The sequence below is a fragment of the Pseudovibrio denitrificans JCM 12308 genome, assembly GCF_001310815.1.
Classification (GTDB): Bacteria; Pseudomonadota; Alphaproteobacteria; order Rhizobiales; family Stappiaceae; genus Pseudovibrio; species Pseudovibrio denitrificans.
In genome coordinates this window covers 57672-397502 of sequence record NZ_BAZK01000001.1, presented here as the reverse complement: position 1 = coordinate 397502, position 339831 = coordinate 57672, and the positions used below count along the sequence as shown (strand labels likewise).

Sequence of the window (339831 nt, the reverse complement as noted above, 5' to 3'; positions counted from 1 at the left end):
TCCCAGCTCCCAGCTCCCAGCTCCCAGCTCCCCAGCTCCCAGCTCCCAGCTCCCAGCTCCCAGCTCCCAGCTCCCAGCTCCCAGCTTTGTCCTTAGAATGCAGGCAACAAAAAAGGCTGCCGAAGCAGCCTCTTTCTTACTCGTATCTGAGCCAGCTTTATTCAGCAGCCTCTGGAACGCGTTTGACCTCTTCAACCTCGTCTCCGAAGCTCGGTTCTTTCGTTCCCACATTGCCATTAGCAAAGGCATACTGATCCGCAGGCATTTTGCCCTGACGACGGTTGGAGATCCGCGACACACCATTTTTCATGTGCATCGGCATCACCAGAGCAATCGGGATCACCACCAGCGTCAGCAGGGTTGAGAACGCCAGACCGGAGATCACAGCGGTTGAGAGCTGTACCCACCAGCTGGCCGTCACGCTGCCAAAAGTGGTGACCTGATTAGCAAAGTCGAAGCTGATCTGCGTTGCCATCGGAATGAGACCCGCAATCGTTGTGATCGTGGTCAGCATCACCGGACGGATACGCTGTGCACTGGTGCGCAGCGCTGCATCTACCGGGCTCTGTCCGTCTTCACGGAAGCGATTGTAGGTATCGATCAGAACGATCGCGTTGTTCACCACGATACCAGCCAAAGCCACGATGCCAGTTCCGGTCATGATGATCGAGAACTTTTGTCCGGTCACCAGCATGCCCAGCAGCACCCCAAACACACTCATCACAACGGTCGAGAGTGTCAGGAAGCTTTGGTAGAAGCTGTTGTATTGGGTCAGCAGAATGATGAACATCAGGAAGAGGGCACCAATCATCGCCTTCATCAGGAAGGCCTGAGACTTGGCTTGCTCTTCGTTCGCACCGCGGAACTTGATGAACACACCCTCTGGCCACTGCTGAGTATCAAGCCAAGCCTGAATTTCAGCCTCTTTCTCAGTTATGAGGAAGCGGTCCTTATCAACGCCAGCCTTCACGTCCAGCGAGAACATGCCATTACGGCGTGTGATGCTGGAAACCTTCTGCTTCGGTGTGCGTTCCACGAAGTTGGACAGAGGGATCTGGCCCAAAGAGGTGCGCAGGCGCAGCTCATCAAACTTGTCGAGCGTGCGTTCCTCCACTGGCAGGCGAACGCGAATATCCACTTCATCTTCAGAGTCAGATGGGCGATAATCACCAATCAGAACACCGTTGGTCACCAGCTGAACCATCGCACCCACAGCAGCGATATCCGCTTTATAGCGTGCCGCTTTCTCGCGGTTGATGGTTAGCTCCCAATCGATACCTGGTAGCGGACGGCTGTCTTCCTGATCGCGCAAACCATCGATGGTGTCGATGTGGTTGCGAACACGATCCGCAGCAGCAACAGCAGCTTCGTAGTTGTTTGAGCTGATCTGCAGCTGAATGTCTTTACCGGTTGGAGGGCCACCTTCAACCTGACGGGATTCAACCTTGATGCCTGGAATCTGGGTGGTCTTCTCACGAACGCTGTTGAAAATCTCCTGCGCCGAACGACGGCAGCAGAAATCAGCAAACTCAATATCGATGGAACCGATCAGATCCGCAGGTGCATTGTTGCCGCTACCACCACGTACTCCAACAGGGAAAGCACGGGTCACAACGTTCTCGATGCCTGGCTCTGCCAGAATGACGTTATCAACCTGACGAACCAGCTCCAATGCTTCCAGCGCAGACATGTTACCACGCGCAGTCACATAGAACTTACCTTGCTCTGGTTCTTCATCTACGAAGAACTCAGTCCCGGCATTGTTGCCCATAAAGGTAATAAAGATACCCGCACAAAGAGCCAGCATGGCGACAATAGCCATCATACCAGCCCACCATCTGCGAACCAGAAACTCCAGAACAGCAATGTAAGCGCGGGTGATGCCACGCAGCTTGGAAGTGTCGAACGGACCGTGCCCGGAGAATACTTTTGCTGCTGCCAACTCTTCGGTCTTGCGACGCTCAACACGAGCACGCGAGTAGTTGAGGATTGGCTTGAACATCTTCATCAATGGCAGGTAAGCAATCGCGAGGACTGCTGCACCCAGTAACTTAGAAGCTGGCCCAAGCACCGCAACAACAGGTGTGAGGCTGGAAACCACAACAGCAAGCGCCATCGCTATAATAAGAGCCAGAAGATGCTCACCATACTTGCTCATGAACGCAAACACGGAAGCCAAGATGCCACCCGTCACCGGCAGGAACACCATCGCAGTCAGCAACGAGCCGGACAGAACGATGATCACCATGATCGGCAGGTAGCTCATGAACTCGCCCGGAACGCCCGGCCACAGCAGCATCGGCAGGAAGGCTGCCAGTGTTGTTGCAGTGGAAGAGACAATCGGCCAGAACATCAGCTTGGCTGCACGGATATATGCATCCCGTGGAGGCATACCTTCCGCAGCTTTACGGTCTGCGTATTCCACCATCACGATCGCGCCATCCACCAGCATACCAACGGTCAGCACGAGGCCAAACATCACCATGGTGTTCACGGTCATGCCGATGGTTGTCAGTGTCAGGAAGCCGAGCATGAAACTGGTCGGGATTGCTAGACCAACAAGTACTGCAGAGCGCAACCCAAGAGCTGCCACCACGACAATCATCACGAGGAAGATCGCGGTCATGATGGAGGATTCAAGGGAGTTGAGAACCTGGAAGATGTTGTCGGACTCATCCAGCATGTAGCTGACAGACACAGTTGGAGGCAGATCCTTTGTGATCTCCTCAACAACAGTGCGCACAGCTGCGTTGTTCTCGATGATGTTCTCACCAATACGCTTCACAACATCCAGAGAGACAGCTGGCTGGCCGTTCACCAGAGTGAACGTGCTTGGATCTTTGAAGGTCCGCTTGATGGTCGCGATGTCGCCAAGGGTAACAACACCTTCGCCGGACTGTTTCACCGGCAGCGAATACACATCATCAGCGTCAAGGATCAGACCCGGCACCTTGATGTTGAAGCGACCTGCGCCACCATCAATAAAGCCCGCTGCTATCAGCTGGTTGTTCAGGCTAAGGGCGTTGATCAGCTCACTCTGGCTGATGGAATAGCTTTCCATCTTCAGCGTATCGATGATCACTTCCAAAAGCTCATCACGCTGACCAGTCAGCTCAACCTCTTTCACGGACGCAATGGACTCGATCTCGTCTTTCAGACGATCAGCAAGCCGATAGAGAGTGCGGGAAGGGACATCACCGGAAAGGGCGATGGTCATGGTTGGCTGCAGCGCCATGTTGTGTGTGCTGACAGTAGGCTCTTTGGCGTCCTCGGGGATCTTGCTTTTCGCCGTATCCACCTTCTCGCGAACGTCCGTCAGAGCCTTGTCTTTATCGACGCTGATGTCGAACTCCAGTAAGATACCAACGTGCCCTTCAGAGGCAATGGTTGTGATCTCTTTCAGCCCTTCAAGGCCTCGGAGCTCTGTTTCCATCGGCTGACCGATCAGGCGTGTCCCATCTTCAGGAGAGATGCCGGACTGGCTGACAGAAACGTAAAAGAAAGGAACGTCAATATCAGGAGCTGCTTCTTTCGGGATCGCGATGTAGGACATAATGCCTGCGATCACCATGAAGAGCATCATCACAAAAACTGTTTTGGGGCGATGGAGCACCCCTTCCAGCATGGAAATCATTGTGAAACCTCCGCGGTTTCAAAAACAGGATGAACAGTACGGCCTTCTTTCACGAAGTCCTGGCCCACAGTAATAACAGTCACTTTTTCTGGCAGGCCTTTCAGCCATACGCCTTGTGTGTCGCCGCCGATCAGTTCAACAGGGTAGAAAATGACCTTGTTGTCCGCATCAACACCGCGCAGACCAATGTCGCCATTGTCAGCAAGGGTCAGAATGCCTGGAGAAACGAAGTGCGCTTTCTCTTCCGCAAGCTGCAGCTGCGTGCTGGTGGTGACACCGTCCTTCAGTTCAAAGTCAGAGTTCGGCAGTTCCACCTCAACGCGGAAAGTGCGGGTATCAGGATCAGCAGAGCTTGCAATGTAGCTCACCTTGCCTTCAACACTCTGGCCGGTCACCAGATTAACAACTGCAGTCTGACCAACCTTCACCGCTTGAATGTTAGATTCAGAAACCGCGCCAATGGCAAGCATTGGGTCCGGAGCCATGATTGTTGCGCAGACTTTGCCAACACCAAGCATTGCACCCACTTCAGTCAGCGGTGTTTCAATGATGCCATCAATCGGTGCGCGGATTTCGGTGCGGTCCAACTCCAGCTCCGCTTCCTGCAACTGGGCTTTGGCCGCATCACGTGTTGCCTTCAGCGCGACCACACGGTTTGCTGCAGAAAAGCCCCTGTTGTTCAGCTTGCTGGCAGCTTCATAATCAATGTTCGCTTGTGCCAGAGCGGCATTGGCCTGCAAAACCCGCGCTTCACGTGCACCGCGATCCAAAGAACATAACAGATCGCCTTTGCGAACAAACATACCTTCCGTTGCCGGACGTGTGCGAACCACGCCAGAGGTTTCCGAATGCACCTCTACGCGTGTATCAGCCTGCGTGCGCCCACGCATTTCCAGAAACGGCGTACGCGTTGTCGCTTCCAGGGTTTCCACTTTTACGGCAAACGGTAAAGAGGCTTGGGCTTTCACGCGTTCGGCAGGCGGTGGCGTAGAATTTTCGCCATTACCCTGACCCATCACAACAGTGGTGCCAGTTGCCATCCAAATACCAATTCCGGCCGTAAGCCCCAATGCCAGAACATGTGAAAATCGAATTGCCATTTTTCTCTCCGCCGGTTCTAGGCGATTATTCAGCTGCTTGAGCGTGGGAGACACGCTCGCTGGCGATGCGCTCAAGCTTGCTTCGGTTCATTTTCAAGTAATCAAGGGAAGCACTCAGTGTGGTAATTCCGTATCCCAGCGTCCAGGCGCTCGCCGGATCTTCACAAAGCTCAACCTCGTGTTTCATGCCCCCGATCTTCAGCTCCAGATGCTCGATGCGGCGGTCGATCTCACGTGAGATGAACTCGCCTCCAACCCATCGGCTATAAAGAGCAAGAAGAAGGAAAGGGGATCTGAACAGATCTTCGACAGGGGTCTCAGTCAGCTCTTGCACAAAAGCATCACGCCCTGCTTGCGTAATAGAATAGATTTTTCGGGACGGTTTGCCTGAGGAGGTCTCCTCGCGCCAGGTCACAAGCCCTTCCTGTTCCATCTTGGCAAGTGACGGATAAATCGACCCGTAACTGGCTTCAATGAAATGGCTAAAATGACCTTCTTGCGCAGTCTTGCGAATTTCATATCCCGTCGCGTCTCCGCTGGACAATATGGCAAGACAAAATTTTCGTGTGCTCATACCCACCACATGGCACTGAGTGTTGAAAACAGAGCCCATATTGCGATGAGCTCGAATAAACTACTGAACTTAAAAGACTTAATTTCGACTAGAGCAAAAGTCTGATCACGTTCGATATATATCGATTAGATATATGTGAAACTTTTCTACTTAATGCTCTGAACACTGTCAAATGTAGAAATGTAACAGGATGTCCCACTCTTGCTACATAGGGTTCAGATTGGTCACGTGCTCAAAAATTCAATGGGTCTCTCTCATTTTTAATAAATAATCTGCAAAAGAATGTGTTTGCCATCACAGGTTGTTCCAATTTTCTTCGTTTACGAAGCAGTTGTGCATTGGATTTCTGCACAAACCTACTTGTCTTGTCTTGCTGTTTTGAGGTGAAGTGTCTCCGGTCAACTTCAAAAAGGTATTTCATGATGGATTATGCACGCGATATGATTGGGTATGGCCGGAACACACCGGACCCCAAATGGCCAGGCAATGCGAAGATCGCGGTACAGTTCGTCATCAATTATGAAGAAGGCGGCGAAAACAACATCCTTCATGGTGATGCCGGCTCCGAAGCATTCCTTTCTGAAATTGTCGGCGCGGAATCATGGTTGAACCAGCGCCATATGAATATGGAGTCTATCTACGAGTATGGCTCCCGCGCTGGCTTCTGGCGTTTGTGGCGTTTATTCCAGAAACATAAGCTTCCGGTCACCTGTTACGGCGTTGCAACTGCGTTGGAACGCAATCCCGGTGCAGTTGAAGCAATGAAGGAAGCTGGTTGGGAAATCGCCTCCCACGGCCTCAAATGGATCGAGTACAAGGATTTCTCTGCCGAAGAAGAACGCTGGCACATTGAGCAGGCGATTAAGATTCATGAGGACACCACCGGTGAGCGCCCCTACGGCTGGTACACAGGCCGCACTTCGGTCAACACACTGCCGCTGATCATGGAAGAAGGCGGCTTCTTGTACAGCTCAGACAGCTACGCAGATGATCTTCCATACTGGGTGGAAGGCCCAAAAGGCCCGCATCTGATCATTCCGTACACGCTGGACGCCAACGACATGCGCTTTGCAACACCGCAGGGCTTTAACAGCGGTGACCAATTCTTTACCTACCTGAAAGATAGCTTCGACACGCTCTACGCTGAAGGGGAGGATGGGGCGCCCAAAATGATGAGTGTCGGCCTCCATTGCCGCCTGGCTGGACGCCCTGGCCGAACTGCTGCTCTGGCCCGTTTTCTGGATTACATCTCCACCAAACAGGACATCTGGGTACCACGCCGCATCGATATTGCACGCCACTGGCACGAGCATCACAAACCGTAAGCTCTTCAAAAACTGAGGCAATTGCCTTCCTTGCCGCAGGTGAGGGAGGTTGTCTCGTCATCTGTAGAAAAGCCATTTTGTTCTTGAACTGGCCGCAATGCAGCCATTTGCAGGCCAGACACACCCTATATTGCCTTGTTGGTCGCACCCTTTGAATCCACATAGTGAATAATGCATAGGTTCAAATTGTCGTGACCATCTGTCTTCCTCAATTAGTTATTGATAGAGACAAGTTAGAAACGCAAATCGGCTGTGCGGTATGCCTATTGCATCATCCTCGGCAATCTAACTTAAGGAACAATAATAGGGTGACCATGAGCTTTTTAAGTGCAACGGCCGAGAAGGCGAGGCATTCAAGCAAAAGAAGTTTGTCCCGGCGTGGTTTTGTCATCGGAACAGCAGCTCTGGCGTTGGCTGGCTGTCAGACCACAAGCGCACCAAAACGTAAGACGGTCGCTGATCTTCGTCAGGACCCATACTACAAGGCTGTTTATGGCCCGATGCCGGAAGAAAAATTCCCCGTCCCGGCAGTGAACCTCAATGAAATTCCTGATGGCAAATATCTCCGTCAGGTCGTCAACTACACCGGACCTGAAGCGGGCGGCACCATCGTCGTCGACCCATCCAACCGCTTCCTGTATCTGGTACGTGGTGACGGCACAGCGATGCGCTATGGCGTTGGCGTAGGCCGCGCAGGTTTTGGTTGGAACGGCGATGCTGTGATCCAGTACAAGCGCCAGTGGCCGAAATGGACACCGCCTGCAGAGATGATTGCACGTCAGCCAGAGCTGGAAGAATTCCGCTATGGCATGGCGCCGGGTATCGAAAATCCGCTGGGCGCCCGTGCGCTCTACCTGTTCCAGAATGGTAAGGACACTTTGTATCGCCTGCATGGCACCAACGAACATTGGTCCATCGGCAAAAACGTATCCAGTGGCTGTATCCGTCTGCTCAATCAGGATGTGATCGACCTTTACAATCGCGTGCCAAACGGATCTCGCGTTGTAGTTCGTCCGGCCAGCAATCCGGTAGAACCGCTGAGCGTCTGATTAAAAACATCATCGCGAAAAAGACTGAAAGGCCTGATATCCCCATCAGGCCTTTTGTGTATCCGCCTTTGGAAAACGCGAGGGCAGGTTGAGGAAAGTGTAACGAACTGTAGCAAAACGCCGGTTCAGACAATGTCATTACGTTTTTACAAACATCAAAATGCACATGTCTCACAAAAGCAATGTAAAACACTCTCAACTAATATGTTCTTTCAAGCATACTTGTTTCGCCAAGAGGCTCCCCATTTATCCAGTGAGCCTGCATAGCCGTAAGTACTGCGAATTCTTGTAGGAGTTGGGTGTATATGTCCCGTTCTAGGCAGGCTGTAAAAGTTGGTCTGATCGCCATCTCAATTGGCGTTGCAGGATTGTATATCGGCAAACCGGCGCTGTTCTCAAAGCCGGTTCCATTTCTCTCTTCCATTGGACTAACGCTCTGGCCTGCGGAAACCTCCGAAGTTGCCGTGCAGGGTTCTGGCAGTAAGCAGCAAGGCAAGAAAGGTGGCGGGAAACGTGGATTTGGTGGAGGCGGCAATCAGGAAATTCTCGCCCGTGCCCGCAATGTAACAACAGGCGTCACCGACACATTCGTTCGCGCCATCGGCACTGGCCGTGCAGCCAAGATGACAGATCTCTACCCGGAAGCCTCAGGCCGCATTCAGGAGCTTCCCTTCAAAGCAGGCACACGGGTTTCCAAGGGAGACATCGTCCTGCGCTTGGATGATGCCGAAGAGAAACTGGCCGTAAACCGAGCCAAGCTGGCGCTGAAGGATGCAGAGGAGCAAGTCGAGCGCTACGAAAAGCTCATGACCTCTCAAACCATCTCCGCCGTTCAGATGCAGAATGCTCTGCTGGCAACTAATCAGGCACGTCTTGATCTGGACAAAGCCAGCATCGATCTGGATCGCAGACTGGTGAAAGCTCCGTTTGATGGTGTGCTTGGCATCATGGATGTTGAGATTGGTGATTACGTCACACAGTCCTCACGGATCACCGGCCTTGATGACCGCTCCAGTATTCTGGTGGAGTTCGTTGTCCCAGAGCGTTTTGCAAACAAAGTGCAGCGCGGCGACAAAGTGGAACTGCGTACTGAAGCCATGCCAGGCCGCATCTTCAGTGGTGAGCTCACGGCCATGGAAAACCGCGTCAACTCAGAATCCCGCACGCTGAAAGTGCAAGCCACCGTCGACAATCCGGATGACCTGCTGCGCTCCGGTATCGCCTTTGACGCGCGGGTGCAGCTTGAGGGCGACGAATGGCCGTCTGTCCCATCAATCGCCTTGAAATGGGATCGCTCCGGTCCGCATATCTGGCTGGCAGAGGGCGGGGAGGCTCTTCGCACCGATGTAATCGTTATCGAACGCAGTGCTGATCGCGTACTGATCGAAGGCGAAGTTGAACCGGGTGATATTGTTATCACAGAAAGCGTTCGCGATCTGAGGCCAGGCACCAAAGTGCAGCTTAGCCCCGAACCAGGCTTTACACTCACTCAGCCGGAAGGCAGCAAAGCACCGCTTGTGAGTGAAACCCAAACCTCTGAGGGGAAGGCAGAAGGAGAGCGCAAAGGCAAAGGCCGCGGTAAAGGCAAAAACAAGCCCGCAGATGCTGAGCAAACCCAGCAGGGAGAGCCTGTTAAAAGTTCCGGCTCCCGCTCCGGTGCACCCCGCGATGATGCCAACCAATCCAGCTCCTGATTGACGGACCCCAAGGTGTTTCTATGACCACTGACAAAAACTCCAAACGGGAAAGTCATCTGAGCGGATTGTATGCCCTGTGCGTACGTCGTCCGGTACTGGCGATTACCCTGAACCTTCTCATCATCGTTGCTGGCATTGCAGCACTTCTGGGCGTTGAAGTACGCGAGATGCCGAACGTAGACCGGCCTGTTGTAACCGTAACAACCACATATTCCGGCGCTCCACCGGAAGTCACTGATGCTGAAATCACCAGCGTTCTTGAAAAAGCCATTGCCCGAACAGCTGGTATTGAATCTGTCTCATCCTCCTCAAAGTATGGCCGCAGTCGGATTACAGTCGAGTTCAATGACGGTGTAGATGTCAGCGAAGCCGCCAACGACATTCGCGATGCCGTCAGTGGTGCAGGGCGTAACCTGCCTGAAGACGCTGATACGCCTGTGGTGGTGAAAGCAGACGCTGACGCTGACCCGGTCATGCGCCTTGTGGTGACATCCGATGAGATGCGCATTGAGGAACTCAGCAAGTTTGTTGATGACGAGATTATCGACCGCATCACCTCCGTGCCGGGAGTCGCCAGTGTCGATGTTTATGGCTCGCAAACACCTGTTTTCAAGGTCGCGATTGATGTACAGGCCATGTCATCAAGAGGCCTGACACCAGATAACCTGCGCAGTGTTCTGCAAGAACTGGCCTTGGATACCTCTGGCGGTTCTTTGGAAACAGGCGATCAGGAACTCTTCGTTCGCGCCAACTCTGATGTGAAGACCGCCGAACAGATCGGCATGGTCAAACTGAATGACACGACACGTATCCGCGATATTGCTTTTGTAAGCTACGGTCCGGAAAGAGCATCCTCCGGTGCGTTCTACAACGGCAAACGTGCTGTCGGCATGGGCATCATCCGCTCGGCCAACTCCAACACCATCGACATTTCCAATGATGTCCGTGCTGAAGTTGCCCGGATGCAGGAACAGCTGCCAAAGGATGTGGAAGTCAACATCAGCAGTGATGATGCCACTTTCATTGGCGGCGCAATCAAGGAAGTGGTGTTCTCGCTCTTCCTCTCCACCAGCATCGTCGTTGGTGTGATGTTGCTGTTCCTCGGCTCAATCCGCGTCACGCTTATTCCAGCCGTCACAGTACCAGTAGCCCTGATCGGCGCCTTGGTTGGCATCTGGCTGGCAGGTTTCTCCGCAAACGTGCTCACATTGCTTGCCTTGTTGCTGGCAACCGGCATGGTGGTGGATGATGCCATTGTGGTGTTGGAGAACATCTCCAAGCGCGTTCACAAAGGGCAGGGACCACGAGCTGCTGCGATCCTCGGGACGCGTGAGGTCTTCTTCGCGGTGATTACCACAACGGCTACATTGGCCGCCGTCTTTATCCCGATTTCGTTCCTGCCGGGCAGCGTCGGGAAGCTTTTCTCCGAGTTTGGGTTCGTGTTGGCAATCAGTGTCATGCTGTCCTCCTTCGTTGCGCTGACACTCGCACCAATGATGGCATCACGCCTGCTGCGCACGAAAAACTATGAGGACACACACAAGCCGTCTGCTGCATGGAGAGCAATCTCCAGCGCGGGAACCGCTATAGAACGCGGTTACTCCAACGTATTGGACTGGTCTTTGCGCCGACCATTCGTGCTACTGGGCCTGGCAACCTTGTTCGTCATCCTTGGCGCCTCACAGTTCACATCCCTGCCGCGGCAGCTGACCCCCTCTGAGGATCGCTCTGTGATCTTCATGATCGCATCAGCGCCACAAGGGTCCAGTCTGGATTATACAGCTGCCAAAATGCGTGAGTTGGAAATCATTGCTCAACCTTACGCAGAAAATGGTGAAGCACGAAGCATCATGAGCCTTGTAGGGATGGGCGGGCAGATCAATCGTGGTTTCCTTATCATGTCCCTGAAAGACTGGGCAGAACGTGATCGCTCCCAGCAGGAGATCGTCAACGAACTCCAGCGCAAAACCTCCAAAATTCCGGGCCTTAAAGTCCGCGTGGCGCAGCCGAACACACTGGGCATCCGCGGAGCCGGGCAGGGCCTTCGTTTCGCAGTGACCGGCACCAACTACGATGAGCTGGCTGAAAGTGCCGACGATATCGTGGCAGAAATGCAGGCTCGTTTTGGCGATAAGGTCGGCTTTGCATCCGTCTCTTATGAAACGACCCAACCACAATTGCTGGTCAGCGTGGACAGAGAGCGCGCCAATGATCTGGGCCTCTCCTCAGACAGGATTGCCTCCAACCTTCGCATGTTGCTGGATGGGTCTTCTGTTGCGGATCTCTTCGTGGAGGATGACGGTATCCCGATGGTCATGGAAGCAGGTGGCCTGCCATTGCGCTCAACCCGTGACTTAGAAAACATCTTCATCAAGAGCAGAGACGGCACCATGCTGCCCATGTCTTCCATCGTTTCTATTGAAGAAGAGGCCGTTGCGCCAAGCCTGACGCGTGAAGAGCAGCAACGTGCAGTCCCGGTCACCATCGCCATCAATGAAGGCTACGATCTGGCGCAGGCGATTTCAGATATGAAACAGGTCGCTGAAGAAGTCCTGCCCGAAGGAAACAATGTCACGCTCCTCAGTGAAGCAGCTGTTCTGGAGAAGACCACCTCCAACGTCTACATGACGTTCCTCTTTGCGATCCTTGTGGTCTTCCTTGTGCTGGCTGCGCAGTTTGAAAGCTTCATGAGCGCCTTTGTGATCCTTTGCACAGTGCCATTCGGAGTGTCTGCTGCGATCATTTCTATTGGTCTCACGGGAGGGTCCATCAACGTCTACTCCCAGATCGGCATCATCCTGCTGGTCGGCCTCATGGCAAAGAACGGTATTCTGATCGTAGAGTTTGCCAACACCCTGCGCGAAGAAGGCCGCTCTGTGTTTCAGGCGATCCACGATGCCTGCCTCATCCGCTTCCGTCCGGTGGTCATGACTGTTGTCTCAACCGTTTTAGGTGGTGTGCCGCTTGTCATGGCGTTTGGGGCCGGTGCTGAAGCACGTATTGAGATGGGGTGGGTGATCGTCGGCGGTCTGGGCTTTGCAACGCTCTCAACGCTGTTCGTGACGCCTGCAGCCTATCTGCTGCTGATGCGCTTTACGAAACCACGTAAGGCCAGTGAAGAGAAACTGCACAGCGAACTGGACGAAGCGCTGGGCACCACAAACACGCCAGCGGAATAGCTCCTGTTACGGACAGGCCGAGATGATGACGATACTCGTATTGCCTTCGTCTCGGCATCTCTTCGCAAGATAGTAAATGTCGAGCCGCAGCGTAACCAGATGTGAGTTTGCACCCGGCTGCGTCGTCTCATTTACCCGGTGCCCGAGGTCTTGAGAGAGCTCCAGCTCAAAGAAAGCCTCACTCTGGGAGAAGTAAGAGAGCAGCAAATCCAGATCCAGTGCTTCATTGCCCGCAGCGTCGACCACGCGGGTTTGGCGCAGCTTATCGCGCCACATGAGCTCGCCGCAATTATCAAGAAACTGCTCGCAGGAGACCAGCTGGTCAAACAATTGATGCACAGTGGAACGAAGCATCTACACCCAATCCAAACCTTCAAATGCAGGTAACAGCGCAAGTATAGCGCACAGATCTGATTTCCCCTCAAAACCAAACAGTAAAATTGAAGGCAAGCGTCACTTTACTGCGTTCTACCTCTCCAACTAGTCCCGGATCACCCCTCAATTGTCACAGAAATGCAATAAAGCGCATTGAGTGCGCCTTGTTTGTGGTATGCTTAACTTTTCCCTAACGGAATTAAAGGTGCGACCACGGAGAGATACCATGCGCTTACTCAAGCTTTTTCCATTGATGCTTGCGTTTCTTGCCGGCCTGTTGCTGCCGGTCTCAGCCAATCAGGCACTGGGCATTCAACAGCTAACAGAAGTGAGCGGTAGGGCCGAAGTGGTCGATAAACGCCATCTTGATATCTACCATGCCTACGGCATTGTCAGGGTAGGGCTCATGTGGCCTGCCAAGAACCATTATTCCCTGCGCAGGCAGCTGGTGACTGCGGTAAAAGTGAAGTGCTTGATGTTTGGCTCTGAAACCCATGCCAGCTGTGTGGCGATCGATCAGTTCGGCTCCCGCTGGATGCTGGGCAGCGCAGGCCAGATGGCCTTCACTAAATAGGGGGAGGAAAAGCGCCGAACTGCATAACGCATCGGCGCTCATCAGACTTATTTATTCTTCGCGAATGTGTCCATCATGATGTCGACGAAGAGCTGTGCGTTCGCATCAAACGCCACCTTACAGTTCACCGGCTTACCGCCACGACGGTTCTTGTCCACGACAGTACGGCCAACGGTGAGTGCACCCTGAGTTTCAATGTCGACAGGGCACTCTTCCAGCGTAATCACCTCAGGCTGAATGAGATGCGCAATACAAAGCGCATCATGCACCGGTGCACTGTGCTCCACATCCATCTTCTGGATCTTGTCGTGAATGCCAATGCGGTGACCTGTACAAGCGGCCATTGCTTTACCGGCTGGCGTGCCCAGCTCATCAAACTGTCGGCACTGTGTTGCAGTCACCAGTGCCTTGTGGGTCGCATCCAGCGGCACCATGGTCAGCTTCTCAAAGCCAGCATTGAACACGGCATAGGCCGCTTCTGGGTCCGCCCAGATGTTGAACTCAGCAGCAGGGGTTACATTCCCCACATCGTGACCACCACCCATGATCACAACTTCAGGAATAAGATCCACCAGCTTCGGCTCTACAGCCAATGCAGCTGCAATGTTTGTTAGTGGAGCAACCGGAACCAGCGTGATTGGATCAGTCGCATTCCGGTAGGTCTCCACCAGATACTCAACCGCATGCTGCTTCTGCGCTTTCAATGCGGTTTCAGGCAGGGGCAGGTGCTTGCCGTGGATCTTTTCAGTCAGGTCGTTTTTAGTGCGCGGAATCGGAAAATCATTGCGGACCAGTGGCTTTGGGCAGCCCGCATAAACCGGGATTTCAGGCTTGCCGATGTAGTCGAGCACGCGCAGGGAATTATCTGTGCAATAATGCAGCTCAGCGTTGCCATTGACTGTGGTAACGCCAATCAGATCAAGATCTTCATGCAATGCAGCCAGCATAATAGCAACGGCATCATCTGTGCCGGTGTCCACATCTAGTATCAGTTTTCTTTTCATTATTCGCTCCCGGAAAGCTGATCGCTGCTAACGCTATGGGTGCGCAGCGGCAGCCTTATATGCAGATGCATCATCGCGGATGATTGGGTACATGCGTGTGATGCATGAAAAAAAGAGATAAGAAACAAGAGACTAGATTATTCTGGCAAGGTCAATTACCTGTGTAATGGAACTGACGATATATCACAGCTTCATCCCATTATTTGACGAGTAAAGCATGCCTGCAAATCCCATTTTCTCTGATGACTATTTCGAGGCTCAAGAGCGTTTCATCAACTTGTCCCAGCGCCTCGGGTTCGAAATGGAAGTGATCCCGCATCCCACCTTCAAAAGCGAAGAAGGGCCAGTGCAGATGACTGTCGCAGTGCAGGGCGGGCAGGAATGCGAGCATGTTGTCTTCATCACCTCCGGTGTGCATGGAACCGAGCTGACTGCAGGCTCCGGCATCCAGTTGGACTTGATGCAGCGCTATCTGGATCAGGTGCTACCAAACACAAAGGTGGTCTGGATCCATGCGGTCAATCCGGCAGGCTGCGCGATCTTCACCAGAACTGATGAAAACAACGTCGACAACAACCGCAACTCCATCAGCTTCGATGGGAAACTGCCGCAAAATCCGGATTACCAAGAGCTTCACACCGCCATTTGTGCGCCAGACATCACCGGTGAGCCTTGGGCGAAAGCCAATGCTGAGATCAAAGCCTATACTGACAAAAACGGTGCTGGCGCACTCACGCAGAAAGTCCTGAAAGGCCAGTACACGGTGCCTATGGGATTGTTCTACGGAGGCGTTGAAACCTCTTGGTCCACCACAACGTTGAAGCAGGTGATCTCGCGGTACGGACAAGGCGCGAAACGCGCAACGATTATCGACCTGCACACAGGGGTAGGGCCAAGCGGTTTCTGTGAGGTGATGGACCTGAGTTCCAAGCCGGGAGAAGAAGCAGAGTGGAGCCTGATCGGTGGCTTCATGTGCGATACCATCGATCTGCTAGATTTGGACGAACCACCAACAAAGCTCATTCTGGAGTTTGGTACCATCCCGTTTGAGCAGGTGCTTGATGCCCATCGCCGCGACAACTGGCTGAAACGCAACCGCGATACCGTTGCGCCGGGACTGGCAGCAGAGATCCGGCAGGAGCTCAAAGATGCACTCTTCGTGGATACGCCGGAATGGTGTGACGCCTTGCTAACTCAAAGTCGGGATGTGTTTGAACAGTACGTTCTGAAAGTTAGTGCGGAAGTTTAAGGCAAAATCTCAGTCCCATCATAGGCCAGACATTTGCCTGTTTGGGACTGATCCACTTTGCTGATCACATCCAATAGCATTGCAGCTGATTTGGCAGGGCGCATCATTTGCCCTTCCGGAATGTTGCGCTGAAACGGTTTGGATAGATCGCTGTCGACTGTCCCCGGATGCACACCGATAACAACTGAACTTTGATGCGTGCGCTGCATCTCAATTGCCGCGCACCTGATCAGCATGTTCAAGGCTGCTTTTGACGCGCGATAAGAGTACCAGCCTCCCAGATAGTTATCGGAGACACTGCCAACACGTGCCGAAATTACTGCAAAAACTGCCTTTTTATGCTTCGGCAACAGGGGCAGGAAATGCTTCATGATCATCGCTGGCAAGATCGTGTTGGTGTGAAGTGTTTCTTCCATACTGGCGATGGAAAGCGACCGCATGGTTTTCTCTGGTTTAGCAGTGGCGCTGTGAAGCTGCCCAGTCGCCACAAAAATCAAATCAAGCCCACCAACCGCTTTGATTGCTTCAGCATTGGCCTGCAGGCTTCCAGATCTTCCAAGGAAAATGCGTGGCTCTCAATCCTGTCGTGTTTGGGAATGCGTTCAGGTGAGCGCGCAAAGCAAAACACTTTGGCTGTGCCGTAGCGATCCAGACATTCCTGCGCAAAAGCAGAGCCAATAGCGCCGCTTGCACCAAACACAGCAACTCGTTTGGGAGAAAAGGGCATGACACATCCTTCGCAGTTTGAAACCGCGGGAAGTGTTCTTGAGCCATGCACAAACGTCAACTAGCGGAAAACAGGAAGAACCGCTGAGTGCGATGGTGAGCTTCAATGTAAGGAAGAGAATGGCTGGGGATCCTGGACTCGAACCAGGACCGACGGAGTCAGAGTCCGCTGTTCTACCATTAAACTAATCCCCAGCAGAACAGGAGGGTGGTGTTCCCTGCAATGCAGAAGCTTAAACTGAAATTGGCTGGGGATCCTGGACTCGAACCAGGACCGACGGAGTCAGAGTCCGCTGTTCTACCATTAAACTAATCCCCAGCAATAACAGCAAGTTAGCTACTGCTCGCCGACAAACAGAAGCAAGCTGCTCAATTCGTCGGTGAGAGGGCTTTTAGTGTCCGTACCGTACCTTGTCAACTTGGTTCTGGTGAGTTTTAACAAAATCAGTGGTCTAAGCGGATTTCTGGCCCCTCGCTTGTGAATAAGGATCTCGCCTCTGCGTGTTTTTGCGCAGCCGCATCTTGCTCGAGGCCACAATAAGGCAGCTGCTTTCCTGCACAAGTCGGGCAGTAAGCTCTTGGAGTTTCCTGCAATTTGAGAGAACCCGTTTAAATTTAGGACTGTACCATTCCAATGGGGCGATTGCTGTTTGCCATTAAACTGTTACAATGTTGCCAACTTGAAATGACTTCGGTCCTGATCGCATCCAGATGCCATCAGGACTGCACAAAGGCATAGCACTTGAAAAAAACGGGTGAGCGGTCCTCTTCGGATGGAACGAGAACGCCCGGCGTCCCGGGAAGCTCTAAAAAGGGCAGACGGAAGCAACGCCACAGAAAGCGCCAGTCAGGAGACGCCAAAAGTGTGTCTCCGCAACGCGCTGAAACCGGTCATTCTGCTGTAGCGGCGGAAGAGACTGGCAGTTCTCGTCCTGAAGGCGCCAAGCGGCAGAGGAAGGCACGTCGCGCAAAGCCTAATCGGGCTGAAAGACGTGCGCTCTTAAACCAGAAGCTACATCCGCCCGTTGTCAATATTGATCCGGGCGGCACATCAGTAGAAGTTTTGCCACCTGCTCCTAAAAAGGAGGAGGCCAAAAAGCATGTGCCGACGCCGGGAAGGCAGGATGGAACTTCCGACAGAAAGTCTCCGCGGTCTTCCCAAGGCTACAAAACCAGAGATAACGATACCAACCGGCGCCGACACCCTGCAGATATGCGGGGCGATGGCACGCATCGTTTCCCAAGCCGTCACAGGCATCATGCAACTGGACCGCAAGAGCTGTATGCAGCGCTTGATCTGGGCACTAACAACTGCCGCTTGCTGATAGCCAGACCTGAACAGCGTGGCTTTCGCGTGATTGATGCCTACTCCAAGATTGTGCGCTTGGGGGAGGGCGTCGGACGGAATCGCAGGCTCTCCGATGACGCCATCTCTCGCGCCATCGAAGCTCTGCAGGTCTGTCAGCAGAAAATCTCTGAGCGCGGTGTTCAGCGGGCAAGGCTGATTGCAACGGAAGCCTGTCGTGCAGCTGAAAACGGCGAGGACTTCGTTAGTCGCGCCAAAAAAGAAGCCGGACTGGAGTTGGAAATCGTCAGTCAGGAAACTGAGGCACGCCTTGCTGTGGCAGGCTGCGTATCGCTGGTTGATCCTGAAGCTGATGGAGTTCTGCTTTTCGATATTGGTGGCGGTTCTTCTGAGATCGTCTGGCTCGATTTGCGTAACCGCTACGGAGCTAGAGGGTATGCTTTGACCCGCTTCGTCAGAACATGGACTTCCTTGCCACTTGGTGTGGTCAATCTGGCTGAACGGCACGGCGGCGTGCATGTGACGCCAGAGGTTTTTGAGGCCATGGTTGGTGATGTCTCAGAAAGATTGCAGAATTTCCCTCTTGGCAATGAACTCTCCCGTGCTATAGAGCGCGGCAACGTCCATATGCTGGGAACATCCGGGACGGTGACCACATTGGCCGGGGTCCATTTGGGCCTCAAACGCTATGATCGCCGCCGCGTTGATGGAGCATGGATGGAACAGGAAGATGTTTCAGCCATGATTAACCAGCTTTTGAATATGTCCTACCAGGAACGGGTGGAAAATCCTTGTATTGGTGAGGACAGAGCCGATTTGGTGCTAGCAGGCTGTGCGATTTTGGAAGGAATACGCCGCAGGTGGCCGTGTCAGCGTTTACGTGTCGCTGACAGAGGACTGCGTGAAGGTATTCTGATGGAGATGATGGCGGCAGACAAAGTCTGGAGCAACTCCAACCATAAGCGCCGGCGCACACCTAGAAAGGAATATAACAGATGACCCGCAACTCAAGTGGTCGTGGATCAGGTGATCGTGGCATGTTTCAGCGCGTGAAAACCGCGCGTAAACGGTCCAATTCCTCTACACTCTGGCTGCAGCGCCAGCTGAACGATCCTTATGTCCGCCGCGCGAAGGTGGATGGCTATCGTTCCCGTGCAGCGTACAAGCTGATTGAGATCAACGAAAAGCACGAGATCTTGAAACCAGGCATGCGCGTGGTGGATCTGGGCTGTGCACCGGGTGGCTGGTCTCAGCTGACCGCACCAATCGTTGGTTCCACAGATGATGATCCGCTGGTTGTTGGTATCGACTATCTTGAAGTTGAACCAATCCCTGGCGTGGTGATCCTGCAGAAAGACTTTCTGGACGACGATGCGCCGGACGAGTTGATGAAAGCGCTTGGTGGACATCGTCCTGATCTGGTCATGTCCGACATGGCGGCTCCAACAACCGGTCACCGTCAGACAGACCACCTGCGCACCACCTACCTGTTCGAGATCGCAATTGATTTTGCGCGCCAGAACCTCAACGAGGGCGGCACGTTCCTCTCCAAAGTGTTTGCTGGCGGTGCAGAAGCAAGTTTGCTTCAGGATTTGAAAAAAGAGTTCAAGTCCGTGGTGCACATTAAGCCACCAGCAAGCCGCAAGGGCAGCCCGGAGATGTTCATTCTCGCTCGTGGCTACAGAGGCAAAAAGTAATCATCAAAAGGCTGGTCTCGACCGGCCTTTTTGTTATGTGCAATCTAATGGTGCAAGTGCGCCTGTTCATCCACTTTGTTTTTGCCAAGGTTCACCGGCAGGAACCAGAAAAACACAGCAGGCAACAGCGCAAATAGTCCGGTGCAAACGGAAAGCCAGATGAAATCTGGTCCAGTCAGCATATCTGCACCCGTCACATTTTGCCGAACATGCAGCACCGCAGCTGCAAATCCTACAGCCAGCGATATGGAAAGCTGCTGAACAAGGCCCGCAAAGCTCACACCTTGATTGACCAGACATCGCGTGAGATCCGCATAACTCGCCGTGTTCGCGGACGTGAACACAAGGCTGCGTGTGAAGCCTGTTAGGAGGATGAGTACTGCGACTGTTGCAAGAGACTGTGTGAGCCAGACAAAACCCACCGCCAGTGTCAAAACGGAAAGCGCAGCAGTGCAGGGCAATAGCACACCTCGAAAGCCGAGTGTCTTGATCAGGCGATGCGCAACGGTTCTGGAAAGCAGGGCGCCCACCGCTGCAGCTCCCATCAAGAGCCCCGTGGTCAAGCTATCAAGCCCCATTGGTATCTGCAAAATAAGCGGCATCACAAACGCAAAGGAAGCCACCCCAATGCGCAGTGGCACTGCAGCAAAGGTTGAGAGGCGATAACTCACATTTGTGAAGAGCTTCGGGTCAACCACGGGATGCGCCGCCCGTTTTGCGTGCCAGATGAAGACCAAGGCGCAAAGAAGACTGGCCGTGAACAAGCTTCCCGGAATAGAGGCCTCGCTCGTTACCTTGGTGAGATTTGCTATGCCCGCAAGCAGGAGAGAGGCGGCGCTGCCAAGCAGAATGAAGCCCGGAAAGTCAAAAGGAATCTTGTTTTTGCGCTTGTAGTCTCGAAAGTAAAAACTGCTCATTGCCCCCACGGCAATGCAAACGGGGACGTTGATGAGAAAGATCCAACGCCAGCTCAGATAATGAACGATCACCCCACCCAGAAACGGACCAAACGCAATCCCGAACGCTGCTGGCGTCACCACCCAGACCATGGCTTGCACAAGGTTCTTCGTGCCAGCCATGCGAATAACCGTCAGACGGCCAATCGGCATCAAAAACGCACCGGCAACACCTTGCACGCTGCGGGCAATCAGCAGGTGGGTGAGATTTGTTGAAAGCGCACACGCAGCGGACATACTCAGGAACAGGATCGTGGCTGTAACGAACAGCCGCTTTGAGCCAAGTCGATCTGCTGTCCAGCCCGAAATGGGAATAAACACCGCCAGCGTCAGTTGATAGAGCGAAATCGTCATATGCAGTGACAGCGGATTGATGTTCAGATCCCGCGCTATGGTCGGGATAGCCGTGCCCAGCACCGTCGCATCCAACTGTACAAGCAGCAGCGTCATGCCAACGATCACAGTCGTCATGCGGAGGCGGTGAGGCATGCGTGAGGCTTTCTGGTTTCCAAAGGGTGAGGGGCTTTGTCAAAGGCTCAGCACCCTGCACTGGTGATCTGCGGTCAAAAGCTCACCCTAGAGGAACTCAGTCTACCAACAATCATTGGTCCACTGCGTAATTTAATAAAATCAATGGGGTAGGGCGAAAACATGCAATCTGCTTTCTGAAATTGACAAATGACCCCTTTTCAAATCGGAAAAGCCGTGGTAGTGACCCGCGTCAACTTCTCTATCATTTCAGGCAACTCTGCAATCAAATCCACTTGAGCAGGGAGTGGATCAGGGTGGTCTATATCTATCCGAAGGGAACTTGGCGATGCCTACATTTTACGAACCATCTTCAGGTCACGAAGCGCTGACTTTTGATGATGTTCTGCTCCTCCCAGGGCATTCCGAGATCATGCCAGCGCAGGTAGATCTGCACTCGCGTATCTCTCGCAATCTTCATTTGCATTTGCCGATCCTCTCTTCCGCAATGGACACGGTGACCGAAGCACGCCTTGCTATCGCAATGGCACAGGCTGGCGGTCTGGGTATCATTCACAAGAATATGCCTCTTGAGCGTCAGGCTGAAGAAGTCCGTCAGGTGAAGAAGTTCGAAAGCGGCATGGTGGTCAACCCATTGGTGATTGGCCCGGATGCTACGCTGGAAGACGCGCTCAACCTGATGGAAGCGCATAAGATCTCCGGTGTTCCGGTTGTCGAAAACGGTGGCCGTGGTGGTACTTCAACTGGCCGCCTCGTTGGTATCCTCACAAACCGTGACGTCCGCTTTGCCTCCAACCCAGAGCAGCTGGTATGTGAGCTGATGACCCGCGACAACCTCGTCACTGTGCGCGATAATGTGCGTCAGGATGAAGCCAAGCGCCTTCTGCACCAACACCGCATCGAAAAGCTGCTGGTGGTAGACGAAAACCAGTGCTGTGTTGGCCTCATCACCGTAAAGGACATGGAAAAGGCACAGCTGAACCCGAACGCATCCAAGGATGAGCAGGGACGCCTTCTTGCAGGCGCTGCAACCAGCGTGGGTGAAGAAGGTATGCGCCGCGCAGAAGCGCTTATCGAAGCAAGCGTGGACCTTCTCGTAGTAGATACTGCACACGGCCACTCTCAGGCTGTGATTGATCAGGTCGCAGCGATCAAGAAGCGTTACCCGAACGTGGAGCTGGTAGCTGGCAACGTGGCTACACCAGCTGCAACAAAAGCGCTGATTGATGCTGGTGCAGATGCAGTGAAAGTGGGCATTGGTCCAGGTTCTATCTGTACAACCCGTATTGTCGCTGGCGTCGGTGTGCCTCAGCTCACCGCGATCCTCGACTGTGCGGCAGAAGCTGCCAAAGCAGACGTGCCAATCATCGCAGACGGCGGCATCAAATTCTCCGGCGATATGGCCAAAGCATTCGCAGCAGGTGCTGGCTCCTGTATGGTTGGTTCTCTTCTGGCTGGTACGGAAGAAAGCCCGGGCGAAGTTTACTTGCATCAGGGCCGTTCCTACAAAGCCTACCGCGGCATGGGCTCCGTTGGCGCAATGGCGCGCGGTTCCGCAGATCGCTACTTCCAGGCAGAAGTCTCTGACAAGCTCAAACTGGTTCCGGAAGGCATTGAAGGCAGGTGCCATACAAAGGCCCACTCTCATCTGTCCTGCACCAGCTCGCAGGCGGCGTCCGCGCCTCCATGGGCTACGTCGGCGCACCAAACCTCCCAGAGTACAAAGAACGCGCCACCTTTGTCCGCATCTCCGGCGCTTCTCTAAGAGAAAGCCACGCTCACGATGTGACGATTACACGTGAGAGCCCGAATTACCCCGGCGCGGTTTGATAATACCATTTAGAACTACGAGTTCTTTTAAAATCAACAAGTTGCGGTTATTTGGTATTATGCCAAATAGCCGCTTTTTTTATGGGGTGTGTGACTAGCCTGCGATTAGTTTTTCGTGTTGAAATAGAGCCGTGCGATTTATTCGATTTGGGGCTCTTGAATGGCAACTCGGCTCACTAACTCCTATCTTAAGAATTTTGAATACGCAGGCAAGCAGGTTCGGCTTTACGATTCCGCAGAGCAGGGGCTTGTCGTTGTCATCGGCGTCAAAAAGAAAAGCTTTTCTGTCTACGTCAAAGTGGATGGTAAGCGTCGCTATGAAGCGCTTGGCTACTTCCCGGAAATGACGGTTGAAGAGGCGCGGGAGAAGGCGCGCAAAACAAAGAAGGCACTGCGCGAAGGTCTCGTGCTTGTGGAGACGCTCGGAGAGCTGGCCGAGGCTTACTTCAAGCGCCGGGTCGGTGAGGTTGCCGAGATTACTTTGAAGAGATATCGGGCGGACTGGGACAGCAAGTTTGAGGAGTGGCACAAGCTGCGTCCTGAGGCTCTTACCGTCGATCGATGTCGAGTGAAGTTTGGGGCGCTGACTGAAGCGCATGGTCCGATCGCAGCGAATACTGCAGCGATAGCCTGTCAAGTGATCATCAACTGGTCTATCTCTCAGGGGCTCCTGCCTCTGTCCTATGCTAATCCCTGGCAATATGTGAGCCGTAACCCGCGCAAGCCAAGGGTGCGTTTCATGAGCTCTGAAGAGCTTAGCTCTTACTGGGAGGGCTTGGAGCAAGTTCAGTCTGGTGGGCGGCGCTGGATCATGGCTCTGCATGCGCTTCGCTACTTACTCATGACAGGGCGACGTAAAGACGAGGCTTTATCGCTGCGTTGGGAGCAGTTGGACCTTGAAATGGCAATGGTCACTCAGCCCACGAAGACGGGTGAGAAAACATTTCGGTTGGCAAGAGAGGTTGTCGAGCATCTGCAGAACATCCCAAAGGTGAAGGGCTGTGACTTTGTGTTTGCGTCATTTGGCAGGGCCAACTCGCCGATTGATGAGCACACGCTCTATGGTGCTCATAAGGATATTTGCGACCGTGCTGGTATCAAAGATTTGCAGATCCACGATCTGCGGCGAACAGTCGGATCGCATCTTCGTCTGAGTGGTGTTGGGCTGGCGGACATTGCTGACATTCTCGGGCACTCAGATTTGACGACAACGCGCCGGCACTACGCGCATCTGGATGGTGCATCTCATCAGGATAAGGTGGAAGTTGTCGCCGCCTTGATGAAGCAGAAATAGCCGTGGCAGGGCAAGGATGACCCGCCACACTATCAGGCAAAGAGCTATGTTTTAGCGTTTGGAGAGCTTGCAAACTTCAACCGCATCTTTCGCATCCTTAGGTAGGGTGCTGCATACAGTGTATTGCTTCTTAGCTGTCACGATTTTCAACTTTGCAGCTCTGGGGCCAAAGGCTTCGTTGAGGGCTTTTCTGAGGCTTTTGATCCACTTGCTGTGGGAGGGGCGTTCGCGATCGCCATACGGGATAACAGTCACTGTGCCTGGAGCAAAGTTGCTGTGATATGTGGCGTCTTCAATCTCAAGCGTCTGCGTTGATTGGGTGAAACTGCCCTCTGATTTGTAAAGAGCAAACCTCCCACGGCGAGGCTGCTCAGAATAGCCGATGAAATAGAGATGGCCATCATGCTGAAAAGACACTCTGTTCTGGCCAAAAAACAGCTTGTTCGGATTGCTGTTTTTGTCTTTGCTACAGTCCTTGAAACTGTTGTTTTTTGAGACCTTGCAGAAGGTGTCGACCATGAAGAAGGCTGAACTGTCAAATCTCCAGACAACGTAGTTTCGCTTGCTGTCGATGGGGAAGTTGTTCAGTAGGTAAGGCAGGCTCGTTAATGTTTTACAGCCACTCAAAATAAAGGCTGTTAGCCCCAGTATCAGCCATTTCCGCATCGCATAGTCTTTCGTTGTTATGTGTTTGAGATGCGGATATGGCAGATACAGGCCTGTATCAATGTTTATGTTCAAATTTATCGATTTACTAACTCTTGTTGTGAAGGAGTAGCGGTTTTTTCTACTCTCCCGTGTGGCGGCAGGCTGTTGCAGCTATGTACGCGTTGAGTTCCTCTGCCGTGTAGCGGACAGTTCGTCCGATTTTGCAGTATTTCGGGCCGATCCCCTGACAGCGCCATGCATCGAGCGTGGACTTGGAAAGGCGAAGGCGTTTTGCTGCTTCTCGTGTCGTCAGTAGTTCAATCGTGCTCATGCTGCGGCTCCGTTTTTAAAGGTGTTGCAGTTTACGGCTGTCTCCATCGCATCTGCAGTCGATGGCAGCAATCTCGGGGCTTTTGGGCTTGATGGTCGCAGCTAGTGGAATGGTTGGGCCTGTCAGGCTTCGGCGGGAGAGTTGGTTGAGGGCGGTGATTGTGGTGGCTTGCCGGATTTGCTCCAGCTTGGCGCTGTCAGTGCGCGAGATGGTGTTGGGGCGGGGTATGAGCTCCCCAAGTGCTTGGCAAGCTCGCAGAGGCCGCCTGAGGGGCGCTGCAGGGTTGTTTGGCCGCTATCACAGTCCGTTTCCACATAAGCAAGGTTGGTCAGGATCACCTGGAGGCCAGAGGTCATCATCAGCGGGCGCAAAGGGCGTGGTGTGAACCGGGCTGCCAGCAGATTGAACTGGGCCTGAGATAAGAAGATATCCGTCAGGTTTGGCAGGGCAGCGACGCGGCCGAGAACAATACCCAGAGACCGCCAGCTCACTTTGGATGAGGCAGGGTGGCTCAGATTGATGTAACAGCGCTCTGGCAATGGAATGAGGCTTACGGTCTCGTTCATGATCACCCCCGACCCAACTTGTTGAGGGCATGCTGGCACAGCTGCCAGCCGTCACGATAGAAATCCTGAAGGTTATGGATCTGCGCCACGATCGCAGTGCTGTCTGCGGGGCTGTCTTTCAGGACCTGTTTCAGGTCTTCTCGCTTCAACGCAATCTCGCCAAAGCTTGGGGCGATCTGGTCGAGCAATTTGTGGCCTTGTTGCTCGGCGGTGGAGTTTGTCGGCAACTGTCCTGGTTGCAGGAGTGGGCCGGTGTTGTGTGAGGCAAGTGTCAGATATGAACTCATGCAGAAATCTCCTGAGCGCATGAAGCAAATGGCACGGGCACAAGGGTTGGAAGGAGTGCCCGCGCCTGTCACCTGCCTAGCGTAGGGAGCTGCATGACAGGCACTTCGGAAAGTGTGTTTTCAGAGCAAAAAAGTTGTCTGATTGATCTTCATAAGAAATTACAAAATATTTGTATTGTCAACCGATGTAGTACAAAATATTTGTAGATGAATATTTTTCATTGTGCCGAGATGCTGCAAATTTACTAAAGTTACCCCTAAATTCTAAGGGGCACCTATGAAAGCTATCGCATTAACTTCATTGATTTTATTTTTGTCTGCCACATCCTCGGATGCGTTTGAGGTTGTACCCCCGCTTCCGCGCGCAACGGCGTCCGTCGTGATTGAGCCTGCCGGGCACACTGATCATCCGCTACAGCTGGCTATTTCCTGCACTAGCGGGATAGTTACTCTGTATAGCCTCTCCCTTCTGGGCCTTGAGGAGTATAGCCGCAGAACTTTGCTGGATCCGACATTTCTGAGCTTTCTATTTCAGGTGGATGACGAGGAGGTTAGTCGCCCCCATCTGCGAGCAGAGCGCTATCGTGGCGATATTGTTCTATCTAGCTATGAAACCGCTTTGAAGCACTCCTCCTATCCCGTAAGGGGCATGAAGCAGGTGCAGGGCGGAATGGAAATGCGTAGCCTAAATGGTGATGTCCTTCTCTATAGCGCGAAGAGTCTTTCTGCTGCGATGGAGCACCTGAGCCGAAAGTGCGAGGATTTGAGTTTCTCAAGTCAGCTTGCGAAGGTGGAGACTCCTTCAGATCTACAAAAGCACAGCCTTGTGCCGTTGCATTTAATAAGGGGTGGCTACTACAAGCTCGAAGATAGAGAAAATGAAGAGGGGGAGGTGAGTATGCTTTTTATGGAGGCCGGAATTGGTGACTGGACCTCTATTGAGCGAGCAAGGTCTCTGACTTCATTGGCAAAGTTAATAAACTCAATACGGCCTAAGGTCGACATTGATTTGACTTTAATAACTGGTGGCGCTGACCGCTATGCTGCAGGTATGGCTTCTTCTAGGCTGACTTACTCTGCGAAGTCAGAAACTCTCACGGTGAGGGGTAATGACTTCAATATAGGCGAAGACTTCTATTCTCTTCTGCAAGAATTTGTGAAGGCTGATGTAATTTATTCAACTTCGTATAGGAAGCCAGCGAAGCTTGATCTTGTATACAATCTATTTCGAGAAAAGTATAAAGGGGATCCAGGGCTACTAAATGATATTGCGTATCAGGGCCTTGAGATGAAGGAGTTTAATTTGAGTTTGGCTGACGCTCCTACGCCATTTACCTATAAGCTTGTTCTTCAGGATGCGCGGGCTGCGCTCTGTGATGACTATTATAGCCTCTGCTTCTAAATATTCAATCTGCATACATCCTATAACTCAGCCCTTATTCCGTATTTTAAGGGTTGAGTTATGCGTGATGAATGTAGATTGAGACGACTGATAATTATCGCTTATTCGACAGGGCTATCGCTCGATTTACTAGAGCTGCTCTCGCGTGGTCTGGATGCCCAGGCTTTCGCAATCTTCTGTGGCAATGCCTCAACTCTCCCAATGAACAAGAAGTCCAATGAGGTGCCGTAAGTGTCGTTAATGGCCAGCGCACCCTTGAGGGATAGGCGCTGTGTGCCATTCTCCCAGTTTGCCATCTGGGTGTAGCTCGCGCCCACACTGCTCGCGAGCTCTTTTGTGCTCAAGTCATAGTATTCCTTGAGCCATTTAAGGCGCTCGGCAACGTGTTTGGTCGAGGATTCTTCTGGTTCTTTCATGGCCTTAAAGATTCCAGATTACAAAAAAATTGGAAGCTTTTTTATTTTGTACTTGTGATGTAACAAAATATTTGTAATGTTACGGGTCATGACCGATGCAAAGCAAGTTCTCCAATCACTTGGCCGCGAAGCTGTTAAGTCGGCTTTGGGCGTCAAGCAATCCGCAATTTATGCCGCCGAAGGCAAGGGCGTCTTTCCCGCGGCCTGGTTTGATGCGCTGGACAATATGGGAGCGTCCCAAGGCGTTTCCGTTCCGCGTACGCTTTTCAATTGGAAGCATGCTTCAGAAGACGGAGAGGAGCGCCGCGATGACACTCCTCTCTGACCTTGCCCGAAAAGCACCGGGCGAACCGGCAGGCGGCGAGGGCGCTTTGCATCTGTCGCCGGCACTCATGGTTCTGCCGTTCAGCATCGCGCTCCAGTTTTTCCAAATTCCATTTCTCTGCCTGCATCAGCTCGGCTCCGCTGCTTTGGACGGTCAGTCTGCAAGACTGACCGGGCGCTGTCAGCGAAACACTGAAGGATAGTTTTGCATGTCCCGCTCACAGACCAGTCGCACCCTGCCGGAATCTGACTATTCCCGCCTGTTTGCCTACTCCAAAGCTCTGGTGAAGCTGAATGGCGGGGTGGAAGCGGCCAGCATGGTCACCCGCGTGGCACCGTGCCAGCTCTCCCGCTATGGCAACCAGCAGAGTCATGACGCCATGCCGGTGGACGTGATTGCCGATCTGGAGCATGAGGCCGCTGATCCCGTGCTCACCCGCATCCTGGCACGCATGAGCGGCCATGCCCTGGTCAAACTCCCACGAGAAGCCGCCGAGCCCGACTGGATCGGTAACATGGGCTCGCTCTCCAAAGAGTTCTCTGATGTGATCTCCCGCGTGGCCGAGTGCCTGAAGGATGACGGCAAAGTCTCTGCCGATGAAGTGAAGCGCCACCACTTGCGCAAGGAAATCGCAGAACTGATCAGCGTGGCCGTCAAGCTGGACAAAACCTGCGAAGCCATCGAGCGGGAGGGCGTAAAATGATCCAGTCCCCCAAAATCCGCCGCAGAATTTTACAGCACCACGCCAACAACATGAGCCCACGAGCCATTGCAGGCATCTATGGCTGCTCAGAGGATGACGTGGAGAACGTGATCCAGCCCAAAGAGGCCGAGCGCACCATTCTCTCCGGTGTTCCGGTGGTGAACGGTGTGGCATTGCATCCGGTGCAGAGCAGGGAACTGACACCCCAGATCCGCCTGTTCAAAGCGTTGCCGGAGGACGTGCAGAGCTTTGCAGCTGGCGTGGCCAAAACCTGCAAGGTGCCCGTTGGCCGTCTGTTCACCAGCGCCAGCAAACGCAAGCAGGATGTCTTCTGTCGGGGATGCTTCTATTACGGCCTCAGCTGCCAGTTCCACTGGAACTACGAGCGCATCGCCACCGCCTCCGGCGTCAGCGTCCACGTCGTCTGCCGAGCCGTCAACCGCTACTGCACTCAAGTTGGCGCACCTCGTCCGAGTGAGCTTGTGAACGCGAGGAGGGCAGTGGCTTGAGAGGTTTTGGCGATAGAGGCTTGTGTAGGGGATCTGGAATGAAGGGGATTGGGTTTCCATCCTTGTTAACCCAACGTATCTGCGATTTCTGGCTGCAGCAAAAAAGGTGCTGCCAATGAGGCGATATCTCAGCCCGGCTCACATTCGTGTCAGAGAAATTAGATTCTTTGAGGATTGCCTCATGCAACTTAGCACAAGTCATATCTGCTTTAGTCAAATTGCATTCCGACAGATCAGCATTGGCGAAGTTGCAATAAGACAAGTCAGCACTGGTGAAGTTAGCTCCCCTAAGTCTTGCGAAACGAAAATCAGCAAGCCCCAAAAGGGATTCAGAAAAATCGGTATTGATGAAAATACCAAAAAGAAAGTTAGCCTCCCAGATCGCGCTACCCGAGAGATCGTAGCCAGGGAGAGCCACAAAAGGCAATTTTATCTTAGCAAAATTGTGGCACCAATCTTTCTCGTATTTTCGGTTTTCTTCCGTCCTAATTTCAGAAAATACTCGAAATGCTTCGGTGATATCTTCATCAATTATAGTTGCATAGCTCCATTTACTATTTCCAGAACCTTCCTTTCCGCGTCGAAGATTCATCATCATATAGTTTGCTGCATCTCTATCCAGCGTTTCTTTAAGTTCTTCAGATCGTGTGCGAATGAAAGAGCAGAGTATTTTTTGGATAGTCATGTAACGGAGATTCTCTGGAGCGCTACCCAACTCTCCAAACTTGGTTATACCTGCCACGCGGATCGGCAATACATCACTATTCAACAAATGAGCTGCCTGCTGAAAGCGGTCTATGCTATGTCCACGCACCGTAAGCTCAAGATGCGCATTGGCGGTATTAGACTGCTTATGTGCGGTTATTGTTCGCCAAACAATAAATGGCAAACCAACTACTCCCACAAACATCAAACCAATATTTCTCCAAGTTTCTGCCCCAGAAGTGGTACTGGGAAACCAGAAATTCAAAGGATCATTAGGAACTGTGAGAGCCATAATAGCTGCAGCAAAAACAGCAAATGCATAGAATACTCCCATAACTGGGAGCATCACTTCAGACCAATGAGTTTTGTCTTCCATAGTTCTAACCCGAAAATAAAAACACTTTTAAGTAAATTGAATTTAGTTAGATTTATTTTCGGAGATTCTTCAATAGCATTTTTGCACTCTGCGTTAAGTGGCAGAGGTTAATGCTATGATGCTTACTGATTTTCCAAACAAAAACTTGGCACCATCAGTTGCTCTGCCTCACCCAGCTTATGAAAGCGGAGAGGAGGGTTATGGGCACCATGAGGATGTAGACCGCCAAAACCATTTGGGTGATGGTCAGCTGGTTGATGGCTTCGATCTCGAAATCCGCCACACTAACGCGGATGAGGGCGATGGAGGCGAACATCTGTACCTGAAAGAACAGGGTGACCAGCAGGGCTTTGAGCGGGCTGAAAACGGGATCAATCCGTGTTGCCAGCCAGTAAACGATAACCGCCCCAATAATCCAGAGAAACCCAGCCAGAAACCAGTCCCGCAACGCGCTACCCTGATAAATCAGATAGACGCCCAGGCTCCACAAATTACCCGCAAAAACAAACCCAAACCCACGCAGCTGTCCTGGCAGGTAGGAGAGGAAAGGTCTCGGTGGAGCAGGGGGCAAGATAGTCATCTAGCTGTCTTCCAGCTCTTTGTCTTTGGCTTCAATCATCGTGACTATGCGATTGCCAAGGGCATTCATGACTTTGCGACTGTTGTCACCGGCAGCATCCCCAATGACAGGTGCTGCTCTGATGATGATAACGGAGCACCCGTAGACAAGAGCTCCTGTAACAACGGCTTCAGTCCCCGTTTCTTGAGCAAAAGTCACAAACCCCATGAAACTGGAAAGCGACTGCTCTGTCAGGGATTTGAGGCTACCGAAGTAAGGGATTGCATAGCGTTCATCAATTGCGGCTTTGACGGCTGCATATCTAGCGTCTCGATTGACGTCAGCCAGTTCGTAATCCATCAGCCTCTCAAGCCAAGATTGTCCCTCAAGGTAAGCGCTTCGATCTTCCTGCTGATGCAGTTCAGCTTGGATTTGGTCAAACAAGAAACCAAGCCTGTTCTCCTTTCCCCACATAGCGATCGCAAGGCTTTCAAGAACTATTGCTTCATGGGAACCATCTGCTCGCTCAAAAGAAATCGGGGTTACTGTATGTATCGTTTGCCGATTTCTAAGTTGAGAACCCGTTGTGAGTTCTCCTACAGAAAATTCAATGGGTGGAAGCGTGAGGGTGGCGGAGCCAAGTGATGTTCTGTTTTGGCCGCTTTTACCTCGCGAGTGACCTCATTCTCATTTGGGTCGGTTGCAAATATTGTAGTTCTATCGGTAGTACAACCTTTCAGCTGATCAGCGCTATAGATACTCGTCCCTGTAAAATCGACACCTGTCAGGTCGCAATCAACGAAAATGACGTTTTGCAGCTCCGCGTCGCGAAAGTTGGCTTTCAGGAGATTTACATTTGCAAACTCTATGTCGGCAAGACGGGCATTCTTAAAGTTTGCCCTAATGAAGCTGCCTGCAACAAATTCGCAATTAGACAGAGTAGCATTGCCAAACCGAACGCCGTTAAATTTGCAACCGATAAACTTGCACTCGGTAAAATTTGCTTCGATCAAACCACCGTCGTGGAAGTTTGCATTGCGAAGGGTTGCTTTGCTCCAACTCGAACTGCGAAGATTGCTCCGGCGCAGCTGAGTGTCTTTTACCGAAACACCAAGAAATTTGACCTTCTCTCCCTTCGCGCCAACGAACCTCGAGTTGTGTATCTGATTTCGCTCGAATGTCGCATCGTCCAACTGCGTGAAGTCGAAGTTACAGCGATGAAGTTTGCTTCCGTGGAATGTTGCTCCAAACAAGACGCAACTTTCGAACCCCACATCAGAAAGTGCTGCAACTTGAAATGCAGCGTTATCCAATCTGCTATTGAAAAAATTGGTTTTCTGGATGCTGTTAACATCAAGCAAGCTTCCGACGAGTTTGGAGGATGCCAAAAAGACATCCTTTATTGCGTCTCCCGTGAAAGATGGATCCGAAAAGGTTACCTCAAACGTCAAGTCCGCATCAACTTGTTTGGACAGCCATGTGTTCCATTTTTGGGGATCGCTGAAGATGTATTCTTTCATGGCGTCAGCGTTGGTCATTCTTTGATCTCTCCTCTGACCGCTCTTCATGGTTGTCCTTACATGGCGTCAAATAACCTATCCGCGATTCCAGCTGCGTTGACAACAGGTACAAATCAGGCCATGATTCCGCTCAGCTGGTGGTTTGCTAGTGAGCGCGTCACACAAAGGCGTGCGGGGATTGGTACCCCTTCCAGATCCAAAGGCGCACGCTTCGCGCCGCGGCATGTCTATGCCAGCGGCGTTTTGCTTTTATGGCTAGGCGGGCGGGAGCGCTCACGCGCGCCGTTTTCCTTTGGGACGGTAGTACCAATCCTGCTCGTCTGGCCGCCAGAGATTGGTACCTCCGGCAGTCAGATACATTCTGACCAAAGGAGATTAGCCATGGCAGTGCTGGCAGATGACACGACACGTGCGTGCCGAGACCTACGGAATTCCCTTGAACATATTGATTTAGCTGTGGCCCAGTTCGGCGCGCTTTTGCACGCCATGAACGCGCTCGGCAACAACCTGCCTCCCCATCAGTGCGAGGCGGTGCAGTCCATTGTGACCCTGCAATCCCTTCTTCTCACCCACCACAAAGAGATTTTCACCCACACCCAATCCGCGTGGCACTCCACCCGCACGCTTTTACCAACCCAAGGAGTTTCGGAATGCAACATCTGATCAAAATTGAAAATGGTAAGCCTGTTACAGACACTCTGGTGATTGCGGAAGTGTTTGGTCGGCGGCATGACGAAGTGCTCAGAAGCGTGCGGGGATTGATTAATGAGGGGACATTAGGACTCCGGGAATTTGCGTCGTCCTCCTACCTCAACGCTCAGAACAAAGAACAGCCGATGTATCAGCTGTCAGAAAAAGCAGCGTTGATTGCAATGCCATTCATTGGTGGCCGGAAATCAAAAGAAGGGCAACGTAAGCTTGTTGAAGCGTTTCTGGAGTATCGGGATCGGCGTGCTTCCAGCAACTATGATCGGCCTCCGCAAGTCATCGCTATTGAAATGGAAATGGCTGTTGCAGAAGCAGCGGGACGGGCGCTTGCCATGTCTGACAGTTCAAAGCTCAAGATGATTGAAACCGTCGCCAACAACCATGGCTGCTCAACCAACATGTTGCCTGACTATGTTGATGAGAAGACCTGTCTGGCGCTCACAACTCTGCTGAAGGAAATCGGAGAAAACCGCTCCGCCCGCGCCGTCAACAAGGTGCTGCTGGACCTTGGTATCTTGGAGGAGCGCACCCGCACCTCCACCAGCGGCAAGGAAAAGCGCTTCAAACTGCTGACAGAAAAGGGCCTGTCCTTCGGCAAAAACCAAGTCAGCCCTAACAATCCGCGAGAAACCCAACCTCTCTACTACATCTCCACCTTCGCAGACCTGATGCAGCTGATTGATGTCGCAGACCGAGGAGAAGCGGCATGACAACGATTACTACCCGCTATGGTCGAAAATGGGATCTTCTTAACCCTCAAGCTCGCGCTGTAAGTTTCTGGGAGGTTGCTGAGGTTCTGGCCCGCATCCCTCGTTTCAATGGGCATACACGGATGCCGTATTCGGTTGCTCAGCATTGCTGTCTGGCACACGACCACGTGTGTGAAGGGGATCATCCAGAGCTGCGTTTGCTGGCTTTGCTCCATGATGCTCATGAGGCGTATATCGGCGATATTCTTACACCGGTAAAGAAAGCGCTGAACTCTCTGATTGATGAGGACCAGTTGGAGGTTTGGCTGGAAACGTTGAAGGTCTCTCATGATTACGCCATTCGCAAAGCTGCAGGAATTAGCCGCGTTGCTTCGCTTGACGATCTGAAGCGCGTGAAAGAGGTAGATAAAGAACTGCTTCTCAACGAACAGTGCCAGCTTTTGCATGGACACCGCCCTCGGGATGAAAGTGAGCTCGATATTCCTATTGAGCCTTGGGGGGAAGAACTTGCTGCTGCAGAGTTCCTGGAACGGCTCTATGCAAACCCTGTTTATCAGAAAAAGCTTTTAAATGACGGTAACTTATCTCACCGGCAATTTCTCGGTGAGATTGAGACAAGATTGCTGAGGAGCGAGACAAACGCGTCGGAAGCACGAAGACTAAGCGAACTCTACATGCTGCTGTTCCTTGCAGAGGAGGGATGTGAGTTCGGAGCGCCAGAAAGGCGTTGGGATGCAAACTCCGCTGCAGGCGTTTTTTATGCGGGTAAACGGAGGCATGCTGCATGACCCTCAACATTGCTCTTAACAAAACGCCCAAAAACAAGATTTTAGATCATCCTTGCAGGGCGCAGGATTGTCCTGATTGGAGAGTTCGAGAGCGCCGAGTTTCTATGAGCGATCCGCCACCATAGTTTGTGTCAACTCGGTTCAGCGTGAGCAGTCTTAGCGCCTGAGCCTTCTAAATCGCAGATCACTGATCAACTTCAACCATCCTTCTTTTAAAGACGAGGGAGCGGATAGATGAACTCAACCCCAAAATTAGAAATTCAGTCAGACAGCAGCCTGTCACCACGAGATCGAGAGGTTCTGGGCCTGCTGTGTTCCCTTGCCGATAAAGAGGGTGTTTGTGACAGCCCACTCGGGAGGTAGCAGCGTTGCTGGGAGTGTCGCGCACTACAATAAGTCGTTCAATCAAGCGGCTGATGAAGACGGGTTGGTTAAAACGATTTGGCGGCACAACACGTGATGGAGCGCAATGTGCTTTTTCCTACCGTGTAGTTGAGAGGAGTGGGAAATGACTACAGCTGATAAACGTAAATGGTCGTATGTGCCCATAGGTATCTACGGCGATCCCGAGCTGTCTCCTCGAGATAAAGAAGTGATGGGTGTGCTTTGCAGCTCTACCAATAGATTTGGGGTCTGTTGTCGATCAATGGTGCAGATTGCAGAGCTGCTGCGTGTTGGCCGAACAACTGTGCATCGCGCCATTCATAAGTTGATGAAAGCAGGCTGGCTGGAGCGGTCTGGCGGCAAACGCAAGAACGGTGGTGACTGCTCCTTCACTTACCGTGTTATCCATAAAGATTTACCGGAAGACAATCAGGGTGATTTGCTTGAACCAGACCTCGAAGAAGAGGCCGCGCGCCTTGAAATAAACTGCTTCAAAAACGGACAGACCCTGTCCGCTCAGGCGGACACCTATTATAACGAATTAAATATAACGATTGATGATGAAGAAGCGGCTGCGAGTAGGGTGAATGGGGAGAAATCTGATGTGCCCACTCCAGCGAAACCGCATGCGGATGGTTCATTTAAACGCTATGCAAACGAGGTCGTGAGCACACTGGCACGGCTGAAGCCGGGGTTGGATGTGGGCCGGATGGCTGGTGGCATAAACCCGATTATGGGTTGGTTCACGGTCGGTTGTGATCTTGACCAAGACGTGAAACCGGCGCTTGCAATTGTGTTGGAGCGGGCGCCTTCGCTGCCGAACAGCTTGAACTACTTCACAAAAGCTATTGTTTCCGCGATGAAATCCCGCAAGGAACTCTCGCAAATCAATCCAAACTACAAGAATTTTGGTGCACAAGCCGCTGCTAAACGCGTGAAAGAGCGAGATGCTTCTCGAGAGCGATGCAATGCTGCAATTGATGAGTTGAGCGCAGAGTTTGCGGCGGGAGGCGCGCTATGAACGCACCACAATCCCATCCAGTTTTGCAGCACTTTGCAAACGAGCTGAGGTGACCTCAGCTGTCACAATTGAAGGCAGACCAGAATTTCTGGCCGGACAACCGTTCTCCTATGCCGGTGTGCGACCGGGCGTCGATGGGCTGGAGTTCATCGCTGAAAGCGTGGCGCACACCTACTCCAAAGGTGGCGGTCTAATAACTGAGGTCGAAGGCAGGGCCAAGGCGGCATAGCATTGGCTTTACAAGTTCACTGTAGTTCTCAGATCAAGGATTTACGAGAACCAGCCGAAGTTGATGCCGATCAGAACTAGGATCACGATGGAAAGCCCGATTGAGGCGATTGCCAGTTTATCTTGCGTTGACATGATTGTGCTCCTATATTGTAAGCCAAGTAGACCCTCTGTGTCAGAGAGGGCCTACCGGCTTCAGGTTACCAATGGTGTATGATGTTCACTAGGAGCATCAAGCCCACGATAATCTGAAGGAGAATTGCTAGAAGCTGTAACTTCATTTCGCTTTTCTCCTTGTGGTGGGGATGGGGCATCCATCCCCTTCACCACACAAAATAATATACTGCATTTTGCAGGTTTATTCAGCTCCTGGTTGCGTCATCCGCAACTAATCCACCCGCCTCATAGGCGGGTTTTTTATTGGAGTAGTCCCCATGAACATCACTGAACTTGAGCGCGTGGAGGGCTTTGCCGCCTTCTGCGAAGGGCTCAACTTGCTTCATTTTTCACCGCTGGAACTGCGGAACAAGGGGAAGGCACATGAGACACCGGGGTATCGTGGATTCGGCCTCAATGCTGATCCGCCTCCGGAGCTCTGGCCCAATGTTATCCCCGCCATCACCATGGCTGATAGAATGAGAGAACATTTCGGGCGACCGGTTGTCATTCTCTCTGCCTACCGCAACGCAGTCTACAACGCGGCTATTGGCGGAGCTCCCTCAGCCAGCACCTGAAGTTTAGCGCGCTGGATCTGAGCTGTCCGGGCATCACCCCGCAAGCCTGTTTCGACTGGCTCAGCATCCAGCGCGATCGCGGCGTGTTTTGCGGAGGCCTCGGCCTTTACCGCAGTTTCGTCCACGTGGATGGGCGCGGCACCAACGCCACCTGGATCAATACCTGATCATCCAACTTCAATCCTGAAAGGACATTTCTGATGCAGCGGATCTATTCCCTTGCAATGGGCCTGTGCGCCCTTTGCTTTGCGCTTCTCAGTTTTACCAGCGCTGTGTGGGCCGCAACTGAAGACAGTTACACCATCGACCTTGCTCCTCTTGCAGATGCCATCATGCCAACGTTGATTGCTTTGTTGGGAGCACTCGTCTCTGCCGTTCTGGCATGGGCCGGACGCTTGCTGCACCGATACGTGGGCGTATCGCTGGATGAGCGTCACCGCAAAACTCTGGAAGACATTGTCGTTTCCAAACTGCGCCAGATGTTGACGGATGCCTATGAGGGCAACCGGGCCTCCATGCGCATCCACTCCAGATCCCAACTAGTGGCTGAAGTTGCCGACTACGCAGCCAGAAAAGCGCCGGACGCCATTCGCCACTTCAAACTGCAGCCTGCAGAACTGGCGGAGTTCGTCTCCGGACGTGTGGGCCCCAAAACCCTGCAGAAGATACAGCACGGCACGCGGACAACCGGGCAGGGCAGCACATGAGCCAGTTGCTGCGTCTCATCCTCAAAGCTCTGGCTGAGGCGGTGTTTAGCCGCCTTGACCAGAAACGCACGCAGGCCCGCACCGATGAGCTCATCAAAACGGAGGCGCATCATGACTTTGAACAGCAGGCCAGAGCAGCAGAGGCCGCCGCTCATCAGGCTCAGCTGGAGGATGGCCCTGATGACCTGCCTGAGCGCCTGCGCAAGCACGGGCTCTGATCCGCCAGAACCAGCCTCAAGCTATCACTGGCGCTTTCCAACTCCGACACTTCAGCCTACAGCCTCACATACTCCGCTGGGGTTGCGCAGGAGCTGGAGACCCTGCCGCGGCATTCAAAGCTGCGACAGATCTCGGCGCACTATCAGGCTCTGCGGCGGGCTGTGTGCGCGATCGACACATGGCAGCAACCGGCTTGCCAAATTCTGAAAGGTTCCCATGAAACATCTTCTGACAGTCATTCTGTGCCTGACGATCTGGGCGGGCGCACAGCAATCATTAGCCAAGAGCCGGACACTGCCCGGGCCTTACGCCGCCAAGATCATCAAGGTGATTGACGCCGACACCGTGCGCGTGGACGTGGAAGTCTGGCCGCTGGACTTCAAGCGGGTGGATGTGCGGCTGGAGGGCATTGATACGCCGGAAAAGCGCAGCACAGGTTGCTCAGCGCTCTATGGCGGCAAAGCAGCGGATGTGCCGGCACATATCAAACAGCGGGAGAAGCAACTGGGGCTTGAGGCCACGGAGTTTGTAAAGGCCCATTTGAAGCCGCAGGACACGCTGGTGCTGACGGATGTGAAGCTGGGTAAATACGCAGGCCGCGCCGTCGGCAGGCTGGCACTGAACGATGGGCGGGATCTGGCAGAGCTTCTCATCCAGAACGATCATGCAGTGCCCTATGACGGCGGCACCAAGGTCGCGCCCTGGTGTCTGGATCAGTAGGCAAGCATACCTGAAGGATGCTTAGACCCGGCCTCCCCAAAGGCCGGGTTTTCTTTTGAAGATTGGAAGCACAATGAGTGACCCACTACACGCTTTTCTGGGAATTAAACTTGTACATGTTTCGGCAGGCTTCTTCGGTGGTTTAGTTCGGGCAATAGTTTCTTCAAAGGAGGAACGAAAAGATGGCTGGCTCCTCTGGCTCTTAAGAACGATTGGGACAGCAATTGTCGGCGCTTTATTTGCTGGCCACCTGACGCCCATAGCTGCACCCTTTATCTCCAGTTGGTCTAACGTACGTGACGCCAGTGTGGAAGGAGCTACAGGGTTTGTTTTGGGCTTGTGCGGTTTGGCGCTGTCCGAGGGGCTCGTCAAGATTGCACGGCGTTGGCGTGAGAATCCCAAGATCCCAAAGATTGGAAGTTAAGTCGTTTGGCGACCTTCTAGTACGAAGGTTTGGCAATACGTAATAACCCTAAAACATCGTCGTGTTCAGCCCTTATTTACTGAAAACATTACAGTAATGACGCAAAGGAAGAATCAGATATGCATGCTGCGTCGAATAATGGTCTAAGTGATTTATTTGACTGAATTATTTTATTCTAAAATGGGTGTTAAAACATGGGTTATTACGTCGGCGATCACAACAACAATGATATTCATGGCAACGAAGAAAACGATGAAATTCGAGGCTTGGGTGGCAATGATATGCTTTACGGTGAGGGCGGCGACGACCTGATCTACGGCGGCGAAGGCAAAGACTACATTGAAGGCGGTTACGGCTACGACAGAATTTCAGGTGGCGATGATGATGACGCTCTGCACGGTGAGCAGGGCAATGACTATCTTTATGGTGATCAGGGCGATGATTACCTGGATGGTGGCAGCGGTAATGATCGGCTCTACGGTGGAACTGGTAGTGATGTAGTGTTTGGCCGTAGTGGTGACGACCTACTGGATGAAAAGGGGACACAGGGTACAGACAAACTCTATGGCGGTGATGGAGAGGACTACATTGTCAGCTCTACCGGTGCACATTCACTTCTATCAGGAGGCGCTGATAACGATCACATCGAATCTTATGGGAGCAACAACACCGTTGATGGTGGCACCGGAAATGACTTTATTTTCGTTGACGCGACGGCCAGTGGTAACAAAATCACCAGCGGTGAAGGTGATGACACGATCATTTCCAGAGGTGCTCACGCAACAATTAATGCTGGAGACGGTGCGGACACGATTGAGACTTACGGTGAGTTTGCTGAAGTGTTCGCAGGCATGGGTAATGATGTCATTGTCACCGATGGACTAAACGCGTTGATCGATGCTGGTGAGGGCGACGACCAAGTTCATACACGTGCTGGGACTGCGCAGGTGGAGCTTGGAGCAGGCGATGATCAGATACGGCACTATGAAGCTGGTATCGCAATCATCCGTGATTCAGGCGGATCAAATGACAGAGTGTTCCTTGATAAAACACTTGGTGCCGATTTGGCCTTCTACAAAGTTGGAAACGACCTCTTCGTTTCATCTCAGGACGACTTCGCAGATGGTCAGCTGAACACCGGCGTGATCCTGGCTGATTTCTATACAAGCGAAGAGCATGTCAATTTCGTCTTTGGAAGTGACGGTCAAGGTTATGACCTGAGCGGTTTCCTGCTCTGATAAAGCTTTGGACCCGCTCAAATCATGGTTTGGGTGGGTCTAAGCCGGCTGACCGATGTTTGCGTGCTTGCTGGGCTCTCCACTCCAAACAGTAGGTGGCAAAGGCATCAGAGCCTCAACAGGGGGCAGCGCTTTTCGGGCTTCAATGGTGGTGAGAGGATCGAAGTCTTTGCGTAGATCACCGCCAGCCACATAGGTCTGTTTGACCTGTTCGGATGACTGACCGGGCAGGAACTGGGCGACGTTATCGAAGTAGCCACGCTGTTCCATCCATTCAATCTTGTAGTCCGGATCGTTCATTTTCCGCTTCACATCGTAAAGATGATCCAGCTCCTTCTGCGCAGTGTCTACGTGGAGTTGATAGACAGCACGGTCTTCCGGAGTTTGCGCCTGCGCCAGATTGCTCTGAGCCTTGGCAAGACGTTCTTTATCCTGCTGGATCCATCGGGGCATCATATCTTGAATCGCCTGATAATGCGCGGTGGCTCCATCAAGATATTTCATGTTTCTGTCAAAGCCATCTTGGGTGGTTTTGATCCAGTTGTCCCGCATGCCCGGGCGTTCCATCCACTCCTCAAAGGTGACAAGCGGTGCATGCACCTGCTGCCCGTTCTCAATGGAAAAGCCACGGCTAAAATACTGGCTTAAATGATCAATTTGCATTCCGCCTCCGCAATAAAACTGGGGCATCCGAAAGGATGATGCCAGAAGGAATCTGGCGTCATTCTGAAGAGTAACGTGCATTACTCTTGCATGCGCCATGGCGCACCTAAAGCGCTGTTTCCGGCTTACCAACAGCTGAGAGCAGGGCGTTTCAGCTCCATCACAGAGCCTCAAAAGCCAGTCATTTAAACCTGCTCATGCATTCAAATTTTAGGCGCTAAAAAGTCCCTCAAAGACAAATGCAAGCAGCATAAAATGCGGGGGTGTAGGTAAAAGGGGTGTACACCTTAGATTGAGATAGGGCTTGGGTGTTGGCACTGACAAAACTTAGGTTGGCGCGTTGATATCTGAACAACTCCAGACAAGACCAATAAAGGAAACTGGAAATGTTATTGCCCATCAATTACGGCTCTGTTTTAGAGTGCGCGCAGAGCTTTGTTTTGGCGACCGAGCAGGTGCTCAATGTCTATGCCTATGGCGAGGCCGACTTTCTTGAAAATGAGAGGTTCTCGGACTTTCACAATCTGGAAAACGGCAGTTTCCCTAAGCAGCTCCAAGCAGCCAAAGATGCGCTCAATGAGCGGATAAAGTCCCCTTACACCGTCTCCACCTTTGGGGTCTACGGAATGGCAGGCAGTAGAAGCAACCCCTGTATTGGCATTGTAAACGACGCGCCGTTTGTGCTCACCGATTGCTCCGGCTTTATCAACCACGTGGTCTCTCATGTCTGCGGCGGTGTTGGGGCCGCGCTCAATCCGAAGGGAAAAAAGAAGCTCGCGAACTGCTATGCGACGCAAGGGTCAGACGAGTTTTTTGTGAAGCAGAACATCACGCAGTTTGACGACGGCACGGTCAACATCGGGCCCTATTACATTGCCCGTGGATCCATCCTGGCGTGGTCACTGCCCGCAGATGAGCATCCGACGGATACCGGGCATGTGATGGTGGTGGCGGAAGATACCGTTCTGCACTCCATCGCAGAGACCCAGTATCTGAGCATTATTGATTGCAGTGAGGTGAGGGCAGACGGCTCATCTGGCGTCAGCCAAAGAACCATTTCCATGAAGCCATACGACAGCAAATGGCATGTGTCGCTCGCCTGTGACGACGATCCTCAAAGCGAGCTCTATAACATCAATGTTCTGCGGCTGAAGTAGGCTTGCTCATAACCGCAGCCATCATGATTTGGCTGCGGTCTGAAAAGTAGTGTTGCCATAGCGGTTCCAGTAATATCCGAAGCCTAGAAGGGCAATAATCAGTGTAAATGGCGCAGTATAGTACCAAGAGCCAATCAAAAACACATTCGAACAGATAGCGAGAGAACCGATTGATACAGCTGTTGGTATGAGCAGCTCAAATACAAACATTTCTTTGGCTCGCACTGATTTAGCATGTAACAGCGAGCTACTATCGATATTTAGCGCGTCTCTAAGACCACTCTGGTCAAATGCCTCAGGTAGCTTCCTTAAATCTTTGAGATTGCTAAATATATCCTCATTTAATTTAAATGCTTGCTCCATTCCACTATGAATACTGCTGAGTGTTTTAGAATAACTTTGTTCTGGCGCTTGCTTGAACAAGATTGATAACTCACCGGCTATTTCTTGTACTTGCTGTTTGAGTGGAGCAAGATCTTTCAGTATAAACTGGGTGTCTTTGGTATCTGCAGATTGTGGTGGAGTATCGCTGAGTTGCTTTAGCGCTCCTGAAAAGCTCTTTTCAATCTGTTTAATTTTCTTAAGTATTGCGGTGGTTACTTCCGACTCATCAGATGGAGAATTGATATGTTCGTCGATATTTTGACGGATTTCTCGCACTAAATCAAAGTATTTATCAAAATACTCTTTATCGAAATGAGTGCCAGCTACATTTACCTCTTTGGTTTCAGCGTAGTGTATGAACTTCTCTATTTGCTCTCTAATCGTTTTAAAGTCTTCATCCTTCACCTCATCTATAATCCAAGTTTTCTCAAACTTCGCCTGATGAACCCGGAAGGAGACGAATAGACGTATTAGCAAATACAATTGCAAGATACCAAGTACTTTAAGGGCGTGGAGGTATGTGATCTGGACTGGAGGATTGGCTCCTGAGAGTACAAAGTCCTTGGGTAAGGTAAGGCTGAGTTGATACCACCAAACAAAACCGATCATCGATGCAAAAATGAAAATTGACTTTCGGATAGCTTCAATACTTGAATCGTCAAATCTGGATGTAAACACGGTCTCTCTCTAATTAAATTTTTTGAATATCAATTTGACTTTTACTTACTTTCGCATTGGGCGCGTAATTTTTGAGAAGTGCGTCAACTAAAATTTCATTTGGCGAGTTCTTGCACAATGGACCGAGCATTACTTCCGCATGTTCAAACACACCTTCGCATAGAGGCACATCTACAAATCTTTGCTCATAAGATATATTGTTCCTAAAGACCTCACCGTAACTTTTTGTAGTTGTTATGGCGAGGTTTCTCATAAGCCTAAACCTTACCTCCTCCTCAAACTCCCAATGTGCTCCTTTGAAAAGGCCGATTGCTGCGAACGAATGTTGGTCTTCTTGGATATCTGCGTCCCCGAAAGAAAAAACAGGCGAAATCTCAAATTCGTCCTTTTGGTACAAAACTGGATCTGGCCCGCAGAGTTGTCCCAAGCCAACCTCAGAAGTCTTACTATCTTTCGAGTTAACTTCGGTTACCTGAACTTCATTTGAGAGATAATTGTACCTGACTGGTTTCATTGATTCCGGAGCCTGTGTTTGACCTCGGACCTTAAATATCTCTTCAGGCAGTGATAACCGTATGCCATCTAAGTCAGAGTACATTCTCCACATTGGAATGAAGTCATCATGCCGTTTAGTCCATGAAGAGCAATAAATCTGCTTTGCTGAGTTTTTGAAGTTAAGAGCAATCCCTTCATTCGGATCATTAAGGCAGTCCAGTCTTGTGAAGCGCATGGTCTTATATTTCAATATACACGCCAGTGATTGAACGGAAGTGTAATGATAGATGCGATCGCTCATGAAGTTTCCTTCTCTGAACTACGTCTTTCAAATGAAAGCTCAAGACTTTCTGGAAGTGTGTAGATATTTTCGAGGAGGTGTTTGGTAAACGTCGCCAGATCCTCAGCATCAATCTTTTTCAAATTGCCAACATGAGCACCATCGTTTCCATCTAACTTAATTTTTTCAGCAAACCTTTTCAGTTTAGGGTTGAGGTGTTCTTCCTCACAAAGCCAGTTTATTCTGGCAGCGAGATTACCTCTGACATACTTGTTAGGGCCGCCATCATCCGCTGGAGTTTGCGGCAGTTTATCTTTGGTTGTCAGGTCCAAACATAAACGGAACATAGCTCCGGTAGCATTATAACAATCTTCGGTCAGGCATTTAGCACCTTCGTCAAAGGCACTCCGGATTGGTTCTGGCACGTGTTCAGGGCAAGGGATTTGATTGACTGCAGGAGGCCTGAGTTGAACTAAGTCAGTGAATACCGATCTTGAGTATCCTTGGTCTTCTGCCCATCTTTCTTGATGTTCATAGCGGTTCATTTGACGTTTTGGTTTGCAAGTCAAAACAGAACCAGCTTCGCAATTACGACAGGTGCCAAAAAACTGAACATTTTCAACATCATCAAACAGGTCTATCTTTGCATGTTCTCCAACATACTCGAACGTCATTTTTTTACAGCCGCACCAAAGACAATCTGCGACAAATTCAGACATCACAATCTCCTAAATCAACTTTTAATTGATTTATTATGAGTCTTACACTTTGCCAACCCGGGGAGTTGGAAGGATGGGCTGATCAAGTAAAATGCCTCGCAAAAATTACGAGGTTTTCTGGGTCTGACTTAAGTTAATCAAGTTGACGCTTTTTGCGGCCAACATCAAGTGAATGATTACAAATTACTGATCCTCGAAAAACTTCTCAGTCCTTTCATTGATAATAAAGTACTCCTTTATAAATATTTTGACCGACGAGTTACTTCCAATGTTTTTCTCGTATTTCCAAAATATTAATGCATCCCAAATTGTTAGCTGCGCCATAATTATTACATGATAATTATTTATCTCCTCAGATGAATGCACTCCTGACGTACTGGATGCATTAAGTTGATCTAGAGCAACTTTAAGAGTTCTATGCGTTCCCCAAATAAACTGACCTGTTGTGTGATAAATGTCGCTATTTTCACTTGCCCCAATCAACGCTTTTGCCAACTGATCCCAGCCTTTAGGTCCACGAAATTTGTCAGCAGAAGCTGAGTTGTAGTTTTCTCGATAAAGGCTCAACAGTTGAAAGAAGCGAGCATCATTTTCTCTCCGCAACTCCTGCTTCTTACTGTTCGCAAGCTGCTCCTCGTATTTCGCAATTTCAGCTTTATGCCTGATCTCGGCTTGCCGTTCTTGCTGCTCAAATTGCTTCACCACTGCCTTTCGTTCTTCTTTCACCTCATGCAGTTCATCGCGCTGGAGCTTCACCGCATAAAGCAGTCCTAAGAAGGCTAGGCCGGAGAACAGGGAGTTGGCGATTCCGAATGCATCACCGAGTGTGCCAAGCTCATAAATCTTGGCGTCTTCTCCTGAAAGCGAGTTCAAAGCGTGATCTAAGTTTAGGAACCAAACTATGATGACAAACAAGACCAATACCGCGATAGCGTAGTGCTGCCATGTTTTGTCTTTTTTGCTTTCGGCAGGTGAAGAGGACGTGCTTTCTGACATTTTTAAAAACAGCTTTTATAGAATGTAATGGAGATATTGTTTTGGACAGATTCCACCTCCCTTGACAACCTTCCCATCCTCCGTCAACCTGTCCAAGCTCATCTGAAAGCGGTGAGCCGGGTTTCGCAGCCTGAACGAACACACAAGGCGTCGACGCGCCAGAAAACCGCTTTTTGAGCGCGTTTTTTGCTGCGCATATGGTCAGGCGTTATGGGAGGCTTTGTGCCTGCCGGTTTCCTTGTGTACCGGTCTGCGAACCCGTGGCGTCTGGCCGCCATTTTCGCAGGTGTCGACCAGACTAATTTCGCACACAAGGGAATTAGTCATGACAGAACTTTCCCGGAATACCTCACTTAATGACATTCACAGCGGCCTTGCCACGCTCAACACCTTGAGCAGCCGCATGGAAGGGCTCTTCACCGCGCTCGGCCACATCTCCAACGAGATCGCTAGCTCCGATCCTCTGTGGAACGCAGCACTGGCTCTGCAGGGCGAGCTGGAAGACCGGCACACCAGCCTCATCAAAGCTCTGGAAACGGTGGAACTCAACGTCCGCAAGCTGAACCGGGGAGGGCAGGCATGAGTGCGCTCACCATCTTCGACTTTGAAGACCACAGCCTGCGTACATGGACGGAGGAAGGCCTGTTCTGGTTCATCGCCAAAGATGTCTGCGCGGCGTTGGAAATCAAGAACAGCCGCGATGCTGTCACCAAACTTGACAGCGATGACGTTCGTGTCGTTTCAACCGACACGAACGCGGGCAAGCGTCAAACAACAGCGGTGAATGAGAGCGGTCTCTACTCGCTCATTTTTGAATCCCGCAAGCCAGCGGCCAAAAAGTTCAAAAATGGGTGACGGCAGAAGTGCTGCCCGCGCTGCGCCAGTCCGGCATCTACTCCATGGGCCCCACACCCCAAAAGCCCGAGCCGCCAGACGCAAAGCAGGTTCTGCTGGTCAACGAGATGAACGCCCGCGCCAATCTCCTCAAAGAAGCGCGCTACATCTATGGCCGCGAGGCCGCCATGGCCCTGTGGGACAGGCTCGGCCTGCCGGATATCGCAGGAGAGGGCGTCAACGAAGTCGCCGGCACCGCTGCCGATGATCCCGATGGCTGCCTGAAACACCTGATCAACTTCACCTGCGGCAGAAACCTCTCCGTCCGCATTGCCCTGGCCTTCGCCTGGCAGATGACGTCGGCGCCCGCCGGATGGAGCAACTGGGCATCAAACTGCGCCCCCACGCGTACCCGGATGGCGTCGCCATCGCCTACGATCACGAGTACCTGTGGGAGGTCTTCCGCCTCACCCAATGGCACGGCAACTGGAAACTCGCCCTCCAAAAACTCCCCGCCGCCCACCAATCCCAAAACGCCATCACCATAGACGGTAAGCAGCGACGTGCAGTGGTGGTGCCGATCTCTCTGCTGGAGACGCGGTTAGGGAGTTAAGGAAAAGGCAAGGCTAGTTCAGTCCTGCTTTTTGCTTCTGTTCTTAATTTGCTTAATAGTGGGATCTTGTCGGGAAATTGATGATATGTTTCCGCTTCTCGGATGAATGATATCTACCCATTTCTCGCCATTAATGTAGAGTCATATATTGCTCAATCTAGAGTTGTAATTGCAGAAAGATAATGAAATGACAGCTTATCTTGAAAAGCTCAGAGTTTTTCTTAGATGGCCGATCACCACAATCGTACTATGCGTTTGTATTGGGTTTTATTGTGTGGCTTTTGCCCAGGGGGCAGCGGTCTGGTTTGGATGGTATAGCAATCTAGCGTGGATCGTTCCGATTTTTTTATTCTTAGCACTGCCTCGCTTTGGTTCCCTTGCTGTGTTGACCGTCGGCACATATGGGGCGTATTCGGTCTGGGATTGGAATGTACTCTTAATTTTGTTTGCCTTCTCCCCCGGAGCGATTTTTGTCATCGACTCAGGATATTTTAATCTACGTAATCTTGTCACAAGAGAGTTTGAAAACTGAGACACTGGACTATGTGTTTAGAGGGCTTCTCATAAAGTGCTCAAGATCATTTAGACTGTCTAGCCTGTTGTTTTTTGAGGTAATGCCGCTTGAGTATGCCTTTGCTCTTGGCGACTTATCTAGCTAATCTTATCGGCTAAGGCCGCCACCCACCTCCGATTTTGGGCAGAGGTCCCGATTGAAGGCGATCGAAATAAGCTTCCTCTGCGCTTGCTTTTGCTTCCTCAATTGTATCGCTTGAGCCGTGGGCAATGGCCAGTGTTGTAAAGTTTGCGGCCCAAAGCCAAACCATTCTCCCTTCAGGGCAACGGTCTTGATGAACACGCAACTGGCAAATGTCGTTGAGTGGGTCTCTGCCTGCTTCATCGTTAGGTTGATCGGGCCATGTAGGCCGCCAGATTATCCGTTTCTCGCTTGTCATCATGCTGCTCCGTTTTTGTCTTTGTACTCTGTTTGTTCTCTTGCAGCAAGCGGCGCAAAAGGGGAATGGGAACGTGAAGGAGGCAGGTGTACTGCTTCCTTAGTTGGGCTGTGGTTCGTGAAACTTATCCTTAAGCTCTGGGTTTTGTTCCAACACCCATTGCAAAAATTTGTCTGCTTCTGACATTAATATGCCATGCCTCTTGATGTCAGGATCGCCATGTTTGCCCCTATGCAACTCTGCATGAGTTTATGTTGGGTGCAATGGCGGTGCGCATCAGATCCGCCACGGGGTGGGAAATAGAACTCCGCTCCACGCGCAAAGCTGATCTACATGCCTATGTCAACCGCCTGCGCCAAGAGCTGGGGAAACCGGTTCTCAGCGGCAGGGGGAGCAGGTGGGTTAATTTCTAGGTGGATAAGCGGCGAGCCATCCGCGGGTCATCTTTTGGCCTTCGGTAACTTGTTCAGGAGTGAGCTGCTGCAATATTTCATCACGCAGATCTTTGGGAATTTGATCACCAGAGGCGGCAGCCATATTTACCCACATATAGGCGGTTATATAATCCTGCGGCACCCCGTCGCCATCATAATGCATCCGCGCTAAAAGATACTGGGCGGCAGAATCGCCTTGTAAGGCGACTTTACGGTACCATTCCGCTGCTTTCGCGTAATCCTGCGGCACCCCGTCGCCAAAATAATGCATCCGCGCTAAAATATACTGGGCGTCAGCAAGGCCTTGTGAGGCGGCTTTCCGGAGCCATACCGCTGCTTTCGCGCGATCCTCCGGCACCCCTGTGCCCGACAAATATGCTATTGCGAGCTGAAATTGGAGCTTTTTATCGCCAGTTTTATTTGCCAGATTGATGCAATTGGCATGGTGGGTAGCCTCCTGCCCAACAGGATCAACAAGACATTCTTCAAGCGTGTGAGAACTGGCTGGCTGCGTCATCCAGCCGTTACACATGATGAGCGTAGCCAACACCGAGGTTTTGAGTGTTATCTTCATAAGACCCCCTTAATTGGATTTGTCGTTGATCTGTTTTAGATGTGAGCAGATTTCCCAGATAGCTCCAAAGATAATCGCAAGACCGATCCAATGTATCACTCCAGCGTCTGGTAACGGGTTAGCATCACCTCTATAGAATAGCTTGGAAAAAGATTTGGTTTCTGCAATCGAAAACCCAAATATATTGCTTGCATACTGCAGAGCTCCAATTGCCAAAAAAACGTAAGCAATAAAGCGGCTCAATTTTGCAAAATACATGCGAGAATTCCTGTTTCAGATTTTACTTTTAGTAGTTCAAAGTAGTCATTCCAGTGCAGTTCGTTCCAAGTCGTTTGACCTCTACGGCCTGCCGATGGCTGCATGTTGGCGTATTACAGTTGCTCAGAGGTCGAAGCCAAGGAGCGCTCCTTAGTAGGACGCAGCATTTAGGGGTAAGCCAACGCCTGATTCTAGCACTCAGGCTTGTTTCGCCCCAAAGCCGCCCACACTCCATGCGGGGGCGGTTGCTCTTGGGTCGTTATCGCCGGGCTTTAATGTGCTTAATCGTACCTTGCGGAAGTTTTCGTGTTGCTTGGCGCATTTGTGTTGGATTAACTTGTATCGTGTCATTGCCGTCATAAATAATACAAGCTTCCATTAATAGGGTGACGTTAATCGTCATTGGGCCGCAATATACTGGCACACCTTCCATTGTTCTATCTTGGGTGAATACACTTCCAGTACTAAAAGTATACTCTGCGAGAGGTGCACCCTTAACTCGGACGGTATTTTGGAAAACTATTTTATCATAACCATTGGCAGGCCGAGTTATCAATCTCCCTTAGGCATCCCGCAGCCTGTAATCGCTGCCGATATTAAAACGGTCGATAAAATCTTCAGTTTCATAAACATTCTCCGTCTCTCAAAATGAGATAATTATTTTTGCCTATATATTTAAAGTTGCAAAATCAACCTAATACGCCTTGGGCGGGCTTTTGATTTGCAGTTTCAGATAGGTGAGAACAGGATAATCAATACCAGACGACAGTGCCCTCAGGACAAAGCGTCTTATAAACCCGCAGTCGATACTCCGAGTTATTAGGATCCCGTCCGATACCATCGTCAGGCGTATTTGGCCAAATCTGCCGCCAATTTATGCGCTTTTCATCAGTCATCTGCCACTCCATTTTTGTCTTTTGTGCTTATTTTGTTCTTTTTGGCAGGCGGTGGGATTTGTGGAATAAGAACATGAAGGAGGCAGGTGCTGCCTCCTTCGGCGGAGAGACTATGCGGGATAGGGAGAAGCCTCAGCACCTGGTTGGGTTATGGCGCCGTGATGCAGTTTTGGCCAGTGATGCCTTTTACCTCTTTACTGCAAACTGTTCGCTTTGATTGAAGCAGGAAAGACAGGACTTTAGTGATACTATATCCACCCGTTTCTGCTTCAGCAGAGCTGTAGTAATCAACGGTATTGTTGACGAATGCCAAAAAGTCATACTCAACAGGATCAGCAACAGCCATTACCAAGGTGTCCGTGCAAGTTTTTTGGTTGTAGGGAGCAGTGCTTGCTTTGTCCCATTTCTCTTTCACGCCAATATTGGCGGCTTCAGCAGCGTTGACCCAGTCTCCATTAAAATCAAGATGAGCTGCTCCAAACATGAGATCTCTTAGGTTGGCCGTTCCATTGCCAGTCATTGCTGCAGGAGCATTGTAACCCATCACTTTGGTGTCACCGTTGAACTTGTCAAAAAGCACTCTTGCCGGGCCATTTGGAGTGGTCGCGCCGCCGTTACAGGTAGCAAGCTCAATTTGTTTTGGGTGTCCAGGATGATACTCCGCTTCTAAAGCCGTGGCGAACTTTTGGGAGGTCATACCGCCAACTTCAGTGCAGCTGCCGTGTTCAACTACACGCAGATTACTGATGTTCTTCAGTTCAGGGGCATCAGGAGTTAAGGCTACAACATTACCTACTGAGTCCATATAGTAGATGTTCTTGGTACCCTTTGTTCGATTTAACCAACCCAGTTCAACAATACCGCCAGGTACCACATCTTCGCAAATAGAGGCCTGCACAAGTACGCCATCATTTGCCATGGCGGCACCCACGCTGGCGAGTAGGGATACGCCCACTCCAGCGCAAAAAACTTTATTGGTTTTTCTTGTTTTCTGAGACATGTTTCACTCCTTCTTATGTCCACCGAAGTGACGGAGAAGAGGAGTGATCGTGAACCAGCCCCTATGGAGCTGGCTAACAGGACGTAAATGGGTGCCTTATTGAGATGGCGCCTGAAATTGTTGTAGCCTTTGCTGTAACTGCTTCTTGTCTATGTCTATGTCTAGGGCTTCTAGCAACTTCAACTGCTCATTGCCCGAAAGGGTGTTTGACTTTTTATCGAGTTGCAGCTTCTGTAAGTTTAGTTGTGCTTGATAGTATTGCTTAAATGGAATCTCTTTGTCTTCGAAGACGACTACAATGTTGTCAAAGGTCGAGATGTGAGGCCCTTTCACAGCTTTAAGTTTGGGGCATTTGACAGGACGCCTAAACCGCCCAGAAACTTTAAAGCACCTAAGTTTGTTCTTTGAACTTTTTGTGAGTTTTGTAGTCAGTTTCGATGTATCCAAGCTTGAAGCTGCTACTGGAAGTGTTGCAGCGCTAGTTAATCCCACAGCTAGAAAAACGTTAATCAGTTTCATACATCACCTCGTCAACTGTACTCACAAGTTCAAGACAAAAATCTGTTTCTTCGTTGTTGTCTGGGCAGATCAAAGAAATTTTTTCCAGCAAATCATCTAACTGCTGGGCTTCAAGGCTGCGTTCTTCAGGTTCACTGTTCACAGCATCCGGAGAGTCGCAGCTCCCGTTATTCAATTGCTTTTGAGAGCAAACAATACTTGTAGATGGGAATACTTCAGCATTCGATATCGGGATAGAGAGCGCCTGCGTCGCAATCATGACGATGATACCGCCTATCATGAACACAAGACCAGGTGAGTTCGTCGCCATTGCAAACATGAAGCGCTGGCCCACTGGCTCATCGTTTGGTGGCTCTCCGTTTGCATTCACATTAAACTCAGCGGTTGCGCGCCGAAGAACGAAGAGGCCGCCAATTGAAGAAAGCGCTAAGCCGATCGTAAATCCGAGACTCGTCAGGAAAGTCCGATAAGTAAGGATGAGAGCTAACCGCCTTTCACGATATTCAAGGGACTGAGCATAGTACTCGTAGGTATCATTCGCCTTCATCGTGCTCAGCTTATCTTCAGGAAAAGCAAGCAGATTTTGAGACCATACAAAATAAAAAAAGATAGCGACTGAGCTCAATAAGGTGGCTGTCAAAAAGAAAATTGTAAGGCGATCTCTTCCTTCAAATCTTTCACTTCGTTCCACAACACAACCTCGTACTTTTAGTCAAATACACGTATTAGTATAGTTTTCTTTTTAACATGTTCAAAGTTTAGGTTTGAGTGCAGCTCAAAAAGGTCGAGTAAGATTACGAGTTTAAAGAGCGTTGCCTTTGTCCCAATTTGCCGCGTGTGTTGATTGAGTGGGCAAGCAGGCTTTTAATCGCACTGGACATAGAAACTGGTGATTGGTTGACTTCAAAATGTAAGACTAAAAAAATAGGCTATGTGATTTGTGTGCGATTAATTGATCAAATTATATTCATAAGTACTTGATAAGCATGATATTATTATGAATAAGCGGTGAAGCGCCAAATTGCCCTGGCGCGATTTAGAGTTAATCAATTAAAATCAAATTGTTACGCCTGTTTGATGTTGTATCAAGCCGGCGTTTTTTGAGAACGCAGCTTGCTCTTGTGTCGATCGAGTTATGTGTAGGCTGAGCGTGCCATTTGCTTGAGGTGCTTCCTTTTTCAAAAAATGCTTGCCAGCTGCGGACGTTGTAATGTAGGAAGCCGCTGCTTCATCGCCATAAATCTGAAGAGTTTTTGTTTAAACAAGAGGATCGGTAACCTTGCTGACTGCCTTTTTACAGGCCGACATGTTGTTCGCATTGTAAAAAGGGTTGGATCTATTGCTCGCATTCGAGTGATGCCTGACCTGGCAGGAAGCTGAAATTCATGCACCCACTCCAACTCGGTTGGAAGGGGAGAGACTACGCATGTATTTGGGTAACCAGTTCTTATGGACATCTCCAGACAAGAGCAGAAAATTCTGCATATGTTGGCGCAAGGCGGCTGCATCCGCGTCGAAAAAGACGACCACCGCCGTATTTCCAAAATTGAATTATTCACCCGTGAGGGTGGAGGTTTTCTGGCCTGAGCGACGAGTTATTTCGCAAACTCAAGCGTCGAAAATTGATCGCGTCTAAGAAAAGCGCGCCTTATCGTGTCACCAGAAAAGGTCTTACCCTTGTAAGATCGCAGGCTGACAACCGATAAGCCGTCGCAAGCGGACCTGGTCGAGTGTTCGGCGCCGATGAGCAACGTGATTTATCGGTCTCACACTTATCTTTCAGCGCCATAACTCAACAGAGGCTGAAGCGCAGTCTCTGCTGAAGCCTGTGAAGTACAGGTCCGCATAACGTGCGCAATCTGAAATTCTGATGGATCTGGTGAAGCAAAACACCAAACCAACAAGGATAAGTTCGCATGATTCATGCTGAAAATGAAAAACTAGAAATTCAAAATCTTCACTTGCACGCCTTTGGTGAGCAAGAAGGCCCAGTCATTCAAAAGATGACAGAAGAGTTTTTGCAGCTACCAGAAACTATCTCGATAAACGTCTATCGAGGATTGAGGATAGCTGGAAATGTACTCTTCTCACCATTCAGTCTGGATGATCATCCTGAGAAGAAATGCTTTCTTTTAGCGCCACTTGGTGTTCTGCCAGAATACCAAGGACTAGGCATTGGCAGGGAGTTGATTGAGAAGGGCGTCTATCACCTCAAGCTCATAGGCGCTGATGCAATCTTCGTACTCGGCTACCCAAAATACTACGCCTCCAGAGGCTTTGCTCCAGCCAAAGTCCTCCCGCCTCATCATAAGTTAGTAGGCGAAACGGAAGCCTGGAGAATGCTGGAGATTAAGCCGGGATCTATGGACGGTATCGGTGGCACTTCTGTCGCCGCCGCACCGATCATGAACCCGATGTTCTGGGATACTTCAGGAAGACCTGACTAGAAAAGCTACACGTGTAGAAGGGACATTGTTCCCTTCTACCAAACAAAGTAATTCGGAAGAATGTACTTTGAAACTGGAGGGGGATTGAGCTTGAGGAAGGGTTTGAGATCATGACGAGGGGACAATTGATATACCTATTCGATGTCGTTCTGCTTCAATTGGATCTATGTTGATATATTAGAATAACTTTAGCCAGCAAAGTAACTTGAAGCATTCAACTAGAGACCATAATTGAGTCGCAAAATATATGCCCTCTGCATATAGAATAGAAATATTCAGCTATATCGCAAATTATCTCACGCAGAGAAAATATTTTTGCATCTTTGTCGATTATTTGGAAGTTTCAATTAATATAGAAAAAGCAATGAGTTGTATTGATAAAAATTGAGTGCGGCAAAATGTATTACTAGGTTTTCTTTGGAAAACACTAGACTTAAGTTGCAATTAATTTTTGAGGGGTAGAGAGGTTGAGAATAAATTGAACTAATTCAATGGAAAATAACCATGTCACTGCGCCTCAGGATATTCGCTGCTGCGAATGCCGTGTTTTTGCTTGGCTTTATTGCCTCATCACAGTTGTTTCAGTCCTTATGTCCAACTCTTCAGAAGAGGCAGGACAGGAATTACTTATTGAGAACGCACAGGTTCAAGCAGATCTGGCCAATCAAACCATCAGCGAAGCCCAAATCATCACCGCAAGTTTTGCAGATCAGCTGGAACAAACGCTCCTTCATGTAGACTTGTCCCGTGAGCAGGTCGCCAACATTGCGCGCGACTTCTTCTCAAACAACCCCACTATTGATGGCCTGACCACCTCCTTTGAGCCCAACACCATCGGCGAGGATGCTGCTCATGTGGGGCAGGATTACAACAGTGAGGCAGGCCGCTTCTCTCCTTATTTCTCCCGCAAGGATGGCAAAACCGGTTGGCGGATTGCTGGTGCAGATGAGGCCGATGCGGACAGCTGGTACGGCCTTCCCCTCAGACTGGGTCGTGATGTGGTAACGCCGCCATACAGCTTTGAATCTCAGGGCGATACCGTCATGGCAGTTTCCATGTCTTCGCCTGTGTTTAATGCTAATGGCAAGGCAATCGGCGTTGTCACTGGTGATGTGTTCCTCAACGGCCTTATTGCGAGCCTCGAGGCGTCCAGAAAGTTCAAAAGCGGTTTTGTCGGCCTCGTAAGCGATGATGGCAAGTGGGTTGCACATTCCAACACCGAGCTAAAAGGTGAAGAGATCCCAGCAGACATCGCACAGCTTATTGTTGATGCAGGTACGCAGCCGATCGTGATCGAACTGGGCGACAAGGAGATCGCGACTTATCCGCTGACACTGCGTGGCACTGAGCAGGTCTGGTCTGCAATCGTAACCGTCGATAAAGCAGAGCTCCTGGCGGCTGCAAACACCACCCGCACCAACGCCATCATTACGGCGCTCATCTGCCTGGCACTGGGTGTGGTTGTTCTGTGGTTTGTCGGGTCTTCTATCGCAAAGCCGGTTGTTGGCATCACAGCGCGTATGAACTCCCTGACAAAAGGGAACGTAGACGAGCCAGTCGCTTTCACGGATCGCAAAGACGAAATCGGTCAGATGGCGAAAGCACTGGAAGTGTTTGTTGGCAATGCTGTTGAACGCCTGAAGCTGCAAAGTGAATCTGAGCAGGAGCAGGAAGCCCGTGCGCTGCGTCAAAAGCATATTGATGAGCTCATTACAGACTTTGACGATACCATTCAGGAAAGTCTGACCACTGTGGCAGATAACTCCACAGAAATGGAAATCTCGGCAAAAGCTCTGACGGGTATTGCTGAACATGCAACAGAGCAGTCAACAACCGCTGCAGCGTCTTCTGAAGAAGCTTCCACCAATGTGCAGACAGTTGCGTCTGCTGCTGAGGAGCTGGCCGCGTCTATTGATGAAATCAGTCGCCAGATCGGACAGACACAGAAGGTTGTTTCTGATGCCACATCAACAGCGCAGATAACCAACGACAAAGTCTCCAGTCTGGACAGCGCTGCTCAGCGGATTGGTGAAGTGGTGACCCTCATTCAGGCAATTGCAGAGCAGACCAACCTTTTGGCTCTCAACGCAACAATCGAAGCGGCGCGTGCTGGCGAGGCGGGTAAGGGCTTTGCTGTGGTTGCAGCTGAAGTGAAAGAGTTGGCCAATCAGACTTCCAAAGCGACAGAAGAGATCTCCAGCCAAATCATTGGCATCCAGAACTCTTCTCAGGAAGCTGTTGGGGCAATCAGTGCCATCACCAGAACCATGGCTGATGTGAATGATATCACGGCAACAATTGCAGCTGCAGTAGAACAGCAAGGCGCTGCAACAACTGAGATCAGTGAGAATGTACAGCAAGCAGCTGTTGGTACGCAGAATGTTGCAGAGAGTATGGCAGGTGTGTCTTCAGCTGCTTCTGAAACCAGCGCCACTGCAAGTCAGGTCCTGTCATCCTCTCAGATCCTCAACAAGCAGGCTGATATTCTGAAAGACAATATCGCAAGCTTCCTGCGCAATGTAAAAAGCGCGTAACTGCGATCAAATACAAAAAGAAAGATGGCTCACTCCGGAAGCGGGTGAGCCATTTTTGTATTCAGCTTATCGATGAATGCGAAGAGTGAAGAAGCTGAGAATACTCAAGTATGTCAGCAGGCAAACAACTGAGTAATACCATGTCGTGGAGACTGCAAAGACCAGCTCCAACAGCGCAAGGCTGCCCAAAGAAAGAACGGCTGAAAGCAGCGCATCAGTCGTAAAAGCGCCAGCTGCGAACATGTAATGGTTTTGCTTTGCACTAACCGGGGAGTTGGATGCAATCGAAGCGCCAATAAGATCTGCCTTCAAAAGAAACAGAATGGCATTGCCAAGCAGAAAGATGGAGACCTGATAAAACATAGAACGCAACACGGGTTGTTTACAGGATTGCGACGAGTTGCGAGACAGCATCTATGTTTTTAGTAAAATGCGCTATGCGTCACGAGGTAGCGGGTGAACCCCATAAATATCTGTATTTTTACTGTTATCTGCTAAATCCCGCATATGTGAGCGATGCAACACCCAAGAAATTGTTGAATGAGTTGATGTGAGCTTTGCCTCACAGATGCTATGCACTATTGAAATGCCTTGAGTATTGGCATACACGCTGCAAAGCCAAACGAATAAATCGTAAAATAGAATTCACGGAATTAGGGATCATTCATGCGCGACGGTGGACGAATTGCGGCTGCAATTGAAGTGCTGACAGAAATTAATGACCGCCGCCGTCCTGTGCAGGAAGCTCTGAAGGATTGGGGCAACAAGCACAGGTTCGCAGGATCCGGTGACCGGGTGGCCATCGGCAATCTGGTTTTTGATGCGCTGCGCCACAAGCTCTCCCACGCGCAAGCGATGGGATCTGAGAGTGCACGCGCTCTTGTGCTTGCCACTTATATTTGGGGCTGGGGCAATCAGGTCGAGAAGCTGGAGCAGGTGATGGAAGAAGACCGTCATGCACCAGAGCCTCTGTCCGATGCAGAACGCACCGCGCTGATTGAAAACAAGCAGGTCGGCGACAACGATCAGATCTCCGCAAACATCCCGGAATGGCTCTGGCCACACTTTCAGGAAAACTTTGGTGAAGACGCTCTGGCTGTTGGTCGCTCTCTTTCTGAGCGCGCGCCAATTGATATGCGCGTCAATACGGTGAAGAGTTCGCAGGATAAAGTTCTCAAACGCCTGTCACACCTGCATCCAGAATCAAGTGGTCTCTCACCAGTTGGTGTTCGTTTGGAACCAGTGGTGGGACCTCGTAAGTCACCGCACGTTCAGGCAGAAGAAAGTTTCCGAAAAGGCTGGTTTGAGCTGCAGGATGAAGCATCTCAGATTGCCTCCATCCTTTCTGGCGCTCAGCCAGGCGAGCAGGTTCTGGATCTTTGCGCTGGTGGCGGTGGTAAAAGCCTCGCCCTTGCAGCGCAGATGCAGAACAAAGGGCAGATCTACGCTTATGATGCTCACAAAACTCGTCTGGCACCGCTCTATGACCGCATGGCCCGTGCTGGTGTGCGCAATATCCAGACTATTGATCCGCAAACCGGCTCTCTGGACATTTGTGATGGCAAAATGGACCGCGTGTTTGTTGATGCGCCGTGTTCAGGCACCGGTGTTTGGCGCCGTCGTCCGGATACCAAGTGGCGTGTAACTGAGAATGCGCTGAATGGGCGTGTTGAAGATCAGGCGCAGGTGCTGGAAACAGCAACCCGTTTCGTGCGCTCTGGCGGTAAACTGATCTATGCAACATGCTCACTTGTACCAGCAGAAAACCAGCTTCAGGTTCAAGCGTTCCTCGAAAAGCATTCAGACTTCAAGCTTGTTGACCTGGCTCCAGTCTGGGAAGAGCACTTTGGCGATGTTACATCTCGCCGTCCGCTGTTCAAGGATGGTGGTATGATCACGCTGACACCGCATCACACAGGAACGGACGGCTTTTTCATCGCAATGATGGAACGATACTAAGAGCTAGCCGGCCAACAACTATCAAAAAATGAAAGCCTGTCGCAGCATACCTACGACAGGCTTTTTTACTGAAAACAAAATGATTAGCTTGTAGACTTCTCTTCGAGTTCTTCAGAAGGCTCAGGCTTGTCTTCAGTCTTGTCAGCTTGCTCCACGCTCGCTGCTTCGCCGCTTTCTTCCTGAAGTACTTCTGTCTCGTCCAGCTCAGCGTTCTCTGTTGCGTCAGGCTCATCTACCTCCACAGCCTCAGCCACACGTTTTTCTTCACGAACAGGTCGCTCATAGCCTTGCTCAGCAAGATATTCGATTTCTTTGATGGCTGCGATTGTGGCTTCCATAAACTCATGACCTCTTGCGTGAGAGGTCAGCACGTCACGGGCAGCATCGCTGGCACCTGCTGCCGCAAGTGCGGCGCCAAGCGCATTAGCAACCTGCTTGTTGCCGGGAGCGAGGCGCCAGGCTGCTGCAGCATGATAAACGCCAGCATACACCAGTCCCATCTTCCGCTTGCCGATGCTTAGATGCACAAGAGCCGCCGCATTGTCTGGCTCGCACGCATGCGCTAGCTCAAAGCTCTCAACAGCACTGGCCGTACTGTCCTCCAGCAAATAAGCATGGCCCATTGCAACAAGCACTTCCACGTTGCGCGGTTGCAGATCATGCGCCTCATTGAGGCGAGCAAGAGCCTCTTCGCTTTTCTTGCGGATAATCAGTACTTTCGACAGACCAAGAAGCGCTGGAACATAATGCGGATCAAATCTCAGGGCCGCACGATAGTTCAAGATCGCTGCTTCTGCATTCGTCTCAGCACTTAAAGCATCGCCGAGCAAAGAAAGAGCAGGGGCGCTATTGGGGATCTGCTGTACAAGGCGTCTGGCGTAGGGCTCAGCTTCTGCATGCACGTGCATTTTGATCAGAATAGTCGCCAGTCCATAGAGCGCATTGCGATTGTCTGGCTCGGCTTCTACGACAGCGTCAAATGCCTCTTTAGCTTGCTCTAGATAGCCAAGCAAAAGCAGCGCGTTGCCCATATTGGCGCGGGCTGGCAGATGCTCTGGCTTCATGAACAAAACTTTGCGCAAATGAGCAACGGACTCCCGAAGGTCACCATTGCGCAGCATGATTGTTGCCATCTTAAAGAGAAGTTCCACATCATCCGGGTAGCGACCCACGAGATCCTGATAAACAGGGATCACTTCATCAAAGCGTTCATCCTGTTCCAGATAAGAAATCGCATCCAGTGCAGCGTTGATTTTCTCTTGCCGGGTATCGGCTTCCGGCGTTCCACGCAGTGTCTCTGTCATCTTTTACGGACCCCCTTGTTGGGCAGTGCCGTCCGTAGATCCAACCGGATGGATCTGCTGACAGGCAATTCTGCGAATCAAATTCGTATCTATGCAGTAAGAAGCCTAAGCGCTTGGCAAATCAGCGTCAAAGGTGGAACGAGTGGATCGGGAAGGAAGGCGTGGATAGATGATCTTGAACGCATCAAAACCACAATCAGGGGCTAGTGCCTGGGAAAAATCACCAATATTCAAGTCAGCTTAACCATTTTCCGTTTTTCTTATCGGTCAATGGAGTGAAGCAAAGCATTCGACGCAGGGCAAAAGGGTTATGGCCGAGAAGTACCGTGCCAACATAATGACACAGGCAAGTCTGTTTGAAGACGAACATAACGTCGAGCTGCTGAACTATTTGCCGCTTCGCATCATTGCGACAGGCCGCTTCATTGAGCGACGCCTCTCTGAACACTTGCAGACAAATTACGGACTGTCTCTTCCTTCCTGGTTGGTCCTGAGCGCTTCTGAACGTTTGGGAGCTGTCTCTGTTCGGGAACTTGGTCCTGTCATTGGTCTGGATACGGTTGCAGTCTCCCGCGCTGTAAAACGTCTATCAGAAGCCAACCTCATCAAGAAGCAGGAACATCCGAGAGATCGACGCCTGGTTCGGCTAAGCCTGACAGAAGAAGGGCGTGTTGTTCTGCGCTCTTTGGAAGCGCAGCTGGAGAAGCTCGAAAAGAATCTTTTGCCACAGCTTGATGTTCAGGAGCGCATCAGACTGGGTCAGATGATGAGCAGTATAGAAGAGCACGAGCAGTCCATTTTGTAGCTTGGCGCAGCTTTGTTCAAAGCTCACAGAAAAACACCTAGCGCTCTTAGCGTAACTCCAAAATTTCCTCGGAATAGACCTTCCCAAATCAATGCGTACAGAGTAGAAGCTGCGCATGACTGACCGCATCCTCATTATTGATTTCGGATCTCAGGTCACTCAGCTCATTGCGCGCCGTGTGCGCGAGTCTGGTGTGTATTCTGAGATCGTTCCGTTCCAGTCTGCAGAAGCTGCTTTTAAGGAAATGAATCCAAAGGCGGTGATCCTGTCAGGTGGTCCGGCATCCACGACTGAAATGGGGAGCCCGCGTGCACCCCAGATCGTATTCGAGGCTGGAATTCCTGTCCTCGGAATTTGTTATGGTCAGCAGACCATGTGCGCCCAATTGGGCGGCGAAGTTGCCACATCCGACCATAAAGAGTTTGGCCGGGCGTTTGTTTCCGTCGAAAAGTCTTCTGCACTGTTTGAAGGCTGCTGGGAACAGGGCTCCAAGCATCAGGTTTGGATGAGCCATGGCGACCGTGTTGTTTCCCTTCCAGAAGGTTTTGAAGTGATCGGCACTTCAGAAGGCGCGCCGTTTGCAGCAATTGCAGACGAGAAACGCCACTTCTACGCCGTTCAGTTCCACCCGGAAGTGGTGCATACGCCAGATGGGGCGAAGCTCATTGAGAACTTCACCCACAAAATCGCAGGCTGTTCAGGCGACTGGACCATGGCGGAGTACCGCCAGCAGGCCATTCAGGCGATCCGTGATCAGGTTGGCGACGGCAAGGTCATCTGCGGCCTATCCGGCGGCGTTGACAGCTCCGTAGCAGCTGTTCTGATCCACGAAGCTATCGGTGATCAGCTCACCTGTATCTATGTAGACCACGGCTTGATGCGCCTTGGAGAGACCGAGCAGGTCGTTTCCATGTTCCGCGATCACTATAACATCCCGCTGGTTCACGTAGACGCTTCTGATCTGTTCATTGGCCAGTTGGAAGGTGAAAGCGATCCAGAAGTCAAACGCAAAACCATCGGCAAGCTCTTCATCGAAGTCTTCGAAGAAGAAGCGAAAAAGCTTGGTGGTGCTGACTTCCTCGCGCAGGGTACGCTGTATCCTGACGTGATCGAGAGTGTCTCCTTCACCGGCGGTCCATCCGTAACCATCAAGTCTCACCACAATGTTGGTGGCTTGCCAGAGCGGATGAACATGCAGCTGGTCGAACCACTTCGTGAGCTGTTCAAGGACGAAGTTCGTGATCTCGGTCGCGAACTTGGCCTTCCGGACAGCTTCATTGGGCGTCACCCATTCCCAGGCCCAGGTCTGGCAATCCGTTGCCCAGGTGGTATCACCCGCGAGAAGCTAGACATTCTCCGTCAGGCAGACGCCATCTATCTTGATGAAATCCGCAAGGCAGGTCTTTACGACGCCATCTGGCAGGCATTCGCAGTTCTTCTGCCGGTGCAGACAGTTGGCGTAATGGGCGATGGCCGCACCTACGAGTTCGTCTGTGCCCTGCGTGCAGTGACCTCCGTGGACGGAATGACAGCTGACTTCTATCACTACGATATGGAGTTCCTTGGCCGGGCAGCGACCCGCATCATCAACGAAGTCCGCGGCATCAACCGCGTCGTTTACGATGTGACCTCCAAGCCTCCGGGAACCATCGAGTGGGAATAAAATTATCAAAAACCGGGGAAGGGAACTTCTCCGGTTTTTTTGTTTGAGCAGCAGACAGAGCATCGGACCGACTTAAAACACTAAAATAGTATGGTTTGTGTCTCTCTCTGTTCAGTAGGATGATCGGCGCAGGAAATGCGACTAAGAGGCGCTGCTGCGATGACGACGTCGATTTTGAGTATGTTTAAGAAGAAAAAGCCGTCCAAATCAGAAACTCCAAAGGACGAGCTGGATTTTTATCTGCATCGCTACGATTCATACGAGACCTACAAAGAAACACAGATTTTCTACAACAAGAAGAAACTTCAAAAGATTTGGGCAGATAAGGCAACGCTTGATCGAGTGAAGAACATTGTCCGAGAAAGCTTCCAACACGATCGGTTCAGAGGCATTTGCCACGGCTCGAGAAACGGATTTGAGCAGAATTATCTTGTTGAGGATAAAGCATTCGATGTCTTCGGAACGGACATCTCTCCCACTGCCAATCAGTTTGACCGCTCAGTAGAATGGGATTTTCACGACGAAAGAGAGGAATGGCGAAATACCTTTGATTTCATCTACTCTAACTCGTTGGATCAAGGCTGGAACCCAAGGCAAGCACTAACGACTTGGCTCAACCAAATACATAGCGACGGCCTTGTGATTATAGAACACACAGACGCTCATGGCCCTTCAGAAGCAGGAGCTAAGGACCCATTTGGGGTGAAGCCGAATGTCATGCCCTATGTATTTGCAGATTGGTTTGGCCATCAGGTTAGTACGTCGTTTGAGATCGCGAAGAAAGACAACATGGACATGCAGGCTTGGTTGTTTGTCCTGAAACGCAATGTTACTGTAGTTGTCTAGAGACACATCTACCCAAACAGCTTCGCGCAGCTCACGCAATAAAGGGCAGCGGGATCAACACGCAGGCGGGCTTCGGGGATGTCTTCGCCGCATTCTAGACAGAAGCCGTATTCATCTTCTTTGATCCGTTGAAGTGCGCCATCTATGCGTTGGAGTTCGCGGGCGCGTTGGCGGTCATTGGCTTGTGCCATTGCTTGTCGCTGCATGGCGTCCATGCGGGAGAGGCGGCCAACGGACTGTTGATCGAGCGTAACGGTTGCGCGATCACTCTCAGAGATCTCTGACAACTCCGTGAGTTCAGCTTTGCGTGCCAGAAGTAAATCCCGGGCTTCATTGAGAGTAAGTGTCATCCGATCATCTCCCACCCAACACTCTGGCATCAGTATGAACGGGAAACGAGAAGCTGTGCAAGCAAAACAAAAACGCCCATCAATGTGGGCATTTAAGAAGGTGCTTTAGATTTTCATCAGGCTGGAAACAGTTTCCTTTTCACCAATGAACTCGACACCTAAAGTGTCAGCTGTTCTCCAGCGAACTTCAGCCTTCACGCGTTGGCGCAAATGCACCAGATAGAGCATGAACTCATCTGGAATATCGATTGTTGTTTCCATCTTCAATCGGGCGCCAAAATCGGACAAATCGCGAATGATGCAATCGAAAACCATCGACTGGCTTGCGAAGACGATACGCCCTTCCTTCAGCGTACGCCGACGGCGCACTCGGCGACGTTCTGTGATCTCTGTTGCACTGTCACTCTCGGACATAGAACTTTCCAGGCGCTGTTTCTGTTTGAGAATCCTTAGATCTTGCGCAAATATAGGAGTCAAACAGTCAAGTTATGATATATGCAGATAAACCACTCACCCTGATTTAGCGAGAAAACGAGGATGACCTCAAGGGTTCCTTGAAAAAGAATTGGGTAAATGTAGAAAACACCTTACGCAGGGACGATCAGGCTTATTGATATTTCACGGTGTTTGGTCACAGTGCACAAGCTCAACTAAGGGCTTTAACGTAAAATACAAAACTAAAGGGTCACTCGATGACGCTGTTACTTGTCGGGCTTTTCATCTTTTTGGGAATTCACTTTGTCCCATCGTTTCCGGGCTTTCGTGATTCCGTCGTCCAGCGCATTGGACTAAATCCATATCGCGCAGTCTATTCGCTGATCGTGCTGACTGGCCTGTTCTGTATGATCTACGGCTTCGTTCTGGCGCGGGAAGAAGACCTGTTCCCACTGTACGTGACACCGTTCTGGTTGCGCCACCTGGCTATGACACTGCTGCTGCCGGTCTTTATTCTGGTCTTCGCGAAGTTTATCCGGGGAAATATCGCCAAGTGGACCAAAGACCCTGTTATTCTGGCCGTGAAGATCTGGGCGATCTCACATCTGCTGGTGAACGGTGAGCCGTATTCCGTTGCTCTCTTTGGTGGATTTCTCGTCTGGGCAATCTGGGCACGCATATCTTTGAAGAAATTCGACCGCAAGAATACCGAGGCCGAACAGTTCCCGCATGCCATTCGCAATGACATCATCAGCGTTGTCCTTGGCTTCCTGCTCTATGGCCTTTTCGTTTGGAAGCTGCACGAGTTGTTGATCGGTATGGCGATCCTGACTTAAACGGGGCCTGAAACTAAATATTTGAAATCGCCCGCATGAACCAACCATGCGGGCGGTTTTGTTTTTGGGTTGGCGCGACCGCAATGCGGAAGATTACTTTGCAAATGAGATATTCGTGAAATACCTTGTTCTCAATTGATCTTGGGAGAGAGCAAGGCATGATATTATTGATTTCAGGACTTACCGCATTTTTCGCGGTGCATTTGATCCCGTCCTTCACTGGGCTGCGGGAAAGTTTGGTTCAGCGGCTTACATTCAACGGATACAGAGGCATTTACACGCTTGTAGCACTGGGCGGGTTAGTTGCCGTTGTTTATGGCTTTGGTGCAGCATGGCATGGCGATTATACGCCGTGGTATGTGCCGCCAGACTGGGGGCGTCATGTCACCATGCTTCTGATGCTTCCAGTCTTTCCGCTGTTCTTTGCCTCTCAGCTGAAAGGGAACATCACCCGCATCACCAAACATCCGCTCATCAATGCAACCAAACTCTGGGCCGTTGCGCATCTGTTTGCTAATGGAGAGCCTTACTCTGTGGTGTTGTTTGGTTCATTCCTGATCTGGGCGATCATCGTCAGGATTACCATTGCCAAACGCGAACGCATCACGCCACCGAACCGAGACTATCCGAACGCAATGAAAAACGATGTGATCTCTGTAGGGCTTGGCCTGATTTTCTACGGCCTGTTCGTGTGGAAACTACATGCAATTTTGATTGGCGTGCCGATCATAACTTGACCTTTTGCATGCGTTAAGGTTTCAAGACAGACACCAAAGTGGTTCCCTCCGGCATTTACTCTTGTAAATGTTGGCAGGGAAAACTCTTTTCTTGCCCTAATTAAGCCACTAATCGGTTGAAAGAGGTAGAGAAAGAGGTTTGCCTGCGGCTCTCTTAGTTTTAATGTGACGCCGCCCATTGGGATACCACAAACCTAAGAATCGTTGCTGCAGGAACATTTGAAGTTATGTCCGACATTTTTCGCGAAGTCGATGAAGAAGTAAGAAGCGACCAGTTTTCAAAGCTTTGGAAGCGCTTTGCTCCGGTTGTATACCTGACAGCAGGTCTTATCGTTGTAGGTACCGCAGGTTACCGCGGCTATGAGTACTGGCAGACCAAACAGTCTCAGGCAGCAGGTACAGAATTCCTGGAAGCGGTTAAGCTTTCTGATGCAGGCAACTACGCAGAAGCGCAGGCTGCTTTTGTCTCCATGGAAGGCGCAATCGGCGGCTATCCAATGATGGCTAAGATGCGTGTTGGCACCGAGCTGGCGCTGGAAGGCAAGTCCGACGAAGCCATCAAGCTTTTGAGGCCGTCGCGGCAGACAGCTCTACACCAACCATCTACAAGGGCCTGGCAAACATCCGCGCAGCTTATCTGTTGCTGGACAGCGGTGACCTTGCAGCTGTGAAGAAGCACACTGAGGTTCTGGCTGTTGCAGGCAACACCTGGCGCTTCTCCGCTTTGGAAATTCTCGGTGCTGCCGAGTATAAGGCAGGCAATCTGGAAGCGGCACGTACACGCTTCAGCGAAATTGTGAATGATGCAGCCGCCCCATCTGACATTTCCGGGCGCGCACAGATTTATCTTGAACTGATCACCTCTGCATTGGGCAAAGACGAAAAGGGGACTGAATAAGTGAGCGAGACCAAAAGAAAGTCTTGGAAGGCTTTGATTGGAACCGGCGCGCTTGCGCTGACGCTGGCTGGTTGTTCTTCTCTTTCCAGTCTTAATCCATTCGGCGGCGATGACGAATTCCTTGAAGGCGATCGTCAGCTCTATATCAGGGCGCTCTCAAACCGGCTGCGACCGGTGGCGATGCCACGATCGGAGCGGCAACCGGCGGCTCCACATGGCCAACAGCTGCTGGCCCGAAGAGCAATGACCCTGGCAACATTGCAGTCAATGTAGGCGGCGGCGTTGCATGGTCCTCCAGCATCGGTCAGGTTCGCTCCCCAGGCTTCTTCGGCATTGGCTCCAGCAACCCGCGCACTGCAGCGCGTCCGGTTTCTGATGGTCAGCGCATCTACGTTTACAAGTCCGATGGCAATCTTGTTGCTCTGACAACAGGCGGTGCCAAGGTCTTCACAAAGAACCTGGGTCTGGAAGGCGAAAACGAAGTCGCAGCAGGCGGCGGCGTGGTGCTTGATGGCGGCAAGATCTTTGTCGCAACCGCATATCGCAATGTTTACGCTCTCGATAAGGCGGCAACATCCTCTGGACCAAGACGCTGGAAACCCCGGTTCGTGGTGCTCCAGCAGCGTCTAACGGCAAAGTCGTTGTCGTAACCCAGGACAATGAAGTGATCGGCCTCAACCAGTCAGATGGTGAGCAGGCATGGTCCTTCGCCGGTATCGCAGAGCAGGCTGGCCTGCTTTCCTCTGCTAATCCGGCAGTTTCCGGCAACACTGTTGTTGTGCCATTTTCCTCAGGTGAGGTTATGGCGCTTGACATTAACAGCGGTGAGCCTAAATGGATCGATACCGTTGCACGGTCCTTCCGTACACGCGCACTTTCTGGCCTGACTGATGTTTCAGCAAGCCCGGTTATTGATGGCAACAAGGTTATCGCAACCTCCGTTGCAGGTCGTACACTCGGCATCTCGCTGAAAGACGGTGAGCGTTTGTGGGAGTCTGATTTCGGTGCCGTACACACGCCGGTTGTTTCCGGTGGTACGGTGTTCCTGATCGGCTTGGATGACAAATTGCATGCAATCTCAAGCAAGACCGGCAACCTTATCTGGAGTGCCAAGTTGCCAACTGGCGAAAGTGACGCCAAGAATGTCAACTGGGCAGGTCCAATTCTGGCCAATGGCCAGCTGATCGCCATGTCCAGCAATGGTTACCTTGCATCTGTGAATGCAAAGACCGGCCAGGCATCCGCATCGCGGAAAGTGACCAGTGGCGTATTTGTATCACCAATTGTTGCTGGTGGACGTATGGTCGTCCTTACCAGTGACGGAGCGGTTGCAGCGCTGAATTAAAACGTGCCTTCGCAACTGTGGCATTGAGCCCGGTTTTCGGATATGGGTACGATTAAGAACAAAAACTTGGAGCATGGTGTCAGATAACGCCATGCTCCAAGTGCTGTAGACCAGACGAGGAGTATTCGCGTGACTGCGACAGTCGCCATTATTGGCAGACCTAATGTTGGCAAGTCGACGCTCTTCAATCGCCTTGTAGGCAAGCGCCTCGCGCTTGTCGATGATACCCCAGGTGTGACCCGTGACCGTAGGTCCGGTGATGCGCGCTTGGGCGATCTGCGATTCAGGATCGTTGATACTGCCGGCTTGGAAGAAGCAGAGGCATCTAGCCTCGAAGGGCGTATGCGCGCTCAAACAGAAGAAGCAATCCGGGAAGCGGATGCATGCTTGTTCCTTATTGATGCACGCGCAGGCTTGATGCCGCTCGATGAACATTTTGCAAACCTGCTGCGCCGCAACAGCACTCCTGTGATCCTTTGTGCCAACAAGGCAGAAGGCAAGGCCGGTGATGTTGGGCTCTATGACGCGTTCACGCTTGGCTTTGGCGATCCGATCGCGCTGTCTGCTGAACACGGTGAAGGTCTCTCTGAGCTCTATGACATGCTGCGTCCAATCGTGGATGAAGCTGAAGAGCTGGAAGCCTCTCAGGAGTTCACCGAAGCGCGCACAGACGTTGACGTAGAAGACGAAGAGATCGATGAGCCAGTCGGTACGCGTGAGCGTCCGCTGCGCATGGCGATTGTTGGTCGTCCAAACGCAGGCAAATCCACTCTCATCAACCAGATGCTGGGTGAAGAGCGCCTGCTGACCGGCCCTGAGGCTGGCATCACCCGCGACAGTATCTCTGTTGAGTGGGAATGGCAGGACCATCACGTCAAAGTCTTCGACACCGCTGGTATCCGTAAGAAAGCACGTGTTCAAGAGAAGCTGGAAAAGCTCTCCGTTGCAGATGCTCTGCGCGCTGTGAAGTTTGCGGAAGTCGTTGTTGTCACACTTGATGCGACCATCTCCTTTGAGAAGCAGGATCTGCAGATCATCGATCTGTGTGCCCGCGAAGGTCGTGCGATCGTAATCGCGGTCAACAAGTGGGATCTGATCGAAGATCGTGAAGACGCCTGGGGCCACATCAAAGATTCTCAGGAACGTTATCTGAACCAGCTGCGCGGCGTTGAGATCGTCACCATGTCCGGTATCAACGGGCAGGGCCTTGATAAGCTCATGCAGGCCGTGTTCCGCGCCTATGAGATGTGGAACAAGCGCATTGGTACCTCCAGCCTCAACCGCTGGCTGGAAGGCGTTCTGATCCACCATCCGCCGCCAGCAGTGTCTGGTCGCCGTGTTCGTCTGCGTTTCATGACGCAGCCCAAAACACGTCCACCGCATTTCGTGGTGTTCAGCTCCAAACCGGATAATCTGCCGGAGAGCTACACCCGCTACCTTGTGAACGGTATTCGCGAGCGCTTTGACATCAAAGGCACGCCGGTTCGTCTGTCCTACAGAAAAGGCGAAAACCCGTACCACAAGAAGAGAAACTGATTTCAGTTTCCCATCAGTTTGAAAGGGCAGCACCACGCTGCCCTTTTTTATTTGCCTAAATCGTAGAGAGCCGGAAACTGTGACGGGGCAGGCCACTAGAGATTTTGCAGGTTCGGCTTTACTCAAAAACAGTCTCTTTCCCATGTGGGAGAATGAAACACCAAGAGCACCGTATGGCTTTCCATGCAGTGTTGAAGTCAGAAACCCCGAAGGCCGGGATGAGCAAGGCGAACAGGCAATGCCTGCGCATTTAGTAGGTAACAGTTTCTTCGGCATCAGCTACGCGCCTTGCCCGGGCGTTTTTGCAGGAGGCTAAGGCCAGGGGCCAGAAGACACTTGGAAGACTTAAGGCCGTTGGAAAGCCTCAGGTCTCAGTGCTGGCGCCCTCTGGTCTGGCCGGACATCCGCTATCCCTCAACACTATTGGTGAAAGGGGAACCTCCACGAACCTGCTGCGAAATACGTTACCTTCCGCAGTAGCCCCGCCCAGTTCACACCAGTCTGAGGGACGTTCCCCCAAACCACCCGATTGCATGAACATGAAACCTAGTATGAGACAGCTTTCGGGGAGGGGGATAAGTTTTACACCTCCATCACATGCCAATAAGATATCTCGCGCAAGCAAGGCGCTCTGTAGAAATCACAGCCCCACCTGTCACCCACTTGAAATTTTCTCTAGAAATATCAGCGAGCGCCGCTAAGAAGTTGCAATTCGTCCTGAATCTGCTTTTAATCGCGCTCGTTTCCAGCACTCCGTACTTTAAATAGGAATCTCATGTCACAAGACCGTTTTACGTTTGCCAACGCACTGGTTAAGCGCGCTGGCGCTTTTGCGCACGAATACTATACGCGTTTGGAAACTCTCAACATCGAGAGCAAAGGTCATCAGGACATGGTTTCTGAGGCTGATCGCGATACTGAAATACTGGTTAGAAATGCAATTGCTGAAGCATTTCCTGATGACACCATCGTGGGGGAAGAGGGCGATCCAAAGCAGGGCACCTCTGAATACACATGGATCATCGACCCGATCGATGGCACCGCAAACTTTGTCTCCAGCATCCCGCAGTGTGCGTGATCATTGCATGCGTGAAGAACGGCGAAAAGTACATTGGCGTAGTTTACGACCCATGTGCAGACGAACTGTTTGCTGCTGAAAAGGGTAAAGGCGCCACATTGAATGGCGTGCCAATCAGCGTGTCCAAAAGCGCATCCCTGTCCAACGGCTCTCTTGGCCTTGGCTTCAGCGCGCGCGGTCGCAATCAGGCTGTAAAAGACACTGTGAACATGCTGCTTGATGAAGGTGGCATCTTCTTCCGCAATGGATCTGGCGGTCTGATGCTGTCCTATGCCGCTTCTGGCCGTCTCATCGGTTACATCGAAGAGCACATGAACTCATGGGACTGTATGGCAGGCATGCTGCTCGTGGAAGAAGCTGGCGGCATCTGTCAGGAGATCAACGTTCAGGATGCTATCATGAACGGCTGTAAGGTCGTCACTGCGGGTCCGGACGTGTTCAATCAGGTCAAGGCCCTCACAGACAAAAGCTTCATCTGATAGGCGTTTAGAGCGCGTTCCGTTTGATTGGATTCAATCAAACGACAAGAATTCGCTCAAAGTAAAGATGTTAGAGCGTGATGCGTGAATGTGAGTGAGCGCAACATGCTCTAAAGCTCATATCAAGACGCAATAAAAAAGCCCCGGCAATGACCGGGGCTTTTCGTTTCCTGAAACAGGAATGGATTAGCTTGTCAGCTGCACAAAGTCGCGCAGTTCCTTGCTTGGGAAATCGTAGAGACGACCGTTCTCTTCATTTTCAGGCAGGCAGAAACGAACGATGTCCTCGGAGATCTCAGAAGGATGCGGCAGTGTGTTTGGATCTTCACCCGGCATAGCTTCGCACGCATACCAGTGCGCATCGGGCCTGGGTTGATCAGCATAGACTTCACGTTGGTCTTGCGTGTCTCGTTCACATACGTGCGTACAAGAGCCTCCAGAGCCGCTTTGGACATGGAGTATGGTCCCCAATAGGCACGGCACTTGTGTGGCGCTCCTGAGGTCAGGAAGACCGTACGGCCCGCATCGGACTGACGCAGAAGCGGATCGAGAGAGCGGATCAGACGCCAGTTGGCAGTCACATTGATCTGCATCACTTCATCGAACTTCTTCGGAGCCACGTGACCCAGCGGAGAAGTTGGACCAAGAATACCTGCGTTGCCGACCAGAATGTCGAGCTTTTTCCAGCGTTCAAAGATCGCAGCGCCCAGACGGTCAATCGCATCAAAGTCTGTCAGGTCAAGCGGAACAAGGGTAGCAGAGCTGCCCAACTGCTGGATTTCATCATCCAGTTCTTCAAGGCCACCAACGGTGCGGGCAACAGCAATAATGTGCGCACCTTCTTCAGCAAGCTTTTTTGCAGCAAAATAGCCAATGCCACGGGATGCACCCGTGACAACAGCAACACGACCTTCAAGTCTTTTCGAACTCATTGAACTTAACCAGTTTCTACAAGGCGAGGAGCCTGACGTGTGTCTACATCGTCAGACAGATCTGTAAGCGGGGTTGGATAGTCCCCGGTAAAGCAGTGATCAGTGAACTGCGGGTTCTCGTTATCGCGGCCATTCTCATGACCCATCGCACGGTAGACGCCATCAATGCTCAGGAAGGCAAGAGTATCAGCGCCAATGTAGTTGCGCATACCTTCCAGATCATACTTGGCAGCCAGCAGCTTTTCGCGCACTGGCGTATCGATACCGTAGTAATCGGAGAACTTGATTGGAGGTGAGGCCAGACGGAAGTGAACTTCCTTCGCGCCAGCATCTCTGATCATCTGCACGATTTTCAGGCTGGTTGTTCCGCGCACAAGGCTGTCATCCACCAGCACCACACGCTTGCCTTCTATCTGCGCTCTGTTGGCAGAGTGCTTCAGCTTCACACCAAGCGTACGAATTTGCTGTGTCGGCTCAATAAAGGTACGGCCAACATAGTGGTTGCGGATAATGCCCAGCTCAAATGGAACACCGCTTTCAGCTGCAAAGCCAAGTGCAGCCGGAACACCGGAATCAGGAACCGGAACAATCACGTCCGCTTCAACAGCGCTTTCCTGTGCCAGCACACGGCCAAAACGCTTGCGAACGTCATAAACGGAATGACCATTCAGAACACTGTCTGGACGGGAGAAGTAGATGTACTCGAAGATGTCCGGACGGGCAGGGCGCTTGCCAAACGGGAAGTAGCTTTCAATGCCACCCGGAGTGCAAACAACAACCTCACCGTTTTCAACTTCACGAATGAACTTCGCGCCAATGATGTCCAGCGCGCAGGTTTCACTTGCAAAGATCGGAGCACCGTTCAGATCACCCAGAACCAGAGGACGAATGCCATAAGGATCACGCGCACCAATCAGCTTTTTGCGGGTCAGCGCCACAAGAGAGTAAGCACCTTCCATCTGGCTGATCGCCTCGATGAAACGGTCTACGATCTTCTTCTCGCGCGAACGGGCAACCAGCTGCAGAACCACCTCACTGTCAGAAGTGGACTGACAGATCGCGCCATCTCTGATCAGCTGGCGGCGCAAGGTCAGCGCGTTAGTGAAGTTGCCGTTGTGACAGATCGCAATTCCACCACCGTCAAGCTCAGCAAACAGTGGCTGAACGTTCCGCAGCGCCGCTTCACCTGTGGTGGAGTAGCGTACGTGACCGATCGCGTAAGGACCCTTCAGATTGTCAATGGTCTCTTGCTGGGTGAAGTGATCTCCCACAAGGCCCATATGGCGTTCTGAGCGGAACTGATCGCCATCAAATGTCACAATGCCCGCTGCTTCCTGTCCGCGGTGCTGAAGCGCATGAAGCCCCAGAGCGGTCAGTGCTGCTGCATCGTCATGTCCAAGAATGCCAAAAACACCGCATTCTTCGTGCAGGGTATCGCCGTCAAAATCTGCTCTCAACTCTCTCAAGTCGGCAGAATTGTTTGATACACCACTGCTCATGGCATCACTCCTTGGTTCTTCCTTAGGCCAATTCTCAAAATATCAGCTTAGTTCCGGCCATCGCCAGAGGCCGTCAGCTGGTCCAGTCCGCGCCGCTCACTTGGGGAGTAGCGGGCTTCTTCATCACTGGACGCTCCGTTCGCAGAGCCGGTTGAACCGCCCTGTTTACGGATCTGATCCATAATAGCACGCTCAGGATCTTCCGGCAGCGCCGCCACAAGGCTTTGGCCGCTGGTCACCAGCAGGTGACGGGATTTTGCATCCATGATCCAGTTTGGCTGGCGTGGTTCTGGTACAAACCAGTTAAAGAACAGCAGCGCAACAACAACAAGCAGAAAGCCGCGGGCAGCGCCAAATACAAAACCGAGCGTACGGTCGAGCGCGCCAATCCGGCTGTCCAGCACGAAGTCTGAAATGCGCATGGTGATGTAGCTCACCACAATCAATGTCACGAGGAAAACAGCACCTGCTGCGATCGCAGTTGCAAGTGTGTCATTGGCGACGTGTTGCAGCACAAATGGTTTCAGACTTCCGTAGAATAAATAGGCGGCGACTGCTGCTGCGACCCAGGATGCTATGGAGAGCACCTCACGAACGAACCCGCGAATCATCGCAAGAACGCCAGAGATCAGCATGATAACCAGTAGAATTCCGTCTAAGAGTGTGATCGGCATCTGTCGACACATGTCCCTTGTTTGACTGGCAGGCAAACCAACAAAAATGCCTGCCGGTTAAAATCAGCCTAGGTTAAACCCTTAAGCGTTTTCCATTTTCTGCGCACTGGCGGCAATATTTGCTACCAGATCTCCAAGCTCCTCAAGTCCTTTGACATGACCGAGAGCGTTGGAGCCTTCCTTCATATTCCCGTCAGGGATTACCGCCTGACCAAATCCAAGCTTCTGCGCCTCCTTCAATCGGGAAGCAGCCTGGGCCACTGGTCGAACTGCACCAGACAGACTGATTTCGCCGAAATAGACGCATTCGAGGGGAAGAGCAACCCCACTAAGCGATGAGATTAAAGCTGCCGCAACGGCGAGGTCAGCTCCTGGCTCATTAATTCTTAGGCCACCAGCAACGTTCAGATAAACGTCATGCTGAGCGAACTTAACACCGCAGCGCGCTTCAAGCACGGCCAAAATCATGGAGAGGCGCGCGCTGTCCCACCCGATCACCGCCCGGCGCGGTGTGCCAAGCGGAGAAGGGGCCACAAGCGCTTGCATTTCCACCAGCAATGGCCGCGTACCTTCTATACCGGCAAACACGGCTGAACCTGGAGCAGTTGCGCTACGTTCACTCAGGAACATAGCACTGGGATTCTTTACTTCCCGTAGCCCCATATCAGACATCTCAAAGACGCCGATTTCATCCGTCGGACCAAAGCGGTTCTTCACCGCTCGCAAAATGCGGTACTGGTGAGCGTTGTCGCCCTCAAAGTAGAGCACCGCATCAACCATGTGCTCCACCACGCGCGGACCTGCAATCTGACCATCCTTGGTCACATGGCCAACAATCACAACGGTAGTACCGGTCTTCTTGGCAAAGCGCACCAGCGCCTGAGCAGAAGCGCGAACCTGTGTCACTGTTCCCGGAGGAGAATCGGCCATTTCGGTCCAGAGGGTCTGGATACTGTCGATGATCACAAGGTGAGGGCGCTCGTCCCCCTTCTTGTCTTCCAGCGTTGTCAGAATGTCTTCAACGCTTGTCTCTGCAGCCAGCTGAACTGGCGCATCGCGAAGTCCAAGGCGTTCAGCACGTAGCCGCACCTGATCCACCGCTTCCTCGCCAGAGATGTAAACGATGTTGTGTCCCTGAAACGCCAGATGCGCACTGGCCTGAGTGAGAAGTGGATTTACCGATTCCAGGATCGCCGCCAACAAGCAGAGCGGAACCTTTAACAAAACCGCCGCCAGTGACGCGGTCCAGCTCGGCCACACCGGTGATGATACGGGGAGCCTCTTTGGTCTCTCCAGACAATCCAACCAGCGGAACAACGCGTCCTTTGGAGCGGGAAGCCGTTTTAGGGCCAGCTCCAATGCCACCGGCCTGCTGTTCTTCCTGAATTGTGTTCCATTCGCCACAAGATTCGCAGCGGCCTGCCCATTTAAGTGTGGTTGCCCCACAGGACTGACAGACAAATGAAAGGGAGCGTTTCGCCATATCGAATTCAGGTTCCTGCCAGTGTTCTCTCGCTAGCGTTTATAGTGGCGTGTATAGCGTGCTCCAAGGCTACACAGCAATTCATATGGGATGGTTTGCGCAAATTCTGCCAGTTCATCCACGTTTACATGCGCCCCCATAATCTCAACAGGGCCCCGCGTGACAGATGCTCCTCAGGGATGTCCGTCACATCAACTGCAATCATGTCCATGGAGACGCGGCCAAAGATTGGCGCAAAGTGCCCACCAATGTAAACCCGCGCACCATTGGGCTGATCATCAGAGCTTCCAACCAGCCGGTGCAGACCATCCGCATATCCGGCATTTATGGTTGCAATCCGGCTTTTTCGCGGTGTTACGCGGGAAGCCCCATAACCCACAGGATCACCATGTGGAACCTCGCGCAAACTGATGATCTCTGCCTGCACATGGGCCACCGGAAGCATCGGGTTGGTCTCGTCCGGTACCGGATTACCTCCATAAAGCGCAATGCCTGGGCGAACCATGTCGAAATGATAGTCGTCACCCAGGAAGATGCCGGCTGAGTTGCTCAAAGACTTTCGCGCTTCTGGGAACAACTCGCACACGCGCTGGAAGCGATTGAGCTGCTTTTCATTGAGCCCATGATCCGGCGTATCTGCACAGGCCAGATGGCTCATGACCAGATCAATCCGGATGCCTTTCAGAAGATGAGCCGACTCACCAATCTGCAGGGCATCACCAATGGACATGCCCAGCCGGTGCATCCCAGTGTCGAAGTGAAGCGCAGCTGGCAACTCCTCTTGCAGGCTTTGTGCAAAGGAGGACCATTCAGCAACTTCTTCAAGGCTGTTGAGCACGGGTTTCAGATCAAAATCGTAATAGAACTTCTCGCGATCACGGAACAAACCGTTGAGCACGTAGATTTCGGCGTGCGGCAGTTCTTTGCGCAGCTCAATGCCTTCTTCAGGAAGAGCAACGAAAAAGACGCGGGCACCGGCGTGATAAAGTGTTTTACCAACTTCAGCCGCACCTGTTCCGTAGCCATTGGCTTTCAGAACCACTGCGCAGGTACAACCGTCTCCGACCTTGCCGTTCAAATAGCACCAGTTGGAGCGTAGAGCAGTAAGGTCAATGGTTAGTTTTGCAGCGCCGCCAGCAGAAACTGCAGGGCGGTCAGATGTAGGAGCGGCAGAATGTGTCACGCGAATGCCTTCAGATTCTTTGAATGCCCAGTAACCTACAAAAAATCAGAGCAATAAAAAAGCAAGACCCGGAGCACTGCACAACTGATGCGCGTAACTCCGGGTCAATCGCTAACTCAGTAGGATGATCCTGCCTTACTCCATAATTCTGTCAGGAATATGGGCGTCATCTGCCAGATCAGAGAAGCGGGTGAACTCACCCTGGAACTGCAGATCCACAATACCGGTCGGACCGTGACGCTGCTTGGCGATGATCACTTCCGCCTTGCCGCGCAACTGTTCCATCTTGGCGTTCCACTCTTCGTACTCAGGCGTACCTTCAGGCGGTTCCTTTTTGCCCATGTAGTACTCTTCGCGATACACGAACATGATCACATCCGCATCCTGCTCGATCGAACCGGATTCACGAAGGTCAGACATCTGAGGACGTTTATCATCACGGTTTTCAACCTGACGGGAGAGCTGGGAGAGGGCGATAATCGGAACATTGAGTTCCTTCGCCAACGCCTTAAGACCCGTGGTGATTTCTGTGATTTCCTGAACGCGGTTGCCCTGGTTCTTGGAAGAACCTGTCAGAAGCTGGATATAGTCCACCACGATCATGTCCAGACCCTTTTGTCTCTTCAGGCGGCGTGCCTTGGAGACGAGGGAAGCGATGGAGATACCACCGGTCTGGTCCACGTGCAGTGGAACGTGCTGCATATGCTGAGTCGCAGCCACGAGCTTCTCGAATTCAATCTCGTTGATGTCGCCGCGGCGAATCTTGGAAGAAGAAATTTCGGTCTGCTCGGAGATAATACGAGTCGCCAGCTGTTCGGCGCTCATCTCCAAAGAGAAGAAGCCAACAACGCCGCCATTTACAGTCCGTACAGTGCCATCGGGCATCTCTTCGGTCTGATAATTCTCGGCAATGTTATAAGCGATGTTCGTAACCAGCGATGTCTTACCCATCGCAGGACGACCAGCCAGTACGATCAAATCTGAAGACTGCAAGCCACCCATGAGCTTGTCCAGATCGCGCAAGCCCGTGGAAACACCGGAAAGCGCACCTTCACGCTGGAACGCAGCCGCCGCCATCTCGATGGTTTCAGTCAGCGCGCTGCCAAAGTCCTGAAAACCGCCGTCAGAACGACCGGTTTCCGCCAGTTCAAACAGACGACGCTCTGCATCATCAATCTGAGAGGAAGGTGGCATGTCGATCGGCGCGTCATAAGCGATGTTCACCATGTCTTCGCCAATGGTGATCAGGTTACGGCGAGTCGCCAGATCATAAATGGTCTTGCCGTAGTCTTCCGCGTTGATCACGGAAGTCGCATCACCAGCAAGACGCAGCAGATACTGAGTTGCAGACAGGTCTGCGATCTTCTCATCTGCCGGGAAAAACGTTTTGAGCGTAATAGCGAGGCAATCTTGCCAGCCTTAATAAGTGCCCCGCACTTGTCGTAGATATCCTTGTGGGGTGCCAGGAAAAAATGCCGAGCTTCCAGGAACTCCGAGACACGATAATAGGTCTCGTTGTTCACCATGATGGCGCCAAGAAGCTGACGCTCCGCTTCGGCGTTATGTGGGACCACACGCATGGTCTCACTAGCCTTTTCTAATTTTTGGACTGTGCCCTTCATTCCGCCCCTCGTGCCGCTTGGCACCCTGAGTACAGCCATTCGTTGAACAGGAAAAGAGGCTCTGAACACCTTAAGCCAGTTCTTTAACAAAATTAAATCAGCGGGGAAAATTGCAGGTTGCCAATTGACAGTCGACACTCTCCAAACGCGAGAAAAGCTTAGATTTTTTGTTTAAAATCAGCTGTATTCAGGGATTTTCGCCCCAACTACAATTATTAACAAACTCTTTTTTGAGGAACAGAATCAGAGGAGTTTTTGCCGATTCTGTCAGGTGTAAGGCATCAAAAAAGGCGGAGTCAGAGACCCCGCCTTTTTCATAGAGGAATGAAGAAAAATTATTCTTCAGTTTCTTCTTCTTCGCCTTCACCAGCTTCTTCAGAAGCTGCTTCTTCGCCTTCTTCGAGATCTTCATCTTCATCAAGATCTTCATCGAATTCAAAAGCGTCGTCGTCCTGTACGGTGAGGTCTTCACCTGCTGCCTGACGCTCAGCTTCGTCTTCAGAACGAGCAACGTTAACAGAGATTTCAACTTCAACTTCAGGGTGAAGAACGATGGATACTTCGTGCAGACCAATGGTCTTGATTGGCGCGCGCAGGGAAACCTGGGAGCGAACAACGGTGAAGCCTGCTTCGGTCAGCTGACCTGCGATGTCGCGGGTCGCAACAGAACCGTAGAGCTGACCGGTTTCGCCAGCAGCGCGGATAACAACGATGCTTTCGCCAGCCAGCTTTGCGCCAACTGCTTCTGCTTCGGTCTTGCGCTCAAGGTTACGAGCTTCCAGCTGAGCGCGTTCGTTTTCGAAACGCTCAAGGTTTGCTTTGTTAGCGCGCAGAGCTTTTGCCTGTGGCAGAAGGTAGTTACGAGCGTAACCGTCTTTAACAGTTACAGTGTCGCCCATCTGGCCAAGTTTAGCCACACGCTCAAGAAGGATAACTTTCATGGAATTTCTCCTTTGCTGTCCTGCGGAAAGAGTGTTCCGCAGTTAGAGAGAGGCGTCGCGATCGCGATCAGTCTCTCAACCGTGATTCCGGACTGGCCGAAATCATGAAAAAGGTCAGGATGCAAAGCACCCTGACCCAATAATCAAGACTTACTTGATTACGAAAGGCAGCAGGCCGAGGAAACGAGCGCGTTTGATGGCACGAGCCAGCTCACGCTGTTTCTTTGCAGACACTGCGGTAATACGGGAAGGAACGATCTTGCCGCGCTCAGAGATGTAGCGCTGCAGAAGACGGATGTCCTTGTAGTCAATCTTCGGAGCGTTTGCACCGGAGAATGGGCAGGTCTTACGACGACGGAAGAATGGACGACGTCCTGCGGATGAAGATTCAGCCATTTTCAATTACTCCGCTGCAGGTGCTTCAGGGCGACGATCTGGGCGAGGACACGATCTGGACGTGGGCCACGATCATTACGATCGCCACGACGACGATCATCGCGATCACGCTTCTGCATCATAGCGGACTGTTCTTCGTCCAGCTCTTCTACGCGAATGGTCATGAAGCGAAGGATGTCTTCGTTCAGGCCCTGCTGACGTTCCATCTCAGCAACAGCCGCGTGAGGTGCATCTACGTTCATCAGAATGTAGTGAGCCTTGCGGTTCTTGTTGATGCGGTAGGTCAGGGTGCGCAGACCCCAGGATTCGATCTTGCCGACTTTGCCGCCGTTTTCTTCGAGAACAGTTTTGAACTGCTCAACGAGGGCTTCAACCTGCTGGGTAGAAATGTCCTGGCGTGCCAGGAACACGTGCTCATAGAGCGCCATGTGATTGCCTTTCTGAGTTTAACAATCCCGGTATCGGCGCAAAGCCCCTTCGAATGGCCCTCAGAAAAAGGCCGCAAGAAGATGTTTCACAAGAGCGGAGACACGGGAAGCCGGAAATCCTTCGATTCCTACAGTCCTTATAAGGGCTGCCTTCCTTTAAGCCTCCGGCCAAATACCGGAAACGAGAGGGGCTTTATAGCCAATCCCCTGTAAAAGACAAGTCCTGTCGGGGAAAAATGCCTTTTTTCCAGATGCAGCCTTGACATTGCGCTTGCAAGACGCTCATGTCGCCCCGATGAATACGCAGGCAACCAAGGTTTCCCCTAGGTTTCTTGAAGGTGCAGGCAGCTGACCCATAGGGCATCTGGACTGCTACTTATTTTGGCGGCGGTCATAATTTGCACGTATTTGCTGAATTTATAGCCGCCCCATCTTGGAATACAAAGTGGGACACCCACATTTGACGCAATTGGAATGCGACGGAGCTATTTATAAATGACTATTGCATTTACATTTCCCGGACAGGGTAGCCAGACGGTTGGAATGGGTAAGGAACTTGCCGACACGTTCCCGGAAGCGCGCGCTGTATTTGAGGAAGTTGATGCAGCTCTCGGTCAGTCTCTGACCAAGATCATGTGGGAAGGTCCGGCAGACGAGCTGACCCTCACTGCAAACACCCAGCCAGCTCTGATGGCTGTCAGCCTCGCCACCATGCGTGTGCTTGAGGCAAAAGGTGTTGACCTGTCCAAAGCTGCAAGCTTCGTTGCTGGTCACTCTCTTGGTGAATACTCTGCACTGGCAGCAGCTGGCTCCCTGAGCATCGCTGACGCTGCCCGCCTGCTGCGCATCCGTGGTGATGCAATGCAGAAGGCCGTGCCAGTAGGCGAGGGCGCAATGGCAGCTCTCCTTGGTCTGGACTTCGATCAAGCCATGGAAGTGGCGCAGGAAGCTGCGCAAAGCGAAGTTTGTCAGGCAGCTAACGACAACGCAACCGGTCAGGTTGTTGTGTCCGGCCACAAGGCAGCTGTAGAGCGCGCCTGTGAAATCGCAAAAGGCAAAGGCGCACGCCGCGCTGTTCTTCTTCCTGTATCCGCACCATTCCATTGCTCCCTGATGCAGCCTGCAGCAGACGCAATGGCAAAGGCGCTGGCTGAAGTAGAAATCAAAGCACCAGCAGTTCCGCTCGTTGCAAACGTTCTGGCAGCTCCAATCACCGATCCGGAAGAAATCCGCACCCGTCTGGTTGAACAGGTCACAGGTACCGTGCGCTGGCGCGAATCTGTAAGCTGGATGGCAGACAACGGTGTGACCACTCTGGTTGAGATTGGCACCGGCAAAGTGCTGACCGGCATGGTGCGCCGCATCGTGAAGTCTCTGGAAGGTGTTGCAGTTAACACAGCAGAAGACATTGATGCACTCGTTGCGCGTCTTGAAGGCGCTGAGAGCTAATACACAGATTTTGAAGGCTCATAGGCGCCGCATTTTGCCGCGCGTATAGACGGAACCCATAGTTCCTCCCTATGAGCTTTCTTTAAACGGATTTAAAGCCGAGGAGACCAACGGCATGTTCAATTTAGAAGGTAAAAGCGCACTTGTAACCGGCGCAACCGGTGGCATTGGTGAAGCGATTGCACGCGCACTTCACGCGCAGGGCGCAACTGTGACCCTGTCCGGTACCCGCGAAGCAAAGCTGGAAGCGCTGGCATCTGATCTGGGCGATCGCGTTCACATCAAGGCAGCAAACCTGTCTGACCGCGAGAGCGTAGACGCGCTTGTTCCAGCTGCTGAAGAAATGATGGGCGGCCTCGACATCCTCGTGAACAACGCAGGCATCACCCGCGACAACATCTTCATGCGCATGAAGGATGAAGAGTGGGATCAGGTTCTTGAAGTGAACCTTTCCGCGACTTTCCGTATCTGCCGCGCAGCAATCAAAGGCATGATGAAGCGTCGTCAGGGCCGCATTATCGGTATCACATCTGTTGTTGGCGTCACCGGCAACGCAGGTCAGGTGAACTACTCCGCAGCAAAGGCTGGCATGATCGGCATGTCCAAGTCTTTGGCGCAGGAAGTGGCTTCCCGTAAGATCACCGTAAACACAATTGCTCCAGGTTTCATCTCTACTGCGATGACCGACGAGCTGAACGAAAAGCAGCGCGAATCGATCCTGGGCAACGTTCCAGCGGGTCGTTTGGGCACTGCTGATGAAATCGCAGGTGCAGCTGTTTATCTCGCAAGTGATGAAGCAGCGTACGTTACCGGTCAGACACTGCACGTGAATGGCGGTATGGCGATGATTTAACGAAGAAATACGCAGCCGGTCCGTCCCTTGTACAAATGGGGCAATCACTACTGGCGGCTGGTAAACCAGTGCTAATTGTGCTAGGAACCCGCCGATTAGAAGTGACCTCTTGGAAAGAGGAACGGAAAAGCTGCGGTTTTCTTTGGAAGCGGCTTAACATATAGGCCGTTGCGTCTTTTCAAAAGAACCAGAGTGTGCAACACGGGTGCCGAGTGAAATAAGGCCCCGCGAAGCGGACCGAAACACTACCTTGAAAACCAATTGAGGACTTAAAATGAGCAATGTTGCAGAACAGGTAAAGAAGATCGTTGTCGAGCACCTCGGCGTAGAGGCTGACAAGGTCGTCGAATCTGCAAGCTTCATCGACGATCTGGGCGCAGACAGCCTGGACACTGTTGAACTGGTAATGGCTTTCGAAGAAGCATTCGGCGTTGAAATTCCAGACGATGCTGCTGAAACCATTCAGTCTGTTGGCGATGCTGTAAAGTTCATCGAATCCAAGCAGGGCTAATCCTGTTTAAAAAGCTAGGCACGCGGTGGGTCATTAGCGCTCGCCGCGCCTGTTTTCTTTTAAGCTGCATGCCCGTCGCAGCGAGAGACACTTTGTTCTCCCAAAAGCGACAGATGAGGCTGGCAGCGCCATTCTAATTAAAGTGCAGGAAATATGCGTCGAGTCGTTATCACAGGCATTGGCATGGTCAGCCCGCTTGGCAACGGGGCTGAAGTTTCATGGCAGCGGATTCTTGAAGGCAAAAGCGGTGCAGGTCGCATCGAAAACTTCGAGACCGAAGATCTTCAAACCAAGATTGCTTGTCAGGTCCCGCGCGGTGATGGCACCGATGGCACATTCAATCCAGATGACTACATGGCTCCGAAAGAGCAGCGCAAGGTAGACCCATTCATCGTCTATGCGATTGCAGCTGCCGATCAGGCCATTGAAGATGCAGACTGGAAGCCTGAAACCGAAGAAGACAAGTGCCGCACTGGTACGCTCATCGGTTCTGGTATTGGCGGCCTTCAGGGGATCGCTGACACAGCTCTTATGATGGAACAAAAAGGCCCGCGCCGCGTAAGCCCGTTCTTTATCCCAGGTCGTCTGATCAACCTGGCAAGCGGCTACGTTTCCATCAAACACGGCCTTAAAGGTCCAAACCACTCTGTTGTAACAGCTTGCTCCACCGGTGCTCACGCAATCGGTGATGCTGCACGCCTTGTTGCATTTGGTGACGCGGATGTGATGGTTGCAGGTGGTGCAGAAGGCACTGTTTGCCGCATCGGCATCGCAGGCTTCAACGCCTGTAAAGCTCTGTCCACCGGCTACAACGATGAGCCTGAAAAAGGTTCCCGTCCATACGACAAAGACCGTGACGGCTTTGTGATGGGTGAGGGCGCAGGTATCGTTGTTCTGGAAGAATACGAGCACGCAAAAGCACGTGGTGCAAAAATCTACGCTGAAGTTGTTGGCTACGGTCTGTCCGGCGATGCATACCACATCACTGCTCCGGCATCCGATGGTGACGGCGGCTACCGCTGCATGGAAGCTGCATTGAAGCGTGCTGGCATCTCTCTCGGTGATGTTGATTACGTCAACGCACACGGCACCTCCACCCCACTGGGTGATGAGATTGAGCTGGGTGCTGTTGAGCGTCTTGCAGGTGAAGATGCTGGTTCTCTGACCATGTCTTCCACAAAATCTGCAATCGGCCACCTGCTCGGTGCAGCTGGTGCAGTGGAAGCGATCTTCACCGCTTTGGCGATCCGTGATCAGATTGCTCCACCAACCATCAACCTTGATAATCCATCAGTTGAAACTAAGATCGACTTGGTCCCTAATAAAGCCAAGAAGATGGAGATTAACTACGCTCTGTCTAACTCATTTGGCTTTGGCGGCACAAACGCGTCTCTGGTTCTCAAAAAAGTCGAAGCATAAATCGCTTTTTTGATAATGGAAAAAAGGGCCAGACTCCGTACGGCGGAATCTGCCTTTTATATTGCGGCTCCCGAATGGGTTAGGCTCTGTAATGAGTATTTAAAGTGTATCGCCGAAAACAGGGCATGTTCTCGGTTTTAGGTACGCTAATGATGGAGCGCTTGTTTTGCGCTCCCATATAGAGGGTTAATATGGCTCAATCGCCTGAAGACAACTCAAATGGGCCTCAGGATCAGTCTGATCTTCATATTCAGCCGGGTGGTCCGTCTGCACCGCGCAGTCCAAGTCGCGCCATTCAGCCGGAAGCTGCGCCACCACCTCCACCGCGCTCACGTCACGCGCGTAATCCTATCGTCATCACCATCAACTTTCTGCTCTCCATGGCAGTCCTCGGCATCATCGTTGCCGGTGCTGCGCTGTATTGGGGCAAGGGCGAGTTTGATGCCGCTGGTCCGCTGACAGAAGAAAAACTCTTCATTGTCGCGAGCGGAATGAGCCTGCCGCAGATTGCTGGCAAGCTGGAAGAAGAAGGCGTCATCACCAATTCTCTCGTATTTGAAGCGGGCACACGCCTGTTCAAGAACGAAAACAAGATCAAGGCAGGCGAATACGCATTCCCGGCAGGGATCTCCATGAAGACTGTCATGGAAGACCTTGTTGGTGGCCGTGCTGTGTACCATTCCGTGACTTTTCCGGAAGGCTGGAGCAGCGCTCAGATCATCAATCGCCTGAATGCCAACAAAATCCTGACCGGCGAAATCTCTGCAATCCCTGCAGAAGGCTCTCTGCTGCCGGAAACCTACACCTTCACACGTGGCACCACGAAGGCGCGTATCATCGAGCAGATGGAAAAGTCCATGGATGAGCACATCGCCCGCATCTGGGAGAAGCGCTCTCAGGGTCTGCCGATCGATACACCGGAAGAGCTCGTGATCCTTGCGTCCATCGTGGAGAAAGAAACCTCCAAGGTGGATGAGCACCCACGCGTTGCTTCTGTCTTCGTCAACCGTTTGCGCAAAGGCATGCCGCTGCAGTCCGATCCGACAATCCTCTACGGCTTGTTTGGTGGTGACGCATGGACAAAAGACCGCTCCGCGATCACCCGTTCCATGCTGAAGGAAAAGAACCCGTACAACACCTACCAGATCAAGGCACTGCCTCCGGGACCAATTGGCAACCCGAGTGTGGCTGCTCTGGAAGCGGTCGCAAACCCGGCCCGTACGAAGGATCTTTACTTCGTTGCGGATGGAACTGGCGGTCACGCATTCGCTGAAACCTACAAACAGCACCAGCGCAATGTCGCCAACTGGCGCAAGGTCGAAAAAGAGATCCGCGCAAAGCAGGCCGCAGAAAAGAAAAACAACTGATCTGCACGCCTTGCAGGACGAAAACAAGAAAAGCCTGCCCAGGAATGACACCGGGCAGGCTTTTTGCTAGAGCGTATCGCTAAGCAATTTTTGGATACGCGTTGGGGCAGGAACGACATAGCTCATGGGAACCTTCAGTCCGATGAGTATGCTTTGCTCCGACACAGATTGATTTTGAGCATCACCAAAACGGGTAATGCTCGCAAAAGGAGTTTCAGGGATGGCACTGGCTAGCATGACCGGCTTTGCCCGCGTGGAAAGCAGCTACGAAGAGACACGTTGGGTGTGGGAGCTTCGTTCCGTTAACGGCAAAGGGTTTGATGCACGCCTGCGTCTGCCTCAGGGGCTGGATGGCGTTGAAGCAGAAGTTCGCAAACGCCTTGCTGCCAAACTGAAACGCGGCAACGTCTCTGTAGGCCTGCAAATGCAGCGCTCCCAGTCCGACACCGCTCTGGTCGTCAATGAAGAGGCTCTGGAGCAAGTGCTCAAAGCCATCTCCATCCTGCGTGATCGCCTCCCGGATGCACCAGAACCAACTCTCGACGGTATCCTTGGTTACAAGGGTGTTCTGGAGTTTGAAGAGGCGGAAGAAAGCGAAGAAGAGAAAAACGCTCAGATCGCAGCGCTCCTGTCTTCCTTCGATGAGGCTCTGAATGAACTGGTGGATATGCGCCGCAGTGAAGGTAGCGCCATTGCAACGCTGCTGAAGGGCCAGATTGACACCATCGACGCGCTCACCAAGCAAGCTGAAACTCTGCCATCCCGCAGCCCAGAAGCCATCCGCGCCCGCCTTGAAGTGCAGGTTCAGGAACTTATTGAGGCAAGCAGCCAGCTGGACCCGCAGCGGCTCCATCAGGAAGCAGCGATCCTTGCCACCAAGCTGACATCCGCGAAGAGCTGGACCGCCTCTATGCCCACGTAGAAGCCGTTGGCGAGCTGCTCGTAAAGGGTGGTGCTATTGGGCGTCGCCTCGACTTCCTGGCACAGGAATTTAACCGCGAAGCAAACACCCTCTGCTCAAAATCCAACAGTGTGGAACTGACCGCAATTGGACTGGAGCTGAAGACCGTGATCGATCAGCTTCGTGAGCAGACACAGAACATCGAATAAGACGCAGACGCTGTAAACGCAGATAAGCAAAAGAAGACAATCTGGAAATGACCTCAGAAAACGCAAGCGGAACAACCGTATCAGCTCAAGACATCGAAGATGTGCGCCGCGGCTTCATGCTGGTGCTGGCAGCACCATCTGGAGCAGGCAAGGGCACCATCGCAAATCGTCTGCTGGCTGACGATGACAAGCTGGCTCTGTCCGTGTCTGCAACCACCCGTCAACGCCGCGCGGCTGAAGAACATGGCGTTCACTACTACTTCCTCGAAACCGACGAGTTTGAGCGCAAGATCAAAGCCAATGAGCTGCTTGAGTGGGCCAAGGTACACGACAACTACTACGGCACACCACGTGAGCCAGTGGATGCCAGCCTGAATGCGGGCAAGGACATCCTGTTCGATATCGATATCGCAGGCGTTCGCCAGCTGCAGGATCAGGCTGGAGAAGACGTGGTCGCAATCTTCGTGCTGCCGCCATCCATTGCTGAAATGCACGCACGCCTGTCTGGCCGTGGTGATGACGACGATGCTGCCATCAAGCGCCGTATGAAGACCGCTATTGATGAAGTCTCTGGCTGGCAGGAGTTTGATTACATCATCGTCAATGATGATCTGGATAAGGCCGTTGAAACTGTTCAGGCAATCATCACCACAGAACGCCTGAAACGCATTCGCTTGCCAAAACTTTCCGGTAAAATGGAAGGCATGATTGCCGATCTGAAGACTGCCACAGCGGAATAAATAGACAAGAAAACTGCAAAATCCTGTAAATTCAGAGCGTTGACGCAGTTTCGTGATTCAAACTATCAGCTACTTGAATCAATTTGTGAGCCAGATACAAGCAGGGCATCATTTGCAGGAAGCAGATGCCCTGTAAACAGCAGCCGTCGTGAATAGCCATTGACCAGCCAAGTACAGAGACGGGCTGAACTTGAGGACAAAGAGCGATGATCACACGACGTCAGGCGCTGAAAGGCGCCTTGTTTGGCGGTGCTGCCGTGGCCGGTGGCTTGGCAGGAGCGTCCAGTCTCTGGCTGTACCAAAACGCCATGACATGATTGCCCGTAACATCGACCATCAGTTGATGAAGGATGCACCTGCCACAAAGCGCATGTTCACCTTCGGCGATGCCATGCCACCAACCCTGCGCGTTAAACAGGGTCAACCGTTCCATAGCCGTCTCATCAATAAGCTGGAAGAACCAACCACCATCCATTGGCACGGCATGCGCCTGCCTAACGATATGGACGGCGTTGCGTTCCTGACCCAACACTACGTCTATACCGACGACCACTTCGATTATCGCTTCACGCCGCATGATGCAGGAACGTTCTGGTATCACCCGCACTGCAACTCTCTGGAGCAGCTCTCCTACGGCATGACCGGTCTGATGATCGTGGAAGAAGACGAAGATCCGGGCTTCGATCACGACATCCCGGTGAACCTGCGCGATTTCCGCCTTGGCAGTGACGGCCAGTTCGTCAAACTGTTCCAGCCGCGCAAATCAGCGCGGGCAGGGACCTTCGGCACTCTGCGCACCTCCAACTGGCAATCTGCCCCTGTGATGGATGTTAAAGCCGGTTCTCTGGTCCGCCTGCGCCTGTGCGTGACCGATGTGACCCGCATCTACAAGCTATCCTTCCCACAAGGCACCGACGCCAAAGTCATTGCTATGGATGGCAACCCCGTAGAACCATTCGCAGTCAACAAGCTTGCACTGGGACCGGGCCAGCGCGCGGATATCGCAATGCGCATTCCTGATGGGGAAGGTGAGCAAATTGAGCTCACCAACTACTCTTCATCCTCGCCGTGGTCAGTCCTGTCTCTGCGTGCCATTGGCCAGTCCCTGAACCGAGATCTACGCGAGATCAAGCCACTGCCAGCCAACCCGATCCCTCAGCCGGATCTGAAGAACGCCGAGTACATCCCGCTGGAATTCTCAGCCACAGCTGAGAAGCGCCCCGCAAACCCAATCTGCGGCAGTCTGGGCTTCTCATTCTGGGCCGTGAATAAAAGAGCATGGCAAGGAGCTGAACGTGGACCGCTGGACCCGGTGGACGTGCTGAAGCGCGATAAGTCCTACGTGTTCGAGTTCATCAATCGAACCCCGCACACGCACCCGATCCACATCCACGGCATGACGTTCCAGCTCCTAAAGAGCAATAAACGCCAACTCGCCCCCTGGTGGACCGACACCGCACTCGTACTCCCCGACGAACGCGTCCAGGTCGCTGTACGCCCCGACTACGAAGCGACTGGCTCATGCACTGCCACATCATAGAACACCAAGAAAGCGGCATGACCGCCTTCATGCGCGTGGAATAAACCATCGCTGCAGACCTAACAAAAAAGCCCTGAGACCGAACACAGTCTCTGGGCTTTTCATTTGTCTCTATGAGAGTTCGAACGCTCTAATCTTTATCAAACGCATGAGCCAAAGCAACGAAGCCGGATACGTCGATTTCCTCGGCACGGGCCGTTGGTTTCAGGCCGGCTGCTTCAATGCGAGCTTCTGCATCTGGTTTCAGGCCTTTTAAGCTGGCTCTGAGCATCTTGCGGCGCTGGCCAAAGGCGTGAGCAGTCACGCGCTCCAACGCTTTCAACGGGCAATCCAGAGGCTTTTCACGTGGGTGTAGCTGCACGACAGCAGAAGTCACTTTCGGCGGAGGTGTAAAGGCTTTTGGGTTCAGATCAAACAGAATGTCCGTATGACACCGCCAGTTGGCAAGAACGCCTAGGCGTCCGTAAGCTTTGTCACCTGTCTGAGCTACAATACGCTGTCCGACCTCCTTCTGGAACATCAGCGTCAAAGAGCTCCAAAATGGCGGCCATTCTTCCGTTGTCAGCCATCCCAGAAGCAGCTGGGTACCAACATTGTATGGAAGGTTCGCAATGATCTTGATAGGACCATCTGCAAGCTCCGCTGGATTGTACTTGAGCGCATCACCCTCAATCACTTCCAACTTGCCGTTATAGTACTCTGAAATCTGAGCAAGGGCAGGTAGACAGCGAGTATCCTTCTCAATCGCAATAACCTTCTTCGCACCTGCTGCTAGCAGCGCACGGGTGAGGCCACCTGGACCTGGGCCGACTTCAATGACGGTACAGTCACTCAGGTCTCCGGCACTGCGGGCAATGCGCGAAGTCAGATTAAGGTCGAGAAGGAAGTTCTGACCAAGAGATTTTCGGGCATCGAGCCCATGCTCTGCAATCACCTCGCGCAGAGGTGGCAGATCATCAATTTGTGCCATTAAACGAGCTCAGGTTGTGCGAGGGCTGCTGCAAGTCGCAGAGAAGCCATCAAACTGTTTGGAGAGGCCTTGTCGGTGCCTGCAATGGAAAATGCAGTGCCGTGATCTGGTGATGTGCGCACATAGGGGAGGCCAAGCGTCACATTCACAGCTTCATCAAAGGCGAGAGTTTTAACAGGGATAAGCGCCTGATCATGATACATGGCCACCGCCACGTCATAGGTATCCAGCGCTTCACTATGGAACATAGTATCAGCAGGCAACGGACCGCGTGCATCAATGCCCTCACTGCGCAATTGGGCTATGGCTGGAGAAATCGTCTCAATCTCTTCGGTGCCCATGGAGCCGCCTTCACCTGCATGAGGGTTCAGACCTGCAATCGCAATACGTGGTGAGGTAATGCCAAATCGTTCAACCATATCCTTGTTGATGGCGCGGCATCGATCCACGATCAGTTCCTTTGTCACCAGCTTAGGGACTTCAACAAAGGGAACATGAATGGTCAGCGGCACGGCCATTAACTCAGGACCGGCAAGCAACATGATCGGCTCAACATCCTTGTCCCAATATGTCTTCGCCAGATCACCCAGAAACTCTGTGTGTCCAGGATGGTGAAAGCCACCATCATAAAGGATCTTCTTGGAAATCGGGTTTGTGACGACTGCAGATGCGCGTCCTTCTTTCACATGACGGACCGCAGTTTCAATGGACTCGATCACAAGTGCGGCGTTTGTTCCGGAAGGGGCTCCAGGAGTAACCTGGACAGGGCCGGAGAGAGGAACCACTGGAAGGGCTTCATCAAAGCAGTCACAAGCAGCTTCGGGCTCAACAACTTTGATCGGAATTTTAAAGCCGAGATGCTTCGCGCGGGCTTTTAAAAGCTCAGGATCGCATAAAACGTAAAATGGCTGAACATCTCGTTCAAAGCGCATTTTCCAGGTTTTTAGCGTAATATCAGGGCCAATACCTGCAGGCTCGCCCATTGTCAGGGCGAGCGCCAATTTCACTCTGCGCATGATTTAAAAACATCTCCTGCTGCTGATCAGGCGATCAGCGCTGCTCGATTACAGCATTGGAGCGCAGGTCACGAAGGTAACGGCGAGAAAGCTGTTGCCCTTTTTTATTCCGCAACTCGCCCTCAATTGTGCTTCGCGCAGTCGCATCACTGTCGATTGTCTCTTTACCACAAAGAGCAATCATCTCAAATCCGGAGTCTACAGGGGTAGGCGCTGTGACGCGGCCAATAGAGATTTTATTCAGCTTTTGCACGAATGCAGCTGGCAGATCTGTCTCAAGGCGCTTGCCGATTGGGCGAACAACAACTTCATTCAAACCAGATGCGATACGGGTGCCTTCCTCACAAGAGGTGAAACGGGCTCTGAGTTTCTTCATCTCAGCAACGCGCTTGTTTTTAAAGGACTTGCTGGAGTTCTTAGGAACAACAAAAATGATGCGCTGAAGGTCATACTCGACACTGGTGTCACCGCTGTCATCTTTGCTTTCTTTGCCCTGAAGAGCAGCAATAACGTCAGATTCATTGATCCGGACGGTTGCGCGGAAACGCTGCATCACTACTTCAGACCATGAGATTTCTGCACGCAAGCGATTTTTCAACGTACGCGGGTTCACGCCACTCTGAGAAAGAGCCTGCTTGAACTGAGAAGGGGACAGCTTCACGCGCTGAGCAATGGTCGCAAACGCATCATCAACCTTGCTATCAGAAATAGAAACACCAACACGTTTTGCTTCTTCAAGCTTCAAAGCTTCATCAATCAGCTCATCTTTAGCTTTGCGTTTTGCAACACTGGAAGGAGCGCGTGTGGTCAGGGAGATCAGTTTAGAGCGCTGTTGGAGCTCGTAGCTTGTAATCGGGCGGCCATTAACAACAGCAACAATTTTACTTGCAGCTTCCGCAGAAGTCAGCATTGGACCAACCGGAGCCAGCATGCTGGCAACCACAACAAGCGAAGCACAGAAGCGAGTAAGTTTCATTTTGTTAAGCTCTCCGTCCCAAAGGCACATGCCCTCTCTAGACGCTCCCTAGATAGCACTGATGCATATTTGGCACAGCTTGACTCAAATTAGAAGGGTGCAGCCCGGAAAAATTTATTCAAACTAATAATAGCAAATGAAGGCGACAATCTGTCATTCCTCTGGCTATTTCTTGTGCACAGCCAGAGGTTTAAGCTCAAATACCTACTCAATCATTCGGGGATGAGTCAGAGGTAGAGGTTGAGAGGCTGGTATCGCCAATGGTTCTCAGGCCGAATCGGAAGAAGAAGATTCGCTCAACCGGCTCACCATTGTTCCGGCTTCTGTCTTCGCCATAGGAGATCGAAGCAGAGAAGCCTTCGTCGTCATAGCCAAGACCAACCGTATCCTGAACGATGTTCTCGTTGATCATGTCATAACGAAGCGATCCAAAGACACGCCAGTTTTCCTCAAGGGTCAGGTTCAACGCTCCAACAAGCTCTGATCGCTGCTGGTCGATACCAGCATCAGGGCGCTCTGCCAGATAGGCATAAGACAGAACCGTAGAGGCTGGCCCATAACGACCACTTGCACTCACTTCAGCACGTTCTACCCCAAAATCATGCTCGCTAAAGCGCGCATTACCGCCTAAGCGGAAGCCGGTATTGGTATCGAAGTAAAGGCTGGTGACATAGTCAGACCCAGTTGTCTGTAGTCCTGAATCGCCAGTGGCATCAAGGATGCCAGGCACAGCGTAAGAGTTACGTCCTGCCAGCTGGAAGGAGCGACCGAATAGGCCACTGATGAATGAGCCTTTATCGAACTGAAGCTTGTACTGCAGGCCAAGGTTGGCGCGGGTGCCACCTTCGTTTCGGTCAAAGCCGGAGAACTTGTCCCATTCGAACAGAGTAGATGCATCAAACACAATGGACTGTGCATCTTCGTTTGGAAGCTCACCAATCGCAGCTTCGTTCGGACGAACGATTAGCTGTGCAATCGGCTCAATAACCTGATTGCCGCCGTTAAACGTCGCAAGGAATGGGTATCGATATTCCAGACCAACTGCTGGCATGCCACGGAAGACAACGGACTCGTCTGAAAGGGCGGTTACATTGTTATCGGCATTTGCGAGGAAGTACAGATTGGTCTTTGCATAAGCAAAAGGAGTAAAGACCTGTCCAATTGGGTCAATCAGCGTACGCTGCCATGTGAGGTTCGCACTCACGCGCGTAAATGTGCCTTCAACACCACGGAAACGGTTTTGTCCATTAACTGAGAAGGCGTCTGTAGTCTCACGAGTTAGACTGGTCAGGTTACCATCATAGTTCAGCTGCCCACCAAGTATGGACTTCTCGAAATAGATCGAGTTATCGATAACTGGATGAACAAAGGGCTGCTTCTCTTGAAGGTCGGCATTTACTGGAGTAAATGGCGCACTTGGATTCGTCGGCTGAGTTGGACTCGGATTATCTTCCTGAGAGATCTGGAAAGCATATGCATTCGCATCAAAAAGATTGCGTTTTTGTTTCTCCCTTCAGGAAGATTTTTGAAACTTCCTGTGCATTCCCAAAACGTGCGAAACCATAGTCTTCGCGGAAAGCTCGGTCCGTTGCGTAAGTAATATCCCATCCCGCATCCCAGCGTTTGCTGAGATCAAAACTACCATTTGTATTGACAATAAAACGGCCACGGACATCACCACTTGAACCACTGAATGCATTTGGATCAGCCTGTGAAATTCCGCCAATCGAAACGTTATAGGAACCAGTTTCTAGTTGTTGCCGCCAGTCGAGCTGTCCTAAAACACCTTGTTCTGTAAGTGGAGTAACTGTAACAGTTAGATCGTATGTAGGCGAAAGCGACCAGTAATATGGAATAGCTGCACCAAAGCCTAGTCGACTTTTCGTCACAAAACGCGGCAACAAGAAACCAGATTTACGCCCAACAGACGGATCGGCAATCGAGAAGTAAGGGATCTTTGCGATCGTATTCCCAAACAACTCAATCGACGCGCCTTCGAAATAGATGCGCTGTTTCTGCTGGTTGTGAATGATCGTCGTGGATTTGATCCGCCATAAAGGAGGCTTTGGAGCCTTCTTATAAACGGAGTAGGTCCCGTTTCTTAAGGTGGTGACATTATCGCCTGAGCGTTCAGCGCTCTCGGCCTCAAAATGCGTAAATTGAGGTGTATCGATCTGAAGCGCGTTCACAAAGCCTTCAGAGAAGTCATCGCTCAATGTCAGATTGTCGGCGAGAATGAGATTCCCGCTCGGTTCAGTCATCTGCACATTGCCGTGCGCCGATAGCTTACCGTCCTTACGATTGTAAGTCACACGATCTGCGAGCAATGTGTAGTTATCGAAATAGATCTCAACACTGCCAGATGCGATGATGACGTCATTGTCAAAATCGTAGCGAAGCTCTTTGGCTTCAAGCAACATTGGTTGAGAAGTGTCGATCGACTGCTTGGCAGTCTGTGAAAGGTCAATCTGCGCAACAGCAGGCGCGCTGAGAACCATAAGGCCAGCGCCGCACAGCAGAGCAAGTGCAGAGACAGTGCGAAGATAGTCTGGCGATACGCAGCCAGCTCCAACTCGCTTGATTTTCTGTGTCAGGATCAAGGTCGAACCCATCAACCGTCCTCCTGATTCAACAGAATAGTAAAACCCATAAGAACCCCAAATACGCCAGGTGCCCATGCCGCAACCGCTGTGGGAACGATTCCGGCTCCGCCCAGATCCTTGGAGATTTCGGAAACGGCATAAAGCACGAAACCGGCAATGATGCCCCAAATGATCAAGCGGCCAATCCCCCCAAAACGCGATACACGCAGCGAAACAGCAGCAGCAATGACAATCATTGCCACAAGTAACAGGGGTTTGGCTAGAAGAGTCTGATATTGTAAAGAATATCTATACGCAGGTAGTCCAGCTCTTTGGGATAACTCAATAAAGCGGGGAAGACTCCAAAAGCTAATAGATTCCGGCGAACCTATGCTCTCTTTGACCTCTGTAGGGGTCAAAAAAGTGCTGACACTATAGTTATCATAATGTTGTGGATCAGTGTCCAGAGCATAGACGACAGCGTCAGTTAAGCGCCACATGCCTTCTGCAAGCACTGCGCGGCGTGCTTCGATTCTCTCTGAAAACTCGCCCTGACGGTCAAAGGAGAAGATCGTCACGCCGTTCAAAGTCGCACCTTGCCCACCAATATGCCGGGCATGCAGAACCGATTCACCGTCAGTTCCATTCTGTCTCAGCCATACCTCGCCAGAACCTTCCAGCAGATAGGTTTGCTCCACGCTGAACAGACCTTCAGCCACCTCATCAGATTTCTGTTGCAGATAAACGGCACCGGGGTTGTACCCAATGACCGCAGCAATACCGATGAACAGGCCGGTCAGAAGAGCAGGGGCTGTAAACTGCCAAACGGAAATGCCAGCAGCGCGCGCAACAACCAGCTCAAGGCTTCTGCTCAAGGTCACAAAAGCCCAGATTGAGCCAAACAGCACCGCAAATGGGATCACCTGTTCAAGCAGCAATGGCACGCGCAGAGCGGAAATCGCTGCAATGCGCAGCAGCGAAAACCCTTCACGATCACCGCCGCGACGCACCAGTTCCAGTACGTCAAAGAGCAGGATCAGCACAGCTGCAAACAGGAACAGGGCCAGAATCGACTTCAGGAACCGTTTGGATATGTAAAGACTAAGCGTTCTTCCGGTCATTACAGTCCTGCTGTCCCTTGGTTTTTGCGGCCTACCAGTTTGGAGAACATACTTCCAACTCCATTCAGGAGGCTTTGTGTTCCATCGACCAGACGCTGAACAAACCAAGGTCTTCTGTTCAGGCTAATGGACCACGCAGCAAGCGCAATTGCGATTATTGGGATTGCATAGAGCAACGGGAACATATCTGGAGCCGCACTCACGATTAGCGTTGCGCCGAAACCTGCTGTTCTCAGCAGTGTCGCAACAGCGATTGTTGTAGTTATTGCAAGGCCTTGGTCTTGCCTTGTGGTCTTGGGAGAACCAAGGAAAGCATAGATGATCAGACCAAAGGCAATGGGGTAAAGAGGAACACTTAAACGGTCGTGGAATTCCACAATTAGCTTGTCCCAATGCTTTGCAGCGTAAGAATCATCAGGGCTTGCGCTCAACAATTCGAAGGTTGGACGCTCGCTTGCCTTGAATGTTGGCTCGCGCGCCTCGGGAATCATGGAGGACAGATCGAAACCATAGCTCTCAAAGCTCACGATGGACATATCCTGTCCACCTTTGGGGCGGCGCTGGATTGTTCCATCAAGCATCACAAGCAGCGTCTTGTCTGCCGCTTCAATAATGCGCCCGGTTTCAGCAGTATAAGTAAAGGAGGTTTCCGGATCTCTTGCATCATCCAGCAAGAGCCCTTCAAGCACACCATCACCACTTCTGTTGCGAATATGGAAGGTCAGGTTCTCTTCAATAGGAATGAACCGCCCCGGTTTGATGATGTTGGCCACAAGGTCAACGCGCACACGCGTCAGCTCACTGCGCAGTTCTGCCAATCCTGTCGGGGACAGATAGATCGACAGGAAGTACATCAGTGCTGTGACGCAGAGGGAGAACGTCATAATAGGGCGCAGAACCAGCCACTTGGAAGCTCCGGATGCGTTGATGACAATAAGCTCACTGTCACGGGACATGCTGTTCAGCACGATTATAAACGCCAGCATCATTGCAAAGGGGGCAACGATCAGGATGAGGAAAGGCAGGGCCAGAGCGGTAATGTAGCCAAACTGGAGAAGGGTTTGACCTTTCGACGTTACCAGATCCAGCTGGCGCAGCGCTTGTGTGGACCAGACAACGCCGGTCATGGCCGCCAAGGTTACGATGAAGGCGGTAAAGCTGCGTCTGATGATGTAGCGTTCGATAGTTTTCATTGTGCCGTGCACCAGAACCTTTTCTTGTTCGTTATGGGAGAGGCCAAGCCACAAATTGATTCAAGACCACTCAATAGCACGGAATGCGGCAGAAAGTCGGTTCACTGGATCTTTTAATGAATAAACTCGCAAGTTTCTTCACATAGCCTTGAAACGGGACCATTATCGCGCCATGTTCTGCCATGAATTTTACGAGTAGCTGGACCACGCGTCCGCCTGTGGTCGCTAGCATATTCTGCTAGAAATTGCCTGCCATAGGTCATTCCGAGGAAAGAAACTACATAATGACGCAATTCACATCCATCAAGATCGCGCAGTATTCTGATGCAACCGCAGCCGTTCAGGTCGTCTTTGCAGGTGAAGAACTCAGCTTTGCAATAGAAGCTGAGGGTGTGATGGGCGCCGCTGGAAAAACTGTTGAGCGCGCTGCAAAAACCGCTGATTTCACCGGTAAGAAATCCGGTATCATGCATCTGCTCGCTCCGGAAGGCATGAATGCGGATCGTTTGATCGTTGCTGGCCTTGGCAAAGCAGATGAGCTGAAAGAACAGGACTGGATCAATCTGGGTGGTGAAGTTGCTGGTAAACTGCTCGCACTCAAAGCAGAAGCAGCTGAGATTACATTCCCTGCAGCAGCGACAGCGCAGCAGGCAGCAGATTTTGCGCAGGGCGCTTACCTGCGTGGTTACAAGTTCGACACCTACCGCACTGTTAAAAAAGAAGCTGATGGTGACAAAGCCTGTGAAATCACATTGAAAGTGCAGGACGCAGCAGCTGTTGAGCCTCTTTGGGCAGAAGCGGAAGCTGTCGCGGAAGGCACCTTGCTTGCACGTACCCTCGTTGATGAGCCTGCAAACACTCTCGGTCCTGTTGAGTTCGCTGCAAAAGCACAGCAGCTTTCCGATCTTGGCGTTGACGTTGAAATCCTCGACGAAGCGAAAATGCAGGAACTGGGCATGAATGCTCTGCTGGCCGTTGGTCAGGGTTCTGTGCGTCCATCCCGCCTAGCTGTCATGAAATGGAATGGCGGCAAAGAAGGCGATGCACCAGTTGCATTCGTCGGTAAAGGTGTTGTGTTCGATACCGGTGGCATCTCCCTGAAGCCAGGTGCTGGCATGGAAGACATGAAGGGCGACATGGGCGGCGCGGCTGCTGTGATCGGTCTCATGAAGGCGCTGGCAGGCCGTAAGGCACCAGTCAACGCGATCTGTGTGCTGGGTCTGGTTGAAAACATGCCAGACGGCAATGCAATCCGCCCAGGCGATATTGTGAAAACCATGTCTGGCCAGACCGTTGAAATCCTGAACACCGACGCAGAAGGCCGTCTGGTTCTTGGTGATGCGCTTTGGTACACGCAGGACCGCTTCGCTCCGAAGTTCATGATCGACCTCGCGACCCTGACCGGCGCGTGCATGGTTGCACTTGGTGGTCACCGCGCAGGTGTGTTCTCCGCGGATGATGAACTGGCAGCGCAGATCTGTGATGCAGGTGAAACCACCGCTGAGAAAATGTGGCGTCTGCCACTGGGTGACGAGTACGACAAAATGATCGACACCCCGAATGCAGACATGCGCAACACTGGCGGCGCACGCTGGGGCGGTGCGAGCACCGCAGCTGTATACCTGCAGCGCCACACCAACGAGACCAAATGGGCTCACATCGATATCGCTGGCACCGCAATGGGCTCCAAGAAAAACGCGATCTCTCAGGGCTGGGCGTCTGGTTTCGGCGTGCGCGCTCTGAACCGCATGATCAAAGACCATTACGAAGGCTAAGCCTCGTTGAAGGCATGAGAATGCCTGCAATGATCTAATCCAAAAAGGGCCGGTCACACTTGGTGTGGCTGGCCTTTTTTGTTGCCTTGACGCAGGCAGGATATGAAGCTCTGAAGCGGCACAAAAAAAGCCCCGCTTCAAACAGAAGCAGGGCTCCAAACTGATGAAAAGAGATTAACGCGTTAAACGCTATTTTCTAAGAAAATTGTTGTTTTTGAAAGAGGTAGCTGGCTACCCAGTCAATCAGCAGGTCTGGTAATGAGCACAGGAGCTGGTGGTTGCTGGAAGCATTGCACCCACTGCAGCAGTTACGCCAACAAGACCGGATACAAGAGCAAAGAACAATACAATACGCGCTGCCATTTGGACGTTTCCTAAATATACAATGCCTGCGGACCCACAACACCACAGAGATGAGAGCATTTCACCCTCCATAATTTGGTGTCGGTTTCACTAAGCTTAACACCACACCGAAATTCCCCAGGAATGCGGTGAAGTCCAGCCCTTTAAAGCGTCTGGGCGGGGTTTATCAACGATTCCTATGAATATCCCGATCTAATTGGGATCATTCACGACAATTTTTAGATTAAAATGTGGTCAAGTGAGAAACACTGCGATTTGGGGTTTACATATTCCATGCGCAGCCTGAGGAAGCATGCGTCGCAAGGTGCATCGGGCTGCAGGAAATTGAGCCTGCCGGATAAACGGGAAACCAGAATATGAGTGAAGTGCTGTTCTACCAGCTCTCTAAATTTCCGCTGGAACGGGCTTTGCCCACTCTTCTTGAAAAGTGCTTGGAAAGAGATTGGGTCGTCACAGTTCAGTTCGGAACGGAAGAACGGTGCGACGCCATTGATTCTTATCTCTGGACTTATTCTGACGATGGCTTTCTGCCACACGGCACCAAAAAAGAAGGTCACCCTGAGTTCCAGCCCATCTACCTGACAACAGAAAGTGACAACCCAAACGAGGCAATCGTGCGCTTTCTGGTAGACCGGGCGCCTCTGCCGGATCCTGCCCAGTACCAGCGTGTCGTGTACATGTTTGACGGCAACGATCAGGAAGCGCTGCAGGAAGCCCGCCAACGCTGGATGGAAGTCAAGAACAGCGACCACGAACTCACTTATTGGGCGCAGACCGACAACGGCGGGTGGGATCGAAAAGCATGAGCACCGACGTACTTGACCACCGCAAGCAGCTTCGCACCCGTCTGGACACTCTGGAAGGTGCAAATGGGGGCGGCTGGGAAAACCGTAAAAACTGGTTTGAGCAGGTCTACACCACGGCTAAGGGCGACACCAACGAGATCCCGTGGGCTGAGTTGAAGCCAAAAGCACCACTGGTGGAATGGCTGGAGACCAACAAGGGGGAAGGGCGCACTGCTCTGGATGTGGGCTGCGGACTGGGCGATAACGCCAACGCACTCCATGAAGCAGGCTGGAACACATCTGCATTTGATGTCGCTCCAACAGCCATCGAATGGGCAAAGAAGCGTTTTCCATCTGGTGAGATCGAGTTCCGCTGTGCTGACCTGTTCAACCCACCTGCGGATTGGGTTGGCAAGTTTGATCTGGTCTACGAGTGCTTCACCCTGCAAGCCATTGGCATTGAAATGCGCGGTAACGTGGTTGAACCGCTCAAAAGCCTCGTTGCGCCCGGCGGCACGCTCATCATTCTGGGCCGCTATTACGACGGCAACGGCGAACGCTCCGGCCCACCGTGGCCGCTGACAGATGATGAAATCGCTTCATATTACAGCGACGGCTTCAAAGAGACCGCCAGAAGAACCTTCGTCCAGCACAAAGACGACGGCCGCAAAATCCCCCACATCTGGCTGGAACTAACGCGCAGCTCATAAGTGTGCTGTAAGTTCGTTATCAGATGATACAGTCAATCAGAGCGTCTCAATCCGTCGCTGGAGAGAGACGCTTTTTTACTTCAATGATGCATAATGAGAGTTGCAATTGCTGGAACTTACGGCACTGGGAGAGCCGCTCTTCCAAAAAGCATTGCTGCGTCCTAATGTGTTGCAGGCAGCATACTTGAATCAATTTCTGAACCCTGTGAATCTATTTACGAGAGAATTCCAATAACGCATTGTAATATTATACATATTCAGAGAGGCTTCTATTGAAACAGCCATTGATAAAGCTGGGCTTGTTGGTCGTCACGCCAATCCTTCTGCATACCTTTGTGCCGATGCAGGTTTGGTGGCCAGCCATCTCGTATTCTGGTTTCTCTCAAAGTGCTATAGAAGAACGAGTAGTCGAGTTTGATGATCTGACAGTCAAGGTCGCTGGCGAAGCTATAGTTGTATTATCAGACCAGCAAGCAACTCACATCTTCAGCGAACGCAGGTTCTCAAAATTGCAGGCATTGCAAAAGGAGGGGCGTACACCAGCTTCAGTCACCATGCAGTGCAAGCAGAATACATGCGTGGCTCAACCGAGTGATGCCCACTTCGCAACGTTTCTGGTGACCTTCATCGCATTGCTTTTGGCTTTCACCACAACGTTCGGGATACGTTATTTCCCCACTATCGGCGGATTTCTGGACATGGACACTTCAGACACAGACGCATAAGGCTTTGCCGCCCACCCAAAACAAAACCCGGCACCATCATCAGCACCGGGTTCCAATAATCTCAAAGGTCGAGCCAGCTTAGTCTCCAGACAGCTCTTCCAGTTCAGCTGACATTTCCAGCCAGTTCTCTTCAGTCTCTTCCAGAACTTTCACATAGGCCGCGCGGCGGATGGCGTGTTCTTTGGCCTTATCCGGTGCCTCAGTGTAGATGCGAGGGTCAGCCAGAAGAGCATCAAGCTTTTTGATGTACTTCTGATACTTGGAGATTTCCTTCTCTGCAGCCTCAATGTTCTTCTTCAGCGGAGCCAGTTTGGCGCGGCGTTCGGCTGCTTCCTTCCGGCGGGCCTGCGCATTGCCGCGCTCGCTCTGCGGCTCAGCATCCGCTTCGCCCTGAGGCTTGGCGTTCAACTCCCCCTTCAAGATCAGGCGGCGATACTCGGCCATATCGCCATCAAACGGCTTGACGCCGCCATCGGCCACAAGCCACAGACGGTCCGCACACGCTTCCACCAGATGCCTGTCGTGGCTGATGAGAATAACCGCGCCATCATAATCGTTGATCGCGTGCACGAGAGCTTCGCGGCTGTCGATGTCAAGGTGGTTGGTCGGCTCATCGAGAATAACAAGGTTCGGCCCATGGAACGTCGCCAGACCCAGCAACAGACGCGCCTTCTCACCACCGGAAAGATCCTTGGCAGGTGTCAGCATGCGGTCCGTCGGCAGACCAAAACGGTCCACACGGGCACGCAGCTTGGATTCTTGCGCATCCGGCATCAAAGGCCGCACATGCTCAATGGGGTTGCTCTCCGGCATCAGGTCATCCAGCTGATGCTGTGCAAAGAACGCCGTGCTCAGCTTATTGGCGCAGGTCATATCACCGGACATGAGCCCCAGACGCCCTGCAATCAGCTTGGCAAAAGTGGACTTACCATTACCGTTGGCCCCCAGAAGGGCGATGCGGTCATCATGGTCAATGTTCAGGTTGATGTTGCGCAAGATGGCCTTACCGTCATAACCAACGGATGCGCCTTCCAGCTTGATGATCGGCGGAGAAAGCTTGGCTTCTGGCTGCGGAATATGCAGTTCCAGACCGGAGGCTTCATCCAGCACGGAAATTGGCTGCATCTTCTCCAGCATTTTGATGCGGGACTGCGCCTGTTTCGCTTTGGTTGCCTTGGCGCGGAACCGGTCCACGAAGCTCTGAATGTGCTTGCGTGCCTTCTCTTGCTTTTCGGCTGCTTTCTTCTGCAGCAAAATGGTCTCACGGCGCTGACGGTCAAAGCTGTCATAGCCACCGCGATAGAAGGTCAGCTTACCAGCGTCCATGTGCACGATGCTGTCCACTGCGTTGTTGAGCAGGTCGCGGTCGTGGCTGATCAGAACAACCTGATACGGATAGCGCGCAATGAAGTTCTCCAGCACATGGTGCCTTCAAGGTCCAGGTAGTTGGTCGGCTCGTCCAGCAGCATCAGGTCCGGCTTGGAAAAGAGCAGGGCGGCCAGAGCCACACGCATCCGCCAGCCGCCAGAAAAGTTGGCGCACGGCTCCTGCTGTTGCTCAGGCGTAAAACCAAGGCCGCTCAGGATGGCCGAGGCCCGCGCTTCAGCACTGTGGCTCTCAATATCCGCAAGGCGGGTATGGATCTCTGCAATACGGTGCGCATCTTCAGCGGTTTCTGCTTCTTCCAGCAAGGCGGTGCGTTCAGTGTCTGCCGCCAGAACCACTTCCAAAAGTGTGTCCTGCGTTCCTGGCGCTTCCTGAGCCACCTGACCCACGCGCGCCTTTTGCGGCATGTGCACACTGCCGCTCTCAACGGCCAGCTCACCACACAGCAGCTTGAACAGTGTCGACTTGCCAACCCCGTTGCGACCAACGAGACCTGTCTTCGCACCACTTGGAATAGTCACGGAGGCATTGTCGATCAAAAGACGCCCGGCAATGCGGTATGTAAGATTAGAAACCTGAAGCATGCCAAGCTGTTTGCCCGCAAACCTCTTGATGTGCAAGCGGAGAAACACCGCTGCGCGCAAAATTGTGCACGCAATCGGCACGTGCGCAACGCTCCCTAAGATTTGCGGGGTAAACTGAGCTCTAAAACGCCCTCACGTCCGCACCGCTTTCCCCTTTGGCCGGTCTTTCATCGCCACAAAGCTGACGGATGCGATGATGAAGGCGGCGGCCACGTAAAAGTTGCTGCCGGGGATGATGTTGAAGATGAGCAGATCGGCAAGTACCGCGAATACAAGGGAGAGGTACTCGAACGGAGCCAGCTTGGAGGCCTCGCTGTACTTGTAGCCAAGCGTCATCAGAATGTGGGCCACACCACCGGCAAACCCGGCTCCGATTAGCAAGGCGTATTCTTCCAGACTTGGCGTTGCCCAGCCCAGAGGCAGTGTCGCACCTCCAAGCACAGCGCAAGTCAGGGCGAAGTAAAACGCAATGGCTCCGGCATTCTCAGTCTTGGTCAGGCTACGCACCTGTATCATAGCCACCGAGGTTAGCATGGCGGTGAGGAAGCCAGAGAAACGCCAATCAGATAGTTTTCATTCCCCTGAATGCCCGTCAGCTGCGGCAGGATCAGCGTGAGGATGCCGGAAAACCCAAGCGCAACACCAATCCAGCGGGCACTGGTGACTTGTTCCCCCAAAATGATGCGCGCCAGTATCATCGTAAAAATCGGCGTCACATACCCAATGATTGTCGCTTCCGCGATGGGCAAATAGCGAATGGTCGCGAACGAACTGAACATGGCCGCCGCCCCAAGCAGACAGCGTCTGATATGCCCAAATGGTCGCTTGGTACTGAGCCCGCCGGGGAAATCATCTGTCAGGCGCAAAAACAGCACCAGCGGGATCAGAGCAATCGCACTGCGAAAGAAAACCATCTGCCCGAGAGGGATCGTTCCAGACGTCAGCTTCACGCACAAAACCATAAGCGTGAAGAAGAGTGTCGCGCCAATGCGCATGGAAATGCCAACTTGATCATTCGTCATATCACACCAATCAGCAGACAGCAGAAGTCACTGCCATGCCTGCATTAAAAGTGACTTTGGCGAGCCGGAAACACATCCGTCAGGGCTACTGGAACACTTGCTGAAATGAAAAGCTTCTCTGTGGGAGCAGGAAGCATCTGAGAAAATCTAAGGCAGCAACTATGCGTCCCAAAACAGTTCTTGGCAAGGGCGCTCAGTGAAGAGTGCGGATCTACCTCTTCCCATACCGGAACGCCTCCGCCACAAAATGCTCAACCGCATCACGTGGATAGGCATCTCTAGCTGGTATCCAGAGGCAGCGGTTGCCGTCGAAGGAGAGGACGTCGCCATAAAGGGCACGCATATCGGAGATCACTGTTGTCTGGCAGTGAACAAAGAGCCCGACCTGATCACCAAACTTGGGCTTCCAATGCAGCCGCACCGTGGTCCCGCCGTGCTTGGGCAACGGGCGATAGGACGGCTCACCCCATTTCAGGCTCTCAGTCACAGAGGCAGAGCCAAAGAGACGCTGAGCGCAATCGAGGATCAGGCCCCGCAACTCCAGCAGGCGAGTACGCTTGTCCGCTGGATAGCTTTCAAAGACGGCAGCAACATCTTGAGGAAGAGGAGTGTCATCCCCCTTCACAGAAACATCTTTTGAACGCTCCAAACTCACTTCCCCATGTCTCAATAAGGCGCAGATCAGTAAAGCGGTTTGTTCTCCCCTTGAATAGGGGAATGCCAAACAGGAGAAATCGCAGGTTTAATCAGAAGCATCGCAAAGGACGGTCACCACCATCACCCGGGCGCTTCTTATGTCGAAATCCAGATTCCCCACCGCGTTTACAATCCTGTTCACGCTAACCATTCTGGTTGCAATAGCAACCTGGTTCATCCCGGCGGGCAAATACGATCGCACATTGAACGCAGAGCTGGGCAAGGAAGTGCCGGTCCCGGGTAGTTACCATCAGGTGGAGCGAAACCCGCAAGGCCCCATAGATGTGCTGATGGCCCCCATCGCCGGTCTCTACAATCCCAAAACCGGACAGGCCAACGCCATCAACGTCTCTGTCTTTGTGCTGGTTATTGGCGGATACCTCATGGTGGTCAAACGCACAGGTGCCATTGATGCCGGTATTGCTCACGTGCTGATGGCTCTGAAGGGACGAGAGCGACTGATGATCCCCATATTAATGGGGCTGTTTGCGCTGGGAGGCACGGTGGATGGCATGGCGGAGGAGACACTGGCCTTCTATGCCCTTGTCATCTCTATGATGATCCGCGCGGGCTATGACTCTCTCACTGGCGTGGCGGTGATCATGTTGGGGGCAGGGATGGGCACGCTCGGCTCCACCATCAACCCGTTCGCCACCGCGATCGCATCGGATGCAGCGGGTATCCCGTTCACCAAGGGCATCGGTCTGCGACTGGCGATCCTCGGCATCGGCTGGATCTTCTGCGTGTTCTGGGTCATGCGCTACGCTGCCAAAGTGAAGGCAGATCACTCCAAGTCTCTGATTGCGGATATTCAGAAGGACAACGAAAAGCACTTCCTGCATGGCGTAACAATGGATGAACTGCCGGAGTTCACCCACTCCCATGCCAGAGTGCTGGTTATCTTCGCCACGTCCTTCGGCATGCTGATTTACGGCGTATCTGCGCTGGGCTGGTGGATGGCGGAAATGTCGACCCTGTTCCTCGGCTCTTCCATTCTGATCGCCTCATCACCCGCATGGGGGAGCACGCTTACATCGACAACTTTCTCGATGGCGCTAAGGACTTGCTGGGCGTTGCTCTGATCATCGGTGTCGCCCGAGGCATTGTGGTGGTCATGAATGCAGGCTCTATCACTGATACGGTGCTCCACTGGTCGGAGCAGCTCTTGAGCGGGCTGGGCAAAGTCGCCTTCATCAATGTGGTGTTCTGGCTGGAGCTGATGCTCTCGTTCTTCGTGCCATCCTCATCCGGACTGGCCGTTCTCTCCATGCCCATCATGGCCCCACTGGCGGGCTTTTCCGATGTGGGGGCGGAGTTCGTGGTTACGGCCTTCCAGTCAGCCAGCGGATTGCTCAACCTGTTCAATCCAACCTTTGCCGTTGTTATGGGCGGTCTGGCCATCGGGCGCGTGCCGTATCACACATGGCTGCACTTCTGCATGCCACTGGTGCTCATGCTCTTCGTGCTGATCACTCTGGCGCTCTCTTTGAGTGTCTATTGAAGGCCCAATAAAAAAGCAGCTTGCCCGACCTGAAGACGAGGCAAACTGCTTTGCTATCTGTGTTCAGGGAGAGACAAGAGGACCTCCGCTGAACCTTATGAGGGATCTATCAGGCCGTGATCATATCCTCTTCTTTTGCCATCCATTGACCGGTTTCACGCTGGAAGTAGATCATGTCCAGAGCCGCTGGAGTACGACCAAGCTGTGTCAGCATGGCATGCACCTGTCCGCGGTGGTGGGTCTGATGGTTGAAGAAGTGGAAGAGCGCCGCGCCAAGAGGCTGCTGCATCACAAGCGGCTTACGAACAGTCCGATAGATCATGGTGCGCAGGAAGTCCTTTTCCTGCATCTGGTCAACCACCGAGCAGATACGGTCATCCAGCAAACGGCGTTTTTCTTGCAAGGTCGCAAAGTCGCCGGTCAACTGCTCGTCAATGCTGTCGATCGGGTCGCCCTGACCGGTAAAGCGGTAGAGCCAGACCTTATCGGCCACAAACTGGTGATCCATGGTGCCGTGAATGGAGTTGAAATAGACGCCCAGATCGCGGTGGTATTCTTCCGACGTGATCTGATCGCATTCCTTAAGCAATAGATCGTTTGCCCACTTGTTATAGGAGGCATACATTACAAATGCTGCTTTCATAGGGGTGTCCTCTTGCTATGTCTGTTGCAAGAACAATGCACGCCTTTGAACGCCTATAAATTGACCCACCTCAAACAAAAGCGGCCCCAGGGGGAGACGTGTAGTCGCAACCTGAAATGCATATCTGCCATGCAAACACCCGAACCTGTTGGAACAGCAGTTCTTTTTCTGGAATGGCCAGATTTGCGTCACTCTGTCCTGTGTAAATCACCCCTAAAATCCAATAGGTGCTCCCCAAAAGCATGCGGAACTCTCTTTGGGGCACATTGCCATAAGCCCGTCCTGAGGCCGCGCAAGCGTCATCAATGAGTCATAATTGCCCGTTTTCTGCTGTTTCTGCGCAGGACAACGTGGGAATACGGATATACCCTCTTGCTTTTTACGGGAGAGTTTAAGTATATCTCGCGCGAACCTTTGTGGCGGCTTTGAGCTGTTACAGGAAAAAAGATTTTTTAAAGAGAGCTGCCTTTTGGAAGCTCGCAGAAACTGCAGGTAATAACGATGGCGATTGAACGCACGTTTTCCATGATCAAGCCGGACGCAACCAAGCGCAACCTGACCGGTGCTATCACCGCTAAGCTCGAAGAAGCTGGCCTCCGTGTTGTTGCATCCAAGCGCGTTTGGATGTCCCTGCGTGAAGCAGAAGGTTTCTACGCAGTTCACAAAGAGCGTCCTTTCTTTGGCGAACTGACTGAATTCATGTCTTCCGGCCCAACCATCGTTCAGGTTCTGGAAGGTGAAAACGCAATCGCGAAAAACCGTGAAGTCATGGGCGCAACCAACCCAGCAGACGCTGCAGAAGGCACCATCCGTAAGGAATTTGCTCTGTCCATCGGCGAAAACTCCGTACACGGTTCTGACGCTCCTGAAACAGCAGCTGAAGAAATCGCTTACTGGTTCTCCGGCACCGAAATCGTTGGCTAATTTAGCTGAATGATTTTGGTTGATCGCTGAAATCCAAAAGGCCCGCTTGATGCTTGATTGCGTTAGGCGGGCTTTTTGTTTGCCAAAATACCCATAAATCCGCCCGAGCCGACTAAAAGTTACTGCATAAACTCAGCTTTGCGCTGGGCGCCCCTTGCTTCTGACACATTTCTCAAATTAAGTCCGCGCGCACGTGGGAAATTGGAGCGCGAGATAAATTCATGAATATTAATGCAAAATCTCTTCTCTTGGGCGCATCTCTGGCACTGGTGGCGAGCGCGGCAACCGCTCAGGAAAACACCCGGCCATATTTGAGCCTTGATGCAGCTGGCAAAGGCGTCAGCGCTTGTGTGGCTATGGCCAAAGAGAACGGTTGGAACATGTCCATCGTCATCATCGATCGCGGTGAAGATGTGGTGGCGTCTGCGCGCATGGATCAGGCCCTGCCTGCCAGCTACAAAGGCGCAACGCTGAAAGCAAACACCTCTCTGTCCTGGGGCATGCCAACAGAGCAGGTCAATGAGGTTCTGGAGAACGCACCGGTCTACAAGCAGTTCCCGGGCATTCTGGGCATCGCAGGTGGTCTGCCGGTCATCAAAGGTGAAAATGCATCGTCGGCGCAGTCGGCGTGGCAGGCAGCTCCATGGAAAACGACGCAGCCTGCGCAAAAGCAGCTGTTGAGGCTATGCGCTGATTTTAGCCAGCCTATAAAGTTTCACAAAGCCAGTTCCGCTCTAACGGAGCTGGCTTTGTTGTATCCGCTGAAAAAGATCAGAGCCACATCTGCGTGTGGTCCTGGCTCGGCAGTTCAGTGGCCGCCCCGCCTTTAATCTCCGCATACCATTCTGAAACCTGTAGGAAAACAGGGAACAGCTGCTTCAGATGGCCAACCTCAATCTCGTCATCTGGAATGCGAACCTCGCCATAAGCCGTGGACTGGCCCACATCAATGCCAAACGCCAGATTGTAGCCCGCCACATCCAGCGTATTGCTGTTCTGCAGCAGCTCGCTCAGCACATGCACATCTGTTGGCAGGTCGTTGAACAGGATGCGCAGCACGCACGTTTCGCTCACCTGATCAAATCCAAAAACCAGAGAAAAGTTCTGGTTGATCTCAAGAACGAGCTCACCATCCAGATCGTCTTCCAGCATTGGGCTCAGATCAATGCTCTCCAGAAACTCATTGGCAGCTGATTGAAAGTTCGACACGGGCGCTCCTTTAGGCGTGATTATTGATCTGAACCCTGTCTAGCAGAGACAATCCATCCACTTGCGTGCCAAAGGACACAACACGCCCTCCTGCTTTCCATATGCTTGGTCTCAACAAAGCGCATCAAGCGCCACAAAACAACGAATTTAAGGGACGAGATATGGGAATCGCGACAGGAGCTTCACCGACAATTTCACCGGCAGCCACTCAAGCTATTGATATCAATGCTGTAAATCAAAGCACGACGCCGGCTGCCGAAAACACCTCCACAAGCACATCAGAAGTGCGCAGTGGCAATGGCACCCTCTACAAAATTGTGGCTTTTGTCAGAGAAAAAGTCTCCAGCTCCTCCCACAACAGTCTGGCCGCACGCGTGAACACACCGTCGGAAGGTCGCGAGACCCAGAGTGTCCTGACCCGTATCAAGGCGTTCTTCACCGGCAGCGCACGCACCACTCAGACTGAGGCCACACCAACTCAGACGGGCGCCACGAAATCGCTGGTCAACGAAAAGGTTGCGCAGTTCAAAGCAAGCAACAACGGACTGGACACCACTGTCGAGAACATCAAGGAACGCGCTGAAACCCACGTAAGAACAGCTGCAAATGATGCTATTGGGGAGTTGAGTGGAGCAGGGTTGAGCACCCATAAGGTCATGTTTAAAGCCGCAGCGCGCGGAGGTGTCGAGCAGGCGTTCGATCGACTGCAAGCCAAGATTGATGACAATCCAGAGGACATCAAAGGTATCGCTAAGGCGTCTAAGGCGCTGAACAAAGATATTCAGAAAGGAGTTGTCGAAGCTTACAAGCTGGCAGCATCTACCGAAGGAACAACAGTCTCCAAAAGCGATATCAAGGCGCTGAAGAAAGAGTTTCAGCAGCATATGTCAGCCCACATCACCCAGTCTTTGAACAAGGCTGAGGCCAACTGGCAGACCACGACTGAGACGGTGAAGCTTGATGCAGCAACGCAAAAGGAGCTGGGCGCATCTGACACAGGTGACCTGCCTGAACTGTCCTTCAAGGCCACCACAACGCCTGCCGCAAAGCTGGAAGTGCTGAAAGAGGGCTACCAGACCAGCGATGTAAACGGCATCAGCTCCACTGCGATTTCAGAGACTGATCACGCCGTCAACCTCTGGGTCAGCGAGCTGAAAGGCGATACCACCAATTATGCAGCCGTTCGTCACGGCGTGAACTTCCCGTTTGGTGTCAAAAACAAACCCGAGCTGGCAGCTAAAGGCGCAGATAACCGCACCCACGAAGTCATTACCGCAGCTGCCTCCACCAAGGCCTCTGATATCGCAGCATGGCGGGAGCAACATCCGGGAGAGCCGTTCCCGCTGAAGATCGTCTCCACCTCATTGCTTACTGCGGCGTCTAAGGCAAAGACATATGAGACGGGCCAACAGGAAGCATGGGGCCGCGCACAGGGCGAGCAGACCATCACTGTTGACCTGCCGGGTGAGGGGCCGACCGAAGTCTATGTAGATGTAGAAGTCCTGCCATTCAGCATGGGCGTGAACGGCTTCGCAAAGCTGGGCATGTTCTCCAGCACCATCGGCAAGCATCTGGGAGATCGTCTCACCGGCTGGAAATGGGCCGACAATCACAACCAGCCGCTCATCGGAAAACTGGATGAAATGGTCGATCAGGCGAAAGCTGATGCAAAAGCGGTAGGCGATACAGGTAAAGTGGCCCGCCTTGAGAACTACAGCACCCAGCTGCATGAAGCGATCAACGATGGCAAACAGCGCCGCTCCGCAGGCAATGCCTACGGTGTCGCGGTTCTGGTGAACCTGATTGCCAACGAAGCCGGTGCCGTACCAGCGATCAACTGTATGTCCGGTAAAGACCGCACCGGTTATCTGGATGCCGCAGTCAAGGCCCGCCTCATGGAAGTGGAGAGCCTGAACGCGGGGCGCACTGAAAAAACAGAGGTGCCGCAGATCTACGGTCAGCGCACCGAAGCCCAGAACGCCATGTTGAGCCTGTCTTCTGAAGTCATGGGCGGCAAGACCGTACAAAAAGCATGTACCGGTGTGGCTGGCTATAAAGTCGGTGAAGGCGGAATGTTCAAAGTTCAGGCCAACCTGGACAACGTGCTGGACTCCAAGAGCCTGTTGGGCCTCTCCGCAGCGGTCAAAGCCTGATCCGTCCAACAAGGCAAAACCGAAATACCACCAAGAGCGGCCAATGCGCCGCTCTTTTTATTTGGCACGGCAGAACCTCATTCAGGAAGAAGGAGAGCGTGTCATTTGCGCATGGAACACCAAAACCTCACCGCAAGGCCCTGCGACAATCTGTCATTATACCTTAGCGGTATGGACAGGGGGCGATTTCACTAAAACATCCCTACGGGTTTTTGCATAACACTTTGATATGCATCAGTAATACGTGAGTGGGGAGGGTGATATAATGCAGGAAACCCTAGGAAGACCCTTGGTAAAACTATGATTGATTAAAATTTCAATCAATATATATAGTGATCGCTATGGAAATGGAAAAAGCCCCCCGCGGCAGACCCCGTCGGTTGGATAAAGAAAAAATACTGGAGATCGCGAGCAACCTGTTTTGGCAACAGGGCTATGAGGCGACTTCGATAAATGAGCTAGTCACTGCAATGGGTATCACACCACCAAGTCTGTATGCAGCCTATTCCTCCAAAGAGGAACTGTATCTGGCTGCCATCGACAGATATTCCGCCAGCTATGGTCGGCAAATGCTGTCTGGCCTTGCGCTTCATTCCTGCGTTTACGAGGCACTTCGCACCGTTCTTTATGAATGCGTGGAGGTTTTTGTCGGCGGAGACCATCCTTCTGGTTGTATGATTTCTACCGGATTGGTCGAAAGTTCTAATGCACAAGGCGCATTGGCGCGCAAATTGGCAGATCTGCGCCAGCAGACCATCCAGATCATCGCAGACAAGTTCAAGTCCTGCGAAACCCAATTTGTCGAAGGAACTGACCTTCAGGCCCTTGCCAGCTTCTTTGGCGCCACAATTCAGGGCATGGCTGTTCAGGCAAGAGACGTTAACTGCCCGACAGAACTGCATAAAATCGCAGATCACAGTTTGAGTGTCCTGCAGGCCTGCCGTCGTTTCTGACCATAATTCAGGCTCTAAAATTACGTTTTGAGACGTGGTTTCGTAATAAAATTACGTGATCACGTCTTTTTTATTTTGCAATATTACGCAAACTAAAGAATGTGATTTACATAATATCTCCGAGTATCGCGAATGATTGTGTTAAGGGTGTTTCCCATGCACTCGTGAGTTTGTTGTTCTTAGCCCTTGGTCTCTTATTCTTTTGGTTAGGTTATCCACCGCCAAAGGGAGGCAGACGATGGAAGCAGAGACTATTACCTTCAACGAGACTTTCCCGCATTCTATGCAAGAAGCCCTCAGAGCGTCCCTTAAAGTTTTCTGGCGCTTGGGAGTGCACCGTACATCAATAGACGACGTCTGCCGGGAATCCGGTGTGTCCTATAACTTCCTGCGTGAGAACTTTGAGAGCAAAGAGCATCTCTATCGCACAGCAGTGATGTGGTACCTGGACCAGTACGGACGCCAGCTGCTCTCAGAGTTCGCGTTACATTCCAACCCGACAGAGGCTTTGCGTGGTGCGCTTTATGAATGTATCGGCCTGTTCTGCAACAAGCAGTGTGAGCACGCCAAGCTGCTGTCCTATGCACTGGCAGCAGTGAACAACAGTGACAGGATCCTCATCTCGGAGTTACTGGCGCTGAGGCGTAAGGTATATGCCACCATTCTGTGCAAACTGAATGGCAGCAAACGCCACCTGAAGGACACTGCAGACATCCCCGTGTTGGCACGCTTTTATATTACCACGCTCAGAGGCCTCGCCAGTCAGGCGGCTGACGGTATCCCAAGTGATGAGCTGTACCGTGTGGCAGATCTTAGTCTTGAAATACTGGAGGCCTATCGAAAATGAGTATCGATAGCCAATCCCGATCATAGGGCCTGATGGAAATGAACTTCTGTCAGGCCCTTTTCTTTGCCCATTTGAACGCCTTAAATTCGGAACGTGCCTTTCAACTTTTCACCTCCCACAGGTTGCAGTTTTCAAAACGCTGTTTTTAAGGGCAGGGCGGGCAAAGCCAATCTGGGCGGGATTGATAGCGACGCTTTATTCTGGTCACGCAAAAGCCCAGATTTCATTTGTAACAAACCAGAAAATCGCTGCGACAAAACTTCGAAATCTCGCCACAATTGATAGCAGCAGACGTTAGGTCATACTCCTTTAGCAGAATAAAGAATCGATAAAATCAATCGTAATATTATAACATCACAACACTTGATTACATCAATTTTCTCCAAATCAGAAAGGCCCTGCATCCCTTTGTTAAGCATGCGTTTCGTTCGCTTGAGGGTAAGTTGCCGCCTACGTAAAAGGGCCTATCATTGAATACTCGTTCAATAAAGAACGGGAGATTTACAATGCAAACCGAGACAGTTGATCCTGATCGACCGGTACCGATTAGCCTCACGAAAACCTTTGAAGCATCCATCCATGAGTTCTCGAATTTTGGGGTGGAAGCCACGTCGCTGGAGCAAATCAGCACCGCGACAGGCGTGCCAACAGAGCGTTTATCCAAGACCTTTCATGACACAGCCAATCTGTTCTCAAATGTGGTCAAATGGTATCTGACCAGATATGAGCACCAGATCCTCTCTGGCTTTGCCATGCATTCCAACCCTATCGAAGCCATTCGCATTGCCCTTTATGAATGCATTGAGCTTTTCTGCGAAGATGATTGCCCCCATGGCAGCCTTCTTTCCGTGGAGCTTATGGAAATCACCGACACGGACGGCGTCATCGCCAAAGAGATGAACCATCTCAAAGAACAAGTGCACGGTCGCATCTTCCAGAAGCTTGAGAACTGTAAAAGACGGTTCACCACTGGTTTCAAACCCGATGAGCTTGCAGACTTCTATACTGAGGTCATGGTCATCCTCATCAAGCAAGCCTGTGATGGCGTCGACCGCGTCGACCTTTACAATCTTGCAGATGCCAGCCTGGAAAGACTGGAGAACCAACCTGTCATTCACTGAAACTCTCACAATCCGAAAATGTAAAAGGTGGACTGAACGTGCCTCAGGAACAGCCCACCTTAAAAGCGGCCCGAGGCCACCCACATCCCCAGCAACCGTCAGATCGTAATTTTTTCAATTTATCCGGAATTCTTGCAGAGCGCCTTAAGCGTAAATTTCCTAGCATTAATAATCGGTTGTTCTTTGTCTTATGCAGGGTAATATGTAGTTATGCCTATGAAGGATGACTTGCACGTGGAAACAATATCTCCGGACATAGAGGCCATGCTTGAGGCCTCGGTCAGAATGTTTTGGAAGCGCGGCTACGAGTCCACTTCCTTTGATGATGTCGTAGACGCCATGGGCGTTCCCAAAGAATTTGTAGAAGGGGCCTTTTCCAACAAGGAAGAACTCTACACAGCAGCCACCAGATGGTACCTACACAATTACGGTCGCCGTCTGCTATCCGGCTTCGCCATGCACTCCAACTGTGTCGATGCAATCCGCGTTGCGCTCTACGAATGTGTGGACGTGCTCTGCGATAAAACCGACTCCGATGGATGTTTGCTGTCGACGGGTCTTCTGGAAATCTCCACTCAGGACAGCATCCTGGCGCGAGAAATTACAGAGCTGCGCAACACCATGGTGGATGCGATCACCCACAAGCTCACCAACTGCAAAGACAGCCTGAAGCCAGACACCGATATCGAAACGCTCGCCCGTTTCTACGCCGCCACCCTGCAAGGCCTCGCCAGCCAGTGTAAGGACGGCGCCACCAAAGAACAGCTCTACCGCGTCGTCGACATGAGCATGAAGGTGCTGGACTGCTACCGCATAAACTAAAACAGAGTGCTTATGTTCTCACTGTAAGTGATATTGAGAACAAAATAAGAACATGTCGCTGTTTGCTGGCTGGAGGACGCTTGGTAGAGCCTCTATGCCCCGCTACAAGTACGCGTGAACCTGCGTAGCCTGAAAACCTCATCGCCGAGGTCGAACGACTGTTTGTGAACGCCTGCTGCAAAGCCACGAAACAAGACTAAGCACAAAGTTTAATAGGCTAGCCAAGCCTTATCGCTGGGCTGAGAAGAAACACATCAAATCACATAATCTATTGTTTTGAATATTGAAAATAGAAGGTGGGTACTTCGGAAAACCTTGCCTTACATCCAACGTCAATCACTGGCATTTAGCGGAAGGTTTTATTCCTTTACAGAACATGAAAAGGATTGGTGCAGTAAGCGCGATGTCTTTGCAATGTTGTTTTCCATGTGATTAGAACAGCGTTGAGGAGCACCTCTGACACCATATACTCGGCGCCATGAAATCGTGCGATAAGATAGTGGACGGTAAGGTAACCCCCGAAATTGAAAACCTGTTCGATCAATGTGTGAAGGTCTTTCTGCTTAAGGGGTACGAAACAAGCACCTTGGAAGAAATTGCCGAGGCCGGCGGCTGCACGCCTGAATGCATCAAAGAACATTTCTCCACCAAAGAAGAGCTGACCGCAGCGGCTATGCGCTGGTACTACATCAAGTACAGCCGTCAAATGCGCGCCGAAATGGCCATGCATCAGGACATTTACTCCGCCATGGAGGCTGTCCTGTTCGCCTTTATCGAAATCAGCTGCGATCAGGTCCACGCCAACAAAGGCCTCTTTGTGCGCACCTTCATTGATATCGCCTATGTCGATGATGTGGTGAAGAAGTCCTTTGAAGATCTGCAGGATGATTGGGAAGTGCAGGTCCTTGATAAGTTCAATCAATGTAAGGACGAACTCAAAGATCCGTCTGAAGTTGAGGCGCTCGCCCATTACTTTCTGACGGTCATTGAAGGTCTGTATGAGTTGATCAAATACGGCACGCCATGCGAGCTCATGTACAAAGTCGCTATCATGAGCCTTGATACGCTGGAAGTGCGTATGAAACACGGTCAGCCCAAGAAAAAGAAGGGCTCCAAAAAGAAGGCTAAGTAAGTCCGCAAGCCAGTAGTGCTGGTCTGAAACGGATAATGAGAATGACCCTGTGTATGGTTGGGAGGCCTTGGGATTTAAAGAAAGTACAGTGTACTTAGTGTGAGAGCGCGCCGAAATATGGATGCCGAAAAACTATCGCCGGAAGTCGAGAACATCTTTGATACCTGTGTTCGGGTTTTTCTGCTGAAAGGCTATGAAACGTCGACCATGGAAGACATCGCCGAGGCGTGCTCTATTTCTCCAGAGGCCCTCAAGGGCTACTACGCGACCAAGCATGATTTAACATTCGCAGCTCTACGCTGGTACTACCTCAAATTCAGTCGCCATGTCCGTGATGAAATGGCCATGCATTCTGATTTGTATGCAGCCATGGAGGCCGTCCTTTTTGCGTTCATTGAAATCTGCAGCGATCAGATACATGCAAACAAGGGCCTTTTTCTCAGAACGTTCGTCGATATTTCCTATGTCGATGATGAGGTGAAAAAAGAATTCGAGGCCCTGGAAGCCGACTGGCAGGGCCAGATGCTCAACAAGTTCAGACAGTGCCAATCAGAGCTCAAAAATCCAGAGGATGTTGAAATCCTTGCCTACTATGTTCGTACAGTGATTGAGGGGTTCTACGAGATGGTGAAGTTTAACACCCCAGATGAAGTCATGTACAAACTCGCTCGTGTAAGCTTGGAAGTGCTTGAATCTCGGATGAAGACTGCACCGCCTCCAGAGCAAAAAAGGTTCTTCGACAGACCTTGAATGGCAATAGGGATTATCTGTCCTTCCTTAGGCCATACCAGCATGACTGACAGGGTAAGCACTGGTTTCCAGAAGATGAACTAAATCCACCAAGACGCGAACCCGGTCTTCTTCACTCGTTTCCCATAGTGGGAGATCGAGATTGCTGGCTTTCACCCACAACGTATACTGATCTCATGTCCTCTTTAGATCCCATACACGATGGTGAATTGTCACCTGAACTCGAAACTGCACTGGATTCCTGCGTAAAGGTCTTCATGTTGCAGGGCTTCCAGCACGCCACGCTGGAAGATCTCGCCATCGCAAGCGGGACGTCACGAGACTTCATCGAAGGCCACTTCGCCACCAAGGAGCAGTTCTGCGCCGCGGCCCTGCGCTGGTACTTCGCCAAGTTCTACCGCCAGCTCAGATCCGTTCTGGCGCTTCACTCGGAAATCTACCCGGCAGTGGAGGCGGTGCTCTACGAGTTCATCGAGCTCTCCCGGGAGCAATACGTCGCTGGCACGGCCATGCGCTTCCATACCCTGATGGATATCGCTGGGCTCGATCCCGATCTTTCCGAAGAGTTGCGCAAGATGAAGCTCGAAGGTCTGGAGCACTTCATCTACAAGTTCTCTGAATGTGAGAAAGAGCTGATCAACCCAGGCGAGGCGAAGGCACTCGCCCAGTACTTTGCCACCATCTTTGAAGGCATCTCCATCATGGTGCAGCATGGCATGTCTCATGATGACCTCTATAAGATGGCCAATTTCAGCATGGAAGTGCTCGCCAATCACCTCAAGAAGGGCAGCAACTACTAAACAGCGTATTCCCGAAAAGTGGTTCCGGTTTTCGGATAAGAATACGCCAAGCTCTAAAAAGCCTCAAAGCAATCATAGTTGCGCTGGCGATGGATCAGGCCATCCTTAAAGTCCATGCAAACGGTACTGTGAGAGCGCATTGTATCACCCGGTGACAGCGACCCGATGGAGACTGCAAGCTCTCCCTCCCAGATGAACTCCAGCATAACGCGGTCATCTGAGGCCAGTTCATTGGAAACCCGGTAGCTTTGCTTGCGTAAAATGCCCTTGGAGCGGGTAAAGTCAGCGACCAGCTGATCCACTGTCCGATGATCACCCTTAGGCTTCAGTTGATTGGGCAGCTCGGTCTGTTCCGCATCTTCTGTGTAGAAGCTTTTCAGAGCATCAAAATCAAATTCTTCCAGTGCCTTTAAAAATCTCTTCGCGCTAATCAGGTTCTCGTTTGCAGACATATCGCAGATCTCCTATATTAGAACATCGTTCTAGCAGGTAATAGAACGATGTTCTAGTCAAAATAGAATGGTGTTCTAGTGGCCAGCGAAAACAATCGATATCAATCCATTCTGGATGCAGCCTTGGAGCTGTTTCTCAAGCAGGGCTATGCAAACACGTCTATTGCGCAAATCCGCAGCAAAAGCGGCGCCACGACAGGCAGCATCTACCACTTCTTCAAAGGCAAGCCGGACATAGCCGTGGCCCTGTGGGATCAGGCGGTGGCTGGCTGGACCAGAGAGACACGCAACACCCCGCAAAGTCCAAGTGCTGAGGACACCATCAAAGCCTCCGTCAACGGCCTGCTGCGCTGGGGAAGCGCCAATCCCGATCTGTTCCGCCTGTTTGAGGAGCTTAAGGTCAAAGCCCAGTCAGAAGAAGACTTCGCTCCCATCAAGCAACAGATGGAAAAGGTCCACATGCAGGGAGAGGCCCTCTATGCCACATGGCAGGTGCTGGGCGCTGTAAAGCCAATCTCCTGGTCTGTCGCTTCCGCGCTGATCGTCGGCCCAGCCTACACACTGCTCAGCACAGAGCGCGTTGTTTCCGATAAGGATAGAGAGTTCCTCGTCAACATGGCATGGGAAGCGGTGAAGAAGTAAGGGCAGGGACTAGAACGAACCCAGCACTTTGATGATTTGCTCACGGGTGTTGGGCGTAAAGTGCAGCGCCCGCCACCCCATATCCAGCGCGGACATGATGTTCTCTTCCCGGTCATCAATCAGCAGCATCCGGTGCGCCGGAACATCCAGCTCACCCGTTATGTGCATGAAAAACTCTGCGCTGGGCTTGGCAACGCCCATACGCCCGGAGGAGAACACCGTCTCCACCCGGTCCCTGTACCCCATATCCTCTTCAATATAGCGGGTACGCCGCGCACCATTGTTGGTGGCAATCACCTGCCGTACATGGGTTTTGGAGAGCTTGCGCATCAATGCCAGCAGATCGAAGTCCGGGTGGGCGTCCTTCTCAAACCAATAAAGCAGAAACGCATCCAGATCGCCCGTGTACGCCGCTTTCTCCGCCCAACGGCCCAGCAAATCACGCAGGTCCAGACGCCCCACCAGAACCTCATCAAAGTCCTCGGTAAACATCTCCTTGGCAAAGGCGTTCCAAGAGATGCCCATGTCCTCTTCGAACTGCTGCATCCAGATAAAGCGGTCATTGACGATATTGCGGTTGAGCACCCCGTCGAAATCCCAGGCGATAACATCGATATCCTGCAACATGGATGGCCCTCAAGCTTAAAACCGTATGCTATGAAACCCCAGAACCGGCACCTCTTGCAAGCCGAAGCACTCAGGGGGATGCAGCAAAACCCACGGCGCGTTTCAAGAAATCGTCAACTCACGAATTTTTTGCGCCTGCTTTCTTGACAATTTGAGCGTTACCCGTGATCTGTCTGTGCAAAGAGAACAAGTCTAGAACGCCAGAGTTATTGAGTACGCCAAGCATGTCTAAGCCAGAAAAACCACAAAGGTTTGCCTCCGCATGTCCTCACGATTGCCCATCCACGTGTGCGGTCGAGGTCGAAGTACATGCAGACGGACGCATTGGCCGTATTCATGGCACGCGCGACAACGACTACACCGCTGGCGTCATCTGCGCCAAAGTCGCCAGATACTCCGAGCGCTTGCACCATCCGGACCGCCTGACCAAGCCTTTACGCCGCACAGGCCCCAAAGGCTCCGGACAGTTCGAAGAGATCAGCTGGGAAGAGGCGCTTCAGGACATCTCAGAAAAGTTCCTGGAAGCGGAAAAGAAGCACGGCCCGCAAACCGTCTGGCCTTATTTCTTCGCGGGCACCATGGGCCTTGTCCAGCGCGATAGTATCAATCGCCTGCGCAATGCCAAAAGCTACTCGGGCATGTACCAGACTTTCTGCACCAACATGGCGTGGACAGGCTACATCGCAGGCACGGGCAAGCTCGCTGGGCCGGACCCGCGCGAAATGGCACTTGCTGATACGGTTGTTGTTTGGGGCACCAATCCAGTGGCGACGCAGGTCAACGTCATGACCCACGCCATCAAAGCCCGTAAAACCCGCAAGGCCAAGATCGTTGTCATCGACGTCTATAAGACCGAGACCATGAAACAGGCCGACATCGGCCTTGTCCTGAAGCCGGGCTCCGACGCTGCACTCGCCTGTGCCGTCATGCATGTCCTGTTCCGTGATGGCTATGCCGACCGCGCCTACATGGAAAAATACGCCGACGTACCTGCAGAGCTGGAAGAGCACCTGAAGACCCGCAGTCCTGAATGGGCCAGCGAGATCACAGGCCTCACCGTGGAGCAGATCGAAGAATTTGCCAAACTGGTCGGCGAAACCAAAAAGACCTACTTCCGCCTCGGCTACGGCTTTACCCGTCAGCGCAACGGCGTTGTCTCCATGCATGCGGCCAGCTGTATCGCTGTCGTGGGCGGGCACTACCAATACGAAGGCGGCGGAGCGTTTCACAACAACGGGGCAATCTTCGGCCTCAACATGGCGATGGTCGAAGCTCACTCGCTGCACGACAGCTCAATCCGCAAGCTCGATATGTCTCAGGTTGGCCGTATCCTGACAGGTGATAAAGAAGCGCTCATGGATGGCCCTCCGATCACCGCCATGCTCATTCAAAACACCAATCCGGTGTCTGTAGCCCCGGAGCAGACCCTCGTGAAAGAAGCTTTGCCCGCGAAGACCTGTTCATCGTGGTTCATGAGCAATTCATGACTGAAACTGCCATGATGGCCGATATCGTCCTGCCAGCAACCCAGTTTCTGGAGCACGACGACATCTACAAAGGCGGTGGACACCAGAACATCCTGTTTGGTCCAAAACTGGTCGATGCCCCGGGCGACGCCAAGCCGAACCTTTATGTGCTGAATGAACTCATCAAACGCCTCGGCGGAGAAGAGCACGAAGCCCACAAGATGACCTCTCGCGAGCACATCGACTGGATGCTCAAAAACTCCAAGTATCCCGGTGGGCTAAAAGAGCTGGAAGAAAAGCGTTGGCTTGATTGCCAGCCAGACTTTGAGGAAGCGCACTACATCAATGGGTTCGGCTACGAAGACGGCAAGTTCCGCTTCAAGCCAGACTGGGCCAAGGTGCCTGCGCCAAACAATGGTCCGATGGGGCCATGGCAAAACATGCCAACCCTGCCGGACCACTGGGACGTCAACGAGCTACCGACACAGGACCATCCACTCCGGTTGGTCACTTCGCCGTCACGCTCGTTCCTGAACTCCACGTTCAACGAGACCCCAAGCTCTGTAAAGAAGGAAGGCCGTCCAACAGCCATGCTGCACGCGGAAGACGCTGCTGCGCTGGGCGTGGAAGAGGGCGACAAGATCATCCTCTCCAACCACCGCGGAGAAGTCATTCTGCACGCCGCTGTCGGTGATCGTCCGCAAAAGGGCACAGTGGTCGCAGAAGGCATCTGGCCAAATGCGGCACATGAAGGTGGAAACGGCATCAACACGCTCACCAGCGCCGACCAAACCGCCCCCTTCGGCGGCGCCGCCTTCCACGACATCCACATCGCGGTGCGCAAGGCGTAAGGCAGTTCTCCTCGATATATTGGGAGCGGTGATCCCGTTCCTTTAATATGTGAGAGTGATGTTTTCCTCAGTTCACAAATATTGAACGCATATGTGAACGAAAAAGAGCCCTCATAGTATTAAGCGACACTCCGAACTTTATCAGGTGACCTAAGGTATTTTTACTTAAAGGGTTCCGATTGAGTTTTATGACTCAGCGTTAGTCTGATGTAGTGAAGGGTGTTAGGATGAGTGGATTAAGTATTGGTGGTTCAAGTAACTTTCACGGTGCTGTCGAAAATCTTGTAAATCGGGCTCGTGTTGAGCATGCGACCCAGTTAAATGTAGATACAGATGATCTGATCGTTTCTTTTGGCCGTCGGGAAGGGGATCCGAAGACAGGGGAGCGGATCTATTCTGTTCAGGTTGATCTGCCACAGCATAAGCGTGGGCTTGGAGACAATCTCAAATCTGCTGCAAGTGCTTTGTCACACGGCCAGTTTGCCAACGTGAAACAATCCCTGTCAGATGCATCGAGAAGTATCGGTCATTTCTTAGGACGAACCCAAAGCTCTCCGGAACAGGCGAAAGACAACTGGGTGCCTTTCATGGAGCTGGCAGAACAGACGATCGCTCAGACAATAAAGCAGGCGTCTACCAAGGCAGAACCTGTCGTTGACCTGAAAGCAATGATGGTCGGTATTCAGGCCAGCGTTTTTGAAGGTGTTGAGTATAATGAGCAGGATGGCTCTCATCGCAAACTCGCTGACGTCGGCAAGGTTGATATCCGCAGCCTGAAAGCTTTGGATGCTGCTGTCTCAGGCGCTCAGGGGCGCATTTTGGGCTACGCAAGCAGCATCCGAGCCGCTGAGGTCTCAGGCTCTGGCGTGCAGCAAACGCCTCTTTACGATACTCCACGTCTGCCAGCACAGCCTCTATACGATACCCCGCGTATGCCGGCGCAACCTCTGTATGATACCCCGCGCCCGCAACCGCATCACTACGATGTTCCGAAGTCACAGCACCCATACGATCATCTGGAGCCAAAGGCGACTGCGGCCCCAACATATGATGAAGTGCACACCGGCACCGTCCTCCAGAACGTGGAAGCACAGAGCTTGGGTAAGGACACTGAAAGCTATTCCGCACGGCGTACAGTGGAAATCACGAACCGCAACTTCGGAACCAACTTCCAAAGCCTGGATGAGCTAAATAAATTCATGGAAGGGAAGGACGTCTACATCGACGGCTACATGGCTCAGCTGCAGACGACAGGAGAGTTCAAAACCTTCGAGTCATATTTTGCTCAGTTCAACAGGCCAGTACCTCAGGCATCCCAGCAGGTAACGCCACCAGCTGAGTCCAATGTCAACTATGCTGATTTGGAAACAGCACCTGACGAAGATGGTATCGAGCAGCCAGACGTTCAGACTGAGCGCAGTGCAAAGGACCAGTCCAAAATGGTAAAACTCGAAGATTTGGTTCTGCAGGAAGGTGAAGTTCTGATCTGACGTTTTTTGATGGGCGGTAGCTTGGTACCAACTTCGCTTTGAACGCAGAAAAAACGCAAATCGCGCAAACGAACGCACATAGCAACGCAAACGAAAAAAGGCCGCAGACACAAGCGTCTGCGGCCTTTTGTGTGTCTCTTTAAAAAGAGCCTTATCCTATTAGCAAATAAGGCTTTCTTCCGTTTGCTCAGCGCCGTCAATCTTCACGCGAAAGCCGTCCACGGACGCTTTGCCGCTTGCAACAGCCTCCAGAGCCTTCGGATAGATCTGATGCTCAACCGCCAGCACACGCGCCGCAAGAGTATCCGGGTTATCCCCGTCCAGAACGGGGACAGCACCTTGTGCGATGATCGGGCCCACGTCCATTTCAGCGGTGACAAAGTGAACCGTCGCCCCATGAATGCGAACGCCTTCGGTGAGCGCCCGCTCATGAGTATGCAGACCCGGAAAGCTTGGTAGCAGAGCAGGGTGGATGTTGATCATCCGACCTTGCCACTGGTTCACGAACCACGGTGTCAGCAAGCGCAAAAAGCCAGCCAGAACAAGCAGCTCTACATTGTGTTGCTCCAGCATTGCGTGCAGATCACGCTCAAACGCCTCACGGTCCTTGCCATAAAGCTTGTGATCCAGCGCGAACGTCGCAAAGCCCTCGTCAGCAGCCCGTTCCAGACCTTTTGCGTCAGGTCGGTTGGAGCCAACCACGACAATTTCCGCCGGATAATCAGGGGCTTTTGCTGCCTCAATAAGAGACAGCATGTTAGAGCCACGCCCTGAAATCAAAACACCAACGCGTTTCTTAGGCTGCGTGCTCATTTGGCAAAACCCAGCGCGCCGTCAAACACAACCTGCTCAGCCCCGTCCTGCGCTGCTTCCAGCGTGCCGAGAGTCACGACAGTTTCACCTTCACGCTCAAGCACTTCGCGCACGGCCTCAGCTTTGTCAGCCGCAACCGCAACCACCATGCCAACACCGCAGTTGAACGTGCGCAGCATCTCAAACTGCTCAATACCGCCAGCCTCAGCCAGCCAGCCGAAGACAGCAGGGGAGGAAATCGCAGAAAGATCGATCCGTGCAGCCAGCCCTTCTGGCAGAACGCGCGGCAGGTTCTCAGGAAGACCACCGCCGGTGATATGCGCCAGAGCTTTGACGCCATTGGTTTCTTTAATAGCTGCCAGAAGCGGCTTCACATAAATGCGGGTCGCTCCATCAGCGCTTCGCCAAGGGTTTTGTCCGCATCAAACGGAGCTTTGTCAGCCCACGTCAGGCCAGAAACCTCAACGATCTTGCGAACCAGAGAGAAGCCGTTGGAGTGAACACCGGAGGAGGCGAGACCAAGCAGAACGTCACCTTCGCCAATATCCTTGGATGGCAACAGTGTACCGCGTTCAGCCGCGCCAACCGCAAAACCAGCCAGATCATAATCACCAGCCGCATACATGCCCGGCATTTCAGCCGTCTCACCGCCGATCAGTGCCGCACCGGAGATCTTGCAGCCCTCTGCAATCCCCGCAACAACATCAGTCGCCATGTCCACGTCCAGCGCGCCAGTGGCAAAATAATCAAGGAAGAACAGCGGCTCAGCACCTTGCACCACAAGGTCGTTCACGCACATGGCAACCAGATCAATCCCCACGCCGCTATGAACATTGGTGTCGATCGCAATTTTCAACTTGGTGCCCACGCCATCATTGGCCGCCACAAGAACAGGGTCTTTAAATCCGGCGCCTTTCAGATCAAACAGACCGCCGAAGCCGCCAATATCACTGTCAGCACCCGGACGACGCGTTGCTTTTACCAATGGGCTGATACGCTTGACCAGTGCGTTCCCGGCGTCGATATCGACCCCCGCTTGTGAATAGGTAAGGCCGTTTTTACCGTTCTGGTCCTGGCTCATGGATACTGCTCCGCATCATCAAGAGTGTGGCGGCGGGGCCGCCTATGTAATTTGGCGGCATAAAAACAAAACTGCAGGGAATTGCAAGGCCGAAACAGGGAGGAATCGCAGCTGGTATCTCAGAAAAACGCAGATCTGTGCAGAACCAGCTAAGCTTTTGCAAATAAATGACGCTTTGAAAATCTCTTCATTTGAGGGAAAGATTTTCACCCCTATGAAGGTTCCCTCTAAATCATGCTGGCAAAATGGTGGAGTAGCTACTCTGGCAAACCTGATGCTGCGACTTGACGTAATAAGTCTATCGAAACTACAACCAACGTAAATTTTAAAGATGAGTTTGCGAGCAACCGCACCGCCGAAGATCCGGCTGGCCGCCGGGCTCTTGGAGATCGTTTATGAGTGTAAACAAGCAGTTGTTCTTCTGGTTGCTGTCCTTAGCAGCCTTCATTCTGTTTCTGACAGTATTTCAGGGCATCCTGCTGCCGTTTGTCGCCGGCATGGCACTGGCCTATCTGCTTGATCCGATCGCCGATTATCTGGAAACCCACGGTTTCGGTCGCATCTGGCCACGGTCACCATCCTGCTTATCTTCCTCATCGTCTTCGTCGCAGCCCTGCTGATCCTCCTGCCAATCCTCGGTAAGCAGCTGATCGCGTTTCTGGACTACCTGCCAGAACTGGCCGCAAACCTCGAAACCTTACTCCGCGAAGGCCTCGGCCCGCAGCTGGACCGCCTCGCCAACCTGTCAGGGCAGGGCCAGAAAATTGACTGGGGCGCCTTCGTCGGTCAGGCAGCCAACTTTGTCGGCGGATTGCTCTCCTCCATCTGGAGCGGAGGCCAAGCCCTCATCTCCATCATCGGTCTGGCAGTCGTCACACCTGTGGTTGCCTTCTATCTGCTGCTCGATTGGGACAACATGATCGAGCGCATCGACAGTTGGCTCCCACGCGACTACCAGCAGACCATCCGCACCCTTGCACGGGATATGGATTCCGTGGTCGCTGGCTTCGTGCGCGGACAGGTCCTCATGTGCCTGATCCTCGGCACGTTCTACGCCGTTGGCCTGCTCATTGTTGGCCTGAAATTCGGTCTGCTGATCGGTCTCACTGCCGGCCTCATCAGCTTCATTCCATATGTGGGCGCAATTGTCGGTTTCGGCCTCTCAATCGGCGTCGCTCTGGTCCAGTTCTGGCCTGATCCATTCATGATCGGTGCTGTACTTGCCGTTTTTGTTGTAGGTCAGTTCCTCGAAGGAAACGTCCTTCAGCCCAAACTTTTGGGTGGAAGTGTCGGTCTTCACCCTGTCTGGCTCATGTTTGCACTGTTCGCTTTTGGTTCTCTGATGGGATTTGTGGGGATGTTGATAGCAATTCCTGCCGCAGCAGTGGTTGGGGTACTAGCAAGATTTGCTCTCAGGCAATATCTTGCTAGTTCGCTTTATGCAGGTCACTACAAAAATACCAATAAGACGGAAGGACTGGAATGACAGGATCGACAGGGCCACAACAATTGCCTTTGGTCTTGCCCCATGAGGAGGCATTGGGGGTTGATGATTATCTGGTTTCAACTTCAAATCAGGCTGCATTCAATCTGGTTACCAACTGGCCGGAATGGCCATCTCCAATCGTAACCCTGCAAGGCCGATTGGTTCGGGTAAAACACATCTGGTCAACGCCTGGCAGGAGCTCAGCGGCGCACAGATTGTCGGCGGCGATGAACTGGAATACCTCGACCTGACTGCACTGGCAGAAGCCGGTCCGGTTGCGGTGGAAGATCTGCACGCAGGCTTTGATGAAGCCTCTCTGTTTCACCTGTTCAACGCGGTGCGACTGACAGGCGGCAACATGCTGATGACCACCCGCGAGTGGCCACACACGTTCGACCTGAAAACCAAGGACCTTGCGTCCCGTTTTCGCGCAGCAACCCCTGTGCAGGTTGAAGAACCGGATGACATGCTGCTCGCAATGGTCATGACCAAACATTTTTCAGATCGTCAGGTAACTGTTGACTCCAGTGTGATAGATTACCTCGTGATACGAATTGAACGGTCACTGGATGCTGCGCGCAATGTTGTAGACATGCTGGACAGGCACGCACTGGCGACGGGTCGGAAGATTTCTCGCGTCATGGCCTCCAAAATCTTGGAGAGTATGGGCGAGTAGCCACCTGGCTTTATTTTCCCGTCAAAAATGTGTGGTCTAAATGACCAGAATCATACAATTGCCAGCGCAATCGCCAGATAATCTTAGGCGAGGTGCGCCGATATTGGCGAACCCGGTCCACGGGCTGCGGAGGTACACGGAATGAATGAGTTTACGGAAATGAACGCTTTGGAAGACGAGACCACCGACACCGCAGATTATGAGGTGAACACAGGGCTGGCTCTGATGCAAAAGCCAGAGCGCTTTGTAAACCGTGAGCTCTCGTGGCTACAGTTCAACCGCCGCGTTCTGGAAGAGTCCATGAATCCGAGCCATCCGCTTCTGGAGCGGCTCCGGTTCCTGTCCATCTCGGCCAACAACCTTGATGAGTTCTTCATGGTGCGTGTGGCTGGTCTGCGCGGCCAGCAACGGGCAGATGTGACAACCATCTCTGATGACGGCCTGACGCCGCCAGAGCAACTGGAAAAGATCTCTGTAGAGGTCAGCAAGCTGCAAAGTGAGCAGCAGGCACGCTTCCGCCAGTTGCGTTCAGAGCTGGCGGATGAAGGTATCTTCATCGTAGAAGCCAGAACATGAGTCAGGCAGAGACCGATTGGCTGGAAGAGTACTTCCTCCAGCACATCTTCCCGGTTCTCACACCACTGGCCATTGATCCGGCGCATCCGTTCCCGTTTATCCCAAATCTGGGTTTCTCGCTGATTTTGGATCTGCGTCCGGTGGATGGTGGGGCAGGCATGACAGCGCTGCTGCGTATGCCAAGCCAGATTGGCCGCTTCGTTGTGTTGCCAACACCGCGTGATGCAGGGCCAAAAGCCACCCGTTTCATCCCGATTGAAACCATCATCTCGCTGTTCATCGGCAAACTCTTCCCGGGCTATGAAGTCTGCGGCAAAGGCGCGTTCCGCGTGCTGCGCGATTCAGACTTGGAAATCGAGGAAGAAGCGGAAGATCTCGTGCGTGTTTTTGAAACCGCACTGAAGCGCCGCCGCCGTGGGTCTGTGATCCGGCTGGAGATTGAAGAAAGCACACCGGAAAGCCTGCGTGCTTTTGTGGCCAATGAGCTGGAAGTGACGGAAGAGGAAACCTTCCTTGCCAACGGTCTTCTGGCGCTGAACGATCTGTCTCAGGCGGTAAACGTCAAGCGTGACGACCTCAAGTTCCCACCATACAGTCCACGCTATCCGGAACGCATCCGTGAGCACGGTGGTGATTGCTTTGCTGCGATCCAGCAAAAAGACATTCTGATCCATCACCCTTATGAGAGCTTCGACGTTGTCGTCCAGTTCCTCCGTCAGGCGGCGCAGGATCCGGATGTTGTGGCGATCAAGCAAACACTGTACCGCACATCCAACAACTCACCAATCGTGAAGGCACTGGCAGAAGCGGCGGAAGCCGGTAAGTCTGTGACCGCGCTGGTTGAGCTCAAAGCACGCTTTGATGAAGAAGCCAACATCCGTTGGGCGCGAGATCTGGAACGTGCTGGCGTTCAGGTGGTCTTCGGCTTCCTTGAGCTGAAAACCCACGCAAAAGTCTCCATGGTCGTGCGCCGCGAGCAGGGCGGCTTGAAAACCTATTGCCACTTCGGCACCGGCAACTACCACCCAATCACCGCGCGCATTTACACCGATCTATCTTACTTCACAGCTGAGCCAGCCATGGCTCGCGATGCTGCCAAGGTGTTCAACTACATCACTGGTTATGCTGAGCCGGGTGAGCTGGAGCGTCTCGCCGTCTCTCCAATGAGCCTGCGTGCGCGCATCATTCAGCACACAGAAGAAGAAATCGCCCACACCAAGGCGGGCCGTCCGGGCCAGATCTGGATGAAGATGAACTCGCTGGTGGATCCGGGCGTCATTGATGCTCTGTACCGGGCCAGTCAGGCCGGGGTGCAGATCGATCTAGTCGTGCGCGGCATTTGCTGCCTGCGCGCAGGCGTGCCGGGCCTTTCTGACAACATCCGCGCAAAATCAATTGTGGGAAGATTTCTGGAGCACAGCCGTATCTTCTGCTTTGGCAATGGTCACGGGTTGCCCTCAGATGAAGCCCATGTCTATATCTCCTCAGCGGATATGATGCCGCGCAATCTGGATCGCCGGGTTGAGACACTTGTGCCTGTTAAAACACCAACAGTTCACAAGCAGATTCTCGACCAGATCATGGTTGCGAACTTAGAAGATAATCAACAAAGCTGGCGTCTGCTTCCAGACGGTAGTCATGAGCGCATTGTTGCAGAACCAGACGAAGATCCGTTCAACGCACACAAGTTCTTCATGACGAACCCATCTCTGTCTGGTCGTGGTAGCTCGCTACAGGGTGATAGCCCGAAACTTTTTGTAGAACGGCCAAATAGTGACAGATATCTCGACGAGTGATGAGCCTCGAGGACGATTTACAGAACCCGGACCAATAGCAATCATTGATATTGGTTCCAACTCTGTCCGTCTTGTAATTTATGAAAGACTGGCGCGTAACCCGACAGCGTTGTTCAATGAAAAAATCCTTGCAGGACTGGGGCGCGGCGTAGGTGCCACAGGCCGCTTGGGAGAAGAAAATGTAGCCACTGCACTGCGTGCATTGGTGCGGTTCCGTCGTGTCTGCGATCATGTCGGTGTCATCAAACTGCACATACTGGCAACCGCAGCTGCTCGTGAAGCCGAGAACGGCGCTGACTTCATTGCAAAAGTAGAAAACATCTGCCGTGCCAAGGTGCAGATCCTGTCTGGCCGCGACGAAGCATTCTACTCTGCCATGGGCGTTTACTCCGGCTTTTGGCGTGCAGATGGTCTTGTTGGCGATCTGGGCGGCGGATCTCTGGAACTGGTTGACATCAGTGCTCATGGTATTGGTGATGGCCGCACATTCCCGCTTGGCGGCATTCGCCTGCAGGAGTCTTCTGAAAAAGACCTTGCACTCGCTAATGAAATCGCCCGCGAAGAGCTGGAGAAAGCCGATTGGTTGGCAAAGCCAAAGACCGCAACTTCTATGCAATTGGCGGTACCTGGCGTTCATTGGGTCGCTTGCATCTGTACCAACAGGGCTATCCGCTGCACGTGATGCATGATTATACCGTGCCTGCAGAAGTTATGATTGACTTCTGTGAGCAGCTCATGCGCGATGACCTGAGCAATGAGCCAAGCATTCAGGTGATCTCCAAGGCGCGTCGGGCACTTCTGCCTTACGGTGCAACTGTGATGCGTCAGACACTGCTGCACTGTCAGGCCGATCAGGTCGTCTTCTCTGCACTCGGCGTACGTGAAGGCTATCTCTATGATCAGCTTGATGAAGAAGGCAAGAAGCAGGATCCACTGATCACCGCAGCGCACGAGCTCGGCGTTCTGCGGGCTCGTGATCCTTCCTATTCAGCCGAAGTGGTTGAGTGGAGTGAGCAAGCCATGCGTGTTGCTGGTGTTGATGAGAGTGAGGGCGAACGCCGCCTGCGCATATCAGCGTGTCAGCTCACAGATATTGGCTGGCGGGCACACCCGGACTATCGTGGTCAGCAGTCACTGAACATTATTTCCAACGGCGGCTTTGTCGGCATCGATCACGCGGGCAGGGCCTATTTGGCACTCACTGTGTTCTATCGCTATGAAGGCCTGATGGATGATGCTCTGTCTCCTGCAATCCGTAGCTTGAGCAACCCACGCCTGATGAAGCTGGCGCGCATTCTTGGCGCGACTTTGCGTGTGGCCGCTTTGATCAGCGCTTCCATGAAAGGCGTGCTGCTTAAGAGCAAGCTGTCTCTGGTCAATGGCAAGCTCGTCCTGGCACTGCCAGCAGAACTTGCAGACATGCAGGGCGACCGCCTGACCAAACGCCTGAACCAGCTCGGAAGAGTGATGGATCTGGAAGCTGAAGTCAGAGTGCTTTAAGCCATCCAGCATAGATGCAAATAAGAAAGCCCCGACAAATCTTGCCGGGGCTTTTCTTATTTATCAGTAGCTTATATTGAAAGGCGGATTCAAAATCTCAGATCAGGATTTTGCTTTTCCGTTACGGCTACCACGACGGCGGGAGCTGTTTTCAACGCGCTCAACCGGCTCGCCTTGCTCGCAGATGACAACCTGACGACCATTAAAGGCAAGGCCGATTTCACCCTTCTTCAGGCGAAGGGCATCTTCACCAAAGAGTTCTCTGCGCCAGCCGGAAAGAGCCTGTACATCTGCTTCATCATGGGAAGCAATCTTGTCCAGATCATCCACGGTCGCAATCACCTTTGGCGCAACACCAAAGCTTTCGCTCTTCATCTTCAAAAGCACTTTGAGCAGATCAACGGCTGCAGATGCACCATCCGGAGAAGGGCGGCCCTTTGGAACTTCAGGCAGATCTTCTTCTGCAATGGCCATAGCGCGCTTCACAGCATTGAGGATCTCTTCCGCATGGCGAGAGCGCTCAAAACCGCGTGGAATGGTGCGCAGATGGCCAAGGGCTTCTGAAGTTTGAGGCTTTTGCGTAGAGACCTCAAAAATCGCATCGTCCTTGATGACGCGGTTGCGCGGAATATCGCGCTTTTGCGCTTCCTGCTCACGCCAGAAGGCCAGCTCTTTCAACACAGCAAGGTCACGCGGCTTGCGAACACGCAGTTTCATGCGCTGCCACGCCTTTGCCGGATCACTGCGATAGGTGTCGATGGAAGACAGGGTTGCCATCTCATCTTCTACCCAATGGCTGCGGCCTTTCTGCTCCAACTGCTTTTTCAGGAACAGATAGACTTCGCGCAGGTGGGTCACGTCAGCCAAAGCATAAGCAAGCTGCTTGTTGGTCAAAGGACGGCGGGACCAGTCGGTAAATCGAGAGGATTTATCAATCCGCTCACCCGTCACTTTGGACACCAGCTGGTCGTAGGAAACGGAATCTCCGAAACCACAAACCATGGCGGCAACCTGGCTGTCGAACAAAGGTGAGGGCACAAAACCGCCCAGATGGTAGATTATTTCAATATCTTGCCGTGCTGCATGGAACACCTTCACGATGTCCGTATTGCGCATCAATGCAAAAAAAGGTTCAAGATCCAGATCTTCAGCCAGCGCATCAACCAACACAGCGTGATCTGGATTGGCGATTTGGATCACGCAGAGTTTTGGCCAGAAGGTGGTTTCCCGCAAAAACTCGGTATCAACTGTTACGAAATCTGAATTAGCAAGCTTGGCACACGCTTGCGCAAGCTCTTCTGTAGTTGTGATCATCTTCATGGTGACAAAGTCTATAGCGCAAGCGAAGGTGCTTGTCCCTATCTAACTTTCTCGTTTTCTCATCAAGTGGTTGTAAATGTCGATTTTTGCTCTCTGGCGACCAAAGGGTCGCAGTCAAAGCCTCGCGAAAACCACGTAGGTAGAGGAAACTCGGGAAATGTCTGCAAGAAACAGCGCCAAAGTCACTCACTTACTTGACTTTAGGGTGCTGACATGTCTTTTCCAGCCGGATGACCTTTTGAATGGGTCAACCAGTTTCTGAATTTTATGATTCACTTGAATACCACTGAGGACGCTATGCATCGTTATCGAAGCCATACCTGCGGAGAGCTGCGGGCAAACAATGTAGGTGAAACCACTCGCCTTTCTGGCTGGGTACACCGTGTACGCGATCACGGCGGCCTGCTGTTCATCGACCTGCGTGACCACTACGGCATTACGCAGTGTGTTGTTGATCCGGACTCCGCAGCCTTCAAGCTGGCTGAAACCGTCCGCTCCGAATGGTGCATTCGCATCGATGGCGACGTGAAGAAACGTTCTGACGAAACCATCAACGAAAACCTCGGCACCGGGGAAATCGAAATCTTTATCCGCGATATGGAAGTTCTCGGCGACTCTCAGGAGCTGCCTCTGCCAGTCTTCGGCGAACTGGAATATCCGGAAGACATCCGCCTGAAATACCGCTTCCTAGACCTGCGCCGCGACACCCTGCACGCAAACCTGATGAAGCGCACCAAGATCATCAACTCCATGCGTAAGCGCATGAATGATGCGGAATTCAACGAGTTCCAGACACCAATCCTGACCGCGTCTTCCCCAGAAGGTGCACGCGACTTCCTGGTGCCATCTCGTATTCACCCAGCAAGTTCTACGCACTGCCACAGGCACCACAGCAGTTCAAACAGCTGCTTATGATGTCTGGCTTCGACAAGTACTTCCAGATCGCGCCATGTTTCCGCGACGAAGATCCACGCGCTGACCGCCTGCCGGGTGAGTTCTACCAGCTCGACGTGGAAATGAGCTTCGTAACTCAGGAAGACGTGCTGCAGACCATGGAACCAGTGATCCGCGGTGTGTTTGAAGAATTCTCCGAAGGTAAGCCAGTTACCAAAGAATTCCCGCGCATTCCTTACGCTGAAGCGATCCGCAAGTACGGCTCCGACAAGCCTGACCTGCGTAACCCGATCGAAATGCAGGAAGTAACCGAACACTTTGCTGGCTCCGGCTTCAAAGTCTTCGCACGCATGATCGAGAGCGATCCAAAGGTTCAGGTTTGGGCAATTCCAGCTCCTAAGGGCGGCTCCCGTGCATTCTGTGACCGCATGAACTCATGGGCACAGAGCGAAGGTCAGCCAGGCCTCGGCTACATTTTCTTCCGCAAAGAAGAAGACACAATCGCAGGCGCAGGCCCAATTGCGAAAAACATCGGCGCTGAGCGTACCGAAGCTGTCCGCACACAGCTTGGCCTTGACGAAGGCGATGCAGTGTTCTTCGCAGCTGGCGACCCTAAGAAGTTCGCTGACTTTGCTGGTAAGGCACGTACCCGCGCCGCTGAAGAGCTGAACCTGATCGACGAAGATCAGTTCGCACTTTGCTGGATCGTGGACTTCCCAATGTACGAATGGGACGAAGAAAACAAGAAAGTTGACTTCTGCCACAACCCATTCTCCATGCCAGAAGGCGGTATGGACGGCCTTACCAACGTTGAGCCGCTTGAACTGAACGCCTACCAGTACGACGTCGTTTGTAATGGTTACGAAATTGGCTCCGGCGCGATCCGTAACCACCAGGTCGAAGTCATGAAGAAAGCCTTCGAGATTGCTGGTTACGACGAAAGCTGCTGGAAGAAAAGTTCGGCGGCATGTACCGCGCGTTCCAGTACGGCGCTCCTCCACACGGCGGTATGGCGGCTGGTGTTGACCGTATCGTTATGTTGCTGGTTGGCGCAAAGAACCTGCGTGAAGTGACCCTGTTCCCAATGAACCAGCAGGCACAGGACTTGATGATGGGGGCTCCAGGTGATGTGTTCCCAGCTCAGCTGCGCGATCTTCACATCCGCCTGAACCTGCCAGAAGCATAAGAGCCGCTGGCAGAAAAGCAGGTATGGCGAAGCTCGTCATAATGTTATAAATCTCATGAAAGGGCGGTCGTAGATCTACGGTCGCCTTTTCATCTTCTACCGGTAGCAAATTAAGCAGCTATGCTTAATTTCGCTGGAAAAGCTGAGGGTTTTAGGTGTTCGACGCCATAAGCAAAAAGCTGTTTGCGGACGATGAGGCGCTCCCAGCCTCATCCGCCGCCTTCTCCGTGAAAACTTCGGGCAGTACAAGTTCCAATACATGATCGCATTCGCCTTCATGCTGGTAGCCGCCGCCGCAGGTGCAGGCAGCGCAGCTATCATGAAGAATGTGATCAATCAGGTCTTCATCGATCGCAACATCACTATGGTCTATATGATTTCTGGTGCGGTGATGACCATCTTCCTCACCAAGGGTCTGGCAACCTACGGTCAAACAGTCGTTCTGAGTAAGATCGGGAACTCTATCGTTGCTAAACTCCAGCGAGATATGTTCGAGAAGGTGACCCGTCTGGGTGTCAAATATTTTGACCACACCACTTTCGGTGATCTGGCAACCCGCTTCAGCCACAATACAGGCGCTGCACGTGGCGTGATGGACCTGATTGTCCTGTCTGCAGGCCGTGATGTCATGTCTGTGATTGGCCTTGTCGGGGTCATGATCTGGCAGAACCCACTTTTGTCGCTGATCTCTATGATGATCATGCCGCCTGCGGTTTATGCGGTGTCGAAGCTTGTCCGGCGCGTAAAGAAGATTGCAAAGAGCCAGTTTGTATCTCAGACACTTATCCTCTCGCTCGTCAAGGAAATGGCTCTGGGCATCCGTGTTGTGAAATCCTTCAATTACGAAGGCAACATGCATAATGCGATGGAAGGGGCGGTATCCAGCGTTGAGCAACAGTCCAACAAGATCGCAAAGCTGAAGGCTCGTACGTCTCCTCTGATGGAAACTCTGGGTGGTATCGCGATTGCGATTATCATACTCTATGGCGGTTATAGCGTCATCGCCCTTGGTCAGGATCCAGGTGCCTTCTTCGCTTTTATCACAGCGTTGTTGCTGGCTTATGAGCCAATCAAACGTCTTGCTCGCCTTCAGGTAAACCTCAACACGCAGCTTGTTGGTGTTCGCTTAATGTATGAACTTCTGGATATGCCGGAAGAAAATCAGGAGAGCTCTGATAAGCCAAATCTTGTCGTCTCTAAAGGCCGCATTGAGTTCAAAAACGTTGAGTTCGACTACGGTGAAACCAAAGCCCTCAATGGCTTGGAATTGGTCGCAAAAGCGGGCGATGTGACAGCGCTTGTCGGTGCGTCTGGAGCTGGTAAGTCGACAGTCTTCTCACTGATTGAGCGCTTCTATGAGATCGACAATGGTGCGATCCTTATCGACGGTCAGGATATCCGTGACTTCAATATGGAGAGCTTGCGCAGCAACATCGCGATCGTTACGCAGGATACCTTCCTGTTTGATCGGACAATTAAAGAGAACATCCTTATTGGTCGGCCTGATGCGACCGATGAAGAAGTCATCGAAGCTGCCAAGAATGCGAATGCCCATGAGTTCATCGAGAAGATGGAGAAGGGCTATGACAGCAAGGCAGGTGAGGGCGGAACACGCCTTTCAGGTGGTCAGCGCCAACGTTTGGCGATTGCGCGTGCTATGCTTTCTAATGCTCCAATCCTGCTACTAGATGAGGCTACGTCTGCTCTGGATGCTGAATCTGAGAGTAAAGTGCAGACAGCTCTCGCTCGCCTGATGAAAGGGCGCACCACATTGGTGATTGCGCACCGCCTCGCAACTGTGCGCGATGCGGATACAATCCATGTTCTGTCACATGGCAAACTTCTGGAAAGTGGCACGCATAATCAGCTCTATGAGATGGATGGCTATTATCGCCATTTGTGCGAGCTTCAGTTCACCAACACGAAAGAAGAAACTCAGGAAGATTCATCAGAGGCCTGATGTTCCTCCTACAGTTTTAGCTCGGAGCAGAGAGCTCTTGAACGGTAATAGAAAAGCCGCTGTGATCACACAATCACAGCGGCTTTTCTTGTTTTAGGTCAGATGAACTTACTCAGTGTAAGTTACTGTCGCACCCAGCAGTTCAGGCAGTTGTTGAGGTGCCAGAGCAGCAAGACCACCCAGCTGCATGAGTGGGACTGCAGACTGTGGAGCCAGAGTTACGCGGATGTTGGTTGGCTTGCCAGCAAATTTCTTTGCAGCATTTGCCAGTTCCAGTGCAAACTCAGTCTCAGCCAGTGGGCCAGCTTGCTGAAGAGAGCCATCAATCATCATGGATGCCAGCATCTCAGCTGGAACGCCTGCCTGTTCAGCCTGTGCCGTTAACAACTCACTGATCAGTGGTGAATCCATCACTTCAATCTGTGCGCCTTTGAAGGTCGCCAGCGCAATCACAGCTTCTGCTTCATGCGGCTTTTCAAAGAGGGAACGCGGAATGCCGCCCAGTTGAATGTCAGCACGCAGCTTCAAGCCATTTTCCAGCTCAAACTCAAACTTCTCAAGAGTGAGATCTTCAGTGCTCTCATTCCAAGCGATTTTGAAGTCTTGTGTGAGATTGACACGCTCAATACCAAGACGGTCAAGCACACCTAGTACCATTGGCTCTTGAAGGAGCGCAGCATCAAAGCTCAGGCCACCAATGATTTCAGACAGGCTTGTTGGGATAGGGCCGATATGATTACCCATCTCAATGGTGAGCTTATCAAGGGAAACCGGAGTCGGCAGATCGTCTGCTTGCATGTTCAGGCCTGCAAGAGAAATGCGACCAATCGTTGGGATCGCCTTCATAGCTTCTGCTGGATCGGTTTCTGCGGCAAGAGAGCTTTCAATGATTGTACGCAAGCTAGGCCATGCGATATCTGCAATCTCAAACTCATTCAGATCAAACACTGCGTCATCGCCTTCGACGGCGCCGTGAAGACCTTCCAGCTTTAGTTGCCCCAGACTATTTGTTGTCAGATCTGTGGTTGATAGATGTTTGATTGCTAACTCAAAGCTTGGTGCCTTGGTGTCTTTCTTACGGGCACGGATTGGATCCCAAACCTTGACAGCCATATCATTCATGTCTGAGTAGGCAACAGAGAAAGAGCCAAGAGCATCAAGAAGACCAAATAGCTGCTCTACAGCTTCTTCGCTTTCTGGTTGGCTCGTGAGATTGTTAAATGCCTGCCATAGCTTGCCGGCATCTCCTCCAGACATGCGCACATCTTTGGTGACAGAGGCGCCTCCGCTGGATTCCATGACGCCAAATGGGGCAGATGCTGGTCCGCCCTCTGTCTTCATTGAGCTTGTGAAACTGCCAACACTGTACTCACCAACCAACAGGTCAGACGGGGCGTCGCCAGCACCTAACAATGCGAGCAAAGGTCGTACGTCTTGATTTTTGATTTCAAAGTCATTGTAGACAGTTTCAGATATCGTCGAAACATCACGACCGTCTGTAACAACTGATGTAGTTGAAGAGTAGGCGACTTTCTCAAAGGTGTTTAACGCGATTACGCCGTCTTTCGCTTTGGAAAAAACACCGTTCTTGATTGAGTACGTTCCAGTAACCGCGTCAGCAACAACAAAATCTGCAGTTGCCGCTGCAATGCTACCGCGATCATAAGAAATACGGGTTGCCGCTACGAGCAGTTGCTGAAACTCATCTGTTGTGATGCCGTCGGCTAGAACGGGCAGGTTAATCCAATTTTCAGTGTACCCTGAAACCACATAGCCTGTTGCACTGCTAGTGACTTTAAAGACATCATTGGAGGCCTGAGCTTCGGCGACGCTGTTGATGTTCTCTGTTTTGTCAAAGAAGCCGAGTTCGATGTTCACTGTATCAGTGGTGACCGTGTCAAAACTGAATGTTTCACCGTCGCGCGATGAGCCTTCATAGACTGCTTTAGGCGTGTTTATGATGTAGTAGACGCCAGCCTTCGGTTTGTCTTCGTCGAACGAAAATGAGAACATTCCTTCGATTGTATGATCCAGGATCTCAGTTTTCGATCCGTCATCAACCGCCTTTGCATAAGATGCTTTCTCTGCACCGTTTGCAAGGAACCAAGCATTGTACTTGTCAAGAAGATCGGATGCTGGGCTGGAAAGGGCAGGTTGGGCTGATAAACCTAATACAGTGATTGAAACGGCAAAAAATCCCTGCCGCTTAAAATTTTGGAAAGGCATTAAATAAACCTTCAATGGTCAGTAGGAGGGTTCCACGTTAGTTTACATTTGCTTCAAGCGCGATGCCAAGCAAAGAAATGATCGAGACGGGAGAAATTGCAGATACCCCAAGAATTTGTGTTACACTGATTGGTGCCTTAGGGGTAGCGCTCAGCGTGATACTCTGCGGATTTTGCAAAAAGCTATAAACCGCTTCCGTAAACTCCAGCTGCTTGGCTTGATCCGGTATCCTCTTAAACTGCTTTTCAGCGCGATCAGTCAACTGGCGGACATACGCTGATTTGGACTGGCCCTGCCGCTGTGCCTGCTGTTCCAAAACTTTATCCAGGCCGCCTTCATTAATCAGGGAAAGATCGAAGTTTGCCACAGCAGCACTTTGTAGCAGATCCAATGCAATAACGTTGTCTTTAGTCGCCAATTGAGCGATTTGTTCAACGACGGTATCAGTGAGGCCTTCTAGCTGAATAGACAGCTGCACAGAAAAGAGATCGTGCAAAACAATGGCTGCGCTGGGAATGTTCACTTCGCCTGTATCGCCGTTCCATTCGCCTTCAAAATCTATGTCTGCATTCACTTGCGGCAATCCCAACTCATCAAGAAGCTGCTGTTGGGGAGGGGCGAACATTGTTCGGTTCAGCGCGATATTTGCAACCTGAATGCTTGCGATAATCGGAAAACCACCATTGTTGATGTCAAAGTCAATCGTTACCCGCTCAATGGGCATGGATTGACCGCTGGAGCGGTCCTCAAACAGCAAGCCCATGACTTCGGCAGTGGAATAAAGCGAAGTGGGGAGATCTGATGCCGGATTTTTCAAATCATCTTCGTTAGGCAGATACAGATCCGTAATCGCAATCCTATCTGCTGAGAACTTGAAATCTGTTTCATCAATCTCAAAGTTCGAGGCTGCAAACGCGCCAACAAAAATCCGGCCGTCACTTTCCAGTGATGCCTGAGCAAGACCAAGATCACCGATCTTAAAACGCGTTGTTTTATCCGCAGTCGGGTAGCCTTCAATACCGCCAATTGAGAGCACGTCGTTATCAACCGTGACCGACCCTACATGTGTGAGCGTCAGGCCGCGATCCTGCAGGTTTTGCAAAAATGCCTTGGCAACAGGATTGTCTGTATTGATCTGAGCTGAAGCTGCGACTGCGAAGAAGCAGCTTAAAAAGAGAGCAAGGAAGAACGCAAAAGCAGAACAATGACGTGGTAACTCAGAACTGTGCATGTCTCGGCTCCAGGTTTGCCGCTTGAAGGCAGTTGGAGCGTAAAATGGCATAGTGAGGGTTAGGGGCACGTGTATATCACTGCAAAAAGTCAAATCACTCTAAGAGAAAACGAGCCGTATTTGCGCGTTTGGATGCAAATTTTGAAAGCATCTGGGGATCGTTTGGGGTGTTTGGATGATTTTTACAGTTTTAAGTAAGCCTTAATCATAGAAATAGGTAGCCGTAGTCTGCAATTTAAGGTCGTTGTTGTGTCTCGCCATTATTTCGTATTTGTCCGCGCAATTTTGGTTGCTTTGGGATTGGCGCTTCTGCCACTACTCATCGGAAATATGATCCTTGAGAACTTCGCGATGCATCAGGCGCGTAACGAGATGAACGCCATTGCAGACCGTTACATCTCTCGCAGTGAAGCGGCAATCTCCGATGTGGTGGAGGTTCTGCGCCAGATGCAGGTGAAAGGGCTGACGTCCTGTACGCGCCAAAATCAGGGCGAGTTTGAAAAGACGCTTTCAGAAAACGTCATCATCAACGCGATAGGGATCGTGGACCATCGCGGTGTGCCCATGTGTTATGTGCCAGCTCAGGTGCGCCGTGGAAGCAGCATTCTGCCCGCACTGAAGCCTGATGCGCCTCGCGTTGGGATTGGTATGTCCTGGATGGAGTATCAGGGCATCCGTACAGCGCTGGTCTCCTGGAAACTACGCAACGGCTGGCGTTTGGTCGCCAACATCTCTCCAACCGTTCTGGCTATCGAACCAGGCCCTGACTATCTGCGCCACGCTTCTGAAATCGAAGTACGTCTTGGCCGCGATCACGTCTGGGTGAACCCGGCCAACAGCAATCTGCCGGTGATCATGGGCAGCAATTTCATCGAAGAGTTTGCAGCCTCTACCATATATCCGATCAATGTGCGGATCAGAAGCGACCGTAATGCCGTCATGAGCCTCGTCGGAGAACTCAAGATTGTCGCTGTGATTGCCTGTTCTGGTATTGCCATCTTCCTCATTGCACTGGGTGTCTGGCTCTCCTGGAAACCGGAAAAGGATGCAGAAGACGACTTCGTTGCTTCAATACGCAATAACGAGTTCATCCCATACTACCAGCCTGTCGTTGATATCGTGACCGGCGAGCTGCAGGGCTGTGAGATGTTGATGAGGTGGCAGCTTCCCAACGGGAAAATGGTGCCGCCGGGCCAGTTCATGACCTATGCAGAAACCTCCGGCCACATTTTCGAGATGACCCGCAGCATCATGCGTCAGTCCATTGATGATCTGGGAGAACTCTATTCCAAACATCCAGAACTCAAGCTTTCTGTGAACCTGTTCGCAGGCCACTTCAACGATCGTTCCATCGTGGATGATCTTCTCGATATCTACGAGGATTCTCCAATCGCCCTCAATCAGGTGGTGATGGAAGTGACCGAACGCCAGCCTCTTGAAGATATCGATCTGGCCAGAAAAATCATCGCAGAACTGCAGGCACACGGCATTCGCGTTGCGCTGGATGATGTGGGAACAGGGCATGGCGGTCTGGCGTATTTGCAAAAGCTTGGCATGGATATCGTCAAGATCGATAAGATGTTCATCGACCCACTGGGCAGCGAAGAAAACGCATTCCGTCTGGTTGATGCCATAGCTGAACTGGCTGATACCATGAATATGGGCATCATTGCTGAGGGCGTAGAGAAGTACGAGCAAATCGTGCTGCTACGCGAGCTCGGCGTATCTTCCGCACAGGGCTACATCTTCTCTAAACCTCCACCGGCTCGCAAGTACCTTGAGTTTGCGGAAGATATCTTCACAGATCGCCGCAATCCGGTGAAGGTGCTGGAAGAGAAGAAAGAAGCCTCAGACGCTGCATTAGAGCAAGTCGCGTCTCAGGACAGCACCAACTAATCCACCCAAACTCGTTCGTACAGAGCCTTAGTTTATTGTCTGTTGAAGGGCATTAATCACGCAACCGTGCGCACAACTTTACACGCATCATGGAATAATCAATAATTATTCCATAATAATTAAAGGCATATGTTGGATAGATTACTATACTGCGAGGGCTTCCTAAGGGGATAGACTGATTTCTTGCTCTTGAAGGGGCGGCGGAAGACAGCATTCTACGGAACAAAGCAACTGGAAAAGAAATATTCACTCGCACGGGTTTAATTAGCTGCATGTGCCTCAGCACAGCCTTCAGCTTGGGTTAGCCTTTGCCAACCTCATCAATCGGAGCAAGGCTAACGATGAACCAGATCATAAAGGGTGCGGAATTGGAGAGCGCAGTTCCTGCAAATGTCTTTGTAGAAACAGTAACGGAAGTGACCCATTTCACGGACCGTCTTTTCCGGTTCAAAATCACGCGCCCAACAAGCTTCAGATTCCGCTCTGGTGAGTTTGTGATGATCGGTTTGATGATCGACGGCAAACCGCTGTTCCGTGCTTACTCTATTGCCAGCCCATCCTGGGATGAGGAACTGGAGTTCTTCTCCATCAAGGTTCCGGATGGTCCGTTGACCCAGCATCTGCAGAAGATCAAAGAAGGGGATCACATTCTTCTGAAGAAGAAATCTACCGGTACTCTTGTCCTCGATGCTCTGTCTCCGGCAAAACGTCTTTACATGTTCTCTTCCGGCACCGGCATCGCACCTTTTGCCAGCCTGATCCGTGACCCGGAAACCTATGAGAAGTTTGAGGAAGTGATCCTGACCCACACCACTCGCGAAATTGCTGAGTTACGATATGGGGAAGAGTTGGTTGCTGACATCACCAATGATCCACTGATCGGCGAAGTCGCAGCGGGCAAGCTACACCTGTACAACTCCGTAACTCGAGAGCGTTTCAAACGGGAAGGGCGCATCACGCACCTGATCGAAAGTGGTAAGCTCTTTGATGATCTCTCAGTGCCACCACTGGACGTTGCTGAAGACCGAGCCATGATCTGCGGTTCCATGCACATGATCGCAGACACCAAAGCGCTGCTGGAACAGCGTGGCTTTACAGAAGGGGCCAACAACCATCCTGGTGATTTTGTTGTTGAACGTGCGTTCGTGGGCTAACCTGCCGCAAAATATGTGATAGCTCATTTCTGTTGCAGCGTATTCCCGCAAAACAGTTTCGATTGTCGGGTGAGAATACGCTCTAAACCAATGATTTAGAGCCTGATGCGCAAACAGTTATGAGCGCAGGCTGCTCTGGATTGGAGATGGGCTCACGTGGGCAAGAAAATATCCTCTGAATATCTGCGTCGGGCCGCGCTGCATTATCTCAACAGATACAGCGCGTCCGAAGACAGCTTGCGGCGTGTTTTGAAACGCAAGATTGAACGCCGCGCCAGAGAAGCAGAGGAAGATCCCCACGAGTATTATGAGCTGATCGAGCCGGTGGTCGCGTTCTGCCGTGAGCACAGCTTCATTGATGATCTGCGCTTTGCTCAAAGCAAAATCAGGTCCGGAACAGTCAAAGGCAAGTCCAGGTCACGTATCAAGCTGGAACTCAGTGCAAAAGGTGTGTCTGGTGAAAACATCCAGACTGCCTTTGACGATGAAGAGCACGACGACCAGCGCGCCGCCATCTCCTATGCCAAACGACGCAGACTGGGCCCTTGGCGCACAAAGCCAAAAGAGGAGCGTCGCGACAAGGAACTGGCCAGCCTTGTGCGGGCTGGTTTCCCATATCCACTCTCCCAAAAGATCGTTGATATGACTTTGGAAGAGGCCGAAGACATCATTTATGCGACGGTGCTCTGAGGATTTTCTTCAAATCCTTCGAAAAATCCCAAGGGCCTTTTGTAAAGGCAGCAAGAATTCTTCTCTAGATTGATCTGATCTGTACTTAATCCAGCACCGCACCTTTGGGAGAAAAGATGCCGGGTTCAGGTCGACGCATCACCTTCAGAAAACACAATCTGCTGATTTCTGCGCTTGCCGGAGTGAGCCTGCTCATATTGCCAGCAGCTGCCATGGCGAATGATCGAACACCAGCGGATAAGCCCTCCGAAAAGCAGGATGTCATCGTTACACCGGAGCAAGGTGGTGGTCTACATGTTGACCAGATGCGTCAAACCAAGTGCGCTGTCATCATCGATGATTTCGACGAGTATCCTAGCCCGGAAAACTGGGACATCCACCGAATGAACAAGCCGGAGAACTTCCAGATTGAAAGCGATGTGGTACGCGATGGCGGCCATGCGCTGGCAATCACGGTCTTCGGTGATGACGAACTGGATTCCGAAGGCAATCTCAAAAACGAACTTTGGGAGGCACGCCAGAAGCGTTGCGATTTTGGGGATGAAGTCTGGTACTCGTTCAGCTTCAAAATCGATGGAACTGTTTGGCCTGCAGGCTCCACCCGATGGGTGATAGGCCAATGGAAAGAAGATTCCGGTGGAAGTCCATTTCTCGCGCAGCGGTTTGATAACGGCGTCTTTCATATAACGGTGCAGCACAACGATACACGCAAGTTGGTCGCACAGGCCGAAGGCAGCTATCAGCAGGATTTCAAAGGCTTCTCGCGTGAACTCCAGCAAATGCTGAGTTTGGATCGTCAGGGCTTTCGTAACAGAAATGATGCGACCCGAACCTCTGATGAGTTCCTTGGAAGTGGGCTTACTCTGGAAGAGCTGAAAAAGGCGATTGAAACACAGGACACCTCCAAGTTCCCGTTTCTGGCTGATCCACAAACCTATTCAGATTACCCCGGCATCAAGATCGAACTCTCTGACGACCCCGTGCTGCCAGACCCAACTGACGGCTGGGTGGATATGCGCTATCGGGTGAAGGGAAGCCGTGTTGGGCAGGGGATCATCGAGATCTGGGCCAATGACAGGTTCATCGCCCGTGTCACCGGCTATATCGGCAATGATGAGTTCTCCGGTAATACCCAATATTTCAAGTTTGGGCATTACCGGGATTATGATCGGGATGATCTGCAATCAACCGTCTATCTGGACCGCTTTCGCAGAGGCCCACATCGGTCTGACGTTGATTAGAACAGCCCTTCAACCTGACCGTTTTCATCAAGTCCTATGGTTTCCGCAGCCGGATGGCGTGGCAGACCCGGCATCACCATGATGTCACCTGTCAGGGCCACGATGAACCCGGCACCTGCCGAAAGCCTCACCGCCCGCACATGAATGCTGTAGTCAGTAGGGGCCCCGAGCAAGGATGGATCGGTCGAGAAGGAATAGGGTGTCTTCGCCATGCAAACGGATAGATGCCCGTAGCCTTGCTCTTCATAGGCCTTCAGCTGATCTTTTACTGATTGATCGCAAGTGACTTTGGAGGCACCATAAATCTTCTTGCAGATGCGGCGGATCTTTTTCCAAAGGCCCAGGTCATCCTCGTAAAGATGTTTGAAGTCAGCTTCAGTTGTCTGCAGAATTTCAGAAACCGAAGTTGCGAGCTGCTCGGTGCCTTTGGAACCATTAGCAGTGTGTGCACGGAACAGCCTTTACACCAAGTTTCTCCATACGCTGTATAATACTGGCGATTTCCTGATCCGTATCAGGGCCATAGCGATTGATGGCAACAATCACAGGCACGCCGTAGCTCTGGCAATTTTTGACGTGGCGCTCGAGATTACTCATGCCTTTCTCAAGCGCGTCTATGTTCTCTTCCGTCAACGCGTTCTTGGCAACACCGCCATGCATTTTTAAAGCACGCACGGTTGCAACAACCACCACCGCATTTGGTGTCAAACCAGCTTGGCGGCATTTGATGTTAAAGAACTTCTCCGCCCCAAGATCCGCGCCGAACCCGGCCTCTGTCACCACATAATCAGAAAGGCGCAAGGCTGTCTTGGTCGCGATCACAGAGTTGCAGCCATGTGCGATGTTCGCGAATGGGCCGCCATGAATAAAGGCCGGATTGTTCTCCAGTGTCTGCACCAGATTAGGGCGGAAGGCATCTTTCAGCAGAGCTGTCATCGCACCATCTGCTTTCAGGTCACGGCAGTAAACCGGTGTCTTGTCTTTACGATACGCAATCAGCAACCGGCCAAGTCGGTCCTGAAGATCCTGCAGGTTCTCCGCCAAGCACAGCACTGCCATCACTTCAGAGGCAACGGTGATGTCGTATCCGGACTCGCTTGGGTATCCATTGCTCACACCGCCAAGGCCAGTGGTGATGGAACGCAGTGAACGATCATTGATGTCCACCACACGGCGCCACATGATACGGCGTTGATCGATATTCTCCGCATTGCCCCAGTAGATGTGGTTGTCGATCATGGCTGAAAGCAGGTTATGAGCTGCGGTGATTGCATGCAGATCGCCGGTGAAATGAAGATTGATATCTTCCATCGGCACCACCTGCGCATAACCACCACCAGCAGCCCCGCCCTTCATGCCAAAACACGGGCCAAGAGAAGGTTCACGTAGGCAGATGGTTGTTTTCAGGCCAATGCGGTTCAGTGCATCACCAAGGCCAACCGTCGTTGTTGTTTTACCCTCACCTGCAGGAGTAGGGGAAACAGCTGTCACAAGTATGAGTTTTCCATGTGGCCGGCTGTTCACCTCCGGCATCTCATCCAGGTTCACTTTTGCTTTAAAGCGACCATAGGGCTCAAGAGCATCCTCCGGGATCTCCAGATTTTGAGCGATACGCGCAATTGGTTTCATGTCTGCTGCGCGGGCAATTTCAATATCTTTCATGGAAAATCTCCAGATTAGAACAGGTCACCAAAGGAGCCGGAGAGAGCGTCAAAACGCAAATCAGGCAGGAACAGCAATGTAATCCCTACGTAGAAGCTCTAACGAATGCACGTAGAAAGTTCAAGATTATGTCCGATCACTTGAAAGCAACTTAGTTAACGGCTGTCATTTGTATTTCTGCTGAGACTGGAAACATTATTGCCTGAATAGCTGTTGGTCTGTTCTAAATATCACCAAACTGAGCTTGCACGACAAATCCAAGGGCTTTAGAGCTGTTTGGGTTTTCAAAATTATCTACGCCAAGGCCGTAGTTTCGTCGGTTAGGTCACCCCATGTTTTTATTCGAAGTTGCCGCGCTCGGTGCTGCTGCCACCTGGGCCATCGGTGGTCTCATTTCTGCAAAACCAGCTGCACATTTAGGAGCCATCGGCTTCAACTGTGTGCGCATGTGGTTCGTTGTGCTGTTTCTGGGCGCCTATGTGTTTGCAACCGGCACCTGGAACACCGTTGATTCTAGCCATGCATCACTCATCTTCTTGTCTGGCTTTATCGGCATCTTCATGGGGGACACACTGTTGTTCCTCACCCTCAACCGCATGGGGCCGCGCCGAACAGCCATTTTGTTTTCCATGAACGCACCTATGTCTGCGCTACTGGGCTGGTTGTTCTTGTCTGAGGAGCTATCTCTGCAGGCCGTTATCGGCATTGCCTGCGTTCTTGTCGGCGTTATCCTTGCCATCGCATTCGGAAAACGCAAAGACCAACTGCATAAATGGGAAGCAATCAGAGGTCCGGTCGTGATCGGCGTCCTCTTCGGCACTTTGGCGGCTTTGTCTCAGTCCGTGGGCTCAATCATCATCCGCCCTGTTATGGAAAGCGGCGCTGACCCTGTCGCGATCTCCCTCATGCGCTGCACCATCGCTGCCTTTGGCTTGCTGGCGCTGTTCTACCTGCCAGGCCGTCCATTCCGCCTTGCAAACCCGATCAACAAAGAGATCGTCGCACTCGCATCTTTGTCCGGCATGCTTGGCATGGGCATCGGCATGACCTTGATCCTCTATGCGCTCAGTGGCGGTGAAGTAGGTATTGTCTCTACGCTTTCCGCAACAACGCCAGCAATGATGCTTCCGGTTCTCTGGTGGCAGACCAAAGAGTTCCCAGCCATCGGCGCATGGATCGGCGCACTGCTCGTTATTGTTGGCTGTGCACTGATTTTCATGAGCTAATCAGCGAGAAAGATCATACTCTATCTAACCACCACAAGCAGGTGCGACCGACTAAGGCCGCACCGCAAGATCTGGTAGTGGAACAATCACTTGCAATTTCTGTGAGTTTACCCGGCAATTGGTCGAATTTTATCAAGTTCCTTGCAGAGGCAGTTGACGGAAGCCCCCGAAATCTGATCAATAGCCGGGTATTTGGTATTTTTATCGATCAGATGAAAATGAAAAGGGAACACGGTCCTATTGGATAAGCCGTGGCTGCCCCCGCAACTGTAAGCGTAGAGTTGTTGCTCACACATGCCACTGATGCAGCTGTTTAAAGCGGTGTTGGGAAGGCGGAGCAGCAGTAAGGACGCGCAAGCCAGGAGACCTGCCAGATGCAGTCACTCACCTAAAGCACGGGGCGTGCTAAGGGGCGGTATTCCGTTCAGGTGACATTCACAGTGCGTCTGACCGGCTATCAAACACACCTCTTTTCAAGAGGTTAGAGTAGATTTCTCCAAAGACGCACAATGCAATCAACAGCATGGCAGTTCTTCAAGCTGCTGTGAATGATGGACCAAACTCGTGCGTAACACATCTTGGATCGCAGCTACCCTCAAGTCCGGCGTAGCTCTCTCAGCACTCCTCAGCTCAACCCTCGCATCAACTGCGCAGGAAGCTGATCTCGACGAAATCATCGTCATCGCCAACAGAACGGAAACCGAAGCCGGCAAAGTCGGCTCCACAACCCACGTCGTCACCGAAGAAGACCTGAAAAACGACGGCGCTACGTTTGTTCAGGATTATCTGGCGCAGCTCCCGGGCATTTCTCTCACGCAAAATGGAGGAGCAGGTACACTATCTACTCTTCGCATGAGAGGTCAAAATGGTAGATACATTAAAGTTTTGGTTGATGGCCTGGATCTAACCGACCCAACGCGCGCGCGCCTTCGGCAGCATTTCAACATATATTACTCGCGGATGTAGAACGTATTGAGATACTCAAGGGTTCTCAAAGTGCTCTTTATGGTGGGCAGGCGATTGCTGGTGTAATCAATATTGTAACTAAGCGTGCGGTGGCGGGAACGGTTAAACAATCCGCCAGAGTTGAAGTAGGTTCTTACGATACCAAAAGTGTTTCATATGGTGTTCGAGGGGCAACTGATCGCGCTGATATCGCTTTGGGCGTAGAGCACTTTCGTACGAGTGGGTTTAGTGCGGTTTCCCCAAAAGGTAAATCAGCGGATGATGATGGTTACGAGAATACGACGCTGACAGCTAAAGGGTCCTACGATCTAACTGAAAATCTCAATCTTTACTTCGCGGCAAGAGGCACCAAAGGTATCACCGAACTTGATAGCCCCGGTCAACCGAACCTTAAAGATGACATGCATTATCGGCAAGTTTCAGGAAAGGTAGGTGCGAACTACCTTGCATTTGACGATCGGTTCTTTTCTGACTTTTCGGTACAGGTTACAGATATCAAGCGAGAACAGGATTTTGAGGATGCGTCCAAACAGAACTCTGTTTTTGAAGGACGAAAAGTTAAGCTTGACTACCTTGGTGAGTACGATGTTAGCGAAAAGACAAAGCTCAACTTCGGGGGAGATTGGTCTAAAGAGTTCTCAAAAACCAATGATCCGATCGATGACAGCAGTTCCATTGGTGGCGCTTTCCTTCAACTAATGATCGAACCACTTAATGGGCTGAGTTTGGCTGGCTCTGCGCGCTTTGATCAGCATAGTGAATTTGGCAGTTTTGTTTCGAGACGTTTGACTGCTTCTTATGAAGTTAATGAAGATCTGAGAGTTCGAACCAGTGTCGGAAATGGGTTCAGAGCTCCTTCGCTTTACGAACTTAATCACCCCAGCTATGGCAATCAGAATCTTGAACCAGAAGAAAGCCTTAGCTTCGATTTCGGCATCGATAAGAAATGGTTGGGTGGACAGCTTTCAACGTCTGCAACTTATTTCAACATTATGACTGATGACTTGATTGATTATGACTTCTCGACCAGCAAATATAATCAGATAAAAGGTACCTCGCGCAGTCAAGGTGTTGAGTTAGAAGTTAGATACAAGCCAATCGATCGCTTGGTTTTGACTGCTGGCTATACCTACACCTACTCTGTTGGTCCTGATAAGAAACGTTTAGCTCATGTTCCTCTTCACGATCTAAGCGTAGCTATGAATTATGATCTGACCGATGATATTGCGCTGAATGTGAATGGTACCTACCTCGGTGAAAATCTTGGCTCTGATTGGCCCAATATCGTAGATATGGAAGATGTCTTCTTGTTAGGTGCAAAAGCCTCATATGATGTAACCGAGGAGGTAGAGTTATATGTCCGCGGTGAGAACTTGCTGGTTCAGGATTATGAACTAATCAACGGCTATCAGACATCGGGCCTTTCCGTTTACGCTGGTGTTAGCGCCAGTTTCTGATTAAGTATGCCGCTCAGTAAAGGTTGGGCGGCATTCTCTGGTTTCTTCAGTACTGTCCGACGCTGCGTTCCAAACTCTCACGCTGCTCAAAAGGTCTAAATGCCAAATAAGATCAAAAAGATCATGCAGACCGCACTGCTGATGGCCCTTGCAATCAACCCGGCAACGGCCCGTGCAGATGAGAATGGAGTGAGTACACCCAATCGGGTCGTTTCCATGAACCTGTGCACCGATCAGTTCTCCATGTTGCTCGCAGGCGAGGGGCAGCTTGTCTCTGTTTCCAGATTAGCATCAGATCCAACGCTCTCTGTCATGAGTGAAGAGGCGAAAGCTACCCGATCAACTTCGGCGGGGCTGAAGAGATCTACCTGATGAACCCGGATCTGGTGATCGCAGGCACCTACACCAATCAAACCACCGTACAGATGCTGCGTGGTCTTGGCATTACTGTAGTGCAGGTTCCGCCGGTGCGCACCATCCCGGATATTGCCAGGGAACTCCGACGTCTCGGCAAGGTGCTGGGACAAGAGCAAAAAACTGAGGCACTGGCCAGCCGGTTTGAGACTACCGTTCAGCGATTTGTGGAAGCGCAGCCCGATGAGAAAGCACGGGCAGGGGTCTACTACGCCAACGGCTACACCGCTGGTGATGGCAGCCTTGTCAACGAGTTGATCACGACAGCAGGCCTGCAGAACATCGCCAACAACCTCGGCCTCAAAGGCACCAGCAAACTGCCACTTGAACTACTGATCCTGGAAGACCCTCAGCTGCTTGTTGAGGGTACTCAGTTTTCCGACAAACCTGCATTGGCATTCGAACTGCTGGCTCATCCAGCCCTGAAACGAACACTCGGCAACAGCGGACGCGTTTTGGTGGAAGACAAGTATACTATCTGCGGCCTGCCGTTCGTTGCCGAAGCCATAGAGAAACTGGCTAATCAATCCAAACGCTTGGGGGCACGAGCTGAATGACAAAGCATCCCGATGCCCCGCTGATCGTAATCCTCAGCCTGATTGCAATCGCGCTGTTCCTGACCTCTCTCATGATCGGCGCCGCTGATCTGTCAATCGCGCAGCTCATCGAAGCAGCTTTTGCTTCCGAGAAAACGCCGGTTTCCATCGTGTTCTGGGAGATCCGTGTGCCGCGTGCTCTGCTGGGGGTGATCACCGGCGCAACGCTTGGTCTGTCCGGAGCAGTCCTCCAGGGCCTTTTGCGCAATCCACTTGCAGAGCCGGGCTTGATCGGTGTCAGCTCCTCCGCCAGCCTTGGAGCTGTCATTGCGATCTACACCGGTCTGACCATCACCATGCCGTATGCACTCCCAGCCTTCGCGCTGCTCGGGGCTGCGATTGCTGCTGTTCTGCTGCCGATGCTGGCAGGGGGAAGAGGGCAGACACTGACGCTGATCCTTGCAGGCGTCGCCATTTCCAGCATTGCCACTGCGCTGACATCTCTGGCGCTCAACCTGTCTCCGAACCCGTTCGCTGCTATGGAAATCGTGTTCTGGATGCTCGGTTCACTGAATGACCGATCCATGCAGCACCTTTACATTATTGCTCCGTTTATCGTGGTTGGTTGGGCCCTGTTGCTCATTACCGGCAAGGGCCTCAATGCCTTGTCGCTGGGTGAAGAAACCGCCCACACCATGGGCGTCTCACTGCCCCGCCTGCGCTTCTGTGCTATTGTCGGCACAGCAGCCAGTGTCGGTGCTGTGACAGCGGTAACCGGCACCATCGGCTTCATCGGCCTGATCGTTCCGCATTTGCTGCGCAAGATGGTGGGGGGAGAGCCACAACGCCTCCTCATTCCAAGTGCGATCGCAGGTGCTTGCCTGCTGACCCTTGCCGACATCACAGTGAAGCTCTTCGGCCCTCAGTCCAACCTGAAGCTGGGCGTTCTGACGGCTATTGTCGGTGCGCCGTTCTTCCTATGGCTGATCATCAAACAGCGGAGGGCGTTGATCTGATGCTGCTGCAACTCAAAGACCTCTCCGTCAATTACGGCCCAAAGAACATCCTATCTTCAATCAATCTGGAGATTGGGAAAGGCGAGATTGTTGGCCTGATCGGTCCAAATGGATCAGGCAAGTCCACTTTGATGAAGGCCATGGTCGGGCTCATCCCGTCAAATGGAGAGATCAGCTATGACGATCGGCCTCTAAAAAACATCTCCGCGCGCCAGCTCTCAAAGCATGTTGCTTACATGGCGCAGGAGCGGGATGTTGCATGGGATTTGTCTGTAGAACGCATCTTGGCGCTGGGTTGTGAAGCCATTGGCGGCTCCGTTCGCACACCCAAGCACAAAGCGGAATTAGAAGACGTAGTCTCCAGCCTTGGTCTTGAACCTATCCGTAAAGAATCCATTCTTCAGGTCTCTGGAGGTGAAAAAGCCCGCGCACTTCTGGGTCGTGCTCTGATGCAGAAGACGCCACTCATCATTGCCGATGAACCAACTGCAGGACTGGACCCGGAACACCAGCTGGAACTTCAGGAAATCTTTCAGAAGCTACAACAACAAGGCACATCCATGCTGGTCAGCCTGCATGATTGGACCTACGCCGCTCGCCTGTGCACGCGTCTGGCAATGTTGAAAGAAGGCAGACTGGTTGCATACGGCTTGCCGGAAGAGGTGCTAACGCAGGAACGTGTTCAGGATGTCTACCGTGTCAAAGCGCATATTCTGGAAACCGAGCAGGGACCAGTCATCACCCCCACGACACGCTTGTAAATTAGTGACTTATTCAGCGGCAAGGCTTTTGCGGAACATCCGGTCCAGGTAAGACGCTGCTTCTTTGAACCGGTCCTTAGACTTGTCTGCAGGCAGCAATGTCTGCACCTGACTATCAAAGTCAGCGTAGTGCTGTGTGGTGGACCAGATGGAAAACAGCAGATGATAAGGATCCGTTTCCGCAATCTTGCCGGCGTCCATCCAGCCCTGAATGACAACGGTCTTCTCGTCGACCAGTGACTTCAATGGTCCAGCAATCAAGGATTTGATGCGCGGAGCACCCTGCAGGATCTCGTTGGCGAATAGTCGGCTCTCACGTGGATAATCGCGCGCCATCTCCAGCTTGCGCCGTACATACGCGCAAATCTCTTCAATCGGCTCGCCTTCAGGGTTGAGCTGATGCAGCGGATCCAGCCAGACATAAAGCAGGCGCTCGATCAGTTCTGCATGAATGGCGTCCTTGCTGTCGTAGTAATAGAAAAGGTTGGGCTTGGATAATCCCGCTTGCTGAGCCACCTGATCAATAGTGGAGCCACGAAATCCATAGGTTGAGAACACATCCAGCGCCGCAGCGAGGATCTTCTCGGTCTTTTCCATCTGAATTCGTGTTTTACCTTTTGCCTCAGAAGCTTTAGCCATACTCTTTTCCAAAATTACATAGGCGCTGAGCCTTAAATACACGCTCAGCTAATAAGTAAGTTAGCACCTACGAAAACAACGTGCTCTTATCAAGCTAAACTCTGGTAGAAAAGTTGTGATGCGGCAGCTCACTCTAATGATTGTTGTTTTTCTGCAATAGATAGAGAAAAGGCCGAGCTCACGTGGAGCCCGGCCTGTTTTTATCAGCTGACAGCTTCCGGTGTTTTCGCGTTGTCTGCGTTAAAAGCCGGAATGATCTTTTCGCCATAGTCCGCGATGATCTTCTCTTCATCGCCGCTGTCCAGATAGATATTGAACTGCGTGATGCCTGCATCCTTCAGTTTATTCAGCTTCTCGATGTGGTTCTCAGGTGGGCCAAGCACCGCAAAGCTCTCGACGATATCATCGGTAATGAAGTCCAGGAACGGGTTGTCACTCTGACCGTGCTTGGAATAGTCATAACCGCGACGGTTCTCGATGTAAGAGGTCAGAGAAGCTGGCACCTGATCGGTGTTGGAACCGTATTTCTCAACAATATCTGCCACGTGGTTGCCCACCATAGCTGGGAACCACTTGGTCTTCTCAATGCCTTCTTCCAGAGTGCCTGTGTGAGCCGGTGCAGCTGCCATGATGCCGAAGTTGCTCATGTCACGGCCAGCTTCCTCACCAGCTGCAACAGCCTGATCACCCAGCCATTTACAGATGCCTGGTTCTGCGATTTGCAGAATAAGACCATCACCAACGCGGCCAGCAGAGCTCAGTGCTTTCGGGCCATAAGCGGCAACCCAAACAGGCAGTTCATAGCCATCTGCCATGGGAACTTCACTGGTTCAGGGCACTCGCCGTACTGTGCTTCATCACCGCGCACCAGCGCTTTAACCACATGGGTGAACTCTTCCAGACGCTTCAGCGGTGCAGGCTTTTTGCCCATCACGCGCACAGCACTGTCACCACGGCCAAGACCGATGTCAAAACGACCGCCGGACTGCTTGGCAAGGGAGCCAAACAAGCTGGCGGCATGAGACCAGTCACGAGTGTTTGGGTTGGTTACACAAGGTCCAAAGCGCATGTTTTTGGTGTGTTCCATGCACATTGCCATGGCGACGAAGCTCTCACGCCACAAAATGTGACTGTCATAAAACCAGCAGTATTTAAAGCCGGCATTTTCGGCCTGACGAACCAGCGCTTTTGCGCGATCAGGTTCCACAAACCCTTTAAAGCAAATACCAAAATCCATGTGTCTCTCCTCCACGAAAGTTAAGTTCTGGAATTAATGATCTGGTGCCCAGATGCGGATGCCCGCATGCGTAAATGGCACGGCTTTTGAAATATTCTGACGAATGAGAATTGGGGTGATCGCCTCAATGCAGCGTGCCGCTTTTGCGTTGCCGCTGTTGTAGGTTGTTACATCCAGCTTGTTGACCAGTTCCATCACCACCTTGCGGGCAGCAAGGCTGTCACCACACACGAGGATGTCGCAATTGATCGCCCAATCCAGATTGTTCAGCGTTGTGGCAGAAACATTGTGCAAGGCGCCCACAACAGGAATATCTGGGCCAAGCAACGCCTGAGCAGCCTCAGTGGCTGAACCTTCTGGTGGCATTTCAACCGTCTTTGGATCACCCGGCGCCAGCGGCACAACAATGTCGATGAGGATCTTGCCAGAAAGATGCGGCTTCAAAGCTTCTAGAGTTGCATCATGAGCCACATAAGGCACTGCCAGCATCACACATTCAGTGGATGCTGCCACAGCATCTTCGTTGCCCATGCCTTCAATCTTTGCAGAGCCTTCCGGAAGCTTTGTCATAAGCTCATCGGCAATGTCCTTGCCGCGGGCAGCATCGCGCGAGCCGAGTGCAACGGGCACGCCAGCCCGGGCAAACCTGAGCGCAAGTCCCTGACCCTGTGGCCCGGTTCCTCCGATAATCGCTAATGTCATCGGAACATGTCCTCCTTCTTCGATCTTATTAAATCCTGTGCTGAACTTGCTTCAAACGACCAGTTGAGGCCGCGGAATAGAACCACGGGAGTCTGTCCGGCTTTGCTGATCACCAATCCGGAAGCTGCTGCCAGCTCATCTGCAAAAGCAGGCTCTGTCACACTGAGCAAGCGCCCATGCGCATCGGAGTTGCCTTGTTCTTTGATAGTTGCTGGAACACCGGCGAGGCCTACCGCCACATTCACCTGACCAAGCCGCCAGGGACGTCCAAATGTGTCGGTAATGGCAAAACCGATCTGCGCATTGAAACGCTTGGAAAGTGCTTCCTGCATGCGAGCAGCGCTGGCATCGGGATCTTCCGGCAGCAAAATCAACGTCTCATCCGCGCCGCTGTTGGATTCATCAACTGCAGCATTGGCGGAAATGAAGCCCAGACGATGCTCACAAATCATCGTTCCTTCATTCTGTGTCGGACGCTTGAAATGACGAACCACACGCGTGCTCTCCTGCAGGATCACCTCAACTTTGCGGGGATCCTTGTTTAGCTCATTCGCATAGCCTTGGGCTTCCTCAGAAGGAGTTACGTCTGCCAGATTGACAATGCGCCCCTCGGCCTTGGAGAAAATCTTATGCGCAGAGGTCAGAACGTCTCCGTCCTGTAAGGAAAGGCCAGCCGCTTCAATCGCATCACCAAGAATGACTGCCAGATCATCGCCCGGTTTGATCTCCGGAATATTCGGAATCGCGTGTAAAGATAGGGTATGCATCAAACAGCTCTCCGGTCGCCATGTTTTGCAAGAAGCCGGGGCTGAAGGTCTGCGAGGTCTTCCATATAATCGATATCTTTTGAAAAAGAGGAGGAGGGGGCAATCACACAGTCCAGCCCACGCTCTGCAGCCTGAGCCTGATGCTTCTGGAAAGAAGCACTGCCGTAAGTGAAGGTAATCGCATCCGGTGGCGTCGCAATCAGCACGTTGGTGCCGTAGTCATGGGCAGGGCACAGCACGAGAGAACGCGGTGAGCCAGCAAGGCTTAAAAGCCGCTCAAATTCATCGAAGTCTGGTGCTGCAATATCCGCTGGCAAAATGCACAGCGTCTCATAGCCATGAGCCTTGGCCCAAAGGGCTGCCGTTGTCAGTGCCGAGTTCAGCCCATCTTCCTGACCTTCAAGGATCAGATGAACAGAGCATTCGTTCACAGTGCCTGCGATTTCTAGCGAACTGGTCACCACAGCAATATCAAAGGCGGTGCTGCACTGTTTCTGGGAGTCCTGTAAAAAACGAAGGGTCTGCGCAAACAGGTTCGCCGCCACAGTTGCGCGTTCAGTGGCATCAAGATGTGGCCCAAGACGAGACTTCGCCTTGGCAAAATCCTTCACCGGCACAACAACAAGTGTCTTAGGAGCTGATCCGGTCATGCGCTCAGCTCCTCGCCAGAACGATCAACTACACCAGAAATAGCAAACAGCTCAGTTGCCAGCCGCATCTTGTCTTCCCGCGTCTTCATCAGGATCGCGTCTTGTGACGTGCTCAGACCCAATCCGTTGATAGCTGAGATGTGCTGCTCGTCCGCATGATCGATGACAAAGCAATCCAGAAAGTCAGCATAAATCTGCGCAACGCCAAACACCGTGGACTCGAAGCCAAGGGAGGCCAACATCCGGTCCGCCGGACCTTTCACAACGCCGCCATTGATGATCGGTGAAACTCCAATCTTCGGCGCTTTCGCAGCTTTCACCGCCCCCAGAATGCCGGGAACCTTGAGGATTGGCAGAATGCTCACCAGCGGGTTGCTTGGCGCAATCACAATTAGGTCAGCTTCTGCCAATGCCTTCAGTGCCTCCTCAGTCGCATGAGCCTCTTCAATATGGTCGTAGTGCAGCTCACGAACGTCAGGAGCGCAGCGCTCTTTGACAAAGTACTCCTGAAAACTCAGCCAACCCGCATCGGTTTTCACACGTGTCTGCACCACATCATCCGTCGGCAGAATGAGGTCACAGGTCAGCCCAAAACTCCTGGCGATATCCTGCGCAATCAACGTTGGCCGATCGCCCTGACGGCGGCGATGCGTGCGGTAGATGTGCAGACCGAAATCGCGATCCCCAAGAGACATCCATGTATCGTCACCAAGTTTGGAAAGTGTCTCCAGTGCTCGGTGGCTCTCATCTGCTACACCCCAGCCTTGCTGGCGGTCGATCACGTCGGCCAGAGTGTAGGTGAGGGTGTCGATGTCCGGCGATACCCAAAGGCCGTGGAAGGCATCATCATCGGCAATGTTGCCAATGATGGAGAGCTCCACATTTTCCAGATGATAAAGGCCTTCCGCCATCTTGGCGCCGCCAACACCACCGGCAATCAGGGTAACTTTAACAGGTGCGTTTTGCGTCATCCGGCACCTCCAACCACCTTTGCGGGAGCGCCATCCTCTTCTGTCAGGAAGCTCAGAAGACTGGAGTTAGCGCGTGCAATCAGCGGTGCTTGTTGCTCTGGCAGGCCCTCGGCAAAATCATTGATCACATCATAAACGGTATTGCGCTGGATCGGCTGACGGCCCGCATCCTGAATGATCTGCACATCTCATGTGCGGTGATCTCCTGACCATGCGCTGCACCGGCAGAACGGGAGATGCTCTCGTTCATCAACGTGCCACCCAAATCATTAACCCCGCATTGCAGCAGATCAGAGGCAAACTCTGGTCCCAGCTTGGTCCATGACACCTGAATATTGTCGATCCAGCCATGCAGCATGATCCGAGAAACCGCATGCATCTTGCGCACTTCCAGATCTGTCGGGCCGGGGCGCACGTTCTTTGGATCAAGCGTATAAAGCGGGCTCTCTGAATGGACGAAACTCAACGGCACCAACTCTGTGAAACCGCCAGTTTCCTTCTGAATGTCGCGCAACAAGGCAATGTGAGCGGCCCAATGCTCAGGCCCATCAATATGGCCATACATAATGGTGGCCGTGGTCGGAATGCCCACTTCATGCGCGGCCTTGATGATCTCCACCCACTTCTCGGTGCTCAGCTTGTTGCGTGTCAGCTGCTGGCGAATGTCGGTGTCCAGAATCTCCGCCGCGGTGCCGGGCAGCGAGCCGAGCCCACAGTCTTTCAGATCCTGCAAAAATGCATGATAGGATTGTTTGGTCTTGGCTGCGCCGTACCACACCTCAAACGGTGAAAACGCATGGATGTGCATGTCCGGAAGGGCTTTTTTGATCGCGAGAACAATCTCACGATAATAGGTGCCTTCCATCTTCGGGTGCAGACCACCCTGAATGCAAACCTCTGTCGCACCGCGGTTCCACGCTTCCTGAGCACGGGCAACGATCTGCTCCGGTACCAGCCATTCAGCGTCGGGATCTTCCGTTCGCTTGGCAAAGCCGCAGAACTTGCAGCCCATGTAGCAGATGTTGGTGAAGTTGATGTTCCGGTTGACCACAAAGCCAACCTTGTCGCCATTCACCCGCTGGCGCAGCGTGTCCGCCACATAGGCAATGGCTGGAAACTCTTGCGCCGGAGCTCGGAACAGGTGTTCACCATCCGCCTCTGAAATCTCGATACCAGCCAGTGCTTTGCTCAAAATATCGTGTGTTGGTGCGCTCAGCCCATGTGAGCGCAAGGCATCACTGGCAGAGTGAGGGAAACTGTGAAGCGTCATAAGGTGCCTCCTGACTGAACTGCGGCGGAGGAACCCATTTGCTCCCAAAGCCCCTTGGATTTTGAAAGCACGACAGGATCTACAAACTCGGTCTTCTCACGCAGATAGCTCGGGTAGACGGTCAACCGCTCCTCCAGCTTCTGCCCGGCTTGCCGTGTTGACTGGGCCAGCTCATCAATCACAGGCCAGCGATGCTGCGGGTTGATGAAATCAATGGTCACCGGAGAAATGCCGCCCCAGTCATTGATGCCAGCGCTCAGGTACTCCATATGCCGTTCGCTCAGGTTCGGCGGTGCTTGTAGACTGATCTCATGGGACAGGATCAGGCGCGCAACGGCCAGCGTGCGCAACATGTCATCCAGCGATGGTTCGGGATGATTCTCCATCCCGATCCCCGGCTTACGCTGGAAATTCTGGATGATCACTTCCTGAATGTGTCCATGACGTGCATGGCTTTCGTTGATCGCCTCCAGAGCCTCAATGCGCTCTTCCCACGTTTCGCCAATGCCAATCAGCAAGCCGGTGGTGAACGGGATCTTCTTCTGACCAGCCCGCTCCAACGTCCGCAAACGCTGAACCGGCGCTTTGTCCGGGCACCCATAGTGCGGCTGACCTTTTTTCATCAAACGGCGGCTGGTGGTCTCCAGCATCATGCCCATGGATGCTGCGTAAGGGCGAAGCTGATCGATCTCTTCATCGCTCAGCGTACCCGCATTCACGTGGGGCAGGAGGGTTGTCTCTCGTAAAACCATCTCACAGGCATCTGCTAGATAGCTGACCATGGACCCGTAACCCAGCGTTGCCAGAGCAGCTTTTGCTTGCTCGTAACGCAGCTCAGGCTTCTCACCCAGGCTGAAGAGAAGCTCTTTGCAGCCGGTCTCTTCTCCCTGCCGCGCCGTCCGCATCACCTGCTCAGGTGTCATGATGTTGGCTTCGGGCGAACTGGGGTGTTTGACAAATGTGCAATACGTACATGTATCTCGGCACATGTTTGTCAGTGGCACAAAAACTTTACGGGAGTAGGTGACAGTATCGCCCCAATACTGGCGCTTTACTGTAGCGGCCTGTTGCATCAGATCCCGAAGATCTGAGCCTCGCACTTCCCCCAGGTGTCGCGCTTGGTCAGCAGTCAGCATAATTTTTTACCTCTCGGTCAAAAAAATATCTGCAACTATCAGTTAGTCAAGCGTGAAATATCTCTTGGGTAGAATAATTATGCTGCAATGCAAATAAAACAAGCACAATAAAAGGCGTATTTGAGCAAAGAAAAGCTTTATTTTGCAACGCATTCTGTAAAGTTGCTCTGCAATATTTATGAAGTTTAAGCTCATTTGCGCAAAAGTTTAGCAGTACATGCAAAAATATGCGCCTTTCCAGATTGCTATTTTCTTTTGTAAGCAAATGAGGTGGTTTTGATTCCGATAGATCGGATATTTTCATCAAAAAACCTTAGGAACCTGTGGAGTTTTCTTGTCTGCAACACGCTTATTGTCTGGATTTGGCAGGGCTTCTAAGTGTTTTACCTATTGGAATATCAGGAGAATTTTTGAAGTTGGCTGGTGAAATTGATCCATTTTTGAAGGTGGGTTGACAGATAATTGACTGTTTGGTCCAATTTACCCCAAGTTTTGGGAGGGGAATATCCAAGATTTAAGCTGAGTTAAGCTGTTGCAAGAGCGATAGATCTCTGCAAACTACATCTATCTGTTCCAAATGGGAAAAATAACCTGCGGGAAATCTAGAAGATTGAATTTTTGACATAATTTGCCTGCAACCTGTCTTTACGCGGTTGCAGACCGTCTGGCATGTCAAAAAAGAGATAGAGCTTGAATCCTGCGAATATCCTCATCGGTTTTATCAGTTTTATGCTCCTCGGGAGATTAAATAACGACAGCTAACCCGTTGTATTTCAGAAGAATATTTCTCGGGTAAGTTAAATAAAACGGCGTTGAAAAGACGTTATCGGAGAGACCTATGAGTAAACTTGGCTCAAATCATCGTATTAATGGTGACAGACTGTGGCGTAGCCTGATGGATATGGCCCAGATCGGACCCGGCGTCCGTGGTGGCAACAACAGGCAAACGCTGACAGATGAAGATGCCGAGGGCCGTAAGCTTTTCACCAGCTGGTGTGAAGCCGAAGGCATGACAATGCACGTCGATACAATGGGCAACATGTTCGCCCGCCTTGAAGGGGAAGATCCAAGTCTCGATCCGATTATGATTGGCTCTCATCTGGATACGCAGCCAACTGGCGGCAAGTATGATGGTGTGCTTGGTGTACTTGCAGGTCTGGAAGTGATCCGCTCCATCCGTGAGCGCGGCATTAAAACCAAACGTCCAATCGAAGTGGTCAACTGGACCAATGAAGAGGGCACCCGCTTTGCCCCGGCTATGCTTGCTTCCGGCGTGTTTGCAGGCATGCATACCCAGGATTGGGCTTATGATCGTGAAGATGCGGAAGGCAAGAAGTTCGGTGACGAACTCAAGCGCATCGGTTACGTCGGTGAAGAGCCTGTCGGCCAGCGCAAACTGCATGCCATGTTTGAGCTTCACATCGAGCAGGGGCCAATCCTCGAAATTGAGGAAAAGGACATCGGTGTTGTCACCCATGGTCAGGGTCTCTGGTGGCTGCAGGTCACGCTCACCGGCAAAGACAGCCATACCGGTTCAACCCCAATGCCAATGCGTAAAAACGCAGGTCTGGGCATGGCACGCATTACTGAGCTGGTGCATCAGATCGCCATGGAGAACCAGCCGGAAGCTGTGGGTGCCATTGGTCACTGCGATGTCTATCCAAACAGTCGCAACGTGATTCCGGGCAAAACCGTCTTCACCATCGATTTCCGCTCCCCGCATCAGGACGTTCTGGATGGCATGAAAGCCAAGCTGGAAGCTGAAGCGCCAAAAATCGCAGAAGAACTCGGCCTTGGCATTGAGATTGAAGCAGTTGGTCACTTTGATCCAGTCACCTTCGATGAAGGCTGTGTCACCGCTGTTCGTAACGCAGCTGAGCGTCTGAACTATTCCCACCGCAACATCATCTCCGGCGCAGGCCACGATGCCTGCTGGATCAACCGTGTTGCGCCAACGGCCATGATCATGTGCCATGTGTGGATGGTCTGAGCCACAATGAAGACGAAGAAATTTCAAGAGAGTGGGCAACTGCAGGCGCCGACGTACTGTTCCATGCAGTGCTTGAGTATGCCGAGATCGAGCAGGATACCACAGAGCCAGCCGAATAACCCTTAGATTTGAAAGAGTTGAGAGACCAAAATGTCTACAGTGATTAAAGGCGGCACGATTGTAACTGCCGATAGAACTTACAAGTCTGATGTCCTCGTAGATGGTGGCAAGATCATCGAAATCGGCGAGAACCTCTCCGGTGACGAAACGCTGGATGCCTCTGGCTGTTACGTCATGCCGGGCGGTATCGACCCGCACGTGCATTTGGAAATGCCGTTCATGGGAACGCATTCCGCAGACAACTTCGAGATCGGCACAAGAGCGGGCCTTGCAGGCGGTACCACCATGGTGGTGGACTTCTGTCTGCCAGCGCCGGGCCAGTCCATGATGGAAGCACTTGCCATCTGGCAGCAAAAATCCGGCGCAGCATGCTCTGACTACTCCTACCACATGGCTGTGACCTGGTGGGGCGAGCAGGTCTTCAATGAAATGCAGGAAGTAGTCGATCGCGGCATCAACACCTTCAAGCACTTCATGGCCTATAAGGGGGCGTTGATGGTGGACGACGACGAAATGTTCGCGTCCTTCCAACGCTGTGCCGCTCTGGGCGCAATGCCACTTGTGCATGCGGAGAACGGTGATGTGGTCGCCACCATGCAGCAAAAACTGCTGGCGGAAGGCAACAATGGACCGGAAGCGCACTCATACTCCCGCCCGCCAGAGGTGGAAGGCGAGGCAGCCAACCGCGCTATCATGATCGCGGATATGGCAGGCGTGCCGCTCTACATCGTGCACACCAGCTGTGAGCAGGCCCATGAAGCCATTCGCCGTGCCCGCCAGAAAGGCATGCGTGTCTATGGTGAGCCGCTCATCCAGCACCTGACACTGGACGACAGTGAATATTCCAACCCAAGCTGGATCATGCCGCACAGCGCGTCATGTCTCCACCATTCCGCAACAAACAGCATCAGGACAGCCTCTGGGCTGGCTTGCAGTCTGGTTCCTTGCAGGTGGTGGCAACAGACCATTGTGCCTTCACAATGGAGCAGAAGCGGTTTGGTGTCGGCGACTTCACAAAAATCCCGAACGGCACCGGCGGCTTGGAAGACCGCATGCCAATGCTCTGGTCAACCGGTGTGCGCACAGGCCGCCTGACCATGAATGAGTTCGTAGCTGTCACTTCCACCAATATCGCCAAGATCCTGAATATGTATCCTAAAAAGGGTGCGATTTTGGAAGGGGCGGACGCAGACATCGTTGTCTGGGATCCGAACCGCTCAAAAACAATCACTGCAGCCAACCAGCAGTCCTGCGTTGAATACAACGTGTTCGAAGGCAGGGAAGTGGTCGGTCTGCCACGCTTCACACTCACCCGCGGCAAAGTCGCGATTGAGGAAAGCACGGTCAAGACTGAACCTGGTCACGGTGAGTTCGTTGGTCGCGAGCCAAATGCTCCGGTCGGCGCAGCTCTGTCAAAGTGGAAAGAAATCACAGCGCCGCGCAAAGTTGAGCGTCGGCCAGAATTGATGCCAGCAGGCGTATAAGCCTGACCACAGAGCGGACGGCGCATCTCCGAAAAGAGGGCACTGGCTTTCGGAACCAGATGCGCCGGGAAGCAAAAATTTAGAGCATGTCGCGGAGTTGCAAAACATTGCGATATGCCATCAGGCCCACGTGGGGTACGCGGGCTGGTCATTAATCGCAGCGGTATTTTTAGAGGGGATCTGCTGCTTTTAAGCTGAGGGGGTAAAACTCAATGTCGGATTCAACTCTAGGCTCAACCGGGAATGTAGTACCGGACGAGTTTGGTATTATCCATCAGGAACTTGTCGGAATTGATGCTGATCTTTACAACGAAGATCAGTTGCCAACCGCACCTGTTGCACGCACATGGAACTGGGTTTCCATTGCCGCGCTCTGGGTCGGTATGGTGGTCTGTATCCCAACCTACTTGCTCGCGTCCTATCTGATTGGCGCTGGCATGAGCTGGGATCAGGCGGTCATGACAATCCTGCTCGCCAACGCAATCGTTCTCATTCCAATGGTTCTGATCGGCCATGCAGGCACCAAGTACGGTATTCCGTTCCCGGTTCTGCTGCGCTCGTCCTTCGGTCCTGCTGGCGCGAAATTTCCAGCTGTTGCCCGTGGTATCGTAGCCTGTGGTTGGTTCGGTATTCAGACATGGGTCGGCGGTTCCGCGATCTACGTGATCCTGAACACGCTCATGGGTGGGGGCCTTGCAGGTGATCCGCTGCCAATCCTCGGCATCAACGCAGGCCAGTTTGCCTGCTTCATGGCGTTCTGGGCACTGCACCTGTACTTCATCAAAAATGGCACAGAATCCATCCGCTGGCTGGAAACCTACGCAGCACCATTCCTGCTCGCAATGGGTCTGGCTCTGCTGGCATGGGCTTACGTCAACGCCGGTGGTTTTGGCGCAATGCTCTCCACTCCAAGCCAGTTCGCTGAAGGACAGCCGAAGGAAGGCCAGTTCTGGTCCGTCTTCTGGCCAAGCCTGACAGGCATGGTCGGCTTCTGGGCAACGCTCGCTCTGAACATCCCTGACTTTACGCGTTATGCAAAGAGCCAGAAAGACCAGTTCATGGGGCAGGCGATTGGCCTTCCAATCCCAATGGCACTGTTTGCGTTCATCGCCTCTGCTGTGACGTCCGCAACGGTTGTGATCTTCGGGGAAGCCATTTGGGATCCAATCGCACTGGCTGAGAAGATGGGCGGCATGAGCATCATCATCGCGCTGTTCGCACTCATTGTTGCAACGCTGACAACCAACCTGGCAGCAAACGTTGTGGCTCCGGCACACGGGTTCTCCAACCTGGCACCAAAAGCCATCAACCTGCGCATGGGTGGTTACATCACCGCAGCGATCGGGCTCGTGATGTTCCCATGGATTCTCGTGAACCACATCATCGGCTGGCTGATTGCATACTCAGCGCTGCTGGGTCCAATCGCAGGCGTGATGCTGGCAGACTACTACCTGCTGCGCAAAACCAAGCTCAACGTGGAAGACCTGTTCAAGCACAACGGCATCTATGCTGGTTCCAACGGCTGGAACTGGGCAGGCGTGCTGGCGCTGGTCATCGGTATCCTGCCAAACCTTCCAGGCTTCCTGGCAGGCGTAGGCCTCACCGGTCCAGCATCTCCACTGTTCGCAACCATCTATACATATGCATGGTTCGTCGGCCTGTTCGTGGCTGGCATCGCTTACCTTGCTCTGGCAAAAATCCTGAACAAGTAACAGCGAACTAAGCTAAATAACGAGAAGAGGGGGCGGCGTATCAAGCGCCGCTTCCTCCTGTTTTAAAGGAAGAGAAAATGCCAAAAGCCTATTGGGTCGCTCACGTCACAGTCACAGATCCGGAGCCATACAAGCTCTACGCAGACGGAGCCTCTGCCGCTTTCAAAAAGTACAACGCCAACGTTCTGGCACGCGGCGGCAAGTTTGAGGATCTGGAAGGCACCAACCATCCCCGCAATGTGGTGATCGAGTTTGCCGATATGGAAACCGCGATGGCTTGCTACAACAGCGAAGAGTATCAGGCGGCCAAGAAACATCGCGAAAACGCTGGTATCGCCAACATCATCATCGTGGAAGGCGCATAACGCACACCATACGAGATGAAACGAAAAAAGCCGCAGCGATCAACTGCGGCTCTTTTTATGTCGTCTGACAGGAAACTTACTTGTCCCGCAGCTCCCGGCGCAGGATCTTGCCCACGGTTGATTTCGGCAGTTCTTCCAAAAACTCCACGTGTTTCGGCACTTTATAGGCCGCCATCGCTTTATGGCAGTACTCCTGAACCGCTTCTGGTGTCACATCCTCACTGCTACGCACCACAAAGGCCTTCACAGCCTCTCCAGTCCGATCATCAGATGTCCCTGCAACGGCCACTTCAACCACGCCCTTGATCTCAGCAATCACTGCTTCAACCTCAGCCGGATACACGTTGAAGCCGGACACTAGCACCATGTCCTTCTTCCGGTCCACGATCTTGAAGTTGTTACGTTTATCCATGATCGCTATGTCACCGGTGCGGAAGAACCCATCCGGGGTCATCACAGCAGCTGTTGCATCCGGTTTGCGCCAGTATCCCTGCATGATCTGCGGACCGCGCGCGCAAAGCTCGCCCGGCTGGCCAAGCGGAACTTCATTGTCCTCCGCATCCAGCAGCTTGATCTCCGTCATCGGCATCGATTGACCAACAGTCTCGGTAAACTCAGTGCTGTCAAACGGGTTCACGGAAAGGATCGGTGACGTCTCACTCAGGCCATAGCCTTCAATGATGTGGTGACCGGTCACCTGTTTCCACTTATCTGAGATCGCCCGCTGAATGGCAGAACCGCCACCCATGGCGAACTTGTAGTTGCTGAAGTCCAGCTCATCAAAGCCCGGTGTATGCAACAGGCCATTGAAGAGCGTATTCACACCGGTAATCACGCTGAACTTCCAGTTCTTCAGCTCACCTACAAATCCCGGCATGTCCCGCGGGTTGGTGATCAGAACGTTCTGCGAGCCAAGCCAGTAGAACGACAGGCAGTTCACCATCAACGCGAAGATGTGATAGAGCGGCAGCGCCGTGATCACGATCTCTTCACCCGCGCGCATAAAGCCATCTGTCGCCGCATCAAACTGCGCAATGTTGGCCACCAGATTGCCATGGCTCAGCGCTGCACCCTTGGAAAGGCCGGTCGTACCGCCTGTATACTGCAGGTAGATCAGATCGCTTGGATTGATTTGCGGTGGCGTAAATTCCAGCTGCTCGCCTTTCGCAAGAACGTTTTTGACCGTCAAACGATCCGCAAATATTTCATGCGCAGGCGGCGAGGGCATATCCACCCCAGTGGCGTCTCCCACATTCGCGATCAGCACATTCTTGATCGGCGTATCAGCAACCACTTCTGCCAGAGTTGGGCTGGAACCTGAGAAAATGAAGATGGTGTCCGTATCCGCATCGTTCAATTGATGCTTCAACTCACGCGGTGTGTAGAGAGGATTGACGTTCACCTGCACCAGTCCGGCGCGCAATATGCCGAACATGATAACTGGAAACGCCAGAATATTCGGCAGCATAATGGCGACGCGGTCGCCTTTTTTCAGGCCCAGCTCATTCTGCAAATAGGCAGCGACTGCGCGTGATTTCTCATCAACATCTTTAAATGTAAGTGACTGACCAAAGTTGGTGAAGGCTACATTATCTGCGAAGCGGCCATTTGCTCCTCAAATATTTCCACGACAGATCTGTAGCCATTCACGTTGATTGGCTTGGTAAATACAGTAGGTGTCCACGCCGGAGCACTAAGTGTATCAGTCATAATTCCTCCCAAAATTAAAACTTATACGAGTATACTACAAAATTCTTGGAGCTTACGCTTTAGGAATATCGGTCATCCTTCAATATCTGATGGATTTTCTCTTTTTGGCTCTCAAACTCTTTTGATGGAGTACGCCCCAGCACGCCCATAGCGGCCAGGAAGAGCATGTCGACCATCGCTTGAGACCCAAAATGGGCAGGGCCTGCATCACGGATCGCCTGATTGGCCGTAAAGCCAGTGATCAGCTGAATCGCCTGACGCACCTGAAGCTCCCAATCTTCAAAAGGGATCTCGTCTTTATAGGGCTCACAGAGGGTCAGAATACGCTCTGCTGTGGCAAGAGTCAGCTGTTGGAATCGCTTCCAGGTTTCAGGCTCTTTGGCGGAAACTTCATGGGCAGCACGGTAAAGCCCGACATTTTCCTGAAGCAGTTGCTGGTTCAGGGCTGTGACAAAGTAAATGGTGCTCTCCAAAGACCCCAACGGGTCCTGCAAGTCTTGAATAAGGCCTTGCGCATGCTCCTCGTATATTTCAAAAAGGCGCTCGAACAACATCTCTTTGTTCTTGAATCGAAAGTAAAAATTGCCCGTTGAAGAGCCCGCGAGTTGAACGATATCTGAAACCCGCGCCCGTGCCACACCTTCCTTGGCAAAAATCGTTTTTGCAGCTTGCAGGAAATTCTGCTCCGCCTCATAGCCTCGTTTTTGTTTTGGCTTATAAGATTTCATTTTACACTCAAACTAGACGATAAGTTCTGTTTTTGATAATGAGAATAGAGTTGCCAAACTATAGCATCTCTCAGGTTGGGGCCACCGATAATAGCAGAATGCATGTGTGATTTGGGAACATATAGGGGGGACGATGAAAATACATGGTTTATTGCTGGGTGCTGCCGCATCTATCGCTGCGTCAGTTGGGGGCGCTGAGGCCGCAAAAGAACTGAAGTTTGCAACAAGTGCACCTCTGGGTACCCCTTGGGTAAAACATGTTGATGCCATCGCCGAAAAGATCAGCGCAAACTCTGACGGTGAAATAAGCGCGAAATTATTTCATGCAGGCCAGCTCGGGACTGAACCTGTGATGGTTCAAAAGACTATTCGCGGACGCATTGATATTCTCGGCTCTTCCATGACAGCATTTTCAACTGTTGTGCCTGAAATGGCCCTCATGGGCGTCCCGTTCCTGTGGGACAGTTACGCCCAGATCGATTGCGCCATGGACAAGCACCTCACAACTGTTTTTGAGCCACTTTTTGAAAAGAAAGGCCTGAAGTTCCTCCAGTGGAATGAACTCGGCTGGATCCACGCATTCGGAACCAAACCGCTGGTCACGCTGGATGATGTCAAAGGCGTCAAAGTGCGGGCCGCTCCTGCAAAATACTCCGCCAACTTCTGGCAGGGCATGGGTGCAAACGGGGTTGTGTTGCCATTGGCGGAAACCCCATCTGCCATCCAGACCGGAATGGTGGAGGGCGGAACACTGCCAGCCATGACCTATGTGGCCATGGGCATGGGCAAATTGGCACCCCATCTCACTCTTTCCGCCCACCTGCATCAGTCTGGCGCGCTCGTTATGAGCATGCGCACCTGGAAGAAGCTGAGCGCAACGGAGCAGGAGAGCATCACCAACGCACTGGTGCCTGTTCAGGGCTTGCGGGATGAAGTGCGCAATATGGCGGACGGCATGGTCGCAGGTTTTCAGGAAAACGGTGGTCACGTCCATAAGCTGTCAGCGGAACAGCGCGAATCTTGGAAGACAGCCGTTGTGCCACTGCGAGAGCAGTTGGTCAGCTCAATTGGTGGTCAGGCAGAAGAAATCTGGCCGAAAATTCTGGAGGCAAGACAAGCTGCACACTTTGACTTGAACCAGAAAGGAAGAGCCCGCCCGTTTTAAGGGCTCTTTTCATTTTGCATGAAGCGATTTTTCCATCTGCTCTACCGCTTTGAAGCGACCTTTGCGGCACTGGCCTACATCATTGTTGTGGTAGCCATGCTGGCAGATGTGGTCGCGCGTGAGTTCTTTGAGACCTCGTTGATGCACAGCAGCAAAATCGCTTTGTTTTCCGCCATATTTGCAGGCATGCTTGGCTTGGGGCTGGCAACGTCCTCCGGCACCCACATCCGCCCCAAGTTCACCGACAATGTGCTGCCACAGGCATGGCAGGGACTGCTGCAAAGACTGGGAGATGTCTTGAGCGGATGTCTCTTTCTGCTTGCTGGCTACATCTCTTTTGAGCTTGTGCGCTCGTCCTATGAGATTGGCTTTCTCGTCCCCGTTGTGGATTGGCCGCTGTGGTGGTTCCAAACCATCATGCCCTATGCCTTCTGCTCCAATGCGCTCCGCCATTTCAGCTTTGCGGTGATGCCTTCGTTGAAACCAGCGGAGGCTGATCTGGAATGAGCACAGCCATCCTTCTCACCCTCTCTGTCATCCTCATGCTGGTCCTGCGCCAGAACCTGATCGTGATCCTGATGGTTCTAGGCGGTGCTGTGCAGTTGCTTTACAGCGACGGCGAGCTGATGTTCATGGCAGAGGACTTTTGGGCTGCACTGGATCGTGAGGCGCTGCTCTCAATCCCGGTCTTCTTGCTCTGCGGGTCCATCATGAGCCGCGGCGCCATCGCAGAACGTCTTGTAAACGTGCTGAAGCAGCTCACCGGCTCGCTGTCCGGCGGACTTGGTGTGGCAACCATCCTGTCTTGTGCCTTCTTCGCAGCGATCTCTGGTTCTTCCATGGTGACCTTGCTGGCGGTTGGCACAGTCCTTTATCCTGCGCTGAAAGAGCAGGGCTACTCAACCCCATACGCCCTTGGAGCGCTCTCCAGTGCAGGCACACTGGGTGTCGTCATTCCGCCAAGCATCCCGATGATCATCTACGGGCTGGTTACAGAAACGTCGATCACCGACATGTTCCTGGCCGGGATTGTTCCAGGTTTGCTGCTCACACTCATTCTGGCCTCCTACTCGGCATGGGTGAACAGAACCATCCCGCGCATTGGCTTTGATCTGGCAGATGCAGGCACCGCCATATCCAATGGCATCTGGTCATTGCTCATGCCAGTCATCCTGCTCGGCGGTATCTATTCCGGCTATTTCACTGCAACTGAAAGCGCGGCCATTGCACTGGCATATGCGCTTGCTGTTGAGCTGTTCATCTACAAGGAACTGACGATGACGCAACTTTGGGATGCAGTCATTCACACCACCCAGTTGCTTGGCGGTCTGCTGCCTATTGTTGCCATCGCCGCAACTCTGAACATGGTGCTGACCACAGAGCAGGTACCGGGCCAGCTGGCAGACTGGTTGTCTGCCCATGTTGAGGAAAAATGGCTCTTCCTGATCGGCCTCAACATCCTGCTTCTGCTGGTTGGTTTCTTTATGGAAATCATCTCGGCACTGCTGATCATGGCGCCAATTCTGCTGCCTGTTGCCGTCGCTTACGGCATTGATCCGGTGCATCTGGGCATCATCATGATCATCAATCTGGAGATTGGTCTGCTTACGCCACCCGTCGGCATCAACCTTGTGGTGGCCTCGCAAGCCTTCAAGGAAAGCTTCTGGACAGTCACCAGATCTATCGTGCCCTTTGTCCTGCTTATGCTCATCGTCCTGCTGCTCGTCACTTTCCTGCCAGAACTCTCCCTGATCTTCGTTAGTTGAGGAACCTGTAAAATGACCGACAACATCTTCAAACTGACAGCTATCGAAGTCGCAACCGCGATCCGCAACCGCCAGATTTCCTGCGCTGAGGTGATCGATCAGCATCTGGCTCGCATCGATGAAAAAGCTCATCTGAATGCAGTGACCACCCGGTATGACGAAAAGGCCCGCAAAGCTGCTGAACTGGCAGATCAGGCCATTGAACGCGGTGATGAACTTGGTCCTCTCCACGGGGTGCCCGTCACCATCAAGGAAAATGTTGATCAGGAAGGCGCCTCAACCAACAACGGTGTCAAAGCCTTTGCAAGCCTGATCGCCAAACAGGATGCACCTTTGGTAGAGCGCCTGAAACGGGTAGGGGCCATTCCCATTGGCCGCACCAACACACCGGAAATGTCGTGGCGCTTCCATACGGACAACGTCCTATTCGGTCAGACGCTGAACCCGTGGAACCCGGCCCTCACACCGGGTGGCTCAAGCGGTGGAGCAGGCAGCTCTCTGGCCGCAGGCATCGGCTACATCGCGCACGGCTCAGACCTTTCCGGCTCTATTCGCCTGCCTGCCTTTTGCTGCGGCGTCCTCGGCCTGCGCCCATCCCATGGCCGCATACCGTTTTACAACGCCACCAGCCCGGCAGAGCGGCCCATGACCATCCAACTGTCTTCCGCTCAGGGCCCACTCGCACGGTCCGTCGATGATCTCAAACTCGCCTACGATGTCATGCGTGGTTATTCCGATCTGGATACATGGTCGCTGCCAGACATGGACGAGGATAAGTCCTATCCCAACACCGTCGCACTCATCACACCGCCTGATGCCGACCCGAAAATCAACGAGGTGCTGAAACAGGCCGGAGAGGCGCTGGCGCAGCGGGGATACAAGGTGGAGAACACCTCCATCGACTTCATTCAGGAAGCCTTCGATCGCTACTCGTCTTTGCTGATCACCGAAGTGGCGCTGCAAAAAGAGACAATCATCGACAAGTTTGCTTCAGAGCAGCTGCGCACCGTATTTGAGTACTACACACAATTGGCACCGCCCATGGACTATCACGCTATGCGCGCGCTTTGGCTCCAGATCTCACTACCACCGCCTGATTGACCAATTTCAACGCAAATATCCCGTAATCATCGCACCCGTTTGCACAAAAAACGCATTTGAGGCAGGTGCCGACGTTAAATCGGTTGGGAGCCTTGAAGAGATCATAAAAACAACTACTTACCTCGGATCGATGAATTTCCTCGACCTGCCGTCAATGAGCATCCCAAGCAAAGAAAAACACCAGGGTGTTCCAATCGGCATCCAGCTTATTGGCCCGCGTTACGGCGAAGAGTATTTATTCAAAACTGCTAAAGTACTGGAGCAAAACGGCTTTATCTCTTCACAGCTGGCAGGTGAAGACGCTGCGTCAAGTATGGCCGATACTGCGTAACTTCCCTCATTTGCCGCGGTTTCCGGAAATTTAGAATAGAAAACGGGAAGAAATAGACGCCGCCGACCCATAGGTTTTGCTCAAAGGTGAGCTGCAGGACGTTCGTCTCAAGGCTTTCCGGTTATCCCCTCAAGAACTATGCAACCTGAAGCGCTGGCGAGCTCTTCGGGAAATGGGAGAAAAGCATGGCCCGAAACCCCAAAATTACCTTTGTTGGTGCCGGTTCGACCACCTTCATGAAGAACATTATCGGCGATATCCTGCAGCGTCCGGCGCTGTCTGGAGCACACGTTGCTCTCATGGATATCAACGAAGAGCGCCTTGGTGAATCTGAAATCGTTGCTCGCAAACTGATTGCGACACTGGGAGTGAGTGCAACCGTCTCTACCCACACCAACCAGATGGAAGCCCTTGATTCCGCTGACTTTGTTGTGGTTGCCTTCCAGATCGGCGGCTACGAGCCGTGCACTGTAACCGATTTCGAAATTCCAAAGAAACACGGCCTGCGCCAAACCATCGCCGACACCCTCGGCATCGGCGGCATCATGCGCGGCTTGCGCACCGTTCCGCACCTCTGGAGCATCTGCGAAGATATGCTCAAGGTTTGTCCGGAAGCGGTCATGCTGCAATACGTGAATCCGATGGCGATCAACACCTGGGCCATCGCGCAAAAGTACCCACAAATCAAACAGGTAGGCCTCTGCCACTCTGTTCAGGGTACGGTGAAAGAACTGGCCCACGACCTTGATCTGGATCCTGCAAATATCCGCTATAGATGCGCAGGTATCAATCACATGGCGTTCTATCTGTATCTGGAAGAGATCAAGGAAGACGGCACTTTCGAAGACCTCTACCCACGTCTGATGGAAGGCTACCGCGAAGGTCGCTATCCAAAGCCCTCCACTTGGAACCCCCGTTGTCAGAACGTCGTGCGCTACGAAATGCTCACCCGTCTCGGTCACTTCGTGACTGAAAGCTCAGAGCATTTTTCCGAGTATGTTCCGTGGTTTATCAAGCGTGACCGTCCTGATCTTCTGGAGAAATACTCCATTCCGCTCGATGAATATCCGGTTCGCTGCGTAGAGCAGATCGAACGCTGGAAGTCTCAGGTGGAAGACTACAAGAACGCCGAGAGCATCGAAGTGGAACGCAGTCAAGAGTACGCCTCCACCATCATGAACTCCATCTGGACCGGCGAACCATCCGTAATCTACGGGAACGTTCAGAACAAAGGCTACATCACTTCACTGCCTCAGGATTGCGCGGTGGAAGTGCCTTGCCTTGTTGATCGCAACGGCATTCAGCCAACGCATATCGGCAAACTGCCTCCACAGTTGGCTGCACTAATGCGCACGAACATCGGCCCGCAGGAGCTTACAGTTGAAGCTCTCATGACCGAGAACCGTGAGCATATTTATCACGCTGCCATGCTGGATCCGCACACCGCAGCGGAGCTGGATCTGGAGCAGATCTGGGCAATGGTGGACGAGCTTCTGGAAGCGCACAAGGACTGGTTGCCAGCATGGACGCAGAAGCAAGTGCTTGAAACTGCGTAAAAAGAACCTGTGCTTGTTAGAGTAACGCGATGACATAAGCGGTTGTCTGGAACGAGGCAGCCGCTTATGTATATTCTGATATATCAAAGAAGAGTGCCAAGCACTCCCTGGGGGAACAAATGTCTGGGAATGTCACCTTTCATGATCTGAAGGACGCAAGTGTATTCATCACGGGCGGTGGAGCAGGGATCGGCGCAAGCCTCACTGACGGCTTCATGCAACAAGGCGCCAAAGTCGCTTTTGTGCAGCGCTCTGATGCTTCTGAGTTTGCCGAGCAGATGAAAGAAAAGCACGGCGTCGCACCTTTGTTCATCAAGTGTGATGTTACCGATGTAGATGCACTGCAGGCTGCCATCAAACAGGCTGAAGAAGCGCATGGCCCAGTCACCGTGCTGGTCAACAATGCTGCAAACGACACCCGCCATAATCTGGAAGAGTTCACGCAAGATCAATGGGATGCGTCTATGAACGTGAACCTGCGCCCGCACTTCTTCACCGCTCAGGCAGCAGCAGCTGGTATGAAAGCAGCAGGTGGTGGATCAATCATCAACTTCTCCTCCATCTCCTACATGATGGGCAACGCAGGCTATCCGGCCTACGAGACCTCCAAAGCAGCGATCACCGGCCTGACCCGCGCACTGGCCCGAGAGCTGGGACCAGACAATATTCGCGTCAACGCTTTGATGCCGGGTTGGGTGCTCACACAGCGCCAGAAGGACCTCTGGGCAACGCCAGAAGACCTGAAGGCGCATCTGGGCCGTCAGTGCCTGAAAGAACATCTGGAGCCAGACGATATCATTGAAGCAACACTGTTTTTGGCGTCCAAGGCCAGCCGCATGATGACCAGTCAGGCACTTGTGATTGATGGTGGTGTCGTCGTTACTGGCTAAAAGCAAAGAGCGGGTGGGAAACTGCCCGCTATATTTTTCCGATGTTACGCGCCTGTTTGCGAAAAGCTGCAGGCGACGTGCTGAAGTGGTTCTGAAACGCCTCATAAAAGCTTGAAAGCGAACGGAAACCGGAGTCCATGGCGATGGACAAGATCTTCATTTCAGACTCTGCAAGCAACATGCGCGCATGTGAAAGTCGCACGCGGGTCAGATGCTCCTTGATAGGCAGCCCCACAATGCGCTTGAACAGCGTCATCGCATGACTTGGCGATAAGCCAACAAATTCAGCAACATCGGTGACGGAAATATCGGAGGTGTGGTTCTCGGATATGAACCGCAACATCTCCTCAACATGCAGCATGGATTTCCCGCGCCCCACCACTGTGCTCGACTGACGGTAGTCATGATGCAGCGTGTTCCAGCCATCTAGTGCCAGTCTGGTAAAGCGCGACGAGATCTCACTCAACACCAGCTTGCGCCAGTTGATGTCATCTCTTTTGAACTCGTTAGCCCAATGTCCAAAGCGAACAGCATCAATCGGGCAGGGCGCCTTGTTGCAAATCACATCTCCGGAAATGAGCGCATCTGTGATGCGTGTTGGCAGCCCCCACTGCAAGATTTGTGCAAAGGAGATGTAAAGGTTGACCATATCACCATCACCGCGGACATCCACAACACCGTGCGGCGCAGCCCCCAGAAACAAATCATGTAACCGGGATGTACCGTCACATGACTTCCCGAGAAGGAATAGTCCATTTCACAGTTGATCAGGAAGTTTACTTCAATAGAAGCATGGTGGTGGTACGGTCTTTTGGAGAATACATGAGGTTTATGACGCATAATTAGGAAATTATCTGTCGAGGGGATAACGCTCTGGTCCAGATATTGGCGATATAGATCGTCGCTAATACTCAATTATACATCCTCCTCTTACGTCAATATTCAAAGAGCCTGATGAATCGATATTTATACGAGAGTTCGGCTCTCTGTATTCTCCCATGTGTATAGTATAGAGAAATACGCAGTTTAAAAGCATCTACGAAGAAAATCGGAATTTTTGAGTAGAAAGCCGGAGGAAAATGAACTGCACCGGTGGCCATGATGGTGTTGGGAGTAACGTAAAAGGGGGAGGAATTGATGTCTTCAACAAACCTTGTGTCTAAAATTTGCTTAGCTGCAGGCGTAAGCCTCTGCGCTGTCATGGCAAGTTCGGCACTGGCCGATAAGATGCCGGTTGAGCAGTCCATGTCCACATTGGAATATGAGCTGCTGTCGCGCGGTGATCTGTGGACCTACAAAAAGCTGGATGGGTACAGCGAAGCACCATTCCTGAATGATCTGGTCAAAGCAGGTAAGCTGCCACCAGTCGAAGAGCGTTTACCAGCAGAACCTCTCGTCATGAAAACCATGGCAATGTCCGACGGCATCGGCGTTTACGGCGGCGTATTCCGCCATGTGATCGGCGGTCGTCCAGAAGGCTGGAATTGGCTCGCTGGTCAGCATCAGGGCTGGGGTGGCATTAACATGGCCGTTCAGGAATGTCTGGTTCGCAACGGCCCGCTTTGGCAGGTTAAGGCAGAAGAACAGTCTGGTCCGCTGCCAAATCTGGCCAAAAGCTGGGAGTGGAGCGAAGACAGGACCGAGCTGACCATGCATCTGGTTGAAGGCGTCAAATGGTCAGATGGTGATCCGTTTGATACAGAAGACATCCGCTTCTGGTGGGAAGACAACGTTCTGGATGAAAACGTTGCATCCCGTTTACCAAAAGGCGGTCTCGGCGATGGCACCACTCTTGAAGTGATTGATGCTTACACATTCAAGTTCACCTTCACCAAGCCGCAAGGCCCGGAAATTCTGAAGTCTCTGGCTTACATTCAGGCTGCCCTGGACCAGCACACGCTCTGAAAGCAAAGCATCCGAAGTACAACAAAGATGCATCCTACCAAGAATACCGCAACGCAATGCCAGCTGATGCGGTGCCACCTGCCGTGTTGGGCGCTTGGGTGCCAGTGCGCCACAAAGCCGATGAACTGGTCATTCTGCGCCGCAATCCGTTCTACTGGAAAACGGATGAAGCCGGCAATCAGCTGCCTTACTTGAATGAAATGCACTTCAAGCTGACCACATGGTCAGACCGCACGACACAGGCAGTAGCGGGCACCGGTGACTTCTCTAATATGGAAAATCCGGGCAATTACGTGGAAGCGCTCAAACAGACCCTTTCTGCAGATGCGCCGGTTAAAGCCAACTTCGGCCCTCGCGTCCTGTCCTGGCGACTGGAGTTCAACTTCTCTGAGACCAACGGCGTTCAGGATGAAGTCGACGCAGAACTGCGCAAGTTCTTTAGAAACAAAGACTTCCGTGTCGCTGTCAGTCATGCGCTAGATCGTCAGGCAATAGGCCAGTCTGTGGCTCGTGGTCCGTTCATGTATCCGTACTCCGGCGGCTTCTCCAGCGGGTCTCCGTATTACGACTACGACAGCACGGTCTACTATCCATATGATCTGGCAAAAGCCAACGCCATGCTGGATGCTCTGGGCCTGAAAGACACAGATGGCAACGGCATCCGTAACATGCCGGGTACTGGCGCTGATCTGGAAATCGATATGATGACCGATCGCCAGCAGGTAACGGACAAAAAACAGGCCGACGCTGTCATCCTGATGCTGGCAGAAGCAGGCATCCGCGTCCTCATCCGCAACGTGGATGTAATCGACACAGCTTCCAAGAGCGGCGACTTCAATATGTTGATCCGCCGTAAGGAATGGAACCTGCCGACCCGTGAGACCTGCTATCAGCTTCCAATTGCCAACAGCTGCCCATCACGGCACCTGCCGGGCTCAGATGGCTCACGCAATCTGATGGACTTCGAAGTTGAGATGGTCGACGCCTACAACACCATCCTGTCTAGCTGGGACGCCGTTGAAGCAGCTGAAGCTGCCAAGACAATCCAGCGTCTGTGGACCGAAAATGCCTACACCATTGGCACCGTTCAGGCTCCTGCTGCGCTTCTCGTCAACAAGCGCATCAAGAACGCTCACCCAGGCACACCAGTCAACATGTTCGAATGGGCAGAAGACGGTGTGGTGCGCGAGCGCCTCTGGACACCAAAGGATCAGCAGTTGAAAGAACTCCTCCCAGGAACAATCGCTGAATACTAAGGCAGAAAGGGCGGGCCGCTTCTGGCCCGCCCTCGTAATAATAAGCAAAAAATGCTCATAGCTGGGAGGGCTAGATAGATGGGCCTGTTACGCTTTTTGGCGCAACGTGCAGCTGCAACACTGGTCTTGTTGATTGGGATCTCCATTGTATCCTTCGCAATCATACAAGCCGTACCGGGCGACTATGTTGACATGTGGATGTCAACCACCGCCGCACAAACCGGGCAATCCCGTGCAGCTTTGGAACCTCAAGCAGAAATTCTACGTGCACAGCTGGGGCTGGATCAGCCGGTTGTTGTGCAGTACTGGCGCTGGATCGTTGGCATCGTCACCGCTGGCAATTTCGGAGACTCGTTCTTCTTCTCCAAACCGGTCACGGAAGTCATCGGCCTGCGTCTGCCACGCACATTGGCTCTGGCATTCACCGCAATGGTACTCGCCCAGTTCATCGGGGGTGCGCTTGGCGTTTACGCAGCCATGAACCAGTACAAACTTGGCGACACCATTTCGACCATCGTTGCCTTCCTCGGCATCGTCATCCCGAAGTTCGTGATCTCGCTGATTATTCTGTATTATCTGGCCTTCGTCTGGCACTCACCCTACATCGGCGCACTTCAGTCGCCTGAGTATCTTCTTCAGGACCATTGGTCCCTTGATAAGCTTTGGGACTTCCTCAAACACGTCTGGCCAATCTTGCTCATCTCCATCTGGGCAGGGCAGGCATACACACTGCGCATGATGCGCGGGAATCTGCTGGACGTGATGAAATCCCAATACATTGAAACCGCGCGCGCCAAGGGGCTGTCCCGCCGCCGCATCATCATGGTGCACGCCATTCCGAATGCGTTACACCCCGTCATCATGAACATCGGCAGCCGCTTTGAGTACATGATTAAGGGTGAAATCGAGATCGCCATCGTTCTTGGCGTTCCAACCATTGGTCCGCTGATCCTGTCTTCAGTTGCTGAGCGCGATATGTATGTGGTTGCTGCCATCTTCATGCTCGTCGCCACCATCATGGTGGTCGGAAATCTGGTCGCTGACCTGCTGTTGGCTGTCGTTGACCCACGTGTCCGTCAGGCCGCTATGGAAGGAAACACGTGATGACCCAGATTGATAGCGATGCAATTGAACACGGCAGTGTAGACGCACAGCAACTGGCAGAAGACCGGCCTTCCATCTCATACTGGGGCCTCGTCGTTCGCCGCTTCGTCCGCAACAAATACGGCATGGTCGGCTTCATCGCCTGCATGTTGATATTCTTGACGGCCATTTTTGCGGGCTTCATCGCGCCATATGGACCGCAGACTGCCAATCGTGCGGCCTTATACTCACCGCCACAAACACTGCATTTCTTCACACCAGACGGCAGCCTAACGACGCCATACGTCACCGGCTTCAAAGAAGAAATGAACATGCAGACCTTCGAGATCACATTCGTACCTGATCTCGATAAGATCTCCTATGTCGCTCTGTTTGTGGAAGGGGAGCCCTGGCAGTTTCTGGGCATGACCTTCAACACCCACCTGTTTGGTACAACAGACGGCAGCAAGTTCCACATTCTGGGCACAGATAATCTGGGCCGTGATGTGTACTCCCGTATGATCTACGGCACCCGTATCACACTGCTCATGGCGCTGCTGGTGATGGGCTCCGCTTGCGTAATCGGCATCATTATGGGCGTCAGCTCAGGCTATTTCGGCGGTCTTTATGATCTCGTCGTCCAACGACTGGTTGAGTTCGTCAAAGCGTTCCCAGATCTGCCGCTCTATCTGGCCTTGGTCGCCTTGCTGCCACGCCGTGCTGAACCGATCACCATCTTCATCATGTTCGCATGCATCCTTGTGCTGCTGAGATGGGCGGACCTCTGCCGTGAGTTGCGCGGTAAAGTCTTCTCCATGCGCAATCTGGAGTATGTACGGGCCGCGGAAGCGGTGGGCGCATCCAACAGCCGTATCATCGGCGCCCATATCGTGCCGAATACGTCTTCGCACATCATCGTCTGGGCGACCTACCAGTTGCCGGAAATCATCTTGCTGGAGAGCTTCCTGTCATTCCTCGGAGTGGGCATTCAACAGCCGATGGTCTCCTGGGGCAGCATGCTCAACCAGATCCTCGACTTCCAGTCCTTCAGCGCCGCGCCATGGATGATGGCACCAGTTGCGATGATCATCATTTCCGTACTCGCCTTCAACGCCGCTGGCGATGGCCTTCGTGATGCAATGGATCCCTACAGCAATGCCTAGTATCGACCAAACACAACACAAAGACCTCCTCACCATCCGCGACGTGGCCGTCAGCTTCAAAACTGTGACGGGAACAGTGGAGGCGGTGAAAGGCGCCAGCTACTCCGTAGCAAAGGGCGAGACGCTGGCCGTGGTGGGCGAGTCCGGCTCAGGCAAGTCCGTCACTGCCCGCGCGATCATGGGTATGCTGCTGAAAACGCCACGCTGGCGGAAGGCTCGCACATCGAGTTTGATGACCGTGACCTGGCAAGTATGAGTGAGCTGGAGCTGCAAAAGATCCGCGGTAATCGCATCTCCATGATTTTTCAGGAACCACTCACCAGCCTCAATCCTGTCTATCGCATTGGCGATCAGATCATCGAGATGATCCGCTCTCACCGGAAAATCTCCAAAGCAGACGCCAAAACTGAGGCCATCCGCATGCTGGATGAGGTGAAGATCCCGGATCCGGAAATCCGCTTCAGCCAATATCCGCACCAGCTCTCAGGTGGCCAGCGCCAGCGCGTTATGATCGCCATGGCACTGGCGAATGAACCGGACCTTCTGATTGCGGATGAGCCAACCACAGCACTGGACGTAACCGTGCAGGCCGAAATCCTGAAGCTCATGAAAGAGCTGCAGCAACGCCACAACATGGCAATCATCCTCATCACCCACGACCTTAACGTAGTGCGTCAGGTGAGTGACCGTGTATGCGTTATGCGTGCAGGGAAACTGGTGGAGACCGGAACGACCAAAGAGGTCTTTGAAACGCCATCCCACCCGTACACCCGGCACCTGATTGCCAGTGAGCCAACAGGCTCGCCGGATGAGCTGGAGGAGGGGCTGTATGATCTGCTGCAGGCAGATAAAGTGCGGGTCACGTTCAAATCCAAACACGGCAGCTTCTTCAGTCGCAAGACCAAGGAACTGGTGGCGGTCAACGACATCTCCCTTAAAATCAAATCAGGCGAAACGCTTGGGATCGTAGGGGAGTCTGGATCAGGCAAGTCCACTCTGGGCATGTCGATCCTGCAGCTTCTCAAAGCAGATGCAGGCGCCATCACCTTTGATGGCAACCGGATCGATAACTTGACCAAGAAGGAGCTGAAACCGCTTAGAACAGACCTGCAAGTGGTCTTTCAGGATCCGTTTTCTTCGCTCAACCCGCGTATGGTTGTCGGCGAGATTGTGGGAGAGGGCCTCAAGGTCAATGGCATCGGCAGCAGCCATAAAGAGCGGCAGTCCATGGTCGCAGAAGCTCTGGATGCCGTGCAGATGCCACGCAGCACCATGGATCGCTTTCCCCATGAGTTCTCCGGCGGACAGCGCCAGAGGATCGCTATTGCGCGTTCCATCGTTTTAAAGCCCAAATTTATCCTGCTGGATGAGCCAACCTCTGCTCTTGATCTGTCCATTCAGGCGCAAATCATCGAGCTGCTGAAAGACCTGCGCGATAAGCTGAAGCTAAGCTATCTCTTCATCAGTCATGATCTGAAGGTCGTTAAAGCTTTGTGCCATAACGTGATGGTCATGCAACACGGCAACGTGGTGGAAGCCGGAAAAACGCTGGATGTCCTGCACAGACCGCAAACAGAGTACACGCAGCGGCTAGTTTCTGCGGCTTATCTCTAAGAGTTCCGATGGCGGCGTTCATCGTCGCCATCAGTGTCCCTTCAGTGTGCTGCTTTGAGTTTTCTGAGGAAGTACCAAAGCACCCCAACCACCAACGGCACGGATGCAGCCATGCCGACAGTGGGATCAATCGGCGACCCAAGCGTTTTGGCACCTTTCAGCGCATACCCAATCAGACTGATTACATAATACGAGATCGCCGCGATGGAGAGGCCTTCTACGGTCTGCTGCAAGCGCAGTTGAAACTTGGCGCGTTGATCCATCGAGCTCAACAGATCTCGGTTCTGCCGTTCCAGTTCCACATCCACCCGGGCCCGTAGCAAACCCACTGCGCGCGTCAACTTGCGAGACAGATTGGCTTGTCGCTCTTCAATAGCCCGGCACGTCTGCATGGCAGGGGCGAGCCTGCGGTTCAAGAAACGCCCGATCATGTCGTAACCGGAAACGCTGGCCTCTCCCAGTGTCTCAAGACGACGCCTGACAATGTCAGAGTAAGCTCGCGTTGCACCAAACCGGAAAAGACTTTCCATGGCTGAGGCCTCTAGATCAGCAGCAAGCGAGGAAAGATCTGACAAAAGCTCCTCGTTTTGAGCCAGTGATTGCGGCTTCGCGCTGCCGGAACTGCGAAGTTGCGAGGTGATCTGAACCAACTCACTCTCAATCCGGCTGACGATAACCTGCTGCTTGCGCGCTTCATAAAGCCCTAGCAGAGAAAGTGTCTTGTAGGTCTCCAACTCCAACACCCGCCGCACGGTTGCTCCGAGCTCCAATGGAGAAAGCCCATGATCCAGCAGCAGAAAGGAAACAATGCCATCCTCATTGGCCCGAAAATCAGTCACCAACGTCGCGCGCCCTTCAATCACCTCAGAGACACTGAGACTTGCAGCGTCAAACTCCTCAAACAGGTCCTCTGAGAGCGGGGAGGCAGCAGTTTTTACGGTCAGCTGAACAGCAGCAATCAGCTCGCCGGGAAGCGAGAGCTTACCTTCTGCAAATAGTGAAGAACTGATTGTCCAATCATCACTGAGAGCTGCTTTCAGAGGCTTTTCAATAGCATAGGTCGAAAACTCGCTGTGTTGCTCCCAACGCAGTGAATAGCCCTCAAAGGCATGGTGCAAATAATGCTCTGAAGCCTCATCAGAATGCTCACCAGTAAACATGGAAAGCGCCTGTCGCTCTGCGTGCTTTTGGTCCTGATCCACCATGAAGGCATACTGTAAAATCTGCCATTCACCGTGGATCGGCACAAATGGGCGTGCATGTACTTCCGCAAGAATAGCTTGCCGAAGCGGATGTTCAGCAAATGGCAGAGCCGCAGGTGTCGCCTCCAACAGATCGTCTAGTTCACTCAACTCGCCCCTCGTGATCTTCATGCCCGAAAGCACAAGTGTGAAGCAGACAGCATTTGCGATCTACATAAAACTACGTATTGCGCGCGATTGTCGCAGGGCAGTCGTTGCAAACAATACGAAATCTAAGTCGAATTCTTAGGGTTCATCATAGTGAACTCTAAGACTTGTAAACTAAACACAGCGCCCAAAACATCACCTGTTGAGGGCTGAATATGAGAGTGCCACTTGCTGCGGTCCTGTTGACCTGTTCCACCGCTCTGGCTTGGGCAGAGCCGGATTTTCCTCAAAAAAACAATCGATGGTTTGAAGCAGCAGAAGCTGAAATCCAGAATAAGCTGGCTCAACAACCCATCACAAAGCCAGCTAAAAACATCATTCTGATGATTGCGGATGGCAACGGCATCGCAACCAACTACGCTACGCGCATCTTTCAGGGCCAGCAAAACGGTTTGCTGGGGGAAGAAAATGTTCTGCCTCAGGAAGCTTTTCCTCACAGCGCCTTGGTCAAGACCTACAACGTCAATGCGCAAACGCCAGATTCAGCAGGAACTGGCACGGCCTTTCACTCAGGGGTCAAAACCAAATCCGGTGTGCTGGGCGTAGATGAAACGGTGAACTTCGCCGATTGCTCCGCAGTTGAAGCGGGAAGTGTCGCGACCATTGCTGAAGTTCTTGCCGCCCAAGGCAAAGCTGTAGGCATCATCACAACAGCGAGCCTGACCGATGCGACACCAGCTTCCGCCTATGCTCATGTCGCCTCCAGGCGCTATGAGGATGATGCCAGCGTGCCAGAAGGCTGCGATGTTCCGGACATCGCTGTGCAGCTGCTGGATCAGATCAAAAACGGCACCATTGACATAGCTATGGGAGGAGGGCGCCGCCATATGCTCCCTGAAACGGCAACAGACAAAGACAGCAAAGATCGAAACCGCAGAGATGGCCGCAACCTCATCGATGAAGCCAAAGAGTTTGGCGCCACCTATGTGTGGGATGAAAAGTCCTTCAGCGAACTTGATCCATCAGCTGGCAAACCAGTGCTTGGCGTTTTCAGTTCAGGCCACATGGATTACGACTATGACCGAAAAGACCAGCCATCCCTCGCAGAAATGGTAAAACTGACCATTGAATCGCTGCAAGATAATGAAAACGGCTTCTACATGCTGGTGGAAGGAGGCCGTGTTGACCATGCCAATCATGCCGGAAACTTGTTCCGAGCTCTGACGGATGGCGTTGCTTTTGCTGAAGCCGTCGCCATGGCAGAGCAGATGACCAGCGATCAGGACACGCTGATCATCGTAACCGCTGATCATGCCCATACGCTCTCTTTCAATGGCTATTGTGGTCGTGGGTCACCCATCAACGGCCTGTGCATGGGCATCGACAACAACGGCGTCAAACACACTGACGAAATGCTTCTGGGACTGGATGGCAAGCCCTTCACTGTTGCAGGTTATCTGAATGGCACAGGCTCAATTCTGACAGAAGAAAACAACTGGTTTGGCACACGTCCTGTCGTCTCTCAGGAAGAAGCTCTGGACCCGGACTACAAACAGCAATCGCTGCTTCCGCTGGATAAGGAAACGCATGCCGGAACGGATGTTGCTGTCTATGCCAAAGGCCCATGGGCACACCTGTTTGATGGCACGATTGAGCAGAACTACATCTTCAACGTCATGAACTACGCTGCCAACGCCAAAGAAGAGGAGTAATGGCGCTTGGTACCTTGTTGTATCATACGCAAAAATGATTTTGGCGTCTCTCGGACCTCGCGAAAATTTGTCGGGGGATCAGGCCAGTTTAGCCTCGAAATGCACACTGACCTGACGTAGGTTTCGGACTCATTTTGCAAAAGTGAGTTCCGATGATTGAGTTCGAAAAGAAGTTGGAAGCCGCGCTGAAAGCGCATGATCAGAGCGATGATGCCAGTCATGACCTCTACCACGCCCGCCGCGTAAAATTGGCTGCGCTGGATATCGCTGCACGCCGCGGCGAAGGGGATGAGGAAGTGCTTGTCGCTGCTGCCTATTTGCATGATCTGGTCAACGTTCCCAAGAACTCCCCGAACCGTGCAAAAGCCTCCAAACTGTCCGCAGATGCAGCCGAGCCGATCCTTCAGGAACTCGGCGTAGCTGCCGACAAAATCGAGCGCATCAAACACGCCATTGAAGCGCACAGCTTCTCAGCTGAAATCGAGCCACAAACCATCGAAGCCAAGATTCTGCAGGACGCAGACCGTCTGGAATCTCTCGGTGCTATCGGCATCGCTCGCACGTTCTACATCGCCAAAACCATGAACTCCAATCTGTTCCATGGTGGTGACCTGTTCGCCAGCGATCGCGAGCTTGATGACAAGGCCTTCGGTGTCGATCACTTCGCCCTGAAGCTGCTGAAACTGCATAAAACCATGCAGACCAAGGAAGGCCGTGAAGTTGCGCGCGAACGCACCGACTACATGATCGGCTTCCTGAAGCAACTGGCCGTTGAAACAGGCTTCACCTATCCTGAAAATCACGATCTCTGGATCGAAGAAAAAGCGCCGAAAGTCGCCTCCTGAACCTCAGTCCTGAAAGGACTTGAGAGACGGGAAAGTGATATCCGGATCCTGGATGGTCTGCTCAAACGGGCCATCCGGATGTTCCATGGTTTTCAGCAGGTTGGTGCCCAGCAGAACGCCAGCTTCCTGAATGTCTTCACTGATGTTGTCGATGTGCGGATCAATCTGATGCAGTGTCTGCGAACTTGACTTCACCACCGCATCAAAATCCAGACCACGCGCTTTTCCGGCCTGACGATAACCGTTCGCAATCGCAAGGAAAGACGTTTCACCCGGACAAATGAACCCATCCGGTGCTTCTGGTGAGCTTGCGATGTTCTTCGCCCACTCAAACACCTCCGGCATATCTGAATCCAGACTGATCCCACCCGGAATATAGCTCTGCAGCCCTTCCTGACGGATGGCGCGCATATAGCCGTAATTCAGATGCTGGTGGAACGTGAATTGGTTAGGAGGCAGGATAATGCAAATCCGCCGCCGCCCTTTCTGCATCAATCGCAGCACTGACTCGTAGGCAAATTTCTCGTTGTCATAGTCAACGTAGGAGTGCTGATAGCCGAACTCGGTCCGCCCATGAGTCGTGAACGGAAAACTGCGCTCCCGAAGAAACCGTACTCGCTCATCAAAAGGCCGCGTCCGCGAGAAGATGATTCCGTCCGCCAGCTTATTGCGTACGATGTACTCAACCGGCTCAATCGGATCACCGCCAAGAAACTGCGGTGTCACGTTCAAATGATAATCCGTCCCCGCCAAAGCATGGGCCACACCGGTGATCAGGGAATTTCCGAAACCGAGGATTTCGTTGTGTGGATCGAGAATCAGCGAAACAACTTTGGTCTTGCCCGTACGCAACCTTTGAGCGGCGCGATCAGGAACATAGCCGATTTCTTCAGCAACTTTACTTACGCGCAGGCGGGTTGCCTGTGCAATCTTTTCATCCCCCTGAAGCGCCCGCGAGACAGTTGTCACCGCAAGACCGGTGATTTCCGCAATTGTCTTCTGCGTCGGTTTCGAAGCGGAGTGAGAGGAGGAAATTGTTGGTTTTTTCGTCGGCATATGAAACCAGTTTACCTCCCGTAAGTCAGCCAGATCTTCATTATAACGATGCAACAAATTCAGTGAGTAGCATTTGATACAAAAAAGATCATTCAAGTCAATGGCTTCACTTTTGGCATTGACAGATCCGATATTTGTAACGTTATAAGTACTATGTTAGTCGTATTTTTGTGTAGAAATTTTAAGTTGTGATCGGGAGGCAACACATGCACAAACTACTAGTGAAAACCACATCCGCTCTGGCACTGCTGGCTGCAACAGCAACCACATCCGTAGCGGCAGACGTGGAAGTTCTGCACTGGTGGACTTCAGGCGGTGAAGCGGCTGCGCTTAACGTACTGAAGAAAGACTTGGAATCTCAGGGCATTGGTTGGGCTGATATGCCTGTAGCAGGCGGCGGCGGTGAATCCGCAATGACCGTTCTGCGTGCACGCGTAACAGCTGGCAACGCGCCAACTGCAGTTCAGATGCTCGGTTTCGACATCCAGGACTGGGCGAAAGAAGGCGCTCTGGCTGACCTGAACGCAGTTGCTGCAAAAGAAGGCTGGGACAAAGTTGTTCCTGCTGCTCTTCAGCGTTTTGCGAAGTACGATGGCAAGTGGATCTCCGCGCCAGTAAACGTACACTCCACCAACTGGGTATGGGCAAACAAAGCAGTGCTGGACAAGCACGGCATTGCAGCTCCAACCACTTGGGAAGAGTTCACCGCAGCGCTTGATAAGCTGAAAGCAGCTGGCGTTACTCCACTGGCACACGGTGGTCAGGCTTGGCAGGACGCAACTCTGTTCGACGCAATCGTCATGAGCACCGGTGGCGCAGATTTCTATAAAGCTGCATTCATCGATCTGGACGAAGCTGCTCTTGGTTCCGACACCATGAAAGAAGCGTTTGACCGCATGGCTGTATTGCGCGCAAACGTTGACGAAAACTTCTCTGGTCGTGACTGGAACCTTGCAACTGCAATGGTCATCAACGGCGAAGCTGGTTTCCAGATGATGGGTGACTGGGCAAAAGGTGAGTTCCTCGGCGCTGGCAAAAAGCCAGGCGAAGACTTCCTCTGCTTCCGCTTCCCAGGCACGCAGAACCAGGTCACCTTCAACGCTGACCAGTTCGCAATGTTTGATCAGGGCGGTGAAGTGTCCAAAGAGCAGGCTGCTCTGGCAAGCGCGATCCTTTCTCCAACCTTCCAGTCTGCGTTCAACGTAGTGAAGGGTTCTGTTCCTGCACGTACCGACGTTTCCGACGAAGCGTTTGATGCATGTGCAAAACAGGGCATGAAAGATCTGGCAGCAGCTGCAGCAAGCGGTAACCTCTTCGGTTCCATGGCGCATGGCCACTCTGCACCAGCATCCGTGAAAAACGCCATTTATGACGTTGTAACTGCACACTTTAACGGTGAGTACGACTCCGCTACCGCTGTTGAAGAGCTGGTAGACGCTGTCTCCATCGCGAAGTAATTTTAAGTGGGGCCGATGCGTCGGCCCCATTTTTCCCAAAACAACATAAAATCTGGGGGCAGGGATCATGGTCGACCAGACCACTTCATCCGTTGCCATGGCCGCTGACTATCAAGCGCCAACGGCAGTAAAACCGGACCTGCGGACAAGACTCCAAAATCTCATTCCAAAACTGGTGCTATCACCCTCCTTGGCTCTGATCTTGGTCTTTGTCTATGGATTTATCATTTTCTCCGTATACCTCTCCTTCACAGGAAGCCGCATCCTGCCGGTTTATGACTGGGTAGGGCTGGAGAACTATGAAAAGCTATTCCGGCTGCGGCATTGGTCCATTGCCATCAAAAACCTCGGCATCTTCGCCGGACTGTACATTGCAATCTGTACAGCCATCGGCTTGAGCCTTGCGATTTTTCTGGACCAGAAGATCCGCGGTGAGGGCTTCTTGCGTCCAATCTTCCTGTATCCGATGGCGCTCAGCTTCATCGTGACAGGTACAGCGTGGAAATGGTTCCTCGATCCGGGCATCGGCCTTGAGCACACCATGCACCTGTGGGGCTGGGAAAGCTTTGAGTTCGACTGGATCAAAAACCGCGACTTTGCAATCTACACCGTTGTGATTGCTGCGGTCTGGCAAACATCTGGCTTCGTGATGGCCATGTTCCTTGCTGGTTTGCGCGGCATCGACAACGAGATCCTCAAAGCAGCTCAGATCGACGGTGCATCCAACTGGAACATGTACCGCCGCATCATCATTCCGCAGCTGCGTCCGGCATTTCTGTCAGCCTTCGTGATCCTGTCACACCTCGCCATCAAGTCCTACGACCTTGTCGTGGCGCTGACGGGTGGTGGACCGGGCCGCGCTACTGAGGTGCCAGCGACCTTCATGTACTCGTACACCTTCACGCGCAACCAGATGGGCATCGGTGCCAGCTCCGCTGTTATCATGCTCATGACCATTGCTGCGATCATGGTGCCGTACCTTTATGCCGAACTGCGGGAGAAGAAATAATGTCCGTAGCCTCGACAGATAATGCCATCAACACAGGGCGCATCACACGCGCGTTCATCTACCTGATGTTGATCCTGTTCGCCACGTTCTACCTGCTGCCATTCGGCATCATGGTCATCAACTCCGTGAAGCCGCTCTCTGAAATCACAGGCGGCAACATGATGGCGCTGCCTCAGGTCTTCACGCTGGAACCATGGCTGAAAGCCTGGAACAGCGCGCAGATCGGCGTTGAGCCAACAGGTCTGAAGCCGTACTTCTGGAACTCCCTGAAAATGGTGTTCCCAGCTGTTGCGATCTCAACCGTTCTGGGTGCTTTGAATGGCTACGTGCTGACCAAGTGGCGCTTTAAGGGTGATACCATCCTGTTCGGTCTGATGCTGTTTGCCTGCTTCATTCCGTTCCAGATCGTGTTGATCCCAATGGCGCGTGTGCTTGGTTTCCTCGGCATCGCGGGTTCTACACCGGGTCTTGTTCTGGTGCACGTGGTCTACGGCCTTGGCTTCACCACGCTGTACTTCAGAAACTACTATCAGGTGTTCCCAACAGAGCTGATCCGCGCAGCACAGATTGATGGGGCAGGGTTCTTCCGCATCTTCTGGCGCATCATGTTGCCAAGTTCAGGTCCAATCATTGTGGTTTCCGTCATCTGGCAGTTCACTAACATCTGGAATGACTTCCTGTTTGGTGCGTCCTTTGCGGACCTTGATAGTCAGCCAATGACCGTGGCTCTGAACAACCTCGTCAGCTCTTCAACGGGCGTCAAAGAATATAACGTTCATTTTGCCGGAGCGATCCTCGCCGCATTGCCGACACTGCTCGTGTACATCGTGGCTGGCCGCTACTTCGTAAGAGGCCTGATGGCCGGATCGGTGAAGGGATAAGTACTATGAGCTTTCTGAAAATCAACAATGCGACCAAGTCTTACGGCTCTACAAAGGTGCTTCACAACATCGATATCGACGTGGAAGAGGGTGAGTTTCTCGTTCTCGTCGGGCCGTCCGGTTGCGGTAAATCCACTCTGCTCAACATGATCGCTGGTCTGGAGGACATCACCTCCGGTACCATCGACATCAAAGGGCAGACCATGAACGGGGTTCACCCGTCCAAGCGTAACATCGCCATGGTGTTCCAGTCCTACGCGCTGTATCCAAACATGACCGTGGGCCAGAACATCACGTTCGGTCTGGAAATGCACGGCGTAGCCAAGGCTGAGCGTGACAAGTCCATGAACGAAGTAGCTGAGATGCTGCAGATCAAGCAGCTGCTGAACCGCAAGCCGGGCCAGCTCTCAGGTGGTCAGCGTCAGCGTGTGGCAATGGGCCGAGCGCTTGTGCGTGACCCGGATGTGTTCTTGTTCGATGAGCCGCTCTCCAACCTTGATGCAAAGCTGCGTGTGGACATGCGCACTGAGATCAAGAAGCTGCACCAGAAGCTTGGCACCACTATTGTTTACGTGACCCACGACCAGATCGAAGCAATGACGCTGTCCACGCGCATTGCTGTCATGAACGGCGGTTACGTACAGCAGTTGGGCACGCCAAAAGAGATCTATGACACGCCTGCAAACCTGTTTGTGGCAAGCTTCATGGGTTCTCCAAGCATGAACCTGGTACCTGCAAAGGTCGTTGCCAATGGCGACGGCATCTTCGCGCAACTGCCAACCGGTTTGAGTGATCAGGTGAACCTCAAGTTCTCCAACCCAACAGAAGCTCTGAAGGGCTTTGATCAGAAGGAAATCGTTCTGGGCATCCGTCCGGAAGCGATCACTGATCCTGAAGGGGCGGACCGCAAGGCCAAACACATTGAGCAGATCACCAACCGCGTCATCGTCACCGAACCAGCGGGCTCTGACACCTACGTGATGTCTTCTCTGGGCGGAAAAGACTGCAACGCACGTATGCGGGCTGATGCGCAGGTCACTGCTGGTCAGGATGTACCGTTTGCGATCAACATGGATAAAGCAATCCCGTTTGATCCATCCTCTGAAATGCGCATCGCGTAATTTCAAAGATAAGAGCACTTTCAAAAGCCGGAGTGGTTCACTCCGGCTTTTTTGTTAATCCAAAATCTCCCAAATCTTCTCATCTATCAGGTCGTGCCATTCAGATTGTGTGACCTCAACGATCTCATAGTGGCCCATGGCAACGCTGCAAAGGATCACATCCACGGGCAGCTCTCTTAATCTGCGCAATGTTGCCACCAGCTCCTGCCTGTTACCCCCATCACTGGTCATCACCAGCGTTCTGAAACGGCCATTGTCCAGATAGATCGTATCGCCGGTAAACAGGTAGTTCTTGCCAGTGGGGGAGGCATAATAGAAGCACAGATTGTTGTCCGTATGCCCCGGCGTATAAAGCGCCTGAAATCCGTCGTTTCCAGCAAACGGTCCGGTGCCTTCAAGAAGTCGATCTGGAGCAACATCACCAGAAAAGAACTTGGCAATGTTCTCATGCCCGATGAGCTTTGAGCCAAGCACGAGACGCAACTCTCCCAGGCTCTCTGAGATTTCGTGATTGTGAGTCAGATACTGCTCATCAACGCCGCCCATCTCACGTAACTGATGTGCGACATCCTGATTTTCAAAATGTGAAATCAGGATGTTCCGATCTGGTGTTTTCAGAAAATAGGCGTGGGAGAGCAATGTCGTAAATCGCTTCTCCAGAGGGACCTGCCACAGATCATCGTAAATCTTCTTCATCAGCTATTCCTTATTGGCTCTTGATTGTTGCATGATCTCTTCTAATTCCTCAAGTAATGTTGAGGTCAAGGCAAAAAAATGAAGGAATGACAATGGTCTCCTTGCAAGGGCTAACCGTCGGGCAGGTCGCAGAGCGCAGCGGTATCGCAGTCTCCGCCGTTCATTTCTACGAAGAAAAAGGGCTCATCACCTCCTGGCGCAACAACGCGAACCACAGAAGGTACTCCGCAGCCGTGCTGCGCAAGATCGCGGTAATCAAAGCTGCGCAGAAGCTGGGCGTGCCGCTTAAAGAGATCAAAGCGGCCATGGATCAGTTGCCCAATGAGAAGAAGATCTCAGCAAGTGACTGGGCCAAACTCTCCACGTGGTGGCAGGAGGATCTGGACAAGCGCATCGCGGAACTGCAAGACCTGCGCGAAGGTCTCAACGAGTGCATTGGCTGCGGCTGCTTGTCGATGACAGACTGCCATCTCCTCAATCCAGAAGATAAGATGAAAAGTCAGGGGCCAGGTGCGCACCTGCTGGGATGGCGCAGAAAACCATACACTGAGAACGCCTGACTCAGCGGCATCAATTAGCTATACGCATGACCTGAATCTGATTCAGAACTTTAAGTGAGACACTTAGAGCAGGGCAGTCCCCACGCTCATCCCACCACAGACAAACAGCGTCTGTCCTGTAATAAAGCCGGACTTGGGATCTGCAAAGAACATAAAGGCATTGGTGATGTCTTCCACCGTGCCAATGCGGCCAACGGGAATGCCATCAGCCAGCTTCTGTTCTTGCTCGCTTCCTTTAGGAATAATGCCCCAGAAGTTGTCGGTCTTCACCGGACCGGGCGCAACCACATTCACCGTAATCTGATGCTGCGCCAGCTCCAGCGCCCATGTGCGCGCCATGCCAATCATACCCGCTTTGGAAGCACTATAGGCTGTCCGCGTCTTGGCCCCCAAAGCCGCACGAGACCCATTAAACAAAACCCGCCCAAACTGCCGCTCTTTCATGCTTGGCAGGAATGCCTTAAGCAGCGTCAAAGCTGAGCCCAGATGAAGCTGGGCCAGACCTGCAATGTCATCTGCTTCAGCTTCTTCGATCAGGTTGGGGAAGATAAGCCCTGCATTGTGAATGAGATGTGTCACCTCATGCTCAGCCGCAATCGCCTCCGCCGCCGCGCTCACTTGCGCCTGATCCAGCAGATCCGTTTGATGGAAGTGGAGCTTTGGGTGCTCAAACTCAGGCTCCCGGCGCGACAGGCAAATCACCGTATAGCCAGCCTCCAGCATCTCCTTCGCCAAAGCCGCACCAATACCCTTGTTGCCACCTGTGATGACCGCAGTGAATTCTTCTGACATCAGCGGCCTCCCTTCGGCACAAGCGCCAGCACACGCAGCGGACTGCCAGTGCCGCCCTTAATCTTTAGCGGTGCGCAGAAGATCATGGCACCTGTTGCGGGCAGCTGATCCAGATTGCACATGCATTGCAGTCCATACTTACCAGCGCCATGCAGATAAAAATGAGCCGGATAGGGCGGCGTATAATGCGCACCTTGGCCCGCATCCGTCCCCACAGTCTCCGTACCAAACCCGCGGATACCGCGCTCATCAATCAGAAACTTGATCGCCTCAGGCGTTGGCCCCGGTGAATGCGGACCGTCATCACGCATATTTAAGTAAGCTGCACCACTGCGCTTGCTCCAGTCCGTGCGCATGAACACCCAGCTGGCCGGAGGAATGCGCCCATGCTCAGCCTCCCAAGCTGCAATGATCTCTGGTGTCAGCTCAAAGTCATCATCCTGCGCAGATCCTTCCGAACAATCGATCACCACAACAGAGCCAACAAAGTGCTCAGGAGGAATGGAATCCACCGTGTTGTTGGGCAGATCCTTGCCGGAAATCCAATGGATCGGCGCATCAAAGTGGGTGCCAGTGTGCTCTGAGCAGGTGAAGGTGTTCCACTTCCACGCCGGCCCGCGATGATCATAGGAAGAAATCTCTTCCATCCGAAAGCGAGCGCACTGTCCAAACTCGGGCGGCAGGACGATCACTGGAAAGTCCGGATCAAGCGTGTGGGTCAGATCAACGACTTCCACACCGCCAGAAAGCAAAGCAGAGCTGAGTAACTCAACCGGATTTGCCAGTTTCTCTTTCAAGGCTTCCATGGTCACAGCGTCTCCAGACTTGTCATTTCTTTTTCAAGCACTTTGGGGCTTTCCATGAATTTGCGTCGGATGTCCTTGGCGATATCGCCCACATACACATCCTCCAGCCCCGCTTGCAGCGCCTTCACCAGCTCTCGCGCCAGCGTGCCAGCTGGCACTTTGGGTGGCGGCAAAGGTTGATGCCACTCATCCTCAGTTGGACCGCAATACACATTCACCACCCGCACACCAGACGCCGCCATCTCTGCCCGAAGACACTGCGAGAGGGAATGTGCAGCAGCATTCGAAGCGGAAAAGCTGCCAAAGCCGGGATTGTTCACCAGCGAGTAGACCGAGAGCACATTTACCCACGCCACCGCACTGTTCACCCCATCCGCACTGCGACCCGTCATAGCAGGAGCAAAGGCCTGCGCCAGACGCATCATGCCGAAATAGTTGACCTGCATCTCATCCATAGCAAAGCCCACATCCCCTCGGCCCTGAATGCCGCCGGGACGCACAAAACGGGCATTGTTGATAAGAATGTCGACCTTGCCGCCAAACTCACCAGCAAGCTCCTGAACCGAGGAGGTGTCAGTAACATCTAAAGAAACCAGCTCAACACCCTGAAGCGACTCCAGTTTTGCGCGATCAGGGTAGGGCCGCCAGCTTTCAGCTTCTCCCACAAACACCGTAGTTGCCCCAGCCTCCAGCAGGCTCTTTGCCAATGCGTAGGCATTTGGATTGCGCGCATCCGTAATCAGTATGCGCCGGAACTTCGGATCACAGGTAAGCTCACGAAGCTGCATATCATCCTCCTGCAACTGGGCTCTCTCCAGCGGCAAAGCAAGCAAAACGCTTTGCCCGGATTTATCCAGCCGATTGATTAGCTGAACCTCATCACCAACAACCAGTTCACTATGCAAGTGACACATAACGGAAGGCCCAATATCCAGATGCACCGTTCCCAGCCGCCACGGTGTGCGTTCGCGGAAATAAGTGTTCGTGCTCGTGCGCACCGTGGATGTCGCAATCAGATTCCCGCGCGGCGAAACATCCTGCCAGACCAAGCGATCAGATAAACAACAGGCACAAGCATCTCGTGCAGGGTATTGGACGGACTCGCAATCTGGCTCTGCGCAGACCTGCAGCATAAACCGCCCTTCAGCAGCAGCCGCAGCCATAAACAGCGCTGATCGGCTGCGATAATGGGATGGCAACGTCGGCACACGGGTGCGCAACTGTGGGTTCTTTTTCGGAGGTTTTTGAAGCGGTGTCACCATCAACTCGCCCCCTCCAGAAGTGCCGCACTGGTGCAAACGCCGCGGTCGTAGTTGATCACCCCGAAGCCGGAAACCAGCGCACGCTTGGCATTCGCCACCTGCGTTGCCCCAGCCGTGCCCGTCACCTGCCGAATTGCTTCCACAAGCCCGATAAACCCACCAGCAGCCCCGGCCTGACCAGCTGAAAGCTGCCCGCCAGAGGTGTTGTGCGGAAAGTCGCCGGAAACCGTCAGGTCTTTGTCTGCAATGAACCGCGCCGCTTCGCCTTTTGCGCAAAAGCCGAGATCTTCCATCTGCATCATCACGATGACCGGATAATCATCATAGGTCTGCAACAGATCCACGCTTTCAGGCCCATGCCCCGCCATGCCATAAAACTCTTCAATATCCATCGCCCAGCCACCACGCATCTGGATTGGGTCTTCTGGAAATGCATTGTGCCGCTCAATGGTTGCGCTGATATGGGCGTAAGGAATGCCAGCAGCCACCGCATCTTCCTCCCGCATCACCAAAAACGCCTCAGCCCCGGCCACCGGCATCACACAATCAAACAGGGTGATCGGATCGCTGATCTCACGGCCCGCCAGATAGGCGTCCATCGTCAGCGGCTTCTTCATCACCGCATTCTCATTGCGCAAAGCATTGTCACGCTGAGTAACGCAGATCCGCCCAAAATCTTCGCGGCTCACCCCAAACTCGCGCATGTAATAGTCGGTCAGCAGCGCAAAACAGGCATTCGGCCCGCCAGAGCCATAAGGGTAGGAGGCATCCTGTGCGAACCGGGAAAAGCTCGAAAGCATGCGGCGAAAACTGTCTACGTGATTGGTATCGCCCGCAACGCAGGCCACGACAGAGGCATCCCCGCATTGCACCGCCCGAGCAGCCCGACGCAGGGCACTCGGCCCACTGGCACCGCCCTGCGGGATATGATCCAACCAACGCGGAACCAGCCCCAGATGCTGGGTTAGACCCACAGCGGTATCTGGAAACAACGAAAAGCTGGCGACAGAAAACCCATCAATATCGCGCGGCGTCAGCCCAGCTGCTTTAATGGACTGCCGCAGCGCCTTGGCAATCCACCAATGGGCTGTTTCAGTCGAATAGCGCTCATAAGGCGTGCTGGCTGGCGCTGCGACCACAACCCCATCATACCCCATGCGTTTGCGTGGCTTGATCATGAAACCAACTGCCTCCGCTTCAGGTGGATGGTGTCGAAAACTTCAGATTTCTCCAGCAACTCCAACGCCATCTGCTTCTGCGCGGCCCTCTGGATTTTCTGCGTGCCTGTCAGTTTCAATGAGCTGCAAAACGCGATGTAACCGGGCACTTTGTAGTACGCCATGCGTTCCAACCCCCAGCGCACAATCGCTTCTGCCGCATCCTTGGTCTGCTCGCCGCGCCAGACGATGGAGGCAAACACCTCATCGCCGCGAATGGCATCAGGCACTGGACAAACAGCCACCGCTTCAATATCCGGGTGCTGCATGAGCACGGACTCCACATCCACCGCAGCGATGTTCTCGCCACTACGCCGGATCACGTTCTTCTTGCGGTCGACAAAGAAGAAGTCGCCATCCTCATCACGGCGAACAATGTCACCCGTATGGAACCAACCGTCGTCCCATGCCTCACTCGTGGCAGCATCATCCTTGAAGTAATGGGAGAAAAACCCGACCCGCGGATCATCTCCTTTACGTCGCACCAGCAACTCTCCGGGCTCGGTGCCCGCAATCGGCACGCCGTCATCGCCCATGATGCACACATCCATCTCAGAGCCGGGCTTGCCAAGGCAATTCATGCCACGCTTGCGCGGCTCCTGATTGGCGGCAATCACAGAACCTGCACCCGTTTCTGTCATGGCCCAGGCTTCCACCAGAGGAATGCCAAAACGCTCCTCAAACGGAATGTGCAACTTGGCATCAATGCCAGCACCAAAGCCGAAACGAACCGAATGCCTCTTATCTTCCGGCGCTTCCGGCAAGCTCATCAGAATGGACGGCATCACACCCAGATAATGCAGGCAAGTTGCACGGCTATCGCGCACATTCTGCCACCAGGATCGCGGATGGAAACGGTCCAGAACCGTCAGACAGCCACCAACAGCCACCATAGCCATGGCTGAATACGCCATTGCATTCATATGAAAGATCGGCAGCGGCGTTATCATCCGCTCGCATCATCCGTCAGCGTGCACGTGCCACCTGCATTGGCGTACCAGTGACCTGCCTCCAGAAAATACCGATTGGCCAGCACGCAGCCTTTGGGGCTGCCCGTTGTGCCCGAGGTGTAAAGCATTGCCGCCGGATCATCCTGTGCAGCCGAATAACTCGCAGTGTCAGAAACACGCAGAACGGGCAGGGTATCTGCCAGCGTCACGCAGGCGAAGCCTTGCCCACTGTCGCGCGCAGCCTGTTCCATATCGGCCTTACGCTCAGGCGTTGAGATCGCCAGAACCGGCTCAGCGTGTCTGCCGATATACTCAAGCTCAGAGCTTTGCAGGTCTGGATTGATCGGCACGATCACCACGCCAAGGGCATTCAGCGCCAACCAGTGCAGGAAGAAGGCAGGGCGGTTCTCAAGCAACACCAGAACCCTGTCACCAGCCTGCAAACCTGCAGCGCAATAACGCTCCTGAGCATCTCGCGCCTGCGCCAACGCCTCAGCGTAAGACGTTTCACCCGATTTAATGCCATAAACCTTTGCGGTTTCCGGCAAAACATTCAAAAAAGGTCGCTCCGGCCACTTTTCAGCAGCGGCACAAAACGCACCGAAAACAGATTTATGCTCAATCATTCAAAAAACCTGTTTTCTTAAATGAACAGCTGAATGTTGCCAAAGGCTGCATCGCAGTTGAGCAGATCAACCCGCTTCAGCTTAATCTTCAGCTCATCCTCAACCATCTCAAAATGATGGTGAACGGTCGCCGCCAGCAAAAACTGGTCATCCAGCCGCGTCTCAACATAATGAACGGCAGTACGGGTCACGAACTGGCCCGTTTTCTCATCGAACACTTCAATACTTGGGCGGTTCAGAACGTGAGAACAGCGGCTCTTCGGTTTTTGAGAGAAGGTGCGCAGGCCCTTGAGGCGCTCAACACGAAGCTTCCGTAAAAACGCATCCTCATACATAAGGGAGGTCATGTTTTTCGGGTCTTCCTGCTGATAGTCCAGCGGCATCCAGTAGTAGCTGTCCGCAGCCCATAGCTCCAGCCACTCATCAAAGCGGCCTTCATCAATCACACGGGCTTCATGGTAGACAAGGTCGATCAAATCATCACGCGTCGGCAAGGTCACGAGCTTCGGCCTCCATGCTTTCAACGGTAAACTTCTTCCAGGCGTGGAACTGATTGCGCATCTGCCGTTCCGTGGTGCCGTTCTCTACAGCCTCAAGGTCGAGGTCTTCGCCTTCCTCATAAAGGCGCTGCACATTCACCCACTCAAGCTCCTGACAATGCAGGCCTTCCTGCGCGCGCTCATACATCTCCAGATCATCGTGCCCCACAATGGAGGTCGGTGCGTTGATCAAGCGGTTGTACATGGCCGTGCGCTCCAGCAGCATTTCCGGAGCCCCCACAAGGCGGAAGATGTAACTCTCCACCAGCGTTTTGTTGGCAGCTAGCGGAATGAACACACGCAGCTGCTGGATAGGGCCCTTGATCATGATGTTCGGGAAGTAGACCGTGTTATGCCGGTTCTCACCCAAAATGGCCTTGGCCCGCTCTTCGCCATAAGCCTCTTCCATCATCTCCAGATAACCGGGAATAGCGGAGTAATCTGAGTGAATGGAGTGATGCACGCCCGTATGGCCATGCCCATTCGGCCAGGTGCGAATGCCCATGTCCTCAAAAAACTCATAGGGCGACATGAACGGCGCAATCACCTCCATCGCCATAGGCGTTTTGGTGTTCTCGTCCTTCTCAAGGGATTCCCAGATCTCAACGGCAGTACCGGCTGAGCTTTCGTGGGCAACCATCGGGTGGCAGGTGTCCGTCTGGTTATCGACCAGCATCTTCCAGTTACAATTGTGCATGTAACGCAGTGGTGGGCCAGCCACCTCCAGCTTTCCAACCGGAGAGCGGTCAATCATATTGTCCAAAGAGGAAAGGGAGCCGCCGAAGAAGTCTTCGAAACTGATGCCTTCCTGCTTCATGCGCACAAATATAAAGCCGCGGTAGTTCTTCACCGCGCCCACAGGCGGCAGACCGCTTTGTCCAGCCTCGCTCTGCTCAAAGCCGGTGTCTTTGTAGCCCTTCTTCAAAGGGATCGCGAGCAGCTTGCCGTTGGTGCGGAACGACCATGCATGATACGGGCAGCGGAAAAACTTGCCCGTGTTGCCAGCGCGGTCAATGACGATTTTGGTGCCTTTGTGCGGGCAGCGATTGTGCAGCACATACACCTCGCCATCCGTGTGCCGCGCCAACAATATGGGCTGTGCTGCCACTTCAGTTGCGAAGTAATCACCCGCATTCGGCACCTGACTTTCATGCCCCACGTAAACCCAAGTGGAGGCAAACAGATGCTTCATTTCAAGGTCAAAAACTTCATCGTCTATATAAAGGTCTCGATGCACCTCGGCAGGGCGCACAAGATCAGCCACCGCCTGCGGGTTATCTTTGTATTTCATGGTCATAAGCTTCCCTCCCAAAAAGCTTAGAGCGTATTCCCGAAAAGTGGTTCCGGTTTTCGGACAAGAATACGCATGAAAAAAATGAGCCAGAGCCTGATGCGTGAATGCAAATGAACGCGGCAGGTTCTAGCGATCACAGGCCTCGGAGCTAAAATTGCGTCCCTCTAAAGCCTGCGAGAAAAAGGTCTTCTACAAATCCAGCACCAGTCGTTTGGACTTGGCCCGAGAAACGCAAATATGCATCACGTCACCAGCCGCTTTTTCATCATCTGTCAGCACCACGTCGCGATGGTCCGGCTCGCCCTCCAGCACATCCACCTGACAAATCCCGCAATCGCCGCGCTGGCAGTCATAGACAAGGTCAACGCCGCCTTCTTCCAGCACGTCCACGATGGATTTATCCTGCGGCACCCAGAACACTTCGCCTGAGGACTTCACCTCCACCTCAAACCCGTCTCCAGCATCATCACCGGAAGGGGCAGGGCTTGCAAACAGCTCAAAGTGGATCTGCTCTTTGCCAAACCCGGCGCTCAGGGCCTGCTCGCGCACCGCTTCAATCATGCCTTTAGGGCCGCATACATATATGTGGCTGGACGTGTCGAGCGTTGGAATGAGAGCGCCAAGGTCAAGGCAGCGCGCAGGAACATCATCGTGGTGGAGGGTCAAAGCCTCACCGCACAGCTCGGAGAGTTCCTCTTTAAACGCCATGGTCTCGAGCGTGCGGCCAGAATAGTGCAGGGTGTAAGGTTTGCCCGCGCGCTTTAGCGCAGCTGCCATGCTGATGATCGGCGTTACACCAATGCCGCCTGCAATCAGAACAGCGGGTCTGTCGTCCTCAATCAGCGGAAAATCGTTCTTTGGGGCCTCCACCTGAATCGCATCGCCCACCTGCAAAGAGTGCATGAAAGCTGAACCGCCACTTCCGTCTTGCTCCAAAAGTATACCAAGAGTGTATCGTTGATTCTCGTAAGGTAAGTTTTCACCAAAATCGATCAGCGAATATTGGCGTGAGGAGCCATCCTTAAGTTGAACTGCGATATGTGCACCAGCTTCAAATTGTATGAGCGGCCCATTATCTTCGGCTTTTAAATCAAATCTTTTGATTTTCGGGGCGACCGTCCGAACCCCCTCAATAATAAGTGTTTTCATGCTTTTTGGCGTCCTCCCTCAGAGCCAAAACAAGGAGAGTCTCCTCTCGCATAAATGATAAATATAATATGCGATATCATATAAAACGATGTCAATGCATGAATCGGAATTAGTTTCCATTTCATATTTGTGCTTGATTAACGTACGGTATGTGTGCACATTTTTCTCATTCATCCTGTATTCTCTGGGGAGGGAGAACATGAATAAGAAGTTCAAGATATTTGCAGCTGCAACTATTGCCGCGCTCTCCGTCAGCGCATCTGCCATGGCGCAGGAAACCGTATTGCGTATGTCCAGCTGGCTGCCACCGGCACACCCAATCGTAAAAGGCATGATGGTGCCTTGGGCCGCCAAAGTAAAGGAAGTAACAGAGGGACGCGTCTCTGTTCAGATCCTTGACGCACCGCTTGGCCCGCCACCAGCTCACTTCGATCTTGCCGCCAATGGCATTGCAGATCTCACTTACGGCGTGCACGGCTACACACCGGGCCGCTTCAAACTCACACAGATTGCCGAGCTGCCATTCCTCGCAAAAGATGCCACCAGCCTGTCGGTCGCATACTGGCGTCTCTATGAAAGCACGCTGGCTAAAGCCAATGAGCACCGAGGTGCGAAAGTGCTGGGCGTCTTCACCCACGGCCCGGGCTTGCTGTACACCACTGATCGCGCTGTCTCTCCTCTGAGTGAGCTGAAAGGCGCAAAAATCCGCGTGGCGGGCAGCATCACCAACCAGCTCGTGCAAGCCATGAACATGGTCGCCATTCAGGCACCAGCACCGCAATCCTATGAAATCCTGTCAGGCGGCATTGCGGACGGCATCGTGTTCCCGACAGAATCCATCCCGTTCTTCAAGCTGGATGGCCTGCTCAGCAATGGCCTGCGTGTAGACGGCGGCCTGTACAACGTCTCCTTCTTCTTCATCGCCAACAACGCCAAGTTCTCCAGCCTGTCTGAGGCAGACCAGAAGGCCATCGAGGCCATCTCTGGTGAAGCATTCTCCCGCCTTGCTGGCGCGGCCTGGGATGCAGCAGATGCTTGGGGTCTTGAGCAGATGCAGGGCAAAGTGACTATTCACGACGCACCGCAGAAGAGCGCGCTCAGCTGGAAGAGGCCACCCGTCCAATGTTTGACGGTGTTGCCAAATCCTACGGCGAAAAAGGCATCGACTTCGAAGTTGCCATGGACATGCTCCAGAAAGAAGTTGCAGCGGTTGCCTCTGAAAAATGAGTGGGAATCTGGTTGATATAGCAGCGCGCGCCCGGCGAAAACTTCGCTCGGGCGCCTCTGTTCTCTGCGGACTACTGCTTCTGGCGCTGGTCGCTGTAACGGTGATCGACGTAATCGGTCGGTACCTGTTTGCAAGCCCATTGCCCGGAGCGCCGGAGTACACCGAACTGCTGCTCATGGCGGTGATCTTCACCGGTCTGCCTGCGGTCTGTCTGGATGACGGCCATATCACGGTGGACCTGTTCACCTCCAAGTTCAGAGGCGGTCTGGCCTCACTGCAGCTGTTCTTCTCCCGCATCTTTGTCGCCATCGTGCTAGCGGTGGTGGCGTGGGAGTTGTGGAAGCATGGAAACCAGCTGGCGAGCTATCAGGAGGTCACGATCTATCTGCGTGTGCCGCTGGCGCCGTTTTCCAAAGCAGCCGGTGTCATCAGTGCCTTTTGCGCATTCATCACATTTGTGCTGGCAGTTTTGAGAATTCCAAGAGGTGTTGGGGGCGGTTCCTGATGGAATGGTATTTGGGTCTTGCCATCCTGATGGCATTGATTTTTGTGGGCGTGCCGATTGCCTTCGCAATGGCAGCCGTTGGTTTCTTCGGAGTGGCCTCCATTATTGGCCTTCCTCCGGCATTTCACCTTGTCGGGCAGGTCTATTTTGACAGTGGCCGTAGCTACACCTTGTCTGTGGTGCCGCTGTTCCTGCTCATGGGCAATCTCATCGTGCAGTCCGGCATCGCCAGCGACATGTACACGGCAGCGAACGCGTGGCTGCGTCACCGCAAAGGCGGTCTGGCCATGGCGACAATCGTAGCCTGTGGTGGCTTTTCTTCCGTTTGCGGATCATCTTTGGCAACCACCGCGACCATGGCCCGCGTCTCGCTGCCCGCCATGCGCCGCTTCGGCTATTCTGACCGTCTGGCCGCATCCTCGATCGCAGCAGGCGGAACGCTGGGTATTCTGATCCCGCCTTCCGTTATTCTCGTCATCTACGGCATCCTCACACAGCAGAACATCGGTGCGCTGTTCCTGGCGGGCATTCTGCCGGGCCTTGTCGGTGTCATCGGCTACATGCTCGCTGTACGCCTGTCCCTTGTTATGTACAAGGAAGAGCTGGAAGTTCAGAGCAAACTGCCCTTGATGGAGCGTATCATCGCACTGCGCGGTGTCTCTTGGGCGCTGCTGCTATTCATCTGTGTGCTCGGCGGCATCTATCTGGGTGTCTTCACCGCAACCGAAGCGGCTGGCATTGGTGCAGGCGGTGCATTGGTGCTCACGGCAATGCGAGGCAAACTGACGTATCGCGACACGCTCAACACATTGTTTGAGACAGCAAAAACCACCGCAGTGATGTTCTTCATCCTGTTTGGGGCGCTGTACTTCCTCAACTACGTCAACATTTCTGGCCTCACCACCGATCTGCGGGGCTGGGTCAATGCGTTGGGTGTAGGGCCATACGCCATCATCACCATGATCGTGCTGATCTATCTGGTGCTGGGGTGCCTGCTGGAAAGTCTGTCTATGGTGACACTCACCGTGCCGATTCTCTTCCCAATCGTGACAGGGCTTGGGTTTGACCCGATCTGGTTCGGCATCTTCGTCATCATCGTTACGGAAATGAGCTTCATTACGCCTCCAATCGGCATGAATGTCTTCGTTATGCGTTCGGTTGCCCCTGAAGTGCCGGTCGAGAAGATATTTGTCGGTGTAGTTCCGTTTGTAGCTATGGATGTTGTGCGCTTGATCCTGCTAATTGCAGTTCCGGGACTCGCACTTATTATTCCGTACTCAATGTAGCGCGGCGCAAAAACAAAAGAAGAGGTAGGCCGGTGGACGCAGACCTGAAAGAGATCGAAGCTCACGAAAAGGAGCCCGGCTTTGTTGATGGATACCTTCTGTATCTGTTGGCATCTGCAAGCCATCTGGCTTCCGGGCAATTTCATGAAGAACTCCGGGGCGCAGGCATACGCGTCCCGGAATGGCGTGTACTGGCCTGTCTGAGGGACGATGACGGGCAGATGGTCACCCAACTCGCACGCTTTGCCCTGATGGAGCAATCTCACCTGACCAAAACTATTGATCAGATGACGGAGCGCGGACTGGTCACAAGACGCTCTGATGAGGTGGACCGCCGCCGCGTGCGCATCTTCCTGAGTGACAAGGGTAGGGAGCTGGCCAACGGACTGGTGTCACAGGCCAAAGCCCATGAGGATCGACTGGTCCGTCAACTGGGCGCCAGCGACATTGCTCAGATCAAAAGTTTTCTCTCTCATATGGTTGAGACTCTCGAAAACAATGAATGATCACATATTTAAGCTATAATCTACAGGATTGCAGTTGCTATAAATATGTAAATGCATATAATCACTTTCAAGCTTCATGAAACAGATGGAGCTTGTTCAAAAAAGAAAGAGTGCACCTCATGAACGAGATTCTCGGTGATCAAGCTCCCGAAACTGAACAAGACGGACAGCACGCAAAACCGGTAACTGCACCAAGAACTCTGGGCGAGGTCGGGCTCAATCATTTTGCGCCTTATCTGATGAACCGGATTATGGGCAGGTACAATGAGAGTTTGCGTGAAAAACTGACACGATCAGGGTTGTCGGTCGCCAAAATGAGAGCCTTGGCTGTGTTGTCAGTAGTGGACGGACTGATGATCAACGAGCTCTCTGTCTATTCGGTGATCGAGCAATCAACCCTGAGCCGCACGCTGGACGCCATGGAAAAGGAAGGCCTGATCCATCGCAAGGCCAGTGAGCAGGACAACCGCGTGCGCCATATCTTCCTGACGGAAGCTGGACGCGCAGCGTTTGCGCAGATGTGGCCGCATATGCGCGACGAGTACACCGCAATGTTCGAGGGCGTCTCGCAAGCCGAGCATGATGCCTTTTTGATGACACTGCGCAAGGTACTGACAAACATTCGAAAGCACGACTTCTAGGGCGCGGATCTCCTAACAAAGTTCGCGTTCACGGGATCTGTCATGCTTTCACGGGAGGGAGTATGGCAGAAAGATCCTTTGTAAAAGAGGTCGAGAAACTTCGCGCATGCGAGGGTGAGGTTTTCCGCGGTGAAGGCATTCTGGCCATCACCAAAGCATTGCTGGAAAATGGCGTAGGCTATGTGGGCGGCTATCAGGGCTCTCCCATCAGCCACCTCATGGATGTATTGGCCGACGCGCAGGATATTCTGGGTGAGCTGGGCGTGCATTATGAGGCCAGCGCCAGTGAAGCGGCCGCCGCTGCCATGCTGGCCGCCTCAGTTCATTATCCCATCCGCGGCGCAGTCACGTTCAAATCAACCGTAGGCACCAATGTGGCTTCCGATGCTCTGGCGAACCTGTCATCAGGCGGCGTCACCGGTGGCTCGCTTGTGATTGTGGGTGAGGACTACGGCGAAGGCTCCTCCATCATGCAGGAGCGCAGCCACGCCTTTGCCATGAAAAGCCAGATCTGGCTGCTCGATCCACGCCCCAACCTGCCATCCATCGTCAAAGCCGTAGGCGATGGGTTTGAACTCTCAGAAGCTTCAAACACCCCCGTCATGCTTCAGGTCCGCATCCGCAGCTGCCATGTGCATGGAGAGTTCACCACCAAAGACAATGTGCGTCCATCTATGACAGTGGCTGACGCATTGGAAAATCCTCGGCGCGACCTCAATCGCATCGTCTTGCCACCAGCGTCCTTCTTGCATGAGCAGGAGAAGGTGACCAAACGCCTGCCAGCAGCGCTGAACTACATTCAAAAACATAAACTGAATGAACTCTTTGGACCTCAGGACCGTAAGGTCGGCATCGTGCTGCAAGGCGGCATGTACAATGGTGTGATCCGCGCCCTGCAACGCCTTGGTCTGGCAGACATCAACGGCGAAACCCAGATCCCTCTCTACGTCATGAACGTGACTTACCCACTCGTCCCCGCAGAACTCATGGATTTCTGCAGGGGCAAAGATGCGGTGCTTGTGGTGGAAGAGGGCTATCCAGATTATCTGGAACAAGCCATTGGCGCCATGCTGCAAAAAGAGGGCGTCAACACCAAACTGGAAGGCAAAGGCCCATTCCCGGAGGCTGGAGAGTATACAGGTCAGGTGATGCTGGACAGCATCCAGACCTTCCTTGCCACTCATTCAGATGCTCTGCCCGGCAAAGGCCGCGCCCCAAACACACCAGGGCCGCTGCCTGATGTGGAACAGCTGAAAGAAGTCGTTCCCATGCGGCCGCCGGGGTTCTGTGTCGGATGCCCGGAACGCCCAATCTTCGCTGCAACGAAACTGGTGGAAGAGGAACTTGGCCCGCATCACATTGCTTCAGATATCGGCTGCCACCTGTTCTCTATCATGCCGCCCTTTGGCATTGGCTCCACCACCATGGGGTACGGACTTGGTCCAGCCTCAGCCTCAGCCTTCAATACCAATGAAACGGATCGCCGCTCCATTTCCTTCATCGGCGACGGCGGCTTCTGGCACAACGGCCTGACCACCTCCATCGGCAATGCGGTCTTCAATCAGAATGACGGCGTGATCGTCGTCGTCGACAACTACTATTCCGCAGCCACCGGCGGTCAGGATATCTTGTCCTCGCGGGCTAACAACAAGAGCAAATCCACCAAGCACCCAATCACGGAAGCGGTGAAAGGGGTTGGCGTCAAATGGGTTCGTCAGATAGATCGCACCTACGATGTCACTCAGATGCAGTCTGTCCTAAAAGAGGCGCTGACCACGGACGTCAAAGGCCCGAAGGTCATCGTTGCTTCCTCTGAATGCATGCTCAACCGTCAGCGCCGCGAAAAGCCCATCATCAATCAGGCCGTTAAAGAGCAAAAGCGTGTGGTGAAAACCCGTTTCGGCGTCGATGAAGACGTCTGTACCGGTGATCACGCCTGTATGCGCCTGTCCGGTTGCCCGTCCCTGACCGTCAAAGAGTTGGATGACCCACTGCGGGATGATCCGGTCGCCCATATCGACCAGAACTGCGTCGGCTGCGGCAACTGCGGAGAGGTAGCAGATGCCGCCATCCTCTGCCCATCGTTCTATCAGGCCGACACCATCCATAATCCAAGCAAGTCTGAGCGGTTCTTCCGCAAGATACGCGACCGTATCATCAGCGCCCTGCAAAACTGGCGTGAACGCCGCACCCTGATCATTGAGGAGGTAAGCTGATGGAAATCGACACTCAATGGCAGGCCTTAGGCACAGGCGAAGACGCAACCCGCACCATCACCAAGATCGCCATTTTCGCCGTCGGCGGGCAGGGCGGCGGCGTGCTGACGGACTGGATCGTCAATCTGGCTGAAGCCAACGGCTACAAAGCCCAGTCCACCTCCGTCGCAGGGGTCGCCCAGCGCACAGGCGCCACCATCTACTACGTGGAAATGGCACCTGATAACGGCAAGGCACCTGTCTTCTCGCTCAGCCCGTCACAAGGCGATGTCGACATCGTCATCTGCGCAGAACTCATGGAAGCAGGCCGCGCTGTCATCCGTGGTTTCGTGACCGCTGACAAGACAACGCTCATCGCGTCTTCCCATCGCATCCTCGCGGTTTCGGAAAAGATCGTGCCGGGCAAAGGTGAGCAGGACAGCAACACCGTTCTCTCCCGCCTCGGCAGCGCCTCACAAAAGCTGGTCGCCTTTAACATGGAAGACGTCGCCGCAGAAAACGGCAGCGTCATTTCCTCCAGCCTCTTCGGTGCACTCGCGGGCTCCGGCGCACTGCCGTTCCCAAAAAACACTTATGAAGAAACAATCCGCAAAGGTGGTAAGGGCGTCAACGCTAGTTTGGCCTCTTTCAACGCCAGTTTCGATCATGCTCAATCTGCAGGAGCTGCCGGATCGCCTGTTGCCAAGAGACCAGAACAACCACAGCCGGCAACCAAGTTCTCAGCACGCGGACCAGCTCGAAAACTGGCAGCCTGGCAACTGCTCTTATCCCGCATCGAAGCGCTTCCGGAACAGACCTGCGACATGGCTCTGGCCGGTCTGCGCAAGACGGTTGAGTTTCAGGATCTGGAGTACGGCGAAGAGTATCTCAACCACCTCGAAATCGTGCTCGCCAGTGATACCGAAAACGAGAGTTGGGAGCTGACCCGAACAGCAGCCAAGTATATCGCAAATGCTATGTGTTATGACGACACGATCCGGGTCGCCGACATAAAAACGCAAAAAACACGCTTTCAACGCGTTCATCGGGAAGTGGGCCCAGCGGCGGGTAGTCAACTGGAGTTGACTGAATATCTTCACCCCCGGATGGAGGAAATCTGCGGTACGCTGCCAACACGGCTTGGCAGATGGATCGAAGCGCGGCCCGCAGTCTTCAACTGGCTGGACAGGCGCGTCAACAAAGGCCGGCGTATCAGGACCCGTTCCATTCGCGGGTTCTTAAGTCTTTGGCTCATCAGCAGCTTAAAGCCGTGGCGTCGTAGTTTCCTGCGCCATCATATCGAGACGGACCACCTGCAAAGCTGGCGCGATCTTGCGCTCAAAACAGTCCATTCAGACTATCAGCTTGCCGTAGAAATTCTTAAATGCCGTCGTCTCATCAAGGGGTATTCAGATACACATATCCGCGGTCACTCCAAATTTGACCGAGTTTTATCCTCTCTTGCCCTGCTGAAAGGGCGAACAGACGCTTCAGATTGGCTCAGACGGCTTCGGGAAGCCGCGTTGCTGGATGAAAAAGGGGATGCTTTGGAAGGTGCATTGAAGACAGTTCAAACCCTCTGATTGAAATCAGGGGGAAAGAATGACGCATTTGAAATTTTTCCTCCGATTATAATTAATGTATGCATTTGTGTGCCTTAGCGAATTTTGATGATTTTACCGGGTGCACAAAATGCGCATGCAAGAGGCATATTGTCGTCATTTGAAGGAAAGTAAGCGCGCTGGTTTAAAGCATACATCAGCATGCAATACTACGTAGTTTCAATACTACAGATGCCCTAAAGTACCTCTAGGTCAGTGATATACCGTTGTGAAACAGTATGTTGACTGCATATATTAGCGGGGCGTCATATTTAAGTAATATGAAGTCTTCAGTGACGCAAACGGCAATTAATCCGGTTTCCTTGAAAAATACTATTTAATCGAGTGATTTACGTGTCCGCGGCAGATTGTTGCACACTTCATGGTGCTGCGCGCTATTAAACGGAAGTCGTATCTTATATCGCTGCGTTATTATGGCGCGCGTGATGTGTATTTAAACGTATGGTCTTAAAATTTTAACATAAGTATATCAGGTCCCCGTCCTAGAGAGACTGGGAAATTCTCCTAGGGCACATGAGTGGCACATGGGGATATAAAAGAAATGTCAAGCATTAATGCGACCGAAGTCGAAGTCGCCCCTAAAGAAACGGTAAAGTTTACAAAAGAAGATCTTACCTGGTCTTTGTCCATGTTCGGTACTGCAGTAGGTGCCGGCGTTCTGTTTCTTCCAATCCGTGCAGGTCTTGAAGGCTTCTGGCCGCTGATCCTGATCGCAGCTCTCGTAGGTCCAATGACCTACTTCTCTCACCGCGCACTGGCTCGCTTTGTTCTCTCCTCCAAGAACAAAGACGCAGACATCACTGACGTGGTTGAAGAGCACTTCGGTAAAACAGCAGGTCTGCTGATTACCTTCTTCTATTTCTTCGCGATTTACCCAATCGTGTTGATCTACGGTAACGCGATTACCAACACCATCGACAGCTTCATCGTCAACCAGCTCGCAATGCCTGCAATCCCACGCTGGCTCCTGTCTGGTATTCTCGTTGCAATGATGATGGGCGTAATGATCCTAGGCCGTCGCCTGATGCTCGTAGCAACTGAGCTTCTGGTGTACCCACTGGTTCTCATCCTGTTCGGTATGTCCGTTTACCTGATCCCATCCTGGTCTTTTGAAGCAATGAGCTTCGACAACATTCCAGAAGTTGGAACTCTGCTGACAGTGGTGTACCTCACCATTCCAATGCTTATCTTCTCCTTCAACCACAGCCCAGCCGTTTCCTCCATGGCTCTGGCTCAGCGTGAAGCGCATGGTGATAATGCAGTTGCAAAGTCCGACATCATCCTGAAGCGCGCTTCTGTGATGCTCCTTGGCTTCGTTATGTTCTTCGTATTCAGCTGCGTTCTCGCACTGTCTCCTGAACAGCTGATGGAAGCAAAACAGCAGAACCTTCCAGTCCTGTCTTACCTTGCAAACGTGTTTGACAGCCCACTGATCTCCTTCATGGGTCCACTGGTTGCGTTCCTTGCAATCTTCTCTTCCTTCTTCGGCCACTACCTCGGTGCAAAAGAAGGTCTTGCAGGTATTGCGAAAAAAGCTGCTCCAAAGGCTGTTGAAGGCCTCGGCGAAAAGAAATTCAACACTCTCCTCGTTGCATTCTTCTTCTTCTCCGTCTGGGGTGTTGCAATCATCAACCCATCCGTTCTTGGCATGATTGAATCTCTGGGTGCTCCGTTCATCGCAGCAATCCTGTTCCTGATGCCAATGTACGCAATCAAAAAAGTCCCAAGCATGAAGAAGTACGACGGTGCGCTGTCCAACATCTTCATCACCGTAATGGGCGTCATCGCAATCTCCGCGATCGTAAAAGGCCTCTTCTAAGAAGGTCGACCAACAAAATTGAACCGGTGTCTTCGGACACCGGTTTTTCTCTCCCACTGAGGTTCACGTTATGTTCAGCGTTTTTGACATCTTCAAAATCGGTGTAGGTCCATCCAGCTCCCACACAGTCGGGCCTATGAAAGCGGCAAAGCAGTTCATTGATAGTCTGCGTGCTCAGGATAAACTACGTGATGTGACGCGTATTGCAGTCGACATTTATGGTTCACTGTCTTTGACAGGTAAAGGTCACCATACAGACACAGCGATCATTATGGGACTTGGTGGAAACTCTCCCGAAACCGTTGATATTGACAGTATTCCAGAGTTCATCCAGCGCGTAGAACAGACAGGACGCCTTCCGGTTGGCATGCACTGCCACGTGGTTGACTTCCCAAATGATGCAATCACATTCCACCGTCCAGCGCTGGAACTGCACGAAAACGGTATGCGCATTCATGCCTTTGCAGGTGGAGAAAAGATCTTCTCCAAAACCTACTACTCCATCGGCGGTGGCTTCATTGTTGATGAAGAGAATTTCGGCAAGGAAGCAACCAACGAAGTTGCTGTCCCTTACCCATACAAATACGCAGCAGAACTGCTCGATCACTGCCGCCAGAACGGCATGAGCATCTCTGCTCTGGTTCTGGAAAACGAAAAAGCATTCCGCAGTGAAACAGAACTGCGTGAAAGTTTCGGCCGTGTCTGGAACGTCATGCGCGATGGTATCGAGCGTGGCAGCAACACGGAAGGTCTATTGGCAGGCCCTCTGAAGGTACCACGCCGCGCAGCTGCATTACGCCGTCAGCTTACAGCAACAGAGCGCAGCAGCAACGACCCAATGGCAACTGTTGACTGGGTCAACATGTTCGCACTGGCTGTATCTGAAGAAAACGCTGCTGGTGGCCGTGTTGTAACAGCCCCAACCAACGGCGCAGCAGGCATTATTCCTGCGGTTCTCGCGTACTATGACAAGTTTATCGAACGCCTTGAGCCAGAGCACTATACCAAGTTCTTCCTCGCTGCAGGCGCCATTGGAGCGCTGTACAAGACCAACGCCTCCATCTCTGGTGCTGAAGTCGGCTGTCAGGGTGAAGTTGGCGTCGCTTGTTCCATGGCAGCAGCAGGCCTTGCAGAGCTTCTGGGTGCGAGCCCGGCTCAGGTCTGCATTGCAGCTGAAATCGGCATGGAGCACAATCTAGGCCTCACATGTGACCCGGTTCTGGGACAGGTGCAGGTGCCATGTATCGAGCGCAATGCAATTGCTTCTGTTAAAGCGATCAACGCGACCCGCATGGCAATGCGCAGAAACTCAGATCCTTGCGTCTCCCTCGATAAGGTCATCGCGACCATGTACGAAACCGGCAAAGACATGCTAGCCAAGTACCGCGAAACCTCGCAGGGTGGCTTGGCGCTGAAAGTGGTGCCGATTGCAGCCGAATAAACACGGCAATCAAACCTATGAAGAAAGCTGGCCCACGGGTCAGCTTTTTTGCGTCTGAGCCTTCAAATCCCTGAAACATTTAAAACTGCACGAGCACTCGGAACCGGCCACTAACTCCTGTTTGGTACTCCCTAAAGAAAAAAGGGAGAAACCCATGAAATCCTTGTTACTAGGCGCAACGATACTGGGGCTGGCGATGCCGGCAGCTTATGCCCAAGACAAACCTGTCACGGTCGTCAGCTACAATGTCCAAAATCTCTTTGACACGATCGATGACGAGAACAACCCACAAGATGACACCTATCTCTCCAAGGAAGAGAAAGAAGCTCGTGGCAAGGAACATGAGGAAGCTTGCGAAAGCTATAACGAAAAGGGCTCCCACTATTACAAACAGTGCATTGAGCTGAACTGGGGGGAAGAGAGCTATTCAAAAAAGCTGATGACCCTTGGTGAAGTCATCCGCTCGTTCCCGGAAACGCCTGATATTCTCGTTTTACCTGAAACAGAAAACAAACAAGTGTTGGATGATCTGGTCAATAAGGCTCTCTCGGGACTGGATTACAAGTCTGTCGTTCAGTTAGACACTTCCAACAACGAGCATAACCGCGGTATCGACGTCGGCATCATCTCCCGTCTTCCGCTGAAGGGCGAGCCGGAAACCATCACCGTGTTCGGGGAAGGGGATGAGAACACTCATGATTGTAAGCCAACCCGAGACATCGTGAAGGCAGAGTTTGAAATGCCTGACGGTGAAAGCATGTATGTCTTCGGCGTTCACTTCCCATCAGGTGCTGCTTACCAATGTCGCAAAGATGCGATGGAAGTGCTCAACAAAGAGCGCGCAAAGCTTCCTGAAGATGCCAATGTAGTGGCTGCTGGTGACTTCAACTTCAATTGTACGGACGTGCAAAATGGTGAGTTTCAGGCCCTGGCGCGGGAAGGGCACTGGAGTTATCCGCCTGAGATCGTAGGCTGTGCCGCACCTGGCAGTGCGTTCTACTACAGGGACCAGAGCTGGTCATTCCTGGACATGATCCTCGTCTCCAGCGCTTTGCGCCCTGACCAGGACAGCAACAGCACATGGTTTGCAGATTTGGGCAGCTTCCACACAGTCGTTACCCATCCAAGACAGTATGCGCAGGATGCCCGCAATAAGGTGCGTCCAAAGCGTTTTGACGCAGACAATAATCAGGGTGCCAGCGACCACTGGCCAGTCCTCATGCGGTTCCTGAGACGCTTCTGATAGCGTCTCTCAACTGGTACAGACAAAAAAGAACCGGCCTGAACATTCAGACCGGTTTTTACATGCCAGGTTTTTGGACTCTATGCGGTGTTATAGAGCTTCAGGTCCGCTGTAATCTCACGATGCACCAGCTCAATCTGCGCAGACATAGCATCCACAACAGCTTCCATCTCTGAGTGACGCTCACCAGCGGTCCATTTCTCAACCTTCGGATCAGTTGGCTTGGCAGCCACAGGCGAGTAGGCATCCAAAGCCTTCTTCAGGTTTTCCAGTTCAGTGTCCACCTGAGTGGCATACTCAACAACAGCTTTCATGCCATCAGGCTTACTGAGCTGCTCATCGCGTACTTCTGGGTACTTGAACGGATCTCCATGACACAGATTGTGCAACTCTTTGATGGACCGGTCGATATTCGGTGTCAGCCGACTATCCTGCGACATTCGTGGATAAGCACGGGTAATTGCTGCTTTCTTGAACAGGAACCAGGACTTCAGTGTAAGGTCCGGCGTGCAAGGATGCCAGTTCTCGACTTTTGGAACACGGCGCAGGACCACAGGGTCATCGCTGTAAAGTGTCTCAAAGTACCGCACAACAGCGGAGCAAACATCAGTGCTGGAAACCAGCACCTCTGGTGTCAGGCCGCAGTTACGGCCAACCTGCCGGGCGATAGGATCTTTCTCCTCCACGATGCCATAGGCAAGTACACACTTGGCGAGGGTAGAGTTACCGGCAATCGCAGCGCGGGCTGCTTTACGGTTGGCCGGATCTTTGCGGGCTTCCTGATACTTCTTCCAGCCATAAATGATCTTTGCGCGACCATAGGTTTTGTAGCCGAAGTCTGAAAGTGCACGCCCCATGTTCATACCAGCAGAAATACCGGCTGAGGCTTGTGTCGCGTCAGCCAGACGCGCGATCTCGGCAGCCACACCAACAACAGAGAAGAACGTATTGAGTGTCTTCTGGCTCACCTGAATGGCAGCCTGCGTATGGCGTTCTTTGATTGCATGGTAGTAAACCGAGTTACTGGCTTCCGCGAGATTGACGTTCTTCCGCCACTTCTCAACTTCAGCTGACTTTTTCGCCAGTGCAATAGCATCCATGGTCAGCTTGCGAATGGCCTCCGCAAGACCTGTCACGGGGAAAATAGTCGTGACCGCTTTCACACCACCATTGGCGATGGTCTCGATCATTTTCATCTTCATCTGAGAAGCTTTGATATCTGCAAGCAGTATATCGATTGCTTTCAGAGACTTCTCAACGGCCTTCGCATCATTTGGATCTTCAGGAGACGAAGCTTCTTCGATCAGCTGTTGAAGTGCTTTATGCTCTTCTTCCGCTTCCTTCTCGATCTTATCCATATACTCCTTGCGTTCTTTTGGATCAGCGAGTTTCGTCTTCAGATCAGCAAGAGCGTTGCCTGTCTTTTGTTCTTCGATTTTTTTCAGCGCAGCAGCCGTGTTCTTCTTAACGATCTCTGCGTCTTTCTCATCGCGGCCCGGCTTCTGCAGTTTGCCGATACCACCAGTCAGCAGAGCATTAACGTTTGCCATGATGTCATCGTCAGAAAGCAGCGCCATGCTCTTTTCAACGCTCTGAACACCGGCACTTGGACCTGCCAACTTCAGCTTTTTCTCAAGAATTTGCTGTGGGGTCAGACCTTCAGTCTCTGCTTCACCTTCTTCCGTCAGCTCGCCTTGGTCAGGCTGGATCTTCCCGGAAATCGCATCACCGATGGCATCAGATCCAGTTGCACTGGCAAGGTTCGCAAGACCACCCGTCAGCGCCTCGGCAAAGGCTGATAGTCACCATCAATCAATGCTTTTGTCGCTGCTCCGGCATCCGTTGTGGCAATCATCGCGGCTTTAAGCGCCTCTCCAACAATCTCAGGTGTTGAGGACTCTGTTCCGCTCAGTTGTGCGCCGGAGGAAATGGTGGTGCTCAAGGAATCTGCCAGAGTTCCAATAATGGACATAACAGCTTCCTGCGCACCTTCCTTATCCGGTGCCTGAGTGGCTTGCAGGATCTTTTCAGATACACGGCCACCAGCCATTGCAACGTCAATCAGGCCGGAAACGCCTTCAAAAATGTTGCCGTGATCGTCTTCGCCTTTTCTGTCTGAGGCAGATTTGTCAAAGGCAGCACCAGCAGAAAGAACATTCTTGATCTGCTCACCAATCAGCTCTCCCGCTTCATTGGCAAAACTTAGCTTATCCGCCGCGGTCTTACCTTTCTGTTCGGAAAAGACGATACCTTTCTCAGCTGCTGCCAGACCTGTATCTAGCAGAGTGGTTGTTGCCGTGAACAGGGCGCGCTGTTCGGCAACCCAGTTGGCGTCTTTGGAAAGGTTGTCACTCAGCGAGTTCAAGGCATTGTCAATGTTGGAGACCTTCTGAAGCTGATCTCCGTAAGATCCGGCTTCCTTCGCTGCCTTTAACACATCTTCGGAACTCGCATTCGCATCCATATTGAGAGACTTGCGCAGGTCTCCGGTCACCTGGCCTTTCTGATTGTTCAGAACTTCCTGCTTGGCAGAAATCTGATCTTTGTCTGGTGCTCCTTCTGCCACCGTATTCAGGTTGGCCAGGGTGATGGCATTGGATCCGATGGCTGTAGCAAGAGTAACCACATCACGCGCAAATCCGATAGCCTCAAGCGCATTCTCATGTTTGGAGGCCGTCTCGCTATGCTCTTCAAGCTTTTGCTCGTAGATCTTGGAGCCGCCTTTGAACATCTTCTCAAACTGGCTGTATCTGGAAGGCACCAGATTGGAAGGAATAATCCCTTCACGTACGAGGGGTGTCCAAAGCTCTCGTGTAATGTCCTCTTCAGAGAACATATCGTTGCCGTCTTTGTCTTTTGCGGCGATCATCTCAGCCTGACGAGCCAGAATGCGCTCGAAAGCGGCATTCAGCTTCTTCAGCGTTTCGGCATTGATCTCACCACTGTCAGCGCGAATGTCAGCACGGGTATCGATTTCCGTCTGCATATCCCCGGTCATCCAGGGCATTTTCGTGCCAGAGCCGGGAAGCTTGAACCACTTCTCATTTCGCGCCAGCGTGACTTCAAAATTCTGGGCCTCGCGAATGGTTTCCTTGTCCCCATCCAGCTTGGTCATAATGTCATTCAATCGGCCAGCTTTGGCAGCAACACGCTCGGAGTTTTGTTCAAACTCGCCGGCGCCTTGTTGCGCTGTTTTGAGCCAATCAAGCTGCTTTGAGGTAAAAGTCATGACAAACTCCAAATCACAGAGGAGAACGGGTTAAGCTGTGTAGGTTTTCAGATCTGAATTCACATCTCGAAGGATCAGTGTTGCCTGCGCTTTCAAAGCATCAGCAACTTCCGACATCTCGACATGCAACTTTCCACCTTGCCACGCCTGAGTTTTAGGATCTTTCGGCTCAGCGTTGACCGGCCGGAATCCTTTGAACTCTTTCTCAAGGGTTTCCAGATGCTTTTTCACGTCGGTGGCCAAAGTGACGATCTTTGCCTGCCACGCTTCATCGGACATCAGATCATCACGTACGGATGGGTAATTGAAAGGGTCACCACCACACAGCGTGTGAAGCCCCTTCAAGGCCTGATCAATAGCCGGTGTCTTACAGGATGCCTTCGCCATCAGCGGGTAAGCCTTTGTGGAGGCCGCACGCTTGAAGCTGAACCAGCTCTTGAGGGTAAGATCAGGCGTACCTGGATGCCAGTTGGTGACCTTTGGAACGCGGCGAAGAACAACAGGGTCTTCGCTATAAAGTGTCTCGAAGTAGCGGACCACCGCCGCACAAACATCCGAGTTGGAAACCAACACTTCAGGTGTCAGGCCGCAGTTACGGCCAACCTGTTGTGCAATCGGATCGCGCTCCTCAACAATGCCATAGGCCAACACACACTTGGCAAGCGTGGAGTTCCAAGCAATAGCTTCACGAGCTTCTTGCGGTTCTCTGGGTTTTTGCGCGCATCAAGATACTTCCGCCAACCAAAGACAATCTTCGCACGGCCATAGGTCTTGTAACCGAAGTCAGAAAGAGCCTGGCCCATGTTCTTGACCATCGACATGCCGGTGGCTGCCTGTGTTGAGTCAGCAAGGCGAGCCGCTTCAGTTGCAACGCCAATCATGGACAAGAACGTATTGATTGTCTTCTGGCTCACCTGAACAGCCGCTTGCGTATGGCGTTCTTTACAGGCGTGGTAGTAGGGCGAATTGGAGGTTTGCGCCATCTTCACATTACGGCGCCATTTCTCAACCTCAGCCGCCTTCTTACCAAGGGCGATTGCGTCAAAAGCAAGCTTCCTGCAGGCTTCCACCATGCCAGTGGCCGGCACGACGCGCACAAGCACCTGAACACCGCCCTTGGCGATCTTTTCAATCAACTTGTACTGCATCTCAGAAGCCTTGATGTCTGCAATCAACTTCTCAACGGCTTCCATAGACTTGGCAAGCGCCTCGCCATCCTTCGGATCAGGTGGAGGAGAGGCTTCCGCGATTAGGTTCTTGAGAGCCTTGGTTTCGGCTTCCACGTCCGCTTCGAGTTGCGCCATAAACTCTTCGCGGTCTTTCTTTTTTGATTGTTTCTTTTTGAAATCAGCAAGAGCATCCCAGGATTTTTTGGCTTCAAGTTTCTGGATTGCGGCATTGGTGCGCTTCAGCGTTTCCGCATCCATCTTCTTCTTTTCATTCGCCTCGCGAAAAGCGTCCTGCATCTCACGCATATTGTTGGTGATTGTGTGTAGGTAGCTTGGATCCTGAAATCCATCGAGAAACTTTTCTCGCTCCGTTCGCACAAAGGCACAGCCAGACCGATCCAGTTTCCGTGCCATCAGTTCACGGGGAGTGAGATTGCCGAGCTCTTCTTTTTCTTCTTCAGTGTTTAGAGCAAGGTCAGGTTTAGCCATAGCGGCGAGGGGGCCTGTAGTCGCAGATGAGGCAGCCTGCATGAGACCCAGAACGAGAGATTCTCCGAAGGCTTTGTAATCTTTATCTTTTATCGCCTTGACGGCTGTGCCGACATTAACGCCTGCTACAAAAAATGCCTTGATTGAAACACCGATAAGCTCGGTCTGGTCAGCTGCATTTCCAGGACCTGGACCGGAATCGGGATCACCATAGGCGAACGTCTTACGCTCATCTTTGAGAGTGTGTTTGGAATCTTCTTTGCCGGTGTCGACGTATCCCTGAACATCACCTGCTGCAAAAAGCGCTTCAGCGATTGTATCGGCAACTGAACCAGCAATCTGCAAAACAGCATTTTCTATTTCTTTAGTGGTTTTTGCTTGTGTTGCTAATACAATTTTCCGTGCAACCTGATTGGCCTCAATAGCTGCAGTGATAGCACCGGATGCGTAAGACAGGTTCTGGAGAGTTTCCTTATCAGCTGCGCCTGCAAACTCAATTTTGTCTGTTGTTTGATGTTCTTCGTGTTCATAGGTTTTGCTGGTTGCTTCCAACGCAAGTTTCACCTGACTGGCAACGACGTCTGCCGCATCTTGCGCAAATGCAAGAGTGTTCCTCGCATTCTTTTGCCGCTCTGAAAACTGGATGCCTTTCTCAGCCATCGCCAGACCACCATCCAACAAAGAGGTGGACATGGTCAGCAAAGCCTTCTCTTCTTCGAAGAGCTTGGTTTGCCCCATCAGCTGTTCAACCAGCTGTGTTTGAGCGAGTTCAACATTCTGGTAGCTTTGGATTTCACAGGCGTATTTGCCATCTGGGGCCGCTGCAGCAGCATCCAGGACTTCTCCGTCTGTCGTATTCGGTCCAAGTTTCAATTTAGTGCGAAGATCACCTGCGATCTGATCTTGCTTGCTTTTGAGAACCTGACGCTTGGCGGCAATCTCGCGCTTTTCTGCCAATGACTGAGATTGGTCTTCAAAGTTTGCAATTGTAATCGCTGTGCTACCAACAGTACCGGCCAGTGAGACCACGTCTCGTGCAAAGCCAATGGCCTCGAGAGTATTCTCATATCTGGAAGCTGTTTCACTGTGCTGTTCAAGCTTGTTCTCGTAGATCTCCGAAGCGCCCTGAAACATCTGCACAAACTGGCTGTACTTATCCGGAACCAGGTTGGAAGGGATGATCCCTTGACGAACCAAAGGAGTCCACAGCTCACGGGTGATGTCTTCATCCGTGAAAAGTCGTGTTTTTCCATCCTTCTTTTTGGCAGCAAGCATTTCTGCCTGCCTCTGAAGGATTTTGTCGAATGCTATATTTAATGCATCAACATTCTCGGCAGGGATAAGGGGTGTTTCGGAGGTCACATCGGCATAGGAATCGACCTCTGTCTGCATGTCACCCGTCATAAAATCCATTTTGGTTTTCTGTAGCTTCCGCTTGAAGAAACCGGGATCACGAGCCAGTTCAATCTGGAAATCCTGAGCCTTTTGGATGACTGCTTTGTCTGCATCCAATTTGGCTAAAATATTGGTCAGTTCGGCAGATTTCTTCTCGTCGTTTTCGCTATCTGCTTCGAAGCTTTCAACACCGCCCTGGGCTTGAGAAAGCCATTCGATCTGGGAGGGAGTCAAAGACATAACAAACTCCACGATGGGGTCGTTTTCGACCCTTCTTGGTTATATTTTAGCCGCCAAGCGACAGAAGTTTCACTTCAAGCTGAACCAGCTCAGGACGCAGAATATTCAGATCATTCGGCAAGTCACTGAACGGGTGCCGCATATAAAGCTGAATGGCCTTACTGTTATCGAGCTGCGCAATCAGTGGACGCACCTGCCTAAGGGCGTTTTCTCGCGCTTTTTTGCGCTCTTTCAGGTCTTTTGACTTATCTGCGATCACAGCTACATTCTTCGGCAGTTCTGCGAGGGCCAGAGGCTGAGAAATACTTGAGGCGAACTTACGTAGGGCCGCCACATCCACGGCTTCTTCACCTGCATCCTGCTTGTCCTTCACCGCGTTCACAAATGTGCCGTCGATGTACTTCTTGGCCTTATCAAGACGCGTGAGACAGTTGTCAGAGAACTTGGAAATGTCCTTGGCAATGTCTTCGCGGAAACCGGTGATTTCACCGCGCATTGCATCCAGAGCACTTTCCAGTTCTTTCAGCTTGGCAAGGTTCTCTTTATGCGAATGAGACGCATCAGAGTTCTCTTCAAGATCCGCAATTTCAAGCCGAAGTTCCTTCAGCCGTGAGGTATCGAACTTGCTTGGATCAACACGTTCAACACCCTTGTAGTAAGCAAGGATGCGCTTGATGGAGATGTCTTTCGACGTCATCATATCCAGCTCATCTTTGAGCGGGCCAGACTTGGCAAGGAAGGCTTCCTTCGCTTCCTTCTGCTCTTTCTTGCGGGCAACACCCTTCTTGTAGTCGTCTTCTAGCTTTTTGAAGTGTTTCAACTCTTCTGCGCTGAAACGATCTGCATCGGTGATCTTCTCACCTTTGGCTTCCATTTCGGCAAGCTTATGCAGGTGGCTCAACTGGCCTTCCAACTCAAGCACAAAACGATCAACACGGAAGATCAGACGGTTTGCAAGATCCAGTGAGTGAGCGAGTTCATCGTTCGTGGTCGCGTTATAAGCAAGGTCTTTGGCCTGATCGAAGAAAAGGTCCAGTTCACCGTGATACTGCTTGACCTCATCAGGAGCGAAGAGAGAACCAATCATCTTGGCCAGCTTAGGATCAGCCTTGCCCATCTGGGACAGGAGCTTTGGTATCTCCGTAAACTGGCTCTCGATAATCTTGACCTTGGTGTCAAACAGCTCGCGGTTCTTCACGGCTTTCCGAACACCTTCCTCAAGTGGATGAAGCTGCTTGGCTTCCATATCGGTACAAGCTGTCAAAGCCTTCTCAATGTTCATGGAAAGGGCTTCATCTTCCAGCTCGTCAATGTCATCTTTCAGGCGCAGGCGTTCCTCAATGTAGTAGGCACCTTCCTTGCCTTTCGATATTTTATCGACCTTTTCACGAAGCTTATCGAGGTTTTTCGTAAGCTTCTTGTAGCCGCCAGGGTCTTTCTGAATGCCAGAAAGAATGGCCTCAGCTTTCAAAAACTCCTCAACGGCGATATCTTCCACGCCGGTAACGCCAGAAGCTTTCAGCTCATCCAAGAAGTCAAAGGTCTCAAGCAGACTATCGATGGTCTTGCGAGGAATTTCTTTGGCATCTTTGGGGCGGCGTGGGATCTGGATCATCACATCCTTATCTAGACCGGGCACATCGCCCGCCCGCTTGACGGCACGGCGCTCATCCGGCTTCGTGACAAGATTGCCGTCCTTGTCATAAAGAACCAGCTTCTTAAGATCATCACGGAAACGCTCAGTTCGTTCGCTCAGTTGAGCCGCATCCCACTTTTCTTCCTTCCGCATGCTGTTCTTGTGCGCAGCGGAAGCTTTGAGGGATGTCAACAGACTGCGAATGGTTGGAACTGTATGTGCAGAGTCTGCCATGTACTTGTCGAGGTCAGCCTCAACATTTCCAGCCGCATCCGTCAAACCTGAGTTTCTTAAACTGGTCGAAAGCTTCTGAATATGTGTCTTAAGCTGATTGAACTCAACAACGGCTGCAACCGCCATCTCAGTCTCATAGAGCAGGATTTCCCAAGCAGGGTCATCTTTCCCAAGTTTGGCAGCTCTCACATCCTTCAAGGTTTTGCCAAGTCGTTCTGCTGGGCCAGAGAAGCCGATAGCTGTCATGGCCTTGATACCTTGACCAACTTCCATCACATTTGGCTTCAGTTCTGCTGGAACTGGCGGCTCGGCAGGCTGGCTCTTGGCGGCTGCAACAACGCCTTGCCAAAGCGCCTGCATGTCATCAATGGTAGATTCTGCATCCAGCAGGCTGTTGTGCGCGCCATCTGTATCTTTGGTTTTGATCTCCAAAGCAGCGGCTTGGATAAGCGCTTTAGCGTTCTCATAGCTCTTATCAAATGCAATCGCTTCACTTGGATACTTCTCAAAATCCTTCTTATGTCCATAAACAGAGTTCAGTCGTTCCAGAAGCTGCTTGCTTTGAGTTGCAAGTGCCGCCATTGCGTCTGAATCTGTGTCTTCGTTTTCATGTACAAAGTGATCTTTGACGTCTGCTTTCAGGTCGGTGAGCTGAGCAGTAACATCTTTGAGCTTTTCATCACTCTCTTGCTTAATGCGCTCTGCAGTTGCTTCAGTAACGGCAGCGCCGATTTTCTTGTCGTCTTCAGCTTTGGTTTTGGCAGTGGCCTGTGCAATCTCTTTTTCTTCTTTTTCTTTGATTGCGGCAGCTGTCTCACGTTCAGCCTCTTCCTTTTCCTTAAAGGTCCAGCCAAGAGCTTTATAAACCGCTTGCACCCATTGGAGTTGTTCGGGTGTTAGTTGATCGTCAGACATTCGAGGCTCCACTTAGTATTGTTATTTTAGAGAACCACTTAACCGGTGTTCTATGCGTCGAGCTCCTTGGGGCAGGTGAAATTCTGAAGTAGCCTTGCGGAGAATGGATTGTTCACGCTGTTCGCGATGAGATTGAAGGTGGCAAAACGATTTCCAAGCGAAAATCTCACCTTGTATTGATCAGGTATCTCAGTCTTCGTTACGCGTGCCTTTTCCAATAATCTAAAGAGGGACCAGGGTCCGCTGAGATTGATGGAGTTAGCTTCTCCAGCAACCTCAGGAAAAAATGCCAGGCTAGCAGAGGGGACGCCATCGCCGGGCCAACTCAGTTCAACGGGGCGAGACGGGCCATGTGCATAGCTTACTGTCGTCCCATCCACGGTGAGCGCGACACGGTAGATCCGATATCCAGATCCAGTGGGGTCATCGTGAATGCAACAGATGGTTTATCCCCCCCATTTGCGAAATATGCGTTGCGAATATCGTTAGCTTTTTCGAAGACTTGAAGGCTGTCTTTGGAGACCCCAATCCGAGCGTTCTCACCATCTCTCCATTTCCATGGTGTGCTGGATGTATCGACGAAGGATTTGATGTTGGTATTGAAAAACGCTTCAATCTTACCGCCGGGTTTAAACAGGGTCGAAAAGTCATCCAGCATGACAGAAGCTTTTTGCCCATCAGCCACCGGATACCGGTTTGTCAAAGCTGTGCTGCAAAGTGGCAAAACTTCAGAATCCCAGGCCGCATTGATTGCTTTTTGTGCATCATTAGAGGTCACCTGAGATGAAAACTGAAGCATTTCCTGTATCCAGCTCTGCAACGGCATCGGCAGGTTAGGGGCCTCGTCCTTAAGCGTCTTAACCGCATCACTACCGCCACCAAGAATGTAGCTAAGCGCATCCTGCTGACTGTTGTTGGCAAGCAGAATTCGGTTCAACTCACGATAAAGATCAGTGACCTGCATCAATAATGCATCAAGGGGCGTCGTACCGCTGCCGCTGCCCAATGTGTAGTTATCAAGTGCCTCAAACCGGGCCTGAACGGAGGACCCAGGAGGCGCGGTTCTAGGACCGCCTTCACTGGTCGGGACAGCTTCACCTAGAACTTCAACCAGCTGCTGCTGCCTCAGGTTGGTTGTTGCGCGGGCTTCTTCCTGTGCAATCCGTGCAGCACCACCAGCCACATTCTGGGCAATACCAGTCGCACTGGAAGGAGCCTCAGTACGGGTCAGCTGGGTTTGCTCTGCAACAGAAACAAGCATGTTTCGGATTGGGGAATTGGGACCGGAGGCGGTGTTAATGACGTCAGTGGCTTGTGCCAAACTACCGAACTTCACGATCCTCAGGTCTGCCAACATCGCATCCCACATACGTGCATAATCGTCCAGATAAAGTCCAAGGACACCGCGTTCGATGCGAGTAACCGTCTCTTCCTTGTTCTCAAGCTGGCCATTGGGACCCAACACCCAGCTTTCTCGAACGAAGCTCTGAATGCTGTCCACCAGTTGAGGTAGGAAGACACCGTGGAAGCCATCATAGGTGTAAAGTCCAGGTATTCCTTCGGTTAACGGTTTCCCGGAGGAGCGGGTAAAGACGCGTGTGGTGGCAGAACCACCAGCTTCATCAGGACGCCATTCCGGCAAATTCTGTGCAGCTTGTCCAGCCTTGATAAAGGAATACGCGAGTTCTGCAATTGGTTGCGCGTTCAGGATTTCCCGAACCTGGTTAACCAACTGTGTATTCACATCAATCCGAACCTTGAAAGGTTGTTGCAGCAAAGCGGCAAGGTGATTGGAGAGCTGTTCGCGTTCCGTGACCTGACGTGGATCACTGTAGAGCGTTTGCCAGTCTGTTTCTTCCCAACGCTGAATGATCTCAGGTTCAATTGGTCCTTTATCAGCAAGCTCAAGATAAATGCGCAAAGCCTCGAACAGGAACTCAGGATTATCAATGTTCGCAACCATCTGCTGCTCAAGACGCAACATCATACGGGGACGGAGGTAGCGTTCCAGCCCATTGTGATAGAGCGCATCAGCATCCTCAGCGACAATCGGAATCTGGTTAAGACCCCAACGCTCATTCTGAGGTGGTTTCTCTTGCTGATCAGAGTACCCTCCGGGCAGATCGCGCAAGTAGTTCAGCAGCGGCAACACAGCCAGATAGTTCGCATCATTTACACGTACTGCATCAATGCGATCAGCAAACTTCGGAAATTCTTTCAGGTCCGCATTCGCGCGATTGATGATATTTTCCTGATTGAGTTCATAGCTAATGACCCAGACGGTCGTCAGGAATGCCAAAGCTATAAAGCAAGCAGCCAGTGAAAGACGTTTCCTGATCTTTTGCTTGCGCATCACTTGCTTGCTTTCGCCTGCAAGGTTGCCCTCACCAAAGATCAGGTCAAAGAATAAACGCTCGAGAAAGTAAGCATGCCGCTCATATGGGGCGGAGGGAAGGGCTTGCCGGCCAACCCCATAAGCCTGCGCAATAGAACCCGCCAACAGATCGACAGGCTGCCCTTCTTGAGTTGCTGAGGTGAAGTAAACACCACGCAGGAAGCTGCGGTCTTCGTAACGATTAGGTCGGAACATCTCAGTGAGAAAATCGTTCAGCACTGTTTGTAAAGACGCCATTTGCTGCGGAAAGCTGAAGATCAGACTTCTGTGCTGAATATCGGTTTCTTTATTGAGATAGTCGTAAACACGTGAGTTGAGCTGCTCCATCAGCAGTTCATATTCCTCGTCAAAATGACTGATCGCGTTCTCTGAAGATTTCCCGTCATCAACAGGGAAGGTCATACCCCAAACCTGATGCCGTTCATCACGACCAAGGATCTGGAAGTAATCCGTAAAACCAGCGATCAGATCCAGTTTGGTGAACATCACGTAGATCGGAAATCTAAGCCCAAGCTGTTTCTCAGCCTCTTTGACGCGCTGTTTGACCGTCCGGGCCATATCAAGACGCTGGTCAGATCGCAACGTCACCAGCTTTGCCAGATTGATCGCAATGATCATGCCGTTGAGTGGCTGGCGACGACGATTTTTCTTAATCAAAGTGAGAAGAGTGTTCCAGCCGGACGCATCAATGATCTCGTCCTGATCCTGCATCGTGTAACGACCAGCACTGTCCACGATAATTGCGTTATTGCTGAACCAGTACTCACACTCCGCCGTCGGCTCCACGGTCGCAGCATCCACTTTCTGACCCAGCTTGTGAGCCAATGGAAATTTCATGCCTGACCGGAGTAGGGCAGTGGTCTTGCCGGATTCTTCCGGACCAATCATCAGATACCACGGAAGCTGGTAGATAACGCGGCGCCCGAGTTTCCCGTCAACACTGGCTGTTTTAAGAATGTTCAGGCTCTTTTCCACCTTGGTGGTTACAAGAGCAGCCTCGTTCTTTGCTAGCTCGTCTGGGTCGACCTCAGGCTCTTCTTCCTCTTCTTCCTCTTCGTTTTTCGCCTCAGCTTCCCGTGCACGGCGAGATAAGCGCGCAATGTTGATAGCCGCCCAGATCATGAGCAGGCCCATCACGACCAGCATACGCACCACAGCCATTGCAAATGCTTGGCGCCGAAAATGGAAAGGCTTGGACCATAAATCCAGACAACTGCACACAGGATCAGTGTGATGAGGAGCGTAACGAACCAGAAGGGGAAAAAGCGTTTGAGTCTACTCATTGCTGACCTCCCTGGCCAGTGCTAGGGATCAGCGTAATATCGATGCGCCTGTTCTGCGCGCGCCCTTCAGCCGTTGCATTGGAAGCAATAGGATCAGCAGAACCTCTGCCTATGGCTCTCACACGGTTCTTGTCAGTCAGACGAACCTTGATCAGATCAGCCACAGTCTGCGCGCGTGCTTTGGAAAGCGCCACGTTGTTTCTGAACTGGGCGTTCCGGATTGGGATGTTGTCAGAATATCCAACCACGTTGATCCTGCCCGGACGTGTGTTGAGCGCCTCTGCCACGCGGTTCACAACTGGAATAAACCGAGCCGTCAACGTATCGCGTGCCGTTGCAAACATGCCTGAACCTGTCAGACGAATAACAACATTCCCATTGGCATTCATCACAACCACGAGGCCCTGCTGGATCTCAGTGGCAAGGAAGGCACTGATCTGCTGATACGCCGTTGAACTGCGAACAACCTGTGGTGATGAAGGACTACCCGGTGTGCCCGGAGTGACCTGCTGCTGAGGCAGATTAGGCAATGCTGCGCGTGGTGGTGCCGGTTGATGCGTCAGATCGATTGGACTGGTGTTGATGAGGGATTCATACTGAAATGCAATACGCTCACTCTTCTCACCAAGCCAGAACAGCAATATGCCGTAAATCAGCAGTCCGAGCACAGCAGCACCGAAGAAGATCCCCCAGACCGGAATAGACCACTTCAGCGGCCTGTAGGCATCCTCAACACCACGCCAGTGGGGGGAAAGATCTGTTTCCTGATCACCGCGTAGCGAACGGATAAGGCGAGAGATACCATAGCGCAACCGCGACATGGTGTTGGTGCCTTGCGGCATGATCCGCAAGCGGCCTTCGAACCCGAGTGAAATACAAAGATACAACAATTCCAGAAGATCTTTGTCACGACTTGGATTGGCCTGCGTCTTCCTCAATAGATCATAAAATCTGTCACCACCGGACACGTCCTTATGGAAGTTGCTCACAAGGCTCTGAGTTGCCCAGATACTGCGGCTCCCCCAGGGGGTATTGAGAATGATGTCATCGAGCGTAGCACAGAGAACGTAGCGTGCGATGCGAATGGTCTTGGACGAAAGGCCACCCAGCATCGAGTTGTGTTCAAATGCACGAATTTCAGAGATGACGTGAGATCGAAGAGCGTTCACATCCCGGTGCTGCGAATGGTTCCGCAGACGTGCGGCAAGCGCAAGCAAACTGCTCGCAGCTTTTACGAGTGCATTGTTGCCAAGGGGCACGAACTGAATGTCATCTGCCCCGAGGAACCAATAGCCCGCAGGCGTTTGAGCCGGAAGATTGGTGGCACCCGGTTCCATATGATCCGGATTAGGGGCATCAGTAGAGATGACAGTGTCGATCGAATCCACCGAAAGGGCAGTGAAATCCTTCTTTGCCATAATCTCAGCTCCTCTGTCCGTTCATCGCCTACTGCTCTCTGATCGCCCAGAGTTCCATCACAAGTTTCGGGAAGTCGCCCGCAACATGCAGCGCAAGGCCGCCTGAAACGCGGATTTCGTCCCAATGTGATGAGGCCGGATCCAGTTCGAAATATGCTGTGCCCGTGTGATACGGGATCTGCCGTGGCGCGACTGGCAACTGCTTCACCGCAATGCCTGCCAGCGCCGAGTTCACAAAGTCGCGGATTTGCTCCACTGAGCCGATCGTGATCTGACCTGGGAAGTGACGATTGATCACCTCGGACGGTAGGTCAGCACTAACAGCAAGCACAAAGCGTGCTGACTTGATCAGGCTGCGATCGAGCAACATACCAACCCGCACACCGTACTTGCGCTCCTCCAGTGGGATAGGAACAGCTGTCTGTTCCAGAACCGCTGAAAGGTGTTGCCTCAAGTGGGCAATAACTGGCGCAAACGACTCTGTCAGAGCCTCATGGCGGTAGGGTTGAAGCGTCGAGGGCCGTCGAGCCGCCGCTGTAAATGTCGCCAGTTCACCCACCAACTGAATGGAAATGCGATAGAGCGCTTCCGGATGAAGGGAAGGCGTCTGTGCAAAGTGCGCGTAAAGTGGCTCGTACCGATTGACCGTCTGCAAAAGCAGGAAGTCTGAAATCTCTGCAACGCCCTTGCTGCCAGAGTTTGAAACACGGCCCGCCAAAGCATCTGCACGGTGGCTCAGCATGCCCCAGATTTCGCGGATGTAGCCATAAAGCACCGAAGAGGAATGCGAGGCGAGGCAAGTGGAGATGTACTCGTCATCCAAGATCACTTGCTTATCAGCCCGCACCTCAATCACACGTGCAATTGGCAGGCAGATCCAGCCATCCAGATCCTCAAAGTCAAACTTGAACGTGAAGCGCAGACGTCCGGTTTCCATCTGCACGCTGGCATCACTGCCAGTAATGGCATCCCGAGCTTCTGATTCATGCACCACATAACGCGCCGCAGTTTCCTGCACGCCTGGATACTCGTACTCATAGGCGCCGGGTTGCCGAATAGGCAGAGCCAGATAGATGACGGAGTTTTTAACGCTCTCAGGCACTGGGATGGACGCAGGAGCGTCACATTCCTGTGGCATCTTGAAAGGAGTACCATCCGGCATGACGCCGCTGGCAAAATTGAGCGCGAATTGTCCTAGTTTCAGAGCTTCCTGATTGATTTTCAGCTCTGTATGCCCCCATGGGTGAGGGCGAATGCTCGAGATACTGTCACTGACCAGCTGTTCCAGATAGCGATCATGCTGCTGGAAATGCTGCGGCTGTAGAAACAGGCCTTCTGACCAGACAACTTTGTTATGAGTGGTCATTAATAGAACCATCCTTCTTTTACTGTCTTGTCGGGCTGCAGAGTAATTTCAAGCTTGCTCAAGTAAGCGATGAGGCTCGATGGTTTGTTGTTTGGAACCGTAATCACCGAGCTCCAGGTCCCTGTATCCACTTTCCGAAAGGCACCAAGCACAGCAACGAAAGCCACGCTCGGATCAACCTTGACTGCTACCTTCATGATCTTTCCGGGAGCTATGAAAACTTCCTTCATATCCAGCAGGTTTTTACCGAGAACCTGGTCTCCTTTTTCAAACAGAGTGAAAAAGTCATGAGTTTTAAACTCGGCATCAGAAGTAAGATAAAAGATCTTGACCTGAACAGGTGTCGACATGCCTTCTGCGTTCTGGTTCAGTTCCTTGTCCGCAATGACAGTTGTCGTGATCATGACAGGCATAGGCATCTCGCGGAGCAGGAAGCCAGGCCGATACTCAAAAGCAAAATGTACGCAATGCGTTTGATGTGGCTAATCGTCATGTGGTTTACGAGCTTTGTTCTCAATGTCTTTTTTCGGTTCTACATCCCAGTCCTCCGGAATGGTCTGGTGATGCGTTCGAGGTAATTTAAAGGCGTCAGATTCAGTACGATTGTGGTCCCAGGCACTTGCACCTTCTTCACTGGAAATACCGCTATCGCTTTCAAAAGGTACAGAGCTTGAGTACTTGTAACCTTCAAAGCCATAACTCACTGGCGGAATTGGCTCTTTTCCTTCACTAGCAGGATAGGAATCGAGCGTTTCAGTAGCTTTGCGAAGGATGGACTCAGGAGACTCAAGTGGGTCATTCAGAACTTCAGAGAGTTCGTCCTCAGAAGATACGATCTGGTCATCAACCCAGTCATCATCTTCATTCTCAAGTTCTTTGGGAAGCAGGTCTGCAAGCGGATCAGGATTTTCTGGAGCATCCAGGAAATCATCGGTCTTCAGCCGTGCATCGGCACCTTCGGGCAGAAACTGGGTGCTGATGTAATAGCCGCCAATGCGGATGATATCGCCTTCCTCCAAACCACAAGCCTCGCCGTTCGGAATAGGCTCATCCCAGTCATTAACGAAGGTTCCGTTGGAGCTGGTGTCAACGACGCGATATCCGCCTTCATGCCATTCAACAATGCAATGACGGCGTGACAATTGGTTTGCAGGATCGGGAAGTATCCAATCCGCAGTACTGCCACGTCCTATAACGCAGCGTTCCTGTCGCAATATGCGCGTGCATTTCCCTGTATCGACCAACTCATGCCCCTTGGTCAAAATGAGTACTAAAACGATGCTCGTGTTATCAGCCATATCCTCAGCCCCCGATAAGTACTGTGGGCCAGCCAAGGATGATGGTGCCGCCATGGGCAGTGACATCCAGCATACGCGCCGCCGGCAATCCGACGATCAAAGTGGTGACACTGCCTTTCATTATCGTGTCCGGAGGCCCAACGCAGACGCACATATCAGACATGCGTGCCGCCGGAAGGTTCCCGATTAAGACGGTTGGCGCTCCTAGGGATATCGGGCCTCCAACGTGAGGAACGATACCGTTCACCATTGGACAGACATGCATGTCTGTCATACGTGCTGCCGGGAAACTCATAGGGCCTCTATTTCATTATCTGCGAGTGCTCGTCCTAACTTGAAAGCTTTGACTAAGAACTCTTTGGGGTCCTCCACGTTGCTGTCATATACAGACAAAACTATAGATGACCCTACGGCAATACTAGTTAGGTTTTCTGGGGGAGGCGCAGGATCAAACTCTGGGGAACCCATACTTCCACCGCTCCAACCCGCTGCTGCAGCAGCCAGACAAGCGGCAGTTTTGTATCCTCCGTCATCGGCAATTTTCATTGCTGCACGACGCAGGTCTTCTTCAGGTTTGCGGACCCAGTCTTCCGCAGCTTTCAGCGCTATTTCCTCATCATCCGTAGGCACAGTACCTTCCGGAAAGGATGCTCTGCTGACTTGACTGGCCCACCACACTGCACGTGGTTTACTCAGGGCGTGAGCAAGTACCTTTACGGCATCTGACAGGAGTTCTGCATCCGCCAGGGTATCCACAACTTCGATAGAAGACTTGTTATCTTCTACAAGTGGTGTTGCCTCATCTCCAAGTTCTAAAGGTCTCTTTTCGAGTAGTTCCTTGTAGGAATTGAGGAGCAATGTAGTATTTGTCACGCTATTTTCCATAATGCGCCTCAATTAATCTTGACGAGGGCACCTTGTACCGTCGTGATGCCAGCACCTTTCAAGGTGGTCAGAGTCCCGTCGACGGTCGCCTGAACATCACCCTTAACGGTCACCATCAAACCTTTCAGCTCTGCCTGAGCTGCTTCCAGTTTGAGAGAACTTGGGCCAGCTGTTAAAGTGATCGACATGGGATCCATTTTGATTGAGCTACCGCCGCACGTCAGTTCGATGGCCTGAGTGCCAGACACTTTGACCGAACCGGCTGAAGCATCGACCTTCACATCACCTGTTTGCGAGGTGACGCCGATGTCTTTCATTGCTTCAACTGTCTGTGCGCCTTGCTTCATGGAGATCGACTGATCGCCACTCTCAACCGTGATGGTGTGATTGCCGGATTTGACGGATAGGGCGTCGTCTTTTTCGACCGTGGTTGTTCGGCCACCGGTCTTGATGGTGTAGGTCTCGTCACCTTGATCAACGGTCAAGCTACGGTTGTTGTAAACCTCGATGGTCTGATCACCATCCTCCTGCTTGTCGAACCCGATCTTGACCGTCTCGTTGTTCTTGACGGTTCGCTCGTAGTCCTTCTCGGCAGTAAGCTGCACGAGTTCCTCGTCCTTCTTGTCTTCAAACAGGAACTCGTTATTGCCGCCACCTTCTTTAGAGGTTTCACTCTTGATCGTGGACTTGGTCGCTTCGCTGGGAAGGTCATAGGGAACAGTTTGCTCGCCATTGTAGACGCTACCGACAACAATAGGCCGATCGGGATTTCCATCCAGGAAGTCGATAAGCACTTCCTGCCCAACACGTGGAATGTGTAATCCACCCCAGCTCTTACCGGCCCACATTTGAGCGACGCGTACCCAGCAGGATGACTTGTCGTCTTTCTGTCCGTCGCGGTCCCAGTGGAATTGCACCTTGATCCGGCCATACTCATCGGTCCAGATCTCTTCACCATCGGCGCCTGTAACAACAGCAGACTGCAGGCCGCTCATGTTCGGCCAGGGCGTCGTTGAGGCTCTTCGGTATTGTACACTGGAGTCGATCGCTTCAATCTCGTAGGTGATCGCGTCGTAGAACTCTTGTTCCTCATCGCGTGCAACCTCAATGGAGATCTCGCAGACCGCTTTGGTGATCAGGTATTCTTTTTCCTGACTTGGATCATCAGGGAACTGGTCCAGCTTGAAGAGATAGCCGGGACGCATACCTCGCACGTTGCCGCGCGCATAAACCTTGGCGTAGGCGGCTGACGCTTCTTCCACGCGGATTTTCGCCCGCTTTTCACCAGCGCTGACTTCTTCATAAATGCCGGGATACATGTAGCGTGTGCGACCAGAAAGCTGATGTGATTTCTTATCACTCGCGTTGGCTTTCAAGTCACTAGTTGGCTTGGTGAAGTCATAATCGTTGATCTCGACTTCATCCGTCTGAATCTCTTCATTATGCCGCCAATCCCAAAGGTGGTCTGCTGCACGGCGGAAGTGATCTTCCTCTGAGTAGAATGGAAGACTGGACTCTCCCTTGATGTTCTCGTGAGCACTATAAGCATCCGCAAGAACCATGGTGTGCTGGCCGTCCTCATGTTCGAAGTAGTAGTAGATACCTTCCTGTTCCATGAGGCGGCAGACAAAATTGAAATCACTCTCCTGAAACTGCACGCAGTAGGGGCGAGGATCGTAACTGTCGCTCAGTTTGTTCTTGAAGTCCGTAAACCCAGCCTCCTGGAACACTTCCTTCAAGATATCAGGTGTCGATTTTTCCTGAAAAATTCGGCAGTTGCTGGTCAGTGTCAAAAACCACAGCCAGGGACGCACGATGAGACGATACGTCGAGTATCCGTGATCCTGACCCGTATAGATCGCTTTGGTCACAAATCCGTTCAGATACTGATCTGAAGACAAACTGGTGCCAGAGACCTTTTTCATCTCCAAAGTGAGGGACTGCCCGAGCATTTTGTCGAGGGGCAGGTCGTGCTCAAATGATCGGCAATCGACGACCATTTCATAAAGCTCACTCATTTCGCTGGTCATTTTCATCTTCCAAAGGTGGAAGCTGTCATCTCCGCCATCGAAATTGATAGTGAACAGCCGGTTCTCAGTTACTTTGCTTGCACACATTCCAGGACCTGCCTATCTCAAAAACGGGTTACAGTCGGGTCTCAGGCGTTGAAGCTGTCTGAGGTCAGTTTGCGATTGTCGCGTTCCATCCGTTCAACGATGCCCGGATTAAGAATCCAGGGCATGGAACCGCCGGAATTCTCCCAGTTCAGCAGAACTTCATCCCAGGTTTTGACGGACTTGATCAGCACGGGGAAACCCAAAGGCTCTTTGCCAAACAGGATCTGATCCAGATACTGGGCACCGCGCACAAGGTAGTAATTGCCACCGAATTCCATGACGTAAATTTCAGGAAGATTATCTATTTCAACGACTTCAGCCATCTCGAACTCCAATATTTATTGTTATAGGTCGGCAAGCAGCGCTTCGAGCTCTGGGTCCATACCTTCTTCGTCCGCCTCTTCCTCATCATCTGCAGAAAGATCAGCCAACAGGTTGTCCAGCTCAGATGTGTCATGGGCAGGTTCAGGTGGAGCCGCTGCTGCTGCAGGTTTTGGTGCAGGTGTTGGAGCTGCTTCTTCGACATCTTCGTCCTCGTCGTCTGCAGCCGCAGGTTCTGTAACTTGAGGTTCAGGTGTTTCTGTTTCGATCCTGAAGACGGTTTCCGGGGTCTTCTTAGGATCCACGATGGTTTCAACAACCACAGCACCCTTCGTTGCCTGAATGGCAGGGTTATAGCCGTCACCACCAGCAATGCTGACGCGGGCACCAGCATTTGCGCTTGGGGTCTCTGCTGCTTTGGAAACCGCAATCTGATCACACCAACGACCGGAAACAATATCTCCGGCAAGGCCGCTCAGAGAGGCAATCCGGACTTCCGGCTGTCCCTTCATGGAAACAATCGGCATGAACCGTTGTCGCATCAAAGGTTCAACGCTGCGATGACTGATCATACGGTCGGTACAGGGCAGGGCGACTTGATCACCGTACTGGTCATGCACGTAGTGGAACGGCATATCGTTGATCGTCAGGATCGAACCTGGCCGCATGCCGCCGCCATTGGTCTCGTAGTCTTTTGCGAGCACAAGGCCAACCAATGCTGCCGGGTTGCCCCACAACATGGCTTTCAGGCCAATTTTCTCGTCAAACTCTTCAAAGTCGAATGCATCAATCGGATCGGTTTTCGCTCCATAGGGCATCCGAAGCATGAAGCGTGGCAAGCTCAGACCAATGTAATTGCTCTCTGGCATAGCTTTAGACTCTGCCACGTCTTTTCGGTAATCTTAGGAAGCTCATCAAATTTTCTGTTTGCGTTGTTACGATCCAGAGAAGTCAGGAACGGCGCATGAGCATGCGCACAGATCTTGGACATGCGGCCAAGAAGCTCTGCATGCGGTGGTGTCATGTCGAATGTGTAAAGGCCCACAATGGCACTTGGCGTGCCAACTCCTTCATCCTGCAACGCATTTTCGACGAACAGACGATACAGACCTGTTTCTTCCAGCTTGTTGGTCGCGCTCAGGTCACGAGCAAAATCTTCCGCAGAAATGTCGTAGAGCGTGATCTTCAAGGATGTGGAAGTCTCAATCCGGCGTGACAACATATCAATGACGCGCCAGACACTCTCCAGTGCCTGAAAATCTGCATTTTGCAGGATCTTGCGAAGCGTTGTCGTCATCACTTCCTCGACGATTTCAAGATAATCGTCGAGCTGCGGATTGTCGGCAGGCTTGATGTAAGGCGAGACCATCTTGCCGATGAGCTCAGAAAGATCGTCCGCTTCTTCATGCTCTTCAACGGGCCGATCAATCAGAGCTGAGAAGTCGCTCAGCTTCTTATCAACGGCAATCACAGAACCCCGTGAATTTCGCTGAGAAACAGGCTTCTCGCCTTTGTTTTCCAGCCATTCGTCAATGGTTGCAGCCGCACCGCTGAAGGTGCCTGGGTTCTTTAGTGAAGATCGCAGTGCTTTCAGTTCATCAAAGATTTCAAATTCTTCGACGATCTCATCGGGATGGAAGTCTTCGATACAGCGTGGCTCAAACCGGATAACCTTGTCATCACCGGCAAGGTCCAGCTCAATGTTGATCTTGAAACGGGCAGGGAGATCTTCAGCCGTGTCGACATCAACATTATGGCCTTTAAGCACGGCAAGCTCATCTGCCGTGTAAAGCGCCATCCGATTGGCACGGCCTGAGAAATCGCCGATGACCGCCAGATGGAAGGGGCTCTCTAAGGTAATGTCCAGCTTCGGCGCTTCACAGTCGATCTCGCCGAAATCTGGTTCAAACACGCTGGCAGAAGCACTCTCGGCACTTCCACCTTCGGCTGGGGCGTCACTTTCCTCGATGATGTCGTTAAGCAGCGAGTCAAGGTCATCGTCTTTTTCAGCGTCACTCATCACGATCTCTCTTGTTATTTTCTACTTGTTCTTCAAGACGTTCGAGGGTTTTGATCACTTGCAGCTGAGCAGCTTCCAGCTGGTGAGCAATCGCGCGGTTTTCTGCGGAAACGAGGAGGCGAAGACGTTCAACATCTTCACTGTGTTCTTCCTGATAGATGCCCTGCATGGAGCTGACGATCAGACCGATGAAAAGGTTGAGCACTGCAAAGGCTGTCAGGAAGATGAAGGGGATGAACAGGGCCCAGGCATATGGTAGATCTTCATCACCGGTCGCACGATCCCCATTGACCAGCTCTCCAGCGTCATGATCTGGAAGAGCGAGTAGAGGGACCGGCCAATATCGCCAAACCAATCCGGGAAACTTGCCCCAAACAAGCCCGTCGCCATCACGGCAAACACGTAATAAATCAGTGCCAATACGATCATCACGGAGAACATGCCGGGCAGAGCGTCAAGCAGCGCCTGCATCACCTGCCGGTACTGAGGCAGGAAGGAAAGCACGCGCATGGCCCGCATGACACGAAGGGCACGCAATACGCTCAGGTAGCCGGATTGTGGTAGGAGCGAGAAACTGACAACCGAAATGTCGAAGATGTTCCACCAGCTTTTGAAGAAGCGAACGCCAAAAGCCATGATCTTCAGGACAAACTCCAGAATGAAGAGCCCGATGATCACGTCATCGAAGATCACCTGACCATCACCAGTGATCCGGCGCACGGAGGGGGATGTTGCCAAGCCAAGACTGATGGCATTGACAATAATCAGGAAGAGAAAAGTGTACTGAAATGCATCAGAACGAACAATACGGCGCAGAGTGAGGCGCCACGCAGGAATGCGCGTCGACCGTCTCCTTGCCGATTGCTTGACTTTCTGCATCGTTGGACTCCTCGTCACTTGGAAAAGTAGTTCCGACGTGTTTTGTTTCAGTTAGTTTCTGTGGTAAAAAAACTGATAAGCCTATGTTCCTATTTTTCTTTTAGGTTTATTAGGTTCGTCAGGTCAGGCTCTTACTTCTTCTTATGCTTATCCTTTTTCGCCACAGGTGATTTCTTGAACTTGTAGTCAAAGGCATCGCCATCTGTATGCACTTTGAGTTCTGTGATCTTCTTGTCTTCACTCATGTTCTTGAGGAACTCAGTGCTGATATCAGGCAGCAGAGTGTTGGTTAGGATCGCATCGATCATGCGTCCACCACTCTCGATTTCGGCACATCTGCTCTCAATCAGTTTCACAACGGAGTCATCCCAGGTGAACTTCACATTGTGGTTCTCAAGAATACGATCACCAATGCGGCCAAGCTGCAGGTTGATGATCTTATGAATGACCGGCGAGCTCAGTGGGTAGTAAGGCACTGTCACAAGACGACCGAGCAGGGCGGCTGGGAAAGCCTTCAGAAGCGGTGGTCTCAAAGCCTTGGCAATGCCATCTGGATCCGGCACCAGATCTTCGTCAGCGCACATGTCCAGGATGAGATCACTACCGACGTTCGCGGTGAGAAGGATCAGAGTGTTCTTGAAATTGATCTTCCGGCCTTCACCATCTTCCATCATGCCTTTGTCAAAGACCTGGAAGAACAGCTCATGCACGTCTGGGTGGGCCTTCTCAACCTCATCAAGCAGCACGATGCTATAGGGCCTGCGGCGCACGGCCTCTGTCAGAACACCACCTTCACCGTAACCTACATACCCGGGAGGTGAGCCCTTCAGGGTTGAAACAGTATGGCTCTCCTGAAATTCACTCATGTTGATTGTAATGAGGTTCTGTTCACCGCCATAAAGCGTCTCGGCAAGGGCCAGAGCGGTTTCGGTCTTACCGACACCACTTGGTCCCACAAGCAGGAAAACACCGATTGGGCGGCTTGGATTATCCAGATTGGCGCGCGAAGTCTTCACACGGCGCGCGATCACTTCCATCGCATGATCCTGACCAATAATCCGCTTGCGCAGAATATCGCTCAGATGAAGGACGGTGTTGATTTCATTAGAAACCATTCGGCCTGTTGGAATGCCAGTCCAGTCCGAAACAATGGTAGCAACCGCCTGCGCGTCGACTTCAGGCAAAATGAGCGGATGTTCACCTTGAAGCTCTGTCAGCTCTTCCAGCTTCTCGTCGAGTTCTTTCTTAACTGGCGCTGTATCGGCATTCTCATCGCCATTGGTTTGGCGGAACACTTCACGCAGTTTCAGAATGTCTCCAACGAGCGTTTGCTCTTTGATCCACTCTGCTTCCAGCCCTTCGCGCTCTTTCTCAAGTTCCGTCAGTTTCTTTTTAACGTCAGAGAGTTTCTCTCCCACATCAAAACCGGATTGAGACTCGCGTTCCAGAATATCTCGCTCTGTCTCCACCATCACTTGCCGCTTCCGGCAATCATCTACCGCTGCCGGTGTAGCGTGTTGGGAGAGGGCAACGCGGGCACAGGCCGTATCAATCAAACTGATTGCTTTGTCGGGCAACTGCCGAGCCGGAATAAAGCGCATGGAAAGATGAACTGCAGCTTCCAATGCTTCATCAAGGATTTGCACCTGATGGTGCTTTTCAAGCATGGCTGCCACACCGCGCATAATGGCAACAGCTTTATCCGGATCTGGCTCTTCAACCAGAATGTTCTGGAACCGCCGGGCAAGAGCAGGGTCTTTCTCAATATGCTTCTTGTACTCTGACCATGTGGTGGCCGCGATCGTCCGCAACTCTCCACGTGCCAGAGCTGGTTTAAGCAGGTTCGCGGCATCACCGGTACCAGCGGCGCCACCAGCACCAATCAGTGTATGGGCTTCGTCGATGAACAGAATAATCGGCTGTACAGAGGAGCGAACCGCATCCAAAATCTTGCGCAGACGATCTTCAAACTCGCCTTTAACTCCAGCACCGGCCTGCAGCAGACCTACATCCAGCAGCAGAACCCGTACGTCTTTGATGGACGGTGGCACATCACCTTCAGCAATGCGGATCGCCAGGCCTTCAACAACAGCGGTCTTACCAACACCGGCTTCACCAGTCAGGATAGGGTTGTTTTGGCGGCGGCGCATCAGCGTATCAATGATCTGTCGGATTTCTTCTTCGCGGCCAATAACAGGATCCAGCTGGCCTTCTTTTGCTTTGGCAGTTACATCCGTGCAGTAAGCATCAAGGGCTTCATCAGCCGTTTTTAATCCAGGGGCGGCAGCATGTTGCTCACCTGCATCCAGCTGCGTTCCATCCTTGGCTTTGCCTTCTTCAGGAGAGCCTTCTGTAATCTTCTTGTAGCGGGCCGCAGTATCGTCTGCGGAAATGTTCTCGAACAATCGTGAGATGCCAAAGAGCGTGTTGCGCAGACCGGGGGTCTTGAGAATGCCGATCAGGAGATAGCCACTGCGGATGGCGTTGTCGCCAAACATAAGTGTGGCATAAACCCAGCCACGTTCAACCGCTTCCTCCACGTGTTGGGATAGGTCGCTAACGGAACTTGCACCGCGCGGGAGTTTGTCTAAAGCTTTGGTGAGATCCGACGCAAGCCGTGCCTCATCGATACCCGCATCGCGAATGATACGGTGTAAATCTGAATCCTGCGCACTCAGCAGCTGCTGGAACCAATGTTCCAACTCCACATAAGGATTGCCGCGCATCTTACAAAAAGTCGTAGCGCTGTCGATTGCCTGATAACAGGTCGGATTTAATTTACCGAAGAGGGACGCTCGTTTGATATCACTCATGGGAACTCCTAGGCAGCCTTCGCACTACCGTTGCTATGAACAGACGCTTTTTTTGATTTTTCAGTAACTTGACGGGGGCGCAAATTGAGATCTCGAACCGGGCCGCCCTGTTTCTTGGGCGAGAGCCACGTGGTCCAACCAAGTTTTCCGTATTGTCCCAGACGAGTTGTAGGCACCTGGTTGCGTTTCAGCACCAAAGCCACATCCCATTCCAGCTCATCACCACAATAAGCACGAACAGCAGAAAGCAGCCGCGGCATGGAAATGCCATCAGGCAATAAACCCTCATAATCGCGCAGAGAAAGCGGTCCAAATGCAACGCGGAACTTGGTGTCGCTGGACCAGACACGACCACCCAAAGCTGCACCAACTCCAAGAAGGCCAGCGTTGCGGAAACCATTGAGCGCAGTCACCTGCTTTTTGGGCAGATAAAGCCACTCACCAATAAACTCTTCAAGCTCAACGGGGAGGTTGAAGTAACAGCTGAGGATGGCCAGCAAGCCATCTGCTCCGCGTGTTTGCAGCGCTAGCCGACCCGCAAAATGGTACTTCACCACGTCTGGTAGATCATCTCTGTGCCGGAACTCTGTCGGCCCAAAGCCAGCCAATGCACCGGTATAGATTGAATACCGATCCTGCTCAGGTCGATCAAAGCTGAAAGCAGGTTCACCGGTGATCGCAGCCCGATAAAACAGGCTGAGAATACGATGATGGAATACATCCGCGAACGCCCGCATGGTCGTATCGCGGTGCTGATGCTCTCGCTTAAACGCATATTCGGTCAGATGCAGGGGCATCGGTCCATTAGGACCAAAGAGACCGAGGAAACGGCTGGTCATTCGACTTGGATTAGTGCCAACACCCTGCTTGAAAGCTGTGATCGTCGAAGCTTCAAACTGCAAATGTGGCTCATGAGAGAACCGGACAGGATCATCCTGACATCGGCGGGATGTTCCGATGCGAGGTTTATTGGGATTGGCACATTCAATAAGCCGGACCAGAGGCAAAAACTCGTAGTCGAGAAAGTCTTTCTCAGCCGAACGCAAACGCCCCCTCCAGCGTGCTTCTTGTGTTGGAGGCTGCTGTGTAACCGCAGGGACCTTGTTTGCACCATTGGAAGGTGTCGGTTTCGGCGGTGGACCAATAGAGGGAGGAGGTGTCTGGGAACCGGTCATAGCCTATGACGCCTCCCAATCTGACATGGCCAACGCATCACTTCACCACGAATGCTCGATCTCACCACGGTTTCCGTGAAGCTGTTAATCGATACGTAACGCGCGAAGAACTCGTTGAGCACTGCTCCCAAGAGAAATACACCCGTGCCTTCAAATGCGGCTTCATCGAGCGTTATGTTGAGCTCCAGACCACGGGCAACCGAAGAGAGGCCACGCCCAGGAAGACGACGCACTGCTCGGGTAGATTTGATAGATCGAACACCATCTATCTGCTGCGTCGTAGAGGTATCTCCCAGCGGCGCATAAAGATGCAGAATGGATCGCAGGGCCTGCGCGCCATCGGTATCGTTGTTATCCGCTATACTGAGATAGTTCAGTGACAAATGGTTGATGAACCGCCATGCAGTTTCGCCAAAGATGTTGGAGGGGCGAGGGCGGCTTGGTCCGTCAATACACTTCACCGCGTTGACTGGACCACCTTCTGGAAGCGAAAAGTCTGATTTGCCCGCGCCAATAGGCATCATTAATGGCAAGTCTCGGTTTGTACAAAGTGCGCGAATGCCCAGCTGATTGAGTGATAGATTATAGGGAGCATCTTTCGCATCCACGAGGCTGATGAAGATCTCGGTGCCCAGATAGTTACTGCGACCACCCGTAATCTTCCGCTTTGCCGTCGCTAAGCGTTGTTTCCGATGAACTGTATAGTAAGCACTCTCACTGCGAATATCCTGAGAACTTGAGAGGCTGTAAAACGGTTTGAAGATCTGCGGCGCATCACCCTGAGAGCTGTAGCCTTCCACTTCCTCCAACTGATAGATCTCATAGTCCAGCGGCTTGGAACGATCCGGCACCACATGGTGATCACTGCGCCTGTCATTGATGTGCAAGCGATCCAGTCGCGTGGAGAACAGATTGATGGCTGGCGTACAAAACAACGCAATATTCGCGCGATCAACGGCGCGCTCCAGATCCCTGTCAACCCGATTGAAAAGCAGGAAAATATCCATCTCATCGGTTTCACATTGGCGAACAGCTGGTTGCAGATTTGTCAGTTCAGCAAACAGGAACCTATGTGGGAAAGCAAAGTACTCCTGCAGCAAACGATACCCGCTGAAGGATTGAGGGCCGTAGGGGAGCAGAGCATCTTCATCTCCATAACCGCGTGTGTTCACGATTTCAGAGGGGAGATTGATTTCCCATGGTGTCGGCAGGCTTGTCGGACGAATGGCAACGCCCGCACAGTTACCGATAATTTGCTCGTAGAGCTTCACCGGCTGAGAGCCGCCACCTCGCAAATAGAGGGGGAGCTCATCCAGCGCCAATTCGTTGAAGGGGATATTGCCAACGGTCTTCAGCCGAATGCGAAGCCCAGCCTTAGCTCCGTTGCGTACCTCAACTTTCTGTGCGGCCAGCTCACTCGGGCTTGCAAGATAGTCGACAGCTTCTACGCTGACAGGCCATAAGGTTGTGTCGTGAGCCGTCTTGTAGGTACAAGGCGTTGCTCCGCGTGCACTTTTCCGGCTACGTAGTTGAGTTCCACGAGGAACCAGATAGCCTTCCTTCAGTGAGCCCTGTGTCATATCTGGCTCAAGGCTGGCAATCAGCATGGATGGCACGGGCGCCAGAAAATGCGGATACACCATCTCCAGAAGATGCTGCGTGAACTGAGGGAACTGGGCATCTAGCTTATACTGAACACGCGCGGTCAGAAACGCAAAGCCCTCTAGTAACCGCTCCACATAAGGGTCTGCACAGTCAAAGCCACTCAACCCGAGGCGGCCTGCAACCTTGGGATATGCCTCTGCAAATTCTGAGGCACTTTCGCGTATGTGCTGTAATTCTCTGTTGTAATAAGGAAGCAGCCAAGGCTTCATGTCAGGAACCTCGCTGGCGCGGTTTAGCTATCTGCACTGCATGCACATCAAGATCGAACTCAGTGCGCAGATACAAAGCTTGTGGCAAAGGTTGAGACCACAGCTGCCCTTCAATCTGAAAATCCAGACGGTTGGAGCGACGTGGCTTGTTTGGTTCGACGATCGAAACCAGCAGACTTTCTTCGATGACGCGAGGCTCGAAGTTGACAATGGCTTCGTGCAGGATATCTTCAATTTCCTCGGCGCTTTTGGTTGTCATTGCTCCAAGGTCTGGAATTCCAAAGTTTAAGACGGAGGACTGGACTTCAGGGTAAGGTGTTAGATCGATGTCAGAGCCAAGCCGTGTTGTGTTAAAAAGCCACTCCAAATCACGCTGAATGGAATACCGAAGATTAACCGAGCTGGTGACGCGGGCTTCACGGGGCTCTACCTGCTGAAACGGGTTGTCATCTGTTAGACGGTCCAGCAAAGACGGGACCAACCGATCAGCAAGTGGCCGTTCAGCCATGGCCGCCCTCCGTTGAAGTAGTAGTATCGCCGCTACCCACGACAGGACCAATGTCCTTGTGAACGTCTACTTGAGTGTCGAAGTTGATTGAACGGACCTCAAGAAGGGGGATTTCGGATGTCTCATGTGCAAACATACGCTGCCCAATTGGCCTATCTCCGTCCCAGGAGGTCAGACGAGAAAGTTTCAGATTGGCATCATCGGAATGCACGGTTTCAACGTAACGTGTTGGAATGAAACCATTTGCAGGTCCGCCGTTGACCCATAAGAGATTGACTGGTGTCCAGCACATATCTCTCAGGTCGCGTGGCTCAGGAATTCGGATGGATTTGATGGCTGAGTAGGGAACCCAATAATAGGCATTGCTCATCATGAGTTCGAGAACTGGGCCTAATCGGGGATCGGCGTCAGCGAGCCATTCAAACTTTTCGCCGTTGATGGTCCCTGAGATTGCTTCTGCTTCCTCAAAAGCCTGATCACGAAGCTCTACGGCGGCTTGTTCGTTCTTTTCAACGTCGAACTTCAGCGCTTGGATAAGAAAGGAAAGCCACTCTTTGGGTTCGCCAAACAGAAGAGGGGTCTTTACACCTGCAAAGACTTCCTCACGCAGTTGCTCCATATCAAGCAAGCGAGAATATGTCTCCACCATGGGAATGGCGCCATCATCAAACTGTCGAATGATTGGAAGTTGCTTCTTGGCTTTCAACCAGTCTCCATTCACACAATAGAGCTGGAAGAGGAGGATACGCTCTTTGACGTCCTCAGGATTTTTTCGCACTTGCTCCTGAGTGATTTCGAGTGCTTCTTTCAGGTTACCTGTGGCTAGATGTTCCTTCGCAGGCATACGGGATCACTCCGGACTAGGGCGCATTGAAAGTTTGCCGGGGGAACCCCGGCAAACACACAAGGGGGGAAGAAAAATACTCGGTTTATTTGACGACCAAATCGCGAGTATTCTTGATGCGGCTCCACTTTTCGGTAAGTGTTTTGCCCATCGCACCAGTGGTATCCATCATGGTGTAATCAATCTGAACTGCACCATATTCCATCTGGATGGATTCTTTACATTCTTCGTCGTTGCCTTCCCAGCTGATTTCTTTGATAGCAACCAGCTTCATGGTGAAGGTGAGGAAGATCACACCCGCTTTACCAGATGCACCACCTGAGCGACGTAGTAAGAGCGTCACTGTTTCGTAAATACCGCCGTTACAACAAGCAAGGAAGAGGCCTGGTGAACCACGGTCACTCTTCTTTTCAATCTGGAACTCTTTAAACTTCACGCGGCCGGCACCAGAACCGCCACGCATGGAACCGATGTCCATGGTGTTTTCAGCACCCATGCTGAAAGTCGCGATTTCGAAGGCTTTTTTCGCTGCCATTTCATCATCTTGTGTTTCGCCTTCAATGGCGATAGCACCGGCACCGGGCCCCTCGAAGATTACATATGCATCAATTGCCATGACGCTTGCTCCACTTTAGGTTTCTTTTTTGTTGTGGCACTAAACGGCTTGCCGCATGAGGCGTAGTGCCGATGAACAGCGTTTTGGATGGGTACTTTGAAAAACGCTGTCGTCCTTCTCGTCAGCCTAGGACTTAGCCTCCCTTGGCTGACGGAAGTTTTGAAACCAGTCGTAAGGACACAGTCAGTCCTTCCAGCTGGTAATGCGGACGCAGGAAGAACTTCGCGCTGTAGTAGCCTGGGTTTGAATCGTCTGCTTCAACGACTACTTCAGCCGAGGCCAAGGGTTTTTCTGCCTTGGTCTGTTCACTGGAACCAGCAGGATCGCCATCTACGTAACGCATGATCCAATCCTGAAGCCAGTTCTGCAAATCCTGACGTTCTTTGAACGAGCCAATCTTGTCCCGAACAATACATTTTAGATAGTGAGCGAACCGACAACTTGCAAATAAGTAAGGTAACCTAGCTGCAAGGTTGGCGTTTGCTGTCGCATCCGGATCTGTATACTCTGCAGGTTTCTGCAAAGACTGTGCTCCAATAAAGGCAGCCAGATCCGAATTCTTGCGGTGTAACAATGGCATCATGCCATTCTTTGCAAGCTCAGCTTCGCGCCGGTCGGTGATCGCAATCTCGGTCGGACACTTCATGTCCACGCCGCCATCATCCGTTGGGAAGGTGTGTGCAGGCAGTCCTTCAACGGCACCACCAGATTCTACGCCGCGGATACGGGAACACCAGCCATACATCTTGAAGGATCGGGTGATGTTAGTCGCCATCGCAAACGCTGAGTTGGACCAGACGTATTTCTTTGAATCGGCACCTGATGTGTCTTCTTCAAAGTCGAACTCTTCCACCGGTTCCGTATTTGGGCCATAAGGCAAACGAGCCAGGAAGCGCGGCATAGCAAGGCCAATATAGCGAGAGTCTTCTGCTTCACGCAGGGACCGCCATGCTGCATATTCTGGTGTTTGGAAGATTTTGGTGAGATCGCGAGGGTTGGATAGTTCTTGCCAGGATTCCATCTGGAAGAGAGTAGGGCTAGCACCCGCAATGAAGGGCGCGTGTGCCGCAGCTGCAATCTCTGCCATCTCGTTGAGAAGAGCCACATCTGGTGGGGTATGATCGAAATAGTAATCGCCGATCAGCACACCATAAGGTTCGCCACCAAACTGGCCATATTCTTCTTCATAGATCTTTTTGAAGACCGGGCTCTGATCCCAAGCAGTACCCTTATACTTCTTCAGGGTTTTGCTGAGGTCTTTCTTGGAGATGTTCATTACCCGGATCTTCAGCATCTCGTCAGTTTCAGTGTTGTTGACGAGATAATGCAGACCGCGCCACGTACCTTCCAGGCTCTGGAAATCTTCGTGGTGAAGGATCTGCTGCATCTGCTCAGAGAGTTTCTTGTCTATCTCAGCAACGATTGCCTCAATCGACTTAAGCGTATCATCCGAAATCAGGGTCGTGTTTGCCAAAGCCTGTTCGGCCAGTGTTGCCACTGCACCTTCTACGGCTTCTTTTGCACTGTCTGATTTTGGCTTGAATTCTTGTTTGAGAAGAGATTCAAAGTTATTGGGATCAATAGCTTCAACCTGCGCCTCTTCGGCTTCGACTTCCGGTTGTTTTTCAGCTTCAGCCATTATTCTCGTCCTTCTCTTCAGCAGCAGCATCACCTTCCTTCGGTGCGGCAGCTAGTGTTTGCAAAAGGGCAGGATCATTCAAAACCTTGCCGATCAATTCCTCGGCGCCGGACTTGCCGTCCATATAGGTCATCAGGTTTGCGAGCTGGGTGCGGGCTTCGAGCAGGGTACGCAAGGCATCAACTTGCGGGCAACCGCTGCAGGCGAAAAATCGTCCATGCTCTCGAATGTTAGATCAACGCTGAGGTTGCCTTCACCTGTAAGTGTGTTGGGAACACGGAACGCAACACGCGGCTTCATAGATTTCATGCGTTCATCAAAATTGTCGACGTCAATTTCGAGAGCTTTTCGATCTCCTACAGGAGGAAGCGGATCCTCTGGCTTGCCTGAGAGGTCAGCCATAACGCCAGCCACAAATGGAAGCTGGATTGTTTTTTCCGCGCCATACAGTTCAACATCGTATTCAATCTGAACTCGAGGGGCTCTGTTCCTCGCTATAAATTTCTGACTACTTTGTTTTGCCATGTGATCGTGTTCCCGGTACTTTTGTTCTTATTCGGACCTGGGTTAGTCGATTGAACCGTGTTCGTCATCGTCTCGGGGCGTGACCCTCGGATATTCAAAACTTGTGCCTCCCCATCAGGAGCGAGGTCCTTGATGATGGAATAGAAGTCGAGATCAACGAGACGTCGGGCCCGACCCAGTAGAAGAGGAACCGGACTTGAAGGTTCACTACGCTTGTAATACGCACAAACTTCATCAAGAGCCCTTAACACGTCAGTTCGGTTTATAACTGTTCCGGTAAAACTTGCGCTTTTCTTGCCGGAACGGGCTTTAACTGCACCTTCTTCCTCAGAGGAATCCTCTTCCTCTTCTTCGTCTTCCTCCTCTTCCAACTCCAAGGCTGGAGCCAATAAAAACTGGGCCTGCCGCAGTTCGCGAAGCAGATCATCAAGGATCAGGCCACCATGTTGGGCAAAGAAGTCGCGAACGTGCTCGGATGTTTTGATCGCGGTTTCGATTGCATTAACGACCTCTGCAATGTTTTCGCGATCTGTCTCTCTAAGGGCTGCATCGTAAGAGGCGATGTCTGGTCGGTCGCGACCTTCAGGCAGTTCTGCCTCACCGCGGGCGATAGCAATCTCGTTGAGAGACCATGCTCCGAAGATGCGCGACTGCACCAGGGCAGTGTTTCGGAGCAAGGTGAGGGTTGTGCGTCTGTCATTGAGAGCGGACAAGACATTGGCACGCATTATGGGGTCATGCCCCTCTGCTGGATCCAGTTCCGGGTGCAGAGTATCCCAGAATGTGTCCAGCATTTGTGCAATGAATTCCAAGCCTTTGGCGAAACCTGGAAAGCTTCAATTGCAATCAGTGCTTGTGCATGGATTATGGCAACCCGAAGATCATAGGTTCTTGTGAGAAGCTGCGTTGAAAGTCGGAGAGCTTCCTTCCAGTCGGGTTCTTCACCCTTGATAATGGCTTCCCCGATCTGGTGATCTTGGGTGCCACTGGCAGCAGTTTCCATCGTCAGGAAGTCAGGATCGTACTCAAGATCCGGCCCGCAAGGTGCGTTCTCCTCAATAGGTTGAAGGGAAGCCGTTGGATCCATTCGAAATCTATCCCGCTCTGCTACTGCTTAATGGGACTGGAAGTCCTAAAACTACCAAGTATTTGCGCATAATATTGGTAGAGGTTGCCAAAAGAGTGGTTAGCCCACTCCAGATGAAATCATAATATTCCGCAAGGTCATTTCATTGTGTGTACGGCATCGGAGGAACTGGTAATATCGTTATTAACTGGTTGACTTGATGGAGAAAAATAATCCTGCAACCAGAAGGTCTTGAGACATAAGAGGATATCGTGAACGAACCTGCAAAGCGCACATCAACCAGCACTGTCAGGTTTTACAAGTGTCCCACGTCAAATCGCATGTTGGCGGAAAAGAAACTCATCTCAAAAACGGCGCCACAGCAACTTTTAATGCGTGAAGCAAAGGCGTTACAGCACCTTGCCGGCTCGATTGCACCAACGTTTGTTGAGCTAAAAGAAGAGGGGGGTGAAATCAGTCTGATCATGGAGAAGATAGAAGGTGAAACCTTGTCCCATGTGCTGAAGGAAGCATCACTTTCTTCTGACGAGATGGCTAGACTTTGTCGCTGTCTGATTAAGACAATCAATCAGCTTCATAAGAATGGAATTGCGCACCTGGATCTGGCTCCAAACAACATCTTACTCAGCAACCTGAGCGCGTATGGTGTTGTTCTCTTGGATTTTGCCTACTGCGCTTTCGATGAGGAGCTGCCTTTCATGCGCCCACGCAGCAGCTTTGCAGGTCACTTGAACTATGCCGCACCGGAGCAGCTGGGATTAGGGTCCAACATGATCTCTGATAAGGCTGATCTGTATGCTTTGGGGCTGATTATTCGCGAAATCTTCGGATATCAGGACCATATAAAAGACAATTACGATGATGCAATTGAGTTTCGCCGGGGCACCCCTGATCTCAGCAAATTGCCGCCTGACTGGCGGCAAATGGTTACTCAGCTACTGAAATTTGCACCAGATGAACGTGTCAGAATATTAACGCACAGCGACTACAGCACCGGGTCGTCGGTTTAATGTTAAGGGCAGCTGAAAGGGCATAAGCAAGTCCGATTGCAGCCTCTGTTTTGGCAAACAGTCCAGCATTCAACCGAGCGGACGCCCGCAGTGATGCACGTGCGGATGCTCTGACAGAAATGCGGTTGGCATTCCGCAACCAGTCTGCCTGACCGATGTTCAAATCCAGATCACTCAAGTCAACTTTTGCGGTTGGAAGTTTCAGGTTGAGCTGAGGAAGTAATCTAGAGAAGAGGGCCAGTTTTGCGGTGATGCGCGCCCAAGCCTTGACGTTTCCTGAAAAAAGACTTTCACCAAATGCCAATTGAAGAAGACCAATGATGTTCAGTGCTGCGAGAATTTTGAAAGCGGCTTTCAGATCGAACTTGAAACCAAGATTCCAGCGACCAAAATCTGCGAGCATCTTCGCAAGAGCTTTCACATCAGCCTGAGCATGCATATTCAGATTTTGCTTCAGCCCTAGATCAACGAGCCCAAGCAGTGGCAAGTTTATCCGAGCTTTTGGAAGAATGAGGTTCAACCGCCCAAGGTTCAGATTGAACGGGTTCAGTCCCAGTCCTTTGATCTGCAAAATAAGTTGGGCAGCAAGCCCCAGTCTTGCAAGGATGTGTCCGGGCAGCTTTCCAAGCTGTAAAGCAAGCGGGAGTGCGAATTTTGCAGTCGTCTGCGCAAGCTTTTTCAGTTTTATCTTGGCCGCTGGTAGAGTAGCAGATTCAGTAACACGAAGCGCCAGATCAGCTGCGGCAGTCAGGCGGTGATTGATGCTGGCATTCAGAGCCAACAATTGCGCAAGACTGAGGAAGTTGAAAGGGCGAAACCGCATGAAGAGATGAGCGGGAGTAACGCGAAGGGAAGGCCCTTTGATACGGGGGAGCGCTGTTGCTTCGCCTGCTTTCAGAACAAGGGGTAAAAGCAGGTTCAGATTTATATCTGGAATAATGTCTGGGCAAAAACAGAAGCAAGGCAATGGGGTGTGCTCCTTCAGCTTGTTCCCGAAAACAAAGGTTGCCCCATGTTACATCATCTGCAACATGGGGCTGCTTATTAGACAGACATCTTCTGTTCGATATCTTTGAGAGCAGCTTCAATAGGTTTCTTGATTGAAACTGAGACCCCAAGCGGGTTCTTCTCTAGCAAATCGATCAGCTTGTCTGAGTTCATGTGATTGTTGAGCGTTGCGATACTTGCAGAGAGCTTTTTGGCGATAGCGTCTTTCTGCTTTGCATCAGCTGCACCCCATTCCTTCAGGTTCCCAATCACGGAGTCCAGGTTCCCTTGCAGGACACTGGCAGCACCGGTGAGGGCCTGTGATGGGCCTTTGGCCTCAATGAGCTTCATTCGAGGATCATCATGAGCTCTGAGTTTTGCCATTAGACTGCCAAGTTCAGCCTCAACATTTGCACGTTGAACTGTAAAGGCTTTGATCGCAGCAAACACTTCTTGCTGGTCAACCTTCGGTGCTTTGGGAGCCTGTGCCAATAGTGCGAGAACGGCTTTCACTCCAGCCTGCGTGCCAGGATCATCGAGTGCTTTGACTGACGCCTCAACAGCAGCAAGTTGCTGTTTCAGATTGTTGTCATACTCCTCGTCCACGCCAAGAGCCCGCTCAACCTTATGCCTTAATGCAGCCAGAATGGCCGTCAGTTTGTCGCGGAGAATTTCTTCCTGAGCTGCATCTTCAGCCGCTGCGGCCGCTGCATCTTCTGCAGAAGTATCCTCGTCTTCTTCGGTATCTTCTAGATTTTCGCCGCTGGCAGCCAGCTCATCATCGGTGAAGGCTTCATCGCTACCTGCATCTTCCACCTCATCTGTTTCATGAGAGAAAGTATCCAGCAGATGATCTGGAGTCTCCGCACCTTCTTCCTCGGCGTAATCGTTATGAACCGTATTGCCGTCTTCATCTTTCACATGAATTTTGAAGTTCAGCTTTTGGCTGATAAGGAACTTACGCATCATTTTGATAAGGCCTTGGGTCGGCGGCTTACCAATACATTCGATGGTCATTTCCTTACTTTTAATAGTCACATACCCGCACATACTTTTGGGGTTCTGTGTTTGCTTTTTCACCGCGACCAAAAGCATCTTCGGCTTTTTACGCGGGTGAATCATCAAAGCGTCATCTTCCTTTGGGTTCTTGTTTGGAGAGTACGCAAAGTTGACTTGAGATTTGCGAGCCTTCTGAATGCCTGCTTTGAGCTGTTGTAGTTCTTTAGCGTCCATTGGGTGACCTCGGTGTTTGACCTTCCGACCTACTTACTAAACTTCCTTTTGTGTACTTTACATAAAACTGGTCTCGACGGTTTTAAATAAAGAGTACTGTCCGGACGTACTTCATCTGTATTGACCGTTTCAAAATCAAACATACTACACAATCTCGCGATTACTTTGATGCCCAGGAAGGTGACGTAGCTGGCGCCCGTACACATCCTTGGTCCTAATCCAAACGGAAAATAACTTCCCAGTGTCGCCTTCGCTTCCCCGCGAGAAAAGCGATCTGGATCAAACATATCCGGGTTTTCCCAGAAGGAGCGGTGGCGATGGACAACCCATGCTGATAATCACCATGGATTCCTTAGGGATGAGTGTGTCCCCCAGCGTGGTGTCTTCACGTGCGATACGGGAGAGATACAGAACAGGCGGATAAAGACGCAGAACCTCTTTAAACACATCGCGTGTGAAACGAAGTCGCGGCAAATGCTCGTAGGAGATGCGACCACAAGCGGTTACCAGCTGAACTTCGGTTCGGATGCGCTCCACAATCTCCGGACATTGCGCAAGAATATAGACTGACCAGCACAGCGCTGCGGATGTCGTTTCGTGGCTGGAGAGGAAAATGCTCGCGACCTGATCAACAAGTTGTGACTTTGTAAAACGCTTACCAGTGGAAGGAACACGCGCTTCCTGGAAGATCTGAAAGAAGTTTTGAGTGTTCGGCGGCTTGTTGTACATGTGCTCGTCGATGATCTGAGAAATCACTGCACGCACGTTCTCAGCAGTCTTCAAAGCAGCCTCAGTAAAGGCTGGCTGACCACCGCCAGAAAAGCGTTTCAGATCCAACGCAGTTCCTGCAACTTCCTCCTCATACTTCATAATGGAGTTGAAGCACTGATGCTCCAGCTGGATCTCAATGGGCTTAGAGAACACACAGCGAAAATTGACGTCAGCCACGAGGAAGTTGATTTCCTCAGCAAGTTTGATGGTCTGGCCGGTTTCGGAGTAAGTCAGCAGCCGTTCTACAAAGGAACTCAGGGCTTCCTGCAAATATCCGAATGAAATCCGAACGCTGGAGTTGGAGAAAATCGGTGCAACCATCTCATGCTGATCTTGCCAGTCAACGCCTTCGGCTGAAACGAGACCATTGTGCAGGATAGGCTTCAAAAGCTCAGCAATCCCGCCGCCTTTTGGGAAAATAGCTTGTTGTTCTTCTAAAACTCTGGACAGCAGCTTGGGCTCGTTCACAAGGAACTTGCGTGGATCATCATCATCAAACTGAAAAATCGCGCACTCGTAGAGCTCCTTAGGAATGACGCCAAGAGGGTCTGAGCTCAAATAATTGCTGAAGTTTCTCCAGCCTTCTGCGGCTTCTCCCGGATAGGGTGCTGGTGGTCGATATAATGAAATCTTGTTTTCCATTATCTACATTCATGTTGCGGCGGAAATTGGAATACTTCCGCACATTTCCCAACATCATCAGCGCGAGCCGACAGGAGAAGTAGGTGAGAACCCATGCGCAATAGTGCTTTGCGGGAATATAGAACAGCCCCCTTAGAGATTTGCTTTCGGGACTCTGCAAATTTTGTTTGATTACTAATCAAGAGAAAATACTCTGAGTAACCAATGGGTTTGGCCCTCTGAGCCGCACCCGTAAAAGCAAGCGCCATAGGGCCTTAGCGCTATTGGAGTGAGCACGAAAGCCTAGGAAAAACCGCTCGTAGGTGACGTAAGGAAATGTCTTGTAGCCTTACCTGAATCTAAAAGCAGGCAGCAAAAGCACTGGGTTACTCAGAATATGCTGGGTTTGGCGCGGCAGTGCTATTCCGCAAAATCAGACGGCAGCCGAGCTCGACGCGGCGTGCACTTCGCTCCCCATCTGGCAAGGTCAAAGCTTCTTCCAGAAGGTTTAGAGCGACGTGGCCAATCTCTTCCATCGGCACATGGATGGTTGAAAGAGATGGGCTTGAAAGCTCTCCGAATAAGGCATTGTCAAAGCCCATAACAGACACATCATTGGGAATGGAATACCCAAGGTTCTGCAAGGCCTTCATCGCACCAAGTGCGACGTTATCCGCTGAACAGAAGAAGGCAGAGTAGGGGGCTGGACCTTTGTGTTCACTCAGCCAGCGGCTGAAGTTTTCTTCCACCACATCTTGCTGGTAATCGCCCACATCGATGATGTCTGAAAGGGGGGCTTCAAGCCCGGCCTGACGGTAAGCGTCCAGAAATCCTTCCATACGCTGCTTGGCTACACGCCGGTTGCCCCAGGTCAGCAAAGCAATCCGTTTGTGGCCCAGCTGAAGCAGATGATCAGTAGCAAGCTTAGCGCCAAAGCGGTTACTCGGTGCCACGGTGTCCACGCGCATGGACTGGTCCTGACCACTCAGGATTACGGCAGCGGATGGCAGCTTGTACAGCATATCGATCAGGCACTGCCGGTCATCCTGCATCACTGCGATGCCTTGAGGTCTGTGCTTGGCGACAGCCTGAACAATGTTGTCCGGATTGATCTCATCTTCTTCTTCAATCTGAGGAATAAGGCGAATGCCGCGGCTTTGGCACTCCTTCCTGAATGCGTTCAGCATGGTCCATGCCACAAAGTTGCGGTCAGATTTTGGGAAAGCCTTTTTGGTCCCCACAAGTAGAACGGTTGAGAGCAGAGAGATGGAAGCTTTTCGTCGTCTCTTTGCCAGATATCCTGTCTCACGGGCAATGCTCAGCACACGTTCCTGCACTTCACTGCCGATAGGAGCAGAGGCGTTTAAAACATGAGACACAGTGCTGATTGAGACGTTTGCGAGTTTCGCAATCTGCTTGATACCCGTTGTCACGAGACTTCCACCATACATCAATAGGACGGGCAATTATTGAATGAAAAACTTTTCATGTGCAACGCCTACGTGCGCGCTGTTGTGTATCACTGACACCAAGCAATTGATGAATCTGTCTTATCCAATAAATCAATTTAGGTTCAGAATTGAAGCTCTATAACGATCCAAAAAGTCATAAGTAATTGAAAATATACAATATAAGTGCGAGCAATCTACTTTGTGCTGAAGTTGAGGCAGATTGGGTTATCACCTAAATGTAGTCACGAAAGCTAATCATGAAAAAATTTTCATAAAGTCGCCTTGTTGTCAAACGGTGCTCCTGTCATCTTCGCCGGGTAACTGATTGTCAACAAAGGCTGTATTCGGACTGCCAAGCGCAGTGGTGCGGGCTTGTTGCATATATGGAAGTAACTCGTTTTGCCAGGGAGGATCTGGGAAGGCGAGTTGGGGGAGAATTTGATGAAGAGCGTTACACTCACGTCGATTGCTGCTTTGACGCTGCCGTTTCTGGCCGCCAATGGCTGGGCCTATAATGAGGCACCAATGCTCAAGCAGCTGGTCGAAGCCGGTCAATTGCCACCGGTTGAAGAGCGCCTGCCGAAAAATCCACGCGTCATCCCGGTCTACGACAGCATCGGCACCTATGGCGGTGTCCTGAAGCGCGCCTTCAAAGGCCCAAGCGACCGTTGGGGACCAACCAAGCTCATGGAAGAGCGTGTGGTGGAAACCTACATGGATGGCGAGAAGAACCTGTCTCTGGTTCCGGGCTGGATCGGCGAATACTCCGTGAGTGAAGATGCCCGCGAGTTCACTTTCACAATCCGCGAAGGTCTGCGCTGGTCTGATGGGGCTCCTGTCACCACTCGTGACGTGCGCTTCTGGTATGAGGACGTGTTCCTCAACGAAGATCTGATGCCATCCATCAAGGCGCTGTACACCTCCAACGGTGTGCCAATGAAGCTGTCTTTTGCCGACGATTACACCTTCACAGTCTCCTTTGAAAAGCCTTACCCGCTATTCCTGACCGTTCTCGCCAAGGAGAGCACCGGTCGTCCGGGCCTCGATCGTCCGGGCTTCATCGAGCCGTTCCACTATCTCAAGAACTACCACCCAACTTATGCTGATCCAGCTAAGCTGGAGGCGGCCATCGCCAAGCATGGCGCGAAGAAATGGACTGATCTTTGGGATTCCAAAGGGCAGATCCAGGCATGGTGGTTCAATCCGGATATGCCGGTGCTGACCGCATGGCGCGTGAAAACACCGCCACCATCTGACACTGTGGTGATGGAGCGCAACCCTTACTATTACGGCGTGGATGCGGAAGGGAACCAGCTTCCTTACATCGACCAGATCGAGCACCGCCTGTTCCAGGACCCGGAAGCCATCAACTTCATGGCCATTCAGGGCGAAATCGACCTGCAGAACCGCCACATCAACGTGGCCGACTTCACACTCCTGAAAGAGAACGAAGCCAAGGGCGACTACACCATTGAGAAATGGACTAAGGCGCTCACATGGTCGATCATCCCGAACCTCAACTCCGCCGATAAGGTGAAGCAAGCACTGTTCGAGGATATCCGTTTCCGTGAAGCTCTGAACATCTCCGTGGATCGCGAAACCATCAACGAGCTGGCATTCTCAGGCCTTGGTGAATCCCGACAGGCCTCACCAATCTCTGGCTCACCGTTCTACGATGAAGAAGCGGAGACACGCTGGACCGAGTACGATCCGGACAAAGCCGCTGAGCTGCTGGATGCAATCGGTCTTACTGAACGTGACGATGATGGGTTCCGCCTGATGTCAGACGGTCGCCGTCTCAGCCTCGTGCTGGAAACCCGCTGGGACATTCAAGGTGAGCTTCTCGAAGTGGTTCGCACCTACTGGCAGGATGTTGGTATCGAAGTGCTTGTTCGCATCATCGACCGCACGCTCTATCAGCAGCACGTTGATACAGCTGACTTCGACATGGTTCTCGATACGTTCGATCGCTCCTCTGTCATCACCGCTGATCCGCTCCGCTTCCTTGGTCGTTATGGCTTCGCGCCAAGCTACTTCAACTGGTGGAGCACCAACGGCAAGTCAGGTGAAGAGCCACCAAAAGATCACCCGATCCGTGATGTCTGGAAGGCATGGGAGAATGCCCAGACCGCTCACAGCTTGGAAGAGGCAAATGCTTACGCTCAGAGGATGGTGACTTTGCACAAACAGTACGGCTGGCACGTGGGGCTCGTGGGTGAAACTCCAGCGGTCTATGTGCGCAAGAACAGCTTGAAAAACTTCCCTGCGGGGTTCGTCCACGACGACGCGTTACGCGGCGTTGGCCTCGCATATCCGCAGCAGCTCTATTTCTCCCAAGATTAAACTGCCTTGCGGTTGAGTTGGTGGCGGCGTTCCCGATGCCGCCACCGGCTCAATACTTCAAAGCTTCCTTGCAAGTACAACAAAACGGAAAAGGGAAATGGCAGGTTATATTGCGCATCGCCTTTTGTGGTCGATCCCGACATTGATCGTTATTACGATTGCCACATTCGTTATCATTCAGCTTCCACCTGGAGATTATGTAACGGCATACATTGCTGAACTGGTGGAAACTGGCGAAGTTATTGATGCGGAAACAGCTGCTCACATTCGTCATGAGTTTGGTCTGGATCGCCCAATGTACGAGCAGTTCCTGACCTGGATTGGCGGCATTCTGCTCCATGGTGACTTCGGACTGTCTCTTGACTGGAAACTCCCGGTTTCCGAACTGATCTGGGACCGTATCGGCCTCACACTGATGATCTCCGTGCTCTCATTGCTGATGACATGGGCGATCGCTATTCCGATCGGCGTCTATTCTGCGACCCGTCAGTACTCTTTCTTTGATCACCTCTTCACGGTTCTCGGCTTCCTCGGTCGCGGTATTCCGGACTTCCTGCTGGCCTTGGTGCTGATGTGGATGGGCTTCCTCTACTTCAACTTCCATGTTGGTGGCTTGTTCTCTCCGGAGTTTGAAAATGCTCCATGGTCCATTGCCAAGTTTGTTGATCTGCTCTCCCACCTCTGGGTGCCGGTTCTGGTGCTCTCCACCGGTGGTGCTGCTGGCCTGCTGCGTATCATGCGCGCCAACATGCTCGAAGAGCTCGGCAAACCTTACGTTGAAACCGCCTATGCGCAGGGCCTCAGCGAGCGACAGGTTGTCTGGCGCTATCCGGTTCGCGTTGCGCTCAATCCATTCATCTCAACCGTTGGCTGGGCACTGCCGGCACTCATTTCCGGCGATGTGATCACCGCTGTGGTGCTGAACCTGCCGACGACTGGTCCACTTCTTTTGCGCTCCTTGCAGAACCAGGACATGTATCTGGCCGGTGGCTTCATTCTCATACTTAGCGTCTTCACCATCATTGGCACGTTGCTTTCAGACATCCTGCTGGTGCTGACCGATCCACGCATTCGTCATTCGTGAGGCACTATGTCAGAGCAAACTCTTAGCGATCCCGCTGTTGAACCTGCTGTAGAGGTGAAGGAAAACTCCTCTTACACCGCCAAACCGCTGACGTTGATGTGGTGGCGCTTCAAAAAACACAAACTGGCCCTGTGGTCTCTGGGCGTGATCATCGTGTTGTATCTGGTTGCCGCTTTTGCAGGCTTCCTGGCGCCGTATGATCCATTCAAACACAACCGGCTGCATCCGTTCGTTCCACCGCAGTCCATCCACTTCTTCAGTGAAGATGGCACGTTTCAGGGCCCGTTTGTTTATGGCCTCAAGCGTCAGCGCGATCCAAACACCGCTCGTTTGTCTTTTGAGGAAGACACCAGCAAGATCAACCGTATCCGCTTCTTCGTGGAAGGTGACAAGTATAACTTCTGGGGCTTCATCCCAACCAAGCTGCACTTGTTTGGCGTAGAAGGGAAGCGCAATCGCATCTACATCCTTGGCACAGACAAGCTTGGGCGTGATTTGTTCTCCCGTCTGGTCTACGGCGCACGTGTCACGCTCTCTGTTGGCCTCATCGGTGTGTTTTTCTCCTTCGTAATCGGCATTACGCTCGGCAGTCTTGCAGGCCTCATTGGTGGAACAGTCGACACCATCATCCAGCGCATGGCAGAGCTTGTCCGCTCCATCCCAACCATCCCACTCTGGCTTGGTCTGGCTGCAGCGCTACCAGTGAACTGGGATCCGATCCTTGTCTATCTGCTCATCACAGTCATTCTGGCGCTGATTGGCTGGACCAACCTGGCACGCGTTGTCCGCGGTCACTTCATGACCATCCGCAATCAGGACTTCGTGCTGGCGGCCCGCCTATCAGGTGCAACCAAGACCCGCATCGTGACCCGTCATATGCTGCCATCCATGACATCCTATGTGATCGCAGCGATCTCTCTGGCGATCCCGGAAATGATCTTGGGTGAGACGGCACTGAGCTTCCTTGGTCTGGGCCTACGTCCTCCGGTCATCAGTTGGGGTGTGTTGCTTCAGGATGCTCAGAATCTGCGCTCAATCGCACTGGCTCCGTGGCTCCTCATTCCGGGCGTGGCGATTGTTGTGACAATCCTTGCTTTCAACTTCCTTGGCGATGGCTTGCGTGACGCTGCCGATCCCTACCAAAAATAAGGAGAACGGATCATGCAGGATGAAACCATTCTCGAAATCAATGATCTCAATATCTGCTTTGAGATGCGTGAGGGAACCGTCAATGCCGTCAATGGTGTCACCTTCTCGGTAAAACCGGGAGAAGTGCTTGGCATCGTAGGTGAAAGTGGCAGCGGCAAGTCTTTGAGTGCACGCTCCATCATGAACCTGCTGCCCCGCAACGCCACGGTCACCAACGGCTCCGTAAAATTTCGCAAAAATGACGGTGAAGTCGTCGACATCCTCGCTGAAAAACGCGAAAGCCGAAAGATGCGCGAGCTGCGCGGCGGCCATATTGGCATGATTTTTCAGGAGCCGATGACAGCCCTCAGCCCGGTACATTCCATCGGCAAGCAGATCATGACAACGCTGAACCTGCATACGGACCTTTCCAAAAAGGCACAGGTGGAACGAGCTGCAGATCTTCTGGCTATGGTGCAAATGCCAAAGCCAATGGAGATGCTGAAAAAGTACCCGCACCAGCTTTCCGGCGGTATGCGCCAGCGTGCCATGATCGCCATGGCACTGTCCTGTAATCCAAGCCTGTTGCTGGCGGATGAACCGACGACAGCGCTGGATGTAACCACAGAAGCGCAGATCCTCGATCTCATCATGTCCTTGCAGGATGAACTGAACATGGCGGTGATCTTCATCACCCATAACTTCGGTGTGGTGGCAGAAATCGCAGATCGCGTCTCGGTTATGTACCTGGGCAATGCGGTGGAAACGGCCTCGGTGGATGACATCTTCTATCATCCCAAACATCCGTACACCCGTGCGCTGTTGCAATCCATTCCGCGTCTGGATGGTCAAAAACGCCGCCGTCTGCAAACCATCGAAGGCATGGTGCCGGATCCATTCAACCTGCCAACAGGCTGCGTGTTCCATACCCGCTGTGCTGAGAAAATGGCAGGCAAATGCACAAGCCAGATCCCTGAGCTGACGCATTTTGAAAACGATCAGATGGCCCGCTGTCATCTCCATCAGGCATAAGAGCGATACTCCCATGACTAATTTTCATATACCTGATGATGCTCTGATCAGCGTTGAAAAGCTGCAGATGCACTTTCCCATCAAAAAGGGTTTTCTGGGCCGTGAGTTAGGCGCTGTTAAAGCCGTTGATGATGTGTCGTTTTACATCAGAAAAGGCGAGACCCTGGGCATCGTGGGCGAAAGTGGCTCCGGCAAATCCACCACGGCACGCGCCTTGCTGCGAGCCTACGAGCCAACCGGCGGCACAATCCGCTTTAAAGACCCTGAAGGCAACTGGCATGACCTGACCCACAAGAGCGAAGCAGAAATGCGCCAGCTCCGTCAGTACATGCAGATGATCTTTCAGGATCCGTATGCCTCACTCAATCCGCGCATGACGCTGTTGCAGCTGGTCAGCGAGCCGCTGGTCAACAATGGCATCACCAATAAGAGTGAGCTGGAAGATCGCGTTGCCGACTTGCTCATCAAAGTGGGCCTGCGTCCGGAAAACATGACCCGTTACCCGCATGCGTTCAGTGGTGGTCAGCGTCAGCGTATCGGCATTGCACGTGCTTTGGCTCTGAACCCGACCTTCATCGCAGCGGATGAATCCGTGTCCGCGCTGGATGTGTCCATTGCCGCGCAAACCATCAATCTGCTGCAGGATCTGCAGGAGCAGATGGGGCTTACCTATCTCTTCATCACCCACGATCTGAGTATGGTGGAGCACATCAGTGATCGCATCGGCGTGATGTATGCAGGCCGATTGGTGGAAGTGGCAGATACTGCCAGCTTCTTTGAACAGCCACTGCATCCATACTCTGAAGCGCTGCTATCTGCGATCCCGATCCCTGATCCAAAACGCGCCCGCGCCAAGAAGCGTGGTCTCGTCAAAGGGGAGGTGGCCGATCCGGCAAACCTGCCAGTGGGCTGCGCATTTGCAAGCCGGTGCCCGCATGCATCCGAGCTCTGCCACATGTCCAATCCGGAATTGACTGAAACAGCAGAAGGCCGGTTCGTCCGCTGCCATCATTCTGCTGACCTGAAGCTACAAGGGGCCAACTATGACCAATAAAAACGGAAGCCTCATTGCCTTGAGGCAGGGTCTTCAGGAAACTGACGAACTCAACCTTGCGCGTAAGTTTGCGCCAGTCCTGCGACTGGATCGATCCGAACCATGGCGTCCAACCGCGATCGGCTTCACTGTCTTTGCGGAAGCGGGTAAATCCCCAAGCAGCAAGTTTGAAATTGCACCCAAAGCTGACCGCGTCATCGAATATGCGATCTTCTGGGACTACGACATCCAGCATTTGTACGATCTGGAGCACGTCTGGTTCATTTGAACGCAGAGGATCAGGTTGTCGCTGTTGAAGCATCTCAACATGGCAAGCGTGTTGAAATGAAAAACGGCGACGTATTGCCGCTTGAAAATGGCCGCGTCACGCTTTGGGCAGAACCTGGCAAACACGCCCATTTTGCATCCCGTGATGCCATGAAAGAACGTGAAACACATACCCGTTATGAGTGCTCGTTGGGGGCGGGGTTACATGGTGTTCATATGGGGAATCCATTCTCGCAGGAGTTTGGTGAGGTCACTCCATATGAGCACCGCCTCGCACGCCTGCAAATGCAGCGTTTGGTGCTGGAGCCATCCTACGGTGAAACACTGCGCTGGGATTGTGCTGAAGGCGATCTGCTGCCGTGGGCTCGTGTTGAGAGCTGGATTCCTGAGCGTGTAAAGCATCTCATCAGCGATCTGCGTGAAACTCTACCGCATTTCAAAGCCATCTTCCTGGATTGCGGTGATACCCTCATCGATGAAGGCACTGAAATCAAAAAGGAAGGCAGCGATGTCGCTTATGGCGCTGAGCTGTTGCCACATGCCCGCGAAGCGCTGAATACGTTAGTCTCACGCGGCTATCGCCTAGCGCTCGTGGCAGATGGCCCACGAGCAACCTTCGAGAACATTCTAGGTCAGCACGATCTTTGGCATCACTTTGAAAGCCACACCATTTCAGGTGATGTGGGTGTGCTGAAGCCTGATTTCCAAATGTTTGGAACTGCAATGACATCGCTCGGACTGAGTGAAACTGATGCGCCGAACATCGTGATGGTGGGCAACAACCTTGAGCGCGACATCAAAGGTGCAAACGGTGCAGGCCACAAGAGCATCTTCCATAAGTGGACGCAGCGCCGCAACGTGGTGCCGACGGATGCCAGTGAAGAGCCAACCCGCACCATCGCCTCCCTTCATGAGCTGGTGAGCTGTATCGAGCAGATCGAACTGTCGCTCTCCTGAAACCCAGAGAAATACCCCATTTACAAGGAGTGGTTTTGTGCCAAAGACACAATTCCCCTGGCAAATCAAAAAGGGTGAGCCCTTAAGCTATTGGGAGGTCTCTGGACTGACGGAGACGCCCTTTGCTGGTGAGGCAGATACCCTGTCGGATAAGGTGAACTACACCTACATCAACGGCTTTACGGATGTGGGCGATCTGCCGTGCCGTATAGCTTTCTGGAATGACATGAAGGGCAGGGAAGTGCCATGCCCGGCAGGTGTTGAACTCACCGAAACCCGCATTCAGCCTTCGCAATCTGTGCTGGATTTCAGCGGCTTCTGGTTCTGTCCAACTCACCTGCAACGCGTCCTGCGCTGTGTGGTCAATGCCCCGGTTGCGGGCAACTATCAGTTCCGCGTCCGCACCGCTGGTGGTGCGCGTGTCTGGGCAAATGGGAAGTTCGGCTTCGCGTTTGAGCCTTTGGTGCGCAACAAGCCGCAGGAGAGCATCGAAACGCTGGCCCTGTCTGAAGGTGCTAACGAGATCCTCGTGCATCTGGAAGACATCGCTGAGCGCGATACCGTCTACTCCCTGGAGCTTATCTATGAAGGCTCTGAGGCAACAGAAGCTGACCTTCAGGTCGGTCTCAGCGCCTCCTATGATGCAAAGGCGCTCAAAGCAGCAGAAGCGTTCATCTCCAGCGTCCAGCCGGATAAGCTCTACTACTCTCAAGGCCACGTGGAGCTTCAGTTTGACGGCGCCTTGCCGGAAGACGCACAGATCCACGTTGAAACGTTGCCACTGCTCAAGCCAACGCTGGCCGGAAGCAAGAACGCCTATACCCTGCTAAAAGGCTCCAATCGCCTGATTGGTCCAAGCGTTGATGAGCTGGCTCCAGCCACCAACCTGGTGCGGGTGACTCTTGTCACGCAAGGGCTTGGCGTTGCCCGTGAGGTCGGCGTTGTCTGTCTGAAAGATCTACAGCAAGGCTCTGGTGCAACGCTGGAAGAACGCCGTGCAGAGCTCTTGGCCTCCAGCGCCCAGACAGGGGAAAGCCATCTCTCCCACGCTCTGTCAAAGCTGCATATGGGTACTGATCTGGCAACCTCTGAGAGACTGCTTTTAGAAGCTCTGAGCAAGATCTCCCGCCGTGAAGATTGTGCTGATTTTGCCTTCCTGCCACTGCTATGGATATGGAAAGACCATGCTTGGACGAAGCTTTCAGAGCAAACCTGGCGCCGTGTCCGCTCCACCATCCTTGGCTTTCGCTATTGGTTCGATGAGCCGGGCAATGATGCCATGTGGTTCTGGAGTGAAAACCACACACTCTGCTTCCACGCATCTCAGTATCTGGCGGGTTCAATGTTCCCGGAAGATCTGTTTCTCTGCTCCGGGCGCAAAGGCCAGCAACAAAAGCAGGTTGGCTATGAGCGGCTGTTGAAGTGGTTTGAAACCGTTGAGCGGGATGGTTTGGCAGAATGGAACTCCATTCCATACTACCCAATCGACTTCATCGGCCTGACAGCCTGTATCATCTGGCACCGGATGCAGACATTCGTGATCGCTCCAAAGCGCTGATGGATTCCATCTTCCAGATGATGGCGCTGCACACCCAGTCCGGCCTGCCAGCCGGCACCATGGGGCGGTGTTACGACAAGGATATCTTTGCCGGTCCAGCCAGTGAACTGGCTACACTCTGCCATTTTGCATGGGGTGATGGTTTTGTCTCCTCCGGCAACTTCGCCTCAACCATGATTGCGCTGAGTGATTACATACCGCCGGAGGAGACAGGTGCCTACGCGTCTGTTCCGCAAGGCCGTGCGCTGGAAACCAGCTACACGCAGGGCCATGAGCATGCAGGCAAGCTGAAACTCTACAAAACGTCAGAGGCGCAGCTTTCAACCGTGGTAGATCACAAAACCGGTCAGCACGGCCACCAGCAGCACGTGCAAGATGTGATGCTCGCAGGCAATCCGTATGCGCGGTTCTGGGTTAATCACCCCGGTGAAACACAGGTCTGGGGCAGTGGACGTCCATCCTATTGGTCTGGCAACGGAATCCTTCCGCGCGCCGATCAATCAGGCCCAGTCGGTCTGATGATTTTCAACGGAGCAGAAGAAGAGGCGGACTTTACCCACCTCTACGCGCCATTGCACGTGTGTGATGAGCATGAACTCACCGGCAATTGGCTCTTTGCCCGCGTCAAAGATGGTTTCACCGCCTTCTTCGCTGCAAACGGTATTGAACCACTGCAAACCGGCTGTTTTGCAGGTGTCGAGTTCCGCAGTGAAGGCCACCGCAACGCATGGTTGACTATAACCGGCTCAGCGCAAACAGAGACCTTCGCAGAGTTCAAAGCACGCCTGCTCGCCAGCAAAATCAGCTGGAATTCAGAGGCTTTGACGCTAAGTGTTGAGATCGAAGGACAAGGCTCTCTCTCCCTTAACTGGGAAGGGGATCTGAAAGCCAACGGTGAGCGCGTCAGCTTTGAAAACCTCAGCCCCGTTCCTCGTATCGGCCTCAAACGGTTGGATCAATCTTGCTCAACTCAGGAGGCAGCTCATGTTTGAAGCATCCAGACTTGAAGAAGCGCTGACCCTGACAGCAGATGGGTTCCGCAGTCTGAAGGGCATCAATGATGCTCCATCAGAGCTTGATGGTGATGGATCCATCCACTTTGATGAGTGGGACTGGGAAGTCGGCGTCGGCCTCTACGGCTTTTACAAGCATGCCTGCAAAACAGGTGATGAGCGTATGAAGCGCAATCTGGCCAGCTGGTACGACATGCAGATCGCGCGCGGCCTGCCACCGCGCCAGATCAACTCCACAGCGCCCATGTTGTGCCTGGCCTTACTGGCGCGGGAAACCAACAACGAGCGCTGGAAGCAGATCGTGACCGACTGGGCCGAATGGCTGGTCAACGATATGCCGAAGACTGTTGATGAGGGCTTCCAGCATCTCGTCAAGGAACGCGAAAATGACGGTCAGCTCTGGGATGACACGCTCTTCATGGCAGGCCTGTTCATGGGCGTGGCTGGGGATTGGCTGGATCGTCCGGACTGGGTGGAAGAAGCCTATTACCAGTTTCTGGTCCATGGCCGGTATCTGTCAGATCCGGTGAGCGGCCTCTGGTATCATGGCTGGACATTCCTTGGAAACCACAACTACGCTGAAGCCTTCTGGGCGCGCGGCAATGCGTGGATCACCATCGCTGTGCCGGAACTGTTTGAGCTCGTCGGCGAACGCTATGGCCCTGCTGCCCGGCAGATTAAAGCGCTCTATCGCCGTCAGGTGGAAGCTTTGCTGCCGCTTCAGTTGGAAGATGGCATGTGGCCAACTCTGCTGGACCAGCCAGACTCTCCGCCGGAAACCTCTGCAACCGCTGGCTTTGCCTATGGTCTGCTGCGAGGTGTGAGAACGGGAATTCTGCCAGAAAGCTATCTGCAACCTGCGCTCAAAGCAGCTTCTGCTGTGCTGGAGCGGATAGATGCGGCTGGGATTGTTCAGGAAGTCTCTGACGGAACCGCTATGGGGCATGATTTTGAGTTCTACCGGAACATTCCGAACACCCCCACACCATACGGGCAGGCTCTGGCAAGCCTTCTTTTGATTGAACTTCTTGCTGCTAAGGAAATTTTGCAAGATGTCGCTTAATACACACCATGTCACTGTCACAGACGGCGAAAAAGACATAACGCAGGCCGTCCAGCAAGCGATTGACGCAGTTCATGCTGCTGGTGGTGGTCAAGTCGTGCTGCCAAGAGGGCAGTGGGTCTCAAAGGCCTTAAAACTCAAATCCTTTGTTGATCTGCACCTGCCAACCGGCTGCGAACTTTCCTGTTCAACCGACTACGCAGACTATGAAGCGGGCAAGGTCTCCGTCATTGCGGAAGATTCTGACCGTGCTTTCATCACAGCGCGCGATCAGCAAGGCATCTCCATTTCCGGCAGCGGAACCATCCACGGTCACAGCGATAAATGGTGCGGTCGTGATGGGCTCTTTGAAGGCACGTTCTGGCCGAAGATGCTACGCCCGCGTATCGTCGTCTTCGAAAACTGCAAAGACATCAGCCTCACAGGCATTTCCATTGTAGAAGCGCCCATGTGGACCATCCACTTGATCGCCTGCCATCAGGTGAAGGTGGAAAGCCTGCGCATTCTCAATGACATGCGCATGCCAAACACAGACGGCGTCAACTTCGACAGCTGCACCGATGCCTCCATCTTCAACTGTGTGATCCGCGCAGCCGATGACGCGGTCTGCGTGAAAACCTGCCGCAAGGAAGATGAAAGCCTCAACGGTCCGGCTGAGCGGATCATCGTCAGCAACTCCATCTTGTCCTCCAAGTCCTGCGCCCTGAAAATCGGCACAGAAACCTATCAGGATGTGCGCGACGTGCTGTTCACCACCTGCACAATCACCGAGTCCAACCGTGCATTCGGTATCTTCTCCCGTGATGGCGGCGATATCGAACGCATCCGCTTCTCCAACTGTACTGTACAGTGTGAGCAGACACCGGATGGGTTCTGGGGCAGCGGTGAAGCAATCACCATCAACGCCCTGCCACGTGTTGCAGGCGATGTGCCGGGCTATGTGCGCGATGTAGCTGCAGAAGGCATCACAGGCCGTGCGCAGGGGGCGATCAACATCGTTGGTCACGAAACCCAGCAGATTGAGAACGTCACCCTAAGCAACATCCAGCTTTCATTGGAAGCAGGCAAGTTCCCGGATGCTTACTATCTGGACCTGCGCCCAAGCCCGCATGATGTAAACCTGCTCGATAATCCAGAGCAGGGGCGCCGGAACGCGTGGGTTAAAAACGAAGCTGGTCAGATCCTCGGCCTGGAGCCGTACCCGAACGGATTGCCGGGCCTCTGGCTGGATCAGGCCAACAATATCACCTGCAACGATGTTGTGATCCATCGGCCTGAAACGCTGCCGAAAGGCTGGTCTGAACAGGAGACCGAGCTCGGCCACGTAACCAACGTTTGCTTCAGCAAACCTGCAAGTTCTCTTAGTGCTGTTTAGGAATAAGACATATGCTGAATCAGTTTGATTTGAATGGAAAAACTGCAATCGTAACGGGCTGTGACACTGGTCTGGGTCAGGCCATGGCTGTAGGGCTCGCCAAAGCTGGCTGCGATATCGTTGGCGTCAATGTGGTGGAGCCAAAAGACACCATTGCCGTTATGGCCGAAACAGGGCGCAAATTCTTTGATCTGCGCGCAGACCTGAGTAATAAAGAGGCTCTTCCGGGTGTTGTCGCTGATGCTGTTGCGGCCACAGGTAAGGTCGATATTCTGGTCAACAACGCTGGCATCATCCGCCGCGAAGATGCGCTGGACTTCTCTGAGGATGACTGGGACGCGGTGATGAATCTCAACATCCGCTCGCTCTTCTTCCTCTCCCAGCTGGTAGCAAAGCAGTTCGTCAAGCAAGGCAATGGCGGCAAAATCATCAACGTCGCCTCCATGCTCTCTTATCAGGGCGGCATTCGCGTTCCATCCTACACCGCCTCCAAAAGCGCTGTGTTGGGCCTGACCCGCGCGCTGGCGAATGAGTGGGCAAAGCACGGCATCAACGTCAACGCGATTGCGCCGGGTTACATGGCAACCAACAACACCGCAGCCCTGCGTGCTGATGCTGACCGCAATCAGGCCATTCTGGAACGTATTCCGGCAGAGCGTTGGGGTGAACCGGGTGACGTGGCTGGTCCATGTGTGTTCCTGGCCTCTGAAGCGGCGTCCTACGTCAATGGCTTCACGCTGGCCGTCGATGGTGGCTGCTCGCCCGCTAACTGAACTACAAAACCAAAAACAAAGAACGCGCAGTTGAACTACTGGGCGCACGGAGATCTGCGCCCAATCGCCGAATTTTAGGAGATTATCATGGAAGTCAGACAGGCAATTCACAGCGAGCACGCCAAAACATTGGACACAGAAGCCTACGCCGCGAGTTCCTCATCGAAAGCATCTTTGCTACCGATGAAATCACCATGACCTACAGCCACGTGGACCGCATCATTGTGGGCGGTGTCATGCCGGTGAATACGGAAGTCGTACTGGAAGCAGACTACGGTAAGAAGCTGGGCGTTTCTTACTTCCTGGAACGCCGCGAAATCGGCTTCATCAACGTGGGCGGCCCGGCTGTCATTACCGTTGATGGTGAAGGCTATGAGATCGCTCAGGAAGAAGCGCTTTACGTCGGCATGGGCGCGAAAGACGTCTCCTTCAAGAGCGTTGATAAGCAGAACCCGGCCAAGCTTTACTACAACTGCGCTCCGGCTCACAAAACTTACCCGAACAAGAAGGTGACCTTGGCAGAAGCTTCACCGGTCACTCTGGGCGATGCTGAAAACTGCAATGAGCGCACCATCAACAAGTACTTCGTGCCAGATGTGCTACCAACCTGCCAGCTGCTGATGGGCATGACTAAACTGCATCAGGGTTCTATCTGGAACACCATGCCAGCGCACACGCATGATCGTCGCATGGAAGTGTATTTCTATTTCAACATGAATGACGATGCAGCCGTTGTGCACCTGATGGGGGAACCACAGGAAACTCGCCATCTGTTCGTTCACAATGAGCAGGCGGTGATCTCACCAAGCTGGTCCATCCATAGCGGTGTCGGCACCCAGTCCTACACCTTCATCTGGGGCATGACCGGTGAAAATCAGGAGTTCACCGACATGGATCACATCGCGGTGCCTGATCTGAAATAATCATCAATTGATCCGATGAAATCCAACGAGCCTCGCTTCGAAAGAAGCGGGGTTTTTTGCTGTGTGGGCAGGTGAGGGACCACATATCCCCAAAAACTCAGAGTGATAAAACAGGCGCAAATTGTCTCAGTGGTACATCTGAGCGCTGCCGTCACAGTCATCTGCAGACCAAAATCTGATCCGCAATAAATCCATATAACCTCTGATATTTTTGCCGATCCAGCTGAACGGACAGGGCACCCATGCATTCAGTATGCCTGAAATGAGCTGGAATAATTCCAGGAAATGACTTACGCAAACGTTTGCGCAAACGGTTGCGTAACTCATGCGCGCCTGTTAACGTCTCTTCAATCGAGACAACGCGGAGGACTTGCTGCAATGAAGAAGGGCGTACTTTTAAACGCTCCGGTCTCTAGCATTATCTCTCATATGGGCCATGGGGATGGTCTTTGTGTTGGAGATGCCGGGCTCCCAATTTCCAAGGATGTCGAGCGTATCGACCTTGCAATTACAAAGGGCCTGCCGGGCATGCTGGAAACAGCAAGCGCGATCACAGCTGAGATGCAGGTGGAGCGGGTTGTAATTGCTGAAGAGCTGATCGAACAGCAGCCAGCCTATCATTTGCGTTTGCGCTCGCTGATTGCCGAAATCGCAAAGTGTCAGGGCACCAACGTAGAGACCACAACTGTCTCTCATGAGGAATTTAAGGCATTAACGGGCAAATGCCGGGCCGTGGTGCGCACGGGAGAATGCACACCCTACGCCAATGTGATTTTCTATTCAGGCGTGACGTTCTGAGGAAAGTCTACAAAACCATTCGGGCTTTGGGAGAGGACACCCAGTGACAACCCTTCTTCAACTTCAGGGAATTGAAAAATCCTTCTCCGGGATCAACGTGCTCAAATCCGTTGATCTGACCATCCGTGCCGGGCGTGTTGTGGCTCTGGCCGGTGAAAACGGAGCCGGCAAATCAACCCTGATGAAAATCATATCAGGCATCTATCAGCGTGATGCGGGTAAAGTGGTCTACAAGGGCAAGGAAGTAGAGTTCACCACCGCGCGTCAGTCCATGGATGCCGGAATTGGCATTATTCACCAAGAACTTAATTTGCTTCCTGAACTCTCCGTCGCAGAGAATATCTATCTGGGCCGTGAACCGACCAAACTGGGCAAGATCCAGTGGGATGTGATTGAACGGGAAAGCAAAAAATACCTCGCACAACTGAAGCAGGATATTGATCCCAAAACCCCATTGGGCAGGCTTTCCATCGCGCAGCAGCAAATGGTTGAGATCGCAAAAGCGCTCTCGCTGAATGCTGAAGTGATCATCATGGATGAGCCAACCGACGCGCTCACCGATATTGAGACAGCAATCCTGTTCGAAGTCGTCGATGAGCTACGCGCTCAGGGAAAAGGCCTTGTCTTCATCTCACACCGTCTGGGTGAAATCTTCCAGATGTGTGACGACATCGCCATTCTGCGTGACGGTGAAATGGTCCATCAGGCCCCGTTGCAGAGATCACCGAAGACGACCTGATCCGCCACATGGTGGGCCGCGAACTTTCTGATCAGTACCCATTTGTGCCAGCTGTTCCGGGCGATGTACGCATCGAAGTTGAAAAGCTTTCCGCACATGGTGCCAAGGAAATCTCCTTCACAGCCCATGCGGGTGAAGTGGTTGGCTTTGCAGGCCTCGTTGGGGCAGGGCGAACAGAGCTGGCAAAGGCCATCTTTGGCGCCAACCCAATCAAAAGCGGTGCAGTCAAAATCGACGGCAAAGAGATCCGCCTCAGATCTCCGCAGGACGGTGTAAAAGCGCAAATCGGCTACGTCACCGAAGACCGCAAGCAGGAAGGGCTCGTTCAGTCTCAGGAGCTGGGCTCCAACATGTCCCTCACAGGACTGGACCGGTTCTGCAACGCATTCGGCTTCGTCAACAAAGCCTCTGAAGCGGTCACCATCAGCGAGTACATCGAAGCCTTCGCCATCAAGACCAGAGATGCAAACACCATCATCTCCAACCTGTCCGGTGGCAACCAGCAGAAGGTCTCCATCGCCAAGTCACTGGTGCCGGAGCCAAAGGTTCTCATCCTTGATGAACCAACACGCGGGGTGGATGTTGGCGCAAAACGCGAAATCTACACGCTGATCAACAAGCTGAAGGCAGAGGGCCTTTGCATCCTGCTGATCTCCTCCGACATGCCAGAGCTTCTGGGCATCTCTGATCGCATCCTCGTCTTGTCCAGCGGCAAGCTGACCGGATCGTTCGACAGAGACGAAGCCACACAAGAAAACATTATGCGCTGCGCCGTTGCAGGCCAAACAAACGGGTAAAACAGATGAAGCTCAACGACTTTATCAGTGAAAATAAGTCTCTGATTGGCCTGATTATCCTGATGGCCGCAGTGTCCTTCGCCAACGCCAACTTCCTCGGCGTTGACAACATGCTCAACATCCTGCGTCAAACCTCGATCAACGCCGTTATCGCCATGGGCATGACCTTCGTGATCCTGACAGCGGGCATCGATCTGGCGGTTGGCTCCATTCTGGCCTTCGCAGGCGCGATCTGCGCAAGCCTTATCGGCATGGATACACCGCTTGTGATCGCGCTGTTCATCACCATCATGGTGGGTGCGGGCCTTGGTGCCACCAGCGGTGTGATCATCAGCTACTTCAACGTCCAGCCATTCATCGCAACTCTGGTCGGCATGACCATGATCCGCGGCGCGACGCTGGTCTATACACAAGGTCGCCCAATCTCCACCGGCTACTTTGATGTGGCTGAAAGCTTTTACCAGTTTGGCGGCGGTTACATCTTCGGTATTCCGAACCCGGTGATCCTGATGGTCGTTATCTTTGCGATCTGCTGGTTCATCCTCAGCCAGACCCGTTTCGGTCGTTACGTTTACGCCATTGGCGGCAATGAGAACGTGGCGCGCCTGTCTGGCATCAACGTCAAAAAAGTCAAAATTCTTGTCTACGCCCTCAGCGGTGCGCTCGCAGCACTGGCAGGCATCATCCTGACAGCACGTCTTGAATCTGCACAGCCAACAGCTGGTCTTGGTTACGAGCTCGACGCGATTGCAGCGGTGGTTCTTGGTGGCACCAGCCTCGCTGGCGGCAAAGGCCGGATCTTCGGCACCATTATTGGTGCCTTATCATCGGTGTGTTGAATAACGCACTGAATATTATGGATGTTTCATCCTACTACCAGATGATCGCAAAAGGTGCGGTTATCCTTCTGGCGGTTGTCGTCGACAGCCGTGGCAAATCAAACGCGTGAGCAAACAAACTGAACCTCGGGAGGTTTCTATGAAAAAACTAGTGAGTTTGGCAGCAGGTGCTGCTCTTCTTCTCGGCTCCACAGCAGTTTCCATGGCACAGGACACATTGGCTCTGGTCGTGTCCACACTGAACAATCCGTTCTTTGTGACCCTGAAAGAAGGTGCAGAAGCTCGCGCAAATGAGCTTGGCTACAAAATCGTTGTTCTCGACAGCCAGAACGATCCGGCTAAAGAGCTGGCAAACGTAGAAGACGTTCTCAGCAAAAACGTTGCTCTGCTGATGATCAACCCAACTGACTCTGATGCAGTTTCCAGCTCCATCCGTGCTGCAAACCGCAAGGATGTTCCGGTTGTTACCCTCGACCGTGGCGCCGCACGCGGTAAAGTGGTTTCCCACGTTGCGTCTGACAACATCCTCGGCGGTGAAATGGCTGGTGAGCTGATCGTTGAAACCCTGCGCGGTAGCGGCAAAATCGTTGAGCTGGAAGGTGTTCCAGGTACTTCTGCAGCACGTGACCGTGGCACAGGCTTCAAAAAAGCAATGCACGGCGCATCCGGCATCGAACTGGTTGCAGTTCAGCCAGCTGACTTTGACCGCACCAAAGGCCTGAACGTGATGGAAAACATCCTGCAGGCACAGCCAGAAATCGATGCAGTGTTCGCACACAATGATGAAATGGCTCTGGGCGCAATCAAAGCGATTGAAGCTGCAAACCGCGACATCATCGTCGTTGGCTTCGACGGCACCGACGACGGCGTAAAAGCTGTTGAAGAAGGCGCAATGCTGGCAACTGTTGCTCAGCAGGCTGGCATGATCGGTTCCATCGGCGTAGACACTGCGGATAAAGTCCTTAAAGGTGAAAAAGTCGACGCGTACACTCCAGTTGCGCTGAAACTTGTAACCAAGTAAGTGCAAGTAATCTGAATAAAATCGGGTTTGGCGTAAGCGCCAGGCCCGACTCTTTGAACCGGAGCGGAAATGGTCAGTATCAAGGATGTTGCACAGGCTGCGGGGGTCTCCGCATCTACAGTGTCTCACGTGATCAACGAGACACGCTATGTTGCTCCCCTGACCAAGCAAAAAGTGGAGGAAGCCATCCAGTCCCTTGGTTTCCAGCCAAGTATGATGGCCCGCGCGCTCAAGGTTAAACGCACCAACATCATCGGCATGTTGGTCTCCAGCAGCTCCAACCCATTCTTCGCGGATGTTGTGCGCGGCGTGGAAGAGGGCTGCTACCAACACAATTTCAGTCTCATCCTGTGTAACTCAGGGCATCAGTCCGACAGGCAGCTGGCAAATCTCAACACCTTGCTTCAGCGCCGCATTGATGCCCTCATGGTGATGACCACCAAAACAGATCCGGCTCTTTACGAGCAGCTCAGCAGACTGGGCAAACTACCAAAAGCCATTCTGGATTCCGCCCCGCATCCAAATGCCTGTACGCTACAGGATGACTCCGTTCTCGGCGGCAAACTGGCAACAGAACACCTGATCAAACGCGGCCTGACCAAAATCGGCTGCCTCATGGGGCCGCAGGATCACCCACGCTCTATTGAGCGTTACAAAGGCTATAAAACGGCCATGGAAGCAGCAGGCCTGCCCGTGGAAGAAAAGTGGCAATCTGCTGGTCTTCTCACCGCATCCGGCGGTTATGAAGGCATGAAGCAAATTCTCGAAGCGGACAGCCAGCCAGAAGCCATCTTCGCCTTCAACGACCTCATGGCCATGGGCGCCTACCGGGCCATTCAGGAACACGGTCTGCGCATTCCCGAAGACATCTCCGTTATCGGATATGATGACGTGGAGTATGCCTCCTACATGGCGCCAACGCTGACCACCATCAAACAGCCCAGCTTCGAGCTTGGGCTGAGCGCTGCAGAAGCGCTGATCAATCATCTGGAAGAGAAGACAGAGATGCCACCCGTGATCAAACTGGTGCCAGAACTCGTCGTCCGCAGCTCCGTTATTAACTAGGAATAACTCATGTCCATCGCCATTGTCGGTTCCATCAATGTTGATATCACAACCCGTTCTGACCGCTTGCCTCAGCCCGGCGAAACGCTGCATGGACACAGCTATGCCATCAACCTGGGCGGCAAGGGCTGCAATCAGGCTGTGGCTGCATCAAAACTAGGTGGCGACGCAAAGCTCGTAGGTCGCATCGGCAAGGATGGCTTTGGTGATATCGCGGCCCAGCATCTGGCAGATATGGGTGTTTCAACCGAGCATGTGCATCTGGATGAGACCCACGGCACCGGCATCGCAGTCATCGGCGTAGACGCAAACTCTGAAAACAGCATCATCGTCATCGGAGGCGCAAATCTGGCCGTTGATGAAAGTGATCTGGACCGCTCTTCTGACGTGCTGGAAACCGCTAAGATCATGCTCATGCAGCTGGAGATCCCGGTCGAAACCTGCCAGAGCGCGGCAAAGAAGGTTCGTGCCTCTGGCGGTAAGGTGATCTTTGACCCAGCTCCGGCACCAGTTCATGGCCTGCCGGAAGGTTTTCTGCAGAACGTGGATGTTGTCACGCCAAACGAGACTGAAACCGAAATCCTCACCGGCTTCCGTCCAACAAACGCAGAAGAAGCTGCCCATGCGGCGAACCTGCTGAGAGAGCAGGGCGTTGCTGCGGCTGTTGTGAAACTGGGCGCACGCGGCGTCTATTTCAAGGACGGTGAGAGTGAAGGGTTCGTAGAGCCGTTCAAGGTGAACGCGATCGACACTGTGGCAGCCGGTGATTGCTTCAACGGCGGTCTGGCCTATGCGTTGGCTGGCGGTAAAACTCTGGCAGAAGCTGTCCGCTTCGCTGCTGCTTGCGGCGCGCTCTCCACCACCAAACACGGCGCAGCCACATCTGCACCAACACTGGCTGAAGTTGAAGCCCTGATGGGCGCTTAGAGCGCGTTCCGTTTGATTAAACTTAATCAAACGACAAGAATTCGCTCAAAATAAAAATGTTAGAGCGTGAGGCGTGAATATGAATGAACGCAGGCATGCTCTAAGGCTGATCAGAAAAAGCAAAGTTAGGGTTGGCAGCCTTTTCGCAACCCCAACTGATACTGTATGCGCCGCCTCGCTAGATAAGAAGACGCCGCACCAAATTATTTAGCCGCGACCGCGATACGTCGGCACGCCCTGTTCTGGAATCCAGACACCTTTTGGCTCTTCACCGGTCTGGTAGAACACATCAATCGGAATACCACCGCGCGGATACCAATAACCGCCAATGCGCAGCCAGATCGGGTTCAACGTGTCCACCAGACGTTTTCCGATGGAAACGGTGCAGTCTTCGTGGAACGCACCGTGGTTGCGGAAGGATGTCAGGAACAGTTTCAGAGACTTGCTCTCAACCAGCCACTGGTCTGGCACATAATCAATCACCAGATGCGCAAAATCAGGCTGGTTGGTGATCGGGCACAGGGAGGTGAACTCCGGCGCAGTAAAGCGGATCGCATAAGGCGTACCCTGCTGAGGGTTCGGAACCTTTTCCAGAACAGCTTCCTCAGGGGACTGCGGCTGAACAGTGTCACCGCCCAGCATGGTCAGATTTTTATAGATATCGTCTTTGCTCATTGCTCTCTCGAACTCATTTGTCGGTTCAAAGGATTATGCGTTAAACGCCGCGCTTGTTGCCCCACAGCAGCACATGCAGCTGCGGCAGAATGCGTGGCTTGAACCATTGATCGGAAACAGTTTTGTCCACCAGCCAGTGCATACGGTCCATGATGCCGTCCATGTCGATGGTCGCATCATCATCTTCAGGCGGAGGAGGGGTATGGTTGCCCGGCTGCAGGTACATCGGCAGGTAAGGGTAGCGCTCACTAACGTCTTTGGCCCAGTCGTAGTCCACGTCATCAAACACCACCACTTTGATCACACAGGTGGCGGTGTTGAGCGCAGCATCCAGACAAGCGTCGAACTTGTCCCAGTTCACGATCTCACCAGAAGAAGGTGGCTTAGGGCTCAGCACCAGCGTATCCAGATCCGCAAACCAGTCCCGCGCAACAGACCCTTGCGTCTCAATTGCGAACTTGTAGCCTTTGGCTTTGCCAAGCGCGATCAGCTTTGAGAAGTCCTGAATGGCAGGATTGCCGCCAGAAAGAGAAACGGTGATCGGTTGACCGCAGGAAAGCTCCTCAACCTTCTTCCAAACGTCCTCACTGTCCATCTGGTCCCAGGTATGACGATAGGCACTGTCCACCGCATGCAGCGTGTCACACCAGCTGCATCGATAGTCACAGCCACCAGCCCGCACAAAAACGGTTGGCTCGCCAATCAACGCGCCTTCGCCCTGAATGGTTGGTCCAAAGATCTCGCTGATACTGAGTTTGCTCATGGTCGGTATTCCGCCCACGTTTTTGGAGTTTCACTCACACGTACTGCGCAGGTCTCCGTCCAGTGGCCTTTACAGAACTCGTAAATGGTCTTGGCTAGAAACTCGGAAGTCACCTGATCATGCCCGAACACCTCGTTCAGGTGCCGGTGATCCAGCTCATCATCAATGAAACGCTTGAGCGGTTTCAGCTCAGTAAAGTCCACCACGAAGCCGTATTCATTGAGAAACTCGCTGGCGAGCTCAACCACCACAATGTAGTTGTGCCCATGCAGACGCGCGCAAGGATGTCCCTCCGGCATTTCGCAGAGTTGGTGCGAAGCCGAGAAGTGAAATTCCTTTGTGATTTTGTACATTATGGTTCCGCTCGTTCCACCGCGGATTTCCAGTAGTCCGGATCCGCGTAGTCTGTTGGGTCCTCAACACCCGCAAGGTCAAAGGCTTCTCGCCGTTCAACACAGGTGCCGCACCGCCCGCAGTGTTTCTCTCCGCCTTTGTAGCAGGACCACGTGTCCTCAAACGGCACGTTGATCCGGGCACCTTCAGCAACGATGGCACCTTTGGAAATTTCTACAAATGGCGTGTAAAGGCTCACATTGGCATAGCCGTCCAAAGCCAGCTTCTGCATGGCTTCAAAGCTTTTGATGAAGCCTGGGCGACAGTCCGGGTAGATGAAGTGATCACCCCCGTGCACCGCCGCAGCCACAGCATCGGCCTGCTGCGCAGCCGCAATGCCAAAGCCAATGGACAGCATGATTGCGTTTCGGTTGGGAACCACAGTGACCTTCATGTTCTCTTCGGCATAGTGCCCGTCAGGAACATCAACATCATCTGTAAGAGCGGAGCCGCTCAAATGCGCTCCAATCTGGCTCATGTCCAGAATATGATGCGGCACACCCAGCTGTTTTGCAGCATGCGCCGCATAATCCAGCTCTTTCTTGTGCCGCTGACCATAGTCAAAAGAGACGAGGCCAAGCAATTCGTGTTCACGCGCAACCTTGTAGGCAAGCGTGACCGAATCCAATCCGCCGGAGCAGATTACGATAGTCTTCATAAGGTTTAGTCCTTGTTTTCGCTGTTGCCGGGTAGGCTGCGACCGGCACTCATTGCTGAGCAAGCCGGTACCTAGCAGACTAAATGGGCAAGGAAAAGGACTATTTCGCACTCTGCATATATCTCATGGATAACCTGCTGAGTATAAATGCAAATAACACTTCAGGGTTGTGAGTGCGTGCTTCTGCGACCTCATCCAGAAACCGCAAAAGCAGTGCGTTTCTACGCTGCCAGCGTCAGCAGTTTAACTTCCAGCTGCACCAGAACAGGCCGCAAGACATTGACGTCATTATCCAAACCGAATGGATGGCGGCGGTACAGCTTGATCGCCTTGTCCCCATCCAGACGCGCCAGCAAAGGCCGCACAATGCGCAAAGCTTCTTCGCGTGCCTTCTTGCGTTCCTCAAGCGACTTCTTTTTATCGCCGATGATCTGCGCTTGCGCCCGCAAATCACCAGGTATGATCGGCTTGGTAACGCACGCAGCGAACCGCTTCAAAGTGCTGGTATCCACGATGTTTTCGCCAGCGTCCTGCTTGCCAGCCACACCGGTGATAAAACCACCTTCAGCAAAGGTCTTCGCTGTCTCCATGCGAGCAATGGCCTTCTCGGTGGCTTTCACAACGTCCTTGGCGATGTCCTCTCGGAAGCCGGTCAGCTCACCGCGCATGGCATCATACATGCCTTTCAGCTCGTTCAACCGGCCCATGTTCTCTTCATAGGAAGAGTTCACCGCACATTCCTGTTCCAGAAGTTTCACTTCTGCCAGCAGATCCTTGAAACGGGTCGGGTCATAGTTGGCCGTATCAATGCGTGGGAAGCCTTTTAAAGCTGCTTTGGCACCTTTCCAGCTCTTGGCCTTCGCCGTGAGCATTTCCAACTCATCCCTCATCGGACGAGACGTTTCATTGAACTTGCTTTTGGCGAGCTTCCGGTCAATCTCCAGCTGAACACCTTCTTTGTAGTCCGCTTCGATCTTTTCGAAAAACTCATCCTGCTCAGGTGTGGTGCGAGGTCCATCAACATCCTCATCAAGATGCGAAATGCGCTCTTTCAACTCCTGCACATACTTGTCAGCTTTAGCTTTGACTGTGTTTACCTGGGTTATCGCGTCTTTGACGTCATCTACGGTGTTGGCGTTATGAGCGGTGACTTTTGCGTTCTTCAGCTCCATTTCCAACTCACCGTGATAGACTTTCTCATGCTTGGGTAGCCAAACCTTTTTGAACTTCTTAGCAAGCTCGGGGCGAGCAGCTCCTAACTTGGCAAGTAACTCCGGAATTTGCTTGAAAATCTTATCAACTGGCTCAAGTTTCTTTTCGAAGACCTCTTTGAAACCAACAGCAGCTTCCAGCTGCTTTAACAGCGGTTCAAGTCGAGTCCCTTCTAACTTGTTGCATTGGCCTAGCGCCTTGTTGATATTCATACTTGGAGCTTTCTCTCGCAGGATACGAACATCTTCTTCAAGGTTCATTTTAGCTTCGATGTAATAGATCGCCTTCTTGCCAGTTTTGGTGTTAGCGACCTTATCTAGAATTTTCTGAGTTCGTGTTTGAAGGTCATCATACCCTGTTGGATTGGTGTTAATACCTTCCAATATGTCTTCTGCTTTGATGAACTCTTCAAGGGCAATGGATTCAATACCAGCTACACCAGAACTGCGTAACTCATCGAGAAACTCAAATGACTCCAACAGACTATCGATGGTTGATCGAGGAACTACTTTTACTTTTTTACCCTTAGGTCTTTTGGCAACCTGCGCCATAATATCTTTGTCCAGCCCGTCTGTTTCAACAGCACGTGCACGAGCTTCTGATTTACTTTCTTTCGTCACCACCTGCTTGTCTTCGTCAAAGACAATGAACTTTTCCAACTGCTTTCTGTATTTGGTGGTGCGTTCATCTAAGTCTGTTTTGGCCCATTCCTGATTTTTGATCCACATTTCACGTCGGTGCGCAGTTGTCTTCAGGGCGGTAACCAACCGAAGAGTTGAAGTCACATTGCGAGATGTATCTGTTTGGAAATCGTGCAGGTCATCGAGTGTATCTGAGGCGGCCGTTGTCGGAGCACCTGCGGACATGCTTTCGCAAAGCGTTTCAATTTGTCTGGTTATAGTGCGAAGCTCTGGTAACGTTGCTTTACAGGCAGCTGCATCAGACATGAGATCAGTCCAGCGGGGATCATCGTGCCTTGTCACCGAATCCTGATTTTGGTTCATGTTGATCAATAATTGTGTGGCTAATCCGGTGTATCCAGCATCCTCCAGCTCGTATATGATTTCCCTGATTGATCTGACATCTACATCAATCATCGCTTCATCTTCGCTGGAGACAGCGATTGCACGGTTGGATTGTGCATCTTTCAAAAGAGTTTTCATGTCATCGAGCTTGCGATCCACTTCATCCAGGGTCACTTCGCAGCCCGCAAAATTATAAACGCCTCGTTGGATGTCTGCTTTTTCTAAAAGGACGCCGATGATCTTGTAAGCAGAAGTGAAGGCATCTTTTTCTGAATCTAAATTATGAAATACTCTGATGTCAGCAAACAGAGTTTCTCTTTTATGCTTCAGAGCCGCAATCTGTTTGACTATCACACTCTGTAACGACAAATCGGGGGAGTCAGGAAGGTCAACAGCCTCTAAAGGATTGGCTGTGAGCTGTTCCATCTCGCTTTCCAGCTCTTCAGTGCGTGCAATATCGTCAAGTGTCATCATGAAGGCAGCATTTCGTCTGACTTCAGCTTCAGCTTCCCGTCGATCGGACTCATCCATCCGGGATCTGGCTTCTTCGATTTCTCTTTCACTTTTTTCACGTTGCGCATCAAAAACGATATCAAAAGCGACCTCTAGGCTCGGGAAAGTTTCACCGAATAACGCATACATCTGCTGCGCCCAGGATGCCTCCGTCGGGGTCATCAGGCCTTCAGGTTGATCGGGACTGGTTGTGGTTTCAGTCGGGGTACTGGTGGTTTCTGGTTCAGGCATCGGAGGTTTCACTCAGCTATCGTATGAGAGACATCAAACAGGAAAACCCACGTTCAGACGCATCCGGCATCTCCGCGGGACTCCACTCCAACAAACATCGCGCACACGCGCACCAGACCGTTATGACGGACCTTCATGAAATATGCGTTGTGATAAATGGTTCGGTTTTCTCTTATTATTGATCTATTTTCGACCGTCACGGCACGCCAAAAGTAACCCCACTCAGATCACAGGATTTTCATGAGCCAAGACCGTGTAATCTGGTCTCAATCATCGCCATGAGCGAAAAGGAGAATGCCGCGTGAAAGCCATGGTCCTGACTGAGATCGGAAAACCGCTCACCCTGCAACAGCGCGATGCCCCACCCACACCGCAAGCTGGTGAAATCCTCGTTGAGATAGAGGCCTGTGCCGTATGCCGGACGGACCTGCATGTGGTTGATGGCGATCTCAAACACCCCAAACTCCCACTGATCCCCGGCCATGAAATTGTCGGCAGAGTGAAAGCCTGTGGGGCAGGTGTCAGCGATCTGAAACCGGGAGTGAGAGTAGGCATTCCGTGGCTCGGGCACACCTGTGGCTGTTGCTCGTTCTGCCAGAACCATCAGGAGAACCTTTGCGATCACCCCATCTTCACAGGCTACACCCGGGACGGAGGCTTTGCCACGCACACCATCGCTGATCGTCACTATGCATTTGAGCTGGATGAAGACGCCGACCCGGTCGCGCTCGCCCCTTTGCTATGCGCCGGATTGATCGGCTGGAGATCACTGGAGAAAGCAGGCGAGGGCAGGAAGATCGGCATCTACGGTTTTGGTGCCGCCGCCCATATCATCGCGCAAATCTGCATCTGGCAGGGTCGGGAGGTCTATGCCTTCACCAGAAGCGGTGACACACAAGCGCAGGACTTCGCGCGAGAGCTGGGTGCCACATGGGCCGGAAGCTCTGAAGACGACCCACCTACAAAGCTGGATGCCGCCATCATCTTCGCCCCGGTCGGAGCGCTCGTTCCAGCTGCGCTCAAAGCACTGCGTAAAGGTGGACGGATCGTCTGTGGTGGCATCCACATGAGCGACATCCCGCAAATGCCATACTCATTGCTATGGGAAGAACGCGAAGTTGTCTCCGTTGCCAATCTCACCAGAGAAGATGCACTGGAGTTCTTCCCCATCGCCAAACAAGCGGGCGTGAAAACCCACTGCATTCCTTACAAATTGGAGGAGGCCAACACGGCTCTGGAAGACCTGCGCCACGGCAGACTATCCGGTGCAGCTGTCCTCATCCCATGAGCCCAGACTACACCAGTCTCGTCAGGTTCAGTTAGGCCTTGTGCCCACCAGCATATCCGCTGCGTTTGGCAGGTGACCAACCTTTCAATGAGCCGTCTGCTGGTTTGAAAATTTCCACCAGAAGCGGGTAGCATGGTGTCTTGTCATCGGAATGGCTGCTGCCACAGTCCCCGCCCGGACAGGTGGAAAGCGCACCCAAGAGATCAATCTCGGCAAAGAACTCGATGAAGTCACCCGGCCGCACCGGGCTCGCCTTCATGAAATACTGATGCGTGTCACGGGTGAAGCCGGTGCACATGAACACGTTCATCACATCATGCACATGCGGCTCAGCGCCATCCAGAGACAGCCCGCGCGCATCGGCCAGAGCGCGGGTCAGATTGGAATGGCAGCAGTGGTTATAATCCACGTTCTTGAGCATGTGGTTGGTGTAAGGATCACAGCGCGTGCCAATCACATCATGAACGCCAGCGCCATCTTCATCCCAGCCATACCAGTCCAGAGTATCCTGTGTGATCGTCGCCATCGGGCGTAGATAAGGCATGTTGCTCCAAAGGCGATCACCCGTGGAAAGGTGAGAAGCATGCAGCTGGCGAGTTTTACCGCTGAAGAAGCGCTCGTTCAGGTCATTGGCGTTCCAGAGGTTCAGATCACCTACCTGCGGGCCTTCAACACTCACAATGCGGAAAAAATGCCCGGCTGGCACATGAAAATGGCCCCCATCACGCGGTGGTACAACAACCTCATCCACCTTTTCTAGGCTCTCTTTTGCCTGCTGATAAAGCTCGGCATCAAAAGCGGGCAGGTGGTCCACTTCGTAACAGACAATCGGATTTTTTGACCGGCGGTCATCAGATGGGGCAGGAACATCTGTAGAGATCGAGCGGGAGGCAAGTTTTGTCATAAGCCAATGTCCTAAAAACCAGTAGGAATTATTGGTCTGATTGAACCCTCCGGAGCTCAATTAATATATTGATTTAATTTCATTGATCCCTTCAGTCCTAAACCTTTCGAAGGGGGCAGGCACCACAAAAAAGATAGCTGCACCGGCAGACAGTGCAGCTATCCTCTAGGATGGCCAAGGTTACTTGGCCGGGGCGAACTTTCCAGAATACTGAGTGAGGCGCTCAAACAGAAATCTGAAAAGCTTTCTAAAACCAAGGCCGGAGCGCATCTGAAACTCCTCATAATGGAACTGGCGTAACGGGTAGTTCAGCGCTTTCAGATCGCGCATCAGGGTCTTGCGCATCACTTCCGGGCCACAGAACGCGATCGGCATCACATCGAAGTAACTACCCTGCAGAATTTTCAGCAACCGCCCGTCGATGTACTCACCCATGTCCGACTCAAACCACTGGATGTGCAGGTTCGGCAGACGGTTTTGCAGCTCTTCCAGTTCTTCCTCAAACGGGCTCTCAAGCCGGTTACGCACGCCGTAGTAAAGGTAGATCTGGCCGGTCTCTTCACCCGTCAACGTCTGCGCCCAGGCAAGGAATGGGGTGATGCCTACACCACCAGCAATCCAGATCTGATCCCGGTTTGATGCCATCTTACGGAACCCGCCATACCCTTTGCTGAGCTGCGCTTTGGTGCCAACCTGAAGCTGGTGAACACGGGAGGTGTAATCGCCCAGCGCGGAGATACAGAACCGGATCTTGCCATCTTCGCGCGGTGCTGAGGCAATCGTGTAAGGGTGCACTTCGCCCATGCCAGCCTGATCAAAGGAAACGTAGGCAAATTGTCCTGCATCGTGAGAAATGGGCTTGCCTTCCGGCTTCAGGGTCACACTGGTGATGCGCCCGTAAATCTGCACGTCTTCCACCTCATAGGTCTTGGTGCGACCGACCATGCCTTTGTAGGTCAGGTAAGCGAAGGACGCGATACCGGCAAAACAGAAGCCAGCCACATAAAGTCCCACCGGATCACTCCACGAAAACACATTCGGGATCATCAGGTAGTGCGCGGCAGCAAGGGCAAAGAAGATGCCGATCAAACGGTGGGTCCAGCGCCAGATGTTATAGGGAATAAACGTCGCCAGAGAACCAAGGCCCAGGATCAGAATGCCGTAAAAGCCAATCTCACCCAGCTCTTTGGCCAATCCATCCGTCTCACCACCCTTGGAAATCGCATCTGCATCAATGCTGTCATGAAGAAAAGCAGCTGCGATTGCCAGAATGGCCAGCCATTTGTGCAGCACATAAACCCGGTCGAGCGGCCCAAACACAGCCTCAACACCTTTCATGCGTGTGGCCATCACCTGCAAAAGTCCCATGAAGATCAGGGAGACCATGCCAAGGTACTGGCTCAGCAAAACACCATACTCAACCTGACCGCCAAACTGAGAGAAGATCATCAGGGGAGGCAGGATACTGGCAAAGATGAAGAAGAGGCCAAAGGGTTTCATTCGGGTACGCTCGATCTGTATTGACGATGCGCACTCAGAAGAAACGAACTATGAAAGATGACTGATATCGTTGGGGGACATCACGCACCTTTCATAGCCCAAAAACTCCGCCGTTGTTTGTAAACGCAGCCTCGGAGTAGGTTTCTTTCTGAGTGCACCCCCTAAAATCACTAGGAAGCTGAAACCTACCTGAAGTTTGCGACACTACTTTTTCAGCTTGAGCACAAAACGTGCCCCGCCAAGGCGTTCACTCTTGCCAAGGGAGATCTCGATCCCATTGCGGCGACACAGAGTTTGCGTAATGGAAAGGCCAAGACCGGCCCCGGAGCTGGACTGCCCCGGCATGCGGAAGAACCGCTCAAACACCTTCTCACGGTAGTCTTCTGGAACGCCCGGTCCACTGTCTTCCACACTCAGCTGAATATGGTCTTCAGTGCGGTCCAGCACCACAATCACTTGCCCGTCATTTGGTGTATGGCGGATGGCGTTGCCGATCAGGTTGTTCAGCACAGCCGCCAGATCCTCAGGGTCAACAACAGCTTCCACGTGTTCGGACTGAAGCAGCTGAAGCTCCACGTTCTTGTCATGGGCAGCATGAGCTTGCTGGGCAAGGCTTTCCTGAAGCACCGGCAGCAGATCCTGTTTTTTCAGTTCTTTCGCATCCTGACCCGCCCGCGCGTGTTCCAGCAGCTTGGCCGCCAGATGGGTGGCACGGTCAACACCCTCAATGATGTTGTCAAACCGCAGCTTGGTCGGTTCATCCAGCTTGTCCCGCTCAATCACCTGACACTGCGCTTTCACCACCGTCAGCGGTGTTCGGATCTCATGGGCCGCATCATCAATGAACCGTTGTTCCCGGGCCAGATACTCTTCAATCCGGTCAAACAGCATATTCAGCGAGTCCACAATCGGCACAAGCTCATCCGCCTGCTTCTCAGCGGTGATTTTGCCAAGGTTCTCCGGCTCTCGTTCTGCCAGAGTTTCAGAAAGCGCGGTGAGGGGGCGTAGACCCCGTTTGACGATAAACACCGTCGCAATAATGGAAAAAACCAGCACCAGTGCCAGCGGAATGGAAACCGTGGCGACCGTCTGGTCTGCAAGCTCAAGGGCCTCATCAAACACGACGCCGATAATGTACTGCTTGTCGGTCTTTAGTCCCGGAAAACTCCAGACCACCCAGCTGTCACCATCGTACTCGATTTCCTGCCCACCGGGCCTCAGGTATTTGGGCAACTCTACTTTGTCGGATGATCTGTAAATGTCGTTGCCGTCTCCATCGCGGATGATCACGAAGTAATCATTCAGTTCATGATGATCATCCAGAAGATTAGGAGAAATGGCGTCCCCCTCCAGCTGCGCAATCGCGCTGACAAGCTGAAAGGCCTGCGCATCATGGGTCTCGTAAAGCTCTTCCTCTGTCAAATTATAGACAATGGCAGAAAAGACGCCCCAGACCACAAACAAAAGCGGGATCAGAAAGACGAGGATGCGACTGCGGATGGAGGAAAGTTTCATGCCGGTATGTCCTCATCAACGATATAGCCCACACCGCGGATGGTCCGGATCAGCTTGGACGTGGTTTTACGGCGGATCTGCGAGACATAAACCTCAAGCACATTGCTCTCCGCATTCTCTTCCCAGCCATAAAGCTTTTCCATGAGATCAGACTTGGAAACCACACGGCCTCGCCGCTCCAAAAGGATGGTCAGCAGGCGGAAGGCAAGGGGCTGCAGCACCACCTCCGCCCCGTTGTAACAGGCTTTCTTCTGGTCCAGATCCAGCGTCAACGCACCATGCTGCAACAACATGCGCGTGCGCCCCACAGAACGGCGCACCAGCGCACGGCAGCGGGCCAGCAGCTCTTCCATGTCAAAAGGCTTGGTCAGATAATCATCGGCGCCCAGATTGAGGCCATCAATACGGTTCTTGGTGGTCTCCCGCGCGGACAGGATCAAAATCGGCACGTCCGCCTTGTCATCGCGCACAGCGCGCAAAAACTCCAGACCATCCTGACCGGGCAACCCCAGATCCAGAATAACCAGGTCGAACTCTCCGGTTCTCAGAGCGTCTTCTGCCAAAAGACCATCATCGACCCAGTCCACTATAAATTCATGACGTTCCAGAAACGCTTTGATTGCGTCGGCGATCAGCCGCTCGTCCTCAACCAGCAATACGCGCATGTGTTCCTTCCAGCACGGTAATGTGCACCCTGTAATTGCCTCAACTCTTTCACATCTACAAAAAACATGAAACTGAATTGTGCCTGAAGAAACCGCATAGGCTGTTACAATGCCAAGGTAAATGGAGAAGTGCTGGCGAGCTGGCTTGTGTCAGACGCTAAACACTCAAAGCCGACTGTGCGCACAACACTTCCCGGATGAACCGGTCTATGCCCCGCGGCGGGTGCCCGCACATCTGCTCTACCGTATCCGTGGTAAAATCGCCCCAGCCACTGCGATAGGCCTGCGCATAATCCCGCGAGATCCCGGCGATCCATTCATCCCACCCGGCACCAACGATACCCTCGTAAACATCCTGCGGTGAAACTGGAACATAAGAAATGGCGCGGTTCAGCTCCGCACTTAACGCCTGCGCCACATCAAAGTATGAGAGGCTTTGAGGTCCCGTCACTTCATAAATGTTTCCATCGAACTGATTGCTAAGCACACACTGCGCCGCGCATTCAGCCACATCACGCGTATCAACCATCCCCATCTGAGCGTCTCCCGTTCCAAAGAAGAAACTGTCTTGCTCAGATATGGTTTGAGCGGCCAGAAACATGTTCTGCATGAAAAGGTTAGGCCGCAGGATCACATAGTCCAGACCAGACCTGATGATCTCCTGTTCAGTTTCCCCGTGAAGCACCGTGTTGGCCGTCGGCCCATCGGGAGCCGCTTTGATTGCTGAAATGCGCACCACCTTGCGCACGCCGCAGTCTTTGACCGCTCGCAAAGCATTGGATGCCTGTACCGCTGCATCAGGATTGGCCGAGGTAATCAGCACCAGCGTGTCCACGCCGGTCATCGCCTCACCAAGCGAAGCCTGATCCATAAAGTCACCGTAATAAGCCTGCGCGCCCAGCGAGGTGACCAACCGTTCATTCTCAGCACTGCGAATGAGTGCCCGCACGTCCCACGGGGTGGACCGCAACACTCTGAGCAGATGTGAGCCAATGGTGCCATTGGCGCCGGTAACTAAAACGCTGTTGCTCATGACGATGCCTCCGTCCAAACGGCCAGTTCATTGCCATTGGGATCAGCAAAGTGAAACCGCTGCCCACCGGGGAAGGAATAGATCTCCTGAAGGATCTTCCCGCCAGCCTCGCGCACTGTTGCCAAAGTGCCAGCAAGATCCTTTGCATAAAGCACCACCAGCACGCCGGGTGCCTGAACCGGAGTGCCGCTTTCGCCGTTAAACCCGCCTTCAACACCGGCACCTGAAAAGCTGATGTAGTTCGGCCCCCAATCCTCAAAGAGCCAGCCAAACACGGAGCCGTAAAAGCTCTTGGTCTCCTCAGTCTTGAGCAGAGGAAACTCAATGTAATTGATGGATTTATCCTGATGTTCCATCTCATAAGTCCTTTCATTCTGTGAGTGGAACTATTTTACTATTCTTGTCTATTTGGTAGTATCACCTCAATTGGAAAGCATATTTTCAAATACAGGAATATAATGCAGGATCTGAATGCCATCGCCATCTTTGCAGAAGTCGCCAAAGCAGGCAGCTTTTCTGCCGCTGCAAAGAACTTGCGGGTGCCTCTTTCTACGGTAAGTCGCAAAGTCTCGGAGCTGGAAGCGCAGCTTGGCACCAAACTGCTGGAACGCACCACGCGTCGCATGCGTCTGACCGAGATTGGTGAGCAGTTCTACAAAACCTGCCTGCCGGGTCTGGAGCTTTCAGAGCCGCTGATAGAGTGGTCGAGCAACGCCAGTCGCTTTGTCGGGCGATTTGAAAGTGACGATCCCGCCCAATCTGGCCGAAGCGCTCTTCATCCCCGTCATCGGCCAGTTCCGCCTGCAATACCCTGAAGTCCGCGTGCAGATGATTGTTTCAGAGCGCAATCTTGATTTTATCGAGGATGATGTGGATCTGTCGTTCCGTGTCGGTCCCAAACCAGATTCTGGCCTGACCCTCACCAAACTGGCCACCTACCGCCATGTGCTGGTGGCATCGCCCACCTACATTGCCGAGCATGGTGTGCCGGATCATCCCGATAAGCTGCCGGAACACGCGCTGATCGGGTTTGGCTTCTGGCAAAAGCCTGAAGTGTCCTGGAGTCTGAGCCGCAAAAATGAGGAACGGGTGATCAGGTTCACCCCGGAAATCGGCATCAACGATTACGCAGCCATGCAATCTGCCATCAAGGCAGGTTTGGGGATAGGGGAGCTGCCATCCATCCTCTGTCAGGACGCCTTGGCAAAACGTGCTTTAGTGGAAGTTCTGTCGGACTGGACATTCCCGGAAATCGACCTGCACGCCATGCACACCGGTAAAGAAAACCAGTCCCGCATCGCACGCCTGTTTCTGGAAGCCTGCATCAGTAGGATCCGGCCCCAACTCCGGCAGTTTTCTTAGGAACAGCTCCTAGTAAGAGCCGTAGCGCACCAGTTGGCTGAAGGCTTCTACAATCTCGTCAACACTGTCGTCGACCGGTTTTTCAAAGGTATCAATCACAAGCCGGTGCTTCTTCCAGGCTCATAACGCCGCCGCTTCACCGCATCCCAGGTGGGCAAGGTCATCGCAGAAATGTCGTTGGGCCGGTTCTCAACGCGTGTCTTGTGCTCCGCCTCATCTGAGCAGATCACCTCAATATTCATGGCTTTCACTTTGGCGCCCAGCGCGGCTTCCATCCAGATGTTGCGGGTGATCTCAATCGGGTTCACCGCGTCTGCAATCACGTTGTTGCCAAGGAGTAGATTATCTTTGGCAATGGCTGCTGCCACCACATACCCGGCGTCTTCCGCAGGTGAAATGGCGAGAACCGAGGTCTTGAGCGCAGCCTCGATGGAATCGATACGAAGATGAACAGCCTGAAGGCGGGGTGCCAGAGCCTTTGCCAGTGTTGTCTTTCCAACGCCCGGCAGCCCTGAAAATACGAATAAGATAGCCATGGCAGGCTCTTAACAGCCTAAGGTTTCACGAGGCTTTCCTTACAACCCCTGTGCGGATTGGCCTCAGGCGATCCCGCGCACTTCCATCGGCGTCTTGCCTGTCCAGCTCTGAAACGCCCGGAAAAACGAACCCGTATCTTTGTAGCCCAGCAGATAGGAAATCTCTGGAATACTCAGATCACTGCGCACCAGATAGTGCTGGGAGAGCTCAGAGCGGGTCTCGCTCAGGATATCCTGAAAGCTCTTGCCTTCTTCCTTCAGCTTGCGCTGCAACGTCCGCTTGCTGGCATTCAGGCGCTGGCTGATGACTTCAATCGTGTTTTGCCCCGCAGGCAGACTTTCCAGCAGCGCGTTCTTCACACGGCGGGACATTTCGTCAGACGAACCAGAGCTTTTCAGCTTCTGGCGCAAACCATCCTCAAATGTATCCCACATGCCCTCCATCTGCGTGATCAGCGGGCGGGTCGCGTCCTCCAGTGAAAGGGTGATGTGGGCAACGGGAGCAGGGGTGGCTTTCACGCCGCACTCAGCCTCAACCGCAGACCAGTCCAGCTTACCCACCGGACCACCCACACTCAGCGGCACAATCGGCTCGCCAGTAAAGGTGCGGCTGCAATTGGTGAAATAGATAATCTCAAACTGCGCCAGAATTTCAGGAAACGGCTCGCTCGGATCACTGGAGGTGAACAGGATGGAGACCGTACTGTCCGTCCGCTCCACCTCCAATCGGATAGGCGCAATCAGCGGCTTGAACAGCGCCAGACGCTTCACGCCTTCCTCAATGTTAGGGCTGCAGGAAAACGCAAACAGGTGCGGCACAAACGAGCCTTGCTTGACCGTGCTGCCCAGCTTTACTGCAAGATCATTGCCGCCATATTCCTGATAAAGAGCCTCCCAAAGTGCGAAATACTGCGCCTGGGTGATGCCCTTGGCCGTAGGACCAAGCTGCTCAATGGAAACGCCGGCACGACGCATCACCCGGTCCACAGGCAGATCAAGATATTGGATCACTTGCGCCATCATGGCAGCGCCAGGGTAAAGGTGTGCGTGTTTCGTCATGTCCGGCTCGGTCTTATTGATTGTTGCCACTCTTTCATCTCGAAATTTTGCCAGCTAGGCCAGTGCTAAATTCAATAGTGGCGCGAAATGGCAGTACTTTGGCGTGATTTGGCACTATTTTGGCGTGATCCGCTAATGAAAGCCAACAGAGCCGATGCTAGGGATTAATACCGATCATTCGTTTCAGGCGTAAAAAGCAGAAAAAGCGCACGCGCACATAACACTGCCCCATTCAAAAGTGCCTGAGATTATTGCTGAACCCAGCCAACCGCTACGGATCAAAAAAGGAAATTTTTTGATGGCAATTTCTTTAAAACTCAATGGCCAGACTCATAGTGTTGAAGCCGAACCGGGCACCCCGCTTCTTTGGGTGATCCGCGACGAACTCAAGCTCACCGGCACAAAATTCGGGTGTGGTGTTGCCTCTTGCGGGGCGTGCACCGTTCACATGGATGGCGAACCGGTTCGCTCCTGCCAAACCTTTATTGAAGATGTTGAAGACGCAGAGATCACCACAATCGAAGGCCTGAAGTCCACCCCGGCCCAGGCTGTTCAGCAGGCCTGGACAGAACTTGATGTGGTTCAGTGCGGTTACTGCCAATCCGGCCAGATCATGTCCGCCGTTGGTCTTCTCAGCGAAAACGCCAAGCCAACACTGGAAGAAATTGACGATTACATGGATGGCAACGCCTGCCGCTGCGCCACCTACCAGCGCATCCGCGCTGCCATCGTTCGTGCATCAGAAATCATGGAGGCTTGATATGAGCGTTTTGACCTCTCGTCGTGGCTTCCTCAAAGGCGCAGCAGCATCTACCGCAGCCGTTCTCGTTATCGGTGTTGCTCCATCCGGCGCCATGGCCGCTGGCAGTGCAGCTGAGACCACCATGCTCAACCCGTTTGTGAAGATTGCAGCTGATGGCACCGTCACCGCCATCGTCAAGCACTTCGAAAAAGGGCAGGGACCGGCAACCGGCCTCACCACCCTGATTGCCGAAGAGCTGGGCGTCAGCATGGATGCGATTGAGTATGAGTTCGCACCGTCCAACCCGAAGCTTTACAACAACACCGCGTTTGGTCCTATTCAGGGCACCGGCGGCTCTACCGCCATGTTCAACAGCTTCCAGCAGTACCGCAAAGCAGGCGCCGCAGCCCGTGAAGTTCTGCTTCAGGCTGCCTCTCATGCATGGGATGTGCCGGTCGCACAGCTCACGCTGGAAGATGGTGTGATCTCTGGAGCAGGCAACAAAGCGCCGATTGGTGAGTTCGTTGCTGCCGCAAGCACGCTGACAGCGCCTGAAGAACCACGCCTGAAAGATCCATCCGAGTTCAAGCTGATCGGCAACGCCAATGTCCGCCGTAAGGACACGCCACCAAAGATCAACGGCACGGCCATGTACGCCATGGACATGCAGCTCGACAATCAGATGGTCGTGGTCATCAAGCGCCCAACCCGCCGCGGTGGTACGGTCGCTTCCTTTGATGACAGCACAGCCAAGGACGTCAAAGGCTTCATCCGTGCAGCCACTCTGCCAAACAAGGCAGGTGTTGCGGTTTATGCCGAAAACACATGGGCAGCTCTGCAGGCCCGCGAAGCGCTGGACGTCACCTTCGACAATACCGCCGCTGAACGCCGCAGTTCTGAAGATGTCTATAAAGAGCTGATGGCCGCAGTAAACACGGCGCCGGAATACAACCTGACCAAAAACGATCAGGCTGAAATTGCCGGTGCCATCGACAAAGCCGACAAGGTGGTGGAAGAGACCTTCTACTTCCCTCTGCTGGCTCATGCGCCAATGGAACCGCTGACCTGCACCATTGAAGCGACGGAAGATGGCGGCGTGATCCTGCATGATGGTGCCCAAATGCCAACATCACCGCACGCAGCTCTGGCTCAGATCTTCCAGCTGCCAATGGAAAAAGTGCAGATCAAAACCATGTTCGCAGGTGGCTCTTTCGGTCGCCGCGCAACACCAACGGTTGATTATCAGGTGGAAGCCGCACTGGCCTTCGTCATGACCGATCGCACCCGTCCGGTGAAACTGGTCTGGTCCCGCGAAGATGACATCACCGGCGGCTACTACCGTCCGGCCTTCGCACACAAAGTCCGTGTGGGTCTGGATGCTGATGGCAACATCGTCGGCTGGGATCACCGCGTCGCAGGCCAGTCCATCTCTAAGGGCACACCGTTTGAGGCGTTCTCCGTTCATGATGGTGTCGATCACCTCTCCGTAGAGGGTGTCACACCAACGCCGTACTCCATCCCAGGCATGTTCGCCGGTCTGACAGACATCAAACCAGCAACAACCGTGCTCTGGTGGCGCTCCGTGGGCCACACCCACACCGCTTATGTGATGGAAAGCATGATGGACGCTGCAGCCGTTGCCGCTGGCCGTGATCCGGTCGAGTTCCGCCTCGCGCATCTGGCTGGCGACACGGCAGATCAAAAACGCCTGACCGGCGTTCTGAAACTAGCCGCTGAAAAAGCGGGCTGGGGCAATGCTGAAAACGGTCGCGCCCAGGGTGTCGCGGTACACAAATCCTTTGGTAGCTATGTAGCCGAAGTGGTCGAGATTTCCGGCGATACTGAAAACGGCGTGAAGATCGAAAAAGTCACCTGCGCTGTCGATTGCGGCATCCCGGTTAACCCGGACGTGATCAAGGCACAGATGGAAGGTGGCATCGGCTACGGCCTCGGCCACGCCATGCGCGATGAGATCACGCTGGAGGACGGAGAAGTTATCCAACAAAACTTCCCGGACTACGAGCCACTCCGCATCGGGGATATCGGTGAGATCGAAACCCACATTGTTCTCTCCACCGAAGCACCAACCGGTGTCGGTGAACCGGGCACACCACCATCCGCTCCGGCACTGGCAAACGCCATCGCCGCAAAGGGCCCACGTGTGACCGAGTTACCAATGAACAAGGCTGGCGTCACCTTCGCTTAATAGCCAAAACAATCAGGAAAGGCGGGCCCGGAGTGATCTGGATCCGCCTTTTGCATTTCAGCGCAGAAAAAACGTAAAAAACGCAGATCAACGCAAGTTGCGCACATAGCAACGCAAACGCCAGCCTGATCATTCTTCACCTCACAAAACACAAAATGTGAGCTGCGCATCTGTTGATCCCGTTTCTTCAAATAAATCAGCGCCCATTCATTTTGTGAGAAATGATTTTGCCCAACTCATGAAACCTCTTCAGCTCACACTGTGAACCGTCAATTGTCACAGTTTGAAAGCTGACCGCGCTCCATGTTCCCCTTAAACGCGTGGGGCAATGCTCCCGATTTCTGTCCTTAACACCGTAATGGACAAGGCTTTTGGGAGTTGCGCAATGGACTTTGAACAACAGGCCTGCAAAGGCCTCTATCTGGCGCCAAATACGGGCGATAATGCAGGTGGTTTCGCTTTTGTCGTCAGTAAGATAGCTTTGCGCAAAGTAAAACTTCCCAAACGCATCTCGCTAAAAGACGCACTCACCAACAAAGCTTATTCAGGTTCATTCATCTACTGCCCGGATCCATTGGACTGCGATCATAAAAAAGATCAGCAGCAAACATTGGTTTCCGGTTTGCATGAATACCTTGAAGCTATGCGCATCCCACGCGGTTTCATGTGGCTACCCAGAGCCTCTACACCGCTTCCCATTCCCGAAGGCTACCAGCACCAACGCCCAGCGTTTTTCTCCATCAACACCGCTGGTACCGAGACAACAAGCAGCCTGTCTTACCCGCTCGCCCCAAACCTCACCATCGAGTTCTACTCCGCCGCCTATATCAAGGTCTCCGAGGATGAAGAGAATTTGCAGCTCTCAGAAGCCGCCATTCAACTGGGGGGATATCTGAGCCCCGACACAGGGTCCGTAAGCAAGGCCGACATCCGCTGTTCTGGCCCAGATCGCGGGGCCATCGTCTTTGATGCTGATTTTGAGCGGGACGCGCTGCACGATCAATGGAATTTGGGTTTTCAATGGGTTGCAAGCGATCCCAACACCAAAACCGGCCTCAATGGCCAGCGCTTTGCCTTGGGAACTGGCGACAACGGCGAGCGCGAACCGCTCCCTATGCGGCTGGTGGTGGACGTCACCGATGCGTTGAACAACTATCCCACCCATAACCGCAGCGATCCCAACCGCTGCGCTTTCTACTTCCGCCCGGAGGCTGAAACGGGTCAAGGCCCAACCCTCAACAGCTTCTACCGAACCACCTATGGCGCCACTGTTGCCCTGACAGCCATCACCGGGGATAGCTTTGAAAGCACAGGCAATCCGGCAGGCCTAATCCTCACACCCAGCTATGAAGAACCCTCGACACTTCATAGCTTTATCGCCAGTCCGCAGGGAGATTTCCTCGTCTGCGCCCCAGCCGGACAGGGAACAACCAAGGCCCGCATCATGTGCGGCCTCGGCGGAACCGAGTTTCTGGAGGTGCCGGGGAATGATGAAGATCTCGCATCTGGCGCACGCCTGCGTTTCATCCCAAACCAGCCCGCTTATGCCCCCGTCTTCCCCTTGCCTAAATCCTCCCCAACTGGCCGCCCAGCCCCCAAAGGGGCACCTCTGAAAGGAAGCTACAAGACATCCTATGTGGAGGTCTTTCCAGCCGGGTCTGCTGTGGAGAGTATAGGGGATCCAATCACATATGTCGCCCAGCCCCACGGCAGTGCCCTGCATGGGTACGATGATGAAATCTGGCAGGAAAACAAAAGCTTGCTGGGCACTGTTAGCCCTGCCTACACCTTGCCTCCGGATGATACGCTAGCGTTCCCCATGTTCCCGTATAGCGGTACGGATGAGGGCGATCCCACGTACTCCCAATGCGATGTGGCGCTCTTCGAAAAGAGCATCATTGCCCCGACACGGCGAAAGGTGATCGCAGCACTTACCAGCGGTCAATCCAACACCAACATATCTGAGGTGCAAGACACAGAAGCTGAAGCCACCTTAACGACCCCGCTCGGCGTCATAGCAACGCTGCAATCACCAACAGACGCAAACCACTGGAAAGAAGTCAAACTTGCGCAGATCAAAACGCCGACAAGTTCTGAGTTCGCATTCAAGGAACTCAGCCCAAAGCTGATAGAAGCCTTTCAAACCAATCAGCTTTTTCTGGTTGCGGCAAATCCGTCAGAGCTGGGAGAGGCGGGGACAACATTCCTCAATACTCTCAATATCGAAGATTGGCTGATCGAAGCCGATGTCGGCAACTCTCCTGACTTCGGCGACTACGCCAACATATTGATCATTAAAGGTATTCGAGGTCCACTCTACGATCCAAAGGGTGATCCCAAAGACAACCTGATCTCCAACCCACAAAAATGGACCCAAAAGGAAACCTTCGCCGCTCCAACAACAAACCGAGACGCCACACCAAATCCGGCCCAGCTGGTCAACGTCTCCTCCTGGTTGCAGGACTACTTCAAGGCCGCACAAGATAATCCCGCGACAGAGTACTTCGAAGACTTCAATCAACTGGCCGCCGATCCCAACTGGACCGGCGTGCTTATGCTACGCGCGCGTATCAAATCACCACCTGAGCAACTCGCTGGTATCGTCGCTGGCGTGCGTGATCCGGCAAAATTTTATGCCCACCACCTCGCCATCCGCATCAACCAGATCAAGACTGGGACAGATGGTGAGAAGATTGCAATAAAGAAGCAAAGCTCAGTGTTTGGCTTGATTTACTACGAGGACCCCGACCTCTTGGTGCCAAAGGGGGCGGCAAGCCCGGAGCCAGTTGTTCCCTCATCAAACCGCACCTACGATTTCATCCTGCTCTCGCTGAAGGTGCTTTTTGAAAACTCTGCCATCAAGAAGTTCTCCTCCTTCGCTCAGCTCTCCCTAAACAAGGTCTTCGGCAGTGAAGTCATCAGCTCGCAGCCGGTTATCCCCGCAGGCAAAGCAAAGCCCAAGGGCAGCCAGTACAAATCCCTGATCATGAAAGCCAGCTATCAGGACAACAACGGCCACCCATCCTACACCATGGCCGCCCCGCAGCCCTACCGCTTTAAAGTCAACAACAACATCCTCCAGCAAACCGAGTTTACCTCCGCCAGAATGAACACCATTTCTGGTCACGACAAGGAACAGAAAGCCCAAACCGAACCACTTATCCGCTTCGTATTTACTGGCTTTCTAGACTTTGCAATCCTGAAAGCCGATAAAAAGCAGCAGGTTGATCTGTTCTCCTATGGAGCCGAGAAGGAGCAGATATCAACCAGACAGGCCTTGGCTTTGGCAATCTATCCCTTCAAATGAGCTTCTCTCAAACCAATCCCTATGAAAGCCAAAAGATCATCTGGGTCAGTGATCAGCTGACCTTCGATACCAAGAACAGCACTCCGCGCAGCAGCAGCTTGGTCGATACTATGCCTTTGCAGTTGAAAGGTTTTGTCAGCTCAACCAGTTCAGACAAAACGCCCGCCTCTCTTGGCTATCTGGACGTGATCACCAACGCAAACCAGCAAGGCCTCTCAAAAGACTGGAACGCTTTGCAGTTCGAAGTCAGCCTAGGTACCGCAGGCGACCTTGCAGGCAAACTGGGCCTTTCCGCAGATTTCCTGCTCGCTTGGTCACCAGACTCCACTGGCGACACCTACAAATCCCAGAGCGCCATCCATATGCCGGGCTCTTCCAATAGTGCATCTCTCATCAGCCTGCAGAACGTTCTGTCCATGTCCTACGGCCCAATCCAGCTGCTCTATACGGAAAACCCCAACAATCATGAGAGCGATCCGAAGAAGCAATATATGTTTGTTCTCAACGAGATCGCCCTGAAGTTCCTCGGCCTCGCCAAGATCCCACCAAGCGGTGCCACGTCCTTCTACCTGTTCTCTGAGCCTGATGAGAACAGCAAAAGCTCTGATGAGACCACAGGTCTGGCCTGGTACGCGGTCTACAACAACGAGCCGCCCGAAAACTGCAAAACACCCGCAAAGAAATAGCCTGAAACGTCAACCATCAGTGGTGCAGGAAGATGAACGAGCACAGCCCAATCGAACCCTTCGAGCCCGCCGTCCTGCCGCAGGACGAAGCCCTGTCGTCCGATCTCACCAGCCTGATCCAGCAGTTTATGTCAGCTGCCGATGACCTGAACACCTCACTCTCCAGCAGTATCATCGCTAAACTCACAAGAGTTCTGAAGGGCAAGAAGCTGCGATATTTTGCTTGGCAAGATGAGCGGTCCGGCAGTGTCGCAAACACAATCAACATACTCCGCTCAATGATTTCCCTTGGATTTCAGATAGATGTCGAGCTGATCTACAACAGCGCCCAGAAAACACTGCTGCAAAAACTTGCCGAACTGCTCCCCGGTTTTGACCCGGCAACCCGCGCCCCATACACATTAAACGGCATCACAATAACGTTCTTCGCTTATGAGGAAACAACCGTTGGCGAGATCACCCATCGCCAGGTGCGCGGCCTGACCGGCAAAATGCCTCTCTGCCTGTGCGGCGGTGGTGACATTCCCAACATCGACAACACAAGCATCGCAATAGCCGTAAAGTGCGATTACTTCGTCCTGCTGCAACCCTATCTCTGGACAGCCGAAAACAGCACAAGCAACTCAAAAATCATCCTTCCAGGCCTGAAACGCTCCATAAACCTGGATGACCAGCTCGTCCTGCAAGGCAATCAGTTCGCCTATCGCAGCTTCAAACAGGATCTGTCCGCCAAACCCAACTGGACAGCGCTTCAGAAAATCCCGAAGGTCAATAAAAAGGCGCTAAGTGCTGCTCAAAACATCACAAATGCCATTGGAAAGTCAGCGCAAAACGACATTGAGTTTTTTCCCGTTGCCAGCTTGCCCAGCTCCTCAAGAGACAAAACCTCTCTGGTAGGCAGTGCAGAAGGGATCGCCTTTGAGCTGATCGCTGCTGCCACGTTGCTGCAAAAGCAAAAGGCCTTCTCAAAAAAGACAGTTGTCATCGCTATTCTGGACGATCTCTCCGACTCCACATGGGAAACACTGGGGCACTATTTCCCGGAAAAACCCGCGTCTAATCAGAGCACTGCCAACTATCTAGATGAGCTGACAAAGAATGTGAATGCCTACTGCAAAGCGCAGCAACTCTTCCGAAACACCTCAGGCTCAGACACTGGGATCTACTTGAACAAGGATCTATCTGGCGTGGCTGGTAAAGCGTTCCTGAGCAAACTGAAGCCCGGCTCAACTGTCGTCACCACACTGCAAGGCTTGCCGCCGGAAGCGATCAACCATCTGTATGCCGTAGCCACATTGCCCGGCGTTCTGCAAGGCACCAAGGCCTCCAACCTGGCGGTAAATCTGGGCAAGTCATTCTTCAAGCTGACTGATTTCACAGTAAACCCGTATCCCAGCACATTTGGAAATGGCAGCGGAAAGGCAGCCAGCAGCACATCACCAACAACCGCAGCGCTGCTCGATCTTTCCAAGAACCAGATTGCTTTGGGACTTTCAGCGTTTCAGGAGGGCTTCAAAGCCTCCATGCCGCCAAACGAGCTCGCCCAATCGATTGCTGAGATCACCACACAGTTCAGATCCGGAAAAAGCGAGTACTTCGAGTACTTTGACGGCCTCAAACAGTACTACACCGCCCCGCAAAACGATAAACTCCTACAAACACTCGGCTTTCTTGCCGCCAGATTTACCCTTGTCAAAATGGCAGGCAGCATCTTCTCCGATTTGAGCAAACTGCAGAAAACGCTTCAGGAGGCTACGAAGGACGGCAAGCTATCATTGATCCCGAATATTGTGAAAGATGGCCCGTTTCATCAGTTCCTCACGAGCATCTTAGGGGGCGGCGCTCTCAATATAGGCTCGGCAAAGGATCCGGTCTCCATCAAGTCTGTCTATCAGGCAAAGAAGCTCAGCCAGATCATCGTTAGGGGCAAAACCTCCGATTTTCTAGGCACTGAACTCACGGTCACGCTCACCGTCTCCAGCGTAGGCCGTGCCACGAAGAAGGCTGGCCAAAACTACAAGGTCCGCTTGGAAGTTGACCTGCAAAAGCTTTCGCTGCCCGGTGTGGAATGGTTTGTACTTGAGAACACCGGCCTGTTTGCAGAGTTCTCCAGCAATGGCGCAAGACTGACTGGTGGCGTGCAAACCTCGGTAGAACTTGGTGAAACGCTGGTTCCGTTCCAGATGAACTTCCCAAGCTCTGCCAGCAACAAAATGGTGGTGCAGGGGGCGTTCGCCAACGAAGCCACGCCATCGCTGAATGCGGTGTTCAGTCTCATAGGTGGAATGAATTTCGCCAACTCAATCCCGTCAGAACTCGCTGATCTGAACCAGCTAAACATCGACGGACTGCGCTTCAACTACGATTCAACCAAGAAGACCATCGAGAGTTTCCAGATCTCTCTGAAAGATAACAAGGAATGGGACCTGTTTGGAGGACTAAGCATCAAGGATCTGAGCTTTGATGTAACCGCACAGCAGCCGACAGGAAGTCGCAAGGTCAGTTGGGTCGCCTCGACACAAGCCGTGATCGGCACGAGTGATAACCCACCAACGCTTGATGTTTCCGCCACCTATCCGCAAACCACAGTCACCGCAACGCTGAACCCGGAAGGACCAAGCTTACCGGTCGAAGACCTTGTCGATGCGCTGTTGCCAAAAGGCTATCACCTCAATGTGGACGCTGATATCGCGAACCTGTCTCTGGAGTACACCCCAGGACAGAGCAAAAACAACAGCACATACTCGGTACAGGCTGGGGTGGATCTGGAAGGTTGGACGATCTCACTGGCCCCGGCAAACTTTGAGCTGAAGGACATCTACATCGATGTCAAAGGCATCGGAAACAACACCACTGGCACCATAAAAGCCTCCACAATGCTGTTTGAGGGGCTACCGCGCGTAAAGGCGGTGCCTGTGAATGTCTCAGCAACCTTCGACACACAAAACCATCTCTGGACGTTTACAGGAGAGCAGGGCGACACGCCCATAAAGATCAGCCAGATCATTGCAGCCTATCTCGGCAGTGGCTGGGCAACCGACAAGTTCGATCTGGATGTTACAGGCCTGAATATTACGTTCTCAACGGGTAGCGGAAAAACCGCTTCCAGCTACGAGTTTGGCGGCACAGTCAACTTTTCAAATAAAGGCAAGAAAAAAGTCAGCTGGCTGCCTGAAAACGTCACCTTCACCGCAAAGATCGGCAACTCTGGTGGCAACGAACTGCTGCTACCCATCAATAACGCCGGCATTCCCGTGCTGAACGAACAGGATGAGATCGTTTTTCTGGAACCAGCTCATTCACTTCCTCGCTTTGAGAAGGCTTCCAACAACAACCAATATGCTTTGCTGACCGCTGATATTGTCTGGAACAAAATCGATCTGACAGTCTTCTACCAATATGGAAAAAAGAAGTCCTCCTTTGGCATTCAATGGGGCGCTTTGAGTGCTGAGGTCGATGAGAAACAGATAGCTACGATAAAGTTCACGCAGGCAACCACTCTTGGGGGCATGGTTGAAACCTTTGTCGAATGGATGACAGGCGCCAGATTTGGTCTTGCAGCACCTTTCGACCTGCTCAATGACGTGAAGCTCTCCGACCTTGAACTCACCTGGGATCTCAAGAACGAAACAGTGTGCTTCAAGATTGATATTGGACCTATCGATCTGGTATTTGCCTCAGTTAGAGGTATCTCTCTGAGTTATAATAGGAATTCTGGTGTCTGGGTCGAGTTGGATGGTGATTTCCTTTGGCCGGTTCACAGTTTGGAAAAAAGTGCGAAACCGAAGTGGCGCGCCGATAAACCCTCAACAACCCCAAGCCCCGGTGGAGCAGGAAACAAGTATCTGGATCTGAGGCTCCTGGCAGGTGGTCAGCATGTGAATGTCAAAGGGCTGCAGCAAGTCAATACGGTGCAGCAAGCCGTTGATATTCTTGGCTGCCTTCATGAGCCATCCGCAGACAAAATCCCGAGTATTGGCTTCGATGGAAACATCAACTGGCTGTTTGCCACAGATTTTGGTGTTTTGCGTATCGACTCCAGTAAAGAGCTTGGACAGGAGCATTGGGGAGAGTTGGAGAAGGGTGGAGCCAGTATGCGTTCACGCTGCAGGTTGTTCTGACCGACCCCAGTCTCTACGCTCTACACATCGCGTGCAACGGCAAAGCGGCCAAAGTATTCTCCGGCCTCGACTTTCAGGTGATCTACAAGAAAGTCTCAGAAGGGCTCGGCAAGTTCTCCGCCTCCATCCAACTGCCGGAGATTATGCGCCGCATTGATGTGGGGGCCGTTACCATCACACTGCCCACGTTTGGCATTGAGGTCTACACCAACGGAGACTTCCAGATCGATGTGGGCTTTCCATGGAACAACAATTTCTCGCAGTCTTTTTCCGTTGAGGCCATCGTGCCTCCGGGCATCCCGGTCAAGGGCGGTGGTGGGTTCTACTTCGGCAAGTTACCTGCTGCTTCAGTGAAGGGTCTACCTGTATCGAAAAATGGATTTTTTAATCCCAATCTGGTTTTCGGTTTCGGAGCACAGCTGGGGCTCGGGAAGTCCTTTGAAATGGGCATTTTGAAAGCAGGTTTCAGTCTCACGGCTTTCGGTATCCTGCAAGGCATTCTGGCCAAATGGAATGCGTATCATGACAAACACACCGACAGCAGCAACGCCTTGTCCTTGCAGGAGGAATACTTCTTCTCGCTCACCGGTACCTTTGGCATTATCGGCAAACTCTACGGCTCTATTGATTTCGCCATCATCAAAGCTTCTGTGAACATCAGGATCGAGGTCAGCGCTCAGATTAAGCTTGCGTCCTATGAACCAATCCCGATCACCATCGCGGCCAAAGTGGACGTCAGCGCCTCTGCAAGCATCGATCTTGGTCTGTTCACCATCAAAGTAAGCTTCAGCTTCTCCGCCCATGTGCACACCACTTTCACATTAGGCACGCTCCAGAACCCGAAAAATGCACCGTGGCTGGATCATCCAGCAAGTCACGAAGGTCTGCTAGCGTTACCTCTGGCAGAGCGTCTGGCTCTTTACAGTCGTTTCCCAATGTCACCAGCTGGCTATGAAGCGGAGCCCATAGAGTTCAACTGGGCCAATCTGAGAGCGGCCTCAGATCCATCAAAGAACCGTTTGGAGATCCATCTGGGCTACGGCTTGACGCTGGCCAAAGATGAAAACTGGTCGCCAGTAGCGCAGGGCCGTCCACCACAACTGCCGTGTTATGTGGCCAATCTGTTCATTGAAGCGCCAGCACCAGCAAAACCACAGGACACCGAGCACTTCGAGAAAGCCTCTGGTACGCACCCGGACACTGCCTTTGAAGCTCTGGCAAAGATGACCACACGTTGGCTGATTGCAGCCACGATGGGTGATGAAGAGGTGACGGCGAAAGAAGTCGATAGTCACCCCACCAGCGCGGTTGAGATCAACTCCATCCTGGACACTCTGAGCACTCTGGAAACCTCACCTGATGCGCTCACCGAAAGCGATATCTCGAAGTTCCTTCAGCAACAGTTCCAGCTGGATATTGCGGTGCCAGCAAGGACTGGAGAGGCACAGGCCACTTACTTCCCAATGGTACCGGACCTCAGCTTAGCGCTGAAAGTAGGCGATAAAACCACACTTTCCTATAGCTTTGCCGAGTTCAACACAATCAGCTCCAACTATCTGCAGGACTTAACAAATTACTTTAACCAGCTAGCGGTTCAGGTGGAAAAAGAAAGCGGGAAAGATCCATCTGAAACTACACCAGAAAACGCGCAAATATCAATTGCATCATACATTTATCAGAACTACTTCATGCTGATCATGAAGCAGATGATGCAAAGTCTTCTGGATGGTTTGCGCGACTTCAACTATCTGCTTGTTTCAGGCGAAACGCCAGATGGCATCGTGGCTTGGGTGAAAGGCAAAGGGGGAACCGGTTACACGCTGGCGGATCTCTTCAAGACCAACGGAACTCACCCGCTGACAAGCAACGTTGAGCTCACAATCCCAACCGCATCATTGGTGGTGCCTGCGGGCAAAACCCTCAAGCAGCTTGCTGAAAAGAACCAGCTCAACGCAGTGGTCAACGTCGCTGATCTCATCTGCAAGAACAAAGATGTCGCAGGTCTGCTGATCAATGGTGCGAAGATCACTTACACAGCATCTGATGGCACCAAAACTACCCACATCACCTCAGGCAGTGAAACCTTCTGTTCCGTGGCCAAGGCTTTGGGTGTTTCACTGGACGAGCTGAGCACCAACAGCTCAATCCCCAGCCAACCAAAACTGCTGGTTGCCGGCACAACATTGCAACTGCCTGAGTTCACACATAAGACAGGCGACACCGATACGCTCTCTTCAGTCGCTCAGAAGTTTGAGACAAAAGCCGAAGCACTCGCTCTGCCAGCAAATGGAACCATCACAGATCTGTTCGTCGTGCCTACCAGCGGCTCTACAAGCAGCCTCAGCATTGCGCATCTGCCGCAGTTCTGTGTAGGCGAACTCATCAAAGAAGTGCAGCGTACAGGCGGCATAACCCATCTGTCTGGGATGGCATCGCGCTATTACTTCCACGGCATGCGTCTGCCCACAAAAAACATCGCATCGCTAAAAGAAGGCATCACGCCGCTGAAAGAGGGCATGTGGGTTGAAAAAGATGAGGCCGGAAAACTCACACTGCCTGCAGAAGCTGGCCTGTTCGCGCTTTCAGGACAGCAGATCCCCATCCAACACCGCTCACCACCTCTTTCTCCATGCTGCTCGGCAAGCCTGAGAATGCCGATTGGATCACACTCGGCAACGACACAAACCCGCTGAAGTATCCGGTGGTAGTGCCGAAGGATGAAGAGAAACCCAGCAAAGACTACGAGCGCATTGAGGCGATCATCAAATGCGGTGCAAAAGGGTATCTGCCAGCTGGACCTTGCCAACTTTCACTGCTTGCAAGCGTTGATCAGCAGCCAAGCGCATTCCCAATCCCGCATTACATCAATTGGCAGAGCGCAGAGCCAATCCCGGTTCCTTCCAGCTCCAGCACACAGAAATCCAACTCCCAGTACCTACGCCTCTGGACACTCTCAGGAGCATTGACAGCACTGGGAGCGCAGGATGGTGATGCGCTACCACCGCACATGATCGTCGAGCAGGCCGCTCAGGATGCGGCCACTGGTAAGACAATCAAAACACCACTGGTGAACTTCGGCTGGACATCAACCATCGAGTTCTCCATCAAAAAACTGCCTCAACAGCACAAGAAGTCGGGCAATGAAGCTAACGGGGCATCAGACAATGCGCTGAAAACAACCTATGAACTGAACGGTGTCAGCTCATCCGGCACTGTAGTGCTGGAGCGTATGCTGCAATCGCTGCCTGATGACCACAGCTTTACGTCCATCACCCTGGGCTGCACCACAGGCTCTCAAAGCAGTGGAACCCATTTTGTTGGAGAGGGCGGCAGCAACGTCACTTTCGGCATCTCGCAGACGAACCTTTCTACCGTCACAAACCCGGGCGGCGAGCTTTTCCTCCAAGAGAGCATGCAAACCACAGGCCCAACGCTGCTCAACACGCCGATGAACCTTGTGAAACTGCTGTGGGAAGCAGGTATCACCAACTCGGGTGGGTTCTACCTCTACTACACCGCTGATGATGGAAAGGCAGGCCTTCCGTCAAGCATCTTCAACGAAAAGGGTGAGGCCACACTAACGCTTGTGATCATTCACGAGGACCAGCAACACCTGCATCCCTATATCAACGGCCTTGCAACAGCACAGCCATTGGCAAGTTCTGAGCCTCACTGACAGCTTCGGCCAAAGGGCAGTTGGTGGAGCATACCGTGCAACAGGGCGATACACTGGAAAGCATCGCTCGGCTCTATCACTCCAACCTCAACGCACTCATCGCCAACACTCTGTCGTTGGATAGCACTGAGATCGAGCTGGCCAAGGGCAAAACAATCCTCATAGAGCAGGGTACTTACATGGTCCCACAAGGCACCAGTAGGCCTGGAGCCTCCTTTGCCAGCATTGCCCTGCGCTTTGGCACGACCGTCGATCAACTCAAGCAGATCAACCCGGGCCTGAAAGACGAAAACCTGCCCGCAGGCACTCCGTTGCGATTACCTGCCATTGAACTGACCATTGCTGCGAAAACCCTCAGCAACGATCTGATCAAACTGACGGACCTGAAGAAAATTGCAGAGTACTTCGGCACAGAGCCGATTGTGGTCGCGGTCAGTAATGCGGAACAGGAGAACCTTCTGGTAGCAGGTCAGACCCTCACCACCCATGCGGGCCCACTGTCGGTGCAGCCGGGTGAACATCCCGGTGTTCAGGCCCTCAACGCAAAGCGAGCCAAACCGCAGCCGGTCCCATCAGGTGGCACCGGCTCGGACTACGCCAAGGCTCTGCTTCTCAACAATTACAGCCTGCTGGCTTATCAGGTGACCGAAAATCAGGACTTTAAATCGAGCAATATGGGGCTTCCCATCGGTGCCTCCGGCAAGTCCACATCACCGGATGAAAACAAAGTCAGATATGTACTGGAAGCATCAACTGGCGATGCAGAGCAGTATCATGGCGCAATTTCTTATCTCGGTCTTGTGAAAGACAAGGGAAAGGACAAGCCGCTCAATCCCTACATTGCAAACGGCAAACTGCTGCAAACCAAACTCGGCTGGAACGATTATTACGGCAACACCATTCTTTCCTCGCTGGATGATTACGCTGATCCAGCCGGAAAGCTCAGCAACAAGCCCGCACTGCAAGGGTATACAGACCAGATCATCCCGCTCTCCCAATGGCCCTCCACATCTGCTAGTTGGACTGTTGCCATGAGCAAAAATCCTGAAAAGACCTTCACGCTCATGGTCTCTTTCAGTTTCGATACCAGCCCCTTCATTCCGCAAAAGGGTCAGAACCCTTCCATTGCCCAGCAACGTGCACGTTCAGCTCTGGTCATCGTGGAAGATATGCTGACTCAGTTTGACGACCCCAACGGGTTTGCTGTGGAGGTCGACACCTCACTGGTGAGCGAGAACTATACGCTGACAGATGGCGAACTGAAGCAGCTCATTGGCTGGTGGCAGCACATTCAAAAGTTCCTTCAAAAACACAGTGCTGCGGACGGGAACGAAACAGACCCAAAATTCACCATTCCATCCCTGAAACTTCCAGTCACAACAGCGCTTTCGGATGTCCGTACTGATCAGGTCTTTGAGCTGGTGACAAAGCTCATCTTCAAACGCACCCATGGCATCGCGGTTGGAGACTATGCAGCAGATCCTCTGGCCCGTTCAGTAGCAAATACAGTCGCGATTAAAACCAATGTATCCGCGCCAAAACGGTCTGACAAAGAGCCTAAGAAGCCCAAACCAGATATCCTTGCAGAGTTCGCGGGAAACGTCGCCAAAGCCATTCAGGGGCCAGACTTCCAGATCATGGTCGCGTCCGGCATCAATCGCTATGCCCCATCTGCGGGCCTCGCTTCCAACGCCACTTGGGCAGTCAGAGTAGGGCGCCAGGAGGGTGATCCAATCTCGTTCCGCATCACTGATGAGTGCCATCCTGAACTCTACGCGGCACTGCCAGTCAGTAACACACTGATCTCCCGCAGTGCCTCCATCTATCCGTACACCAGTCTTGAGGACTTCGACTCAAACGGGTAAGTTCACGGGCACACCAGTCAAAAGCACATTCTCCAACGTAGAAATGGATGTGTGGCTCAAGCAATACTTCGACTTCTTCGACGGTCTGCTCTCGCCAAAGTACTCATCTTCCATCCTGTTCATCGATCATCATCTGCAGTCTCAGGCAGTAAAAAATGGAACGCCGAAACCCACCGGCTTTATGGAGCAACTGGCAGATCAGAAAGAAAGCCTTGCCGGGATCACGGCTAACATGCTCGCACCGATCTATCAGGACGGAGCGAGCACCCGCCTGGCCTCAGCGCAGGAAACCTTCCGCCAGTCTCTACTGAATGAGCTCTCCAACCTCTACACCACACAAGCAGCCATCTCCTTTGGTGCGGATGTAACCGCCAGCATCCCATTGCAAGGAAATGAGGAAACACCGCAGCTTTGCGGCAACATAAACCTCAACAGCATCAAAAACTGCCCGCCGCATGCTGAGGAAAAAGCAAGCTCTACAACCAGCAAGACGCTCGCCAGCCTGATCTCCTTGACCTCGCCAAAACTGAAGCTTGAGCAGGGCGAAGAGCAACCCCTCACATTCCTATTGGAAGCCTCTGAGAAACTGGGAGAGACCACAGAGTGCCTCTGTCTGGATCTTTGCTACAAGGTCACGGCTCTGGAACACCAGATCAGTCCTGTCAAAAACATCGAGGGCTATAAGGCGTCCAGCTGGTTGTCGCCAATTACAGCCGAAGACACGCCGGTGCTGGAAAAGTCTCTCGGCTCCTTCAAACTGCCAATCTTGCTGCGCAGCTTCCCCGAAACTCCGAGGATGGTCTCCCAAGCTGGCCCAGCCTTTGATAAGAAGGCCACGCAGCTGAGCAAAATCACCAGATGGGATTATGAGTACACTTACGGCCTGAACTTTCACTACTTACAGGACAAAGCCCACGGCCAGATTCAGTTCAACATCAAAGACAAACCTGCAAACGAACTCGCAGGCTTCCTTGATGCCTTCGCAGAGCTCGCCCAGTTCATTTCCGTTGCAAGCAATCTCTCCGCCATTCTGGACCAACACGTGCCTGTCATCAGCGCGGCAAGACAGGACGATGCGGCCATCGAAGATGCTGCCAGTGTCCTATCTGCGATCATCAAGATCAATGAGGACATCATAAAAGCAGCCACGGCTGCTGGAAATCTGAGCATGCTGGCGGCCCCGGCAACAAAGGAAGGGGCTGAGAGCTACAAGTTCAGCATTCTGGAGGAAAATCAGGCATACACCTCAAACAATGAAGACACAGCAGATCGATGGGTGGTCAAACTCATTTTAGAAGACTGCAACAATCTCAAAGGCCTCACTGGAGAACCCTCTGTCGAAATTCCTGAGTGGACCAGCCATCTGGCCTCAAATGCCTGCGAAAAGGGCAAGAAAACCTACACCTACTATTACACGCAGGAGAAAAAGAAGAAGATCACGTACCTAACGCAGGATATCGCGCAGTCCATCAGTGACCGGCAGGTGATCCTACCGGGGATGCAGGTACTGGCCCGACAGGATGCCATCGCCTCCATGTACATGACCCGAAATAACTACATCTTTGGCAAGATCAACGAGGGCTTTGTCTTTAAAACGCCGACAGCCACCTTCAAAAACCCGTTCCACCCAACACTCTCCAGCTATCAGCCGCTTAACATCGCATGGCTGGATGAACCGAAGGGAGAGCCGAGCAAATGCAGCCTGACACAGCATCTGAACAATCTGTTTTGCAAGCTGTTCAAAGGCGAGTTCGTCGGGGATGTTACTCTCCAGCTCAACATCGGTTATGCCTATCACCTGGCTGAGGGACTGACTGAAGAGCCGATTGATCTGCCAATTGCACTTCTGCCGCCAACCCCGATCACCATAACCACGAAAGGCAAGCCGAAGGGGAACATCATCAAGAACCTTGCCAAGTCCATCACAGCTTGGGCTGAGACGCACAAACCCTCCTGCAACAACGCCACACTAACCTTCGCGCTCAACATCATGTCCAACCTGACGGAAAATCCGATGCCCTTGCTCAACCTGCAGGATCTCTACCTCTGCACCGATGATATTGATCCGCCACTCCCGTCCTATGAAAGGCAGTTGGAAGAGGCTAGATGAAGCCGGGGAAAGCCATGCGGTGGGATGTAGCGTGAACCATGCTCGCTAGGGTGATGATGTCAAACACAGGCCGGTTGACCTTGGCTTGCAGCTGATGCGCATAAGGTGGCAGGTCAGTGCATTCCAGCACGATCGCACCAATCTCTGGCGAGCGCTCCACCATGCTTTCAGCAGCAGCCAACAGCTCGCCCGTCACTTTGCCCAGATCCATCTGCGTGCGCTCGCCGCGCAGGATCACAGAGGAGAACTCCGGCGCCTCATCCAGCCCTTGCACCACAATCGGCACATCAAAGGCACCAACACCTTCCAGATGCTTGTCCGTTAAAGAAGATGCCGAGGCCGTAATAACGCCAACAGGAGCCTTGGTCATGTGATAGGCGAGTGGCACCTGAATGAGAGATGACACAAACACAGGGATGGAAACCGCCTCAGCAATCTCCTTTTGAAAGATCGCCAGAAACCCGCAGGATCCGGTGATTGCGTGCACGCCCTGATCCTCCAGCCGCTTTGCCGCGCTGATAATCGGCTCCAGCAGCTCAGGAGAGGGATCAGCCAGCAGCTTCTGCACGGTCAAACCATGAAGGATCTCATAGGTCGTCGTAAATGGCAGGCTGGAGGGGTTCTTGATGTGCCCCGGAGGCTTCGGGAAATAGCTCTCTAGAGAAAGAACGCCGATTGAAACGCCGCAGATGTTCTGGCCACCACTATGAATGGTCATAGATTTTCCTTCAGTAGCGCGTCACATGGTAAGGTGACATGTCGATGTTTGGGGTAAGTCCGGCAACAAGGTCTGCAACCAAGCGTCCGGTTTTTGGAGCCATCATCAGCCGTAGTGGCTGTGTCCAAAGGCGCCGATGAGGTTCTGAAAACCATCGATCTGCCCAATGCACGGCAAACTGTCTGGCAGGCTGGGCCGCTGACCAGACCATGTACTGATCTGTGTTGTATTCAGATCCGGTAGCAGCTTGCTCGCAAGGGCAACCAAGGCATCCAGTCGTTTCTGATTAATCGGCGCGTCCAGTCCGGCAAACTCAGCTGTTCCCGCAACCCTGATCGCGTCTTCCATGGATGAGGCGACGAACTTCATGTCCATGTCCATCACGGAATGGCACAGAGAAACGCCCGGATTATCAAAGGAAACGTGATACCCGCGTTCCGCTTCCATTGGAATCTTGATCCCGAGAGGCTTCAAAAGCTCCGCAGACCAAACCCCCATGGAAAGCACAAGCTTGGGCGTAGAGTGCTCACCTTGCTCAGTCACATAGGTCCAGCTGCCGTCCTCTTGCGGACTGATCTTGAGCACCTTGGCCCGCTCAATGATTCCGCCCATGGCCAAAAGCTTTTCTGCAAGCACTTCGCCGATCTTGCCGGGAGATACGGCCCGCGCTTGCCCTTTGATCAAAACCGCAGCCTCAAAGTCGTGGGTGAGGGATGGTTCCAGCTTACGCAGCTCAGCCGCTCCAATCTGCTCAATCTCCGCCCCAACCGCCTTGCGCATAGCATAATCAGGCGACGACAGGTTGACCTGTGAAGCATCGCGGAAGGCATGCACATACCAACTGTCCTGCAACAGATGGTCATGGCCAGTGCCAGCCAGATGATGCCGGTAAAGCTCCACACAGTCATGATTGAGCGCAAACATGGCATCGCTGATCGGCTGAATGCGCTCTTGCCGCCCTTCATAAAGAAACCGCAGCCCCCAGAGCGACACACGCGGCAAATAGCTTGGTTTGATGCTCACCGGTCCTTGTGGGTCCAGCAACCAGCCCGGCACCTTCTTCCAGATCCCCGGCATGGATTGAGGCACCACAGACCACGGAGAGATAATGCCCGCATTCCCCGCAGAGGTGGCCTGACCGGGAGCATCCCGGTCAACCATGTGCACGCGAAAGCCTTTTTCAGCCAGTGACAGTGCAGAGCAGATGCCGACAAGGCCGGCACCCAGAATAGTTACATCAGAGGCTGTCATTGCGTGGCTTCCTGCAAAGTGCGCTGGCTGGCAAACTGCTGGATCAGCACAGGCGCGATCACCAGAAGGGAGGCCATGTCAGAACCTAAGCTCGGTGCTACCAGCATCAGGCCACCAATTGCCATCAGGACACGCCAGATGCCATTGAGCGGAGCAATGAAGTAACCCGAAACCGCTGTGGCAATGGCAAACACACCCAGCGCACAGGTCAGTGTCACTTGTAGGAACGACATCAGCGTGAAGTACTCTGGCAGCACGATGAGCATGGTCGGTGCATAGACAAACACCATCGGCACCATCAGCTTGCCGAGCCCCAGCGTGAACGCATTCACACCGGTCCGGAACGGATTAGCGCCCGCAATCCCCGCCGCTGCATAGGCCGAGGCACACACTGGTGGCGTGATCTCTGAGATAACGCCGTAATAGAGCACGAACATATGGGTGGCGAGGGCAGGCACGCCCAGCTGTGCCAATGCAGGTTGCGCTACAGCCACCAGCATGATGTAAAGCGCTGTTGTTGGCAGGCCAGCACCCATAAGGATACAGGCAATGGCAATCAGCACCAGTGACAGGAACTGCTGAATGGAAGACTGTTCGAACACCTCAAGAGAGGTCCAGTCCAGCAGCGGCGCCAGAGAAGCCGCCATATCAGCTGCTCCGTTGGTGACCATAAAGCCCAGACGGAACCCAACGCCGGTGGTGTTGATCACACCAACCACAATCCCAACCGCAGCAGAGGCAGCACCAACGGCCAAGGCATACTGAACACCCACGTGACAGCTGTCGAACAGGTCTTTGAAGCTCTGCCGCTCATTGCGATGCAAACATCCGAGCAAGGTCAGAGCACCCAAAACACCAGCCATGGTTGGAGAGAACCCTTCGCCGGAGTAAGGCGAGGCCTTCCAGAAGATAAACCCAAGCAACATCAACGGCACAGCAAGAGAGAGCGGCTTGTCGATGGCGCAAAAGCCCACCACGATACACAGCGAGATGCCGATGAATGCTGCCATGTTGGGCGAGTAACCTGAGAACAGCACCACCAGTAGCCCGATCAGCGGTAGAACGGTGAACCAGCCCTCACGCCAGACCTGCACAAACTGCGGAATCTGATCCTTAGGATAAGCTTCCAGCCCAAGGCGTTTTGCAGTGAAGTGCACGATGGAAATGACGCCGATATAGTGCATCAGGGCAGGGACGATCGCTGCAATCACGATGGTGGTGTAGGGAACCTCCAGATACTCGGCCATCAGGAAGCTCGCAGCGCCCATGATCGGAGGCGTAATCTGCCCGCCTGCACTAGCAGCCGCTTCCACACCGCCCGCAAAGTGGCCCGGATAGCCAAGCTTTTTCATGTTCGGGATGGTGAGAGAGCCGGTTGAGACCGTATTGGCGATGGATGAACCGGAAATCGTGCCAAAGAAGGCAGAGGAAACAACGGAAACCTTCGCCGGGCCGCCGGTGTAACGGCCAGCAAGGATCATGGCGTTGTCGACGAAGAACTGCCCCAGCCCCATGCGCTGCGCCACCACACCAAACAGAACGAAGTGGAATACAACGGTAGAGACCACCCAGAGCGTCACCCCAAAGATGCCTTCAAACGGGAAGTACATGTTGTTGACGAACTGACGCCAATCCACGCCCGGATGTTTCAGGATCTGGATTGGGATGTAAGGCCCAAGCAGCGCATACCCGATGAACACCAGAATGATCAGCGGCAACACAATGCCAATGGTCCGCCGTGCAATCTCCAGAACTGACAGGATTATGATCGTCCCGAAGAAAATGTCTGGCCCGGCAGGATTGCCTTGTCGCAACGCTTGCTCGGACACATTGAAGCCGAACAGATCAAACCCGCGCCAGCTGAACCACAGATAAAGCGAGCCCATCATGGCCAGAACCATGATCACCCAGTCAAACAGCGGCACATTGCCAAAGCTCAGAAACTTGCCAGGCGTATTGGCATAGGCCCCATCTGATTTGAAAAACGGAAAAGCGAGGAAAATAAAGAAGTAGAGCCCGGCAAGGTGAATGCCCATGTGAACGTAGTCAACCGGCGTGCCAAACCCTGCAGTCCAGAAGTGATAGAGCGCATAAGCAATGGTCGCCCAGTAAACCACTTTGGTCAGGAAAGGTCCGTTGTCACGGGTGTGCAGAGCCGAGTCGTACTTTTTCTCCAGCTCTTCCAGAGCCTTGTTATCAAGGTGCGATTGCAGGGGCATGAAACCCTCCGGGATATGGGGATGTGTCATGCGGTGGCACATGGCAGGCAGCACTCAATTGCTCAAAAGCAAAAGGCGCGCATCAAAACCATAGGAAGACCCACCGGTGGCAACAAGCAGCAGCGGAAGAGAGCTCCCGCTGCTGCTCAGAGTATTGCTGCTGTTAGTCGAGCAGACCAACTTCCTTGTAGAAGCGCTCAGCGCCTGGATGTAGCGGCACGCCAATGCCATCAATGCCGTCCAGAGCGGTCTTCATGGTGATCACCTTGCCCTTTGGATGGCCGTTATCCAGCAGTTTGCGTGCTGTTTTGGACCACAGCGCCTTGGTGATCTCGTAGACCAACTCCTCATCAATATTGGCATTGGTCACAAACATGCCGCTCACCGCCACCGTGTTGGTGTCATGCGTCACGCCCGGATAGGTGCCAGCCGGAATGGTGGACGGAATGTAGTAGGGCACAGTCTTGTTGGCTTGTGCGACCTCTTCATCGGTAAAGGAATAAAGATCCATGCCCTTGGTGTTGTCTAACTGGATCATCGCCGCAACCGGAGTACCTGCTGCATAAAAGTATGCATCCAGCTGACCATCCGCCGTCCGTTCTGCACTTTGTGCATTGTTCAGCTCGGCTTCATCAATATTGTCGCGGTTGACGCCGTGGTCCGCAAGTATCAGCTCAACAGCAATCTGAGTACCAGACCCTGCCTGCGCAATGCCCACACGTTTGCCCTTCAGGTCTGCAAGGCTCGCCAACTCACCACCTTTTGGCAGGACAAGATGCAGATCCTCAGGATAAAGGTTTGCAATCACGCGCAGGTCCGGTTTGGCATTGCCCTCATACTTGCCACTACCGTGATAAGCAAAGTGCAGGGTTGCTGCCCCAGTCAGTCCTGCTTCCATCTGACCCGCCTGAATTGCATTCACATTGTGTGCAGACGCGTTTGTGGACTGAGCAATCGCCACCAGATTTGGCACACCGCAGTTACCGCCCTGATCACACGGACGAGAGCCAGGTGGGTTGGAAATAGCGTTGGCAATGATGCCGCCAATCGGGAAGTAGGTGCCGCCGGCACCGCCCGTGCCAATGCGGAAAAACTTGATGTCCTGCGCAACCGCAGCCCCACTCATCATTGTGCAGGCCAGTGCCACACCTGCGAACTTACTGAAAAATCCCATGATATCCCCCCTCTAGCAAATGTAGATGTTCCCAAATAAAGATGATCCGTATTTCTGATTATTTGTGTCATGGTGGGGTAGCCTTATGCATAAAAGCAAATTCGAAATATTATGGTTATGATAGATTTTGTTTATGTATTGAGGCGCGCATGAATCTGCAGCAATTGGCGGTTTTCCGCGAGATTATGAAAACAGGCTCCGTCAGCCATGCCGCGCGCAATCTTCATCGCACCCAGCCTGCAGTGAGCGCCTCGCTCAAAGCGCTGGAAGATGATCTGGATATGCCGCTGTTCATCCGTGAAGGCCGGCGGCTGATTCCTGTACCCGAAGCTCACTATCTACTCTCGGAAGCCTCAGGCATTCTCGATCGCCTTAAAACAGTCGAACAGAACCTCGGTAACATGCGCGATCAGGTGCAGGGCTCACTGGGCATCGTTGCCATGCCGGGCCCATCCTCCTATCTGCTGCCGGAGTTCATCAGCCAGTTCACTGCGGACAAACCACAGGTGAAAGTCACCCTCGCAACCCGCAGCTCACCGCAGATCCTCAATCTCATCGCGGCCCAAAGTTTTCAGGTTGGCTTCTGTGATGCCGCTGTCGGCTCAGAGCAGGAAAAGCTGTTCCACAACACCACAATCCCGTGCACCTGCGTCTGCGCCGTTCCCAAATCATCACCATTGGCAGAGAAGAAAGTCATTCAGGCCAGGGATCTGGACGGTATGCCCATGGGGGTGCTGCAACCAAGCCATTCCACTTATGAAGCCACAAAGGCAGCGTTTCAGGCTCAGGGTGCACGCCTCAACATTCGCATCGACACCCAATACTTCCTGCCGCTGTTCCATTTTGTCGAGGCAGGCCAGATCTGCTCCATCGTCGATGTGCTCAGCGCCGTCAGTTACCAGCGCAGCCGGGGAGATGCCTCAAAAATCGTCTTTCTGCCGTTTGAGCCCGCAGTCCCGTTCGGATACTCCATCGTGGTGCCGCACCAGCGCCCACTCTCACGCCTTGCCAGCTCCTTTGTAAGTTCCTGGCAAAGCTGGGTGGAAGAGACCATCGCCCAGCCCATCAAGTAGCCGAGAAATCACCCAGTTAGCGCTCGGACAAGGAAGACAGCTGCAAATCATTCTAAGCTGCAGAAAACTGGAATTTCCGCTGGAAGGGTGTAATGGACGAGATCTGCCAGAACGAAGAAGAGAACTCAGAGCGGGTCTACCGCCAGCCAGTCTCTCCATGGGCACTAGAAAATCTGCCGGGCGATCCCATGATGTGGATCCTGATTGTCAGCGAAATCCTCGTATTCGGCGGCGCACTCTGGGCGTTTGCGGGCAATGAACTGCTCAATGTTGAGATCTACCGCGAGGCTCGCACCCACCTGAATGTGCCACTGGCAACCCTCAATACAATCATCCTGCTCACCTCCGGCCTGTTCGCAGCCATTGCGGTTCGCTTTGGCAAGGTCAAAGAGGTGGCAAAGGCACGACTGTCCTTGCTGGGTGCGGGGGCTTTGGGCGTCGTGTTCATGGCGCTCAAGATCTATGAGTATAAGGAAAAGCTCGCTCTCGGCCTCAATGTTGAGACCAACACATTCTATACGCTCTACTATCTGGTCACAGGGTTCCACCTAGCCCATGTCATCTTCGGCCTGATCATCCTTGGCATTATTGCGTTGTGGCCCACGGAGGACAATCTGGAATCGGGAACGGCCTTCTGGCACATGGTGGATCTGATCTGGGTGATCATCTTCCCAATCTTCTATCTCATGGGGCAGGGAGTGTAGTCATGCAGAACGAGAAAACCGCATCCCGCAGTGTTCCCATGAATGACCTCTTCAAAGCATGGATCGTGCTGGTCGCTCTCACAGTGCTGGGATATGTCCTGAGTCTGATCAACAGTGACCTGCTGGTTTATGTCGGCCCGCTCATCATCGCCACGCTGATCCTGTTCAAAGCCCGTATCATCCTCACCCAATATCTGGCTTGAACAGGTGCCCCGCATGGCTTTCCATGCTCTCCAGCATGATCGTCGCCATAACAGTCATCTGCGCCGGATTGCTCACCTTTGTTTCAGCTGGTCTGATGCAATAGAGCGTATCTCCGAAAAGTGGGAACCGGTTTTCGGATAAAGATACGCATAAATAAGAGCTCATAGGCATATAAAAAGAAAACCCTCACGGCCTGAGCGGGCAGCGAGGGTTTCTTTCAAAGCCTCTCTCCAAACCGTGGGTTCTGGTTCTAGGAAAGAGAGAGGCCTCGGGGGTAATCGTTAGCTCGGCAGGAACTCTTTGCCCCAGCCGGTGCCCGCAATGCGGCGCTCGATCATGTCGCTCACCTGCTCATCACTGTAACCAACGCTGGCCAGCACTTCGCGGGTGGAGTTGCCGTAAGCTTCCGTGCTTGGCAGTGCCTTGATCGCAGCCTCTTCCGGACGGATGGAGTAGTGATCAATCAGCGTCACACGGTGCCCACTTGGATGGTCCTCATAGGTGGAGAACGCATAGCTGCCGCGGTCAATACCAACGGTGCCATCAGCGGTGCGTGTGTAAGAATCACGCAAGTGTTCGATGCCAAGTGGCTGGGCTGCCGCAATATCCGCAGCTCTCAGTTTCTCACACCAGCTCTCTGCAGTGTCCTGCGCAAAGGCAACGCGAAGGAACTCAGCGGTGTCGTTGGCTTCATCAACACCAGCAAGACCTTCCACACCTGCCAGCTTGGCAAGCTCATGCTCTTCAGCATCCATGAACAGCCAGCCATCAGAGGCTTTGTAGAAGTGAGAAAGCGCGTGGTTGCCAAGCGCATCACGACCAGAGGCTTCGTCAAACGCAGCGCGACCTTCATAATCAAACGCAAACTTCACCTGTGCCAGATTGGTCACAGCAGACAGAGACGTACGGGCACGGGAGGTCTCACCGGTCTTGTGCTTGTGGTAAAGCGCCAGCGCCATACCCAGACCAGCTGCAAAGCCGCAGTTCACGTCCAGCGTACCAAGGTGCGCGTGCTCCTCTGGTGTGTCCGGACCGCCGAAACGGCTCATGATACCGCTGTTCGCCTGAATGATGTCATCATAACCAATGTAGTTGGTCTTCGGACCCGGCTTAGGGCCACCCAGACAGTCAAGGCGGCAGAACAGAACGCCCGGATTGATCGCCTGCAAGCTGTCATGATCCAGCCCCAGCGGTTTCATCTGACGATCTGGCGCGTTGATCACAACAAGGTCTACCGACTTCACAAGACGCTCAAATGCTTCACGGCCTTCACCGGTGGTGATGTCCACCAAAGCACTCTTCTTGCCGATGTTGGTCTGGAATGTGAAGAGCGTACCGATGAGCGGGTCATAAAGCGGTGTCACTGGATCCAGCTTCACCACCTCAGCACCAAAACGGCCAAGGAATGCGGTGGAATGCGGGCCTGCAATCACGTTGGTCAGGTCCAGAATGCGCAGGTCTTTCAGCCAGCCAGCTTTGTCGGCAGACTGAGCAGAAGGGGCTGGCAGATTATCGTTGTTGCCAACTGCCTTCAGCGCTGCAAGTGCCTCATCGTAGCTCACGTTCTCACGGGCTTTTGGAGTGAGGAGATAGTCAGCAATCTCTTCAAACCAAACGATTGGACCCGGCTGCTTCATCATGCCGTATTCTGGATCGTTCACTTCCACGATCAGACCGGAGGTGTTGGTGTGTTCGCTGTTCACCCATTCCTGAGTGGTGCGGTGTGGTGCGCCCGGAATCTGGCCTTCACCAAAGATCACGCCCCATTCCTCAGAAGTTTTGGTCAGGAACACCTTCTTCATTTTGGCTGAAATGATATCCGCCCACTTCTTCGGCAGCGGATAAACGCCTATGGAGGTTTCACCGTCCCACTCTTTGATTGGCAGGTGCAGGTCGTTCACTTCAGGCAAACCTTCCGCCAACAGTTCCTCATAGATGCCAAGCGCCTGCAGACAGCGGCGGGCATGGTTTCTGTGAGACGGGCAAACCGCATAGAAGTAACGGCCATCCGCACACTCATAGGTGCGGTAGAACGGATCGAGATATTCCTGCAGGTCTTCGTAGGACAGGTCCATCTCGATGTCATTGTCGCGGCGATGGGAAATTTCGTGCTCGCGCATGGTCATGTAGCGCTCTGGCATGCCTTCAATCACAACAGAGTTGTAAGAAAGGCCTTCCATCAGAGCTGCTGCAATCGGCACCTCAATGGTGTCACCACGGCCAGTCTTTTCGCGGGCCAGCAGCGCCATAACAACAGAGCTTGCTGCCATGGTGGTGGCGTAGGAAGAACCGAGTGGGAGCGGGGAGAAGCTAGGGTTCAGCCCCATCAGCACGCGGTTGAAGCCCATATCGGTAAACGCACCGGACGTGGCCGCAACAATCGCTTCAGTTGCTTTCCATTCACGGCGCAGTTCGTCATTGCTGGCAAAACCCGGCACAGAAAGGGTCACCAGTTCAGGGCGCTCAGCACGCAGCGCAGCGAAATCAACGCCAAGTGCTTTCATTTTGCCAGGGCGGAAGCTCTCAACCACCACATCAGCGTTGGCGATCAGCTCAAACGCCTGCTGCAAACCATCCTCAGACTTCAGGTCCAGCCGGATGCATTTCTTATTGCGGTTCAAAATCGCATTAGCTGGATGATCCCATTGTGGCCCCTGAGGCGGATCAACGTGAATAACGGTTGCGCCCATATCCGCAAGGATCATGGCAACAGCCGGACCTGCAATTTGCTGACCGAAGTCGACAACTCTGACACCTTCAAGGGGAAGTCTTTTTTCCATGCAACATCATCCTCAGAAACCGTCCATCAACGGATCTCAGTTTATTCCAGACATAATTCGTCTTTTATTTCAGATTGTTATGAGTGAAATGGTTCGCAGCTGCGGGTCATTTCATTGAAAAAACAATAGGCAGGCACATACGTAGAAACCAGCAATTTAAATTTCGGTGCAGACATAAAATTATTTGTAGCTCGACTAATTCTGAACTGACTGCACTGGTCTCTGAAAGACTGGTGGAAGATGAATTTCCTTCCACCATTCCCGAAAATTGATCTTTGGATTGAAATAGGCCGCTACCGGCAAAAAGGCTGTTTAGCCTTCATGTATCTCGTTCAAAATCCAGTTTCTGAAGGCCACCGCATGGGGGTGCTCAAGACTGTTATTGGAGTAAACGAGGTAAAACGCTTCTTCTGTCGGAACCCTTTGTTCCAACGGCGCAACCAGCTGTCCGGACTTGATTGCATTTTCCACAAGGCTGGTTCTCCCCAGCGCAACGCCTTCTCCCAGAGCGGCCATTTCCAATGCAGTTACAAGGGTATCAAACTGATAGCTCTGGCCCAACTCCAGATCACTATGCTTGGTTTGCTTCAGCCAGTAGCCCCAACCTTCCTGATAACCGATCACATGCAAAATCGTGTGGTCTGGCAGATCCTTAGGTGAGGTGAGCGGCCCGTTCTCCTCCAGGTAGCACGGGCTGCAGACTGGAAACAGTTCATCCGTGTCAGCCGATCACACTGCAGGGACGGCCACTTGCCCCGGCCATACCGCACTTCCATATCGCAATCGCCAGAGCTTTCCTTGTTGTCCAGCCAGATGTTGGAGGTGATGCGCAGATTGATCTTCGGATGCAAACGGCGGAACTCTTTCATACGCGGCGCAAGCCAGCGCATAAAGAACACCATATTGATCTTCACTGTCAGCAGATTGTTTTGCCCCTGACCGAAGATTTCTTCGGTCGCCGCTTTCAAGCGCTCAACGGACTCATGAACCGCAGGAAGATAGGCAGCCCCGGCGTCTGTCAACTCCAACCCACGTGGCAGACGCTTAAACAATACACACCCCAGCTGACACTCCAGCCCCTTGATCTGGTGACTGATCGCAGCCTGCGTAAGGTTGAGCTCGGTTGAGGCATGCGTGAAGCTCAAATGTCGCGCGGACGCTTCAAATGCCTGAGCCAATTGAGCGGGGGTAAATTCTTCTTCATTTGGTTCTCCCATTCGTATGGTAGAATTCCATATTCTACGTAAAACTATTCATAAATATTTTTATATCATTGGGTCTTTTTTTGTTGATTGATAACAATTTAACCCTCCGGCAAAAATTCAAGCTTCAATCAGGACAGCAAAAATAAAGCTTGAGGGGGACAAATGTATAATAACAGCAATACTGGAAGAAGGACGGGGGAGGGCCTGTTTACAGGTGTTAATCCTGTTATGGCCGTCGGGTCTACTGTACTCGTTGTTGCGTTTGTTTTGTTTACTGTAATGGTTCCTGAAACTGCTAGCTCGATTTACAATTCAGCTAAAGGTTTCATCGCGGATAATCTATCTTGGTACTATATCGGCCTGGTCAGCTTTTTCCTGTTCCTTGCCTTTGCAATGACCATGAGCCGCTATGGCAACATCCGCTTGGGGAAGGATGACGAGAAGCCGGAATACAGCTTCTTTTCTTGGTTTTCGATGCTTTTTGGAGCAGGCATCGGCATCGGTATCTTGTTCTGGAGTATCGCAGAACCAATTTACCACTTCCAAAGTAATCCGTTCATTGCAGAAGGGCAGGAGAGTTCCGTAGAGGCAGCCCAGATCGCAATGCGTATTAGTATTTTCCACTGGGGACTGCATGGTTGGGCACTGTTTGCACTCTCTGGTCTAGGTCTCGCTTATTTCCACTATCGCAAGGGCCTGCCGCTGTCCGTTCGTTCAGGGCTCTATCCGATTTTTGGTGAAAAGATTTATGGCCCAATCGGTCACGCTGCCGACCTGCTTGCAGTGTTTGGCACCGTCTTCGGTATTGCTACATCTCTTGGTTTGGGAGCCCAGCAGATGAATACCGGCCTGAACTATCTGTTCGGCATTGAAGTCAGCACCACCAGCAAAATCATCATCATCGCTGTCATCTCCGTTCTGGCAACCATGTCCGTTCTGAGTGGCGTGAACAAGGGCATTAAGCTGCTGAGTGAGTTCAACATGCACCTGACCATGGTCATGCTTGTGTTCTTCCTCATCTTTGGCCCAACCGTTTACATTCTTGGCTCTTTCGCAACCAATCTGGGTGACTACCTGACCAACGCCATCCCGCTTGGCTTCTGGGTGGAAACTGATCCAAACAACAGCTGGCAGGGTGGCTGGACCATCTTCTACTGGGGCTGGTGGATTGCGTGGGCACCATTCGTAGGCATCTTCATTGCCCGCATCTCCAGAGGCCGCACCGTAAAAGAGTTCCTGCTCGGCGTACTTCTGGCACCAACACTGCTCTCCGCATTCTGGATCACCACCTTCGGCAACACCGCAATGTTCCTGGAACTGTTCGGCGCTGGCGGTGTGACTGAAGCAGTGAACAAGGACATCACGTCAGCTCTTTACACCACCATCGAGCTGATGAACCTGGGCACCACGCTCACCATCCTTGGTGCAGCCATGTGTACCGTCCTGTTGGTGACCTACTTCGTCACCTCTGCAGACTCCGCAACACTCGTCATCTGTACCCTTCTGTCCATGGGTGATGAGAACCCTGCAAACCGCTACCGCATCTTCTGGGGCCTTTCCATTGGCGCAGTTTCCGCGGTGCTGTTGTTCGCAGGTGGCCTGCGAGCCTTGCAGACAGCCTCAATCGTTGCAGCACTTCCGTATTCCTTCGTGTTGATCCTCACCACGTGGGGCCTGCTGAAGTCACTGCACCTTGAGGTCTCTGAAATCATTTCCACCGTCGATGATGAAGAGCATTCCTACTCCGCAGACGGCGCAGCCTCCGCTGCAACTCCGGCAGAGTAAGAAGCTCGCCCCCTAAGTCATCTGGGATGTTCCCGGCATCCCAGATGACAACCACAACTAAAGGTTCATTCTAATGACATCTCAGATCATTCTGCCGCGCATCATGCAAGTTGGTGCGGGAGCCAGCCTCCAATTGCATGCAGTTCTGGCAAAAATCGGCTGCAAAAAGCCTCTCATCGTCACAGACCCTATGATGGTTCAGCTGGGATACTCCGAATCTATTCAGGACAGCCTCAAGGCTGAGGGCATCGAAAGCGATGTTTTTGCTGATACCCTGCCTGAGCCAACCGTTGCCTCCATCCTTCCGGGTGTGGAAAAGGCAACAGCTGACAGCTATGACTGCATCGTGGCCCTCGGCGGTGGAAGCCCGATCGATAGCGCAAAGGCAATTTCGATTCTGGCAAAGTTCGGTGGCGAAATGCGGGACTATCGTTTCCCAAGAGACGTCACAGAGCAGGGCCTGCCAGTCATCGCAGTGCCAACCACAGCCGGCACCGGCACCGAAGTCACCCGCTTCACCATCATCACCGATGAAGAGCGCGGTGAGAAGATGCTGTGCGTTGGCATCGGCTTCATGCCTGTTGCAGCGCTGGTGGACTACAAACTCACCATGAGCCTACCGCCACGCATCACCGCAGACACCGGCATCGATGCCATGACCCACGCACTGGAAGCCTACGTCAGTAAAAAGGCAAATCCATACAGCGACAGTCAGGCTCTGGCAGCACTCAAGCTGATCGGCCCGAACCTGCGTGAGGTCTACCACAACGGCACAAACGAAAAAGCCCGTGAGGAAATGATGCTCGGCTCAACGCTGGCCGGTGTCGCATTCTCCGCCGCTTCTGTTGCGCTCGTTCATGGCATGAGCCGTCCAATTGGCGCGTTCTTCCATGTGCCGCACGGCCTCTCCAACGCCATGCTGTTGCCAGATGTCACCGCATTCTCCATTCCAGCAGCATCCGAGCGTTACGCGCAAGCAGCTCGCGCGCTCGGTTTCGCCTCTGAGCAGGATGATGATGCCATGGCAAACCGCAAGCTCCTGATCGAGCTGCGTGCGCTCAATGATGAGCTCTCCGTACCAACACCGGAAGAGTTTGGTATTGAACGTCAGGTCTTCATGGATCGTTGCGAGACTATGGCAGAGCAGGCGCTGGCCTCTGGATCTCCGGGCAACAACCCGATCACTCCAACCATTGCGGAAATGGTCGAAATCTATCAGGGCCTGTGGGATGCCCGTGGCTCTGACAGCGAGTCAGTCGCAGCTGAATAAGCTGAAATTCCCGCTCTCCCGAAAGGCCAGTTCACGACCAATGCCGTGAGCTGGCTTTTTTGTTGGATAAACAGGCTAGGGAGTGGGCTAGTCGCCCAGTTCCAGTACAAAGCGAGCGCAGAAATCACCTTCCCACCACATCGGGAAGTTGGTGCCCCACTTGTTGTTGTAGATGTTAAACCGCAGACCCTCACTGTAAGCCGGTGCCTGATGCTGGAATGGCATAAACGGCAACTCAGCAGGTGCCACAAGCGGCGTATCCAGCGGTGCAATGCGGATCTCCTGATCAGCGACAGCCTTCGCACCAAAGATCGCCTGCAACTGACCGCCGCTCATATCCGGCACGTCATGGGCATCCACCCAGAAGCCGGTCTTGTTGAACTGCCAGCTCTTGGCGCCATCCGGTGCAAACCGCAGGAAACCTGCCTCTGGCATACGGTTGGCAATCTTGCCGTAAAGCCGAAGCGTAATCTCCAGCTTGTCGCTTTCCCCGTTCAGAACCAGCTGAATGTTATGGATCGCACCGGGAATATCAGAGGCCATCACATAAGACAAAATGGCCCGATCATCCGCAATTGCCAGTCCTTCAAACATCGGGCGATGGCTCTTGGAAACGGCAGTTGCTGCTTTATCCAGCCCCGGCTTGATGTGATCCAGAATAGCCCACTCTTCCTCATGGGTGAGGTAAGCATCCATATGCGCTTTCACATCCGCCGCATCATAGGTCTCATGAGCAAACGAGATCAGATTGTCATCCAACCCAAACAGCTCTTTGCCATCTGGCGATTTGAGGTGTTTGATCGCGCCGCTGTCCCGATCAAGCTTGATAGTCCAGCCACCAAACTCAGCCTCGCTGTCGATCTCAAACGGCCCCACATGCGGCAGTGGACTGCTCACCTCGCTAAGCGCCGCTTTCGCAACAGCCTGATCATCCGCATCAAGGGCCGCTATCGCATCATCACAATAGGCGCGCTGTTCCTGCCAGGAAGCTTCTGCATACTGGAAGCGAGGATCGTTCTCACGCGCCGCTTCAAAGTCATCCCGGTTCCACGCCTGCTCATCGCGCAAGTATGTTTTGATGTCGACCCCGCACGTATGCTCCGCCACCATGGAAAGCTTGCGGCCAAAGGAAAGACGGGACGGCGTGATTTTGTCTTCAGTAAAACGATCGTAAACCCGCTGCAAAGCACGGTAGCGCGCCGACTTTACAGGATCAGTCGCAGAACCATGGATCCAGCTGTCGCCGATTTCCTGCGTCACAACCGGGAAACTCTCGCGATGTGGCCACAGCACCTCAGCGAACTCATCCAATGTCGCCGCCTTGATCCGATAATCCGGATACTGCCGCTCCATGGCACGGTAGACGTTTACGGTCTGACCAGTGTTCTGCGGGCCAATGTTGTCTTCCGTATGTGCAAAGCTCAGGCCATCAGCCACACCCGGAATGAACTGCGTCGCACCATAAGAGTTTTGATAGAGCACCAGAATCTCTTCACCCGTTGGCGCCTGCCAGCGGAACACCTCCGGCAGCTTCGGCGTTGGGGAAGCGGTGTTTACACCAAGATGCAGGAACTTGATGCCCGCTTTCGCCATCAACGGCACAATACCCAGAGTATGACCCGGAACATCCGTCATCTTGGCTGCAACAGTCTGCACCCCAAACCGCTCATCCAGCTCTTTGGAATAAGATAGACCTGCCTCAAACAGCGCCGGAGACATCAGCTCAGAATGCGTGGTGAACGGCAGGCCATGCCAGCGGATCAGGCCCTTTTCAATGGCAGCTTCCAGACGTTTGACGTCGTCTGCACCAGCCTCATTCAGATAGTCCCAGATCAACCATGCACCGGTGGTCCAGCGAAACTTGGGGTCCTGCGGATTTTCAAAGTAGAAATGCTCTGCCGTATCAAGCGCCTGTGGCAGGAAGTACTTGTGATAGCGCTGGCGAACCTTCTCTGCATGATCAGTGAAACCGATATCCAGATGGGTTTTGAAAATCAGGTGAATAGTATTTGGGGACATATTTCTTTGCTTACTTATGAGCCCACAGTACCGCGCACAATCAGGCGGGTCTGCAGTGTCTCGATCATGGCAGGGGCATTGGGGTCTTTCAGGCGCCGCAAAATCAGGCGCACAAGCGCACGCACACGGTCTTCCAGATCAATCTTCACGGTGGTGAGGTTGTAGCTCAGCCATCCGGACTGAGCGATGTCATCGAAGCCGACCACTTTCACATCTTCCGGTACCCGCAGGCCCAGCTTGAAGCGAAGTGCATCAATCACCCCGAAGGCGCCAACGTCGTTGGCTGAAAAGATGCCGTCAACACCTTCACCAACCTGAAACAGATCAAGCGTGGAGGCGAGGGCGCTCTCATAGGTATAATCGCCTTGCAGCACCAGAGGCTCCGGCAGGTCGCGCTCGTTCATCACGCATTTGAAGGCGCGCTCGCGCTCTGTGTTTGCTAGGGAAGTTGTTGTACCGCCCAGATAGGCAAATCGTTTGCAGCCATAAGCCTGCATCAAGGCAACCGCCTGATCGATCCCGTTTTTCTGGTCCACGATCAACCGGTCAAATACAGACGTGGACTTCGGCTGGTTTGGCAGACTGCCATCTTCAGAATAGCTCACGTAAATCGGCACCGCGCGGCCCAGAGAATGGGCGAGGGTGTCCGGTGTCACGTTCTCCGCAAAGGCAATGATGCTATCCAGATTGAAGCCCTTCATATAGGTCAGCAACCGCTCATCCATGCTCTGATCAGTGCGTGTCTTGAAGAGCAGTGTTGCAAACCCTTCCGCCTGCAGGGCGGTGGTCAGCGCATCAATCTCCTGCGATTCCCAGGGGCTGCACACATCCGGCACGATCACGCCCACCAGATGCGAGCGCCGTGTCACCAAAGCGCGCGCCGCCATGTCCGGCGTGTAGCCACATCCTTCGCGATTTTGAGAATCAGTTCGCGCTTTTCCTTTTTCAAAGAGGCATGCGGGTTGAAGGCGCGTGAAACAGCGACTCGCGAAACGCCGGCAAGCTTGGCAACTGTATCTGCCGTAGCGCGTTCCGGGCGTTTGACCTCTTGGATGCTTGATTGATCAGACACTCAAAATTACTCGATAAGTGAAAACGTGTTCACTATTAATGCCGTATCTAACCCTAGGATGTCAATCGAACAATCTTTATGCACGACGAAAATATGACAGTTTTGTGCCGTTTATATAATATATCTGCTCTCAGCCATTTTCAGAATCCTCTTGATTTTTTCAATAGTATTGACGGATAGTGAAAACGTGTTCATTCTAATTTCACTGATCGATTTCTCATGATTAGTGACAAGGCACACCAACACAGGATGCCCTGGGGGGATTTTTTAGATGAGTAAATTGCGTAGTTATGCATTGGGTCTTGCAGCTGCCACAGCGCTTGCTGGGCCAGCGATGGCAACCGACGTAACCATCACTTGCCGTTGTGTGGAAGGCGGCGTGAACAGTGCAGCCGCTGTCTGGCTGAAAACAAGCGTCATTCCTGGCTTCGAAAAGATGATGAAAGCCACCGGAAAGGACGTGACAGTGAACTTCAAGGAGTTCGCAGGCAAAGATGAGCAGCTGACCCAGCAGCTCGCATTGGACTTCTCAACCGGGGCAGGTGCAGACGTTTCCTCGTTTGATGGCTTCCTCATTCCAAACTTCGTGGACGCAGGTCTTCTGAAGCCACTAGAAGATGTTGCAGGCGCAGAAGTGAACAATTGGGAAGGGTGGTCCCACATTTCTGAAGGCTCCAAAGAGCTGATGTCCTACGGCGGCAAAGCCTACGGTATCGCACTGGGCACCGACAGCCGCATGATCTTCGTGCGCAAAGACATCTTCGCACAGGCCGGTCTTGATGCCGACACATGGCAGCCAACGTCATGGGAAGACGTTCTGGATGCCGCGCGCACCATCAAAAAGGCGATGCCAAAGTCCGCACCACTTCAGCTGAACGCTGGTGTGTCCATGGGCGAAGCAACCACCATGCAGGGCTACTGGATGGCGATCCTCGGTACCGGTGAAGGCATGCTGGACGACAACGGCAAGTGGATCGTGTCCTCACAAGGCATTCTGGATACGCTGAACCTGTACAAGACCATCTACATTGACGAAAAGCTTGGTGACAAACGCGCTCAGCTGCTCGGTGATGGCCGCAACCGCACTTTTGCGAACTTCCGCGATGGCAAAACAGCCATGTTGGTGGAAGGCGACTGGTTCTATCGCTCAGTTACCAAGCCGGGCGCAGAGTTTGAAGTCAAAGACCGTGACGTCAACATGACATGGAAGAAGATGCCAGCTCAGGAACCGGGCAAGGGCTTCCGTGGTCAGGACTTCGTGACCATGTCTGGTGGTACTGGTTTTGTGATCAATCCAAACACCAAAGCTCCAAAAGAGTCCTGGGCACTTCTGTCCTATATGAACTCCAAAGAGCAGCTTGATGCCTTCCAGGCCATCAACCCACGCGTTCGTATTCGTGATGATGTCTGGATTCCGAACTCTGACTTCCTGACAGAGACCTCACAGACACTTCTGCCTCTGACCACAGCGCGTCCAAACAACGCTCACTACAACAAAGTTTCTGTTGCAGTTCAGCGTATGACGGAAGCGGTTGTTTCCGGTGAACAGACTCCAGAAGAAGCAATGGCACAGTACAAGTCTGACGTGATCGCCATCGTTGGCGAAGAAAACACAGTCAGCAAGCTGTAATCAGCCGAAAAAGGACAACAGAGCATCCATCGCTCTGTTGTATCCGGGAGGGCGCGCTCCTGCGCCCTCTGATCTTCCAATAAGAAGAATGTTTCCCTCCCGGGAAGGTGTAATTTGAAGAACTTCTCATTGTTGTCTGCGCGCGCGGGAGCGCTGTTTTTCTCCCCTGCAGCAGCCCTTGTCGGAGCGTTTGTGATTGTCCCGTTTTTCTGGGTCATCTTTGTCTCCTTCACCAACAGAACTCTGCTCGGAAAAACGGCGCTCAATCCTGAATTCGTCGGGTTTGATAACTACATAGCCCTGTTCAACATGAGCACGTTCTTCACCCGTGGTCAGTTCGGCTTCTCCCTCATCCTGACCATCCAGTTCGTGTTGCTCTCCGCTCTTGTCGGGCAGGCGCTGCTCGGCATGGTGCTCGCATGGCTGCTCCAGTCCACACCTAAATATGTGAAGGTCTTCTCAGAATCCGCCGTTATCGTTGCTTGGATCCTGCCCGAAGTGGTCATCGGCTTTGCGTGGTTCGCCTTCCTTGATTACGACAATGGCACGCTCAATATGCTGGTCACATCGCTGGGACTGGAACCCGGAGACTGGCTGCTGGAAAATCCGTTCTGGGTGATCGTCTTCTTCAACACCTGGCGCGGCGCAGCGTTCTCTATGATGCTGTTCAACTCCGCGTTCTCCTCCATTCCGCCAAGCTATTTCCAGGCTGCAGACGTTGCAGGCGCAACCTCCTTCCAGAAGTTCAAGGACATTGCACTGCCGCTGATCAAAGGCCATGTGGTCACTGATCTGATCCTCATCACCATGTGGACGTTCAACGTGTTCACACCGTTCCTGCTCACCAACGGTGGCCCGTCCTACCGCACAGAGCTGCTCTCCATCTACACCTACCGTGTGGCCTTCAAGGACTTCGAGTTCGGTAAAGGCGCAGCCGTGGGCGTGGTGATCATGCTGATCAATCTGGCCTTCGCGCTTGTTTATCTGCGCATCGCCAAGCAGAAGAACAAAGGAACAGCATAATGACACTCTCATTCCATCAAATGCTGTCCCGCATCAGCTTCTCTGTTCTCACCGCCATAATCGGCATCGCATTTGCCTTGCCACTGCTGTGGTTCCTGTTCGCACCATTTAACGCGCGGGCAGAGCTTGGCCTTGAGATCCCGGCGGTCTTCACGCTGCAGAACTTCTACACGGTGTTTGAAAACAAGTTCGCCATGCGCGGCCTGCTCAACTCCTTCATTCAAAGTGTAGGCGGTGTTGTTCTCGTTGGTATCTCCGCAACACTGGCTGCCTACGCGCTGTCTCGTTCTGACGTGCCGGGCAAAAAGAGCATCACCTACATCCTGCTGTTGTTCTCCTCCGTGGTGTCCGGTAGTGCGGCTATGGTGCCGATCTTCCTGATCATCTCCAGCCTTGGCCTGATCGACACCCACATCGCCGTCATTCTGGTGTTTGCAGGTGGCCTGCTGCCAACCGCCATGTTTATCCTGCGCGACTTCATCGATGGTATCCCGAAATCCTACGAGGAAAGCGCCATGGTTGCCGGAGCCTCCTCCATGCAGGCCTTCCGCGATGTGGCATTGCCAGTCATCCGTCCAGGCATCGTGGTTGTGGTGGTCTGGGCCTTCGTGAACATCTGGGGCAGCTTCCTGATCCCGTTCATCCTGCTGCGCTCTGACGAGCTGATGCCAGCCTCTGTCGCGATCTACTCCTTCTATTCAGAAGCAGGCACCCCAATCGTGACGCTGCTTGCAGCTTATGCGCTGATCTACTCGTTCCCGGTCATCTCTCTCTATCTGTTCGTAAACTGGAAGTTCGGTTTCCGGTTCTTTGGCGGCATCAAGGCATAATCGAAAGAACAAAAATGGCTTCTATTTCATTCCAAAACGTCACCAAATCTTTCGGCGACTTCAATGCTGTCTCAAACGCGACTTTTGAGATCAATGATGGCGAGTTCATCTGCCTGCTCGGCCCATCCGGTTGCGGCAAAACCACCAGCCTGCGCATGATCGCCGGCCTGGAAACCCCAACCTCAGGCCGCATTTACATCGGCGATCGGGACGTCACAGCCCTGCATCCGCGTGATCGTAAGATCTCCATGGTGTTTCAGGACTACGCCCTCTATCCGCACATGAACATCTCCGACAACATCTCGTACCCACTCAAGGTGCGCGGGGAGAACGAGGCAACACGCGGTGAACGCGCACAGGAAGTGGCAGACGTGCTGAAAATCGGCCACCTGCTGGATCGCTTGCCAGCCCAGATCTCCGGTGGTCAGCAGCAGCGTACCTCTCTGGCGCGCGCACTGGTCAACCCAAGCCAGGTCTATCTGTTCGACGAGCCACTCTCCAATCTGGACGCCAAACTGCGTCTGGAGGCCCGCGGCTTCCTGCATCACCTGCAGCACAGCATGGGCATGACCTCCGTCTACGTGACCCACGATCAGGCCGAAGCCATGGCGCTGGCAACCCGTGTGGCCGTGATGGATCAAGGCCGTATCGTACAGTTTGCTACCCCGATGGAGATTTACCGCAAGCCAGCAACCACATTCGTGGCAAACTTCGTCGGCAACCCGCCCATGAACCTGCTGCCAGTGGAAGCAATGGTTGCTGACAATGTGCTCAAAGTCCGCGCAGAGGGGCTGGAAGTTGCGGATATCCCGATGCAGCGCTCCTTCGCAGAAGCCGTCGCAGTCAATCCGAAGATCACCATGGGTGTGCGTCCGGAACACTTGCGCGCAACGGCAGAAGCGGAAAACGTGGTGCGCGGCAAACTGTTTGCCAACGAGAACATGGGCGCCGAAAAGCTTGTCACCATTGAACGTCCTGATGCAGCTCGCTTCACCGCCCGTATCTTCACCGATGACGACATCATTTTGACCGAAGACGTGGCGCTTGGCTTCTCAAGCAAGCACATCACCCTGTTTGATGCAGACGGAAACAGACTGGCGCTTGATGATGAGTGAAACGCTGGACCACCTCAAGCTCCACAAGCACATCACGAAGGCGGATCAGGCAGCTGATCCGTACTTCTATCTGGAATTTGAGGTGCCCGAAGGCACGACACGCTTTGACGTGTCACTGGAATACCCCAAGGCTGAAGATTGCATCATTGATCTTGGATGCCTTGACCCTGACATCACGCCGTTTCCGGCAAGCTCAGGGTTTCGTGGCTGGAGCGGGGGCGCCCGCGACAGCTTCTTTATCGCACTGGATGACGCCACACCGGGTTACGTGCATGGCAAGATAGAGCCGGGCACCTGGCAAATCATCCTTGGCCTCTACAAGGTGCCGGAAACCGGCGCGGATGTAGAACTCACCATTTCCTTTGATCAGACACCCAGAAAGATTGCGCCACAGCCCGTCACGCCAAATCCGGTGCGACAAGGGGCAGGGTGGTACAAGGGAGATCTGCACTGCCATACCTTCCATTCCGATGCACGCGGCGGACCTGAGCTGCTCCATGCAGCTGCTAAACAGGCGGGATTGGATTTTCTGGCAGTTGCAGATCACAACACCACGACCCAGCGCAGATACTTCCATCCGCAGTCCTCTGAGGATCTGGTGTTCGTGCGCGGCATGGAAGTCACCACAGCCGTCGGCCACGCCAATGTGTTCGGCATAGATGACTGGCTCGACTTCCGCATGACGCAGCCAGACCACGCCCATATCGTCGCCAAAGCGGCCCACGATCGCGGCGGTCTGTTCTCCATCAACCATGATAAACCGCCCATCGACTGGACCTATGAGCTGCCGGAAACCGACTGCATGGAAGTCTGGCAATCTGCATGGCTCATGTACAACTGGGTCTCTCTGGCCCGCTACCAGAAACGCCTGAGTGATGGCCTCCGCGTCTCGCTGATTGGTGGCAGCGACTTCCATCAGCCGGATAGGCTACTGCCGGAAGGCCCGCTGGTGCTGGCCCGCCCGACAACAGTGCTCTGGCTGGAAGAGCTCAGTGAACAAGCCGTTCTGGATGCCATGAAAGCAGGCCTAGGCTACGTGACCGAAGGCCCGGACGGCCCACACCTGTCTCTCACCTCCGGCATGGCCCGCATGGGCGAGGAGGTCTCGGCAGATACGGCAAGCTTCTCCGTTCATGTGGAGGGCGCCAATGGCGATCTGTTGCGTTGGGTGGATGCGAGCGGATGCCGTCAGGAAGTGCTCATTTCCGGCGATACAGTGCAGCTCTCTTTCAATGAGCCGGTAACAGGGTTCCTGCGTGCCGAGATTGTCGCCAAGGCGAACCATCAGGATTTACTTGAAGAGTTTCTGGGAGCCTTCAAAGGCAAAAAACTTCCTCTGGGATTGTCTGAGGAAGAGATACGGGAACAGCCCATCATCCGGGCTCTTTCCAATCCAATATACATAAAAACGGAATAGGACAGCACGGCATGTTGATTGGGAATGCACCGTGTTCATGGGGAATTTGCTACCCGACTGGCAACGCATACACGCCAGATGAATATTTAGATCAGGTCGCAAGCGCAGGCTACCGAGGGACCGAGCTCGGGCCATTGGGATACCTGCCAAAAGACGCAGACCAGCTGAAGGCCATGCTGGCAAAGCGCAACCTGACCCTGATCGGTGCCACCCACGTGCACACGTTCTCTCTAATTGAAACCAGTGGCAAGTTCCATGCGGATATGCAGGCGCAGGGCGAGCTTCTGGCATCACTGGGTGCCAAGCATCTTGTGGTGATGGACGAAAGCAACGTCTACCCATCTGGCCAACTGGGCATGATCACACCTGACGCACGTCAGCAGATGTATGCAGACCTCACCAAAGCCCATGCCATGCTGGCTGAAACCTTCGGCATCGCGCTGAGTTTCCACCCACACATCGGCACATGCGTGGAACTGGAAGCACAGATCGACGATCTGCTCAAAAACACCCCGCTGAACCTGTGTCTCGACACCGGCCATCATGCGTTCTGGGATCAGGATCCTCTGGCCTATATGCAACGTGTCTGGGATCGCATCGACTATATGCACCTGAAGAACGTGGACCCAAATGTCTGCGCCCGCGTTCTTTCTGGCGAAATCAGTGTTCAGGAGTCTCTGGCTGCTGGCGTCATGTGTCCGCTTGCAGAAGGGGCCGTTGAAATTGCGGCTGTTATGGATTTCCTACGGGCAAAGGATTTCCAGGGGCCAGTTGTTGTGGAGCAGGACGTTGCAGAGGATGCAACGGAAACACCGCTGGAACTGGCCCGCCGCAATTACTCCTACATCGCTGCAATGAGCCAAGCCTAAGGAAAACAACAATGTCACTGTCCGTTGGAATTATTGGGCTGGGCGAAGTCGCGCAGCTGATGCACCTGCCATTGCTGGCTGACGATCAACGCTTCACCATTGCAGCCATCAGCGATGTTTCTGAGGAGCTGATGGAGTATGTGGGCCAGCGCTACAACGTCGAGAAACGCTACGCAGCCGCCTCTGATCTGATTGCCGATCCGTCATTGGATGCTGTTTTTATCCTGACGCCTGATCACCTGCACGCAGACCTGCTGACCGAAGCCATGAAAGCTGGCAAGCACGTCTTCATCGAAAAGCCGGTCTGCCTCAACAAGCATCAGATTCCGGCACTGCTGAAAGAACAGAAGCAGTGCAGCAGCGTCGTGTTCGTCGGCTACATGCGCCGTTACTCCCGCAGCTTCCTGGCTCTGAAAGAGCGCATGCCAGACCTAGAAAACATCCGCCACGTCCGTATCCGCGACATCATCCGCGAAGCGCCATACTTCACCCGCCAGACACGACCAGTGGTCCGAGGCAAGGATGTACCGCAAGAGGTGATTGTGGACGGTCAGCAACGCACTACAGCCATGCTCCGGGACATAATGGGAGAGGACGCCACAAAGGATCAGCTCCGCGCCTATCAGGTGCTCACGGGCCTGTCCTCCCACAGCTTCTCCGCCATGCGCGAGTTGCTCGGCCTGCCAAAGTCCGTCAGCTACGCCAAACAGCACGGCGGTGAGACGGTCATGGTCCTGTTTGACTACGGTCACTTCACAGCAATGTACGAAGCTGTCATTTCCGATATTGCTGAATTTGATGCAGGCATCGAAGTGCTCACACAGAGCGAACGGTACCACGCCACCTATGACACACCGTACATCCGTAACCTGCCGACACAGCTCAGTATCACCCGCTCAACCGATGAGCAGACCATCACAGAGGTGATAGGCCCATCCTATGAGGATCCATTCCGCATTGAGCTCGATGCGTTCTACAAAGCAGTCACCGACGGAGCGTCATACAAAACAACGCTAACCGACGCAGCAAACGACCTGAACCTTTTTGCTGAAGTTGGGCAAAAATTCTTAGGTGAAGATTGAATATATAAGGCGCTATATCAATGAGTTATATGACATTCCTGATTCAATTTATCAGGAATGTTGGCTCTTCTCCGGGGCAATGCGTCCACATTTCAACGCAAACCAACGCAAAACCATTTTTCTATCAGCTCCTGATTTAAAGCCTGCTCTGATTTGCGTATATAAATCTTGCCTCAAATACAGATTCACACTGGATCTAAACTTACCTTAACTTAATCAAGTATCAGCAACGCATTTTTCAGCGAAAGACTTGAATTTTCCCATATCCGAAGTGCAGCAACGCATAATTATGCGCAGCGCGACTAGAGTGTGAAACAGCAGTTTCCCCGAACTTCGGAGTTTCCAAATGCCTGAGAATGATCTCCCTCAAGAGCACGAAAACTGGGCACATGAAGTCCTGAAAGCAATCAAAGTTGGATACAATGTCGAGTTTGATGTGCCGGAAGACGAGCAGGTATCAGACAGCGAAAATGGGCACGACAAAACAGCTGCCCCCGAAACTCAGGAAACTCCGCCAAAAGCTGCTGCAGAGCAGCCCGATCCAAAAGATCTTGCAGCACAAAAAGCACTTCACCAAAAAGAATTATCTAAAACAAGCAGGCACTTAAAGGCGCTTGCTAAAGCTGTACATATAGCAGGCAGACGCAGTGACGTGTTCATTGAGGACGTCACGAAAAAAGTCCTTGATGATGCCAAACAGTTGGCAGAAGCCAACATCAGGCAAGCCAATGAGATCATGAACAAGCCGGACAAAAAAGGCTTTGTCGATCTCGATAAAATGCAGGCCTTCATGGATCGCGGGGAAGAATACCTCCGGATCATGCAGACCAACTTCAAAGAAGGTCAGGAGATCAGCGTTGAAGGCATGAAGGGACTATCTGCTGAACTTCAGAAGAAAGCAGATGACCTGCACAAGCAGCGTACACCGGCAGAAGCCTGGGGTGTTGATCTAACAAGGTTGGACGATGTCCATGAGCAAACCTGTGACCGCATAACAGAGCTGAACAAAGCACTGAATGGCGGCAGCGTCGCGACTGCGAAGCAAAATATGCTCGCTGCCTCCAACAATCTTGCAATCCTCAGAGAAGTGCTGGCCAAAGCGCAAACGCAGGTGGAAGAAGCGAAAAAAGACGTCGAAGACAGGGTTCAGGCGACGGAAACTGCAACAGCTGAGCTCGGTGCGCGCAAAACTGAAATCGAACATGATCCCAAAGTGTTGGCTGACTTTGAAAGAGAGCACGATGCTGTCGTAGCGGACTGTAAGCAGGCGTCTGTCTCTGCATCCGCTGGCAAGGGTGTTGAGGCTGTCAAAGCCATAGAAAGCGCTGAGGCTCACTTCAGTACGCTCCAGCAGGTTATGCTCCAAAGCCTGGCATCTGCGCCTGAAACCTCTCAGGATGAAGGCGGCAACCAAAGTGAAGTGAAGGTGCTTTTGGGTGATGCAATTGAGCTGACCAGAAAAGCAGATGAACTGCTCACTCAGGAAGACCTCATCAAGGGAAGCAACGGCCTGCTGCCGCAGTTTAAAGACGCGGATAAGTCTACTCGTGCCGCCATTGCAGAAGCGCAAAATGATCTCCTTACAGGAGATGTCTCGGCGGCTGAAACCAAGCTCATACGCGCCCAACATAATCTGTCTGCCATGCGCGGTCTCACTATTGAGGCCCAGTCTGCCATTGATATTGCAGCAGAACAGCTTTCTCTCTTGCAAAGACAAGTGGCACCAATGATTGCCCGCCGTCAGGAGTATGTAAAACTCGCTGAGACAGATGACAGAAACATTCGGTATCTGGAGAAGTTTGATCTGGTCGTCGGTGAAGTGGAAAATCACATCAGTCAGGCGGAAACGGCCATCGCAAAGGAAAACCTGAGCGAAGCCAATCAGGAAATCGCCTATGGGCAGGCAGCCGTGCCCGAGCTGCAGAGAGAAGTGAAGAAACTTCAATACCTTAATACGGTCAAAACCGCAGCCACCAAGGAAGAGAACGCAGAGCTGTTCGCCCAGACACTGGACAAGCTGCGCGAAGATATCGCCTACTTCAATGATCGCGATGACGTCTTTAAGGACAAAGAAGAAGAAGCGATTTTCGATAATCTATACGAAAGAGCCGCTGCTACGCCAATCAGGCCGAAATCCTCTTCAAACGCAAGAAATTTGAGGAAGCCGATGATGCGATCGACAACTCCAACATCGCCCTGAGCGGCCTCGAAATAGCCTACGAAAGAGGCGTTCAAACCGCAGCAAAAGTTGAGCAGCTTAAGCTGGAGGTAAAAGAGGCAGCTGATAAGGTCCAATCCTTTGAAAACGTTGCCAAAGCTATCGTAAATGAAGAGCTCCGCGGGGAGTTCCTCAGCTACAAAATGGTGGCCACAGACTACGTAAACGAAGCGCTGGATTACATCAATCAAGGCCGCATCACCAATGCCTTAAGTGCGCTTGCTGATCTGAAGCAAGCCATGACAAACCTCAACGGCTTCCTCACCAACCCACCACAACCAATGCAGCAAGAAGGCAGTCAGCTAGATGAATCTGAATGGGTAATCATCGAGGACAACCCCACTGAGGAGCAGCTGGCGAAAAAACAGGACCAGGAAGATCTTGTGTTGTTTGCCAGTGAGTTGAAACTGCTGCTTGACGAGATCAAGCAGATGAAAACCGCTGTTAAGGAGGGGTATAAAGTTTGGGAACGCTTCTGCACTGGCGACTATCTGCAACGCTTCCAGACCGCCTTCGAACAAGCCAACTCCAGCCTCAGCGACGCAACCGACTGGACACTCAACGCCGGCAAGATGACAACACCTGGTCCGAAAATGAGAGAAAACCAGGAACTCTTCCTCGCCAGCGCAAGAGAACCTCTCTCAGAAGCCAAAAAAGCCTACCGGGAAATGCAAAACGCCTTCGATGTCAGCAAGCAAATCATGACATCCGAGCTCTCCGGTCTCTCAGCAGGTGCAAAGTACTATCTTGCTGCTGTCGAAGGCATTTACAAAATCCACGAGTACGTCCGCGGATGGGATGTCGATCTCACCACCTTTGATGCCGCTTACCTCGCAGCATTGGATAATATTGCTGAACTGAAGGTTGCTATTGAAAATCAAGATGTTGCGACTGGTAGAGAGTGTCTGGACAAAGCCGAAACCTATCGTCAGGAGTTCCTCAAGAGCGGTGATCTGGCGTTGACTCAAAGGGTAATCGAGCACAACGCACTCGTGCTTCTATATGCAGATGTTCAATCCGATTATATGAGCGCGTCCAATCAAAGGGAAAATGTAGCAAACTTCCCGGATCTGAAGAAACTCTATGATGGCTTAGAAGCTGATATCCTCAACAGATTCAAGACAGTCGATGAACTTGTCAAATCAGAGGCCGGCAAAGCTGCGACAGCTGAACTCCTAATAATCAGGGAGGTTAACAACAAGCTGTTAGATGTTCTTGCCGATGCAGGCATCGCTCTGGCCAACGCAGAACTGGAAGATCAAGCACAAGGTCTTGCCGAGATGACTGTTTTCCAGATGCGAAGGGATAAGATTTTAGAGGATGCCGACAAACTGGCCGAAGTTGCCCCCGCATCCTACGAAAAATGGCTTCCTTTCTGTAGGGGGGAATATGAGGACATATTCAACCAGTACTTTGAAGGCTTAAAGCAAAGCGTAGAAGAGTTACACAAGATCCCCCAAGGCGTGGAACGCGCGGATATCGAAGCGGTTACTGAAAAGATGAGGGCGCTGCTAACGGATGCGCGGAATTACTATAAATCAATGGAGGGGATACGCACTGTCAGTGAGCAGCTCATCAATTCTCAGCTGAAGGGCCTGAACCAAAGGGCCGATTTGCATCAGAAGCGCATCGATAACTTGAGTCTCAGCCTTGACAAATATGCCGATTGGGGCCTGGATTTTGCCGATTTCGACACAAGCTACAATGAAGCTAAGGGTTTGATTGAACAAATGAGAGGAGCTCTTCAAAGAAAAGATCACCTCGAAGCTCGGGACCTCAACGTTTTGGTAGGCACCGCAGTAAAAGCGGTTGAAGACGAGCAGGAACGTTACGCTGGCTTGTTTGAAGATGCAAAAGCTAGCTTTGCAGAAGGGTTTGAAACCTATCGACAGCAGATTGCAGAGACTGTGAAACGGCGCCCGGAACTGGAGAACATCAAACATCTTGCCGCAAATTTTGATGACTGTGAGCGTTCAGCAATTCAGGCAATCGAGCGTGCACTTGATCTTGTAAATCTAGGTGATCGTTTCGGACCAGATAAGGAAAGCGCATACATTCTGCGGCAACAGGATCGCTTGCTTGAACTTCTTCAGGAAGCTGTCCCTCTATCTAAGGATCCTGAAAAACTTGGCACTGCAGTCAAGCAGAACAAGGAAAAACTAGCCGAGTTTGAGGCCATGAAAGAAGACATCAAGGATGGTATGGACAAGGAAGTCTTCGCGGCCATGCAAGTGCGCGGCGAAGAGCATGCCGAAGAGGCACAGCGGTTGATGGATGAGGGCGACTACGAAAAGGCCGAGTTTGAGCTGTTTGCTCTTCGGGTCATAAATGATGCTCTGCAGACAAGACATGATTCTGGCGTTGCGATTGCGGATCGAGTTCCTGAGTTTGAACAGGAAATCGAGGATGTAACAACAGACCTCGCCGATATGGAAAAATTGCGCGATACCATAAAAAATGAAGAGGATGCCGCAAACTACGGCAAGTATCATTCCATCGGAGTCCGTACCGCATTGGAAGCGAAAGACTTCCTTCTCAAAGGCGAAATCAGGCGCGCTCAAGCCTCACTGAACACGCTGCAATACTTCCTCGATAAAATGGAGGAAATTCTCGACAAACAAG

The 339831-nt window shown here is 52.6% G+C and carries 287 protein-coding genes, 2 tRNA genes, 28 pseudogenes and 1 riboswitch (1 of these 318 cut by a window edge); of the genes and pseudogenes, 174 read left to right on the top strand and 143 right to left on the bottom strand.

Annotated features, from left to right (window positions below):
- Positions 1 to 157: 157 nt before the first annotated feature.
- The 3 genes from JCM12308_RS01685 to JCM12308_RS01675 are packed head-to-tail and all read right to left on the bottom strand — an operon-like array spanning position 158 to position 5308.
- On the bottom strand, positions 158 to 3634 hold the full coding sequence (locus JCM12308_RS01685) for an efflux RND transporter permease subunit (RefSeq protein ID WP_054782669.1): 3477 nt from the start codon (positions 3632 to 3634) through the stop codon (positions 158 to 160).
- A complete protein-coding gene (locus JCM12308_RS01680) occupies positions 3631 to 4734 on the bottom strand; it encodes an efflux RND transporter periplasmic adaptor subunit (RefSeq protein WP_054782668.1) in 1104 nt (367 codons plus the stop codon). Before JCM12308_RS01680 ends, JCM12308_RS01685 begins: the two co-directional genes overlap by 4 nt.
- A 25-nt stretch (positions 4735 to 4759) precedes the next feature.
- Positions 4760 to 5308, bottom strand: coding sequence for a PadR family transcriptional regulator (locus JCM12308_RS01675; protein WP_037037887.1), 549 nt, complete (start codon positions 5306 to 5308; stop codon positions 4760 to 4762).
- Between the two features lie 422 nt (positions 5309 to 5730).
- On the opposite strand from JCM12308_RS01675, the pseudogene puuE reads away from it, so the two are divergent.
- The 4 genes and pseudogenes from puuE to JCM12308_RS01655 form a co-directional block, all read left to right on the top strand.
- Positions 5731 to 6630, top strand: a pseudogene (gene puuE / locus JCM12308_RS01670) (allantoinase PuuE); the annotation flags it as partial.
- Between the two features lie 371 nt (positions 6631 to 7001).
- The gene (locus tag JCM12308_RS01665; protein WP_014285291.1) at positions 7002 to 7682 is read left to right on the top strand and encodes a L,D-transpeptidase; all 681 of its coding nucleotides are present in this window, start codon (positions 7002 to 7004) and stop codon (positions 7680 to 7682) included.
- A gap of 305 nt (positions 7683 to 7987) precedes the next feature.
- The gene (locus tag JCM12308_RS01660) at positions 7988 to 9376 is read left to right on the top strand and encodes an efflux RND transporter periplasmic adaptor subunit (RefSeq protein ID WP_054782666.1); all 1389 of its coding nucleotides are present in this window, start codon (positions 7988 to 7990) and stop codon (positions 9374 to 9376) included.
- A 23-nt stretch (positions 9377 to 9399) separates the two neighbouring features.
- Positions 9400 to 12558, top strand: coding sequence for an efflux RND transporter permease subunit (locus tag JCM12308_RS01655; protein ID WP_054782665.1), 3159 nt, complete (start codon positions 9400 to 9402; stop codon positions 12556 to 12558).
- 6 nt (positions 12559 to 12564) lie between these two features.
- Here the strand turns inward: JCM12308_RS01655 and JCM12308_RS01650 are convergent, their stop codons facing one another.
- The gene (locus JCM12308_RS01650; RefSeq protein WP_054782664.1) at positions 12565 to 12912 is read right to left on the bottom strand and encodes a hypothetical protein; all 348 of its coding nucleotides are present in this window, start codon (positions 12910 to 12912) and stop codon (positions 12565 to 12567) included.
- Between the two features lie 247 nt (positions 12913 to 13159).
- On the opposite strand from JCM12308_RS01650, the gene JCM12308_RS01645 reads away from it, so the two are divergent.
- Positions 13160 to 13507, top strand: coding sequence for a hypothetical protein (locus JCM12308_RS01645; protein ID WP_054782663.1), 348 nt, complete (start codon positions 13160 to 13162; stop codon positions 13505 to 13507).
- A gap of 47 nt (positions 13508 to 13554) precedes the next feature.
- On the opposite strand, the gene JCM12308_RS01640 is transcribed toward JCM12308_RS01645, so the two are convergent.
- Positions 13555 to 14511, bottom strand: a complete 957-nt coding sequence (locus tag JCM12308_RS01640) for a nucleoside hydrolase (protein ID WP_054782662.1) — start codon at positions 14509 to 14511, stop codon at positions 13555 to 13557.
- A gap of 217 nt (positions 14512 to 14728) precedes the next feature.
- Here JCM12308_RS01640 and JCM12308_RS01635 point away from each other — a divergent pair, with 217 nt between their 5' ends.
- Positions 14729 to 15760, top strand: a complete 1032-nt coding sequence (locus tag JCM12308_RS01635; RefSeq protein WP_083416499.1) for a DUF2817 domain-containing protein — start codon at positions 14729 to 14731, stop codon at positions 15758 to 15760.
- Here the strand turns inward: JCM12308_RS01635 and JCM12308_RS01630 are convergent.
- The 4 genes from JCM12308_RS01630 to JCM12308_RS01620 all read right to left on the bottom strand — a co-directional run bounded on the left by JCM12308_RS01630 (position 15757) and on the right by JCM12308_RS01620 (position 16805).
- Positions 15757 to 16248 carry an SDR family NAD(P)-dependent oxidoreductase gene (locus JCM12308_RS01630; protein ID WP_244271811.1) on the bottom strand — a complete coding sequence of 164 codons (492 nt, stop codon included), beginning with the start codon at positions 16246 to 16248 and terminating at the stop codon, positions 15757 to 15759. The two genes, JCM12308_RS01635 and JCM12308_RS01630, sit on opposite strands and share 4 nt — an antisense overlap.
- 5 nt (positions 16249 to 16253) lie before the next feature.
- Positions 16254 to 16487, bottom strand: coding sequence for an NAD(P)-dependent oxidoreductase (locus JCM12308_RS28790; protein WP_208978172.1), 234 nt, complete (start codon positions 16485 to 16487; stop codon positions 16254 to 16256).
- A gap of 120 nt (positions 16488 to 16607) precedes the next feature.
- A tRNA-Gln gene (locus JCM12308_RS01625) sits at positions 16608 to 16681 on the bottom strand.
- Positions 16682 to 16731: 50 nt separating this feature from the next.
- Positions 16732 to 16805, bottom strand: a tRNA-Gln gene (locus JCM12308_RS01620).
- A 546-nt stretch (positions 16806 to 17351) separates the two neighbouring features.
- Between JCM12308_RS01620 and JCM12308_RS01615 the strand changes: the two genes are divergently transcribed.
- Positions 17352 to 18791 carry a Ppx/GppA phosphatase family protein gene (locus JCM12308_RS01615; RefSeq protein ID WP_054782661.1) on the top strand — a complete coding sequence of 480 codons (1440 nt, stop codon included), beginning with the start codon at positions 17352 to 17354 and terminating at the stop codon, positions 18789 to 18791.
- Positions 18788 to 19489 carry an RlmE family RNA methyltransferase gene (locus tag JCM12308_RS01610; protein WP_008551852.1) on the top strand — a complete coding sequence of 234 codons (702 nt, stop codon included), beginning with the start codon at positions 18788 to 18790 and terminating at the stop codon, positions 19487 to 19489. Before JCM12308_RS01615 ends, JCM12308_RS01610 begins: the two co-directional genes overlap by 4 nt.
- A gap of 44 nt (positions 19490 to 19533) precedes the next feature.
- Here JCM12308_RS01610 and JCM12308_RS01605 read toward each other — a convergent pair whose 3' ends face one another.
- Entirely contained in the window at positions 19534 to 20916 is a 1383-nt protein-coding gene (locus JCM12308_RS01605; RefSeq protein ID WP_208978171.1) for an MFS transporter, read from the bottom strand.
- Positions 20917 to 21346: 430 nt separating this feature from the next.
- Between JCM12308_RS01605 and guaB the strand changes: the two are divergent.
- Together guaB and JCM12308_RS01595 are read left to right on the top strand one after the other, a co-directional pair.
- Positions 21347 to 22764: pseudogene (guaB, locus tag JCM12308_RS01600) on the top strand (IMP dehydrogenase).
- Between the two features lie 160 nt (positions 22765 to 22924).
- Positions 22925 to 24058, top strand: a complete 1134-nt coding sequence (locus JCM12308_RS01595) for a tyrosine-type recombinase/integrase (protein ID WP_054782659.1) — start codon at positions 22925 to 22927, stop codon at positions 24056 to 24058.
- Between the two features lie 51 nt (positions 24059 to 24109).
- Here the strand turns inward: JCM12308_RS01595 and JCM12308_RS01590 are convergent, their stop codons facing one another.
- From JCM12308_RS01590 to JCM12308_RS01580, 4 genes are all read right to left on the bottom strand, one after another.
- Entirely contained in the window at positions 24110 to 24799 is a 690-nt protein-coding gene (locus tag JCM12308_RS01590) for a hypothetical protein (RefSeq protein ID WP_164845247.1), read from the bottom strand.
- A gap of 46 nt (positions 24800 to 24845) precedes the next feature.
- Positions 24846 to 25037: a helix-turn-helix transcriptional regulator gene (locus JCM12308_RS27620; protein ID WP_083416497.1), complete on the bottom strand. Its 192-nt coding sequence runs from the start codon at positions 25035 to 25037 to the stop codon at positions 24846 to 24848.
- Between the two features lie 122 nt (positions 25038 to 25159).
- Entirely contained in the window at positions 25160 to 25603 is a 444-nt protein-coding gene (locus tag JCM12308_RS01585) for a hypothetical protein (protein WP_054782657.1), read from the bottom strand.
- A 2-nt stretch (positions 25604 to 25605) separates the two neighbouring features.
- Entirely contained in the window at positions 25606 to 25890 is a 285-nt protein-coding gene (locus JCM12308_RS01580; RefSeq protein WP_054782656.1) for a hypothetical protein, read from the bottom strand.
- A gap of 277 nt (positions 25891 to 26167) precedes the next feature.
- Here JCM12308_RS01580 and JCM12308_RS01575 point away from each other — a divergent pair, with 277 nt between their 5' ends.
- Positions 26168 to 27292 carry a hypothetical protein gene (locus JCM12308_RS01575; protein ID WP_054782655.1) on the top strand — a complete coding sequence of 375 codons (1125 nt, stop codon included), beginning with the start codon at positions 26168 to 26170 and terminating at the stop codon, positions 27290 to 27292.
- A 101-nt stretch (positions 27293 to 27393) separates the two neighbouring features.
- Here JCM12308_RS01575 and JCM12308_RS01570 read toward each other — a convergent pair whose 3' ends face one another.
- A complete protein-coding gene (locus JCM12308_RS01570) occupies positions 27394 to 27708 on the bottom strand; it encodes a helix-turn-helix transcriptional regulator (protein WP_054782654.1) in 315 nt (104 codons plus the stop codon).
- An 88-nt stretch (positions 27709 to 27796) separates the two neighbouring features.
- Here JCM12308_RS01570 and JCM12308_RS01565 point away from each other — a divergent pair, with 88 nt between their 5' ends.
- From JCM12308_RS01565 to JCM12308_RS27615, 4 genes are read left to right on the top strand one after another with little or no spacing between them, the layout of a single operon-like run.
- The gene (locus tag JCM12308_RS01565) at positions 27797 to 28033 is read left to right on the top strand and encodes a hypothetical protein (protein WP_054782653.1); all 237 of its coding nucleotides are present in this window, start codon (positions 27797 to 27799) and stop codon (positions 28031 to 28033) included.
- Positions 28017 to 28235, top strand: coding sequence for a hypothetical protein (locus JCM12308_RS01560; RefSeq protein ID WP_054782652.1), 219 nt, complete (start codon positions 28017 to 28019; stop codon positions 28233 to 28235). Before JCM12308_RS01565 ends, JCM12308_RS01560 begins: the two co-directional genes overlap by 17 nt.
- Before the next feature lie 6 nt (positions 28236 to 28241).
- On the top strand, positions 28242 to 28736 hold the full coding sequence (locus JCM12308_RS01555) for a phage regulatory CII family protein (protein ID WP_054782651.1): 495 nt from the start codon (positions 28242 to 28244) through the stop codon (positions 28734 to 28736).
- Positions 28733 to 29245 (top strand): hypothetical protein, encoded by a 513-nt coding sequence (locus tag JCM12308_RS27615; RefSeq protein WP_128647310.1) that lies wholly within the window; start codon positions 28733 to 28735, stop codon positions 29243 to 29245. Before JCM12308_RS01555 ends, JCM12308_RS27615 begins: the two co-directional genes overlap by 4 nt.
- Here the strand turns inward: JCM12308_RS27615 and JCM12308_RS28485 are convergent.
- The 4 genes from JCM12308_RS28485 to JCM12308_RS32910 form a co-directional block, all read right to left on the bottom strand.
- Positions 29172 to 30326, bottom strand: coding sequence for a pentapeptide repeat-containing protein (locus JCM12308_RS28485; protein WP_083416495.1), 1155 nt, complete (start codon positions 30324 to 30326; stop codon positions 29172 to 29174). The genes JCM12308_RS27615 and JCM12308_RS28485 overlap by 74 nt on opposite strands.
- 154 nt (positions 30327 to 30480) lie before the next feature.
- On the bottom strand, positions 30481 to 30906 hold the full coding sequence (locus JCM12308_RS01540) for a hypothetical protein (protein WP_054782648.1): 426 nt from the start codon (positions 30904 to 30906) through the stop codon (positions 30481 to 30483).
- Positions 30907 to 31329 (bottom strand): hypothetical protein, encoded by a 423-nt coding sequence (locus JCM12308_RS01535; RefSeq protein ID WP_164845246.1) that lies wholly within the window; start codon positions 31327 to 31329, stop codon positions 30907 to 30909. It lies immediately after the preceding gene.
- A 152-nt stretch (positions 31330 to 31481) separates the two neighbouring features.
- Positions 31482 to 32405, bottom strand: a complete 924-nt coding sequence (locus JCM12308_RS32910) for a pentapeptide repeat-containing protein (RefSeq protein WP_373282320.1) — start codon at positions 32403 to 32405, stop codon at positions 31482 to 31484.
- Positions 32406 to 32465: 60 nt separating this feature from the next.
- Between JCM12308_RS32910 and JCM12308_RS32905 the strand changes: the two genes are divergently transcribed.
- From JCM12308_RS32905 to JCM12308_RS01475, 12 genes and pseudogenes are all read left to right on the top strand, one after another.
- Positions 32466 to 33068 carry a hypothetical protein gene (locus JCM12308_RS32905; protein ID WP_128647307.1) on the top strand — a complete coding sequence of 201 codons (603 nt, stop codon included), beginning with the start codon at positions 32466 to 32468 and terminating at the stop codon, positions 33066 to 33068.
- Positions 33056 to 33823 (top strand): Rha family transcriptional regulator, encoded by a 768-nt coding sequence (locus tag JCM12308_RS01520; protein WP_054782644.1) that lies wholly within the window; start codon positions 33056 to 33058, stop codon positions 33821 to 33823. The genes JCM12308_RS32905 and JCM12308_RS01520 overlap by 13 nt, the downstream gene beginning before the upstream one ends.
- Entirely contained in the window at positions 33820 to 34611 is a 792-nt protein-coding gene (locus JCM12308_RS01515) for an HD domain-containing protein (protein WP_054782643.1), read from the top strand. The genes JCM12308_RS01520 and JCM12308_RS01515 overlap by 4 nt, the downstream gene beginning before the upstream one ends.
- Before the next feature lie 362 nt (positions 34612 to 34973).
- Positions 34974 to 35123, top strand: a pseudogene (locus tag JCM12308_RS32900) (hypothetical protein); the annotation flags it as partial.
- Positions 35120 to 36016 carry a helix-turn-helix domain-containing protein gene (locus tag JCM12308_RS01510; RefSeq protein ID WP_083416492.1) on the top strand — a complete coding sequence of 299 codons (897 nt, stop codon included), beginning with the start codon at positions 35120 to 35122 and terminating at the stop codon, positions 36014 to 36016. The pseudogene JCM12308_RS32900 and the gene JCM12308_RS01510, both read left to right, overlap by 4 nt.
- 49 nt (positions 36017 to 36065) lie before the next feature.
- Complete coding sequence (locus JCM12308_RS01505; RefSeq protein WP_174519164.1) at positions 36066 to 36245, top strand: hypothetical protein; 180 nt, start codon at positions 36066 to 36068, stop codon at positions 36243 to 36245.
- Positions 36246 to 36678: 433 nt separating this feature from the next.
- Positions 36679 to 36978 (top strand): D-Ala-D-Ala carboxypeptidase family metallohydrolase, encoded by a 300-nt coding sequence (locus JCM12308_RS28785; RefSeq protein ID WP_054782640.1) that lies wholly within the window; start codon positions 36679 to 36681, stop codon positions 36976 to 36978.
- Positions 36979 to 37178: 200 nt separating this feature from the next.
- Entirely contained in the window at positions 37179 to 37685 is a 507-nt protein-coding gene (locus tag JCM12308_RS01495; protein WP_054782639.1) for a hypothetical protein, read from the top strand.
- Positions 37682 to 37903, top strand: a complete 222-nt coding sequence (locus JCM12308_RS01490; protein ID WP_054782638.1) for a hypothetical protein — start codon at positions 37682 to 37684, stop codon at positions 37901 to 37903. Before JCM12308_RS01495 ends, JCM12308_RS01490 begins: the two co-directional genes overlap by 4 nt.
- Positions 37904 to 38120: 217 nt before the next feature.
- A complete protein-coding gene (locus JCM12308_RS01485; RefSeq protein WP_054782637.1) occupies positions 38121 to 38624 on the top strand; it encodes a thermonuclease family protein in 504 nt (167 codons plus the stop codon).
- A gap of 73 nt (positions 38625 to 38697) precedes the next feature.
- The gene (locus JCM12308_RS01480; RefSeq protein ID WP_054782636.1) at positions 38698 to 39048 is read left to right on the top strand and encodes a hypothetical protein; all 351 of its coding nucleotides are present in this window, start codon (positions 38698 to 38700) and stop codon (positions 39046 to 39048) included.
- 194 nt (positions 39049 to 39242) lie between these two features.
- Positions 39243 to 40286, top strand: coding sequence for a calcium-binding protein (locus JCM12308_RS01475; protein ID WP_054782635.1), 1044 nt, complete (start codon positions 39243 to 39245; stop codon positions 40284 to 40286).
- A gap of 39 nt (positions 40287 to 40325) precedes the next feature.
- Here the strand turns inward: JCM12308_RS01475 and JCM12308_RS01470 are convergent, their stop codons facing one another.
- Positions 40326 to 40949 (bottom strand): hypothetical protein, encoded by a 624-nt coding sequence (locus tag JCM12308_RS01470; RefSeq protein ID WP_054782634.1) that lies wholly within the window; start codon positions 40947 to 40949, stop codon positions 40326 to 40328.
- Between the two features lie 386 nt (positions 40950 to 41335).
- Here JCM12308_RS01470 and JCM12308_RS01465 point away from each other — a divergent pair, with 386 nt between their 5' ends.
- A complete protein-coding gene (locus tag JCM12308_RS01465) occupies positions 41336 to 42106 on the top strand; it encodes a hypothetical protein (RefSeq protein WP_054782633.1) in 771 nt (256 codons plus the stop codon).
- Between the two features lie 21 nt (positions 42107 to 42127).
- Here the strand turns inward: JCM12308_RS01465 and JCM12308_RS01460 are convergent, their stop codons facing one another.
- From JCM12308_RS01460 to JCM12308_RS32060, 5 genes are all read right to left on the bottom strand, one after another.
- Positions 42128 to 43168 carry a hypothetical protein gene (locus JCM12308_RS01460; protein ID WP_128647305.1) on the bottom strand — a complete coding sequence of 347 codons (1041 nt, stop codon included), beginning with the start codon at positions 43166 to 43168 and terminating at the stop codon, positions 42128 to 42130.
- 13 nt (positions 43169 to 43181) lie between these two features.
- A complete protein-coding gene (locus JCM12308_RS01455; protein ID WP_054782631.1) occupies positions 43182 to 43964 on the bottom strand; it encodes a DUF2971 domain-containing protein in 783 nt (260 codons plus the stop codon).
- Entirely contained in the window at positions 43961 to 44662 is a 702-nt protein-coding gene (locus JCM12308_RS27595) for a DUF4145 domain-containing protein (protein WP_128647304.1), read from the bottom strand. Before JCM12308_RS27595 ends, JCM12308_RS01455 begins: the two co-directional genes overlap by 4 nt.
- A 183-nt stretch (positions 44663 to 44845) precedes the next feature.
- The gene (locus JCM12308_RS01445) at positions 44846 to 45658 is read right to left on the bottom strand and encodes a hypothetical protein (protein WP_054782630.1); all 813 of its coding nucleotides are present in this window, start codon (positions 45656 to 45658) and stop codon (positions 44846 to 44848) included.
- Positions 45659 to 45859: 201 nt separating this feature from the next.
- On the bottom strand, positions 45860 to 45985 hold the full coding sequence (locus tag JCM12308_RS32060; RefSeq protein ID WP_268877650.1) for a hypothetical protein: 126 nt from the start codon (positions 45983 to 45985) through the stop codon (positions 45860 to 45862).
- On the opposite strand from JCM12308_RS32060, the gene JCM12308_RS01440 reads away from it, so the two are divergent.
- From JCM12308_RS01440 to JCM12308_RS01430, 4 genes are all read left to right on the top strand, one after another.
- On the top strand, positions 45984 to 46241 hold the full coding sequence (locus JCM12308_RS01440) for a hypothetical protein (protein WP_054782629.1): 258 nt from the start codon (positions 45984 to 45986) through the stop codon (positions 46239 to 46241). The two genes, JCM12308_RS32060 and JCM12308_RS01440, sit on opposite strands and share 2 nt — an antisense overlap.
- Positions 46238 to 46513, top strand: coding sequence for a BRO-N domain-containing protein (locus JCM12308_RS28780; protein ID WP_083416490.1), 276 nt, complete (start codon positions 46238 to 46240; stop codon positions 46511 to 46513). The genes JCM12308_RS01440 and JCM12308_RS28780 overlap by 4 nt, the downstream gene beginning before the upstream one ends.
- Positions 46510 to 47040, top strand: a complete 531-nt coding sequence (locus JCM12308_RS27590; RefSeq protein WP_128647303.1) for a hypothetical protein — start codon at positions 46510 to 46512, stop codon at positions 47038 to 47040. Before JCM12308_RS28780 ends, JCM12308_RS27590 begins: the two co-directional genes overlap by 4 nt.
- Positions 47041 to 47292: 252 nt before the next feature.
- Positions 47293 to 47637: a hypothetical protein gene (locus JCM12308_RS01430; RefSeq protein ID WP_054782628.1), complete on the top strand. Its 345-nt coding sequence runs from the start codon at positions 47293 to 47295 to the stop codon at positions 47635 to 47637.
- Positions 47638 to 48460: 823 nt separating this feature from the next.
- Here JCM12308_RS01430 and JCM12308_RS01420 read toward each other — a convergent pair.
- The 5 genes from JCM12308_RS01420 to JCM12308_RS01400 all read right to left on the bottom strand — a co-directional run bounded on the left by JCM12308_RS01420 (position 48461) and on the right by JCM12308_RS01400 (position 52430).
- Positions 48461 to 49066: a tetratricopeptide repeat protein gene (locus JCM12308_RS01420; RefSeq protein ID WP_054782626.1), complete on the bottom strand. Its 606-nt coding sequence runs from the start codon at positions 49064 to 49066 to the stop codon at positions 48461 to 48463.
- Between the two features lie 9 nt (positions 49067 to 49075).
- Positions 49076 to 49324, bottom strand: a complete 249-nt coding sequence (locus tag JCM12308_RS01415; RefSeq protein WP_054782625.1) for a hypothetical protein — start codon at positions 49322 to 49324, stop codon at positions 49076 to 49078.
- Positions 49325 to 50368: 1044 nt separating this feature from the next.
- Positions 50369 to 51220 carry a hypothetical protein gene (locus JCM12308_RS01410; protein ID WP_054782624.1) on the bottom strand — a complete coding sequence of 284 codons (852 nt, stop codon included), beginning with the start codon at positions 51218 to 51220 and terminating at the stop codon, positions 50369 to 50371.
- A gap of 96 nt (positions 51221 to 51316) precedes the next feature.
- Positions 51317 to 51739, bottom strand: a complete 423-nt coding sequence (locus JCM12308_RS01405) for a hypothetical protein (RefSeq protein ID WP_054782623.1) — start codon at positions 51737 to 51739, stop codon at positions 51317 to 51319.
- On the bottom strand, positions 51726 to 52430 hold the full coding sequence (locus tag JCM12308_RS01400) for a hypothetical protein (protein WP_128647301.1): 705 nt from the start codon (positions 52428 to 52430) through the stop codon (positions 51726 to 51728). The genes JCM12308_RS01405 and JCM12308_RS01400 overlap by 14 nt, the downstream gene beginning before the upstream one ends.
- A gap of 758 nt (positions 52431 to 53188) precedes the next feature.
- Between JCM12308_RS01400 and JCM12308_RS01395 the strand changes: the two are divergent.
- The 3 genes and pseudogenes from JCM12308_RS01395 (at position 53189) to JCM12308_RS01385 (ending at position 56720) form a co-directional block, all read left to right on the top strand.
- A pseudogene (locus JCM12308_RS01395) lies at positions 53189 to 53445 on the top strand (YjhX family toxin).
- A gap of 210 nt (positions 53446 to 53655) precedes the next feature.
- Positions 53656 to 54186 (top strand): GNAT family N-acetyltransferase, encoded by a 531-nt coding sequence (locus tag JCM12308_RS01390; RefSeq protein WP_054782621.1) that lies wholly within the window; start codon positions 53656 to 53658, stop codon positions 54184 to 54186.
- Between the two features lie 491 nt (positions 54187 to 54677).
- The gene (locus JCM12308_RS01385; RefSeq protein ID WP_208978170.1) at positions 54678 to 56720 is read left to right on the top strand and encodes a methyl-accepting chemotaxis protein; all 2043 of its coding nucleotides are present in this window, start codon (positions 54678 to 54680) and stop codon (positions 56718 to 56720) included.
- A 66-nt stretch (positions 56721 to 56786) separates the two neighbouring features.
- Here JCM12308_RS01385 and JCM12308_RS01380 read toward each other — a convergent pair whose 3' ends face one another.
- A complete protein-coding gene (locus JCM12308_RS01380) occupies positions 56787 to 57095 on the bottom strand; it encodes a hypothetical protein (RefSeq protein WP_208978169.1) in 309 nt (102 codons plus the stop codon).
- A gap of 291 nt (positions 57096 to 57386) precedes the next feature.
- On the opposite strand from JCM12308_RS01380, the gene JCM12308_RS01375 reads away from it, so the two are divergent.
- Positions 57387 to 58679 (top strand): RsmB/NOP family class I SAM-dependent RNA methyltransferase, encoded by a 1293-nt coding sequence (locus tag JCM12308_RS01375; protein WP_054782620.1) that lies wholly within the window; start codon positions 57387 to 57389, stop codon positions 58677 to 58679.
- A gap of 83 nt (positions 58680 to 58762) precedes the next feature.
- Here JCM12308_RS01375 and JCM12308_RS01370 read toward each other — a convergent pair whose 3' ends face one another.
- Positions 58763 to 59983, bottom strand: a complete 1221-nt coding sequence (locus tag JCM12308_RS01370) for a tetratricopeptide repeat protein (RefSeq protein ID WP_054782619.1) — start codon at positions 59981 to 59983, stop codon at positions 58763 to 58765.
- Positions 59984 to 60320: 337 nt separating this feature from the next.
- Between JCM12308_RS01370 and JCM12308_RS01365 the strand changes: the two genes are divergently transcribed.
- The 3 genes from JCM12308_RS01365 to JCM12308_RS01355 all read left to right on the top strand — a co-directional run bounded on the left by JCM12308_RS01365 (position 60321) and on the right by JCM12308_RS01355 (position 63297).
- Positions 60321 to 60788 carry a MarR family winged helix-turn-helix transcriptional regulator gene (locus JCM12308_RS01365; RefSeq protein ID WP_208978168.1) on the top strand — a complete coding sequence of 156 codons (468 nt, stop codon included), beginning with the start codon at positions 60321 to 60323 and terminating at the stop codon, positions 60786 to 60788.
- A gap of 115 nt (positions 60789 to 60903) precedes the next feature.
- Complete coding sequence (gene guaA / locus JCM12308_RS01360; protein WP_054782617.1) at positions 60904 to 62451, top strand: glutamine-hydrolyzing GMP synthase; 1548 nt, start codon at positions 60904 to 60906, stop codon at positions 62449 to 62451.
- A gap of 159 nt (positions 62452 to 62610) precedes the next feature.
- A complete protein-coding gene (locus JCM12308_RS01355; RefSeq protein ID WP_208608697.1) occupies positions 62611 to 63297 on the top strand; it encodes a hypothetical protein in 687 nt (228 codons plus the stop codon).
- A gap of 8 nt (positions 63298 to 63305) precedes the next feature.
- On the opposite strand, the gene JCM12308_RS01350 is transcribed toward JCM12308_RS01355, so the two are convergent.
- Positions 63306 to 63647, bottom strand: coding sequence for a TraR/DksA family transcriptional regulator (locus JCM12308_RS01350; protein WP_054782615.1), 342 nt, complete (start codon positions 63645 to 63647; stop codon positions 63306 to 63308).
- 105 nt (positions 63648 to 63752) lie between these two features.
- Complete coding sequence (locus JCM12308_RS01345) at positions 63753 to 64061, bottom strand: PilZ domain-containing protein (protein ID WP_014285310.1); 309 nt, start codon at positions 64059 to 64061, stop codon at positions 63753 to 63755.
- 278 nt (positions 64062 to 64339) lie between these two features.
- On the opposite strand from JCM12308_RS01345, the gene JCM12308_RS01340 reads away from it, so the two are divergent.
- The 9 genes and pseudogenes from JCM12308_RS01340 (at position 64340) to JCM12308_RS32885 (ending at position 70991) form a co-directional block, all read left to right on the top strand.
- The gene (locus JCM12308_RS01340; RefSeq protein WP_008551794.1) at positions 64340 to 64918 is read left to right on the top strand and encodes an NnrU family protein; all 579 of its coding nucleotides are present in this window, start codon (positions 64340 to 64342) and stop codon (positions 64916 to 64918) included.
- Positions 64919 to 65076: 158 nt separating this feature from the next.
- Positions 65077 to 65655, top strand: a complete 579-nt coding sequence (locus tag JCM12308_RS01335; protein WP_054782614.1) for an NnrU family protein — start codon at positions 65077 to 65079, stop codon at positions 65653 to 65655.
- Positions 65656 to 65882: 227 nt separating this feature from the next.
- The gene (locus JCM12308_RS01330; protein WP_054782613.1) at positions 65883 to 66326 is read left to right on the top strand and encodes a tetratricopeptide repeat protein; all 444 of its coding nucleotides are present in this window, start codon (positions 65883 to 65885) and stop codon (positions 66324 to 66326) included.
- Entirely contained in the window at positions 66296 to 66553 is a 258-nt protein-coding gene (locus JCM12308_RS01325; protein WP_054782612.1) for a tetratricopeptide repeat protein, read from the top strand. Before JCM12308_RS01330 ends, JCM12308_RS01325 begins: the two co-directional genes overlap by 31 nt.
- Positions 66554 to 66826 (top strand): hypothetical protein, encoded by a 273-nt coding sequence (locus JCM12308_RS28775; RefSeq protein WP_208978167.1) that lies wholly within the window; start codon positions 66554 to 66556, stop codon positions 66824 to 66826. It abuts the gene before it with no gap.
- Positions 66742 to 67203, top strand: a complete 462-nt coding sequence (locus JCM12308_RS32895) for an outer membrane protein assembly factor BamB family protein (RefSeq protein ID WP_444544396.1) — start codon at positions 66742 to 66744, stop codon at positions 67201 to 67203. The genes JCM12308_RS28775 and JCM12308_RS32895 overlap by 85 nt, the downstream gene beginning before the upstream one ends.
- A gap of 14 nt (positions 67204 to 67217) precedes the next feature.
- The gene (locus JCM12308_RS28765) at positions 67218 to 67898 is read left to right on the top strand and encodes an outer membrane protein assembly factor BamB family protein (protein ID WP_208978165.1); all 681 of its coding nucleotides are present in this window, start codon (positions 67218 to 67220) and stop codon (positions 67896 to 67898) included.
- A 129-nt stretch (positions 67899 to 68027) separates the two neighbouring features.
- Entirely contained in the window at positions 68028 to 69434 is a 1407-nt protein-coding gene (gene der / locus JCM12308_RS01315; protein WP_014285315.1) for a ribosome biogenesis GTPase Der, read from the top strand.
- Between the two features lie 775 nt (positions 69435 to 70209).
- Positions 70210 to 70991 (top strand): annotated as a pseudogene (locus JCM12308_RS32885) (inositol monophosphatase family protein).
- Positions 70992 to 71177: 186 nt separating this feature from the next.
- Here JCM12308_RS32885 and JCM12308_RS01305 read toward each other — a convergent pair.
- The 9 genes and pseudogenes from JCM12308_RS01305 to rpsF form a co-directional block, all read right to left on the bottom strand.
- A pseudogene (locus tag JCM12308_RS01305) lies at positions 71178 to 71923 on the bottom strand (SDR family NAD(P)-dependent oxidoreductase).
- Positions 71924 to 71928: 5 nt separating this feature from the next.
- Positions 71929 to 73422 (bottom strand): amidophosphoribosyltransferase, encoded by a 1494-nt coding sequence (purF, locus tag JCM12308_RS01300; RefSeq protein ID WP_008552038.1) that lies wholly within the window; start codon positions 73420 to 73422, stop codon positions 71929 to 71931.
- A 47-nt stretch (positions 73423 to 73469) separates the two neighbouring features.
- Positions 73470 to 74096, bottom strand: coding sequence for a CvpA family protein (locus tag JCM12308_RS01295; protein WP_014285319.1), 627 nt, complete (start codon positions 74094 to 74096; stop codon positions 73470 to 73472).
- Positions 74097 to 74177: 81 nt separating this feature from the next.
- A pseudogene (gene radA / locus JCM12308_RS01290) lies at positions 74178 to 75579 on the bottom strand (DNA repair protein RadA).
- Positions 75580 to 75611: 32 nt separating this feature from the next.
- Positions 75612 to 76762: pseudogene (gene alr, locus JCM12308_RS01285) on the bottom strand (alanine racemase).
- A gap of 135 nt (positions 76763 to 76897) precedes the next feature.
- A pseudogene (locus tag JCM12308_RS01280) lies at positions 76898 to 78384 on the bottom strand (replicative DNA helicase).
- A 335-nt stretch (positions 78385 to 78719) separates the two neighbouring features.
- A complete protein-coding gene (gene rplI, locus JCM12308_RS01275) occupies positions 78720 to 79325 on the bottom strand; it encodes a 50S ribosomal protein L9 (RefSeq protein WP_008551838.1) in 606 nt (201 codons plus the stop codon).
- A 150-nt stretch (positions 79326 to 79475) separates the two neighbouring features.
- Positions 79476 to 79721 (bottom strand): 30S ribosomal protein S18, encoded by a 246-nt coding sequence (gene rpsR, locus JCM12308_RS01270; protein WP_008552033.1) that lies wholly within the window; start codon positions 79719 to 79721, stop codon positions 79476 to 79478.
- A 2-nt stretch (positions 79722 to 79723) separates the two neighbouring features.
- Positions 79724 to 80149, bottom strand: a complete 426-nt coding sequence (gene rpsF / locus JCM12308_RS01265) for a 30S ribosomal protein S6 (protein ID WP_164845245.1) — start codon at positions 80147 to 80149, stop codon at positions 79724 to 79726.
- Between the two features lie 495 nt (positions 80150 to 80644).
- On the opposite strand from rpsF, the gene fabD reads away from it, so the two are divergent.
- The 8 genes and pseudogenes from fabD (at position 80645) to JCM12308_RS01225 (ending at position 89182) form a co-directional block, all read left to right on the top strand.
- Complete coding sequence (gene fabD, locus JCM12308_RS01260; RefSeq protein ID WP_054782611.1) at positions 80645 to 81598, top strand: ACP S-malonyltransferase; 954 nt, start codon at positions 80645 to 80647, stop codon at positions 81596 to 81598.
- A gap of 115 nt (positions 81599 to 81713) precedes the next feature.
- The gene (fabG, locus tag JCM12308_RS01255; RefSeq protein WP_008551880.1) at positions 81714 to 82451 is read left to right on the top strand and encodes a 3-oxoacyl-[acyl-carrier-protein] reductase; all 738 of its coding nucleotides are present in this window, start codon (positions 81714 to 81716) and stop codon (positions 82449 to 82451) included.
- Positions 82452 to 82725: 274 nt separating this feature from the next.
- Positions 82726 to 82962: an acyl carrier protein gene (locus JCM12308_RS01250; protein WP_008551920.1), complete on the top strand. Its 237-nt coding sequence runs from the start codon at positions 82726 to 82728 to the stop codon at positions 82960 to 82962.
- 153 nt (positions 82963 to 83115) lie between these two features.
- Positions 83116 to 84381, top strand: a complete 1266-nt coding sequence (gene fabF, locus JCM12308_RS01245; protein WP_041768465.1) for a beta-ketoacyl-ACP synthase II — start codon at positions 83116 to 83118, stop codon at positions 84379 to 84381.
- A gap of 191 nt (positions 84382 to 84572) precedes the next feature.
- Entirely contained in the window at positions 84573 to 85748 is a 1176-nt protein-coding gene (mltG, locus tag JCM12308_RS01240; protein WP_054782610.1) for an endolytic transglycosylase MltG, read from the top strand.
- Positions 85749 to 85968: 220 nt separating this feature from the next.
- Positions 85969 to 86858 (top strand): annotated as a pseudogene (locus tag JCM12308_RS01235) (YicC/YloC family endoribonuclease).
- Positions 86859 to 86905: 47 nt separating this feature from the next.
- Positions 86906 to 87598 carry a guanylate kinase gene (gene gmk / locus JCM12308_RS01230; protein ID WP_008551826.1) on the top strand — a complete coding sequence of 231 codons (693 nt, stop codon included), beginning with the start codon at positions 86906 to 86908 and terminating at the stop codon, positions 87596 to 87598.
- Between the two features lie 206 nt (positions 87599 to 87804).
- Positions 87805 to 89182 (top strand): annotated as a pseudogene (locus tag JCM12308_RS01225) (multicopper oxidase family protein).
- A gap of 86 nt (positions 89183 to 89268) precedes the next feature.
- Here JCM12308_RS01225 and rsmA read toward each other — a convergent pair.
- The 7 genes from rsmA to lptF form a co-directional block, all read right to left on the bottom strand.
- The gene (gene rsmA, locus JCM12308_RS01220) at positions 89269 to 90108 is read right to left on the bottom strand and encodes a 16S rRNA (adenine(1518)-N(6)/adenine(1519)-N(6))-dimethyltransferase RsmA (RefSeq protein WP_054782609.1); all 840 of its coding nucleotides are present in this window, start codon (positions 90106 to 90108) and stop codon (positions 89269 to 89271) included.
- On the bottom strand, positions 90108 to 91124 hold the full coding sequence (gene pdxA, locus JCM12308_RS01215) for a 4-hydroxythreonine-4-phosphate dehydrogenase PdxA (RefSeq protein ID WP_014285329.1): 1017 nt from the start codon (positions 91122 to 91124) through the stop codon (positions 90108 to 90110). Before pdxA ends, rsmA begins: the two co-directional genes overlap by 1 nt.
- Before the next feature lie 34 nt (positions 91125 to 91158).
- Positions 91159 to 92100 carry a SurA N-terminal domain-containing protein gene (locus JCM12308_RS01210; RefSeq protein ID WP_054782608.1) on the bottom strand — a complete coding sequence of 314 codons (942 nt, stop codon included), beginning with the start codon at positions 92098 to 92100 and terminating at the stop codon, positions 91159 to 91161.
- A gap of 208 nt (positions 92101 to 92308) precedes the next feature.
- Positions 92309 to 93424, bottom strand: coding sequence for an LPS-assembly protein LptD (locus tag JCM12308_RS28760; protein WP_244271808.1), 1116 nt, complete (start codon positions 93422 to 93424; stop codon positions 92309 to 92311).
- 160 nt (positions 93425 to 93584) lie between these two features.
- Positions 93585 to 94712 (bottom strand): LPS-assembly protein LptD, encoded by a 1128-nt coding sequence (locus JCM12308_RS28755; RefSeq protein ID WP_208978163.1) that lies wholly within the window; start codon positions 94710 to 94712, stop codon positions 93585 to 93587.
- On the bottom strand, positions 94712 to 95803 hold the full coding sequence (gene lptG, locus JCM12308_RS01200; protein ID WP_054782607.1) for an LPS export ABC transporter permease LptG: 1092 nt from the start codon (positions 95801 to 95803) through the stop codon (positions 94712 to 94714). Before lptG ends, JCM12308_RS28755 begins: the two co-directional genes overlap by 1 nt.
- A complete protein-coding gene (lptF, locus tag JCM12308_RS01195) occupies positions 95803 to 96996 on the bottom strand; it encodes an LPS export ABC transporter permease LptF (protein ID WP_208608696.1) in 1194 nt (397 codons plus the stop codon). The genes lptG and lptF overlap by 1 nt, the downstream gene beginning before the upstream one ends.
- Positions 96997 to 97280: 284 nt before the next feature.
- Between lptF and JCM12308_RS01190 the strand changes: the two genes are divergently transcribed.
- The 4 genes from JCM12308_RS01190 (at position 97281) to JCM12308_RS01175 (ending at position 101354) form a co-directional block, all read left to right on the top strand.
- On the top strand, positions 97281 to 98771 hold the full coding sequence (locus JCM12308_RS01190; protein ID WP_054782605.1) for a leucyl aminopeptidase: 1491 nt from the start codon (positions 97281 to 97283) through the stop codon (positions 98769 to 98771).
- A gap of 719 nt (positions 98772 to 99490) precedes the next feature.
- Entirely contained in the window at positions 99491 to 99940 is a 450-nt protein-coding gene (locus tag JCM12308_RS01185; protein ID WP_041768469.1) for a DNA polymerase III subunit chi, read from the top strand.
- Complete coding sequence (locus JCM12308_RS01180; RefSeq protein ID WP_054782604.1) at positions 99937 to 100629, top strand: class I SAM-dependent methyltransferase; 693 nt, start codon at positions 99937 to 99939, stop codon at positions 100627 to 100629. The genes JCM12308_RS01185 and JCM12308_RS01180 overlap by 4 nt, the downstream gene beginning before the upstream one ends.
- A gap of 272 nt (positions 100630 to 100901) precedes the next feature.
- A complete protein-coding gene (locus JCM12308_RS01175) occupies positions 100902 to 101354 on the top strand; it encodes a hypothetical protein (protein ID WP_054782603.1) in 453 nt (150 codons plus the stop codon).
- Between the two features lie 78 nt (positions 101355 to 101432).
- Here JCM12308_RS01175 and JCM12308_RS01170 read toward each other — a convergent pair.
- The 4 genes and pseudogenes from JCM12308_RS01170 to JCM12308_RS01160 all read right to left on the bottom strand — a co-directional run bounded on the left by JCM12308_RS01170 (position 101433) and on the right by JCM12308_RS01160 (position 105001).
- Positions 101433 to 103324 (bottom strand): annotated as a pseudogene (locus JCM12308_RS01170) (ABC-F family ATP-binding cassette domain-containing protein).
- A 132-nt stretch (positions 103325 to 103456) separates the two neighbouring features.
- Entirely contained in the window at positions 103457 to 103840 is a 384-nt protein-coding gene (locus JCM12308_RS28750) for an EamA family transporter (RefSeq protein ID WP_208978162.1), read from the bottom strand.
- Positions 103841 to 103851: 11 nt separating this feature from the next.
- On the bottom strand, positions 103852 to 104346 hold the full coding sequence (locus JCM12308_RS28745; protein WP_208978161.1) for a DMT family transporter: 495 nt from the start codon (positions 104344 to 104346) through the stop codon (positions 103852 to 103854).
- 211 nt (positions 104347 to 104557) lie between these two features.
- The gene (locus JCM12308_RS01160; RefSeq protein WP_054782602.1) at positions 104558 to 105001 is read right to left on the bottom strand and encodes a DUF1801 domain-containing protein; all 444 of its coding nucleotides are present in this window, start codon (positions 104999 to 105001) and stop codon (positions 104558 to 104560) included.
- 139 nt (positions 105002 to 105140) lie between these two features.
- On the opposite strand from JCM12308_RS01160, the gene JCM12308_RS01155 reads away from it, so the two are divergent.
- Both JCM12308_RS01155 and JCM12308_RS32050 read left to right on the top strand, forming a co-directional pair.
- Positions 105141 to 106124, top strand: coding sequence for a YfcC family protein (locus tag JCM12308_RS01155; RefSeq protein WP_280138346.1), 984 nt, complete (start codon positions 105141 to 105143; stop codon positions 106122 to 106124).
- Positions 106058 to 106543 carry a hypothetical protein gene (locus JCM12308_RS32050; protein WP_280138345.1) on the top strand — a complete coding sequence of 162 codons (486 nt, stop codon included), beginning with the start codon at positions 106058 to 106060 and terminating at the stop codon, positions 106541 to 106543. The genes JCM12308_RS01155 and JCM12308_RS32050 overlap by 67 nt, the downstream gene beginning before the upstream one ends.
- A 109-nt stretch (positions 106544 to 106652) precedes the next feature.
- Here JCM12308_RS32050 and JCM12308_RS01150 read toward each other — a convergent pair whose 3' ends face one another.
- On the bottom strand, positions 106653 to 107186 hold the full coding sequence (locus JCM12308_RS01150; RefSeq protein ID WP_054782601.1) for a DinB family protein: 534 nt from the start codon (positions 107184 to 107186) through the stop codon (positions 106653 to 106655).
- 501 nt (positions 107187 to 107687) lie between these two features.
- Between JCM12308_RS01150 and ndk the strand changes: the two genes are divergently transcribed.
- A complete protein-coding gene (gene ndk / locus JCM12308_RS01145) occupies positions 107688 to 108110 on the top strand; it encodes a nucleoside-diphosphate kinase (protein ID WP_008551976.1) in 423 nt (140 codons plus the stop codon).
- Between the two features lie 221 nt (positions 108111 to 108331).
- Positions 108332 to 108940 (top strand): GlcG/HbpS family heme-binding protein, encoded by a 609-nt coding sequence (locus tag JCM12308_RS32860; protein WP_208978160.1) that lies wholly within the window; start codon positions 108332 to 108334, stop codon positions 108938 to 108940.
- On the opposite strand, the gene JCM12308_RS01135 is transcribed toward JCM12308_RS32860, so the two are convergent.
- A complete protein-coding gene (locus JCM12308_RS01135; RefSeq protein ID WP_014285347.1) occupies positions 108882 to 109319 on the bottom strand; it encodes a hypothetical protein in 438 nt (145 codons plus the stop codon). The two genes, JCM12308_RS32860 and JCM12308_RS01135, sit on opposite strands and share 59 nt — an antisense overlap.
- Before the next feature lie 161 nt (positions 109320 to 109480).
- Here JCM12308_RS01135 and JCM12308_RS01130 point away from each other — a divergent pair, with 161 nt between their 5' ends.
- From JCM12308_RS01130 to JCM12308_RS01095, 8 genes are all read left to right on the top strand, one after another.
- Entirely contained in the window at positions 109481 to 111472 is a 1992-nt protein-coding gene (locus JCM12308_RS01130) for an inositol phosphate phosphatase SopB (RefSeq protein WP_208608694.1), read from the top strand.
- 380 nt (positions 111473 to 111852) lie between these two features.
- Positions 111853 to 112425, top strand: a complete 573-nt coding sequence (locus tag JCM12308_RS01125; protein ID WP_008551788.1) for a TetR/AcrR family transcriptional regulator — start codon at positions 111853 to 111855, stop codon at positions 112423 to 112425.
- 238 nt (positions 112426 to 112663) lie between these two features.
- A complete protein-coding gene (locus JCM12308_RS01120) occupies positions 112664 to 113272 on the top strand; it encodes a TetR/AcrR family transcriptional regulator (RefSeq protein WP_008551914.1) in 609 nt (202 codons plus the stop codon).
- A 506-nt stretch (positions 113273 to 113778) separates the two neighbouring features.
- On the top strand, positions 113779 to 114393 hold the full coding sequence (locus JCM12308_RS01115; protein ID WP_054782600.1) for a TetR/AcrR family transcriptional regulator: 615 nt from the start codon (positions 113779 to 113781) through the stop codon (positions 114391 to 114393).
- A gap of 210 nt (positions 114394 to 114603) precedes the next feature.
- Positions 114604 to 115215 carry a TetR/AcrR family transcriptional regulator gene (locus JCM12308_RS01110; protein WP_306303299.1) on the top strand — a complete coding sequence of 204 codons (612 nt, stop codon included), beginning with the start codon at positions 114604 to 114606 and terminating at the stop codon, positions 115213 to 115215.
- 478 nt (positions 115216 to 115693) lie between these two features.
- Positions 115694 to 116347, top strand: a complete 654-nt coding sequence (locus JCM12308_RS01105) for a TetR/AcrR family transcriptional regulator (protein ID WP_208978159.1) — start codon at positions 115694 to 115696, stop codon at positions 116345 to 116347.
- A gap of 117 nt (positions 116348 to 116464) precedes the next feature.
- The gene (locus JCM12308_RS01100; RefSeq protein ID WP_054782599.1) at positions 116465 to 117097 is read left to right on the top strand and encodes a TetR/AcrR family transcriptional regulator; all 633 of its coding nucleotides are present in this window, start codon (positions 116465 to 116467) and stop codon (positions 117095 to 117097) included.
- Positions 117098 to 117306: 209 nt separating this feature from the next.
- Positions 117307 to 117897: a TetR/AcrR family transcriptional regulator gene (locus JCM12308_RS01095; protein WP_037037926.1), complete on the top strand. Its 591-nt coding sequence runs from the start codon at positions 117307 to 117309 to the stop codon at positions 117895 to 117897.
- A gap of 53 nt (positions 117898 to 117950) precedes the next feature.
- On the opposite strand, the gene JCM12308_RS01090 is transcribed toward JCM12308_RS01095, so the two are convergent.
- Entirely contained in the window at positions 117951 to 118349 is a 399-nt protein-coding gene (locus JCM12308_RS01090; protein WP_054782598.1) for a nuclear transport factor 2 family protein, read from the bottom strand.
- Between the two features lie 78 nt (positions 118350 to 118427).
- Here JCM12308_RS01090 and JCM12308_RS01085 point away from each other — a divergent pair, with 78 nt between their 5' ends.
- A complete protein-coding gene (locus tag JCM12308_RS01085) occupies positions 118428 to 118991 on the top strand; it encodes a TetR/AcrR family transcriptional regulator (RefSeq protein WP_008551902.1) in 564 nt (187 codons plus the stop codon).
- 9 nt (positions 118992 to 119000) lie between these two features.
- On the opposite strand, the gene JCM12308_RS01080 is transcribed toward JCM12308_RS01085, so the two are convergent.
- A complete protein-coding gene (locus JCM12308_RS01080; protein ID WP_008551997.1) occupies positions 119001 to 119618 on the bottom strand; it encodes an HAD family hydrolase in 618 nt (205 codons plus the stop codon).
- 224 nt (positions 119619 to 119842) lie between these two features.
- On the opposite strand from JCM12308_RS01080, the pseudogene JCM12308_RS01075 reads away from it, so the two are divergent.
- Together JCM12308_RS01075 and JCM12308_RS01070 are read left to right on the top strand one after the other, a co-directional pair.
- A pseudogene (locus tag JCM12308_RS01075) lies at positions 119843 to 121935 on the top strand (molybdopterin-containing oxidoreductase family protein).
- Between the two features lie 227 nt (positions 121936 to 122162).
- A complete protein-coding gene (locus tag JCM12308_RS01070; RefSeq protein ID WP_054782597.1) occupies positions 122163 to 123425 on the top strand; it encodes a hypothetical protein in 1263 nt (420 codons plus the stop codon).
- Between the two features lie 159 nt (positions 123426 to 123584).
- Here JCM12308_RS01070 and purN read toward each other — a convergent pair whose 3' ends face one another.
- Both purN and purM read right to left on the bottom strand, forming a co-directional pair.
- Positions 123585 to 124238 carry a phosphoribosylglycinamide formyltransferase gene (gene purN / locus JCM12308_RS01065; protein WP_054782596.1) on the bottom strand — a complete coding sequence of 218 codons (654 nt, stop codon included), beginning with the start codon at positions 124236 to 124238 and terminating at the stop codon, positions 123585 to 123587.
- Positions 124235 to 125319: pseudogene (purM, locus tag JCM12308_RS01060) on the bottom strand (phosphoribosylformylglycinamidine cyclo-ligase). Before purM ends, purN begins: the two are co-directional and overlap by 4 nt.
- Positions 125320 to 125714: 395 nt before the next feature.
- On the opposite strand from purM, the pseudogene JCM12308_RS01050 reads away from it, so the two are divergent.
- The 5 genes and pseudogenes from JCM12308_RS01050 (at position 125715) to JCM12308_RS33215 (ending at position 131353) form a co-directional block, all read left to right on the top strand.
- A pseudogene (locus JCM12308_RS01050) lies at positions 125715 to 126805 on the top strand (AI-2E family transporter).
- Positions 126806 to 126929: 124 nt separating this feature from the next.
- Complete coding sequence (locus JCM12308_RS01045) at positions 126930 to 127481, top strand: P-loop NTPase family protein (RefSeq protein WP_208978158.1); 552 nt, start codon at positions 126930 to 126932, stop codon at positions 127479 to 127481.
- A 159-nt stretch (positions 127482 to 127640) separates the two neighbouring features.
- Positions 127641 to 129853, top strand: a pseudogene (locus JCM12308_RS01040) (RNA degradosome polyphosphate kinase).
- Positions 129831 to 130535 carry a Ppx/GppA phosphatase family protein gene (locus JCM12308_RS33220; protein WP_444544395.1) on the top strand — a complete coding sequence of 235 codons (705 nt, stop codon included), beginning with the start codon at positions 129831 to 129833 and terminating at the stop codon, positions 130533 to 130535. Before JCM12308_RS01040 ends, JCM12308_RS33220 begins: the two are co-directional and overlap by 23 nt.
- Positions 130433 to 131353: a Ppx/GppA phosphatase family protein gene (locus tag JCM12308_RS33215; protein WP_444544394.1), complete on the top strand. Its 921-nt coding sequence runs from the start codon at positions 130433 to 130435 to the stop codon at positions 131351 to 131353. Before JCM12308_RS33220 ends, JCM12308_RS33215 begins: the two co-directional genes overlap by 103 nt.
- Positions 131354 to 131455: 102 nt before the next feature.
- Here the strand turns inward: JCM12308_RS33215 and rnd are convergent, their stop codons facing one another.
- Complete coding sequence (rnd, locus tag JCM12308_RS01030; RefSeq protein WP_008551784.1) at positions 131456 to 132673, bottom strand: ribonuclease D; 1218 nt, start codon at positions 132671 to 132673, stop codon at positions 131456 to 131458.
- Positions 132674 to 132970: 297 nt separating this feature from the next.
- Between rnd and aspS the strand changes: the two are divergent.
- Together aspS and JCM12308_RS01020 are read left to right on the top strand one after the other, a co-directional pair.
- Positions 132971 to 134753: pseudogene (aspS, locus tag JCM12308_RS01025) on the top strand (aspartate--tRNA ligase).
- 259 nt (positions 134754 to 135012) lie between these two features.
- Positions 135013 to 136713, top strand: a complete 1701-nt coding sequence (locus JCM12308_RS01020; protein ID WP_128647299.1) for an ABC transporter ATP-binding protein — start codon at positions 135013 to 135015, stop codon at positions 136711 to 136713.
- 108 nt (positions 136714 to 136821) lie between these two features.
- Here the strand turns inward: JCM12308_RS01020 and JCM12308_RS01015 are convergent, their stop codons facing one another.
- Entirely contained in the window at positions 136822 to 138726 is a 1905-nt protein-coding gene (locus JCM12308_RS01015; protein WP_164845244.1) for an aq_1923 C-terminal domain, read from the bottom strand.
- 250 nt (positions 138727 to 138976) lie between these two features.
- Entirely contained in the window at positions 138977 to 140170 is a 1194-nt protein-coding gene (locus JCM12308_RS01010) for an aq_1923 C-terminal domain (RefSeq protein WP_208608692.1), read from the bottom strand.
- 249 nt (positions 140171 to 140419) lie between these two features.
- Here JCM12308_RS01010 and JCM12308_RS01005 point away from each other — a divergent pair, with 249 nt between their 5' ends.
- The 4 genes from JCM12308_RS01005 to JCM12308_RS00990 all read left to right on the top strand — a co-directional run bounded on the left by JCM12308_RS01005 (position 140420) and on the right by JCM12308_RS00990 (position 145151).
- A complete protein-coding gene (locus JCM12308_RS01005; RefSeq protein WP_054782591.1) occupies positions 140420 to 142066 on the top strand; it encodes an EAL domain-containing protein in 1647 nt (548 codons plus the stop codon).
- Between the two features lie 341 nt (positions 142067 to 142407).
- Entirely contained in the window at positions 142408 to 143220 is an 813-nt protein-coding gene (locus JCM12308_RS01000; protein WP_008546925.1) for a ferredoxin--NADP reductase, read from the top strand.
- Between the two features lie 156 nt (positions 143221 to 143376).
- Complete coding sequence (locus tag JCM12308_RS00995) at positions 143377 to 143910, top strand: regulatory protein RecX (protein ID WP_054782590.1); 534 nt, start codon at positions 143377 to 143379, stop codon at positions 143908 to 143910.
- Between the two features lie 116 nt (positions 143911 to 144026).
- A complete protein-coding gene (locus JCM12308_RS00990; protein ID WP_054782589.1) occupies positions 144027 to 145151 on the top strand; it encodes a heparin lyase I family protein in 1125 nt (374 codons plus the stop codon).
- On the opposite strand, the pseudogene JCM12308_RS00985 reads toward JCM12308_RS00990, so the two are convergent.
- A pseudogene (locus tag JCM12308_RS00985) lies at positions 145148 to 146813 on the bottom strand (formate--tetrahydrofolate ligase). The gene JCM12308_RS00990 and the pseudogene JCM12308_RS00985 sit on opposite strands and share 4 nt — an antisense overlap.
- A 332-nt stretch (positions 146814 to 147145) precedes the next feature.
- On the opposite strand from JCM12308_RS00985, the gene JCM12308_RS00980 reads away from it, so the two are divergent.
- The 7 genes from JCM12308_RS00980 (at position 147146) to JCM12308_RS00960 (ending at position 153189) form a co-directional block, all read left to right on the top strand.
- Positions 147146 to 148039, top strand: a complete 894-nt coding sequence (locus tag JCM12308_RS00980; RefSeq protein WP_054782588.1) for a DMT family transporter — start codon at positions 147146 to 147148, stop codon at positions 148037 to 148039.
- Positions 148040 to 148215: 176 nt separating this feature from the next.
- A riboswitch (cobalamin riboswitch) is annotated at positions 148216 to 148428 on the top strand.
- A 175-nt stretch (positions 148429 to 148603) separates the two neighbouring features.
- A complete protein-coding gene (locus JCM12308_RS28740) occupies positions 148604 to 149005 on the top strand; it encodes a TonB-dependent receptor (protein ID WP_208978157.1) in 402 nt (133 codons plus the stop codon).
- A gap of 89 nt (positions 149006 to 149094) precedes the next feature.
- Positions 149095 to 150462, top strand: a complete 1368-nt coding sequence (locus JCM12308_RS00975) for a TonB-dependent receptor plug domain-containing protein (protein WP_208978156.1) — start codon at positions 149095 to 149097, stop codon at positions 150460 to 150462.
- A 99-nt stretch (positions 150463 to 150561) separates the two neighbouring features.
- Positions 150562 to 150834, top strand: coding sequence for a hypothetical protein (locus tag JCM12308_RS28730; RefSeq protein WP_208978155.1), 273 nt, complete (start codon positions 150562 to 150564; stop codon positions 150832 to 150834).
- Positions 150834 to 151433 (top strand): ABC transporter substrate-binding protein, encoded by a 600-nt coding sequence (locus tag JCM12308_RS00970; RefSeq protein WP_208978154.1) that lies wholly within the window; start codon positions 150834 to 150836, stop codon positions 151431 to 151433. Before JCM12308_RS28730 ends, JCM12308_RS00970 begins: the two co-directional genes overlap by 1 nt.
- Complete coding sequence (locus JCM12308_RS00965; RefSeq protein WP_054782587.1) at positions 151430 to 152428, top strand: FecCD family ABC transporter permease; 999 nt, start codon at positions 151430 to 151432, stop codon at positions 152426 to 152428. The genes JCM12308_RS00970 and JCM12308_RS00965 overlap by 4 nt, the downstream gene beginning before the upstream one ends.
- Complete coding sequence (locus JCM12308_RS00960; protein ID WP_208608691.1) at positions 152392 to 153189, top strand: ABC transporter ATP-binding protein; 798 nt, start codon at positions 152392 to 152394, stop codon at positions 153187 to 153189. Before JCM12308_RS00965 ends, JCM12308_RS00960 begins: the two co-directional genes overlap by 37 nt.
- 9 nt (positions 153190 to 153198) lie before the next feature.
- Here JCM12308_RS00960 and JCM12308_RS00955 read toward each other — a convergent pair whose 3' ends face one another.
- The 10 genes from JCM12308_RS00955 to cofG all read right to left on the bottom strand — a co-directional run bounded on the left by JCM12308_RS00955 (position 153199) and on the right by cofG (position 160561).
- Positions 153199 to 153828: a TetR family transcriptional regulator C-terminal domain-containing protein gene (locus JCM12308_RS00955; protein ID WP_014285378.1), complete on the bottom strand. Its 630-nt coding sequence runs from the start codon at positions 153826 to 153828 to the stop codon at positions 153199 to 153201.
- A 203-nt stretch (positions 153829 to 154031) separates the two neighbouring features.
- Complete coding sequence (locus JCM12308_RS32035) at positions 154032 to 154643, bottom strand: LLM class flavin-dependent oxidoreductase (RefSeq protein ID WP_208978153.1); 612 nt, start codon at positions 154641 to 154643, stop codon at positions 154032 to 154034.
- The gene (locus tag JCM12308_RS32030; RefSeq protein WP_208978152.1) at positions 154586 to 155065 is read right to left on the bottom strand and encodes an LLM class flavin-dependent oxidoreductase; all 480 of its coding nucleotides are present in this window, start codon (positions 155063 to 155065) and stop codon (positions 154586 to 154588) included. The genes JCM12308_RS32035 and JCM12308_RS32030 overlap by 58 nt, the downstream gene beginning before the upstream one ends.
- A gap of 33 nt (positions 155066 to 155098) precedes the next feature.
- Entirely contained in the window at positions 155099 to 155767 is a 669-nt protein-coding gene (gene npdG / locus JCM12308_RS00945; RefSeq protein WP_054782585.1) for an NADPH-dependent F420 reductase, read from the bottom strand.
- Positions 155764 to 156534: a coenzyme F420-0:L-glutamate ligase gene (gene cofE / locus JCM12308_RS00940; protein ID WP_054782584.1), complete on the bottom strand. Its 771-nt coding sequence runs from the start codon at positions 156532 to 156534 to the stop codon at positions 155764 to 155766. The genes npdG and cofE overlap by 4 nt, the downstream gene beginning before the upstream one ends.
- Positions 156534 to 157184 (bottom strand): 2-phospho-L-lactate guanylyltransferase, encoded by a 651-nt coding sequence (cofC, locus tag JCM12308_RS00935; RefSeq protein WP_054782583.1) that lies wholly within the window; start codon positions 157182 to 157184, stop codon positions 156534 to 156536. Before cofC ends, cofE begins: the two co-directional genes overlap by 1 nt.
- On the bottom strand, positions 157181 to 158155 hold the full coding sequence (gene cofD / locus JCM12308_RS00930) for a 2-phospho-L-lactate transferase (RefSeq protein ID WP_054782582.1): 975 nt from the start codon (positions 158153 to 158155) through the stop codon (positions 157181 to 157183). Before cofD ends, cofC begins: the two co-directional genes overlap by 4 nt.
- On the bottom strand, positions 158152 to 158283 hold the full coding sequence (locus JCM12308_RS32025; protein WP_280138344.1) for a hypothetical protein: 132 nt from the start codon (positions 158281 to 158283) through the stop codon (positions 158152 to 158154). The genes cofD and JCM12308_RS32025 overlap by 4 nt, the downstream gene beginning before the upstream one ends.
- Entirely contained in the window at positions 158280 to 159425 is a 1146-nt protein-coding gene (cofH, locus tag JCM12308_RS00925) for a 5-amino-6-(D-ribitylamino)uracil--L-tyrosine 4-hydroxyphenyl transferase CofH (RefSeq protein WP_208978151.1), read from the bottom strand. The genes JCM12308_RS32025 and cofH overlap by 4 nt, the downstream gene beginning before the upstream one ends.
- The gene (cofG, locus tag JCM12308_RS00920; RefSeq protein WP_174519163.1) at positions 159422 to 160561 is read right to left on the bottom strand and encodes a 7,8-didemethyl-8-hydroxy-5-deazariboflavin synthase CofG; all 1140 of its coding nucleotides are present in this window, start codon (positions 160559 to 160561) and stop codon (positions 159422 to 159424) included. The genes cofH and cofG overlap by 4 nt, the downstream gene beginning before the upstream one ends.
- 838 nt (positions 160562 to 161399) lie before the next feature.
- Between cofG and JCM12308_RS00915 the strand changes: the two are divergent.
- The 4 genes and pseudogenes from JCM12308_RS00915 to JCM12308_RS00900 all read left to right on the top strand — a co-directional run bounded on the left by JCM12308_RS00915 (position 161400) and on the right by JCM12308_RS00900 (position 166232).
- A pseudogene (locus JCM12308_RS00915) lies at positions 161400 to 162670 on the top strand (Zn-dependent hydrolase).
- Positions 162671 to 162701: 31 nt separating this feature from the next.
- A pseudogene (gene hydA / locus JCM12308_RS00910) lies at positions 162702 to 164155 on the top strand (dihydropyrimidinase).
- A gap of 212 nt (positions 164156 to 164367) precedes the next feature.
- Entirely contained in the window at positions 164368 to 165867 is a 1500-nt protein-coding gene (locus JCM12308_RS00905; protein ID WP_014285388.1) for an NCS1 family nucleobase:cation symporter-1, read from the top strand.
- A gap of 77 nt (positions 165868 to 165944) precedes the next feature.
- Complete coding sequence (locus JCM12308_RS00900; protein WP_008546710.1) at positions 165945 to 166232, top strand: DUF1330 domain-containing protein; 288 nt, start codon at positions 165945 to 165947, stop codon at positions 166230 to 166232.
- Between the two features lie 76 nt (positions 166233 to 166308).
- Here JCM12308_RS00900 and JCM12308_RS33210 read toward each other — a convergent pair.
- Together JCM12308_RS33210 and JCM12308_RS00890 are read right to left on the bottom strand one after the other, a co-directional pair.
- Positions 166309 to 167942: pseudogene (locus JCM12308_RS33210) on the bottom strand (AMP-binding protein).
- Between the two features lie 59 nt (positions 167943 to 168001).
- Positions 168002 to 168670 (bottom strand): TetR/AcrR family transcriptional regulator, encoded by a 669-nt coding sequence (locus tag JCM12308_RS00890; RefSeq protein ID WP_008546516.1) that lies wholly within the window; start codon positions 168668 to 168670, stop codon positions 168002 to 168004.
- A 133-nt stretch (positions 168671 to 168803) separates the two neighbouring features.
- Here JCM12308_RS00890 and dctP point away from each other — a divergent pair, with 133 nt between their 5' ends.
- The 7 genes from dctP to JCM12308_RS00860 all read left to right on the top strand — a co-directional run bounded on the left by dctP (position 168804) and on the right by JCM12308_RS00860 (position 175479).
- Entirely contained in the window at positions 168804 to 169835 is a 1032-nt protein-coding gene (gene dctP, locus JCM12308_RS00885) for a TRAP transporter substrate-binding protein DctP (RefSeq protein WP_054782580.1), read from the top strand.
- 18 nt (positions 169836 to 169853) lie between these two features.
- Complete coding sequence (locus JCM12308_RS00880) at positions 169854 to 170342, top strand: TRAP transporter small permease (RefSeq protein ID WP_054782579.1); 489 nt, start codon at positions 169854 to 169856, stop codon at positions 170340 to 170342.
- Positions 170339 to 171601, top strand: coding sequence for a TRAP transporter large permease (locus JCM12308_RS00875; protein ID WP_054782578.1), 1263 nt, complete (start codon positions 170339 to 170341; stop codon positions 171599 to 171601). The genes JCM12308_RS00880 and JCM12308_RS00875 overlap by 4 nt, the downstream gene beginning before the upstream one ends.
- Positions 171602 to 171613: 12 nt before the next feature.
- Positions 171614 to 172702: an amidase family protein gene (locus tag JCM12308_RS00870; protein ID WP_208978150.1), complete on the top strand. Its 1089-nt coding sequence runs from the start codon at positions 171614 to 171616 to the stop codon at positions 172700 to 172702.
- The gene (locus JCM12308_RS32020; protein ID WP_306303295.1) at positions 172587 to 173033 is read left to right on the top strand and encodes an amidase family protein; all 447 of its coding nucleotides are present in this window, start codon (positions 172587 to 172589) and stop codon (positions 173031 to 173033) included. Before JCM12308_RS00870 ends, JCM12308_RS32020 begins: the two co-directional genes overlap by 116 nt.
- Before the next feature lie 185 nt (positions 173034 to 173218).
- Positions 173219 to 174589, top strand: coding sequence for an alpha-glucosidase/alpha-galactosidase (locus JCM12308_RS00865; RefSeq protein ID WP_054782577.1), 1371 nt, complete (start codon positions 173219 to 173221; stop codon positions 174587 to 174589).
- A gap of 119 nt (positions 174590 to 174708) precedes the next feature.
- Positions 174709 to 175479, top strand: coding sequence for an SDR family NAD(P)-dependent oxidoreductase (locus JCM12308_RS00860; protein ID WP_054782576.1), 771 nt, complete (start codon positions 174709 to 174711; stop codon positions 175477 to 175479).
- A 28-nt stretch (positions 175480 to 175507) separates the two neighbouring features.
- Here JCM12308_RS00860 and JCM12308_RS00855 read toward each other — a convergent pair whose 3' ends face one another.
- The gene (locus tag JCM12308_RS00855) at positions 175508 to 176182 is read right to left on the bottom strand and encodes a helix-turn-helix domain-containing protein (RefSeq protein WP_128647298.1); all 675 of its coding nucleotides are present in this window, start codon (positions 176180 to 176182) and stop codon (positions 175508 to 175510) included.
- A gap of 434 nt (positions 176183 to 176616) precedes the next feature.
- Between JCM12308_RS00855 and JCM12308_RS32015 the strand changes: the two genes are divergently transcribed.
- From JCM12308_RS32015 to JCM12308_RS00835, 5 genes and pseudogenes are all read left to right on the top strand, one after another.
- Entirely contained in the window at positions 176617 to 177384 is a 768-nt protein-coding gene (locus tag JCM12308_RS32015; protein WP_208978148.1) for an ABC transporter substrate-binding protein, read from the top strand.
- A 56-nt stretch (positions 177385 to 177440) separates the two neighbouring features.
- Positions 177441 to 178640: an ABC transporter substrate-binding protein gene (locus tag JCM12308_RS28705; RefSeq protein WP_208978147.1), complete on the top strand. Its 1200-nt coding sequence runs from the start codon at positions 177441 to 177443 to the stop codon at positions 178638 to 178640.
- 78 nt (positions 178641 to 178718) lie between these two features.
- Positions 178719 to 179744, top strand: a complete 1026-nt coding sequence (locus JCM12308_RS00845) for an ABC transporter permease (protein ID WP_014285399.1) — start codon at positions 178719 to 178721, stop codon at positions 179742 to 179744.
- On the top strand, positions 179744 to 180886 hold the full coding sequence (locus tag JCM12308_RS00840) for an ABC transporter permease (RefSeq protein ID WP_054782575.1): 1143 nt from the start codon (positions 179744 to 179746) through the stop codon (positions 180884 to 180886). The genes JCM12308_RS00845 and JCM12308_RS00840 overlap by 1 nt, the downstream gene beginning before the upstream one ends.
- A pseudogene (locus JCM12308_RS00835) lies at positions 180840 to 182500 on the top strand (ABC transporter ATP-binding protein). Before JCM12308_RS00840 ends, JCM12308_RS00835 begins: the two are co-directional and overlap by 47 nt.
- A gap of 41 nt (positions 182501 to 182541) precedes the next feature.
- Here the strand turns inward: JCM12308_RS00835 and JCM12308_RS00830 are convergent.
- Positions 182542 to 183852 carry a DUF3422 family protein gene (locus tag JCM12308_RS00830; RefSeq protein WP_164845243.1) on the bottom strand — a complete coding sequence of 437 codons (1311 nt, stop codon included), beginning with the start codon at positions 183850 to 183852 and terminating at the stop codon, positions 182542 to 182544.
- A 212-nt stretch (positions 183853 to 184064) separates the two neighbouring features.
- Between JCM12308_RS00830 and JCM12308_RS00825 the strand changes: the two genes are divergently transcribed.
- Both JCM12308_RS00825 and JCM12308_RS00820 read left to right on the top strand, forming a co-directional pair.
- Positions 184065 to 185561 carry an alkaline phosphatase gene (locus JCM12308_RS00825; RefSeq protein WP_054782573.1) on the top strand — a complete coding sequence of 499 codons (1497 nt, stop codon included), beginning with the start codon at positions 184065 to 184067 and terminating at the stop codon, positions 185559 to 185561.
- Between the two features lie 152 nt (positions 185562 to 185713).
- Complete coding sequence (locus JCM12308_RS00820; protein ID WP_054782572.1) at positions 185714 to 186406, top strand: HD domain-containing protein; 693 nt, start codon at positions 185714 to 185716, stop codon at positions 186404 to 186406.
- Positions 186407 to 186409: 3 nt separating this feature from the next.
- Here the strand turns inward: JCM12308_RS00820 and JCM12308_RS00815 are convergent, their stop codons facing one another.
- Positions 186410 to 187462 carry a LacI family transcriptional regulator gene (locus JCM12308_RS00815; protein ID WP_008546830.1) on the bottom strand — a complete coding sequence of 351 codons (1053 nt, stop codon included), beginning with the start codon at positions 187460 to 187462 and terminating at the stop codon, positions 186410 to 186412.
- Positions 187463 to 187668: 206 nt separating this feature from the next.
- Here JCM12308_RS00815 and JCM12308_RS00810 point away from each other — a divergent pair, with 206 nt between their 5' ends.
- The 4 genes from JCM12308_RS00810 (at position 187669) to JCM12308_RS00795 (ending at position 191930) form a co-directional block, all read left to right on the top strand.
- Positions 187669 to 188919 (top strand): ABC transporter substrate-binding protein, encoded by a 1251-nt coding sequence (locus JCM12308_RS00810; protein ID WP_008546428.1) that lies wholly within the window; start codon positions 187669 to 187671, stop codon positions 188917 to 188919.
- A 64-nt stretch (positions 188920 to 188983) separates the two neighbouring features.
- A complete protein-coding gene (locus JCM12308_RS00805) occupies positions 188984 to 189928 on the top strand; it encodes a carbohydrate ABC transporter permease (RefSeq protein WP_371260879.1) in 945 nt (314 codons plus the stop codon).
- The gene (locus JCM12308_RS00800) at positions 189928 to 190809 is read left to right on the top strand and encodes a carbohydrate ABC transporter permease (protein WP_014285408.1); all 882 of its coding nucleotides are present in this window, start codon (positions 189928 to 189930) and stop codon (positions 190807 to 190809) included. The genes JCM12308_RS00805 and JCM12308_RS00800 overlap by 1 nt, the downstream gene beginning before the upstream one ends.
- Positions 190810 to 190814: 5 nt before the next feature.
- A complete protein-coding gene (locus JCM12308_RS00795) occupies positions 190815 to 191930 on the top strand; it encodes an ABC transporter ATP-binding protein (protein ID WP_054782571.1) in 1116 nt (371 codons plus the stop codon).
- A 54-nt stretch (positions 191931 to 191984) separates the two neighbouring features.
- Here the strand turns inward: JCM12308_RS00795 and JCM12308_RS00790 are convergent, their stop codons facing one another.
- The gene (locus JCM12308_RS00790) at positions 191985 to 192626 is read right to left on the bottom strand and encodes an MBL fold metallo-hydrolase (protein ID WP_054782570.1); all 642 of its coding nucleotides are present in this window, start codon (positions 192624 to 192626) and stop codon (positions 191985 to 191987) included.
- A 92-nt stretch (positions 192627 to 192718) separates the two neighbouring features.
- Here JCM12308_RS00790 and soxR point away from each other — a divergent pair, with 92 nt between their 5' ends.
- Positions 192719 to 193186 carry a redox-sensitive transcriptional activator SoxR gene (gene soxR, locus JCM12308_RS00785; RefSeq protein ID WP_083416461.1) on the top strand — a complete coding sequence of 156 codons (468 nt, stop codon included), beginning with the start codon at positions 192719 to 192721 and terminating at the stop codon, positions 193184 to 193186.
- Positions 193187 to 193249: 63 nt separating this feature from the next.
- Here the strand turns inward: soxR and JCM12308_RS00780 are convergent, their stop codons facing one another.
- The 8 genes and pseudogenes from JCM12308_RS00780 to JCM12308_RS00745 form a co-directional block, all read right to left on the bottom strand.
- Complete coding sequence (locus JCM12308_RS00780; protein ID WP_054782568.1) at positions 193250 to 193978, bottom strand: SDR family NAD(P)-dependent oxidoreductase; 729 nt, start codon at positions 193976 to 193978, stop codon at positions 193250 to 193252.
- A complete protein-coding gene (locus JCM12308_RS00775; protein WP_054782567.1) occupies positions 193978 to 194784 on the bottom strand; it encodes a cyclase family protein in 807 nt (268 codons plus the stop codon). Before JCM12308_RS00775 ends, JCM12308_RS00780 begins: the two co-directional genes overlap by 1 nt.
- Positions 194785 to 194786: 2 nt before the next feature.
- Positions 194787 to 196046 (bottom strand): SDR family NAD(P)-dependent oxidoreductase, encoded by a 1260-nt coding sequence (locus tag JCM12308_RS00770; protein ID WP_054782566.1) that lies wholly within the window; start codon positions 196044 to 196046, stop codon positions 194787 to 194789.
- The gene (locus JCM12308_RS00765; protein ID WP_054782565.1) at positions 196046 to 197224 is read right to left on the bottom strand and encodes a thiolase family protein; all 1179 of its coding nucleotides are present in this window, start codon (positions 197222 to 197224) and stop codon (positions 196046 to 196048) included. Before JCM12308_RS00765 ends, JCM12308_RS00770 begins: the two co-directional genes overlap by 1 nt.
- Positions 197221 to 198839: pseudogene (locus JCM12308_RS32880) on the bottom strand (AMP-binding protein). Before JCM12308_RS32880 ends, JCM12308_RS00765 begins: the two are co-directional and overlap by 4 nt.
- A gap of 17 nt (positions 198840 to 198856) precedes the next feature.
- The gene (locus tag JCM12308_RS00755; protein ID WP_054782564.1) at positions 198857 to 199339 is read right to left on the bottom strand and encodes an aromatic-ring-hydroxylating dioxygenase subunit beta; all 483 of its coding nucleotides are present in this window, start codon (positions 199337 to 199339) and stop codon (positions 198857 to 198859) included.
- Positions 199320 to 200675 carry an aromatic ring-hydroxylating dioxygenase subunit alpha gene (locus JCM12308_RS00750; RefSeq protein WP_054782563.1) on the bottom strand — a complete coding sequence of 452 codons (1356 nt, stop codon included), beginning with the start codon at positions 200673 to 200675 and terminating at the stop codon, positions 199320 to 199322. The genes JCM12308_RS00755 and JCM12308_RS00750 overlap by 20 nt, the downstream gene beginning before the upstream one ends.
- A gap of 186 nt (positions 200676 to 200861) precedes the next feature.
- Entirely contained in the window at positions 200862 to 201575 is a 714-nt protein-coding gene (locus JCM12308_RS00745; RefSeq protein WP_244271806.1) for a PDR/VanB family oxidoreductase, read from the bottom strand.
- A 445-nt stretch (positions 201576 to 202020) separates the two neighbouring features.
- On the opposite strand from JCM12308_RS00745, the gene JCM12308_RS00740 reads away from it, so the two are divergent.
- The 10 genes from JCM12308_RS00740 to JCM12308_RS00695 all read left to right on the top strand — a co-directional run bounded on the left by JCM12308_RS00740 (position 202021) and on the right by JCM12308_RS00695 (position 214307).
- A complete protein-coding gene (locus JCM12308_RS00740; RefSeq protein ID WP_244271801.1) occupies positions 202021 to 203064 on the top strand; it encodes a TRAP transporter substrate-binding protein in 1044 nt (347 codons plus the stop codon).
- Positions 203045 to 203554, top strand: a complete 510-nt coding sequence (locus JCM12308_RS00735) for a TRAP transporter small permease (RefSeq protein ID WP_054782561.1) — start codon at positions 203045 to 203047, stop codon at positions 203552 to 203554. Before JCM12308_RS00740 ends, JCM12308_RS00735 begins: the two co-directional genes overlap by 20 nt.
- Positions 203554 to 204840 (top strand): TRAP transporter large permease, encoded by a 1287-nt coding sequence (locus JCM12308_RS00730; RefSeq protein WP_054782560.1) that lies wholly within the window; start codon positions 203554 to 203556, stop codon positions 204838 to 204840. Before JCM12308_RS00735 ends, JCM12308_RS00730 begins: the two co-directional genes overlap by 1 nt.
- Positions 204841 to 204872: 32 nt before the next feature.
- Positions 204873 to 205346 (top strand): MarR family winged helix-turn-helix transcriptional regulator, encoded by a 474-nt coding sequence (locus JCM12308_RS00725; RefSeq protein WP_054782559.1) that lies wholly within the window; start codon positions 204873 to 204875, stop codon positions 205344 to 205346.
- A gap of 119 nt (positions 205347 to 205465) precedes the next feature.
- Positions 205466 to 205987 (top strand): MarR family winged helix-turn-helix transcriptional regulator, encoded by a 522-nt coding sequence (locus JCM12308_RS00720; protein WP_008546380.1) that lies wholly within the window; start codon positions 205466 to 205468, stop codon positions 205985 to 205987.
- A gap of 62 nt (positions 205988 to 206049) precedes the next feature.
- On the top strand, positions 206050 to 208203 hold the full coding sequence (locus JCM12308_RS00715; protein WP_054782558.1) for a thiamine pyrophosphate-dependent enzyme: 2154 nt from the start codon (positions 206050 to 206052) through the stop codon (positions 208201 to 208203).
- Positions 208203 to 209765 carry an indolepyruvate oxidoreductase subunit beta family protein gene (locus JCM12308_RS00710; protein ID WP_054782557.1) on the top strand — a complete coding sequence of 521 codons (1563 nt, stop codon included), beginning with the start codon at positions 208203 to 208205 and terminating at the stop codon, positions 209763 to 209765. Before JCM12308_RS00715 ends, JCM12308_RS00710 begins: the two co-directional genes overlap by 1 nt.
- Positions 209766 to 210345: 580 nt before the next feature.
- Positions 210346 to 211623, top strand: coding sequence for an aromatic amino acid transport family protein (locus JCM12308_RS00705; RefSeq protein ID WP_014285424.1), 1278 nt, complete (start codon positions 210346 to 210348; stop codon positions 211621 to 211623).
- Positions 211624 to 211693: 70 nt separating this feature from the next.
- Complete coding sequence (locus JCM12308_RS00700; protein WP_014285425.1) at positions 211694 to 213064, top strand: L-serine ammonia-lyase; 1371 nt, start codon at positions 211694 to 211696, stop codon at positions 213062 to 213064.
- 154 nt (positions 213065 to 213218) lie between these two features.
- A complete protein-coding gene (locus tag JCM12308_RS00695; RefSeq protein ID WP_054782556.1) occupies positions 213219 to 214307 on the top strand; it encodes an endonuclease/exonuclease/phosphatase family protein in 1089 nt (362 codons plus the stop codon).
- Between the two features lie 80 nt (positions 214308 to 214387).
- On the opposite strand, the gene JCM12308_RS28700 is transcribed toward JCM12308_RS00695, so the two are convergent.
- Complete coding sequence (locus JCM12308_RS28700) at positions 214388 to 215926, bottom strand: hypothetical protein (RefSeq protein ID WP_208978146.1); 1539 nt, start codon at positions 215924 to 215926, stop codon at positions 214388 to 214390.
- 21 nt (positions 215927 to 215947) lie between these two features.
- On the opposite strand from JCM12308_RS28700, the gene JCM12308_RS28695 reads away from it, so the two are divergent.
- Entirely contained in the window at positions 215948 to 216106 is a 159-nt protein-coding gene (locus tag JCM12308_RS28695; RefSeq protein WP_208978145.1) for a hypothetical protein, read from the top strand.
- Here JCM12308_RS28695 and JCM12308_RS28690 read toward each other — a convergent pair.
- The 28 genes and pseudogenes from JCM12308_RS28690 to tssA all read right to left on the bottom strand — a co-directional run bounded on the left by JCM12308_RS28690 (position 216085) and on the right by tssA (position 248677).
- The gene (locus JCM12308_RS28690) at positions 216085 to 217536 is read right to left on the bottom strand and encodes a hypothetical protein (RefSeq protein WP_208978144.1); all 1452 of its coding nucleotides are present in this window, start codon (positions 217534 to 217536) and stop codon (positions 216085 to 216087) included. The two genes, JCM12308_RS28695 and JCM12308_RS28690, sit on opposite strands and share 22 nt — an antisense overlap.
- Positions 217537 to 217566: 30 nt before the next feature.
- Positions 217567 to 218187: a hypothetical protein gene (locus JCM12308_RS28685; protein WP_208978143.1), complete on the bottom strand. Its 621-nt coding sequence runs from the start codon at positions 218185 to 218187 to the stop codon at positions 217567 to 217569.
- Positions 218118 to 220829 carry a hypothetical protein gene (locus JCM12308_RS00685; protein ID WP_208978142.1) on the bottom strand — a complete coding sequence of 904 codons (2712 nt, stop codon included), beginning with the start codon at positions 220827 to 220829 and terminating at the stop codon, positions 218118 to 218120. The genes JCM12308_RS28685 and JCM12308_RS00685 overlap by 70 nt, the downstream gene beginning before the upstream one ends.
- Positions 220830 to 220875: 46 nt before the next feature.
- A complete protein-coding gene (locus tag JCM12308_RS00680) occupies positions 220876 to 223614 on the bottom strand; it encodes a hypothetical protein (RefSeq protein WP_054782555.1) in 2739 nt (912 codons plus the stop codon).
- Positions 223615 to 223664: 50 nt separating this feature from the next.
- Positions 223665 to 223994 carry a type VI secretion IcmF C-terminal domain-containing protein gene (locus tag JCM12308_RS28680; RefSeq protein ID WP_208978141.1) on the bottom strand — a complete coding sequence of 110 codons (330 nt, stop codon included), beginning with the start codon at positions 223992 to 223994 and terminating at the stop codon, positions 223665 to 223667.
- Entirely contained in the window at positions 223976 to 227170 is a 3195-nt protein-coding gene (gene tssM / locus JCM12308_RS00675; RefSeq protein ID WP_208978140.1) for a type VI secretion system membrane subunit TssM, read from the bottom strand. Before tssM ends, JCM12308_RS28680 begins: the two co-directional genes overlap by 19 nt.
- The gene (locus JCM12308_RS28675; RefSeq protein WP_208978139.1) at positions 227143 to 227292 is read right to left on the bottom strand and encodes a hypothetical protein; all 150 of its coding nucleotides are present in this window, start codon (positions 227290 to 227292) and stop codon (positions 227143 to 227145) included. The genes tssM and JCM12308_RS28675 overlap by 28 nt, the downstream gene beginning before the upstream one ends.
- Positions 227289 to 228710 carry a type IVB secretion system protein IcmH/DotU gene (icmH, locus tag JCM12308_RS00670; RefSeq protein WP_208608689.1) on the bottom strand — a complete coding sequence of 474 codons (1422 nt, stop codon included), beginning with the start codon at positions 228708 to 228710 and terminating at the stop codon, positions 227289 to 227291. Before icmH ends, JCM12308_RS28675 begins: the two co-directional genes overlap by 4 nt.
- Positions 228711 to 228738: 28 nt before the next feature.
- Positions 228739 to 230076: a type VI secretion system baseplate subunit TssK gene (tssK, locus tag JCM12308_RS00665; RefSeq protein WP_054782554.1), complete on the bottom strand. Its 1338-nt coding sequence runs from the start codon at positions 230074 to 230076 to the stop codon at positions 228739 to 228741.
- A complete protein-coding gene (gene tssJ, locus JCM12308_RS00660; RefSeq protein WP_037036005.1) occupies positions 230076 to 230489 on the bottom strand; it encodes a type VI secretion system lipoprotein TssJ in 414 nt (137 codons plus the stop codon). Before tssJ ends, tssK begins: the two co-directional genes overlap by 1 nt.
- Positions 230490 to 230558: 69 nt before the next feature.
- Positions 230559 to 231374: an FHA domain-containing protein gene (locus JCM12308_RS00655; RefSeq protein ID WP_208608688.1), complete on the bottom strand. Its 816-nt coding sequence runs from the start codon at positions 231372 to 231374 to the stop codon at positions 230559 to 230561.
- 4 nt (positions 231375 to 231378) lie between these two features.
- Positions 231379 to 231669 carry a PAAR domain-containing protein gene (locus JCM12308_RS00650; protein ID WP_037035904.1) on the bottom strand — a complete coding sequence of 97 codons (291 nt, stop codon included), beginning with the start codon at positions 231667 to 231669 and terminating at the stop codon, positions 231379 to 231381.
- Positions 231666 to 232259 carry a DUF6931 family protein gene (locus JCM12308_RS00645; RefSeq protein ID WP_008546483.1) on the bottom strand — a complete coding sequence of 198 codons (594 nt, stop codon included), beginning with the start codon at positions 232257 to 232259 and terminating at the stop codon, positions 231666 to 231668. Before JCM12308_RS00645 ends, JCM12308_RS00650 begins: the two co-directional genes overlap by 4 nt.
- Positions 232260 to 232267: 8 nt before the next feature.
- Complete coding sequence (locus JCM12308_RS00640) at positions 232268 to 234376, bottom strand: type VI secretion system Vgr family protein (RefSeq protein ID WP_054782552.1); 2109 nt, start codon at positions 234374 to 234376, stop codon at positions 232268 to 232270.
- Between the two features lie 41 nt (positions 234377 to 234417).
- Positions 234418 to 234699, bottom strand: a complete 282-nt coding sequence (locus JCM12308_RS00635) for a hypothetical protein (protein ID WP_008546758.1) — start codon at positions 234697 to 234699, stop codon at positions 234418 to 234420.
- 21 nt (positions 234700 to 234720) lie between these two features.
- A complete protein-coding gene (locus JCM12308_RS32010) occupies positions 234721 to 235566 on the bottom strand; it encodes a type VI secretion system contractile sheath domain-containing protein (protein WP_208978138.1) in 846 nt (281 codons plus the stop codon).
- Positions 235539 to 236717, bottom strand: coding sequence for a type VI secretion system contractile sheath domain-containing protein (locus tag JCM12308_RS32005; protein ID WP_208978137.1), 1179 nt, complete (start codon positions 236715 to 236717; stop codon positions 235539 to 235541). Before JCM12308_RS32005 ends, JCM12308_RS32010 begins: the two co-directional genes overlap by 28 nt.
- Positions 236710 to 236922 (bottom strand): hypothetical protein, encoded by a 213-nt coding sequence (locus tag JCM12308_RS28660; protein WP_208978178.1) that lies wholly within the window; start codon positions 236920 to 236922, stop codon positions 236710 to 236712. Before JCM12308_RS28660 ends, JCM12308_RS32005 begins: the two co-directional genes overlap by 8 nt.
- Positions 236923 to 236933: 11 nt before the next feature.
- Positions 236934 to 237596, bottom strand: coding sequence for an ion transporter (locus JCM12308_RS00625; protein WP_208978136.1), 663 nt, complete (start codon positions 237594 to 237596; stop codon positions 236934 to 236936).
- A 131-nt stretch (positions 237597 to 237727) separates the two neighbouring features.
- Positions 237728 to 240409: a type VI secretion system ATPase TssH gene (gene tssH, locus JCM12308_RS00620; protein ID WP_054782551.1), complete on the bottom strand. Its 2682-nt coding sequence runs from the start codon at positions 240407 to 240409 to the stop codon at positions 237728 to 237730.
- A gap of 8 nt (positions 240410 to 240417) precedes the next feature.
- The gene (tssG, locus tag JCM12308_RS00615) at positions 240418 to 241584 is read right to left on the bottom strand and encodes a type VI secretion system baseplate subunit TssG (RefSeq protein ID WP_054782550.1); all 1167 of its coding nucleotides are present in this window, start codon (positions 241582 to 241584) and stop codon (positions 240418 to 240420) included.
- Positions 241581 to 243458, bottom strand: a complete 1878-nt coding sequence (gene tssF, locus JCM12308_RS00610; protein ID WP_054782549.1) for a type VI secretion system baseplate subunit TssF — start codon at positions 243456 to 243458, stop codon at positions 241581 to 241583. The genes tssG and tssF overlap by 4 nt, the downstream gene beginning before the upstream one ends.
- 1 nt (position 243459) lies before the next feature.
- The gene (gene tssE, locus JCM12308_RS00605; protein ID WP_008547231.1) at positions 243460 to 243966 is read right to left on the bottom strand and encodes a type VI secretion system baseplate subunit TssE; all 507 of its coding nucleotides are present in this window, start codon (positions 243964 to 243966) and stop codon (positions 243460 to 243462) included.
- A complete protein-coding gene (locus tag JCM12308_RS00600) occupies positions 243959 to 244810 on the bottom strand; it encodes a type VI secretion system accessory protein TagJ (protein WP_054782548.1) in 852 nt (283 codons plus the stop codon). The genes tssE and JCM12308_RS00600 overlap by 8 nt, the downstream gene beginning before the upstream one ends.
- 85 nt (positions 244811 to 244895) lie before the next feature.
- Positions 244896 to 245426 (bottom strand): Hcp family type VI secretion system effector, encoded by a 531-nt coding sequence (locus JCM12308_RS00595; RefSeq protein WP_008546218.1) that lies wholly within the window; start codon positions 245424 to 245426, stop codon positions 244896 to 244898.
- Between the two features lie 133 nt (positions 245427 to 245559).
- The gene (gene tssC / locus JCM12308_RS00590) at positions 245560 to 247065 is read right to left on the bottom strand and encodes a type VI secretion system contractile sheath large subunit (RefSeq protein ID WP_008546363.1); all 1506 of its coding nucleotides are present in this window, start codon (positions 247063 to 247065) and stop codon (positions 245560 to 245562) included.
- Positions 247058 to 247590 (bottom strand): annotated as a pseudogene (gene tssB, locus JCM12308_RS00585) (type VI secretion system contractile sheath small subunit). Before tssB ends, tssC begins: the two are co-directional and overlap by 8 nt.
- A pseudogene (gene tssA / locus JCM12308_RS00580) lies at positions 247560 to 248677 on the bottom strand (type VI secretion system protein TssA). Before tssA ends, tssB begins: the two co-directional pseudogenes overlap by 31 nt.
- 251 nt (positions 248678 to 248928) lie before the next feature.
- Between tssA and JCM12308_RS00575 the strand changes: the two are divergent.
- Entirely contained in the window at positions 248929 to 249687 is a 759-nt protein-coding gene (locus tag JCM12308_RS00575; RefSeq protein WP_128647295.1) for a protein kinase domain-containing protein, read from the top strand.
- Here the strand turns inward: JCM12308_RS00575 and JCM12308_RS00570 are convergent.
- The 4 genes and pseudogenes from JCM12308_RS00570 to JCM12308_RS00550 all read right to left on the bottom strand — a co-directional run bounded on the left by JCM12308_RS00570 (position 249641) and on the right by JCM12308_RS00550 (position 254732).
- Positions 249641 to 250510, bottom strand: a complete 870-nt coding sequence (locus JCM12308_RS00570; protein WP_050773832.1) for a hypothetical protein — start codon at positions 250508 to 250510, stop codon at positions 249641 to 249643. The genes JCM12308_RS00575 and JCM12308_RS00570 overlap by 47 nt on opposite strands.
- A gap of 221 nt (positions 250511 to 250731) precedes the next feature.
- Positions 250732 to 251907 carry a hypothetical protein gene (locus JCM12308_RS00565; RefSeq protein WP_054782546.1) on the bottom strand — a complete coding sequence of 392 codons (1176 nt, stop codon included), beginning with the start codon at positions 251905 to 251907 and terminating at the stop codon, positions 250732 to 250734.
- 29 nt (positions 251908 to 251936) lie between these two features.
- Positions 251937 to 253320: pseudogene (locus tag JCM12308_RS00560) on the bottom strand (cytochrome P450).
- A 365-nt stretch (positions 253321 to 253685) separates the two neighbouring features.
- A complete protein-coding gene (locus tag JCM12308_RS00550) occupies positions 253686 to 254732 on the bottom strand; it encodes a LacI family DNA-binding transcriptional regulator (protein ID WP_208608687.1) in 1047 nt (348 codons plus the stop codon).
- 459 nt (positions 254733 to 255191) lie between these two features.
- Between JCM12308_RS00550 and JCM12308_RS00545 the strand changes: the two genes are divergently transcribed.
- From JCM12308_RS00545 to rbsK, 20 genes and pseudogenes are all read left to right on the top strand, one after another.
- Positions 255192 to 257093, top strand: a complete 1902-nt coding sequence (locus tag JCM12308_RS00545; RefSeq protein ID WP_054782544.1) for an ABC transporter substrate-binding protein — start codon at positions 255192 to 255194, stop codon at positions 257091 to 257093.
- Between the two features lie 97 nt (positions 257094 to 257190).
- Entirely contained in the window at positions 257191 to 258177 is a 987-nt protein-coding gene (locus tag JCM12308_RS00540) for an ABC transporter permease (protein ID WP_008546926.1), read from the top strand.
- A 6-nt stretch (positions 258178 to 258183) separates the two neighbouring features.
- Positions 258184 to 259326, top strand: a complete 1143-nt coding sequence (locus tag JCM12308_RS00535; protein WP_054782543.1) for an ABC transporter permease — start codon at positions 258184 to 258186, stop codon at positions 259324 to 259326.
- Positions 259327 to 259338: 12 nt separating this feature from the next.
- On the top strand, positions 259339 to 260337 hold the full coding sequence (locus JCM12308_RS00530) for an ABC transporter ATP-binding protein (RefSeq protein WP_054782542.1): 999 nt from the start codon (positions 259339 to 259341) through the stop codon (positions 260335 to 260337).
- A 13-nt stretch (positions 260338 to 260350) separates the two neighbouring features.
- A complete protein-coding gene (locus JCM12308_RS00525) occupies positions 260351 to 261391 on the top strand; it encodes an ABC transporter ATP-binding protein (protein WP_054782541.1) in 1041 nt (346 codons plus the stop codon).
- Positions 261381 to 261659 (top strand): hypothetical protein, encoded by a 279-nt coding sequence (locus JCM12308_RS28645; protein ID WP_208978132.1) that lies wholly within the window; start codon positions 261381 to 261383, stop codon positions 261657 to 261659. The genes JCM12308_RS00525 and JCM12308_RS28645 overlap by 11 nt, the downstream gene beginning before the upstream one ends.
- On the top strand, positions 261656 to 262615 hold the full coding sequence (locus JCM12308_RS00520) for an HAD family hydrolase (protein ID WP_208978131.1): 960 nt from the start codon (positions 261656 to 261658) through the stop codon (positions 262613 to 262615). The genes JCM12308_RS28645 and JCM12308_RS00520 overlap by 4 nt, the downstream gene beginning before the upstream one ends.
- Before the next feature lie 37 nt (positions 262616 to 262652).
- Positions 262653 to 264173: a hypothetical protein gene (locus JCM12308_RS00515; RefSeq protein ID WP_054782540.1), complete on the top strand. Its 1521-nt coding sequence runs from the start codon at positions 262653 to 262655 to the stop codon at positions 264171 to 264173.
- Complete coding sequence (locus JCM12308_RS00510; protein WP_128647294.1) at positions 264074 to 265165, top strand: hypothetical protein; 1092 nt, start codon at positions 264074 to 264076, stop codon at positions 265163 to 265165. Before JCM12308_RS00515 ends, JCM12308_RS00510 begins: the two co-directional genes overlap by 100 nt.
- Positions 265158 to 266249 (top strand): beta-galactosidase BglB, encoded by a 1092-nt coding sequence (bglB, locus tag JCM12308_RS00505; RefSeq protein ID WP_054782538.1) that lies wholly within the window; start codon positions 265158 to 265160, stop codon positions 266247 to 266249. The genes JCM12308_RS00510 and bglB overlap by 8 nt, the downstream gene beginning before the upstream one ends.
- A complete protein-coding gene (locus tag JCM12308_RS00500) occupies positions 266239 to 267624 on the top strand; it encodes a glycoside hydrolase family 28 protein (protein ID WP_054782537.1) in 1386 nt (461 codons plus the stop codon). The genes bglB and JCM12308_RS00500 overlap by 11 nt, the downstream gene beginning before the upstream one ends.
- A gap of 11 nt (positions 267625 to 267635) precedes the next feature.
- A complete protein-coding gene (gene kduD / locus JCM12308_RS00495; protein WP_054782536.1) occupies positions 267636 to 268397 on the top strand; it encodes a 2-dehydro-3-deoxy-D-gluconate 5-dehydrogenase KduD in 762 nt (253 codons plus the stop codon).
- 87 nt (positions 268398 to 268484) lie between these two features.
- Positions 268485 to 269320, top strand: a pseudogene (kduI, locus tag JCM12308_RS00490) (5-dehydro-4-deoxy-D-glucuronate isomerase).
- Between the two features lie 378 nt (positions 269321 to 269698).
- Positions 269699 to 270118, top strand: coding sequence for a D-ribose pyranase (gene rbsD, locus JCM12308_RS00485; protein ID WP_008546674.1), 420 nt, complete (start codon positions 269699 to 269701; stop codon positions 270116 to 270118).
- Between the two features lie 43 nt (positions 270119 to 270161).
- On the top strand, positions 270162 to 270857 hold the full coding sequence (locus JCM12308_RS28640; RefSeq protein ID WP_208978130.1) for an ATP-binding cassette domain-containing protein: 696 nt from the start codon (positions 270162 to 270164) through the stop codon (positions 270855 to 270857).
- Between the two features lie 8 nt (positions 270858 to 270865).
- On the top strand, positions 270866 to 271654 hold the full coding sequence (locus JCM12308_RS28635) for an ATP-binding cassette domain-containing protein (protein WP_208978129.1): 789 nt from the start codon (positions 270866 to 270868) through the stop codon (positions 271652 to 271654).
- A 5-nt stretch (positions 271655 to 271659) separates the two neighbouring features.
- Positions 271660 to 272493, top strand: a complete 834-nt coding sequence (locus JCM12308_RS00475; RefSeq protein WP_208978128.1) for an ABC transporter permease subunit — start codon at positions 271660 to 271662, stop codon at positions 272491 to 272493.
- Between the two features lie 139 nt (positions 272494 to 272632).
- Positions 272633 to 273514, top strand: a complete 882-nt coding sequence (gene rbsB, locus JCM12308_RS00470; protein ID WP_008546486.1) for a ribose ABC transporter substrate-binding protein RbsB — start codon at positions 272633 to 272635, stop codon at positions 273512 to 273514.
- 69 nt (positions 273515 to 273583) lie between these two features.
- Positions 273584 to 274579 carry a LacI family DNA-binding transcriptional regulator gene (locus JCM12308_RS00465; RefSeq protein WP_054782535.1) on the top strand — a complete coding sequence of 332 codons (996 nt, stop codon included), beginning with the start codon at positions 273584 to 273586 and terminating at the stop codon, positions 274577 to 274579.
- Between the two features lie 9 nt (positions 274580 to 274588).
- On the top strand, positions 274589 to 275506 hold the full coding sequence (gene rbsK / locus JCM12308_RS00460; protein WP_054782534.1) for a ribokinase: 918 nt from the start codon (positions 274589 to 274591) through the stop codon (positions 275504 to 275506).
- 207 nt (positions 275507 to 275713) lie between these two features.
- On the opposite strand, the gene queF is transcribed toward rbsK, so the two are convergent.
- From queF to JCM12308_RS00435, 5 genes are all read right to left on the bottom strand, one after another.
- A complete protein-coding gene (queF, locus tag JCM12308_RS00455) occupies positions 275714 to 276181 on the bottom strand; it encodes a preQ(1) synthase (RefSeq protein ID WP_008547062.1) in 468 nt (155 codons plus the stop codon).
- Between the two features lie 40 nt (positions 276182 to 276221).
- Positions 276222 to 276944: a 7-carboxy-7-deazaguanine synthase QueE gene (gene queE / locus JCM12308_RS00450; RefSeq protein ID WP_054782533.1), complete on the bottom strand. Its 723-nt coding sequence runs from the start codon at positions 276942 to 276944 to the stop codon at positions 276222 to 276224.
- A complete protein-coding gene (gene queD, locus JCM12308_RS00445) occupies positions 276941 to 277297 on the bottom strand; it encodes a 6-carboxytetrahydropterin synthase QueD (protein WP_008547248.1) in 357 nt (118 codons plus the stop codon). Before queD ends, queE begins: the two co-directional genes overlap by 4 nt.
- Positions 277297 to 277995, bottom strand: a complete 699-nt coding sequence (queC, locus tag JCM12308_RS00440) for a 7-cyano-7-deazaguanine synthase QueC (protein WP_054782532.1) — start codon at positions 277993 to 277995, stop codon at positions 277297 to 277299. Before queC ends, queD begins: the two co-directional genes overlap by 1 nt.
- Positions 277996 to 278216: 221 nt before the next feature.
- Entirely contained in the window at positions 278217 to 280976 is a 2760-nt protein-coding gene (locus JCM12308_RS00435) for a hypothetical protein (RefSeq protein WP_054782531.1), read from the bottom strand.
- Positions 280977 to 281277: 301 nt separating this feature from the next.
- On the opposite strand from JCM12308_RS00435, the gene JCM12308_RS00430 reads away from it, so the two are divergent.
- Positions 281278 to 282264, top strand: a complete 987-nt coding sequence (locus JCM12308_RS00430; protein WP_054782530.1) for a zinc-dependent alcohol dehydrogenase family protein — start codon at positions 281278 to 281280, stop codon at positions 282262 to 282264.
- Between the two features lie 31 nt (positions 282265 to 282295).
- Here JCM12308_RS00430 and JCM12308_RS00425 read toward each other — a convergent pair whose 3' ends face one another.
- From JCM12308_RS00425 to JCM12308_RS00400, 6 genes are all read right to left on the bottom strand, one after another.
- The gene (locus JCM12308_RS00425) at positions 282296 to 283168 is read right to left on the bottom strand and encodes an urea carboxylase-associated family protein (RefSeq protein ID WP_054782529.1); all 873 of its coding nucleotides are present in this window, start codon (positions 283166 to 283168) and stop codon (positions 282296 to 282298) included.
- A gap of 180 nt (positions 283169 to 283348) precedes the next feature.
- Positions 283349 to 284668, bottom strand: coding sequence for a ferredoxin reductase family protein (locus JCM12308_RS00420; RefSeq protein ID WP_054782528.1), 1320 nt, complete (start codon positions 284666 to 284668; stop codon positions 283349 to 283351).
- Positions 284669 to 284872: 204 nt separating this feature from the next.
- Positions 284873 to 286183: an ATP-binding protein gene (locus tag JCM12308_RS00415; protein WP_054782527.1), complete on the bottom strand. Its 1311-nt coding sequence runs from the start codon at positions 286181 to 286183 to the stop codon at positions 284873 to 284875.
- Positions 286180 to 286848, bottom strand: a complete 669-nt coding sequence (locus JCM12308_RS00410) for a response regulator transcription factor (protein ID WP_054782526.1) — start codon at positions 286846 to 286848, stop codon at positions 286180 to 286182. Before JCM12308_RS00410 ends, JCM12308_RS00415 begins: the two co-directional genes overlap by 4 nt.
- 157 nt (positions 286849 to 287005) lie before the next feature.
- Positions 287006 to 287881 carry an SDR family oxidoreductase gene (locus tag JCM12308_RS00405; RefSeq protein ID WP_054782525.1) on the bottom strand — a complete coding sequence of 292 codons (876 nt, stop codon included), beginning with the start codon at positions 287879 to 287881 and terminating at the stop codon, positions 287006 to 287008.
- Positions 287878 to 288237, bottom strand: a complete 360-nt coding sequence (locus tag JCM12308_RS00400; protein WP_014285474.1) for a VOC family protein — start codon at positions 288235 to 288237, stop codon at positions 287878 to 287880. The genes JCM12308_RS00405 and JCM12308_RS00400 overlap by 4 nt, the downstream gene beginning before the upstream one ends.
- 102 nt (positions 288238 to 288339) lie before the next feature.
- Between JCM12308_RS00400 and JCM12308_RS28630 the strand changes: the two genes are divergently transcribed.
- Both JCM12308_RS28630 and JCM12308_RS00395 read left to right on the top strand, forming a co-directional pair.
- A complete protein-coding gene (locus JCM12308_RS28630; protein WP_208978127.1) occupies positions 288340 to 288696 on the top strand; it encodes a LysR family transcriptional regulator in 357 nt (118 codons plus the stop codon).
- Entirely contained in the window at positions 288623 to 289243 is a 621-nt protein-coding gene (locus JCM12308_RS00395; protein ID WP_208978126.1) for a substrate binding domain-containing protein, read from the top strand. Before JCM12308_RS28630 ends, JCM12308_RS00395 begins: the two co-directional genes overlap by 74 nt.
- 95 nt (positions 289244 to 289338) lie before the next feature.
- Here JCM12308_RS00395 and JCM12308_RS00390 read toward each other — a convergent pair whose 3' ends face one another.
- A complete protein-coding gene (locus JCM12308_RS00390) occupies positions 289339 to 289779 on the bottom strand; it encodes a P-loop nucleotide/nucleoside kinase family protein (RefSeq protein WP_373282316.1) in 441 nt (146 codons plus the stop codon).
- A 63-nt stretch (positions 289780 to 289842) separates the two neighbouring features.
- Positions 289843 to 290868, bottom strand: a complete 1026-nt coding sequence (locus JCM12308_RS00385; RefSeq protein WP_054782524.1) for an AraC family transcriptional regulator — start codon at positions 290866 to 290868, stop codon at positions 289843 to 289845.
- 268 nt (positions 290869 to 291136) lie between these two features.
- Between JCM12308_RS00385 and JCM12308_RS00380 the strand changes: the two genes are divergently transcribed.
- The 9 genes from JCM12308_RS00380 to JCM12308_RS28600 all read left to right on the top strand — a co-directional run bounded on the left by JCM12308_RS00380 (position 291137) and on the right by JCM12308_RS28600 (position 309551).
- Positions 291137 to 291598 carry a (2Fe-2S)-binding protein gene (locus JCM12308_RS00380; RefSeq protein WP_008546695.1) on the top strand — a complete coding sequence of 154 codons (462 nt, stop codon included), beginning with the start codon at positions 291137 to 291139 and terminating at the stop codon, positions 291596 to 291598.
- A gap of 1 nt (position 291599) precedes the next feature.
- Positions 291600 to 293786: a xanthine dehydrogenase family protein molybdopterin-binding subunit gene (locus JCM12308_RS00375; protein ID WP_054782523.1), complete on the top strand. Its 2187-nt coding sequence runs from the start codon at positions 291600 to 291602 to the stop codon at positions 293784 to 293786.
- 385 nt (positions 293787 to 294171) lie between these two features.
- The gene (locus JCM12308_RS00370; RefSeq protein ID WP_208978125.1) at positions 294172 to 297093 is read left to right on the top strand and encodes a hypothetical protein; all 2922 of its coding nucleotides are present in this window, start codon (positions 294172 to 294174) and stop codon (positions 297091 to 297093) included.
- Positions 297090 to 297779 (top strand): hypothetical protein, encoded by a 690-nt coding sequence (locus tag JCM12308_RS28625; protein WP_208978124.1) that lies wholly within the window; start codon positions 297090 to 297092, stop codon positions 297777 to 297779. Before JCM12308_RS00370 ends, JCM12308_RS28625 begins: the two co-directional genes overlap by 4 nt.
- Before the next feature lie 32 nt (positions 297780 to 297811).
- On the top strand, positions 297812 to 301900 hold the full coding sequence (locus JCM12308_RS28620) for a hypothetical protein (RefSeq protein WP_208978123.1): 4089 nt from the start codon (positions 297812 to 297814) through the stop codon (positions 301898 to 301900).
- On the top strand, positions 301843 to 304593 hold the full coding sequence (locus JCM12308_RS28615) for a hypothetical protein (RefSeq protein ID WP_208978122.1): 2751 nt from the start codon (positions 301843 to 301845) through the stop codon (positions 304591 to 304593). Before JCM12308_RS28620 ends, JCM12308_RS28615 begins: the two co-directional genes overlap by 58 nt.
- Positions 304530 to 305576 carry a hypothetical protein gene (locus tag JCM12308_RS28610; protein ID WP_208978121.1) on the top strand — a complete coding sequence of 349 codons (1047 nt, stop codon included), beginning with the start codon at positions 304530 to 304532 and terminating at the stop codon, positions 305574 to 305576. The genes JCM12308_RS28615 and JCM12308_RS28610 overlap by 64 nt, the downstream gene beginning before the upstream one ends.
- 35 nt (positions 305577 to 305611) lie before the next feature.
- On the top strand, positions 305612 to 307441 hold the full coding sequence (locus JCM12308_RS28605) for a LysM peptidoglycan-binding domain-containing protein (protein ID WP_208978120.1): 1830 nt from the start codon (positions 305612 to 305614) through the stop codon (positions 307439 to 307441).
- Positions 307416 to 309551 (top strand): hypothetical protein, encoded by a 2136-nt coding sequence (locus JCM12308_RS28600; RefSeq protein WP_208978119.1) that lies wholly within the window; start codon positions 307416 to 307418, stop codon positions 309549 to 309551. The genes JCM12308_RS28605 and JCM12308_RS28600 overlap by 26 nt, the downstream gene beginning before the upstream one ends.
- On the opposite strand, the gene JCM12308_RS00360 is transcribed toward JCM12308_RS28600, so the two are convergent.
- The 4 genes from JCM12308_RS00360 to JCM12308_RS00345 form a co-directional block, all read right to left on the bottom strand.
- A complete protein-coding gene (locus JCM12308_RS00360) occupies positions 309544 to 310269 on the bottom strand; it encodes an aspartate/glutamate racemase family protein (RefSeq protein ID WP_054782522.1) in 726 nt (241 codons plus the stop codon). The two genes, JCM12308_RS28600 and JCM12308_RS00360, sit on opposite strands and share 8 nt — an antisense overlap.
- Before the next feature lie 105 nt (positions 310270 to 310374).
- On the bottom strand, positions 310375 to 311520 hold the full coding sequence (locus JCM12308_RS00355; protein ID WP_208978118.1) for an NAD(P)/FAD-dependent oxidoreductase: 1146 nt from the start codon (positions 311518 to 311520) through the stop codon (positions 310375 to 310377).
- Positions 311517 to 313739, bottom strand: coding sequence for a TRAP transporter permease (locus tag JCM12308_RS00350; RefSeq protein ID WP_054782521.1), 2223 nt, complete (start codon positions 313737 to 313739; stop codon positions 311517 to 311519). The genes JCM12308_RS00355 and JCM12308_RS00350 overlap by 4 nt, the downstream gene beginning before the upstream one ends.
- 163 nt (positions 313740 to 313902) lie before the next feature.
- Positions 313903 to 314913 (bottom strand): TAXI family TRAP transporter solute-binding subunit, encoded by a 1011-nt coding sequence (locus tag JCM12308_RS00345; protein ID WP_008546398.1) that lies wholly within the window; start codon positions 314911 to 314913, stop codon positions 313903 to 313905.
- Positions 314914 to 315062: 149 nt separating this feature from the next.
- Here JCM12308_RS00345 and JCM12308_RS00340 point away from each other — a divergent pair, with 149 nt between their 5' ends.
- The 3 genes from JCM12308_RS00340 (at position 315063) to JCM12308_RS00330 (ending at position 316893) form a co-directional block, all read left to right on the top strand.
- On the top strand, positions 315063 to 315986 hold the full coding sequence (locus JCM12308_RS00340) for a LysR family transcriptional regulator (RefSeq protein ID WP_054782520.1): 924 nt from the start codon (positions 315063 to 315065) through the stop codon (positions 315984 to 315986).
- A 92-nt stretch (positions 315987 to 316078) separates the two neighbouring features.
- Positions 316079 to 316690 (top strand): cytochrome c oxidase subunit 3, encoded by a 612-nt coding sequence (locus tag JCM12308_RS00335; RefSeq protein ID WP_054782519.1) that lies wholly within the window; start codon positions 316079 to 316081, stop codon positions 316688 to 316690.
- Between the two features lie 2 nt (positions 316691 to 316692).
- On the top strand, positions 316693 to 316893 hold the full coding sequence (locus JCM12308_RS00330; protein ID WP_208978117.1) for a hypothetical protein: 201 nt from the start codon (positions 316693 to 316695) through the stop codon (positions 316891 to 316893).
- Between the two features lie 282 nt (positions 316894 to 317175).
- Here JCM12308_RS00330 and JCM12308_RS00325 read toward each other — a convergent pair whose 3' ends face one another.
- Positions 317176 to 319674 carry a CoA transferase gene (locus JCM12308_RS00325; protein WP_054782518.1) on the bottom strand — a complete coding sequence of 833 codons (2499 nt, stop codon included), beginning with the start codon at positions 319672 to 319674 and terminating at the stop codon, positions 317176 to 317178.
- Positions 319675 to 319986: 312 nt separating this feature from the next.
- A pseudogene (locus JCM12308_RS28590) lies at positions 319987 to 320891 on the bottom strand (LysR substrate-binding domain-containing protein).
- Between the two features lie 150 nt (positions 320892 to 321041).
- Between JCM12308_RS28590 and JCM12308_RS00315 the strand changes: the two are divergent.
- Positions 321042 to 322664 (top strand): BCCT family transporter, encoded by a 1623-nt coding sequence (locus tag JCM12308_RS00315; RefSeq protein WP_208608686.1) that lies wholly within the window; start codon positions 321042 to 321044, stop codon positions 322662 to 322664.
- A 73-nt stretch (positions 322665 to 322737) separates the two neighbouring features.
- Positions 322738 to 323934 (top strand): iron-containing alcohol dehydrogenase, encoded by a 1197-nt coding sequence (locus JCM12308_RS00310; RefSeq protein WP_054782516.1) that lies wholly within the window; start codon positions 322738 to 322740, stop codon positions 323932 to 323934.
- A gap of 87 nt (positions 323935 to 324021) precedes the next feature.
- On the opposite strand, the gene JCM12308_RS00305 is transcribed toward JCM12308_RS00310, so the two are convergent.
- Genes JCM12308_RS00305 through JCM12308_RS31180 form a run of 3 tightly spaced genes read right to left on the bottom strand, consistent with a single transcriptional unit; the run spans position 324022 to position 327025 of the window.
- The gene (locus JCM12308_RS00305; RefSeq protein WP_054782515.1) at positions 324022 to 325953 is read right to left on the bottom strand and encodes a DUF5054 domain-containing protein; all 1932 of its coding nucleotides are present in this window, start codon (positions 325951 to 325953) and stop codon (positions 324022 to 324024) included.
- 14 nt (positions 325954 to 325967) lie between these two features.
- Positions 325968 to 326840, bottom strand: coding sequence for a substrate-binding domain-containing protein (locus JCM12308_RS00300; RefSeq protein WP_244271800.1), 873 nt, complete (start codon positions 326838 to 326840; stop codon positions 325968 to 325970).
- Positions 326819 to 327025, bottom strand: coding sequence for a LacI family DNA-binding transcriptional regulator (locus JCM12308_RS31180; protein ID WP_244271799.1), 207 nt, complete (start codon positions 327023 to 327025; stop codon positions 326819 to 326821). Before JCM12308_RS31180 ends, JCM12308_RS00300 begins: the two co-directional genes overlap by 22 nt.
- Before the next feature lie 271 nt (positions 327026 to 327296).
- On the opposite strand from JCM12308_RS31180, the gene JCM12308_RS00295 reads away from it, so the two are divergent.
- The 9 genes from JCM12308_RS00295 to JCM12308_RS28580 form a co-directional block, all read left to right on the top strand.
- The gene (locus JCM12308_RS00295; RefSeq protein WP_054782514.1) at positions 327297 to 328655 is read left to right on the top strand and encodes an extracellular solute-binding protein; all 1359 of its coding nucleotides are present in this window, start codon (positions 327297 to 327299) and stop codon (positions 328653 to 328655) included.
- 114 nt (positions 328656 to 328769) lie between these two features.
- Positions 328770 to 329678, top strand: a complete 909-nt coding sequence (locus tag JCM12308_RS00290; protein WP_008546241.1) for a carbohydrate ABC transporter permease — start codon at positions 328770 to 328772, stop codon at positions 329676 to 329678.
- A complete protein-coding gene (locus JCM12308_RS00285; protein ID WP_008546842.1) occupies positions 329678 to 330508 on the top strand; it encodes a carbohydrate ABC transporter permease in 831 nt (276 codons plus the stop codon). Before JCM12308_RS00290 ends, JCM12308_RS00285 begins: the two co-directional genes overlap by 1 nt.
- A 14-nt stretch (positions 330509 to 330522) precedes the next feature.
- The gene (locus JCM12308_RS00280) at positions 330523 to 331623 is read left to right on the top strand and encodes an ABC transporter ATP-binding protein (protein WP_054782513.1); all 1101 of its coding nucleotides are present in this window, start codon (positions 330523 to 330525) and stop codon (positions 331621 to 331623) included.
- Positions 331586 to 333040 (top strand): CehA/McbA family metallohydrolase, encoded by a 1455-nt coding sequence (locus JCM12308_RS00275; RefSeq protein ID WP_244271797.1) that lies wholly within the window; start codon positions 331586 to 331588, stop codon positions 333038 to 333040. The genes JCM12308_RS00280 and JCM12308_RS00275 overlap by 38 nt, the downstream gene beginning before the upstream one ends.
- An 11-nt stretch (positions 333041 to 333051) precedes the next feature.
- Positions 333052 to 333909 carry a sugar phosphate isomerase/epimerase family protein gene (locus tag JCM12308_RS00270; RefSeq protein ID WP_208608685.1) on the top strand — a complete coding sequence of 286 codons (858 nt, stop codon included), beginning with the start codon at positions 333052 to 333054 and terminating at the stop codon, positions 333907 to 333909.
- 11 nt (positions 333910 to 333920) lie between these two features.
- The gene (locus JCM12308_RS00265; RefSeq protein ID WP_054782511.1) at positions 333921 to 334991 is read left to right on the top strand and encodes a Gfo/Idh/MocA family protein; all 1071 of its coding nucleotides are present in this window, start codon (positions 333921 to 333923) and stop codon (positions 334989 to 334991) included.
- Between the two features lie 346 nt (positions 334992 to 335337).
- Positions 335338 to 337191: a hypothetical protein gene (locus JCM12308_RS28585; protein ID WP_208978115.1), complete on the top strand. Its 1854-nt coding sequence runs from the start codon at positions 335338 to 335340 to the stop codon at positions 337189 to 337191.
- Positions 337192 to 337352: 161 nt separating this feature from the next.
- On the top strand, positions 337353 to 339831 hold the 5' portion of the coding sequence (locus JCM12308_RS28580) for a hypothetical protein (RefSeq protein WP_208978114.1). 713 nt of this gene lie beyond the right edge of the window; 2479 of the gene's 3192 nt are visible here — the first part of the coding sequence; it begins with the start codon at positions 337353 to 337355; its stop codon lies beyond the right edge, outside the window.

Excerpts from the sequence above, each read along its gene's own strand:
- JCM12308_RS01680 (WP_054782668.1), bottom strand. The coding sequence starts at position 4,734 with ATGGCAATTCGATTTTCACATGTTCTGGCATTGGGGCTTACGGCCGGA.
- JCM12308_RS01660 (WP_054782666.1), top strand. The coding sequence starts at position 7,988 with ATGTCCCGTTCTAGGCAGGCTGTAAAAGTTGGTCTGATCGCCATCTCA.
- gmk (WP_008551826.1), top strand. The coding sequence starts at position 86,906 with ATGACCTCAGAAAACGCAAGCGGAACAACCGTATCAGCTCAAGACATC.
- JCM12308_RS00305 (WP_054782515.1), bottom strand. The coding sequence starts at position 325,953 with ATGTCCCCAAATACTATTCACCTGATTTTCAAAACCCATCTGGATATC.
- JCM12308_RS00815 (WP_008546830.1), bottom strand. The coding sequence starts at position 187,462 with ATGCCGACGAAAAAACCAACAATTTCCTCCTCTCACTCCGCTTCGAAA.
- JCM12308_RS28620 (WP_208978123.1), top strand. The coding sequence starts at position 297,812 with ATGAACGAGCACAGCCCAATCGAACCCTTCGAGCCCGCCGTCCTGCCG.
- JCM12308_RS28585 (WP_208978115.1), top strand. The coding sequence starts at position 335,338 with ATGCCTGAGAATGATCTCCCTCAAGAGCACGAAAACTGGGCACATGAA.
- JCM12308_RS28485 (WP_083416495.1), bottom strand. The coding sequence starts at position 30,326 with ATGGAAGACAAAACTCATTGGTCTGAAGTGATGCTCCCAGTTATGGGA.
- rnd (WP_008551784.1), bottom strand. The coding sequence starts at position 132,673 with ATGAAGATGATCACAACTACAGAAGAGCTTGCGCAAGCGTGTGCCAAG.
- JCM12308_RS01585 (WP_054782657.1), bottom strand. The coding sequence starts at position 25,603 with ATGAACGAGACCGTAAGCCTCATTCCATTGCCAGAGCGCTGTTACATC.
- JCM12308_RS28690 (WP_208978144.1), bottom strand. The coding sequence starts at position 217,536 with ATGACTTTTACCTCAAAGCAGCTTGATTGGCTCAAAACAGCGCAACAA.
- fabD (WP_054782611.1), top strand. The coding sequence starts at position 80,645 with ATGACTATTGCATTTACATTTCCCGGACAGGGTAGCCAGACGGTTGGA.
- JCM12308_RS01345 (WP_014285310.1), bottom strand. The coding sequence starts at position 64,061 with ATGTCCGAGAGTGACAGTGCAACAGAGATCACAGAACGTCGCCGAGTG.
- JCM12308_RS00720 (WP_008546380.1), top strand. The coding sequence starts at position 205,466 with ATGAACGAGATTCTCGGTGATCAAGCTCCCGAAACTGAACAAGACGGA.
- JCM12308_RS01375 (WP_054782620.1), top strand. The coding sequence starts at position 57,387 with ATGCGCGACGGTGGACGAATTGCGGCTGCAATTGAAGTGCTGACAGAA.
- JCM12308_RS00970 (WP_208978154.1), top strand. The coding sequence starts at position 150,834 with ATGAACCCGGATCTGGTGATCGCAGGCACCTACACCAATCAAACCACC.
- JCM12308_RS00465 (WP_054782535.1), top strand. The coding sequence starts at position 273,584 with ATGGTCAGTATCAAGGATGTTGCACAGGCTGCGGGGGTCTCCGCATCT.
- JCM12308_RS00980 (WP_054782588.1), top strand. The coding sequence starts at position 147,146 with ATGTTTTTATTCGAAGTTGCCGCGCTCGGTGCTGCTGCCACCTGGGCC.
- JCM12308_RS00735 (WP_054782561.1), top strand. The coding sequence starts at position 203,045 with ATGAGTGGGAATCTGGTTGATATAGCAGCGCGCGCCCGGCGAAAACTT.
- tssG (WP_054782550.1), bottom strand. The coding sequence starts at position 241,584 with ATGACCGGTTCCCAGACACCTCCTCCCTCTATTGGTCCACCGCCGAAA.
- purN (WP_054782596.1), bottom strand. The coding sequence starts at position 124,238 with ATGAGCACGCAGCCTAAGAAACGCGTTGGTGTTTTGATTTCAGGGCGT.
- JCM12308_RS00810 (WP_008546428.1), top strand. The coding sequence starts at position 187,669 with ATGCACAAACTACTAGTGAAAACCACATCCGCTCTGGCACTGCTGGCT.
- JCM12308_RS00710 (WP_054782557.1), top strand. The coding sequence starts at position 208,203 with ATGGAAATCGACACTCAATGGCAGGCCTTAGGCACAGGCGAAGACGCA.
- JCM12308_RS00325 (WP_054782518.1), bottom strand. The coding sequence starts at position 319,674 with ATGGAAAAAAGACTTCCCCTTGAAGGTGTCAGAGTTGTCGACTTCGGT.
- JCM12308_RS00900 (WP_008546710.1), top strand. The coding sequence starts at position 165,945 with ATGCCAAAAGCCTATTGGGTCGCTCACGTCACAGTCACAGATCCGGAG.
- JCM12308_RS01110 (WP_306303299.1), top strand. The coding sequence starts at position 114,604 with ATGCCTATGAAGGATGACTTGCACGTGGAAACAATATCTCCGGACATA.
- JCM12308_RS01655 (WP_054782665.1), top strand. The coding sequence starts at position 9,400 with ATGACCACTGACAAAAACTCCAAACGGGAAAGTCATCTGAGCGGATTG.
- JCM12308_RS00655 (WP_208608688.1), bottom strand. The coding sequence starts at position 231,374 with ATGGCTGATAACACGAGCATCGTTTTAGTACTCATTTTGACCAAGGGG.
- JCM12308_RS32860 (WP_208978160.1), top strand. The coding sequence starts at position 108,332 with ATGAATATTAATGCAAAATCTCTTCTCTTGGGCGCATCTCTGGCACTG.
- pdxA (WP_014285329.1), bottom strand. The coding sequence starts at position 91,124 with ATGCGCAGAGTGAAATTGGCGCTCGCCCTGACAATGGGCGAGCCTGCA.
- JCM12308_RS00435 (WP_054782531.1), bottom strand. The coding sequence starts at position 280,976 with ATGCCTGAACCAGAAACCACCAGTACCCCGACTGAAACCACAACCAGT.
- JCM12308_RS00525 (WP_054782541.1), top strand. The coding sequence starts at position 260,351 with ATGACTAATTTTCATATACCTGATGATGCTCTGATCAGCGTTGAAAAG.
- rsmA (WP_054782609.1), bottom strand. The coding sequence starts at position 90,108 with ATGGCACAAATTGATGATCTGCCACCTCTGCGCGAGGTGATTGCAGAG.
- rbsK (WP_054782534.1), top strand. The coding sequence starts at position 274,589 with ATGTCCATCGCCATTGTCGGTTCCATCAATGTTGATATCACAACCCGT.
- JCM12308_RS01385 (WP_208978170.1), top strand. The coding sequence starts at position 54,678 with ATGGAAAATAACCATGTCACTGCGCCTCAGGATATTCGCTGCTGCGAA.
- JCM12308_RS01560 (WP_054782652.1), top strand. The coding sequence starts at position 28,017 with ATGACACTCCTCTCTGACCTTGCCCGAAAAGCACCGGGCGAACCGGCA.
- JCM12308_RS01420 (WP_054782626.1), bottom strand. The coding sequence starts at position 49,066 with ATGAAGATAACACTCAAAACCTCGGTGTTGGCTACGCTCATCATGTGT.
- JCM12308_RS01015 (WP_164845244.1), bottom strand. The coding sequence starts at position 138,726 with ATGTTCTCATTTTCGTTCGACGAAGACAAACCGAAGGCTGGCGTCTAC.
- JCM12308_RS01645 (WP_054782663.1), top strand. The coding sequence starts at position 13,160 with ATGCGCTTACTCAAGCTTTTTCCATTGATGCTTGCGTTTCTTGCCGGC.
- JCM12308_RS00870 (WP_208978150.1), top strand. The coding sequence starts at position 171,614 with ATGACCGACAACATCTTCAAACTGACAGCTATCGAAGTCGCAACCGCG.
- JCM12308_RS00300 (WP_244271800.1), bottom strand. The coding sequence starts at position 326,840 with ATGGCGGCGCGCGCTTTGGTGACACGGCGCTCGCATCTGGTGGGCGTG.
- JCM12308_RS00840 (WP_054782575.1), top strand. The coding sequence starts at position 179,744 with ATGACCCAGATTGATAGCGATGCAATTGAACACGGCAGTGTAGACGCA.
- JCM12308_RS00740 (WP_244271801.1), top strand. The coding sequence starts at position 202,021 with ATGAATAAGAAGTTCAAGATATTTGCAGCTGCAACTATTGCCGCGCTC.
- JCM12308_RS00865 (WP_054782577.1), top strand. The coding sequence starts at position 173,219 with ATGGCCCGAAACCCCAAAATTACCTTTGTTGGTGCCGGTTCGACCACC.
- ndk (WP_008551976.1), top strand. The coding sequence starts at position 107,688 with ATGGCGATTGAACGCACGTTTTCCATGATCAAGCCGGACGCAACCAAG.
- lptF (WP_208608696.1), bottom strand. The coding sequence starts at position 96,996 with ATGAAAACTATCGAACGCTACATCATCAGACGCAGCTTTACCGCCTTC.
- JCM12308_RS28630 (WP_208978127.1), top strand. The coding sequence starts at position 288,340 with ATGCAGGATCTGAATGCCATCGCCATCTTTGCAGAAGTCGCCAAAGCA.
- JCM12308_RS28755 (WP_208978163.1), bottom strand. The coding sequence starts at position 94,712 with ATGGGTTCGACCTTGATCCTGACACAGAAAATCAAGCGAGTTGGAGCT.
- JCM12308_RS01180 (WP_054782604.1), top strand. The coding sequence starts at position 99,937 with ATGAGCACCGACGTACTTGACCACCGCAAGCAGCTTCGCACCCGTCTG.
- JCM12308_RS00745 (WP_244271806.1), bottom strand. The coding sequence starts at position 201,575 with ATGCACTCTTTGCAGGTGGGCGATGCGATTCAGGTGGAGGCCCCAAAG.
- JCM12308_RS01190 (WP_054782605.1), top strand. The coding sequence starts at position 97,281 with ATGACGCAATTCACATCCATCAAGATCGCGCAGTATTCTGATGCAACC.
- JCM12308_RS01475 (WP_054782635.1), top strand. The coding sequence starts at position 39,243 with ATGGGTTATTACGTCGGCGATCACAACAACAATGATATTCATGGCAAC.
- JCM12308_RS00265 (WP_054782511.1), top strand. The coding sequence starts at position 333,921 with ATGTCACTGTCCGTTGGAATTATTGGGCTGGGCGAAGTCGCGCAGCTG.
- JCM12308_RS01675 (WP_037037887.1), bottom strand. The coding sequence starts at position 5,308 with ATGAGCACACGAAAATTTTGTCTTGCCATATTGTCCAGCGGAGACGCG.
- JCM12308_RS01635 (WP_083416499.1), top strand. The coding sequence starts at position 14,729 with ATGCCTGCAAATCCCATTTTCTCTGATGACTATTTCGAGGCTCAAGAG.
- tssH (WP_054782551.1), bottom strand. The coding sequence starts at position 240,409 with ATGAGTGATATCAAACGAGCGTCCCTCTTCGGTAAATTAAATCCGACC.
- JCM12308_RS01370 (WP_054782619.1), bottom strand. The coding sequence starts at position 59,983 with ATGACAGAGACACTGCGTGGAACGCCGGAAGCCGATACCCGGCAAGAG.
- JCM12308_RS01355 (WP_208608697.1), top strand. The coding sequence starts at position 62,611 with ATGACGACGTCGATTTTGAGTATGTTTAAGAAGAAAAAGCCGTCCAAA.
- JCM12308_RS01090 (WP_054782598.1), bottom strand. The coding sequence starts at position 118,349 with ATGTCTGCAAACGAGAACCTGATTAGCGCGAAGAGATTTTTAAAGGCA.
- JCM12308_RS00730 (WP_054782560.1), top strand. The coding sequence starts at position 203,554 with ATGGAATGGTATTTGGGTCTTGCCATCCTGATGGCATTGATTTTTGTG.
- tssK (WP_054782554.1), bottom strand. The coding sequence starts at position 230,076 with ATGACCACTCATAACAAAGTTGTCTGGTCAGAAGGCCTGTTTCTACAG.
- queD (WP_008547248.1), bottom strand. The coding sequence starts at position 277,297 with ATGTACAAAATCACAAAGGAATTTCACTTCTCGGCTTCGCACCAACTC.
- queF (WP_008547062.1), bottom strand. The coding sequence starts at position 276,181 with ATGAGCAAAGACGATATCTATAAAAATCTGACCATGCTGGGCGGTGAC.
- JCM12308_RS00380 (WP_008546695.1), top strand. The coding sequence starts at position 291,137 with ATGGCAATTTCTTTAAAACTCAATGGCCAGACTCATAGTGTTGAAGCC.
- JCM12308_RS01350 (WP_054782615.1), bottom strand. The coding sequence starts at position 63,647 with ATGACACTTACTCTCAATGAAGCCCGGGATTTACTTCTGGCACGCAAA.
- JCM12308_RS00685 (WP_208978142.1), bottom strand. The coding sequence starts at position 220,829 with ATGTCTTTGACTCCCTCCCAGATCGAATGGCTTTCTCAAGCCCAGGGC.
- tssF (WP_054782549.1), bottom strand. The coding sequence starts at position 243,458 with ATGAAGCCTTGGCTGCTTCCTTATTACAACAGAGAATTACAGCACATA.
- lptG (WP_054782607.1), bottom strand. The coding sequence starts at position 95,803 with ATGACCGGAAGAACGCTTAGTCTTTACATATCCAAACGGTTCCTGAAG.
- JCM12308_RS32050 (WP_280138345.1), top strand. The coding sequence starts at position 106,058 with ATGGGGGAGCACGCTTACATCGACAACTTTCTCGATGGCGCTAAGGAC.
- JCM12308_RS01120 (WP_008551914.1), top strand. The coding sequence starts at position 112,664 with ATGGAAGCAGAGACTATTACCTTCAACGAGACTTTCCCGCATTCTATG.
- JCM12308_RS00285 (WP_008546842.1), top strand. The coding sequence starts at position 329,678 with ATGACACTCTCATTCCATCAAATGCTGTCCCGCATCAGCTTCTCTGTT.
- JCM12308_RS00715 (WP_054782558.1), top strand. The coding sequence starts at position 206,050 with ATGGCAGAAAGATCCTTTGTAAAAGAGGTCGAGAAACTTCGCGCATGC.
- JCM12308_RS32905 (WP_128647307.1), top strand. The coding sequence starts at position 32,466 with ATGGCGTCAAATAACCTATCCGCGATTCCAGCTGCGTTGACAACAGGT.
- JCM12308_RS00680 (WP_054782555.1), bottom strand. The coding sequence starts at position 223,614 with ATGTCTGACGATCAACTAACACCCGAACAACTCCAATGGGTGCAAGCG.
- rpsR (WP_008552033.1), bottom strand. The coding sequence starts at position 79,721 with ATGGCTGAATCTTCATCCGCAGGACGTCGTCCATTCTTCCGTCGTCGT.
- tssC (WP_008546363.1), bottom strand. The coding sequence starts at position 247,065 with ATGGCTGAAGCTGAAAAACAACCGGAAGTCGAAGCCGAAGAGGCGCAG.
- JCM12308_RS00990 (WP_054782589.1), top strand. The coding sequence starts at position 144,027 with ATGCCGGGTTCAGGTCGACGCATCACCTTCAGAAAACACAATCTGCTG.
- JCM12308_RS01480 (WP_054782636.1), top strand. The coding sequence starts at position 38,698 with ATGAGTGACCCACTACACGCTTTTCTGGGAATTAAACTTGTACATGTT.
- JCM12308_RS00420 (WP_054782528.1), bottom strand. The coding sequence starts at position 284,668 with ATGAAACCCTTTGGCCTCTTCTTCATCTTTGCCAGTATCCTGCCTCCC.
- JCM12308_RS01155 (WP_280138346.1), top strand. The coding sequence starts at position 105,141 with ATGTCGAAATCCAGATTCCCCACCGCGTTTACAATCCTGTTCACGCTA.
- JCM12308_RS00295 (WP_054782514.1), top strand. The coding sequence starts at position 327,297 with ATGAGTAAATTGCGTAGTTATGCATTGGGTCTTGCAGCTGCCACAGCG.
- fabF (WP_041768465.1), top strand. The coding sequence starts at position 83,116 with ATGCGTCGAGTCGTTATCACAGGCATTGGCATGGTCAGCCCGCTTGGC.
- cofC (WP_054782583.1), bottom strand. The coding sequence starts at position 157,184 with ATGACCGGATCAGCTCCTAAGACACTTGTTGTTGTGCCGGTGAAGGAT.
- guaA (WP_054782617.1), top strand. The coding sequence starts at position 60,904 with ATGACTGACCGCATCCTCATTATTGATTTCGGATCTCAGGTCACTCAG.
- JCM12308_RS27595 (WP_128647304.1), bottom strand. The coding sequence starts at position 44,662 with ATGTCTGAATTTGTCGCAGATTGTCTTTGGTGCGGCTGTAAAAAAATG.
- JCM12308_RS28745 (WP_208978161.1), bottom strand. The coding sequence starts at position 104,346 with ATGACGAATGATCAAGTTGGCATTTCCATGCGCATTGGCGCGACACTC.
- JCM12308_RS01565 (WP_054782653.1), top strand. The coding sequence starts at position 27,797 with ATGACCGATGCAAAGCAAGTTCTCCAATCACTTGGCCGCGAAGCTGTT.
- JCM12308_RS00595 (WP_008546218.1), bottom strand. The coding sequence starts at position 245,426 with ATGGCAATTGATGCATATGTAATCTTCGAGGGGCCCGGTGCCGGTGCT.
- cofG (WP_174519163.1), bottom strand. The coding sequence starts at position 160,561 with ATGCTGACTGCTGACCAAGCGCGACACCTGGGGGAAGTGCGAGGCTCA.
- mltG (WP_054782610.1), top strand. The coding sequence starts at position 84,573 with ATGGCTCAATCGCCTGAAGACAACTCAAATGGGCCTCAGGATCAGTCT.
- rplI (WP_008551838.1), bottom strand. The coding sequence starts at position 79,325 with ATGAAAGTTATCCTTCTTGAGCGTGTGGCTAAACTTGGCCAGATGGGC.
- JCM12308_RS01575 (WP_054782655.1), top strand. The coding sequence starts at position 26,168 with ATGAAAGCTATCGCATTAACTTCATTGATTTTATTTTTGTCTGCCACA.
- JCM12308_RS32005 (WP_208978137.1), bottom strand. The coding sequence starts at position 236,717 with ATGAGTGACGCTGAAAAAGACGATGACCTTGACTCGCTGCTTAACGAC.
- JCM12308_RS00705 (WP_014285424.1), top strand. The coding sequence starts at position 210,346 with ATGTCAAGCATTAATGCGACCGAAGTCGAAGTCGCCCCTAAAGAAACG.
- tssE (WP_008547231.1), bottom strand. The coding sequence starts at position 243,966 with ATGGCTGAACGGCCACTTGCTGATCGGTTGGTCCCGTCTTTGCTGGAC.
- JCM12308_RS01020 (WP_128647299.1), top strand. The coding sequence starts at position 135,013 with ATGATCGCATTCGCCTTCATGCTGGTAGCCGCCGCCGCAGGTGCAGGC.
- icmH (WP_208608689.1), bottom strand. The coding sequence starts at position 228,710 with ATGGCAAAGAAGGATTTCACTGCCCTTTCGGTGGATTCGATCGACACT.
- JCM12308_RS00280 (WP_054782513.1), top strand. The coding sequence starts at position 330,523 with ATGGCTTCTATTTCATTCCAAAACGTCACCAAATCTTTCGGCGACTTC.
- JCM12308_RS00335 (WP_054782519.1), top strand. The coding sequence starts at position 316,079 with ATGGACGAGATCTGCCAGAACGAAGAAGAGAACTCAGAGCGGGTCTAC.
- JCM12308_RS00825 (WP_054782573.1), top strand. The coding sequence starts at position 184,065 with ATGAGAGTGCCACTTGCTGCGGTCCTGTTGACCTGTTCCACCGCTCTG.
- JCM12308_RS01640 (WP_054782662.1), bottom strand. The coding sequence starts at position 14,511 with ATGAAAAGAAAACTGATACTAGATGTGGACACCGGCACAGATGATGCC.
- rbsD (WP_008546674.1), top strand. The coding sequence starts at position 269,699 with ATGAAGAAGGGCGTACTTTTAAACGCTCCGGTCTCTAGCATTATCTCT.
- JCM12308_RS28780 (WP_083416490.1), top strand. The coding sequence starts at position 46,238 with ATGAGTGCGCTCACCATCTTCGACTTTGAAGACCACAGCCTGCGTACA.
- JCM12308_RS27615 (WP_128647310.1), top strand. The coding sequence starts at position 28,733 with ATGATCCAGTCCCCCAAAATCCGCCGCAGAATTTTACAGCACCACGCC.
- JCM12308_RS01070 (WP_054782597.1), top strand. The coding sequence starts at position 122,163 with ATGAGTGGATTAAGTATTGGTGGTTCAAGTAACTTTCACGGTGCTGTC.
- JCM12308_RS00790 (WP_054782570.1), bottom strand. The coding sequence starts at position 192,626 with ATGAAGAAGATTTACGATGATCTGTGGCAGGTCCCTCTGGAGAAGCGA.
- JCM12308_RS00775 (WP_054782567.1), bottom strand. The coding sequence starts at position 194,784 with ATGGAAGCCTTGAAAGAGAAACTGGCAAATCCGGTTGAGTTACTCAGC.
- JCM12308_RS00845 (WP_014285399.1), top strand. The coding sequence starts at position 178,719 with ATGGGCCTGTTACGCTTTTTGGCGCAACGTGCAGCTGCAACACTGGTC.
- JCM12308_RS01580 (WP_054782656.1), bottom strand. The coding sequence starts at position 25,890 with ATGAGTTCATATCTGACACTTGCCTCACACAACACCGGCCCACTCCTG.
- JCM12308_RS01605 (WP_208978171.1), bottom strand. The coding sequence starts at position 20,916 with ATGACGACTGTGATCGTTGGCATGACGCTGCTGCTTGTACAGTTGGAT.
- JCM12308_RS00415 (WP_054782527.1), bottom strand. The coding sequence starts at position 286,183 with ATGAAACTTTCCTCCATCCGCAGTCGCATCCTCGTCTTTCTGATCCCG.
- JCM12308_RS01520 (WP_054782644.1), top strand. The coding sequence starts at position 33,056 with ATGCAACATCTGATCAAAATTGAAAATGGTAAGCCTGTTACAGACACT.
- JCM12308_RS00500 (WP_054782537.1), top strand. The coding sequence starts at position 266,239 with ATGTCGCTTAATACACACCATGTCACTGTCACAGACGGCGAAAAAGAC.
- JCM12308_RS00965 (WP_054782587.1), top strand. The coding sequence starts at position 151,430 with ATGACAAAGCATCCCGATGCCCCGCTGATCGTAATCCTCAGCCTGATT.
- JCM12308_RS01650 (WP_054782664.1), bottom strand. The coding sequence starts at position 12,912 with ATGCTTCGTTCCACTGTGCATCAATTGTTTGACCAGCTGGTCTCCTGC.
- JCM12308_RS00310 (WP_054782516.1), top strand. The coding sequence starts at position 322,738 with ATGACATCTCAGATCATTCTGCCGCGCATCATGCAAGTTGGTGCGGGA.
- JCM12308_RS32010 (WP_208978138.1), bottom strand. The coding sequence starts at position 235,566 with ATGCCAGAGAGCAATTACATTGGTCTGAGCTTGCCACGCTTCATGCTT.
- JCM12308_RS00400 (WP_014285474.1), bottom strand. The coding sequence starts at position 288,237 with ATGGAACATCAGGATAAATCCATCAATTACATTGAGTTTCCTCTGCTC.
- JCM12308_RS00530 (WP_054782542.1), top strand. The coding sequence starts at position 259,339 with ATGCAGGATGAAACCATTCTCGAAATCAATGATCTCAATATCTGCTTT.
- JCM12308_RS00475 (WP_208978128.1), top strand. The coding sequence starts at position 271,660 with ATGAAGCTCAACGACTTTATCAGTGAAAATAAGTCTCTGATTGGCCTG.
- JCM12308_RS01390 (WP_054782621.1), top strand. The coding sequence starts at position 53,656 with ATGATTCATGCTGAAAATGAAAAACTAGAAATTCAAAATCTTCACTTG.
- JCM12308_RS01010 (WP_208608692.1), bottom strand. The coding sequence starts at position 140,170 with ATGCACAGTTCTGAGTTACCACGTCATTGTTCTGCTTTTGCGTTCTTC.
- JCM12308_RS00875 (WP_054782578.1), top strand. The coding sequence starts at position 170,339 with ATGAGCACAGCCATCCTTCTCACCCTCTCTGTCATCCTCATGCTGGTC.
- JCM12308_RS01410 (WP_054782624.1), bottom strand. The coding sequence starts at position 51,220 with ATGTCTCAGAAAACAAGAAAAACCAATAAAGTTTTTTGCGCTGGAGTG.
- JCM12308_RS01445 (WP_054782630.1), bottom strand. The coding sequence starts at position 45,658 with ATGTCAGAAAGCACGTCCTCTTCACCTGCCGAAAGCAAAAAAGACAAA.
- JCM12308_RS00880 (WP_054782579.1), top strand. The coding sequence starts at position 169,854 with ATGAAGCGATTTTTCCATCTGCTCTACCGCTTTGAAGCGACCTTTGCG.
- cofD (WP_054782582.1), bottom strand. The coding sequence starts at position 158,155 with ATGACGCAAAACGCACCTGTTAAAGTTACCCTGATTGCCGGTGGTGTT.
- JCM12308_RS01485 (WP_054782637.1), top strand. The coding sequence starts at position 38,121 with ATGAAACATCTTCTGACAGTCATTCTGTGCCTGACGATCTGGGCGGGC.
- JCM12308_RS28675 (WP_208978139.1), bottom strand. The coding sequence starts at position 227,292 with ATGAGTAGACTCAAACGCTTTTTCCCCTTCTGGTTCGTTACGCTCCTC.
- tssM (WP_208978140.1), bottom strand. The coding sequence starts at position 227,170 with ATGGCTGTGGTGCGTATGCTGGTCGTGATGGGCCTGCTCATGATCTGG.
- queE (WP_054782533.1), bottom strand. The coding sequence starts at position 276,944 with ATGAGCAAACTCAGTATCAGCGAGATCTTTGGACCAACCATTCAGGGC.
- JCM12308_RS32015 (WP_208978148.1), top strand. The coding sequence starts at position 176,617 with ATGTCTTCAACAAACCTTGTGTCTAAAATTTGCTTAGCTGCAGGCGTA.
- cofH (WP_208978151.1), bottom strand. The coding sequence starts at position 159,425 with ATGACGCTTCACAGTTTCCCTCACTCTGCCAGTGATGCCTTGCGCTCA.
- fabG (WP_008551880.1), top strand. The coding sequence starts at position 81,714 with ATGTTCAATTTAGAAGGTAAAAGCGCACTTGTAACCGGCGCAACCGGT.
- JCM12308_RS00545 (WP_054782544.1), top strand. The coding sequence starts at position 255,192 with ATGAAGAGCGTTACACTCACGTCGATTGCTGCTTTGACGCTGCCGTTT.
- cofE (WP_054782584.1), bottom strand. The coding sequence starts at position 156,534 with ATGCATACCCTATCTTTACACGCGATTCCGAATATTCCGGAGATCAAA.
- JCM12308_RS00275 (WP_244271797.1), top strand. The coding sequence starts at position 331,586 with ATGCAGACGGAAACAGACTGGCGCTTGATGATGAGTGAAACGCTGGAC.
- JCM12308_RS00570 (WP_050773832.1), bottom strand. The coding sequence starts at position 250,510 with ATGCGGTTTCGCCCTTTCAACTTCCTCAGTCTTGCGCAATTGTTGGCT.
- JCM12308_RS28625 (WP_208978124.1), top strand. The coding sequence starts at position 297,090 with ATGAGCTTCTCTCAAACCAATCCCTATGAAAGCCAAAAGATCATCTGG.
- JCM12308_RS01440 (WP_054782629.1), top strand. The coding sequence starts at position 45,984 with ATGACAGAACTTTCCCGGAATACCTCACTTAATGACATTCACAGCGGC.
- JCM12308_RS00820 (WP_054782572.1), top strand. The coding sequence starts at position 185,714 with ATGATTGAGTTCGAAAAGAAGTTGGAAGCCGCGCTGAAAGCGCATGAT.
- JCM12308_RS27620 (WP_083416497.1), bottom strand. The coding sequence starts at position 25,037 with ATGAGCACGATTGAACTACTGACGACACGAGAAGCAGCAAAACGCCTT.
- JCM12308_RS01335 (WP_054782614.1), top strand. The coding sequence starts at position 65,077 with ATGATATTATTGATTTCAGGACTTACCGCATTTTTCGCGGTGCATTTG.
- JCM12308_RS00770 (WP_054782566.1), bottom strand. The coding sequence starts at position 196,046 with ATGGTGACACCGCTTCAAAAACCTCCGAAAAAGAACCCACAGTTGCGC.
- kduD (WP_054782536.1), top strand. The coding sequence starts at position 267,636 with ATGCTGAATCAGTTTGATTTGAATGGAAAAACTGCAATCGTAACGGGC.
- rbsB (WP_008546486.1), top strand. The coding sequence starts at position 272,633 with ATGAAAAAACTAGTGAGTTTGGCAGCAGGTGCTGCTCTTCTTCTCGGC.
- JCM12308_RS28790 (WP_208978172.1), bottom strand. The coding sequence starts at position 16,487 with ATGCCCTTTTCTCCCAAACGAGTTGCTGTGTTTGGTGCAAGCGGCGCT.
- JCM12308_RS28785 (WP_054782640.1), top strand. The coding sequence starts at position 36,679 with ATGAACATCACTGAACTTGAGCGCGTGGAGGGCTTTGCCGCCTTCTGC.
- JCM12308_RS01540 (WP_054782648.1), bottom strand. The coding sequence starts at position 30,906 with ATGACTATCTTGCCCCCTGCTCCACCGAGACCTTTCCTCTCCTACCTG.
- JCM12308_RS00425 (WP_054782529.1), bottom strand. The coding sequence starts at position 283,168 with ATGACAAAACTTGCCTCCCGCTCGATCTCTACAGATGTTCCTGCCCCA.
- JCM12308_RS01080 (WP_008551997.1), bottom strand. The coding sequence starts at position 119,618 with ATGTTGCAGGATATCGATGTTATCGCCTGGGATTTCGACGGGGTGCTC.
- JCM12308_RS00905 (WP_014285388.1), top strand. The coding sequence starts at position 164,368 with ATGTCGGATTCAACTCTAGGCTCAACCGGGAATGTAGTACCGGACGAG.
- JCM12308_RS00780 (WP_054782568.1), bottom strand. The coding sequence starts at position 193,978 with ATGTCAGAAGAATTCACTGCGGTCATCACAGGTGGCAACAAGGGTATT.
- JCM12308_RS01150 (WP_054782601.1), bottom strand. The coding sequence starts at position 107,186 with ATGAAAGCAGCATTTGTAATGTATGCCTCCTATAACAAGTGGGCAAAC.
- JCM12308_RS01130 (WP_208608694.1), top strand. The coding sequence starts at position 109,481 with ATGGGAATCGCGACAGGAGCTTCACCGACAATTTCACCGGCAGCCACT.
- JCM12308_RS01115 (WP_054782600.1), top strand. The coding sequence starts at position 113,779 with ATGCAAACCGAGACAGTTGATCCTGATCGACCGGTACCGATTAGCCTC.
- JCM12308_RS01415 (WP_054782625.1), bottom strand. The coding sequence starts at position 49,324 with ATGTATTTTGCAAAATTGAGCCGCTTTATTGCTTACGTTTTTTTGGCA.
- purF (WP_008552038.1), bottom strand. The coding sequence starts at position 73,422 with ATGAGCAGTGGTGTATCAAACAATTCTGCCGACTTGAGAGAGTTGAGA.
- JCM12308_RS00750 (WP_054782563.1), bottom strand. The coding sequence starts at position 200,675 with ATGACCATGAAATACAAAGATAACCCGCAGGCGGTGGCTGATCTTGTG.
- JCM12308_RS01465 (WP_054782633.1), top strand. The coding sequence starts at position 41,336 with ATGTTATTGCCCATCAATTACGGCTCTGTTTTAGAGTGCGCGCAGAGC.
- JCM12308_RS01045 (WP_208978158.1), top strand. The coding sequence starts at position 126,930 with ATGGCCATCTCCAATCGTAACCCTGCAAGGCCGATTGGTTCGGGTAAA.
- JCM12308_RS01610 (WP_008551852.1), top strand. The coding sequence starts at position 18,788 with ATGACCCGCAACTCAAGTGGTCGTGGATCAGGTGATCGTGGCATGTTT.
- JCM12308_RS00350 (WP_054782521.1), bottom strand. The coding sequence starts at position 313,739 with ATGCCCCTGCAATCGCACCTTGATAACAAGGCTCTGGAAGAGCTGGAG.
- JCM12308_RS01430 (WP_054782628.1), top strand. The coding sequence starts at position 47,293 with ATGACAGCTTATCTTGAAAAGCTCAGAGTTTTTCTTAGATGGCCGATC.
- JCM12308_RS00340 (WP_054782520.1), top strand. The coding sequence starts at position 315,063 with ATGAATCTGCAGCAATTGGCGGTTTTCCGCGAGATTATGAAAACAGGC.
- JCM12308_RS28610 (WP_208978121.1), top strand. The coding sequence starts at position 304,530 with ATGCTGCTCGGCAAGCCTGAGAATGCCGATTGGATCACACTCGGCAAC.
- JCM12308_RS28645 (WP_208978132.1), top strand. The coding sequence starts at position 261,381 with ATGACCAATAAAAACGGAAGCCTCATTGCCTTGAGGCAGGGTCTTCAG.
- JCM12308_RS00695 (WP_054782556.1), top strand. The coding sequence starts at position 213,219 with ATGAAATCCTTGTTACTAGGCGCAACGATACTGGGGCTGGCGATGCCG.
- JCM12308_RS00645 (WP_008546483.1), bottom strand. The coding sequence starts at position 232,259 with ATGGAAAATAGCGTGACAAATACTACATTGCTCCTCAATTCCTACAAG.
- JCM12308_RS01405 (WP_054782623.1), bottom strand. The coding sequence starts at position 51,739 with ATGAAACTGATTAACGTTTTTCTAGCTGTGGGATTAACTAGCGCTGCA.
- JCM12308_RS01685 (WP_054782669.1), bottom strand. The coding sequence starts at position 3,634 with ATGATTTCCATGCTGGAAGGGGTGCTCCATCGCCCCAAAACAGTTTTT.
- JCM12308_RS00565 (WP_054782546.1), bottom strand. The coding sequence starts at position 251,907 with ATGGACGCTAAAGAACTACAACAGCTCAAAGCAGGCATTCAGAAGGCT.
- JCM12308_RS01595 (WP_054782659.1), top strand. The coding sequence starts at position 22,925 with ATGGCAACTCGGCTCACTAACTCCTATCTTAAGAATTTTGAATACGCA.
- JCM12308_RS00800 (WP_014285408.1), top strand. The coding sequence starts at position 189,928 with ATGTCCGTAGCCTCGACAGATAATGCCATCAACACAGGGCGCATCACA.
- JCM12308_RS00270 (WP_208608685.1), top strand. The coding sequence starts at position 333,052 with ATGTTGATTGGGAATGCACCGTGTTCATGGGGAATTTGCTACCCGACT.
- JCM12308_RS00405 (WP_054782525.1), bottom strand. The coding sequence starts at position 287,881 with ATGAGCAACAGCGTTTTAGTTACCGGCGCCAATGGCACCATTGGCTCA.
- JCM12308_RS00765 (WP_054782565.1), bottom strand. The coding sequence starts at position 197,224 with ATGATCAAGCCACGCAAACGCATGGGGTATGATGGGGTTGTGGTCGCA.
- JCM12308_RS00600 (WP_054782548.1), bottom strand. The coding sequence starts at position 244,810 with ATGCCTGCGAAGGAACATCTAGCCACAGGTAACCTGAAAGAAGCACTC.
- JCM12308_RS01185 (WP_041768469.1), top strand. The coding sequence starts at position 99,491 with ATGAGTGAAGTGCTGTTCTACCAGCTCTCTAAATTTCCGCTGGAACGG.
- JCM12308_RS01295 (WP_014285319.1), bottom strand. The coding sequence starts at position 74,096 with ATGCCGATCACACTCTTAGACGGAATTCTACTGGTTATCATGCTGATC.
- JCM12308_RS28705 (WP_208978147.1), top strand. The coding sequence starts at position 177,441 with ATGCCAGCTGATGCGGTGCCACCTGCCGTGTTGGGCGCTTGGGTGCCA.
- JCM12308_RS01515 (WP_054782643.1), top strand. The coding sequence starts at position 33,820 with ATGACAACGATTACTACCCGCTATGGTCGAAAATGGGATCTTCTTAAC.
- JCM12308_RS01340 (WP_008551794.1), top strand. The coding sequence starts at position 64,340 with ATGACGCTGTTACTTGTCGGGCTTTTCATCTTTTTGGGAATTCACTTT.
- JCM12308_RS28635 (WP_208978129.1), top strand. The coding sequence starts at position 270,866 with ATGGTGGGCCGCGAACTTTCTGATCAGTACCCATTTGTGCCAGCTGTT.
- JCM12308_RS00370 (WP_208978125.1), top strand. The coding sequence starts at position 294,172 with ATGGACTTTGAACAACAGGCCTGCAAAGGCCTCTATCTGGCGCCAAAT.
- dctP (WP_054782580.1), top strand. The coding sequence starts at position 168,804 with ATGAAAATACATGGTTTATTGCTGGGTGCTGCCGCATCTATCGCTGCG.
- JCM12308_RS01495 (WP_054782639.1), top strand. The coding sequence starts at position 37,179 with ATGCAGCGGATCTATTCCCTTGCAATGGGCCTGTGCGCCCTTTGCTTT.
- JCM12308_RS00625 (WP_208978136.1), bottom strand. The coding sequence starts at position 237,596 with ATGCAGAAAGTCAAGCAATCGGCAAGGAGACGGTCGACGCGCATTCCT.
- JCM12308_RS00535 (WP_054782543.1), top strand. The coding sequence starts at position 258,184 with ATGTCAGAGCAAACTCTTAGCGATCCCGCTGTTGAACCTGCTGTAGAG.
- JCM12308_RS00315 (WP_208608686.1), top strand. The coding sequence starts at position 321,042 with ATGTATAATAACAGCAATACTGGAAGAAGGACGGGGGAGGGCCTGTTT.
- JCM12308_RS00640 (WP_054782552.1), bottom strand. The coding sequence starts at position 234,376 with ATGTGTGCAAGCAAAGTAACTGAGAACCGGCTGTTCACTATCAATTTC.
- JCM12308_RS00410 (WP_054782526.1), bottom strand. The coding sequence starts at position 286,848 with ATGCGCGTATTGCTGGTTGAGGACGAGCGGCTGATCGCCGACGCAATC.
- JCM12308_RS01365 (WP_208978168.1), top strand. The coding sequence starts at position 60,321 with ATGACACAGGCAAGTCTGTTTGAAGACGAACATAACGTCGAGCTGCTG.
- JCM12308_RS28750 (WP_208978162.1), bottom strand. The coding sequence starts at position 103,840 with ATGATACAGGTGCGTAGCCTGACCAAGACTGAGAATGCCGGAGCCATT.
- JCM12308_RS00540 (WP_008546926.1), top strand. The coding sequence starts at position 257,191 with ATGGCAGGTTATATTGCGCATCGCCTTTTGTGGTCGATCCCGACATTG.
- JCM12308_RS00635 (WP_008546758.1), bottom strand. The coding sequence starts at position 234,699 with ATGGCTGAAGTCGTTGAAATAGATAATCTTCCTGAAATTTACGTCATG.
- JCM12308_RS01455 (WP_054782631.1), bottom strand. The coding sequence starts at position 43,964 with ATGAGCGATCGCATCTATCATTACACTTCCGTTCAATCACTGGCGTGT.
- JCM12308_RS00860 (WP_054782576.1), top strand. The coding sequence starts at position 174,709 with ATGTCTGGGAATGTCACCTTTCATGATCTGAAGGACGCAAGTGTATTC.
- JCM12308_RS01330 (WP_054782613.1), top strand. The coding sequence starts at position 65,883 with ATGTCCGACATTTTTCGCGAAGTCGATGAAGAAGTAAGAAGCGACCAG.
- JCM12308_RS32030 (WP_208978152.1), bottom strand. The coding sequence starts at position 155,065 with ATGGATTTTGGTATTTGCTTTAAAGGGTTTGTGGAACCTGATCGCGCA.
- JCM12308_RS01570 (WP_054782654.1), bottom strand. The coding sequence starts at position 27,708 with ATGAAAGAACCAGAAGAATCCTCGACCAAACACGTTGCCGAGCGCCTT.
- JCM12308_RS00890 (WP_008546516.1), bottom strand. The coding sequence starts at position 168,670 with ATGAAATCTTATAAGCCAAAACAAAAACGAGGCTATGAGGCGGAGCAG.
- rpsF (WP_164845245.1), bottom strand. The coding sequence starts at position 80,149 with ATGGCGCTCTATGAGCACGTGTTCCTGGCACGCCAGGACATTTCTACC.
- JCM12308_RS01000 (WP_008546925.1), top strand. The coding sequence starts at position 142,408 with ATGAACCAGATCATAAAGGGTGCGGAATTGGAGAGCGCAGTTCCTGCA.
- JCM12308_RS00375 (WP_054782523.1), top strand. The coding sequence starts at position 291,600 with ATGAGCGTTTTGACCTCTCGTCGTGGCTTCCTCAAAGGCGCAGCAGCA.
- JCM12308_RS01490 (WP_054782638.1), top strand. The coding sequence starts at position 37,682 with ATGAGCCAGTTGCTGCGTCTCATCCTCAAAGCTCTGGCTGAGGCGGTG.
- JCM12308_RS01470 (WP_054782634.1), bottom strand. The coding sequence starts at position 40,949 with ATGCAAATTGATCATTTAAGCCAGTATTTTAGCCGTGGCTTTTCCATT.
- soxR (WP_083416461.1), top strand. The coding sequence starts at position 192,719 with ATGGTCTCCTTGCAAGGGCTAACCGTCGGGCAGGTCGCAGAGCGCAGC.
- JCM12308_RS01100 (WP_054782599.1), top strand. The coding sequence starts at position 116,465 with ATGGATGCCGAAAAACTATCGCCGGAAGTCGAGAACATCTTTGATACC.
- JCM12308_RS32035 (WP_208978153.1), bottom strand. The coding sequence starts at position 154,643 with ATGGCAGATGGCTATGAACTGCCTGTTTGGGTTGCCGCTTATGGCCCG.
- JCM12308_RS00955 (WP_014285378.1), bottom strand. The coding sequence starts at position 153,828 with ATGGCTAAAGCTTCTGAGGCAAAAGGTAAAACACGAATTCAGATGGAA.
- JCM12308_RS00330 (WP_208978117.1), top strand. The coding sequence starts at position 316,693 with ATGCAGAACGAGAAAACCGCATCCCGCAGTGTTCCCATGAATGACCTC.
- JCM12308_RS00360 (WP_054782522.1), bottom strand. The coding sequence starts at position 310,269 with ATGACCATTCATAGTGGTGGCCAGAACATCTGCGGCGTTTCAATCGGC.
- JCM12308_RS32910 (WP_373282320.1), bottom strand. The coding sequence starts at position 32,405 with ATGAAAGAATACATCTTCAGCGATCCCCAAAAATGGAACACATGGCTG.
- JCM12308_RS00390 (WP_373282316.1), bottom strand. The coding sequence starts at position 289,779 with ATGGCTATCTTATTCGTATTTTCAGGGCTGCCGGGCGTTGGAAAGACA.
- npdG (WP_054782585.1), bottom strand. The coding sequence starts at position 155,767 with ATGACATTAGCGATTATCGGAGGAACCGGGCCACAGGGTCAGGGACTT.
- JCM12308_RS01555 (WP_054782651.1), top strand. The coding sequence starts at position 28,242 with ATGTCCCGCTCACAGACCAGTCGCACCCTGCCGGAATCTGACTATTCC.
- tssJ (WP_037036005.1), bottom strand. The coding sequence starts at position 230,489 with ATGCCTGTCATGATCACGACAACTGTCATTGCGGACAAGGAACTGAAC.
- JCM12308_RS00700 (WP_014285425.1), top strand. The coding sequence starts at position 211,694 with ATGTTCAGCGTTTTTGACATCTTCAAAATCGGTGTAGGTCCATCCAGC.
- JCM12308_RS00345 (WP_008546398.1), bottom strand. The coding sequence starts at position 314,913 with ATGGGATTTTTCAGTAAGTTCGCAGGTGTGGCACTGGCCTGCACAATG.
- JCM12308_RS01210 (WP_054782608.1), bottom strand. The coding sequence starts at position 92,100 with ATGAAACTTACTCGCTTCTGTGCTTCGCTTGTTGTGGTTGCCAGCATG.
- bglB (WP_054782538.1), top strand. The coding sequence starts at position 265,158 with ATGTTTGAAGCATCCAGACTTGAAGAAGCGCTGACCCTGACAGCAGAT.
- JCM12308_RS00355 (WP_208978118.1), bottom strand. The coding sequence starts at position 311,520 with ATGACAGCCTCTGATGTAACTATTCTGGGTGCCGGCCTTGTCGGCATC.
- JCM12308_RS01105 (WP_208978159.1), top strand. The coding sequence starts at position 115,694 with ATGAAATCGTGCGATAAGATAGTGGACGGTAAGGTAACCCCCGAAATT.
- JCM12308_RS01250 (WP_008551920.1), top strand. The coding sequence starts at position 82,726 with ATGAGCAATGTTGCAGAACAGGTAAAGAAGATCGTTGTCGAGCACCTC.
- JCM12308_RS00650 (WP_037035904.1), bottom strand. The coding sequence starts at position 231,669 with ATGAGTTTCCCGGCAGCACGTATGACAGACATGCATGTCTGTCCAATG.
- JCM12308_RS28730 (WP_208978155.1), top strand. The coding sequence starts at position 150,562 with ATGCCAAATAAGATCAAAAAGATCATGCAGACCGCACTGCTGATGGCC.
- JCM12308_RS00795 (WP_054782571.1), top strand. The coding sequence starts at position 190,815 with ATGAGCTTTCTGAAAATCAACAATGCGACCAAGTCTTACGGCTCTACA.
- JCM12308_RS01510 (WP_083416492.1), top strand. The coding sequence starts at position 35,120 with ATGACTACAGCTGATAAACGTAAATGGTCGTATGTGCCCATAGGTATC.
- JCM12308_RS32060 (WP_268877650.1), bottom strand. The coding sequence starts at position 45,985 with ATGACTAATTCCCTTGTGTGCGAAATTAGTCTGGTCGACACCTGCGAA.
- JCM12308_RS00960 (WP_208608691.1), top strand. The coding sequence starts at position 152,392 with ATGGCTGATCATCAAACAGCGGAGGGCGTTGATCTGATGCTGCTGCAA.
- queC (WP_054782532.1), bottom strand. The coding sequence starts at position 277,995 with ATGAAGACTATCGTAATCTGCTCCGGCGGATTGGATTCGGTCACGCTT.
- JCM12308_RS00510 (WP_128647294.1), top strand. The coding sequence starts at position 264,074 with ATGGAACTCCATTCCATACTACCCAATCGACTTCATCGGCCTGACAGC.